Origin of the sequence: Curtobacterium sp. PhB172, assembly GCF_003752545.1 — a bacterium.
GTDB lineage: Bacteria > Actinomycetota > Actinomycetes > Actinomycetales > Microbacteriaceae > Curtobacterium.
Map to the genome: position 1 here is coordinate 168,781 of NZ_RKIF01000007.1, position 391,264 is coordinate 560,044.

The 391,264-nt window shown below is 70.6% G+C and carries 345 protein-coding genes, 1 tRNA gene and 2 pseudogenes (1 of these 348 cut by a window edge); 136 read left to right on the forward strand and 212 right to left on the reverse strand.

What is annotated here, in order from left to right; translation table 11 throughout:
• A protein-coding gene (gene recQ, locus EDF42_RS07975; RefSeq protein ID WP_123340163.1) for a DNA helicase RecQ crosses the window boundary here: on the reverse strand, positions 1-1,464 show its 5' portion. Its footprint begins 390 nt before the window's first position; only the first 1,464 of its 1,854 coding nucleotides appear in the window; its start codon is at positions 1,462-1,464; its stop codon lies beyond the left edge, outside the window.
• Positions 1,465-1,473: 9 nt separating this feature from the next.
• Positions 1,474-2,607 (reverse strand): CPBP family intramembrane glutamic endopeptidase, encoded by a 1,134-nt coding sequence (locus EDF42_RS07980; protein ID WP_123340162.1) that lies wholly within the window; start codon positions 2,605-2,607, stop codon positions 1,474-1,476.
• Positions 2,608-2,643: 36 nt separating this feature from the next.
• Between EDF42_RS07980 and EDF42_RS07985 the strand changes: the two genes are divergently transcribed.
• The gene (locus EDF42_RS07985; RefSeq protein ID WP_123671949.1) at positions 2,644-3,573 is read left to right on the forward strand and encodes an EamA family transporter; all 930 of its coding nucleotides are present in this window, start codon (positions 2,644-2,646) and stop codon (positions 3,571-3,573) included.
• A gap of 9 nt (positions 3,574-3,582) precedes the next feature.
• Here the strand turns inward: EDF42_RS07985 and EDF42_RS07990 are convergent, their stop codons facing one another.
• The gene (locus tag EDF42_RS07990) at positions 3,583-4,011 is read right to left on the reverse strand and encodes a GNAT family acetyltransferase (RefSeq protein WP_123671950.1); all 429 of its coding nucleotides are present in this window, start codon (positions 4,009-4,011) and stop codon (positions 3,583-3,585) included.
• Between the two features lie 92 nt (positions 4,012-4,103).
• Here EDF42_RS07990 and EDF42_RS07995 point away from each other — a divergent pair, with 92 nt between their 5' ends.
• Entirely contained in the window at positions 4,104-4,916 is an 813-nt protein-coding gene (locus EDF42_RS07995; RefSeq protein WP_235035947.1) for a class E sortase, read from the forward strand.
• Positions 4,913-5,089, forward strand: coding sequence for a hypothetical protein (locus EDF42_RS18900; RefSeq protein WP_159573240.1), 177 nt, complete (start codon positions 4,913-4,915; stop codon positions 5,087-5,089). Before EDF42_RS07995 ends, EDF42_RS18900 begins: the two co-directional genes overlap by 4 nt.
• 62 nt (positions 5,090-5,151) lie before the next feature.
• On the opposite strand, the gene EDF42_RS08000 is transcribed toward EDF42_RS18900, so the two are convergent.
• The 4 genes from EDF42_RS08000 to EDF42_RS08015 form a co-directional block, all read right to left on the reverse strand.
• Entirely contained in the window at positions 5,152-8,127 is a 2,976-nt protein-coding gene (locus EDF42_RS08000; protein WP_123671951.1) for an AAA family ATPase, read from the reverse strand.
• Positions 8,127-9,290, reverse strand: a complete 1,164-nt coding sequence (locus tag EDF42_RS08005; protein WP_123671952.1) for an exonuclease SbcCD subunit D — start codon at positions 9,288-9,290, stop codon at positions 8,127-8,129. The genes EDF42_RS08000 and EDF42_RS08005 overlap by 1 nt, the downstream gene beginning before the upstream one ends.
• Before the next feature lie 61 nt (positions 9,291-9,351).
• A complete protein-coding gene (locus tag EDF42_RS08010) occupies positions 9,352-10,536 on the reverse strand; it encodes a S24/S26 family peptidase (RefSeq protein ID WP_123671953.1) in 1,185 nt (394 codons plus the stop codon).
• Positions 10,537-10,627: 91 nt separating this feature from the next.
• Positions 10,628-11,227, reverse strand: coding sequence for a hypothetical protein (locus tag EDF42_RS08015; protein ID WP_111085548.1), 600 nt, complete (start codon positions 11,225-11,227; stop codon positions 10,628-10,630).
• A 204-nt stretch (positions 11,228-11,431) separates the two neighbouring features.
• Between EDF42_RS08015 and EDF42_RS08020 the strand changes: the two genes are divergently transcribed.
• Both EDF42_RS08020 and EDF42_RS08025 read left to right on the forward strand, forming a co-directional pair.
• Positions 11,432-11,974, forward strand: a complete 543-nt coding sequence (locus EDF42_RS08020) for a MarR family winged helix-turn-helix transcriptional regulator (protein ID WP_123340156.1) — start codon at positions 11,432-11,434, stop codon at positions 11,972-11,974.
• A gap of 48 nt (positions 11,975-12,022) precedes the next feature.
• Complete coding sequence (locus EDF42_RS08025; RefSeq protein ID WP_123293670.1) at positions 12,023-12,532, forward strand: mycothiol transferase; 510 nt, start codon at positions 12,023-12,025, stop codon at positions 12,530-12,532.
• Between the two features lie 144 nt (positions 12,533-12,676).
• On the opposite strand, the gene EDF42_RS08030 is transcribed toward EDF42_RS08025, so the two are convergent.
• Positions 12,677-14,857, reverse strand: coding sequence for a DEAD/DEAH box helicase (locus EDF42_RS08030; RefSeq protein ID WP_123671954.1), 2,181 nt, complete (start codon positions 14,855-14,857; stop codon positions 12,677-12,679).
• Between the two features lie 268 nt (positions 14,858-15,125).
• A complete protein-coding gene (locus EDF42_RS08035; RefSeq protein WP_260235254.1) occupies positions 15,126-15,980 on the reverse strand; it encodes a polyphosphate kinase 2 family protein in 855 nt (284 codons plus the stop codon).
• A gap of 150 nt (positions 15,981-16,130) precedes the next feature.
• On the opposite strand from EDF42_RS08035, the gene EDF42_RS08040 reads away from it, so the two are divergent.
• A complete protein-coding gene (locus EDF42_RS08040; RefSeq protein ID WP_123671955.1) occupies positions 16,131-17,141 on the forward strand; it encodes an alpha/beta hydrolase in 1,011 nt (336 codons plus the stop codon).
• Positions 17,142-17,235: 94 nt separating this feature from the next.
• Complete coding sequence (locus EDF42_RS08045) at positions 17,236-17,532, forward strand: hypothetical protein (RefSeq protein ID WP_123671956.1); 297 nt, start codon at positions 17,236-17,238, stop codon at positions 17,530-17,532.
• Here the strand turns inward: EDF42_RS08045 and EDF42_RS08050 are convergent.
• From EDF42_RS08050 to EDF42_RS08060, 3 genes are all read right to left on the reverse strand, one after another.
• Entirely contained in the window at positions 17,529-20,795 is a 3,267-nt protein-coding gene (locus EDF42_RS08050) for an efflux RND transporter permease subunit (RefSeq protein WP_123671957.1), read from the reverse strand. The two genes, EDF42_RS08045 and EDF42_RS08050, sit on opposite strands and share 4 nt — an antisense overlap.
• Before the next feature lie 40 nt (positions 20,796-20,835).
• Positions 20,836-21,522 carry a DUF6518 family protein gene (locus EDF42_RS08055; protein WP_123671958.1) on the reverse strand — a complete coding sequence of 229 codons (687 nt, stop codon included), beginning with the start codon at positions 21,520-21,522 and terminating at the stop codon, positions 20,836-20,838.
• 119 nt (positions 21,523-21,641) lie between these two features.
• Positions 21,642-23,093 (reverse strand): PLP-dependent aminotransferase family protein, encoded by a 1,452-nt coding sequence (locus EDF42_RS08060; RefSeq protein ID WP_123671959.1) that lies wholly within the window; start codon positions 23,091-23,093, stop codon positions 21,642-21,644.
• Between the two features lie 61 nt (positions 23,094-23,154).
• On the opposite strand from EDF42_RS08060, the gene EDF42_RS08065 reads away from it, so the two are divergent.
• The 3 genes from EDF42_RS08065 to EDF42_RS08075 all read left to right on the forward strand — a co-directional run bounded on the left by EDF42_RS08065 (position 23,155) and on the right by EDF42_RS08075 (position 25,414).
• Positions 23,155-23,808 carry a YitT family protein gene (locus tag EDF42_RS08065; protein WP_123671960.1) on the forward strand — a complete coding sequence of 218 codons (654 nt, stop codon included), beginning with the start codon at positions 23,155-23,157 and terminating at the stop codon, positions 23,806-23,808.
• Positions 23,809-23,942: 134 nt separating this feature from the next.
• Entirely contained in the window at positions 23,943-24,836 is an 894-nt protein-coding gene (locus EDF42_RS08070) for a DUF4097 family beta strand repeat-containing protein (protein ID WP_123671961.1), read from the forward strand.
• Positions 24,833-25,414, forward strand: coding sequence for a PadR family transcriptional regulator (locus EDF42_RS08075; RefSeq protein ID WP_123671962.1), 582 nt, complete (start codon positions 24,833-24,835; stop codon positions 25,412-25,414). The genes EDF42_RS08070 and EDF42_RS08075 overlap by 4 nt, the downstream gene beginning before the upstream one ends.
• A 172-nt stretch (positions 25,415-25,586) precedes the next feature.
• On the opposite strand, the gene EDF42_RS08080 is transcribed toward EDF42_RS08075, so the two are convergent.
• Positions 25,587-26,375 (reverse strand): MerR family transcriptional regulator, encoded by a 789-nt coding sequence (locus EDF42_RS08080; RefSeq protein WP_123671963.1) that lies wholly within the window; start codon positions 26,373-26,375, stop codon positions 25,587-25,589.
• Positions 26,376-26,505: 130 nt separating this feature from the next.
• Between EDF42_RS08080 and EDF42_RS08085 the strand changes: the two genes are divergently transcribed.
• The 4 genes from EDF42_RS08085 to EDF42_RS08100 all read left to right on the forward strand — a co-directional run bounded on the left by EDF42_RS08085 (position 26,506) and on the right by EDF42_RS08100 (position 30,341).
• Positions 26,506-28,725: an APC family permease gene (locus EDF42_RS08085; protein WP_123671964.1), complete on the forward strand. Its 2,220-nt coding sequence runs from the start codon at positions 26,506-26,508 to the stop codon at positions 28,723-28,725.
• Between the two features lie 11 nt (positions 28,726-28,736).
• Entirely contained in the window at positions 28,737-29,492 is a 756-nt protein-coding gene (locus EDF42_RS08090; RefSeq protein WP_123671965.1) for a hypothetical protein, read from the forward strand.
• Positions 29,493-29,545: 53 nt separating this feature from the next.
• Complete coding sequence (locus EDF42_RS08095; RefSeq protein WP_123293659.1) at positions 29,546-29,791, forward strand: DUF3072 domain-containing protein; 246 nt, start codon at positions 29,546-29,548, stop codon at positions 29,789-29,791.
• A 109-nt stretch (positions 29,792-29,900) separates the two neighbouring features.
• On the forward strand, positions 29,901-30,341 hold the full coding sequence (locus EDF42_RS08100) for a DoxX family protein (protein WP_123671966.1): 441 nt from the start codon (positions 29,901-29,903) through the stop codon (positions 30,339-30,341).
• A 400-nt stretch (positions 30,342-30,741) separates the two neighbouring features.
• On the opposite strand, the gene EDF42_RS08105 is transcribed toward EDF42_RS08100, so the two are convergent.
• A complete protein-coding gene (locus EDF42_RS08105) occupies positions 30,742-31,857 on the reverse strand; it encodes an NAD(P)-binding domain-containing protein (protein ID WP_123671967.1) in 1,116 nt (371 codons plus the stop codon).
• 158 nt (positions 31,858-32,015) lie between these two features.
• Between EDF42_RS08105 and EDF42_RS08110 the strand changes: the two genes are divergently transcribed.
• The gene (locus EDF42_RS08110) at positions 32,016-32,234 is read left to right on the forward strand and encodes a DUF3073 domain-containing protein (RefSeq protein ID WP_111085566.1); all 219 of its coding nucleotides are present in this window, start codon (positions 32,016-32,018) and stop codon (positions 32,232-32,234) included.
• Positions 32,235-32,415: 181 nt separating this feature from the next.
• Here EDF42_RS08110 and purM read toward each other — a convergent pair whose 3' ends face one another.
• Positions 32,416-33,531 carry a phosphoribosylformylglycinamidine cyclo-ligase gene (gene purM, locus EDF42_RS08115; protein WP_123340140.1) on the reverse strand — a complete coding sequence of 372 codons (1,116 nt, stop codon included), beginning with the start codon at positions 33,529-33,531 and terminating at the stop codon, positions 32,416-32,418.
• A 73-nt stretch (positions 33,532-33,604) separates the two neighbouring features.
• Here purM and purF point away from each other — a divergent pair, with 73 nt between their 5' ends.
• On the forward strand, positions 33,605-35,062 hold the full coding sequence (gene purF, locus EDF42_RS08120) for an amidophosphoribosyltransferase (protein WP_111085568.1): 1,458 nt from the start codon (positions 33,605-33,607) through the stop codon (positions 35,060-35,062).
• Positions 35,063-35,145: 83 nt separating this feature from the next.
• On the opposite strand, the gene EDF42_RS08125 is transcribed toward purF, so the two are convergent.
• The gene (locus tag EDF42_RS08125) at positions 35,146-35,541 is read right to left on the reverse strand and encodes a hypothetical protein (protein WP_111085569.1); all 396 of its coding nucleotides are present in this window, start codon (positions 35,539-35,541) and stop codon (positions 35,146-35,148) included.
• A gap of 162 nt (positions 35,542-35,703) precedes the next feature.
• Here EDF42_RS08125 and EDF42_RS08130 point away from each other — a divergent pair, with 162 nt between their 5' ends.
• Entirely contained in the window at positions 35,704-38,235 is a 2,532-nt protein-coding gene (locus tag EDF42_RS08130) for a LuxR C-terminal-related transcriptional regulator (protein ID WP_123671968.1), read from the forward strand.
• A gap of 222 nt (positions 38,236-38,457) precedes the next feature.
• Here the strand turns inward: EDF42_RS08130 and EDF42_RS08135 are convergent, their stop codons facing one another.
• On the reverse strand, positions 38,458-38,820 hold the full coding sequence (locus tag EDF42_RS08135) for a sterol carrier family protein (RefSeq protein WP_123672190.1): 363 nt from the start codon (positions 38,818-38,820) through the stop codon (positions 38,458-38,460).
• 57 nt (positions 38,821-38,877) lie between these two features.
• Here EDF42_RS08135 and purD point away from each other — a divergent pair, with 57 nt between their 5' ends.
• Together purD and EDF42_RS08145 are read left to right on the forward strand one after the other, a co-directional pair.
• The gene (purD, locus tag EDF42_RS08140) at positions 38,878-40,146 is read left to right on the forward strand and encodes a phosphoribosylamine--glycine ligase (protein WP_123671969.1); all 1,269 of its coding nucleotides are present in this window, start codon (positions 38,878-38,880) and stop codon (positions 40,144-40,146) included.
• Positions 40,143-41,012, forward strand: a complete 870-nt coding sequence (locus EDF42_RS08145; protein WP_123671970.1) for a phosphoribosylaminoimidazolesuccinocarboxamide synthase — start codon at positions 40,143-40,145, stop codon at positions 41,010-41,012. Before purD ends, EDF42_RS08145 begins: the two co-directional genes overlap by 4 nt.
• 233 nt (positions 41,013-41,245) lie before the next feature.
• On the opposite strand, the gene EDF42_RS08150 is transcribed toward EDF42_RS08145, so the two are convergent.
• Positions 41,246-42,451 carry a PP2C family protein-serine/threonine phosphatase gene (locus EDF42_RS08150; RefSeq protein ID WP_123671971.1) on the reverse strand — a complete coding sequence of 402 codons (1,206 nt, stop codon included), beginning with the start codon at positions 42,449-42,451 and terminating at the stop codon, positions 41,246-41,248.
• 151 nt (positions 42,452-42,602) lie between these two features.
• Between EDF42_RS08150 and EDF42_RS08155 the strand changes: the two genes are divergently transcribed.
• A complete protein-coding gene (locus tag EDF42_RS08155) occupies positions 42,603-42,923 on the forward strand; it encodes a hypothetical protein (RefSeq protein ID WP_123671972.1) in 321 nt (106 codons plus the stop codon).
• A 12-nt stretch (positions 42,924-42,935) separates the two neighbouring features.
• Here the strand turns inward: EDF42_RS08155 and EDF42_RS08160 are convergent, their stop codons facing one another.
• The 3 genes from EDF42_RS08160 to EDF42_RS08170 all read right to left on the reverse strand — a co-directional run bounded on the left by EDF42_RS08160 (position 42,936) and on the right by EDF42_RS08170 (position 45,130).
• A complete protein-coding gene (locus EDF42_RS08160; RefSeq protein ID WP_185040828.1) occupies positions 42,936-43,799 on the reverse strand; it encodes a helix-turn-helix transcriptional regulator in 864 nt (287 codons plus the stop codon).
• A gap of 147 nt (positions 43,800-43,946) precedes the next feature.
• Positions 43,947-44,567 (reverse strand): signal peptidase I, encoded by a 621-nt coding sequence (gene lepB / locus EDF42_RS08165; RefSeq protein WP_123671974.1) that lies wholly within the window; start codon positions 44,565-44,567, stop codon positions 43,947-43,949.
• Positions 44,564-45,130 carry a hypothetical protein gene (locus tag EDF42_RS08170; protein ID WP_123671975.1) on the reverse strand — a complete coding sequence of 189 codons (567 nt, stop codon included), beginning with the start codon at positions 45,128-45,130 and terminating at the stop codon, positions 44,564-44,566. The genes lepB and EDF42_RS08170 overlap by 4 nt, the downstream gene beginning before the upstream one ends.
• A gap of 127 nt (positions 45,131-45,257) precedes the next feature.
• Here EDF42_RS08170 and EDF42_RS08175 point away from each other — a divergent pair, with 127 nt between their 5' ends.
• Positions 45,258-46,043, forward strand: coding sequence for an SDR family oxidoreductase (locus EDF42_RS08175; RefSeq protein WP_123340131.1), 786 nt, complete (start codon positions 45,258-45,260; stop codon positions 46,041-46,043).
• A 112-nt stretch (positions 46,044-46,155) separates the two neighbouring features.
• On the opposite strand, the gene EDF42_RS08180 is transcribed toward EDF42_RS08175, so the two are convergent.
• The 6 genes from EDF42_RS08180 to EDF42_RS08205 form a co-directional block, all read right to left on the reverse strand.
• On the reverse strand, positions 46,156-47,040 hold the full coding sequence (locus tag EDF42_RS08180; protein WP_123671976.1) for a VOC family protein: 885 nt from the start codon (positions 47,038-47,040) through the stop codon (positions 46,156-46,158).
• A 238-nt stretch (positions 47,041-47,278) separates the two neighbouring features.
• Positions 47,279-48,370 carry a hypothetical protein gene (locus tag EDF42_RS08185; protein WP_148067658.1) on the reverse strand — a complete coding sequence of 364 codons (1,092 nt, stop codon included), beginning with the start codon at positions 48,368-48,370 and terminating at the stop codon, positions 47,279-47,281.
• Complete coding sequence (locus EDF42_RS08190; protein WP_221180472.1) at positions 48,367-48,948, reverse strand: ATP-binding cassette domain-containing protein; 582 nt, start codon at positions 48,946-48,948, stop codon at positions 48,367-48,369. The genes EDF42_RS08185 and EDF42_RS08190 overlap by 4 nt, the downstream gene beginning before the upstream one ends.
• 11 nt (positions 48,949-48,959) lie before the next feature.
• Positions 48,960-50,003, reverse strand: a complete 1,044-nt coding sequence (locus EDF42_RS08195; protein ID WP_123671978.1) for a peptidoglycan-binding protein — start codon at positions 50,001-50,003, stop codon at positions 48,960-48,962.
• The gene (locus tag EDF42_RS08200) at positions 50,003-50,530 is read right to left on the reverse strand and encodes a hypothetical protein (protein WP_148067660.1); all 528 of its coding nucleotides are present in this window, start codon (positions 50,528-50,530) and stop codon (positions 50,003-50,005) included. Before EDF42_RS08200 ends, EDF42_RS08195 begins: the two co-directional genes overlap by 1 nt.
• Before the next feature lie 80 nt (positions 50,531-50,610).
• Positions 50,611-50,892 carry a hypothetical protein gene (locus tag EDF42_RS08205; RefSeq protein WP_123340125.1) on the reverse strand — a complete coding sequence of 94 codons (282 nt, stop codon included), beginning with the start codon at positions 50,890-50,892 and terminating at the stop codon, positions 50,611-50,613.
• A gap of 103 nt (positions 50,893-50,995) precedes the next feature.
• Between EDF42_RS08205 and EDF42_RS08210 the strand changes: the two genes are divergently transcribed.
• Positions 50,996-51,562 (forward strand): GNAT family N-acetyltransferase, encoded by a 567-nt coding sequence (locus EDF42_RS08210; protein ID WP_185002670.1) that lies wholly within the window; start codon positions 50,996-50,998, stop codon positions 51,560-51,562.
• A 99-nt stretch (positions 51,563-51,661) separates the two neighbouring features.
• Here EDF42_RS08210 and EDF42_RS08215 read toward each other — a convergent pair whose 3' ends face one another.
• Positions 51,662-53,191: a catalase gene (locus EDF42_RS08215; RefSeq protein WP_123671980.1), complete on the reverse strand. Its 1,530-nt coding sequence runs from the start codon at positions 53,189-53,191 to the stop codon at positions 51,662-51,664.
• A gap of 50 nt (positions 53,192-53,241) precedes the next feature.
• On the reverse strand, positions 53,242-53,772 hold the full coding sequence (locus tag EDF42_RS08220) for a Fur family transcriptional regulator (protein WP_260213225.1): 531 nt from the start codon (positions 53,770-53,772) through the stop codon (positions 53,242-53,244).
• Positions 53,773-53,953: 181 nt separating this feature from the next.
• Here EDF42_RS08220 and EDF42_RS08225 point away from each other — a divergent pair, with 181 nt between their 5' ends.
• Positions 53,954-55,267 (forward strand): acyltransferase, encoded by a 1,314-nt coding sequence (locus EDF42_RS08225; RefSeq protein ID WP_123671981.1) that lies wholly within the window; start codon positions 53,954-53,956, stop codon positions 55,265-55,267.
• A gap of 148 nt (positions 55,268-55,415) precedes the next feature.
• A complete protein-coding gene (locus EDF42_RS08230) occupies positions 55,416-56,234 on the forward strand; it encodes a cytochrome c oxidase assembly protein (RefSeq protein ID WP_123671982.1) in 819 nt (272 codons plus the stop codon).
• Between the two features lie 232 nt (positions 56,235-56,466).
• Here the strand turns inward: EDF42_RS08230 and EDF42_RS08235 are convergent, their stop codons facing one another.
• Complete coding sequence (locus EDF42_RS08235) at positions 56,467-58,116, reverse strand: DHA2 family efflux MFS transporter permease subunit (protein ID WP_123671983.1); 1,650 nt, start codon at positions 58,114-58,116, stop codon at positions 56,467-56,469.
• On the reverse strand, positions 58,113-58,727 hold the full coding sequence (locus tag EDF42_RS08240) for a PadR family transcriptional regulator (protein ID WP_123671984.1): 615 nt from the start codon (positions 58,725-58,727) through the stop codon (positions 58,113-58,115). Before EDF42_RS08240 ends, EDF42_RS08235 begins: the two co-directional genes overlap by 4 nt.
• Before the next feature lie 188 nt (positions 58,728-58,915).
• Here EDF42_RS08240 and purS point away from each other — a divergent pair, with 188 nt between their 5' ends.
• Genes purS through EDF42_RS08260 form a run of 4 tightly spaced genes read left to right on the forward strand, consistent with a single transcriptional unit; the run spans position 58,916 to position 63,222 of the window.
• Positions 58,916-59,167, forward strand: coding sequence for a phosphoribosylformylglycinamidine synthase subunit PurS (gene purS, locus EDF42_RS08245; protein WP_017886272.1), 252 nt, complete (start codon positions 58,916-58,918; stop codon positions 59,165-59,167).
• A 5-nt stretch (positions 59,168-59,172) separates the two neighbouring features.
• Positions 59,173-59,868, forward strand: a complete 696-nt coding sequence (gene purQ / locus EDF42_RS08250; RefSeq protein WP_111085606.1) for a phosphoribosylformylglycinamidine synthase subunit PurQ — start codon at positions 59,173-59,175, stop codon at positions 59,866-59,868.
• A gap of 35 nt (positions 59,869-59,903) precedes the next feature.
• Positions 59,904-62,285: a phosphoribosylformylglycinamidine synthase subunit PurL gene (purL, locus tag EDF42_RS08255; protein ID WP_260235261.1), complete on the forward strand. Its 2,382-nt coding sequence runs from the start codon at positions 59,904-59,906 to the stop codon at positions 62,283-62,285.
• A 16-nt stretch (positions 62,286-62,301) separates the two neighbouring features.
• The gene (locus EDF42_RS08260; protein ID WP_185040830.1) at positions 62,302-63,222 is read left to right on the forward strand and encodes a 2-hydroxyacid dehydrogenase; all 921 of its coding nucleotides are present in this window, start codon (positions 62,302-62,304) and stop codon (positions 63,220-63,222) included.
• 137 nt (positions 63,223-63,359) lie between these two features.
• On the opposite strand, the gene EDF42_RS08265 is transcribed toward EDF42_RS08260, so the two are convergent.
• Both EDF42_RS08265 and EDF42_RS08270 read right to left on the reverse strand, forming a co-directional pair.
• On the reverse strand, positions 63,360-64,511 hold the full coding sequence (locus EDF42_RS08265; RefSeq protein WP_123671987.1) for a beta-propeller fold lactonase family protein: 1,152 nt from the start codon (positions 64,509-64,511) through the stop codon (positions 63,360-63,362).
• Positions 64,508-64,831 (reverse strand): chorismate mutase, encoded by a 324-nt coding sequence (locus EDF42_RS08270; protein ID WP_123671988.1) that lies wholly within the window; start codon positions 64,829-64,831, stop codon positions 64,508-64,510. The genes EDF42_RS08265 and EDF42_RS08270 overlap by 4 nt, the downstream gene beginning before the upstream one ends.
• A 60-nt stretch (positions 64,832-64,891) precedes the next feature.
• On the opposite strand from EDF42_RS08270, the gene EDF42_RS08275 reads away from it, so the two are divergent.
• Positions 64,892-65,296 (forward strand): DUF1304 domain-containing protein, encoded by a 405-nt coding sequence (locus EDF42_RS08275; RefSeq protein WP_123340116.1) that lies wholly within the window; start codon positions 64,892-64,894, stop codon positions 65,294-65,296.
• 104 nt (positions 65,297-65,400) lie between these two features.
• On the opposite strand, the gene EDF42_RS08280 is transcribed toward EDF42_RS08275, so the two are convergent.
• A complete protein-coding gene (locus tag EDF42_RS08280; protein ID WP_123671989.1) occupies positions 65,401-66,405 on the reverse strand; it encodes an iron-siderophore ABC transporter substrate-binding protein in 1,005 nt (334 codons plus the stop codon).
• Positions 66,406-66,463: 58 nt separating this feature from the next.
• On the opposite strand from EDF42_RS08280, the gene EDF42_RS08285 reads away from it, so the two are divergent.
• Entirely contained in the window at positions 66,464-67,330 is an 867-nt protein-coding gene (locus tag EDF42_RS08285) for a shikimate dehydrogenase (protein WP_123672191.1), read from the forward strand.
• A 29-nt stretch (positions 67,331-67,359) separates the two neighbouring features.
• On the opposite strand, the gene EDF42_RS08290 is transcribed toward EDF42_RS08285, so the two are convergent.
• Genes EDF42_RS08290 through EDF42_RS08300 form a run of 3 tightly spaced genes read right to left on the reverse strand, consistent with a single transcriptional unit; the run spans position 67,360 to position 69,169 of the window.
• Positions 67,360-68,313 carry an SDR family NAD(P)-dependent oxidoreductase gene (locus tag EDF42_RS08290; protein ID WP_123671990.1) on the reverse strand — a complete coding sequence of 318 codons (954 nt, stop codon included), beginning with the start codon at positions 68,311-68,313 and terminating at the stop codon, positions 67,360-67,362.
• Between the two features lie 34 nt (positions 68,314-68,347).
• Positions 68,348-68,734 (reverse strand): YchJ family protein, encoded by a 387-nt coding sequence (locus EDF42_RS08295; RefSeq protein ID WP_123671991.1) that lies wholly within the window; start codon positions 68,732-68,734, stop codon positions 68,348-68,350.
• Between the two features lie 9 nt (positions 68,735-68,743).
• Positions 68,744-69,169 carry an organic hydroperoxide resistance protein gene (locus EDF42_RS08300; protein ID WP_123340112.1) on the reverse strand — a complete coding sequence of 142 codons (426 nt, stop codon included), beginning with the start codon at positions 69,167-69,169 and terminating at the stop codon, positions 68,744-68,746.
• Between the two features lie 244 nt (positions 69,170-69,413).
• Here EDF42_RS08300 and EDF42_RS08305 point away from each other — a divergent pair, with 244 nt between their 5' ends.
• Both EDF42_RS08305 and EDF42_RS08310 read left to right on the forward strand, forming a co-directional pair.
• Positions 69,414-70,100 carry a hypothetical protein gene (locus EDF42_RS08305; RefSeq protein WP_123671992.1) on the forward strand — a complete coding sequence of 229 codons (687 nt, stop codon included), beginning with the start codon at positions 69,414-69,416 and terminating at the stop codon, positions 70,098-70,100.
• A 213-nt stretch (positions 70,101-70,313) separates the two neighbouring features.
• Positions 70,314-71,063: an SOS response-associated peptidase gene (locus tag EDF42_RS08310; protein ID WP_123671993.1), complete on the forward strand. Its 750-nt coding sequence runs from the start codon at positions 70,314-70,316 to the stop codon at positions 71,061-71,063.
• A 114-nt stretch (positions 71,064-71,177) separates the two neighbouring features.
• Here the strand turns inward: EDF42_RS08310 and EDF42_RS08315 are convergent, their stop codons facing one another.
• The 3 genes from EDF42_RS08315 to EDF42_RS08325 all read right to left on the reverse strand — a co-directional run bounded on the left by EDF42_RS08315 (position 71,178) and on the right by EDF42_RS08325 (position 77,737).
• Positions 71,178-76,658, reverse strand: coding sequence for an S-layer family protein (locus EDF42_RS08315; RefSeq protein ID WP_185040833.1), 5,481 nt, complete (start codon positions 76,656-76,658; stop codon positions 71,178-71,180).
• Between the two features lie 306 nt (positions 76,659-76,964).
• Positions 76,965-77,294, reverse strand: a complete 330-nt coding sequence (locus EDF42_RS08320; protein WP_181437589.1) for a hypothetical protein — start codon at positions 77,292-77,294, stop codon at positions 76,965-76,967.
• 113 nt (positions 77,295-77,407) lie between these two features.
• Positions 77,408-77,737, reverse strand: a complete 330-nt coding sequence (locus EDF42_RS08325; RefSeq protein ID WP_123340108.1) for a hypothetical protein — start codon at positions 77,735-77,737, stop codon at positions 77,408-77,410.
• A gap of 260 nt (positions 77,738-77,997) precedes the next feature.
• Here EDF42_RS08325 and EDF42_RS08330 point away from each other — a divergent pair, with 260 nt between their 5' ends.
• Complete coding sequence (locus EDF42_RS08330; RefSeq protein WP_148067664.1) at positions 77,998-78,468, forward strand: VanZ family protein; 471 nt, start codon at positions 77,998-78,000, stop codon at positions 78,466-78,468.
• Positions 78,469-78,532: 64 nt separating this feature from the next.
• Here EDF42_RS08330 and EDF42_RS08335 read toward each other — a convergent pair whose 3' ends face one another.
• From EDF42_RS08335 to EDF42_RS08355, 5 genes are all read right to left on the reverse strand, one after another.
• A complete protein-coding gene (locus tag EDF42_RS08335) occupies positions 78,533-79,093 on the reverse strand; it encodes a sortase (RefSeq protein ID WP_123293616.1) in 561 nt (186 codons plus the stop codon).
• Between the two features lie 86 nt (positions 79,094-79,179).
• Entirely contained in the window at positions 79,180-81,000 is a 1,821-nt protein-coding gene (locus tag EDF42_RS08340) for a DUF4012 domain-containing protein (RefSeq protein ID WP_123671996.1), read from the reverse strand.
• A 45-nt stretch (positions 81,001-81,045) separates the two neighbouring features.
• A complete protein-coding gene (locus EDF42_RS08345) occupies positions 81,046-82,017 on the reverse strand; it encodes a GDP-L-fucose synthase (RefSeq protein ID WP_123671997.1) in 972 nt (323 codons plus the stop codon).
• Positions 82,017-83,045 (reverse strand): GDP-mannose 4,6-dehydratase, encoded by a 1,029-nt coding sequence (gene gmd / locus EDF42_RS08350; protein ID WP_123671998.1) that lies wholly within the window; start codon positions 83,043-83,045, stop codon positions 82,017-82,019. The genes EDF42_RS08345 and gmd overlap by 1 nt, the downstream gene beginning before the upstream one ends.
• Positions 83,042-84,319, reverse strand: a complete 1,278-nt coding sequence (locus EDF42_RS08355) for a glycosyltransferase family 4 protein (RefSeq protein WP_123671999.1) — start codon at positions 84,317-84,319, stop codon at positions 83,042-83,044. Before EDF42_RS08355 ends, gmd begins: the two co-directional genes overlap by 4 nt.
• A 201-nt stretch (positions 84,320-84,520) precedes the next feature.
• On the opposite strand from EDF42_RS08355, the gene EDF42_RS08360 reads away from it, so the two are divergent.
• The 3 genes from EDF42_RS08360 to EDF42_RS08370 are packed head-to-tail and all read left to right on the forward strand — an operon-like array spanning position 84,521 to position 88,679.
• The gene (locus EDF42_RS08360) at positions 84,521-85,111 is read left to right on the forward strand and encodes an acetyltransferase (protein WP_123672000.1); all 591 of its coding nucleotides are present in this window, start codon (positions 84,521-84,523) and stop codon (positions 85,109-85,111) included.
• A 5-nt stretch (positions 85,112-85,116) separates the two neighbouring features.
• Complete coding sequence (locus EDF42_RS08365) at positions 85,117-87,357, forward strand: glycosyltransferase (protein WP_185040835.1); 2,241 nt, start codon at positions 85,117-85,119, stop codon at positions 87,355-87,357.
• Positions 87,354-88,679 (forward strand): hypothetical protein, encoded by a 1,326-nt coding sequence (locus tag EDF42_RS08370; RefSeq protein WP_123672002.1) that lies wholly within the window; start codon positions 87,354-87,356, stop codon positions 88,677-88,679. The genes EDF42_RS08365 and EDF42_RS08370 overlap by 4 nt, the downstream gene beginning before the upstream one ends.
• A 17-nt stretch (positions 88,680-88,696) precedes the next feature.
• Here the strand turns inward: EDF42_RS08370 and EDF42_RS08375 are convergent, their stop codons facing one another.
• From EDF42_RS08375 to EDF42_RS08405, 7 genes are all read right to left on the reverse strand, one after another.
• Positions 88,697-89,206 carry a DapH/DapD/GlmU-related protein gene (locus EDF42_RS08375; protein WP_123672003.1) on the reverse strand — a complete coding sequence of 170 codons (510 nt, stop codon included), beginning with the start codon at positions 89,204-89,206 and terminating at the stop codon, positions 88,697-88,699.
• Between the two features lie 53 nt (positions 89,207-89,259).
• On the reverse strand, positions 89,260-90,474 hold the full coding sequence (locus EDF42_RS08380) for a hypothetical protein (protein WP_123672004.1): 1,215 nt from the start codon (positions 90,472-90,474) through the stop codon (positions 89,260-89,262).
• Positions 90,475-90,494: 20 nt separating this feature from the next.
• On the reverse strand, positions 90,495-91,667 hold the full coding sequence (locus EDF42_RS08385; protein ID WP_148067666.1) for a glycosyltransferase family 4 protein: 1,173 nt from the start codon (positions 91,665-91,667) through the stop codon (positions 90,495-90,497).
• Positions 91,664-92,599, reverse strand: a complete 936-nt coding sequence (locus EDF42_RS08390) for a glycosyltransferase family 4 protein (protein WP_148067668.1) — start codon at positions 92,597-92,599, stop codon at positions 91,664-91,666. The genes EDF42_RS08385 and EDF42_RS08390 overlap by 4 nt, the downstream gene beginning before the upstream one ends.
• 290 nt (positions 92,600-92,889) lie before the next feature.
• Positions 92,890-94,281, reverse strand: a complete 1,392-nt coding sequence (locus EDF42_RS08395) for a sugar transferase (protein WP_260235270.1) — start codon at positions 94,279-94,281, stop codon at positions 92,890-92,892.
• Positions 94,282-94,361: 80 nt separating this feature from the next.
• On the reverse strand, positions 94,362-95,315 hold the full coding sequence (locus EDF42_RS08400) for a hypothetical protein (RefSeq protein ID WP_123672008.1): 954 nt from the start codon (positions 95,313-95,315) through the stop codon (positions 94,362-94,364).
• Between the two features lie 13 nt (positions 95,316-95,328).
• Positions 95,329-96,765, reverse strand: a complete 1,437-nt coding sequence (locus tag EDF42_RS08405; RefSeq protein ID WP_123672009.1) for a polysaccharide biosynthesis tyrosine autokinase — start codon at positions 96,763-96,765, stop codon at positions 95,329-95,331.
• A gap of 157 nt (positions 96,766-96,922) precedes the next feature.
• On the opposite strand from EDF42_RS08405, the gene EDF42_RS08410 reads away from it, so the two are divergent.
• Complete coding sequence (locus tag EDF42_RS08410; RefSeq protein WP_123672010.1) at positions 96,923-97,645, forward strand: CPBP family intramembrane glutamic endopeptidase; 723 nt, start codon at positions 96,923-96,925, stop codon at positions 97,643-97,645.
• Between the two features lie 57 nt (positions 97,646-97,702).
• On the opposite strand, the gene EDF42_RS08415 is transcribed toward EDF42_RS08410, so the two are convergent.
• The gene (locus tag EDF42_RS08415; protein ID WP_221181010.1) at positions 97,703-98,521 is read right to left on the reverse strand and encodes a DUF5067 domain-containing protein; all 819 of its coding nucleotides are present in this window, start codon (positions 98,519-98,521) and stop codon (positions 97,703-97,705) included.
• A 216-nt stretch (positions 98,522-98,737) separates the two neighbouring features.
• On the opposite strand from EDF42_RS08415, the gene EDF42_RS08420 reads away from it, so the two are divergent.
• On the forward strand, positions 98,738-100,036 hold the full coding sequence (locus EDF42_RS08420) for a PP2C family protein-serine/threonine phosphatase (protein ID WP_123672011.1): 1,299 nt from the start codon (positions 98,738-98,740) through the stop codon (positions 100,034-100,036).
• Between the two features lie 5 nt (positions 100,037-100,041).
• On the opposite strand, the gene EDF42_RS08425 is transcribed toward EDF42_RS08420, so the two are convergent.
• Together EDF42_RS08425 and glgX are read right to left on the reverse strand one after the other, a co-directional pair.
• On the reverse strand, positions 100,042-100,485 hold the full coding sequence (locus EDF42_RS08425) for a hypothetical protein (RefSeq protein ID WP_123672012.1): 444 nt from the start codon (positions 100,483-100,485) through the stop codon (positions 100,042-100,044).
• Between the two features lie 73 nt (positions 100,486-100,558).
• Positions 100,559-102,577: a glycogen debranching protein GlgX gene (gene glgX / locus EDF42_RS08430; RefSeq protein ID WP_123672013.1), complete on the reverse strand. Its 2,019-nt coding sequence runs from the start codon at positions 102,575-102,577 to the stop codon at positions 100,559-100,561.
• 650 nt (positions 102,578-103,227) lie between these two features.
• Between glgX and EDF42_RS08435 the strand changes: the two genes are divergently transcribed.
• Complete coding sequence (locus EDF42_RS08435) at positions 103,228-104,397, forward strand: hypothetical protein (protein ID WP_123672014.1); 1,170 nt, start codon at positions 103,228-103,230, stop codon at positions 104,395-104,397.
• Entirely contained in the window at positions 104,394-106,118 is a 1,725-nt protein-coding gene (locus tag EDF42_RS08440) for a glycosyltransferase (protein ID WP_123672015.1), read from the forward strand. Before EDF42_RS08435 ends, EDF42_RS08440 begins: the two co-directional genes overlap by 4 nt.
• A gap of 12 nt (positions 106,119-106,130) precedes the next feature.
• Here EDF42_RS08440 and EDF42_RS08445 read toward each other — a convergent pair whose 3' ends face one another.
• Positions 106,131-106,838, reverse strand: a complete 708-nt coding sequence (locus tag EDF42_RS08445; protein ID WP_123672016.1) for a hypothetical protein — start codon at positions 106,836-106,838, stop codon at positions 106,131-106,133.
• A 242-nt stretch (positions 106,839-107,080) separates the two neighbouring features.
• Here EDF42_RS08445 and EDF42_RS08450 point away from each other — a divergent pair, with 242 nt between their 5' ends.
• Positions 107,081-108,178, forward strand: a complete 1,098-nt coding sequence (locus EDF42_RS08450; RefSeq protein ID WP_123672017.1) for a BLUF domain-containing protein — start codon at positions 107,081-107,083, stop codon at positions 108,176-108,178.
• On the opposite strand, the gene EDF42_RS08455 is transcribed toward EDF42_RS08450, so the two are convergent.
• The 3 genes from EDF42_RS08455 to EDF42_RS08465 all read right to left on the reverse strand — a co-directional run bounded on the left by EDF42_RS08455 (position 108,133) and on the right by EDF42_RS08465 (position 110,362).
• Complete coding sequence (locus tag EDF42_RS08455) at positions 108,133-108,594, reverse strand: GNAT family N-acetyltransferase (protein WP_123672018.1); 462 nt, start codon at positions 108,592-108,594, stop codon at positions 108,133-108,135. The two genes, EDF42_RS08450 and EDF42_RS08455, sit on opposite strands and share 46 nt — an antisense overlap.
• Positions 108,595-108,869: 275 nt before the next feature.
• Positions 108,870-109,493, reverse strand: a complete 624-nt coding sequence (locus tag EDF42_RS08460) for a TetR/AcrR family transcriptional regulator (RefSeq protein ID WP_123340091.1) — start codon at positions 109,491-109,493, stop codon at positions 108,870-108,872.
• 80 nt (positions 109,494-109,573) lie between these two features.
• Entirely contained in the window at positions 109,574-110,362 is a 789-nt protein-coding gene (locus EDF42_RS08465; RefSeq protein ID WP_123672019.1) for a helix-turn-helix domain-containing protein, read from the reverse strand.
• A gap of 54 nt (positions 110,363-110,416) precedes the next feature.
• On the opposite strand from EDF42_RS08465, the gene EDF42_RS08470 reads away from it, so the two are divergent.
• Positions 110,417-111,643, forward strand: a complete 1,227-nt coding sequence (locus EDF42_RS08470) for an MFS transporter (protein WP_123672020.1) — start codon at positions 110,417-110,419, stop codon at positions 111,641-111,643.
• 9 nt (positions 111,644-111,652) lie between these two features.
• On the opposite strand, the gene EDF42_RS08475 is transcribed toward EDF42_RS08470, so the two are convergent.
• The 7 genes from EDF42_RS08475 to EDF42_RS08500 all read right to left on the reverse strand — a co-directional run bounded on the left by EDF42_RS08475 (position 111,653) and on the right by EDF42_RS08500 (position 120,944).
• On the reverse strand, positions 111,653-112,321 hold the full coding sequence (locus EDF42_RS08475) for a response regulator transcription factor (RefSeq protein ID WP_123672021.1): 669 nt from the start codon (positions 112,319-112,321) through the stop codon (positions 111,653-111,655).
• Positions 112,318-113,703: a sensor histidine kinase gene (locus EDF42_RS08480; protein WP_123672022.1), complete on the reverse strand. Its 1,386-nt coding sequence runs from the start codon at positions 113,701-113,703 to the stop codon at positions 112,318-112,320. Before EDF42_RS08480 ends, EDF42_RS08475 begins: the two co-directional genes overlap by 4 nt.
• A complete protein-coding gene (locus EDF42_RS08485; RefSeq protein WP_123340086.1) occupies positions 113,690-114,664 on the reverse strand; it encodes a type II CAAX endopeptidase family protein in 975 nt (324 codons plus the stop codon). Before EDF42_RS08485 ends, EDF42_RS08480 begins: the two co-directional genes overlap by 14 nt.
• Positions 114,665-114,994: 330 nt before the next feature.
• On the reverse strand, positions 114,995-115,555 hold the full coding sequence (locus tag EDF42_RS08490) for a low molecular weight phosphatase family protein (RefSeq protein ID WP_123672023.1): 561 nt from the start codon (positions 115,553-115,555) through the stop codon (positions 114,995-114,997).
• Between the two features lie 2 nt (positions 115,556-115,557).
• Positions 115,558-116,853 (reverse strand): adenylosuccinate synthase, encoded by a 1,296-nt coding sequence (locus EDF42_RS08495; protein WP_123672193.1) that lies wholly within the window; start codon positions 116,851-116,853, stop codon positions 115,558-115,560.
• Positions 116,854-116,966: 113 nt separating this feature from the next.
• The gene (locus EDF42_RS18905) at positions 116,967-117,131 is read right to left on the reverse strand and encodes a hypothetical protein (RefSeq protein ID WP_185002646.1); all 165 of its coding nucleotides are present in this window, start codon (positions 117,129-117,131) and stop codon (positions 116,967-116,969) included.
• A gap of 171 nt (positions 117,132-117,302) precedes the next feature.
• The gene (locus EDF42_RS08500) at positions 117,303-120,944 is read right to left on the reverse strand and encodes a S8 family serine peptidase (protein WP_123672024.1); all 3,642 of its coding nucleotides are present in this window, start codon (positions 120,942-120,944) and stop codon (positions 117,303-117,305) included.
• Between the two features lie 161 nt (positions 120,945-121,105).
• On the opposite strand from EDF42_RS08500, the gene EDF42_RS08505 reads away from it, so the two are divergent.
• The 3 genes from EDF42_RS08505 to EDF42_RS08515 are packed head-to-tail and all read left to right on the forward strand — an operon-like array spanning position 121,106 to position 124,598.
• On the forward strand, positions 121,106-121,771 hold the full coding sequence (locus EDF42_RS08505) for a TetR/AcrR family transcriptional regulator (RefSeq protein ID WP_123672194.1): 666 nt from the start codon (positions 121,106-121,108) through the stop codon (positions 121,769-121,771).
• Positions 121,768-122,520, forward strand: a complete 753-nt coding sequence (locus EDF42_RS08510) for a hypothetical protein (protein ID WP_123340083.1) — start codon at positions 121,768-121,770, stop codon at positions 122,518-122,520. Before EDF42_RS08505 ends, EDF42_RS08510 begins: the two co-directional genes overlap by 4 nt.
• Positions 122,517-124,598 carry a YhgE/Pip domain-containing protein gene (locus EDF42_RS08515; RefSeq protein ID WP_123672025.1) on the forward strand — a complete coding sequence of 694 codons (2,082 nt, stop codon included), beginning with the start codon at positions 122,517-122,519 and terminating at the stop codon, positions 124,596-124,598. The genes EDF42_RS08510 and EDF42_RS08515 overlap by 4 nt, the downstream gene beginning before the upstream one ends.
• Positions 124,599-124,665: 67 nt before the next feature.
• On the opposite strand, the gene EDF42_RS08520 is transcribed toward EDF42_RS08515, so the two are convergent.
• Positions 124,666-125,469, reverse strand: a complete 804-nt coding sequence (locus EDF42_RS08520; RefSeq protein ID WP_221181011.1) for an NAD(P)-dependent oxidoreductase — start codon at positions 125,467-125,469, stop codon at positions 124,666-124,668.
• 10 nt (positions 125,470-125,479) lie between these two features.
• Positions 125,480-126,376, reverse strand: coding sequence for a DUF559 domain-containing protein (locus EDF42_RS08525; protein ID WP_185040841.1), 897 nt, complete (start codon positions 126,374-126,376; stop codon positions 125,480-125,482).
• Positions 126,377-126,627: 251 nt separating this feature from the next.
• Here EDF42_RS08525 and EDF42_RS08530 point away from each other — a divergent pair, with 251 nt between their 5' ends.
• Positions 126,628-127,635: a LacI family DNA-binding transcriptional regulator gene (locus EDF42_RS08530; RefSeq protein ID WP_123672027.1), complete on the forward strand. Its 1,008-nt coding sequence runs from the start codon at positions 126,628-126,630 to the stop codon at positions 127,633-127,635.
• 91 nt (positions 127,636-127,726) lie between these two features.
• On the opposite strand, the gene EDF42_RS08535 is transcribed toward EDF42_RS08530, so the two are convergent.
• The 4 genes from EDF42_RS08535 to EDF42_RS08550 form a co-directional block, all read right to left on the reverse strand.
• Positions 127,727-128,374, reverse strand: a complete 648-nt coding sequence (locus EDF42_RS08535) for a TrmH family RNA methyltransferase (RefSeq protein WP_123672028.1) — start codon at positions 128,372-128,374, stop codon at positions 127,727-127,729.
• 87 nt (positions 128,375-128,461) lie between these two features.
• The gene (locus EDF42_RS08540; protein ID WP_123672029.1) at positions 128,462-129,328 is read right to left on the reverse strand and encodes a hypothetical protein; all 867 of its coding nucleotides are present in this window, start codon (positions 129,326-129,328) and stop codon (positions 128,462-128,464) included.
• 19 nt (positions 129,329-129,347) lie between these two features.
• The gene (locus tag EDF42_RS08545; RefSeq protein WP_123672030.1) at positions 129,348-129,644 is read right to left on the reverse strand and encodes a DUF4190 domain-containing protein; all 297 of its coding nucleotides are present in this window, start codon (positions 129,642-129,644) and stop codon (positions 129,348-129,350) included.
• Positions 129,645-129,694: 50 nt separating this feature from the next.
• The gene (locus EDF42_RS08550) at positions 129,695-130,390 is read right to left on the reverse strand and encodes a TetR/AcrR family transcriptional regulator C-terminal domain-containing protein (RefSeq protein ID WP_123293581.1); all 696 of its coding nucleotides are present in this window, start codon (positions 130,388-130,390) and stop codon (positions 129,695-129,697) included.
• Positions 130,391-130,572: 182 nt separating this feature from the next.
• Here EDF42_RS08550 and EDF42_RS08555 point away from each other — a divergent pair, with 182 nt between their 5' ends.
• Together EDF42_RS08555 and EDF42_RS08560 are read left to right on the forward strand one after the other, a co-directional pair.
• Positions 130,573-131,370 carry an HAD-IIA family hydrolase gene (locus EDF42_RS08555; RefSeq protein ID WP_123672031.1) on the forward strand — a complete coding sequence of 266 codons (798 nt, stop codon included), beginning with the start codon at positions 130,573-130,575 and terminating at the stop codon, positions 131,368-131,370.
• Positions 131,371-131,372: 2 nt separating this feature from the next.
• A complete protein-coding gene (locus EDF42_RS08560; protein ID WP_123672032.1) occupies positions 131,373-132,185 on the forward strand; it encodes a methyltransferase domain-containing protein in 813 nt (270 codons plus the stop codon).
• Positions 132,186-132,200: 15 nt separating this feature from the next.
• On the opposite strand, the gene EDF42_RS08565 is transcribed toward EDF42_RS08560, so the two are convergent.
• The 3 genes from EDF42_RS08565 to EDF42_RS08575 form a co-directional block, all read right to left on the reverse strand.
• On the reverse strand, positions 132,201-133,061 hold the full coding sequence (locus EDF42_RS08565; protein WP_185040843.1) for a L,D-transpeptidase: 861 nt from the start codon (positions 133,059-133,061) through the stop codon (positions 132,201-132,203).
• Positions 133,062-133,204: 143 nt separating this feature from the next.
• Entirely contained in the window at positions 133,205-135,040 is a 1,836-nt protein-coding gene (locus tag EDF42_RS08570) for a phosphatase PAP2 family protein (RefSeq protein ID WP_123672034.1), read from the reverse strand.
• 102 nt (positions 135,041-135,142) lie between these two features.
• Positions 135,143-136,033 (reverse strand): CPBP family intramembrane glutamic endopeptidase, encoded by an 891-nt coding sequence (locus tag EDF42_RS08575; RefSeq protein WP_185002644.1) that lies wholly within the window; start codon positions 136,031-136,033, stop codon positions 135,143-135,145.
• 37 nt (positions 136,034-136,070) lie between these two features.
• Here EDF42_RS08575 and EDF42_RS08580 point away from each other — a divergent pair, with 37 nt between their 5' ends.
• Positions 136,071-136,760, forward strand: a complete 690-nt coding sequence (locus tag EDF42_RS08580) for a metal-dependent transcriptional regulator (RefSeq protein WP_123672196.1) — start codon at positions 136,071-136,073, stop codon at positions 136,758-136,760.
• A 250-nt stretch (positions 136,761-137,010) separates the two neighbouring features.
• Here the strand turns inward: EDF42_RS08580 and EDF42_RS08585 are convergent, their stop codons facing one another.
• Entirely contained in the window at positions 137,011-137,655 is a 645-nt protein-coding gene (locus EDF42_RS08585) for a HEAT repeat domain-containing protein (RefSeq protein WP_123672035.1), read from the reverse strand.
• A 110-nt stretch (positions 137,656-137,765) separates the two neighbouring features.
• Here EDF42_RS08585 and EDF42_RS08590 point away from each other — a divergent pair, with 110 nt between their 5' ends.
• Positions 137,766-138,719: an aldo/keto reductase gene (locus EDF42_RS08590; RefSeq protein ID WP_123672036.1), complete on the forward strand. Its 954-nt coding sequence runs from the start codon at positions 137,766-137,768 to the stop codon at positions 138,717-138,719.
• Positions 138,720-138,931: 212 nt separating this feature from the next.
• Here EDF42_RS08590 and EDF42_RS08595 read toward each other — a convergent pair whose 3' ends face one another.
• Positions 138,932-141,160: a septum formation family protein gene (locus EDF42_RS08595; RefSeq protein ID WP_123672037.1), complete on the reverse strand. Its 2,229-nt coding sequence runs from the start codon at positions 141,158-141,160 to the stop codon at positions 138,932-138,934.
• Positions 141,157-141,708, reverse strand: coding sequence for an orotate phosphoribosyltransferase (pyrE, locus tag EDF42_RS08600; RefSeq protein ID WP_071404348.1), 552 nt, complete (start codon positions 141,706-141,708; stop codon positions 141,157-141,159). The genes EDF42_RS08595 and pyrE overlap by 4 nt, the downstream gene beginning before the upstream one ends.
• An 86-nt stretch (positions 141,709-141,794) precedes the next feature.
• Between pyrE and EDF42_RS08605 the strand changes: the two genes are divergently transcribed.
• The 5 genes from EDF42_RS08605 (at position 141,795) to EDF42_RS08625 (ending at position 148,171) form a co-directional block, all read left to right on the forward strand.
• A complete protein-coding gene (locus EDF42_RS08605; RefSeq protein WP_148067671.1) occupies positions 141,795-143,462 on the forward strand; it encodes a hypothetical protein in 1,668 nt (555 codons plus the stop codon).
• Between the two features lie 64 nt (positions 143,463-143,526).
• Positions 143,527-144,870: a M23 family metallopeptidase gene (locus tag EDF42_RS08610; RefSeq protein WP_148067673.1), complete on the forward strand. Its 1,344-nt coding sequence runs from the start codon at positions 143,527-143,529 to the stop codon at positions 144,868-144,870.
• A gap of 143 nt (positions 144,871-145,013) precedes the next feature.
• Complete coding sequence (locus tag EDF42_RS08615; protein ID WP_123672040.1) at positions 145,014-146,831, forward strand: alpha/beta hydrolase; 1,818 nt, start codon at positions 145,014-145,016, stop codon at positions 146,829-146,831.
• On the forward strand, positions 146,828-147,508 hold the full coding sequence (locus tag EDF42_RS08620) for a hypothetical protein (protein ID WP_148067675.1): 681 nt from the start codon (positions 146,828-146,830) through the stop codon (positions 147,506-147,508). The genes EDF42_RS08615 and EDF42_RS08620 overlap by 4 nt, the downstream gene beginning before the upstream one ends.
• A gap of 3 nt (positions 147,509-147,511) precedes the next feature.
• On the forward strand, positions 147,512-148,171 hold the full coding sequence (locus EDF42_RS08625) for a hypothetical protein (RefSeq protein ID WP_123672042.1): 660 nt from the start codon (positions 147,512-147,514) through the stop codon (positions 148,169-148,171).
• A gap of 28 nt (positions 148,172-148,199) precedes the next feature.
• Here the strand turns inward: EDF42_RS08625 and EDF42_RS08630 are convergent, their stop codons facing one another.
• Genes EDF42_RS08630 through EDF42_RS08655 form a run of 6 tightly spaced genes read right to left on the reverse strand, consistent with a single transcriptional unit; the run spans position 148,200 to position 151,238 of the window.
• The gene (locus EDF42_RS08630) at positions 148,200-148,967 is read right to left on the reverse strand and encodes an aminoglycoside 3'-phosphotransferase (RefSeq protein ID WP_123672043.1); all 768 of its coding nucleotides are present in this window, start codon (positions 148,965-148,967) and stop codon (positions 148,200-148,202) included.
• 7 nt (positions 148,968-148,974) lie between these two features.
• Positions 148,975-149,577: a hypothetical protein gene (locus EDF42_RS08635; protein WP_123672044.1), complete on the reverse strand. Its 603-nt coding sequence runs from the start codon at positions 149,575-149,577 to the stop codon at positions 148,975-148,977.
• A complete protein-coding gene (locus EDF42_RS08640) occupies positions 149,574-150,212 on the reverse strand; it encodes a hypothetical protein (RefSeq protein ID WP_123340062.1) in 639 nt (212 codons plus the stop codon). Before EDF42_RS08640 ends, EDF42_RS08635 begins: the two co-directional genes overlap by 4 nt.
• The gene (locus EDF42_RS08645) at positions 150,209-150,580 is read right to left on the reverse strand and encodes a hypothetical protein (RefSeq protein WP_123672045.1); all 372 of its coding nucleotides are present in this window, start codon (positions 150,578-150,580) and stop codon (positions 150,209-150,211) included. The genes EDF42_RS08640 and EDF42_RS08645 overlap by 4 nt, the downstream gene beginning before the upstream one ends.
• Positions 150,577-150,768, reverse strand: coding sequence for a DUF2273 domain-containing protein (locus EDF42_RS08650; protein WP_111086173.1), 192 nt, complete (start codon positions 150,766-150,768; stop codon positions 150,577-150,579). The genes EDF42_RS08645 and EDF42_RS08650 overlap by 4 nt, the downstream gene beginning before the upstream one ends.
• Entirely contained in the window at positions 150,765-151,238 is a 474-nt protein-coding gene (locus EDF42_RS08655) for an Asp23/Gls24 family envelope stress response protein (protein ID WP_123293563.1), read from the reverse strand. The genes EDF42_RS08650 and EDF42_RS08655 overlap by 4 nt, the downstream gene beginning before the upstream one ends.
• A gap of 120 nt (positions 151,239-151,358) precedes the next feature.
• Here EDF42_RS08655 and EDF42_RS08660 point away from each other — a divergent pair, with 120 nt between their 5' ends.
• Both EDF42_RS08660 and EDF42_RS08665 read left to right on the forward strand, forming a co-directional pair.
• Positions 151,359-152,195, forward strand: coding sequence for an exodeoxyribonuclease III (locus tag EDF42_RS08660; protein ID WP_123672046.1), 837 nt, complete (start codon positions 151,359-151,361; stop codon positions 152,193-152,195).
• 92 nt (positions 152,196-152,287) lie between these two features.
• Positions 152,288-152,536: a nuclease gene (locus EDF42_RS08665; protein WP_123672047.1), complete on the forward strand. Its 249-nt coding sequence runs from the start codon at positions 152,288-152,290 to the stop codon at positions 152,534-152,536.
• A gap of 9 nt (positions 152,537-152,545) precedes the next feature.
• On the opposite strand, the gene EDF42_RS08670 is transcribed toward EDF42_RS08665, so the two are convergent.
• Together EDF42_RS08670 and EDF42_RS08675 are read right to left on the reverse strand one after the other, a co-directional pair.
• Positions 152,546-152,953 carry an aldehyde dehydrogenase gene (locus tag EDF42_RS08670; RefSeq protein WP_123293560.1) on the reverse strand — a complete coding sequence of 136 codons (408 nt, stop codon included), beginning with the start codon at positions 152,951-152,953 and terminating at the stop codon, positions 152,546-152,548.
• Positions 152,954-153,342: 389 nt separating this feature from the next.
• Positions 153,343-154,266, reverse strand: a complete 924-nt coding sequence (locus EDF42_RS08675) for an AEC family transporter (RefSeq protein ID WP_123672048.1) — start codon at positions 154,264-154,266, stop codon at positions 153,343-153,345.
• Between the two features lie 73 nt (positions 154,267-154,339).
• On the opposite strand from EDF42_RS08675, the gene EDF42_RS08680 reads away from it, so the two are divergent.
• From EDF42_RS08680 to EDF42_RS08690, 3 genes are all read left to right on the forward strand, one after another.
• A complete protein-coding gene (locus EDF42_RS08680) occupies positions 154,340-154,936 on the forward strand; it encodes a nitroreductase family protein (protein WP_111086179.1) in 597 nt (198 codons plus the stop codon).
• An 87-nt stretch (positions 154,937-155,023) separates the two neighbouring features.
• Entirely contained in the window at positions 155,024-155,437 is a 414-nt protein-coding gene (locus EDF42_RS08685) for an acyl-CoA thioesterase (protein ID WP_111086180.1), read from the forward strand.
• Between the two features lie 90 nt (positions 155,438-155,527).
• A complete protein-coding gene (locus EDF42_RS08690) occupies positions 155,528-156,286 on the forward strand; it encodes an HAD-IIB family hydrolase (RefSeq protein ID WP_123672049.1) in 759 nt (252 codons plus the stop codon).
• A gap of 187 nt (positions 156,287-156,473) precedes the next feature.
• Here the strand turns inward: EDF42_RS08690 and EDF42_RS08695 are convergent, their stop codons facing one another.
• Both EDF42_RS08695 and EDF42_RS08700 read right to left on the reverse strand, forming a co-directional pair.
• The gene (locus EDF42_RS08695; protein WP_123340056.1) at positions 156,474-157,097 is read right to left on the reverse strand and encodes a phosphoribosylanthranilate isomerase; all 624 of its coding nucleotides are present in this window, start codon (positions 157,095-157,097) and stop codon (positions 156,474-156,476) included.
• A gap of 49 nt (positions 157,098-157,146) precedes the next feature.
• Positions 157,147-158,199, reverse strand: a complete 1,053-nt coding sequence (locus EDF42_RS08700) for a serine/threonine-protein kinase (protein WP_123293556.1) — start codon at positions 158,197-158,199, stop codon at positions 157,147-157,149.
• Between the two features lie 201 nt (positions 158,200-158,400).
• Between EDF42_RS08700 and EDF42_RS08705 the strand changes: the two genes are divergently transcribed.
• A complete protein-coding gene (locus tag EDF42_RS08705) occupies positions 158,401-158,604 on the forward strand; it encodes a DUF2945 domain-containing protein (protein ID WP_123293555.1) in 204 nt (67 codons plus the stop codon).
• 11 nt (positions 158,605-158,615) lie between these two features.
• Here EDF42_RS08705 and EDF42_RS08710 read toward each other — a convergent pair whose 3' ends face one another.
• Both EDF42_RS08710 and EDF42_RS08715 read right to left on the reverse strand, forming a co-directional pair.
• Entirely contained in the window at positions 158,616-159,374 is a 759-nt protein-coding gene (locus EDF42_RS08710; protein WP_185040845.1) for a DedA family protein, read from the reverse strand.
• Between the two features lie 51 nt (positions 159,375-159,425).
• Positions 159,426-160,601, reverse strand: coding sequence for an ROK family transcriptional regulator (locus tag EDF42_RS08715; protein ID WP_185040848.1), 1,176 nt, complete (start codon positions 160,599-160,601; stop codon positions 159,426-159,428).
• 36 nt (positions 160,602-160,637) lie between these two features.
• On the opposite strand from EDF42_RS08715, the gene EDF42_RS08720 reads away from it, so the two are divergent.
• On the forward strand, positions 160,638-162,371 hold the full coding sequence (locus EDF42_RS08720) for a beta-N-acetylhexosaminidase (RefSeq protein WP_123672051.1): 1,734 nt from the start codon (positions 160,638-160,640) through the stop codon (positions 162,369-162,371).
• Positions 162,372-162,594: 223 nt separating this feature from the next.
• Here EDF42_RS08720 and EDF42_RS08725 read toward each other — a convergent pair whose 3' ends face one another.
• The 19 genes from EDF42_RS08725 to EDF42_RS08810 form a co-directional block, all read right to left on the reverse strand.
• Positions 162,595-164,661, reverse strand: a complete 2,067-nt coding sequence (locus EDF42_RS08725) for a fructose-specific PTS transporter subunit EIIC (RefSeq protein ID WP_123672052.1) — start codon at positions 164,659-164,661, stop codon at positions 162,595-162,597.
• A gap of 99 nt (positions 164,662-164,760) precedes the next feature.
• On the reverse strand, positions 164,761-165,756 hold the full coding sequence (locus EDF42_RS08730) for a 1-phosphofructokinase family hexose kinase (RefSeq protein WP_123672053.1): 996 nt from the start codon (positions 165,754-165,756) through the stop codon (positions 164,761-164,763).
• Complete coding sequence (locus tag EDF42_RS08735) at positions 165,753-166,541, reverse strand: DeoR/GlpR family DNA-binding transcription regulator (protein ID WP_123340051.1); 789 nt, start codon at positions 166,539-166,541, stop codon at positions 165,753-165,755. The genes EDF42_RS08730 and EDF42_RS08735 overlap by 4 nt, the downstream gene beginning before the upstream one ends.
• A gap of 355 nt (positions 166,542-166,896) precedes the next feature.
• Positions 166,897-167,703 carry a carbohydrate ABC transporter permease gene (locus EDF42_RS08740; RefSeq protein ID WP_240347571.1) on the reverse strand — a complete coding sequence of 269 codons (807 nt, stop codon included), beginning with the start codon at positions 167,701-167,703 and terminating at the stop codon, positions 166,897-166,899.
• Between the two features lie 65 nt (positions 167,704-167,768).
• Positions 167,769-168,812 carry a carbohydrate ABC transporter permease gene (locus EDF42_RS08745; protein ID WP_123340050.1) on the reverse strand — a complete coding sequence of 348 codons (1,044 nt, stop codon included), beginning with the start codon at positions 168,810-168,812 and terminating at the stop codon, positions 167,769-167,771.
• A gap of 3 nt (positions 168,813-168,815) precedes the next feature.
• A complete protein-coding gene (locus EDF42_RS08750; protein WP_123672054.1) occupies positions 168,816-170,141 on the reverse strand; it encodes a sugar ABC transporter substrate-binding protein in 1,326 nt (441 codons plus the stop codon).
• Positions 170,142-170,424: 283 nt separating this feature from the next.
• On the reverse strand, positions 170,425-171,624 hold the full coding sequence (locus EDF42_RS08755) for an ABC transporter permease (protein ID WP_123672055.1): 1,200 nt from the start codon (positions 171,622-171,624) through the stop codon (positions 170,425-170,427).
• Positions 171,621-172,361: an ABC transporter ATP-binding protein gene (locus EDF42_RS08760; protein ID WP_123672056.1), complete on the reverse strand. Its 741-nt coding sequence runs from the start codon at positions 172,359-172,361 to the stop codon at positions 171,621-171,623. Before EDF42_RS08760 ends, EDF42_RS08755 begins: the two co-directional genes overlap by 4 nt.
• Positions 172,358-173,392, reverse strand: coding sequence for a peptidoglycan-binding protein (locus EDF42_RS08765; protein ID WP_123672057.1), 1,035 nt, complete (start codon positions 173,390-173,392; stop codon positions 172,358-172,360). The genes EDF42_RS08760 and EDF42_RS08765 overlap by 4 nt, the downstream gene beginning before the upstream one ends.
• Positions 173,393-173,415: 23 nt before the next feature.
• Positions 173,416-173,922: a hypothetical protein gene (locus EDF42_RS08770; RefSeq protein WP_148067681.1), complete on the reverse strand. Its 507-nt coding sequence runs from the start codon at positions 173,920-173,922 to the stop codon at positions 173,416-173,418.
• Positions 173,923-174,025: 103 nt separating this feature from the next.
• Positions 174,026-175,183 (reverse strand): HAMP domain-containing sensor histidine kinase, encoded by a 1,158-nt coding sequence (locus tag EDF42_RS08775; protein WP_123340044.1) that lies wholly within the window; start codon positions 175,181-175,183, stop codon positions 174,026-174,028.
• Positions 175,180-175,833 carry a response regulator transcription factor gene (locus EDF42_RS08780; RefSeq protein ID WP_123672059.1) on the reverse strand — a complete coding sequence of 218 codons (654 nt, stop codon included), beginning with the start codon at positions 175,831-175,833 and terminating at the stop codon, positions 175,180-175,182. The genes EDF42_RS08775 and EDF42_RS08780 overlap by 4 nt, the downstream gene beginning before the upstream one ends.
• Positions 175,834-175,840: 7 nt before the next feature.
• Positions 175,841-175,978, reverse strand: a complete 138-nt coding sequence (locus EDF42_RS18910; protein WP_185002640.1) for a hypothetical protein — start codon at positions 175,976-175,978, stop codon at positions 175,841-175,843.
• A gap of 59 nt (positions 175,979-176,037) precedes the next feature.
• The gene (locus EDF42_RS08785; protein WP_123340042.1) at positions 176,038-176,598 is read right to left on the reverse strand and encodes a DUF2231 domain-containing protein; all 561 of its coding nucleotides are present in this window, start codon (positions 176,596-176,598) and stop codon (positions 176,038-176,040) included.
• Positions 176,599-176,681: 83 nt separating this feature from the next.
• Positions 176,682-178,850: an ATP-dependent Clp protease ATP-binding subunit gene (locus EDF42_RS08790; RefSeq protein ID WP_123672060.1), complete on the reverse strand. Its 2,169-nt coding sequence runs from the start codon at positions 178,848-178,850 to the stop codon at positions 176,682-176,684.
• Between the two features lie 53 nt (positions 178,851-178,903).
• A complete protein-coding gene (locus EDF42_RS08795; protein ID WP_123672061.1) occupies positions 178,904-180,304 on the reverse strand; it encodes an MFS transporter in 1,401 nt (466 codons plus the stop codon).
• A 115-nt stretch (positions 180,305-180,419) separates the two neighbouring features.
• On the reverse strand, positions 180,420-180,707 hold the full coding sequence (tatA, locus tag EDF42_RS08800) for a twin-arginine translocase TatA/TatE family subunit (protein WP_123672198.1): 288 nt from the start codon (positions 180,705-180,707) through the stop codon (positions 180,420-180,422).
• A 173-nt stretch (positions 180,708-180,880) separates the two neighbouring features.
• A complete protein-coding gene (locus EDF42_RS08805) occupies positions 180,881-182,365 on the reverse strand; it encodes a sugar transferase (RefSeq protein ID WP_260235288.1) in 1,485 nt (494 codons plus the stop codon).
• Positions 182,366-182,489: 124 nt separating this feature from the next.
• Positions 182,490-185,246 carry a glycoside hydrolase family 2 protein gene (locus EDF42_RS08810; protein ID WP_123672063.1) on the reverse strand — a complete coding sequence of 919 codons (2,757 nt, stop codon included), beginning with the start codon at positions 185,244-185,246 and terminating at the stop codon, positions 182,490-182,492.
• A 256-nt stretch (positions 185,247-185,502) separates the two neighbouring features.
• Here EDF42_RS08810 and EDF42_RS08815 point away from each other — a divergent pair, with 256 nt between their 5' ends.
• Together EDF42_RS08815 and EDF42_RS08820 are read left to right on the forward strand one after the other, a co-directional pair.
• Positions 185,503-185,922: a pilus assembly protein CpaE gene (locus EDF42_RS08815; protein ID WP_123672199.1), complete on the forward strand. Its 420-nt coding sequence runs from the start codon at positions 185,503-185,505 to the stop codon at positions 185,920-185,922.
• A gap of 73 nt (positions 185,923-185,995) precedes the next feature.
• Entirely contained in the window at positions 185,996-186,826 is an 831-nt protein-coding gene (locus EDF42_RS08820; RefSeq protein ID WP_123672064.1) for an aldo/keto reductase, read from the forward strand.
• A 49-nt stretch (positions 186,827-186,875) separates the two neighbouring features.
• On the opposite strand, the gene EDF42_RS08825 is transcribed toward EDF42_RS08820, so the two are convergent.
• The 5 genes from EDF42_RS08825 to dnaK form a co-directional block, all read right to left on the reverse strand.
• Positions 186,876-188,015 carry a class I SAM-dependent methyltransferase gene (locus EDF42_RS08825; RefSeq protein WP_123672065.1) on the reverse strand — a complete coding sequence of 380 codons (1,140 nt, stop codon included), beginning with the start codon at positions 188,013-188,015 and terminating at the stop codon, positions 186,876-186,878.
• 34 nt (positions 188,016-188,049) lie between these two features.
• The gene (locus tag EDF42_RS08830; RefSeq protein ID WP_123293837.1) at positions 188,050-188,460 is read right to left on the reverse strand and encodes a heat shock protein transcriptional repressor HspR; all 411 of its coding nucleotides are present in this window, start codon (positions 188,458-188,460) and stop codon (positions 188,050-188,052) included.
• 125 nt (positions 188,461-188,585) lie between these two features.
• Positions 188,586-189,593 (reverse strand): DnaJ C-terminal domain-containing protein, encoded by a 1,008-nt coding sequence (locus tag EDF42_RS08835; RefSeq protein WP_123672066.1) that lies wholly within the window; start codon positions 189,591-189,593, stop codon positions 188,586-188,588.
• 23 nt (positions 189,594-189,616) lie between these two features.
• Positions 189,617-190,276 (reverse strand): nucleotide exchange factor GrpE, encoded by a 660-nt coding sequence (locus EDF42_RS08840; RefSeq protein WP_123672067.1) that lies wholly within the window; start codon positions 190,274-190,276, stop codon positions 189,617-189,619.
• 2 nt (positions 190,277-190,278) lie between these two features.
• Positions 190,279-192,144 (reverse strand): molecular chaperone DnaK, encoded by a 1,866-nt coding sequence (dnaK, locus tag EDF42_RS08845; protein WP_123293529.1) that lies wholly within the window; start codon positions 192,142-192,144, stop codon positions 190,279-190,281.
• Between the two features lie 898 nt (positions 192,145-193,042).
• Here dnaK and EDF42_RS08850 point away from each other — a divergent pair.
• Positions 193,043-199,216 carry an Ig-like domain-containing protein gene (locus EDF42_RS08850; protein ID WP_185040849.1) on the forward strand — a complete coding sequence of 2,058 codons (6,174 nt, stop codon included), beginning with the start codon at positions 193,043-193,045 and terminating at the stop codon, positions 199,214-199,216.
• 492 nt (positions 199,217-199,708) lie between these two features.
• Here the strand turns inward: EDF42_RS08850 and EDF42_RS08855 are convergent, their stop codons facing one another.
• Positions 199,709-202,081 carry an oligosaccharide flippase family protein gene (locus EDF42_RS08855; RefSeq protein ID WP_123340032.1) on the reverse strand — a complete coding sequence of 791 codons (2,373 nt, stop codon included), beginning with the start codon at positions 202,079-202,081 and terminating at the stop codon, positions 199,709-199,711.
• A 35-nt stretch (positions 202,082-202,116) separates the two neighbouring features.
• Positions 202,117-202,575, reverse strand: coding sequence for a DUF3060 domain-containing protein (locus EDF42_RS08860; RefSeq protein WP_123672069.1), 459 nt, complete (start codon positions 202,573-202,575; stop codon positions 202,117-202,119).
• 81 nt (positions 202,576-202,656) lie between these two features.
• Here EDF42_RS08860 and EDF42_RS08865 point away from each other — a divergent pair, with 81 nt between their 5' ends.
• Positions 202,657-203,820, forward strand: coding sequence for a glycosyltransferase family 4 protein (locus EDF42_RS08865; protein ID WP_123672070.1), 1,164 nt, complete (start codon positions 202,657-202,659; stop codon positions 203,818-203,820).
• A 129-nt stretch (positions 203,821-203,949) separates the two neighbouring features.
• Here the strand turns inward: EDF42_RS08865 and EDF42_RS08870 are convergent, their stop codons facing one another.
• From EDF42_RS08870 to EDF42_RS08880, 3 genes are read right to left on the reverse strand one after another with little or no spacing between them, the layout of a single operon-like run.
• A complete protein-coding gene (locus tag EDF42_RS08870; RefSeq protein ID WP_123672071.1) occupies positions 203,950-205,077 on the reverse strand; it encodes a glycosyltransferase in 1,128 nt (375 codons plus the stop codon).
• Complete coding sequence (locus EDF42_RS08875; protein ID WP_185040850.1) at positions 205,055-205,681, reverse strand: low molecular weight phosphatase family protein; 627 nt, start codon at positions 205,679-205,681, stop codon at positions 205,055-205,057. Before EDF42_RS08875 ends, EDF42_RS08870 begins: the two co-directional genes overlap by 23 nt.
• Positions 205,678-207,006, reverse strand: a complete 1,329-nt coding sequence (locus EDF42_RS08880; protein WP_123672073.1) for a hypothetical protein — start codon at positions 207,004-207,006, stop codon at positions 205,678-205,680. The genes EDF42_RS08875 and EDF42_RS08880 overlap by 4 nt, the downstream gene beginning before the upstream one ends.
• Positions 207,007-207,089: 83 nt before the next feature.
• Between EDF42_RS08880 and EDF42_RS08885 the strand changes: the two genes are divergently transcribed.
• From EDF42_RS08885 to EDF42_RS08895, 3 genes are read left to right on the forward strand one after another with little or no spacing between them, the layout of a single operon-like run.
• Positions 207,090-208,499, forward strand: coding sequence for a polysaccharide biosynthesis tyrosine autokinase (locus EDF42_RS08885; RefSeq protein WP_123672074.1), 1,410 nt, complete (start codon positions 207,090-207,092; stop codon positions 208,497-208,499).
• Positions 208,496-209,572, forward strand: a complete 1,077-nt coding sequence (locus EDF42_RS08890; protein WP_123672075.1) for a polysaccharide pyruvyl transferase family protein — start codon at positions 208,496-208,498, stop codon at positions 209,570-209,572. The genes EDF42_RS08885 and EDF42_RS08890 overlap by 4 nt, the downstream gene beginning before the upstream one ends.
• Positions 209,569-210,480: a glycosyltransferase family 2 protein gene (locus tag EDF42_RS08895; protein WP_185040851.1), complete on the forward strand. Its 912-nt coding sequence runs from the start codon at positions 209,569-209,571 to the stop codon at positions 210,478-210,480. Before EDF42_RS08890 ends, EDF42_RS08895 begins: the two co-directional genes overlap by 4 nt.
• 9 nt (positions 210,481-210,489) lie before the next feature.
• Here the strand turns inward: EDF42_RS08895 and EDF42_RS08900 are convergent, their stop codons facing one another.
• Positions 210,490-211,599 (reverse strand): acyltransferase, encoded by a 1,110-nt coding sequence (locus EDF42_RS08900; RefSeq protein WP_185002631.1) that lies wholly within the window; start codon positions 211,597-211,599, stop codon positions 210,490-210,492.
• Complete coding sequence (locus EDF42_RS08905; protein WP_185021194.1) at positions 211,587-213,245, reverse strand: GH39 family glycosyl hydrolase; 1,659 nt, start codon at positions 213,243-213,245, stop codon at positions 211,587-211,589. The genes EDF42_RS08900 and EDF42_RS08905 overlap by 13 nt, the downstream gene beginning before the upstream one ends.
• A 90-nt stretch (positions 213,246-213,335) precedes the next feature.
• Here EDF42_RS08905 and EDF42_RS08915 point away from each other — a divergent pair, with 90 nt between their 5' ends.
• Positions 213,336-214,523: an ankyrin repeat domain-containing protein gene (locus EDF42_RS08915; RefSeq protein WP_185040852.1), complete on the forward strand. Its 1,188-nt coding sequence runs from the start codon at positions 213,336-213,338 to the stop codon at positions 214,521-214,523.
• A 28-nt stretch (positions 214,524-214,551) separates the two neighbouring features.
• Here the strand turns inward: EDF42_RS08915 and EDF42_RS08920 are convergent, their stop codons facing one another.
• From EDF42_RS08920 to EDF42_RS08950, 7 genes are all read right to left on the reverse strand, one after another.
• Positions 214,552-215,742: a glycoside hydrolase family 1 protein gene (locus EDF42_RS08920; protein ID WP_123672077.1), complete on the reverse strand. Its 1,191-nt coding sequence runs from the start codon at positions 215,740-215,742 to the stop codon at positions 214,552-214,554.
• A gap of 12 nt (positions 215,743-215,754) precedes the next feature.
• Positions 215,755-216,624, reverse strand: a complete 870-nt coding sequence (locus EDF42_RS08925; protein WP_123672078.1) for an alpha/beta fold hydrolase — start codon at positions 216,622-216,624, stop codon at positions 215,755-215,757.
• Positions 216,621-218,417 (reverse strand): ABC transporter ATP-binding protein, encoded by a 1,797-nt coding sequence (locus tag EDF42_RS08930; RefSeq protein ID WP_123672079.1) that lies wholly within the window; start codon positions 218,415-218,417, stop codon positions 216,621-216,623. The genes EDF42_RS08925 and EDF42_RS08930 overlap by 4 nt, the downstream gene beginning before the upstream one ends.
• Entirely contained in the window at positions 218,414-219,364 is a 951-nt protein-coding gene (locus tag EDF42_RS08935; RefSeq protein ID WP_111085433.1) for an ABC transporter permease, read from the reverse strand. The genes EDF42_RS08930 and EDF42_RS08935 overlap by 4 nt, the downstream gene beginning before the upstream one ends.
• On the reverse strand, positions 219,361-220,341 hold the full coding sequence (locus EDF42_RS08940; RefSeq protein ID WP_111085432.1) for an ABC transporter permease: 981 nt from the start codon (positions 220,339-220,341) through the stop codon (positions 219,361-219,363). Before EDF42_RS08940 ends, EDF42_RS08935 begins: the two co-directional genes overlap by 4 nt.
• Complete coding sequence (locus EDF42_RS08945) at positions 220,338-222,095, reverse strand: ABC transporter substrate-binding protein (protein WP_260235292.1); 1,758 nt, start codon at positions 222,093-222,095, stop codon at positions 220,338-220,340. The genes EDF42_RS08940 and EDF42_RS08945 overlap by 4 nt, the downstream gene beginning before the upstream one ends.
• 400 nt (positions 222,096-222,495) lie before the next feature.
• On the reverse strand, positions 222,496-223,557 hold the full coding sequence (locus tag EDF42_RS08950; RefSeq protein WP_258373274.1) for a LacI family DNA-binding transcriptional regulator: 1,062 nt from the start codon (positions 223,555-223,557) through the stop codon (positions 222,496-222,498).
• Positions 223,558-223,823: 266 nt separating this feature from the next.
• On the opposite strand from EDF42_RS08950, the gene EDF42_RS18915 reads away from it, so the two are divergent.
• Positions 223,824-223,976 (forward strand): hypothetical protein, encoded by a 153-nt coding sequence (locus EDF42_RS18915; protein ID WP_185040853.1) that lies wholly within the window; start codon positions 223,824-223,826, stop codon positions 223,974-223,976.
• Positions 223,977-224,180: 204 nt separating this feature from the next.
• Here EDF42_RS18915 and EDF42_RS08960 read toward each other — a convergent pair whose 3' ends face one another.
• The gene (locus EDF42_RS08960) at positions 224,181-224,882 is read right to left on the reverse strand and encodes a GntR family transcriptional regulator (protein WP_235035805.1); all 702 of its coding nucleotides are present in this window, start codon (positions 224,880-224,882) and stop codon (positions 224,181-224,183) included.
• 75 nt (positions 224,883-224,957) lie between these two features.
• Between EDF42_RS08960 and EDF42_RS08965 the strand changes: the two genes are divergently transcribed.
• On the forward strand, positions 224,958-226,175 hold the full coding sequence (locus EDF42_RS08965) for an MFS transporter (RefSeq protein ID WP_260235293.1): 1,218 nt from the start codon (positions 224,958-224,960) through the stop codon (positions 226,173-226,175).
• Positions 226,176-226,321: 146 nt separating this feature from the next.
• Here the strand turns inward: EDF42_RS08965 and EDF42_RS08970 are convergent, their stop codons facing one another.
• Positions 226,322-227,485: a Vms1/Ankzf1 family peptidyl-tRNA hydrolase gene (locus tag EDF42_RS08970; protein WP_123672082.1), complete on the reverse strand. Its 1,164-nt coding sequence runs from the start codon at positions 227,483-227,485 to the stop codon at positions 226,322-226,324.
• A 187-nt stretch (positions 227,486-227,672) separates the two neighbouring features.
• Between EDF42_RS08970 and EDF42_RS08975 the strand changes: the two genes are divergently transcribed.
• From EDF42_RS08975 to EDF42_RS08990, 4 genes and pseudogenes are all read left to right on the forward strand, one after another.
• Positions 227,673-229,031 carry a sugar ABC transporter substrate-binding protein gene (locus EDF42_RS08975; protein WP_123340015.1) on the forward strand — a complete coding sequence of 453 codons (1,359 nt, stop codon included), beginning with the start codon at positions 227,673-227,675 and terminating at the stop codon, positions 229,029-229,031.
• Positions 229,028-229,948 (forward strand): annotated as a pseudogene (locus EDF42_RS08980) (carbohydrate ABC transporter permease); the annotation flags it as partial. The gene EDF42_RS08975 and the pseudogene EDF42_RS08980, both read left to right, overlap by 4 nt.
• Positions 229,949-230,115: 167 nt before the next feature.
• Positions 230,116-231,051, forward strand: coding sequence for a carbohydrate ABC transporter permease (locus EDF42_RS08985; protein WP_123340014.1), 936 nt, complete (start codon positions 230,116-230,118; stop codon positions 231,049-231,051).
• Complete coding sequence (locus EDF42_RS08990) at positions 231,048-234,092, forward strand: glycoside hydrolase family 2 TIM barrel-domain containing protein (RefSeq protein ID WP_123672083.1); 3,045 nt, start codon at positions 231,048-231,050, stop codon at positions 234,090-234,092. Before EDF42_RS08985 ends, EDF42_RS08990 begins: the two co-directional genes overlap by 4 nt.
• Before the next feature lie 135 nt (positions 234,093-234,227).
• Here the strand turns inward: EDF42_RS08990 and EDF42_RS08995 are convergent, their stop codons facing one another.
• Positions 234,228-234,653 carry a DUF3151 domain-containing protein gene (locus tag EDF42_RS08995; RefSeq protein WP_123672084.1) on the reverse strand — a complete coding sequence of 142 codons (426 nt, stop codon included), beginning with the start codon at positions 234,651-234,653 and terminating at the stop codon, positions 234,228-234,230.
• Positions 234,654-234,925: 272 nt separating this feature from the next.
• Here EDF42_RS08995 and EDF42_RS09000 point away from each other — a divergent pair, with 272 nt between their 5' ends.
• Positions 234,926-236,497 carry an ABC-F family ATP-binding cassette domain-containing protein gene (locus tag EDF42_RS09000; protein WP_123672085.1) on the forward strand — a complete coding sequence of 524 codons (1,572 nt, stop codon included), beginning with the start codon at positions 234,926-234,928 and terminating at the stop codon, positions 236,495-236,497.
• Positions 236,498-236,504: 7 nt separating this feature from the next.
• Here the strand turns inward: EDF42_RS09000 and EDF42_RS09005 are convergent, their stop codons facing one another.
• The 11 genes from EDF42_RS09005 to EDF42_RS09050 all read right to left on the reverse strand — a co-directional run bounded on the left by EDF42_RS09005 (position 236,505) and on the right by EDF42_RS09050 (position 246,148).
• Complete coding sequence (locus tag EDF42_RS09005; RefSeq protein WP_123672086.1) at positions 236,505-237,200, reverse strand: SDR family oxidoreductase; 696 nt, start codon at positions 237,198-237,200, stop codon at positions 236,505-236,507.
• Positions 237,201-237,210: 10 nt separating this feature from the next.
• Positions 237,211-237,702: a DedA family protein gene (locus EDF42_RS09010; protein ID WP_123340009.1), complete on the reverse strand. Its 492-nt coding sequence runs from the start codon at positions 237,700-237,702 to the stop codon at positions 237,211-237,213.
• 43 nt (positions 237,703-237,745) lie between these two features.
• Entirely contained in the window at positions 237,746-238,777 is a 1,032-nt protein-coding gene (locus tag EDF42_RS09015; protein WP_123340008.1) for a YihY/virulence factor BrkB family protein, read from the reverse strand.
• A 4-nt stretch (positions 238,778-238,781) separates the two neighbouring features.
• Positions 238,782-239,297, reverse strand: a complete 516-nt coding sequence (locus EDF42_RS09020; RefSeq protein WP_123672087.1) for a hypothetical protein — start codon at positions 239,295-239,297, stop codon at positions 238,782-238,784.
• A 144-nt stretch (positions 239,298-239,441) separates the two neighbouring features.
• Positions 239,442-240,485, reverse strand: a complete 1,044-nt coding sequence (locus EDF42_RS09025; RefSeq protein WP_111085419.1) for a Gfo/Idh/MocA family protein — start codon at positions 240,483-240,485, stop codon at positions 239,442-239,444.
• Between the two features lie 364 nt (positions 240,486-240,849).
• Positions 240,850-241,776: a prenyltransferase gene (locus EDF42_RS09030; RefSeq protein WP_123672088.1), complete on the reverse strand. Its 927-nt coding sequence runs from the start codon at positions 241,774-241,776 to the stop codon at positions 240,850-240,852.
• The gene (locus EDF42_RS09035; RefSeq protein ID WP_185040854.1) at positions 241,773-242,189 is read right to left on the reverse strand and encodes a lycopene cyclase domain-containing protein; all 417 of its coding nucleotides are present in this window, start codon (positions 242,187-242,189) and stop codon (positions 241,773-241,775) included. The genes EDF42_RS09030 and EDF42_RS09035 overlap by 4 nt, the downstream gene beginning before the upstream one ends.
• The gene (locus EDF42_RS09040; RefSeq protein WP_123672090.1) at positions 242,186-242,518 is read right to left on the reverse strand and encodes a lycopene cyclase domain-containing protein; all 333 of its coding nucleotides are present in this window, start codon (positions 242,516-242,518) and stop codon (positions 242,186-242,188) included. Before EDF42_RS09040 ends, EDF42_RS09035 begins: the two co-directional genes overlap by 4 nt.
• On the reverse strand, positions 242,518-244,158 hold the full coding sequence (gene crtI, locus EDF42_RS18920; RefSeq protein WP_260235297.1) for a phytoene desaturase family protein: 1,641 nt from the start codon (positions 244,156-244,158) through the stop codon (positions 242,518-242,520). The genes EDF42_RS09040 and crtI overlap by 1 nt, the downstream gene beginning before the upstream one ends.
• Entirely contained in the window at positions 244,155-245,093 is a 939-nt protein-coding gene (locus EDF42_RS18925; protein WP_260235298.1) for a squalene/phytoene synthase family protein, read from the reverse strand. Before EDF42_RS18925 ends, crtI begins: the two co-directional genes overlap by 4 nt.
• Positions 245,090-246,148, reverse strand: a complete 1,059-nt coding sequence (locus EDF42_RS09050) for a polyprenyl synthetase family protein (protein WP_123672091.1) — start codon at positions 246,146-246,148, stop codon at positions 245,090-245,092. The genes EDF42_RS18925 and EDF42_RS09050 overlap by 4 nt, the downstream gene beginning before the upstream one ends.
• Positions 246,149-246,169: 21 nt before the next feature.
• Here EDF42_RS09050 and idi point away from each other — a divergent pair, with 21 nt between their 5' ends.
• The 6 genes from idi to EDF42_RS09080 all read left to right on the forward strand — a co-directional run bounded on the left by idi (position 246,170) and on the right by EDF42_RS09080 (position 253,778).
• Complete coding sequence (idi, locus tag EDF42_RS09055) at positions 246,170-246,712, forward strand: isopentenyl-diphosphate Delta-isomerase (RefSeq protein WP_111085474.1); 543 nt, start codon at positions 246,170-246,172, stop codon at positions 246,710-246,712.
• A gap of 348 nt (positions 246,713-247,060) precedes the next feature.
• On the forward strand, positions 247,061-248,125 hold the full coding sequence (locus EDF42_RS09060; protein ID WP_123672092.1) for a magnesium and cobalt transport protein CorA: 1,065 nt from the start codon (positions 247,061-247,063) through the stop codon (positions 248,123-248,125).
• A 127-nt stretch (positions 248,126-248,252) separates the two neighbouring features.
• On the forward strand, positions 248,253-249,272 hold the full coding sequence (locus EDF42_RS09065; RefSeq protein WP_123340001.1) for a LacI family DNA-binding transcriptional regulator: 1,020 nt from the start codon (positions 248,253-248,255) through the stop codon (positions 249,270-249,272).
• Between the two features lie 523 nt (positions 249,273-249,795).
• The gene (gene mmsA / locus EDF42_RS09070; protein WP_185002736.1) at positions 249,796-251,319 is read left to right on the forward strand and encodes a multiple monosaccharide ABC transporter ATP-binding protein; all 1,524 of its coding nucleotides are present in this window, start codon (positions 249,796-249,798) and stop codon (positions 251,317-251,319) included.
• Positions 251,316-252,608, forward strand: coding sequence for an ABC transporter permease subunit (locus EDF42_RS09075; RefSeq protein WP_123340000.1), 1,293 nt, complete (start codon positions 251,316-251,318; stop codon positions 252,606-252,608). The genes mmsA and EDF42_RS09075 overlap by 4 nt, the downstream gene beginning before the upstream one ends.
• A 63-nt stretch (positions 252,609-252,671) precedes the next feature.
• Positions 252,672-253,778, forward strand: a complete 1,107-nt coding sequence (locus EDF42_RS09080) for a sugar-binding protein (protein WP_123339999.1) — start codon at positions 252,672-252,674, stop codon at positions 253,776-253,778.
• A 305-nt stretch (positions 253,779-254,083) separates the two neighbouring features.
• Here the strand turns inward: EDF42_RS09080 and EDF42_RS09085 are convergent, their stop codons facing one another.
• From EDF42_RS09085 to dcd, 3 genes are all read right to left on the reverse strand, one after another.
• Positions 254,084-254,431, reverse strand: a complete 348-nt coding sequence (locus EDF42_RS09085; protein ID WP_123339998.1) for a DUF86 domain-containing protein — start codon at positions 254,429-254,431, stop codon at positions 254,084-254,086.
• Positions 254,428-254,943 (reverse strand): helix-turn-helix domain-containing protein, encoded by a 516-nt coding sequence (locus tag EDF42_RS09090; RefSeq protein WP_185002620.1) that lies wholly within the window; start codon positions 254,941-254,943, stop codon positions 254,428-254,430. The genes EDF42_RS09085 and EDF42_RS09090 overlap by 4 nt, the downstream gene beginning before the upstream one ends.
• A gap of 122 nt (positions 254,944-255,065) precedes the next feature.
• Positions 255,066-255,653, reverse strand: coding sequence for a dCTP deaminase (gene dcd / locus EDF42_RS09095; RefSeq protein WP_123339996.1), 588 nt, complete (start codon positions 255,651-255,653; stop codon positions 255,066-255,068).
• An 89-nt stretch (positions 255,654-255,742) separates the two neighbouring features.
• On the opposite strand from dcd, the gene EDF42_RS09100 reads away from it, so the two are divergent.
• From EDF42_RS09100 to EDF42_RS09110, 3 genes are all read left to right on the forward strand, one after another.
• Positions 255,743-256,837, forward strand: a complete 1,095-nt coding sequence (locus EDF42_RS09100) for a GNAT family N-acetyltransferase (RefSeq protein WP_185040856.1) — start codon at positions 255,743-255,745, stop codon at positions 256,835-256,837.
• A gap of 9 nt (positions 256,838-256,846) precedes the next feature.
• Entirely contained in the window at positions 256,847-257,545 is a 699-nt protein-coding gene (locus EDF42_RS09105) for a DUF6882 domain-containing protein (RefSeq protein ID WP_148067685.1), read from the forward strand.
• Positions 257,546-257,652: 107 nt separating this feature from the next.
• Positions 257,653-259,713 (forward strand): cytochrome c oxidase assembly protein, encoded by a 2,061-nt coding sequence (locus tag EDF42_RS09110; RefSeq protein ID WP_123672094.1) that lies wholly within the window; start codon positions 257,653-257,655, stop codon positions 259,711-259,713.
• Positions 259,714-259,786: 73 nt separating this feature from the next.
• On the opposite strand, the gene EDF42_RS09115 is transcribed toward EDF42_RS09110, so the two are convergent.
• From EDF42_RS09115 to EDF42_RS09125, 3 genes are all read right to left on the reverse strand, one after another.
• Entirely contained in the window at positions 259,787-262,702 is a 2,916-nt protein-coding gene (locus tag EDF42_RS09115; RefSeq protein ID WP_123672095.1) for an Ig-like domain repeat protein, read from the reverse strand.
• Positions 262,703-262,931: 229 nt separating this feature from the next.
• Positions 262,932-263,279: a hypothetical protein gene (locus EDF42_RS09120; protein WP_123672096.1), complete on the reverse strand. Its 348-nt coding sequence runs from the start codon at positions 263,277-263,279 to the stop codon at positions 262,932-262,934.
• On the reverse strand, positions 263,269-264,384 hold the full coding sequence (locus tag EDF42_RS09125; protein ID WP_123672097.1) for a DUF6177 family protein: 1,116 nt from the start codon (positions 264,382-264,384) through the stop codon (positions 263,269-263,271). Before EDF42_RS09125 ends, EDF42_RS09120 begins: the two co-directional genes overlap by 11 nt.
• 199 nt (positions 264,385-264,583) lie before the next feature.
• On the opposite strand from EDF42_RS09125, the gene EDF42_RS09130 reads away from it, so the two are divergent.
• The 3 genes from EDF42_RS09130 to EDF42_RS09145 all read left to right on the forward strand — a co-directional run bounded on the left by EDF42_RS09130 (position 264,584) and on the right by EDF42_RS09145 (position 267,410).
• Positions 264,584-264,657, forward strand: a tRNA-Gly gene (locus EDF42_RS09130).
• 267 nt (positions 264,658-264,924) lie between these two features.
• On the forward strand, positions 264,925-266,952 hold the full coding sequence (locus EDF42_RS09140) for a GNAT family N-acetyltransferase (protein WP_148067687.1): 2,028 nt from the start codon (positions 264,925-264,927) through the stop codon (positions 266,950-266,952).
• Entirely contained in the window at positions 266,949-267,410 is a 462-nt protein-coding gene (locus EDF42_RS09145) for a hypothetical protein (protein ID WP_148067689.1), read from the forward strand. The genes EDF42_RS09140 and EDF42_RS09145 overlap by 4 nt, the downstream gene beginning before the upstream one ends.
• A gap of 88 nt (positions 267,411-267,498) precedes the next feature.
• On the opposite strand, the gene EDF42_RS09150 is transcribed toward EDF42_RS09145, so the two are convergent.
• From EDF42_RS09150 to EDF42_RS09175, 6 genes are all read right to left on the reverse strand, one after another.
• Positions 267,499-269,706, reverse strand: a complete 2,208-nt coding sequence (locus EDF42_RS09150; RefSeq protein WP_123672101.1) for a UvrD-helicase domain-containing protein — start codon at positions 269,704-269,706, stop codon at positions 267,499-267,501.
• A gap of 1 nt (position 269,707) precedes the next feature.
• Positions 269,708-276,010, reverse strand: coding sequence for a DEAD/DEAH box helicase (locus EDF42_RS09155; protein WP_123672102.1), 6,303 nt, complete (start codon positions 276,008-276,010; stop codon positions 269,708-269,710).
• A complete protein-coding gene (locus tag EDF42_RS09160) occupies positions 276,007-280,716 on the reverse strand; it encodes a DNA methyltransferase (RefSeq protein ID WP_123672103.1) in 4,710 nt (1,569 codons plus the stop codon). Before EDF42_RS09160 ends, EDF42_RS09155 begins: the two co-directional genes overlap by 4 nt.
• Positions 280,716-283,301 carry a DEAD/DEAH box helicase gene (locus EDF42_RS09165; protein WP_260235304.1) on the reverse strand — a complete coding sequence of 862 codons (2,586 nt, stop codon included), beginning with the start codon at positions 283,299-283,301 and terminating at the stop codon, positions 280,716-280,718. Before EDF42_RS09165 ends, EDF42_RS09160 begins: the two co-directional genes overlap by 1 nt.
• Positions 283,302-283,857: 556 nt before the next feature.
• Positions 283,858-284,184, reverse strand: coding sequence for a hypothetical protein (locus EDF42_RS09170; protein ID WP_221181015.1), 327 nt, complete (start codon positions 284,182-284,184; stop codon positions 283,858-283,860).
• 5 nt (positions 284,185-284,189) lie between these two features.
• The gene (locus EDF42_RS09175) at positions 284,190-285,335 is read right to left on the reverse strand and encodes a TRAFAC clade GTPase domain-containing protein (RefSeq protein WP_123672106.1); all 1,146 of its coding nucleotides are present in this window, start codon (positions 285,333-285,335) and stop codon (positions 284,190-284,192) included.
• A gap of 184 nt (positions 285,336-285,519) precedes the next feature.
• Between EDF42_RS09175 and EDF42_RS09180 the strand changes: the two genes are divergently transcribed.
• From EDF42_RS09180 to EDF42_RS09190, 3 genes are all read left to right on the forward strand, one after another.
• A complete protein-coding gene (locus EDF42_RS09180; protein WP_123672107.1) occupies positions 285,520-287,364 on the forward strand; it encodes a DUF262 domain-containing protein in 1,845 nt (614 codons plus the stop codon).
• Between the two features lie 251 nt (positions 287,365-287,615).
• Entirely contained in the window at positions 287,616-288,101 is a 486-nt protein-coding gene (locus EDF42_RS09185; protein WP_123672108.1) for a hypothetical protein, read from the forward strand.
• Positions 288,102-288,276: 175 nt separating this feature from the next.
• Positions 288,277-288,690, forward strand: coding sequence for a hypothetical protein (locus EDF42_RS09190; RefSeq protein ID WP_123672109.1), 414 nt, complete (start codon positions 288,277-288,279; stop codon positions 288,688-288,690).
• Between the two features lie 125 nt (positions 288,691-288,815).
• On the opposite strand, the gene EDF42_RS18930 is transcribed toward EDF42_RS09190, so the two are convergent.
• The gene (locus tag EDF42_RS18930) at positions 288,816-288,992 is read right to left on the reverse strand and encodes a hypothetical protein (protein ID WP_185040858.1); all 177 of its coding nucleotides are present in this window, start codon (positions 288,990-288,992) and stop codon (positions 288,816-288,818) included.
• A 347-nt stretch (positions 288,993-289,339) separates the two neighbouring features.
• On the opposite strand from EDF42_RS18930, the gene EDF42_RS09195 reads away from it, so the two are divergent.
• Both EDF42_RS09195 and EDF42_RS19390 read left to right on the forward strand, forming a co-directional pair.
• Positions 289,340-289,993 carry an NYN domain-containing protein gene (locus EDF42_RS09195; protein ID WP_260235336.1) on the forward strand — a complete coding sequence of 218 codons (654 nt, stop codon included), beginning with the start codon at positions 289,340-289,342 and terminating at the stop codon, positions 289,991-289,993.
• Positions 289,994-290,237: 244 nt separating this feature from the next.
• Positions 290,238-290,507, forward strand: a pseudogene (locus tag EDF42_RS19390) (AAA family ATPase); the annotation flags it as partial.
• Positions 290,508-290,596: 89 nt separating this feature from the next.
• Here the strand turns inward: EDF42_RS19390 and EDF42_RS19235 are convergent.
• Together EDF42_RS19235 and EDF42_RS09210 are read right to left on the reverse strand one after the other, a co-directional pair.
• Positions 290,597-291,061: a hypothetical protein gene (locus EDF42_RS19235; RefSeq protein ID WP_260235306.1), complete on the reverse strand. Its 465-nt coding sequence runs from the start codon at positions 291,059-291,061 to the stop codon at positions 290,597-290,599.
• Positions 291,061-292,425, reverse strand: a complete 1,365-nt coding sequence (locus EDF42_RS09210; RefSeq protein WP_123672112.1) for an AAA family ATPase — start codon at positions 292,423-292,425, stop codon at positions 291,061-291,063. Before EDF42_RS09210 ends, EDF42_RS19235 begins: the two co-directional genes overlap by 1 nt.
• A gap of 806 nt (positions 292,426-293,231) precedes the next feature.
• Between EDF42_RS09210 and EDF42_RS09215 the strand changes: the two genes are divergently transcribed.
• From EDF42_RS09215 to EDF42_RS09225, 3 genes are all read left to right on the forward strand, one after another.
• A complete protein-coding gene (locus tag EDF42_RS09215; RefSeq protein ID WP_123672113.1) occupies positions 293,232-293,528 on the forward strand; it encodes a hypothetical protein in 297 nt (98 codons plus the stop codon).
• A 5-nt stretch (positions 293,529-293,533) separates the two neighbouring features.
• Entirely contained in the window at positions 293,534-294,949 is a 1,416-nt protein-coding gene (locus EDF42_RS09220) for a hypothetical protein (RefSeq protein WP_148067691.1), read from the forward strand.
• Between the two features lie 75 nt (positions 294,950-295,024).
• Positions 295,025-295,489: a hypothetical protein gene (locus tag EDF42_RS09225; RefSeq protein WP_123672115.1), complete on the forward strand. Its 465-nt coding sequence runs from the start codon at positions 295,025-295,027 to the stop codon at positions 295,487-295,489.
• A gap of 83 nt (positions 295,490-295,572) precedes the next feature.
• On the opposite strand, the gene EDF42_RS09230 is transcribed toward EDF42_RS09225, so the two are convergent.
• The 8 genes from EDF42_RS09230 to EDF42_RS09265 all read right to left on the reverse strand — a co-directional run bounded on the left by EDF42_RS09230 (position 295,573) and on the right by EDF42_RS09265 (position 300,756).
• Positions 295,573-296,607 (reverse strand): hypothetical protein, encoded by a 1,035-nt coding sequence (locus tag EDF42_RS09230; RefSeq protein WP_123672116.1) that lies wholly within the window; start codon positions 296,605-296,607, stop codon positions 295,573-295,575.
• Complete coding sequence (locus EDF42_RS09235) at positions 296,607-296,858, reverse strand: hypothetical protein (RefSeq protein ID WP_148067693.1); 252 nt, start codon at positions 296,856-296,858, stop codon at positions 296,607-296,609. The genes EDF42_RS09230 and EDF42_RS09235 overlap by 1 nt, the downstream gene beginning before the upstream one ends.
• Complete coding sequence (locus EDF42_RS09240; RefSeq protein ID WP_148067695.1) at positions 296,855-297,733, reverse strand: hypothetical protein; 879 nt, start codon at positions 297,731-297,733, stop codon at positions 296,855-296,857. The genes EDF42_RS09235 and EDF42_RS09240 overlap by 4 nt, the downstream gene beginning before the upstream one ends.
• Positions 297,734-297,767: 34 nt before the next feature.
• Positions 297,768-298,076 (reverse strand): hypothetical protein, encoded by a 309-nt coding sequence (locus tag EDF42_RS09245; RefSeq protein WP_123672119.1) that lies wholly within the window; start codon positions 298,074-298,076, stop codon positions 297,768-297,770.
• Positions 298,073-299,083 carry a hypothetical protein gene (locus EDF42_RS09250; RefSeq protein WP_148067697.1) on the reverse strand — a complete coding sequence of 337 codons (1,011 nt, stop codon included), beginning with the start codon at positions 299,081-299,083 and terminating at the stop codon, positions 298,073-298,075. The genes EDF42_RS09245 and EDF42_RS09250 overlap by 4 nt, the downstream gene beginning before the upstream one ends.
• Complete coding sequence (locus EDF42_RS09255) at positions 299,076-299,396, reverse strand: hypothetical protein (protein ID WP_123672121.1); 321 nt, start codon at positions 299,394-299,396, stop codon at positions 299,076-299,078. Before EDF42_RS09255 ends, EDF42_RS09250 begins: the two co-directional genes overlap by 8 nt.
• Positions 299,389-300,039 (reverse strand): hypothetical protein, encoded by a 651-nt coding sequence (locus EDF42_RS09260; protein ID WP_148067699.1) that lies wholly within the window; start codon positions 300,037-300,039, stop codon positions 299,389-299,391. The genes EDF42_RS09255 and EDF42_RS09260 overlap by 8 nt, the downstream gene beginning before the upstream one ends.
• Before the next feature lie 138 nt (positions 300,040-300,177).
• Positions 300,178-300,756 carry a helicase associated domain-containing protein gene (locus EDF42_RS09265; protein WP_123672123.1) on the reverse strand — a complete coding sequence of 193 codons (579 nt, stop codon included), beginning with the start codon at positions 300,754-300,756 and terminating at the stop codon, positions 300,178-300,180.
• Positions 300,757-301,624: 868 nt separating this feature from the next.
• On the opposite strand from EDF42_RS09265, the gene EDF42_RS09275 reads away from it, so the two are divergent.
• The 13 genes from EDF42_RS09275 (at position 301,625) to EDF42_RS09335 (ending at position 318,170) form a co-directional block, all read left to right on the forward strand.
• The gene (locus EDF42_RS09275) at positions 301,625-302,467 is read left to right on the forward strand and encodes a TnsA-like heteromeric transposase endonuclease subunit (RefSeq protein ID WP_123672125.1); all 843 of its coding nucleotides are present in this window, start codon (positions 301,625-301,627) and stop codon (positions 302,465-302,467) included.
• Complete coding sequence (locus EDF42_RS09280) at positions 302,464-304,377, forward strand: DDE-type integrase/transposase/recombinase (RefSeq protein ID WP_123672126.1); 1,914 nt, start codon at positions 302,464-302,466, stop codon at positions 304,375-304,377. The genes EDF42_RS09275 and EDF42_RS09280 overlap by 4 nt, the downstream gene beginning before the upstream one ends.
• Positions 304,378-304,389: 12 nt before the next feature.
• On the forward strand, positions 304,390-305,463 hold the full coding sequence (locus EDF42_RS09285; RefSeq protein WP_123672127.1) for a TniB family NTP-binding protein: 1,074 nt from the start codon (positions 304,390-304,392) through the stop codon (positions 305,461-305,463).
• Positions 305,460-307,289 (forward strand): zinc-ribbon domain-containing protein, encoded by a 1,830-nt coding sequence (locus EDF42_RS09290; protein ID WP_123672128.1) that lies wholly within the window; start codon positions 305,460-305,462, stop codon positions 307,287-307,289. The genes EDF42_RS09285 and EDF42_RS09290 overlap by 4 nt, the downstream gene beginning before the upstream one ends.
• 183 nt (positions 307,290-307,472) lie before the next feature.
• Positions 307,473-308,090, forward strand: a complete 618-nt coding sequence (locus tag EDF42_RS09295; RefSeq protein WP_123339989.1) for a GntR family transcriptional regulator — start codon at positions 307,473-307,475, stop codon at positions 308,088-308,090.
• Between the two features lie 181 nt (positions 308,091-308,271).
• Positions 308,272-309,720 carry an MFS transporter gene (locus EDF42_RS09300; protein WP_260235313.1) on the forward strand — a complete coding sequence of 483 codons (1,449 nt, stop codon included), beginning with the start codon at positions 308,272-308,274 and terminating at the stop codon, positions 309,718-309,720.
• A gap of 80 nt (positions 309,721-309,800) precedes the next feature.
• Complete coding sequence (locus EDF42_RS09305) at positions 309,801-310,703, forward strand: ABC transporter substrate-binding protein (RefSeq protein WP_123672130.1); 903 nt, start codon at positions 309,801-309,803, stop codon at positions 310,701-310,703.
• Positions 310,700-311,710 carry an ornithine cyclodeaminase family protein gene (locus EDF42_RS09310; protein WP_123672131.1) on the forward strand — a complete coding sequence of 337 codons (1,011 nt, stop codon included), beginning with the start codon at positions 310,700-310,702 and terminating at the stop codon, positions 311,708-311,710. Before EDF42_RS09305 ends, EDF42_RS09310 begins: the two co-directional genes overlap by 4 nt.
• Positions 311,711-311,736: 26 nt before the next feature.
• Positions 311,737-312,708: a class A beta-lactamase gene (gene bla / locus EDF42_RS09315; protein ID WP_123672132.1), complete on the forward strand. Its 972-nt coding sequence runs from the start codon at positions 311,737-311,739 to the stop codon at positions 312,706-312,708.
• Between the two features lie 101 nt (positions 312,709-312,809).
• A complete protein-coding gene (locus tag EDF42_RS09320) occupies positions 312,810-314,078 on the forward strand; it encodes an FAD-binding oxidoreductase (RefSeq protein ID WP_123672133.1) in 1,269 nt (422 codons plus the stop codon).
• On the forward strand, positions 314,075-315,223 hold the full coding sequence (locus EDF42_RS09325) for an FAD-dependent oxidoreductase (protein WP_260235315.1): 1,149 nt from the start codon (positions 314,075-314,077) through the stop codon (positions 315,221-315,223). The genes EDF42_RS09320 and EDF42_RS09325 overlap by 4 nt, the downstream gene beginning before the upstream one ends.
• A complete protein-coding gene (locus tag EDF42_RS09330; protein WP_185040860.1) occupies positions 315,220-316,779 on the forward strand; it encodes an ABC transporter substrate-binding protein in 1,560 nt (519 codons plus the stop codon). The genes EDF42_RS09325 and EDF42_RS09330 overlap by 4 nt, the downstream gene beginning before the upstream one ends.
• Complete coding sequence (locus EDF42_RS09335; protein WP_260235317.1) at positions 316,776-318,170, forward strand: M20/M25/M40 family metallo-hydrolase; 1,395 nt, start codon at positions 316,776-316,778, stop codon at positions 318,168-318,170. The genes EDF42_RS09330 and EDF42_RS09335 overlap by 4 nt, the downstream gene beginning before the upstream one ends.
• Positions 318,171-318,293: 123 nt before the next feature.
• On the opposite strand, the gene EDF42_RS09340 is transcribed toward EDF42_RS09335, so the two are convergent.
• From EDF42_RS09340 to EDF42_RS09365, 6 genes are all read right to left on the reverse strand, one after another.
• Complete coding sequence (locus EDF42_RS09340) at positions 318,294-321,875, reverse strand: HtaA domain-containing protein (protein WP_123672135.1); 3,582 nt, start codon at positions 321,873-321,875, stop codon at positions 318,294-318,296.
• A gap of 70 nt (positions 321,876-321,945) precedes the next feature.
• Positions 321,946-322,521, reverse strand: a complete 576-nt coding sequence (locus tag EDF42_RS09345; protein ID WP_148067701.1) for a hypothetical protein — start codon at positions 322,519-322,521, stop codon at positions 321,946-321,948.
• A gap of 55 nt (positions 322,522-322,576) precedes the next feature.
• Complete coding sequence (locus tag EDF42_RS09350) at positions 322,577-323,569, reverse strand: hypothetical protein (RefSeq protein WP_123672137.1); 993 nt, start codon at positions 323,567-323,569, stop codon at positions 322,577-322,579.
• The gene (locus EDF42_RS09355; RefSeq protein ID WP_123672138.1) at positions 323,566-324,384 is read right to left on the reverse strand and encodes a heme ABC transporter ATP-binding protein; all 819 of its coding nucleotides are present in this window, start codon (positions 324,382-324,384) and stop codon (positions 323,566-323,568) included. The genes EDF42_RS09350 and EDF42_RS09355 overlap by 4 nt, the downstream gene beginning before the upstream one ends.
• On the reverse strand, positions 324,381-325,484 hold the full coding sequence (locus EDF42_RS09360; RefSeq protein ID WP_395865384.1) for an iron ABC transporter permease: 1,104 nt from the start codon (positions 325,482-325,484) through the stop codon (positions 324,381-324,383). Before EDF42_RS09360 ends, EDF42_RS09355 begins: the two co-directional genes overlap by 4 nt.
• On the reverse strand, positions 325,481-326,608 hold the full coding sequence (locus tag EDF42_RS09365) for a hemin ABC transporter substrate-binding protein (protein WP_123672139.1): 1,128 nt from the start codon (positions 326,606-326,608) through the stop codon (positions 325,481-325,483). The genes EDF42_RS09360 and EDF42_RS09365 overlap by 4 nt, the downstream gene beginning before the upstream one ends.
• 118 nt (positions 326,609-326,726) lie before the next feature.
• On the opposite strand from EDF42_RS09365, the gene EDF42_RS09370 reads away from it, so the two are divergent.
• Together EDF42_RS09370 and EDF42_RS09375 are read left to right on the forward strand one after the other, a co-directional pair.
• Complete coding sequence (locus EDF42_RS09370; RefSeq protein WP_123672140.1) at positions 326,727-327,764, forward strand: glycerate kinase; 1,038 nt, start codon at positions 326,727-326,729, stop codon at positions 327,762-327,764.
• A 114-nt stretch (positions 327,765-327,878) separates the two neighbouring features.
• Positions 327,879-328,925, forward strand: coding sequence for an NAD(P)-dependent alcohol dehydrogenase (locus EDF42_RS09375; RefSeq protein WP_123672141.1), 1,047 nt, complete (start codon positions 327,879-327,881; stop codon positions 328,923-328,925).
• Between the two features lie 74 nt (positions 328,926-328,999).
• Here the strand turns inward: EDF42_RS09375 and EDF42_RS09380 are convergent, their stop codons facing one another.
• The 4 genes from EDF42_RS09380 to EDF42_RS09395 form a co-directional block, all read right to left on the reverse strand.
• Positions 329,000-330,436: a hypothetical protein gene (locus EDF42_RS09380; RefSeq protein ID WP_123672142.1), complete on the reverse strand. Its 1,437-nt coding sequence runs from the start codon at positions 330,434-330,436 to the stop codon at positions 329,000-329,002.
• Complete coding sequence (locus EDF42_RS09385) at positions 330,426-331,256, reverse strand: TIGR03943 family putative permease subunit (RefSeq protein WP_123672143.1); 831 nt, start codon at positions 331,254-331,256, stop codon at positions 330,426-330,428. The genes EDF42_RS09380 and EDF42_RS09385 overlap by 11 nt, the downstream gene beginning before the upstream one ends.
• Entirely contained in the window at positions 331,243-332,262 is a 1,020-nt protein-coding gene (locus tag EDF42_RS09390) for a permease (protein ID WP_123672144.1), read from the reverse strand. Before EDF42_RS09390 ends, EDF42_RS09385 begins: the two co-directional genes overlap by 14 nt.
• A gap of 234 nt (positions 332,263-332,496) precedes the next feature.
• The gene (locus EDF42_RS09395) at positions 332,497-333,075 is read right to left on the reverse strand and encodes a TetR/AcrR family transcriptional regulator (RefSeq protein WP_260213011.1); all 579 of its coding nucleotides are present in this window, start codon (positions 333,073-333,075) and stop codon (positions 332,497-332,499) included.
• A gap of 96 nt (positions 333,076-333,171) precedes the next feature.
• On the opposite strand from EDF42_RS09395, the gene EDF42_RS09400 reads away from it, so the two are divergent.
• On the forward strand, positions 333,172-333,486 hold the full coding sequence (locus EDF42_RS09400) for a multidrug efflux SMR transporter (protein WP_123672206.1): 315 nt from the start codon (positions 333,172-333,174) through the stop codon (positions 333,484-333,486).
• Position 333,487: 1 nt separating this feature from the next.
• Positions 333,488-333,859, forward strand: coding sequence for a multidrug efflux SMR transporter (locus EDF42_RS09405; RefSeq protein ID WP_123339973.1), 372 nt, complete (start codon positions 333,488-333,490; stop codon positions 333,857-333,859).
• Positions 333,860-334,091: 232 nt separating this feature from the next.
• Here the strand turns inward: EDF42_RS09405 and EDF42_RS09410 are convergent, their stop codons facing one another.
• Complete coding sequence (locus EDF42_RS09410; RefSeq protein WP_123672145.1) at positions 334,092-335,231, reverse strand: CE1758 family FMN-dependent luciferase-like monooxygenase; 1,140 nt, start codon at positions 335,229-335,231, stop codon at positions 334,092-334,094.
• 85 nt (positions 335,232-335,316) lie between these two features.
• The gene (locus tag EDF42_RS09415) at positions 335,317-336,216 is read right to left on the reverse strand and encodes a phosphatase PAP2 family protein (protein WP_148053838.1); all 900 of its coding nucleotides are present in this window, start codon (positions 336,214-336,216) and stop codon (positions 335,317-335,319) included.
• Between the two features lie 238 nt (positions 336,217-336,454).
• Here EDF42_RS09415 and EDF42_RS18935 point away from each other — a divergent pair, with 238 nt between their 5' ends.
• Entirely contained in the window at positions 336,455-336,904 is a 450-nt protein-coding gene (locus EDF42_RS18935; protein ID WP_165901145.1) for a DUF4383 domain-containing protein, read from the forward strand.
• Positions 336,905-337,019: 115 nt separating this feature from the next.
• Here EDF42_RS18935 and EDF42_RS09425 read toward each other — a convergent pair whose 3' ends face one another.
• The 12 genes from EDF42_RS09425 to EDF42_RS09480 form a co-directional block, all read right to left on the reverse strand.
• Complete coding sequence (locus tag EDF42_RS09425; protein WP_123339970.1) at positions 337,020-338,357, reverse strand: ATP-dependent RecD-like DNA helicase; 1,338 nt, start codon at positions 338,355-338,357, stop codon at positions 337,020-337,022.
• Positions 338,354-340,291, reverse strand: coding sequence for a cytochrome c oxidase assembly protein (locus tag EDF42_RS09430; RefSeq protein ID WP_123672147.1), 1,938 nt, complete (start codon positions 340,289-340,291; stop codon positions 338,354-338,356). Before EDF42_RS09430 ends, EDF42_RS09425 begins: the two co-directional genes overlap by 4 nt.
• Before the next feature lie 182 nt (positions 340,292-340,473).
• Positions 340,474-340,761, reverse strand: a complete 288-nt coding sequence (locus EDF42_RS09435) for an HU family DNA-binding protein (protein ID WP_111085379.1) — start codon at positions 340,759-340,761, stop codon at positions 340,474-340,476.
• A 279-nt stretch (positions 340,762-341,040) separates the two neighbouring features.
• Positions 341,041-341,346, reverse strand: coding sequence for a 30S ribosomal protein S14 (rpsN, locus tag EDF42_RS09440; RefSeq protein WP_111085378.1), 306 nt, complete (start codon positions 341,344-341,346; stop codon positions 341,041-341,043).
• A gap of 2 nt (positions 341,347-341,348) precedes the next feature.
• A complete protein-coding gene (rpmG, locus tag EDF42_RS09445) occupies positions 341,349-341,519 on the reverse strand; it encodes a 50S ribosomal protein L33 (protein WP_017886456.1) in 171 nt (56 codons plus the stop codon).
• Complete coding sequence (gene rpmB, locus EDF42_RS09450) at positions 341,519-341,755, reverse strand: 50S ribosomal protein L28 (protein ID WP_111085377.1); 237 nt, start codon at positions 341,753-341,755, stop codon at positions 341,519-341,521. The genes rpmG and rpmB overlap by 1 nt, the downstream gene beginning before the upstream one ends.
• 230 nt (positions 341,756-341,985) lie before the next feature.
• Complete coding sequence (locus EDF42_RS09455; RefSeq protein WP_123672148.1) at positions 341,986-342,678, reverse strand: alpha/beta fold hydrolase; 693 nt, start codon at positions 342,676-342,678, stop codon at positions 341,986-341,988.
• 10 nt (positions 342,679-342,688) lie between these two features.
• A complete protein-coding gene (locus tag EDF42_RS09460) occupies positions 342,689-343,132 on the reverse strand; it encodes a Fur family transcriptional regulator (protein WP_123293457.1) in 444 nt (147 codons plus the stop codon).
• Positions 343,129-344,100 (reverse strand): metal ABC transporter permease, encoded by a 972-nt coding sequence (locus tag EDF42_RS09465; RefSeq protein WP_123339966.1) that lies wholly within the window; start codon positions 344,098-344,100, stop codon positions 343,129-343,131. The genes EDF42_RS09460 and EDF42_RS09465 overlap by 4 nt, the downstream gene beginning before the upstream one ends.
• Positions 344,100-344,945, reverse strand: coding sequence for a metal ABC transporter ATP-binding protein (locus EDF42_RS09470; protein ID WP_123672207.1), 846 nt, complete (start codon positions 344,943-344,945; stop codon positions 344,100-344,102). Before EDF42_RS09470 ends, EDF42_RS09465 begins: the two co-directional genes overlap by 1 nt.
• A gap of 47 nt (positions 344,946-344,992) precedes the next feature.
• Entirely contained in the window at positions 344,993-345,904 is a 912-nt protein-coding gene (locus EDF42_RS09475) for a metal ABC transporter solute-binding protein, Zn/Mn family (protein ID WP_123672149.1), read from the reverse strand.
• 127 nt (positions 345,905-346,031) lie between these two features.
• Positions 346,032-347,297 (reverse strand): PTS transporter subunit EIIC, encoded by a 1,266-nt coding sequence (locus EDF42_RS09480; protein ID WP_123672150.1) that lies wholly within the window; start codon positions 347,295-347,297, stop codon positions 346,032-346,034.
• Between the two features lie 178 nt (positions 347,298-347,475).
• On the opposite strand from EDF42_RS09480, the gene EDF42_RS09485 reads away from it, so the two are divergent.
• Positions 347,476-347,712: a PTS transporter subunit EIIB gene (locus EDF42_RS09485; RefSeq protein WP_071293232.1), complete on the forward strand. Its 237-nt coding sequence runs from the start codon at positions 347,476-347,478 to the stop codon at positions 347,710-347,712.
• On the forward strand, positions 347,709-348,161 hold the full coding sequence (locus tag EDF42_RS09490) for a glucose PTS transporter subunit IIA (protein ID WP_123293454.1): 453 nt from the start codon (positions 347,709-347,711) through the stop codon (positions 348,159-348,161). Before EDF42_RS09485 ends, EDF42_RS09490 begins: the two co-directional genes overlap by 4 nt.
• Positions 348,162-348,258: 97 nt before the next feature.
• On the opposite strand, the gene EDF42_RS09495 is transcribed toward EDF42_RS09490, so the two are convergent.
• Positions 348,259-348,993, reverse strand: a complete 735-nt coding sequence (locus EDF42_RS09495; protein ID WP_123672151.1) for a GntR family transcriptional regulator — start codon at positions 348,991-348,993, stop codon at positions 348,259-348,261.
• Positions 348,994-349,100: 107 nt separating this feature from the next.
• On the opposite strand from EDF42_RS09495, the gene EDF42_RS09500 reads away from it, so the two are divergent.
• From EDF42_RS09500 to EDF42_RS09515, 4 genes are all read left to right on the forward strand, one after another.
• Entirely contained in the window at positions 349,101-349,736 is a 636-nt protein-coding gene (locus tag EDF42_RS09500) for a response regulator transcription factor (RefSeq protein ID WP_185040875.1), read from the forward strand.
• Positions 349,729-350,931, forward strand: a complete 1,203-nt coding sequence (locus tag EDF42_RS09505) for a sensor histidine kinase (protein ID WP_123672152.1) — start codon at positions 349,729-349,731, stop codon at positions 350,929-350,931. Before EDF42_RS09500 ends, EDF42_RS09505 begins: the two co-directional genes overlap by 8 nt.
• Positions 350,932-351,027: 96 nt before the next feature.
• On the forward strand, positions 351,028-353,049 hold the full coding sequence (locus EDF42_RS09510; protein WP_148067703.1) for a bifunctional lysylphosphatidylglycerol flippase/synthetase MprF: 2,022 nt from the start codon (positions 351,028-351,030) through the stop codon (positions 353,047-353,049).
• A complete protein-coding gene (locus EDF42_RS09515) occupies positions 353,046-354,326 on the forward strand; it encodes an esterase family protein (RefSeq protein ID WP_148067705.1) in 1,281 nt (426 codons plus the stop codon). The genes EDF42_RS09510 and EDF42_RS09515 overlap by 4 nt, the downstream gene beginning before the upstream one ends.
• A 26-nt stretch (positions 354,327-354,352) precedes the next feature.
• On the opposite strand, the gene EDF42_RS09520 is transcribed toward EDF42_RS09515, so the two are convergent.
• The 5 genes from EDF42_RS09520 to EDF42_RS09540 all read right to left on the reverse strand — a co-directional run bounded on the left by EDF42_RS09520 (position 354,353) and on the right by EDF42_RS09540 (position 360,026).
• On the reverse strand, positions 354,353-354,934 hold the full coding sequence (locus tag EDF42_RS09520; RefSeq protein ID WP_185002614.1) for a GNAT family N-acetyltransferase: 582 nt from the start codon (positions 354,932-354,934) through the stop codon (positions 354,353-354,355).
• A gap of 158 nt (positions 354,935-355,092) precedes the next feature.
• Positions 355,093-356,694 (reverse strand): dihydrolipoamide acetyltransferase family protein, encoded by a 1,602-nt coding sequence (locus tag EDF42_RS09525; RefSeq protein WP_123672155.1) that lies wholly within the window; start codon positions 356,692-356,694, stop codon positions 355,093-355,095.
• Positions 356,695-356,740: 46 nt separating this feature from the next.
• Positions 356,741-357,700 carry an alpha-ketoacid dehydrogenase subunit beta gene (locus EDF42_RS09530; RefSeq protein WP_123672209.1) on the reverse strand — a complete coding sequence of 320 codons (960 nt, stop codon included), beginning with the start codon at positions 357,698-357,700 and terminating at the stop codon, positions 356,741-356,743.
• A gap of 86 nt (positions 357,701-357,786) precedes the next feature.
• A complete protein-coding gene (locus EDF42_RS09535; protein WP_123672156.1) occupies positions 357,787-358,923 on the reverse strand; it encodes a thiamine pyrophosphate-dependent dehydrogenase E1 component subunit alpha in 1,137 nt (378 codons plus the stop codon).
• Positions 358,924-358,946: 23 nt separating this feature from the next.
• Positions 358,947-360,026 carry a histidinol-phosphate transaminase gene (locus EDF42_RS09540; RefSeq protein ID WP_123672157.1) on the reverse strand — a complete coding sequence of 360 codons (1,080 nt, stop codon included), beginning with the start codon at positions 360,024-360,026 and terminating at the stop codon, positions 358,947-358,949.
• A 71-nt stretch (positions 360,027-360,097) separates the two neighbouring features.
• Between EDF42_RS09540 and EDF42_RS09545 the strand changes: the two genes are divergently transcribed.
• The 5 genes from EDF42_RS09545 (at position 360,098) to EDF42_RS09565 (ending at position 364,644) form a co-directional block, all read left to right on the forward strand.
• Complete coding sequence (locus tag EDF42_RS09545; RefSeq protein ID WP_123339955.1) at positions 360,098-360,496, forward strand: phage holin family protein; 399 nt, start codon at positions 360,098-360,100, stop codon at positions 360,494-360,496.
• Between the two features lie 47 nt (positions 360,497-360,543).
• The gene (locus tag EDF42_RS09550) at positions 360,544-361,056 is read left to right on the forward strand and encodes a low molecular weight protein-tyrosine-phosphatase (protein WP_111087056.1); all 513 of its coding nucleotides are present in this window, start codon (positions 360,544-360,546) and stop codon (positions 361,054-361,056) included.
• Positions 361,053-362,438, forward strand: a complete 1,386-nt coding sequence (gene purB / locus EDF42_RS09555; RefSeq protein ID WP_123672158.1) for an adenylosuccinate lyase — start codon at positions 361,053-361,055, stop codon at positions 362,436-362,438. Before EDF42_RS09550 ends, purB begins: the two co-directional genes overlap by 4 nt.
• Before the next feature lie 134 nt (positions 362,439-362,572).
• Positions 362,573-363,832, forward strand: coding sequence for a hypothetical protein (locus tag EDF42_RS09560; RefSeq protein ID WP_123672159.1), 1,260 nt, complete (start codon positions 362,573-362,575; stop codon positions 363,830-363,832).
• Positions 363,833-363,834: 2 nt separating this feature from the next.
• Entirely contained in the window at positions 363,835-364,644 is an 810-nt protein-coding gene (locus EDF42_RS09565; protein WP_260235324.1) for a L,D-transpeptidase family protein, read from the forward strand.
• Between the two features lie 86 nt (positions 364,645-364,730).
• Here the strand turns inward: EDF42_RS09565 and EDF42_RS09570 are convergent, their stop codons facing one another.
• Positions 364,731-365,645, reverse strand: a complete 915-nt coding sequence (locus EDF42_RS09570; RefSeq protein WP_123672160.1) for a LysR family transcriptional regulator — start codon at positions 365,643-365,645, stop codon at positions 364,731-364,733.
• 71 nt (positions 365,646-365,716) lie between these two features.
• Between EDF42_RS09570 and EDF42_RS09575 the strand changes: the two genes are divergently transcribed.
• Positions 365,717-366,706: an EamA family transporter gene (locus tag EDF42_RS09575; RefSeq protein ID WP_123672161.1), complete on the forward strand. Its 990-nt coding sequence runs from the start codon at positions 365,717-365,719 to the stop codon at positions 366,704-366,706.
• Here the strand turns inward: EDF42_RS09575 and EDF42_RS09580 are convergent.
• Both EDF42_RS09580 and EDF42_RS09585 read right to left on the reverse strand, forming a co-directional pair.
• Positions 366,675-367,652: an epimerase gene (locus EDF42_RS09580; protein ID WP_123339950.1), complete on the reverse strand. Its 978-nt coding sequence runs from the start codon at positions 367,650-367,652 to the stop codon at positions 366,675-366,677. The two genes, EDF42_RS09575 and EDF42_RS09580, sit on opposite strands and share 32 nt — an antisense overlap.
• 1 nt (position 367,653) lies before the next feature.
• Entirely contained in the window at positions 367,654-368,319 is a 666-nt protein-coding gene (locus tag EDF42_RS09585) for a DUF4166 domain-containing protein (RefSeq protein WP_123672162.1), read from the reverse strand.
• A 47-nt stretch (positions 368,320-368,366) separates the two neighbouring features.
• On the opposite strand from EDF42_RS09585, the gene EDF42_RS09590 reads away from it, so the two are divergent.
• On the forward strand, positions 368,367-369,287 hold the full coding sequence (locus EDF42_RS09590; protein WP_123339948.1) for a cation diffusion facilitator family transporter: 921 nt from the start codon (positions 368,367-368,369) through the stop codon (positions 369,285-369,287).
• 210 nt (positions 369,288-369,497) lie between these two features.
• On the opposite strand, the gene EDF42_RS09595 is transcribed toward EDF42_RS09590, so the two are convergent.
• Both EDF42_RS09595 and EDF42_RS09600 read right to left on the reverse strand, forming a co-directional pair.
• Positions 369,498-370,103 carry a hypothetical protein gene (locus EDF42_RS09595; RefSeq protein ID WP_123672163.1) on the reverse strand — a complete coding sequence of 202 codons (606 nt, stop codon included), beginning with the start codon at positions 370,101-370,103 and terminating at the stop codon, positions 369,498-369,500.
• Positions 370,104-370,234: 131 nt separating this feature from the next.
• A complete protein-coding gene (locus tag EDF42_RS09600; protein ID WP_123672164.1) occupies positions 370,235-371,518 on the reverse strand; it encodes an MFS transporter in 1,284 nt (427 codons plus the stop codon).
• A gap of 81 nt (positions 371,519-371,599) precedes the next feature.
• Here EDF42_RS09600 and EDF42_RS09605 point away from each other — a divergent pair, with 81 nt between their 5' ends.
• Positions 371,600-372,478 (forward strand): LysR family transcriptional regulator, encoded by an 879-nt coding sequence (locus EDF42_RS09605; protein WP_185040862.1) that lies wholly within the window; start codon positions 371,600-371,602, stop codon positions 372,476-372,478.
• Positions 372,479-372,550: 72 nt separating this feature from the next.
• Here EDF42_RS09605 and EDF42_RS09610 read toward each other — a convergent pair whose 3' ends face one another.
• The 6 genes from EDF42_RS09610 to EDF42_RS09635 all read right to left on the reverse strand — a co-directional run bounded on the left by EDF42_RS09610 (position 372,551) and on the right by EDF42_RS09635 (position 378,731).
• Positions 372,551-373,297 (reverse strand): hypothetical protein, encoded by a 747-nt coding sequence (locus tag EDF42_RS09610; protein WP_148067707.1) that lies wholly within the window; start codon positions 373,295-373,297, stop codon positions 372,551-372,553.
• Positions 373,287-373,820 (reverse strand): RNA polymerase sigma factor, encoded by a 534-nt coding sequence (locus tag EDF42_RS09615; protein WP_260235328.1) that lies wholly within the window; start codon positions 373,818-373,820, stop codon positions 373,287-373,289. The genes EDF42_RS09610 and EDF42_RS09615 overlap by 11 nt, the downstream gene beginning before the upstream one ends.
• A 122-nt stretch (positions 373,821-373,942) precedes the next feature.
• Positions 373,943-374,206: a hypothetical protein gene (locus tag EDF42_RS09620; RefSeq protein WP_111086912.1), complete on the reverse strand. Its 264-nt coding sequence runs from the start codon at positions 374,204-374,206 to the stop codon at positions 373,943-373,945.
• A complete protein-coding gene (locus tag EDF42_RS09625) occupies positions 374,203-374,862 on the reverse strand; it encodes a DUF308 domain-containing protein (protein ID WP_123339942.1) in 660 nt (219 codons plus the stop codon). The genes EDF42_RS09620 and EDF42_RS09625 overlap by 4 nt, the downstream gene beginning before the upstream one ends.
• Positions 374,863-375,007: 145 nt before the next feature.
• The gene (locus tag EDF42_RS09630) at positions 375,008-376,963 is read right to left on the reverse strand and encodes a lectin-like domain-containing protein (RefSeq protein ID WP_148067709.1); all 1,956 of its coding nucleotides are present in this window, start codon (positions 376,961-376,963) and stop codon (positions 375,008-375,010) included.
• Between the two features lie 124 nt (positions 376,964-377,087).
• Positions 377,088-378,731 (reverse strand): glycoside hydrolase family 13 protein, encoded by a 1,644-nt coding sequence (locus tag EDF42_RS09635; RefSeq protein WP_260235330.1) that lies wholly within the window; start codon positions 378,729-378,731, stop codon positions 377,088-377,090.
• Between the two features lie 106 nt (positions 378,732-378,837).
• Between EDF42_RS09635 and EDF42_RS09640 the strand changes: the two genes are divergently transcribed.
• The 5 genes from EDF42_RS09640 (at position 378,838) to EDF42_RS09660 (ending at position 382,703) form a co-directional block, all read left to right on the forward strand.
• Positions 378,838-379,395, forward strand: a complete 558-nt coding sequence (locus tag EDF42_RS09640) for an NADPH-dependent FMN reductase (RefSeq protein WP_111086916.1) — start codon at positions 378,838-378,840, stop codon at positions 379,393-379,395.
• 152 nt (positions 379,396-379,547) lie between these two features.
• Positions 379,548-380,060, forward strand: a complete 513-nt coding sequence (locus EDF42_RS09645) for a MarR family winged helix-turn-helix transcriptional regulator (protein WP_123339939.1) — start codon at positions 379,548-379,550, stop codon at positions 380,058-380,060.
• Between the two features lie 119 nt (positions 380,061-380,179).
• Positions 380,180-380,686, forward strand: coding sequence for a Dps family protein (locus EDF42_RS09650; RefSeq protein WP_123672170.1), 507 nt, complete (start codon positions 380,180-380,182; stop codon positions 380,684-380,686).
• A gap of 8 nt (positions 380,687-380,694) precedes the next feature.
• A complete protein-coding gene (locus EDF42_RS09655; protein ID WP_123672171.1) occupies positions 380,695-381,495 on the forward strand; it encodes an SDR family NAD(P)-dependent oxidoreductase in 801 nt (266 codons plus the stop codon).
• 14 nt (positions 381,496-381,509) lie between these two features.
• Positions 381,510-382,703 carry an NAD(P)/FAD-dependent oxidoreductase gene (locus EDF42_RS09660; protein WP_123672172.1) on the forward strand — a complete coding sequence of 398 codons (1,194 nt, stop codon included), beginning with the start codon at positions 381,510-381,512 and terminating at the stop codon, positions 382,701-382,703.
• A gap of 99 nt (positions 382,704-382,802) precedes the next feature.
• On the opposite strand, the gene EDF42_RS09665 is transcribed toward EDF42_RS09660, so the two are convergent.
• The 6 genes from EDF42_RS09665 to EDF42_RS09690 form a co-directional block, all read right to left on the reverse strand.
• Positions 382,803-383,882 (reverse strand): alpha/beta fold hydrolase, encoded by a 1,080-nt coding sequence (locus tag EDF42_RS09665; RefSeq protein ID WP_123937341.1) that lies wholly within the window; start codon positions 383,880-383,882, stop codon positions 382,803-382,805.
• A 71-nt stretch (positions 383,883-383,953) separates the two neighbouring features.
• Entirely contained in the window at positions 383,954-384,829 is an 876-nt protein-coding gene (locus EDF42_RS09670; protein ID WP_123672174.1) for an SMP-30/gluconolactonase/LRE family protein, read from the reverse strand.
• On the reverse strand, positions 384,829-385,239 hold the full coding sequence (locus tag EDF42_RS09675; protein ID WP_123672175.1) for a hypothetical protein: 411 nt from the start codon (positions 385,237-385,239) through the stop codon (positions 384,829-384,831). The genes EDF42_RS09670 and EDF42_RS09675 overlap by 1 nt, the downstream gene beginning before the upstream one ends.
• Positions 385,240-385,331: 92 nt before the next feature.
• Positions 385,332-386,165, reverse strand: a complete 834-nt coding sequence (locus tag EDF42_RS09680; protein ID WP_123672176.1) for a DUF1206 domain-containing protein — start codon at positions 386,163-386,165, stop codon at positions 385,332-385,334.
• A gap of 120 nt (positions 386,166-386,285) precedes the next feature.
• Positions 386,286-386,903 (reverse strand): DUF6226 family protein, encoded by a 618-nt coding sequence (locus EDF42_RS09685; RefSeq protein WP_123672177.1) that lies wholly within the window; start codon positions 386,901-386,903, stop codon positions 386,286-386,288.
• A gap of 1 nt (position 386,904) precedes the next feature.
• Complete coding sequence (locus tag EDF42_RS09690) at positions 386,905-388,071, reverse strand: RtcB family protein (protein WP_123672178.1); 1,167 nt, start codon at positions 388,069-388,071, stop codon at positions 386,905-386,907.
• Positions 388,072-388,681: 610 nt separating this feature from the next.
• Here EDF42_RS09690 and EDF42_RS09700 point away from each other — a divergent pair.
• Both EDF42_RS09700 and EDF42_RS09705 read left to right on the forward strand, forming a co-directional pair.
• Entirely contained in the window at positions 388,682-390,511 is a 1,830-nt protein-coding gene (locus EDF42_RS09700) for a glycoside hydrolase family 15 protein (RefSeq protein ID WP_123672180.1), read from the forward strand.
• 13 nt (positions 390,512-390,524) lie between these two features.
• Positions 390,525-391,127: a DUF1992 domain-containing protein gene (locus EDF42_RS09705; RefSeq protein ID WP_123672181.1), complete on the forward strand. Its 603-nt coding sequence runs from the start codon at positions 390,525-390,527 to the stop codon at positions 391,125-391,127.
• The last annotated feature ends 137 nt before the right edge of the window (positions 391,128-391,264 follow it).

The following is a 391,264-nucleotide window of genomic DNA, read 5'->3' on the forward strand; positions in this document are numbered from 1 at the left end:
CTGCGCGAGCAACTGCCTGGCCACCGCGCGCCACTCGCCGTCGGACAGGTCGGAACCGATGCCGAAGGTCGCCAGGGACTCGTGCTGCAGCTCCTGCACGCGCGGCGACTGCTTGCCGACCAGGATGTCGACGAGGTGGGCGACGCCGTACCGCTGGCCGCGCTCACGCTCGAGCCGGACGACCGTGGAGAGCAGCTTCTGCGCGGGCACGGTGCCGTCCCACGACTCGGGCGGGGCGATGCACGTATCGCAGTTGCCGCAGGCCGTGGACGGCTGCCCGAAGTACGCCAGGAGCCGCACCCGGCGGCACTCGATCGTCTCGCACAGGCTGAGCATGGCGTCGAGGTGGGCGCTGAGCTGCCGACGGTGTGCGGCGTCGCCCTCGGACTGGTCGATCATCCGTCGCTGCTGCACGACGTCGTTCAGGCCGTACGCCAGCCACGCGGTCGAGGGCAGTCCGTCGCGCCCGGCACGACCGGTCTCCTGGTAGTACCCCTCGACCGACTTCGGCAGGTCGAGGTGCGCCACGAACCGGACGTCGGGCTTGTCGATGCCCATGCCGAAGGCGATCGTCGCGACCATGACGATTCCGTCCTCGCGCAGGAAGGTCGACTGGTTGCGCGCACGCACCCGGGCGTCGAGCCCTGCGTGGTACGGCAGCGCCTGGATGCCCTGTTCGGCCAGTGCCGTCGCGGTCCGCTCGACCGACTTGCGCGACAGGCAGTAGACGATGCCCGAGTCGCCGCTGTGCTCGGTGCGGATGAAGGTGAGGAGCTGCTGCAGCGCGCCGGTCTTCGGTTCGATGCGGTACTGGATGTTCGGGCGGTCGAAGTCGGCGACGAAGTGTGCGGCGTCGTCGAGCCCGAGCCGCGCCGAGATCTCCTGGTGGGTCTGCGGGGTCGCCGTGGCGGTGAGGGCGATCCGGGGCACGGTCGGCCAGCGCTCGTGCAGGATGCTCAGCTCGAGGTAGTCCGGCCGGAAGTCGTGGCCCCACTGGGCGACGCAGTGCGCTTCGTCGATGGCGAACAGCGACACGCGCGCCCGGTCGAGGAGCGCGCGCGTGGACTCGAGCCGGAGCCGCTCGGGCGCGAGGTAGAGCATGTCGACCTCGCCCTGGACGACCGCGCGCTCGACCCGGGCACGCTCGTCGGGCCCCTGCGTCGAGTTGAGGAAGGCGGCACGGACCCCGTTCGCTGCGAGGGCGTCGACCTGGTCCTGCATCAGCGCGATGAGCGGCGACACCACGACCCCGACGCCGTCGCGCACGAGCGCCGGCACCTGGTAGCAGAGCGACTTGCCACCGCCGGTGGGCATGAGCACCAGGGCGTCACCGCCGGCGACCACCTGGTCGATGATCGCCGCCTGCTCGCCACGGAAGTCGTCGTAGCCCCACACGCGGTGCAGGACGTCGAGCGCTGCGGCTCGCGAAGCAGACACGGCGGCGGGCGCGGGCGTGGTGCTCATGTCACGAGCCTACGGGCGACCGGCGACACCCACGGCACTGTCCACAGCGGCACGGTCCACAGCGGCTGCGTCGACATCGTCGGCACGAGCCGGCGCGGCGGCCCAGCCCGTGCCCGCCGGGCCGAGCCAGCGCTTGCCCCCCGCCCAGACCGGCGGCGTCCCGCGGAACCGCGGCGCCTGGTGTCCGGCGAACGTCCGGTCGAGCTTCCGCCACCACGCCAGGAGCTCGACCATGCCCCAGAACAGCAGCGACGTGCCGAGGGTGACGAGCCAGCCGCCGAGCGTGCCGTTGGCGTCCGAGGAGGCCAGGTCGATCCCCGACCAGCCCGGCGCCTGCAGCACGAAGATCATGATGTTGTTGAAGGCGTGCTGCAGCACGGTGGCCTCGAGACCACCGGTGCGGAGCACGATGATCGCCGCGATCAGCCCGAACGAACCGACGTCGAGGATGCCCCAGACGTTGTAGCCGTTCGGGATGTGCAGCACCGCGAAGACGACGGTCGACACCGCGACGGCGATGAGCGTGCCGGTGCGTCGCGGGATCCACGAGGCGATCGTCTGCATGAGGAAGCCACGGAAGATGAACTCCTCGGCCGCGCCCTGGAACGGCACGAGCAGGACGACGAGGACGATCGTCAGCGTGAGGGTGCCGAGCGACACCGTGGACTGGCCGATCGCGGCGTGGTTCCACGCGAAGCCGCCGTCGGTCGTGATCATCCCGCCGTCCCAGAACAGTCCGGTCTGCACCACGAACATGATCGCCGCGATGACCAGCGTCGGCAGCACGCACCACGCCGTCCACGCCCACCGCACCCGGAAGCGCGTCGACGTCAGGATCGCGCCGGGTCCGAGCCGTGCGACCTTGACCGCCAGCAGGATGCCGGGCAGCAGGATGACCAGCGAAACCAGGGTCAGCGACAGGATCAGCGGATCGGTCGGGTCCAGGGCTCCGCGCTGCAGGTCGTCGAGCAGGTCGTACAGACCGGACTCGCCCCCGACCGCCGCGACCGGGACGAAGTACGCGACGGTGATGAGCACCTGCGAGGCGAGGTACCAGCCCGCCAGGAACGCGAGGGCGACCAGCGGGCGCCACCACCTCCATCGTGCGTCGACACGGGGCAGGCGGTGGTAGGGAACACTCACGCCCCGCAGGCTACCGGGCCGGGCAGGATGGGACCCGTGCTCACCGTGCTGTTCGGCCTGACCGGAGCCGTCGTCTACGGTTTCGCCGACTTCCTCGGCGGGCTCGCGTCGCGGCGCATCCGTCCGGTGGCGGTCACCGCCGTCGCCGCGGCGATCGGGATCGTGCCGCTGCTGGTCGGACTGGCCGTGCTCGGGGGGACGCCGTCGTGGACGGGCACCCTCTGGGGCGCCGTCGCCGGACTGTCCGGCGCGGTCGGGGTCCTGCTGCTCTACGCCGCGTTGGCGATCGGCCCGATGAGCGTGCTGTCACCCCTGACCGCCGTGTTCGCCGCCGTCGTCCCGGTCCTGGTGGCCGTGGCCCGCGGGACCGTCCTGACACCGTTGGCCGTCGCCGCGGTGGTCGTGGCCGTCGTCGCGGTGGTGCTGGTGGCGGCGGTGCGGGACACCTCGGGTGCACGCCTCACCGTGCGTGGGGTGGTCGCGGCCGCGGTCGCCGGGTGCGGGTTCGGCGGGATCGTGCTCGCCTACGACGTGACACCGCCCGGCGCGGGCGTCCACCCGCTCGTGGTCGCGCGGGTGCTGCAGACGGTGCTGCTGGGCGCGGCGGCGCTCGTGGTGACGGTGCGTGCCGGGCGCGGGGCGCGGTCTGGAGGCGCGGCAGACCCCGCAGCGTCGGTCGGCGTCGCGGGGTCTGCCGTGCCTCCAGGGCGCTGGTGGCCGCCGCGTCTGCTGCTGACGGTCGCGGCGTGCGGCGTCCTCGACGCCCTGGCGAACGTGTGCATCCAGGCCGCGCTGCACGCGAGCGACGACCCGGGCACCCTGCCCGTCGTGAGCGTGCTCAACGCGCTCTACCCGATCGGCACGGTCGTGCTGGCCGGGGTGGTGCTGCGGGAGCGGTTGACCGCGCCGCAGTGGGTCGGCATCGCGCTGGCGTTCGTCGCGTCGGTGGGCCTGGCCCTGGCGTGACCGGACGACTCAGACGTCGGGGATGAGTCGCTTGCCGAGCGACACGGTGCGGTCGTCGGAGTACCCGAGGGACTCGTAGAAGCCGAGCACCCGCTCGTTGCCGGCACGGATCTGCAGGTTCACCTTCGGGCAGCCGAGGTCGGTGAGCAGCCGCTCGAACTCGGCCATCAGCGTCCGGCCGAGACCGGAGCCCTGCAGGTCCGGCTGCACGGCGAGGTAGTTGACCCAGCCGCGGTGCCCGTCGAAACCGGCCATCCCCGCGGCGACGACCCCGGCGGCCTCCGTCTCCGCCACCAGGAAGAGCTCGGGCTGGACCGTGGCCTTGCGCGCGATGTCGCGGCGCGGGTCGTTCCACGGGCGGACGAGACCGCACGATTCCCAGAGGGCGACGACCGCGTCGGTGTCGTCGGCGCGGAACGGGCGGATCCGGTACTCCATCCCCCCACGTTACGGGGTGTGGAGAACGTCGTCACCGGGCCGTCGTCGTGATCTGATAGACCTGTCCGACCGACCACTCGATCAGGAGCCCCGTGACCGCACACGACACCATCCCGTCGCGCCGCAGCGCGCGGGACGACGACGGCGGCAGACGGTCCGGGCGCCGCTCCCCCCGGCGACGGCAGACGGTCGGTGGCGCGATCGTCTCGCTCATCGCCGAACTGCTCATCATCGCGGGTGCCGGCACCGGACTGTACGTGGTGTGGACCGCGTGGTGGACGGACGTCGTGGCGGTCAACGAGCAGTCGAAGCTCGTCGAGGGGCTCGACCAGTTGAAGACCCCGGACGGGGCCGGCACCGAGCACCGCGGCACCGCACCCGTGCTCGCCGAGCCGCCGGACGTCACCGACGTGTTCGGCACGATGCAGATCCCGCGCTTCGGCAAGGACTACAACCGGCCGATCGGCGAGGGCACGGACCGTGAGAAGGTGCTCAACACCATCGGGCTCGGGCACTACCAGGACACCGCGATGCCCGGGGCTCCCGGCAACTTCGCCGTCGCCGGACACCGCGTGACCTACGGCAAGCCGCTCAACCAGATCGCGGAGCTCAAGACGGGCGACTCGGTCGTCGTGCGGGTCACCGACGCGAAGACGAAGTTTGACGTCTGGTACGTCTACAAGGTCACCGACAGCCAGATCGTGACGCCGGACCACATCGAGACGATCGCGCCGGTGCCGAACAAGCCGGGTGTCGACCCCTCGGCGTCAGACCGGTGGCTGACCCTGACCGCGTGCCACCCGATGTGGTCGGCGGCGGAACGGTTCGTCACGCACGCGAAGCTCGACTACTGGATGCCCGCGTCCGAGGGCACCCCGAAGGAACTCTCGGAGACGGCCAAGTGATCTTCCCCCTGGTCTGGCGGCTGCTGCCCGGCCCCACGTTCCTGAAGGTGCTCGAGCTGCTCGTGCTGCTCGCCGCGATCGTGTTCGTGCTGTTCCAGTGGGTGTTCCCGTGGATCGCGGCGGACATCCTGCCGCCGCCGGACGGCACCGTGGAGTCCACTCCGACCCCGTAGCGGTCAGCCACGGCCGGCGGCCGGCGGCGGGCGGCGGGCGGCGGGCGGGGCGACCGACGGCGTCAGACGGTCGTCGTGACGTGCGAGCCGCCGGCCGCCGTCCGGCGCACGGCGATCCGCTCCGGGATCCGCTGCTTGAGTTCCTCGACGTGGCTGACGATGCCGACCTGCCGCCCACCGGCGGTCAGTCGCGACAGCTGCCCGATGACGTCGTCGAGGGTCTCCGGGTCGAGCGTGCCGAACCCCTCGTCGACGAAGAGCGTGCCGAGCGAGACGCCACCGGCCTCGGCCTGCACGACGTCGGCCAGTCCGAGCGCCAGGCACAGCGACACCGTGAACGTCTCGCCGCCGGACAGGCTGCGGGGATCCCGCACGGTGTCGGTGGTGTGGTCGTGCACGGCGAGTGCCAGGCCGGTCCGGCGTGCCCGTGACCCCGACTCGCGCTCGTCCGAGGTCTCGAGCGTGAACCGCCCCGTGAGCATCCCCCGGAGTCGGTCGTTGGCCGCGGCGACGACGTCCTCGAACCGGCGCATGAGCACGTAGGTGCCCAGGGTGATCCCGGTCGGGTTGGCCGCGGTGACCCCGTTCGCGATGTCGGCGAGCCGGACCACGGCGCGGCTGCGTGCCGACGTCTCGTCACGGGCTCGGGTCGCCCGGGTGACCTCGGTCGCGCACCGGTCGACCGCGTCGGCACGGTCGGCGGCGGAGACGGCAGCCCCGGTGGCGTGGTCGAGCTCGGCGGCGGTGCGCGCACGGGCCACGCGGGCCGCGTCGAGGTCGAGGCGTTCCGCGGAGTCGTCCGCCGCGGCGACCACGGCGGGCTCGGCCAGGCCGGCCGTGACGACGGCCCGCTCGGCCTCGGCCGCGCTGATCAGCACCCGCAGCCGGTCGGTGCTGCCGGGGTCGAGCCGTCCGGCCCGCGCTGCGGCGACGTCGGCGAAGTCCTGGTCGTCGAGGACCCGGTCGACCTCGGCACGGCGGTCGTCGCGGGCACGGGTCGCGGCGGCCACCCGTTCGTCGGCCTGCACGACCGCGCGGTACGCCTCGAGTTGCTCGTCGAGGAGCTCGACGGCTGTCCGGAGCGTCGCGGGACGCTCGTCGAGCAGCGCTCCGAGCCGCTCGAGCGCCGCGGCTACGGTGCCGAGGTCGGTGTCGAGCCGCTCGGCGTCGGCCAGCGCGGTCGAGGTCAGGACGGTCCGCCGTGCGTCGAGGTCGTTCCGCTCGCGCTGGAGCCGACCGGTCGTCGTGTCGTGCTCCGCCCGCTGCCGCTCGTGCTGCAGGACGAGCGCGGCAGCGTCGTGCGCAGCCCGGACCCGTTCGTCGGCGGCCGCGGTCAGGGCGTCGAGCGTGGGCGCGTCGACCGTGCCGACGACGTCGACGAGCCGCTGGTGTTCGGCACGTTCGACCGCCAGGTCCGACGCGGCGTCGGCGAGGTGCTGGTCCGCGCGACGGGTGGCGTCGCCGGCGGCGTCGACAGCCGCGGTCGTGGGGTGGTCGTCCTGCGGCGTCGCCACCGACGGGTGCGCCGTCGACCCGCAGACCGGGCACGGGTCGCCGGCCGTGAGCGCCGCCCCGAGTTCTCCGGCGAGCCCGGCGATCCGGCGTTCACGGAGTGCCCGCTCGGCCGTGAGGGCGTCGGTCGCCGACCGGCGCGCGGCAGCGACGGACTGCTCGGCCGTGGCGACCCGCTGCGCCGCCTGGTCGCGCGCCACGAGGTCGGCTCGGAGGGACCGGATCCGGGTGACCTCGTGCGCGGCGGCGTCCGAGTCGGCTGCCGTGCGGGCCGCGGTGCGTGCGGCCTCGACGATGCGGGCCCGTTCGGTGGGACGGGCGTCGAGTTCGACATCGCGTTCGAGCAGCTGCTCGGCGATCTGCTCGGCGTCGGCGGTGGCCTCGGCGATGGCGGACCGACGGGCAGCGGCGCCGTCCTCGACCGCGACGAGGTGCCGGACGGCCGACAGGTCGTCGGCCAGGGCGTCGCGTCGCAGCACGACGACGTCGGCGTCGGCGGTGACCCCGTGGCGGTCACGCAGCGACCGGGCGGCCGCGGTGCTCTCGTCGGCGCGCAGGACCGCGGCGTCGAGTCCGTCGGCCACGGCAGCAACCCGTGCGGCGCGTTCGCCGAGGGCGAGGGCCGACCGGGCGGCGTCGACGGCGGGGGCGTCGTCGTCGAGCGTGGCCCGTCGCACGAGCAGCCCCGCGCGTCGATCGAGGGCGGTCGCACGCGCCGTGACCGCCTGCTCGTGCTCGGCCGCGGTCGTCGCCGCCGCGGCTGCTGCAGCACGGACGGCGGCAGCGGCATCGGCGGCAGCACGGACCGACGTCACCGTCGACGGCACGGCGGTCTCGTCGGCGTCGTCGAGACCGGCGGCCTGGGCGAAGCGGTTCAGGGCGTCGCGCACGCGGTCGTCGGCGCCGTCGACCTCGGCCTGCACGGCACGGCGCCGCGCGGCGAGTTCGTCGGCCGTGCGGTCGTAGACCTGCGTGCCGAACAGGGACTGCAGGAGCTTGCGGCGCTCTTCGCCCGGGGACCGCAGGAACCGTGCGAACTCGCCCTGCGGCAGCACGACGGTCTGCAGGAACTGCGCACGGTCGAGCCCGACGATGCGACCGATCTCGACGCCGACCTCGGGGATGCGTGACGACATCGGTTCACCGGCGACCTCGGACGGGTTCGCCAGACGGAACAGTTGCACGGACGCCTGCTGCTTGACGGTGCCGGTCCCCCGCTGCTTCGGGCGGTCGTACTGCGGGGTGCGGCGGACCCGGTAGGTCCCTGCACTGGTCTCGAAGACGAGTTCGACGAACGGCTCCACCGCGGGGTCGGCGTGCTGGCTGTGCAGGCGGTCGGAGCTGGCGTCGGAGCCGGCGAGCCCGCCGTACAGGGCGAACACGACGGCGTCGATGATGGTCGACTTGCCGGAGCCCGTCGGCCCCTCGAGCAGGAACACCCCGGAGGCCGCGAGCGCTGCGAAGTCGATGGACACCAGGTCGGGGTACGGCCCGATGGCGCGGAGTTCGAGTCGGTGCAGGTACATCAGCGGTCCCCCTCGCGCTGCAGCGCCAGCACCGCGGCCTCGTACGCCTCGGTCAGGACGGCGTGTTCGTCGTCGTCGGGGGCGGCACCGGTGGCGAAGGCCACGAAGTCGGCTGCGACCTCGACCGGGTCGGACGTCGCCGTGACCGCACGGGCCACCGAGGCCGAGCCGCGGTGGGCGGGTTCGTGTGTGATCGCCAGGGCGTGCGGGAAGTGGTCCTTCACCCGGGCGTACATGCGCTCGGGGTGCACCGTGTCGGTCACGGCCACCCGCACCCACGCGTCGGCATCGGCCCCGAAGGCACCGGACTCGATGTCGTCGATGCGCCCGCGGACGTCGACCAGGCGGCGCGGTACGGGAGCTGGCACGAGTTCGACCGTGACGGCACCGGCCGCGTCGAGTTCGACCAGGGTCACCGACTTCTGCTGGTGCCGCTCGCCGAACGAGAACGCCAGCGGTGAGCCGGCGTACCGGATCCGTCCGCCGTCGCCGACCCGCTGCGGGCCGTGCAGGTGCCCGAGGGCGACGTAGTCGAAGCCGTCGAAGACCGATTCGGCCACCCGGTCGACACCGCCGACACGGATGTCCTGCTCGCTGTCGCTCGGGTCCGCGCCGCCGACGAAGGCATGCGCGACGACGACGCTGCGGGTCCCGCCGCGGAGCGCGAGGTCGGCCCGGATCCGCTCGGTGGCGGCGTGCACGACGGCGTGGTGCGACCGTGCGAGGGGTTCGTCCGGCACGTCGGCCAGTGCGTAGCGGGTGAGGTCGGGGTGCAGGTACGGGATGCCGTAGACCGCCACCGGCCCGTCGGCGTCGTCGACGAGCACCGGGTCGGCGATCCGGGCGGGTTCGGCGAGGATGCGCACGCGGCGGTCCATCACGCCGGCGCCGAAGCCCAGGCGTGCGGCGGAGTCGTGGTTGCCGGGCGTGAGCACCACGGTCGCCGTGTCGGCCAGGCGTTCGAGCACCCGGGACAGCATGCGGACCGCGTCGATCGGTGGGATCGCCCGGTCGTACACGTCACCGGCGATCACGACGAGGTCGACGGAGCGGTCCCGCACGAGGTCGACGAGCCAGTCGGTGAACGCCGCCTGGTGCTCGAGGAGGTCGGCACCGAGCAGCGTGCGGCCGAGGTGCCAGTCGCCGGTGTGCAGGATGCGCATGCGGACACGGTAACGCCGGCCGGGGACATCGCCGGACGGCCGCGCGCCGCCTGTGGAGAACTCAGGGCACGCAGCTCGCCGACGCCAGACCGAGGACCGAGACGACCCGCACCTTCACGGTCGTTGTGCTCGTCGCGGTCCAGTTGTTGCCGAGGTTCGTGCGGAGGTTCAGCGTGTAGGTCGTCCCGAGGTCGAGCAGGCCCGCCCCGCCGTAGACGAGCGAACGCTGTCCGGCCGTCGTGGCGGTCGCGAGCTGGGTCGTCCCGTTCATCAGGTCGAACGAGTTCGGCACGGTCGGGTCCGTGTAGGTCCAGGCGATCGTCACGGTGCTCGACGACGCGGCCGTGCAGGTCAGCGTGGGGACACCGGTGGCCGTGCCCGCCGTGAAGTTCGACACCGGGTTCACGGTCGTCCGCGACCACGGCACGGCCACCGCCTGCGCCGGCACGAGCACCCCGACGCTCCCCGCGATGACGAGGACCGCCGCCGCGCCGCCGAAGCGGCGCCGCCGCTGCACGCGACGCTCGTGCACCCGGAGCGAGCGACGGGTGACGACGGTCGACGTGGCGGACGGGAGGCGCGTGGCGGCGTCGTCGCGCGCCTCCCGGCCGGCATCGGTACCGTCCGACGGCCCGTCACCCGACCCGTGGGCGGTGTCGCCCCCGTCCGAGCCGTCGGCGTCGTCGTCGAGCGCCGTGAGGCGGCGGAGCGACCCGTCGACCGTGCAGAGCGCGAGCAGCGCCGTCAGGCCGAGTGCGAGCACGACGACCTTGACCCACTCCCCCTGCCGGAGCCACAGGACCGGCGCCCCGACGAACGGGATGCGCAGGAAGGCGACCCCGTGCACCGCCGAGCGATCGAGCGGCGTGGAGTCCTGCTGCGGGTTCGCGTCACCCTTGGTGACCAGGGTGCCGCCGGGGCCGTCCTCGACGTACCGGTGCATGCGGAGGTGACCGGGCTGGTCCGGGTCGTCGGCGAGCAGGATCTTGCCCGTCCGGACCTCGCCGGACGCGACCGGGCGCGAGACGACGACGTCGCCCGGCGTGAGCCGCGGCTCCATCGACCCGGTCATCACCGTGGTGGGTTGCCAGCCGATCAGCGCGGGGGCGGCCGCCCACAGCGCGAGGCCGAGGAGGGTCGCGACCACACCGCGTGCGACGGTGCCGACCACGACGCGCCCCCAGTCGACGGCGTCACGGAGCACGGCGTGCGGTGTGGGACCACCGTGCACTGCGATGCTGCTCATGACTGCCTTCGACCGGGGGCGCGTTCTCGGGGGTGGTGACCGGGGCTGGCTCGGGCTCAGCCCCGGTCACCGGGTGGGGAGGGCTCCCGGCTCAGCTGTTCTGGGCCTCCCAGGTGAGGCCGAGGGACGCGGTGCCGCCCTGCACCGTGTTCGGCGCGGTGCTCGAGACCGTGTAGGTGAAGCGGTAGACGCGCGACTCGGACGCAGAGCCGGTCGGGGCCCAGGTGCCGAGTCCGGTGGCGAAGTTCGTCGAGCCGGTGCCGAAGGCGGCGAGGGTGCCGTTGTAGAGCGTTCCGCTGGTCGCGGCCGGGGTGAAGCCGGTGCAGGAGCCGAAGCCACCGCCGGTGCCCTGCTCGACCTGCAGGTTGATGTTGCCCGACAGGTTGTTCGTGGTGGCCGGGTTCGTGCCGTACAGCTTCACGGTCGAGGCCAGCGAGCCGGTCGACGTGACCGTGATGCAGTTGGCGCCGGTCGAGCCGGGCTTGAGGCCCGTCGCGGTGAAGAGCGCGGTGTTGTTGTCGTCGTCGGTGAGGGCGACGCTGCCGGCGGTCCAGTTGCTGGTCGGGTTGACGGTGGTGGCCGAGAACGCCGAGTAGGACGCGGTCGAGACGACGACACCCGAGGCGACGAGGGCGGCGGGGATGGCGATCCAGGCCGCGAGACGGGCGGCGCGAGGGGTGACACGAGACATTGCGAGAGCTCCTGATCCGGAAACGGTGGCGCCGTGGTCGCGGTGGTTGGTCGCGTCGGTGCCGGTGGTGTTTGCTACGACGATCAAGTTACTTTTCCGCCGAGCAACTCACAAGAGAAGGCACCACCCCCGTGCTGGGGGTATCTTGACGAGTGAGATACTTGTTGACTGAGTATTCCCACCCCCTGCCGAGAAGAGCTGCCGATGACGGACACCACCCAGCCCGTCCTGCCCGACACCCTGCCGCCCGCGCCCGTGTCGCCGACCGTCTCCGTGCCGGAGAGCATGGACTCGGACACTGACCTCGCGAAGCTCCTCACCGCCTTCCGCCTGCTCCAGACGCAGCACGCCCGCGTCCTGCACCACGAGAGCGTCGTGCGTGGACTGAACGCCACCGACACCCGCTTCGTGTTCTTCCTGTCCGCGGCCGACGGCGAAGGGATCACGCCGAAGCAGGCCGGCGAGTACCTCGAGCTCACCACGGGCGCCATGACGTCGCTCGTCGACCGGCTCGAGCAGCGCGGACACCTCGAGCGCCGCCCGAACCCGCAGGACCGTCGCAGCGTGCTGCTGCACCTCACCGCCTCGGGCGCCGAGGTCGCCCGGCAGATCGGCGCCGTCTACTCGGACGCCTTCCGCGAGGTCGTCGCCCCCGCCGACCGGGTCCGGCTCGCCGCCGCGTTCGCCGGGCTCGGCGATGCCCTGGACCGCCACTCGCGCGCGGAGACCGCAGCCCGCTCAGCGTGACGATCCGCGTGCCCTCGTGTGTCGGGGCGCGCGCGTAGCGTGGTGTGCATGACACCGTCCGAAGTCCTGATCGAAGCGTTCTCCCGCGTCCCCGAGACCGTCGAGCGTGCCGTCGACGGCCTGTCCGAGGACCAACTCGCAGCGCGTCCGGCCGCCGGGGCGAACACCCTGGCATGGCTCGCGTGGCACACCGCCCGCGGACAGGACGTCCAGATCGCCGACCTCGCCGGCACCGCGCAGGTGTGGACCGCCGACGGCTGGTACGAGCGGTTCGGACTGCCGTTCCCCGCCGAGGCCCTCGGCTACGGCATGTCCCGCGACGACGTCGGTCGCGTGCGGGCGTCGGCCGAGCTGCTCACCGGGTACCTGCGTGCCGTCCACGACCGCACCGTCGCGTACCTCGGCACGCTCGGCCCCGACGACCTCGACCCCGTGGTCGACGACGCGTGGGACCCGCCCGTCACCGCCGGCGCCCGGCTCGTGAGCATCCTCGACGACTGCACGCAGCACGCCGGCCAGGCCGGTTTCGTGCGCGGGTTGCTGTTCTTCAACCGCTGACGCGGTCGCGCGGGGGCGCGGGCGCTTCGTGAGCAGAAATGGTCGGGTCCGACTTCGGGACCCGACCATTGCTGCTCACCATGTGACGGACGGGAGGCCCGTGGCGAGCTCGCCACGGGCCTCCCGTCGTGCGTGTGGTCGCGGCTACCGCGCGGCGAGCTCCGACACGATGCCGTCACCGGGGGCGGCCTGCACGAGGTCCGCCGCGATCTCGGCGCGCTCGAGGATGCCCTCGATCTTGCGGATGCGACCACGCGGGACGAGGGTCACGACGGTGCCCTCCTTGCCGGCACGACCCGTGCGACCCGAGCGGTGCATGTACGCCTTGTAGTCGTCCGGGGCGTCCGCCTGCACGACGAGCGACACGTCGTCGACGTGGATGCCGCGGGCGGCGACGTCGGTGGCGACGAGCACGTTCACCCGGCCACTCGTCAGGAGCTGCAGGTTCCGGGTCCGGCGCGACTGGTTCAGGTCGCCGTGGAGCGACGTGGCACGGATGCCGGCGTCCTCGAACTGGTCGGCGAGGCGCTCGGCGTAGGCACGGGTCCGGGCGAAGACGATCGTCTTGCCGTCACCGGCGACGAGCTCCTCGAGGACACGGTCCTTCTCGCGCTGCTCGACCACGAGGACACGGTGGTCGATGGTCGAGGACGCCTGGTCCTCGCCCGCGACCTCGTGCACGCTCGGCTCGTGCAGGAACTGCTCGACGAGCGCCGCGACCTGGGTGTCGAGCGTCGCGCTGAACAGCAGCTTCTGCGCGCGGTTGCCCTGCGGCGTGACCTCGGCGGTGGCGGAGAGGATCTCCTGCACCGGCTCGAGGAACCCGAGGTCGCACATGTGGTCGGCCTCGTCGAGCACGGAGATGACGACCTCGCTGAGGTCGAGCTTCCCCTTGTTCATGAGGTCCTGCACACGACCGGGGGTGCCGACGATGATGTCGACGCCACGCTCGAGCGCGCCCTCCTGACGGCCGTACGGCACGCCGCCGTAGATCTGCGTCGTGAAGAGGCCCACCGAGCGGGCGATCGGCTGCACCGTGCGGTCGATCTGCAGGGCCAGCTCGCGGGTCGGCGCGAGGATGAGTGCACGCGGGGCGCGGCCCATCTTGCGCTTCGTGCCGCCGCCGTGCTCCATCAGCTTCTCGACGAGCGGGGCGCCGAACGCGATGGTCTTGCCGGAGCCCGTGCGGCCACGGCCGAGGACGTCCTTGCCGGCGATCACGTCGGGGATCGTCGCGGCCTGGATCGGGAACGGGCTGCTCGCGCCGAGCTCCTGCAGGGCGCGGGAGATGTTGCCGCCGATGCCGAGGTCGCCGAAGGTCACGCCCTCGACGTCGGACGCCACGGTGGACTCGGCCTGGAGCTTCGCGAGCTTGACGTCGTCGGCGGGGACGAACTTGCCGCGCTCGGGCTCGTCGAAGGAGCGGCGGGGAGCGTTGCGGTCGTCGCGGTCGAAGCTGCGACGGGGACGGTCGTCATTGTCACGACGGGGCGCACGGTCATCGCGGTCGAAGCTGCGACGAGGACGGTCGTCGTTGTCACGACGCGGGGCACGGTCGTCGCGGTCGAAGCTGCGCGGGGCGCGGTCATCGCGGTCGAACGAACGACGAGGACGATCGTCGTTGTCACGACCGGGCGCACGGTCGTCGCGGTCGAAGCTACGACGAGGACGGTCGTCGTTGTCACGACGCGGGGCACGGTCGTCGCGGTTGAAGCTGCGCGGGGCGCGGTCATCGCGGTCGAAGCTGCGCGGGGCGCGGTCATCGCGGTCGAAGCTGCGCGGGGCGCGGTCATCGCGGTCGAAGCTGCGACGCGGGCGGTCGTCGTTGTCACGACGGGGCGCACGGTCGTCGCGGTTGAAGCTGCGCGGGGCGCGGTCATCGCGGTCGAAGCTGCGACGCGGGCGGTCGTCGTTGTCACGACGGGGCGCACGGTCGTCGCGGTTGAAGCTACGGGGGGCGCGGTCGTCGCGGTCGAACGAACGACGGGGACGATCGTCGTTGTCACGACGGGGCGCACGGTCGTCGCGGTCGAAGCGACGGGGAGCGCGGTCGTCACGGTTGAAGCCGCGTCCACCACGGTCGTCGCGCTCCGGGCGGCGCTGGCCGCCGCTGTCGCGGGGCTCCCAGTTCGGGCGCGCGGGGCGCTCGCCCTGCGCCGAGCGGCCGCGACGCTCCTCGGCGTCCCAGCGCTGCTTCTGGCGCGGCGCGGTCGGTTCGGCGGCGCGGAACCCGCGGTGCTTGCTGCTGCGTGCGGCGGGGGTGCCGTTCGGGTGGCGGGGACGATCGGAGGCGCGGTTGTCCGCGCCCTTGTTGTACGGAGCCATGACTGCTTTCTCGGGTGCGCAACGAACCGCAGCGCCCGACAGCGACATCGGCGGGGGCTGCTTGCGGAGAGGGGGTTCATCCCGTCGCGATTCGACGTGATTCCAGCCCTCGAGCAACACACACCCAACAAAAAGCCCGTGATCACGATGTCACGGCGTCGAAGGCCGACCGAGCGAGTCTACGCGACCCCGCGCTCTGATGCCAGCCCCGTCGTCGACGGCCGGCCGCGAGCCGGACCCGGCCCGTGCCTCCCGGCCGGCCCGTCGGTCAGGACCCGGCGAGCCGCTGTCGTTGCTCGGCCACGTCGAAGTCCGCCTTCGGCCACGAGAGCTGCATGTCCTCGAGGGCCCGGAGCAGGAGCTGCTGCACCGCCAGGCGGGCGTACCACTTGCGGTTCGCCGGCACGACGTACCAGGGCGCCTGCGGGGTCGAGGTCCGGTCGAACACGATCTGGTAGGCGTCCTGGTACCGGTCCCACAGCAGGCGCTCGTCGATGTCGGCCGGGTTGAACTTCCAGTGCTTGTCGGGGCGGTCGAGTCGCTCGCCGAGGCGTTCGCGCTGCTCGTCCTTCGAGATGTGCAGCATCACCTTGACGATGGTGGTGCCCTCGGCGGTGAGGCGGTCCTCGAACTCGGTGATCGCGCCGTAGCGTCGTTCGATCTCGTCCGGCGCCGCGAACGCCCGGATGCGCTGGATGAGGACGTCCTCGTAGTGCGAGCGGTCGAAGACGCCGAGCTGCCCGGCACTCGGGAGCTGACGCTCGATGCGCCAGAGGAAGTCGTGCTCGCGCTCCTCGGCCGTCGGGGCCTTGAAGCCCGCGTAGCGCACGCCGTTCGGGTCGACCGCACCGACGACGTGCGAGACGATGCCGCCCTTGCCGGCGGTGTCCATCGCCTGCAGGACGAGCAGCACACGGCGCTGGTCGCCGGCGGTCGACGCCGCGTACAGGCGCTCCTGCAGGGCGGCGAGGCGGGACGCCCCCGCGGCGAGCGCTTCGAGCCCGTCGATCTTGCGGCCGGGGAAGCCCGGCGTCGCATCCGGGTCGACCTGGTCGAGGCGGAAGCCCGGGTCGACGCGGAGCAGCGGTTCGGGATCGGCGTTCCAGGCCTTGCGACGGCTCACGGGTCCTCCTGCGGTCCGGGCGGCGGGTGCGCCCTGCTCTCATCCTGGCACTGTGGCGGTTCCGCCGTCGGGTTGCGCGGTCGGGTCCGCGGTCGGGGTTCCTCCGCTGGGGTGACGTGGCCGGCCTCGGGTGCGGCTACCGTGGAACCGATGAAGTCCGGCCGCCGCACAGTGCTCGCGCTCGTCGCCGCGGTCGTGGCGCTCGGCGCGGTCGCGTCCTGCAGTACGGACCCCGTCGGCGACGAGAACGCGACGGTCACCGCGGACAGCGTCATCTACCCGCTGTCCCTGCAGTACCACGGCATCGACGTGGTCGCGGATGTGCCGTACGGCACGGCTCCGCTGCAGCGGCTCGACGTCTGTCTGCCGGCCGACAGCGCCCCGGAGACGACCGCGACCCCCACGGCGACGCCGTCCGCCACCCCGACGGCCGACCCCGCCGAGGCCGCAGCCAGCACCGGCCGGCCCGCGGTGCTGATGATCCACGGCGGCAGCTGGTCGCACGGCGACAAGGCCACGGCCGCCTACCGCTCGGTGTGCAAGTACCTGGCGTCCGAGGGCTTCGTCACGTTCAACGTCGACTACCGGCTCGCCCCCACCGACCCGTTCCCGGCCGGCCTCGACGACGTCCGACGGGCGCTCGACTACGTGTTCCGCCCCACGACGCTGTCCACGTACGACGTCGACTCCCAGCGGGTCGGGGTGTTCGGCGGGAGCGCGGGCGGCAACCTGGCGGCGATGCTCGCGGTGACCGACCACGAGTCCGACGCCTACGCCGAGGGCGACCGGATCCGTGCGGTCGTCGACCTGAGCGGCCCCACGAACCTGACGGCGCGCTCGACCCGGGCCGACGGGGTGTCCGCGTCCTTCCAGCGGAAGCAGCTGCTGTACCTCGGCTGCCGGACCTACGCGACGTGTCCGGCGGCCACCCGGGCGTCGCCGGAGTACCACGTCACCTCGGACACGGCGCCGTTCTTCATCGGGCACTCGACGGACGAGTTCATCCCGCTGTGGGAGTCGCAGGAGTTCGCGGCGACGCTCCGGTCACACGACGTGCCGGTCACGTTCGTGCAGGTCGAGGGGACGGCGCACTCGATCGCGCAGCTCGACGAGGCGATGAGTCGCCGCGTCGCGACGTTCCTGCGGACCCAGCTGGGCTGACGCGCTGCGGGGGTGGCCCCTGCCGCGTGCCCCGGGTGGGTGGCACCCGGAGTCGGGACTACTACCGACCGGCGCCAGGTCGCAGACTTCCGGGGTGACCGACACCTCGACCCGCCCTGCACGCGCCGCCGCGACCCGCTGGGACCGTTCCGCGCTGCAGACCTCCGCGGAGTTGCTGCTCGGGTTGTCGTTCGCCGCCACCATGGCCTTCGGCGGGTACGCCGCTGCGACCGGGCGACTGGCGGTCTTCGCGCACGGCGCCGGGGTCGTCTTCCTCGTCACGCTGACCTGCGTGCTCGTGTCGTGGTTCCGGGCCGTCGAGCGCGAGGAGCGTGCCGACCGGCCCGCCGTCTCACCCCTCGCCGCGATCGACGCCGAGTACCGCCGCTAGGCAGCCTCGCCCGTCGCCGGTTCGATCGCCGTCCGTCGGTCGGCCCGCCGTTCGCGCGCCCCCTCGACCACGAAGTAGAGCGCCGGCAGCACCACGAGGGTCAGCAGCGTCGACGACACCAGCCCGCCGATCACGACCAGCGCGAGCGGCTGCGAGATGAACCCGGACTTGCCGGTCAGTCCGATCGCCATCGGCAGCAGCGCGAAGATCGTCGCCATCGCCGTCATGAGGATCGGCCGGAGGCGTCGTGTCGCGCCCTCGATCAACGCCTCACGCACCCGCAAGCCGCGCCGCCGGTACTGGTTGACGAGGTCGATGAGGACGATCGCGTTCGTCACGACGATGCCCACGAGCATGAGCAGACCGATCAGCGATGCGACGCCGATCGGGACGCCGGAGACGATCTGCAGCAGGATCGCGCCGGTCGCGGCGAACGGCACTGACGCCAGCAGCAGCAGTGGCTGCAGCAGGCTCCGGAACGTCGCGACCATGATCACGTAGACGATCAGCACGGCCACGACGAGCGCGAGGCCCAGCTGCGAGAACGCCGACGACTGACTGGCGGCGACGCCACCGATCGACGCGGTCGCACCGCGCGGCAGGTCGAGCTCGTCGACGGCGGTCGTGACCGACTGCACGGCCGCACCGAGGTCCGTGGCGTCCGGCGACACGGTGATCGTGGCGGTGCGTGCCGCGTTCGTCGTGGTGACGGTGGTCGGACCGTCGGACTCCTCGACCGTCGCGACGTCGGACAGCGGGACGGCGCCGGTGCTCGTCGGGACGTCGAGGGCGCGGAGCGCGGCGATCGTCGTCGGCGGCTCCGGGTCGGCGATGTAGACGTCGAGCGTCGCGTCGTCGATCTCGATGCTGCCGGTGTCGCGCGGGGAGACCGCGGCGGCGACGAGGCCACCCACCTGGGTCTCGGTGAGCCCGAGGGACGCGGCCTTCGCGCGGTCGACCCGGACGGCGAGGTAGGGCTCCGCTGCGGAGAGGTTGCTCGTGGCGCCAGTGGTGTGGTCGACCGACTGCATCGTCTTCAGCACCTGGCGCGAGGCCGTCTCGAGCTGCGACTGGGTCGGCGCGGACACGTCGACCTCGATGTCGCTGCTGCCCCCGAACCCGCCTCCGGAGGACGCGATGGTGACCTCACCCACACCGTCGATCGCGCCGAGCGAAATCCGGGCGTCCGACTGGATCGTCGTCTGGTCGGCCTCGGCGTCGGTCGTGACCGCGTACTGCACCGACGCCGTGCCACCGCCGCCGAACGCCGCCTGGATCGACTGTCCGCTGGTGCCGATGGTGGTCTGCACGGTCTCGACGCCCTCGACGTCCTGCAGTGCCCGCTCCACCTTGCGTGCGGAGTCGGACTGGACGGCGAGGCTCGATCCCGCCTTCAGGTCCTGGGTCACCGTGAACGTGTTCTGCCCGGAGTCCCCGAGGTAGTTCGTGGTGACGAACGGCAGTGCGGCGCCCGTGCCGCCGAGGACGACGACCGCGAGCAGGATGACGACGACCGGCTTCCGCACGACCCACCGGAGCACCGGCAGGTAGACCCGACGCAGACGGTCAGAAGCGCCGGCGTCGTGCAGGTCCGCGGCCGAAGCGAGCTCGCCCGCCGTCGGCTCGGGCGCCGGATCGGCGTCGGACGGTGCCGCAGCGGCGCCCGGTTTCGCCTTCGGCGGGCGGAGCCACCAGTACGCGAGCACCGGCACGATGGTGAGCGACACGAACAGCGATGCCACGAGCGCCAAGGTGACGGTCACGGCGAACGGCCGGAACAGCTCCCCCACCAGCTCCGCGACGAAGGCGACCGGCAGGAACACCGCGACGGTCGTCAGGGTCGAGGCGGTGACGGCACCGGCGACCTCGCGGACGGCATCCAGCACGGCGCGGTGGCGGTCGACACCTGGGACCATGTGCCGCTTGATGTTCTCGATGACGACGATGGAGTCGTCGACAACACGACCGATCGCGATCGTCAGGGCGGCCAACGTGATGATGTTGAGCGTGTAGCCGGCGGCGCGCATGCCGATCGCGGCCAGGAGCACCGACGTCGGGATCGAGATGGCCGTGACCAGCGTCGAGCGCCACGAGAGCAGGAAGACGAGGATCACGATCACCGCGAAGGCGAGGCCGAGCAGCCCCTCTTCGGCCAGGGAGTCGATCGACTGCTGGATGTAGGGCGCCTGGTCGAAGACGACGGTGAAGCGGGGGTCGCCCTCGATCTTGTCCTCGATGCCCGGCAGGGCGTCGCGCACGGTCTTCGAGACGTCGACCGTGTTGGCCTCCTGCGTCTTGGTGATCGAGATCGTCAGGGCCTGCTCACCGTCCACGCGGCTGATCGAGGTGCGCGGCGACTCCGTGATCGCGACCTTCGCGACGTCGCCGAGCGTGGTGTCCGTCGGGGTGGTCGCAGCGCCGGTGGCCGCGCCGCCGGTGGCCGCGTCGGCACCAGTACCGGTGGCAGTACCGGTGGCGGTACTGGTGGGCGCGCCGGTGCTGGCGCCGTCGGCGGTGCCCGAGTTCGACGAACTCGTCAGCGGCAGCGCACGGATGTCGTCGAGCGAAGCGATCCGCTCGCCCGTCTGCACCGACAGCGTCGAGCCGTCCTGGGTCAGGGTGCCGCCGGGGATCAGGGTGCCGTTGTCGTCGAGTGCGTCCGAGATCGCCGTCTGGCTGAGGCCGCGAGCGGCGAGCTCGTCCTGGTCGGGCGTGATGACGACCCGGCGGCCGGGGTTGCCGAAGACGTCCGCCTGCCGCACGCCGTCGAGCTTCTCCAGGTCGGGGATCGCCGAGGCCTGCAGCCGGTCGACGAGCTGCTCCTGGTTGCCGGACGCCGAGACCGCGACCTGCAGCACCGGCAGGTCGTCGAAGGACCCGGTGACGATCTGCGTCTGCACCGAGTCGGGCAGCGACAGCGCGTTCACCGCGGTCTGGATCTTGTCCTCGGCGCTCGCCAGATTCGATCCGTACTGGAACGACGCCGACACCACGCTCTGTCCGGTGGACGAGGTCGCGCTGGTGGACTCGAGGTCCGGGACGACCTGGATCGCCTGCTCGATCTTCGTCGAGACGTCGTTCGACACGACCTCCGGCGTCGCCCCGGGGTAGGCACTGACGATCGCGACCTGCGGGAACTCGACGCTGGGGATCAGCTCCTGCTTGAGGCTCGTCAGCGCCACGCCCCCGAAGACCGCGACGACGATGGTGACGAGCGCGATGAGGGCCCGGTTGCGGAGGCTGAAGACCGAGAGGAGGTGCACGTCATCGATCCTCGCAGGACGCGTCTGCGAGCGGCCGGGTTCAGGCCCCGATCAGCAGGTAGAGCCCGAGGACACCGACGGCTCCGACGACCCCGGTGCCGAGGGCGATCACGCGGCCGACCGACGACCGGGCGGTGGCCACCCCGACGACGAGCACGAGGACACCGACCGCGATCTCGACCACCCATGTCACCGGGCCGGTCGTGGCCACCACCTGCAGCAGCGCCCGCACCCCCTCGCCGATCAGGATCGCGGCGGTGACCCCGAACGCACCGGCACGCCAGCGGGCGTCACGGGAGCGGACGAACACGGCGACCGCACCGGCGAGCAGCCCGGCGGGGATACCGAGCAGCACCCACAGGTTGGTGACGGACAGGAAGTCCGGGTAGCCGCGCAGGTTCGTCGTGGCCCAGTAGCCGACGTGCATGAGTTCGAGCAGCACGACGCCGAGCAGCATCGCGAGCGGCAGGGCGAACCGGCCGGCACGGGCCCCAGCGCCGATGCACAGCGCGACGGCGACCAGGAACCAGGGGCCGGCCGAGTTGGCGACCGACGACAGCGCGGGCACGGTCTGCCCGAACGAGGTCAGCACACCGGCGAGCAGCGCACCGCTCAGGGCCATCGTGACGCGCACCAGAGCCGGCACCGCGGGGCACGGCTCGGCCGGCGACGCGGACGACGGGGACGCAGCGGCGGCCGGAGCACCGGCGGACAGGGTCGCGTTCATGGCATCAGCATCGCGTCGTCCGCCGCCGCGCACATCACCCCACGGAGCGAGAACGACCCCGGCCCATCACCCCAGAGGATGACCCCGGCGCACCGCGCCCCTCCCCCGCACACGACGGCTCACACCACCGCGGCGAGCGACCCCCGCACCCCGGCGGACTCCCCACCGACCCGAGCCCACGCCCGTTCGAGCACGTCCACCAGACGGCCGCGGTCCGCCGGCGCCATCGTGAACGGCACCCGCAGGAACCGTTCGAACCCGCCGTCCGGTCCGAACACGCCGCCGGACGCCAGCACCACCCCCTCGGACCGCGCGGCCAGCACGAGCGCACTCGACACCGGACGGCCGAGGCCCACCCACGTCGTCAGCCCACCTGCGGGCGACGGCACGTCCCATTCCGGGAGTCGTGCCCTGAGCGCGCCCACGACGTCGTCGCGACCCTGTCGCAGGTACTCGCGCCGCGCCTCCAGGACGGCCGCCGTCCGTGGGACCAACTCCCGCGCGACCAGCTGGTCGAGCACGGGCGTGCCGAGGTCGCCCGTCGGGCGGGCGGCGAGCAGCCGCTGCAGGAGGGCCGGCGCGGCACGGATCCAGCCGATCCGCAGGCCGCCCCAGAACACCTTGTCGGCCGACCCGATCATCACGACCGACGCCCCCGACGGGTCCGCTGCTGCCAGCGGCAGCGACGGCGACCCGTCGATCCGCAGCTCCCCCATCGTCTCGTCGGCGACCACCGTCGTGCCGACCGACGCCGCGACCGACAGCAGGAGCTGGCGGGTCGAGGCCGTCATCGTCGCGCCGGTCGGGTTGTGCAGCTCGGGCATCACGTAGGCGACGGCCGGGGCGGTCCGGCGCAGCGTCGTCTCGAGCGCGGCGGCGTCCCACCCGGTCCGCGCGTCGACGGGCACGCCGACGAGCCGTCCGCCGGCCTCGCGGAACGCCTCGTGCGCGTGCGGGTAGGTGGGGGACTCGACGAGCACGGCGTCCCCGCGGCGGACGAGCACCCGTGCGAGCAGCGCGATGGCGTGCTGCGCGCCGATCGTCACGATCACCTGGGACGGGTCGGTCGGCAGTCCGCGCTCGGTGTACCGGTCGGCGATGGCGGCACGGAGCCCGGGGTCGCCGACGGTGTCGTACCCGATGCCGGCGAGCGCCGCGGGCACGTGTCGCACCGCCCGCTCGACGGCCTCGGCCATCCCCGGTGCCGAGTGCAGCGCGGCCTTGCGCAGGTCGAGGAGCTCGCCGTCGACCACCCCGCCGAGCCGTTCCGGGTCGGGACGACCGATCAGGGACACGGGCAGGTGGACCACGCTGCCGGAGCCACGGACCGACACGACGAACCCGTCGGAGCGCAGCCGGGCGTACGCGTTCGCCACGGTCGTGCGGGAGATGCCGAGCGCGGTCGCGAGTCCGCGCTCCGCCGGCAGTCGCACACCCTGCGCGACCCGGCCGTCGATGACGAGCACACGGATGGCGTCGGACAGAGCCTCGTACGCCGGGGCGTCGGTGCCGTCGCGCCAGTCGGTGAGCAGCAGGGCAGCAGATCGGGCACTCAACAGCACGGGTGTCATGGGTCCACGGTAGCGCGATTGGCTCTCGACCAGCAGTCCAATCCGCATCGACGATGAACCCATGTCCCGCAGCACCGCCCTCACGTTCCGCTTCGTCCAGCTCTTCGTCGGCCTGTTCCTCTACGGCGCCTCCACCGCGCTGCAGGTCCGAGCGGTCGTCGGCGTCTCGTCGTGGACCGTCCTGACGCAGGGCCTCGAGAACGTGGTGCCGTGGTCGTTCGGCGTCATCACCGTCGTGTCGAGCGGCGTGATCCTGCTGTTCTGGATCCCCCTGCGCCAGAAGCCGGGCATCGGCACCCTGCTGAACGCGCTGGCGATCGGGCCGAGCGCCGACCTGGTGCTCTGGCTCGTGCCGGAGCCGTCCGGCCTGCTCGCCCGGATCGCCCTGTTCGCCGCGGGACTGGCGCTGCTCGCCGTCGCGACGGCGTTCTACATCGGCGCGGGGTTCGGCACCGGGGCCCGTGACGGCCTGATGGTCGGGCTGCACGAGCGCCTCGGCTGGCCGCTCTGGCTCGCGCGCACCCTGGTCGAGGTGTCCGTCGTCGTCGTCGGCTGGATCCTCGGCGGGAACGTCGGGGCCGGCACCGTCATCGCCGCCTTCGCGATCGGTCCGATGGTGCAGCCGCTCATGCCATTCTTCCGCCGGTTCCCGTGGAGCCCCGAGCGCCGGGTCGTCCGGGAGGCGCGTCCCACCTCCGTCGCGCACGCTTCGTGAGCAGGAATGGTCGGGTCACAGGGCCCCACCCGACCATTCCTGCTCACCATCCGCCCGGCACCCTTGCGGAGCGTCGACTCGCGATATAACGTGACCTCCACAGACGCGATACATCGCGAGTTGGAGGAAGCAACATGACGCAGGAGAAGTGGCTCGTCGACGAGCCCAAGGTCATCGACACCGGCATCGTCCGCACACTCCGTGTCGGACTCGTCGGTGGTCAGGTGGACGTCGTGGCACACGACGAACCCACCGCACGGGTCGAGGTCCACAGCGTGTCCGGCAAGCAGCTGAAGATCGAGGTCGACGGCGACACGCTCACCGTCGACCACCCGCAGATCCGGTGGGACGACCCCATCGGGTTCCTGAAGTCGTTCCGCGGCAAGGCCCACGCGGACGTCAGCATCCTGGTCCCCCGCGACGCCTCGGTGCACCTCGGTGTCGTGTCGGCCGGTGCGCTGCTGTCCGGCACGAACCGCGGCGCGATGCTCAACACGGTGTCCGGTGACCTCGTCGTCGACGGTGTCGCCGGCGACGTCACGGTCAACGCCGTGTCGGGCGCGACGACCATCCGCGAGCTCGACGGCGCGCTGACGGTGCACACGGTCTCGGGTGACGTCGTGGCCACGGGCGAGATCCCGCGGTTCCAGGCGGACGGTGTCTCGGCCGACGTCGTGCTCGACCTGCACGGCGTGCCGGAATCGGCGCGCGTCAACACGGTCTCCGGTGGCGTGAGCGTCCGGCTCGAGGACGGCGTCGCCTACCAGTGCACCGTCAGCACGGCGTCCGGCAAGCTGCAGTTCGACGACTCCGAGATCCGCGGCGTGCGTGGCTCGTACGTCAAGCAGGGTGGCGAGCTGGCCGGCCAGTGGCTGGACCTGCGCGTGAACTCGGTCTCCGGCGACATCGCGGTGCTGCACGCCCCGCCGGTCGCCGCCGAGCCGACCGCACCCCCGACCACGCCGGCACCCCCGACCACGCCGGTCCCCCCGACGGTCCCGAGCAACGACGGCGAGGTGCCCGCATGAGTACCGTCTTCGCCCACGGCCACCTCCGCCTGTACCTGCTCGTGCTGCTGGCGGACCACCCGATGCACGGCTACGAGCTCATCCAGGCCCTCGGCGACCGGTTCGGCGGCACCTACGTGCCGAGCGCCGGCACCGTGTACCCGCGGCTCGCGAAGCTCGAGGAAGAAGGCCTCGTCTCGAAGACCGCCGACGGCCGCAAGACCGTCTACGCGATCACCGAGGCCGGCCGCACCGAACTGGCGGCCCGTGCCGACGAGATCGCCGCGGTCGAGTCCGGGGTCGCCGACTCGGTGAAGTCCCTGGCCGACGGCGTCCGCGCCTCGGTCGGCGAGGCGATGCGCTCCCTCCGTGCCGACCTCGCCGCCTCGGCGGAGAGCCCCGGCACCGGTTCCCACGAGGACCCCGTCTCGGTGCCGTCGGAGAGCGCCCGCGCCCTGCGCGAGCTCGAGATGGCGCTGTCGTCGTTCCGGCAGCAGGTCCGCGCGGACCTGCGCCGACGCGCGACCCGCGGCACGCTCCGTGCGGACACCGTGACGCGTCTGCGTGACGGTCTGGAGGCCCTGCGCAAGTCGCTCTGACGGCCCGCGGCCGACAGGCGGTCGCGCCCCGTGCCTCCCGGCCGCCCGTCGCACCGCCCCACCCCGCACCGCCCCACCCACGGAACCAGGTTCCGGACACAGCGCCACGCCGATCCGTGGTGTCGTGACCGGAACCTGGTCCGTTCGCGCGCCCCAGCCTGCGGTCGGCGCGCTACAGCCCGGCGTCGGCGAACGCGACCATCGCGTCGCGCAGCGCCCGTGCCGCACCCGCTCCGGCCCAGTCGTAGGCGTGCGCGAACCGCTCGTCGTGCACGTACATCTCGGCGAGTGTCCGGAACCGCTCCGCGGTGAGGTCCGCCGGTGGCGTCGACTCGGCGAGCCACGCGAACTGCCGCCGCGCCAGTGCCTGCGCGGCCGGTGAGTCCGGGCCGTCGCCGGACGCAGCGAGCGCTGCGGCGTCCTGGGCGATCGCGCGCAGCTCGTCCTGGAACGCCTGCTTGCCAGCGGTGTCCTTCGCGTCCCACCAGGCGGTGCCGCGCTGCCAGGCGTCCGCTCCCCAGCGCTCCTCGACCTCGTGCTTGAAGCGGGTCTGGTCGAACCCGTCGAAGGTGTCCGTGGCGTTCATGGGGTCCCCGTTCTCGATCCTGGTGATGGTGGTGCGCACGGCGGCGAGCTGCCGGGCGAGGCGGTCCCGCTCGTGTTCGAGCCAGGCGACGTGCGCGGTGAGGGCGGTGACGTCGTCCTGCTCGCCGTCGAGGACCCGGCGGATGTCGGGCAGCCCGAGGCCGAGGCCGCGCAGCAGCAGGATGCGCTGCAGCCGGACGAGCGCCCGGTCGTCGTAGCGGCGGAGTCCGCCGTCGCCGACGGCGGTGGCCGGCAGCAGCCCGATGGCGTCGTAGTGGCGGAGCGTGCGGCTCGACACCCCGGCGGATCGCGCCACGTCGGCGATGCCGTGGGGTGCTTTCGCAGCTGCGGTGGCGATGTCTGACGGATCCCTCATGCAGCCCAGCGTAGAGGTTGACGCCACGTCAACCGCAAGGGGTGATCGGGGTGCGGCATCGACGACACGCGACCGAGCGGGAATGACCGCCCGGGCACCCGTGTTGACTCCCGCCCGGAACTGAGTAGGTTTGCCGCTCGTGACGAACGAGGTCCGGTCGCTGAAAGCGCGACTGATCGGGGATCCCCTCCCCTCCGAGAAGCTCGAAGGACAGCTCCTCCCGAAGCACCTGGCACTGCCGATCTTCGCGAGTGACCCGCTGTCCTCTGTCGCGTACGCACCACAGGAACTCCTGATGATCCTGCTGCTCGGCGGGATGTCGTTCCTGACCTTCGCACCGTGGGTGGCCGCGCTCGTGGTGCTGCTGCTCGTGGTGGTCGTCGCGTCCTACCGGCAGCTCATCAAGGCGTACCCGTCCGGCGGCGGCGACTACGAGGTCGCGCACCGGAACCTCGGCGAGAAGGCCGGGCTGGTCGTCGCGAGCGCGCTGCTCGTCGACTACGTCATGACGGTCGCCGTGTCGGTGGCCTCCGGCGTGGACAACATCATCTCGGCGCTGCCGATGCTGAACGACGTCCGCGTCGAACTCGCGCTCGTGTTCGTCGTGCTCCTCGCCGCCACGAACCTGCGCGGCGTGCGGGAGTCGAGCAAGGCCTTCGCCATCCCCACCTACCTGTTCGTGGCGTCGGTCTTCGTGATGGTCGTCACCGGCCTGGTCCGGGTCGCCGCGGGACACGCCCCGGTCGCCGAGTCCGCCGGGTACACCGTCGACAACGTCGAGCACACGACGCAGGCGGCGTTCATCCTGCTGCTCCTCCGGGCCTTCGCCTCCGGCTGCTCGGCGCTGACCGGCGTCGAGGCCATCGCGAACGGCGTGCAGGCCTTCCGACGCCCGAAGATCAAGAACGCGCAGGCGACCCTGGTGGCGATGGGCGGCATCGCGATCGTCCTGTTCATCGGGCTCATCACGCTCGCGCTCGTGTCCCGCGTGCACTACGCCGAACGCGCCTGCGACCTGGTCGGCTTCGCGAACTGCGCGACGACGCCGCAGCGCTCCCTCATCGCCCAGATCGCGGCGGCGACGTTCGGTGACAACTCGGTACTGTTCTTCCTCATCCAGGCGACGACGGCGGCGGTCCTGCTCCTCGCCGCGAACACGGCGTTCAACGGGTTCCCGCTGCTCGGCTCGATCCTGGCCCGCGACTCGTACGCCCCGAAGGCCCTGTCGACCCGCGGCGACCGGCTCATCTACTCGAACGGCGTCATCGTCCTGGCGCTCGTCGCCGCAGCGCTGCTCGTGGTGTACCGGGCGAACGTCACGAGCCTCATCCAGCTCTACATCATCGGCGTCTTCGTGTCGTTCACGCTCGGCCAGACGGGCATGGTCGTGCACTGGACGCGCCTGCTGCGCGCGGACCGGGCCGGTACCGCCGACCCGTCCGTCAACCGCGCGCAGGTGGTGCGCTCCCGCACCATCAACGCGATCGGGGCCACCTTCACCCTGGTCGTCCTGGTCATCGTCACGATCACCAAGTTCACGCACGGCGCCTGGCTCGTGTTCCTGATCATGCCGATCCTGTACGTGCTCATGCTCGGCGTGAACCGCTACTACCGCGACGTCTCGCACGAGATCGAGGCCGACGTCGAGACCGAGTTCGGCGCCACCGGCGACCACGCCGTCGTGCTGGTGAACAAGCTGCAGAAGCCCGTGCTCAAGGCCCTCGACTACGCGATCGCCGCCGAGCACGCCAGCTGCGAGGCGGTCCACGTGGCGATCGACGACGCCGACGCCCAGCACCTGCGCGACCAGTGGGCCGAGTACGGCATCCGGATGCCGTTGACCATCGTGCCGAGTCCGTACCGCGACATCTCGATGCCGCTCATCAAGTACATCAAGGCGCACCGGCTCGAGCACGGCTCCGAGGTCGTCACCGTCTACACGCCGATCTTCATCGTCGGTCACTGGTGGGAGGGCCTGCTCCACAACCACCGTGGCCGTCGCATCCGCAAGAAGCTCCTGCTCGTGCACGGCGTCACCGTGGCGCTGGTGCCGTGGCTGCTCGACTCGTCCGAACTGCTGTACGGCCGCCGGTCGCGTCCGCTCCCCGGCCAGGAACGTCGCGGCGAGCCCGTGCGGCCGCCGCTCCGCCGGTCCCTCGCCGGCTCGGCCGGAGCGCCGGTCGACGGTGTCGTCGACGATCGCCTGGCCCGGTCCGCGCAGCGGAACAGCCTGCAGCCGCGTCGCGCGACCCGACCGGCCGGTCCCGCCGAGGGCGTCGATCCCGCGCAGTGCACCGGTGAGCTGCACGCGCTCGTGCCGACCTCGCCGCGCCGGGGCGACGAGTCGTAGCATCTGACGTCATGACGATCACCGACCTGCGGACGTTCGCCACGTTCGACGGACACGGCGGCAAGGTGTCGAAGCGCGTCGAGGTGCTGGACCACGAGCCCGTCGCGGGCAGCCGCCACGAAGGACTCGTCGCGGTGCGCGGCGAGCACCCTCTGGGCGCGCTCGACGAGCGCGCCGCCGACGAGTCGGCAGCGCTGTCGCGCGGCGTCCCCAGCGTCGGCTGGGTCGACCCGTCGACGCTGCGCGACTGGTACCGCCCGGACCGCGTGGTCATCACCCGGCTCGAGGCGCGGCAGTCCGGCATCGAGCCCGGTCTCTACGCCGATTCGCGCGGTCGCGGACGGGTCCGGATCGACGGCCTGGAGGCACGGCTCGCCCCGGACGGTCGGCCCGCCTTCCGCGCACTGGCCGGTTCCGAAGCGCCCTGGGTGGTCGACGTCCCCCTGCCGACGGACCAGGCGGTGCGCCTCGTGGCGGTCGCCGAGGTCGACGAGGGCTTCGAGGTCGTGACCGCTCCGGTGTCCCCGTTCCTGCAGCCCGGCGAGTACGCGGCATTCGACGACGACGTCCCCGGTCTGCCCCCGCGACCGTCCACTGGCCGGGTCGTGGTGTCCGCGACCGTGCTGCTCGACGGATCGCTGCACGAAGTCGAGCGGATCGACGAGCAGGCCGCGACGATCTGGGTCCGGCGCGAGGGACGGACCGTTCCGATCGCCACGAGTGCGGTCGGTCCGGACCTGGTGCGGTACTCGGCCACGCCGGTCTGACGGGGGACACGCGCCTGCGGGGCGCGTCGGGGGTGCGGCGTAGCGTCCTCGGCATGAGTGATGCAGAAGAGACCCTCGGCGGCGCCCGTCCGGACCCGTCGACCGACGCGAGCAAGGACCCCGAGCAGTGGGTCACCGGTGACGAGCCGATGACCGGACCCCAGCGGAGCTACCTCGACACCCTGGCCCGCGAAGCCGGCGAGGAGCTCTCCGCTGACCTGACCAAGGCCGAGGCCTCGGAGCACATCGACCGCCTGCAGCAGCAGACCGGCCGCGGCACCGACACCACGGGTTCCTGAGAGCGGGTCCGCCCTTCGGCGGACCCCAGCCTGGGCATGTTCTGGTGAAGTCCGGGCAGACCCCCGGACGGGGGGAATCGATGACGCGTCACCGGTTACCGTCGTGGCCATGCGAACGACATCGACCTCCATCGGCCTGACCGCGCTCCGCATCGTCCTCGGGGTGGTGTTCATCGCTCACGGCGCGCAGAAGTTCGCCCAGGGCATCCCGAACGTCGCCCAGGGCTTCTCCGGCATGGGCGTCCCGCTCGCCGACGTCGCCGCGCCCCTGGTCGCCGGCCTCGAACTCGTCGGCGGTGTGCTGCTCGTGCTCGGCGTCGCCACCCGCGTTGTGGGCGTCCTGCTCGCCGTGGACATGGTCGTCGCGGGGTTGCTCGCGCACGCGTCGTCCGGCTTCTACTCGCAGGACGGCGGCTTCGAGTACGTGCTCGTCCTGGCCGTCGGTTCGCTCGTCGTGGCGCTGACCGGCCCGGGGCGGTTCTCGCTCGACGCCGTGTTCCTGGCGTCGTCCCGTCGCCGTCGTGGCGTGCAGGAGCCCCTGCCCGCCTGACCCGCGGTGTGTGCGTGCGTGCGTGTGTGCGGGCGTGCGTGCGGGCGGGCGTCGGGCGTGCGGGCGTGCGTGCTGCGCCGCCGCCTGCCGCCGCCGCGTGCGGCCTGGCGTGCTGCTGCCGCCTGGCGTGCCGCCCCGTCGTGCTGCGCACGGTGCGCGCTTCGTGGGCCCGTGCGAGGTTGACCGCTCGGTGCGCCGACAGAGCCTCGCACCGAGCTGCTAACCCCGCACGGGAGGACGAACCTCGCACGGTGCGCAGTCCACCCAGGCCGCACGGGAGGACGAACCTCGTACGGTGCGCAGCCCGCCGACCCCGCACCGCCCGACGAACCTCGCACGGTGCGCAGTCCACCCAGGCCGCACGGGACGACGAACCTCGCACGGTGCGAGGTTGACCGGCTCAGGCGGCGGCGAGCACGTCCATCACCTGGCGGGCGATGAGCCGTCCGGCCCGGTTCGCCCCGATCGTCGACGCCTGCGGCCCGTAGCCCGCCAGGAACAACCGCGGCTCGTCGACCGAACGCCCGTCCGCCACGACGACCCCGCCGGCCGCGGTCCGCAGGTGCAGCGGCGCGAGGTGCCGCAGGTCGGCCCTGAACCCGGTCGCCCAGAGGACCGCGTCGGCATGCACGTGCGTGCCGTCGGCCGTCACCACGCCGGTCTCGTCCATCCGGGTGAACATCGGCTGGTCGCGCAGGACCCCGCGGTCGATGCCCGCTCGGATCCGCCGCGAGACCGGCACGCCCGTGCCGCTCACGATGCTCGGGAGCACCTCGCCGGCGCGGGCGGCCCGGTCCTGCTCGTCGACCGCTGCGACCGCCGACTCGAGGTCGAGCGACGACGAGTCCGCCCACACCATCGGCCGTCGGGTGAACCAGTGGGTGGACCGCGCGACACCGTCGAGCTCGAGCAGGAAACCGATAGCACTCGTCCCGCCGCCGACCACGACGACGTCCTGCCGGGCGAACTCCGCGGCGCTGCGGTACTCGGTCGTGTCGAGCTGTCGTCCGCGGAACGCGCCTCGGCCCGGGTACCACGGCACGAACGGCGTGCCCCACGTGCCCGATGCGTTCACCACGACGTCGGCGCGGATCCGGGTCTCGGCGCCGTCGGCGGAGCGGGTCGTGACGCACAGTCGGCCGTCCGCGGTGCGCGAGACCGACGGCACCGAGACCGGACGCCGGACCCGCAGGTCGTAGTGCTGCTCGAACCGCCGGTAGTACTCCCCCACGACGTCCCGGGCGGGTCGTGACCGATCGGCGTCGTCGAACTGCAGCCCCATCGCCCGCATCCCCGGCAGGTCGTGCACGCGGTGCGCCGCGCCGAGCCGCAGGGCCTCCCACCGGAACTGCCAGGCACCGCCCGTGCTCGGGGCACGATCGAGCAGCACCAGGTCGGTGCCGGGCACGAGCCCCAGGCGGCGCAGGTGGTATCCCACCGACAGTCCGGCCTGCCCCGCACCGATGACGACGACACGGGCGGACTGGTCGGCTGGGTTCTCGAGGGGTTCGGTCATCACTTCGATTCTCCTGTGCGCGGAGCCGTCGCGGCGACGTCCAGATCGAGGTACATGGTAGAGTGATCGGCAGATTTCAAACCACGAACCGTCTGGTTCCCCGAGTGATCTTCCGTCATTCGCCAGGACCGGACCAGAGCCGAACGAGGGGGTCACGCATGGGGCGCGGCCGTCAAAAGGCGAAGCACACCAAGGTCGCCCGTGAGCTGAAGTACTTCAGCCCGCAGACGAACTACGGTGCACTCGAGCAGGAGCTCTCCGCCGGACAACACTCCGATGACGATCTCGTCGACCGCTGGGCGGACCAGTACGGTCCCGAAGCGGCAGACGAATCCGACGAGTTCGAGACCGAAGCGGACCAGAACAAGTCCGCCTGACCGGCACAGCCGTCACGCCGCGCGCCCCCGGGCAGCGCGGCGTTTCTGCGTGCCTGGGCGGCCAGGCACCGGGGCCGCACGGCCAGATGCCGAGGCCGGACAGCCAGGCGCCGAGGCCGCACGGCCAGATGCAGAGGCCGCACGACCTGTTCTCAGCCCGTGCGACCTCGACCAGCCCGGGTCAGGCGGCGTAGCTCCCGACGAGCCGCACGGCACCGCCGTCGACACCCTTGGCGCCCTGTTCGAAGCCGGTCAGGTCGCGGGCCGACGTGGCGATCGTGCCGACGGGCCACGCGGGCATCCCGGCGACGCCGAGCGACTCGATGACGTCCACCGCGGCACTGGCGGACACCACGGCGAACATGCCGATGCCCAGGTTCCAGGTGCCCTCGGTGTCCTCGATCGGGGTGCCGGCCATGTCGGCGAGCACGCGGAAGACGGGGAGCGGCTGCCAGGTCGAACGGTCGACCTCGATCCACGAGCCGACGGGCAGCACGCGCGCCAGGTTCGCCGCGATGCCACCACCGGTCACGTGCGACAGGGAGTGCACGGCGCCCGGGTGCTGCTCGAGCAGCTCCAGCAACGGCGTCGTGTACAGGCGGGTGGGCTCCAGCAGGGCCTCGCCGACGGAAACCGCGCCGCCGAACCCGACACCGCTCAGCTCGGCCAGCTGGTCGGTGTACCCGACCCCGCGCGACGCCAGGATGTGCCGGACGAGCGAGTACCCGTTCGAGTGCAGCCCGGACGACTCGATCGCGAGCACGACGTCGCCGTCCTGCACCAGGTGGGCGCCGAGCTGCGAACCGGCCTCGACGACACCCGTCGCGGCGCCGGCGACGTCGTAGTCGTCCGGACCGAGCAGCCCGGGGTGCTCGGCGGTCTCGCCACCGACCAGCGCGGTGCCTGTGGCCGAGCAGCCGCGGGCGATGCCGGCGACGATGTCGGCGATGCGGTTCGGCACGACGCGCCCGCAGGCGATGTAGTCGGTCATGAACAGCGGCTTCGCACCGACCACCACGATGTCGTCGACGACCATGCCGACCAGGTCCTGCCCGATGGTGTCGTGCTTGTCGATCGCCTGGGCGATGGCGACCTTGGTGCCGACGCCGTCGGTCGAGGTCGCGAGCAACGGGTGTGAGAAGTCCTTCAGGAAGGACACGTCGTAGAGTCCGGCGAAGCCGCCCACGCCGCCCAGCACGTGGCTGTTGTGCGTCGCCGCGACTGCGGACTTCATGAGTTCGACGGCCAGGTCACCGGCAGCGGTGTCCACTCCGGCTTCGGCGTACGGGTTGGGCATGCGGAGTCCTTCGCGGTGACATGGCAGACTTGTTCGGTACCCCCCGATTCTACGGTCTGGAGCACACCCGCGAATGTGCGGCATCGTCGGCCTCGTTGCACAGGGCCCCGCCAACCAATCCATCTACGACGCACTGCTCCTCCTGCAGCACCGCGGGCAGGACTCGACAGGCATCGCCACGGTCGAGGGTCACGTGCACCACATGCACAAGACCCGCGGCCACGTGCGGGAGTCGTTCCGAACCCGTGACATGCGCGCCCTCCTCGGCACCATGGGCCTCGGCCACGTGCGCTACGCCACCAAGGGCGCGGCGAGCAACGAGGAAGAGGCGCAGCCGTTCTACGTGAACGCGCCGTACGGCATCGTCCTCGTCCACAACGGCAACCTCACCAACACGCGGGAACTGACGCGTGAACTGTTCGACATCGACCGTCGGCACCTCAACACCACGTCGGACACCGAGCTCCTGGTGAACGTGCTGGCGCACGAGCTGCAGGGACAGGTCCGCGGCACGGATCTCGACCCCGGGCAGGTCTTCGACGCCGTCGAGCGCGTGCACGAGCGGGTCGAGGGCTCCTACGCCACGATCGCCACGATCGCCGGCCACGGGCTGCTCGCGTTCCGCGACCCGTTCGGCATCCGGCCGCTCATCCTCGGCCACAAGTTCGACGAGGCCGGCCAGCCCGAGTGGGTCGTCGCGAGCGAGTCGCTGGTGCTCGAGTCCGGCGGCTACGAGATCGTGCGCGACGTCGCCCCGGGCGAGGCGATCTTCATCGAGATGAACGGGCAGATGCACGCCCGGCAGTGCGCGAAGAACCCGCGGCTCGTGCCGTGCTCGTTCGAGTACGTGTACCTGGCCCGTCCCGACTCGGTCATGAACGGCATCTCGGTCTACGACGCCCGCCTGCGCCTCGGCAACCGGCTGGCGGACACCATCGAGCAGTACGCGCCGACCGGTGACATCGACGTCGTCATGCCGATCCCGGACTCGTCCCGACCGGCCGCGATGCAGGTCGCGCGGAAGCTCGGCATCGAGTACCGCGAGGGCTTCTACAAGAACCGCTACGTCGGCCGGACCTTCATCATGCCGGGCCAGGCGGAGCGCAAGCGGTCCGTCCGGCAGAAGCTCAACGCGATGTCGTCGGAGTTCAAGGGCAAGAACATCCTGATCGTCGACGACTCGATCGTGCGCGGCACGACGAGCAAGGAGATCGTGGAGATGGCCCGCGCCGCCGGTGCGAACGAGGTCACCTTCACGAGCGCCGCTCCCCCGGTCCGGTTCCCGCACGTGTACGGCATCAACATGCCGACGCGCGACGAGCTCATCGCGCACGACCGGAAGATCCCGGAGATCAACCGCGTGCTCGGCAGCGATCACCTGATCTACCAGGAGATCGGCGACATGCGGGACGCAATCATCGAGGGCTCCGACGTGACCGACCTCGAGATGAGCTGCTTCACGGGCGAGTACGTCACGGGCACCGTGAGCCCGGAGTACCTGTCCTGGGTCGAGGCGAACCAGCTCAGCTAGGTCGCGTCCGAGACGCACCCACCTGACAGACGGGAGGCCCGTGGCGGTGTCGCCACGGGCCTCCCGTCTGGAAGCGGTCGCGGCTACGGCCGCTGGTCGCCGTGCTCGTCGATCTCGCCGTCGACCGTCTCGGGCGGCAGCTCGACCTCGACACGCTCCGCCGTCAGGCGGGCCGCGCGCCGGGCGAAGACCCGGTCGAACACGACGGCGACGACCGCGCCGACGAAGGCACCGATCGTGACGCCCCACAGGCTGAAGTAGCCCACCAGGCTGCCGAAGCTCGACTCCTCCTGCTGGCCACCGAGGTTCATGGTGAGCGAGACGACGATCAGGGTCGCGATGAACCCGAGCACCGCACCGCCGACGATGAACACCCCGAACTTCGGGGCACGACGGATCGTGACCTCGTCAGAGGTGGAGACGGCGTTCGGCGCAGGGGCCGGGACCGGCTGGTCGTCGGGTCGATCGGTGTTGCTCACCCACCCATTGTCCCCCACTGTGGGACGTCTCCCGGCCTGTCCGCGCAGTCCGATCCAGGAGAGGATGATCCGTACGCGTTGGTATCCCAAGGGCTGGAGGTGACACGGATGCGAGAACGGACCGTACGGGGACGAGGTCGCACCCCGAGCACCCCGGCGCGCGTGACCTGGCCCGTGATGCAACGCCACGAAGAGGACCGTGCCGTGTCCGTCGTCGCGGAGCACCAGTGGAGCGTCGCGCTCGTCGGCGCCCCGGGTCTCGGCAAGAGCACCGTCGCCGCCCGCGTCACCGACCGCGTCGCCGGACGGGACGCCACCGGGCGCACGGTCGTGGTGCCCATCACCGCCGTCGCCTCCGGGCGATCGATGCCCTTCGGCGCGATCTCGGACCGCTTCGGCGAGCTGCCGGCGACCCTGTCGGAACTGTCCGACGACGCCGGGGCCGAGCAGCGCCTCCGGGCGATCGCCGACCTGGCCGACCGCGACGTCCTGCTGCGCGTCGACGACGCCGACCACCTCGACGCGATCTCCGCCCGGTACGTGGCGTGGCTCGTCCGGCACCAGGGTGCGCGGCTCGTCCTGACCTGCCGTGACTTCACCGCGCTGCCGGAACCGCTCCGCGCCCTGTGGCAGGACGACCTGCTCGAGCGCATCGACCTCGAGCCGCTCACCCTGCGCGAGACGTCGGCACTGGTGGCCGAGGCGCTGGGCTCGCAGCTCGAGAACGCCTCGGCCGAACGGGTGCACCGGGCGACCGCCGGCAACCCGCTCTACCTGCGTGAGGTCGTCCGCGCCGCTCGCACTTCAGGTGCGCTCGAGCACACGGCGTCCGGGTGGTACTGGCGCGGCCGGGTGACGGCGTCGAACAGCCTCGCAGACATGTACCGGACGGAACTCGGCTCGCTGCCGGAGGACCTACGCGACGTCGTCGACATCGTGGCACTGGCCGACCCGATCCCGCTCGCACGGCTGCTCGGCCTGGTCAGCGGCGGCGACGTCGACCGCGTGGTCGCGCTCGGGCTGGTCCGGATCGACTCGCTCGACGACGGCGCCGCGGTGGCCCGTCCGCAGCACCCGCTCGTCGGCGACGTGATCCGCGGCCTGGTGCCGGTCGCCCGCCGCACGGCGCTCTTCGCCCGCGCGAACGCCTTCCGCGCCGACAGCGCCGAGGGCGCGCCGCCCGCCGCGCGCTTGCGGTCGGCGCTCTGGGCGCTCGACTGCGGTGTCGTGCCGCCGGTCGAGCAGCTGCTCGACGCGGCGCAGGTCGCGGTGCGGCTGCAGGAGCACGAGAGCGCGATCGCCCTGGCCTCCGCAGCGCTCCGGCGGACGCTGCACCCGAACGAGCAGGTCGCCGCGCGCTGCCTGCGGTCGCTGGCGTACTCGTACACCGACGGGCGCGAGGCCGGTCGCGCCGACGCCGAGGCTGCCTGGGCCGTCGCCCGTGCAGACCCCGGCACGGTGGACGACGCCCTCGTGGTCGAGGCCTGCGAGATCCTCGCCAACATCCGGCAGTTCCACGACGACGACGTGCTGGCAGCGGTCGCGCTCACCGACGTCGCCAGCCGGCTGGTGTCCGGCGACGCGGTCGAACGGCTCCGCCTGCTGCGACTCGCACACCTCGGGTGGGGCGGACGGTTCGACGAGGTGCGGGCCGAACTCGAGCACAGCGGCATCGTGCACGCCCCGACCATCCCGTTCGCGTTCCTGTGCGTCGCCCCCTGCGCGATCATGGCGCTCGCCACGGCCGGCCGGCTCGACGACGCCTCGGCCCTCGGTCGCCGGGCACTGGCCACCGCGATCGAGCACCTCGAGGACGCACCGTGGAGCGTCGGCGAGATCTTTTCAGTGCTGCACCAGGTGCAGGTTTGGCGCGGCGACCTCGCCGACCTGCTCACCGAGGTGCCCGTCCGACGGTCCAACCCGTACCTGAAGTACGACTTCACCCTCGAGCTCATCGGCGACGGCAACCTCGCCATCGGCCAACGGCGCTGGGACGACGCGATCGCGGCGTTCTCGGCAGCCTGCGAACGGTACGACGTCGCGGACCACGGCGGCTTCGCTGCCTACCCGTGGGCACGGCTCGCGATGGCGTACGCCTACGCCGGTCGCACCGAGGACGCCACGCGTGCGCTCGACCGGGCGAGGGCCACCCCGCAGCGAGCGATGCGGATCACCGGGGAGCAGGTCGCGGTGACGATCGCCTGGACCGAGGCGGTGCTCGGCAACCCGGCCGGGCTCCGGCACGCCGACGACATCATCGACCGCGGGACGGCGAGCGGTGGGTGGACGCACGTCATGTACGCGCAGACGCTGCACTACGCGATGGACATGCTGAACGGACGCGAGACTGGTACCTCGCTCGGTCGCATGCGCGAGGCAGCGGCTCGGGTCGACGGTCCGCTCGCCGCGGCGATCGTCGAGTACGCCGACGCCCTGACCGCACGCGACCGGACGCGGGTGATCGCGGCGCAGGGGGCGCTCGCGTCGCACGGCATGGCGGTCACGGCCGGCCGGCCGAAACCACCGCTCACGAACCGCGAGTACCAGGTCGCCGAGCTCGCGGCGCAGGGGTTGAGCAACCGCCTGATCGGCGAGGAGCTCGGGCTCTCGACGCGGACCATCGACGCGCACCTGTCGCGGGTGTTCGGCAAGTGGGACCTGCATGCTCGTTCGGAGCTCGCCGGACTCTTCTGAGTCTACTCGTGACGCAAGAACGTTGCGCATTGCAGCACGACGCGCCGCGGCGGTTGACACGTTGTGTGGAACATCGCGTACCTTGGTCCCTGTCGCCGGGTTCGGACCCGTTCGGGTCGGGTCCGAATCCCGGCGACTTCAAGCGTAGGTTCGCAGTGCATGCGCCCGCATCGGTAGGGACTACCTAATTCGGTTCGTCCGCCTAGGTAGTGCTGGACGCGACTAGAGCGCGACCCGCACCGGCAGGAACGCCGTCAGGTCCGCACGCGAGCCGGAAGCGCTGACACGTGACTGCGCGACGGCCTCGCCCCAGCTCAGCTCCGCGGTCGCGAGCGCGAGCCACGTCGTGGCGTCCGTCTCGACCACGTTCGGCGGCGTGCCACGGGTGTGGCGCGGGCCGGGGACGGCCTGGACCGCGGCGAACGGCGGCACCCGGACCTCGACGCTGTTGCCCGGCACGTCGTCGGCGAGGCGCTGCAGGGTCCACCGGACGGCCGTCGCGACGGCCGTCCGTGCCGTGTCGCCCTGCTGCACCGCGGTCAGTGCGGCGCGGCCGGCGGCGTCCTCGATCCTCCTGGGTGGCATCTCCACAGGCTAGCCGTCGCCTCGCGGGGGGCGAGTCCTGATCGGTAGGGTGATCGGGTGCGAATCCTCGTCCTCGGTTCCGGTGCCCGCGAGCACGCGATCATCACGGCCCTCCTCGCTGAACAGGCGGGCCACGTCATCACGGCTGCTCCCGGCAACGCCGGCATCGCCGCCGATGTCGAGACCGTCTCCCTCGACCCCACCAACGGCGCGCTCGTCGCCGAGTACGCGATCGAGAACGACGTCGAACTGGTCGTCGTCGGGCCCGAGGCGCCGCTCATCGCCGGTGTGGCCGACCCCGTCCGCACCCGGGGCATCCCGGTCTTCGGGCCGGGCAAGGCCGCCGCGCAGCTCGAGGGCTCGAAGGCCTTCGCCAAGCGCATCATGTCCGAGGCGAACGTGCCGACCGGCCGACCGGTGTACGCCGGCACGGCGGAAGAGGCCGTCGCCGCGATCGACGAGCTCGGCGCACCGTACGTCGTGAAGGCCGACGGGCTGGCCGCGGGCAAGGGCGTCCTCGTGACCGAGGACCGTCAGGCCGCGATCGACCACGCCACCTACTGGCTGCAGCACGGGCACGTCGTGGTCGAGGAGTTCCTCGACGGCGAAGAGGTCTCGTTGTTCTTCCTGAGCGACGGCCACGACGTCCGCCCGCTCAGCCCCGCGCAGGACTACAAGCGCCTGGCCGACGGCGATCTCGGACCGAACACCGGCGGCATGGGTGCGTACTCGCCGCTGCCGTGGCTGGCCGATCGTTGGGCGTCCGAGCAGGCCTTCGTCGACGAGGTCACCGAGCTGGTCGCGCTGCCCACCGTCCGTCGTCTCGAACACGAGGGAACCCCGTTCGTCGGGCTGCTCTACTGCGGGCTCATCGTCACCGAGCAGGGTGTCCGGGTCATCGAGTTCAACGCCCGCTTCGGCGACCCGGAGACCCAGGTCGTCCTCCCCCGCCTGGCGACGCCGCTGAGTGGACTGCTGCTCGCCGCCGCGACGGGCCAGCTCGGGGGCACCCCGGCACCCTCGTTCCGTCCGGATGCGGCGGTCACGGTCGTGCTCGCGAGCGAGGGCTACCCGGAGAACCCGCAGACCGGCCGTCCGATCACCGGCATCGACGCCGCGAACGCCCGCGACGGCGTATCCGTCGCCCACGCCGCCACCGGGGTGCTCGACGACACGCTCGTCGCCACCGGCGGCCGCGTGCTCAGCGTCGTCGCGACCGGGGCCGACTTCGTCCAGGCGCGGGAGCGCGCCTACGCGGGCCTCGGCGACATCACCCTGCAGGGCGCGCAGTACCGCACCGACATCGCCGCGAAGGTCACCCGATGAGCGCCGCGCCCGTGATCGAGGGCTGGGAGCACGTCTCGTCGGGCAAGGTCCGCGAGCTCTACGTGCCGACCGGCACCGCCGACATCCAGAGTGCGTCCGAGCTGCTGCTCGTGGCGTCCGACCGGGTCAGTGCCTACGACTTCGCGCTCGAGCCACCGATCCCCGGCAAGGGCGAACTGCTCACCCGCCTGTCGCGCTTCTGGTTCACGCAGCTGAGCGACGTGCCGAACCACATCATCGGCCCGTCGTCCGGTGGCACCCCCGTGCCGGCCGAGGTCGAGTCGCGGTCGATGCACGTCATGCCGCTCGAGATGTTCCCCGTCGAGTGCGTCGTGCGCGGGTACCTGGTCGGCAGCGGCTGGGCCGAGTACCAGCAGACCGGCAGCATCTGCGGCGTCGCCCTGCCCCAGGGGCTGTCGAACGGCGACCGGCTCCCCGAACCGATCTACACCCCCGCCTACAAGGCGCCGCAGGGCGAGCACGACGAGAACATCTCGTACGAGCAGACCGTCGACCTGGTCGGCGCCGAGGTCGCGGCGACCCTGCGCGACCTGTCGCTGCACGTGTACACCGAGGCAGCCGCGATCGCCCTGGAGCGCGACGTCGTGATCGCGGACACCAAGTTCGAGTTCGGGCAGGACGCCGACGGCCGGATCCGGATCGCGGACGAGGTCCTGACCAGCGACTCGAGCCGATACTGGGACGCCCGGGCCGACGGTCGGACGGACTCGTTCGACAAGCAGATCGTCCGCGACTGGCTCAGCGCCAACTGGGACCGCCAGGGCACGCCCCCGGTGCTGCCCGAGGCGATCGTGTCCCGCACCGCCGCGCGCTACGCCGAGCTCATCGAGCGCCTCGGCGCCTAGTCGGTTCCTGCTGCGGGCCTGCTGCGCGGACCCCGAGCGGGCCTCGACCGGTCATGACACCCCGCTCACATCCGGCGACCGGTCACGAGCCGTCGTTCAGACCCCCGGCGCCTGACCGTTCGTGACCGTCCGGCGGCGCGCCGACGGCACGTCGTGACCAGTCGACGAGCGACCAGTCCTGACCTGCCGACGACCGGCGTACGGCCTGCCGACGACCTGCCGACGGCTCGTCGTCAGAGGTCGCGCGCGACCACGACGACGGTCAGGTCGTCGCCCGGGTCGTGGTCGACCGCACGCGACCGCACCCGCTGCAGGAACGTCGCGATGTCCGGCGACCCGCGGTAGAGCACCCCGAGCTGCGACAGTGACGCGAGCGTGGAGTCCCACAGCTCGAGCGCGCCGTCGCTGACCACGATGACCACGTCACCCGGACGCATGACGAGCGACCCGGAGGCACGTTCGATGCCCGCGGGGTGCAGCCCGATCGGCAGGTCCGACGACCGCAGGATCCGCTCGGCGCCGTCGTCGCGGAGCTGCAGGACGAGTCCGTGTCCGGCGTCGGTGAAGTCGATCCGGCCGGTCGAGGGCGTGAGCCGGCCGTGGAACATCGTCGCGAACGACTCGGCGCGGCTGAGGTCGGGTGCGACCTGCGCCTCGAGCTCGGCGACGGCGACGTCGGGTGCCAGGTCGCCGCGGGCGAGCAGTGCACCGCGGATGTTCGCGGCGAGCAGCCCAGCCGACATGCCCTTGCCCATGACGTCCGCCACGGTCAGGTGCACGGCGTCGTCACCCGAACGGTGCCAGTCGTGGAAGTCGCCGGAGACGACGCCGTGCGGCACCGACAGCCCGGCGATCCGGTAGCCGGGCACGTCGACCGTGCCGGGTTCGAGCCCCGCGAGCACGGACCGCAGGCGGTCCTCGTCGGCGCCGGCTGCCAGTTCCCGCTCGGCCCAGACACCGAGTTCCTGGAGCAGGGCGACCTCGTCGGCGTCGAGGGTCCGCGGTTCCGGGTCGATGAGGCAGAGCGTGCCGACCTTGACGTCGTCGTCGCCGAGCCGCAGCGGGACCCCGGCGTAGAAGCGCACGTTCGGGTCGCCGACGACCATCGGCATGTCGGAGTAGCGGGCGTCGATGCGCGCATCCGGCACGAGCACGGGGCCGCGCTCCCCCAGCGTCCGCCCGCAGAAGGTGTCCTGCAGCGGGATGACCGGTCCGAAGTGGCTGTCGCTCTGCTGGGACTTGATGGTCAGCGAGGTCTCGCCCGCCAGGTTCAGGAAGGAGCCGGAGACCCCGAGGGCCTCACGCGCGATGCGCGTGATCCGGTCGAAGCGCTCTTCGGCGCCACCCTCGACCACGTCGAGTGCGGCGAGCAGCGCTGCGCGGCGCACGGCGTCGGTCGCGCCGGTGACTGGGACGGTCGTCGCTGTCTCCGAGTGCATGCACCCACGCTAACGCGCCAACCGGACAGGGCCTGTCCCCACTACGGAGGACGCACCACCCCAGTCCGCGGGGCAGGCTCGCCGAGCGCTCGGCCGTCGACCCTGGATCGGCGCGACCCGGCGCGGCCCGGCGTCGGACTACCCTGGACGCGTGTCCCGCCGTGTCCTGCCCGCTGTCGCCCTCGCTGCGGCGGCTCTGGTGACGCTCGCGGGGTGCGGCGCCCACGACTCGACCGGCCAGGTCTCGGTCACCGTGTCGGACAACGCCGCCGACCACCCGTACGAGGTCAAGGTCTTCGCGTCGACGGGCAAGCTCTCCGAGCACCAGCGGGTGTTCCCCGGAGGCACCGCGGACTTCGCGGGCGTCCCGCTCGGCAAGGTGACGGTCCTCGCGGGCTCGCTGTGCCCGCAGACGACGACGGTGACGAACGACGCCGTCGCGACGGTCACCCTGACGACGACGGGCTGCTGAGCGCGGGTCGGTTCAGACTGCGCCGGGACCCCGCGCGATCGTCTCGTGCGGCTGCTCGCCGAAGCGTGCGCGGTAGTGGGCGGCGAAGCGACCGAGGTGCGTGAACTGCCAGCGCCGGGCGACGTCGCTCACCAGCAGCCCGCCCGAACGCGATCGGCCGAGTTCGAGGTGGACCCGGTCGAGCCGGACCTCGCGCAGGTACTGCATCGGCGTCACCGCGAGCCGCCGGCGGAAGAGGTCCTGCACGCCGCGCTCGCTCAGACCGCACGAGTCCGCGATGTCGGCCACCGAGAGCGGCCGGTCGGCCTGGTCGTGCACGAAGCGGATCGCACGACGCATCCGGTGCTCGACGTCGGACCGTGACGGCGAGAACGTCGACAGCACGACCGTCGCGATGCGTCGGTTCAGGGCGGCTCGCTCGTCGGCCGGCAGGGTGGGGTCGAGGACGCGACCGGTGACGTCGCGGAGCAGTGCTCGGAGGGGTTCGATCCGAGGGTCGGCGGCGTCCGGTTGCCGGAACTCGGCCGATGGGCCGCCGCCGCGGTCGCCGCCGCGGTCGCCGCCGCCGCCGTCGCGGTCGCCGTCGCCGTCGCGTCCGCCGAGCAACGCCGGCGACAGGTGCAGCAGGGTCATCGCCGTGGCGTCGGTGTCGAAGCCGTACGCGACCGAGGCGGAGAGCATCATCGGGCGTTCGGCGCCGACGTCCCAGCTCGAGCCGTCGTCCGCGGTCAGGCGGGCACGGCCGTCGGCGAGCCAGAAGACCACGTGGTCCGGTCGGGGGCCGATCGTGCCGGAGCGGTGTCCGTGCGTCCCGATGCGCCGGATCGACAGCTCTGCGTCACCCCCGGTCACGTAGTCCATGGGCACAGCGTCCATGGGCACAGCGTCCATCGGAACAGTGCCTCCGCTCACCCCGCTGCGGACGGTCCGACACGGGAATCGGAACGCTACCGCACCGGACGACCGGGGCGGGCAACGACCGCCCCGGACCGCTCAAGGCCGCTCAGGGCAGCTCAGGGCCGCTCAGGACGGGTCCGGCACCTGGTCCCACTCGTCGGCGTACCGCGAGAGCACCGTCCACCGTGACACCGGCCACGTGGTGATGAACGCACGACCGACCACGTCGTCGACCGGCACCGTGCCGTGCACGCGGGAGTCCGCCGAGTTGTACCGGTTGTCGCCCATCACCCAGATGCGCCCCTTCGGCACGGTGATGTCGAAGTCGGTGCCGGAGACCCGGTCCGACCCGATCTCGGGCACCACGTACGGTTCGTCGACCGGGTGGCCGTTCACCGACAGGTGTCCGCCGGTGCCGCAGCACGAGACGGTGTCGCCGGGCAGGCCGATCACTCGCTTGATCAGGTCGTCGCCCTGCCCGGTGCCGAGCCAGCCGCCCGGGTCCTGGAACACGACGACGTCACCGCGCTGCAGCGGCACGGCGCTGGGGACGAGTTCGTTGACGAGCACGCGGTCGCCGATGAGCAGCGTGTTCTCCATCGACGCGGACGGGATGTAGAAGGACCGGACCAGGTAGGTCTTCACCAGGAACGACGCCAGCAGCGCCACGACGACGATGACGACGAGGTCGCGGAGGAACTTCCAGCCGGCGCGCTTCGGCTTCGGCTCGGACTCGGTGGCGCTCAATGCGTCAACACCACCTTCACGAGACCGATCACGAACGCCACGGCGGCCAGCACGATGCCGCCCCAGAGCCCGAGGAACGTGGGCCGCTTGCCGCTGAAGCGCTGCATGAACACGCCGACCATCCCGATGCGCACGACCAGGATGACCAGGGCGGCCGTCTGCGCCCACCCCGTCGGGATCCACCCGATCCAGGCCACCGCGTACAGCACCGCGGGGATGAGCCCGGACGTCGCGATCGGGTTCGCGTTCCGCATGATCGTCACGACCGATTCGCGCCGGGCGTCGTCGGTCTGGGAGTCGTCGCCGCCGAGGCCGTGCGCCACCAGGTGCGCGAGCACGTGCGCCAGGTAGGTCAGGACCGCGGTCGCCAGGACGGCCCAGACCGCCGAACCGTGGTGGATCGCGGCCGGGTCGACGGCGATCGCGGCGGCGAGCACCGTGATGTTGCCGTAGATGTAGGACGACATCCGGTCGCGGACGTGCTCGATCGGCAGGTCGCGCGGGTCCGGACGACCGCCGCGGGGTCCGCGTCCGCGTCCGAGCGGTGGTCGTGTGCGTGGCATCCGTCCATCTTGGCCCTCGCGTGCCGGTCCTCGCCGACAGGACACCGAGTGCGATGGCCACGCGCGTGACCGGTTCCGGCAGACTGGGTGGCGATCGGTGCGACGGCGCACCGGACAGGAGGCCCGTATGACGTCCGCACGACCACTCGCCCTGGTGACCGGCGTGGGCCGCAGAGCCGGCATCGGCGCGGCGCTCGCCACCCGTCTGGCGACCGACGGCTGGGACCTGGCCATCTCGTGGTGGGGCCCGTACGACGACCGCGTGAGCGGTGGGGCGGATCCCGACGGGGTCGAATCCGTCGTGCAGGAGTGCGAGTCGGTGGGTGCACGCGTGACGCGCCTCCCGGTCGACCTGGAGGACCCGGACCAGGCGGCCGCCCTGGTCGGCCGCGCCGAGACCGAGGCGGGCGCCCCCGTCACCGCGCTGGTGATGTCGCACTGCGAATCGGTCGACTCGGACGTCCGCACCACGACGGTCGAGTCGTGGGACCGGCACTTCGCGGTCAACGCCCGCGCGCCGTTCCTGCTCGTGCAGGCGTACGCGGCCGCACTCGAACGCGCTGGCGACGCCGCACCGCGGGACCGCCGGCGGATCGTCGCACTGACGAGCGACCACATCGCGTACAACCTGCCGTACGGGGCGTCGAAGGGGGCACTCGACCGCCTCGTGTTCGGTGCCGCGAAGGAGCTCGGCGGCCTCGGCGTCAGCGCGAACGTCGTGAACCCCGGCCCGAACGACACCGGGTGGATGTCCGACGACGTCAAGCGCTGGGCGGTCGAGGGCACGCCGCTCGGTCGGCTCGGACGACCGTCGGACACCGCTGCACTCGTCGGGTTCCTCTGCTCGGAGCAGGGGCGCTGGGTGAACGGGCAGCTGCTGACGTCGGACGGCGGGATCTCGAACCGCGCGTGACCCGCGCGGTCGGCAGTCGGCGCCGAGTCTCGGGGTCAGCGACACTTCTCGTGGCTGCGGGAGCGAGAACAGTCGCTCTGCCCGAGTCTCGGCCACCCCGCGGCGGACCGCGTCAGCCGCGACCGGGCGCGGTCACCTCGATGCGGTTCGCCCACGGGTCCTCGAACGCGACCGTCCGGCCGTCGTCGGCGGTCTGCACCCCTGTGTCGTGCATGCGTGCGACGAGGGCACCGAGGTCGTCCGACCCGGGCACCTCGATCCGCACGAGCCCCAGCCCGAGCGCGAGCTGGCGGCGCCCAGCGCCGCGGGAGTTCCAGGTGTTCATCGCCATGTGGTGGTGGTACCCGCCGGCGCTGACGAACAGGGCCTCGCCCCACCCGGCCGTCGTCGCGAAGCCGAGCTTGTCGACGTAGAAGTCCTTCGCGCTGGCGACGTCGCCGACCGACAGGTGCACGTGGCCGACCCGACCCGGCGCGTTCGGCGCGGACTCCATCGCGTCGGCCGTCAGGTGCTCCTGCAGGAACGCGTTCGGGTCGACGTACTTCGTGTCCATGTCGACCATGCCGTGCGTCCACGACCACTCCGTGCGGTCGCGGTCCCAGTACAGCTCGACGCCGTTGCCCTCGGGATCGGTGAAGTAGAACGCGTTGCTCACCAGGTGGTCGGCGCTGCCGGTGAAGGTCTGCGGGAACTTCGTCGCCACCGAGTACAGCGCGGCGGCCAGGTCGGCCCTCGTGTCGAACAGGATCGCGGTGTGGAACAGGCCGGCGTCGTGCGGGCCGGCGTGCTGCATCGACGGCGCGTGCTCGAGGATCACGATCGGGACCGCCAGGCCACCGGCGCCCGGTCGCCCCAGCACGGCGACACCTCCCTCGTTCGAGAGCAGCGCGAGCTGGACGCCGTCGCGGTAGTAGCCGATCATCCGGTCGAGGTTCGCGACGCGGAGGGTGACGGCACCCATCCCGGTGTCGGCGGCGAGGAGGTCCTGCGTGTGCATGGCACCAGTGTGCGCCCATTTGGTTGACGCGTCAACCAAATGGGCGTCGGTCGCCTACGACAGAGCGACAGATCCACGCGGCCCCGGTGCGAGGCACCCGCCAAAGCGACAGATCTCCGCGAACAGTTCGCGGCGATCTGTCGCTTTTGCGAACGGGGCGCGCAACGGACGGGGCGCGCAGCGAACGGGGCGCGCAGCGGACGGGAGGCCCGGTGCGCGTCCGCCCCGCCGGCCGCGGTCAGCGGGAGCGGAAGTAGCGGTGCAGCGCGCGCTCGCGGATCGCAGCCGCGGCGAGCGCCCCACCGAGCAGCGCGCCCACGAGCCCGAGGGACGCGATCGCGATCGCCTCGCGCACGATCGGCAGTGCGTCGTCGATGTCGAGGCCACGCACTGACACCACCGCAACGCTGGTCGCGACCAGGGCCCCGACCGATCCCCAGACCACGTGCTGCAGGACGATGCCGAGGACCTGCGCGCTCCGCGGTACCCCGACGTGCCGGTCGGAGGCCAGGGCGAGCCGGCGCCGTGCGACCGCTGCCGCGCCGATCGTCAGCCCCACGAGGGCCGCTGCACCGAACGGGACGAGCACTGGCTGCCGCACCGCGGGGGTGAAGACCGCGCCCAGGGTCGGGTTGAGCTGCCCGGCGGTCGGTCGGTCTTCGCCCTCGGCCCCGCTCGCTGGCAGGACGGTGCGCCGGAGCATCGAGGCCGTGTCGTCGCGCTGCGGCCACACCGTCGCCCAGCAGGCGTCGAACGGCGACCCGTCGTCCACCGTCGGCGCGAGGACCGCGTACTCCAGGTCGGGGTCACGGCCGTCGTCGGGGTGGTCGTACACACCGGCGATTCCGGTGCCCGCGCCGCCCACCGTCACGAGGCGATCGCCGGCAGCAAGACCCAGGGTCTCGTGCACCGTGGGCGAGACGATCACTCCCGCGGCCCCGCCGGCAGCGGAGCCGCCGAGCAAGCCACGCACCCCGGCGGTCACCTCGTAGGTCGGGATCGCCGAGCCCGGCAGCGCGGCGGGGACGACTCCGGCGTCGAGGCGCCGGAGCGCACCGGACGCGATGACCCCTTCGGCATCCGCGAGGGCATCGCACACGCGGCCGTCGATCCGGCCCTCGGCCCGCTGGACGGTCGTCGCCGCACCGCTCGCGACGAACACCGCAGCCGCTCGGACGTCACCGGCGACGGCAGCTGCGCGCATGCCCACGACACCGCTGAGCAGCACCGCGAGGACGGCAGCGGTCACGGCCGCCCACGAGGCTCCGGAGGCGATGTCGCGCCACGCCTCCCGCCAGACCTCGGTCACCTGCATCCGCCGAGGGCTCATCGGTACCGCCCGAGGTCGAGCACTCCGTCGCAGGCGTCACGGGTTGCGTCGTCGTGCGTGGCGACGACGACGACCGTCCCCGCCGCGGCGAGCGCACCGATCCCACGGTTCACCTCGATCGCGGTCGCCCGGTCGAGTTGCGCCGTCGGCTCGTCGACCAGCATCAGACCCGGCGCACTCGCGATCGCGCGCGCGAGCATCAGGCGTTGCGCCTCGCCACCGGACAGTTCGGCGAACCGCGCGTGCGCTCGCGAGCCGAGCCCGAAGCGCTCGAGGACCTCGAGTGCCCGGACGTCTGCGGTCCGACGATCCGCGCCCTGGGCGACGAACGGCAGCGCGACGTGGTCGAGCACGCGGCGGCGGGCAACCCCGTGCGGGTTCTGGAACACCCAGAGCGGCCGACAGCCCGGCGGACGGACGGCGGCGCCGCGCGTCGGACGGAGCATCCCGGCGAGGATCGCGAGCAGCGTTGACTTGCCGGAGCCGCTCGGCCCGACGACCGCGGTCACGCTCCCCTCGGCGAAGGTGCGGTCGACGCGGTCGAACAGCACGGTGCCGTTCGGCCAGACGTGCCCCACGCCCTCGAGCGTCACCGACACGAGCTGGACCGGTCCGGCGCGGCACGGATCCGGTCGAGCGTTCGTCCGCCGGGCACCCGGACGAACGACTGCCCGAGTTCCGACCCGAGGACCTCGACCCGGAGCGACCGCCCCGTCGTCGGTTGCAGGCACGCCCGGTCACCCTCGAGGTCCCAGAGGGCCGTCGGTGGCACCACCTGGACCGTTCGTGGCCGGCTGAGCGCCCACGTCGCGGCCACCGTCGGTGTGCCGTCGGCCGAAGCGACCGTCGCCGCGTATTCCGGCAGGGCGGTGATCGTGGAGAGGGCCGTCGGCGACGAGACCACCCCGGCGGCGTCGATCGGGACGTCGGCGTTCCCGATCCGCAGCACGCGCTCCCCCGGCGCCGGATCGACCGGGAGCGCCTCGATGCGCGCACCGCGGAGTTCGGCCGGGAGTTCGACGAGGACACCGTCGGCGCCGACCGCTGCCCCGACGACGGCCACGCACGCCAGGACGGTGTTCTCGGCGGCTGGCACCCATGCGAACGGGTCCCGCGGCACGACGCCGTCGGGCAGGTCGTCGCGGTCGACGCCTCGGTCGACCAGGAACTGCTGCGCAGCGTGGAGCGTGCCCGGGCCGAGGACGCCGTCGATGCTCAGTCCGGCACCGAGGCGCGTGAGTTCCCGCTGCAGCCCCGTGACGTCGGCCCCGCGGTCGCCGAGCTCGAGGTCGCGCCACAGCGGCTCGTCACTGGCGAGCGCGATCACCGGCCGCCCGTCGACCCGCGCGAGGACGTCCCCACTCCGCACGGGTGCTCCGGTCGAGCACGTCGACGTCGTCACCGTGCCGGTCCGCGACGTCACGACCGCCCGTGGGGCACCGGTGTCGAGTGCGAGCTGCACCTGTCGCTCATCGGCATCGGAGCGCTCGGTCACCCGGACGGTGCTCGCGGGGGCCGCCGTCCGGAGTGCAGCCGGCACCTCGGCCGGCACAGCGACCACGATGGCAGCGGCCGTCGCCGCCGCGACCACCATCGCCCCGAGTGACAGGAGCGCGGCAGACGGGAAGCGCATCACTGCCGCCAGAGCCCGAGCGGGTCGACACGGCACTGGATCGCAGCGTCGCTCGTCTCGTCGAACGGGAACGTGTCGGCGTCGTAGTCCTTCCGCCACTGCCGCTCGGTGTAGTCCTTTCCCACCAAGCCGGAATCCCGCAGGCAGGGAACCGTGATCTTCGCGTCATCGAGACGTTGAGGATTCCGGCGCGTCTCCTCGAAGAGCTGTGTGACGTACTCGTCGGCGGTCTCCTCGCATTTTCGGAGGATCGGGTCCGAGCGCTCGAAGAAGTCGTCGGGGTAGCGCCCATCGAGTGATTCGAGGCCGAATCCGCCGTCCGGGTCGTAGTCGATCCGCAGTCCGGAGTCCGCGAGGCACCGACCCACGCGGTCGTGCGCGGCCTCGAGCTCCGCAGCGGTCACATCACCGTCAGCGAGGATCCTGAACTCGAAGTCCGACACACCGTCATCGAGCGCGGCTCGGAACTCCTCAGCCCACGGCCCCGCCGATTCAAGGGCTACCTCCGACGACATCGTGGTCTCCACAGCGCTGCTACAGCCAGACAGGACGAGGACCGCGGTGGCCGCGACGCACACAGCGGCACGGCCACCGAACAGATGGCGCACTACCGCGCCGTCATGCCGTACGAGACGACGTTCGCCCAACACAGCTTCTGCGCCGAGATGTGCCCCTTCCCCACCCACGCCCCGTACTTCGAGGACGCGTTCCTGATCGCGTTCCAGTGCCGCGCGCCGTTGCCGCAGGAGTTGTTCTTCCCCTTGGTCAGCGTCACCGACCCGTAGCACGCAGCACTCGCCTCCGGCGCCGTCGCGGTGTCGACCGCGATCCCACCGCCCACGACACTCCCCAACACGACCGCACCCAGCACGACGTTCTTGATCGACATCGATCTCCCCTTCGTTGCGACATCACCCCGATGTCACCGTTAACGTATTACCGGTCAGTACGCGAGCGCAACGACCATCACCACATCCGTGCAGGATGGACGCGTGACTGATGACATCCAGTGGGAGGTGGTCGAGGAGAGCTCCCTCTCGCTCCCGGACCACGAAGCGATCGCAGCACTGCTCGCGCAGGCGTTCCCGGACTGGTCCCACTGGTACGTGGGCGGCCGCAGCTGGTCCGGCATGCAGCCCGAACGCCGGGTCCTGGCCCGTGACCAAGGCGGCGTCGTCCTGGCGCACGTCGGGATCCGCCGCATGTTCATCACGGTCGGCGGGCGCGACGTCCTGGTCGGTGACACCGGCCTCGTCGCCGTGTCGCCCAGGCTCCAAGGATCGGGCAAGGGCCGGGAACTCATGGAGCGCACGCACGCCGTGCTCGACGGGCTCGCGGTGCCGTACGGCTTCCTCGGCGCGGGCGAGAACCGCATCCCCTTCTACGCGAAGCTCGGCTGGCACGAGTTCCCCGAGGTCGTCGGCACCTTCTCGGCGTTCACCGCCGAGGGCGCCGGCATCACGAACACCGAGCAGGGCGGCTGGATGGTGCGGCCGGTGGCCGCAGCCCTGGAGGACTGGCCGGCCGGCCCGATCTGGCTGAACGGCCAGGAGGTCTAGGAACAGACCACGAACGGACGGGAGGCACGGTGCCAGCTGGCACCGTGCCTCCCGTCCGTCAGGTGGTGGACCGGGGCTCACGCCCCCGCATCCACCGGACTACGCCTCGACCGCCACGGTCTCCGGGTTTTCGTTCGAACCCGGCGCGCTCGGCACGACCGCAGCGCGCACGCGCGCACCCAGGTCGGCGTCGACGTTCGTCCAGTACGCGAACACGCGCTCGCGCAGGTCGTCGCGCGTCACCTTCGAGACGTGACCGGCGATGTTGCCGACCAGGCGCTCACGGGCGGCGTCGTCGAGGACCTCGCGGACCATCGTGCCGGCCTGGCCGAAGTCGTCGTCCTCCGGGTGCAGGGTCGCGGCGGAACGCTGCAGCGCACCGTCCGACTCCCAGCCCGGGGCATCGTCGGTCGCAGTCGGGTCGGCGTGCGCACCACCGAGCGAGTTCGGTGCGTACACGGGCACCTCGGACTTCTGGAAGTCGAAGCGCATCGCGCCGTCCTTCGAGTACGAGTGCACCTCGTTCTTCGGGGCGTTGACCGGCAGCTGCGCGTGGTTGGTGCCGACGCGGTAGCGGTGGGCGTCCGCGTAGCTGAAGATGCGCGCGAGGAGCATCTTGTCCGGGCTCGCTGCGATGCCGGGCACGAAGTTCGAGGGGGCGAACGTCGCCTGCTCGATCTCGGCGAAGTAGTTCTCCGGGTTGCGGTTGAGCTCCATCGTGCCGACCTCGATGAGCGGGTAGTCCGCGTGCGGCCACACCTTCGTCAGGTCGAACGGGTTGAAGCGGTAGCTCGCGGCCTCCTCGTAGGGCATGACCTGCACCTTGAGCATCCAACGCGGGTGGTCGCCGCGCTCGATCGCAGCGTGCAGATCGCGGATGTGGAAGTCCGCGTCCTCGCCGGCGATGCGGTCGGCATCCTCCTGCGTCAGGGTCTTGTGGCCCTGCTCGGTGATGAAGTGGTACTTCACCCAGAAGCGCTCGCCCTCGGCGTTGATCCACTGGTAGGTGTGCGAGCCGAAGCCGTCCATCTCACGCCACGACGCGGGCAGGCCGCGGTCGCCCATCAGCCACGTGACCTGGTGCGCCGACTCGGGCGACAGGGTCCAGAAGTCCCACTGCATGTCGTGGTCGCGCAGGTGCGAGCCGGGCAGGCGCTTCTGCGAGCGGATGAAGTCGGGGAACTTGATGCCGTCGCGGATGAAGAAGACGGGGGTGTTGTTGCCGACGAGGTCGTAGTTGCCCTCGGACGTGTAGAACTTCAGCGCGAAACCGCGGGGGTCGCGCCACGTGTCGGGCGAACCCTGCTCACCGGCGACGGACGAGAAGCGCGTGAGCATCTCGGTCTGCTGGCCCGGCTGCAGGAACGCGGCGCGGGTGTACTTGCTGACGTCTTGCGTGACGGTGAAGGTACCGAAGGCACCGCCGCCCTTCGCGTGGACGACACGCTCCGGCACGCGCTCGCGGTTGAACTGGGCGAGCTTCTCGACCAGGTAGTGGTCGTGCAGCGCGAGGGGGCCGTCGGCCCCGACGCCCATCGAGTGCTCGTCGCTCGAGACGGGAGCGCCGGAGTTGGTGGTCGTGGTGGGGGTGCCGGCCGGCTGGCCGGGCGTCGTGTTCTGGTCGGACACGGTTCCTCCTTGGGTGGAACGGTTGGTTCGGTCAGGGGTGCTCGGGTGGTTCAGGGGACGCGCGGGGCGCCGGACTCGTCTGCGCTTGGGCTTGCGCTTGGTGCGCCGGCGTCGCTGGCTGCGTCATCGCCGGCGTCGCTGGCCGCGTCATCGCCCGCGTCGTCGCGCTCGGCCGCGGCGCACCGCTCGCAGATGCCCCAGTAGGTGACCTCGGCGGTGGTGACGGCGAAGCCGTGCGCGTCCGACGGGGTCAGGCAGGGCGAGTGCCCGACGGCGCAGTCGACGTCCTCGATCGCGCCGCACAGGGTGCAGACGATGTGGTGGTGGTTGTCGCCGGTGCGTCGCTCGTACCGAGCGGGGCTGCCGGCCGGCTCGATGCGTCGGACGAGGCCGACGCCGGTCAGCGCGGCGAGCACGCCGTACACGGCCTGGTGGCTGGTCGTCGGGAGCTCCGCCGTGAGCGCCGTGACGATGTCGTCGGCGGTGGCGTGCGGCATCGATTCGGTGGCCCGCAGCACCGCGAGTCGCGGCGTCGTGACCCGGAGGCCCGAGGTGCGGAGCAGATCGGCGTCGGCGTCCATGCTGAGCCTTTCTTTTGCAGGAATCAAGACAACGAGGCCACTGTACACGAGCCGCCAGCGGGGCTTCCAGCGGGGGCCAGGACGCCGACACATGCCCGGACCGGAATACGAAGTGTCACGATCCGGTCGCGATCAGCTGGACCAACGCTGGACCGACCGTTCCGCACGCTAGCGTCCGGACATGTCCACGAGCCACGGCCTGTCTGAACAGGCGAACAGCGCACCGGACGTCCGGGGGATCATCGCGAAGCGGGACCTGGTCGTCGACCTCATCCGGACGGCCTGCGTCGTCCTCGTCGTCATCGTGCACGTCACGATGGTCGGCGTCGCGTCCGACGACCACGGGGTGCGGGTGACGAGCCCCCTGCAGGAACTCCCGTGGTACGTCGCCGCCACGTGGATCGGGCAGGTGATGCCCCTCTTCTTCGTGGTCGGCGGCTTCGCGAGCGCAGTCGGCTGGCGCAGCACCGTCGCCCGCGGTGGGCCGAGCCCTGCTCGCGACTACCTGGCCACCCGCCTCGTGCGCCTGTTCCGGCCCGCTGTCCCGCTGTTCGTGTTCCTCACGCTCGGGCTCGGTGTGGCCACGGCCGCCGGCACCCCACCGGACCTCCTCGCCGAGGTCGCGTTCGGCATCGGCTCGCCGCTCTGGTTCCTCGCCGCGTACGGCATCACGCAGTGCTGCGTGCCCCTGATGATGCGGTTCCACGAGCGCGCACCCTGGGCGACGCTCGGCGTGTTGCTCGTGCTCGCCGCGGTGATCGACGCGGTCCGCCTGGCCACCGGGGTCGCCGAGGTCGGACTGCTCAACCTCGGGCCGGTGTGGCTCTTCGCGCAACAGCTCGGGTTCCTCTGGGCCGACGGCTGGTTCGCACGGCGGTCGAAGACGCTCCTGCTCGCGGTGGCCGTCGCCGCCTACGCCGTGCTCATCCCGATGACCTCGATCGGCTTGTGGGCACCGGACATGCTGCAGGACCTCAACCCGCCGATGCTCCCGCTGGCGTTCCTCGCGATCGCGCAGGCCTGCCTGGTCCAGCTCGTGCACGCTCCGCTCACCCGCCTGATGCGCACCAGGGCCGCGCTCGGCGCCGTGTTCGTCCTCGGCCGCGACGGCATGACCATCTACCTGTGGCACCTGCCGCTGTTCATCGCACTGAACGGGATCGCCCTGCTGGTCGGGGTGCCGTTCCCGTCGCCGGGCTCCGGCGGGTGGTGGGCGTCCCGGCTGATCGCACTGGTCGCGGTGCTCGCCGTCGCACTCGGGGTTGCTCGCGCGCTCCGGTGGTTCGACCGCCCGCTCCCCCGGCTGCTGCCCTCGGCCGACCGCCCGTCCTGGCCGGTCGTCGCTGTCGCTGCGCTCTGCACGATCGGTCCGGCGTTCCTGGTGATGCAGCTGCACCTGTCGTTCGGGGTCGCGGTCGTCGGCGCCGTGGCCGTGCCGATCGGGGTGTGGTTGCTCTCGCGGACCACGCCAGCCCGGGGCGTCACCCGGATCTGAACCGGTTCTCACCGTTCGGGGCTGCTCGGGCCTGCACCGGCACACACGCCGGGCAGAGGATGGCGGCAGGCCGATCCCCTGGAGGCACCCGACGCCGTCGACACCCGAGTTCTGGAGCACCTGGCGGTTCGATCCCCTGTCCGCGGTGATGATCGCCGTCGCCGCGGGCGCCTACGGCTGGTGGGTCGTCGGCGCCGCACGTCGCGGCGCACGCTGGCCCTGGTGGCGCACTCTCGCATTCGTCGCCGCACTGGTGCTGTTCGGGATCCTGCAGTTCGGCATCGTCGGCGTGTACGACCAGCAGCTCCGGTGGGCGTTCGTGCTGCGGTCCGCCCTGCTCTTCTTCGCGGTCCCCACCTTCGCCGCGCTCGGTGCGCCCGTCTCGTTGCTCCGGACAGGAGGCCCGGATCGCCTCGCGCACGCCGTCGACGCCGCCATGCGGTCGCGTCCAGTGCGCCTGCTCGGCAACGCGATCGTCGCGCCGCTCGTCGCCCTCGTCCTGTTCGGCCTGTTGCTGACACCGTTCGCGGCGGCCCTGCGCGAATCGTCCGTCTGGGCCGTCGTGATCACGGTGACGGTGCCGATGCTCGGGTTCGGGTTGCTCGCTCCACTGTCGGAACCCGGGGTGCTGCGGTCGTCGACGTTCGTCACCGCGGAGTTCCTGCTCGCCTTCGTGGAGCTGATGATCGACGCGGTGCCGGGCATCGTGCTGCGGATCACGAACCACGTGCTCGACGGGTCGGTGGTGCAGGCCGTGGGGCAGCCGTGGTTCCCGTCGCCGCTGCGCGATCAGCACCTGGCGGGCGACCTGCTGTGGTTCATCGCCGAGGTGGCGGACATCCCGGTGCTCATCTCGCTGTTCATCCGGTGGCAGCGGACCGATCGCCGCGAGGCCCACGCCGTCGACGCCCTGACCGACGAGCAGATCGACGAGCTGACGCGGGAGCACCTGCAGCGCCGGGGTTGAGCGCGCGGGCGGGGCGCCGACCCTGAACGACGACCTCGATGTCGTACGACGTCGACGGTGTCGCAAGCACGCGGCCGCAACTGTTGCAGACGCGGGACTGCGACGAACCCGTTGTCGTACGACGTCGAGGGTGTCGTACCCCCGCGGCCGCAACGACTGCGCCCGGACCCCGGACGCACGCGGACCCCGGGCCGCTCGTGGAGCAGCCCGGGGCCCGGGTGGTCGGCGCGGGTCAGGCGTCGGCGTGCTTGCCGTGGTGGTCGATGGCGGCGAGCTCGGCCTCGGCAGTCGCCGGAGCAGCGGCCGCAGCGTGCACGCCGTGCTCGGTCGGCTTCGCGTCGCCCTCGGCCGGCGCAGTGCCCTCCGCGTCGGGCTGCGCGGTCACGCCACCGGTCTGCTGCCAGGCGACGGTCTGCTTCGGCTTCGCCAGGAACAGCGCCGCCACGATCGCCGCGATGAGCACGATCGCCGGCAGGAACAGCGACTCACCCATGGCGCGCGAGAACGGCTCGAGCAGGAACCCGGGCAGTCCGCCGACCTGCTGCTCGGCACCACCGGCAGAGGTCCCGCCGGTCGAGGCGGGGAAGTTCGCGGTGATCCGCGCCTCCATCAGCGCGGCGATGCCGGCCGAACCGAGCACGGCACCGATCTGACGCGTGGTGTTGTAGACGCCCGAGCCGGCACCGGCCAGCTTCGGCGGCAGGTTGCGCGTCGCCGAGACGGACAGCGGTCCCCACATGCAGGCGTTGGCGATGCCGAGGAGCGCGCTCGGCAGGAGCACCCATCCCCAGTCAGCACTCGACGACAGCAGAGCGCCGAACCAGAACAGCCCGGCCGAGAAGCACGCGAGACCGAACGCGGCGACCCAGCGCGGGTTCCACCGGTTGAGGTTCTTGCCGACGAGCGGGGCGAGGCCAGCGGACAGCACGGCCTGCGGCACGAGGAGCAGTGCCGCCTGGGTCGGCGAGAACCGCAGGACGTCCTGCGCCCAGAGCATGATCGGCAGCGCGAACGAAGCGATCGCGACACCGACGGCCGTGATGGCGACGTTGGCCAGGGTGAAGTTGCGGTCCTTGAACAGGCCGAGGGGCAGCAGCGGCTCACCCTTCTGCACGCCCTGCCAGACGACGAACCCGGCGAGCACCACGAGCCCGACGATGATGAGCGACCACACCGAGATCGGCCCGGCGATGACGCCCCAGTCGTAGGTCTCGCCTTCCTGGATGCCGAAGACGAGCAGGAACAGGCCAGCCGCCGACAGGAAGATGCCGAGGTAGTCGAAGCGGTGCCCGTGGCGGTCGAACGACGGTACGAAGCGCTGCGCGAGCACGAACGCCACGACACCGACCGGGACGTTCACGAAGAAGATCCACTCCCAGCCGAAGCCGTCGACGAGCAGGCCGCCGACGATCGGGCCGACGAGCGAGGCGACACCGGCGACGGCGCCCCAGAGACCCATCGCGGCACCGCGGTTCTGCGGCGGGAAGATGCGCGTGATGACGGACATCGTCTGCGGGCTCATCATCGCGGCGCCGAGGCCCTGCACGACGCGGGCCACGATGAGCATCTCGATCGACCCGGCCAGACCGCACCAGAGGCTGGCGAGCGTGAACACCACGAGGCCGATCTGGTACATGACCTTCGGGCCGAAGCGGTCACCGAGACGGCCGGTGATGAGCAGCGGCACGGCGTAGGCGAGCAGGTACGCGCTCGTCACCCAGATCACGGAGTTGATGTCCGCGTCGAGCTTCTGGGCGATGGTGGGGGTGGCGACCGACACGATGGTCGAGTCGACGAGGATCATGAAGAAGCCCACGACGAGCGCCCAGAGGGCGGGCCACGGCTTCTTCTCGGTCGTCCGCGGAGGCGTGACGGTGGTCATCGAGTGGTGTCCTTGCTGTTCGTGGGGAAGTCAGTGTCTGCGGGGACGGCCGGGCCGTCCCAGGGGAGGTCGCCGCTGGCGATGCGGTCGACGGTGGTGCTGAGCCACTCGATCTGCGCGGCGAGCATCGCACGGACGTACGACACGTCGAGCCAGTACCGCTCGGTCAGCTGCTTGGCCTGCACGCGCTGGAGTGCCTGGTCGTAGTCGTCGCGCTCCTGCTCGAGTGCGACGATCCGGGCCCGGACGGCACCGACCGCCTCGGCGTGCGGCAGGTTCTCGAGCACGGAGAGGGCCAGGTGGAACTCCGGGTACTCGTCCGCAGGCTCCGCCACCATGCGGCGGAGCCCGTCCGCGAGTGCTGCGCGACCGGCTTCGGTGATCGTGTAGGTGGTGCGTTCCGGCCGGTTGCCGTCGCGGTCGGTGCCCACGACCTCGGCGAACCCGAGCTCGGCGAGGCGGCCGACCTGGTGGTAGAGCGTGCCCGGGCGGACCTTGACGTTCCGCTCCTCCTGCCGGTGGACCATCGTCTGGAACATCTCGTACGGGTGCATCGGTGCCTCGTTCAGCAGGTCGAGCGCGGCGAACGCGAGGGGCGTGAGCGACGTCATGCGGGCCTCCTGACGGATCGGTGCGGCAGTCTTCCGACTGGACTATTCGACTTCGAATATACGGAGTTGAACACAGGTGAGCAAACGCACAGCACGTTCTCCACAGGAGGCCCGGATCCGTCCCGGCGTGTCGCGCGCGCCCCGTAGACTGGTCGCGTCCCCCACCCCTGAAGCGCTGGAGAGAACACGTGCCAACGATCGTCGTCGAGGTCATGCCCAAGGCTGAGATCCTCGACCCCCAGGGCAAGGCGGTGGGCAACGCCCTCGCCCGTCTGGGCAAGGCCGACCTGACCAACGTCCGCATCGGCAAGCGCTTCGAGGTGACCGTCGACGGCCCCGTCGACGACGCCAAGCTGGCCGAGGTCCGCGACATCGCCGCCGACGTCTTCTCGAACGCGGTCATCGAGGACGTCGTCTCCGTGACCGTCGAAGGTCAGTGACCCGGATGCGCATCGGCGTCATCACCTTCCCCGGCTCCCTCGACGACCGTGACGCCCAGCGCGCGGTCCGGCTCGCCGGCGCCGACCCCGTCGCCCTCTGGCACGGCGACCACGACCTGCAGGGCGTCGACGCCATCGTGCTGCCCGGTGGGTTCTCGTACGGCGACTACCTGCGCGCCGGTGCGATCGCCGCGAAGGCGCCGATCATGGCCGAGGTCATCGACGCCGCCGGCAAGGGCATGCCCGTGCTCGGCATCTGCAACGGTTTCCAGATGCTGGCCGAGGCCCGCCTGGTCCCCGGCGCGCACACCCGCAACGCGCACCAGCAGTTCATCCGCCGCGACCAGAAGCTCCGCGTCGAGACCACCTCGACCGCCTGGACCTCCGGGTTCACCGCGCAGCAGGAGATCACGATCCCGCTCAAGAACGCCGACGGCCGGTTCGTCGCCGACGCCGACGAGATCAAGCGCATCGAGGACAACGGCCAGGTCGTGTTCCGTTACGTCGGCGTGAACCCGAACGGGTCCATCGACGACATCGCCGGCGTCTCGAACGAGCGTGGCAACGTCGTGGGCCTGATGCCGCACCCCGAGCACGCGACCGAGCCCGGCTTCGGCCCGGACACCGCCGCTGCCATGGCCTCCGGCACGGACGGCCTCACCTTCTTCACCTCCGTGATCGAGTCGACGCTCGTCAAGTGACGGCCGCGACTCCAGTGACAGGGAACGACAATACCGTGACGACTTACGTGCGCCCGAAGCCCGACACCGTGCAGGATGCCGCGGCGACTCCCGACAAGGACCAGCCGTACGACGCGCTGGGCCTGAAGCCGGACGAGTACGCCCGCATCAAGGAGATCCTCGGCCGCCGCCCCACCTCGGGCGAGCTGGCGATGTACTCCGTCATGTGGTCCGAGCACTGCTCCTACAAGTCCTCGAAGAACTACCTCCGTCAGTTCGGCAAGAAGGTCACGCCGGAGATGACGAAGAACCTGATGGTCGGCATGGGCGAGAACGCCGGTGTCGTCGACGTCGGCAACGGTTGGGCGGTGACCTTCAAGGTCGAGTCGCACAACCACCCGTCCTACGTCGAGCCGTACCAGGGCGCCGCGACCGGCGTCGGCGGCATCGTCCGCGACATCATCTCGATGGGCGCCCGCCCGGTCGCCGTGATGGACCAGCTCCGCTTCGGCGCGATCGACCACGAGGACACCGCGCGCGTCGTGCACGGCGTCGTCGGTGGCATCTCGTTCTACGGCAACTGCCTCGGCCTGCCGAACATCGGCGGCGAGACCTACTTCGACCCGGTGTACCAGGGCAACCCGCTGGTCAACGCCCTGGCGGTCGGCGTCCTGCGGCACGAGGACCTGCACCTGGCGAACGCGTCCGGTGCCGGCAACAAGGTCGTGCTGTTCGGTGCCCGCACCGGTGGCGACGGCATCGGCGGCGCGTCGATCCTGGCGTCCGACACCTTCACCGAGGGCGGCCCGACCAAGCGTCCCGCCGTCCAGGTCGGTGACCCCTTCGCCGAGAAGGTCCTGATCGAGTGCTGCCTCGAGCTGTTCCAGAAGGAACTGGTCGAGGGCATCCAGGACCTCGGCGCTGCGGGCATCTCCTGCGCCACGTCCGAGCTCGCGAGCAACGGCGACGGCGGCATGCACATCTCGCTCGACGACGTCCTGCTGCGCGACCCCACGCTCACGGCCGAAGAGATCCTGATGTCGGAGAGCCAGGAGCGCATGATGGCGGTCGTCCGCCCCGAAAAGCTCGACGAGTTCCTCGCCGTGGTCGGCAAGTGGGAGGTCGAGACCAGCGTCCTGGGCGAGGTCACCGGCACCGGCCGTCTCGTCATCGACTGGCAGGGCCAGGAGATCGTGAACGTCGACCCGCGCACCGTCGCCGTCGACGGCCCCGTGTACGACCGCCCGGTCGCCTACCCGACCTGGATCGACGCGCTGCAGGCCGACACCGCGGCATCGCTCGACCGCCCGGCCGACGGCCCCGCGCTCAAGGCGCAGTTCCTCAGCCTGCTCGGTTCGCCGAACCTGGCGTCGAAGAACTGGGTCACGAACCAGTACGACACCTACGTGCTCGGCAACACCGCGCTGTCGTTCCCCGATGACGGCGGCATGATCCGCGTCGACGAGGAGACCGGGCTCGGTGTCGCCATCGCCACTGACGCCAACGGCCGCTACTGCCAGCTCGACCCGAAGCAGGGCGCTCGTCTGGCCCTGGCCGAGGCGTACCGGAACGTCGCCGTCACCGGTGCCGTCCCCGCCGCGGTCACCGACTGCCTGAACTTCGGCTCCCCTGAGAACCCCGAGGTCATGTGGCAGTTCTCCGAGGCGGTCGAGGGGCTGGCCGACGGCTGCATGGAGCTCGGCATCCCGGTCACCGGCGGCAACGTGTCGTTCTACAACCAGACCGGCTCGACCCCGATCCACCCGACCCCGGTCGTCGGTGTGCTCGGTGTCATCGACGACGTCGCCAAGCGCGTCCCGTCGGGCTGGCAGGACGACGGCCACAACATCTACCTGCTCGGCACGACGAGCCTCGAGCTCGACGGGTCGGCCTGGGCAGGCACGGTGCACGGACACCTCGGCGGTCGTCCGCCGGCGGTGGACCTCGGTCGCGAGAAGGAGCTCGCCGAGCTGCTCTTCGCAGCGAGCGGCGAGCAGCTGCTGACGAGTGCGCACGACCTGGCGGACGGTGGCCTCGGCCAGTCGCTCGCCGAGTCCGTGCTCCGCTTCGGCCTCGGCGCCCGCGTGGTCCTCGACGAGCTCGAGTCCCGCGACGGCGTCGACACGGCGACCGCGCTGTTCTCCGAGTCGACCGGTCGCGTCATCGTGACCGTCCGGCGCGAGGACGACGTCCGCTTCCAGGGCCTGTGCGCCGGTCGGGGCTTCCCGGTCCTGCGCATCGGCGTGACCGACGCCACGTCGAACGCGCTCGAGGTCCAGGGTGCGTTCACGGCGACGCTCGACGAGCTCCGCGGCACGCACAACGCGACGCTGCCGGCCCGCTTCGGCGACGTGATCGTCGAGGACGTCACCGAGGGGTACGTCGGCCGTGGGCCGCTCGACTCCGACGGTGCGTTCTCGCCGCGCACGGACTCCTAGGCCCGGCGGACACCGCGTGCCCATCGTCACCCTGCCCTTCGCGGAGCTCGTCGACCGGTTCGGCCCCGTGCCGGACGGCATCGAGCTGGACGTGTGGGACGTCGAGGCGCCGTACGGTCGCCCGGGCGACGTCGCCATCACGTTCCTGCCGTTCTACTTCGGTGGACGGCACCGCTGGCAGTTCGTGCACGACCTGCCGGCGCTCGAGCTCCTGCAGCTGCCGAGCGCCGGCTACGAGCACGCGGTGCCGCACGTGCCCGGTCACGCCCAGCTGGCGAACGGTCGGGGGATCCACGACGACGAGACGGCCGAGCTCGCCGTCGGGCTGGCGCTGACTTCGCTGCGTGAACTCGGGGCGTTCCAGGCCGATCGCGCCAACGGTGTCTGGGACGCCCGGAAGACCCGTTCCCTGGCCGACCGCCGGGTCACGGTCGTCGGCTACGGCGCGATCGGGTCGGCGATCGCCACCCGGTTCGAGGCGTTCCGCACCGAGGTCACCGTGGTGGCCCGCACCGCTCGCGACCAGGACGGTCGCCACGTGCACGCGTTCGGCGAGCTGCCCGAGCTGGCACCGACGACGGACGTCCTCGTGCTCATCGCGCCGCTGACGGACGAGACCGAGCGGCTGGTCGACGCCGAGCTGCTGGCCGCGCTGCCCGACGGCGCCCTGGTGGTGAACGTCGCCCGCGGCAAGGTCGTCGACACCGGTGCACTGGTGGCGGAGCTGCAGTCCGAGCGGCTGTTCGCGGCGCTCGACGTCACGGACCCCGAGCCCCTGCCCGACGGCCACCCGCTGTGGACGACGCCGAACACGGTCCTCACGCCGCACGTCGGGGGCAACACCGACCTGAGCGTCCCGCGGTCGATCGAGCTGATGCGTCGGCAGGTCGCCGCGCTGGCCGAGGGTCGCCCGTTCGAGAACCTGATCGAGCGCTAGCGACCAGTCGGAACACGCCGTCGTCTGCGCGCGACGCCTCCGTGTCGACGAAACGCCCCCGGGTTCAGCGGCGTCTCGTGAACATGGAGGCGTCGCAGCAGCACGACGGCGTCAGGCGCGCACCAGCAAACACGCCGTCAGAGCGGGACGATGCACGTCGGGGTCCCGACGGCGATCTGCTCGACGGCCTCGCCCGGCACACCGTCGGCACCGATCGGCAGGACGGCGATCGCGTCCGACCGCTCGTTGGCGACGAGCACGTACCCGGGCACCCGGGCGAAGTGCCGCGGCCAGGCGCCCCCGCACGACGCGGACCCGACGAGCGCGAGCCCGTCGTCGGCAGCGTCGAGCACCACGATCAGGTCGCGGCCACGGACGGCGACGGTGACGAGTCCGGCTTCGTCGACCTCGATGTGGCTGAGGAGCGACTCCCCCACCGCACCCTCGAACGTCGGGGTCGAGGCGATCGTCACGAGCGAGCCGGACTCGTCGCGGCGGAGTCGGTGGACCGCGCCGTCGAGCTCACCGGCGACGAACAGGTCGCCGTCGTACCAGGCCAGGTGCCGCGGGCCAACGCCGGGCGCCACGTGGTGCACGCGCAGCGCCTCGAGCGTGGGGACGCCGTCGGCCGACACGGTCACGCGGAACTCGTGCAGCGCGTCGCCGCCGAGGTCGGCGACGAGCACCGTGCCGTCGGGCGTCGCGACGGACTGGTGCGCGTGCGGCGCATCCTGCCGGTCCTGCACCGGGCCGGTGGCGGCGGGCAGGGTCGCGACGGCGATGGCCGAGGCAGGGACGGCGAGCCGGTCGGTGCGGCCGTGCACGCCGTCGGCGGGCAGGACGACGCCGTCGCTCGCGAGCACCGAGGCGGAGAACGACTCGGCCGCCGCCAGGGAGACGGCGGTGACGGTGCCGGAGACGTAGTTGGTGACGATCAGCGCCCCGGACGGGTCGACCCGCAGGTGGCACGGGGCGTCCCCGCCGGCGGAGGCGTCCCACAGGTGTTCGAGCGCGCCGTTCTGCATCCGGAAGGCCGAGACACCGCCGTCGTTCGTCTCGGACACGGCGTAGACACGGTCGCCCGACACGGCGAGGAACGAGGGATCGTCGAGCACCGCGACGGTACGAGCGACCGCGACGGTACGAGCGCCCGCGTCCGCACAAGCGCCCGCGTCCGCACGAGCGCCCGTGCGGGCAGCGCCGCCGTCGACCAGGGAGATGCCGGTCGCGTTCCCGCCGCCGGTGGCGGTGTAGGAACCGACGAGCAGGGTCGGCAGGTCGACGCTCATTCGTCGCGTCCGGCGATGCGCTCGTGGTGGTGGATGACCTCGGCGACGATGAAGTTGAGGAACTTCTCCGCGAAGGCGGGGTCGAGGTGCGCCTCGGCGGCGAGGCTCCGGAGCCGTGCGACCTGGATCTGTTCGCGGTCCGGGTCGGCGGCGGGCATGCCCGATTCGGCCTTCAGGTGCCCCACTCGCTGGGTGTACTTGAAGCGCTCGGCGAGCATGTGGATGACGGCGGCGTCGATGTTGTCGATGCTCTGCCGGATGCTCCGGAGTTCGGCGACAGCCGTCGCTTCGGGCTCGGGCGGGGTGACGTCGTCGCTCATGCCCCGAGCCTACTGGCGGACGCGCAGCCGAACCCCGCCGACGCCTGCGAGAATGAGCACATGTCGGTCTTGCTCGTGATCTCGGGCGTGTGTGCGGTCCTCGCTGGCCTCGTCCACGTGTACATCTGGTTCCTCGAATCCATCATCTGGACGAGTCCACGCGCCCGCAAGGTGTTCGGCATCGCGACCGAGACCGAGGCCGACGCGACCCGCTCCCTCGCGTTCAACCAGGGGTTCTACAACCTGTTCCTGGCGATCGGCGCGATCCTCGGTGTCGTGCTCGTGCTCGCGGGCAACACCGCGACCGGCTGGACCCTCGTCGTGTTCTCGACCGCGAGCATGCTCGGCGCCGCGGTGATCCTGATCGGCTCCGGCCGCAAGTACGTCAACTCCGCGTTCAAGCAGGGCACGCTCCCGCTGATCACGCTGCTGTTCGCGCTGCTCGGCTCGAGCTTCCCGGTCTGAGCCGTCCCGACCACACCGTCAGCCCCGAACACCCCGCGAAAGCGACAGGGTGCCGCCGAACATCGGCGGCACCCTGTCGCTTTCGCGGGTGAGAACAGGACAGGTCAGCCGAGCTTGTCCTCGAACTGGGCCGGCAGCTTGTCGAGCGCCCACTCGATCGCAGCGGTGGTGCCCATCGAGAACGCCGACGACACGTCCTTGTCGTCGAAGACGATGTAATGGCCGGCCTCGACCGACGGCACCTTCTGGAACAGCGGGTCAGCCTCGGCCTTCGACGCGTCGACGTAGATCGGCAGGATCAGCGTCAGGTCGGCGTCGAGCAGGTCGAGGTTCTCGTCGGACAGCGTGACGGAGAACGCTTTGCCGGCTTCCTTGTCGATGGCCGACGGGATCGTGAACCCGAGGTTCTTCATGAACGACGAGCGGCTGTCGGTGGAGGCGTACGCGCCGAAACCCTCGGAGCTGTACGCACCGACGACGGCGGTCTTGCCCTCGAAGTCCGGGTGCGCCTTGCGTGCCGCGGCGTACGCGTCGTCGAGGCCGGAGAGCAGCTTCTTGCCCTCGGACTCCTTGCCGAGCGCCTTCGCGATCATCGTGGTCTGCTGCTCGGTCGAAGCGAGGTAGTTCTCGCCGCCCTTCGGGATCGCGACGGTCGGCGCGATCGCGGACAGCTTGTCGTAGCGGTCCTTGTCGCCCGACGACTTCACGTCGAGGATCAGGTCCGGGTTGAGCTTGAGGATGTCCTCGTAGCTCGGCTCGAGCGTCTGGATGATCTTCGGCGACTTCGTGTACGCGTCCTTGAGCCACGGGCCGACACCGTCGCCACCGAAGGCGAGCCAGTCGCTCGCGCCGACCGGCTGCACGCCGAGCTCGAGCGCGGTCTCGGCGTCGCCCCAGCCGAGTGCGACGACGCGCTTGGGCTGCGAGTCGATCGTCGTGGTGCCGAGGCCGGTCGTGATGGACACCGGGAAGGCGCCGTCGGACGACGATCCCGAGGACGACTCGGACGAGCTGGAGCCGGAGGCACAGCCGGCGAGGACGAGGGAGGCTGCGGCGACGGCACCCGCAGCGGCGAGGACACGTCGGAGACGAAGGGATGAGCGGATCACGAAGGGTAGCCTAACCTAACGGGGCGCTCAGGAAATCGGCTGGATAAGCTGGGTGATCGTGGCCGTCCCAGATCCAGACCGCACGCGCCTCGCGGTGCTCGGCTCCCCCATCGCGCATTCGCTCTCCCCCGCGCTCCACGAAGCGGCCTACGACGCGCTCGGGTTGGGGTGGTCGTACGGGAGGCACGAGGTCGCGTCCGGCGGGCTCGACGCGTTCGTCGCGGGGCTGGGTCCCGGATGGCGCGGGCTGAGTCTCACGATGCCGCTCAAGCGCGAGGTGCTGCCGCTCCTCGACCGCACGACCCCGTTGGTCGATGAGCTCGGGGTCGCCAACACGGTGGCGTTCCGCCACGAGGGCTCCAGCATCGTCCGCGCGGGCGCCAACACCGATGTCCAAGGTCTCGTCCGTCCGGTCGAGGCGCTCGGGCACGTGCCCGGCGAGGCCACGATCCTGGGCGGTGGCGCGACCGCGGCGAGCGCCCTGACCGCGGCCGTGCGGCTCGGGGCGTCGCTCGTGCGGGTGTTCCTGCGCGACACCGCGAAGGCCGGGTCGCTCGTGGAGCTGGCCGTGCGGCTCGGCGTCGCGCTGGAGGTCCTGCCGCTCAGCGACCTGCCTGGCACCCACCACGGGTTCGTCCTGTCGACGCTTCCCGGCGGCGCGGCCGACCCGCTCGAGCTGGTGCCGTCGGGGTCGGACGCCGTGCTGTTCGACGTCGCCTACGAACCGTGGCCGACCGCTGCAGCGAGCCGATGGGAGGGCGCCGGCGGCCGGGTGCTGAACGGTCTCGACATGCTCACCGAACAGGCGATCGGGCAGATCCGCTTCTTCCTGACCGGTGACGAGGACGAGCTGCTTCCCGACGAGGCCGCCGTCCGTCGTGCGATGCGCACGGCTGTCGGCCTGCCCACCGTCATCGGCAGCTAGCCGACGACGACGACCCCGGCGGCCCGCGGTCAGCCGCGGGACCGCGCCTCGGCGTCGAGCAGGGCGACGGACACGTCCCACAGCCGGTCGGCCTGCTCCGGGTCGAGCGCCCAGGGCAGCACGCCGTGCAGGCCGTCCTCGATCCGTTCGACCACCGCTGCTTCGTGGCAGTCCTCGAAGTAGCGGCCGGTGACCCCGTCGAGTTCCGGTGCGGTGGCGAGCAGGACCGAGGTCGCGGCTCCCTGCTCCGGGGTCTTCACGGCATCGGCCGCGGCGATCTTCGTGGCGGCGAGGACCTCCGGGTCCCAGTGCTTCTGCAGCCCGGTCCAGATCCCGCCCGGCATCAGGGCGTTCGCGGTGATGCCGTCGGCGGCCCACCGCCGGCCGGCAGCGACGGCGAACAGCACGTTGGCGGTCTTCGACTGGCCGTAGGCGAGTCCGGGTTCGTAGGGACGCCGGCGGAAGAACAGGTCGTCGAACACGACGGGCGAACCGCCGTGGCCGCTCGACGACACCGCGACGATGCGGGCCGAACTCGAGGCCGCCAGGGCGTCGTGCAGCCCGAGCGCGAGGGCGAAGTGCCCGAGGTGGTTCGTGGCGAACTGCGACTCCCACCCGGCGGGCGTGTACGACTCGGGCGCGTCCATGATGCCGGCGTTGGCGACGAGCACGTCGAGCGGCCCCGACCACGCTGCGGTGAACGCCTCGACGGAGGCCGGGCGGTCCAGGTGCAGTTCGACGACGGCCGGTGCGTCCGTCCCCGTCGACCGGGCGATGTCGTCCGCGACCCGGCGGCCGGCGTCGACATCCCGCACGGCGAGCGTCACGCGCGCTCCGGCTCCGGCGAGTGCTCGGGCGGTCTCCACCCCGATGCCGGAGGCGGCACCGGTGACGATCGCCTTGCGTCCCGTCAGGTCGAGGCCGTCGACGACCTCGGCGGCCGTGGTCCGGTCGCCGAAGCGGGTGAGGTCGCGTGCGGGCATGTCGACTCCTGTCAGCTGGCGTGGTGCGGAGCCGTCAGGCGACGACACCGTCCACGTAGAACCATCGTCCCTGCTCGCGGACGAACTCGCTCGTCTCCTCGAGCGTCCCGCGGTCGTCGTCGGAACGCCACCACGCGCGGAACGCGACCGTGCCCTGGGAGTCGAACGGGCCTCCCGAGGTCGTCGTCAGGATGTCCAACCGGGTCCAGCGCTGGGACGCGTCCAACTCGAGGGCTGCCGGACGGGTGCGCGGGTGCCAGGTGAGCAACAGGTACTCCGGCAGTCCCAGCGCGAACGCGCTGAAGCGTGAGCGCATCAGGCGCGCCGCGGTCGGCGCGGCCGCGCCGCGGTGCAGGGGGCCGCAGCACTCGCCGTAGGGGTTGCCGCTCAGGCAGGGGCAACGCGTCTCGTCGGTGACCACGCCGGAACGCTAGTCGACGATCGACAGCGCGACGGTGATGTTGCCGCGGGTGGCATTCGAGTACGGGCAGATCTCGTGCGCGCGCTCGGCCAGGCGCTGGCGCTGCTCCTGCGGGGTGGCCGGTGCGTAGACGTCGAGCTCGACCGCCAGGCCGAACGTGCCGTTGCCGGCGCCGCCGATGCCGACCTCGGCGGAGACCTCGGCGCCGGTGGTGTCGAGGTCGAGTTCCTTGCCCGCGGCGTGCAGTGCACCGAGGAAGCACGCGGCGTACCCGGCGGCGAACAGCTGCTCGGGGTTGGTGCCCTCGCCGCTGCCGCCCATCTCCTTCGGCGGGCGGGTGTCCAGGTCGAGCCGGTCGTCCTCGCTGCGGACGTGCCCGTCGCGGCCGCCTCCGGTGGCGTGGGCGGCTGCGGTGTAGACGATGTCGAGACTCATGGAGCCGAGGTCATCGCGCCCACCTGGACGTGTGCTGCGCGGGCCCGGGGTGCTGGGCCCGGGAGCCCGCGCCTGCCCGGGCCGCCGGGCGTGTCCGCGGCGTGTCCGCGGCGTGCCGGCGCCGCACCCGCGCCGCACTTCGTGAGCAGAAATGGTCGGGCCCCACGAGCGCACTCGACCATTTCTGCTCACGAAGTACCGAGCGCCCGAGCCACGACGCCGCACGCCCGGGTAGACATGACACGTGTTCAAGATCGGGTGGCAGGTGTACCGGGAGCGACTGCCCGCCCTCGTCAGCGTGCAGCGCCGCCGCCGCATCGTGGTCGTCGGCGTGATCGTGGCTGTCGTCGCGCTCGCGGGACTCGTCGTCCTCGGACTGTACTTCGACGACGGCTCCGTCCCCGTCGCCGCTGCGATCGTCGTGGCGGTGCTGTTCGCCTCCGGCATCGGACTCATCGGCACGTGCTTCGTACCGGTCGGACCGAAGGGCTGGAACGTCCCGCCGATCCCCGGCATCGGCTGGCGCACCCAAGAGGCGGTCGCCCGCTACTACCGCCGCAACCCTCCCGCGGTCGACCCGAAGCACCGTGACGCCGTCCTGCACGGCATGCCCGAGACCCGGGACCTGCTGGTCCGGGCAGCGTTCCGCGGGTACCTGCTGCTGGGAGGGTGGGCGCTCGCGTTGCTCGCGACGGTGCTGCTCAACGTCTTCACGGTCTCGTCGAACGACGACATCGTCGGTCTCTCCGCGGTCTGGATCCTCATCCCGGCGAGCGGTGCCGTCACCGCCATCGGGGGCATCCGCACCCTCGGCCGTCAGGAGCAGCTGCGCGTCGAGGCCGAGGCCCTCCCGCCCGTCCCGCCGGCACCGCCCGCCCGCGGCCGGCCCGGCACCCCGAAGGGCAGCAAGCTCTCGCTGCCGGGCGACTGACCCGTCGAGTACGGTCGCCGCCGGGGCCGCCGAGCCGCTCGAGGTCCCCGCCGGCCCGACTTCGTGAGCAGAAATGGTCGGGTGGCGTGACGGGACCCGATCATTTCTGCTCACGAAGCGGAACGGGACAGCGGAACAGGACAGCGGAACAGACCGACACGACGCAACAGCACCGGCCGCGCGACTGTCGGGGGCACGGAGCACACTGGGCGCATGTGTGGAAGGTTCGTCGTCTCCGACACCACGGCCGATCTGTTGCCCGAGCTCCTCGGTGAGCTCGCCGGCCGGACCGAGCACGTCGACCAGGACACCGGCGTCGTGGGGACGGGCCTGGTGCCGAGCTGGAACGTCGCCCCGACCGACCCCGTGTCCGCGGTGCGCCAGCGGCACGGCGAACGCGAGCTGCCGCAGATCAGCTGGGGCTTCGTGCCGAGTTGGGCGAAGGACTTCCAGAAGCAGCGCCCGAAGCCGATCAACGCCCGCATCGAGACGGTCGCGACGAGCGGCATGTTCAGGCGGGCCTTCGCGACGAACCGGTGCATCGTGCCGGCGCAGGGCTACTACGAGTGGGTGGTGCGCGAGGACGGCAAGGAACCCCACTTCGTCCACGAGCCCGGTGGCGCCCTGGCGATGGCCGGGGTCGTGAGTGCCTGGCCGGACCCGACCAAGCCCGAAGGCGACCCGGACAAGTGGCGGCTGTCGCTGGCGATCATCACGCGCGACGCCCACGTGGCACCGGGCGAGGTGCACGACCGCATGCCTGCGTTCCTGACGCCCGACGGCTACGACGACTGGCTCGGCGGCGGCACCGGTGGCGCCGGGGGCCTCGGCACCGACGACCTGCTCGCGCTGCTCGACCACGAGTCGCTGACGGTCGCGGCCGGCCTGGAGCAGTACGAGGTCGCCCGCACCGTGAACAGCGTGAAGAACGACGGCCCGCAGCTCATCGAACCCGTGGCGTAGCGGCGGGTCGACGCGCGGCCGCGCGCGCACGCGACCAGGGCAGGAAGACGGGAGGCCCGGATCACGTGCGCCTGTCGGCTGACGTGATCCGGGCCTCCCGGTCGACCGCGGTGGTTACGGACGCGCGCTGCGTCGGATCCCCGGGGCGGCTGCGATGCCCGCCGCGATGCGGCGACGCGTCACGAGCAGCACGCCGGCCAGGAGCAGCGCGATCGCCGCGAGGCCGAGGCCGACGAGGCCGGTCGCACCGGTGAAGGCGAGCTCCGCGGTGTGGACCGCTGCCGCGATGCCGGTCGGGTAGGTGACCGTGATGGTCGCCGTCACCGTCTGGCCGTTGCTGTCCGTCACCACGTACCCGATGAAGGTGGTGCCGGTGTGGCCCTTCGCCGGGGTGAAGACGACCTTGCCGTCGCGGACGGTCCAGGTGCCCTCGTGGCTGACGACGACGCGGTCGGACTGCTTGCCCGTCTCCGGGTCGATCAGGTGCAGGGTGCCCGCCTCGAAGGTGGCACCGCCCGAGGCGGAGTCGTTGCCGAGCGGGTCGATCGTGACCTGGTGCCCGACGGTCCCGGTGGCGGAGTCGTCCTTCGCGACCGCGGCGGCGACGACCGTCATCGTGGCGGTGGCGGTGGTGGTCTGCCCCGAGGCGTCGGTCACCGTGTAGGTGAAGGTGTCCGTGCCGGTGAAGCCGGCGGCCGGGGTGTAGACGTACGCGCCGGTGGGCTGGACCGTCACCGTGCCGTGGGCCGGCCGCCGGTCCAGGGCTGCGGTGAGGCGGGTGCCCTGGTCGTTGGCGAGCAGACCGTGGGCGGTGTCACGGGCGATCGGGGTGCCGGCGACGGTGCGGCCGGCGTCCTTCGTCGCGTCGATGCCAACGGTGACGGTGACGGTGGCGTCGACCTGCTGACCCGAGCCGTCCTGTGCCCGGTAGGTCACGGTGTCGGTGCCGGAGAAGCCCTTCGCCGGGGTGTAGACGAACGTGCCGTCCGCGGCGATCGAGACCGTGCCGTGCTCCGCCTTGCCGGAGGTCACGACCGTCAGGTCGCTGCCGTGGTCGTTGCCGAGCACACCGGGGCCGGCGACGGTGACCGGCTTGCCGGCCTTCGTGGCTGCCTTGTCGTTCGTCGCCGTCGGGGTGACGGTGATCGTGACGAGGCCGGTCGCGGTGTTGCCGTCGCGGTCGACCGCCGTGTAGGTGAAGGTGTCGATGCCGGACCAGTTGTGCTCCGGCGTGTAGACGTACGAGCCGTCCTTCGCCAGCACCACGGTGCCGTGTGCCGGCTTGCGGTCGGTCTTCGCCCACAGGTCGGTGCCCTCGTCGTCGGACAGGACGCCCGTGCCGACGGTGGCGGTCACGGTGCCGTTGGTGGCGGTGCGGCCGGTGTCGGGCGTCGCCATGGTGCCGACCAGGACGGTGACGGTCGCCGTGGTGGTCTGGCCGGAGCCGTCCGTGACGGTGTACGTGAACGTGTCCGTGCCGGAGAAGCCCTTCTTCGGCAGGTAGACGAGCGAGCCGGGCTCGGTGCCCTTGGTCACGTCGCCGTGTGCGGCGTCACCGTGGCCGGTGACCGTGAGCGTCGTGCCGTGGTCGTTGGCCGTCAGCGTCGTGCCGGCGATCGCCAGCGCCGTGCCCGCGGTGGTGTGCACGGTGTCCGCGACGGCGACGGGCATGACCGTCACCGTGACCTTCGCCGTCGCGGTGCCGCCGGTCGGGTCGGTCACCGTGTAGGTGAACGTGTCCGTGCCGGAGAAGCCGTCGGCCGGCGTGTACGTGACGGTGCCGGTGCCGGTGACGGTGCCGGTGTTGCCGGTTCCGGCTCCGCCTCCGGTGATCGCGGCCTCGCCGTGACCGGGCTTGGTGACCGCGGTGACGGTGAGCTTCGTGCCGGAGTCGTTGCCCGTCACCAGGACGTCGACCGGGGTCGAGGCGGTGGTGGTCGTGGCGTCAGCGACGGCCTTCGGTGCGACGACGATCGCCACGGTGCCAGTCGTGGTGCCACCGGCGCCGTCGGTGACGGTGTAGTCGAACGAGTCCGGGCCGGAGTAGCCGGGCTTCGGCGTGTAGGTGTAGCCGCCGTCCTCGTCGACGACGACGTCACCGTGCGACGGGTCGGTGTTGTCCGTGACGTGCAGGTCGGTGCCGGTGGCGCCGTCGAGCACGCCCTTGTCGGCCGGGACGGTGATGGAACCGTCGGCGTCGGTGGTCGTGGAGCCACCCGCCGTGACGGGGGTGACCCGGACGGAGACCGTGCCGGTGTTCGTGAGGCCGTTGCGGTCGGTGACCGTGTACGTGAACTCGTCGGTGCCGGAGAAGCCGGGCTTCGGCGTGTAGGTGACGGTGCCGTCGTCGTTCCGGACCGCGGTGCCGTTCGTGCCGCCCTTGCCGACGGGGATGTCGAGCACGGACAGGCCGGTGCCGTGGTCGTTGCCGGTCAGGTCGGCGGAGTTGACCGTCTTGCTGCCGCCTGCCTTGACCGTGATCTCGTCCGACTCGGTGCCGGGCTCGACCGTGATGGTCACGACACCCGTGGCCGTCCCGCCGGAGGGGTCCTTCGCCGTGTAGGTGAAGGTGTCCGTGCCCGAGAAGCCGTCCTTCGGGGTGTACGTGTACGACCCGTCCTCCGCCAGCTCGAGGTCGCCGTTCGCCGGTTCGAGGTCGACCGTGGCGGTGAGCTTCGTGCCCTCGTCGTTCGCGAGCACGCCCGTGCGGTCGTCGCCGTCCCCACCCACGGTCAGCGTGGTGCCGGCGGTGGCGGTCGCGGTGTCCGGGGTGGCCATCGGGCCGACGACGACGGTGATCGTGCCGGTCGTGGTCTGGCCGGAGTCGTCCCGCACCGTGTAGGTGACGGTGTCGGTGCCCGAGAAGCCGGGCTTCGGCGCGTACGTGATCGTGCCGGTGGTCGGGTCGATCGTGACGTCGCCGTGCGTCGTGCCGTCGGCGTCCGGCACGGCGGCCGCGTCGGTGACGGTCAGCTTCGTTCCCTTGTCGTTGCCGGTGAGCGTCTCCGGCGCGATGGTCAGCGTCTCGCCGGACTTCGTCGCCACCGTGTCGCCGTTCGCGACCGGCTTGACGGTGACGGTGACCGTCGCCGGGCTGGTGGTGACCTTCGAGCCGTCGGTCACGGTGTAGGTGAACGAGTCGGTGCCGGAGAAGTCACCCGTCGGCGTGTAGTCGACGGTGCCGTCCTCGGCGACCACGGCGGTGCCGTTCACCGGACCGGTGACGATCGTGGTGACCAGGTCCGTGCCGCGGTCGTTGTGCTGCACGTCGACGTTCACCGGGGTGCCGGCGCTCGTCGTCGTGGAGTCGTTCGCGATCGTCGGGTTGACCGTGATGGTCACCGTGGCGGTCGTCGGCGCACCGGCGGTGTCCGTCGCGGTGTACCGGAACGAGTCCGTGCCCGAGAAACCGTCTGCCGGCGTGTAGGTGATCGCACCGGTCGCCTTGTCGAGGGTGAGCTCGCCGTGCGCGGGCTTCGTGTTCGACGAGACGGTCAGGCCGGTACCGAGGTCGTTGCCGAGGACGCCGGTGGCGCGGGTGTCGGCGGTGTACGTGGTGCCGGCGGCGACGCGGACGGTGTCGTCCTTCGCCAGCGGGGCGACGTTCACGGTCACGGTGACGGTGTCGCTCTTCCCGTTGCCGTCGGTGACGGTGTACGTGAAGGAGTCGGGGCCGGAGTAGCCGGTGGCCGGGGTGTACGTGGAGCTGCCGTCCTTCGCGACGACGACGTCACCGTGCGACGGCTTGGTGCTGCCCGTGACCGTCAGGTCCGAGCCGAGGTCGTTGGCGAGCAGGCCGGGCGCGGTGCCGGGGGTGGTGGTGCCCGCCGTCGCGGTGATCGTGTCGGCGACCGCGGTCGGCAGCACCGTGATGGTGACCGTGCCGCTGATCGGTGCGCCGTCGCCGTCCTTCGCCGTGTAGGTGAAGGAGTCCGGGCCGGAGTACCCGGCGGTCGGGGTGTACGAGTACGAACCGTCCTTGCCGACGGTCAGGTCACCGTGGGCGGGCTTGGTGTTGCCCGTGACCGTCAATCCGGTGCCGTGGTCGTTCGCGAGCAGACCCGTCTTCGCGTCCGCGGTGGCGGTCTGGCCGGCGTGCACGCTGAACGCGTCGTCGGTGCCCGCCGGGGCGACGGTGATCGTCACCGTGCTGGTCGAGGTCTGGCCCGACGAGTCCTTCGCCGTGTACTGGAAGGTGTCCGTGCCCGAGAAGCCGTCGGCCGGGGTGTACGTGTACGAGCCGTCGGGCTGCACGGTCGCGGTGCCGTGTGCGGGCGTGGTGTTCGACACGACGGACAGGCCGGTGCCGCTGTCGTTCGCCAGGACGCCCTTCGCCGGCACGGTGAGCTTCGTGCCGTTCGGCGTGTTGCCGGTGTCCGAGGTCGTGGTGACGTGGACGGCCTTGAGCGTGTTGGTGAAGGTCACCATGACGTCGGTGCCGTCGGCGGTCGTGGCGGCGGGGAACGTGAAGGTGCCGGTGTTCCCCTTGCCGTCGGCGACCAGCGCGCCGGTCGTCTGGTTCCGTGCCACCCACGACGTGCTGTAGTTCGCCAGGTCGGTGGTGCCCGAGGCGGTCTGCGTGACCGTGTAGTCCTTGTTCGGTGTGCTCAGGACGGCGCCGGCGCGCTGCGACTGGGTGCCGGTGCCCGTGCCGGTCGTCGTCGCCGAGGTGCCGGGCTTCGTGGGGTCGATGCCGCCGCCGGTGATGGCGAGGCCGAACTGGTCGCCCGCGTTCCAGCGCTTGTCGACGCTCGCCTCACCGGTGACGGTGTCGGCGTAGTTGCAGCTGGCGAGGTCGGTGGCGGCGTAGTTGCCGACGATCGGGAAACTGCGGACCTGCGCGCCCGAGGTGGGGTCGAGCTGGTAGATCGTGGTCGTGGAGACGTTGTTCGCCGTCACGGTGTTCGACACGTACAGGTAGCCGTCGGACGAGAACGCGATGCCCGGGCTGCTGGTGCCCGCCGGCAGGGTCGCGATGGCGGAGGTCGACATGGCGGTGGCGCCCGGGGTGCTCGAGACCTCGTCGGTGTTGACGCGGTAGACCGTGTCGGCCGCGACGACGAAGAACAGGCCGCGCGAGCTGAACGCGAAGTCACCGTTGCCGGCCTTCAAGCCGTTGATCTGCCCGACCTGGCCCAGGTACGTGCTGGTGGCCGGGTCGTAGGCGCCGAGCCACCCGGCGTTGTCGCCGTAGTAGTAGATGCCGTCCTTCGGGTTCACCGCACCGCGGATCACGACACGCTTCTGGTCCGTCGTGATCGGGTCGGACACGCTCCCGTCCTTCGGGTTGTAACGCCGGAGCGTGGCGCTGACGTTGTTCGACGCGGCGAACATCGACACGCCCTCACGCGAGATACCGAGGCCGTTGTTGGCCCCGGTGCCGAGGTTCGTGACGTCCGCGGTCGTGCCCTTGGAGTCGCCGGTGGTGATGTCCACGGCGACGACCTTGCCCGTGCTGTCGATGGCGTAGAGCGTGTTCTGGTCGCACACCAGTGCACCGTTCGAGATCGCGGTGACGGCCGAGGCCGGCTCGGCCGCGATGACCGCCGTGGTCGTCGAGAGACCGGCGCCGACGAGCAGCGCAGCGCCGAACATGGCGACGGTTCGGACGCCGAAGCGGCGTCGAGGCACAGCGGTGCCCTGGTTTCCAGGCAGCATGATCACTTTCGGGTCGAGACGATGCGGGCGCTGAGCAACGGCCGTCGGTTCAGGGAGAACGGTCGTTGGCGCCGGGTCGATACTGGCAGGTCTCGATACCGAAGTGGGGTCAGTGCGGGTCCCCAATAGGGGGGACCACTCGTTGTGGGGGTAGGCGCGCCGCAGAGCCGCGTCACCCGCTCGGGGCACAGCAAAACCCCACCGGGATCCGGTGGGGTTTCGGGGGTTCGAGCGTGGTCAGGATCAGGCGGTGGCGCGGATCACGTCCGGCAGCAGCACGTGCAGCCGTTCGGCCAGACGCCCCTTCGCCTCGTCGAGGGAGCGGAAGTCCCCCACGTACTCGCCGAACGTGTCGGCGACGAAGAAGTGGGTGCCCTGTCGATCGACGGTGCCGCCGTAGTACCCGCCGTAGTTGGCGACCCAGAGCCCGGTGTCGGGCTGCGCCCAGCTGATGCGGACACGAGCAGGTGCGGTGTCCGCGACGACCTGCGCCTCGATCTCGGCGATGACCTCGATCGTCCGGGTGTCCAGCGTCACTTCGGTCTGCTGGTGGTGATCGGCGGTCATGCTCATGGCGGTGCTCCTTCGGGCTGTGCTGCGTGCTGGTGCTGCGGGCGTCGCGGACGCCGATGGTGCGTGGTGGGACGGGCGCCGACGGTGCCCGTAGCGCGGTGGTGCGGTGGTGCCTACTCGACCGGTCGGATGACCGACGGGAGCATGACGTGGAGCTGGTCCTCGAGCTTGGTCTGCGCTTCTTCCAGCGATGCGAACTCACCGACGACCAGGCCGAAGGTGTCCGAGGCGACGAAGCGGCCGTCGCGCTTGTCGACGCTGCCGCCGAAGTACCCGCCGTAGCCAGCGATCCACTCGCCCTGGTCTTCCTGCACCCAGGTGACCTTGGCGCGGGTGGGACGGGTCGAGGGCGCCGCGTCGGCTTCGAGGATCGCGATGGTGTCGACCGTGTCGGTGTCGAGGGTGACCTCGGCCTGCGTCGCGTTGTTGACGGTGATGCTCATGTCGCTCTCCTTCACGATCCGGGGTACATCTGCTGACACCAGAACGCTACGAGAACCACGGCCCGAACCGCCAGCGATGCCCGTTGATTCACGGGTTCTGTCAATGCGGCCCATCGGCGTCCCCCGGGTTTCCGGGGCGGTGTGACGTCTCTCCGGGGTACACGCGCCAGATCGGGGTACTCGTTTTCCGGACCTCCGAGATGCGTCACGGAATGACGGAGACGCCCATCCGGGAGGCCCGACTCACTACCGTCGGTCGGGTGACCTCCGACAGTCCCCGCGATCCAGGGCACGCCCCGGCCACCGGACGCAGCCGTCGGGTCGCGACGTGGCTGGCCGCCGCCTACGGCGTCGCGGTGGCGCTCGTCGGGTTCTGGGGTTCACCCGTCGACGCGGCAGCCGGTCCGACGCTCGACCGGGTGATCGCGGCCGCCCATCGCCACGGGGCCCCCGACTGGTTCGGCTACGGCACGATCGAGTCGCTGTCGAACGTGCTCTTCTTCGTCCCGCTGGGTCTGCTCGTGGTCCTGCTCGCGGGCGCTCGGTGGTGGTGGGCCGGTGCGGCTGCGGGCGTTGTCGTCAGCGTCGGCATCGAGACCGGACAGGCGGTCTTCCTGCCCGCGCGCACCGCGTCACTGGCCGATGTCCTAGCGAACGGCCTGGGGGCGGTTCTGGGCTCGCTGCTCGGGGTACTGGTGCTGTCGTGGGCGGCGCACCGACGGCGTCACTGACACACGGACACGACGAAGCCCCCGGAGCGATGCGCTCCGGGGGCTTCGTTCAGTCGCTCGAGACTCAGACGGACTCGCGCTGACGACGGACCGAGGTGCGGACCAGCAGCAGGCCACCACCGAGGACGACGGCGCCGCCGGCGACCCAGATCGCGAGCATCGAGATCGTGGAACCGGTGAAGGCGAGCTCGCCGTTGCCGTTGGTGCCGGCAGCAGCAGCCGGGACGACAGCGGTGCCGTCGGCCGGGACGACCGTCAGGGCCGAGGTGGCCACGTTGCCCGAGGTGGCGCCGGTCGCGGTGAGCGAGTAGGTGCCCGACGCGCCCTGCGGCAGCGTGACGGAGACCGCAGCGGCACCGGTCGACGACGCCGTGTAGGTCTTGGAGACGGTGGTGATGGGCAGCGCGCCCAGCGTGACGGCGCCAGCACCGGTCACGGAGACGGAGACCGTCTCGTTGGCGACGAACGAACCGGCGGCGAAGCCGACGGTCGCGGTGCCACCGGAAACGGCCGAGCCCGAGACGCTGACGTTCGACGCGGGCACGTAGCCGGCGGCGTTGGCAGCGGACGGAACGGCAACGAACGCAGCAGCGGCCAGGACGACCGCAGCGATGATCTTCTTCATGGATGTGTCCCCTAGACCCTGATGGCTTCGCGCGGATGGAAGTGCGACCAGCCCCGAGTACTTGCAGGCGCGATGGCGAAGTTCGCTCAATCTACCGGGGATTCACAGCTGGTGGCCAGGGGCTTTGTAACCGACTGGTGAACACCGGGGGTCGACACCGCGTCGACCGCGGTCCGCCCCTGGTCGACGCCGCCCAGGTACTGCACCCGGATCGTCGTGCTTTTCCCTGGTGAGAGGGTGGTCTGGAACTGCGCGACGGGATGGACACCGTCCGTCGCCGTCTGCGGGGACGCCGTCTTGCCATCCTGAGTGGATGTGACGTACACCCCTGAAGAGGGGGCGTAGACGGCGACGTTTGTCCGGACTGCGCCGGGCGCCACGCCGAATGCTCCGGCCCCTGTGACGTACTCCGGCAGGCTCGTCGCCGCGCCTGCCGGGGCGGTGCTCTTCAGCGTCACCTCGACCGTCCACGTCGGTCGGCCGTCCTTCCGGCACACCTCGCTGCCGACCGACACGGTCTTCTCGAGGTAGTAGTCCATCTTCGCGCCGGTGGCGTCGTTGAGGTACACACCGAACTGCTGTGAGCTCGTGTCGCTGATCGGCAGTCCCCCTGCGATGGCGGTCCCGGTGAGCTCCGACTGCTCGCTCTTGTCGGCGCTCCAGAGCTTGACCCGTCCTTCGTCCACACCGGTCGTCAGCGCCGCGATGAACTCCTTCGGGTCGAAGCCACCCTCGGAGACCTTCGTGAACACCGCGCTGGCTGCCGACGCGAAGAAGGCGTCCTGCACGGTCGGGTCCGGGTACTTCGCGTACGCCTCGCTCAGCAGCAGCTGCACCGCGTTGTCCGACGTCAACTCGTCACCGGTGGCGAGCTTCACCGGTCCGGTCGCCTTCAGGATGTAGCCGAGCGTCACCGGGTCGATCGACAGCACGCCGTCGACCCGTTGTCCGAACTGCCGCTTCCACATCTCCCGTGCCAGCTTCGCCGAGGTGTCGAAGCGTGGCGTCAGAGTCACGTCCTGCATGTACTCGCCAGTGATCGCCCCGTAAAGGCCTTGCGTGTCGGTGTCGAGCGGCAGCACCGGCTCGTCGTACGGCCCGAACGATGCACCCGAGGCCTGGCTCGCGAGATGGATCGCGCCATCCTCGACGTCCAGCAGTGCCACCGCACCGGGAATCCCCCCGCCGGCCCGGAGTTCCGCGTTGTTCTGGAACAGCACGACGTAGCGTTTCGCACCGCCGTCGCCGAGCATCGCCGGCGCCAGCTGCACCACCTTGTCGGCGACGGCCGCCTGTTCCGAGACAGACGCCAAGGAGGCCCGGAGCTGGTTCACCGCGTCCGTCACCGCCGACACGGTGTCACCGGTGTCGATCCGGTCGGCTGCCCTGGTCGCCTTGCTGAGCGCGGTGGTCGCCTTCGCGACCGCCGGCTGCGCCGCCACGAGCGGCTGCAGGTCGATCTTGCCGCCCTCGGGCTTGAACGCGTCGACGTCGACGTCACCGAGGGCCCCGGCGACCGGACGGACGGCGTCGCTCGCCACGTCGTCCACGATCGCGGACACCTGTCGGACGGCGCGGAGGTTGCCGCCGATGAACGGCGTGTGCTCGAAGACGGCCCACACCGGGTCGCTCGTGTTCGCCCGGGCGTCAGCGGCACTCGACTCGAGCTGCACCGCCGTGCGCTGTGCAGCTGCGGTGTCGCCCTTCGCCAACTGCGACCGCAGGGTGTCGACGTGCGCGACGGACGATTCGAGGTCCTGCTTCGCCAGCACTCCGCGGATCGTCACCCAGGCGACCGCGGCGATCACGAGCAGGACGATGAAGAGGACGCTCCACAGGATCCATCGGCGTCGCGGAGGCCGACGCCGAGCTGAGGCCGCAGATTCGGACTCGGGAAGGTCCGCCATTGCTTCATCCTAGAGTTCGGTCGTCGATGGTCGGGCGGAGCCGTGTCACTCGCGAATGTGTGCGGAGTTCTCGTGGTACCAGTCGATGGTGCTGCGGAGACCGTCCTCGAGTCCGATCCCTGCACGCCACCCGGCCTCAGCGAGCTTCGAAACGTCGAGGAGCTTCTGCGGCGTGCCATCCGGCTTGGAGCTGTCCCACACGGTTTCGCCATCGAAACCGACGATCTTGGCGATCGTCGCAGCGATCTCCTTGATCGTGACGTCCGAACCGGTGCCGACGTTGACCTGCTCCGGACCGTCGTAGTGCTCCATGAGGTGGAGGACGGCCCCTGCCATGTCATCGACGTGGAGGAACTCGCGGCGAGGCGAACCGGTCCCCCAGTTCTCGACGCGAGCCGCTCCGTCCCGAACGGCCTGGTCGTATCGGCGGATCAGCGCGGGCAGGACGTGGGAGCCGGTCGGCGAGAAGTTGTCCCCCGGCCCGTACAGGTTGGTCGGCATCGCAGAGATCCACGGCAGACCGTGCTGACGGCGAACGGCCTGTACTTGCATGATCCCAGCGATCTTCGCGACGGCGTACGCATCGTTCGTCGGTTCGAGATGCCCCGTCAGCAGCGAGTCCTCGCGGATCGGCTGCTCCGCGAACTTCGGGTAGATGCACGACGATCCCAGGAAGACGAGGCGCTCGGTACCGTGGACCACCGCGGCGTCCATGACGTTGACCTGGATCTGCAGGTTGTCGCTCAGGAAGTCGTGCGGGAACGTGTTGTTCGCCATGATCCCGCCGACCTTCGCGGCGGCGAGCACCACGTACTTCGGCTGCTGCTCGGCGAAGAACTCGAAGACCGCGTCACGATCCTTCAGGTCGAGCTCCGCTGAGGTCCGGCCGACGAGATCGGTGAAGCCTTCGCTCTCGAGCTTCCGCCAGACGGCCGAGCCCACGAGCCCGCGATGACCAGCTACGTACACGCGTGCGGACCGTTCTAGTGGACCGACCACGAATTCGGTGTCTGACATCAGGACTCCCAGCTCGCGAGACGGACGTTGTCGATCCAGGGACGACCTTCGCACTTGAGGGCCTCGATGTCGGCATTGACCATGATGCGGGCGAGTTCAGCCGTGTCGACGGTCGCCTCCCAGCCGAGCTTCTCCTTGGCCTTGGACGCGTCACCCACGAGGGCGTCGACTTCAGCAGGGCGCAGATATCGCTCGTCGAACTTGACGTGGTCTTCCCAGTTCAGGCCGGCGTGGTCGAAGGCGGTCTCCAGGAAGTCCTTGACGGTGAAGTTCCCACCGGTCGCGAGGACGAAGTCCTCGGGCTCGTCCGCCTGGAGCATTCGCCACATGCCCTCCACGTACTCAGCCGCGTATCCCCAGTCACGGACGGAGTCGAGGTTGCCCAGGTACACGAACTGCTCACGTCCCGCCTTGATCCTTGCGACAGCGCGAGTGATCTTCCGGGTGACGAAGGTCTCACCGCGGCGAGGCGATTCGTGGTTGAAGAGGATCCCGTTGACGGCGTACATGCCGTACGCCTCGCGGTAGTTGCGGGTGACCCAGTAGCTGTAGACCTTGGCGGCTCCGTACGGCGAACGGGGCCAGAACGGCGTTTCCTCGTGCTGCGGCGGCGGGGTCGCCCCGAACATCTCCGATGACGACGCTTGGTAGAAGCGCGTGTGGATACCCGACATGCGAACGGCTTCGAGCATTCGCATCGAGCCGATGCCGGTGACGTCGCCGGTGTGCTCGGGTTCGTCGAACGAGACACGGACGTGCGACTGCGCGGCGAGGTTGTAGACCTCGTCGGGCTTCAGCTCGCCGAGGAGGCTGACGAGTCTCGCGCCGTCCCCGAGGTCGCCGTAGTGGAGGAACAATTTCGCTTTCGGCTCGTGCGGATCCTGGTACAGGTGGTCGATCCGCGCAGTGTTGAACGTCGACGCACGGCGGATGAGCCCGTGCACCTCGTAGCCCTTGCGCAGCAACAGCTCGGCCAGGTACGAACCGTCCTGACCGGTGATGCCGGTGATGAAAGCGCGTTTCGTCAATCGATCCTCGTCTGATGGTGTGCTGCTGAGCTGAGCGTCTCGAACCGTCCAGGGCGGAGAGACTGGAGCAGATCGCTGAACTTGTGGAACGCCGCGTCCGCGGTCAGGTGCTCCCGGAGGAACTCCCGCGCTGATCGCCCGAACTCTTCAGCAGCAGTTCGATCTGCCCCCATGTCAAGAGCGGCTTCGAGAAGCGCCTGCGGATCCCCTGCCCTGACGGAAGCCCCAGCGCCCGCGGAGAGCACCTCGAACTCGGTGACGCTTCCCGGTTCTGTCGACGCGAGCACGGGAAGACCCGTGCTGAAGTACGAAGTGAGTTTGCTCGGCACAGCCATTCCGGAGATGCCGGGCGCTTCGTTGACCAGCAGGACATCCGCGCTGTTCATAGCCGCGTTGAACTCTTCGTCCGGAAGTGAATCGAGGAAGTCGAGACGGTCGACCCCGGCGCCGATGCTCTGGAGCCGATCTTGCTGATTCCCGCCGCCGAGCAGCACGAAACGGATCGGCGCTCCCTGTTCATCTGCGAGTTGTGCCGCTCGGACGACGTTCTCCAGGCCCTGCTTCACGCCCATGTTCCCGGCGTGCAGCACCACGACCTCGTCGTGCTTCCAGCCGAGACCGTCGCGGACCGCACGTCGGTCGATCCGGTCCGGTGCGCTGACGTGTGACCAGTTCCGGATGACGGCGACCCTGTCTTCGGGCACGCCGAGTTCACGCACGACGTGCTGCTTGAACCTGTCGTGGATGACGACGACGGCGTCTGATCGGCGGAGCAACCACTTCTCGACACGGCGGACGACCTTGCTGGCGAGTCCGCCACCCCGGCCGGTTTCTTCGAGGCCGAGCGAGTACAGATCTTGGACCCACGTCACCGACGAGACGCGTCGGCGTGCAAGTCGGACGCGCAGCATGGCGACTGCCGATGAGAAGAGGGCCGGCGAGACCAAGACGACGACGTCCGGCCCTCGCCACGGCGCAAGGACAGCGCGGACACCGAACGACAGTTCTGACAGAAGCCGCAGGAGGCCGACTGGCTTCTTCGGAAGCACGTGCCGAAGCCTGGTCACGCGCACGCCGTTCAACACCTCGGTCGATGTCCGCGGTGGTGTTTTCGGACCGAACGTCCATGCGGGGTAGTGCGGGAACGCCGTCACGACCGAAGCATCGATGCCCTCCCCAGCGACGCGCGCCGCCAGACCGCCCGTGTAGGGCGCGATACCGGTCGGCTCCGGCGGATAGTTCAACCCGACGAAGACGAGGGACCCCTGCTGCACTCGCCGACCATAACAGTCGCTCAGTTACGCACGAAGGCTCGTGTCCACTTGGCCCCACAACTGGCGGCGTCCGAGTCCAGGCGGAGGCAGTAGCTGCCGAGACCCGCCGACGATCGCTCGGCGACGACTGTGCCGCTGCATACAATTGCGCCGAGCGGCTCGAGGGGTATCGGGCTTCCACGGGGACAGGAGCGCGAACGCATGCAGGCCCATGACGAGCCGCCACGCGTGATCTCGCTCGCCGCTGCACCCGGTGAACGACAGTCCTGGGACCGATCACGCCTCACCGTCTACCTCTGGGGCGCCGTCGAGCTCCTCCTCGTGACGAATCCGTGGCAGATCTCTTCCGGCCTTCGTGTTCGAGCCCTCCGCGCGTTCGGAGCTGAGATCGGAGCGGGCGTCGTCTTCCGTCCGCGGACCCGCGTCAGGTTCCCCTGGAAGCTCCACATCGGCAACGACAGCTGGATCGGCGAGGGTGTCTGGTTCCACAACCAGGACCACATCTACGTCGGGCACGACGTCGTCATCTCGCAAGAGACGTTCCTCACGACCGGCAGCCACGCGCACCGTAAGGACATGGCGCTGCTCACTCGGCCAATCCACATCGAAGACGGCGTCTGGATCACGTCGCGATGCATGGTCCTCGGTGGTGCTCGTATGGGAACGTCGTCCTTGGCCACCCCGATGTCAGTCATCAACTCGCTCGTCCCACCGAACACCGTTGTCCAGGGGGCTCCGGCCGTTGCCGTCGGGCACCGTTTCGAATCCCAGGGCGCGAGCTGTCCAGAATGAAAATCGTGCAGTTCGTCAGCTACGTCTCCGTCGACGGCGCGTTCGGCGGCCCGGTGGCTGTGGCCACGGCCCAGGCGGAAGAGCTGGCTCGACAGGGTCACGAAGTGACGCTGTTGGCGGGCTGGGACGGGAAGGCCAGTCTCAGCATCCCCGGAGTCAAGGTCATTCTCGCGCCGGTTCAGCGCATCCCGGGTGCAGGCTTCTCGGGGTTGCGGTCTCGACGTGTGCGCTCCTGGATCCGAACGAATGCTCGGCAGATCGACGTCATGCACATCCATGCCGGACGCCACCTCGTCGACCTAGAACTAGCTCGCGCAGCCCGCAGACTCGGCGTCCCGTACTTCTTGCAAACGCACGGCATGATCTCGTCGCGCCGGCGATCGGCGGTACGTGTCCTCGACAAGCTGGTCACTTCTCCTGCAATCCGCGGCGCCCGCAGCGTCTTCACCTTGACCGACGCTGAAGAGTCCGAGCTAGCAGCATTCTTCCCGGGCGCGGGATTGACCCCGGTTCGCAATGGAGTGGCTCCCGCATCATTGGACACTCTCGACGTCGGCGAGTTCCGTGAGAACGAGGTGTTGTTCATCGCGAGGTTGCATCCCCGAAAGCGCGTGATGGCGTTCGCGGAGATGGCATCACTTGTCAGCGTCGATCATCCCGAATTGTCCTTCGTCGTCATCGGACCGGACGAAGGCGACCTCGGCCGACTCAGCGAGTACATCCGAAGCCACCCCGAAACGCGCCTCACGTACGAAGGCTCCCTTCCCCCAGGACGCGCGGCACAGCGCCTTGTCGGCGCGGCAGCGTTCGTCCTCCCGAGCCGAGGCGAGGTCTTCCCGATGACCGTGCTCGAAGCGATGTCCGTCGGAACGCCGGTCGTGCTCACCCAAGACTGCGGCATTTCAGCAGACCTTCGCCTGCGCGGCGCTGCCCTGGTGAGCGACGGATCGCCGACATCCCTTCGCGATCAGCTCGAATCGGTCCTCACCTCTCAGGGTCTTCGCGCCCGCTTGACCGATGCCATGGGCCTGGCGCTGCAGGACCGTTACTCGATCGCGAATGTCGTGAGCGAGCTACTCCAGCACTACTCGCGAGACCGACGAGCCGGGCGTCGTCCGGCCGTGGTCTGGTTGACCAATGCCGCTCCTCCGTATCGTCTGCCCGTCTGGGATGCGCTCGCGGAACGCATCGATCTCGAAGTGTGGCTCCTCGAGAGCGACCGCAGGCTCCAGCGCGATGACAACAATCGAGGCGACGACTGGCTTGTCGGCGGAGCCACGAGTTCCTACCGCGTCCGTTTCTTGAAGAGCGTCGTGCTCCGACGCGGGGAAGCGCGCCACTACACAACGCCCTCGCTGCCGGTTCGCGCTCTGCGCGGAAAGGACGCGATCCTGATCGGTGGTTGGGACTCGCCCGCTTACTGGTCAGCATCACTCGCCGCCAGGCTCGCAGGAGTACGTAGGGTCGGTTTCTACGAGTCGCACCGGCTCTCCCAGCAACACACCGGCGGTACCATCGCCGCAGCCCGACGGGCTTTCTTCCGCTCACTCGACGGGGTGGTCGTGCCTGGAGTGGCTGCGCGGGACGCACTCGTCGGGGAAGGCATCGACGCCGCAAAGATCGAAGTGGGCTTCAACGCAGTCGACGTCCAGGGGATCAATGATGCGACAGTTCTTGCACGACAGAGAGCCAGGGAACCCAGCTCGAACGCCGGCTACCGCCTCCTCGCCGTCGGTCAGCTGATCCCCCGGAAGAACGTTTCGGCGACCATCGATGCGATCGCGCTTCCGGGTCTTGAGCGGGCGACGATCACCATCATCGGAGTCGGCGATGACGAAGCGAGCCTGCGTGCCCGAGCGGTAGCCCGCGGAGTCGATGATCGCGTGACGTTCCGGGGGTACGTTGCGGCGTCTCAACTTCCGGAGGTTTTCGCCGTCCACGACGTCCTGGTGCACGCCGCCGCTGAAGAGGTGTGGGGACTCGTGGTGAACGAAGCATTGGCAGCAGGGCTCGGCGTGGCGGTCTCCCGGAACGCCGGAGTCGCGCAATCCGTCGCGGGGATGCGCGGTGTCCACCTGACTGGTACGACCAGTGCCGAGATCGGCGCGACCCTGGTCGCGATGCTCCCGTTCGATCACGAGCCGAGCCCCCCGATCCTGGAACACACTCCCACCGCCTTCTCCTGGACGTTCCAACGCGCGCTCCTTCCGGCCGGAGAAGCCTCGGGGCGGGAGGACCGAGCGTGATCATCGCGAGCGCTGCCGTACTGCTAGCGGGTTTCGTCCTGCTCAGGCGTCACACCGCCGCTCTCCCGGGCCTGATCCTCGCCACGTTCTTCCTCGTGTTCGGCCTCACTGGCGCCTCGATGTGGAACTGGTCACGGGACGTGAACGGCGCCGGGCTGCCGGCGGAGATCGTTGCAGGCGAAGGGATCAGCTCGGCCGGCGCGACCATCTTCGCCACAGCAGCACTCGGAGCAGCACTCGGGTCGTTCGTCGTGGCGGGGCTCCGTGAACGCGTATCGTTCGCCCGTCTTCGCGACAGTTTGGCCGGTGGCTCGATCGCAGCCCTGGCACAGGTTGTGTCCGGCATCTCGTTGATGCTCTGGATGGTCGGGCAAGGTCCGAGTTTCCTACGGCGAGATGTCTACCTTCAAACCGATGGGTCGGCGTTCCTCCTGACCGCTGCCAGCCTCCTCGGTCCATTGATCGGGATCGCTGCCTTCGTGATCTCTGCTTTCGGGAAGTCTCGACCGACCCGGCTCGCTGGACTGATCCTGGCGATCACGTGGTGGGCGCTCACGGTTTCGGTGGGGACTCGACTCGCAGTGGGGTTCACCTTGGCGGCACTGGTCGTTGCCGGCATTCGCGTCGCGCTGCGTCCGACGCTTGCCCGCGTGTCGTTCTCGCTGGTCGGCGTTGCCGTCCTCGCGTACGTCAACCTCGCCACATTCGCAGTCACGCTGATCGCGCGCGGGAGCCCCCACGGACTCCTCCGCATCGGTTCCCTCTTCCGGAACGCGGCCGTCCCCGCACCGTTCGGACTCGAGTCGTGGGTCATGCCGTTGAAGTGGTTCGTCTCATCCGTGTCATCGGCGTTCCCCCTCACAGAGCAGTCGGCGTTGAACGCGCCCCCGCGTTGGGTGCTGATCGCCAACGTCAATCCGCTACCGTCAAGCCTGCTGAACATCGATGCGTTCAGTCACGAACGGCTCTGGCCCTACTTCTGGGTGCCGCTTGGCTTCATCGGCGAGGTCTTCGGCGCTTTTGGGCCAGTCGGTCTTGCGGCCTTGTTCGCTCTGGTCACCGCGTCCGCGGGTCTTGGTGCGGCTCTCCTGCAACGACGGAACCTCGATGTCGGCGTACTTCTCGTCCTGACGATCACCGTCGCTGCCGGCTTCTTGTCGATTCAGTACCCCAGCCGCTCAGCCGGTCGTGTCATCAGTTTCGTGATGTTCGGCCCGATCCTTGCGCTCATCCTTCTCTGGATCTCGCGATTCTTCCGCTTGCCGAACTCTGAACGGTCACGGCACGGCGGAATACGACGAACACAGCGATCTCTGCACTGAGGCTAGTCGTCCTCGATCTATTCCAGGTGTCGTATGACCCGGGCAGGCACCCCCGCCACGACGACGTTCGCGGGAACATTCGCGGTGACCAGTGCTCCTGCACCGACAATCGCGCCATCTCCGACGTGGACTCCTGGCAGGACCGTCGCGCGTGCACCGAGCCACGCTCCGCTGCCGATCCGAATCGGTTTGAGGACAGTAGCTCCAGCTCGTTTCCCGGAAGGTCCGATGGCGTGACTCACGGTCAGCAGCTGAACGGCCATCCCGATACTGACGCCGTCCTCGATCGTCACCGCCGCTTCCGCCTCGATGAAGCAGTCTGCGTTGATGAAGACGTCGTCGCCAATGTTGAGACCCGGCCCGAGGACTCGGAGGCCGTCGCGAATGAGCGCGCGACCGGCAACGACCCCGCTTCTGCGGAGGACTCGGACACGTAATCGAGGACTCACCCAGATCGATCTGACGCTGTTGCGGAGCACGGAGTGCAAACGTCGCACCACTCGCTTCTTCACCTGTTCGAGATCCATGTCAGCCTCTCAGACCGAAGCAGGCTCGACGGGTCGCTTGCGTCTGCCCGTGTTCAGTCGGCATGGTCAGTGGCCTTTGGAGCTTGTTTGAGATGGAGGAAACCCTGTACTGCAGCAGGCAGGGCTTGCGACGCAGATATCCCCATCCCCGCTGCTGCAGCGGTTCCGAACGCTGCCCCAGCCGCGATGAGCGGCAGACTCACGATCAACTCGACAAGTCGCAAACGGCTGAGAACCCGGACCTGCTGACGGTGCTTCATGACAAGTGTTGCAACGGAAGCGAACAGGCTCGCAAGGACACCGATGGCCAGTCCGAGCGAGGCCTGGCGGGCGATCTCGACGTGCTCACCGACGAGTAGTGCGAGCACCGGCTCGGGGGCGACTTGCAAGCCGATGAGGTACACGAGTGCGCCCGCTTCGAGCAAGAGCAGCGAGTTCCGAAGGATCTTCGGCCAACGAACTGCTCCCGGCGGCTGGTCACGAAGGGCTGCCGCGCTGAGGAACGGCAGAGCGCTGCTGACCAGCCCGATCGGAGCAACAAGTGTCTCAGCGAGGCGCACTCCGGCAAGGACATCAGCTCCTCCGATGATTCCGAGCAGCGCGACCCCGGCCATGCTCGTGACGAAGAAGACCACCCACTCGAGCATCCCGAGCCTGATCAGCTGCCAGGTCTGCCGAAGCCAATCCAGGGCAGGCTCGAACCGCTCGTCCAAGCCGCTTGATCGACGAAGGAAGATCCCGATCGCCGCAGTGGCGAGGACCGACGCAAGGGAGATGCTGACGAGCGTCGCATTCAGGCTCGGGCCAGCCGCAGCGATGCCGACTCCCACTCCGAACATCGCGAGGATGAACACGGCGCCGTCTGCGAGCGGGAGCGCGTAGGGCTCCTTCCGCGATCGCGCGAACACGCTTCTCGCGAGCTCGTACGCTCCGAGAGTCCACACGGTGGCCGCGAGCAGACAGGCGGTGAGCCACGAGAGGCCGGAAGCGGACACCGCTATCACCGCGACCACCAGGGGTGTACCTGCTGCCGTCCCCACCCCGATGAGGCCGGTGAGCGAAGGAGCGGTGCGGTGCAAGAGCAAGGCGGGAACGACGACCATGCGGATCGCCCCAACCCAGAGCGACTCGATCGTCCACCCCACGAAGAAGAGCGCGAGCGCCTTCGTTCCAAGCGTGTGGGCGGCCGTGATGGACACCAAGTAGCTGCTCAAGGCAAGGAAACCCTGAGCCGCCACCCTGGGCAGGACCGCACCGAGGAACTTCATAGAGCGAACACCGAGTTTCCTCAACGGCCCGAGCGTTGGAGTCGAAGGCGCTTCACGATCGCCGCGATCGGGTTGTGCCGCACGGCGACCCGCACCAGGTTGGCTCGGCCGATGGGTGAGGGCGTCGCGAACGCCGCCAGACAAGTCCGGTAGACGGCGTCAGCGCCGGCGGGACCGCTTCCCACGATTCTGGTGAGTCGAGCAACCAGCGTGGGAGCTGCGAACGGGGCGAGCCCGTCCGGCGCGGATCGGTCCCCCGCGTGGACCGTCTCGACCACCTTCAACCACGATCTTGTGCTCGTCGTGTAGTGGAACGAGGGAAGGCCTCGGAACTCGAACGGCGTGTTGTCACGGGTCCGAACTGCACGGTACGCCACGGGGAGACCAGTACCCATCGCCTCCAAGATGACGTTTCCGAAGGACTCTCCTCGGTCGGCCCAGTGCGCAAAGACATCCGCCGCCCAGTACTCGAGCAGCAGTGAATCGTCGTCGACAGGCTCGTGCGTGACGAAAGTCCGCTCGTTCGCCAGTGCCTGATGACTCGTTGGAGCGCCGATCAGCCGTACCTGGGCCGTACCGCCGGCGTCCATCGTCGCCGAGAGCCTGCGGTAACCCGCGAGCGACCACTTCTCTTCGCTGGGCGATCCGACACGGAGGATCACCCGCTCGCTCGGCAACAGCCCCAGTGCTTCACGGGCTGTCCTGCGCTCATCGCTGGAGGGAGGCCGGAAACGGCTGAAGTCCTGAGGATTGGGAACGATCCGGAGGTTACCGAGGTCTGCTCCTGATTGGAGTCGGTACTGAGCCGCCACCCAGTCACCGAGTAAACCGACGACCGCCCTGCGGCCGAAATCGACCGGCAGTGGCTGTCCGAAGATGTTGTGGGTGAGCACCACCACGTCCTTTGGCAACTTTGCGTTGACCGCACGGAGCCAATCCAGGGTCGCAGCGCTCGGAGCGGCGTGGTGGAGGTGCACGAGATGGGGCTCGAACTCCTGGAGCACGGAGAGCGACTGTGTCGTGACGACGCCTGCCCGCCGGGCTGCCCCGGCACGGTCGGGATGAAGCTCATCGGGCGAGTACACCAGGACTTCAGCGCCCGCTGCTCGCCAGAGGTCGGCGAAGAGCAACGCGCTCCGGGATGTGCCACCCCTGCTGCTGTCCGAGAAACCCAACACCACTCTCATGGTCAACGTTCCTCATTCTTGGGTGTGCCGTCGGTGAGCAGCCGCAGGACTGCGTCGCCGTACGAATCCCACGTCTGCAAGGCCTGCAGGCCCGCCGCGTTCGCCTTCCGCGCGTCCCATGACAGCGGGCGCACTCGGTTCAGTGCCGCGCGGAGGCCGATCGCATCCGCCGCCTGAACAGCCTCGCCCGGCGCGCCGACGTCGAAGAGATCCGCCGCGCCGACCTGCTCCGTGACGACGACGGGCAGCCCAGCGGCGATCCCCTCGATTACCACCAAGCCGTAGGAATCCTCGATGCTCGGCAGGACCAGAGCGTCGCTCCGTGCGAGCACACCCGACAGTGCACCGTGCGGAAGGGTGGCCCGGTGCCGCACGTTCGCCGGCAGGTCCTGAAGGAGTTCGGGGGCAACCACGGGTCCGATGAGCTCTACTTCGAAAGACTGCCCACGTGCCGCGTCCAGCAGGAAGGGAATTCCCTTTCGATAACTGATCTGCCCGATGTAGACCAACTTGACGGATCCGCCATGTGGCACCTCTTTCGCCGGCCGGAACCGTGAGGCGTCCACCCCGTACGGGACCGTGACGATCGACTCCTGTTCGACGCCACGCTCGACCATCTGACGGGCCGCGATCCGCGACGGAGTGAGGACGAGATCGGCCAACTCGAGTTCCGCCCCGATCCGAGCAACCTGACCCTCTGGGACTCGTTCTGCATCGGCGCTGCGCCCGTACACGTCCCCGAGCAACGTGTTCAGGGCCTCAGGATGCCCGTCCACCGCGTGCAGGACCTTGCGAGCGTCCTGGGCGGCCGAGAACGACGCGAGTGCCGCACCAGGCATCCCGATGAGGGTTCCAACGGGCGGTTTCAGTCGCTTGGCAACTGCACGGTCGAAAGATGCCTTCACTGTGTCCATTGGGCGCGGGAAGACACGGTCCATGCCCGGGAGCCGAGCACTCAGCCGAATGACCTCGAGACTCGGCGCGACTCCAGTCCTCGTGCTCCGCGCCCCTCCGGCGAGCCGCAGCCGCTCCTGGAGCGGCTTTCGGAGTCGACCCGGCAGCAAGGCAGCCGCTGCTGCGGAGAAGGCGCGCGACGGCTCGTAGACGTCGAGGGAAACACCTCGTGTCTCCAGGTGCTCCGCAAGGCGGGTGATTGCGCCCTCCGGGTACGGCGCAGCGATCACCACGTCCGCGCCTTTCCGGCTACCTCCGGCAAGGGGTGTGGCGGTCAATAGGCACCATCCGATCGGACGACCGCACGGATGGTGCGCCAGAGGATCACCAAGTCGACGGTGATCGACCAGTTCTCGACGTAGTACAGATCGAGGCGCACAGAGTCGTCCCACGACAGATCCGAACGACCGCTGACCTGCCACAGGCCGGTGATGCCGGGCTTGACGAGGAACCGCCTATGAACCCGGACGTCGTAGCCACTCACTTCACGTTGCAACGGCGGCCTCGGACCGACGAGCGACATCTCGCCGGACAGGACGTTGAAGAGCTGCGGGAGTTCATCAAAGCTGAAACGCCGCATCACCGACCCGACTCTCGTCACTCTCGGATCGTCCTTCATCTTGAACAACACCGGATTCCCCTGCGCTCGATCGAGCGCGCTGAGTTCCTGGAGCCGGGCTTCAGCATCGACCACCATCGAACGGAACTTCACCATCCGGAACGCCTCACCCTTCAGACCCACGCGCTCTTGGCGGAACAGCGCGGGTCCGGGAGAACTGAGCTTCACTGCCAGAGTGAGGACGAGGAAGAGCGGCGAGAGCAGGATGATGAGGAATCCCGCTGCGACGACGTCGAATGCGCGCTTCGCATAGAGCTTCCGGCCCTCGTACGTCGGCGTCTCGACGTGGATCAGGGGCAGCCCCTGCACCGGCCGCGTGTGGATGCGCGGGCCACCGATGTCAGTCAGGCTCGGCGCAACGACGAGGTGCTGCTTGCCGGGTTCCAGGGACCAGCTGAGTTCGCGAACGCGTTCCGGGGGCAGGTCGTCGGCGCTCGTGATGACGACGGTGTCAGCGCCGCTCTGCTCGAGGGCCACAAGGATGTCATCGAAGGCTCCGTAGATGCGGATGTCCGTGCCGGGAAGGGTTCCGGCCTCGCCCTTCGCTACCGATGCGCCGAGAACCCGGTAGCCGGCCTCGGGAGTGCGTGCGAGTTCTCCGGCGATGTGCCGGACGCTCGCGAGTGAGCCCACTAGCAGGACCTTCGCGGAGTACCTGCCGGACCGACGTTGCGCGACCAACCACTGTCGCCACATCCATCGCGAGAGCAGCAGGAACAGGATCCCGACGGGGAACGCAATGAGGACGTACCCGCGGGCGAGCTCGATGTGGAACAGGAACGCCGCGATGGCGAGGATCCCGAACACGCGGACGCTCGAGTCGGCCACGAGCCGGTACTCGGTGCTGCCGACCCCGAGCACACGAGCACCACGCGTGTCGAACACGGCCAGGGCACCGAGCCACAGCAGGATCACGATGATCGAGATGCCCGTGTAGTTCAGTCGGAGGTCGTTCGTGTTCGTCGCCAGGTTCGAGTCGAATCCGAGCCAGGCGATCTGCACCCCGAACACCACCCAGATCAGGACGAGCAGGTCGGTGAAGAGCACACGGCGCCCGTAAGCCCGGCTCCAGTCAGAAGTCGACGACTGCGCGGCGCGGGACGGCGCAGAGGTGCCCTGCGCGCCACTCACCACGTGACACCGTCGTCCGTCGACACCAGCGCATCGCTCCCGGACCACAGCCACACGGCGTTCCCAGCCCGCGCGACGGCGAGCGCCCCGTCCGGGTCAGCCTCCGACGCGCACCCGACGACTGTGGACTTGGTCGCCGTCATCACCCCGACGGCGGGCAAGGATCGGATCTCGACGCCGGCGCAGGCGTCCGCGTCGACGCTCGCGACGAGGTACGAGTCACCGTCGTCCGCCAGGGACCGGACACCCGCGAGCGGCACACCGACCCACTCGCCGTCGCCTGAACGCCACTGCACCGCGTCGGCGCAGACGACGGCAGTGGTGAACTCGCCCTCGTACGCCTCGATGGGGTCGGTACACGGGGAGTCGACGGCGCCCGTCGACAGGATCAGCCCGTCGGGTCCGACACCGGCCCCGGCTGCGCCAGCGGCTCCGTCATTCCAGGACTGCCCGTCGTCGACGGACGTCCGGACCGTCGGTTCGCAGTCGTCGCCCGTGCCGATGACCACCGAGATGCTGTCCGTGCCGGCGCGGAGCGCCAGCACGGCGCCTGCTCCGGCCCCGAGACCGACCGGAGTCCACGTCGTTCCGCCGTCCACGGTGTGTTCCAGCACCCCGTCGGTTCCGTCACAGACCCCACTGGAGGCGCGCCATGCCTCCTGACCGTCCACTGCGGACAGCAGACGACGGCCGGGCGCGACCATCCCTGCGGGATCCGCCGTGGCGGTGCCGGACGGCTCGGCCGTGCGGGTGCCCGGCGACCGGGGTGAACTCGAGAAGGTCGGCACCGGACCCGGGGACCCGTTCGACGAAGGCGCCGTGCGCGCCAGCGCGAGTGCCACGAGCACCACGTCGACGACCACCAGGACGACGACGATGACGGCGACCCAGACGAGCGTGCGGCGCGAGAAGACGCTGCCGAGGGTGCGGAACCCTCGGCGCGGACTCACGTGCGGACCGCCGTCATCGAGCGGCTCCGCGAGTAGCTGCGACGCGGCCGCGCTTCGGGGGCTTCGGCATGGGGGTGTCCTCGTCCTGCAGGCCGTAGCCGTACGCGTAGCCGTAGCGGCCGTAGCCGTAGGCACCCGGTCCCTTGGTCGGCATCATCGTCATGACGAAGCCGGCGATCGGGGCACCGACGTTCTCGAGCGCACTGACCGCGCCGGCGAGCTGCCCCTTGTGGGTGCGGCCAGAGGCGACGGCGACGATCGCGCCGGAGGCCTTCTTCGACAGGATCGCGGCGTCCGTGACGGGCAGCAGGGGCGGGGCGTCGAACAGGACGTAGTCGAACTGCTGCTCCAGGCCGGCGATCAGGTCCTGCATCGCGCGGGAACCGAGCAGCTCGGACGGGTTCGGCGGGATCGGCCCGGCGGGGAGCACGACGAGGTTGCCGCGGCCCCACGGCACGGCGACGTCCTCGATCGTGGCGCGTCCGATGAGCACGTCGGTGAGCCCGGCGCCGCCCTCGAGGTCCATGTAGGTCGCGATCTTCGGGCGGCGCAGGTCGGCGTCGATCAGGATCACGCGGAACCCGGCGCTGTCGAGTGCGATGGCGAGGTTCGCGACGGTGGTGCTCTTGCCCTCGGACTCGACCGACGACGTCATCACGAAGGTGCGCGAACCGGTGCCGAGGTCGAGGAACTGCAGGTTCGTGCGGAGCGTGCGGAAGGACTCGGCCCGCGGGCTGCGCGGGTCGACCTGCACGATGAGCGGGCGCTCCGACGCCTTGCTGTCGAAGGCGATCCCGCCGACGACCGGCTTCTCGCTGATCTTCTCGACGTCCGACTCGGTGCGGACGCGGTTGTCGAGCGTCGAGCGCAGGACCGCGACGCCCACGCCGAGGGCCAGGCCGACGAGCAGACCGAGCACGACGTTGACCGGCACGTTGGGGCTGACCGGCGCGTTCGGCACCTGGGCTTCCTTGACGCGGGTCAGCTTGACCGTGCTCGTACCGTCGGCGTCGGTGGCCTCGATGTTCTGCACGACGTTGGTCAGGCTCTCGGAGGTCGCGTTCGCGATGTCGGCGGCCTGCTTGGCGCTCGTGTCGTTCACCGTGATCGAGATGAGCGTCGTGTTGAGCGGCGCGTCCGAGGTGACGAGCTCGGCGAGCTGGTCGGAGGTCATGTCGAGCTTCAGGCTCGAGATCACCGGCAGGAGCACGATCGGCGTCTCGACGAGGTTCGAGTAGGTCAGAACGCGCTGCTGCGTGAAGGTGTTGCCCTGCGCCAGGTCACTCGCACTACCGCTGGTCTGCGTCGAGACGAAGACCTGCGCCGAGGCGGAGTAGACCGGCTGCTTGAGCAGCGAGAAGCCCGCCGCCGCGGCGACGCCGACCAATGCCAGCACCAGGATGAAGACCCACCCCTTGCGCAAGACCGCGATGTAGTCGCGTAGCTCCACGCGGCACCCTTCCCCGGAAGTCGCCGCGTCCTGCAAGTCCCGTCACAGGTCGGCCAGGATTGTCCCAGCGTTCGGCAGGGAAATACTGCCACATCGATGAGACGCGCTCGGGGTCGTACGACGTCGAGTCTCGTTCTGCGTCCCGTACGGTGGCGACATGCAGCCCGAACCGGACGCGCCGACCGCCGACCGCCCCTCCTCGGCGGTGCGGGACCTGCAGGTCATCGTGATCGCACTCCTGGTCGCCGTGCTGCTGTCCCGCATCGTCGGCGGCGTCGCCCGGACTGGGGGTCTGCCCGCGCCGATCACGCAGGTGCTCGCCGCCGACCTGGCGGTGTGGGTGCCGCTCGTGCTCGGTGTCGGATGGGTGCTCCGGAAGTCAGCTCCGGCCGTCCTCGTGCGTCGGCTCGGGCTCGGGTGGGCCGACGTCGTCGCGGCCATCGGCATCGTCGTCGTGTGCCGCGGGCTCGACGCCGTGCTGTCCGTCGCGTTCTTCGGCGCGACCGGGCTGACGCCGCAGCCAACCCTCGGCACGCCGGACGTCCTGCTGCTCGTGGTCTCGGCGATCGGGGTGTGCCTGGTCAGTCCGGTGCTCGAGGAGATCGTGTTCCGGGGTGTCATGCAGCGTCGGCTGTCGGCCGAGCTGACGCCGCGCACACGGTTCCTCGCGGTGCTGGTGACCGCGTTCGCGTTCGCGCTGATGCACCTGGCGATCAGCACGACCACGTCGTCGGTCGCGGGCTTCGAGGTCTTCGTGACGACGTTCGTGCTCGGTCTGCTGACGGGGACGCTCGTCGCCATGACCGGACGCATCGGCGGGGCGATCCTGGCGCACGTCCTGTTCAACACCGTGGCGGTCGTGCTCACCTGGCCCCGCTGATGAGTGCAGACGAAACGGGCCGGTCTCCGAAGAGGCCAGCCCGTTGTGGTGAAGGGATTACTGCAGTTCGTAGGTGACGGACCCGAGGTCGTCGGTGAAGAGGCTCTCGCTGGCGGTGAGCTTCACGGGCGTCGTCTCGTCGTCGAGCTCGTAGGCGACCGCGTTCTCGACGGTGCCGCCGTTCTTGATGTCCTCCGTCTGCGAGTCGAGGTACTGGTCGCCCGGGGTGGAACCGATGTCGAGCTTGTTGACCGCGTTCGGGTCGTTGTCCTGGAATGCCTCGAACGAGCCGATCCAGGCAAGGGTGGGGTTGATCGCCTTGTCGGTCAGGTTCGTCGTCGTGTAGACGATCGCGATGACCGGCTTGGTGCCGTACTCGTTGCCGGGCTGGCCGACCGGGATGACGCGGTGGCTCGTGATCTTGATCTTCATCTCGGACGTGGTCAGGACGCCGTCCTTGAACGAGGCCGTCGCGCTCGACGTGTCCTCAGCGGCGCTGTCAGCCGGAGCCGCTGACGCGGACGTCCCAGCGGGCGGAACCGTCGCCTTGCTGACCGCTTCTGCGGCGCCAGCGAAGATCGCGGTGTAGACGACCGCGAGGATGATCGACAGGACCAGTCCCAGGCCGGAGAGGATCAGCCCGGCGACCGCAGCCTTGCGCGGGCGGAACTTGATGACGAGCCCGATGATCCCGAGGACGGCTCCGACGACGCCCGTGGCGATCGTGACGTAGTTGAAGAACGGGATGGCGAAGCCCGCCATCGTCAGGATGCCGAGGATCAGCGAGGCGATCCCGAATCCGTTGCCAGCGGCGCGCTGCGGGGGTTGCGGTGCGACCGGCTGGTGGGGTGCCGCCGAGTAGGTGGTGTCGGACACGGAGTCTCCTGGCTTGATACGTGATGAGTGTTGCTCGGGTAGCAACGCGATCAGGAGAGTATCGACTGAGCGGGCTCTCACGGTTCTCAGAGCGAGAACATTGCGGAGGTCCGCATTGCCGCACACCACCGCACGTCGAAGAACCACCCGGACACTGCGACCGTTCGCCGCAGGCAACGCACGACGAGCCGCCCCGACCGGTAACGTCCTCCTCGAATGTCTCGCCCAACCAGCATCCTCGAGAGCCCCCTCGCGCGGCAGGCTCCGCTGAGTGCGCTGTTGGCGCTCGGAGCCGTCCTGAGCATCACGGTGCCGTCGCTCCAGGTGACGGACGTCGACCTGTTCGTCACGAGCCTCGCGGTCACCGGTCTCGCGACGGTCGTGGCTGCGGCGGCACTGGCGCTCCCGCACGCCGTCGGGCTCGTGCCGGCATTGCTGGTGCTCGACTTCGTGGCGATCGCGCTGTTCCGGACGAGCACGGGCGCGAGCGCGTCGGTCTTCACCTCGCTCGCCGTCCTGCCGGTCGTCTGGTGCGGGTCCCTCCGTGGGCGACTGACCGTCGTGTACGCGGCGCTGGGCGTGACGCTCGTGATCATGGCGCCCTACTTCCTGACGCCGACGAACGTGCCCGGCGCGAGCGAGCTGGTCCGGCTCGGCGTGACCGTGATCGTGTTCGGGACGGTCGCGGCGGTCGTGCAGGAGCTCTCGCGGCGAGCGCGGCGCAACGTGCGCGCTGCCCGGCTGGGCGAGGAACGCGTCCGCGCAGAGATCGATCGGGCCGCCGCCGTCCAGCGTTCGTTGCTGCCGACGTCGACCGACCACCTGGGCGCTGACGTGGCGGTGGCGGGCGCCTGTCTTCCGGCGAAGTCGGTCGGTGGTGACTTCTTCGACTGGTACGAGACGAACACCGGGATCGCCGTCAGCCTCGGCGACGTGATGGGCAAGGGCGTGGGGGCGGGGCTCATCGCAGCGGCCGTGCGGGCCACGGTCCGCAGTGCCCGCACCGTCGACGACCCGTCCGAGGCGCTGCTGCGCGCGGCCGACGGGCTCGCCGCCGAGGGCAGCGCGACCGACGTGACCTTCACCACGCTGTTCCACGCGCGCATCTCGACCGACGGGACCTTCCGGTGGGCGGATGCGGGCCACGGCCTGAGTCTGGTGCTCCGATCAGACGGCGCCGTCGATCGGCTCCGGTCGAGCGACCTCCCGCTCGGGATGGGGCTCCGCGACGAGTGGGCGACGACCGAGGGGTTCCTCGACACCGGCGACCTGCTCATCTCGTTCAGTGACGGCGTGCTCGACCTGTTCGGCGGGCGCGAGGACACCGTCGACGCCGTGGCCGATCTCGCACGGGCCTGCGGCTCCGAACCCACGGCGCTGGTGGCGGCACTGTCCGCGCGGGCGGACGAGGTCGCGCACGACGACGACGTGACGGTGATCGCGATCCGACGAGCACCGGTTCCGGCGGACACCTCCGCGCTGCCCGCCCACCCGGCGCGCCAGGATCGAGCGTGACGAGGTCAGTCGCCGGTTGGTGACTCCTGCTCGCGCCGGAACCGCTCGACCTCGGCATCGACCTGCCGCCGCGAGAACCGCTTCGCCACGACGATCCCCCACGTCACACCGACCGCGGTGAGCACGACCCCGAGAACGATCCCCTCGATGCGAAGGTCACCGTCGCCCCGGTTCGGCACGATGGCACCGACCAGCAAGCTCACCCCGATGACCGTGATCGTCGACAGCACGAAGGTAGCGACGGGGCTGCCCAGGCGCGGACGACCAGTCGGCAGTGACCAGGCCGAGGTCGCGAGCACGAACCAGCCGACGAGGACCCCGGCGCTCACCGGGAACCACCGCCCCAGCACGAGCAGCAGCCCGAGCGACAGGACCAACCCGCCGACGCACCAGAGCCACCACCGGTTCCGCTCCCGCCGCTGCTGTCCGGCCACGTCGTCAGTCCCCATGAGTCGAACGTAGACCAGCTCCGGTCGCCGACCGTCGACCCCACCGGGTCGGTGTCCGGCGACCGGAACCGTGTCAGTACAGCGCGGAGAAGGACGCGTCGCGGACGAGCACGGTCGCCGCGGCACCCGCGACCCGCTGCTCCGGGTCACTGGACAGCCCGAGCTGCCACGTGCCACCACCCGGCTTCTCGGGCAGCGTGAACTCGACGGTCGTGTCCGAGGCGTTCAGCAGGACGGCGACGGTGTCGTCGCCCTGTTCGAGGACGAGCATCACCGCCCGGTTGCCGTCGTCTGCCCAGTCCGCGTCCTCGAAGCCGGCGTTGTCGGCACGGAGCACCGAGACGGTCGAGTCGGAGTCGCCGGGTGCCGTGCGGTACCACTCCGGACGCAGGGAACGGTGCTGCGCCCGGAACGCGATGGCCGCGGTCGTGAACGCGAGCAAGTCCCGGTCGGCCGCTTCCCAGTCGAACCACGAGATCTCGTCGTCCTGGCAGTAGGCGTTGTTGTTGCCGCCCTGGGACCGGGCGATCTCGTCGCCGCCGAGGATCATCGGCACGCCGGCCGACAGCAGCAGGGTGCCGAGGAAGTTCCGGCGCTGGCGGTCGCGGTACTCGTTGACCCCGGCGTCGTCCGTGGGCCCCTCGACGCCGCCGTTGAACGAGGCGTTGTCGCTCTCGCCGTCGTTGTTGTCCTCGCCGTTCGCCTCGTTGTGCTTCTCGGCGTACGAGGTGAGGTCCGCCAGGGTGAAGCCGTCGTGCGCCGTGACGAAGTCGACCGAGCACAGCGGCGAGCGGCGGGACCCCTCGTAGACGTCCGGGCTGCCGAGGACACGCTGGACGGCGTCACCGAGCGCCCCCTCGTCGCCGCGCCAGAAGGCACGGAGGTCGTCGCGGTACTTGCCGTTCCACTCGGACCAGTCGGCCGGGAACCCGCCGACCTGGTACCCCGCGGTGTCCCACGGCTCGGCGATCATCTTGACCCGACGGAGCACCGGGTCCTGGTGGACGATGTCGAGGAACGCTGAGTGCTTCTCGGCCTCGCCGTCCTGTCGCGTCAGCGTCGTCGCCAGGTCGAAGCGGAAGCCGTCGACGTGCATCTCCTCGACCCAGTAGCGCAGCGAGTCCATGATGAGCCCGAGCGCCGCCGGATGGCCGACGTTGAGCGAGTTGCCGGTGCCGGTGGTGTCGAAGTAGTTGGCCTCGTCACCCTCGACGAGGCGGTAGTACGACTCGTTGTCGATGCCCTTGAACGACAACGTCGGGCCCATGTGGTTGCCCTCGGCGGTGTGGTTGTAGACGACGTCCATGATGACCTCGAGCCCCGCGGCGTGCAGGGCCTTGACCATCTCCTTGAACTCGGCGACCTGCTCGCCGGCGGTGCCGCTGGACGAGTACTCGTCGTGCGGTGCGAAGAACCCGATGGAGTTGTAACCCCAGTAGTTGCGGAGCCCCTTGTCGGCAAGGGTCGAGTCCTGGACGAACTGGTGCGTGGGGAGCAGCTCGACGGCCGTGACGCCGAGATCGACCAGGTGCTGGATCGCCGCCGGGTGCGCCATGCCGGCGTAGGTGCCGCGGATCGCCTCGGGGACGTCCGGGTGCTGCTTCGTGAAGCCCTTGACGTGGACCTCGTAGAAGACGGTGTCGGCCAAGCTGGTCGAGGGACGGACGTCGTCGCCCCAGTCGAACGAGCGGTCGGCGACGACCGACTTCGGCATCGCGGCGGCGGAGTCGGTGTCGTCGCGGGTCTCGGGGTCGTTCATGTCGTGGCCGAACAGGCCCTGGCCCCACTCGTACGAGCCGTCGACCGCCGTGGCGTACGGGTCGAGCAGGAGCTTGGCACCGTTGTGGCGCAGGCCCTTGGCCGGGTCCCACGCGCCGTGCACGCGGAAGCCGTAGCGGGTGCCGACGGCGACGCCGGGGACGATGTCGTGGAAGGTGTAGCCGGTGCGGTGCTGCAGCTCGGTGCGGTGTTCGTTCCCGTCGTCGTCGAACGTGCAGAACTCGACGCGCTCCGCGGTGCTGGAGAAGAGTGCGACGTTGGCGCCGCCGTCGACGAGCGTGACGCCGAGCGGGGTGCGAGCAGAAGTGGTCATCGTGTCGTTGTATCGGGCGGCCGCTGTGGTCCCGGCTCGCGCACGTACCCCGGCAGGCATGGATGCGCAGACCGGACAGCTGCGACCGCCTCGACGGACACCGGACGGCGGCCGAGGGCGTCTGCTCCTCGTTCGGGTCGAGGAGCAGGCGCCCTCGCGCTACGACGACGTCGGGTTCGGCGCGGCGGTCCGCGACGATGCCAGCCCGGAACAGGGATCGGGCCCCCGCAGCTGGGTGGCGCGGGGTAGCTCACGAGACGGTACGGACGTGCCGCTCTCCGGGCGCACAGGTACGCGGAAATCGACGAGAGCTGCCGCGCTGCCATCCGGAGAACGCGCGTTCCCCGTTTGGGGGATACCAACGAGGGGCGTCGCCTGATTGGGTCATCGAGTCAGCAACTCCGTTGCGGACGAGATCCGCGCGGAGCTTTGGCACCAAGCGAAGGTGACCCCTCTCGGGGGGGGGTGCACGGTGGGTGCCGGCGTGTCGATTCGGGTTCGACGCGGCGGCACCCCCATTCATGAGACGCGCAGAGGTCATCAGTTTGGGGGACTCGCCTGTACCCCGTTCTGGGTGTACCGATTCGTCTGTCCTCCGACTGTGATGGGTGTCTGGGCTCCACTGTCCGCATCCACCCGAAGGAGCGCGCATGACCGTCACCGTCCCGCGTCTGAGCGCCGTCCTGTCGTCGGCCGAGCCGCCGCACCGATCGGCGCTCCGGCCGCTCCCCCGCGCGTGGACGCGGTGGCTCCTCCGGCTCGCGTTCGCCGTGCCCTACGTCGTGGTCGCCGTGCTCTCCATACAGATCCCGACCACACCGCTCCTGGAGCTCACCGGCAACCAGGCGACCCTCGACCGGGCGACGGCGGCACTCGACGGCGGCGTCGTGCAGGCCGTCGGTCAGCTCTACCCGCTGGTCTCCGGCGTCCTGCTCCGGGTCCTGCCGTTCGGCGTGCACGGCGCAGCGGTCCTCGGCGGCCTCGCAGCTGGCGCGCTGCTGCAACTCCTGGCGCAGGCCATGCTCCGGCGCGGCCTCCGGATGCGGAAGGTGGTCGTCTTCACGATCGCGCTCGGCGCGAACCCGCTCTACGCCTTCGTCGCCCTCAACGACCTGCAGGCCTTCCTCGGCATCGCGCTGTTCGCGCTCGCAATCGCCGACATGGTGCGGTTCTTCTCGTACGGCGACACCCAGGCGGGGTTCCGTGCCGGCCTGTCGTTGATGGTGTCGACGCTCGTCGACCCTATGGGCCTCGTCTACGTCGTCATCGCAGCCCTGACCGCCCCGCTGCTGGAGCTCGCCCGGCACGGACAGCCGGGCATCCGCCGAGCGAACACGCTCGTCCTCGTGTTCCCGAGCATCGCCGTCATCGGATCGATGTCCGTGCTCGACCTGCTCGTCCTCCGCGACCCGTTCGCGGCACTGCGGAACACCGTGCACACCGACAGCACCCGGCTGAGCGGCCTCGAGCACCTGGTGGGTTCGTTCGACGGGCTGTTGCTCCTCGCGATGGTCGTCGCGGGGTGCCTCCTGGCCCTGCTCGTGCACCGACCCGGTGCGATCGTCATCGTGGTCGCGCTGTTCGCCGGGATCCTCGCCGGCTACGCGATCGGGCTCATCCCGGTCGCCACCGCCGGCAACACGTTCGTCACCATGCTCGCCGTCGCGATCGCGATCCTCCCGCGGGTCAGCAGCCGGGTCACGAGCGCTCTCGTCATGGTGCTCGCCGCCCTCCAGATCCCGCTCGCGTGGACCGCGGCGTTCGAACGCGAGGTCGTCGCCGAGTGGATGCACGCCCTGGTCTCGGCGGTGGGCGCATGACCACCGTTGTGTCCGGTGCGTCCGCCGTCACCAGCGAGACCGACACCCCGTCGATCGACGAGGCGACCGCCCGGCACCGCGGCGGCGAGTCGGACTGGCGCCCGCCGCACCGGTGCTCGGTCCGCCGGCACGTCGACGAGGGCTGGGTCGCCTCCGCACGGATCCGCGAGGGTGTCCTCGTCCTGACCAGCGGCCGGTCGGACCCGGACGTGCTCCGGGCCGCCTTGACCGAGGAGTTCGGCGAGCCGGTCGTGCTCCGGGCGGTCGATGAGGCCGAGGTCCGCCAGCGCATCATGTGGGAGCTCGACGACGAGGTCGCCGACCTCGCCGCACACGACCTCGCCCGCACGATCCCGGCCATGTCCGCCCGCACGGTTCTGTCCCGCGGTCAACAGGTCGGCGGCGGCATCGCCCTGCTCGCGTTCGCCGGCTGCCTGGTGATCGCTCCCGGCACGACGGCCGCCATCGTCACCGCGGTGCTCTCGCTCGGGTTCCTGGCCGGCATCGTCTTCAAGTTCTGGGTCTCCATGGTCGGCGCCCGCTTCGACCTCGTCGAGCAGGTCTCAGCGGCCGACGTCACCGCGCTCGACGACACCACGCTGCCGACGTACACGGTCCTGGTCCCGGTGTTCCGCGAGGCGAACATCGTCGGCGACCTCGTCCGCAACCTCGAGGTCCTCGACTGGCCGAAGGACCGCCTCGAGGTCTTGGTCCTCGTCGAGGCCGAGGACCACGAGACACGCCAGGCCGTCCTCGACGCTGAACCACCGGCCTGGATGCGGATCGTCATCGTCCCTCCCGGTGCGCCGCAGACCAAGCCGCGCGCCTGCAACGTCGGCCTCGCGATCGCCCGCGGCGAGTACGTGGTCATCTACGACGCCGAGGACCGCCCCGACCCCGACCAGCTCAAGAAGGTGTTCACCACGTTCGAGCGGGCCGGCACCGACACGGTGTGCGTCCAGGCCGCCCTGAGCTACTTCAACGCCGATGAGAACGCCCTGACGCGCATGTTCACGCTGGAGTACTCGTACTGGTTCGACTACATGCTCGCCGGCCTCGACGCCCGGAACCTGCCGATCCCGCTGGGCGGGACCTCGAACCACTTCCGCACCGAGCTCCTGCGTGAGCTCGGTGGTTGGGACCCCTACAACGTCACCGAAGACGCCGACCTGGGGATCCGTGCGTCCGCGGTCGGGTACCGCGTCTCCGTCGTCAACTCGACCACGATGGAGGAGGCGAACACCTCGATCCCGAACTTCGTCCGGCAGCGGTCGCGGTGGATCAAGGGGTACATGCAGACCGCCCTCGTCCACGCTCGGCGCCCCCGTGCGCTCGTGCGGGAGATCGGGGTGCGCCGGGCTGCCGCGTTCGCGCTGCTCATCGCCGGGACGCCGTTGACGTTCCTCGGCATGCTGCCCGGCATCGCGGTGACGATCGCCACGCTCGTGCTGCCCACGGCGTGGACGGCCCCGGTGTTCCCCGCCCCGGTGCTCTGGCTGTGTGTGCTCGACTTCCTGCTCGGCAACGCCACGATGATCTACCTGACCATGATGGGACCGTACAAACGCGCTCGGTTCGACCTGATGCTCTGGGCGTTGCTGAACCCCGTCTACTGGGTGCTGCACTCGATCGCCGCCTACAAGGGCCTGTGGCAGCTGATCACCCGCCCCCACTACTGGGAGAAGACGGAGCACGGACTCACGAAGACGTCGTCGGGATGAGCGCTGCGACCCTCAGGAGTCGGCGTCGAGGCGCCCGCCCCACACCTTGTACGTGTCGCGGTACCGGTGCTCGTCCGACTCGGGCCGCCACACCGACCGCGTCAGCTCGTCCGGGAACCCGACTGCGCGCACCCGCGGACAGGCTTCGGCGACGAGTCGAGTCCGCGCGTTGAGGCGACGTCCGTGCACCCCGGCTGCGAGCCGAGCCGACCGCGACAGACTCCCGGCGTTGTCGAGGGGTGGGATCTCACCGATGACGACCTCGGCACCCACGGGCGCCACCTCGCGCAGGGCAACGATGGTGTCACGCAGGCGGTGTTCCCACACCCTCACCGGCAGGACCCGGAGCGCATCCGTGATGCCGACCAACACGACGACGACGTCGCACCGCCCCAGGTCCTCGCGGTGGGCGGCGATGACGGATGGGAGTTCCCGGACACTCGCCGACGGTGCGGGGAGCATCTTCCAGGAGACGCCGCGCGCGGTCCGTGCTGCCCGGTGCCGAGCGAAGAACGCGGGGAGCGAGAGCTCGTGGGTGCGGACGCCGAGCGACAGTTCGCCCCGCTCACCCACGAACACCACGCGATCCGGGTCCGGGCCGGGCACCGTGCCCTCCATCGCGTCGTCCGGGTAGAAGTCCCCGGTCGCGTCGAGGCGACGGAACACGAACTCGACGACGCGCGCACTGCGCGACGGGAACCTGAACGCAGCGCGGCGCAACGACTTCGTCCGTGACTCTGCCCCACCTCTTCCGAGCACCTTCACCGACCGGGACCCGGTCGGTGTCCGGTTCCTCCAGCGTAGGCAGCGGCCCACCGCCAGGACACCGCGCCATCCACCTTCCGCGCCAGCCACGGGCCGCAGACGACAGGCGGAGCGCGACGCGATCGGCACGCCTTGCCATCGGGGCAGGTGTGCGCCACTGTGTGGAACACAAGCTCGCTTCGAGGAACAGGGGCCACATGCTGTCGTTGGTGTACGTGAGCACGATGAGCCGACCGGTCACGGACGAGGAACTCGCCGAGATCCTGGTGGTCGGTCGCGAGAAGAACCTGCAGCTGGGCATCACGGGGATCCTCGCCCACCAGGGGAGCAACTGCATCGGCATCATCGAGGGCGACGACGAGGTCGTGCGGGAACGGTTCGAGGGCATCCGTCAGGACCCCCGTCACACCAACGTGCGCCAGGTCGCCGCGGACACCGTCGCGACGCGGTCCTTCCCGGAGTGGTCGATGGCGTTCCAACCGGCGGACCCGTTGATCAAAGAGATCCCGGGGTTCCTCGACCTCTTCGCCGACGGGCACGCACCCGACCCCGCCACCGGGACCTCGCGCGCGACGGCCCTGCTGGAGTGGTTCCGGAAGCACCCCCTGGCGCCGCTGACGAACCAGCACGGCGACGACGGCATCGAGCTGCGCACCCGGATCGTCAACGCGACGATCACAGCGCTGCACGACACCGGGGTCGAGCAGGTCGACGTCGACACCGTCGCCGCCCAGGCCGAGATGACCGTCGACGAGCTGCGCACCCACTTCCCCACCCGCGAGAGCCTGCTGACGGCGACGGTCGACCGGTGGTCGAGCTCCGTGTCACGGCCCCTGCGGCCGATCGCGGACACGCACGGCGCGGTCGCCTACCTGCACGCGCTGGTCGTGGCGTACTCGGAGGAACCGGCGCTGATGCGACTGCTCGCCTCGACGCTCGCCTCGAGCACCGACCCCGGGCACGAGGGCGCGGAGTACTACCGCACCCTGTACCTCCGGTTCCGTCGGACCGTCCGGGAAGCACTCGAGCGGGACATCCGGGTCGGTCGCGAACCGGCCACCATGGATCCCGCGCGTGCCACCGAGCAGCTCCTCGCACTCTACGACGGTCTCCGGATCCAGTCGCTCCTCATCGAGGGGTTCGACATCATCGCGTCCTTCGACCGTGCGGCGTCACGGCTGCGGCGGGGGTGGGCCGAGGACTACCGGCACACGGACCTCTTCGAGATCCCGGTCGAGGGCACGGGCGATCACAACGCCCGCGAGAAGCAGACCGACTCAGGGTCGTCGCGGTAGGGCCCGAACGGCTGGATCCGCACGAACCCGTTCCGGCTGAACAGCGCGGCGGCGTGCGGCTGCAGCACACCGAACTCGGCGACGACCGCCGGTGCCTGCAGCTCCTCGGCCTGCGCGAGCAGTTCGAGCACGAGCAGGTCGCCGACACCCTGACCGCGGGAGTCCGGTCGGACGAACAGCCGGCGGATCTCGAAGACCCCGTCCCCCGCGGCACTGAGCGACCCGGTTCCGAGTGCCAGGCCCGAGGGGTCGCGGGCGATGACGTGCACGGCGGCGGTCGCCCCGGTGAGCGGCCGTCCGGTGTCGGCCGACCGCCCGTAGATCCGGTCGACCTCGATCCGGGCCGCGGCGCGCAGCCGGACGGCGTCCTCGAGGTCGAAGGGCTCGGCCGCGACCGAGATCGTCAGGTGCTGCATGTGCTGTCCGTTCCTCGCCGGCACGGCGTCGTCGCGGTGCCACGTGGGTGATCGGTGTGCGTGCCGCCGCTCGAACCCGAATCGAGCGGCGGCACGGCGGGTGCGCTTCCGCTCGAACCCGAATCGAGCGGTCTCGCATGCAGACGGCTGGCGTCTGCCCGCGGACGCCCTAGCGTCCGTGGTCTGTGGTGGGTCTGGGTCATCCCACGAGGTCTGGGTCAGCCCACGAGGTCTGGATCAGCCCACGAGGTCTGGATCAGCCCACGAGGTCTGGGTCAGCTCACCAGGTCGAGGTCCCAGACGGGCGCGACGTAGGTCCGCGACCATCCTTCGCGCAGGCGGGTCACGGCACGGTCGAAGGACTCCAGCAGGTCCATCTCCGGCCGCACCATCGACTGCAGCTGCAGCCCCTCGTAGGTCGCGAGCAGCTGCTCGGAACCGCGTGCGGGCTCCATGGTCCGCGGCTCCCGGCCGAGCAGGATGTCCCGCTCGAGGGAGTGCTGCACGAACGCGTGGAAGCGCCGCCAGCGGGAGTGCAGCATCGGCGCCAGCGGGTGCTCCGGCGAGGCGGCGATGTTCAGGCTGGCGGTCAGGAACCGCATGAGCGACGGGTCGGCGATGTTGGCGGTCACGATCGCACGCAGGAACGGCACGGTGCCGTGCTGTTCTGCGAGTGGCATGAGCGGCGTGGTGCGCTGGTCGTTCCAGCGGTCGATCGTCGCCAGGAGCAGGCCGTCCCAGCTCGGGAACGTCTGGTCGACGACGTCGACCGACTCTCCGGCCTCGGCTGCGACGACGGCCGGGGTCACCTCGTGCAGCGGGCGGGCCCGGAGCGCGCGGATCATCCCCTCGACGACCGTCGAGCGGAGCGACGCCGGGTCCGGCGTTTCGATGTGCATGCATTCACCACACCAGGCACACGCGTCCCGCCAAAGCCCCCGAACGGGTCCTGTTCGCATATCGGACCACCGCGATCCGGTCACGGACCGCTGCTCACCACCGGCTGACGCCGCCGGTACACCCCGGGCGTCATGCCCACGAGTGGTGTGAACTGGTCGATGAACTGACTCGTCGTCGCCCATCCGCACGCCGCCGCGACGTCGGTCACCGAGGCCCCGCCGGCCAGCAGGACGAGCGCCCGGTGCACCCGCAGCTGTAACCGCCACTGCCGGTACCCCATCCCGGTCTCCACCCGGAACAGGCGGCTGAGCGTCCGCTCGCCCACGCCGACCTCGCGCGCCAGCTCGCCGAGTCCGCGCGGCCGTGTCAGGTCCCGTTCGACCGCGCGCACCACCTGCCGCAGCCGCGGATCCCGCGGCTGCGGCAGGTGCAGCGGCTGCTCCGGCGCGGACGCGAGCTCGTCCACGACGACCGCCCGCAGGTGCTCGATCGCCGTCTCGGAACGGCGAGCGTCCGTCGTCAACGCGAGCAGTGCCTCCCGGGCCAGCGCCGACACGGCGAGCACCGCCGGACCGGACGGGAGGCCCGTGGCTGCGTCCGCCGACAGGAACACGACCCGCATGTCGGTCGCCCCGTGGGCCCGGTGCCGGTGTTCGGCACCGGCCGGCACCCACGCGACGCGGTTGGGCGGCGCGATCCACGCGCCGTCGTCGGTGATGAGCGACAGCACGCCGGAGGCGGCGTGCACCAGGTGACCGAGCGGGTGCGTGTGCGTCGGGACGGTCTCGGCGTGTGCGAAGGCGAAGGCGGCCTCGGTGCGCAGGTCGACGGTCCGCGCGTCGACCGGCACCTGGCTGGATTCCGACATCGGGCGGCAGTCTACGTGTTCCGGGCCGGTGCCGAGCAGTGGTGGGATCGACCCATGACCACCGCCTCGATCCCCGTCACGACCACGAGACCTCGGCTCCTCGCCGGCTGGTACGTCGGCGCGGGCCTGCTGCTCATCGCGATCAACCTGCGGATGGGCGTGGCCTCGGTCGGGCCCGTGCTCGGGGCGATCGAGCGGTCGTTGGGGCTGTCCCCGTCGGCGGCGAGCCTGCTCACGACGATCCCGGTGTTCGCGTTCGGTGCGTTCGCGTTCCTGACCCCGGTGCTCAGTCGGCGCATCGGCCTGCACCGGCTGCTCGGCCTGACGATGGCGGTGCTGGCGATCGGCATCGCGCTCCGGCTCGAGCCGCACGGCTGGGCCCTCTCCGGCGGCACGGTCCTGGCCGGAGCGGCGATCGCGGTGGCGAACGTCTGCATGCCGGCCGCGATCAAGAGCGACTTCGCGCACCGGGTCGGGCTGATGATGGGCCTGTACTCGACGGCGCTGTTCCTCAGTGCGGCGATCGCGTCGGCGGCCGTCGTCCCGCTGATGGCCGCGTTCGCCGGGTCGTGGCGCCCGGCGCTGGCGTTCTGGGCGATCCCCGCGGCGATCGCGTTCGTGGTGTGGCTGCCGCGAGCGCTGCAGCGCCCGGACGCCCGGGTCCGTGCCACCGGCGCGGGTGCCGCCGACGAACCGACCTTCGCGCGGCTGCTCCGCGACCCCGTGGCGATCGCGGTGACCGGCTTCATGGGGCTGCAGAGCCTGTCGTACTACGCGTTCCTGACGTGGGTGCCGACCGTGCTGCAGGACGCCGGCGTCTCGGCGCACGCTGCCGGCCTGATGCTGGCCTACTCGAGCCTGCCGGGGATCGTGACCGGCATCACCGGGCCGGCGATCGCCCGACGCCTCCGCCCGACCTGGCTGCCGGTGCTCGTCGTCGTGGTGCTCTGCGCCGCCGGGTTCGCCGGACTGCTCGTCGCGCCGGCCGCGGGCGCCTGGGTGTGGATGACGCTGCTCGGCCTCGGGCAGGGCGGCGCGATCAGCCTGTCGCTGAGCTACATCGTGTGGCGCTCGCCCGATGCCCGGCACACCGCCCACGTCTCGACGATGGCGCAGGGCATCGGGTACCTGCTGGCGGGGCTCGGGCCGCTCGGCCTCGGCCTGCTCCACACCGCGACCGGGGGCTGGACCGTGCCGATCGTGGTGCTGCTCGTCCTGCTCGTGCTGCAGTTCGTGGCCGGAGCCGCCGCGAGCCGCGACCGTCACGTGCTCCGCCGGTAGCGCAGCGGTCTACGGCTCGGGGACCGCCACGATCCGGTTCTGGTACGCCCACACCACGGCCTGCAACCGCGACCGGACCCCGAGCTTCGGGAGCATCCGCGCCAGGTGCGACTTCACGGTCGAGACCTCGAGCACGAGTGCGACCGCGATCTCCTCGTTCGACATGCCCTGGGCGAGCAGCAGCAGGACCTCGCGTTCGCGGGCGGTGAGCACCCCGTCGGCCCGGTCCCCCGACACCGGCTGCAGGCTCCGTCGCGACACGAACTCACGCAGCACCCGCCGGGTCAGGGCCTGGTCGAGCGTCCCGTTCCCCGCGGCGACGTGCCGCACGGCGTCGACGATGGTGTCCGGCTCGGCGTCCTTGAGCAGGAACCCGGAGGCACCGGCCTCGAGCGCCCCGAACACGTAGTCGTCCAGGTCGAACGTCGTGAGCATCAGCACCGGGATCGCCGGGTCGGCGTCGGACGCGCAGAACAGCCGCGCGAGCTCGATGCCGTTCAGCACCGGCATCCGGATGTCCAGGCAGGCGACGTCGGGCCGCAACGAGCGCGCCAGCGCGAGCGCCTCGCCGCCGTCGGCGGCCACGCCGACCACCTCGATGTCGGCCTCCGCGCCGAGGAGCGCGGACACCCCGGCCCGGACCAGCGGCTGGTCGTCCGCCACCAGCACGCGGATCACGCGACCACCTCGTCACCGTCGGCGGCCTGCGCGACTGCGGCAGGTGCCTCCCGTCCGAGCGCCAGCTCCACCAGCCATCCGCCGGTGGCGGTGGGACCGGTCTGGAGGCTCGCCCCCACCAGGTCCGCTCGCTCGCGCATCCCCCGCAGGCCGTTGCCGCCCGACGGTGAGGTCGGCGCTGCCGGAGCGGCTGCCCGTGCGTTCTCCACCCGGATCACCACCCGGGCCTCGTCGCGGTCGTCGACGGTGACCGTGCACGGGGCGGACGGGGCGTGCAGGGCGGCGTTGGCCAGCGCCTCCTGCACCGTCCGGTAGACGGCGAGCTGCGCGAGCGGACCAACGCCGTCGGCCAGCGACTGTGCTCCTCGCGCGTGGTCGCCAGCGAGCACGTCGAGGCGCACGTCACTGCGGAACCGGGCACGCTCGACCAGGTCGACGATGCCGGCGACCGTCTCGACCGCGCGTTCGGCGGGGACGTCCTCGCGCAGGAGCCCGACCAGTCGGCGCAGGTCGTCGAGGACGGCGGTGCTCTGCTCCCGCACCTGACGGGCACCCTCGTGCGCGCGCTCCGGGTCGCTGTCGATCTGGCGGTCGATGACGGCGGCCATCAGGGCGATGCCGGACAGGTGGTGGGCGGCGATGTCGTGGAGCTCGCGGGCCATGGCGGCCCGTTCGCGGGACACCGCGGCGTCGACCAGGGCGTCCTGCTCACGGAAGACCGCGCTCGCCTCGGCGGTGCGGGCGGCGCGGACCTCGCGGCGGGAGCGCACCAGCAGGGTGACCAGGAGCGGGAGCCCGACGGCGCCGACGGCCTGCAGGACGCCCTGGCCGGCGGACCCGGTGATGCCCTGGACGACGTCACCGCGACCGGCACCGGAGGCCTGGTAGAACCCGATCGACTGCCCCACCACGACCAGTGCGGCGGCCCCGAGCAGCGCCGGCCAGAGTCGCGCCAGCGGCACCCGCAGTGCCGCGAGGACCACGGCCACGACCACCGGCAGGGCGGTCAGGCCGAACAGCGCGAAGGCCTGCGGAGCGAGGCCCGCGACCAGCACCGGCATCGCTGCGACCAGGAGCAGCACCGTGCGGGGTGCGCGACGGGCGGCGAGCAGGACCGCCGCCTGCGCCAGCAACCCGGCGGCCAGGACCGTCCACGCGGTGCTGAGCGGTGCCGGGGCGGTCGCACCGAGGGTCGAGCCGTCGGGGTCGATCGCGTCGAGCGGGGGCAGGCCGACGAGCAGGCCGAGGGCCACGATGGCCGTGCCGACCGCGACGAGCACGTCGACGCGGCGGTCGCGGGTGCGCTGCGCGCCGTCGCGCTGCGTGCGGGTGCGCGGGTCGCCGTCGCGCGGCGTACGGGTGCGCGGGTCAGCGGAGGCCATCGTGTGATCCTACGAGGCGTGTGCGGGCGGGGACCGGGGCGTCGATCGGCAGCGCGCGGCGAGCCGGGTCGTAGCCCAGGCGGCCGCGGGTCACGACGAGGAGCACCGCGGCAGCGACGGTCGAGGTGATGGTCAGGCCGATCATCAGCGTGCCGGCGGTCATGCTCGGGTACATCTCCGGGAACAGCGTCGAGATCGTGTTGTTCACGCCGACGTGCAACAGCAGGGCGAGGGGCAGGCTCTCGCCGGTCTTGTTGAACACCTGGATCATCACGACGTTGAACGTGATCGTGAACAGGGCGAAGACGACGGGCTCGCTCCAGTGCGCGTTCGGCCACCCGCCCCAGTCGCTGAGGTAGAGCGGCATGTGCCAGAGCGCCCAGATCGGACCGAGGATCGCAGCGGCTCCGAGCCCGCCGAAACGGTGCTGCAGGCGGGGCAGGGCGAAGTCGCGCCAGCCGGGCTCCTCGCTCAGGCCGGTGGAGAACAGCTGGATGAGCAGGCCGGGCACCAGTGCGGCGAACGCCAGCGCCGAGGGAGCGCGCACGTCACCGCCGGCGAAGGGCAGTGCGGACGCGACGATCATGGCCGGCACGACGACGAGCGCCAGGGCGTACCAGTACCAGGCGACCCGCCAACGGAACAGCCGACCGACCCAGCGACGCAGCCCCGGACGACCGTCGGCGACCGCGGTGACGATGAACGCGCCGCCCAACGGACCGAGCAGCGCCCCGGGCAGCACGCCGGTGAACTGCGCAGAGCCGAGGACCTCGGGGAAGTGCAGGTCCCACACACCCAGGCCGTGCGGCGACAGGATGTACGGGATCCACGCCAGCCAGCTCAGGCCGAGCGCGAGGGTGAAGAAGGACGCGAGTGGGTGCCGGGCGACGACGCCGCTGACTCCCCCACGCTCCTGCGGAGTGGTGCCGGCGGAGGGCCGGACTTCGGTGGTGTTCGTCATGCACACGACGCTAGGAACTGCGGCGTCGCGGGACGACCGGCTTCGGGATGCACCTGCCGGACTTGCATCGAAAGGTGCAGGCGGTGGCGGTCGCGCGGTGGCGCGGTGCACGGTGCGGTGTCCGCCGGCCCGGCGCGGCGCACGGTGCGGTGTCCGCCGGCCCGGCGCGGCGCACGGTGCGGTGTCCGCCGGCCCGGCGCGGCGCACGGTGCGGTGTCCGTCGGCCCGTGCGAGGTTGACCGCTCCGTGCGCCGCTACAACCCCGCACCGAGCCATCAACCTCGCACCGGACGAACAAGCGCGCACCGTGCGGGTCAGCGCAGCGCGGCGTCAGCGCAGCGCTGCCCGGAGTGCGTCGGCGATCAGCGCGAGCGCGGCGTCGATCTCGTCGGCGGCCCGAGCGTGGGTCGCCTCGGACCGACGGTAGGGGTCGTCGACGTCGTCGTCCGCGGGGTCGGCGGGCGGCGGGACGGTGCCGCGCAGGCGTGCGACCCGTTCGACCAGGGCCTCGGGCGAGTGCACGTCGGCCAGGTCATCGGGCTCGAGCCCCGCGAGCACCCGCGCGAACTGCTTGATGGTGAACGCCCGCTTCGTCGCCCGTGGAGCGAGCGACACCACGGCCGCGCGGTGCGACCGTTCGGCCGTCAGCACCAGGTCGGCCTCCTCGACGATCGCGGCCGTCAGGTACCGCGAGCCGTGCCCGGACGGATCACCGCCGAGCCGGACGGACTGCGCTGCAGCGGCGCCGTCCATCGCGGCACCGTCGTCGGCGATGGTGCCGGCCGACTCGACCACGAACGCCGCAGCGTCCGGGCCGAGTCGCGCCGTCAGGACCTGCGCGCCGAGCGGCGAACGACAGATGTTGCCACTGCAGACGAACAGGACCCGCATCGTCAGGCGCCGGCGCCGAGCAGGTCGTGCCGGACGACGATGGCGTCGCGGCCCGGACCGACACCGATCGCGGAGATCCGCGCGCCGGACATCGCCTCGACCGCCAGCACGTAGTCCTGGGCGTTCTTCGGCAGGTCGTCGAACGAGCGGGCGCCGGTGATGTCCTCGGTCCAGCCGGGGAACTCTTCGTACACGGGCTTCGCGTGGTGGAAGTCCGACTGGTTCACGGGGACCTCGTCCACGCGCACGCCGTCGACCTCGTACGCGACGCAGACGGGGATCGTCGACAGCCCGGTCAGCACGTCGAGCTTGGTGAGCACGAAGTCGGTCACGCCGTTGATGCGCGCGGTGTACCGGGCGATCGGCGCGTCGTACCAACCACAGCGGCGCGGGCGGCCCGTGGTGGTGCCGAACTCGAAGCCGTTGGCGCGCAGGAACTCGCCGGACTCGTCGAACAGCTCGGTCGGGAACGGACCGGCACCGACGCGGGTCGTGTACGCCTTGACGATGCCGATGATGCGCTCGAGCTTGCCCGGGCCGATGCCGGAACCGGTCGCGGCACCGCCGGCGGTCGCCGACGACGACGTCACGAACGGGTAGGTGCCGTGGTCGACGTCGAGCATGGTCGCCTGACCGGCCTCGAACAGGACGGTGTCGCCACGCTCCAGGGCCCGGTGGATCTCGAGGGCGGTGTCCGCGACCATCGGGCGCAGGCGCTCGGCGAAGGACAGCAGCGACTCGACCACTTCTTCGGCGTCGATCGCGCGGCGGTTGAAGACCTTGACGAGCAGGTGGTTCTTCTGGTCGAGGGCCGCTTCGACCTTCTGGCGCAGGATGTTCTCGTCGAAGATGTCCTGGATGCGGATGCCGACGCGGTTGATCTTGTCGGCGTAGGTCGGGCCGATGCCGCGGCCGGTGGTGCCGATCTGGCGCTTGCCGAGGAACCGCTCGGTCACCTTGTCGATCGTGCGGTGGTAGTGCGTGATGACGTGGGCGTTCGCCGACACGAGCAGCTTCGAGGTGTCGACGCCGCGGGCCTTCAGCGCGTCGAGCTCCTGGAACAGGACTTCGAGGTCGACGACGACGCCGTTGCCGATGATCGGCGTCACGCCGGGCGTGAGGATGCCGGAGGGCAGCAGGTGGAGCGCGTACTTCTCGCCGCCGACGACGACGGTGTGGCCGGCGTTGTTGCCGCCGTTGAACTTCACGACGTAGTCGATGCGGGAGCCGAGGAGGTCGGTGGCCTTCCCCTTGCCCTCGTCGCCCCACTGGGCTCCGATGATGACTGCTGCGGGCATCTGGTTCTCCTCACGTTGGCGGAGGACCTCACGCGACCAGGCGGGCCGGTGGTCCACCCGAGTCTATCGGACGGTCACCTCCGCGCCACCTGGCGCATGCAAGCGGTCAGCGCTCAGGCGCGGAAGAAGTCCTGGTACGACGGGTCGCCGACGGGCTGCGAGTAGCCGGGCTCGGCGAGACGCTGCTCGATCATCGCCTGGACCACGTCCGGCGGCGTGAGCCCACGACGGCGCCACTCGGTCGGGTTGGCCCGGAGCTGGTTCAGCGTGTTCTGCATGCTGCAACCCTGGCACCGTGTAACTAGTTTGTCTAACTACCTGTCCTGATACCGCGTCCACGGAGGTCCCCGTCGCGTTCCGTGAGCAGAAGACGTCGGGTCCGAAACTCGAACCCGACGTCTTCTGCTCAGTCGGCAGTGCGCACGAAGCGCGCGATCACCACCGTGCGATCACCGCCGCGCGACCACCGCGGTCTGCCCCGAGGTCGCGGTGCCGTCCTGGTACCCCTTCGCCGAGGCGACGACGCGCACCGAGAAGCGGTGACCGGCGTCCGCGGCGACGAGCGTGTACGACGAGCTCTTGGCGGTCGTCACGGCCTTGCCGTCACGGAGCCACTGGTACGAGTACGTGACACCCGTGCCGTCCCAGTTGCCGTGGCCCGCCTTGAGCTTCGACCCGACCTTCGCCGTGCCGGCCACCGAGACGCCGCTGCCCTTCTGCAGCTGCAGCGTCGGGGCGACCCACGTCGCCGTGGCGCTCTGGGCCTGGTTGCCCACCGCGTTGCCGAGGTGGAGCAGCAGGATCCGAGCGCTGGCGACACCGGGCGACCGCGTGACCTGGAGCGAACCCTGGTCGGCGAAGAGCACGCCCGTCGTCCCGCCCTGCGCGAAGGTCAGGGTCGGCTTCTCGGGGTTGAACGCCGCCTCGGACGTCTCGTCCACGACCGAGGAACCGCTCGTCGCCGCACCAGGGGCGTACGCCGACTCGGTCAGGACCGAGTAGGAGAACGTCTTCGTGGCGCCGATCGTGGCGGCGTCGACCGTCAGGACCTTCACGGTGCTGTCGAAGGTGTTGACGTCCTGGCCGGGCGCACCGCCGTTGAGCGGCTGGGCGTCGACGACCTTGCCGGTCGCCAGGTCCACCGTCGTGGCGAGCGTCGCGTCGATGGTGGCCGACTTGGCGTCGTACACCAGGTAGTCCGGCTCACCGTCGCGGTTCGTGTCGATGAGCACTTCGACGTTGGTCACGGCGCCGGGGTTGGCGTCGGGGCCGGCGGTCTGGATGCCGAACGCCAGGGTGCCGGAGGGCTTGTCGAAGCTCGCCCCGAAGGCCCGGATGTCCGCGGCCTTGAGCGACTGCGACGCCGAACCCTCCGGGAACGTCTCCTGCCCGTCGGTCCCACCGAGCACGAACGGTGCGACCGCGGCGTGGTAGCCGGTCGTCGCCGTGCCCTGGTCGACCGTCTGTCCGCGCAGCGGCAGGTCGGCGGTCTTCTGCGAGCCCGTGTACGAGACGCCCCCACCGCGGACCGCGCTCACCGGCTTCGGCGCGATGTACGTCCCGATCCGCAGCGGATCGGTCGTCGTGTCGGTCGGCGTGAAGGTGACGAGCCCGCTCGCAGCGGCGACGAACTCGCGTTCGTAGCCGTTCTGCACCGACTCCTGGGTGGGGTCGATGACGCGGCGGAGCTTGGTCGGGTCGGCGATCGTGACGGCGAGGGTCACGACGGCACCACGGCCCGGCTGGACCGTGACGCGCTTCGTGCTCAGCGAGAAGGCGACGCCGGGCTGGTCGACCTGGGCCTGGTAGGCCACGTCGTACGTGTGCGCCGTGGAGTCGGTGTTCTCGACGAGCAGGGACCGGGTCTCGCTGGTCTTCGCGGAGACCTCGACCACGCCGTACGACGCGGTGACGAGCTGGCCGTTCTCCACGCTGCGGACGGTGGTGTCGGCCGTGACCGCCTGCAGCGCGTCGACGCGTCCCGTTCCCTGGCGGAGCAGGGTCGCGGTGCCGTCGCCGTCCTCGACGTCGTGCGTCGCCGTGTTCATGAGTGCGGCCTTGACCTGCGGCGCACTCCACGTCGGGTGGGACTGGAACGTCAGCGCCGCGATGCCCGCGACGTCCGGCGTGGCCATCGACGTACCGCTCATCGACATGCGTCCGTCTCCGGTGCCGTTGGCCGCCGAGATCACGTTGACCCCGGGGCCGGCGATGTCCGGCTTGACGATGTCGCCGAACGATCCGTGCACGCCGCGGCTGGTGAACCCGGCGAGCGTGTTCACGGCCTCCGGGTCGGTGGCGAGTTCGAAGCCCTTGAGCTCGTCCGCGAAGCGCACGTGCAGGGTCCCCGCCTTGGCAGCGGCCTGGAGGCCCGTGGCGGCATCCAGCGTCAGCTCGGCACCGGGGATGGTCGCGTTCCCGGCGATGCCCGAGGCGAACGTGTTGATCGTGCCCGCCAGCAGGACACCGGTGCCGCCGGCGGCCTCGACGTTGTTGAAGCGCACGCCGGAGCCGCACTCGAGCGCACCGTCCGTCCACTTCAGCCAGACGACCTTGCCGGCGATCTTCGCGGCCTCCTCGGGGCTGAACGCGGCGCAGCCGTCGATGTTCGTGGTCGGGACGACCACGTCACCCTCGACCGGCAGCGTGCCCGTGAAGTTGGACGAGTACTGCGAGCGGTAGGTCTTCGCGACGTTCGCGGGGGCCGTGGCCTGCACGCCGTCGTACAACGACTGACCGGTGGCGCTCGCGGCGACGGTGAGCGCACCCTCGGCGTTGCCCGGCGAGCCACCGATGTCGGTGAAGTCGTCGGCGTTGCCCGAGGCGATCACGGGGAGCACCCCGCGGGCGGTCAGCGCGTCGATCTTGGCGTTGTCGGGGTCGTCCGGTGCGCCGTAGTCGGAGCCGAGCGACAGGTTCAGGACGTTGATGTCCTTGCCCTCGGTGAGCGCCTGGCCGACCCAGTCGAGCGCGGCGCCCGTGACGTCGGTCGAACCGCCGCCGTCACCGAACACCTTGAGGGCGTAGAGGCCGGCCTCGGGCGCGGTGCCCGGACCGATCCACATGTCCTGCACCTGCTGCGTGGTGAGCTTGGTGTAGTCGCCGTCGAACTGCTGCTTGTCGGCGGTCAAGCCGTAGCCCGCGATCGAGCCGGACACGTGCGTGCCGTGGTCGCCGCCCTTGCCGTCGATCGGGTTGTCGTCCGGAGCCGGCACCGGGTCGTAGGCCGGGTCGGTCGGGTCGGCGTTGTAGGTCGCACCGGCGAAGTCGTACCCGCCCAGGAACTTGGACGCGTCGTACAGGCTGGGGTCCGGGGCGCCGGAGCTGGCGTTCGCCAGGGCCTGCTGGTAGGCCGCGGTGGTGCCGGGTCCGCCGAAGTCGGCCTGCGTGTAGTCCAGGCCGGTGTCGAGGACGGCGACGTTGACGTCCTTGCCGGTGTGGCCGGTCTGCTGCCAGGCGTTGAGCGAGCGCGTGTAGACGTCGCTCGCGGCGTTCTTCGGCGAGACGCCGTCGGCGCCCGGCTTCACGAGGCTCGGGTCCACACCGGACGGCGCGGCGCTCGCGTCGGCGTTGACCGTCGGCTCGACGATCTCCTTCGGCGTGAGCGGGATGATGCTCTCGACGTCGGAGCGCTTCGCGATGTCCTGCAGCGCGGAGACGTCGGCGACGACCGCGACACCGGGGACGGTGTACTCGGTCGAGTAGAGCTCGGTGGAGTCGGCGTCGGCGCGCTTGACGGCGGCGCGGACGGCCGCGGTGGTCGACTCGATCGCCTTGACGCGGCTCTTCGCTGCCGAGGACTGGGTCCGCGACTTGGCGAGGTCACCGCCCTTCGCGGCGGCGTCCACCTCGAGAGCACCCTGGCCGGTCGTGCGCACGAAGGCGGCGACGGTCTTGGTGGGCTTGGCGTCACGCAGCGGTGCGGAGAGCTTCAGGTCGGCCACCGACACCCCGGTCGGAGCTGCGGAGGCCGCGCCCCCGACTGCGAGGCCGCCGCACGTCAGGGCCACGGCGGCGATGCCGGCGGTCAGGACGCGTGCGATGCGGTGGGAGTTCGGGTTCGGGTCGTGGTTCGGTGTTGCACGGTTCAAAGAGGGCACTCCAGGCTCAGTCCGTGGTTCGCATGAGATTGCTGTGAAGTTATGCGCTTACATTCAGAAAGGGCAGTCCGCACTTTGGGGGACACCCCCGTTCGAGGGCCGGTGTTCCTGTTAAGTTGCACACCCGTGTGCACGTTATTACGATGGGGTTCGTGACCACTGCTTCCCACCCCGCACGCGCACCCCGCCGCGACGCGACCGAGAACCGGGCAGCCCTCCTCGACGCGGCACGGACGTGCCTGCAACGCGATCCGGACGCCTCCATCGAGACGATCGCCGCGGCCGCCGGACTCTCGCGCCGCGCGGTGTACGGACATTTCCCGTCACGTGACGACCTCGTGCGCGAGGTCGTGACCTCCGGTGCGGCTCGCATCGCCGCGGCCATGCCGACCACCTCGGACCTGCAGGAGCTGCCGCCGGCCGCCCGGCTCGCCGCGATCGCCGTGACCCTCTGGACCGAGGTCTCACACGTCCGCTCGATGGCCCGGGTCGCCGTGCGCAGCCCCTTCGCCGAGCCCGTCGCCGAGGTGTTCGCACCCCTGCGCGCTCAGGTCCGTCAGGCGTGCACGCTCGGGATCGCCGAGGGCGCCATGCGCGATGACGTCGACCCGGCCACCCTCGGGCGCCTGGTCGAGGGTGCGTGCATCGCCGTCCTCGACGAGGCGACCCGGTCGGGCACCCCGGACGAGGCCGGACGGCGCATGGTGGTGCTGTCGGCGCTCGGCATGGCCGGCATCGACTGGCGCACCGCACTGCTGTCCGAACCCGCGGCCCCGGCCACCGGCTCCGCTGACTCCCCCGTGAAGGACCCCGCATGACGCTCGAACTGGACCACGTCGGCATCGGCGAGGAGCCCGGCGCGGCACTGCCCGTCGTCTCCGCCGTCGCCGCACCCGGACGTCCCGGGGTCGTCGCCGTCGAGACCGAGCAGGCCCCCGTGCTCGCCTCGCTCGTCGCCGGCGGCCGGATGCAGCCCGACACCGGGCGGCTGCTGCTCGACGGGCACGAGGACGCCGCCGCCGTGCGCCGCGCCTTCGCCCTCGTCGACACCCCGGGCGTCGCCGAGCCCTTCCCCGTGATGACCGTCAAGCAGATCGTGCGCGAGGAGCTCGCGTTCGCCGCCCAGCGCCCCTCGCGCGACCACGTCGACACCGTGCTCGAGGAACTCGGCCTGGGGCACTACGCGGACACCCCGGTCCAGCGGGTGCCGACCGCCGTGCGCGTGCGACTGCTCGTCGAGCTCGCGCTGCTCCGCGACGGCGTGACCGGCGTCGTCGTCACGGCACCCGAACGGCACGGCGGCGTCGTCGAGGAGTGGTTCGCGGTGCTCCGTGACGTCTCCCGTCGCGGTGTGACCGTCGTGCTCGTGACCTCGAAGGCCGCAGCCGCGACCGTCGAGGCCCTGCTCGACACCATCCAGACGCACGACGACGCCGCGACGCACGCCGCGCTCCAGACCGAGGGTCCCGACGACGCGGCCCTGTCCGACGGAACCGAGCCGGGCCTCCCGTCCGGCCCTTCCGTCACCGCAGAATCCGCAACCGTCCCGACGGAGGCAACCCCGTGACCACCACCTCGCTCGTCCGCGCCGAACTGGCGCGACTCACCGCGACCCCGCTCGCACGACTGGCGTTCATCGCCCTGATGATCGTGCCGCTGCTGTACGGCGGCGCGTACCTGTGGGCGAACCGCGACCCGTACGCCAAGCTCGACCAGATCCCCGCGGCGATCGTCAACCTCGACGCCGGCGCCACCCTCGACGGCGACCAGGTCGACTACGGCACCGACGTCACGAAGGAGGCGATCGACGGCGCCGACTTCAAGTGGACGAAGACCAGCGCCGCCGACGCGCGCTCCGGCGTGCGGAACGGCACCTACGACTTCGTCGTGACGATCCCACACGACTTCTCCGAGCACCTGGTGTCCGCGCAGTCCGACGACCCGACGCAGGCGAAGCTCGTCATGACGACGGCCGACACGAACTCGTACCTGGCCTCGACGATCGCCGAGCAGGCGGGCAAGACCATGCGCACCGCGGTCGCCGAGCGCGTCGGCAAGCAGGCGGCGAAGACCCTGCTCGTCGGGCTCGCGGACGTCCGCGACAGCCTCGGCGACGCCGTCGACGGGGCCGACCAGCTCGCCTCCGGCACCGCGAAGGCGGACTCGGGGGCCCGCAAGCTGGCGGACGGTACCGGCAAGCTGTCGTCCGGCGCAGCGGAGCTCGCGTCCGGCACGGCCGACCTGCCGTCGCAGACCCAGCAGCTGGACAGTGGGGCGCAGCAGGTGGCGTCCGGGGCGTCGACCCTGGCGTCCGGGCTGGCCAGCGCACAGCAGCAGACCGCGGCGCTGCCGTCGCAGACGCAGCAGTTGAACGACGGGGCGCAGAAGGTCGCCGCCGGCAACAAGAGGCTCGCCGACCAGATCGACGGGTACAGCTCCGACGTCGACGCACTGCAGCCGCTCGACGCCGACACCGTGCTCGCCGGGATCACCGACAACCTGCCCGAGGGCGTCGAACTCACCGAGGAGCAGCAGGCCGCGCTGACCGCCACCGTCACGGATGCCGTCACGCAGGTGAACACCACGGGCGCACAGGCGAAGAAGACCTACGCCACCGCGAAGTCGTCGGTGGACCAGCTCCGCGACGGATCGGCCCAGGTCGCGGCCGGTACCTCGTCGTTGGCGGCCGCGACTCCCGAGCTGTCCTCCGGCATCGCGTCGGCGGCGACCGGGGCGTCCACGCTCTCGTCGGGCGCCTCGCAGGTGGCAGCCGGCACGTCTGCGCTCGCGACCGCCGCACCCACGCTGTCGTCAGGTGCTTCGTCACTCGCCACGGGCGCAGCGTCCGCCGACGAAGGTGCTTCGTCGCTCGCATCGGGGCTGGACGAGCTGAAGACCGGGTCCGCGAAGCTCGCCGCGTCGCTCGACGAGGGCCGCACGAAGATCCCCGCGTCGAACGCCTCGGAGCGGGAGTCGCAGGCCTCGGTCATCTCCGACCCGGTGAAGGTCGGGGACGACAACGTCGCCGCGGCGTCGAACTACGGCGCCGGCCTCGCGCCGTTCTTCATCTCGCTCGCGGCCTGGATCGGCATGTACGCGCTGTTCCTCATCCTCAAGCCGATCTCGAAGCGGGCGATCACCGCGGTGCGGAAGCCCCTCGCGGTGGTGTTCGGCGGCTGGCTGACCCCGGCGCTGCTCGGCCTGGTGCAGATGGTGGCGCTGTTCTTCATCGTGCGGTTCGCCCTCGACCTGAACGTGGTGCACGTCAGCGGCACGATCGGGATCATGGTGCTCGCCTCGGCGACCTTCGCGGCGGTCATCATGGCGCTCAACGTGCTGCTCGGGTCGGTGGGACAGTTCCTCGGCCTGGTGCTCATGCTCGTGCAGCTCGTCACCGCCGGCGGGACGTTCCCGTGGCAGACGCTGCCGGGGCCGTTGGCCGCGCTGCACTTCGCGCTGCCGATGACGTACTCGGTCGACGCGATCCGGCAGACGATGTACGGCGGGAACCTCGGCGCCGCGTGGTCCGACGCGGGTGTGCTGCTCTGCTGGCTGCTCGGGGCGCTGCTCGTGTCCTTCGTGGTCACGGCGCGGCAGACCCGCTCCCGCACACTGCGCGACCTGCGCCCGAGCCTGATCGGGTAGCGGGGGGCCGCGTTCGCTTGGTGAGCAGAAATGGTCGGGTGGCGTCAGGCCACCCGACCATTTCTGCTCACGAAGTGCTGCGCCCGAGGGGCAACGACACCATCTCGCCGCCGAGGAACCGCAGGTCCTCCGGCGGCAGGTCCGCCCGAGCGTCGGGGTCGAGCGCGCGGGACGCGTCGTCGCGCGGGACGAAGCCGATCGCCTCACCCGCGGTCAGGTCGGCCGGCGACCCGGTGTTCTGCGACAGCGCCCACACGACGTGGTGCCCCGGTTCGCGCAGGTCGACGGTCGCGAGCACCAGGCGCGCCAGGTCGTCGGGCGAGCTCCACATCAGGAGCGCTCGCGACGACGACGGCTGCTCCCCGAAGGCCCCGATGCGCGCCGAGACGATCGACATGTCGTACCGGTCGGCGAACAGGCTGCCGAGCAGTTCCATCGCCGCCTTCGTCACGCCGTAGTAGGTGTCCGGCCGCGGCAGTCGGTCGCCCGGCACGCTGCCCGGTTCGTCGAGCGGCTCGGGGACCCGGCCGACCGCGTGGATCGAGCTCGCGAGCAGCACCCGGAACACACCGTTCGCCGCCGCACGCTCGAGCACGTTCTTCGTGCCGGTCAGGTTCGCCTCGAGCAGGTCGCCCCACGCGGCCTCGGTCGGGATGCCGGCCAGGTGCACCACGGTGTCCACCCCGGCGAGCGCGACGTCCAGCGCAGCGGGGTCGTTCACCGAGCCGGAGACGAACCGCTCCCCGGCGACGACCGGGTCGTCGGGCGTCCGTTCGTCGAGCAGGACGAGGTCGTGTCCGGCCGTCAGGAGCCTGGGCCGGAGAGCCGCCCCGATGCGTCCTGCGGCCCCGGTGATGAGCAGCGTCGCCATGCCGCGGACGCTACCCGCGGCGCACGAGCAGTTCCCTCAGGTGGTCGACGGCGCCGGACACGTGCACGCCCAGGTCCGACTTCGTCCACCGCACGACCGCCCAGCCGAGCTGTTCGAGATCGCGGTAGCGCCGCAGATCACGACCCCACTGCTCGGCGTCGGTCCGGTGCTGGTCCCCCTCGTACTCGATCACGATGCGCTGCTGCGGGTACGCCATGTCGACACGCCCCACGAAGCGCCCGGCCTCGTCGAGCACGTCGACCTGCAGCTCCGGCTCGGGCAATCCGGCACGCACGATCGTCAGTCGCGCCAGGGTCTCCCGCGGCGAGCCCGCCCCGACCCGCACGAGCTCGAGCGCCACCCGCAGCTTCCGGACTCCTGCGCGCGCCCCGGCCCGGTCGAGCGCTCCGCGCAGGTCGTCGATCGTCGTTGCACACCGCCGGATCGTGACGATCGCATCGCCCAGTGCAACGAGCTGATCGATGCTCAGGAGCGCACCGCAGTCGACCCACAGCGCCGCCGGAGTGCTCACGGGCATCCCCCAGCGCTCGGCGACGGCAGCCCGGTCAGCGGTGATGCGGTGTCCGACGACTCCGGTCCGACGTGGTTGGGCCGCGGGGATCAGACTCGTGATGTGCACCGGCCCTGCGGCACCGACGGGTACCGGCAGCTCCCACAGCACAGCTGCCGAGAGGTGGCTGACGAACTGTCCGGGCAGCAGGACCGGCCGGAACGCCCGGATCCGTTCGACGCCGTCGGGTGGGCGTCCCCGCGCCCAGCGGATCGATCGGGTCGGCCGGAACAGGTCTCGCCGTCGGAGTCGTTGGCGGCTGACACCCGCACGGTCGGCGGCCCTGACGTCGAACGACCGGTACCGGAGCCGGGGTGGAAGTGGGCGTGCTCGCATGCCGTCCACACTCGCGCCCCCGCGCAAGGTCCACACGCGCGAACGCACCTTCCGTGCACAACGTGCCCCGGGCCTCCCGTGTGGAGGAGTGACCACGCGCACATCGTGAGCAGAAATGGTCGAGTCCGCACCACGGACCCGACCATTTCTGCTCACGAAGCGCACCGACCCCCGCGACCCACCCCCCACCCCGCGCATGTCACGTCAACCGCTACGATCGACGGACGAACCAACGGAGGTCGAAGCGCATCATGGGAGACGGCAAACCCGCGACCATCTACGACGTCGCCGCGCGCGCCGGGGTCTCGAAGTCCCTCGTCTCCCTGGTGCTGCAGCGCTCCCCCCGGGTGAGTGACCAGCGCCGAGCCGCCGTGCTCACGGCGATCCAGGAGCTCGACTACCGGCCCTCCACTGCCGCGGTGTCCCTCGCCGGCACCCGCAGCCGCACCGTCGGCGTGGTCCTCGACGACTTCCGGAATCAGTGGTTCGTCGACCTGCTCACCGGGCTGCGCGAGGCCCTGCAGGACCAGGGTCACCGTCTCGTCGTCGCGGACCGGTTCCTGAACACGGGGCTCGACGCCTCGCCGGTCGAGGGCTTCCTGTCCATGCGCGTCGAGGGCATCGTCATCGCCGGCGAACCCGACACCGACCTGGCGATCCCGGCCTCGATGCCGGTCGTCATCGCCGGCGGGCGCGTGTCGATCCCCCGCGCGGACACCGTGGCGAACGACGACCGGGCCGGCGGCGGCATGGCCGCGGAGCACCTGCTCGCGCTGGGCCACACGCGGCTCGGCTTCGTGGGAGCGAGCTCGGCAGCGTCGAAGGAACGCCGCGCAGGGTTCGAGGGCGCAGCAGCCGGGGCGCCAGGAGCGGGCGACCGCGCGACGGTCGCCGTCGTGGTCCTTCCCGGCGAACCCACCGAAGAGGCCGGATCCCGCGCCCTCGGCGCCCTGCTCGACGAGCACCCCGACGTCACCGCGGTGTTCGCCGCCAACGACGTGATGGCCCTCGGAGCACTGTCCGAACTCGCCGAACGCGGACTCCGGGTCCCCGAGGACGTCTCCGTCATCGGCTACGACGACACCCCCGTCGCCGCCACGCGCTACGTCGGCCTGACCAGCATCGACGACCGCAGCGTCGAGATCGGCCGCGGCGCCGGCGAGCGCCTGCTCGCCCGCATCGCCGACCCGGGGCTGGCCGCCACCGAGTCCCTGGTCGAGCCCCGCCTGGTCGCTCGCCGCACGACCGCCCCGCGCTGACGCGGCTGCCGGGAGGCCCGTCCCGCGTCCGCCCCGCCCGCTTCGTGAGCAGAAATGGTCGGGTCCAGGGCCCGTACCCGACCATTTCTGCTCACGAAGTCGCGTCGGCAGGCGCCGCGTGCTGCACGATCCAGCTGTGCATGACGATCGCAGCCGCCGCCGAGGCGTTGATGCTCCGCGTCGACCCGAACTGCGTGATCTCCAGGTGCCCGGACGCCCCGGCCACCGCTTCGTCGGTGAGCCCGGGGCCCTCCTGGCCGAACAGGAACACGCACCGCTCCGGGATCGCCGCGGTCTCGATGCGATCGGCGCCAGGGGTGTTGTCGATCGCGATCACCGGGCGCTGCTCCTCGGCCATCGCGGCCAGGAACGCCTGCACGTCGGGGTGGTACCGGACGTGCTGGTACCGGTCGGTCACCATCGCGCCGCGCTTGTTCCAGCGCCGCCGCCCGATGATGTGCACCGTGCCGGCCAGGAACGCGTTGGCGCTCCGCACGATCGACCCGATGTTCAGGTCGTGCTGCCAGTTCTCGATCGCCACGTCGAACGCGTGCCGGCGGGTGTCGAGCTCGGCGACGATGGCGTCCATCGACCAGTACCGGAAGTGGTCGAGCACGTTCCGCGAGTCCCCCGCCGCCAGCAGCTCCGGGTCGAGCCGCGGGTCGTCCGGCCAGGGCTCCGGGTGCGGGCCGACGCCGTTCGTCGTCAGTTCGTGCGTCGGGGCGGGCTCGTCGGTCACGCCTCCAGGGTAGAGCCGCGGCGAACCGGGCCGGTCGGCGCGAGTCCGACGAACGTGGTCCAGCCGAACGCCCGCCGCGTCACGGTGTCACTGCGTACCCGGGCGGAGGAAGTCCTCCGGCACGGCACCGGCGTTCGTCGCCGCGAAGATGCGCTTCCGATCACTCGGACGGGTCGGGTCGAACACGACGACGACGGTCGCTCCGAGCACCGGGCCGGTTCCGTCGCCGAACCCCTCGGTCCGGTCGACCCAGCGCTGTTGTCCCTGGAGGTCCGTGAACGTGAAGGTCCAGCGCAGCAGCGTGAAGGAGGCGTCGTGGGCGGTCGAGCCGCTGACCGCGGTGACGATCCCGTCGACCCGGCGCCCCGCACGCAGCAGCTGTTCGAGCCGACCGCGTCGGCCGCCCTGCCCGCGGCGTGCGACCGTCCCGCCGATCAGGGCGACCAGCGCCAGCGCGGTGACCAGTGCGGGGATCCACCACGCAGCGGCGTACCAGATCCAGCCGCCGATGCCCCAGACTTCGTCGCGGCCGAACGCCGGGTCGACGGTGGTCCCGACGCGGTCGACGGGCGCCCACTGCGTCGCGGTCGTCCACCAGAGCCCGGCTGCGGCGCCGACGAGCCAGATGCTCACCGGTCCCACCCCGACGAACTCCGACGCCCGGCCTGCGAAGCGGTGGTTCCACTTCGAGTACATGCCCAACGTGACGATCGACCCCGTGACCGCGACGGGCATCGCCCACCACGGGTACTCCGGGTCCGGCGTGTCCGAGAACACGCTGTTGACGGTCATGTCCCGGATGGTGCCGAGGACGGACCCGAGCGCGTACCCGACGACGACGCCGACGGCGAGCAGGAGCGCCGCCCACACGATCGTCATGACCAGTGCACGGGCGCTGCCCTGCTGCGCGGCGGCCTTCGCACGGAGGGCGGCGGCCGGATCGGTGGTGCTCATGATCGACGTGCGTGGTCGGTCAGTACGAGTACGTCGGATCGGGGGCGTTCGCCGCGAGGACCGCGATCGTCACGAACAGCCCGATGTACAGCAGCGTGACCACCCCACCGACGATGACCGCGGCGAGCGCGAGGCCGCGGCCCCCCTCGGATCGTCTGCGCGCCTGCGGCATCGCGACGAGACCGAGGATGAACCCGATCAGCGGTGCGACGAACGCCGCGACGAGCGAGATGATCGCGAGGGTGTTCGTGCGGTGCGGGACGGAACCGTAGGGCTGCGGAACGGAAGACTGTGGGGATTGGTACTGAGTGGACATCGTGAAAGACGGTATCTCACATCTTTTTTTGTTGGGAAGCGTACCGAAATTCAGCGGACGCGCGATTCGATCCCGGCGACGAGGACGTCGAGCCCGAGCGCGAAGCGGGCGTCGTACGAGTGCTCCCCCAGGAGCTCCCCGACGAGCGCGTGCCGCTCGGGACGCCCGGCCTCGGCATCGCCCCGCCCGATCTCCACCGAGGTGTGCCCGACCACGAAGTCGTACACGACGAAGAACGCGTACATCGCCTCGGCATCGGCCAGCCCGGCGGAGCGGAGCGCCCCGACGACCTTCGCCACGACGGCGTCGGACTCGGTGGACACCAGGGCCCCGCGCCGGCTGTGCGACTCGAGCACCAGGGGGTGGGTGCGCATCAGGTCGCGGAACGTCGTGGCGAAGGTGCGCACCACGGCGTGCCACTCGTCCGGCCAGACGAAGGTGGCGGTGAACTCGTCGACGGTGCGACGGACGAGTTCACCGTGCAGGTCGTCGAGGCCGCCGATGGTCCGGTGCACGGTCATCGGCGCGACGCCGAGCCGCACCCCGAGCGCACGGAACGACAGGCGGTCGAGGCCGTCCTCGTTCGCGATCGCCGTCGCGGCGTCGATCACCTGCTCGCGGCTCAGCACGTTGGGCCGGCCCCGACGTCGTCGCGGTGTCGCCTCGACCAGATCGGGAGCCGCTTCCAGGTCCGGCACCGCAGCGGGGCGGGGCGTGGCGGTCGGGGATCCGGGTTCGACGAGCACGGCGGGTTCTCCTTGATTCGGTACGTGTCCCGAAAAGCCTAGGGCAAAGCCGAGTGGCGTTCGGTGACTCGACCATCTCGGGTCCGGAGCCGACGCGCAAGAGCCGATCCGCGCCTCCCGGCCCCTTCGAAGGAACCCGTCTGACGGGCCGGCCCGTCGGCCGTGCGCAGTAGGGTGAGGCCATGGCGACCCGCGACGACGTCGAGTGCTGGCTGACCGACATGGACGGCGTGCTCGTCCACGAGAACCAGGCCCTCCCCGGTGCCCCCGAGCTCATCCAGCAGTGGCTCGACGAGGGCACCGAGTTCCTCGTCCTGACGAACAACTCGATCTTCACGCCGCGTGACCTCAGCGCCCGGCTCCGGAGCTCGGGCCTGCACGTCCCCGAGGAGCGCATCTGGACGAGCGCCCTCGCCACCGCCGACTTCTGCAAGTCCCAGATGCCCGGCGGTTCGGCGTTCGTCATCGGCGAGGCCGGCATGACCACCGCCCTGCACGAAGCCGGGTTCATCATGACCGAGACCGCCCCCGACTACGTCGTCGTCGGCGAGACCCGCAACTACTCGTTCGAAGCGATCACCAAGGCCGTCCGCCTGATCCGCGACGGCGCCCGCTTCATCGTCACGAACCCCGACGCCACCGGCCCGTCGGCCGAAGGCGTCCTGCCCGCCACGGGTGCGATCGCCGCCATGATCGAGAAGGCGACCGGCAAGCAGCCGTACGTGGTCGGCAAGCCGAACCCGATGATGTTCCGCTCGGCGATGAACCGCATCGGCGCGCACTCCGAGAACACCGGCATGATCGGCGACCGGATGGACACCGACGTGCAGGCCGGCATCGAGGCGGGGCTGCACACCGTCCTCGTGCTGACGGGCATCAGCGACCAGGCCGAGATCGACCGCTACCCGTTCCGTCCGAGCGAGGTCATCTCCGGCGTGCACGAGCTCGTGCGCACCGCCCCCTTCGAGGTCGAGCTGTAGCGGTGCGCTGGGACCCGTCGCGGTACGCCGCGTTCGCGGACGACCGCGGGCGCCCCTTCCACGACCTGGTCGCGCAGGTCGCGTGGCCAGCGGACGATGGACGGGAGGCCCCGCGGCGCGTCGTCGACCTGGGCTGCGGTCCCGGGTCCCTCACCGCCACGCTGGCAGCGCGGTGGCCTTCGTCGCCGGTGGTCGGGATCGACAGCTCGGCGGAGATGCTCGCGTCGGCTGCGGCCGACCCCGCTCTGGCGGGCCTGCCGAACCTGTCGTTCGAGCTCGGTGCGATCGAGGACTGGACGCCCGGGCCGACCGACGACGTCGTGGTGACGAACGCGGCGCTGCAATGGGTGCCGTCGCACGTGGCGCTGCTGCCGCGGTGGCTCGACGCGATGCCGTCCGGATCGTGGTTCGCGATGCAGGTGCCGGGCAACTTCGGGTCGCCGTCGCACGCGCTGATGCGGTCGATCGGGGCCTCCGGGCCGTGGGCCTCCGCGCTCGACGGCGTGCTGCGCGAGGACCCGGTGCTCGACCCCGCCGGCTACCTCGGCATCATGCTCGACGCCGGGTTCGCGGCCCGCGCGTGGGAGACGACCTACGCGCAGCTGCTGCCGGGCGAGGACCCGGTGCTCGACTGGGTGCGCGGCACCGGGCTGCGACCGGCACTGGCTGCCCTCGACGCCGCCGACCCGAGCGGTGCGCTGACGGCGGACTACGTCGAGCGGTACCGGGTGGCGCTGCGCGAGGCGTACCCGGCGAGCGCCCACGGCACGGTGTACCCGTTCCGTCGGGTCTTCGCCGTCGGCCGCAAGCCCTGAGGCGTCAGCGGCGGGTCACTCGACGGTGACGAGGGTGCCGAGCGGCAGTGCGTTGACCGCGGCGACGGCATCGGCGTCGAGCCGGACGCAGCCGTGCGACACCGTGCCCGAGGTCGTGGCGTTCCAGTGCAGGCCGATCAGCCCGCCGTCGTGGCCAACGTACGGCTCGTCGGCGGCGCCCGAGTGCAGCGACGTGAGCTGGATCGGGTGGTCCCCCGTGCCCTGGGCCGGGTCGACGTAGCGCTGCTCGAGGTACCCGGTCACGTCCGTCGGCGTCGGGGTGTCCGCCGTGCCGACTCCGGCGTCGAAGCGCTGCAGGGTCGTGCCGGCTGCGTTCACGACGGACACGGTCTGGTCGGTCGTCGAGATCACGATCCGGGAGCGCGGTGTCGCCGTCTCCCGGAGCGCGCGGACCGGCACCCACGCGGCGGTCTGCGCGGCGGCGCCGGTGGTCCCCGCGGCTGACGGCAGCTGCTGGCGAGCAGGGGTGAGGACGAGCTCCCAGTCGCCGTCGCGTTCGACCCCGACGACGGTGGTCGGTTGCCGCAGGAAGTCCTGCGCGGCGAGACGGGCGACCGGGCGGTCGCGGTGGGCACCGAACAGGGGTGCGTCCGCGGGCAGGTGGAACACGGTGTCCGACCGCACGGTGCGGTCGAAGGGCATCAGGCCGGCGATGACGGCGGAGTACTGCGCTTCCGGCAGCTTCGCGACCGCCGCGGCGTCGACGTGCGGGACCGCGGGCGCGGCAGTGGCCGGGGTCGTCACCGGTGCGGCGGCGGTGCGGTCGCTGCCGAGGAGCGCGGTCGTGACGAGCCCGGCCGCGGCGAGCACGGCGAGGGTGGCACCGGCGGTGGTCCAGATGGTGCGCGTGCGCATGACGTGGCTCCGAGGAAGGTGGCGAGCGGGGAGGAGTGGAGAGCGGAGAAGGGGGAGGGCGAGGGGGTGGAGAGCGGTGGGGGCCGGTGCCCGCGGGGTGCGGGCACCGGCCGGTCGCATCGGTGGTGCGGTGGTGCGAGGGGTCAGCCGCTGACGACCGGCAGGTGGATGCCGGTGCCGCCCGTGGTCGCGCCGGGGTCGGTCGCCACGCCGGTGCCCGTCCCACCCGTGCCCGTCCCGCCGGTGCCGGATCCCGTTCCCGTCCCGCCGGTCGCCGCCGCCGGGGTGACGGTGATGGCGAGTGGTGCGGCCAGCACCGAGTCGCCCGTGCTGGCGACCAGGTCGACCGTGTGCGCACCGGTGGCGGTGCCGGCAGGGATCGTCACGGTGCCGGCGACCGTGCCGTCGGCGGCGACGGTCAGGGTGCCCACCGTGACGGGGTCGGAGTGCAGGACGACGGACAGCGTCGTGCCGGCGGTGAAGCCCGTGCCGGCCAGCGCCAGCTTCGACCCGGCTGCGACCGACGATCCGTGCGGCGCGGTGAGGACACCGGTCAGCACCCGCGCGGTGCCGCCGGTCGACAAGACCTCCACGGCACCGTCGGAGGCGACCGACACGGTCGCGCTCGTCGCGGCGGCGAGGTCGAGTCGCTCCCACGAGCCGTTCGCCGTGCCGGTCTGGTCGAGCGGGTAGCCCGAGTCGATCTCCGTCTGGGCGAGCACCGACGTGCGCTGGGCGTCCGTCAGCGTCGGGAACGTGGTGCGGAGCAGGTTCTCCGCGCCGGCGGGGACGGAGGGCGCCTGGCCGGCGGTCCCGGTCTTCGCGAAGCCGTAGGTCATGCGCTCCTGGTAGACCCGCACGGCCGAGGCACGGTCGGTGACGATCTGGGCGGTGCCGCCGGGGATCGCCTTCCCGCCGTAGGGGTTGTCCGTGTAGGGCTTCTCCTCGGCGATGCACTTCGCCAGGGTGTCGCCGCACTGCTGCTCGAGGTACCGCACGAGCTCGGCGCGAGCGGGCTCGAGCACGTCGGTGCGGTACTGGGTGTCGGACCAGCGGGCTGCGAGGGCGGCTTCGCCGTCGATGCGCCCACCCATGATGTCGAGCGGGTAGTGCACGCCGAGGACGATGCGGTCGTTGCCGTTCTCCGACGTGCGGGCGAGGATCTCCGGCGCGAGCTCGGGGACGAGCGTCGCCAGGGTGATGCCGGCCTGGTACGCCGTGGTGGTGTGTCCGCTGGGGTACGAGCCGCCCGTGCAGATGCCCGCGGTGCCGTAGCCGGCGTCGAGGACGACGTCGTTCGGCGAGAACTCGTGCGTGGTGTCCGTGGCGACCGGGACGCGGGTGATGTCGAGCGTGCCGTCGGCCGAGGCCCACGCCTTGCCGGCGCGGTTGGCGGAGACCGACGAGGCGTTCACCGTCGCGGGGGCGCAGCCGGTCTGGTCGTCGGTCGCGGGGAGCGTCGCGGTGGTGGTCGCGGGCAGGTAGGGGCGCGGGTAGCTGTAGTGGGCCTTCGCGGTCCCGGTGCTCACGTACGCGCCGGTGCTGCCGTTCGAGCTGTTGATGACCGCGCTCGTCAACGGCAGGGCGCCGTCGAGCCGGCCCCGCACGTACGCCTTCTCGAGCACGTCGCCGAGCCCCTGGGCGACCGTGGAGGACTGGTCGTAGGCGGTGTTCGTGGCGTTCTGGTACTCGGAGTCCTGCAGCGCGGTGAACTGCTGCGCCGCGGTGGCGTTCTGGTTGATCCACGAGGTCAGCTGGTCGTTCTTCGCCAGCGTGGCCGGGTCGACGACGGTGCCGTGCAGGTCGTTGGCGCCGCTCGACGTCCAGAACTGGTCGTACCCGCTCAGCAGCGAGACGAGGTCGGGCTTGGCGGAGTCGCTCGGGTACGTCGTGGCCGCCTCGGCGACGAGGGGTGTCCCGAGCACGAGTGCGGTCGCGGCGACGGCGACGGTCACCCCGCGGACAGCGGTTCTGCGCATGTGTGGTGGCCGCTCGGGGACCGAGCGGCGCTCCTCTCTTGGTACCGACTTGGAATCACCACGACGGTAAGGAGAGGCGGTTGCCAGCGCGCGAACGGGGGTCTACCGCGAGGTGAACCGGACCGCAGGCTGTGCGGGTTCGAAGCCACGGGCCTCCAGGGCGAACGCCGCCATCGGCGGCACCGAACGCCAGCGCTTCGCCAGGCGACGCGGACGGTCGTCGCGCCACGCGACCATGCCGCCCGCGACGATCCCGAACGCCAGCACCAGGAACGAGAACAGGCCGATCAGCCCGAGGCCCACGAGCCGACCGGTGTCCGACGGATCGGCGGTCGCGGAGTACCCGATCGACCCGAAGTCCCAGAACGCGTGCAGCAGCACCGGCACGAGCAGTGACCCGGTCACCCGGCGAGCGACGTAGAGCGTGGAGCCGAACGACGCCGCGAACACGACCTGGACCAGCGTCGGTCCGATGCCGGCCCCGGCGAGCGCGTTGAGCAGGTGCAGCAGCCCGAACAGCACGCACGACAGCGCCCACACGCCGAACTCGGGCACCCGGCGCCGGAGCCCGACCAGCAGCGTTCCCCGCGCCATCAGCTCCTCGAACACCCCGACGAACAGCACCCCGACGGTGAGCAGCAGGAAGTAGCGCACGGGCAACGCTGCCCAGTCGATGAACGGCAGGCGCACCACGCACACCACCAGGACCAGAGCCGGAGCCAGTGCCGACCAGCGCAGCGGTGTCCGGGTGCGGTCGACGGTCGCGATCCGCCACCACCCGAGTCCCGTGACGACCACGGCGAGTGCGACGGCGGCGATGCCCTCGGGGACGACCAGGGACCGGACGACGCTGTCCACCGTCTGGCCGAGGGTCGGGTAGTCGTCGCTCGGGCGCGACCGCCACGCACTGATCGCTGCGAACACCACGAGCGGCGCGAGGCCGACGAGCAGCGAGGGCGGGACCGGCCAGCGGCGGCGACGGGGTTGGTGCACGTCCCGGTTGTACCAGTGCAGCCGTACGATTGGCGGTATGCGCCTGCCCTCGTTGTCGACCATGGCCGAGGACTACGTCAAGCTCATCTGGAAGGCCGGGGAGCGCGGTGGCGCCGGACTGGCCACGCGGGACATCGCGGCGACGCTGAAGGTGTCGGCCTCGACGGTGTCCGGCAACCTCAAGAAGCTCGACCGCGACGGCCTCATCGAGCACACCCCGTACTACGGCGTCGTGCTCACGCCGCTCGGGCACCAGGTCGCCGTGGCGATGGTCCGACGGCACCGGCTGATCGAGTCGTTCCTGGTGTCCCGCCTCGGCTACACCTGGGACGAGGTCCACACCGAGGCCGAGGCACTCGAGCACGCGGTGTCGGAGCGGTTCCTCGACCGGGTCGACGCCGACCTCGGGCACCCGACGCACGACCCGCACGGCGACCCGATCCCCGCCGCGGACGGCACCGTCCCCGCGACGCTCGGCACGCTGCTCGGTGCGATCGAGCCCGGTGCGTGCGGCACGGTCGACCGGGTGTCCGACGACGACCCCTCGCTGCTGCGGTACTTCGACGAGCTCGGGGTCGGCCTCGGCACCCACCTGCGGGTCGAGCGGGTGCGGGACTACGCCGGCGTCATCGCGGTCTCCCGACGTGGGGCCGACGGCGCCGAGGCGCTCGTCGACCTGCCCGCCGCCGCCGCGTCCGCGATCTGGCTGGCCCCCGACGCCGACTGAGCGGGCCCGCCCGTGCGCCCGCGCCCGCCCCGCCCGCCCCGCCCGCCCGCGCCCGTTGAGGTTCCGAAATCTCGGAACCTCAGCGCGCTCAGGGGCCCTCCGTGGAACCTCGGCGACGAACCGACGGCATGTCGTGGAACCTCACGCGAGCCCGGCAGCCGGCTCCGGCCCGCCCCGTGACGGACGGGAGGCCCTTGGCGGCGTCGCCACGGGCCTCCCGTCCGTCAGCTGGTGACGTCCACGGCCGCACTCACCCCTTGGCGGACCGGGTCCGGCCGAGCGCCACCTCGCGCCGAGCCCGCTCGAGAGCGAGCGCGGACGCAGCGTCCGGGTCGTGCAACAGCCGCTCCGTGTCGGCGACGTGGTCCCGCACGGCACCGGAGCCGCGCTCGGCAGCTGCCGCGAGCACCGGCGCCACCGTCTCCTCACCGAACCCGACCAGTGCCCGCGACAGGCTGAGCCGCCGTTCGCGCGGACCGACCCCGAGCTGTACCGCCAACGTCCGGGCCAGGTCGGCCCGCTCGTCGTCGGGCACGAGCGCGACGGCGGTCCGCCAGGCCGCGCGGAGCACTTCGTCGTCGTGGTCCGCGAGCAGCGGGCGCACCGCCGGCCAGGCCGACAGGTCGCCGACCTTCGACAGCGTGTGCAGCGCCTGGCTGCGGGCCTGCGGCTCGGAACGGGTGAGCGACGGGACCACCCGCGCGACGACGTCGGCCGACGGGTGCCGAGTCAGCGCCCAGGTGAGCATGTCGCGGACGGAGAAGTCCGGCTCGACGGCGCACTGCTCGACGAGCACGTCGAGGTCGGCCGCGTCCGGGGTGGTCCCGGCGGCCATCACGGCCTGCAGCCGCACCGAGGAACGAGGGTCGGCGAGGGCATCGGTGAGTGCGGTCATGGGTCCATGCAACCCGCTGCCACCGGGGCCGTGTCAAGCCTCGGGGCATAGCGTCGGCCGAGGAGCGGTTCGCACCGAGGACCGCTCGCCCGACCACGAAAGGACCCCGTATGCCCCGCATCGGTACCAGCGACCTCCACGTGTTCCCCCTCGCCCTCGGCGGCAACGTCTTCGGGTGGACGGCGGACGAGTCGACCTCCCACCAGGTCCTCGACGCCTACACCGCGGCGGGCGGCGACTTCATCGACACCGCCGACGTGTACTCCGCGTGGGCCCCCGGCAACGAGGGCGGCGAGTCCGAGCGGGTGATCGGTTCGTGGCTCGCGGCCTCGGGCAAGCGTGACGACGTCGTCATCGCCACGAAGGGCTCGCAGCACCCGCAGTTCCAGGGCCTCGGCGCGGACACCGTCGCCGCTGCCGCCCGTGCCAGCCTGCAGCGCCTCGGCACCGACCGGATCGACCTCTACTACGCGCACTTCGACGACCAGTCGACCCCGCTCGAGGAGACCGTCCGCGCCTTCGACCAGCTCGTGAAGGACGGCATCGTCCGCTACACCGCGATCTCGAACTACTCGAAGGACCGCGCCGAGGAGTGGATCCGCATCGCGACCGAGAACGGCCTCGCGCAGCCCGTCGCGATCCAGCCGCACTACAACCTCGTCACCCGCGAGCCGTACGAGTCCGAGATCGCCCCGCTCGCCCACGCGCACGGCCTCGGCGTCGTGCCGTACTTCGCGCTCGCCGCCGGGTTCCTGACGGGCAAGTACCGCTCGAAGGAGGACTTCGCCGGCAAGGACCGCGAGGGCCAGGTCTCCGGCTACTTCAACGACGAGGGACTCGCCGTGGTCGACGCCCTGTCCGCCATCGCCGAGGCCCGCGACACCGAGCTCGCGACCGTCGCCCTGGCGTGGCTGCAGGCGCAGCCGGACGTCGTCGCGCCGATCGCCAGCGCCCGCAACACCGAGCAGCTGCCGGCGCTGCTGGCCTCGGCGGAGCTCGAGCTCAGCGCCGACGAGCTACAGACCCTGTCCGACGTGTCGGCGAAGGTCCCCGCGGCCGCCTGACCCGCGCATACCTCGACCCCGAACGACATCCCCGACGTCGCACGACGTCGGGGATGTCGTTCGTTGCGCACGCGGGCATCACCGGCGCGCAACGAGCGACGAGATCGATGTCGTACGACGTCGACGGTGTCGTTCCACGTCGACCGCCCCACCGGCCCGCCGCAGCCGCCAGCCACGCGCAGCCGCCCGCCGCCAGCCGCCCGCCGCCAGCCCTACGCCCCCGGCGCCAACGACGCCGTGAGCTCCTGCCCGGACGACCGCGTCACGAAGCACGAGATGAACCGGTCGCCCTGGTCCCACGTCGCCTGGTCCGGCGCGTACGACCCCTGCACCTGCACGTCCCCGACGGCCGCAGCGGCCGAGGCGTTCAGCGCCGCGTCCGACTGACACTGGTCGGCCGCTTGCGTCGCGAGGGCCTCGGCCCCCGGGTAGGCATCCCCGTCCACGGCGATCCGTGCGGTGAGCTGCCCGATGTGCGGCGTCGCGCAGTCGACGACCGTGAAGCTCTGCGCCCAGGCGTTGGTGAACGGCGACAGGCACTCCCCGCCGGCCAGGTCGGTCCAGGCGTGCTCGCCCGGCAGCGCGGGCGTGGTGGCGAACTGGAGCGTGGCAGCCGGAGCAGCGGCCTCGTCCGAGGGAGCGGCAGACGCCGCAGCCGAGGGAGTCGCCGGAGCCGACGACGCTGCCGCCGGTGACTTCGTCGGCGCGATCTCCTGGTCGGAGATGTTGTTGCCGAGGATCCACTTCGACAGCAGGAACACCAGGACGATGAGCACGACGATCAGGGCGATCGAGCCGTAGACGAGCAGCTGCTTGCCGCGCTTGCCCTCGCTCCGCAGGCGCGCCGCCCCCTGGTTGATGAAGTTGTCGCGCTCGACCGGCTGGCCGGACGGAGCGGGAGCAGGCGACGACGCACCGGCACCGGCACCGGCAGCGGCAGCGGCAGCGGCAGCGGCAGCCGACGGCATCGCAGCCGCCGGCATCATCCGCGTCCCGGTGTCCTCCGGGTCGTAGCCCGTGCCGCCGAGCTGCCCGACGGCCTCGGTGCCGAACAGGTCCTTGATCGCACTCGTGTCGCTGGTCTCGCGGCCGTCCCACTCGGACTGGTCCAGGTCGTCCGGCGCAGCGGCCGGCAACGCCGTGGGCTGCGCCCCCGTGTCGTCCCCGCGCAGGCCGAGCACGGCGTCCAGGTCGTGCCCCACCGCAGGCGGCAGGTGCGCTGGGGACGCGGGCGACGCAGCGGGTTCGACGAGCGGCGGAGCAGCGGCGGTCGGCAGCGCGGTGGTCGCCGCGTCCTCCGGGAGGCCCGTCCCCGACTCCGCCCCGTCACCGGCGGCGGGCTCCGGACGCACGTCCAGTGCCTCGGTCGGCGCCGCAGGAGCAGGAACAGCGGGAGGGACAGCGGCAGCGGGTGGGACGACGGCCGGCGGGACGGCAGCCGGTACCGCCGGGGGCACCGGGAACGTCCGCGGCGCCTGCGGCACCCCGTCGACCGGGGTGTCGACCTCGCCGGAGACGACCTCGGCGTCGGCGTCGGCATCGGCGTCGGCATCGGTCTCGTCCGCCAGCGACCACGAGCCGCCGCCGAACGCCGTCGTGTCGAACGAGTCGCCGGTCAGGGCCGTCGGGACCTCGCCGGTCTCGTCGTGGCGGATGGCCCAGTCGAACGGCCGGTCCGGTCCGGCGCCCTGCGTGGGCACGGGCCCCGTGCCGGTGATCCGGAGCAGGTCGGTGAAGCTCGGCGGCTCCTCGGACGGGGGCAGCACGTTCTCGACGCCGAGCGGCTGGTGTGCCACGGGCCCGGTGGGCGGGACGGCTGCGCCGGAGCCGGTGGCACGGCCGAGCCAGTCGACGTCGGCACGGCCCTCGCCGAACGGGTCGACGCGGCGACGTTCGTCCTCGATGGCCTGCGACGCCGCGGCGCGTTCGTCGCGGTGGGTCTGCGCGGTGGGCAGCACGATCGACGAGGGGTGCGGCGCGGTGGGGTTCGGCGGCACGACGGCGGCCGGCGGGATGCGGTCGTGCAGGGTGGAGCGCTCGTGCTCGGCGGCGGCGTCCGGGTTCTCCGACGGTGCCGACAGCTGCTCGGGCATCGAGATCGCCTGCGTCGCGCCGTCGTCCAGCACCGGAGCGGCAGGCGCGGAGGGCGCCTCGGGCGCCGGCGCCTCGGGGGTCGCAGCCTCGAACGGCTCCGGCAGCGGTGCGCCCGTCTCGCGTGCGGTGCGCTCGGCCTCGCGGCGCTCCCGTCGCGAGGGCCAGTCCTCCTCGCCCCGCGGGGCGCCGAAGATGTCCGCGGCGCTGCGGAGACCGTGGAACGGAGCGTCCGGGTCGGACGCGCGCCGGGCCTCCTGGCCGTCCACCCCGTCGGCACCGTCGGCCGCCGCTGCGGGACCGGCTGTGTCCTCGGGGTCGCGCGCGTCGTCCGGACGCTCCCCGCTCACGCGGTCAGCCCCAGATCAGCCAACCCGATGGCCGCGAAGTAGGGGTACCCGGCTGCCTCGATGGTCTCCTTGGCGCCGGTGTCGCGGTCGACGACGACCGCGACGGCGGCGATGATCGCACCCTCACGCTCGAGCGCTTCGGCCGCCTTGAGCGGCGAGCCGCCCGTGGTGGAGGTGTCCTCGAGCACGACGACGCGCTTGCCCTTGAGGTCCGGGCCCTCGACCTGCTTGCCGCGGCCGTGGTCCTTGGGCTCCTTGCGCACGACGAAGGCGTCGTAGGTCAGGCCCTGTGCGGCGGCCTGGTGCAGCACGGCGCTGGCGATGGGGTCGGCGCCCATGGTCAGGCCACCGACGGCGGAGACGTCCGGCACCTGCTGCACGAGCTCGGTCATGACCTGCCCGATCAGCGGCGCGACCCGGTGGTCCAGGCTGACCTTCCGCAGGTCGATGTAGTACGTCGCCTTCTTCCCGCTGGTCAGGGTGAAGTCGCCGTGGAACACCGCTTCGGAGGAGATGTACTGGATCAACTGTTCGCGCGCGTCGGTCACAGCGCACAAGGGTAGCCGGTCGGACTCACAGCGCGCTCCCCCGTCCTGTGGGGTCGTCCCGAGCAGCCCTCGGTACGCTCCGGGACATGCCCCGAGCACCGCGTCGCTCCGCCGTGGCGCCCGCTCCGTCCGGCGGCCGTCGGTCCGGCGGCGTGGCCGGGGCGATCGGACGGGAGGCCCTGGGCGCCCTGGTCGCGCTGGCCCTGGCCGTCATCGCCCTCCGCCACGTCGTCGCCACCGAGCGGGTCGCCTTGCTCTGGTACGACGGCGACTCGGTGCTGCTGCCCCTGGTGCACCGGTCGATGCAGCTCGGGCAGCCGTTCGAGTGGGCGATGTCCCCGGCGCTGTTCTTCTTCCCCGAGTTGCCGGTCTACCTGCTCTGCGCCCTCGTCACGGGTACCCCGCAGCAGGCCCTGGCGCTGAACGGGGTGCTCGTCCTGCTGGCCGTGTACGCGCTGGTGCGGGCTGCCGCGAACGAGCTCATGCCGTCGGCCGGACGAGCGGCCCGCATCACGGTGTCGGCGGTGAGCGTGGCGTTCGTGACCCTGCTGGTGCTGACGGAGTCGTCGGGCACCGCGACGTCGCTCGAGCTGGCGTCCCTGCTGCTGACCACGACGTACTACTACGGCGTGGTGCTGGCGATGCTCGGCACCGCGGTGCTCGTGCTCCGCGCCGTGCGGGTCGGGCGAGCGTCCGTCGTCGTGCTCGTGGTGCTCGGGCTGGTGGCGCTCTGCACGACCGCGTCGAACCCGCTGTACGTGCCGTGGTCGGCCGCACCCGTCGTCGTCACGCTCGTGCTGCTGGCGGCGGTGCGCCGGGTGCCGTGGCGTCCCGCGCTGCTGCTGTCCGGCACCGTGACGGTCGGGTCGCTGCTCGGGTACCTGGTGCGGATCCCGCTGCAGCCCTTCGTGTCGCTCGACCCGTCCACCTACGTCCAGCCGTCGCGCGCCGTGGAGACCCTGCAGTTCTTCGCGGCGCTGACCGACGTGCGGGCCGGCACGGCCGCGGGCGACGCCGGGCTGTTCCTGATGTTCGTCGGGGTGCTCGTCACCGTCGGCGGCACGGTGTGGGCCTGGCGGGTCCGGACCGCGCGCACCGTGCTCGTCGCGACCGCGTTGCCCCTGGTGACCGTGGTCGCGGCGTCGATCGGGGTGGTCCTCGTCGGGTCGGAGACGCCGCGGTACCTCGAGCCCGTCGTCACCGCACCGCTGCTGGCCCTCGTCGCGGTGGCCGAACTCACGCGCACCGCGGTCCGCCGCACCCGCGTGCACCGGCCGTTCCGCGGGGTCCGGGCCACCGTCGCGATCGCCGCCGTCGCGGTCCTCGCCGCCGGGGTCGCCACCGCACCGAGCACCGCGCACGCCGTCGCCACGGCCCGGTACAGCCCGTCGTCCTGCCTGGACCGCTGGGCGGACGGACGGTCGGTCACCGGGGTCGGGCAGTTCTGGACGGTGCGGCCGCTCGCCACCTACTCCGCGACGAACGTGCAGCTGCTGCAGGTCCGCGACACCTTCGACACGTACCCGTGGCTCGTCGACCTCGGGGCCTACCGTGACGCCGACCCGACGTTCGTGGTGGTCGGGTCCCACGACCTGTGGACCACCGCGGTCGAGGACTCCCTCGGTGCCCCGGCGACGATCACGCACTGCACGGGGTTCGACGTCTACGACTACGCGGGGACCTCCGGCGCGGACGTCCTCCGGCGCGACGTGGTCGGCAGTGCGGACGAGATCCGTCAGGAGCGCGAGTTCTAGGAGTTGTCCACAGCGGCGCGTCGGCGTCCGATCTTCTCTGTACGGATGTATAGGCTCGTGGTCGATGTCTCGCCCCACCAACCACCGCACCCCTCGTGCCTCCGTGCGCCTCCGCCTCGCCGTCACCGGACTGGCACTCGCGGGCCTCGTCGGCACGGTCGTCGTCGATGCACCCACTGCCCAGGCGGTGACCTACCCCACGTGGGACGAGGTCAAGAACGCCCGCGGCAAGGAATCGGCGAAGCAGGGGCAGATCACCGAGATCAAGGGCATCATCAGCGACCTCGACGCCAAGGTCGAGGCAGCACAGGCGAAGGCGCAGGAGCTCGGCGACGTCTTCTTCAAGGCCCAGGCCGTTTCGCAGGAGAAGGCGGAGGAAGAGCAGCAGCTCCGCGCGAAGGCGGACGAGCACGCGAAGGTCGCCGAGCAGAGCGCCGCGCAGGCCGGCCAGTTCGCCGCGCAGATGGCCCGCTCCGGCGGCGCCGACGTCACGACCTCGGTGCTCACCAAGGGCGAGGACGCCCGCGACCTGCTCTACGACCTCGGTGCGCTGAGCAAGCTGTCCGAACAGGCCGACCGTGTGCAGGCCGCCGCGGCCGTCGACGCCGGCGTCACTCGTTCGCTCGAGGCCCAGGCCGACCGCGCTGCTGGGGAGCTCGAGCGGCTCGCCGCGAAGGCCGAGGCCCGCATGCAGGAAGCCCAGGCTGCGTCCGATGCCGTGCAGACCGCCTACGACGAGCAGCAGTCGAACAAGGCCCGTCTCGACGCCCAGCTCGCGACCCTGGTCTCCGGCCGCGTCCGGACCGAGGCCGAGTTCGCCAAGGGCGAGCAGATCCGCAAGGCGGCGGAAGCCAAGGCTGCGCGCGAGGCCGAAGCCCGTGCGGCACGAGCCCTCGCAGCCGCAGCGGCAGCCAACGCCAGCAGCGGATCGTCCGGCGGTGGTGGCGGCTCCGGCAGCAGCGGCTCGGGCAGTGGCGGTTCCGCCGGCTCGGGCGGCGGCCAGGGCTGGGTCCGCCCGGCCAGCGGCTACGTGATCAGCCCGTACGGCTACCGCGTGCACCCGATCACCGGGATCGTCACCAAGCACGACGGCACCGACCTCGCCAGCGGCTGCTCGACGCCCATCGTCGCGGCGTCCGCCGGCACCATCGACTACGTCGGCTGGTACGGCGGCTACGGCAACTACGTCCGCATCAACCACGGCAACGGCGTGAAGACGGCCTACGGTCACATCGTCAACGGTGGGTTCCGGGCCAGCCCGGGACAGCAGGTCTCGGCGGGGCAGCTCATCGCCCTCGTCGGTTCGACCGGCGCCTCCACCGGGTGCCACAGCCACGTCGAGGTGCACATCAACGGCGCCACGACCGACCCGGTGCCGTTCATGTCCACGCGGGGCGTCGCCTTCTAGTCCCTCCGATCGCACACCAAACCGCCGTCCGCTCCCCGCGGGCGGCGGTTTGCTGTTCTCCACAATCGCGTCCGTGCAATTTCACACTGCACCGCTGAAATTCTACATTTCCCCCATCGGTCAGTTCGGATGGTGGGGGGACGATGGGGATCGAGTTCGACGACGCAGCGGCATCGCGGTTGGTCGACTGCGCGGCGGAGGTGGCGATGACCCTGCGTGCCAGCGCCGCACCGCGCCGGAGCAATGCCGAGGCTGCGCTGCTCGATTTCGACGGTGCGTACGCACGCCTGTTCGAGGCCGCACGGCTGACGGAGTCGACCGACCGCATCCGGCTCGCGAAGGGGCTCGAGGCGACGGTCGACCAGCCTCGGATCGCCCAGCGGCAAGCGGACGAGGAACGGCAGCGCCTGGCCGACCTGGCTTCGTGGCGGCAGCGCGAGACCGAACGTGAGCTCGTGCGCACCGCTGGCGGCGTGCCGATGCAGCCCGTGCTCGACTGGACCAGTGCGGTCTTCGACCCGAAGCCGTCGAGCACACCGAAGCGCCCGTCCCCGGTGTCCGCGACCTTCAGCCCCCAAGCCCGCCAGCGCACCGGCGGTGGTCGCTCCGGCGGACGCAGCAGTGCCGACCCGACCAGGCTGCGGCAGTTCAGCGCGACCGCCCGGGCACAGGACGCCTCGACGGAACAGGACCTGGTCCGGGTGCGCAACGCCTGGATCGCGTTCACGAGCCGCTGCAACTGGGTCTCCATCGACGGTGCCACGCTGCCGGGCGGGTTGGGCGACTACCTCGCCGAGAACGCCGAGGACGCGTCCTGGGTCGACCGGATCGCGGACGCCTTCAGCGCTGCCGGCGGGGGCTCCCTGGCGAACACCGCGCTCGACGCTGCCGCGGCGTCGACACTCCCGTCAGGGCTGCAGCGGCTGCTCGATCCCTCCCTGACACCGGCCGAGGTCGCAGCGGCCTGGGCCGCGCTCGGCTTCACCGACGCCGACGTCCGCGCGCTGCCGCTGGCGACGCAGCTGCAGTTCGCGGGGCTCGACGGGGTCCCGGCGGCGCAACGCGACATCGCATCTCGCGCAGTCCTCTCCGCAGCCGCGCGGGATCCGGAGCGGCTGTACCGGCTGATGGGGTTGGCGTACACCTACGGGGCGGTCAGCCTCGACGAGTTCCGGGAGCAGGTCATCGCGCTCCGTGACGGACTCAACCGTGCCGATCGCCTTGCGTCAGACATCCGCGCTCCCTCGAGCGCCGTCGCGCAGCTCGTCGGGTTCGGCGTCTCGAACGGGGCGCTCGTCGCCGCCGTCGCGCTCGGCGACCTGGACACGGCGTCGAACGTGACCGTCAACGTGCCGGGTGCGATGACCACGCTGGGCAGCATGGATGAGAAGGTCCGCGCTGCGAGCGGCCTTCTGGGAACCGCGTGGAAGCATCGACGATCAGAGTCGTTCGCAGTCGTGTCGTGGGTCGGGTACCGCGCCCCGGGTGTCATCGAGGTCCCGCGCCAGGACCGCGCGTACGCGGGCGGGGCGAACCTCGCTTCGTTCCTCGACGGCGTCCACGACAGCCGCGGCGCGGCACCGCTGTCCGTGACCGTCCTCGGGCACTCCTACGGCTCCACCACGGCGGCCGAGGCGCTTGCACAGACCCGGCACCGAGTCGACTCGTTCGTCACGTACGGATCGGTCGGTATCACCGACACCACGAGACCCGAGCACCTCAACGTGGGCCGGGTCTACGCGACCGAAGGTGCGGAGGACCACATCGCGAGATTCGGGAGGATCGGGCGCACCGATCCCCGCGACCTGCGCGACGTCGGGACGTTCAGCGCGGAAGCCGCCCCGGGCAGCAAGTCCGTCACCGGTCACGACATGTACCCGGACAGCGGCGTCGGCTACCTGTCCCGCGACGCCACGTCGCAGCAGACCATCGCCAAGATCATCGCGATGGGGAAGCCATGATGAACACCATGCAATCGATGCTCCGCACCTTCACGACGGCAGTCCTCACCCTGGGACTGCTGACCGGGTGCGCGGCAGGAGGAAACCAGATGCCCACCGACGCAGCCGGCCTGACCCAGGACGACGTCGCGGAGATGTCGCTCCACCAAGAGTTCGACGCTTACCGGGACCACTACGAACACATGCAACGGCTCCTGAAAGCCGCACAGCTGCAAGTGCACGACGGCGAGTGGGAGTGGGGCGGCGGCGACCGCGTGCCGCTGATCGGTGGTGACGGCGTCGCGCCGTTATCGGGCTCAGACACGAAGAACAGCTACGACATGAGCAGTACCAGACTCTGGTCCCCACCCGGCGCGATCAACCAGGAACGCGACCTGCAACCGATGATCGACTACTTCACCGAACAAGGCTGGCAGGTCGAACTCCGGACCATCACCGGCGACGAAGAAGTCTGGGCCACCACCGGCGACGGCTGGCAGATCCAGTACACCGCCCAGGAGAACGGCGACAACCCCCTCACAGTCTACAGCGAGCCGTTCTGGACCAACGACGCCGACGCCCTCTCCGAAGCAGTCGGAGGACGGAACAATGCGGACTACCCCGGTCATTCGCTCCCGGGCGTCTTCCCGCCGTTCCCCGCATGGGACGACCCCATCGTCAGCCCACCGAAGATCTGACGGATGCTCCGCACCTTCACGACGGCAGTCCTCACCCTGGGACTGCTGACCGGGTGCGCCGCGGGAGGAAACCAGATGCCCACCGACGCAGCCGACCTGACACAGGACGACGTCGCGGAGATGTCGCTCCACCAAGAGTTCGACGCCTTCGGGGACCACTACGAACACATGCAACGGCTCCTCAAGGATGCGCAGCTCCAGGTCTACGACCGCGAGTGGGAGTGGGGCGGCGGCGACGACCTGCCGCTGATCGGAGGGGACGGCGTTGCCCCGCTGCCGGGCGCGGACACGAAGAACAGCTACTACATGCGCAGCGGACGACTCTGGTCACCCCCTGGCGCCGCAGGCGAGCAGCGCGACCTGCAACCGATGCTCGACTACTTCACCGATCAGGGGTGGACCATCGAGCAACGCGACATCACCGGCGACCACGAGCTCTGGGGGTACACCGGCGGCGGCTGGCAACTCATCTACACCGCTCAGGAAAACGGCCGCTACACCCTCGAGGTCTACAGCGAACTGTTCTGGACCAACGACGGCCACAAGCTCCGACGAGCCGTCGCCGGCCGTTCCCTGGCCGACTTCCCCGATCAGTCGCTCCCCGGCGTCCACCCCGCCTTTCCTTCGTGGGAGGACCCGATCATCAACCCACCCAAGATCTGACACTGCAGATACGGCACACCCTGGTCGCTCAGACGTCGTCCACGTCGGCGTTCCAGAGCGCGCGGTACCAGGCAGTCCGTTCCGGGTCGTCCGGAAGCCCGTAGGCCTCGTGGAACAACGGCCCCCACCCGGGCCCGTAGTTCCACCCGAGCGCCATCGTCGCCACCGCCAGGTCCGCCCAGCGGTCCGCGACGCCCGTGGCGTCCAGGTCGACGTGCCCGCTCCACCGACCGTCGGCACCGATGAGCGTGTTCGGCGTGCACGGGTCTCCGTGACACACCACCGTCAGGTCGCGGGGAGGCTCCGGCCCGAGACGGTCCGTGTCGGCACCCACCGCGCGGGCCCGGTCGAGCCGCGCCGCCGTCGACCACTCGAAGGGGCAGTCGTCCACCGGCAGGGTGTCGTGGAACGCGCGCAGGCCCTCGCCCACCGCGACCACCGCGGTCCGGGGTTCGTCGTGCCAGCGCGGGTCGACGGCACTCCACCCGGGGACGGCACGGGTCCGCAGCCACACGCCGTCGTCATCCGCACCGTGGTCGAGCACCTCGGGCACCCGCACGTACCGTGACGCCCACTCCAGTCGCGCGGCCTCGTCGCCGATCCACCGGCCGTAGGCGTGCGGCAGGACCTTGACGAACTCGTCGGCGTGCTCGTCCGGTCCGATCCGGAAGGTCGTGCCACCGATCTCGTTGTGCCAGACCAGGGCGACCTCGCGGCCCCGCGCAGCCTCGGTGACCACCCGTGGCACCGGCACCACGGTGTCCGGACCCGGCAGCCCGCCGATCGACCGCACCACGACGGCCCTAGTGCACGCGGTCCGGGCGCGAGGACCCGGCCCCACCGCGCGCGATCTCGAGCAGGACCGGCAGGCGTTCGCCGAGCAGGGCGTCCAGGTCGGCCACGACGGCCTCGACCCGTTCGGTGACCTCGCGCGGTGAGGCACCCCGGCGCGGACGGACCCGCACCCGGATCGCCCGGCCGCCGCGGACGCGGTAGACGTCGACCGCGAGCGAGGCCACCTGCGGCAGCTCCCCGATCGCGGACGACAGCGCGTGCTGCACGGCCGTGGACTCGACGCGTACCGAACCGGCGACGCCGTCGGCTGATCCGTCGCTCTCGACGACGGTGCCCTCGCGGCCCCCGCCGAGCGTCGTCAGCACCACGATCGCCAGGACGCCGACGACGACCCCGCCGCCGAGCACCCACGTCCACGACAGCAGGGAGTCATCGCGCGACGTGTCCGTGCCGAGGCCCGCGAGTGCATCGCCGGCCGTGCGCCACCAGGACGCCACGAGCGGCAGGCCCTGGGCCGTCTGCACCAGGATCGCACCGACCCCGGCGACGAGCAGGACGAGCCCGACGACGACGAGCGCCGTCCGGCCGAGCCCACGGTTGGTCGCGTTCATCCGTCGACCCGTCCGGTCGGCTGGACGCGCACCCGTGCAGCGAGGGCGGGGAGCGCGTCGATCGCGGCGAACTCGTGCTCGACGGCCTCGGTCGCGGCCACGGCGGGCACGTCGACGCCGGCAGCGGGACGCAGCACGACCTCGACGGTCCGGCGGCCCACGGTGCCGACGGCGGCGTCCGGCCCGAGCCGTGTGACGGAACGGGCGGCACGTGCCGCGGCGGATGCGAGCACCTCGTCGTCGACCACGACGGCGAGCCGGTCGGATGCCATCGCGTGGCGCGGGCGCCGCTGCGGCAGGAGCCCCTGCAGCAGGAACACCAGACCGACGAGGGCGACGATCGCCGCGATCCCGACGACGAGCGTGGTGTCGAGGCCGTCCGGCGCGGCGAGGGCGGCGTCCACCACCGCGCGCGGGTCGACGCCGAGGACGTTCTGGTCGAGCAGCACGAGGGCACCGGCGAAGACGGCAGCGGCGGCGAGCACGAGGGTGATGAGCATCGCGATGACGACGGCACCCGACCGGGACACGTGGGTCTCGCGGCGGAGCAGACGGCGGTAGGTGGCGGCGTGGTCGGTCGACGGTGCGGGGCCGGCTTCGGGAACCGATGCGGTCCGGTCGTCCACGGCGGTCACCGGACCCTCCGAGGGACGTCGACGACCGACGACGCGAACGTCACGGTCACCCGGGACACCTGTCGGCCGGTGATGGTCCGGAGGCGCTCGGCGATCGTGCCACGGGCCCGGTGCGCGCTCGTGACGACGGGTTCGTCGGGGACCGCGTGGCTCCCCAGCACGGGCAGGGTGAGCGGGGCGGTGATCTCGACCGCCAGCGCGCCGCGACCGTCGTCGGCGACCCGGGCACGGACCTCCCGGAAGGCCACGCGCAGCGCTTCGGCGGCGACCGCCTGGGCGGTGTGCACCAGCGCCGACGTGCCGATGCGGTCGGAGCCGCGGAGTCGGACGCCGCTGTCGCCGACCGTGGCGACGGCGTCGTCGGTCACGACGAGCTCCGGCGTCCGCGCAGCACGTCGACCAGGCGACGCACGTCGACGTCACCGGCGACGATGCGGGCGACCAGCCCGCCGACGGCCATGCAGACGGCGACGACCACGAACGCCCAGAACCCGAGGGTCACCGCGACGATCGCGAGGAGGGCGCCGACGCCCATCCCGACGACGGTGGCGTTCACCGGACCCGGCCCTCGCGGACGTCGCCGTCGAGGTCGTCGGCGGTGCCGTTCAGTGCCGGGATGTTGACGTCGTTGATCGCGATGTTGACCTCGGTGACCTCGAGCCCGACGAGCTCGGTGACGGCGCTCGTGACGGCGGCGCGCACGGCGGACGCGACGTCCATCATCGGGATCGGGTAGTCCACGACGATCGTCAGGTCGACGGCGACCTGGGTCTCGCCGACCTCGACGCGGACGCCCTGGCCGAGCGCGCTCGAGCCGATCGCGTCGCGGATGGCGCCGAAGGCCCGCGAGGCATTCCCGCCGAGGGCGTAGACGCCGGGGACGTCACGCGCGGCGATGCCCGCGACCTTGGCGACGACGGTGTCGTCGATGATCGTCTTGCCCTTGGCCGTGACCTGCGTGGTGGTGGTGCCGGTCGTGGTGCCGGTCGTCGCGGTCCCGTCGACGCGGTTCGTCGTCGATGCCATCAGTGCCTCCTGCGCTCGCTTGCTGGACTTCCAGCGAACACCATCGTGCCGCGCTGCGCCCGAGAGCGGCAGGCGGCGCGCTGCACGGCGGGGTCGGTCGTCCCCGGTAGGTTCGATGCCATGCGCGTGGCGACCTGGAACGTGAACTCCGTCCGCACCCGAGTGGGGCGGGTCGTCGACTGGCTGGTGCGCGAGGACGTCGACGTCCTCGGCATGCAGGAGATCAAGTGCAAGCCGGAGCAGTTCCCGGTGCAGGCGTTCGAGGACGCCGGCTACCACGTCGAGGCGCACGGCCTGAACCAGTGGAACGGTGTCGCGTTCGCCAGCCGGCTGCCGATGGAGGACGTGACCCGCGACTTCCCCGGCCAGCCCGGCTTCCTCAAGGGGCACGAGGGGCCGGACCTGCCCGTCGAGGCCCGGGCCATCGGCGTCACCGTCGACGGCGTGCGCCTGTGGAGCCTGTACGTGCCGAACGGGCGCGAGGTCGGCGACCCGCACTACACGTACAAGCTCGACTGGCTCGCGCAGCTGGCCGACCGCACCGCCGAGTGGATCGCCGCGTCGCCGGAGACCCCGCTCGCGCTGATGGGCGACTGGAACGTCGCACCGCTCGACACCGACGTGTGGGACGTGCGCGTGTTCGAGGGGCACACCCACGTCAGCGAACCCGAGCGCGCCGCGTTCCGTTCCTTCGAGCAGAAGGGGCTGCAGGACGTCGTCCGGCCGATCGTGCCCGACGGCTACACCTACTGGGACTACAAGCAGCTGCGGTTCCCGCGCAACGAGGGCATGCGCATCGACTTCGTGATGGGCTCCCAGGCCTTCGCCGACGTCGTCACCGACGCCTCGATCCACCGCAACGAGCGGAAGGGCGACGCCCCGAGCGACCACGTCCCCGTGGTGGTCGACCTCGACCTGGACACGTCGCTCGACGACGACCGCCCGATGATCTTCTGACTTCTGTTACGCCCGGCGTCCGCCCTCGTTGAGCAGGTGACAGCGCCGACGTAGATTTCCTGCACCGAACCCCTTCGAGAGCAGGTGAAGCCATGTCCCGCACGACGATCCTTCCCATCCAGCGCGTCATGGCGAACGCGGCCCCCGGCGCCTGGCGCGACGGCATCGTCGTCGAGACCCGTCCCGCCGACGCCGTCGTGGTGTTCCTGGACGGCTGCGTGACCCAGCTCCGGGTGGCGGACGCCGACACCTTCCTGTCGGTCGGCGACCCGATCGCCCACCACCCGGTGGCGGAGATCCTGAGTGCGGGCGGTCATCAGACCACGGCACGCAGCGCGTAGCCCGTCGGCTCAGGCTGACATCGAGGCGAGCATCGCCTCACACTTCGCGACCATCTCGTCGCAGGCCATGGCGCAGTAGCGGCACGACTCGTCCATGTCCATGTGCTTCCGGCACTCGGCAGCACACATCGTGCCCATCGTCATCACGGCCATGAGCATCGCCTGCATGCTCGGCAGGTCCATGCCGGCCGGACGCATCATCATCCGCATGCCGGTGTCGGCCATCATCGCCGTGTTGGAGCACATCGCGGCGCACGTGGCCATCTCGCCGCCCATGCGCATGTCGCTCGCGGAGCACATCGTCGCGGCCATCGACGCGGCGTTCATCGCCATCATCGTGTCCTGCATCACGTCCATGTCCATCTCCATGGGCATGTCCGTCATCGACATGTTCTTCATCATCGCCATCGTGTCCATCGGAGGTCTCCGTCCGTCGTGGTCCCGAGGCGGGTCCGCCCCGTGGACGCCAGCGTACGCGCGCCCCCGATGCGCTTCGTGAGCAGCGATGGTCGAGTCGGTGACCGCGACCCGACCATTCCTGCTCACCATCCGCGGTGCACGCGACCCCACGGCGGACGGGAGGCACGGTGCGCCCCCGCCACGGGCCTCCCGTCCGCCTCGCGGTGCGCCCAGGGCGCGTGGCACGCCGGCGTCTCCGCTCGACGCCCGCCTGCGCGCGAGACGCCGCCGAATTCGGCGGCGTCTCGGCGACGCCGAGGCGTCTGGGCAGCACGACGGCGTCACGCAGGAGCAGCTGCACGCCGGCGTGCTCGCAACACGACGGCGTCTCGAACACCGAGGGCGCGCTAGGGGTGCAGCAGCGCGGCGATCGCGACCAGGACGGGGACCGAGCCGATCGTCGAGATGAGCACCACGTCGCGGGCCACCGGGACCGCCGCGTCGTAGCGCTGCGCGTAGTTGAACACGTTCTGCGCCGCCGGCAACGCCGCCAGGGTCGTGAGCACGAAGACGTCCTGGTCGCCGAGCCCGAACACGAACCGTGCGAACACGTACGCGACCGCCGGCATCACCACGAGCTTGATCGACGACGCCACGATCACGTCCGTGCGGATCGCCGGGTCCCGCAGCGGGGTCGCACCGTGCAGGCTCATCCCGAACGACAGCAGGACGACGGGCACGGCAGCCGCGCCGACCAGCGAGAACGGCTCGAGTACGGGGTCGGGCAGCGTGATGCCGGTCGCCGAGAACACCAGGCCGACCAGTGAGGCGATGATGATCGGGTTCCGGAACGGCCCGGAGATCCGGCGTCCCCAGCCGCCGGCGCCCGAGGTCGCGGCGTCGAGGATCGTCAACGCGACCGGCGCGATGACGATGAGCTGCAGCAGGATCACCGGCACGACCGCGGTCGCCTGCCCGAGCACGTAGACGGCGACCGGCAGGCCGATGTTGTTCGCGTTGACGTAGCTCGCGGCCAGGGCCCCGACCGTCGTGGTGGTGACCGGTCGCCGCAGCACGAACCGGAAGACGGCCGCCGCTCCGAGTGCGACGACGGCCGCGCTCAGCAGCGAGACCCAGAGCATCGGGGACAGCAGCGACTCGATGTCGGCCGAGGCGATGGTGTGGAAGAGCAGGCAGGGCATGAGCACGAAGAACGCGAGGCGACTCATCACGAACTGCGCGTGCGGGCCGAGCAGTCCGATGCGCCCGACGACGTACCCACCGGCGATGATCGCGCCGATGATCGCGAAGCCGGTCAACACGCCACCCATCGCGTCCATCCTTGCACCATGTGACGTCGCTCAGGTCGGAAATGCGTTCGCATCGAATACCGTTGCAGGCACCATGACCTCGACGAACGCCGACACCCTCACCCGGTCCACCGACTCCAGCCAGCCCCTCGTGCCCCTGCTCGAAGAGCGCTGGAGCCCCCGTTCCTACGACGAGACCGCGACGATCTCGGACGAGCAGTTCGACGCCGTCCTCGAGGCCGCCCGCTGGGCTGCGTCGGCCATGAACTTCCAGCCCCGCCGCTTCATCGCGGGCCGTCGTGGCACCGAGACGTTCCGCAAGATCAACGAGAACCTGCTCGGCTTCAACGCCGCCTGGGCCTTCCGCGCCAGCGCCCTCGTCGTCGGCGTGCTCGAGACCGTGACCGAGGACGGCGACGAGCGTCCCTTCGCGCAGTACGACCTCGGCCAGTCGCTCGCCGCCCTCACCGTCCAGGCGCACGCCGAGGGCCTGCACGTGCACCAGATGGCGGGCATCGACGCCGCCGGCCTCCGCGCCGCGTTCGACCTGCCGGAGCGCTTCCTGCCCTTCACCGTGACGGCCATCGGCACCGTCGCGCACCCGTCGCAGCTCGACGAGAAGGCGGCTGAGCGCGAGGTCGCACCGCGCACCCGCCTGCCCCTCGACGAGGTCGTGCTCGTCAAGGAGTAGTCCTCGGCACCATCGTCCGGCCGCGTCCCTGTGGGGCGCGGCCGCTGTCGTCTCCGCCGCCGCCGCCGCCGCGTAGTATGTAGTGACATGCAGCCCGAGATGAACTTCTACACCCGCAAGTGGGTCCGCCCCGAGGACCTCAACGCCAACGGCACCCTGTTCGGCGGCAGCCTGCTCCGCTGGATCGACGAGGAGGCCGCGGTCTACGCGATCATCCAGCTCGGCAACGGCAAGGTCGTCACGAAGTACATGTCGGAGATCGAGTTCGTGTCCTCGGCGAAGGAGGGCGACATCGTCGAGATCGGCCTCGTCGCCACCCGCTTCGGCCGCAGCTCGCTCACGATGCGGGCCGAGGCGCGGAACCTCTTCACGCACCGCAGCATCCTCACCATCGACGAGGTCGTGTTCGTGAACCTCGACGACGACGGCAACCCGGCACCGCACGGCTACACGGACATCACGTACGACCGCGACCGGGTCCCCGCGACGCACCGCGCCTGACCCGCGTGACCCCGCAGACTTCGCGCAGCAGTCGCGTGCGGTGAACCCAGCACCCGGCATGTGATCGGTGGCCTCTGGCAGGATCGGGGCATGACCACGCCCCGCCTCGTCGCCTTCGACCTGGACGACACCCTCGCCCCGTCGAAGTCCTCCCTCGACCCCCGCATGCTCGAGACCTTCGCGTCCCTGCTCGAGGTCGTGCCGGTCGCGGTCATCTCCGGCGGCAACTTCACGCAGTTCGAGCAGCAGCTCGTCACCCCGCTCCGTCACCGCGACGGCCTGACCCTCGACGACTTGCACCTGCTGCCGACCTGCGGCACGCGGTACTACCGCTGGTCCGACGACGACTGGGCCCTGCAGTACGCCGAGGACCTCGCCGACGACCAGAAGGCACGCGCCCTCGCAGCGGTCGAGTCCGTCGCGAAGGACGCCGGCTACTGGGAGTCCGAGACCTGGGGTGACATCCTCGAGGACCGCGGGTCGCAGATCACCTTCTCCGCGCTCGGCCAGGCCGCTCCGGTCGACGTCAAGAAGCAGTGGGACCCGACCGGCGCGAAGAAGGACGACCTGCGTCGCCGGGTGCAGGCGGAGCTCCCCGACCTCGAGGTCCGATCCGGCGGCTCGACCAGCGTCGACATCACCCGCAAGGGCATCGACAAGGCGTACGGCATGCAGCGTCTCGCCGAGATCACCGGCATCGCGCTCGACGACATGCTCTTCGTCGGCGACCGGCTCGACCCCGAGGGCAACGACTACCCGGTGAAGGCCCTCGGTGTGCCGTGCCACGCGGTCGAGGGGTGGGAGGACACCGACGCCTTCCTGACCGAGCTCATCCCGACCCTGCGCTGACCCCACACTGACCCCGCGCGAGACGCCGGCGTCTCGCCAAGACGCCGCCGAGCCTCCGAGACGCCTCCGATCTCGGCGGCGTCTCGCGCACGTGGCGGCGTTATCCGGACACGCCGGCGTCTTCCGGTGGGCCCGCCCCGCGCCTCCGAGCCGTCGTCGCCCCGCGTCGAGAGCCGCGGGCGCGCGCTCAGCCCAGGCTGCGGACGGCCTCGACGAAGGCGCGGATCTTCGCCGGGTCCTTGACGCCACGCTCCGACTCGACGCCGCTCGACACGTCGACGCCGTCGGGGTCGAGCGCCTCGACCGCGGCGACGACGTTGGCGGGGGTGAGCCCACCCGCCAGGATCCAGGCCTCGTCGATCCCGCCCTCGATCACGGCGGGGTCGATCAGCCGACCGCTGCCCGGCACGGCGGCGTCGAGCAACAGCAGGTCGTGGTCGTACGAGGCGCGCTGCTCGGAGGTCTCGCGCAGGTAGTCCTCGGCCGCGAGGGCCCGGATGGTGAAGAAGCCGGCGTCGCGGGCCCGGGCGAAGTCGGTCGCGGCCTCGCCACCGTGCAGCTGCAGGGTGGTGAGCCCGACCTCGGACGCGATGCCGACGATCTCGTCGATCTTCTGGTCGCGGAAGACCCCCACGGCGTCGATGCCGTCCGGCAGCCGTTCGACGAGTTCCTTCGCCAGGTCGGCCGTCACGGTGCGGGGGCTGTTCGCGGCGAAGACGAACCCGACCGCGTCGGCGCCCGCGTCGACGGCGGCGTCCACGGTGTCGGGCGTCGACAGGCCGCAGATCTTGATCCAGCGCTGGTCGGTCATGCTGTCCATCCTGCCAGGGACCACGGACGAACGGGACGCGCGGGCTGCCTCAGTGCAGCATGCCCGCGACGTAGGCGGAGCCGCACGCGACCAGCACGCCGAACGCCGCGAACGAGCCGACGAGCACGTTCCGCCGACGCCAGCGGCGGACGGCCGAGAAGGTGCCGCGCTTCGCGTGCCGGTGGGCTGCCCGGTGCATCCGGTGGTCGCGCTGGTGCTTGACCCGCTCGGGTCCGAGCGGTACCGGGCCGGTGACCTGCGTGGAGCCGCCCCGCAGGGCGTTCGCGATCGCGACCGCGGTCGGACGACGCTCCGGGTCGCGGGCCGTCATCCGGCTGAGCAGTTCGCGCCACTCCGAAGCGACGTCGTCGGGGATCTCGGGGTCGTGCCGCAGGCGGGCCAGTGCCGCCTCGATCAGGGTGCCCGAGTACTCCTGCTTGCCGGTCAGGGACTCGAGCAGCACCAGTCCGAGCGAGTACACGTCGGTGGCGAAGCTGATCGGTTCACCGGCGACCTGCTCGGGGCTCAGGTACGCCGCCGTGCCGATGATCGTGCCGTCGTTCGTCAGGCGCGAGCCGTCGACGAAGTGCGCGACGCCGAAGTCGGTGAGCTTCACGGTCCGGGCGAACCCGGACGAGCCCTCGTCGCTGATCAGGATGTTGGCGGGCTTGACGTCGCGGTGCACGATGCCGCGGGAGTGCACGTAGGCCAGGGCATCGGCGAGCTGGGCGCCGAGGTCGGCCACCTCGTAGTTGTGCAGGGCCCCCTCGGACAACCGGCGCAGCAGCGTCGTGTCGGCGATGAGCTCCATCACGATGAACCGGTGCGGGCCGTCGGGGAAGTCGTGCGTGCCGGCGTCGTAGAGCGGGATGAGCCCGGGGTGCGACAGCATGCTGAGGAGCCGGATCTCACGCTCCTGCCGGACGCGGTCGGCAGTCGTCATCTTGTCCGGCGTCGCGAAGAGCTTCACGGCGACGGCGCGGTAGGTGTGCTCGTCGCGGGCTTCGTAGACGGTCCCCATGCCACCCGTGCCGATGAGCTTCACCAGTCGGTACCGGCCCGACAGGACCGTCTCCGTCCGCAAGCCGTCGAGCAGGGTCATGGTGTCCGTCGTTCCGTCGGGAGCCGCAGGTTCCGCGGCTGCTGCCGGCGTGTTGGCTCACGAGAAACGGTACGCGTCCGACTCCCGTTTTGGGCGGGTGTTATGACATCGTGATCGGCGTACTTCCCTGTGTTCATGCGGATGCATCAGGGTACCGTTCGACCTCCGACCAGGGTGAGCGATCACGCAAGGAGGACAGCGATGGCACTGACGAAGGGTGACGAGGTGCACTGGAACACCTCGCAAGGGAAGACGACCGGGAAACTCGTGCGGAAGCGCACGAGCGACTTCGAGTTCGACGGTCAGACGTTCAAGCCGACCGACGACGATCCGTACTGGATCGTCGAGTCGGAGAAGAGCGGCAAGCAGGCCGCGCACAAGGAGTCGGCGCTGACCAAGGCCTGACGACCAGCGGCTCAGTCGCGGGCGGGCTCGGCGCGACGACGGCCTCGTGCGCCCCCGCTCGCGGCACCGTCGCCGTTGCCGCCTCCGTCCGAACGACGGTCTGCCCGCCACCGTCGGACCCGCCGGACCACGAACGTCACCACGACGACGGCGATCGCGACGTAGAGGACCCGGTCGATCCACTCGGTGTACTGCTCGACACGGTCGTACTGGGAGCCGAACGCGGCACCGAGCAGCACCAGGGCGCTGTTCCAGATGCTGCTCGCGATGATCGTGAACACCGAGAACGTGCCGAGGTGCATGCGGTCGGCGCCCGCGGGCAGGGAGATGAGGCTGCGCACGATCGGGACGAACCGGCCGAAGAACACCGCGCTCTTGCCGTGCCGGTGGAACCACGCGGCGGCCTTGCGGAAGTCGTCCTCGTCGACCAGGGGGAGCTTGCCGAACCACCGTGTGGTGCGCTCGAACCCGATCTTCGCGCCGAGCCAGTAGAGCACCAGCGCCCCGAGGTAGGACCCGAGCGTCGCCAGCCCGAGGACGAGCACGAGGTTCATCTGCCCGGCACCCGCCAGGAACCCGGCCAGCGGCAGGATGACCTCGGACGGGATCGGCGGGAACACCGTCTCGATGAAGAGCATGAGCGCGACGCCCCACTCCCCCAGGGCGTCGATGATCTGGAGCACGAGGCCGGAGAGTCCGCCGAGGTCCGAGGGAGCGGTGGAGTCGCCGGTGGCGACGGTCATGGCACGGGCGGTCACGGCAGTCGTCATGCCCCCAGCATCCCTGAGCGCCCTGTCAGGACCCGGCGCGGTACCTGAACGTCAGCCGAGTCCCATGTGCGAGGCCCGCACGTGCGTCAGCGACCGTGCGAGGGCGCCGCGGGCAACGGCGTCGCGACCCACCGTCGACGGCACGATCTCGACGGGGTGCCGGAGCCGGGGCGTGACCACCGCGGCGAGCGCCTCGGCGAACACCGGTGCCGCCGGCAGGACCTCGCCCCCGACGACCACGACCTCGGGGTCGATCGTCGTGACGAGCTGTACGACGCCCGGCGCCACGTCCTCCGCGAAGGCGCGGACGACGTCGACCGCCGCCGGGTCCGGAACGCCATCGCCGACGCGACCCGGCGCTGCGCCCCCGCGCCCGGCCGCGGCGAAGACCGACTCGAGGTCCGTGTCGGACGTGATCCGGGCCTCCAGGCGGGCCGGCGCACCGGGCCAACCGGTCGAGGCCAGGCCGCCCATCTCGCCAGCCGCCCCGCGCGCCCCGCGCGCCAACGCCCCGTCGATGACGTAGGCCGCACCGATCTGCCGACCCATCACCAGGTACAGGCCGTCCTGGACGCCCCGGAAGCGCCCCCACATCGCCTCGGCGGTGGCGGCGAGCTTGGCGTCGTTGTCGAAGAACGTCGCGATGCCGGGGAAGAGGTCCTGGATCCGGCCGGGCACGCGGCGCTCGACCCACTCGGGCACCGCGACCGTGTAGTCGATCTCGCCGGCGCGGTCGACGACGGCGGGGACGCCGAACGTGGCGGCGAGGACCGGGGACGCCTCCGAGCCGGCCGTCAGGCGGCGGACGACGTCCTGCACGCTCGTCCAGGCCTGCTCCGCGTCGGCGAGGTCGGCGTAGCGCTCCTCGACCCGGGTGAGGGTGTTCCCGCGAAGGTCGGCGCGGATGCCGACGATGCCGTGCAGTCCGAGGTCGACGCCGAGCACGGAACCGGCGGTGGCGTCCGCGGCGAAGCGCTTGGCGCGGCGGCCGGCCTTGTTCGGGGTGGCGATCGCCTCGGCCTCGGTCACCCAGCCCTCGTCGACCAAGTCCGCCAGCGCTGCCTCGACCGTGGGGCGGGAGAGCCCGACGGTGTGGCTGAGCTCGGTGACGGTGCGCGACGCGTCGTCGCGCAGGAGTTCGTCGAGGATGGCCCGGGAGTTCATGAGTCGGAGCACGCCCGGCGTCGTCCCCACGACACTCGGGATCGTTGACACGGTCTCGTCCACGGCCATAGCCTCCACATTACGAAAGATCATTGAGGAATGGTGGACTCCGACATGCTCATCCCACGACCGCGCCGCGCCGTCCCCGGTACCGGCGCCTTCGAGATCACCCCGTCGACCCGCATCGCAGCCGACGCAGCGAGCGGATCGGTCCGACTGTACCTGCAGCAGACGCTCCGGGCGTCGACCGGCCAGCCGGTCCGCGACACAGCGGAAGACGGGGCGGCCTCCGGCGATGTGCCGGTCCGGACGGGTGTCATCTCGCTGCGCGTCACCGACGATCCCTCCCTGCCCGCCGGCCCGCCGTCGCCTGAGGGCGAGCGCGCCGAGTCCTTCCGCCTGACCGTCACCCCCGACGGCGTGGACGTCGCGGGCGGCTCGGCCGCCGGCGTCTTCTACGGCGTCCAGGCGCTCCTCCAACTGCTGCCCGCCGATGTGTACCGCAGCGGCCGCGTCGGCACCGGGCCGTGGTCCGTCCCGTCCACCATCGTCGAGGACGCCCCCGCCTTCGCCTGGCGCGGCGTCATGCTCGACGTCGCCCGGCACTTCCGCACCAAGCACGAGGTCATGCGCGTCGTCGACCAGCTCGCGGCGCACCGGATCAACCGGCTGCACTTCCACCTCACCGAGGACCAGGGCTGGCGCATCGAGATCCGGAAGTACCCGCGCCTGACCGAGGTCGGGTCGTGGCGTCGCGAGTCCCAGGTGGGCGCACACGTCCCCGACGCCGACGGCGTGCTGCGCCCGGCATCGTTCGACGGCCGCCCGCACGGCGGCTACTACACGCAGGACGACATCCGCGAGATCGTCGCCTACGCGGCAGACCGGTTCGTCACCGTCGTCCCCGAGATCGAGACGCCCGGACACGTCCGTGCCGCGTTGGCCGCCTACCCGTCGCTCGGCGTGCACCCCGAGACGCCGGTGGAGGTCTGGACCGAGTGGGGCATCGCCGACGACGTCCTGAACGCCGACGACAGCACCGTCGACTTCTTCAAGGACGTCCTCGACGAGGTCATCGCGCTCTTCCCCTCGCGCTACATCGGCATCGGCGGTGACGAGTGCCCGAAGGTGCAGTGGGTCGAGGACCCCCGCACGCAGGAGCGCATGCGTTCGCTCGGGCTCGAGGACGAAGAGCAGCTGCAGGCCTGGATCATCGGGCAGCTCGCGGCACACGTCGCCTCGCACGGGCGGCAGGCGTTCGGCTGGGACGAGATCCTCGAGGGCGGCACGCTCGACCCCTCGGCGACCATCGTGTCGTGGCGCGGTCTGACCGGCGCCCGGACGGCGGCGAAGCGCGGACACGACGTCATCTCGTCGCCCGACGACCAGGCCTACCTCGACTACCGCCAGAGCGACCTGGCGACCGAGCCGATCCCGGTGTCCATCGTGCTGACGGTCGACGACGTCTTCGGGTTCGACCCGGTGCCGTCCGGCCTGACCGAGTCCGAGCGCGCCCACGTCATCGGCGGCCAGGGCAACATGTGGACGGAGCACGTGGACACCGCCCGGAAGCTCGACTACCAGCTGTTCCCGCGGGTGGCGGCGTTGGCCGAGGCGCTCTGGTCGGCCGACGTCACCGGACCGCGCGACGTCGCCGAGTTCCGCGGGCGGCTGGCCGAGCACACCGCGCGGCTCGAGGCGATGGGCATCGAGTACCGGCACGAGGCCGGGCCCTTCCCGTGGGAGCAGCGCCCGGGCGTCCCGGGGCGGCCGCACTCGCGCGAGGACCGTGCCGCCTACATCGACGCGGTCACGGCCAACATCGCGGAGTAGGGGGGGCGGGCACGCGCGGGCGCGGGGCCTCGCGCGCACGCTCGCGCACCGCGCCGAGGTTCCACGACCCGCCGCTCACTTCCGCCGAGGTTCCACACACGCCCCCGTACGTCCGTGAGGTTCCGAGATCTCGGAACCTCACGGGGTGGGCGCGACCACGGACGGACGGGAGGCCCGGTGCCAGCTGGCACCGGGCCTCCCGTCCGACAGGTGGTGACGTCGACTACACGGCGACGGCCACGCGGTCGTCGGCCGTCTCGGACACGGCGGCGTCCGCCGCCGGGGCCCGGCGCACCCACTTCTTCAGGCCGACGAGCACCAGTGCGGACACGATCGTGCCGGCCAGGATCGCGACGATGAACATCGCGACGTCCCCGATGGCGAAGAAGACGAAGATCCCACCGTGCGGCGCCCGCGAGGTCACACCGGCAGCCATCGAGATCGCACCCGTGACCGCGGCACCGACCATCGAGGCCGGGATGACGCGCAGCGGGTCGGCTGCGGCGAACGGGATCGCTCCCTCGGAGATGAAGGACGCGCCGAGCAGCCACGCGGCCTTGCCGTTCTCCCGCTCGGGCTTCGTGAAGCCCTTGCGGTACAGGACGGTCGAGGCGAGTGCCAGGGCGAGCGGCGGCACCATGCCGGCGGCCATCACGGCCGCCATGATCTCGAACGGCACGACGTTCGTGGCGGTCCCGGCTCCGAGCCCGGCGACGGCGAACGCGTAGGCGACCTTGTTGACCGGGCCTCCGAGGTCGAAGGCCATCATCAGGCCGAGGATGATGCCGAGCAGGATCGCCGAGGCGCCGGAGAGCGAGTTGAGGAACTCGGTCAGCTGGGTCATGAGCCAGGCGATCGGTCCACCGAGCACGAGCAGCATGAGTCCGGAGGCGATGATCGACGCGAACAGCGGGATGATCACGACGGGCATCAGGCCACGCAGCCAGCGCCAGGTCGGGATGCGACCGATCCAGTACGCGGCGGCACCGGCGATGAGGCCACCGATCAGGCCACCGAGGAACCCGGCGTTCATGAAGACGGCGATGGAACCGGCGACGAAGCCGGGCGCGATGCCGGGTCGGTCGGCCATGGCGTAGGCGATGTAGCCGGCGAGCGCTGCGACGAGGAAGCCGAGCGACACGGAGCCGATCTGGAACGCGGCGGCACCGAGGTAGTAGCGCAGCCCCTCCGGCGGAAGGTCGACCAGGTTGTAGTGCTGGAGCGCGAAGACCGCGTTGTTCACGCCGTCGTCACCGTGGGTGAGCGCGATGCCGTAGCCGGCGAGCAGGAAGCCGAGCGCGATGAGCAGCCCGCCGCCCGCGACGAACGGGATCATGTAGCTGACGCCGGTGAGCAGCCAGCGCTTGAGCGCCTGGCCGAAGTGCTCGTTCTTGGCGGTGGACCCACCGTCGACGGCTGCGCCGCCCTGCACGCGTGCGGCGTTCGGGTCGTCCGAGGCGCGGATGGCCTCGGCGATCATCTTGTCGGGCTCGTCGACGCCGCGCTTGACGGGCCCGGACACGAGCGGCTTCCCGGCGAAGCGACCGCGGTCGCGGACGTCGACGTCGACCGCGAACACGACGGCGTCGGCGCGGGCGATGAGGGCGGGGTCGAGGGGCTCGACCTGCGAGGACCCCTGGGTCTCGACGTGCATCTCGGCGCCGGCGCGCTGCGCCGCGGCGACGAGGGCGTCGGCCGCCATGTAGGTGTGCGCGATGCCGGTCGGGCAGGCGGTGACGCCGACGAAGACCTTGCGGCCCGGCGCGGGTGCGGCGGTCGGACTGGAGGCGCTGCTCGCCTTCCCGACGCCGGCTTCGGACACCTCGCCGCTCACCTCGCGGTCGACGAGCTGGACGATCTCGTCCGGGGTGGCTGCGGCGCGCAGGGCGGCGGTGAAGTCGTCGCGGATGAGCGCGCGGGCCAGGGTCGAGAGGACCGTCAGGTGGTCCTTGTCGGCCCCCTCGGGCACGGCGATCATGAACACGATGTCGGCGTCGCCGTCCGGGGCGCCGAACGACACCTTCCGGGCGAGACGCGCGAACGCGAGGGTCGGCTCGGACACCGATGCCGAACGGGCGTGCGGGATCGCGATGCCACCGGGCACGCCGGTGCCGACGCTGGCCTCGCGCTTGATGGCGTCCTCGGCCAGGACCCGGCCGTCGGCGGCGCGGCCGGTCGCGGCGACGCGGTCGGCGAGGACGCGGATGACGTCGGCCGAGGTGGCACCGAGGTCCTCGTCGAGGCCGACGAGCTGGGCGCTGATGAGGCGCGGACTCGAGTCTGCGGACATGTGCTTGCTCCTTCGCAATGGCGCTGGTCGCGCGGGTCGTGCAGGTGTTCGGGGAGTGGGGGGGGGTGTTCGAGCGGGCGGTGTTCGGGCTGGGGGGGGTCAGGCGGGCTCGGGTGCCGGGTGCGTCGTGAGCACCCGGACCGAGATCGCCGTCGGGTCGGTGTGGTCGAGGGCGGGCACGTCGCTGCCGGGCAGAGCAGCGGCGGCGGCTCCGGTCGCGACGGCCTGGGCGAGGCGCTGCTCGGGCGACGCTCCGGCCACCTCGGCGAGCAGGTAGCCCGCGAGCGAGGAGTCCCCCGCGCCGACGGTGGAGCGGGCGACGATCCGCGGTGCGGCGGCGGCGAAGGCGCCCTCGTCCGACACCAGCACGGCGCCGGCGCTGCCGAGGGTCAGCAGGACCGAGCCGACGTTCCGGTCGCGCAACCGCTCTGCGGCGGCGACGGCGGCTTCGAGGTCCTGCTCGTAGGTGTCCGGGTCGCCGCCGACGACCTCGGCGAGCTCCTCGGCGTTCGGCTTGACCAGGTCGATCCGCTCGCCGGACTGCAGCAGGGCGGTGAACGGGACGCCGGACGAGTCGACCGCGATCCGGACGTCCTCACCGTGGCGTGCACGGACGGCGCGGACGAGCACGGCGAGCGCGTCGTCGGGGAGTCCGGGCGGGAGTGATCCGGCGAAGACCACCCAGCGGGCGGCGGGTCCGGTGGCGGTCGCCGCGGCAGTGTCGGCGACCAGGTCGGCCAGGTCGTCCAGCCGACCGGCGAGCGACGGGCCGGGCTCGTTGAGCTTCGTGGTGGTGCCGGTCGGCTCGGTCACGGTGACGTTCGAGCGGAGCGGCGCACCGATCGGCAGGGCGGCGGTCGGGATGCCGCGCGTGGCGAGCCCGAGCAGCACGGGGTCGAGCTCGTCGCCGGGCAGCACGGCGATGGTGTCCCCGCCGCTCGCGACCACGACCCGGGACACGTTGACGCCCTTGCCGCCGGGCTCCGCGGTGGAGCGGGTGGCGCGCTGGACGGCGCCGCGCTGCAGTTCGCCGGAGAGCTCGATGGTGCGGTCGAGGCTCGGGTTCGGCGTGACGGTGACGATGCGGCGGCTCATGCGACGACGACCTCGACGTCGGCGTCGGTCAGGGCGCCGGCGAGGTCGGCCGGCGGCTCCTGGTCGGTGACCACGGTGTCGATCTCGTCGAGCCGGGCGAAGCGCATCAGGGCCTCGACCCCGTGCTTCGCGGCGTCGGCGAGCACGACGGCTCGGCGGGCGGCGAGGACGTAGGCGCCCTTGACCGCGGCCTCGTACTCGTCCGGGGTGCTCAGCCCGAAGCCGGCGGACAGACCGTTCGTGCCGACGAACGCGATGTCGGGCCGCAGGGCGCTGATCTGCTCGACGGTGGCGGTCCCGACGGCGGCGCTCGTGACCCCGCGCACCCGGCCACCGAGCAGGTGCAGCTCGACGTGCTCGCTGTGCTGCAGGGTCGCGGCGATCGGGACGGAGTTCGTGATGACGGTGAGGGTCGCGCCGGCGGTGGCGGGTTCCCAGCGTGCGAGTTCAGCGGCGACGGCGGCGCAGGTGGTGCCGGCGTCGATCGCGATCGAGCCGGTGAAGGTCGAGGGCACCAGGCGCATCGCGGCGCGGGCGATCTCGGACTTCGCGGAACCGTGCTGCCCCTCGCGCTCGGCGACGGAGAGTTCGACGACGCTCGAGCGGCCGATCGGCACCGCTCCCCCGTGCACGCGGCGCAGCACCCCGGCGGACTCGAGGGTGTCGAGGTCACGGCGCACGGTCTCGGTGGTGACGTCGAAGTGCTCGGCCAGATCGGCGACGGAGACCCGGCCGGCGTCCTGCAGCGCTGCTGCGATCGCGTCGTGCCGCTCGGTTGCGTACATGCCCGAACTCCTTCGTTCCCGTGGGTTTCAGGAACCATAAGCCACAAACCCACACAAACACAACCACCCCGCCCGCATCCCCTCCCCCTCCGTCCCCGAGGTTCCGAAATCTCGGCATCTCGTGGCGCCCACAGCCCGTCCGTGGAACCTCGGCGGACCACACGCGGCATGTCGTGGAACCTCGGCGACCAGCGCCGGGCGTGTCAGCGCGAGCGATCACCTGCGGCCGCGCGCCTGCTCCCGAGCACCCCGAACGCACGAGCACCCCACACGCCCGAGCACCCCGAATGCACCAACAACCCACACGCACGAACACCCCGCCGCGTGTGTGCGACGGGGTGTCCGGTCGAGCGTGTCAGCCCTTGACGGCTCCCGCGGTCATACCGCTGACGAGCCGGCGCTGCACGATGAGGAAGAAGACGACCACGGGGATCGAGAACAGCACGCTCGCCGCCATCAACCCACCGAAGTCCGTCCCCTTGTTCGTCGAGAAGCCCGCGAGCCAGACCGGCAGCGTGTACATCCCCTGGTCCTTGAGCATCACGTACGCGATCAGGTAGTCGTTCCACGCCGCGATGAACGCGAACACGCTCGTGGCGATGACCCCGGGCATCACGAGCGGGAACAGCACACTCCACAGGATCCGGAAGGTGCCGGCCCCGTCGACCTTCGCGGCCTCCTCGATCTCGACGGGCACCGCGACGAAGAACCCGCGCATCACCCAGATCGAGAACGGCAGCACGCTCGCGACGTACGCCAGGATCAGCCCGACGTAGCTGTTGAGCAGACCGAGGGTCTGGAACGACAGGAACAGCGGGATGAGCAGCGCGCCCGACGGGATCATCTGCACGAACAGGATGCCGACCAGGATCGCCCGCCGCCCGCGGAACCGGAACCGCGACAGCGCCGCTGAGGCCAGGAACCCGACCACGATCGACAGCAGCACGGCGGCCACCACGACGATGGTCGAGTTCCGCAGGTAGACCAGGAAGCCCTCTTGTGTGAGCGCGCGGGTGAAGTTGTCGAGCGTGGGGTGCAGCGGCGCCCAGATCGGGGTCATGGTGGTGACCTCGTCCGCCGGCTTGAAGGCGGTGTTCACCATCCAGTAGATCGGGAACACCCACACCAGGCAGAACACCACCGCGATGGTGTTCGCGACCACGCGCGGCTTCCGCTTCCGCGAACGCACGGGAACCGGCGCAGAGACCGGCGCAGCACTCGAGACGGTCACAGGTCCTCCTCCCCGCTGCGGACGAGCCGGCGGATGTAGTAGCTGGTGAGCGCGCCGAGGATCACGGTCGAGATGACGGCGATCGCGGCGCCCTGGCCGTACGCGTTGGAGACGAACGACTTCACGAACGTCCAGATGCCGAGCGTCAGGGTGGCCTCTTCCGGGCCGCCCCTCGTGAGCAACCAGATCTGGTTGAAGACGTTGAAGTCCCAGATCACCGACAGGATCGACACGAGCAGCAGGGTCGGAGCGAGTGCCGGCAGCGTGATCGCCCGGTACATCGTCCACGTCGAGGCACCGTCGAGCGCTCCGGCCTCGTAGTACTCCGGAGCGATCTGCGACTGAGCGGCGTAGAGCGTCAGGGCGACGAACGGCACGGCCTGCCAGATCACGAGCGTGAGCACGATCGTGTACGCCTGGCCGGGGTGCGACGCCCAGTTGTCCTGCGTGTGGTCGCCGAACACCCGCAGCTGCGTGATGAGCCAGTTGAGCACCCCGTAGAAGGGCTGGAACAGCCACTGCCACACCAGGCTCGAAGCGACGTTCGGCATCGCCCAGGCCAGCACGAGCACGACACTGACCACGGTGCGCATCGCGACGCCCAACCGGGTCAGCAGCTGCGCGACGCCCATCCCGATGACGATCGTGCCGAGCACCATCGCCCCGGTGACCAGGACGGTGCGCAGGATGACCGGCCAGAACGACGCGTCGGTCAGGACGTTCGTGTAGTTCGAGACGCCCGCGAACCCGGCTTCCCCGGTGAAGATCGCCCGGAGCCCGTAGTCCTGGAACGAGATGACGACGAGCCGGACGAGCGGGTAGACGACGAGCGCGAGCAGCAGGATCGCCGCGGGCGCCAGCAGGACGAGCGGTGCGCGCGACGCCACCGCCGACCGACGACGCGCCCCGCGGCCGGGACGAAGCGGCCGCCCCGACCCGGCACCACCGATGCCCCCGGTGCCCGCGCCCCCGGTCCCCCCGCCGCCGGCGACCGGCCCGGACTGCTCCGAACCGGTCGCCTGCTCTGCAGTGGAGGTCATCGACTACTGCTGCGCGTTCAGCGCGGTCGTGAGGTGCTTCGAGAAGCCCTCGGCGGCCTGCTCCGGCGACTTCCGCCCGGTGGCGATGTCCGCGAACATCGACTGGAACGACGCGTCGCCCTCGATGGTCGCCCAGCCCGGCGTCGCCGGGGTCGGACGGCTCGTGCCCGCTGCCGCGAAGTACGGCTTGTGCAGGGTGTCGACGTCGTCGGCCACGGCGTCGAGCAGCTCGGTCGAGTTCGGCTCCCAGCCGTCCACACCGAACACCTGGTCCTGCTGGAACTCCTTCGAGGTCAGGATCTTCAGGTAGTACAGCGCGAGGTCCTGGTTGGCGGCCTTCGTCGGGATCCCGAGGTCGGAGCCACCGAGGAACACCGGCTGCGTCTTGCCGTCGGTCTGCGAGGGCATCGGGAACGTACCGATCTGGTCGGCGAGCGCCGGCTTCGCCGTGGTGATCGAACCGATCTCCCACGCCGAGCCGAGGAACGCCGAGGTGTTGCCCTGCGCGAAGACGTCGCTCTGCGAGGGCTTGTCGGTGTTGATGTCCTGCGTCGACTTCGCGGAGTAGTCGTTCTGGAACGTCTTCCACGCCGTCAGGCCCTTAACCGCATCGGCCGAGTCGAGCTTCCCGGTCCACTTGCCGTCCTTGTCGGAGGCGATCTCGCCGCCGGCGTCCCACACCCACTGCAGCCCGCCGTACCAGTACTGGCCGGGCATGTAGAAGGCGGAGAAGTCGCTCGCCGTGTTGGCGGCCTTGACCTTGTCCAGGTCGGCGGTGAGCTCGTCGTAGGTGGTCGGCACGTCGGTGACGCCGGCGTCCTCCCAGACCTTCTTGTTGTAGACGACGGCCCGGTTGCCGGCGAACAGCGGAGCACCGTAGAGCTTGTCGTCCACCGTGGCCGGCCCCTCGAGCCCGGTGAGCCAGGTCTGGCCGTCCTTGAGCTCGTCGCGGTACGGCGTCAGGTCCATGAGACCGCCGGCCGCTGCGTAGACCGGTACCTGGGTGTTGCCGAGGTCGACCACGTCCGGGGCGTCGTCCTGGGCGAGCGCCGTGGTGAGCTTCGTGGTGATCCCGTCCCACTGCTGGGTCTGGATCTTCACCTTCGCCCCGGTGTCCTTCGTGAACTGCTTCTGAGCTGCGTCGAGGACCTTGTCGCTCAGGTCGCCGTTCATCATCCAGACGGTGATGGTCTTGCCCTTGCCATCGGGTGTGCCGATGGCCTTCGTGCCGCCGTCGGAAGCTCCGTTGCTTCCGGCGGAGCACCCGGTGAGGGCGAGCGCGGCCGCCAGGCCGAGCGCACCGAGTGCGGCGAAACGCGTGCGTGTCACGTTGACTCCCTTGGTCCGGCCTTTATGAAAGGTCGTTGCGTATTCGCAATAGAAGACCTTCCGAGAGCCCTTGTCAACCGTTGGATCGGTCCCTGTGAGCGGGTTCGATCCGCGTGTTTCCGGGGGATCACGGATGGCGAACAGATCGTCGCCAACGCTTGACGCGACTGGTCATGACCAGGCATGATCTGCGCCACGCGTCGACGGGGTGGACGGAACGACCGGGAGGCCCGGTGCCGGTCCCGCAGACCGGCACCGGGCCTCCCGGATCACCACCACGGCCTCAGACGGCCGCCAGGGCGGACGTCGGTGGGATGCGCGCTGCGCGCGCTGCCGGGTACCACCCGGACACACCGCCGATCACGACGGTCGCGCCGAGCCCACCGCCGACGGCCCACAGCGGGATCGCCACCGGCCACCCCTGCGCCAGGGCGAAGGCGACCGTCACCCCGACCCCGATCACCACACCGGCCACCCCGCCCAGGAACGACAGCAGCAGCGACTCGACCAGGAACTGGTCGCGGATGTTCCGCCGCCGCGCTCCGAGGGCTCGCCGCACCCCGACCTCGGCACGACGTTCCAGCACGGTGATCACCATCGTGTTCGCGACGCCGATGCCGCCGACGAGCAGGGCCACACCGCCGATGCCGACCAGCAGCCCGGTGAACGAGTCGTCGGTCGCGTCCTTCGCGGCGAGCGCGTCGGACGGCCGGGTCACGCCGACGTCCTGCGGGGACCCCGGACTGATCGCGTTCGCCAGGACGTCGCGAGCCGGTGCGACTCGCGACGGGTCCACCCGGGTGTAGACGGCGGTCGGCGCTCCGTCGAAGCCGAGCTGCCGGGCGAGGCCGCGGGGGACGAACACCTGGCTGTCCAGGTCGTCCGCGAGTGCGATCGGCTCCAGGATCCCGACAACCTGCACCCACTGCCCGCCGATCCAGACGCGGCTGTCGGCACGGACCCGGTCGATGCCGAGTGCCGCTGCGGCGGCCGCACCGAGCACCACCTGCGGCGGAGCCACGACCGAGTCATCGATCCAGCGCCCGGACCCGATCTCGCCGCCGAGCACGCGCGGCACGTCGCCCCAGGCCGCCATCACGCCGATGCCCTTCGTCTCGGGCGGCGGGATGAACTCGTTGCGGTAGACGGCCGCGTCGAGCACGGTGCCGACCGCGGCAGCCGACTGCACGTCGTCCTGGCGGAGTGCCGACTCGAGTGCGGTGGACGGCAACGGCGGCACGTCGCCGAACCCCTGGGCCTGCGTGACCGTCAGGACGTTGGTGCCGAGGGCGTCGAGCACCCGGTCGAGCTCCGCCTTGCTCGACGACGAGATCCCGACGACGGCGATCATCGCGGCGATGCCGATCGCGATGCCGAGCGCCGACAGGACGACACGGCCGGGTCTGGTGCGCAGCCCGAACACCCCGAGCCGGAGCAGGTCACCCGCGGTGACCGCGGACCGGAGGCGACGCCGGGCGTTCACGCAGCACCCCGGATCGCGGAGGCGAGCGCGGCGGAGGCGGTGCCGCCGTCCGTCCCGGAGTCGTGCTGCACCTGGCCGTCCCGCATCCGCACCCGGCGCGGCAGCGACGCGGCCAGTTCCAGGTCGTGGGTGATGACGACCACCGTCGTCCCGCAGTCGTTGAGTTCACGCAGCAGCGCGAGGATCGCCGCCCCGGACGCCGTGTCGAGGGCACCGGTCGGCTCGTCCGCGAGCAGGATCGTCGGCTCCCCGACCAGTGCCCGGGCGATCGCCACCCGTTGCTTCTCGCCGCCCGACAGCTGGTTCGGCCGGTGGTCCAGACGATGCCCCAGCCCGACACGACGGAGGGCGTCGACCGCGCGTCGGTGTCGCTCCCGTCGGCTCGTCCCCGCGTAGAGCAGGCCGTCCGCGACGTTCTCGGTGGCGGTCGCCCCGTCCTGCAGGTGGAAGTGCTGGAACACGAACCCGATGTGGTCGGCCCGGAGCAGGGACAGTTCGTCGTCGGTCATGGTGTCCACGTCGTTGCCGGCGATCGTCACGGTGCCGGAGGTGGGGCGGTCCAGGGTGCCGATGACGTTGAGCATCGTCGACTTGCCGGAACCCGACGGCCCGACGACCGCGACGAGTTCGCCCGCGTCGATGTCGAGCGAGACCCCGCGGAGGGCACCGACGTCGCCGTAGGCCTTCACGACGTCCCGGAGCGCGAGCACCCGGCCGTCGGTGGGCTGCGCGCTCATCCCGGCACCACCACACGGTCGCCCTCGGCCACGTTGCCCGTGACGGCGACCCGGCCGGCCGCGGTGAAGCCGGGCGTGACGGGCACGCGTTTCGTCGTGCCGTCCTTCCGGACCACCTCGACGGCGTACTGCCCGCCGGCGCCGGCGACCAGCGCGGCCACCGGCACCGACAGCACACCCCGCTCGGTCGTGCCCTTCGCGTCGACCTGTGCCGAGGCGGCGGCTGGGAGCTTCCGGTCGCCCGACTCGAAGGCGACGGAGACGTCGACCTTCGTGCTGCCCTCATCGCTCGTGTCCGGTGCGACGTCGGTGACCTCACCCGCCATCGGGGCGCCGGCGCCGTTCACCCGCACCGCGACCTCGGTCCCGACCGCGAGCCGTTCGGCGTCGGCCTGCGACACCGTGGCGACCACGATCCGCTTCGTGCTCGTCACGTGCAGGACGTCGCCGCCCTCCCCGGCCGCGGGTTGCCCGAGCTGCCCGTCGACGGCCGCCACCCGGACGTCCCCGTCGACGAACACGACGTCGTCGGCCGTCAGCACCCCGGTCACCCGGTGTCCGCGGTCCCGCTGCCACTGCTCGACTCCGCGCTGGGTCCTCGGTCCGAAGGTGTCGTCCTGGGCGACGTCGTACCCGAGGGCCGCCAGGTTGTCGTTGAGCTGCTGCACGTCGGTGCCCTCCAGTCCGCGCTCGAGCGACCGCCAGAGCGGCACCGTGCCGTGCATCGCCCGGACCCCGCGCTCGTCGACCGCGTACACGAAGTCGTCTCGGCGCAGGACCTGTCCGGGCTTCGGCAGCCAGGTCAGCGTCCCCTTCGCGGCCCCGGGCACGCCGGTCGCCGCCCCGTAGCCGAGGGTGCCCGCGAACACCTTCGAGTCGGTCAGGTCGCCGCGCTCGACGGTGACGGTGGTCCGGGCCTTCGTCGGTGCGTCGGCGGCGGATGCACTGGTCGCACCGGACGTCACGTCCACGATCGCCCAGGTGCCGATGCCCGCGGCGATGACGGCCACGAGGACGACGCCGACGATCACCGTCCGCCGTGGTCGGGACCGGGTCACTTGCCGGCCTCGGCGCCCAGCCCGTCGAACGCCGTGCGCTCGCACTCCTGCGCCACCTCGGCGAACGCGTCGGGATCCGACGGCTCGTACGCCGCCTGGTCGTCGGGGTAGTCCGCGAACCCGTGCTCGCGGATGCACTTCGCCGCCTTCCGCGCGGCTTCGGCGCCGCCCGGGATCGACTCGGCCGGCTCGGCGGCGTCGCCCGCCGTGCCGGAGTCCGTCGCGCAGGCAGCCAGGTCGGTCTGCCACTGGTCGGGGTCCACGCCCTCGGGGACGCCGACCGAGCTCGTCGTGTCGGCTCCGGCGGGATCGGGCATGTCGTAGCCCTTCTCGCGCATGCACGCGGCCAGCGAGACCGCCTTGTCCTTGCCACCGGCCGCCGTCGTGGCGTCCTCCTTCGGCGTCCCCGAGCACGCGGTGAGCAGTGCGGGCAGCAGCAGGGCCGCTGCGGCGACGGCGACGAACGCGCGCGAGCGGCGGATCGAGGTGGTGGTGATCGTCATGGTGGTCTCCTTCGTGCCGTGGACGGAGCGGGACCGGTGGTCCGCTCCGTGTTCGTGCCACCAGGACACCAAGCGCGGTGTTTCGCGCCGGGTACGCCGACGGTTACGTCGACGAAACGTCGACCCGCACCCGCAGCCCACCGCCGTCGCGCGCCGCGATCGAGAGCCGCCACCCGTGCGCCTGCGCGACGGCTGCGACGATCGACAGCCCGAGGCCGCTGTGCCGGTGCGCGGCGGCGCTGTCCGGGCACCGTCGGAACGGTTCGACCAGATCCGGCGCGACGCTGCCGGGGACCACCGGCCCGGAGTTCTCGACGGTGAACCCGCCCACGTCGGTGGTCACGCGCACGAAGCCACCGGGCACGTTGTACTCGACGGCGTTCCCGACCAGGTTGACGAGGAGCTGGCGGACGAGCGTCGGCTCGCCGCGCACCCCGACGGGAGGCCCGTGGCGGCGCGCACGGGACAGGGTCACGCCCGCCTCGTGGACGGCGTCCCCCACCCCGCTCACCACGTCGTCGACCGTGCCGTCCAGGTCGACGGGCTCGGTCGCGCCCGCCAGGCCGCGGTCGGCCTCGGCGAGCAGGAGCAACGACTCCACCAGTCGCTCCGTCCGGCGGTTCTGCTCGAGCAGCTCGTCGCGGGTGCGGCGGACGTCGTCGGGGTCGGCGTCGTCGGGCAGCCCGATCTGCATCGCCGCACGTTGGACGGCCAGCGGGGTCCGGAGCTCGTGCGAGGCGTGGGCCACGAAGCGTCGCTGGCTCTCGAACGCGGTCTCCAGGCGGCCGAGCAGGTCGTCGACGGTCCGGGACAGGCGTCGGAGTTCGTCGTCGGGGCCGCCCAACCCGATGCGTTCGTGCAGGTTCGACGCCGAGATCCGCTGCGTCGTCGCGGTGATCCGGTCGATCGGCCGGAGCATGCGCCGGCTGACGAACCACCCGACACCGCCGGCGAGCACACCGGCGCCCGCGATGCCGACCGCCGACCACTGCCACTGCTGCGTCGCCACGACGGCGACGAGCATCGTGCTCTGCGCCTGCGCGGTGGACGACGGATCCGGCTCGCTCCGACTCTCCGGGGACACCGGCGCCGGCAGCGCCGGTCCGGTCGCGGTGTCCGACCCCGGCATCCGTGTCGAGATCGAGCTGATCGACGTCACGTTGACGAACACGAGCACCGCAGCGGTCAGTGCCATCGACGCGAGCGCGAACACCAGGGCGGTGCGCGCCCGGATGCTCCAGGTCCGCCGGAGCCGTCTCACAGCGCGTAGCCCTCGCCCGGGACCGTCCGGATCGGATCGGGGCGGCCGAGCTTCTTGCGGAGCTTCGACATCGTCACCCGTACGGCAGCGGTGAACGGGTCGATGTTCATGTCCCAGACCTTCTCGAGCAGTTCCTCGGCGGAGACGATGCGACCGTCGGCTCGCAGGAGCGCCTCGAGCACCCCGAGTTCCTTCGAGGTCAGGTCGAGCGGTCGGCCGTCACGGGTGGCCATCCGGCGGTTCGTGTCGAGGACGATCCCGGCGCGTTCGAGCACGGGCGCGACCGGGGCGACGCTGCGGCGGCCGAGCGCCCGGACGCGGGCGACGAGCTCGGGGTACTCGAACGGCTTGGCCAGGTAGTCGTCGGCACCGAGCTCGAGGCCGTGCACGCGGTCCGTCAGGGTCGTCGCCGCGGTGAGCATGAGGATGCGGGTCAGGCTGCCGCGCGACGCCAGCCGACGGGCGACCTCGTCGCCGTGCACCCCCGGGACGTCACGGTCGAGCACCACGACGTCGTAGTCGTTCACCGTCAGCAGTTCGTCGGCGCGGTCGCCGCGGTAGGCGACGTCGACGGCCATGTCCTGCCGCGACAGGCCCTTCGCGACGAGGTCGGCGAGGGCTGCTTCGTCATCCACCACGAGTACACGCATCCGGACATTACATGCGATATACCTCGGTGTCCGCTGGGTCGAGGTGGACGACCCCGGTCTGCTCGTCGATGCGGATCCGGAACCCGCCCGTCGGGGCGCCGGGAACAGCGGTGAGCGGCAGGCTGTCGGTGGTGAGGTGCTCCATGCCCCCAGCCTGTGAGGTCGACTGTTTCGTCGCCGTAACGCGCGTGCCAGCCGCGACCCTCAGCGCGACGTGTCGAACGGCACCTCTCCGTGGTCGCTGACGCCGGCACGCTGGCGGTACGCCAGGTGTCCGCCGAGGTACCCGCCCACCCCCACGACGCCGAGCGCGGCGAAACCGAGCAACTTGCCGGCGCCGTGGTTGCCGTTCTTGCGCTGCCACCACGACAGGCCGTACAGCGAGATGCCGACCCAGTTCACGGCCTGGTGCACCCATCCCGTGCGCAGCTGCTCCCGGTCGAGTTCGGACCAGTCCACGTACCCGGCGACGCTCGCGCTGCCGGACGACACGAGGCCGACGCCGACGAGGGTCTTCGCGGCCTTCGCGTTGCCCTTCCCGCCGAACACGTCGAGCACGGCGGCGGAGATCCACGCCCCGAGCGGCACCTGCACCATGAGCGGGTGCAGCGGGTGCCCGAACGGCACGCCGTGCAGCACCTGTCGCAGGGCCTTCGGCCGGGCGAGGGCGTTCACGACGGAACGGTCGATGTCGACGGCCTTGTCGAGCACGCTCGCGTGCTCGACGGAGTCGGTGAGGCGACGGAACGCGCGGATTTCAGGCATGCCCTGGAACGTAGGCCTGGAGGCGCGGGGCCGGTCTCAGGGACCGGCACCGCGCCTCCAGGCTGGTGCGTTCCGGTCGGCACCTACTCCTCGACGACCTCCGCCAGCTGGAACGGCTCGACGGTCAGACCGTCGCCGTCCTCGGCGACGTCGACCCGGACGGTGTCGCCGTCGCGGACGTCACCGGACAGGATCGCTCGCGCCAGCTTGTCGTCGATCTGCCGCTGCATGAGGCGGCGGAGCGGCCGCGCACCGTAGAGCGGGTCGTACCCACGCTCGGCGAGCCACCCGCGCGCCTCGGGCGTGACCGCGAGCTCGAGTCGGCGGTCGGTCAGGCGACGGGCGAGCCGGTCGACGTAGAGCGACACGATCTGGCCGAGGTCGTCGGCCGTCAGGGCCTGGAACACCACGATGTCGTCGAGTCGGTTGATGAACTCCGGCCGGAACGCCTGCTGCACGAGCTCGCGCACGGCGTCCTCGCGCTGGTCGTCCGTCAGCGTCAGGTCGGTCATGAACTGCGAGCCGAGGTTCGACGTGAGCACGAGGATCGTGTTCCGGAAGTCGACCGTGCGTCCCTGCCCGTCCGTCAGTCGGCCGTCGTCGAGCACCTGGAGCAGGACGTCGAAGACCTCGGGGTGCGCCTTCTCGATCTCGTCGAGCAGGATCACGGAGTACGGGCGACGCCGGACGGCCTCGGTGAGCTGCCCGCCGGACTCGTAGCCGACGTACCCGGGCGGGGCGCCGATCAGCCGCGAGACCGAGTGCTTCTCGCCGTACTCGCTCATGTCGATGCGGACGAGGGCCTTCTCGTCGTCGAACAGGAACTCCGCGAGCGCCTTGGCCAGCTCGGTCTTGCCGACGCCGGTCGGTCCGAGGAACAGGAACGATCCGGTCGGACGGTCCGGGTCGGAGATGCCGGCACGGGTGCGACGGACGGCCTCGGACACGGTGTTCACGGCGGTGCGCTGTCCGATGATCCGGCGGCCGAGCTCGTTCTCCAGGTGCAGGAGCTTCTCGGTCTCGCCCTGCAGCAGCCGCCCGAGCGGGATGCCCGTCCACTGCGCGATGACGGCGGCGATGTCCTCGTCGGTGACGCTGTCGTTCACCATGCGGTCGGCGGACTCGGCCTGTTCGGCAGCCGCGAGCTCCGCTTCGATCCGGGGCTTCTCGGCGTACTCCAGGCGTGAGACCGTCGCGTAGTCGGCTTCGCGCTGGGCGCGCTGGCTGCGCATGTTGAGGTCGTCGAGCTGCTGCTTCAGCTCGCCGATGCGGTTCAGGCTCGCCCGCTCGGCCTGCCAGCGCTGCTCGAGCTGGCCCAGACGTTCCTCGCGCGTGCGCAGTTCGTTCCGCAGGGTCTCGAGTCGTGCCTTCGAGGCGTCGTCCTTCTCCTGCTTGAGCGCGAACTCCTCGACGCGCAGCCGATCGACGTTGCGCTTCAGTTCGTCGATCTCGACGGGGCTGGAGTCGATCTCCATGCGGAGCCGGCTGGCGGCCTCGTCGATCAGGTCGATCGCCTTGTCGGGCAACTGCCGGCCGGAGATGTACCGGTTCGACAGGCTGGCCGCCGCGACGAGCGCGGAGTCGTTGATCGTCACCTTGTGGTGCGCCTCGTAGCGCTCCTTGAGCCCACGGAGGATGGCCACGGCGTCCTCGACGCTGGGCTCTCCCACGTAGACCTGCTGGAAGCGGCGTTCGAGGGCGGCGTCCTTCTCGATGTACTCGCGGTACTCGTCGAGCGTCGTCGCCCCGATGAGCCGCAGTTCGCCGCGCGCGAGCATCGGCTTGAGCATGTTCGACGCTGCGACGGACCCTTCGCCGCCACCCGCGCCCATCAGCGTGTGCAGCTCGTCGATGAACGTGATGACCTGGCCGTCGGAGTCGTTGATCTCCTTGAGCACGGCCTTGAGGCGCTCCTCGAACTCGCCGCGGTACTTCGCACCGGCGATGAGCGAGGAGATGTCGAGCGAGACGAGCCGCTTGTCCTTCAGTGAGTCGGCGACGTCACCGGCGACGATGCGCTGCGCGAGCCCCTCGACGACGGCGGTCTTGCCGACGCCGGGCTCGCCGATGAGCACGGGGTTGTTCTTGGTGCGGCGGGTGAGCACCTGGCTGACGCGTCGGATCTCGGAGTCGCGTCCGATGACCGGGTCGAGCTTCCCGCTGCGAGCGATCGCCGTCAGGTCGACGCCGTACTGCTCGAGGGCGGTCTTCTGTCGCTCTTGCGAGTCAGGAGCACCCTGGAGGTTCGCCATGCGTTCCGTCCTTTCGTTGCGGTGGTGTTGTACTTGAGTCTACTGCACTCAACTTACGTCGGCGCGGGAAGATTCCGGATCCCGACGGCGCTGACGACCGCGCCGGCCAGCAGGAGGACGGCCATCACGACGACCGCCCGGTGCAGGCCGGCGACGCTCATCTCACCGCCGAGGACCACGCCTGCGAGCGCCACCATCACCAGGCCGGCGATCCGCGCGATCGCGTTGTTCACGGCCGAGCCGACGCCGGCCTCGGACTGCGGCACCGACCCGAGCACGGCGCTGGTCAGCGGTGTCACCATGAGCGCGATCCCGAACCCGATGAGCACGAGCCCGGGGAACACGGCGACCCAGTAGCCGTCCGGCTGCGCACCGACCAGCAGCATCAGGAGCGCACCGACCGCTGCCACCGCCGGGCCCGCGGCCATGAACCAGCGCGGCCCGTACCGTCCCGCCAACCCGCCCACGGCCGAGGACACCAGCAGCAGGACCACCGTCGGGGGCAGCGTCGCCAGGCCGGCGAGCCAGGCCGGGAACCCCCAGATCTCCTGCAGGAACAGGGTCACCACGAAGAAGACCATGCTCAGGGCGCCGTAGATCGACAGGGTGGCGAGGTTGCCCACCGCGAAGTTGCGTGCCCGGAACAACGCGAGCGGCACCAGCGGCGAACCGGTCGTCCGGGTCACGTGCAGCTCCCACGGCACGAACGCCCCGAGCGCCAGGGCACCGAGCACGAGCGCCGTGACCACCACCGGGGCGTCCCACCCGAGCCGCTCCTGCTCGATGAGCCCGAGCACCGCCCCACCGACCCCGACGACCGCCAACACGGCGCCGACCACGTCGATGCGAGGTCGGACGGCGGGGTGCACGTCACCGGTGATCCGCAGCACGAGCGGGATCGTCACCGCGATCGGGACGGCGGTCAGCACGAAGATCCACCGCCAGCCGACGCTGTCGACCACCAGCCCGCCCACCACGGGCCCGAGGATCGTCGACGCACTCGACCAGGCGGTCCACGTGCCGATCGCCTTCGACTGCGCCGCCCCGCGGAACGCCGCGACGATGAGGGCGAGCGCGCTCGGAGTGACGAGGGCCCCGCCGACGCCCTGGAACGCCCGCGAGACGATCAGGAACTCCCCCGTCGGCGCGATCGCACACGCGACCGAGGCGATCCCGAACACGACGAGCCCCCACGTGATGATGCGCACCCGGCCGAACACGTCCGACAGTGACCCGGCGACGAGGATGAGCGATCCGAGCGTCACCAGGTACGCGTCGACGGTCCACTGCTGCACGACGAGTCCGCCGCCGAGCTCCTGCCGGATCGCAGGGAGCGCCACGTTGACCACGCTCGAGTCCAACCCGACGACGAACGACGACAGGATCGCCACCACGAGAACGGTGCGCCGGTCGTCCCGGAGCGGCGCGGTCGCGCGGGGTACGGCAGTGGTCATGTGCTCATCCTGCGCCCCCTCGGACCGCTGCGCGCCCCGCACGACGAAGCCCCCGCGACCGATGTGGTCGCGGGGGCTGCCGACAGGACGGGGCTGGGTGTCCTGAGCTGGGGTTCTAGCGCCGGGAGTCGGTGTTCGGCTGCGCACTCGGGCCGGGGTTCAGGACCGGTCCGGCAGCGGGCTCGGCGGGAGCGTTCGGCACGGTGTTGGTCGGGGCCGCGGTGTTCTGCACCGTGGTGTCGCCAGCCTGAGCCTTCTTCTCGTCGTCGGTCATCTCCTTCTTGAAGATGTTGATCGACTGCCCGAGGCCCTTGGCGAGCGCCGGGAGCTTCGTCGCGCCGAACAGCAGGATGACGATCCCGAGGATGATCAGCAGGTGTACGCCGCCGAGGTTTCCGAGCATCATGACTCCTTGATCTGGAACTGGTCGCCGTCCGCAGGTCTTCTTCGACCCACGCGGCGGAAGTCCGTGTTCTCCCCATCGTAACTCTCCCGCTCCCCGATGCCCAGGCCGGGGACCGGAACGGACACCGTTCGCACAGGGAAGGCGCGAGGGTGCCTCCGCGGTGGAGTGCCTCAGTACGCGCCGCGCGACCGCAGCACCGATGGCACCGTCCGGGCGAGGATCACCAGGTCGTGCAGGAACGACCAGTTCTCGACGTAGTGCAGGTCGAGCCGGACACCGTCGGCCCAGTCCAGGTCGGACCGTCCGCTGACCTGCCAGAGGCCCGTGATCCCCGGGGTGACCAGCAGCCGTCGATCGGCGAAGTCCTCGTACAGGGCGACCTCGCGCGGCAGGGCGGGACGAGGACCGACCAGGCTCATCGAACCGGTGAGCACGTTCCACAGCTGCGGCAGTTCGTCGAGCGACGTCTTCCGCAGGAACGCCCCGACGCGCGTGACGCGGGGGTCGTCCTTCATCTTGAAGAGCGGGCCCGCACCCTCGTTCGCTGCCTGCAGTGCTGCCATCCGCGCTTCGGCATCGACGCACATCGTGCGGAACTTCAGGATCGAGAACTCCTCTCCCCCACGGCCCACGCGGGTCTGCCGGAAGAACACCGGACCGCGGTCGTCGAGCCGGATGATGACGGCGATCACCGCGAGGACAGGTGCGAGCAGCAGCAGACCCGTGCCGGCACCGAGCACGTCGAGCACCCGCTTGCCGGTACGACGCCGGTAGTCGGGCGTCTCGACGTGCATCAGCGGCAGGCCGTCGACGGGCCGTTCGTGCACGCGGCCCGCGGCGATGTCGGACAGGGGTGAGGACACCACGAGCTCGACGCCGTGCTCCTCAAGCTGCCACCCCAGGCGGCGCAGGCGCTCGTGCCCACCGCGCACGGCACCGGCGACCACGACCGCCGAGACGCCTTCGGACCGAGCCAGCGCGAGGACGTCGTCGATCCCGCCGACCACGGGAGCGCACGCAGAACCGAGGTCGATCGTCGTCCCGCCGGGCACACAGTCGGTCACGACCGCGCGGACCCGGTACCCGGCGCTCGGCGTCGCTGCGATCCGTCGCCCGACGTAGCGGACGTCTTCGGTTTCGCCGACGATCAGGACGTCCTGCAGACGTTCTCCCCGGGCCCGGCTGCGTGCGAGGACGGTCCGGACGACCCACCGGCCGGCCAGCAGGAAGAGGAGCCCGAGCGGGAAGGCGATGGCGACGTACCCGCGGGCCAGGTCGAGCTGCGCCGCGTAGGCCACGATGGCGACGGCCGCGACGGTGACGAGCGTCGCGGTGACGAGGCGGCGGTACTCGTCGTTCCCGATGCCCGCGATCCGCGGGTCTCGGGTGCGGAAGGCCGACAGCATGACCATCCACAGCACCACGATCGCGGGGGCCGTGACGAACTCGATCCAGCCCGCCTGCGGGCGGACCGTGGCGAGCTCCCACGGGAACCGCACGACGTGCGCGATCGCGAACGCGACGAGGAGCACCCCGACGTCGAGGAGCGCGACCATCGGTGCGAAGCCGCGTCGGGCACCGGCAGGAGCAAGGACTGCGGCAGGGGGTGCAGGTGCGGGTGCGGGTGCGGGCACTGCCGCGGTGGTCGGGCGCATCGCGAGCGACATCGTGGGGGCCTCCTGTCGACCGGATCGACAGGAGGCCGACCGGACGCCGGAGTCATCGGGTCATGACAACGAGCGGCGTACTCCCGAATATATCACTGTGTCGTTCTGCATATCAATGGCCGAGGGCGCGGTCCACGGTCCACAGGACGGGTTCGGCACGGAGCGCCGGGATGTCGGCCTCGGTCACACCGGTGAGCCGGAAGGTCACCCGTTCCCCGGGCAGCAGGGTCATGAACCCACGGTCGACTGCACCGGTCGCGGCCACCCGGTCGGGCTGCACGAGCAGGTCACGGACGAGCGTCTCGGCCTCGACGGTCAGGTCGAGCCCGCCGTCGACGGGCGTGAACGACGTACGGTACCGCGCGGGTTCCCACCGCACGTCGACGTCGGGCCCCGGTGTCCAGACCGCCCGACGCCAGTCCATGTCCGCCACGATGAGCTCGCCGGCGGGGTCGTCGACCACGCCGACGGACTCGGGCAGGGCGACGACGGCGACCCCCGCAGACGACAACCGGACGGGCAACGACGCCTCGGCCAGGATCGTGCCGGCCGTGGTGACCCGTCGCACGCGCACCACGCTGTCGTGGCCGCCCCTCGTGGACCGGACTGCGACCTCGACGGGCGAGGACCCGAACGAGCCGGGCGAGACGCCGAGCGAGAGCGTGTCCGCCAGGTCGCCCAGATCAGCCGTCTCGCCGGCGGAGGCCGAGTGGCCGGGGTGATCCGGGCCTCCCGTCCCATCCGCACCGGACGCGACCGGCGAGTCGGGCGCGACCGGCGAGCCAGGTGCCACCGCCCCCGAGACCGGGGACGCCGGAGAAGCCGGCGAAGCCGCCGGCCCGGAGACGGCAGACGGCGCGACCGCCACCCGCGACACCGGACGGATCGTCAGCAGGACGTCGTCGTACAACCGGCGCAGCTCGTGCGCGAGGGGCTTCAGCCGCCCCGCCGAGTCGATGGCCGACCACGACGACACCGGCCACAGGTCGTTGAGCTGCCACATGACCACACCCGTGTTGCGCGGCCAGTGCGTGCGCCAGTGCTCGACGCCCGTCGCGATGGCGCGGGCCTGCTGCAGCTGCGTCAGGTAGTGCCACGCATCGAACGAGAAGGGCCCCGTGCCGAACCGCGGCTCCACGCCGCGGGCCAGCTTGCCCATCCCATCGGCCGCCTTCTGGTGGTGGACCACCCCGGGTGCGTCCTGCGACAGCACCTCGTCCCCGACGCCGTCCCGCAGCGTCCGCCACGCGGGCGGTGCCTGCCAGCCGAACTCGGAGACGAACCGCGGCACCGAGCCGCGGTAGGCGGTGTCGGGCAGGCGGTTCCAGGCGTCCCACGAGTGGTGCGTCTCGTGGTCGACGTCGTTCGCGGGCAGCGACTCGGCGCCCGACCACGGCGACGCCACGGTGTAGAAGCGCGACGGGTCGACCGCGTCGACGATCGTCGGCAGCAGGTCGAGGTAGTAGTCGAGGCCCCAGCCGCGGTCACCGAGCGAGTCCGCCCAGCCGTCCACGTCGTGCAGCCAGATGTTCTCGTTGTTGCCGTTCCACAACACCAGCGAGGGGTGCCGGGCGAGGCGGGCGACGTTGTCGCGGGCCTCGGCGATGACCTCGCTGCGGATCGGTTCGACCTCGGGGTACGCCGAGCACGCGAACGGGAAGTCCTGCCAGACGAGCAGGCCGAGCTCGTCGCAGACCTCGTAGAAGTCGCGCGACTCGTACACGCCGCCGCCCCACACGCGCACGAGGTTCGTGCCGAGCGAGGCCGCAGCGGTCAGACGGGACTGCAGTCGCGCGCGGTCGACGCGCGAGATGATCACGTCGTCCGGGATCCAGTTCACCCCACGCACGTCGATCAGGGTCCCGTTGACGTGGATGCCGAAGGGACGCCCCATGTCGTCCACCTGCGTGTCGATCCGCGTCGACCGGAAACCGGTGCGGAACGTGTCGCGGTCCAGGACCTCACCGTCGACCGTCTGCAGCTCGACGACCACGTCGTACTGCGCCTGCGCGCCGTAGCCGCGGGGCCACCAGCGCAGCGCCTCGGGCACGCGCACCGTGACGACGGTCTCGTCGTCCTTCGGTGTCAGCTGCGCCCGCGACCGCTGCCGCGTCGGCGTGCCGTCCTCCTTGAGACCACTCACGGTCACGACGAGCACCAGGTCGTCGTCCTCGCCGTCCTGGTCCAGGTCGTTCAAGCCGGAGCGCTCGACCGTGATGTGGGCGTCGAGCACGCCCTCGCCGGCCTCGACGTCGACGAGCGGTCGGACCTCGCGCAGCCGCGCGGTCGACCACCGCTCGATCGCGACCGGTCGCCAGGGACCGCTCGTGACGGCGGTGAGTCCCCAGTCCCAGCCGAAGTTCGACGCCATCTTGCGGATGTACGGGAACGGCTCGTCGTACGGGCCCGGCATGCTGCCGGCCTTCGCGGCGACCCGGCCGGCCTCGCGGTACGGCGACTCGAACAGGATCTCGAGGTCCTTCGTCGTCGCGCCGGACCCGGTCTGCACGCGCGCGTCGAAGCGGTAGCGCCGGTGCATGTTCCGGGTCGTGCCCACGACGACGCCGTCCAGGCTCAGTTCGGACACGGTGTCCAGGCCGTCGCAGACCAGGTCGACGCGCTCGTGGCCCCGCGGGTCGACGTCGACCGCGGTGCGGTAGGCCCAGTCGGCCCGGCCGACCCACTTCGCGGCCTGCTCGTTCAGGTGGAAGGTCGGGTCCGGCAGCAGGCCCTCCCGCTCCAGGTCGGTGTGCACCTGCCCCGGCACCGTCGCCGGGATGCTGCGTCCCGCGACGCCGTCCGGCGCGCCGGTTCCTCCGGCCATGGTCACGGTCCAGCCGTCGCGGAGTTCCTCGCGTTCGAGGGTCATGCGGGTCCTTCTCTTCGGCGGACGGGGTGTCCGTCGCCTCGGTCGGGACGCCGGCCGGTGGCCCGCCCCGTGGCCGGTTGGTCGGCCTGGAGGCGCGGCACCGGTTGCCCGGGCGTCGTCACGTCACGCGCGCGGTCGGGTAGGGCTCGCGCATGGGGGTGCTCGGCGATGCTAGTACGGGATGCTTTCGGCAACCTACGTGGTGACAGCTCGACTTCGTGGTGACAGCGCGGTCTCGCGCGTGCAGGGTGGGGAGGTGATCACCGTTGCACTCGCCAGGACCCTCCGCGACGCCGGCCTGCGCTGGCACCCCGAGACGGGCGACCGGTTCGTCATCGACAAGCCCGACGTGGACGAGGACGTCTACACCGTGTCCGAGATGACCGTCGAACGACACGACTCCCCCACCGGCACGATCCTCGGCTTCAACGGGACGACCGAGTGGGCGCTCGACTCCGTCACCGCCTCGGAGTCGCTCTGGCTGCCACGTGAGGACCAGCTGCGCGAGCTCCTCGGGCCGTCGTTCATCGGGTTGACCCGGGTGTCGGTGAGCGGCCGGATCGTCTACACGGTCACCGCGACGATCGACGGCACGGACCGCAGCTTCGCATCCGAGGTCCCCGCGATCGCCTACGGCCAGGCCCTGCAGGCGTACATCGCCGCCGCGCTGTCCTGAGGGGCACGCCCGGGGTGCCCGATCCTGGACGTTGCCGGAATGGCTGCTGGGGGTCGTTTGGTTGCATGACACCATGACCGTTCCGAACATCACCCTGAACGACGGCAAGACCATCCCGCAGCTCGGCTTCGGCGTCTTCCAGATCGACCCCTCGTCGACCAAGGAAGCGACGCTCACGGCGCTCGAGGTCGGCTACCGCCACATCGACACCGCCGAGATGTACGGCAACGAGAAGGAGGTCGGCGAGGCCATCGCGTCGTCCGGCATCCCTCGTGACGAGATCTTCGTCACCTCGAAGCTCAACAACGGCTTCCACGACCCTTCGGCAGCTGCCGAGAACGGCAAGAAGTCGGCCGACCTGCTCGGCGGCTACACCGACCTGTTCCTCATCCACTGGCCGCTGCCCACCGTCTCGGACTTCGTCCCGACGTGGAAGGCCCTCGAGGAGCTCTACGCCGCCGGCACCTCCCGCTCGATCGGCGTCAGCAACTTCCAGGCGCACCACCTGCGCCGTCTGCGTGCCGAGACGGACGTCCCGCCGGCCGTGAACCAGATCGAGGTGCACCCGTACCTGGCCCAGGACGAGCTCCGCGCCGTGAACAGCGAGCTCGGCATCGCGACCGAGGCGTGGTCCCCGATCGCCCAGGGTCTCGTGCTCGACGACGAGACCATCACCCGCATCGCCGGTGCCACGGGCAAGACCCCGGCGCAGGTCGTGCTCCGCTGGCACATCCAGCGCGGCGACATCGTGTTCCCGAAGTCGGTCACGCGCGCCCGCGTCGAGGAGAACTTCGCGATCTTCGACTTCGAGCTCTCCGATGAGGACATGACGGACATCACGACGCTCGACAAGGGCCACCGAACGGGTCCGGACCCCGACACGTTCGACTACGTCCCGGAGTAGTCAGCAGTTCCCACGAAGGGCGGTCGCGCGGTGCGCGGCCGCCCTTTCGTCATGCCCGTCGGGACGCGGTGACGGTGAACTTGTCGGTCCGGACGACCTGCCGGGTCGGTCCGACGACCTTCTCGAGCACCGGTCGGTACCGCAGGTGCGAGTTCCAGACACACCACAGTTCACCGCCGGACTGGAGGATCGTGGCCGCGTTCCGGAACATCGCCTCGGCCGCGTCGGTGGTCACCGTGGTGTCCGCGTGGAACGGCGGGTTGCAGAGCACCAGCTGGGCAGACCCGGCTGCGAGCTCGTCGCCGGCGTCGGTGCGCAGTGCCGTCACCCGGTCCGCGACGCCGTTCGCCTCCGCCGTGGCCCGCGTCGACGCCACCGCGATCCGGGACACGTCCGTCGCGACGACCTTGACGTTCGGTCGGCGCAGCGCGATCGCCGCCGCGATGACGCCGTTGCCCGATCCCAGGTCCACGACGGTCCGGGCCGTCGGCACTGCGTCGTCCATCGCCTCGAGCAGCACCCGGGTGCCCTGGTCGAGCGAGGTCCCCGCGAAGACCCCACCGTGTGCGACGAGGGTCATGCCGAGGTCGTCGACGTGCACCGACCGCGGCCACGGGTTGGTCGCAGCAGCACGGTTCGCCTGGGCACGCAACGGGTCCTGCGCGATGAGGAGCCGCGACTTCCCCCACCCCCGTGACGCCGTGACCTCGCCGAACGAACGACGCAGCACGTCGTTCTGCGACACGTGCATGTACTTCACGTTGCCGCCGCACAGCAGCACGACGTCGGGAGCCGCGAACCGAGCAACTGCTCGGGCGATCTCGTCGAGCCGGTCGTGCGACTTCGACAGCCGCAGCACCACGAGTCGGACGTCGCGGAAGGCGTCCTCGAGCGAGTCCGGGTGGTGGAAGCCGCGCAGCCCGAACGTTCCGGCGTTCGCCTCGAGGGCCCGCTCCCCCACGAGTGAGTCCTGCACGACACGGATGTCCGAGGCACCGTACTGCGTGATGAGTCCGAGCGTCAGGACCCCGAGCCGATCGTCGACGACGGCGACCTCACCGGGCTGCCGCAGTGCGTCGCCGTGCACGTGCGGTGCCTCGTCGATGAGGAACCGGTCGGTGCCGTCGATCGCGATGAGATCCGGGGCGGAGTCGTCGCGGCGGCGGAAGAGGTCGGCGAAGTCTGGCACCGCGTCAGCGTACCGATCGCTGCCGGAGTTCCGGTCAGCGCGGCCCGCGGTACAGCACGATCTGCGTGTTCCGCTGCGGCCGCGCACCGGCCCGCAGCGACACCGCGGCCCCCGTCGTCGTCGCCGCGAACACGCGCGCGCCCGGCCGGTTGATGAGCTGGTCGGCCAACGCGGTCTCGAGCTCGCGCACCCGGTCGCGCAGGTCCTTGTTCTCGTTCTCCAGGTCGAGCACGCGCCGGATCCCCTCCAGCGACACCCCCTCGGAGCCGAGGCGCGCGATCTCGCGCAGCTGCGCGACGTCGCGCATCGAGTAGCGGCGGGAACCGCCGCGGGTCCGGCCGGGCACGACCAGGCCGAGCCGGTCGTACTGCCGCAGCGTCTGCGGGTGCATCTCGGACAGCTCCGCGGCGACCGCGATCGCGAAGACGGGCGAGTTCTCGTCCATGTCGGTCATGGCGTGTTCCTTCCGTCGTTCGCGTGGTGGTGAAAACCAGCCTGGAGGCCCGGCGAGCGTCCGTCAGGAAGCCGCACCCCGCCTCCAGGCCGGTTTACTGCTGTGGTTGCGTGACGCTAGTCACGCGCCTTGGCGAGGAGGTCCTCGCGCGGGTTCTCGTCGGGAAGCGCCTCGGCGAGTGCCTCGACGGCCTCACGCTGCTTGTCCGACAGGTGCGACGGCACCGCGACCTGGACGGTCGCGAGCAGGTCGCCCGTGCCGTTCTTCGTCGCGACGCCACGGCCCTTGACGCGCAGGACGCGACCCGACGGCGTGCCGGGAGCGACCTTCAGCTTGACGGGCGAACCGCCGAGCGTCGGGACCTCGATCGTCGCGCCGAGGGCTGCCTCGACGAACGTCACGGGGACGTCCACGCGCAGGTTCAGACCATCGCGCTCGAAGACCGGGTGCTTGCGGACCGAGACGGCGACCACCAGGTCACCGGCCTCGCCGCCGTCGGGCGAGGGTTCGCCGCGGCCGCGGAGCCGGATCTTCTGGCCGTCCGCGACCCCCGCGGGGATGCGGACGTTCACCGGGCGACCGTTGCCCTGCGACAGCTTGACGGTGTCGCCGGCGATCGCCGTGGTGAAGTCGAGCGTGGTCGACGCCGTGACGTCGCGACCCTTCGTCGGTCCACCGAAGCCGCGGTAGCCGCCGGAGGTCTGGCCGAAGCCACCACCGCCGCCGAACATCCCGCCGAGGATGTCCTCGAAGCCGCCCGCACCGCCCGGGCCGCCCTGGCCGAATCGGACGCGCTGTCCGCCCCCGCCCTGCTGCCCGAACATCCCGCCGAAGACGTCCTCGAAGCCGCCGCCCTGGCCCCCGCCGCCCGCCGTGAAGCGGGCGCCGGAGCCCATGGCGCGGACCTGGTCGTACTCCTGGCGCTGCTCCTTGTCGGAGAGCACCGAGTAGGCCTCGCTGATCTCCTTGAAGCGGTTCTCCGCCGCGGCGTCACCCGGGTTGGAGTCCGGGTGGAACTGCCGCGCGAGCTTCCGGTAGGTCTTCTTCAGCTCGGCCTCCGACGCGTCCTTCGACACTCCGAGGACCTTGTAGAAGTCCTTGTCGAACCAGTCCTGACTGGCCACTGGTACCTACCTTCCGTTCCGGCTCAGGCCGGGACCGCCACCGCGACCTTGGCCGCACGCAGGACGCGCTCGCCGAGCTTGTAGCCCGGCTCGACGACGTCCGCCACGGTCTGGCCGGTGGCACCCGGGGTCGGGAGCTGGACGATCGCCTCGTGGATGTTCGGGTCGAAGGCTTCACCCTTCTCGCCGATCTGCACGAGCTTGAACTTGTCGAAGCCCCCGCGGATCTTCTGGCCGATGACCTGCATCGGACCCTCGGCGAGGTCACCGTGGGCCTCGGCCCGGGTGAGGTCGTCGAGCGCCGGCAGCAGGGCCCGCACCACCTCGGCGATGGCGACCTCGCGGTTCGCCTCACGGTCACGCTCGACACGCTTCCGGAAGTTCACCAGCTCGGCCTGTGCACGGAGCATGTCCGCACGCATCTCGGCGACGAGGTCACGGTCCGTGTCGGACAGCTTGTCCTCCTGGATACCGCGGGCTGCGTCGTCGAGCAGGGCCTGGTCCTCCGGGGAGAGGTCGTTCGCCGCGTCCGTTGCCGGGCCGCCGGCGGCGGGGCCGTCGGTCGGCACTTCGACGTCGGGCCCCTCCGCCTCGATGAGGTCCTCGGGCTCGGCCGCGTTCGTGGCGTCGCCCTCGACCTGAGGGTCTTCCTCGTTCGGCACGTTGTCCTTGGGATCCGTCATCGCTACTTCTTGTCCTTGTCGTCCTCGTCGTCCACGACCTCGGCGTCGACGATGTCCTCGTCGTCCGCCGGCTGCTCACCCGCGGGCTGCTCGCCACCGGCTGCGCCGGCCGCTGCGTCCTGCTGGCTGTAGATGGCCTGGCCGAGCTTGCCCTGCGACTCGTTGAGCTTGTCGAAGGCCGTCTTCACGGCGTCCTCGTCCTCGCCCGCGAGCGCCGACTTGAGCGCGTCGACGTCGGCCTGCACCTCGGACTTGACGTCCTCGGGGAGCTTGTCGTCGTTCTCCTTGATGAGCTTCTCGATCGAGTAGACGAGCTGCTCGGCCTGGTTGCGACGCTCGTTGGCCTCGCGGCGGGCCTTGTCCTCGGCCGCGTGCTCCTCGGCTTCGCGGACCATGCGCTCGATGTCCTCCTTCGGCAGCGACGAGCCGCCGGAGATGACCATCGACTGCTCCTTGCCGGTGCCCTTGTCCTTGGCGGACACGTGCACGATGCCGTTGGCGTCGATGTCGAAGGTGACCTCGACCTGCGGGACGCCACGGGGAGCCGGCGCGATGCCGGTGAGCTCGAACGTGCCGAGCGGCTTGTTGTCGCGGGTGAACTCGCGCTCGCCCTGGAAGACCTGGATCGCGACCGACGGCTGGTTGTCGTCAGCGGTCGTGAAGGTCTCGCTCCGCTTGGTCGGGATCGCGGTGTTGCGGTCGATGAGCTTCGTCATCAGGCCGCCCTTGGTCTCGATGCCGAGCGACAGCGGCGTGACGTCGATGAGCAGGACGTCCTTGCGCTCGCCCTTCAGCACACCGGCCTGCAGTGCGGCGCCGACGGCGACGACCTCGTCCGGGTTGACGCCCTGGTTCGGGGACTTGCCACCGGTGAGCTGCTTGACGACCTCGGCCACGGCGGGCATGCGGGTCGAACCACCGACGAGCACCACGTGCGCGATGTCGTTGACCGAGACACCGGCTTCCTTGATGACGTCGTTGAACGGCTTCTTGGTGCGGTCGAGCAGGTCGGAGGTCATCTGCTCGAACTGCGCGCGCGAGATGGTCTCGTCGAGGTTGAGCGGGCCCTCGGCCGTGAGCGTCAGGTACGGCAGCTGGATGTTCGCCGACATCTGCGACGACAGTTCCTTCTTGGCCTGCTCAGCAGCTTCCTTCAGGCGCTGCTTGGCGATCTTGTCCGTGGACAGGTCTACGCCGTGCTCGTCCTTGAACTTCTTGATCAGGTAATCGACGATGCGCTGGTCCCAGTCGTCACCACCGAGGCGGTTGTCACCGGAGGTCGCGCGGACCTGGATCGTCGAGAAGTCGTCGTCCTTGCCCACCTCGAGCAGGGAGACGTCGAACGTGCCGCCACCGAGGTCGAAGACCAGGATGAGCTCGTCTTCCTTGCCCTTGTCGAGGCCGTAGGCCAGGGCAGCCGCGGTCGGCTCGTTGATGATGCGGAGGACGTTGAGGCCGGCGATCTCACCGGCGTCCTTCGTGGCCTGGCGCTCGGCGTCGTTGAAGTACGCCGGCACGGTGATGACCGCGTCGGTGACGTCTTCACCGAGGTACTGCTCGGCGTCGCGCTTGAGCTTGCCGAGGGTACGGGCCGAGATCTCCTGCGGCGTGTACTTCTTGCCGTCGATCTCGGTGGTCCAGTCAGTGCCGACGTGACGCTTGACCGACGCGATGGTGCGGTCGACGTTCGTCACGGCCTGGCGCTTGGCGGTCTCGCCGACCAGGACCTCGCCGTCCTTGGTGAAGGCGACGATCGACGGCGTGGTGCGGAGGCCCTCGGCGTTCGCGATGACGGTGGGCTCGCCACCCTCGAGAACGCTGACGACCGAGTTGGTGGTTCCGAGGTCGATGCCTACTGCACGTCCCATGTGTGGTGCTCCTTCTTGCTCGAGGTAAGTCGTTGGACTTGCGTCCGATGGACTCAACTCTACTCAGGACTCGGTTGGCGTCAACTCCGTGAGGCCGAAGTTGCGTCGATCCCACTCAACTCCCAGGTCGCGCTTACCAGCACACCGAGCTGGGCTGTGAATATTTCACATGCTAGTATTGGCACATCATGTGCGGCACGAGCCGCTGCATGGACATCCTCCCGAGCGCCGCGTGAGCGGCCCGTCCTGAAAGATGCACATGTCAAGCAAGAAGAGGGCGGCCACCGCCCTGAAGTCCTTCGGCGCAGCGGGTCTCGCTGCCGCCACCATCGTGAGCGGCCTGTCCTTCGGTCCCGCCGCTTCCGCCACTTCGACCGGCGCAGGAACCCTAGAGAATCTTGGATCTACCGCGCTCGTGTGGAAATCGGGTTCACAGTTCCAAACTATCAATGGCGACAGCCGGCTTGTCACGAGATCATCCTTCGGAGCGGCAGCGGGAGAAGCGACACCTACTTTTCAAGTCGAGGTACTCCGCGAAACCGGAGAGGGCTTCCGCCTGCGGACGAAGCGCAACGGAAGCTGCCTTGTGCCCCAGTACTTTGATCAGGTGGGCGTCGATCGCCTTGATTTCGGCGGCTCCTGCTCCGCCGCTGATACTCTCTTCACTATCGACTCGAATAGCAAAGTCCGCTATCGTTCGATCGGGCGGAACCTCGGCCCCGTCTTCGTTCGACAAAGTGACGGCAGATATGGCCTCGGATTCGGCTCCGGTTACGAATTTCCAGGGCTCAAGGAACTGATCGACTCCGCCGGGCGCGATCTCACAGCGAGTATCTCGAAGGTTGATAACATCGCGAAAAGCGCGGTGGTTTCGGGGACGGCGACTCCAGGTGCGAAGGTGTCGATCGGCGACCAGGAAACCACCGCGGACAGCTCCGATGGCTCCTGGTCCATCACGGTCACCGGCTTGAAGAACGGCGCGAACGAGCTCACCGCCATCCAGAAGGTCAACGGCACCGAGGTCGACCGCAAGACCGTCACCGCGACCATCGTCGAAGGCGGCACCCTCGTCCCCGGCACCACCGACCCCGTGAACCTCGAGCGCGGTGCAACCACGGACGTCCCCTTCACGGTCAAGAACAACGAGACCCGCTCCGACATGGTCGGCACCGTCGAGCTCACCGCCCCCACCGGCACCACGTTCGACACCACCCAGACCACCGTCGCCGCGAAGTACCGCACCGGCGACAGCGGCTCGTGGAACTCCTACGCCAAGCTCGACCTGAAGAACGCCGCCTTCAGCGACAACAACACCAAGGTCCGCTTCACCGTCGACACCGACGGCGGCAACATGGTCTCCGGCGAGCAGTACCGCTACACCCTCAAGGTCATCACCCCCGCCAACGCACAGCGCGGCGACTCGACCCTGAACTACACCTACGCCGGCACCAGCGACAAGGGCGCCTACCGCGCCCAGGGCTCCACGTCCACCAAGGTCAACACCGCAGCCCTCACCGCGAAGGTCGACTCCGTCGACAACATCGCCAAGAGCGCCGCCGTGTCCGGCACGGCAACCCCCGGCGCGAAGGTCACCATCGGGAACCAGGAAGCCGACGTCAACTCCGCCGGCAACTGGAACCTGACCGTCACCGGCCTCAAGAATGGCGCGAACACCCTCGCCGTCATCCAGAAGCTCGGCAGCACCGAGATCGACCGCCAGTCGCTGACGGTCAATGTGCAGGAGCTCTCGACCACGCTCGGGTTCCACGGCATCACCGCGACGCCCGACGCCGGCACGTTCTTCACCAACGGCACTGAAGGCGTCGTCAAGTGGAAGCCGCAGCCCTCGTCCGGGAACACGGGAATCGACGTCAAGAACAACGAATCGTTCTCCTGGTCGCTCACCCTGCCGAAGGGGTACCGCGCCAACGGCCTCCCCGCCAAGGACGAAAGTGCGACGTGGAAGAACGAGTGGACCGCTGCTGACAACAGCGCCGGTGAACAGGTCGTCACGCTCACGATCACCAACGTGTCCGGCCGAACCCTCACTGGCCAGGCGACCACGCAACCGGACCGCTCGTTCAAGATCAAGGCAAATGCAGCTCCCGCCGCCGACACCACCATCACCGGTCGGTTCACGCCGCCGCCGTCCTACAGCTCGTCGAGCCCACAGGGCACCGCAACGCTGAAGGCCGCAACCGCGTTGACGGCCAAGGTCGACTCCTTCGACAACATCGCGAAGACCGCTGTCGTCTCGGGCACGGCCACCAAGGGCGCCGAGATCGCCATCGGCAACCAGAAGACCACCGCCAGCCAGGCGGACGGCTCCTGGTCCATCACCGTCACCAACCTCGCTGACGGCGAGAACTCACTCACCGCCGTCCAGACGGCAGGGGGCGCCCGGATCGACTCGCGCAACCTCACGGTGACCATCGTGGACGGGGGTGGCATCATCGCCGACTCCACCGAGAAGGTCGCCCTCAAGCGCGGGACCACCACGACGGTTCCCGTCACCGTGAAGACCACCGTCGACCGCACCAACCCTGACGGATCGATCACCTTCACCGCCCCCGCCGGCACCACGTTCGCCGGCGCGGACGACGCCGCAGTGGAGTACAAGAAGCCGGGCGAGGAGTGGAAGTCCTCCGCGTACCTCAACCAGACCGAGGGCTCGCTCTCGGCCGACCGGAAGACCCTCACCTACAAGGTGTCCTCGACCGGGAACTTCACGGTCCCCGAGGGGTCGCTGATCCGGCTCTCCGCCAAGGTCGCCACGCCGTCGGACGTCAACGGCTCTACCGGTTCGGTCGGGTACACGTTCACCGGCACCAGTGGCCAGGGCAACTTCTCGGCCGCCGGGAACACCGCGACCGAGATCCGCACGATCGCCGACCTCGTGATCGGGGCACCGGTGAACGGCTCCACCGTCACCGTCCCCCGTCCCACGTTCTCGGGCACCGGTGACGAAGGCGCCACGATCCGCGTGGAGTCCGCTGCCGGCCTCACGATCGCGGAGACCACGGTCGTGGACGGCAAGTGGTCCGTCCCCGCACGAACCGACCTCACCGACGGCTCGTACACGCTGAGCGTCACCCAGACCCCGACCGAGGGGAACCCCGTCACGAAGCAGGTCTCGTTCACGGTCGACATCGCGGTGAACGGCGGGCTCAGCATCGGCGATGCGGGGACCACCGAGCTGAACCGCGGTGGCAACGCCGGTGTGCCGTTCGTCCTGCACAACGACCGGACCGTCACCCGCTACGACGGCGGTCAGATCGTCTTCACCGCACCGGAGGGCACGACCTTCCCGGCGCAGACGACCGCGCCGGCGCACTACCGTCAGAGCTCGGCCGACTCGTGGAAGGTGGACCGACGGTTCGATCTCAAGGGCGGCACCGTCAGCAACGACGGCAAGACGATCACCTTCGACTGGACCCCGACCTCGTCGACAGGCGACGCGAGCAACCTCGACCGCAAGTGGACGATCCAGGTCGCTACCCCGGCGGGCGCACCCATCGGCAACACCTCGATGGGCGGCCACATCACCGGCAGCACCGACCTCGGCACGATCGACCTCACCGGGAGCTCGGCGACGAAGGTCACGACCGCGGCGCTGACCGCTGCAGTCGGCTCCGTCGACAACGACGCCAAGACTGCCGTCGTCTCCGGCAAGGCGACGCCCGGTGCGGACGTCACGATCGGCGACACCACCGTCACGGCCAACGCCACGACGGGTGACTGGTCGATCACCGTCACCGGCCTCACGAACGGCGACAACCGCCTCACCGCGGTCCAGAAGGTCGGCAGCACCGAGATCGACCGTGTCACCGTCACGGCTTCGGTGTCTGCGTCCGACCTGGTCATCGAGACCCCGGCGAACAACTCCACGATCGACACCCCGCGTCCGACGTTCTCCGGAACCGGTGACGAGGGTGCGACGGTCACCGTGAAGTCCGCCGCCGGCCTCACCATCGCCGAGACCACGGTGAAGGACGGCAAGTGGTCGGTCCCCGCGAATGCCGACCTCACCAACGGCACCTACACGGTCAACGTCACCCAGACGCCGACCGCGGGCAACCCGGTCACCAAGCAGGTCACGTTCACCGTCGACGTCCCGGCCCCCGTCACCCCGCTCGTGATCGAATCGCCGGAGAACAACGGCACAGTCGACACCAAGCGCCCCACGTTCTCCGGAACCGGTGACAACGGCGCGACGATCCTCGTCAAGAACGCCGCGGGCAACACCATCGCGACCACGACCGTTCAGAACGGCAAGTGGTCCGTCCAGCCCACCGCCGAACTGCCCGACGGCCGCAACGTCGTCGACGTCACCCAGACGCCCACCGGCGGCCGCGCACCCTCCACCGAACGCGTCACCTTCACGGTGGATGCGACCGTCCCGGTCACCCCGCTGACCGCGGTCGGTGCGTTCGACGAGGACGTGACGAAGCCCGCGACGATCTCCGGCGCCGCCGAGACCGGCGCGACCGTGATCGTCAAGGACAGCCTCGGCAACGAGGTCGGCCGTGCCACTGCGGTCGATGGGAAGTACTCCATCGACGTGCCCCCGGCCGGTGTCAGCGACGGCGTCAACGACTTCACCGTCACGCAGACGGTGAACGGCGAGGTCTCCTCCCCCGTCGACGCATCGCTCGACTACGGCACCGTCGCACCGATCCGGATCACCTCCCCCGAGGACGGGTCGACCGTGCAGCCCACCGGCCTGACGTTCACCGGCACCGGCGACAACGGTGCGAAGGTCACCGTCCGCGGCTCCTCGTCCGCCATCGCCTCCGGCGACGTCGTGGACGGCCAGTGGTCTGCTCCGGTCACCCGTCAGCTGACGAACAACGTCTACCGTCTGTGGGCGGTGCAGACCACCAAGGGTGGCCGCACCACGAACCAGCCGATCACGATCACGATCGCCGACCGCGAGGTCGTGGCGCCGCTCACTGCGACCGCAGCGTTCAATCCCAACGACGAGAACCTGCCCGCGGCGATCTCCGGTACTGCCGAGCTCGGTGCGACCGTCACGGTCAAGGGTGCCGACGGAACCGTCATCGGCACGGCGACCGCGAGCAGCGGCCGGTACACGATCACGATCCCGGCGAACAAGGCGCACTTCGGAGTCAACGACTTCACGATCACCCAGACCGTGAAGGGCAAGGAGTCCGCTCCGCTCAACCGTTCGCTCGACTACGGCACCCCCGCGGCCCCGGTCATCTCGACCCCGGACAACGGTGCCACCGTCGTCAACGGCTCGATCCGCTTCACCGGCACCGGAGCCACCGGCGCCAAGCTCGACATGCGCGGCAACGTCTCCTCGATCGGTGAGACCCGGATCGAGAACGGCGCCTGGGTCGTCGACGCCAACCGCGTCCTGACGCCGAACCGGTACGACCTGCGTGCAGTCCAGACCACCAAGGGCGGTCTGACCCAGCAGGTCCGGATCTCGGTCGAGATCCGCGACTCGGCCGAACTCACCGCCACCGCGGCGTTCGACCGCACCGACGAGAACCTGCCCGCCACCATCGGCGGGTCGGCCCAGAACGGTGCCACCGTGACCGTCAAGGCGGCCGACGGCTCGACCATCGGCACGGCGACTGCCGCGAACGGCCGGTACTCGATCACCGTCCCGGCGAACAAGGCCCACTTCGGAGTCAACGAGTTCACCGTGACGCAGACCGTCAACGGCAAGGTCTCGACACCCGTCGACACCTCGCTCGACTACGGCAACCCCGTCGCCCCGGTCATCTCGACCCCGGAGAACGGTGCCACCGTCGTCAACGGTGAGATCCGCTTCACCGGCACCGGTGCCACCGGCGCCAAGCTCGAGATGCGCGGCAACGTCAGCGCGATCGGCACGAGCACGGTCCGAGACGGTGCCTGGACGGTCGACGTCACCCGCCAGCTCACGCCGAACGTCTACGCGCTCCACGCGCTCCAGACGAGCAAGGGCGGCCTGACGCAGAAGGTCGACATCCGCGTCGTCGTGACGAACGAGTCGATCGCACCGATCACCGCCCAGGCCGCGTTCGACACGACGGACGAGAACCTGCCGGCGAAGGTGTCCGGTTCGGCCCAGACCGGTGCGACCGTGACGGTCAAGGCTGCCGACGGCTCCACCGTCGGCACCGCCACCGCAGCGAACGGCCGCTACTCGATCACGATCCCCGTGGCGAAGGCGCACTTCGGTGTGAACGACTTCACGGCGACCCAGACCGTGAAGGGCAAGACCTCTGCACCGGTGAGCACGTCGCTCGACTACGGCAACCCGGCCGCTCCGGTCATCCTGACCCCGGACAACGGTGCCACCGTCACCAACGGTTCGATCCGCTTCACGGGTACCGGCGCCACCGGCGCCAAGCTCGACATGCGCGGCAACGTCTCGTCCCTCGGTGACACGAAGGTCACCGATGGTGCCTGGGCAGTCGACGTCAAGCGGGACCTCAAGCCCACGGTCTACGCGCTGCACGCGCTGCAGACCAGCAAGGGCGGGCTGACCAAGAAGGTCGACATCCGCGTGACCGTCGAGGACAAGAAGGTCGCGGAGCTCACCGCCGCGGGCAAGTTCGACGACAACGTGGAGCGGAACGCCACGATCGGCGGCAAGGCGCAGGACGGCGCAACGGTCGTCGTCCGCGAAGGCGCCCGTGTCATCGGCACCACGACCGCGGCTGACGGGGAGTACTCCGTCGAGGTCGCCCCGGCCGGCCCGGGTGTCCGCACCTTCACCGTCACCCAGACGGTCGGCGGCGTGGTCTCCCCCGCGAAGACCGCGACGCTCGACTACGGCACGGCCGCTCCGGTCGTCGTGCAGACTCCGGCCGACGGTGACCGCGTGTCGGGCACCGGCGTGACCTTCACGGGCACCGGCGCAGCAGGCAGCAAGGTCGTCCTCGGCGGCACCTCGAGCCGCCTCGGTGAAGCCACCGTGAACGACGAGGGCAACTGGTCGATCACGATCGAGCGCACGCTCAGCCCGCAGCTGTACACGATGTACACGAAGCAGATCACCAAGGGCAACCTGATCGGCGACGCGGTGACCACCACCATCACCGTCACCCGCTAGGAACCCCAACACTGAACGGCCCGACCCTCTCGAGGGGTCGGGCCGTTTCGGCGTTCCCGGACGCACGGACGGTCCGGGAACTGGTCGATGCGGGTGTCTGCTCCGCGGTCATGTCGAGCGCGGGGTCCGGTGCCGTCCGCCGCGCGCGCACCTCGGCGGTGGGAAGCCGACGTGGTGTGGACGCGCCCAGTCTCGCCCGCACCCCGTCGACGCTGCGTGGAGAACACCAGCCACCGACACCGCGCAGTGCGCTCCCCGAGGTGAGACCGTCGAGTAGCAGCAGCACCAGCGGTGCGGTGCTCTCACTGACCGCTCGGTGTCGTTGCGGAGCATGCGCGCGTGGCAGGGAACGCAGACGCGCTCACACGCACACAGGCACCAAGGAACAAGGACCAAGGACCAAGGACCAAGGAGCAAGGAGCAAGGAGCAAGGAGCAGCGCACAACGACGAAGGGCGGTCCGGGAATCCCGGACCGCCCTTCGTGGTGATCGTCAGAACGCCGCGATCCGGTGCCGCACCGAGCCCTGGAGCCGGCCACAGGCGGCGCCGAGGCGTGTGGCGGCGGTGATGCGGGCCTCCTGGCCGGTGGGAGCCAACAGGACGGCTTTGCCGGTCGACGCCCATTCGCGCGCAGAGTCGCGGACACGCCACCGGGCACCGGCGGCGCGGTGTGCACGCAGGAGCCGGGCGTCGTCCACGCCGTAGTGGAACGCCTGTCGGAACGCACCACGCGCGCCGCTGCGGAGGCGGTACTGCAGCACGGCATCGGGGACGAACACGATCGGCGCGCCCGCCGCGGCGACGCGCCAGCAGAAGTCGATGTCCTCGCCGCAGCGCATGGTCTCGTCGAAGCCCTCGACGGCTTCGAGCAGGTGGCGGGCGACACCGAGCGCGCAGCTCGGCGAGTAGGACAGGTGGCCGAACTTGACCGGCAGGGACGTCGTCGACGCCGTCACGCGAGCGGCGAGGGCCGGCAGGTTCAGCGCGTCGTAGGCGAGACGACCGCCACCGATGCCGTGCTCTCGCACCGCGACGGCCATCGCGGGGATCCACCCGGGCTGGACGACGTCGTCTCCGTCGCAGAACAGCACCACGTCGTACTGCGCCGCACGCCAGCCGACGTTGCGCGCGTGGCTGGGTCCGCGGACGTCCGAGGCGTCGACGGCACGCACGAGCCAAGCGTCCGGCCAGGTCGTCTGGTCCGCGAACCGCTGCAGGGTGTCGGCGTCGACGGCGTTGGCGGCGAGGACGACCTCGACGGGGCCGGCCTGCTGTTGGCCGGCAAGGGCATCGAGCTGTGCGCGGAGGGCGAGGTCGACGGACCCGACGGGGACGACGACCGAGACGCCGGCGCCGCTGCCGGGCTCGACGTCCGCTGCGGCGTCGGAGTCGGCCGGAGCCGGGCGCAGCCGTGCGGCGAGCACGACCACGTCGCGCCGCACGCCGGGCACCACGAGGACGGCCAGGGCGATCGCCACGGCCGCCGCCGCGCACCCGACGGCGATCGTCAGCCACGGTCCGAGCGCGAGCTGACGCGTCGCCAGTGCGGCCCAGCCGGCGACGAGTGCCACGAGGCCGGGTCGGACGACCGGCACCACGAGGTCGCGCAGCGTGAGCCCGGGGAGGCGTCCGGCGATGACGAACCCGGGCACCACGAGCAGCAGTGCCCCGATGGACGACGCCCAGGCCATCCCGGTGACACCCCACGGAGCGCCGATGACGAACGACGCGACGACGAGCGGGCGGCTGATGAGCGCCCAGGTGGTCTGCCGCTTCCCTTGCCCGGTGGCGACGAACACCCACACGGTGACGTAGCCGAGCGTCTGGGCCAGGCCGGCGAGCACCAGGATGCGGAAGATGGGCACCGAGCCCGCCCACTCCGGGCCGAACAGCACGGCGACGACGGCGTCGGCGAGCACACCCAGCACGGCGAAGGTCGGCCAGAGCACGTACCCGGTGAGTGCGGTGAGGCTGCGGTAGTAGCGGGCGAAGCGGGCGCGCTCCCCCGCGACCTTGGCCAGTACGGGCACGGCGACGCGTTGCAACGGCCCGTTGACCTGCTCGAGCGGGATCGTGAGCAGCTGCCCGGCCTGGGCGTACAGGCCGGCGGCGACCGGGCCGAAGGCCGCGCCGACGAGCACCTTGTCGGTGTTCCGCGCGGCGAAGTTCAGGAGCTGGACGAGCGACACGTTCGCGGCGAAGCCGAGCTCGGCGCGGACCGTTCGCAGTCCGGCCGGCCGGGTGGGCCACCACGGGCACACGACGAGCGTGCCCGTGGTGAGGACGGTCGCGAAGACGAGGGCCTGGGCGACGAGCGCGAACGATCCGGCACCGGCGAGCGCGAGGACCAGAGCGGTCGTGGCGCCCGCGACCATGGCGAGCACCTCGACGACGGCGAGCGCCCGGAAGCGCAGGTTCCGCGCCAGCAGCGCGCCGGGGACCGCGCTGGCGCCTGCCGTCGCGAACACCACGGCCAGGAGCCCGATCGAGCCACCGGATGCGGGGAAGCCGAGTACGGGCCCGAGGGCGGGAGCTGCCAGCGCGAACGCACCGGCGATCAGGACTCCCAGCCCGGCGCTGAGCAGGTGGAGCGTGGACGTCGCTGCCGCGGTCAGCGTGGGTGCCCGGGTGACGAGCGCCCCGACTCCACCCACGCGGAGCAGTTCGGCCAGGCCGGTGAGCAGCAGGACGACGACGGCGAACCCGTACTCGGACGGGCCGAGCAACCGGGCGATGAGCACGACGGTGACCAGCTGCACCACGAAGCGGGTCGCGGTGCCCGCAGCCGTGATCAGACCACCGCGTGCCGCTGCGGTGGCGAGGGGCGCGGAGGGTCGCCAGTCCGGCGATGCGGTGTGCGTCATGACGACCCTCCGGCGGGCGCGGTCGGTGGAGACCGTCAGCGGGTGACGAACAGGTTGTCGGTGCCCTTGTCGGAGATCTTGGGCTTGCCGTCGGTCGTGATCCGGTTGGCGTTGCCCGTGACCTGCACGGAGCCGACCTTCTTGGCGGCGACGTCGTTGATGGTGCCGGTCATCACGAGCTTCTCGACGTTGCCGAGGTGGATGACGGCGTTGCTCGCGGTGATCTCGACCGAGGCGCAGTCGCCGACGGTGACCTCCTTGTTGCTCTGGTCGATGACGACCTTGCCGTCGACGCACTCCGCCTGGGCCTTCTCGATGTCGGCGGGCGGCGTGGAGAAGCCCTTCTCGAGGTCGACCTTCGCGCTCGCGCTCGAGGTCGGGGTCGGCTTCGGCTTGTCGTCGCCCGTGCCGGAGCAGGCCGTGACGGCGGAGAGGATGCCGACGGCGGCGAGGGCGGAGGCGATGACGCGGGGCATTCGCGAGGAGGTGCGCATGACGGGTTCCGTTCTGAGGTCGGGAGGAGCAGGCGTGAAATAACAATTTCACCATCTATACAATACTGGTATTCTGCATACATGACAACTCGGATGCCTCCCCTGGTCGCGATGCTCACGCACAGCGCCGCATGCTCCGGAGCAGAGCTGTTCATCGCTCGGGTCGCTGCTGCGCGGGTGCGCGTCGACGTCGTCGTCGTGCTCGGTGAGCACGGTCCGCTCGAAGCCGTCCTGGATCAGCTGGGCGTCGACCACGAGGTCGTCGCCCTCGACGATGACGTCCGGACCCACACGGCCGGCTCCGGCGGCGGACTCGTCCGGAAGGCCCGATCGACCCTCACGACGACCCGAGCCCTCGCTGGCCGGCTCCGAGCCCTCGGCGTCGACGTCGTGCACACCCACTCGGCCAAGGCCCACCTGTACGGCGGGCTCGCCGGACGCCTCGCTCGGATCCCGGTCGTCGCGCACGTGCACGATGTCGTCGGCGGACCGGGGACGTCCCGCCGGAACGCCCAGGTGCTCCGGACCGCCCTGGCCGTGCTCCCCACCGGTGCGATCGCGAACTCCCACACGACGGCGAGGTCGCTCGGTCGGTCCCGGCGCCGTCCAGCGGTGATCGGGTGCCCCGTGGACGTACTTTCGGCGCCGCCCGCTGCGCCGGATCGTTCGCCGGGCTCGTTCACGCTCGGCATGATCGGTCGCCTGACCCCGTGGAAGGGACAGGACGTCGTCATCCGGGCGTTCGCGGCAGCCCGCTCACGCGGGCTCGGGCCGGACTCCGAGCTGGCCGTCGTCGGTGCAGCGCACTTCGGCGCCGATGCCGACTTCTCGAACGAGTTGCGCGCGCTCGTCACGGACCTCGACATCGAGGACGCCGTCGTGTTCCGAGGACACCGTTCCGACGTGGCCGCCGAGATCGCCGCGTGCGACGCCGTCGTGCACGCCAGCACCCGACCCGAGCCGTTCGGCCAGGTGGTCACCGAGGCGATGGCACTCGGCCGGCCCGTCATCGCCTCGGCTGCAGGCGGCCCTGCCGAGATCATCACCGACGGTCACGACGGCGTGCTCGTCGCTCCGGGCGACGTCGATGCCCTCGCGGACGCGATGCTCCGGCTCGCTGCCGATCCGGGGCTCCGTGCTCGGCTTGCGGTGGGCGGGCGCCGCACGGTCGAGCAGTTCGCCACCCCCGTGGTCGTCGAGCAGATCGAGTCGGTACTGCTGCGCGCCGCGCGGCGCACACGCTGACCCCGGGGCACGCCCGTCGGTCGTCAGCCGACGGTCTCGACGCACCGCATACGGACGGGAGGCCCGTGGCGGCCTGACCACGGGCCTCCCGTCCGCCGGTCGCCCGGCCACGGGCACGGCGCGAGCCCGTCAGGCGGCGCGACCGCCGATCGGGATGCCGGTCCACTCCGCGACTTCGCGCTGGAAGCGGGCAGTCGAGAACACGGCTGCGCGTCGCCGACAGGCAGCCGGGTCGAGCCGCGCTGCACGCTCGACGGCCTCGGCCAGGGTCGCGTCCTCGAGGTCGTGCAGGACGGTGCCGCTCGTGCCGTCCTGCACCGAGTCGCAGGCACCACCTTCGGCGTTGACGACCACGGGCGTGCCGAGTGCCATCGCCTCGACCGGCATGATGCCGAAGTCCTCGACCGGTGGGAACACGTAGACGGCCGCACGCTGCAGGAGCGCCGCGAGGTACGCGTCCGAGGGCGCCCGGACGAACGTGACGTGCACGCCGGAGTCGGCGGCGATCGTCCGCAACCGCAGGTCGTCCGGACCGTCGCCGGCGAGCACCACCGGACGGCCCGACGCCCGGCCGGCCGCGATGACCACGTCGAGACGCTTGTACGGCACGAATCGTGATGCCCCGAGCACGAAGCCTTGCGGCAGCGACTCGAGCTCGGCACGCTCGTGGCCGTCGAGCACGGTCGACCAGTCGTCGACCGCGGTGAGCCGCTCGACGCCGACCGGCGGGTTGATCACCCGCGCGTCGACACCCCAGCTGTCGCGGATGCGTCGCTGCACGAAGCGGCTGTTCGCGGCGACGTGCCGGAGCCCCCGCGCACGACGACGGTCGACGGCCCGGAGCGCGGGCGCCGCTGCGCGAGCCAGGACGGTGGCCCCACGTGCGTCGAGCTCGGGGTTCCACAGGTAACGCGCCGGCGTGTGCACGTAGGTGTACTGCCGAGCGGGGTCGACGCCGGACACCCGGGCCTGGTGGGCGAAGAGGTGCGAGCTGACGAGTGCCCAGTCGTACTGCCCGACCTGCCGCAGCCCGTGGCTCCACAGTGCGGGCAGGAACGGCACGGCCAGCGCCTTGCGCCCACGCAGGGGCGAGCGGGCGATGGCGCTCTCGACGACGCGTCGCCCGGCGTAGCGTTCGGGGGCGTCGTTCCAGAGGCCGAACAGGTCGGCAGCCGGGTAGGCCTCGGCGAAGGCGTCGACGACGCGCTCGGCGCCGCCCACCGCCTCGATCCACTCATGGACGAGCAGTCCGCGCACGGTCGTCTCCCTTCTGGTCGGCCGGGGCGTTCCCCGGGTCGGTGGGCAGTGCACGGGTGGCGCACGCCGTGATGGTGTCGATCGCGGCCGCGGCACGCGTCCGCATGGCCTCGAAGTCGAGGTCGTCCCCGCGGACCGGATCGGTGATGTCGTCGTCGGTCGGTGTGGTCGGCGCAGTGTCGATCCGGTTCCGCGCGAGCAAGGCCGGGAAGTCCGCCCAGAACCCCACGCCCACCAGGTCGCCGTCGAGCAACGGTCGGGCGAGGCGGTCGAACTCGGCCAGCGTGAACGTCCGGCGGAGCAGCCCCGGAGCGAGGTCGAGTACCCGTGCTCGCTGCTCGCGCTCCAGGGTGAGGACGAGGTCGTGCCCCACGAGGATCTGCTCCGTGAGTCGTCGCGACGCGAAGTCGGCAGGGTCGCCGCCGTCACGGGTGACCGCCTGCGCGGATCGGGGGAACATCGGCGTGCCGGGGCTGGCGTGCGTTCCGGCGCTGTCGACGTGGAAGCCACCGGGGTCGGCCGCGGCGAGGCGGGCACGCAGGACGCGTTCGACGTAGGGGGAACGGCACACGTTCCCCTCGCAGACGATGAGGACCGAGGTCATGCGGGGGCTCCTGTCGGGGTCGGGGTACGTGTGCGGTTCGGGATCGAGGTGGTCGCGTCGGGCGCGCTCGACGGCCATGCGCTCGCCGCGCACGCAGCGAGGAAGAGCCAGAGGACCGGGGTGGAGAGGTCGGGCGTGCCCACCAACTTCGCGGCGAGGAGCGCCGTGAGGCCCGCGGCGGCCGCGGCGGCTTGCGGGGCCCGGAAGCCGCGTACGAGCACGCCGACCACGAACACGGCGAAGGCAAGGGTTCCGGGCACGCCGACGCAACTGAGCAGGGTCATCCCGAAGGACGACGGCCGGTTCGCTCCGAGTCCGGCGCCGAGCCCCAACGTGTCGCGGACGACGCCCCAGCTGAAGACATCGGCACCGGTGCGTGCGTCGTACGACTGGCTGCCGACCTTGTCCTCGACCAGTTCCTGCACGGGCGCCGCCAGCTGGTCGCCGATGGTCAGGGCCACGATCGCGAGCACCAGGCCGCCGAGCACCATCCAGACGGTCCCGACGCCGCCGCGCACGACCCACCGGACAGCGAGCACCACGGCCGCGAGTGCGATCACCGCGGCCGATGCGACGACGGCGGTGCCGGATGCCGCCTGCAACAGGTTGGCGCACGAGAGCACTGCAGCGACCCACCAGAGCGACCGGGCGCGGCTGGGCGAGCGCAGGGCGGTGATCACGAAGTAGGCGGCCGCCGGCAGGGCGAACGCGGCGAGCTCGCTCGGCTCGCTGAACACGCCGCGCAGGCGCTCACCGGGCACTGCGAGCGAGTACTGGATCGGCATCGTGTCGGTCAGCGGGCCGAAGAAGTCGATCCCCGCCTGGACCAGGACACCGCGGACGGCCGTCAGGACGGTCCCGACGAAGAGCGCCGTCCGGAGCGCGGTCGCGGTCCCGCCGGTGCGGACGAGGAAGAGCAGGACGCACGCGGCCAGCAGCAGGTACGAGAGCTGCGCGACGTTGCTGACGGAGTGGGCGAGTGTGCCCGGGTCGAGCAACTGGTCGTCGATGCCGTCGCGGGGCACGAGCACCCGGGCACCCGCGAACAACCACGGCGCGGCCCCGGTGACCACCGTCGCCCACGCGAGGAAGACGGCGAGCGCGTTCGCCGACCAGTGCGCGGTGTGCAGCGGTCGCGTGCGGAGCAGTGCGGCGCCGGCAGCGACGGCTGCGATGGAGAACATCGGGATGCCGTTGCCGGCGACCACCACGGAAGCCGTGGCCGGCAGCCCGCCGCCGATTCCGATCAGGACTGGCAACCAGGAGCGACGCGCGACGAGGGCCACCGCGACGACGACGGCGAAGACGATACCCAGGACGGTCACGGCGGTTCACCTTTCGGTTGCACTGATATTTCATATCAACTACTATGAGTATCACACAACCGCAATGATCCCGAAAGGCCCCCGTGACCCTCGCGCAGTTCCTCGACGTGCTCCGACGGCGCTGGCCCTCGGTGCTCGTCGTCACCGTCCTCGCCACGGCGACCGCCATCGGGCTCTCGTTCGTCCAGACACCGCAGTACCGTGCCTCGAGCGAGGTCTTCGTCTCGGTCGCCGCGGGGTCCTCCGTGACCGACCTGAGCCAGGGGAACAACTTCTCGGCAGCTCGCGTGAAGTCCTACACGGCACTGGCGGTCACCCCCCGCGTGCTCGGAGCAGCGGCGCAGCAGCTCGGACTCCCCCGGGGCACCGACCTCTCCTCGGTCGTCTCCGCGACGTCGACGAACGACACCGTGATCATCGTCGTCAGCGCGACGTCGGCGTCCCCGACCCGAGCCGCAGCCATCGCCAACGCGGTCACCGAGCAACTCGTCGGCGTGGTGGACGAGGTCGAGCGCTCAGCCCAGAAGAACGCGCTGGTGCACCTCAGCGTCTTCCAGCCGGCACACGCGCCGTCCGTTCCGTACGCACCGCGAGCCTCCGTCACCATCGCGGTCGGGTTGCTGGCCGGCCTCGCGCTCGGGCTGGCCCAGGCGGTGCTGCGCGAGGTGCTCGACACGCGACTGCGGTCGTTCGAGGCGCTGCGCCGCCTCTCGGGTGCGAGCGTCCTCGGTGAGTTCGCGGTCGACGAATCCGTCGCGAAGCACCCGCTCGTGTCCTCCGAGCACAGCTACAGCACCCGGGCCGAGAGCTTCCGCCAGCTCCGGACCCACCTCACCTACACGAACCTGGACGGCGCCTCGCAGAGCATCGTGGTCACGAGCGCGACGCCCGGTGAGGGCAAGTCGTCGACTGCCGTGAACCTCGCGCTCATGCTCGCGCAGAACGGGTCCCGCGTCCTGCTCGTCGACGCCGACCTGCGCCGACCCACGATGGGGACGTACCTCGGCATCGAGAGCCGCGTCGGGCTGTCCACCGTGCTCACGCGCCAGGTGCAGCTCGATGACGCCGTGCAGGTGGTCGGCGCGGACAACCCGTTGCACGTGCTGGCTGCCGGACGCGTGCCGCCGAACCCGAGTGAGCTGCTCAGCTCGAGCCGCATGGTCGACCTCGTGCGCCAACTCGAGGCGAGCTACGACTACGTCATCGTCGACGCTCCTCCGATCCTGCCCGTCACCGACCCAGCGGTACTCGGCGCGATCTGCTCCGGTGTGCTCCTGGTCGCGAGCGTGAACGGTCAGACCAAGCGCGCAGACTTCGTCGCTGCGGAACTCACCATCCGACAGGTCGGGGCACGCGTGCTCGGCCTGGTCGTCAACCGACTACCGGCACAGCGTCGCGCCAAGACCTACTACAACTACGAGCCGTCCGCGCCGGTGAGCGAGAGCCCCCGCCGGTCGTCTCGAGCCCGACGCTCCCCGGAGGAGACCCGATGACGCGCACCACCCCCCGTTCCTTCGTCTACCTCGGTTGGCAGGGGTACGACAACTTCGGCGACGACCTGCTGCACGAGACGTGGCAGGCGGCGCTCGCACACCCGCTCGACGTCGAGGCGCCGCTCACCGCCCGGCACTACCTGCGCCGAGCGCCGAGGTTCGCGACGGATCGTGCGCGGCTGTTCGGCCGCGAACGGGTCGTCCTGCTCGGCGGCGGGACGACCGTGGGCTTCGCGACCTGGGCCGGGCACGCCGGACGCGCCCAGCGGAACTACCGAGCGGCAGCGACGATCGGGCTCGGCCTGGGCGCCGCTGCATCGCACGACTCGTACGCACTCGGCAGTCAGCCCCACGACTGGGATGCCTGGCGGGCGCTGCAGGACTTCGTGCTGCTCGGGGTGCGGGGCCCGCTCACCGAGCACGAGGTGCGCGAGCACCTGTGCCCGACGGAGGTCGTCGGCGACCCGGCACTCCTCTACCCGCAGCTCGTCCCCGTCGTCGGCTCCGCCCACCCGGGCGGGCGCATCGGTGTGGGCCTCGGCTCCGATCCGCACACGCGCTTCGACGTCGAGACGGTGTCCGCAGCGGTGGACCGCTACGCCGGGGCACACGACGTCGCCGAGGTCGTCGTGTTCGCGTTCTGCCCCGCCGACGTCGCGACCGCGCGAGCCGTGTCCGCGCGGCTGCGCACACCGGCGACCGTGCACACGTACACCGACGTCCTGACGACGATGCAGACCATCGCCGGCTGCGACCTCCTGGTTTCGGAGCGTTTGCACGGCGTGGTCGCTGCGGTGTCGCTCGACGTCCCGACGGTGCCGTTGTCGTACGCCTCGAAGTGCGACGACTTCTGGTCGAGTGTCACCGGGCTGCCGTCACCGATCACCGTCGGACACGACGTCGACGAACTCGTCGCGGCGATGGAGGCCGCGGACGCACTCCGCACGACGATCCGACCGCGGACGGCAGAACTCCAGCGCCGACTCACCGCTGTCCAGCGCTCCCTCGTGTCCTGGCGGGCTGGTACGACCTCCACCGCCGAGCTCCGCACCGCCTCGGAGGCCCGCTCGTGACCATCGACCACCGGTTCCACCTCGTCATCTCGACGAACCGTTCGCCGGAACACCTGTCGAGGTGTCTCGCGTCGATCGACTCCACGACCGTGTCGGTGTTCGTCACCGTCGTGGAACAACGTCCGGAGCCGGATGCGCTCGCCGTGCTGCAACCGTTCATCGACGCAGGCCACGCCGAGTACGTCCACCACCCGGTCGTGCGTGGCGCGAGTCGTGGACGGAACGCCGGCATGGCTCGGCTGCGCGGTGAGATCGTCGCGTTCCCGGACGACGACTGCTGGTACGAGGTCGGCACGCTCGAACGACTGTCCCAGCGGTTCGAGGACCCGGCGCTCGACGGTGCCTCGATCCCGTGCCGCTCGACGGACGACAGCGGCACGATGCTCCGCTGGCGCCGTCGTGCTTGCCGGGTCACGGCGCGGAACATCCCGCGGACCGTGGTGTGCGCCGGCATCCTGCTGCGCCGCTCGGTGCTCGTCCGCACGGGTGGCTTCGACGAAGAGCTCGGCACGGGCGGCGGCACGCCGTGGGGTGCTGGCGAGGAGAACGATCTCGTCCTCCGCGCACTCGGCGCCGGTGCGCGGATCCGGTTCATGCCCGATCTGTGTGTCCGGCATCCCGACTTCCGGGCCGGGGGCATGACGGACGAGACCCTCGCGAAGGTCCGTCGCTACAACCGCGGCTTCGGGAGGGTGCTGCGCAAGCACCGGCTATGGGGCCAGGCAGCTCACTGGATCGCTCGGTCCCTGGTGGGCACGGTGGTGTGCACCCTGCGCGGCGACCGTCCTGCCGCACGCTTCCAACGGACGCAGATGGTCGCCCGGCTGCAGGGGTGGCTCGGCCGCGACGACGAAGGGCGCGTGCACCCGATGGTGTCGACGGTGCCGTCGGTCCCGACGCGCCCCTGACCCGGCCGGTCAGCTCCGGCTCGGCCCGGCCCGCAGGATCGGCCGCTCGAGCGCGTACCACGACACGGCAGCGACGCCGATGGCGAGGACGGCGATCACGGCGCGGACGGGTCCCTGCGTCTCGTGACCGTCGAGCCGGACGGACAGCAGGACGAAGTGCCAGAGGTAGAGGCCGTAGGAGATCGTCCCGAACCAGCGGAGCGCCCGAGCACGAAGCGGCAGGACGGCGCCCCGCACGATCGGCAAGATCGCCGCTGCTGCCAGCACTGCGGCCCCGGTCTCGATCCAGCGCGGGAGCCCCGGGACGCCTGCACCCCACGGCAGGAGGGTCACCACCGACCCGAGCACCAGGAGGAGGACGGCGCACCACCCGACGGCGCCCGCGGTTCGAGGGCCGAACGACTCGCCCGCTCGGGCGCGCTCCGCAACGGCGACGGCACACCCGAGCAGGAGCGCGTACACCGAGGTGTCCAGGGAGTACGCGACCCAGTCGTACGGCATCGTGACGTTCGCGACGCCCCGCCACAGGAGGGCGACGACCAACAGACCGACGAAGGCCCCCACCGCCACGGCCCGTCGTCGGCGGGCGATGGCAACGAGCAGCATGACCAGCGGTGGCCAGACCAGGTAGAACTGCTCCTCGACCGAGAGCGACCAGGTGTGGGCGAGGACACCCATGTCGACGCCGACTGCTCGGGCGAAGTCAGCGGTGTGCGTGCCGGCGAACACCAGCGGACGCCAGTGTTGCGCCAGGGACGGGTCCCGCGCGAGCAGCAGGAGCAGCGGTGTGACCACGAGGACGACCGCGTAGGCGGGCACCAGACGCCGGACACGTCGGAGCACGAAGGCGCGCCAGCGAATGCGGCCCGACGAGGCCACCTCGGTGAGCAGGATCCTCGTGATGAGGAACCCGGACAGCACGAAGAAGGTGGTCACGCCGACGACACCGCCCAGCGGCAGGACGGACTCTGCCGTGTGCGACCCGACGACGAGCAGGACGGCGAGCCCCCGGAGGCCGTCGAGCCCCGGCGCACGGTGGAGTTTGAGATCCGTCGACCGCCGACCGCTCGACCGCACCACCGCGCGCGTGGCGAGCGGCGCTTCGTTCAGTCGTGCCACGACACGAAACGCGGCATCCACGTCGCGCTCATCGACAGGCGGCCGTTGGCACCCGTCACGGAACGGCTGGCACCGTACGCCTCTGTCAAGGTGCCGCCGCCCGGGAGCGCCACCTGCACGGACCGGGTGGCGAACCGGTCTGCGGTCTGCCAGACGACCCGCACGTGCCGACGGCCGTCGGCCGAGTCGAACCGGACCTGGCGGACGTCCCCGGTCCGGAGGTCCGCGGCGTAGTGCATCCCCGCGAGGGTCCGCTGCATGGTGGCGTACGCGGCCGCTGCCGGCTTCGGCTCGTACCCGAGGGACGGACGTTCGGTGAGACCGAAGGCCCGGTACGTGCCGTCTCCCTGTACCCGGTCCGGTGCCGACATCTCGAAGGTGAAGACGCGTTCCACCCCGTACTGCGCTGCGAGCACCTGTGTACGCACCACGAAGGCAGCCTGGTCACCCGTCGGTACGCCGGCGGCACCGGCAGTCGGCCAGCCGACCTCGCTGATCCAGATCGGCAAGGTCGTGCCGTCGGCGCGTGGGTGGGCGTCGACCTCGGCCCGCAACCACCGCAGCGCGTCCTCGATGCAGGGGTTCGTCGCGACGCAGTGCTCCGGCGCCCAGGGCTCGTTGTACGGGTGGATGCTGACGGCGTCGACGTGGTCGGCACCACCGAGATCGAGCCACTCCGCCAGCCACGCACGTTCGGAGTCGGACACCGCGTTCTCGGTCGGGCCGACGATCCGTGCGTCGGGGTCCGCGACCCGGATCGTCCGGGCGGTGAGCTCACCGAGGGCGATGTACGACGCCGGGTCCGACGGCAACGCGCCGTGGTTGTTCTTCCACTCGTTCCAGACCTCGAACGAGCGGTCGGCCTCCGGGTACCGCGCCCGCATGTGCCGGACGGCAGCGTCGACGTACCGGGTCCACGCCGCTGCCTGCACCGGGTCGGACACGTCCGGCGGCGACATCGCCGACGCCGTGTACGCGGGGTGCCCGTAGTCGAGCACGAAGAGCGGGTGCATCGACCGCTCGGCGACCAGCGCGTCGACGCGGGCGTCCGTGGGACCGAAGTCGAAGGTCCCCGGTTGTTTCTCGACGGCGGTCCACTGCAGGTCCTGCCGGTAGCTCCCCGCACCGAGCGCGTCGAGGGTGGGGAGCGCTTCGGCCACGGGGCCGGGGTTCCCGCCCACCGCGAGCCCGAACGACGGATCACGCTCGGCGCGTTCCGTCGTGACGACGAAGCGGGTGGTCGCCGCCGGAGAGCTGTCGACCGTCAGTCGGTACAGCCCGGGGCCGAGCTCGAGCCGGGCCCACACGTCCACCGATGCGGTCGGCGTGCCGGCAAGGACCGCACCACGGACGACGACGGCGCCGTTGGTGTCCGTGACGCGCCACGCGGTGCCCGGCGCGATGCCCGCCGCCGCGAAGCGGACGTCACGGTTGTGCGTGAACAGCCCGTTGCTCGTGGTCGCGCGGACCGTGGGGACGGCGGCCGTGTCAGCGTGGGCCGTGCGGTGCATCACGGATTCGGCACCGGCGGTCGCTCCGATCGCCGTGAGGAGCGCCAGCATCCGCCCGACGCGTCGACGACTGCTGCCCGTGGTGCACCGGGGAGCCCGAGGGCTCCGGAGGCGCTTCGTTCGCGGTGGTGTCATGCGGCGAGTGTGCACGCATCCCGGGGCGATCTGGAAACATTTCATATTCACGACAGGAGCCATGCTAACCGAGCGGGGTAGTGTCGACCCGTGCGATGGAGTCGAGTGAACTGGCCGTCCGTGGGCTACGTCTCCCTCGAGGACTTCGACGGGCAGCGGGAACACGTCGCCCGCGTGCTCGAGGACGCTCCCCCGGCCGTCGCCGCACTCCTGACCGTCAAGTGGACGGACTCCCGCATCGCGCGCTGGGACGTCGAGCACCCGGACCTCGCACACCCCGACGACGACGACGATGACGACGACACCGGGACGACGGTCGACCTGCCCGGGCACGGTGTCCCCGACCCGGTCGTCGTGTACACCGAGGTCATCGTCCGCAACGACGAGGTGCTCGACACCCCGGACGGCCTGTGGCGCCGGTGGAACCACGCCAGGGTCACCCTCCGACTCCGCGACGCGGTGGTCGATCCACCCCACACCGATCCCGCGGCACTGCTGGCCGGGGACGCCCACGTCGTGCGCGGCGAGCTGGAGTACCTGCACGAGCTCGACCAGTGGGAGCTCCGCCTGCTCGTCTCACCGCTCGGCGAGGTCGCGATCCGCTTCCGGGGCGTCCGGGTCGCGATCCGCAGCGTGCCCGAGTCCGTCTACACGGAGCTCGACGCACGGCCGGCGCGCGGCTGGAACGGCCCGGTGCCGGACGGCTGGGTCGAGTACGCCACCGAGGTGGTGCGTGCCGCCGCCTACGGCGACCTGGGCGGACTGCACCTCGCCGACGACGCGAGTGACATCGACGACGTCGACCCGCGCTGGGGCTTCGCCCCGCTGCACGCCGCCGCGTGGTTCGACCGGCCCGAGATGCTCGAGGAGCTCCTGCGCCGCGGTGCGTCACTGCAGCTCACCGACACCGAGGGGCGGACGCCGCTGACGCTGGCGATCGACCGCGACGCGCGCCGGGCGATCGACGTGCTCGTGGCTGCGGGCGCCGACCTGGAGGCCCGGGACACCGACGGCAACACCCCGATCGTCCGCGCCGCCTGGGGTGGCCACGGTGCGATCGTGCGGTCGCTCGCCGCCGCGGGTGCGGACACCAGGGCGCTCGGCTCACGGGGCGCGTCCCTGCTGATCGCCGCGGTCGACTCCGGCGACCCGGACACGGTGCGGTCCGTGCTCGCGCTCGACGTCGACGTGAACGCCGAGGACGACGAGGGCTCGACCGCCACCGCTCGCGCAGAACTGCTCCGCGACCGAGCGGTCGCGGAGCAGTTGGCGCACTAGTACTCGGGGAGCTGATCGAGCCAGCGGGCTACTCCGCCGCCTCGATGGCGTTCGCCTGGGCCACCCCGCCGTACCAGCGGGCCGAGTCCTTCGGCGTGCGCTCGAAGGTCTCCGGGTCCCACGACACCAGGCCGAAGGTCGGACGGAAGCCGGACGCCCACTCGTAGTTGTCCAGGAGCGACCAGTGCTGGTACCCGAGGACCTCGATGCCGTCCTCGATGCAGCGGTGGATGCCCTCGAGGGCGCCCTGCGTGTACGCCTGCCGGCGGGTGTCGTCGGCGGTGGCGATGCCGTTCTCGGTGATCATCAGCGGGACACCGCCGGACAGCTCCCACGCGCTGCGCAGCCCGTCGGCCGAGGCCTCCGGGTAGAACTCCCAGCCGGTGAGGGTCGTCTCGACGTCGTCCGCAACGGGCAACGGACCGGAAGCGCCGATGAACGTCCGGGTGTACGCCTGCACGCCGAGGAAGTCGTCGCCGGCGGAGTTCTCGAGGTACCAGTCGTCGCGCGGGTACCCGTACTCGCGGAGCATCGCGTCCGCGCCGGGCTCACCGTTCGACTTGAACGCCTGCGTCGCGACGGTCCAGCCGCTCTGGATGCCACTCACCTGGGAGAGCACCTCCCGCGAACGCTTGTGGGACTCGAGCAGGGCGTCGGCCACGCCCAGGTCCGGGTTCGGCAGGCCGTACGCCACCAGGTTCGACGCGTCCTCGCCGCCGGCGAGCATCGCCGCGATGTTCGGCTCGTTGATCGTGCAGACGTACCGGACACCTTCGGACACCACGGGCAGCGCGGCCTCGGTGTAGCGGGCGAACAGGTCGGCCGCGTCGGGTGCGCGCCAGAAGCCGTCGCGTTCGAACCAGCGGGGCACCGTGAAGTGCATGAGCGTGACGATCGGCTCGATGCCGAACTCGTGGCAGGCGTCGGCCATGCGCCGGTAGTGGTCGATCTCGGCACGGCTGACGAACCCGCGCTCCGGCTCGATGCGCGCCCACTCGATGCTGAACCGGTACGAGTTCAGGCCGAGCTCGGCGGCGATCCGGATGTCCTCGCGGTAGCGGTGGTAGCTGTCCGCGGCGTCGCCGGAGGGTTCGACGATGGTGGTGTCGGGCTCGTGCTCGTGCACCCACCAGTTCGAGTTGACGTTGTTGCCCTCGATCTGGTGCGCGGCGGTGGCGGCGCCCCAGAGGAAGCCCTTCGGGAAGTCGAGCGTGCTGATGACGGGGTCCTTTCAGTGGGCGTTCATGAACGCATCGAAGACGGCGACCGTGCCGAGCGGGTTCTCGATCTGGGGGCCGTGGTAGCTCTCGGCGATCACCTCGTACGACGCACCGAGACGCGACGCCATGTCCGCCTGCCACGGGATCGGCCAGGCGCCGTCCCAGACGCCGTGCGCGACGAGCACCGGCAGTCCGGTCGCGCGGAGTTCCTCGGTGGTGTCGGCGCGGTCCTCGAGGATCGCCGCGCCGCCGAGCACGCTGAGCACGCTCGTGTGGTCGAAGCGCTCGCGGACCATCCGGGCGTCGTCGGGGAGCTCTGCGTCGGGGCGGCCGGCCCAGAGCGGGTTCTGCGCGTCGAACAGCGCGCGGTTGGAGCACGTGTCGGCGACGATCGTCTTCTCGGCGGCCTTGCGGTACGACCAGCCGTGCGGGCCGGAGCAGAACATCGTCACGTCGCGGAACGAATTCGGCGAGGCGATCGCAGCGGCGCGGACGATCACGCCGCCGAGCGAGTGGCCGACGAGGTGGACCGGAGCGCCGTCGTCGAGCAGTCCGGCGACGCGGACGACGTCGGCGGCCTCCTGCTCGAGCGTGTACGCCGTGCGGTCGTCGGGAGAGACCGAGTCGGCCTGTCCACGGCGGCTGATCGCCACCGCCGACCACCCGGCGTCGCGGAGGAGCGGCAGGAACGTGCGCCAGTCCTCCTTCGAGCCGGTGTAGCCCGGGACGATGAGCACGACGCCCTTCGACACCCCGGACGGCACGATCCGGTAGGCAGTGAGGCGGCCGATCGGCAGGTCGATGCCGACGACGTCGACCCCGTCCGGTGTCGGCAGGTGGCCGAACGCCGGCACCGCCGGGAAGTCGTGCAGCGTCGTCACAGCCGGCCCTCCGCGAGGGCGCGACGGGGGTTCGGCACGGCGTCGAGCAGGGCGATCGTGTACGGGTCCTGCGGGTTCTGCAGCACCTCGGCCGTGCGTCCCCGCTCGACCACGGCACCCTCGTGGAGCACCATGATGTCGTCGGTGATGAGCCGCGCGCTGAGCAGGTCGTGCGTGATGTAGAGGAGCGAGACACCCCACTGCTCGCGCAGGTCCTCGAGCAGGGCGAGCACGCCGGCGCGCAACGTCACGTCGAGCATCGAGACCGGCTCGTCGGCGATGATCACCTGCGGGTCGGACGCGAGTGCCCGGGCGATGACGACGCGCTGCCGCTGCCCACCGGAGAGCTGGTGCGGGAGCTTCTGCGCGAACTGCTCGACCGGGGTCAGGCCCACGGTCTCGAGGAGCTCGAGCACGCGGCGCCGGGCGTCCTGCCCCGTCAGGCCCGTGTAGTTCGCGATCGGGCGGGACAGCGTGTACTCCACGGTGTGCAGCGGGTTGAGCGCCGCGTACGGGTCCTGGAACACCATCTGCACCTCGGAGCGGAGGTCCCGCAGGCCGCGCTTGCCCAGGCGTGCGACGTCGAGGTCGCCGAACCGGACGGTGCCGGTCGTCGGCTTCTCGACCCCGGTCAGGAGCTTCGCGATGGTCGACTTGCCCGAACCGGACTGGCCGACCAGGGCGAGCGACTGCCCCGGCTCGAGGGTGAACGACACGTCGCGCACCGCCTGCACGGGCTGCTCGCCACGGCGCGGAGCCGGGTAGGTCTTCACGATGTTCGAGACGACGATCGGGTTCTTCGCCGCCGAGCGCTCACGCGACCCGACGGTGCTGAACGACGACGTGGCCTCCTGCCGCTTCTCGCCGGACGTCGCACGCTGCGAGCGGTCCGGGAAGCCGGGCAGGGACACGATCTCGGCCCGCGGGTCGGCGTAGTGCGACAGCAGCATCTGCGTGTACTCGTCCTGCGGGTTGCGCAGGAGCTCCTTCGAGCCGCCGTCCTCGACGATGCGGCCCTCGTGCATGACGAGCACGCGCTCGGTGGCCTCGAGCACGATGCCGAGGTCGTGGCTGATCAGGATCGCCGTGAAGCCCTCGGCCTGCTGCAGCTCGATGATCGTGTCCATGACGGCGTGCTGCACGAGCACGTCGAGTGCCGTGGTCGGCTCGTCGAACACCATGAGCTGCGGTTCGAGCGACAGGGCCAGGGCGATCGAGACACGCTGCCGCATGCCGCCGGAGAGCTCCCCGGGGAACCGGGCGAGCATCGACGTCGGCAGCTTCACCTTCTCGATGAGCTCCTTCATCCGGGCGTCCCACCGGTCGCGCGACACGTGGCCGTGCGCCTTGAAGATGTCGATGAAGTGGTTCCGCACGGTGCGCACCGGGTTGAGCGCGTTCATGCCGGACTGCAGCACCATCGCGAAGCCGCCCTGGCGCTGCTGCCGGAGCGCTTCCTCGTCGAGGTCACGGATGTCGTGACCGTTGAAGACGATGCCGCCGCCGTTCGTGCGCGCCGGCGGCTTCTGCAGACGCGTCAGCGCGTAGCCGAGCGTCGACTTGCCCGAACCGGACTCGCCGACGAGGCCGACGAACTCGCCCTTCCGCAAGCTGAACGACACGTGGTCGACCGCCTGCACGGCCGTCTGGCCGGCCGATTCGTACACGACCGACAGGTCGCGGACGTCCAGCAGGACGCCCTGGGCGTCACCACCGTCGGACGGGAGGCCCGTGGCGGCGCCGTCCCGCGCCTCCAGGCCGTCTGCTGGTTGCGTCGTACGCGAGCCGCTCATGCGGTCGCCTCCTTGCGCTTCGGGCGCGCGCCTTCGCGCAGCCGCGGGTTGGACACGGCGTCGACGCCGAAGTTGATCAGGGTGAGGCTCATCGCGAGCAGCGCGATGCAGAGGCCGGGGGCGAAGAGCAGGATCCACTGGCCGGTGAGCAGCGCGTTGGAGTTCTGCGCCCAGTAGAGGATCGTGCCCCAGCTGACGATCGACGAGTCGCCGAGCCCGAGGAACTCGAGGCCCGCCTCGGCCAGGATCGCGCTCGTGGCCGCTCCGAAGAACGAGCCGACGATGAGCGAGGTCATGTTCGGCAGGATCTCGCGGAACACGATGCGGGTCGCACCGTCACCGGAGAACTGCGCGGCCGTCACGAAGTCGCGACCGCGCAGGGACTGCGTCTGGCTGCGCAGCACGCGAGCGCCCCAGGCCCAGCCGGTGACGACGATCACCGCGATGATGACCGCGATGCCGCCGTTCTGCAGGTACGCCGCGATGACGATCATCAGGGGCAGGCCCGGGATGACCAGGAACAGGTTCACGATGAAGCCGATGACCTCGCCGATCCATCCGCGGACGTAGCCCCAGCTGAGGCCGATCGCGACGGCGACGAGCGTGGACAGGATGCCGGCGACGGCACCCACCATCACGGAGATCCGTGCGCCGTAGATGATCTGGGACAGGACGTCCTCGCCGGCGGCGGTGGTGCCCATCCAGTGGTCGGCGGTCGCGTCGGCGGACCGGGCGAAGCCGTTCTGGCTGGCACCGTACGGGGCCAGGAGCGGCGCGAAGATCGCGACCAGCACGAACACCGCGAGGATGATGATGCCGATCCGGGCCTTCGAGTTCGACCAGACGACGCCGAACTGGCGGGCGATGCTGCGCCAGCGGCTCGGGGCCTGCTGCTCGTCCTGGGTCCGGACGGCGACGGTTGCGTTGGGGGTGCTCGTGTTGGTCATCGACGCGTCCTCGGGTCCAGGACGCCGTACATGACGTCCACGATGAAGTTGGCGATGAGCACCGACACGGTGATCATCAGGAAGAGGGCCTGCATCAGCGGGTAGTCCTGCCCGATGACGGCGTTGAACAGCAGGTAGCCGATGCCCGGGTAACCGAAGACCTGCTCGACCAGCACCGAACCGCCGACCACGCCACCGAGTGCCAGACCGAAGCCGGTCAGGTTCGGCAGGATCGCGTTCCGAGCCGCGTACCGGACGGCCACGGTGCGGCCTCGCAGACCGTTCGCCTCGGCGAAGGTCACGTAGTCGTCACCGAGCGTGTTGATCATCGCGTTGCGCATGCCGATGATCCAGCCGCCGAGGCTCGTCACCAGGATCGTCACCGCTGGCAGCACCGCGTGCTGCAGGGCATCGGCTGCGAACGCTCCGTTGAGCCCCGGGGTGGTGGTCGCCGAGTAGGCGCCCGTGGTCGGGAACCAGTGCAGCACGTAGCCGAGGAAGAACAGCAGGAGCAGGGCGGTCCAGAAGTACGGGAACGTCGACATGAACGACCCCGACAGCGTCGGGAGCGAGTCCAGCCAGGTGCCGCGCTTCCACGCCGCCGCGACGCCGATCAGGGTGCCGAGGACGAACGCGAGGATCGTCACGACGCCGACCAGGATGAGCGTGTACGGCAGGGCCTTCGACACGAGGTCGCCGACCGGCTGCGGGTAGAACGTGTAGCTCACCCCGAAGTCGAGCGTGACGACCTGGTGCAGGTAGTTGACGTACTGGTCCCACAGGTTGCCCGTGGGGACGCCGAGCTGGGCCTCGATGGCCTTCTTGGTGGCTTCGGTGACGGGGCCGTTCTGGCTGAGCTTCGCCAGCGCGGCGTCCGACGGGCTGCCCGGCATGAGGCGCGGGAGCACGAAGTTCAGCGTGACCGCGGCCCAGAGGGTCAGGACGAAGAGGACGAGTTTCTGGAGGATGTACTTCACTTCTGGTCCTCTTGCTGCTTCAGGATCTCCTGGCCGGCTGCGCTGTCCCGGAGCCGTAGCTTCGAGAAGATGAGCAGCGGTGCGGAGTCGTAGTTCTGCGGGGCCATGTACGGGTCCTCGGCGCTGGGCCAACCGACGAACTTGCCGGTGTTGAACAGCCCCCAGAGCCCGCCGTAGTACATGCCGATCACGGGCAGCTCGTCGTACACGATCTCCTGCAGCTGGTTCAGGATCTCCTGCTGCTTCGCGGTGTCCGTCGTCGCCTTGTACTCGTCGAGGAGCTTCTGGGTGTCGGCGTTCTTGTAGCGCTCGTAGTTGTTGACCGTCGACTTGCCGACCGGTTGGTAGAAGTCGCTGCTGAGCAGGGAGTTGAACGCCTGGTAGACGTCACCGTTGCCCATGCCGCCCATCGCCATGTCGAACGTGCCGTTGTTGATGTTCTGCTGGTACCCGGCGGGCTGCGGTGCCTGGATGGTCACCTTCACGCCGATGGCCGTCAGGTCGCGACGGACCTCCTGCGCGGCGCGGAGCCAGTCCGAGTAGCCGTTCGCGGTCATGATGGTGATGGACAGCTGCTTGCCGTCCTTCATGATCTTGCCGCCCTGCTCGGTCCAGCCGGACTTCGCGAACGCGGCCTTCGCAGCGTCGACGTCCTGCGCGACCATGCCCTTGTCGGGGATGTCCGGGTTGAGGTACTTCTCCTGGTTCGGCAGGATCAGGCCGGTCTGGCCCGCTGCCGCCAGGTTGCCCTCGGACGCGGTCTCGGCGATGTCGTCACGGTTCAGCGCGAGCGAGATGCCCTTGCGGACGTTGACGTCGTTGTACGGGGCCTTCGTCAGGTTCGGGATGAGGCCGATCACGCCACCGGCCGGGAACCACCACTGGTTCGTCTTCGACGCGGCGCCCCAGGTGCCCTTGACGTCGGAGATGAACGAGTACGCCCAGTCGTAGCCGCGGGTGACGGTGTCGAGCTGCGTGTTCGTCGCCGGGAGGATGAGGTGCTTGATGGCGATCTTGTCGGCCTGCCAGTACGTCGGGTTCTTGTCCATCGAGTACTGCTGGTCGGTGTAGTTGCCGAGCACGAACGGACCGGTGCCGACCGGGTTCGGGTCGCGGAAGGTCGTGGGGTCCTTCACGCCGCCCCAGTGCTGCTCACCCAGGATGTACGTCGCGCCGATGATGTTGAGGCTGGGCACGTCGTCGCTCTTGAGGTGGAAGACGACGTGGTCGCCGTCCACCTCGATGCTCTTGATGTGCTGCCAGGCGCCCTTGACGTCCATCGCCGGGAACTTCTTCAGCAGGTCGAACGTGAAGACGACGTCCTTCGCCGAGAACGGGGAGCCGTCGGACCACTCGACGCCCTGGCGGATCGTCATGTCGATCGTGCTGGCGTCCGGCTGGCTCCACTTGCTGGCCAGCCACGGGGTGCCCTTGCCGTCGAGGGGGTTGATCTCGATGAGCGGCTCGTACATCCACTTGGAGGCCGTGCGGGCGTTCGCGATGTACGGGTTGAAGTTGCGGTCGAACAGCGGGTTGCCGTGGTCCGCGTTGATGAGCATCGTGTCCTTGCCGATCGTGGGATCGGGTTCGGACCGGACCTGGATGCTGCAGCCGGTGGCCATGAGGGCCACGGCCGCGAGCCCGGCGATCGCCGCGACGAGGCGTCCGCGTCGTCGGGTGCTGCCGGGGCGCGTTCCGGGAGCGCGGGTCCCGGGGTCGCGCTTGCCGCGCGTGCGCTGTGGGGGAAGCGTCATTGCTCGGTCGACCTCCGTGTCGAATCGGTACTGGGTCAATGTATGCGCTTACATCGCGTCGCGCAACACCGGGGTTCCGTGCGGGGGTGGTACGTCGTGGCGGGCGGTAGCAGCGAGGGTCGGAGCGGGGGGCGGAGCGAGGGGCGGAGCGAGGGTCGGAGCGAGGGGCGGAGCGAGGGTCGGAGCGAGGGTCGGAGCGAGGGTCGGAGCGCACGGTGCGCGTTCCGTCGCCGGGCGCGAGGCTGCCCGCTCCGTGCGCGGTTACAGGCCCGCACCGGGCGGTCAACATCGCACGGGATGAGCAAAGCCGCACGGTGCGGACGCACCGCCGCGCCATGCGCCGCGCCATGCGCCGCGCCGCTCGCCGCGCCATGCGCCGCGCCGCTCGCGGCACCGCTCGTCACAGCGCCGGCGGGCAGCTCTCGCGCAGCAGCACCTCGACCGGCAGGCGGACGGCGCGCGGCGGTCCCTCGCGGTGGTCCAGCCGGTCGACGATCGCCCGCACCGCTGCACGCCCGAGCTCCCCCATCGGCTGGTGCACGGTGGTGAGCCGGGGCGACGAGAACCGCCCGGCGTCGATGCCGTCGAACCCGGTGACGACGACGTCCTCGGGCACGCGCAGGCCCCGGGCGGTGGCGGCGTCGAGCACCCCGAGCGCCGACTGGTCGTTCGAGCACACGATGGCCCGGGGCACCTCGTCCGCCAGCAGCGTCGCCGCCAGCTCGCGCGCCCGCGCCCGGCCGAAGTCACCGTGCACCACCCGGACCGACGACGCCGGCACCCCGTGGTCCGCCAACGCCGACCGGAAGCCCGTCGAGCGCTCCATGTCGTCCGGCGAGTCGATCGGGCCTGCGACGTACGCGAGCGACCGGATGCCGAGCCGCCCGATCACGTGCGACGCGAGCGTCCGCATGCCGGCGCTGTTGTCCACGCTCACGGAGTCGAACCCGTGCGACCGCCGGTCGTCGGCGAGCACCACGACCGGGATCCGACGCGCGACGTGCTCGAGCAGGTCGTCCGGCACGGTCTGCGCGAGCACGGCGAGGCCGTCCACCCGGCCGGCGACGTCGTTGACGATCACGTCGCGCGACGACCCCCGACCGGCGGCGACCATGAGCGCGAGTCCGCGCTGCCATGCCTCGGTCTCGGCGCCGCGCAGGACCTCGTCGAAGTACAGGTTCGAGGAGAACGGCTGCGTCACGTGGCGGCGGTCGTCGACCACGCGGACGCCACCGTCGGTGACCAGGTCCGGCCGTTCGTCGGGCACCACGTCGAACCCGGGCAGCAGCAGTCCGACGACGCCGGTGCGCTTGCCGGCGAGGGCTCGGGCGTTGCCGGAGGGGACGTAGCCGAGGCTGCGGATCGCCGCTTGGACGCGGTCCCGGGTGCCCTCGCGGACGGCGTCCGGCGTGCGGAGCACGCGCGAGACGGTCGCGATCGAGACGTTCGCGGCACTGGCCACGTCGTAGACCGTGGGAGGTGCGGTACGTGGTGCAGCCAAGCCGTGCCTCCCGTCCGACGTCCGCTGGTGCGCACCGGGGCGGCGCGGCCGCACCATCCTAGGCACGGTCCGTGACGGCACTTCTCCACATGTGACGAAAGCCCTTGCGGCGGCCTGAGCGACCGCGCGACACTGTCACGACCTCAGTACGTCCCGTGAGGAAGCGCACCGGCGGGCAGGATGCCCGCGAACACCACGATGCCCACACGCAGGGGAAGGACACCGACATGTCACAGGCGACACGATCCGGAAGCAAGCTGGCGAACCGCGCGAGCCACCACGAGGCCGAGGTGCGCGACGCGCTGCTCGAGCGCACCGACGGCGGCGGTTCGACGTTCGACCAGCTCGACGCGACGGAGGAGCGCGCGGACCGCCCGTAGCGGGTCACGTCCGTCGTCGACCGGGCGACGGCCAGGAGGCGCGGACCGGCAGCAGCTGTCGGGTCGCGTCTCCGGGGCGGTCGCGTCCAGGGCGCTGCTCGCGCCACGGCGGACCGGGTCACGCGCGGTGCGTCCCGCCAGGCCCCGCGGTTCGTGCTCCGTCAGGTCACGTGGTTCGCGCTCCGTCAGGTCACGCGGTTCGCGTCAGCGCTCGGTCGCCCCGACGATCGTCATGCCCGCGCCGCGCAGTCGGCGGCGCTCCTGTGCGATCCAACCGAGCAACCGGTCGTTCGTGCCGGCGACGTGCGCTGCGACGAGCCCGGCCGCACGGTCGGCGTCACCGTCGCGCACGGCGTCGATGATGGCGCTGTGCTCGTCCCACGCGGCGTCGCGGGCCTCGGGCGTGCGCACCTCGATCCACCGGGTGCGCTCGAGACGGGTCAGGGCATCGGCGATCGCGTCGGTGATGAACCGGTTGCCGCCGAGCGCCGCCAGGTCGAGGTGGAACGTCGAGCCCATCCGGATGCCGGCCTGCTGGTCGGGTGTCGGGCGCAGGGCGTCGAGGTGCCCGCGGACCTCGGCGAGCTGTTCGGCGCTCGCCCGCTCGACCGCGAGTCGGGTGGCGGCGGGTTCGAGCACGCCGCGGAGTTCGGCGAGCGAGGCGATCTCGTCGAGGTCGATCGGGGTGACCGTCCACGAGCGACCCTCGTGCAGGATGAGGCCCTCGCGCTCCAGCCGCGAAAGTGCGGCGCGGACGGGGGTGCGTGAGGCGTGGAACCGCGCTTCGAGTCCGCGCTCCGAGATGCGCTCACCCGGCGCGATGTCGAGCGTCAGGATCGCGGCACGCAGGTTGTCGTAGAGCTGGGCCGTCTGCGACACCGGGGTTGCATCGGTCGTGTCGGTCACGGCCAACAACTCTAGCGGGGACACCGTCGGAATGGTATACCGTTGTGGTATACCAATTGCTTCCGACTTGAAACGATGCGAGCCACCACGATGACCGCGACCGCCGCACCCCCGACGCCCACCACGATCGGCCGCCGAGCGTGGACGATGCTCGCGCTCGGGGTCGCCGCGCAGGCCGCCGGAACCCTCGTGGTGACGGCTCCCGCTCTGCTCATCCCGTACCTGCACGCGAACGGTACGTCGCTGACCATGGCGGGCGTCCTCGCCGCCGCGCCGACGTTCGGCATGGTCCTGACGCTCATCGCCTGGGGCGCGATCACCGACCGGATCGGCGAACGGATCGTGATCGCCGGCGGACTGGTGTTGACGACGCTCACGGTGGTCGGGGCCTGGCTCGCCGCGGGAGACCCGGTGCTGCTCGGGCTGGCGTTCCTGCTGGGCGGCATGACGAGCGCGTCGACGAACGCCGCGAGCGGCCGGGTCGTCGTCGGGTGGTTCCCGAAGGAACGGCGCGGGCTCGCCATGGGCATCCGGCAGATGTCGCAGCCGCTCGGGGTCACGCTCGCGGCGGTCACGGTCCCGCAGCTCGCCGAGGGGTCCGGGATCCGCGCGGCCCTCGTCCTGCCGATCGTCCTCTGCGCCGTGCTCGCGGTGCTCTGCGCCGTCGGCATCCAGAACCCACCGCGGCCGGCCCGGCACACGGCACCAGCCGACGCGACGGCGAACCCGTACCGGGCGAGCGGGTTCCTCTGGCGGATCCACGCGGTGTCGATCCTGCTCGTGGTGCCGCAGTTCACCCTGTCGACCTACGGGCTGGTGTGGCTCGTCGGACTGGGCTGGTCGACGGCCGCGGCAGGGCTGCTCGTCGGGGCGTCGCAGTTCGTCGGGGCGATCGGGCGGATCCTGGTCGGGGTGTGGAGCGACCGGGCCGGCTCACGCGTCGGGCCGCTGCGGATCGTCGTCGTGAGTGCCGCCGTCGTGATGGGGCTGCTCGCGCTCGTCGACGTCACGCACCTGGCTGCCGGAGCCGTGTTCCTGGTCATCGCGACGAGCGTCACCGTGGCGGACAACGGGCTGGCCTACACGTCGGTCGCCGAGGCGGCCGGGCCGTTCTGGTCCGGTCGCGCCCTCGGGACGCAGAACACCGGGCAGTTCATCGCGGCGAGCGCCGTCGGCCCGGGCATCGGCGCCCTGGTGACGGCGCTCGGGTTCGCGGCGTCGTTCGGCATCGTGGCCGTGCTGCCGCTGCTGGCGCTGCCGCTGGTCCCGCGCGCGGACCGGTCGCACGACTGATCCGTGCGGTGCGGGGCCGCCGAGGTTCCACGACTCGCCGCACGCGGTTCGCCGAGGTTCCAGAGAACCGCGGCGCGAGCCCCGAGATGCCGAGATTTCGGAACCTCGGGGCTCACGCAGGACGCTCGCGCAGGACGGCGCGCTCGCTAGGCGGGGACGACCGGACCCACGGGCCAGCGGAGCAGTGCGGCGGCGGGAGCTCCACCGGGCAGCGACGCGGCGTTGACGAGCACGAGCTCGGCGTCGGTCAGCACCGCGGCCCGCACCATCGCGCACACCGCCGGCACCGCCCCGATGACCGGCGTCCCCGCGGCCTGCTCCGGTGCGGTGGCGACCCACGGCGCCCCGGCGAGTGCGAGCAGCGTCCGGTCCCCGATGGCCACGGCGTCGAGCGCGACGGTCGCGCCCTGGGCCTGCTGCAGCGCCTCGACGACGGGTCCGAGGCCGGTGACGACCTGGTTGTCGCCACGGCCGACGTGCGTGCGGAGCGAGTCCTCGAGGTCGTGACGGCGGGTGGCGACGACGCGGGCGAGTGCGGTCTCGACGTGCTCGACGAAGGCCTGCTTGGAACCGGCGTCGGCACGTGGGTCGCCCGGGAACACCGACACGAGCGCGCGGGTCTCCGACGACAGCGCCTTCACCAGCAGCTCGCGCGCGGTGACGTCACCGGCGACGACGACGAGTCCGGGGCGGATCGTCCGCACGGTCTCGTCGACGGCGGCAGCGGTCTCCGACGAGTTCTGCTTCCAGATCTCCTCGGTGTGCTGCTGCCAGTGCGGCTGCTTCCACCCGGTGCCGGCCTTGGCGTAGTGCAGGGTGTCGTTCCGTCCAGCCACCTGCTGCTCGGACGCGTCGGCCGCGACCGGGGCGTGCCCGAGGCGGTAGGCGCGGAAGGCCCCGCCCTCCTTGCCGGCGTGGACCACCAGGAACGGCAGGTCGACGGGACGGTGGGCGACGAGCGGCACCAGGTCCGGTACGGCTCCGACGCCGACGGACTCCGATCCGTGCAGCGGCCCGGGCAGGACCTCGCTCAGCACGACCTCGCCGTCGTGCACGAGCACGTACCGGGTGACGGGCGAGGGGACGCCGGGCTCCTGCTCGAACTCGGTGGCGACGGCGTCGACGACCTCGTCGGACGCACCCTGTGCCCGGAGCCCCTCCTCGACACCGCGGAGCTTCAGCGCCGCCTGTCGTCGGGGATCCTCGACGTTGCCGGAGACATCGGCGTAGGCCCAGGCCCAGGTGCCGCCGCCCTCCAGTCGCTCTCCCAGGATCCGGTGCAGTTCGCTCGTCGCGTTGGTCGACGTCATGGCAGCTCCTCTCGGACGGTTGCCGGAGCCGATGAGCTCCGGCGCTCTCACGTGCGACCACACTCCACCTCGCCGCCACCGGGCGTCCACAGTCGGGAGCGAACACCCAGGCGCGAATCTGCAACGACGCTCGGTTTTGTGGTTGGCTGACCTGGACCCCGAATCGACGACGAACCGGAGTGCGGCAATGACGCCTCGACCACGACCCATCTCCAGACGACAACTCCTGGGCTTCGGCATCGGCACGGCGGCGGCAGGGCTGCTCGCCGGCTGCGCGGTCCCCGGGTCCACCAACGTGAACAAGGCCGCCCTCGTGCCGGCCGCCGCGTCGGGCGAGACCGTCCAGCTCACCTACTGGGCCTGGTTGAAGGACCTGCAGAAGGTCTGCGACGTCTGGAACAAGACGCACCCGAACATCCAGGTGTCGGCGAACTGGATCCCCGGTGGCAACAGCGGCGGGTACCAGAAGATGTACTCCGCGCTGGCGGCCGGCGGTGGTCCGGACATCGGCCAGGTCGAGCTCCGGCAGATCCCCGAGTTCATGCTCGCCAACGGTCTCGTCGACCTCGCCCGCTACGGCGCGAAGGACTTCGAGTCCAAGTACGACGAGGCGGCGTGGGCGCAGGTGTCCTTCGTCGACGGCATCTACGGCATCCCGCAGGACACCGGCCCCATGGGGTTCTACTACCAGACCGCCCTGCTCGAGCAGGCCGGTGGCGAACCCCCGACGACGTGGGACGAGTGGCGCGACCTGGCCGAGAAGGTCCGGAAGACCGGCAAGCAGAACTACCTCGAGGTGTTCCCGGTCTCGGACGCGTCACCGTTCGCCGCGTACGCGCAGCAGGCCGGTGCCCGCTGGTTCAAGGTCGACGGTGACGAGTGGGTCGTCGACATGACCGACGACAAGACCCTGATGGTCGCGGACTTCTTCGACGGGGTCATCGACGACAAGCTCGTCGACACCAGCGCCGGTGCGTACTCCCCCGGCTGGTACGCGTCGGCCGCGAGCGGCAAGATCGCCGCCGTCACGAGTGCGAGCTGGGGCGACGCCCTGATCGAGTCCGTGCAGGGCGGCGAGGGCAAGTGGAAGGTCGCCCCGATGCAGAAGTGGGGTGCCGACGGCTTCGGCTCGAGCGCCATCGGCGGGTCGACGGCGGCGGTCCTGGCGAACGCGAAGCACCCGAGGGAGGCGCTCGAGTTCATCACGTGGATGACCACCTCGAAGGAGGGCATCGACGCGATGATCAAGTACTGCGGCATCGGCTGGTCGCCCGCGGTCGACTACATCGGCAAGCAGCGTGAGCAGCCGTCGAAGTGGTTCTCCGGCCAGAACTACAACGAGGACGTCTTCGTGCCGGCCTCGAAGGAGCAGAACATCGACTGGTCATGGTCCCCGGTGACCCAGTCGGCGTTCACGAGCCTGCAGAACCAGTTCCGCCGGAAGCTCACATCCGGCCTCAAGCTCTCCGACGCGGTGGAACTCGCGCAGCGGGAGATCGTCCAGTCCTTCAAGGACAAGGGCCTCAGCGTCAGGACGGCACGATGAGCCAGCAGACCAGCACGCGACCCGCTTTCCGCACGAGCACGAAGGCCACGAGTGCGCAGAAGCGCGCCCCGTGGATCCTGCTCGCGCCGTTCCTGGCCCTGTTCCTGCTGACGTTCATCATCCCGATCATCAGTGCCCTGTTCCAGTCGTTCACGACGGTCGACCGCGAGGGCCTGTTCGGCGAGGACGGCGTCGTCGGCAAGTTCGCCGGCTTCGACAACTACGCGATCGCCCTGCAGGACTCCGGCTTCGTCGCCTCGATCGGCCGCATGCTGCTCTTCGGCATCGTGCAGGTCCCGGTGATGATCATCGCCTGCACGATCCTCGCGCTGCTGCTCGAGTCGGCGAGCGCCCGCTGGCCGGGCTTCTTCCGCGCGATCTACTTCATGCCGTACGGCGTCCCCGGCGTCATCGCGACGATCCTGTGGTCGTTCCTGTACGTGCCCGGCCTGTCGCCGATCGTGTCGCTGCTGCAGTCGATGGGGCTGCAGCCGGACTTCCTCGGTGCGAACAGCGTGCTGTGGTCGATCGCGAACATCGTCACGTGGACCTACACGGGCTACAACATGCTCATCATCGTGGCGCAGCTCAAGTCGATCCCCGGCGAGGTCTACGAGGCCGCGAAGATGGACGGCGCCGGGCCCTTCCAGGTCGCGTGGCGGATCCAGATCCCGCTGATCGCGCCGGCCCTGGTGCTCACCACGGTGTTCTCGATCATCGGCACGCTGCAGCTCTTCGCGGAGCCGCAGATCCTGTCCACGGTCGCTCCGGCGATCGACACCGAGTACACGCCGAACTACGCCGCGTACACCAACGCGTTCGCGTTCAACGAGTACGGCGTCGCGAGTGCGCAGGCGGTGATCATCGCGCTGGCCGCGTTCATCCTGTCGTTCGCGTTCCTCGCGTTGACGAACCGCGCGCCGAAGGACGAACGCGACCGGCGCAAGCGGGCCAAGCGTGACGGCCTGGAGGCCCGCACCGCGCTCCAGACGCGCGCTGCGGCGGGCAGCACCGGTACTTCCCAAGCCGCCCCGGGCCTCCAGGCCAGGTCCGGTCTGCAGAACGGAACGAAGGGGGCGGACGCATGACCAGCGAAGCCATCGAAGCGCCGGCCACGGCGAAGACCGCCGTCCCCGTGGACACCACGTCGATCTCGGCGCACCAGCGCCGCAAGCTCGACCGGTCCCCGCGCTCGCAGATCGTCGTGACGGGCATCCTCGTCGTCGTCGCGCTGTACTTCCTCGTCCCGCTGTACTGGGTCGTCATCGCCGCGACGAAGACGACCGGCGCGCTGTTCTCGACGAACGGGTTCTGGTTCGGCGGCGAGTTCGCACTGTGGAGCAACCTGCAGCAGGTGTTCACGTACGACGGCGGCATCTTCGTCCGGTGGATCGCGAACAGCATCCTGTACTCCGGCGTCGGTGCGGTCCTGGCGACCTACTTCGCCGCGGCCGGCGGGTACGCCCTGGCGAAGTACGACTTCAAGGGTCGGCAGTTCGTGTTCGGCACGATCCTCGGCGGCGTGCTCGTGCCCGGGACCGCGACGGCGCTGCCGCTGTTCCTGCTGTTCTCGACGCTCGGCCTGACCGACACGTACTGGAGCGTGCTCATCCCGAGCCTCGTCTCCCCGTTCGGCCTGTTCCTGTGCCGGGTGTACGCAGCGGCGTCGGTGGACACCACGCTGCTCGAACAGGCACGCATCGACGGTGCCAGCGAGCTCCGGATCTTCCACACCGTGGTGCTCCGCCAGATGACCCCGGCCCTGGTGACCGTGTTCCTGTTCCAGGTCGTCGGCATCTGGAACAACTTCTTCCTGCCGCTCATCATGCTGGCAGACCAGAAGCTGTACCCGATCACACTGGGGTTGAACAACTGGCGCTCGCAGGTCGACCGCCTGCCGGAGTTCTACCAGCTCACCACCGGCGGGGTGCTCGTCTCGGTCATCCCGCTCGTCATCGCCATCATCGTCCTGCAGCGCTTCTGGCGCGGGGGCCTCACGGAAGGATCGGTCAAGGGTTGACCAACTCCGCACTCGACGACCTCCACTCGACCTCGCCGGGTTCGGCATCACGGCTCCCCCCGCGGGCCGCGCTCCACACCGACGCACCGTCGCTCTCGCTGAACGGCGACTGGCGCTTCCGGTGGTCGCCGGTCGCATCGGTGTCCGACGCGTTCGCCACCGACGCCGCCGTGGAGGACGACCCCGCGTGGGGCGAACTGCCGGTGCCGTCGCACTGGGTCCTGCACGGGCACGGGTCGCCGAGCTACACGAACCTGCAGTACCCGTTCCCGATCGACCCGCCGCACCCGCCGGACGAGAACCCCACCGGTGACCACCGGCGCACGTTCGAGCTGCCGTCGTCGTTCGCGGCGGCCGGTCGGGTGCTGCTGCGGTTCGACGGCGTCGAGTCGCACTTCCGGGTGTGGTTGAACGGCACGCTCGTGGGCTGGTCGACCGGGTCCCGCCTGGCGACCGAGTTCGACGTCACGCAGCTGCTCCGTCCGGGGTCGAACGACCTGGCCGTGCGGGTGCACCAGTGGTCGGCAGCGTCGTACCTGGAGGACCAGGACCAGTGGTGGCTGCCCGGGATCTTCCGCGACGTGACGCTGCTCGCCCGTCCCACGGCGCCGATCGACGACGTGTTCGTCAGGGCCTCGTGGGCGCCCACGTTGGGCAGTGCCGCGACGGCCGGGACGGCTGCGTCCGGACGCCCGGCGACCGGCAGCGGGACCATCACGTTCCCGACGCTGGACGCTGGCTTCCCGGTGCGGTTCGCGGTGCCCGACCTCGGCGTCGACGTGACGTGGGCGACGGCCGACGAGGTCACTCCGGTCGAGGTCGAGGGCGTCGAGCCGTGGAGCGCGGAGCTGCCGAAGCTCTACGACGCGACGGTGTCGACCGGCACCGACGCCGGCGGTGCCGCCGGTGGCGAGACCGTGTCGCTCCGGCTCGGCTTCCGCACCGTGTCGATCGAGGGCGACCGGTTCCTGGTGAACGGCGAGCGCGTGGTGTTCCACGGCGTGAACCGGCACGAGACCCACCCCGTGCGCGGCCGCGTCTTCGACGAGGAGCACGCCCGCGCGGACATGGCGCTCATGAAGCGGAACAACGTCAACGCGATCCGCACCTCGCACTACCCGCCGCACCCCCGCGTGCTGGACCTCGCCGACGAGCTCGGCTTCTGGGTGATCCTCGAGACCGACCTCGAGACCCACGGGTTCATCTTCACCGGCTGGGTCGGCAACCCGTCGGACGACCCGGCCTGGGCGGACGCCTACCTCGACCGCGTCGCACGGACCGTCGAGCGGGACAAGAACCACCCGTCCATCGTGATGTGGTCGCTCGGCAACGAGTCCGGCACCGGCCGGAACCTGGCGGCGATGTCGCAGTGGGTGCACGACCGCGACGCCGAGCGGCCCGTGCACTACGAGGGCGACTACACGGGCGAGTACACCGACGTGTACTCGCGGATGTACCCGTCGCTGCAGGAGACCGAGTCCATCGGTGGCGGCACCCCGACACCCCTGCTCGGTTGTGGCCCGGCAGAGGCCGCACGGCAACGCTCGAAGCCGTTCATCCACTGCGAGTACGTGCACGCCATGGGCAACGGCCCCGGCCAGATCGCCGAGTACGAGGCCCTGGTCGACCGGTACCCGCGCCTGCACGGCGGGTTCGTGTGGGAGTGGCGCGACCACGGGCTCCTGGCGCAGACGGCGTCCGGACAGGACTACTACGCCTACGGCGGCGACTTCCACGAGGTCGTGCACGACGGCAACTTCGTGATGGACGGCCTGGTCCTGCCCGACGACTCCCCGACGCCCGGGCTCGCCGAGTTCGCGGCCGTCGTCGCCCCGATCCGCCTGGCGGTGTCGGACACCACGATCCTGGTCGAGAACCGGTACCACTCGGCCTCGACCGCCGGACTCCGGTTCTGCTGGACCCTGTCGCGGAACGGCGTCGTCGAGGCTTCCGGCCGGTTCGCCGCCGGCGTGGTGGCGGCCCGCGAGTCGGCGACCGTCCCGGTGCCGTCCGAGGTGCTCGACGCGGCCACCGCCGAACTCGCACCCGGCGACGAACTCTGGCTCGACCTGACCGCCGAACTGGCGGGCCCGACCGCGTGGGCGGACACCGGCCACGTCGTCGCACGCACCCAGCGGCTCGTCGCGAGCCGTGTGGCGGACGCACCACGGGCCTCCCGGCAGGGGTGGGACGGCGACCGTCTCGGCGACGGGACGTTCTCGGACCGCGGCGACCTGGTGTCCTGGAAGGGACACGAGGTCGCAGGACCACGCCTGGAACTCTGGCGCGCCCCGACCGACAACGACCGCCTGGCGTCGCAGGGCGGCTACGAGACGGCGGACCCGGTACTGACGCACGGCGTCGGTGACCCGGACGCTCCCCCGTCGGCCTCGCGCTGGCGGGACCGTGGACTGGACCGGCTGACCCACCGCCTGGTGTCGGTGGAACGGACCGAATCCGGGCTGGAACAGCGGGTGCGGGTGGCGGCGGCGAACAGCGGGTGGGGCCTCGAGGTCACGCACCGCTGGACCCTGACGTCCGACGGGCTCGTGCTGCAGACCGACGCGGTGCCGTTCGGGGCGTGGGACGTCACCTGGCCGCGGATCGGGGTGCGGTTCGACCTGCCGGCCGGGTTGGCCGACGAGACGGCCACGTGGTTCGGCACCGGGCCGCTCGAGTCGTACGCCGACTCGTCGCACGCTGCCCGGGTCGGTCGGTTCACCGCTCCGGTGCGGTCGCTCGGGGTCGAGTACTCGCGGCCGCAGGAGACCGGGCACCGGCCTGCTCTGCGCTCGTTGTCCGTCGGGCCGTTCACGGTGTCGACCGTGGGGTCGCACCGTGCGGGCTTCACCCTCTCGCCGTGGACCGCGCAGCAGATCGACCGCGCCGAGCACCCGTACGAACTGCCGACGTCGGACCACCTGTACCTGTACCTCGACGCGGCACAGCACGGGCTCGGCAGCCGGGCGTGCGGCCTCGACGTGCTACCCGAGCACCAGCTCTGGCCGCAGGCGTTCTCGTGGAGCGTGGCGCTGGCGTAGGGGTCGGGTCGGGTCCGGTCGGGTCCGGTCGGGTCCGGCTCGTCCGCGCCCCGCTGTCGTCGTCGCGCCCCGGCTCTTCGGGGCGCGACGACGGTCACGGGGCGCGATCTGTCGACTGCGCCGCAACCGCGCTGCCTACGCGTCGGCGGACAGCGCGCGCAGGGCCTCGGGGTCGCTCGCGTTCAGGAAGTCGGTCAGGCGCTCGGCCTCGCCGGGCTCCTCGATCGCCTCGGCCGCACGGCGCAGCGCGAACAGGGCACGGAGCACGCCCCGGTTCGGCTCGTGCGCCCACGGCACCGGACCGGCACCGCGCCAGCCGGCCTTGCGCAGGGCGTCGAGCCCGCGGTGGTACCCGACGCGGGCGTAGGCGTAGGACTCCAGGCTCGCGCCGCGCTCCCAGGCCTCGTCGGCGAGCAGGGCCCACGCCAGGCTCGACGACGGGTGCGACACCACCACGCTGGCGATCGGGGTGTCGGCAGCGAGCGCCGCGGTCACCTCGGGTTCGGCGGGGAGCAGGGTCTCGGGGTTCGTCGACGGGTTCGGCAACAGGTTCTCCGGCATGCCCCCAGCCTGTCATCCCTTGCGCGTCCCCGTGGCCGGGATTACCGTGGGAGGCACCTCGTCGTCATCACGAGGCCCCCGGGGCGGGAGACCGACCGGCGGCACGGATGGCGGACACGGGGGTCCCCGACGGAAGAAGACGGATTGCTGTCGATCACCGGTTCTGCTCAGCCCACGCGCTGACACCGTGATCGCGCGCCCCGTCGGGCGCTCCACCGCACAGCGGTGGGTTCGGTGTCGTGCGCCCAGCATCGACACCGGGAGGCATCCCCATGCCCAGCAGTCCATCCGTCGTCCTGCACGACGTCACCTTCGCCTGGCCCGACGGCTCCGTCGCGCTCGACCACCTCACCGCCGCCTTCGGGCGTGGCCGGACCGGCCTGGTCGGGAGGAACGGGGCCGGCAAGTCCACGCTGGTCCGGCTCGCGACCGGCCGGCTCCACCCCACGTCGGGCACCATCTCGACGTCCGGCCCCGTCGACCACCTGCCGCAACGCCTGGCAACGGGGACCGACGACGCCGTCGCCGACCTGCTCGGCATCCGGTCGACGCTCACCGCGCTCCGGGCCGTCCTGTCCGGTGACGCGTCGCCCGAGCACTTCGAGGCGGTCGGCGACGACTGGGACCTCGAGGAACGCGCTGCCGCGGCGATCGCGAGCGTCGGACTCGACGGCGCCGACCTGGAACGCCCGGTGTCGACGCTGTCCGGCGGGCAGTCCGTGCTCGTCGCCGTCGCCGGGGTGCGGTTGCGCGGCCGTCCGATCGCGTTCCTCGACGAGCCGACGAACAACCTCGACCGTCGGGCACGAGGGCTCCTGCTCGACCTGGTCGACGACTGGCGCGGCACCCTCGTGGTGGTCAGCCACGACCGGGAGCTCCTCGAGCACGTCGACGAGACGTGCGAGCTCCGCGCCGGCGCGATGACCGTGTTCGGCGGGACCTTCAGCGCGTTCGAGGAGCACGTGGCCGTGCAGCAGGCGGCCGTCGAACGCGAGGTCCGGGTTGCCGAACAGCGACACCGCACCGAGAAGCGGCAGCGCATCGAGGCCGAGACGAAGATCGCCCGGCGCGCTCGCGCTGGGGTGAAGGCCGTCGAGAACATGCCGAAGGGCTACGCGAACGAGCTGCGGAAGAAGGGCGAGCAGACCGCCGGCCGGCTTCGCGTCGGGTACGCGGACGACGAGGCCGCCGCACTCGCCACCAAGCGCGAAGCCGAACTCCGGCTGCGCGACGACGAGTCCATCCACGTGACCCTGCCCGACCCGGACGTCCCGGCGTCACGGCAGATCGCGACCGTCACGGTGCGCGGGCGGGACGTCATCGTGCAGGGGCCGGAGCGCATCGCGGTCACCGGGGACAACGGCGTCGGGAAGTCCACCCTGCTCGAACAGCTCGTCGGTTGGCCGGAGGCCCGGGCGCACCCCCTGCCCGACACCGGTGCCGTCGCCCACGTCGAGCGGATCGCCTACCTGCCGCAGCGGAAGGACACCCTCGACGACTCCGCCACGGTGCTCGACAACGTGCGCCGGGACGCCCCGCACGTCGCCGTCGCCGAGGTCCGGAACCGCCTCGCGAAGTTCCTGGTGCGCGGCGACACCGTCGACCGGCTCGCGGGGGCGCTGTCCGGCGGGGAGCGCTTCCGGGTGGCGTTGGCGAGCCTGGTGCTGGCCGACCCGCCGCCGCAGTTGCTGGTGCTCGACGAGCCGACGAACGACCTCGACCTGACGAGTGTCGACCAGCTCGTCGACGCATTGCGGGCCCACCGCGGCGCGCTCGTCGTGGTCAGTCACGACGAGACGTTCCTCGACCGGCTCGAGCTCGACGCGCGCATCGAGCTGTCGTAGCCCGCTGTCAGCGCCGTCGGGTCGGTCGGATCGCGAGCGACTCGACGGTGCCGCGCTCCGGCAGGTCGACGACCGTCCGGACCGCCGCGGCCACGTCCTCCGGCGCCAGGTAGTACGCGGTGTCGTAGTCCTCGCCGAGCTTCTCGGTCAGCGCCCGCTGCATGTCCGAGTCCGTCCGGCCCGGGTGCACGCTCGAGACCCGGACACCGTTCGCCCGTTCTTCTTCGCGCAGGGCATCGGCGAAGGCCCGCAGCGCGAACTTCGACGCCGCGTACACGCCACCGCCGGGGCCGGAGTGGAACCCCGAGCCGCTGTTGATCGGCACGACGATGCCCCGCGCCGCCCGGAGTGCCGGCAGCGCCACCCGGGTGAGCTCGGCGACCGCGAACAGGTTCGTGGCGAAGACCTGCTCCCACACGGCACGCGGGGTGTCGGCGATGGTCGTGCCCTGCTCGACGCCGGCGGAGTGCACGAGCACGTCGAGCCGGTCGGGCAGCGCCGGCAGGTCCCCCGCGCCGAGGTCACCGACGAACGGCGCGGCGCTCGGCAGTTCGGCGACGAGGGCGTGCACCGCCTCGGCGTTCCGTCCGCCGACGAACACGTGGTGGGTGCGACCGAGGTCGGTCGCGATCGCGCGGCCGATGCCGCGGGTGGCACCGGTCACCAGGGCGACCGGACGGTTCTGGAGCTGTTCTGTCGTCACGTGGGCCAGCCTACGGAAGCCGGGCCGGGCCTCCCGTCCGGTTCCGGGATCTGTGGAGAACCGTCACCGCGACGACCACCGCGACCACCAGGACGGCCACCGCTGCGATGCCCCACGGCGAGCCGGCCAGCGCGGCGACGACCGCCCAGAACACCGCGAGCCCGACGGTGGCGTAGAGGAAGGCCCACGCGACGCAGCCCGGCACCATCGCGATCGTGTACCGCCACCACGCCACGCGGGCGAGCCCGGCGGCCGCGTTCATCACCGTCTGCAGCCCGACCACCACGAAGCTCACCGTCACCACCGGCAGGCCCCAGCGTTCGAGGAGCACCGAGCCGCGGCGGACCGCCGGCGAGTGCAGCCAGCGACCCCAGCGGGAGCGCGAGGCACCCGTCACCGCGAGACGCGCGACCCAGTACGTGGCCTGCGCGCGGCAGAACACGATCACGAAGAGCGCGAGGACGAGCTGCCAGAACGGCAGCCCGTCGAGGAAGGCGGGCACGGTCGCACCGTAGCGCCTCCGTCCGGAGGAACGCCTCCGGGGGTCAGTCGCCGTCGGCGCCCTGCCGGATCCTGATCCCCTCGAGGACGTCCTGCGCCCGCTTCTCGTCCTGCTTCTCGATCTGGCGGGTGTCGCGCTCGGGGAGCTGGATGTCCTCCTCCGCCCGGATGCCCGCCTGCAGCTGCCGGCCGCGCTCGAGCTCGGCGTCGAACTCGGCACCGAACAGCAGCGCGTTGTTCGTGATCCAGAGCCACAGCAGGAACACGATGACCCCACCGAGGGAACCGTACGTGGCGTTGTAGTTCGAGAAGTTGGCGACGTAGAACCCGAAGCCGACGCTCGCGATGATCAGGATGAGGATCGCCAGGATCGACCCACCGCTCACCCACCGGAACTTGGGCTGCTTGACGTTCGGAGCCCAGTAGTAGAGCACCGCGACGACGATGATCGCGACGACGAGCAGGATCGGCCACTGCACGATCAGCAGGACCGTCGCGGCGGCGTCGCCGAGTCCGATCACGTCGCCGAAGCTCCGCGCGAGCGGGCCCGAGACGAGCACGAGCAGGCCGACGACGAGCATGACGACGGTGAACACCGTCACGCCGAGCATGGTCGGGCGGAGCTTCCAGATCGGTCGGCCCTCGCGGACGTTGTAGATCCGGTTCATCGCCCGGCCGAAGGCGCCGACGTACCCGGAAGCCGACCAGATCGCGCCGACGATGCCGACCACGAACGTGATGCCGGCAGCGGGCGACCGGACGAGACCCTCGATCGGGTCCTTCAGCAGGTCGACGACGCTCTGCGACCCGACGTTGCCGATGATCGTCAGCAGGGAGTCGATGGTCTTCTGCGGGTCGGACACGAGGCCCAGGATCGAGACGATCGCCAGCAGTCCGGGGAAGAGCGCGAGCACCGTGTAGTAGGTCAGGCTCGCCGCGAGGTCGGTGCACTGGTCGCCGGTGAACTCGCGGAGCGTCTTCTTGAGCGTGTAGACGAGCGTGGGCTTGGTGAGGTCGGTGGGGCTGTCCGGCTTCCGGGAGTCGTCCGGGTCCGGCTTCTGCTGCTCCTGCGCCATCGGACTACCCCCGCGCCTTCAGGGCCTGCTTCGACCGCTTCACGGCGGCCTTGCGGTTCTTGTTCGCTCGTCGCTGCACCGCGGCGATGCCGGTCTGCTGCTTCACGCGGGCCTTGTGGGCCGGGTCACGGTCCAGCGCCTGCTCGGCGGCCTTGGCCCGGGCCTTGCGACCCTTGCGGCCGGACTGCGCCTGCTCCTTGGCCGAGGGGCCGTCGCCGCGCGCGCCGAACGGCAGCAGCGCGGTGAACGCGGAACTGGCCGGCGGTGTCGCCAGGTGTCCGGCGGGGCGGTTGCGGATCGCGATGCCGGTGATGATCGCCGCGATCCCGGTGAGACCGGTGATGCCCATGGCCACGAGGGGCGTGGGGTCACGGTGCCAGCGCTGGCGGGTCTTCGCGGCGGCGAGGCGTGCCCGCGCCGGGAGGTTCGCACGGCGCTTGAGCTCGGTGACGGTGTCGGTCATGCGCTCACGCGTGCGGACGTTCGCGAGTTCGAGCTCGGGGAGACTGTCCTTGGCCATTCCCCAGTTTCTACACGGCTGGGCCGGGGGCGCGCCCAGATGGCCGCGGCGCGGCACCTGCGCGAGGCGGTGGACGTGACCACCGGGCGGACGGGAGGCCCGTGGCGGGCCCGCCACGGGCCTCCCGTCCGTCGGGCACGGCGTTCAGGACGGGACGACGACGTCCTCGGGCTGGCCGCTGGCAGCCGAACGACCAGCTGCCTCCATGAGTGCGAGGCTGCGCAGGTTGTCGCGGCCGCTCGTCGCCGGTGCCGGGCCGCCCTCGACCGAGCGGGCGAAGGCCTGCAGCCCGCCCTGACGGTCGGTGTGCTCGAGCACGGGCAGCTCGACGGGCTCGGCCTCGTCGTCCTGGGTGCGGCGGAGGGTGACCACGTCGCCGTCGACCGCGTTCGGTGCTCCGTCGCGGCTGGTGAACCAGAGTTCGCCGTCCTCGCCCTGGATGCTCCACTCGCCGGCCCACGCCGTGCGGGGGCCGCGGCTCAGCCAGCTGCCGCGGTAGCTGACGACCAGCCCGCCATCGAGCTCGATGAGCATCGAGGCGATGGCTTCGTCCTGGTACTTGCTGTACGACGGGAAGGTCGCCTTGGCGAAGACCCGGACGGCCTCTTGTCCGGTGACCATCCGGAGCAGGTCGAAGTGGTGGATCGCCATGTCGTTGATCATGGCGTGCGGGAACTTGTAGTGCGGGTGCTCCTCGAACGCCAGGTCGTTGTCCCACTGCCGGAAGTCGACGTTGATCGCGGAGAGCTCGCCCACGGTGTTCGCAGCGAGCAGGTCCTGCACGGCGCGCGGTGCCGGGTACCAGCGGTAGTTCTGGCTGACCTGCAGCACGAGGCCGAGCTCCTCGGCACGGCGCACGGCGGTGACGGCCTCGTCCGTGGTGTTGGCGAACGGCTTCTCGACCAGGACGTGCTTGCCGGCGTCGAGGGCCTCGAGCGCGAGCGGCACGTGGGTGACGGCGGGGGCGGTGATGACGACGGCGTCGGCCTCGACCCCGGCGAGCGCCTCGGTGAGGGACGCGAACGCGGCGGACGCGGGCAGCCCGAGGTCCTGCTGCACGGCGGTCAGCGTTGCCGGCACCGGGTCGACGATCCCGACCACCTCCACTTCGGAGACCTCTGGGATGGCGGTGCGGGCCCAGTTGCCGCCCCACCCTCCGAGACCGACGTGGATGATCCGGACCGTCATGCGTGCACTCCTTCGTGGCTGCCGCGTCACGACTCCCGTGACGCGTCCGTCCAGTCTGTCAGTGCTGCGCGCTGCGGGCGCTCTCGGTGCCGCGCGCGGCGGGCGCCGTCGGTGCTGCGCGCGGCGGGCGCCGTCGGTCCTGCGCGCGGCGGGCGCCGTCGGTCCTGCGCGCGGCGGGCGTCGTCGGTCCTGCGCGCGGCGGGCGCCGTCGGTCCTGCGCGCGGCGGGCGCCGAGGTTCCACGACATGCCGTGTGCGCGGCGCCGAGGTTCCACGGAGCGCGTCGGGCGACGTCGAGATGCCGAGATTTCGGAACCTCGACGGGACGCCGACGGGACCGGCGGGACGGGACGGGACCCGGGCGCTCAGTGCGTGAAGGCGTAGGCGATGAGCGCCATCGTCACGATGAACCCCGCCAGGTAGTTGATCCAGAGGAACCGCTTCCACCCGGCGTTCGCGGCCTCGGCGCCCTGGTCCGTGATGTTCCACCACGGCAGCACGTTGAGCGCGTACGGGATCACGACGACGGCCGCGATCGGCCCGGGGAACGCCGAGAACAACAGCGCGACGCCGGCGACCAGGTACGCGACGAACGCGAGTCGCACGGTCGCCCGCGCACCGATGACGGTCGCGACGGACCCGATGCCGCCGGCCCGGTCGGCCAGGACGTCCTGCACCGCGCCGAACGCGTGCGAGGCGACGCCCCACAGGAAGAAGGCGATGCAGACCGCGACGAGCTGTCCGGTCCAGTGTGGTCCGGCGAGCGCCAGGCCGTAGATCGCGGGCGAGACGAAGTGGGTCGACGAGGTCAGGGAGTCGAGGAACGGCTTCTCCTTGAACCGCAGCCCCGGCGCCGAGTACGCGATGACGGCGAAGACGCTGATCGCGAGGACGAGCCACGACCACGGCCCGTTCCCGCTCACCGCCCCGAGGACGACGAGCGCGACCAGGAAGGGCACGTTGGTGACGACGACGGCCCAGAGCGTGGTGCGGTGCACGCTCTTGTCGAGCAGCGCCCCCTCGACGCCGCCCTTGCGCGGGTTGCGCAGGTCGGATTCGTAGTCGAAGACGTCGTTGATGCCGTACATCGCCAGGTTGTAGGGCACCAGGAAGTACACGACGCCGACCAGGAACGCGACGAGTGAGAACCCACCGCCGCCCTCGACGCCGACCCCGCTGCCGAGCAGGTACGCAGCACCGAACGGGTAGGCGGTGTTCACCCAGCTGATCGGGCGTGACGACACGAACAGGGCGCGGAGGGTCGACGGCCTGGAGGCAGTGCTGGCGTTCACGGGGCGTCCTCCGGTGGTGCGGTGGTCGGGTCGGGCGCGGGGCGCGCGGCGGCCGGGTCGCGTGGGCCCGTCCGGTCGAACAGGACCCACAGGCTGGGCAGCAGCACGATCGCCGCCATCGCGTACGCGAGGTCCTCGACCGGGATCGCCCCGATCTTCGCCCCGCTGATGAGCGAGGGGTCGTAGGCGACGATGCGCAGGGTCACGATGACGTTGTCGAACACGATCGTCATCACGAGCAGCGCGATCCCGGCGACGAGCGACGTGACGAGCGCGATCCGACGCCCGGACCCCGGTGCGCGTCCCGCCGCTCGTGCACGGCGCGCGGCCACGACGCCGGCGACGACCGCCACCACCGCCACGACGGCGAAGAACGGCAGGGCCAGGAGCGCGTAGGCGCCGGAGCCGGTCACGGGCGCCGCCGTCCGAGCGACCGCTGCACGACGGGCCGGACGAAGCCGACCAGGTCCATCGTCGAGTAGCAGAGCAGCAGCAGGAAGAAGAGCTCCTCGAGCGGGACCTCGGGGGCGAGGAGCACCCCGGTCAGCAGGTGCTGCGGGCCGATGAAGAAGATGCCGTACGCGACCCCGGCGACGTCCCACACCATGAAGAACGCGACGCCGACGACCATCACCGCAGCCGCACGCCACGGCGCTCGCCAGAAGAACAGCCGGAAGCGGGCGTCGAGCACGATCATGCCGATCAGCGACACGACCAGGCCGGCGAGGTACATCCCCGGCATCAGACGGTGCCGGCCTGGTTCCGCGGGGTGCCGAGCGGCGTCGGCAGCGGCTCGGTGCTCGTGTCGCCGTGGATCCGCTTGAGCAGGACCTCGGCGCTGATCAGGCACATCGGCAGACCGATGCCCGGGATCGTGGACGCCCCGGCGTAGTACAGGCCCTCGACCTTGGCCGATGCGTTCTTCTCGCGGAAGAACGCACTCTGCTTGAGCGTGTGGGCGGGGCCGAGCATCGACCCGTTCCACGCGTTGAGGTCGTCGGCGAAGTCGCGCGGGCCGATCGTCCGACGGACCCGGATGCGGTCCCGCAGGTCGGGGACGCCCGAACGCTCGGCGACGACGTCGATGGCGCGGTCGGCGATCTGCTCGACCTCGTAGTCGCCGGCACCGTCGATCCCGCCCTTGCCGATGGACAGGTCGGCGGGCAGGGGCACCAGGATGAAGAGGTTGCTCGAGCCGCGGGGCGCGACCGACGGGTCGGTCTCCGACGGCGCGCAGACGTAGATCGACGCGGGGTCGGGGACGTGCCGGTCCTTGCCGAAGATCGCGCCGAAGTTCGCCTTCCAGTCCTCGGTGAACACCAGGGTGTGGTGCAGCAGGCCGGGCGTCGGTCCGTCGATGCCGAGGTAGACGAGCACGGCGCTCGGTCCGGGGTCGCGGGTCTTCCAGTGCTCAGCACCGTGGGTGCGGTGCTCGCGGTCGAGCAGCTGCATCTCGGTGTGCTGCAGGTCGGCGGCGCTCACGACCAGGTCGGCCGGGGCGGTGTGCTGCACGCCGTCGCGGTCGCGGTGCACGACCCCCGTGGCGACGCCGTCCTCGACGACGATCCGTTCGACCTTCGCGCCGGCGATGATCTTCGCGCCCTCGGCACGGGCAACCCGCTCGACCGCGGCGATCACCTCGGTGATGCCGCCCTTCGGGTAGAGCACCCCGTCGGCGAGGTCGAGGTGGCTCATCAGGTGGTACATGCTCGGTGCGGCGTACGGGCTCGTGCCCAGGAAGACCGCGGGGTAGCCCAGGATCTGCCAGAGCCGTCGGTCCTTGACCGCCGAGGCAGCGCGGGACGACAGCGGCTGCAGCAGGAGCCGGGCGAGCTTCGGCAGGCGACGGAGCACGTCGGGGGCGGCGAGCTTCGTGAGGTCCTGGAACGTCGTGTACAGAAACCGACGGATCGCCATCGCGTAGGTGTCCTCGGCCGAGGCGAGGTACTTCCGGATGCGCTTGCCGGCTCCGGGCTCGACGGACTCGAACAGCGCGATGTTCGCCTCGGCGTCGGCGCGCAGGTCGATCGGCTCGTCGTTGCCCTCGCTGTAGACGCGGTACCCGGGATCGAGCTTCACGAGGTCGAGTTCGGCGTCGGCCGAGGTGCCGAGCAGCTGGAAGAAGTGGTCGAACACCTCGGGCATGAGGTACCACGACGGCCCGGTGTCGAACCGGAAGCCGTCGCGCTCCCACGAACCGGCACGGCCGCCGAGCTGCGACCGCTGCTCGAGCACGGTCACGGCGAAGCCGTCCCGCGCGAGCAGCGCCGCGGACGCCAGTCCGCTGATGCCGCCGCCGATCACGACGGCGCGTCGAGCGGGCACCTTGCGCCGGGTGGTGGCGGCGACGACCGTCGGACGGGAGGCGCGGGGCGGGGTCATGACGTGCCTCCTGGCCGACGGGTGGCCACCTTCGACCGCACGGGGGCGCGTCCGGCGAGCACCTGTGCGGCCAGGCGCGCCTTCACCGGGTTCGGGACGCGCACGCGCGTCGTCACCAGGCGCGTCGCCGGCGTGCGGGCGATGCGGTCGTTGAGTTCCTGGAACAGGGCGTGCGCGAGTCCGACGGCGTTCCGGGCGTCGGCCGGCAGCAGCCGGATCGTCCGGGCCGCGTGGTCGAGGTCGCCCTGCACGTCGGCGACCAGGCGCTGCTTCGTGGCTTCGTCGAACGAGCGGATGTCGACCCCCGGGAAGTACGAGCGGCCGAGCACCTCGAAGTCGGCGTGCAGGTCGCGCAGGAAGTTCACCTTCTGGAACGCGGCGCCGAGCGCACGGGCTCCCGCGACGAGCTCAGCCTGGTCGAAGGTCGGGCGGCCGGCGCGGTACACGAACGCACGCAGGCACATCAGCCCCACGACCTCGGCCGAGCCGTACACGTACGCAGCGAACGAGGCGTCGTCGTGCTCGGTGCGCTCCAGGTCCATCCGCATCGACGCGAAGAACGGCTTGGTGAGCTCCGCGCCGAAGCCCGTGACCCGTGCACTCCGGGCGAACGCGTGCACGACGGGGTTCACCGAGAAACCGAGGGCGATCGCGCGCTCGGTGTCGGCCTCGAGCTCGTCGAGGACCGTCCGTGCCAGGTCGGGGTCGAGCCCCGCCTCGGTCGCGGGACCGTCGACGACCTCGTCGGCGACGCGCACCAGCGCGTAGACGTTGCGGATGTGTTCGCGGGTGTCCTTGGCGAGCAGCCGGCTCGCCAAGCCGAACGACGTCGAGTAGCGGTCGATGACGACGCTCGACGCCGCCTCGGCCGTGGCGTCGTACAGGGGGAGCCGACCGGACGGCGCGCTGCCGGTCCGGGTGGTGTCGGTCGTCACCGGGCGCGCTCCACGAGTTCGGTCACGAGGCCCTCCAGGCGGTCGGCGAGGTCGTACGGCAGTCCGGAGAGCTCGGCACGGGCGAGTGCGACGTGGTCGGCGATCCGGGACTCGGCTGCGGCACGGGCGCCGCAGGTGACCAGGGTCGCACGGAGTTCGGCCGCGCGGTCCTCGGTCAGGTCCGGGTCACCCAGGTAGGGCGCGATGTCCTGCCAGCAGTCGGTCGTGGCCGCGTACGCGATGAGCATGGTCCGCTTGCCCTCGCGCAGGTCCCCCAGCACGCTCTTGCCGGTGGTCGTCTCGTCGCCGAACACCCCGAGCAGGTCGTCGACGATCTGGTAGGCGATGCCGATCTCGCGGCCGAAGGCGCCGAGCGCGGTGACGACGGTCTCGGGCGCGCCGGCGAGCACGGCACCGGACTGCAGCGGCGCCTCGAACGAGTACACGCTCGTCTTCGCCCGTTCCATCGCCAGGACCTCGTCCACCGTCGGCATCACGCCGAGGGCCAGGTCGACGTCGGTCATCTCACCGGCGGCGCTGGCGAACACGGCTTCGTCGAGCAGTTCGAGCAGACGCCCGCGACGCTCGCCCGTCACACCAGAGGACTCGATGAACCGCGGTGCGCCGGAGAGCGCGAGGTCGCCCGCGATCACGGCGGCGCTCATCCCGCGGTGCTCGGCGGTCGGCAGCGGCAGCCCACCGGTGGTGCCGGCGTCGCGGTAGGAGCCCGCGACGTTCGGCTGGCCGCGGCGCGCCCAGTCACGGTCGATGACGTCGTCGTGCACCACCAGCGCGGTGTGCAGGAGTTCGTAGGCCGCGGCGACGTGCGCGGCGGCGTGCACGTCGTCCCCGCCGAGGCCGAGGTACGCGGTCAGCACCATGCGCGGCCGGAAGCGCTTGCCGCCCAGGCTCGCCTTGCGGAGCACCCGCCAGAGTTCCTCGGACGGACGGCCGTAGCGCGCGGCACGAGCCGAGGACACGACGAAGAAGCGCTCGAGACAGTCGTCAACGAGCGCGAGGTCGATGTGCGCCACGGTGGCCGCTTCCTCGCTCATTGGCCTAACCTATCGGTGCAGATGAGCGCTTTCCCGGAAACCGTGGTCCTGCTGGCCGACGACCGTACCCCGATCGGCACAGCGGACAAGTTCACGGTGCACACAGACCACACGCCCCTCCACCTGGCCTTCTCGTGCCACGTCCGCAACACCGACGGGGACGTCCTGGTGACCCGTCGCGCCCTGTCGAAGAAGACGTGGCCCGGTGTCTGGACGAACACGTTCTGCGGGCACCCCGGCCCGGACGAGTCGTTCGAGGACGCCATCGCCCGCCGGGCATCACGCGAGCTCGGCATCACCGTGCGCGACGTCGAGCTCGTGCTGCCGGACTTCCGGTACCGCGCGGTCGACGCCTCGGGGATCGTCGAGAACGAGGTCTGCCCGGTGTTCCGCGCCGTCACCGATGACCTGCCCGCTCCCGCGGACGACGAGGTCGCCGAGTACGCCTGGGTCTCCGAGGACTCGCTGCGGGCCGCCGTCGCCGGTGCGCCGTTCGGCTGGAGCCCCTGGCTGGGCTGGCAGCTGACCGAGCTCGAGGCCGCGGGCCTGCACATCACCCGCTGATCCGGCGCGCCCGCCTGGGCCGAGACTCGGGCTCAGCGACACTCCTCGTGCCGGCGAGCACGAGAACCGTCGTCCAGGCCGAGCCTCGGTCGAGCGCGGCCGAGCGCTTGGCTCCCTCGTGCATCCGGAGTAGGGTCGGACGTCGGCCACGGTTGTGGCCACGAGGCTGCGCACCGCGGCCGCACGACCAGGAGAAGGGCAGGTGAGGCGCGATGTCGGGTGACCATCCTCGCGCGGGCCGGCAGCCCCTCCCCCTCGCCGCCGCGCCCGTGTCCTAGATCTCCTCCGCCCGCTGCGGTCCGTCCGCGGCATCGCGCCTGCCTGCTCCCGACCACGAGGAGCACGCGCATGGCAATGATCGACAACGCGATCTACGTCGAAGGACGTCGCATCGATTCTCCGTCGACCCTGTCGCTCGGCGCACGCCACGAGGTCGCACGGTGCGACCTGGCGTGGATCGGACTCCTCCGCCCCGACCCGAAGGAACTCGACGCCGTCGCGACCGAGTTCGACCTGCACGAGAACGCGGTGGAGGACGCCCGCAAGGGGCACCAGCGCGCGAAGCTCGAGCGGTACGGCGACACGCTCTTCCTGGTGCTCCGTCCGGCCTGGTTCGACCGCGCCGAGGGCACGGTCGAGTTCGGCGAGGTGCACCTGTTCGTCGGCGACCGGTTCGTGGTGAGCGTCCGGCACGCCGAGCGCCCCGACCTCGCGGCACTCCGCGCCCAGGTCGAGGCCGACCCCGAGTTCCTGGCGCTGGGCTCCGAGGCCGTGACCGCCGCGGTGCTCGACGAGGTCGTGGACGGCTACGGCCCGGTGGTCGAGGTGCTGCAGGACGGCATCGACGCCATCGAGGACCAGCTCTTCGCCGGGCAGGTCGACCCGGGTGTCTCGAAGCGCATCTACCAGCTGCTCAGCGAGGTGCTGTCCTTCCAACGCGCCACGAAGCCGGTGCCCGCGATGGTGAAGGGCCTGCTCCGCGGGGCCGACAAGTACGGCGTCGACGACGAGGTGCAGCACCGGCTGCGCAACGTGCTCGACCACGCCCTGCGCGTGACGGAGCGGGTCGACTCGTTCCGGTCCCTGCTCGAGAACGCCCTGACCCTGCACGCGACCCTGGTGTCGCAGGAGCAGAACGAGGCAATGCGGCGGATGACCAGTGCGAGCCTGGCGCAGGGCGAGGAGAGCCGGCAGCTCGCCCGCGCCGCGCACCGTCAGGGCGAGGAGGTCAAGAAGATCTCGTCGTGGGCGGCGATCCTGTTCGCCCCCGGCCTGATCGCCGGCGTCTACGGCATGAACTTCGACCACATGCCGGAACTGCACTGGCGGTACGGCTACCCGGTCGCGATCCTCGGCATGCTCGCCCTGATGGGTGTGCTCTGGGCGATCTTCCGCAAGCGCAACTGGCTCTGACACGCAGCGAGGCCGCAGCGTCGAGGACGTTCAGGTGGCGTCGATCCGCCGGACGTGCATAATGATCTGGCCCGGAATGTGAACGTGCACATCGACGTGCCACGGCCCCGGGCGGAAACGAGCAGCAATGGCGTCATCGCGGGCACAGCAACCGCGTTCGCCCAGCATCCGTGACGTCGCACGGATCGCGGGCGTCTCCCACCAGACCGTCTCGCGGGTGCTGAACAACTCCGACGCCATCCGCGACGCCACGCGCGACAAGGTGCTGGCGGCGATGGAGCAGCTGCAGTACCGGCCGAACCGTGCGGCGCGGGCCCTCGTCACGAGCCGCACCCACACGATCGGCGTCCTGACGGCCCGCCGCGCCCACTACGGCCCGGCGGTCGCACTGCAGGCGATCGAGGACGCGGCGATGCTGCGCGGGTACTCGGTGACGACGGCGAACATCGCCGAGGCGACCGACACCGCCGTGCGTGAGGGGCTTGGGCACCTGCTCGACCTGGACGTCGAGGGCATCGTCGTCATCGCACCCCAGCAACGGGTGTTCGACCTGATCGAGGAACTCGGCATCCGCACGCCGTACGTGACGATGCGGGCCAGCGTCGGCGAGGACCCGACGGCCCTGTGGGTCGATCAGATGGAGGGCGCGCGGCTCGCCACCGAGCACCTGCTCGACCTGGGTCACGAGTACATCCGGCACATCGCCGGCCCGCAGGACTGGATCGAGGCCGACGCCCGCATGCAGGGCTTCCTCCGTGCCATGTCGGACCGCGACATGTCCGTCGTCCCGCCGATCCTGGGCGACTGGACCGCGGACTTCGGCTACCAAGCCGGCCGAGAACTCCTGCGGTGGCGGGACTGCACGGCGGTGTTCTGCTCGAACGACCAGATGGCCCTGGGCGTCATGCACGCGGCCCGCTCGTACGGGCTCGACGTGCCGGGCGACCTGTCGGTGGTCGGCTACGACGACATCCCCGAGGCGAAGCACTTCTGGCCGCCGCTCACCACCGTGCAGGTCGACTTCGCCGAGCTCGGCCGCCGCTGCGTCGACCTGCTCCTGCCCGGCGAGGACGAGCTCCTGCGGCCGATCGACATCGTCCCGCAGCTCGTCGTGCGCGCGTCCACGGGGGCCCCGCGCGGTCGTTGACGCGCCGCTGCACACCTTGCCGGAGCGGGCATACCTGGTCGAAAGAACGCACCAGGTACGCCCGATTCCGCCAGGTACGCCCGGCTCCAGACGCGACCGACAGGCGGACTGGAGGCCCGTGTGGACGCCGCCACGGGCCTCCCGTCCGCCCAGTGGGAACGCACGCACCGCGTGCGGAACTCCGCACGATCACCCCAACGCGGGGGACGTGATCAGCCTGCTTCCGCCAGATCACGCAGGCCGTTACGAAAACGCGACCAATCCGAATTGACAGCCGCACCGGGGCTGTGCGTAAATTACCTCCGTCCAGCCGATGTGACCGTTCACATGAGCGTCACACCAGCGGGGCACCGGACGCGACAACGAAGTCCACGCAGGCCACCTGCGCCCATTCGCTGCCGCAGCAGAACCACCCGAACAACTGCCGCATCGCAGCGGCAGAAGGAGATGCACTGTGGCGTCAACCCCGATCGACACCGGCCTCGAGACCCGGTCGATCACCGCACCCGAGACCATCCTCGAGATGCGCTCGATCACCAAGGAGTTCCCTGGTGTCAAGGCGCTCTCCGAGGTCTCCCTCAACGTCCGCGCCGGTGAGATCCACGCGATCTGCGGTGAGAACGGCGCCGGCAAGTCGACCCTGATGAAGGTCCTGTCGGGCGTCTACCCCTACGGCACCTACGACGGCGAGATCGTCTTCGAGGGCGAAGAGGTCCGCTTCGCGAACATCAAGCAGTCGGAGCAGGCCGGCATCGTGATCATCCACCAGGAGCTCGCGCTGATCCCGGAGCTCTCGATCACCGAGAACCTGTTCCTCGGAAACGAGCCGGGACGCTTCGGGCGCATCGACTGGACCGCCGCGCAGCTCCGCGCCCAGGACCTGCTCGCCCGCGTCGGGCTCGCCGACGACCCGGACACGCAGATCAAGAACATCGGTGTCGGCAAGCAGCAGCTGGTCGAGATCGCGAAGGCCCTGCACAAGGACGTCAAGCTCCTCATCCTCGACGAGCCGACCGCGGCCCTGAACGAGAACGACTCGCAGCACCTGCTCGACCTGATCGTCGGGCTGAAGGCCAAGGGGATCTCGAGCATCATCATCAGCCACAAGCTCAACGAGATCGAGCAGATCGCCGACGAGATCACGATCATCCGTGACGGCAAGACCATCGAGACGCTGAACGTCAAGGGCGACGGCGTCAACGAGGACCGCATCATCCGCGGCATGGTCGGCCGGTCGCTCGAGAGCCGGTTCCCGGACCGCACCCCGAAGATCGGCGAGACCTTCTTCGAGGTCCGCGACTGGACCGTGCAGCACCCGCTCGACGCCAGCCGCCTGGTCTGCAAGGGCTCGAACTTCCACGTGAAGCGCGGCGAGATCGTCGGGTTCGCGGGCCTGATGGGTGCCGGTCGTACCGAACTCGCGATGAGCCTGTTCGGTCGTTCCTACGGCACCTGGCTCGGCGGCGAGATCATCAAGGACGGCCACGAGATCAAGGTCACCAACGTCCAGCAGGCGATCCAGCACGGCATCGGCTACGTCTCCGAGGACCGCAAGGCCCTCGGCCTCAACCTGCTCGACACGGTGAAGCGGTCCACGGTCTCCGCCGACCTGCAGAAGATCTCGAAGGCCGGTGTCGTCGACTCGCTCGAGGAGTACTCGGTCGCCGAGAAGTACCGCAAGATGCTCCGCACCAAGGTGCCCAGCGTCGAGGAGAACGTCGGCAAGCTGTCCGGCGGCAACCAGCAGAAGGTCGTCCTGTCCAAGTGGATGTTCACCGACCCGGACATCCTGATCCTCGACGAGCCCACCCGCGGCATCGACGTGGGCGCCAAGTTCGAGATCTACGGGATCATCCAGCAGCTCGCGGCCGAGGGGAAGGGCATCATCCTCATCTCGTCCGAGCTGCCGGAACTCCTCGGTCTCTCCGACCGGATCTACACCATCTTCGAGGGCCAGATCACCGCTGACCTCCCGGCCGACCAGGCCGATCCCGAATCGCTCATGCGCAGCATGACCTCCGCGCGGAAGGGCGCCACCGCCTCATGAACAACCTGAAACTGCTCTTCGGCAAGGGCAACAGCATCGGCCAGTACGGCATGATCATCGCGCTCATCGTGCTGCTCGCGTACTTCGCGATCACCACCCAGGGGCTGATCCTCGAGCCCACGAACGTGATCAACCTGTTCCTGCAGTACTCCTACATCCTCATCCTGGCGCTCGGGATGGTCATGGTGATCATCGCCGGCCACATCGACCTGTCGGTCGGCTCGGTCGCGGCAGTCGTCGGCATCATCGTGGCCCAGTCGATCGCGGTGTGGAACTTCCCGGTCTGGGCCGCGATCCTGCTCGGCCTGGTCGTCGGCGCCGTGATCGGTGCCTGGCAGGGGTTCTGGGTTGCCTTCGTCCGCGTCCCGGCGTTCATCGTGACGCTGGCCGGGCAGCTCATCTTCCGTGGCGTCAACCAGATCATCGGCAACTCGACGTCGGTCCCCGTGCCGGACAGCTTCACCCCGATCGGCGCCGGCTTCCTCGGTGACTTCGGGCCCGACTTCGGCTACAGCAACGGCACGCTCCTGCTCGGCCTCGCCACCATCGCCGCACTCATCATCATCGAGGCGCGCGGACGCGCACGGCGCCGCAAGATGCAGGCCGAGGTCCCGCCGCTGTGGGTCTCCGTCGTGCGCACCGGCATCCTGGTCGCCGTCACGCTCGTCGCCACGTACCTGTTCGGCGCCGGCCCGGTCGGTACCTCGGTCCCGATCGTCGCGATCATCCTCGGTGTCCTGACGATCGTCTACGGCTTCGTCACGAAGAACACGATCTTCGGTCGCCAGGTCTACGCCGTCGGTGGCAACTCCAGCGCCGCCGTCCTGTCCGGTGTCTCCGCGAAGAAGGTCAACTTCTTCGTCATGATGAACATGTCCGTCCTCGCCGCCGTCGCCGGCATGGTGTTCGTCGCCTACTCCGGTGCGTCCGGACCCGCGGACGGCACCGGCTGGGAGCTGGACGCGATCGCCGCCGTGTTCGTCGGTGGCGCCGCCGTGGCCGGCGGTGTCGGCACGATCTCCGGTTCCATCATCGGTGGTCTCGTGATGGCGCTGCTGTCGAACGGCCTGCAGCTGATGGGCCTCGAGTCCAACAAGGTGCAGATCATCCGCGGTCTGGTCCTGCTCGTCGCCGTCGCCTTCGACGTCTACTCGAAGTCGCAGGGACGTCCGTCACTCATCGGCGGCATGATGCGGCAGTTCCAGCGGAAGGACACCGAGCAGAACACGGTGGCCGCCCAGCAGCCGCGGTCCATCGAGGACCAGCCGGACAAGATCACCCTCCCCTAGCTCACACCTCCCCACAGCGGGGCCTCAGGCCCCACCCCTCCTCAACGAAGAGAAAGCAATCACATGCGCAAGAAGATCGTCGCCGGCCTCAGCCTGGCGCTCATCGCGGGCCTCGCCCTCAGCGGCTGCTCGTCGCGCGGCTCGTCCGACGACGCCGGCAGCGGCAGCTCCACCACCATCAAGAAGGGCGACCTGATCGGTGTCGCCCTGCCCGCCAAGACCTCGCAGAACTGGGTCCTCGCTGGTGCAGCGTTCAAGAAGTCGATCGAGGACGCCGGCTTCAAGGCCGACATCCAGTACGCCAACGCCGGCAACCCCGTCCCGGACCAGCAGTCGCAGATCTCGGGCATGATCACCAAGGGTGCGAAGGCCGTCATCATCGGTGCGGCCGACGGCTCGCAGCTGACCGCGCAGGTCAAGTCGGCGAAGTCCTCGGGCGCCGTCGTCATCGCCTGGGACCGCAACATCCTGAACACGACGAACGTCGACTACTACGTCGCGTTCAACAACTTCAAGGTCGGTCAGCTGCAGGCCGAGGCGCTGCTCAAGGGCCTGAAGGAGAAGAAGGGCGACGGACCGTACAACGTCGAGCTCTTCGCCGGTTCGGCTGACGACGCGAACGCGACCGTCTTCTTCAACGGTGCGATGGACGTCCTGCAGCCGAAGATCGACGACGGCACGATCAAGATCGTCTCGGGCCAGACCACCTTCCAGAAGGTGCAGACGAAGGGCTGGCTCGCGCAGAACGCCCAGTCCCGCATGACCGACCTCCTCTCGCAGTACTACTCAGGCAGCACGAAGCTCGACGGCGTCCTGTCGCCCAACGACACCCTCGCCCGTGCCATCCTCACCGCGACCAAGGCCGCCGGCAAGGAGAACCCGGTCGTGACCGGGCAGGACTCGGAGACCGCTTCCATCCCGCTCATCATGCAGGGCACGCAGTACTCGACGATCTACAAGAACACCACGGAGGAGGCCCAGGCGGCCATCGACCTGGTGTCCGACCTCGCCGACGGCAAGACCCCGAAGACGACGAAGGACAAGAACAACGACAACGGCAAGAAGATCGTGCCGGCCGTCGAGCTGACGCCGATCCTCGTCACGAAGGACAACGCGGTCGAGGCCTACAAGGGCAACGACGCACTCGAGGAGCTCGCCAAGAAGGGCTGATCTCGCCAGTACACACGGACGGCCCCGTCTCGCTTCGGCGAGACGGGGCCGTCCTGCGTGGTCGTGGGGCTGCGGTGCGGGCTGCGGTGCGGGCTGCGGGCTGCGGGCTGCGGTGCGTGACGCCGTCGTCTTCGCACGGCGCCGACATGTGCTCGAGACGCCGCAGTATTCGGCGGCGTCTGGGCGGGATCCGGGCGGGGAGCGACGACGCCGGCGTGTTGCGGAACCCGGTCCGCCCGAAGACGCCGGCGTGTTGCGGAGGGTCAGGGCCGGGTCGCGCGAAGACGCCGCCGTGTTGCGGAGGGTCAGGGTCGCGACGCTCGGAGCCGCCGCGCCGCCTCCGCCAGAGACGGCACGTCGGTGCGGGCCGTGCCGAACACCACCGCGCGGGTGGTGTCGAAGTAGCGTCGGGTCAGCCGGTCGCCGAGGTCGGACACCCGCGACCACGGGATGTCCGGCTCGCTCGCGGTGACGGTGCTCGGCAGGACACGGACCGCTTCGCCGATCTCGACCAACCGCATCCGGACGGCGTCGTGCACCAGGTCCTCGGGCAGCCGCTCGTCGCCGACGTACCGACCGATGGCCTCGCACGCGCCGATGACGTCGTCGAGTCGATCACCGACCAGCCGGGGCGTCACCGGCTCCTGGCTCACAGGGGCACCGCGCGTCGGACGACCTCGGGGCTCATGCCGGCGGCGTCCACGACGTCGACACGCACGCCGAGCAGTCGCTCGGCGTCGTCCTGGATGCGCATGAGCGCGAAGATGCCGAGCCCGGCGTCGACGTCGATCATCAGGTCGACGTCGCTGCCCGGGCCATCGTCTCCGCGGGCGACGCTGCCGAACAACCGCGGGTTCCGACCGCCGAAGCGCTCGACGACGGCGATCAGGTCCTGTCGTGCGGCGGCGACGCGTTCCCGCAGGGGCGGTGGGTCCTCGACCGGCAGCAGGTCGATCGACGTGGTGAAGCCCGCCGCCCGGAGCATGCGCTGGAGCGCGGCGAGCGAGGGTTCACGGCGGCCGTTCTCGTACGTGCTGATGACGCTCTGCGTGACACCGGCCCGACGAGCGAGCTGCACCTGCGTCAGTTCGGCGCGGTCACGGGCGTCACGGATGAGCGCGGCCGCCGACACCGTCGGCATCGGACGTGGAGGGACTGCGGACATGCTGCAACGATACACAGAATGCGACATTTCGTCCGCTGGGAGACATGGCGGTGTCGACTCGGAACGACGTCATCGATGTCGCACGACATCGTTGACGTCGTTCCGGGTCGGGTGAACCGCGGTCAGGGTCGCGCCGACACGTCCGCGCGGTGGAAGTTCTGCGCCGAACGCGACGGGGTCGGCCCCCGCTGGCCCTGGTACCGCGACTGGTACTCGGCCGAGCCGTACGGCTTCTCGGCAGGGCTGGACAGCTGGAAGAAGCACAGCTGCCCGATCTTCATGCCGGGCCAGAGCTTGATCGGCAGCGTCGCGACGTTCGACAGCTCGAGCGTCACGTGGCCGGAGAACCCGGGGTCGATGAAGCCCGCGGTCGAGTGGGTCAGGAGCCCGAGGCGTCCGAGCGAGCTCTTGCCCTCGAGCCGCGCGGCGATGTCGTCGGGCAACGTGACGACCTCGTACGTCGAGCCGAGCACGAACTCACCGGGGTGCAGCACGAAGGCTTCGTCCGGGTCGGTCTCGACCAGCCGGGTCAGGTCGGGCTGGTCGACCGCGGGGTCGATGTGCGGGTACTTGTGGTTGTCGAACAGCCGGAAGAACTTGTCGAGCCGGACGTCGATGCTCGACGGCTGGACGAGCGAGGCGTCGTGGGGGTCGAGACCGATCCGGCCCTCGGCGAGCTGGGCGGTGATGTCGCGATCGGAGAGCAGCACGCCGTGCAGCCTAGCGGCAGCGGACCCCCGCCGATATGCTGCGAGGCTGTCCGGAGCCGGGCGGCGTCGCACCGCCGGGAGGAACCGACATGACCGCGTACACCGTCCACGAACTCGTGGTCCCCGCCACGATGGACGACGACCCGGGGACCGTGCAGGCGTTCCGCGAGTGGCTCGCCGTGTCCGACGCCGCCGAGGTCGCGGTGCACGGGCTCCGTGAACTCGTGTGGGTACCGGACGAGTACCTGCCGATGTGCCACGAGCCAGGAGCTCCGAGCCGCCTGTTCGCGGTGCGCGACGAGACCGGCGCGACGGTCGCCGCCGGGTCGTACGACACCAAGCAGGAACCGGGCACGAGCAACTGCTGGCTGGCCGTCGGTGTCGCGCCCGAGCACCTGCGTCGCGGGGTCGGGACACTGCTCGCCGACCACCTCGAGGGCATCGCCCGAGCCGAGGGACGCACGCAGTGCAAGACGTACGCCGTGTCCCGCCAGGTGGGTTCGGCGTCCGGGCCCGGGTACGTGCAGGCGCCGACGGGATTCGGTGCCGTGCCCGAGGACGAAGCGGGGGTCCGGTTCCTGACCGGCCGCGGCTGGCGGTTCGGGCAGGTGAACCGGATCAGCCGGCTGCCACTGCCCGCCGACCACTCCGTCGTGCGCGAGCTGCACGACCGGGCGTCGGCCGCTGCCGGACCGGACTACGCGGTGCACGCCTGGACGGGCCGGACCCCCGACGAGTGGCTCGAGGGCATCGCGCTGCTCGAGACCCGGATGAGCACCGATGCGCCGTCCGGCGACATGGACGAACCCGAGGACGTCTGGACCCCCGAACGACTGCGCGCCCACGAGGACGAGCTCGCCCGGGCACCTCGCACCATGCTCACCGTCGCGGTCGAGCACGTCCCGAGCGGGATCCTGGCCGGCTTCACGCAGGTGGCGGTGCCGGACGACTCCGCGCGCGCCGCGATGCAGTGGGACACCCTGGTGCTGCGGGAGCACCGCGGCCACCGGCTCGGGTGGCTGCTCAAGGTGGTCGGGATCGAGGAGCTGGAGCGGCGCTTCCCGGGCCGACCGTCGATCATCACCTTCAACGCCGAGGAGAACCGCCCGATGCTCGACGTGAACGAGGCCGTCGGGTTCGTGGGCGTCGGCAGCGAGGGGATCTGGGAACACCGCCCGGCGTAGGGTTCCCCCATGGCGCGCTCACGGGGGATGGACGATCTGGTCAGCGACGGGGTCTTCCTGGCCTGGGAGGCGCAGCTGCAGCTCGCCGACCGGTACGACGACCACGAACGCTGGAACGTCGACCTCGCCGCCGGCACCCTGCAGTTCGTCGGGCCGCACCCGGGCGAGTTCCGGATCCAGCTCCTGGGGTCGGCCGCACCGGGGCCGCGTACCTGGCTCTGGGGCTGGGCGAATCCGTCGCAGTACCCCGCGTCGGTGCTCGCCGCCGCGAACGCCACCCGCGCGCTGGGCGAACGGCTCGGCATCCCGGAACTCGTGCAGGGCGAGGTCCCGTTCGGCGAGCACCGGCAGGCCGACGCCGCAGACGCCGGGTACGAGTTCGCGTGGGACATGTCGATCGCGGCACGGCTGGCGACCGGCTCGTGGTTCGGCTTCGGCGGGCACGTCGGCGGAGGCTCCCGCCTCTGGGTGCTGTTCGAGGGCCTGCTGTTCGCGCCACCGACGGTGCCCCGGATGGTCCGCGTCTTCGGTGAGGGCCTGCAGACGACCGAGGTGCACGACCACCGCCGCGCTGTGGGGAGCTGGGCGTCGCTCCGCGGTGTCCCCTGGGACGGGCGCACGCTGACGTTGGCGGACGGGACCATCACGGTCGACTTCGACGAGCTGGGCCGGATCCGCGACCTGCAGGGGTCGTCGGCGCGAGCCTGAGGCGGGCCGCAGCGCGCGCTGCGGACTGACACCGCGCCTCCAGACCGACCCGCCTACCATGGAGGGTCCGCGGTCTCGCGGACGCACGCGTCCCTGGAACAAGGTTGATGACCGTCACGTCCCCCGCAACCCAGCCCGGAGGCCCGGCGCCGGAATCCGCGCCCGTCACCGCGCGCACGTCCACCGTCGCGACCGTGCTGGTCGTCGCCATCCCGCTCGCGGTCGCGTGCTCGATCCTCGGCCTGACGATCACCGGGGCGTTCACCGCGAACCAGCAGCTGGTGTCCGCCGGTGACGTGGTCGAGTACGGCCTGCCGATCGCCCGCGTGGTGCACGACACCATGGCGGCGCTGACCGTCGGCCTGCTCATCGTCGCCGCGTTCGCGCTGCCGGCACAGAAGAAGGACCACCGGGCACTGTCGAGCGTGCAGCACCGTGCCACGCGCTGGGCTGCGGCGACCGGATCGATCTGGTTCCTCGCCGCGGCAGTCACCGTCGTGCTGACCGGCGCCAACACTCTCGGCGTCCCGCTCACCAGTCCGGTGTTCGCCCGCAACTTCATGCTGTTCGCGTTCCAGGTCGAGATCGGTCAGGCACTCGTGGTCTCCGCGGCGGCGATCCTCATCGCGACCGTGCTCGCCGCGTTCGCCACCCGGGTCACGACGCTCGCCGTCGCCACCGTGTTCGGCCTCTTCGCCCTGCTCCCCCTGGCGCTGTCCGGCCACGCCGCCGGGTCGCTCGAGCACGCCAACGCCGTGAACTCCCTCGCGATCCACCTGATCGGGGTGTGCGTCTGGGCCGGCGGGCTCGTCGCCGTCGTGCTGCTGCGCACCCGCACGAAGGGCGCGACCGGTCGGGTGGTCTCCCGGTACTCCACGCTGGCCGGGTGGTCGTTCGGCGCCGTCGCGTTCTCCGGCATCGTCAACGCCTCGCTGCGGCTGACCGGTCCGCTCGACCTCGTCACGACCCCGTACGGCGCACTCATCACGGTCAAGGCCGTCATCCTCGTCCTGCTCGGGGTCGCCGGCGTGGTGCAGCGCCGCAAGCTGGTGCCCGGGCTGCTCCGCGCGCCGCTCGACCGCCGTCGGTTCACCCGGTTCGCGCTCGCCGAGATCGTGTTCATGGCCGTGGCGATCGGCGTCTCGGTGGCCGTGTCCCGCTCGCAGCCGCCGATCCCGCAGACGCCCGAGACCGGTGAGGACACCCGCTCCGGCCTGATCGGGTTCCCGTTCCCGCCGGCCCAGACGATGCACACGTACCTGACGCAGTGGCACATCGACTGGGTGTGGCTCGGGCTCGCCGTCGTCGGTGCCGTCTGGTACCTGCTCGCGGTGCGGAAGCTCCGGAAGCGCGGCGACAAGTGGCCCGTCGGGCGCACCATCGCCTGGGTCATCGGCTGCGCCCTGTTCATCTGGACCACGTCGGCCGGACCGGCCGTGTACGGCATGATCCACTTCTCGTCGCACATGGTCCAGCACATGCTGCTCATGATGTTCGTCCCGCTGCCGCTCGTGCTCGGCGGCCCGGTGCTGCTCGCCATGCGCACCCTGCCGGTCCGCAACGACGGTTCCCGCGGGGCCCGCGAGTGGCTCATGCTCTTCGTGCACTCCCGGTACATGCAGTTCATGGGGAAGCCCGCCGTCGCTGGTGTGATCTTCGCCGGGTCGCTCGTGGTGTTCTACTTCACGCCGGCGTACCAGGCGGCGATGCAGTCGCACGAGTGGCACGTCGCGATGGTCGTCCACTTCGTGCTGAGCGGCTACCTGTTCTTCTGGGTGTTCGTCGGCGTCGACCCGGGGCCGAAACGGCCGCCGTACCCGATCCTGATCATCGCGCTGCTCGCGACGCTGGCCTTCCACGCGTTCTTCGGCGTCGCCGTGATGACCTCGCAGTCGGTGTTCGCGATCGACTGGTTCCACGCACTCGGCCAGACGAACGACGCCGCACTGCTCGACGACCAGCACACCGGCGGCGGCATCGCCTGGGGCGCCTCCGAGCTGCCGATGGTCTTCGTCGCGCTGCTCGTGGTGCGGAACTGGATCCGTACGGACAAGCGCGACGCGAAGCGGCTCGACCGCAAGGCCGAACGCGACGGCGACGCCGACCTGAAGGCGTACAACGAACGTCTGGCGGCGATCAACGCGACCGACACCGCGCGCCGCGACTGACGGACACCAGGCGCACGAACAGGACGGCGCCCCGGGCAACTGCCCGGGGCGCCGTCCTCGTCCGTGCGGTCGGTTACTCCGCGGTGGTGTCGGCGACCGTGCCGCGAGCGGCCCGGGTGCGACGGACCATCAGGAGCACCAGGCCCGCGATGAGCAGCGCTGCGGCAAGTGCCATGGCGGTGCCCACGGCCACGGGCGAACCCGTGAACGCGAGCGCACCGGTGGTGGTCGGCGCAGGCGTGACGGACGCGGTTGCCGACGGTGCCGATGCGGGCGCCGAGGTCTCCGGCGTGGACGGCTCGTCGGTCGGCCCCGGCGTCGGCTCGACGGCGGGGAGTGCCGCGACGACGATCTCGAGCGCGCTGCTCGACGCGGCGAACGACGCGTCACCGCTGTAGGCAGCCGAGACCGTGTTCGTGCCGACCGGCAGGGCGTCGGTCTCGCAGGTCGTCTCGGGCAACGTGACGGTGCACAGGACGGAGCCGTCCGCGGCCGTGAAGGTCACGGTGCCGGTCGCGCCGGCGGGCAGGCCGGATGCAGTCAGGCGGACCTTCGAGCCGACGACCGGAGCCGTCGCGTCGGTGCTCGCCACGAGCTCCGTCGACTGCGCGGTCACGACCAGCTCGAACGGCGCACCGTCGGCGGCCTCGTAGTTGTCGTCGCCGCTGTAGTGGGCGTGCACGGTGTACTTGCCACCCGGCAGGTCGGACGGGATCGCGCACGTGGTGTCGGGCAGCGTCGCGGTGCACAGGACGGTGCCGTCGTCGGTGACGTACTCGATGGTGCCGGTGGCGTCCTCCGGCACGTTCGGGGTGTCGAGCGTGGTGGTCTCGCCGTGCGTGACCGTCACCGTGGTGTCGGGTACGGTCGGCTCGCCGCCGCCGCTCGGGTCGCCGCCACCGGTGCCGGGCTGGGTGCCGATGGCCGCCGAGGCCTTGCGGACGGTCAGGTCCACTGCGACCGAGGTCGAGCCGGCGTGCAGCGCGTCGCCGGAGTAGACGGCGGTCACCGTGTGCGTGCCGGCGCCGAGGCCCTCGGCCACGCAGCTCGTGTCGGGGAGCGTCGCGGTGCACAGGACGGTGGTGCCCTCGCGGTACTCGATCGTGCCGGTCGGCGCGGCGACCGTCTCCGAGCCGGAGCCCAGGCCGGTGGCGTCGAGCGTGATCTGCTCGCCGTACGCAGCGGACGTCGGGGTCGACTCGACCACGACGGCCGTCGGCACCTTGGTCGCGGTGAGCGTGCCCGTGCTGGTCGCTGCGGTGTGGTCCGCGTCACCCTCGTAGGTCGCGGTGACCCCGCTGGTGCCGACCGTCGACGTCGATGTGTCGCACGAGGCCGCACCGTCGACGATCGTCGCCGTGCAGAGCACCCCGCCGGTCTCGGTGTCGGTGAACGTGACGGTGCCGGTCGGCGCGGTTGCACCGGTCTTCGCGGACGACGCGACCTGGGCGGTCAGCGTGACCGTGTCGCCCACGGTCGCGGTGGCGTCGGCGACGGTGAGCGTCGTGCCCTGCTGCTCGACGGTCAGGCCACGGGTGACGGTGACCGCCTCGGCGTCCGTGGACGCCAGGACGGTGGAGATCGTCGCGGAGCGCGCTGCGCCGGTCACCGTGTACGGGATCGAGAGCGTCGGCAGCACCGTGCCGGGTACGAGGGGCGATCCGGCGTCGACGGCCTGGTCGCACGTGACGACCTGCCCGACGGGCGGCTGGCAGGTCCAGCCCGCACCGGTCACGCCGGACACGTCGGGCGTGACGCCCGCCGGGAACGTGGTGGTCGTGCGCACGAGCTGCGACTCGGAGCCACCGTCAGCGGAGACGGTGGGGGTGACCGTGTACGCGCCGGAACCGGCGTGCGCGACGGTGGCCGTGCCTCCCGTGCTGGCGGTCAGCACCGGCACCGGACCGGCGGCCGTTGTGGTGCGGAGGTAGTTGACCTCGTGGATGTCGTTCTGTCCGCCGGTGCCCGCGACCCACCCGTAGGTGAGCTTGTAGGGGTAGCCGGTGGCGGGGTCGACCCACGACGGGTCGACGTTCGCGGCGTTGCCGGTGGTGAGCTTCGGCAGGGCGCCACGGACGACCTGCTGCGTGCCGCCGATGGACGTGAAGACGACCGCGTACTGGCCGGCGGGAACGGACACCGCGGTGTTCTCCTGCGCGGCGAGCGCCGACGACGTCGGGTTGATCACGATCTCGACGGGGACCTTGGCCTGCGCACGGTCCGTGACGCCGGTCTTGTTGAGCGACCCGTTGACCACGGTGCGGGACTGCACGCAGTAGCCGGTGCCGCCGTCGCCGGGGCCTCGGACGGTCACGGCGTTCGCCGTGAGGGTCCGGTTCGTCCCCTGGTCGGTCGTGCAGCCGGTGCCGCCGAACTCGCGGTTGCCGAAGTTGCCGAAGCGGTCGAGGCCGATGCCGAGGTACGCGTGGGAGAGGCCCTGCGCGTTGTTCGCCGTGCTCGCGCTGTAGCCGAGCGAACCGCCCAGGTAGCCGATCTTCGCCGGCACGGTCGGGTTGTACGGGTCGGTCGCGGCGAGGTAGAAGACGATGCCGTCGGCCGAGGTGCCGTTGTACTGGTAGCTGTCGAAGACCGCGTCGACGCCCTTGGTGATCGGGACGGACTGCTTCGCACCGAGGCCACCGGCCTGGTTGTTCTCCGCACCGGTCAGGCGGAGCGCGCCGCTGCCGTCCGCGTCCGTGGCACCGGCACACGTCGGGACCGAGCCGGTGTTCGACGAGCCGGCTGCCGGCTTCGCCGTGAGGCACGCGACGTTCGCGGCACCGGACTGGGTCGACGGCAGGATGTAGGCGGTGCCGGCGCTCGCGCCGGTGAACCCCTCGTTCACGAAGGTGGTCTGCGCGGGTGCCGCGGCGGACGCGGTGGTCGTGCCGAGCCCGACGAGCGCGACGCCCGCGAGTCCGGCGACGACCACGCCGGTGAGGATCTTGCGAGCGCGCGCGACGGCGCGCCCCTGGTGGTGTGTACGCACTGGAGCCCTGTTCAGTGAGAAGGGTGCCGACGAGGAGCGTGCTCGCCCGGCTCGTCGGCTCGGGTCCTCACACCGTAGAGCGGTACTGGGTACTCACGGGTCTCGAAACCCGCGATCGCACCACAACTGGGGGCACGGCGTGGCCGATCCGCGCGACGAGTCGCTCCGGCAGGCGTGGCGTCCGGCTGCGTCGGCTCCGTCAGTCGCCGTCAGTCGCCGTCAGTCGCCGTCAGTCGCCGTGGACGATGCAGACCGCGTCGAGGTCGAGTGCGGCCTCGAGTGCGGCCGAGATCCCGGACTCGCCGTCGGACCCCGCAGGGGTGACGGTGTCGACCCACCACAGCGGCGTCGCGATCGTGGGGGCGTCCGGCAGGATCCGTTCGACCTCGTTGAACGAGTCCACCCGCCGCACCCCGAGCACGGTGATCACCGGGTGCGTGGCGTCGCGGCAGACCTGCAGCATCGGGCCGTCGTCGAGGGCGCGCACGCCCCAGGACTCGTCGTGCAGGAGCAGCGCCTCGGCGACCTCCCGCGGCTCGACCGGCTGGCGGCAGAGGATGGTGACGTCACGCGGCACCCTGACCGCCTGCCACGCGATTGTCCCGCACGTGCCCGTCGAGCGTGCCCTCGTCGTGGGCCGGGTCGAGGGGCGCTCCGCCGACGAGCTGGAGGAAGCGGTCCTCGTCGATGCGGTCGAGGAAGGACTCGAGGGCTTCCCAGCCGTCCTCGAAGCGGACGATCATGCCGCCGTCGGCGACGTGCGTGTCGCCTGCTCCGGACAGGTCGCCTGCCCCGGATCGGGTTCCGAACGTCGCCGTCGTGGTGCGCGGTGGCGGCCAGACCCCGTCGCGGTCCAGGAACTCAGAGGCTTCCGGTCCGACGACGACGGCGAGCGGCGACGGCTCGCCGTGCGACACCGCGCGGATCAGGTGGTCGGCGTCTCCCCGACGCTGCATCACCACACCGAAGACGGGCACGACCTGGTCCGCGACCTGCTGCACGGCGTCGAACAGCCGGTTCGCGAGCTCCGGGTCGGTGTTCTCCTCGGGCACGGTCAACACGGCGGACATCGTCTCGACGACGACGCCACCGACCAGGTGGGCGGTCATCGTCGCGGAGAAGCCCTCGCCGACGGCGTACGAGGTCGACACCCCGGGTGCCTCGTGCTTGGCGTACTGCGTGACGACCCATCGGTCCCACGGCACGGTGAGCGGTTCGGCGGTGCCCCAGCGGGTGGGGCAGGTGCCGACGGTGTGGCACAGGGCCTCGATCGCGGACCCCATGTCCACGGCACGCTCGGCGTGGTGACGGAGCGTCAGGTCGATGCTGATCTGGCGGACGGAGTCGGCTGCGACGGGGTGCTCGGGCGACGGTGTGCCGACGAGTTCGGGGCCGCGGTGCACGAAGTCCTCGATGCCCGAGGCTGCTGCACCCGTCCGGCCGTCGCGCAGTGTCCCGTCGAAGTCGGCGACGGCCCACGCGGCACCGTAGGCACCGAGCGCGTGCCGCAGGGCGGGGGTGATCGCGGATTCGCGTCCGGTCCGCAGCACGACCATGCGGCCGGCGTCCGCCGAACGGCGGAGCAGTGAGGCGAGCGCGTCCGTCAACCACACGACCGGCGAGGCGGACTCGACCACGATGGCGGGACCGACCACGTCGTCGATGAGGGGATGCCTGACCATCCGGGTCCTCCTCGGGTTCTTCGGCGCTGGAACTCCCTGGACGGTACACACGAGGACGACACCTGTCCGTCAGGCTGGCGTGCTCACAGCGGAGACTCGGGAGGCACGACACATGCCCGACAGGAGGCGTACGGTGCGCGGTCGGCTGGCTTCCAGGCGAGAATCCGCTAGGCTTGCCGAGTCCCGTTCTGCGGGGTGCGCGAGTGTAGTTCAATGGTAGAACTCCAGCTTCCCAAGCTGGTAGCGCGGGTTCGATTCCCGTCACTCGCTCCAACTAGCATCGTGCTGTGGATGTCGTTTCTCAAGACAGTTGAGACTTCTCTCAACTCAGTTGAGACTCGGCTGGCCTAGGGAGTGCGAAGCGACGAACCCGGACTGGTCCGGATCTAAAACGATGGGACATGCCGCACCGGCGGCCGAATCGCGCCTGCTCGACCGGACCAGACGGCTAGTGCAGACTTCCTACCGTCCCTGACAACCACACACCGAACGGCGCGTCGAGCGCTACTCACGTCCTGTGATCGGCACCATGAGATCACCATGGATGGGCAATACAATGTCGTACTCGAGCATGTCAATGCGAAACCGGACGACTGGAACCAGCTGCTGCTGCTGGCGAAGGCGAACCGTGCCACGCTCGGGTTTCTGACAGACTCCGCGTTCGAAGATCGTCTCGAACGCGGTACCGTCGTCGTCGCCCGCGTCGGCGGAGATATCGTCGGGTATTGCATCTACGACGTCCCACGCGCCGGCTACATCAAGCTTGTACACGTTTGCGTCGGTCTGCGCGGGAACGGCATCGGGATGCTGCTCGTTGATGCTGCGGTACTGGCTCATCCTGAAGCCATCGGCGTTGTCGCGTACTGTCGTCGCGACTACGGGCTGGACCGGTTCTGGGCCGCCGTCGGCCTGTCGCCCCGCGGCGAGCGAGCCGGTCGGGCAGCCGCCGGATCCACCCTGACACGCTGGTGGATGCCACTCGGGGAGCTTGATCTGCTCGAAGACGCGGCGCTCGGGGCAGGGTTGCCGCTGGTTGTGTACGACACCAATATCATCGCCGACCTATACGGCTCCTCTGAGCTTGATCGCGCCGACCGGGACGCGTCTCTCGGCCTCACCGCGGACTGGATAGCGGCCGAGATCACCGTGGTCGTCTCACCGCAGGTCGACGTCGAAATCGACCGCATCGATGACGAGGACGAACGATCCCGACAACGGTCCGGAGCGGACCATCTCGTTCGGTTGCGTTCCATCCGCCGTGAAGACGCCTCGGTGCTCGACGCCCTGCTGCAGCGAACCGGCCCGGACGAGTTAGCGGCGGACCCGTCGCTACGCGACGACCTCAACCACATCGCGGACGCGCTTGCAGCGCACGCCGCGTACTTCGTCACCAACGACACCCGCTTGCTGCGACTTGCTGACTCCTACCTCCCCGTCGACACCCAACTTCGCGTGCTCCGTCCGCATGAGCTGATACAGCAGGTCGATCAACGGCTGGGGCAGCCCGTGTTCCAGTCCAGACTCATCGAGGACATCGACCTGCGCTGGGTTCCGGCCACTCGTTTCACGATCGACCAGCTGATTGACGCGTTCCTCACCCACGAGCGCAACGAACGAGGCAGCGATCTACGACGGCTGATTCGTGCGTCAATCGCAGCCCACCCGAGGAGCACCCGAGTTCTCATCGACGAACGAGGACGGCCCTGGGCGATGCTCGCGGAACATCCTGGCGAGGGGATGCTGGTGATCCCGCTCCTGCGAGTCGCGCGGCGGCGTGAAACTACGACGGTCGCGCTCCAGCTCGCTCGTCACACGCGTCACGTCGCCCGCCAGAACCAGTTGCCCGTCGTCCAGATCACCGACCCGGTAGTCGCCGATGTCGTCCGCGACGGTCTCCGTACTGAGGGCTTCGACGCGGAGCTGCGTGCCGAAGTGATCGATCTGGCAGAACCTGCGTCACGATTCCTCGCCGACCACCCTTCGGAGGTGCTTAGGACCGCTGCGCAGCTGCGAGACGTCGAGCACCGGTATTGGCCTCTGGTGCTCCTGGGGGCAGGAGCGCCGACGTACATCGCACCGATCCAGCCGCGCTTCATCTACCCGCTGTTCGGCATTCCGCGGCAAGCACTCTGGGGAGACGACCGGCCGCTGGCGCTGGGCCTCTCGCGAGAGCACGTGTACTACAGCGGGAGCAGTCGAGCGCTTCCCCCACCTGGCGCTCGCATCCTCTGGTACGCGTCTGCCGACGACACGGAAACGATCCGCAGCATCGTTGCGTACTCCAGGAGCCTCGGCTGCGAGCGCACGTCACCCGACGAGGCATTTCGCCGATACAAGCAGCTTGGGGTGTTCAAGCGTCGTGACGTGCGCTCGGCTGGGGACAAGCGTGGTCGAGTGACTGTCGTACGGTTCGAGGACACTGAGTTGTTCGACCGCCGGATCGGGGGTCACGAACTTGCCGAACTGTTGGAGCAGCACGACGTGAAACACCCGATACCCTCATTCCGGCAGGTACCGTCCACGCTGTTCGACGACCTCGTCCAAAGCCAAGGCAGGAGCGTACGTTGACATCGATCCTGCTCTCCGTCCGACCAGCCTTCGCGCACGCGCTGCTGGCGGGCACAAAGACAGCCGAGGTTCGACGCCGATTTCCGGACGTCGCAACGCCCGCCACCATTTATGTGTACTCAAGCACCCCGGACCGCGCTGTCCTCGGCACCATCGAGCTCGAAGGCATCGACCGCCCGGCGGCGGCGTCTGTATGGGACTTGTACCGTCATGAAATCCAGATTCATCGGCAGCCGCTCGAGGAGTACCTCGAGAACGTCAACGACGCCGCTATTCTGCGCGTGCGCTCGCCAATTCGGTGGCCGAAGCCCGTCCCGCTGGCGCTGCTCCGGAGCGAGATCGGGCTCGAACCGCCGCAGAGCTTCCGGTATGTCGATTCAGCGCGAGAAGAACTTCTCCGCCTCTGCGCCAACGGCGTTACTTCGACGACATTGTCGGCGCTGACCGCTGTGGGCTAACCAAATGCCGTCGCCCGGCTCGAGATCGTCGTGGCCCTTCACTTCAGCAGCCGACGATCGCGTCTGTTCGCCCCGGGCTCTCGTCCGCTCAGGACAGCGACGGCACCAACGGCGATTGAGGGCCGCTCCAGGTGCACGCAAGCTGGTCACGAGCACGCGTCGCGGCTACGTAGAGCAAAGACCGTTCGCGCAATAGCGCGTCGTCGCGCTCAGCGTCCGAGAGCCCACTCAGGACGGCTCGGCTCGGCAGCGCGGACGCGCTTACACCGAAGAGCAGGACGTTTAAGAACTCGGTGCCCTTCGCGCGGTGCATGGTCATCACGACGGGCAGGCCGGTCCCTAGCTCTCCGCTGTCCACCTCGCGCATCCGGACACCCCGGTCCCGCAAGCCGCGGGACACGACGTCCCGGACTCGGGCGTCCCGGACGAGGACGGCCACGGTCTCCGGGGCGGCACCGGTGCTCAGCCACGCGGAGACGAGCTGGGCGGCCATATCGAGCTCTTCGCGCAGACCCGGCGCACCGAGCAGGATCGGGGCCGGTCCACGCCGGGCCGACCGGTAGCCGGCGCTGACCGCGTCGGCGTCCTCCATGTCGACGAACTCCGCGCCCGAGAGGATTCCGACCGCGAAAGCCAGGTTCTCGGCGGTGGTCCGGTAGTTCAGGGTCAACCTCCTGGAGCGTCCTACGATTCGGATCCCGTATCGACCGAGCACGACCTGGCGCCCGTAGATCCTCTGCTGGGAGTCCTCCGCGATGAACAGGTCGTCCGGTCCTGGCGCGACCAAGGCGCGCAGGAACTGCCACCGGGTGGGCGTCAAGTCCTGACCCTCGTCGACGAGCACATGGTCGACGAGGCGCTCGCTCCGCGCGTCGAGTCCGGCGGCAGCGACCGCGGCCGACTCGTCCCAGTCGAGAGATCCCGCGAGACGCGCTCGCCGTCGGTACGTCTCGACGACCGTCCAGACGTCACTGCGGCGGGCTCGATCCAGCTTGGTGCCACGACCTGGGCGCCGCACCTTCCAGTACTCCTCGCGGGTTCGGATGCGCGCTGGCAGGATGACGAGGGCGTACTCGCCCTCGAAAAACGACCTGGTGCGCGTTTCCTCCTGCAGGTTGGCACCGGCGGAATCGATTGCCTCCTTCCACGCGGTGGCCTCGGTGCGGGAGCCCACCTCGGTGGTCACCTCACCGAGGACCGCCTCGACGTCCTCCGCCACGTCGTCGCCGCGGGAGCGAAGGACCGAGAGGACCATCGCGTCGACGCTGGTGACGTGGACGCCTGGCGCGCCCGGGCTCGACGCGAGCGTAATCCCCGGGTCGAGACGAAGGAGGTCGGCCTTGAGCGCGTGCGCCAGGTTCCGCGTGTACGTCGTCAGCACGATGCGTGCCGTGGGATCAGCCCTGGCCAGCATCCGGGCGCGGTGTACGAGCACGACGGTCTTGCCCGTGCCGGCGCCGCCCGAAAGGCGGAAGGCCCCGTTCCGGTGCTCCCGCGCGTAGCGACGCTGCTCGGGGTGCAAGAACACGCGCCAGGTGTCGAAGTCCTGGTCCTCGATCGCACGTCGCAGCTCGTCGTCGTCAAGCACCGAGAACCCGATCCTCGACGCCGGCCGGTCGAGGGCCTGAATCATCGAGTCATCGCTGTCAGGATCGGTGACGACTCCTTCGCGTTCGATGTCGAGCGACGCCCTGACGTCGTCTACTGAGCCGCCGGCGGCAATCTCGAGCAGGGCGATGCCCTGCCAGATGACCCGGTCGGTCGCGAGGTCGGCCGCGGCGGTCAAATCGTCGTCACTGACGGCCGCGACGGCGCGCTCCGCGAGCGGCCGATCGATGCCGAGGTCCAGGAGGTCCAGGAGGGTGATGCCTCGAGCGGCGAGGAGGGAGCGATTCGCTCCGTCCTCGGCAAGAGGAGCGTCCGCGGCGGGCGGGGTCGGGACCGAGGGCGCCGCGACGGCCTCCACATCCTCCCGTACGAGTTCCAGCACGCCGTTGACCGGGTTGAGCGAGAGCCGTGACTTCTCGGCGATGACGATCGCCTCGTCGTGGTTCCACACGCCGTGCAGCACGTAATACGCTTCGGTCCCGCTCCCCTGCACCTTGAATAGGACGGCGCGGTACTGCTGGTCGACGCGTCCAGTGCGTACGCGCGGGTCGACCGAGTTCTTGATGGGTTCGATGTGCAGCCCCGGCGTGTCATCGCCGGTCGAGAGCTTCTCGATGAAGGCCCACGCCTTCTTCTTGAGCGCCCCGTCGATCTTCGTCATGTTCGGAGTCATCACGATCGTGGGCATGTCAACGTCCCCCTCTGGTCACAGCGTCATGGACGGCGTCGGCGTCGGCGTCGAGGACCGTCCAGCCCTCGACTGTCAGGTCCTCACGGTCCTGGTCGTCCCACTCGAGGGCGACGGCGACCCGTTCCTCCACCCAGGCGAAGTCGACGGGGATACCGTCGTCAGACTCATGGCCGACCACCGGGGCCAGCACGTCAAGGTCGACGAGCTTCCGGGCGAAGGCTCTCTCGGCCTCGGTCGCCTCTTCTACGACCGCTCGCCAGTCGCCGGAGAACTCGCTGCTCGCCACTCCGAACGAAGTAGCCGGCGACGTGGACTCACGACTCGTGGTGGTGATCACGGGTGAAAGCGTGCGGAGCGCGAGCAGGTTCGACATCTGCAGCCAGAGCTGCCAGGCCTCGCGGAAGTCGGGGTGCGCGAGCCCCGCGGCGGAGTCGTCGAGGACGACGGCGGTGCGCGTCTTCCCAGGATCCCCACCCGCGGCGACGGAGCTGATCACCAACGGCCCCACGCGGTGGCTCCACGTGGGGGAGTCACCGCCCGCCGCTACGTCGCTGCCCGCCAGGGCAGCCCGGGCGAGCGACTCCGGGTCCGTAGCGCTATCGACGCTGTGCGAGTTCGTCGGTCTGCGCAGCAACAGGGGCACAGCATCCGCAAGCGAGGCCCACGACGACGGGTCCGCGGTGCTCATCCACCACAGGAGGAAGTCCAGCGGCGATCCGGTCAGCACCGAGAGCAGCTCGCGGTTGTAGCCGAAGCGTCCCATCAGCGTCAGGGCGAGCTGCTCGACGTACCAACTGGGCGCCGTGGGTTCCGAGACCAGGTCGTCCCAGGTGACCCCGAGGACGACCGCTCCGTCGAGGCGCGCCATTTCACGCTTGTCCGCGTCGTCGGCGAGCCGGTTGTGCATCGGGCTCGCGTGGTACGCGAAGCCGTCCGTGAAGATGACGACGTCGGGCACGGACGGGTCCTGGGACCGGAGGGTGAAGTCGGGCTTGCTGTTGCCATTGGCCAGCTGCGGGACGAGGCTCCAGCGAGCGCCACCGCTCGTGCCGGTCACGTCGACACGGTTGCCGGTCGGCCCGGACACCTGCTTCACGACCGCGCCGGTAGCACCTACACGCTCGATGAACGTCTTGCGGAACAGCTGCTCGAGCGTGGATTCGGGGTCGACTGTCGGCGGTGTCGTCGAGGTCACCGACCATCCGGGCTCGTCGCCGGGCTCGTCGTCCGATGACCCCACGAGCAGGACTTTTAGCAGACGCTGGGACGACTGGCGAGAGACGGTCTCGGCAGATCCCGACGCGAACGGCAGCAGGCACTCATGGCAAGAGAGACGTCCGTCGACGGCGCAGGCGCAGTCGCGCACGACGCGGTAGGCGCGCAGCAGAAGGTCCCACATCTTGCCGGGGTCGGCGAGCTCGGCCAGGTAGCCGGTGCCACCGGGGACGATGTCGTGGACCAAGAGCGCCTCGACGGTCCCGCCCTGTGGATCGGGCAGCGCGCTCGAGACGATCTGGATGTGGTCGGGGGCACCGCCCAACTGCTCGCGCAAGCCGAGCAGCACCGATGCTGCGAGTGTCGGCACGGCGAAGGAGTCGCCGATCGTCAGGGACGGCGGCAGGCGTAGCGCGACGGCCTGCGTCCGCAGCGTGCGCGAGAGGGCGACGGTGCGCTGGTCCTCGTCGACGGAGGTGCGCAACGGACACCAAGGCCGGTGCTCCTCGCGCTTGTTACTGCCGACCGACCTGTCGAGCTTGCCGCAGCTCGCACAGACACGGAAGAGCGGGGCCGCGGACTCGACCCCGGCGATGGTGCGAGTCGTCGCGGAGACCCCACGCCGGCCGAGGTTGACCCAACGGATGTCGACGGAGCGCAGCAGGGTCGCGCCAAAGCCGCTCCCCTCGACGAACCACTCGTCTTGGACGGAGTCGCGGTCGACGTCCGCGGCCACGACGACGGTGAACGACTCGCGGCGCCGGTCCTCGCTCGAGTCGGTGATGAGCGCCTCGTCACGGCGGACCTCGGCGCTGACTCGCTCGAGCTCGACGGTGAGCAGGTGCTGCCTTGTGTCGGCGATGGAGACGTCGCCGCACCGGGGGCAATGCCCGATCGAGGCCGTGGACCCTGCAGCGTCGAGGTCGGTCGAGTAGCCGCACGCCCCGCAGTACGCGCGGAGCCGGACGGCTTCGGCCCGATGTCCGAGGTCGAGCGCGTCGATGCGCACCGCCGCGCCGTGGGCGTAGAAGGTCGCCCCGGGGGCGAGCTCGCGGAGGGCCACGGAGGCGCCTCGCGAGTACGAGACACCGTCGCTGTGGTACTCGTCCGTCTCGGGATCGATCCAGTTGAGCGTGACGTCGAGCGTCACCGTGTCGTCGAGGAGGGTGTAGTTCGGCAAGATGCCGTGCTGCTCCAGGACGGCGATCCAGTGCTCACCGCGGAGTTCCTTCAGCTGCCGTCGGGTGAGGGCGAGTGCCCCCAGCGCCGTGCGGTACGCCCGCTTGTCCTCCGTCTCCGCGTCCTCGAGGTCTGCACGCTGTTTGAGGTCGGTCAGGCTGTCCTCGATCTCCGTGCGGCGGAACTCGAGCGCGGTGACGCTCGCGCTCCAGCGCTGCGACGCGGCGTGGAGGTGCGCGGCGAGGGCGCTCGTTCCCTCGCCGTCTGGTGCGACCGCCCAGGCGCGTAGCCCGCGGATCGACGCTGGCGAGAGCAAGTCGAAGGTGCCCAGGAACGCGTCGAGCAACGCGGTCGACTCGCTCTCCGCGTACGCGATGAGGTCGCCCAGGAACGAGCGGGGGACCGTCGAGCTGATCGCCGCTGCCGCCTTCTGCGGATGAGGGCGGGCGGTGTCCGCCGCGAACACGTCTGCGATGGACGCCAGGTACTGCCGGCGCAGGATCTCGTCGGCGTCGAGGTACGTCGCCGGCGGCCTGACAGCGCCATTGATCATCAGCAACGGGTTCCCCAGCAAGGGCAGGTTATCCCCGCGCCCGCTTACGTAGGCGAGGTCGAGAGCATTGCCGGTCAAGCGGCCCGCGCGGCCCACGCGCTGCAAGAAGGACGCGACCCGTCGCGGGAGGGAGGACAACATCACCATCGACAGGTCGCCGATGTCGATGCCCATCTCGAGCGTGGGCGTCGCCACGAGGACGTTGGGTGCACCCGGGTCGTCGCTGACGTTCTTGAAGCCGTTCTCGTAGCGGAGCCGGGTGTCCGCGTCGAGGAGGCTCGTGTGCTCTCGGGCGACAACGCGACGCATGTCCCGCGATCGATAGAGCGTGCGGTAGTAGCCGTCGAGCTGAGCCACCCGGGAGAGTCGCCCGGGGCAGCGGAGCACGGTGCAGGGCGCGCCGTCCAGCTCGGAGACGGTGTCCGGCGAGCCGAAGACCCGGTCGCGGCAGGTATCACAGCGCAGCATGGCGTCCGCCAGCCGCTCGTCCGACACCCGCGTGACGACGATCGAGCGGGGAGTGAGGGCGAACACCTCGCCCTGGCTGTCCGTGCGCACGGTCTCGATCAGGTTCGCCGAAGCGAGTCGACGCAGCAGCAGCGTGGCGAGCCGGCCGCCGTCGCTGGCCGTGACGCGGAGCACCTTCTGCGTCCACACGGCGTACCAACTCTGCGCCGGCGTCACCGCATCGAGGTTCTCGCGCCCCTTCGGAACGGCAGCACCGCCGACGCGGGGAAAGGCGGGTGCCGGGCGCCCGGGCGGGAACGCGGGCATGCCCTCGCTACGGAGCCGCCCTCCGTTGATCTGCCAGCGGTTGCCGTCCTGCTGCAGGTACTTCGAGAACCAGGGGTGCTGGATCGCACCACGGGTACGCATGCGCTCCAGCACGCCCCGGACCCACGCGACGAGGGTGTCGTCGGAGACCGCCCCGGTGTCGTCGAGCGTGGCCTGTACCTCGAAGTCGGTGAGCAGCGGACTGGCCAGGGCGACGAGCTTCTGCGGCGTGCCCACCTCGACGCGAGCACTGGCCGAGGCGGTGCGCTCCAGCGTGCGGCCGACGTGCGACTGCAGGCCGAACTCTAGGGCCGCGTCGAGGGCGAGGCGCGCCTTCACCCACGTGCGCACCGTGCGCGGCACGGCCCGCTGGGTGCGCGCCTGCCAGAAGTCACGGAACTTCTCTCGATCAGCGAGCACCGGGTCAAGCAGGCGGTAGCGGTCGAAGCGGTCGTCACCGGCCTGGTGCAGGGCTGCCTCCACGAGCTCGTCCAGATCACTGCCACCGGGCGCGATCGCCCTGCCCAAGGCGGCGCGCAGGGTCAACGTGTGCGAGCGGCTCTGCACGAAGCCGGCACGGTGCGCGGCGTCCTGCACGCTGTCAGTGAAGACGAGAGCCTTCTTCTCACGTGCATCGAGGTCGCCCGTGCCGAGGATCGTCGAGATCGACACCGAGAGCAGCGTCGAGATCGCGCTGCCGAGGAACCGGATGCCGTCAGGCTGCCGACAGGCCGGGCAGAGGTCGTCGTGGGAGTCGGAGTCAGCATCAGGCCCGACGAGCGTCAGTACCGGCAGGACGGCCCCGTTCGCGAGGTCGGTGTCGTCGTCACCCGGCATCGCATCGAGCAGACGCCGGTCCCGCACGGCGAAGAAGCGCAGCCCGCCGCGAACAGCCTCAGCGACGTCGATGTCGCCGTCGGCGAGGGCGTGGTCGGCTTCAACGTCCGCGGTGAGCAGCGCTCGGAAGCGCCCGTCCTTGGTCGCGTGCTTCGGACGGATCCGGGCGTCGTCGGCATGCAGATCCTCCCCGACCGATGCGAGCGTGACGCCCCACCCCGATCTGCCACAGTGCCGACAGTAGACGGCGGGAAATGCTGGAGCGGCGTCCCCCTCGAGGTCGGCAATCTCGGCCTGCACGGTCAACAGTCCATCATCACCCCAACGGAAGCGCACGCTGCCCGCGGCCACGCGGTCAATGCGGGTCAACTCGCGGACCCAGAGGTGCAGGTCGACGCCGAGCGCATCGCGCCCGTTCCGCGCGCGGACGTGGCTGAGGAAGGCGACCACCGCCTCGAGCGCACGGTCGCGATCAGCGACAACCTCTGGGTCCTCGTCCCCGAACAGGTCGGAGGCGAGCTCCTCCAGGGACGCCGCGTCGGCGCAGTGGTCCACGAGGCGGATGATCAGAGGGTGCACCTTGGCGAGGTCGAGCAGCGTGTCGTCGTCGACGTCGTTCCCAATGGCAGTCTCGGTCTCGAAGAGCACCCTGGCGACGTCGAGAGCGCGCTGACGCGAATCGAGAACAGGGCTACTGGCGAAGGACAGCTCGCGCACGCGGGAACGATTCAGCTCTGCCGGCCTGTGCCCTGCCGATGCCACCCGTTGTTCGGCACCGTCGCCCCACTCGTCGACGCTGAGGCGCGACTCCGTGACGACGGCGTCGGCGTCGAACCGCTCGCCGAAGACGGTGTGCGCGAAGTCGAGCATCGCCGCCGGGTCGCCCTTGTCACCGAGGGTCGCCGAGGTCGCGACGGGGGTGACGCGCCCGAGCGGTCGCCCTGAGCTGTCGCCGGTGACGGCGGCGAGGCGGAGCCCGAGTCGCCGTAGGAGCATGGCCACGTCGGTCCCCTGCGCCCCATCGTAGGTGTGGAACTCGTCGAGGACCAGGTACTGCAGGCTGTGCGCGCTCTGCTTCCAGATGCCGGCGTCATCGTGACGAAGCAGCAGCTGGTCGAGCATTTTGTAGTTCGTGAGCAGAATGTCGGGCGGGCTCTGGCGGATCATCCCGCGGTGGGTGATGAGGCCTTCGCTGGTGACGGTGGTGCGGTCGGAGGTGTCCTCGCCCGTATAGAGCGCCGCGGTGACCCCCGCGAGCTCGGGCGTCTCGGCGATCGTGCGAGCGAGGCGCTGCGCCTGGTCGTTCGCGAGGGCGTTCATCGGGTAGAGCAGCAGCGCCTTCGTACCGGCCTGCCCGGCACGCCGCGCACGGAGGACGTGGTCGAGGATCGGATAGAGGAACGCCTCCGTCTTGCCTGAACCGGTGCCGGTGGTGACGAGCGTCGGTTTCGGCCGATCGCCGCTCATGCTGCTCAGCCGGACGAAGGCCTCGGCCTGGTGCCCATAGGGAGTGAAGCCTTGCGCCCACTCACCGAGGTGCTGCCGCCAGGAGTCGTCCGCCGCTCGGAAGGGCAACCGCAGCCGTAGGAACGGCCCGCGGAAGAGGCCCGAGCCCGGTGCGCGGAGGAAAGCCTCGAGGGCCTCCGCAGCACGAGGCTCGCTCAGCGAGAACGTCGTCGACAGGTAGTCGATCAGTCCTGCACGGACGCTCGCGGCCTGGACGGTGGGCAGTAGCTCGCTCATGCACGCTCCTGCAGGAGCCGCTCAAAGTGCGCGTATGCGGCGCGCATGTCTGCCTCGCGGTCGAGGTTCACGAAGGGCAGCTCATACTTGTAGCGGTTACCCAAGGCGTTCGTGTGCGTACGCTCTTCCTCCGAGATCGCGTCGCCCTTCTTCCGCCACACCTGCTGCACCGGCATCGGCACGAGCCGCCCGTTTGCGTCGTACAAGTACTCACGCCGGTCGTAGCCGTACAACACGGGGAACTGCGTGCGGTAGATGGTGCAGAGCTCGTCTGCCGTGATGCCGAGCGAAAGCGCGACGATGGCATCTATCTCGACCTGCGCCTGTCGGCGGTCGGAGGCCCGACGGAGCGGGGTGCCAGGCGTCCAGGCGGGCGACACGTCGTCCAAGGCGCGGCGACTCGGATAGTCCAGGCCTCCGGTCCAACCTTCAAGCGCAGTCTGCGAGAACGGTGCCGTCGCCCACAGTGTCGAGTAAGCAGCCGTTAGCGCGTTCAGGCGTAGCGAGCGGAGGACCATGGCGTTGGCGAGAGGGGCGGCGATTAGAGAGGGCAGGCGTTCGATGGTACTGAAAAGGATCTCTGACTTCGGTACTGAGCGAACCATGGCGTCAACAAGTAATGCCGATAGCCCCGCTTGCACCAGCGCAAGACTCTGTCCCGACGATGATACCGACAGCGAGTAAACCGGATGTACGTGCGCCGCACCAGGCGGAATGATGGCTGAGCTGAGTGTCCTTACGCCGGTGTTCGGCGCCATGCGCCGCCAGGCGATGCGGTAGTGGTCACGGGCGGAGGAGCCGTCGGACCAGCGGGTGTACGAGGCGTCGTAGCGTGCAGGGTCACCGGCGGGCTTGTAGCTCGTGACGGGGATCGCGTCGGGGGCCAGCGTCTCGAAGTCTGTCTCGGACCAGTCCTTGTTGCTGGTCATCGACTCGTTTGGCGTCTTGTAGAGCGGGGTCGACACGAACAGGTGCGGCCCTTGCAGGATCACATCGCGCCACGAGTCCGGCTCTCCCCACTCTTTCTCGAAGAAGCCGTTCTTGCGATCGATGCTCTCGTCCCACCCACGCGAGAACTCGAGCCCCAAGGAACTGAGTCGGGGCGCCTGAGCGAGTTTCGCCAGCACGGCCGCAGTGGAGCGGTTGACGGCGTAGACCATCCGCGTTCGACGAACAGGCACTGACTCCCCTTCGAGCACGGCGTGCCACGCGGCGAGCACGTCGTCGTCGACCGCGATGATGCGAGCACGGTGAGGAGAAACGTCCCACTTGCCCGATTCGTCTTTTAGCCCCGGCTCGACGCCGTCGCCCCGGTGAGCAAACGACCGTTCGACCGTATCAGGATGATAAAGCGACGTCGCCATCAAGAAGGAAGGTGTATCGCGTGCCCGTCCGTACACGTGCACGCCATACGACACGAGATTGTGGATCTCCGGGTAGAGCCGCAGTTCGTTGATGAACTGCCAGTGACGGCGCAGGCGTCCGTAAGTCTCACCACGCAGCACCGCCGCCTTCTCGTCGGTGAAATGCGACTCGGGGTGGATCAGACTCGACACCCCCGACTCCGAACCGTGCCGCCACACCTGCTCCATAAAGCAGCGGTACAGGTCCGGCTGCAGCCCCTCCAGGCGCGGGAACTGCGACGGTGACCCGACGAAGGCGGCTGTGCCCGCGACATCCGCAGTCCCGTCGATCACAAGGTCGCGAATGCCCGGCATCGCAAGCGTCTCCTCGCGTTTGACCGCGATCTGCGCCTGCGTGGGCTTGTTCGCGAGCTGCCACCACGGGTCCCCCTCGGCGAGGAGCGCGTCGACGTCGGACCGGGGCCGAACCCAAGGCGGGTTCCCTACCTGCAGGTCGAAGCCGCCTCCGGCGAACACGGTTGCAAAATCGAGTTCCCAGTGGAAGAAGCCCTGGCGCGCGGCGACGCCCGCACACACAACGAGCCACGGGTGCTGCTCCAGCACTTCCACAACCGGTAGGGCGTTTGCCAGCGAGAGGTCGATCTCTTCCGCCAGCTGCAGGTCCGTCCAGGTCACCCCGGAGAACAGCGACGACTGGCCGCCGCGCGCTCGCGCCTCGGCGTCGCGCTTTTCTTTAGCAGTACGGGCCTCGACGTGCGTGCCGAGCAGCCCGCGCAGCCCGTCGATCCACTCGTCGACGGTCGGGGGCATGGCACCGCCCGTGTCGGTGAGCGGCCAGAACCACAGGGCGCACCAGGCGTCCATGACCCGGCGCAGACGTTGGTACGCGCCGTCTTGGTCCTGGAGCGCTTCCTCGATCTCCTCGCGACTCACTGCACCGCCCTCGGGCAGCTCGGCGCCCCACACCGGGATGGCACGGCGGATCTGCTGCTCGGCGATCTCTCTCCGCCGCAAGGCCAGTTGCCACAGGCGCTCGACCCGGTACGAGAGCTCGACCAGAGCGTCGACCTGCTTCTTCGTCGGCTTCGCCTTAACGTGCGTGCGCCACGCCTTGAGCTCGGCCAGCGCTCTCGGTGCCAGCAGCTTCGCCTCCTTGGCGTCGACCGCGGAGCCCCAGCCCCCGTGCGGAAGCAGGAAGTGGTGGATCGACCCGCTGGTCGCCCCCGACAGCTTCTCGTCAGCGAGGTTCGCGGCGAGCTCGGCGACGGGCACGTCGCGCGGCGCCTCGCCGAGGTGCGCCTTGCGCTCGGCGTCGGCCCGCGAGAAGACGGCTCGGCGGGCACCGATGAGGGAGTCCCCACGGCGCAGGTGCAGGCCGAACCACGGCGCGTCGAGGCCTTCGACCATTGTGTCGAGCCACAACGAGATTTCGGCGAGCTCGACGGCGGTCGCGTTGAGGTCGACGCCGTACACCTGGTGCAGGGCGATCGAGGCCTTCACCCGCTGCAGCTCGCGCTGGTACTCCTCAGGGTCGATGCGCCGGTCGAGCTCGACCTGCCGGCGGGTCAGGTACTGCTCCGCCAGTTGTCGCACGGCCTCGATGGCGAACGCCCCCGACCCGAGCGCGGGCTCACACACGGTGAGGCGCAGGACCTGCTCGGCGGGCGTGGTCTTGCCGTCCTGGTCGAGCAGCTCCTCCAGGGCCTGCGAAACGACGAACCGGGTCAGCACCTCGGGCGTGTAGTAGGAAGCAGACTGCTGGCGCTCTCGCCCAGCGAGGCGGTAGACGAACGAGCCGCGGCGGTGCAGCACGCGCTTCCGCTGACCGCTCTCGGGGTCGACCTCCGTCACGAAATCCGCCGCTGCAATGCCGTCGGCCTTCTCCACCTCGACCACCCACGAGCCCTTCGAAGACTCTCCGCCCTTGGCCACCTCGTAGAGGTCCCGCTCGGCGAAGAAGCCCGTGTACGACATCAGGCCCTCGTACACGGCCCCGAGCTGGTTGATGCCGAGCTCCGCGTACGAGATGAACCCGCGATCGCGGTTCTTCTCCTCCTTGCTCAGCAGGAGAAGAGCGAGCACGCGCTGCAACGCCGCGTTGCCGAGACGCGACTCCTCGATCAGCGCGATGGCCTCCGCCTTGAAGAGGTCGGCACGCAGCGCGTGGAACTCCAGCCCCTCGCTCCGGACACTCCCAAAGTCGGAGTCGTCGGTCTCGGCGCGCGGCGGCGGCGTGTGCCCAAGATCAACGAGGCGGAACAAGGCACTGAGCGACTCGTAGAGGTGCGTGCCCTCGCGCGACGATCCGGTGATCTCGACCAGGGCGAGGTCGCGGAGACGGTCCAGGCTGTAGCCCTCGTCGTAGGAGGCCTCGCCGACGGGCACAGCACCAAGCTCGGGCGACGCCTCGGCGTAGAGGAGGAACAGGATCCGGTAGAGGAATCGCAGCGACTGCACCGCGAGCGGCTGAGCCTGGTCGCCTGCGAGCGCCGGGAGACCCTGCGCACGACGCCGGTCGACCACTTCGTTGGCGAGAATCTCGATGGACTCGCGCACGCCGTCGCGCAGGTCCTGCGAGACGCCGACCGTGTGCTTCACGGACTCCTCGAGGACGCCGTCCCACCAGATGTCGCCCGAGTCGAGGGCCGGCATGAGCGAGGCCGCGTCGAGGACGGTCAGGGCGCGGTCGACCTCACCGCCCCGCGTCACCTGGTTGCGTTCGGCGACGAGCTGCAGGTTGACGGCGAGGTACCGGCCCTCGGGCCAGCGCTCCCTCTCGGCGAGCAGCACCCAACGGCCCGCGAGCACGAGGGCGTACGACGGGGCATCTTCACCGACCATGAGAGTGGTGAGCAGCCGCGACACCGCCGTCATCGTCTCGCCGTCCTCGCCGGTCACCTCGTGCAGCAGGGTCCGAACAGGAGCGCCCGTCTTCGTACCACGCTCGATCAGCGCGTCGAGTTCGGCGACAGGCATGGCCTCGACGACAACAAGGGCCGGCGGCTCGTCGACGGTGTTCGAGACGAGCCGCCGAACGGGCCCGTCCGTGACCCACCGGTTGCCGCTGCCGAGGTAGCCGAGCACGCGCAGCAAATCGTCGTTGAAAGCGGACACGTCCGCCGGGTCTATGCCCGCTGAGAAGCCTGCTAGCGTCTGCTCAATCCGAGCCCGCGCCTCGGTGAAGCGGGAGCGCGTCGTTGGCATCGACTCGGCCTTGCTCGCGTCCCAGGCCTTGCGCCGATCAAGCACCCGCGCGGAGAACGACTGCCGCGTCGCGTCTGTCGTCAGGTAGTGCTCGCTGATCCAGTCGTCACCGACGACGATCGCGTCGCTCGCCGCCATCAGAGTGCTCCCTCGCTCGTACGAGCCACCGGCCAGTCAGCCGGCACCACCATCAACAACGGACGCACGAGCTCCCTGCTCGGCGTCATCGCCTCGGCCAGGAGCCGCTCGGCCTCGACCGTCATCCGTCGTTCGTGCAGGTCCCTGCGCTGCACGAGGGCGTCCGCGTCGTCCGCCCAAGTGCCGACACGGGTCGCCCACCGCTGCACCCGCTCGTTCGTGTCACGGCTCGCCGCGTCAAAGAGCCCCGAAAGTGCACTTCGCGCCGTCTCGACCGCGGGTCGAACGAGCGGCGACAGGGCAAGGACGTCGACCGGCCCAGGATTGTTCACGGCCGCCGTCACGCCGAGGGAGTCGTAGAGCTCCTGCGCCGAGCCGAACGGGGTGACAGCGCAGGCCGTCGAGTGCGGGAACCCGCCGAAGGTCGCCGTCATGTGCGACGCAGCGACGACCTGCCCCCGCCCATTCGTCAGCGTGCCCAGTAGCGCGACCACGGGGTCCTCGACCGCCCCGCGGACCGCGAAGATCGTGCCGCGTCCGAGCGTCGCAAGGCTGCGGTCGCTGGCCCAGTCCAGCACCGGGTGCAGCGGCCCGAGGAAGTGCGCGTCCGGCCATTGGTTCGTCTCTGCACCCGATCGGGCCGCACGCAGGCGGTCGTTGCCCCGCGCGGGCGTCACCGCGAGCTTGAGAGAGGTCGTCACCCGCCGCTCGTCGAGGTAGCTCTGCGGCAATACCGCGAGTCGCTGCACGAGATCGGCCGGTGGCGTCAGCTCCACGATGCCCTCGGCGCCGTGGTCACGCCAGCCGACGCCGCCGCGGTCGAGTGACGCACCCGGCTCCGTGTAGGCCTGCTGCAGCGCCTCCGAGAGGAACGCGACGTCGCTGGGGAAGAGCGCGGCACTCGCGCCGTACCCCGCGTCGTTCCGACCGATTGCCCCCTCCGGACCGGTTGCGTTCGCCTGCGCGGCGACGACCGTGTCCCACGAGGCCCAGAGCGCGTCGAAGTCCGCCCCGGCCTGCACCTCTTCGACCGTGCGCACGACGTCGTCGATGTCCTGCTGCGCAGCGATGGCGCGCATGATCTCGTCCTCCTCGGCCTGCACCGAGTGCTTCCCCATCAGTGAGGCCGTGTCACCGAGCGCCCCGTGAGCCTCCTCCTCGCGCTCAAGCAGGCGCGTCAGCACTCGGAAGTCGCCCGTGAACCGCTCGTCGTCGGGCGAGAGCAATAGCGTCGTGATGCGTGGCGCCTCCTTCTGCCCGTACCGGTCGATGCGGCCGTTGCGCTGCTCGATCCGGATCAGGCTCCACGGGATGTCGAAGTGCACCAGCTCGTGGCACTGAGCGTGCAGGTTGACGCCCTCCGAGGCGATGTCGCCGGTGACGAGCACCCGGATCGGCGACGAGGCCAGCTTGAAGCTCTCGACGACCTTCTGCTGCTCCTGGTCGGTGAGGCCACCGTGCAGGATCGCAACGGCGTCCTTCGGTAGTCCAAGCGCCGTGGGCAGGGACGCACCAAGGGCCCTGAGGGTCGCGACACGCTCGGCGAACACGACGACACGCGTCGACGAATCGGCGCCGACGCCCGCCGCCTTCGCGTGGTCGACGAGCGCCCGGTGCTTCGCCGAGGCATTCGACCCCACCGCGGAGGCGAGCTCCTCGAGGCGCTCCAGTGCGGCTCTCTCGCGAGCGGCCTCGTTCGAGTCCGGGAGGCGCTGGACGCGCTGGCGGACCGTCTCTAGCAGCGCCTCCGGTGAGGAGAGGAACGCCTTCGCGAGGGTCCATGGGAATAGCGAACCGTTCTTGCCCGAGTAGGGCGACGACCCTTCGCTCGGGTGCAGCCAGGTGTCGGCCAGCTCGGCCGCGATCGCGTTCTCCTGCGGAGAGGCAGGGACGAGCCGGTGGTTCGGCTCCTGTCGAGGCGCCCAGTCGCTGCCCACGGCCTCCGCGACCTCGGTGCTGTTGCGGTGGCGGCGGATGATCAGGCGGCCCACCTCGGCCTCGTCGAAGTCCCCGTCAGGGCGCACAGCGCTCGGCTCGAGCATGCGCACCAGTTCGGCGAACGACTCCTTCTTCCCGTTATGCGGCGTCGCGGAGGCGAGAATCAGTGCATCCGTCGTGGGCGCGAGGACGTGAGCGAGACGGTTGTTCTGCGTGCCCGCGTTCGTGAGGTTATGCGACTCATCGATGACGACGGCGTCCCATCGCTGGTTGCGCAGGTGCTGCATATAGCGATCGTTCTTGAGCGTGTCGATGGAGATGATCGCCCGCTTGAAGACCGCAAAGGGGTTGCGTGCCGCGGGCAGCTTCTGCCGCAGCCGCTGAATGCCCTGCGAGTCGAGCCGTACGAAGGGAAGCGCGAAGCGCGTCCACATCTCGTGCTGGAACTGCTCCAGCACGTGGCGTGGGGTGACGATGAGGATGCGCTCCCCCCGACCGCGGACCGCGAGCTCGGAGAGGATCATTCCGATTTCGAGCGTCTTGCCCAGCCCGACCGCGTCCGCGAGCAGGATGCGCGGGCGCAGATTGTTGGGGTCCAGCGCCTGACGCACGGCCGTCTGCTGATAGGGCAGGGCGTCCGCGAGCATCCGACCGCTCGTCGAGATGTCGGGGGACGTGAGCGGGATCGAGGTCTTGCGCAACGTCGCCTCGACCCACAGGCGAGCACTGCGGTAGCCGGACGAGGAGTCGGCGGTGACAGTCGCCTCCGCCGGGTCGAGCACCCGGACGCTGTCGAGAGCGGTGTAGAAAGCAGCGGTCGTATCACGGACAAGGCCGGAGAGGCCCTGCACACGAAGAAGCTGACCGTCAGTGGTCTGCTCGACCCCCGAGACGAGCCACTCCTCGTCACGGACGACGACCACGGAACCGGGCGCGGCGTTGATCGATTCCCGCGTACTGATGATCCCCAAGATTCCCCTGCCTGACAACGAGCGACCGCGTCATTCTATGTGAGCGCGCGGCTCACGAAAGAGTCCCTCGTCGTGGGCTTGAGAGGGTAATCGGCTGCAACAGCGGCGGGGCAGTGGCCGCGCCGGCTGAGGATCCGCTTTGGGGTGACTAGCCGCTGTTGCTCCTGCTATCCGGTGATCTCGAGAAACGACCCGATCGAGTGGACGCCGGCATGTCGACCGGGACAGTGGCTTATGACGGCGCGCTGGGCTGGTCCCAGATGGCCGCGTACTGCTCCGCGACGGCGTCCCACAGCGTGGCGCGGGCCTCCTCGGCCGTGTCGAACCGAGCCGCGTCGGGGGCGAAGATCACGAACTCGTGCGGAATCACTCGTCCCGCACGGTCACGTCGACCCTCGGGGTCGGCGAACCGCACGGCGACCGTCATGCCACGTTTGCGGAAAGCGTCGATGGTGTCCTCGGTGCCGGCGAAAGCAGCCTCGTACACATCGAGCGGGTCCGGCAAGCCGCCGGTATACAGGAACCGGAATCCCCAGTTCCTGCCGCGCGTGGCCCACATGAAGTTCACTTCACGCTCTTCTGCAGTACCCGGTCCTCGACCGCTTGACGAAGTTCGAGCTCGAACCCGGTCAGCACTGCGGTGAGGAAGTCATGCTTGGCAACCGCCGCGTCGTGCACGTCTTGAATCTTCTCGCGGCTGTGTTCGAAGACCGTGTCGAAGATGAATGGCAGCGCCACAGTCACAAGCTTCAACGGGCCCGGCAGCTTCAACTTCGCGACGATCAGCGCGAGCAACGGACCGGCCGAACGCATGAGATCGTTGGCGACCTTGCTGCCGTTACGCAGCGCTTTGGCCCAGCGAACGTGCCGCGAGAACGGCAGCACGGCCGCCATTGGCAGGATCAGCCGGACCCCAACCTGCTTGCCGACATCGATCTTTCCGGGCTCGAACCGTGCCGAAGACAGCAGCACGAAGTCTTCTCCCAGCGAAAACGCCTCCGGCTCCTCAATGAACCCGGCGAGTTCTTCCTGCAAATGCGCGATCTCCTGACCAACTTTCTCAACGAGCAGGTCCCTGAACGCTGTCGCATCCATCGCGGGCAACAGGTCTGCCTTCGAGAGGCCGAACAGCCAGATCCTGGGGAAGCGCACCAAGCGTTTCCCGTCCGGCATCAGCTCCTCCTGCAGGCGCGACAGATGAGCTCGGTAGTTCGTCACCAACGCCTTGAGATACCGCTCCTCCTCGCCGGTATGATCCAAGAGACGCTGACCATCAACGAGGAGCACCGCAACATCAGACCCAAGCAGCGACCGGAACGTCTCCACGCGCAGCCGCTGCTCCTTCTCCGTTGCAGGGTCTTCCTCAAACCACTCACCCGGATAGTCATGCCAGATCAGGCGGAGTTCCTCCGCCGCCGGCTTCTTCGACTTTCCGACGGGTCCCCCGCGGCGCTTGATTGAGAACACGTACCGGTTGCCACTAAGCCGCGTCTGAAGGGGCGTGGTGCCAGTGTTCTTCATGCCGAGGTAGTTCTGATGCAGCCGCAGGCCCTGTGCAGCATCGTTCGCGACGATGTCGTACAGGCCCTCATCCGCGACCACGGGTTCCTGCGCGGTCCCGTAGAACGAAGACAGCAGCACGGTCTTACCACTCCCAGACTCCCCGAACACGGCGATCTGTTGTTCACGAGCAACCTTCAACGGCTTCATGCATCGAACTTAGAGGACGCAAAGCCAACTGCCTCACGAAGGAACGCCTAGGAGCCGCCGTAGCCAGCAGTCTGGGACGGCAGCCGAACGGGCCAGTGCCTCCGGTGAAGTGCCTCGCTATCTCGATGACCCCGTTCCCGTTGCCAGTCCCTGCCAGCACGAGCTTTGCTCATAGGATCGACCCATGGGGCACAAGGAACCAATGACGATCGCCAACGCTCTGCGACAGATCCAGGAGCGGAGGTTGATACTCCCGGCGATTCAACGGGAGTACGTCTGGAAGCCATCGCAGGTAATCCGCGTGTTCGACTCGGTGATGCGGGGCTACCCAGTCGGGAGCTTCCTGTCGTGGAGGGTCATGCCGGACACCATCAGTGAGTTCAAGTTCTACGGGTTCATGAAGGACTACAGCGCCTTCGATAACCGCCACAACCCCGTCATCGACATCCCGACCGACCGCGAAGTGGTCGCAATCCTCGACGGCCAACAGCGACTGACCTCGCTCAACATCGGGCTTCGAGGAACCTACGCCTACAAGAATCACGGAGGATGGGCGAACAAGTCCTGGTCCTACCCGGAACGTCGGCTCTTCCTCAACCTCGCCGGCGAAGCACCAGAGAACGAACTCGGGTTGAAGTACCACTTCCAGTTCCTGACCGATGCTGACGTCGAGGCGGCGCACGACGATGAGACGAAGAACTGGCTTCCCGTGGCGGATGTCTTCGACGCGTCAGACACGTCCTCGTTGATCCAGCTCCTCGCCAAGCACAGCGTGGGTAATGATCCTGTCGCCTCCGGGCTGGTCAGCACCCTGTGGGACGCGATCCACAAGACGGCGTCGCTGCACTTCTACGAGGAGACCGAGCAGGACATCGAGCGCGTCCTCGACATCTTCGTGCGGGTCAACTCGGGAGGGACGGTCCTGTCCTACAGCGACCTCCTCCTGTCAATCGCGACCGCGCAATGGGAGGGTGATGCTCGCGCGGCAGTCCACGGCCTGGTGGACGAGCTCAACAACACGGGCAATGGCTTCAGCTTCTCGCGCGATACCGTACTTAAGGCCGGTCTGGTGCTGAACGACGTCCGCGACATCAGCTTCAAGGTCAAGAACTTCACGGCCGCAAACATGGCTCAGCTAGAGGATAGTTGGGACACGCTCGGCGCCTCGCTCCAGGTCGCCGTCGGGCTGTTGAGCGACTTCGGTTTGTCCGGCGGATCACTCACCGCAGACAGCGTCTTGATCCCCGTCGCTTACTACGCGCACCACCGGAAGCTCGATCACTCCTATCGGCAATCCCCAAAAACGCGGGACGACCGCATGGCGCTGCGTTCGTGGGTACTGCGATCGTTGATCATCCGAGGCATCTGGGGCTCGGGCCTGGACACGCTCCTCCGCGACGTCCGGGAAGTCCTCAGACGTGAGGGCGCCGAAACCTTCCCAGTCGCTGCCATCGAGCGAGCGATGGCAGCACGAGGCAAGTCCCTCGCCGTCACCGACGCCCTCGTAGACGACGTGCTGAGCCTTGAGTACGGTCGCCCGCGAACGTTCGCCGTTCTCGCGGCGCTGTTCCCCCACGTCGACACGCGCAACCAGTTCCACGTCGATCACATCTTCCCGGCGTCGCTCCTCGAACAGAAGAGGCTCCGCCGACTCGCGAAAAGAGACGGATCACCGCAGTTCTTGCCCGAGGAGATCGACGACCTCACGGAGCGGAAGAACCAACTGCCGAACCTGGAGCTGCTTCCGGGCCTGGAGAACATCGGAAAGCTCGCCGAAGTGCCAGCAGTCTGGGTGGCGACCAACTACGCGACCTCCGAAGAGCGGAACTCGTTCTTGGAGCGGAACGCGTTACCGGAACAGCTCCCTCACGGCGCGGCCGAGTTCGACTCGTTCTTCCGCGCGCGCCGGGAGCTCCTCGAGACGCGCATCCGGACGACGCTCAGACCGGCTGGCCGAGAGTACGCATCGCAGTCGCCGTCCGTGCTCGCGCTTGATGAAGAACTCGCACGAGGCGATGACGGTGACTGAGCCGGTACTTCACCGAGATGACCGGTGGGTGCCGACCGACATAGCGCTCTTACGTCGGCGTCGGATGATCGATGGGCCGACGAACGAGGCCAGTTACGCTCGAGCACCTACAGTCGAATTCGTTTTCGTCCCATATTCGGAAGGCCAGGTGACGGTGACGGTGACGGTGACGCATGGTTCAGCTCTTCATGGCACAGCAAGATCAGTTCGGTGATGCCCACTGAAATTCTGGTGAGAATTGAGGTGAGCGCGTGAGCTTCGAGTTCCCGCCCTCATGGGACCGTGACGGCCTCGAAACGGTGGGGTTCGAGGGATTCGTGACGTTCGCTGAACTCCTTCTACCGCGAGTGCTGCAGTTGCCGAAGGACCGGGGTGTGTACGTCGTGCTCTACGAGGGCTCCGAACTGCCAGACCTCTCCACTGACTCCCCGGCGAAGGGGGCGCCGTACCCGCCCGAGGCACTAGCTAACGCTTGGCTCGAAGAGACGCCAATTCTCTACATCGGAGCAGCCGACGCGCAGGGCCGAGGGATTCACCATCGCTTGAAGCAGTACGCCCGACGCGGCAACTCGCACACGGGAGGTCGAGCAATCTGGCAGATCCCCGACGCTGACGAGGAGCTACTCGTAGCCTGGGCAGAATCGGGCGACGAGCCGGGCGTCGTCCTGGAAAAGCGGCTGCGAGCCGAGTTCAACCGGATCTACGGTCAGTTTCCATTTGCGAACTGGATCACCTGACGCAGCAGACCATGCGGGAACGCATCGTGTACCTAGCAGCCACAAAGCCGGCGGTGCTAACTAGACGAGCGTCGAGCCTGCAGCTGCTTCTTTCTCCGGTCCTATCAAGCATGTTGAACGTAGTTGACGGGGTCCTTGCGGGATGATGAGTACACGTCATCGATAGGACAACAACGTGGACATCAGCCTCACCGGAATCGAGCAACACCTCGTCATCGTCCAGACCGACAAGCGAGTGTCACAAGCACTCGACGACCAGATAGCAGACGATGTAGCGCAGCAGCTCATCGACGCGCAGCAGCAAGGCGTAGCCGACAATCCGCCAAGCTCCGACATGTATCCGATGCTCGACGATGGTGAGGACGGAACTCCCTCGTGGCTGATCGAAGCTGGGTCAGATCCACGGCACGTCTACATCACGACCGCTACCCGATGGGACGCGCTTTCGAACGAGAACCGCGACGTCTTTCAACGGCTCGCGCAGGGAGAAGGTGGTGGCGGGGTGGCCATGATCGTCATCCTCAACGACGTGACCGGAGTGCCCGAGTTCACGGGTACCGCCCGGCCCGTGCATCGAGTACGCCTCTGACCGGTGCCGGCACCTCGCGAACTCAGCACGACTCAGAGTGACCAGTCGCAAGAGCCCCGGCCCGCTAGTGGAGACAGCGATAGCCGAGGTTCCGTGCGTCCGAACCCTCACCGTCGTCCGCGCCTTCACCACAGATAGGACTGGCTGACGTCATAGCCCAGGCCTTCGAGGTAAGTATTCAATTGCTGCTGAGCGTCGGCACGGTTCAGGAAGCCGGCGAAACCGAACCCGCTCATGTCCGCATCTTCGGGAACTCTAAAATTCATGACGGTGCCGAAGGCAAAGACGCTGATGTGAGCCATACCGGGTTCCTACCTGTTCGGGTCGAGACGCTCGACGTCAGCTAGATTAGCGCCGGTCACGATGTAGTTTCTGCACCATCCGGCGAGAGTTGAAGTCACGCGCGAGTCGAAAGAGCATCCCCTCCGCGGTAGTCGATTGTTAGTTCGTCCTCGTCTCGCCGTACGTACCCGCCAGGCGACTCGTGATGGCCGGAGACCGCGTCCCGTAAGCCGGTCGGCTCCTAGATGCCGGATGGCGTGCCCCTCTTCGCCCCTGCCCATCCGTCGAGCCGCCAGACTGTGAGGATGACCGCGCCCGGCGACCTGCTCGCAGTTCTCGTCGATGCTGACAACGTTCCCCGTCGCGTATCGGAGCTGTCCTCGCGGAGGTCGCGCACTTCGGCAAGGCTTCCGTGAAGCGGGTCTACGGCGATTGGACGACATCTCAGCTCAGCAGCTGGAAAGCCACGGCGAGCGAGCACGTCATCCAGCCGATGCAGCAGTTCGCGCACACCAAGGGCAAGAACCCCAAGGACGATGCGCTCATCATCGACGCGATGGACCTGCTCTACACAGGGCGGTTCCAAGGGTTCTGCATCGTCTCGTCCGACAGCGACTTCACCCGGCTCGCTTCCCGCATCCGTGAGCAGGGGATCACGGTCTACGGCTTCGGAGAACGCAAGACGCCACCGTCGTTCCGGAACGCGTGCGACCAGTTCACCTACCTGGATGTCCTCGGAAGCACGGACGGTGATTCCACCTCAATGGAGGCGACTTTGGCGCGCGGACCATCGCCTCGCCAAGACTCGCGTCTCATCGACGGGCTTCGGAAAAGCGTGAACACGGCATCGTCCGAGGACGGCAGGCCGAACCTCGCGACGGTCGGGCAGCTGCTCCGGAAGTGGCAGCAGGACTTCGACTCCCGCAACTGGGGATACCCGAAGCTGTCAGGCCTGGTCCGCGCAACCGGCCGGTTTACGGTCGAGGGACAACGGGTTCGAGTGGAAGCCGACTCTCGTTAGCGGATCACCTACCGGGCGCCTGCAGCCGGCACTCGCGGAGGTATCCACTTAGCTTTGTGGCGCCCGGCGGCATGGACAGTTGTCGGGTACGAGGCATGGCACTGGTGCTGACGTGTGGGTTGTCGTTCTCCGGTAAGAGCACGTTGGCTGCTGAGCTTCCGTGCCTTGGGGGCGAGCGTTTGAGCCTCGACCAGATCAACGAGGAGCGTGGACTTCACGGCGGACAGGGCATCCTGTTGGAGGAATGGACGGCCACGAACCAGATCGCGCACGCACGCACGCTCGTGCGGGCGTGCGCCTTGCCGCTGGCCGCCACGTCGTGGTCGATGACACAGGATCGCCGCGTTCCATCGGCGACGAGTGGCGCGCGACCGCATCAGTTGCCGGGGTGCTGTTCGTACTCGTGTGGGTGCAGATCAGGCCGGAGTTGCAGCGTGAACGGGTCCTGGCCAACAGGGCGAGGCAGGTCAGGCCCGACGCTACGGACGCGGTGCTCGAAGAACACGGCACGAGCTTCGAGCCACCGGTAGAGGAGGCCCCGTTGGTCATCGACGCGACCTTCTGGACCATGTTCGTGGACACTCGAGCGTCGGCCGCGAGTGACTACGCATGCGCAGAAAGCCCCCCGTCAAGAGTCCAGATGCCAGCCGGGATTCGTGAACGCGCACGGAACATCTCACGCTCGGTCAGAATGCAGAGATCGCCTGCACCGACTTTCACCGTCGCGTGCTCAATGTAGCTCGTTCCCGTACCAGCACCGTCGAGCAGCTGTCGCAAGAAATCACGATCCCATGCAACATCGTGCAGGACCCACGGTGCCTGACCGTCGCAGATGAACCGCAGCAGTGTGTCAAGTTTTGACGCGGCTTCACGACGCACCCCGCCCGATGAGAGCTGCGCGATATGATTTCCCGTTTCTATCACTGAGGTGATTGGAAGAATGAACTCTTCGCCGCCGTCGAGTCGTTCAGCCATCTCTTGAAGGACCTTTTCCCGCTGCTGGTCGAAGCCAGGTACCGGAACGAGGTTGCACAGGACCGAGGTATCAATGAAAGAGATTGCGCTCATCAGGCAATACCGAGAAGTCGCCGGAACTCGCTGTAGTCAGCCTCATCCTCAGGGCCGCCGCCGCTGAGCTTACCTGCCGCGAGAGCCGCCCCAAGGCTTCCTTCAGCGAGGGCGCGCGCGTAACCGGGAAGTTTCACGATCGGCGTCAATTTACTATAACCGGTAGTCGCGTCTCGGTGACAGACGATGATGTGCTCATTCAACTTACCTTCCGCCGCATCAAGTAGCGATGGACTGTGAGTTGTGGCGAGCACGCTAGTCTCGGCACCCTTACTGCTTTCCCGCACCAGAGCTAGGATACGATCAGCCTGGGAAGGGTGCAGCCCGTTCTCGAGCTCTTCGAGAACCACAAGTACGCCATTCTTGTTTTCGACAATGCCTGCACCTTGAACTGACGGCACAACAACATCGATATCGAGACCGTTCTGCGTTGAGAGCAGCGCAGTCGCGATACCTATTAGTCGCAGAAGCCCATCGCTCATCTCTCGGGCCGGGGTTACCTCAACCGGCCCGGCGCCTCGGCTTTCCTGCAGGGCTAGCATAAGATCGTCCAAATCAGTGCCCACGAAACCAAGACCGGTGATCGATTCGTCAGCAACCGAACGAACCAGTTCCGCAATCACTTCGAAAGCGTCCTTGTCTGTCCGCTCGAGGTTCCGCAGCGCTGCAGATAGGTTTTGACCAGTGCGCCGAAGTTCGACGTCGCGTTCTTGAACATAGCTACGCATCAAATGGGGAACGGGGTCAAAATGAAAGACACCTCGAAGCGCACCCACTACGGCGTCCACAGCGGCCAACACCGACTTCTCCGCCCTATTAGCCCCGCCCACGGCCAACGGCACCTGCGTGAGAATCAAGCGATTGTCTCGAAATTTGGAGATACTATTCGGCCCACGTTGGCCGTTGTGGACCTCAACATCGATACCCATACCGGGTTCACCAGCCGGCCTGGACTCGTATATCACCCCGGGAGTGATCGCCCCACTTTTTACAGCGACCCCGGGTCCCCAGAGGCGCTCCTGCACGATGCGAAGCTCCGGCACGACCTCGATCTTGACCTCATATTGAAAGAGAGCTCCGTCTGACTCGACCTCACACCCGAGCCGGAAGTAGTTCAGGCCGTGTGGAGCGCACCCATGCGAGCCTCCTCGAACAGCCCCACCCTCCCGTCGCCGACCGTCAAGAGCGTCGACGAGGTCATCGCCTTCGGCCAGTCGAGCGAGGACCTCAAGGCCATCGAGGGCGTTGGATTTTCCCGAACTGTTACGTCCGATGAGCAGAGTTGTGCCACCAAGGGGCAGGGATGCGTTCCGATACGACTTGAACTCGCCGATCAGAAGTTCGGTGATTCGTGCTGGCGCCATGAGCTGATCGTACGGCTCAACGTGGACACCTGACGGATTCGGGATCACTAGTTTTCGAACAGCACCCAACTGGCGGTGCAGTGCTGACGTCATCCTCAGTTACTCCAGACCGCGTCTCGATGGCGGTCGTCGGCCGGACGCTTCGCAGCCTCACGCCGCTGGGAAGTACTGGCCTGCGTGGCACGGAACAGCTCCGTCGCACATAGGTGGTCCGGAACGAATCTCAGTGCGGGTGCGGCATACGCCCGCTCCATCTACGTCGGCGCCGCTCCGTACGATCCGTTTCGTGAGTCGTCGTCGTCGTTCGAATCGTTGGGTGCCACCGCAGCCGTTCTCGCTGGAGGAAGCGGCAAGAGGCGAGGACATACGCGAGCTTGAACAGCCACTGCCGGTGTACGTCTGGTTCCAGCTGCCGGACAGGCTCATCCGCCGTGATGACGCGGTTGCACGGAGCATGACTCGTGACGCCGTCTGGGTGGAGGCGGGCCGAGGCGAGACGAAGCTGGCGGCGTGGGTTTGGAGGAGCTCGGTGCGGCACCGCAGTGAGTGAATGTGACCTCCGACTAAGGGTTCGAGGCTCCGGCGACCTCGTGCAGCGGCGGGTCGAGGGCGAACGAGCGCTGGGGTGGCGCGGCTTGAGGTACTCATAGGCGGCGTCATTCGATCCGGGTCGGAGGGCCGCTTCGAGGCAGTATCCGCACCGTTGATCTCGCACTCGGGAGATCCCGGCCTGCGCGTCTCGCCTCGGTGGACGAATCGTTCTATGGTTGGCTCTGCAACATGCTGTCCTGTGGAGTGGGGGTGTCATGGCTGGGGAGCTGAAACTGGACGAGGGCGGGCTGTCGGGGCTCATACGTGAGCTGCAAGTACATGCCGCGACGAGCGACGACCACGCATCGGAGGTCGACACGGCGCTCACCGCCGCCGCCGGCGCTGCGGTCTCGTCGCCGCTCACCGGCGCGCTGCAACGATTCGCCGACCGATTCCATGGGAGTACCGACGATGTCGGTGAGCGGATGACGAGCTTGAGTGTGTCGTTGACGACCGCCGCTCAAGCCATCACGGCCACTGACAGCCGTCTGGCTGACTCGGCCCGCGGATGAGAGCGATGAGTGTCCTCGCTGGCGCGCTGACTGCGGAGGACGTTACCGACGTCCCGGACGACGCCGATGGGCTCCGATCCGCCGCGCGACGATTCGCGGAAGCAGCTGACGGCATCTTTGACGCGGCAACGAATGGCTCCCGCGCTTGGTCGGGTCTTCCGAGCGTGTTCACTTCTGACGCTCTGCAGCCCGCGCTGACGCCGCTGATGGATCCCGCGGTTGAGAAGGCGCGGCAGGTTCGCGCTGCGGCGGACGAGTTCGCGCAAGTTACTTCCCGGGCGGCGAACAGCATCGCGGACCTCAAACACGACCACGACGTCCTCGTGCAGCAGATCGAGCAGTTCCACGCTTCCGCGCCTGGGCAGGTCGCCGCCGAAGCAGCAAAAGAGGCTGCGAAGGGGGACATCCTCGGCGCCATCGGCGCAGTCGTCACGAACTGGCAGCAGGTCCCAGAACTCGTCGGGCAGGAGTTCACGCTCCGCCGGCAGGTGCAGTCCCACAACGACAACGTCACGACGACGCTGGCGAGCATCGCCTCCGAGCTCGACGGCATCACCCCGTCAACCGTGAACGCGCATCCTGTTCATCTCGCATCGACGACTTCGTCGAAGGACGCATCCGACGACGACGGCAACTGGTTCGAGGACGCGTGGAACACCACGAAAGCAGCGGTCGGCATCGGCGGTGCCGTTCTCGGCGCGGAAGCGGAAGCTGCCTGGCCGTACGTGCAGGACGCGGCCGGAGTGGCGGGGAACATCTTCGCGTCGATGGGGAACGCGATGGTGAATCATCCAGACGAAGTCCTCGAGCTCCTCGGCGGCCTGGCATTGCTGGCCGGTGGGGCGACGCTCGAGGGTGGCGGCGTCGCCCTCGACCTCACCGGTGTCGGCGCCGTAGCTGGGGTCCCGTTGAACGCTGCCGGTGCTGCGGTGATGGCTGCAGGGGCTGGGCTGGCAGCCTCGGGCGGGATCCCGCTCGGCGTGCACGCGATGACCGATGATCGGCTGACGCCGAACCGCACCGACCATGTGGACGCGTGGAAGAAGGAGCAGAACGAGAAACACCCGGAGCGGAGCAAGGACGGTACGTACCGGTCCGAGGGGAACAAGCAAGCTCACGCGGACGTCAAGGCCAAAGAGCGACAGGGTGTCGAGGAAGTCGCTGAGGACGCAGGCCTGCCCTACCGCACCGATCAGGTCAAAGCGCGAGTTGATGGTGCTCCGAACGGCCGGTTCTTCGACGGGCTGATGGAGAAGCCGGACGGGACGTGGGCAGGGATCGAGGTGAAGAGTGGCGGTGCGACGCGCAATGCCGAGCAGCGATCCTTCGATGGTCTGGTCAGCTACGACAACCCGGCATACGCCACGATTGACGGGAAGCTCGTGAAGATCACATCCGTCGTCCTCAAGAAAGTCCCCTGACCCGGGTTGCGGGCAGCGCGGCTGGATCTGCGCGACTTCCGCGCATACAGAACGTGACGACAGCGGAGGCCACACTTGTTCATCAACACCACCAACAGCGCACGAGAATCGCAGCTCACGGCGGACTTCCGACCGATCAAGGACCAAATCGGGCGGATGCTCGGTTTGCTGGACGGGCAGAGCGATGGCCGGTTCGCCTACGCAATTTGGTGGCTGCCGGACGACGCTGGATGGCCGGATGCTCCTGAGTACGAGGCAGGCGAGTACGACCTGAACTACCTTCAGGCCGGCGGCACCGCTGAACGAATGAGTGTCGACTTGCAGATCTCCGGCGGGCAGATGCGTCACTTCATCGTGGGCCGCGACCACGACGTCGACGAGCCGCTGACGGAGTCGGTGACCGTTGCGGGCACCGAACACGCACGCCACCCAGCCGAGGTGTTCGACGCCGACGAGGCCACCGAACTGTTCTTCCATTACTACGAGCACCGCGGCACCGTTCCCGACGGGTACGTCCTCCGCCCCCTCGACCTCTCCTAGGTTTCGAAGCGGGTGCGGCACGGTGCGCTTGAAGCCGTCGTCCGGGCGGCACCGCTTCTGGCGCACCGGTGTCAGCACGGATCTCAGCTTGGCAGGTTCCATCGGAGGTCGTAGCCGGTGTCGGCGAGGAACCACAGCCGGTTACGAACCTCCTCAAGCGCTTTCGTGTCGTCGTCGGTGCGGGTGTCGGCGCGGAGGAGTGTGTTGGCGGTGATGATGTCGTCGGTGCGGTCTCGGTAGCCGGCGGCTGTTGCGGTGGCGAAGATGGTTGGGTCGGCCGGGAGGATGAGTTCGGTCCCGGCGAGGTCTTCGTTTTCGGGCTCGAATCCGAGGCTCGTCATGTCGATTTCGTTCGGTGTGAAGGCGACGAGCCGGTACGGCGTCGTCTTGCCGACAGTGATTGCCGGGTAACCAGGGCGACTCGAGATCCCACGGCCTGAGAGCAGACAGCCAGCGCCGATGAGCCGGTCCGCCTGCTCCGGCAGCGGTAGGTCCGACCGCCACCGCGTTCGAATGCCGCCCGGTCCCGGGTAGCAGGCGATGCTCCAGTCGACGAGGCCGCCGATTTCGCGGGATTCCCATCCGATGCTGGTGCGGTGCACGCGTTTCCCGAGCCGGGCGAGGGCGTCGTCCACTTGCCCGGGTGTGAGTTTTCCGCGGTCGACGAGGTGGTCGAATTTGGCGCCGTTGACGGCGAGCATCCGTGCGACGGCGAAGGTGATGTAGATCGGTGCGGCGTCTTTCCACCGGTCGTGGACGCCGAGGACCTGTTTCCCGTTGATCCAGACGCGTCGTCGGTCGACGTCGACGAGCAGTACCGTCGCGGTCTGTTCCGCGAGTGCGATCTGCATCTGCATCACCGTGCGAGGGGCGAGCAGGAGCAGCTCTGCGGGTGTGTCTGGTTCGCTGCGCGGGTTCCGTGTCGATGTCGGGAGGCGGGCGCGGCGTCCGTCGGCGAGGCGGAGCGTGTCGTGGGACTCGACGACTGCGTGTAGGCCGGCGAGTTTGAGGACGGCGAGGGCGTCGGTGAGGTCCGCGGTGTCGCCGAGCCCGTACGGGAGGGTGATCTGCGGCCGTCCGGCGTAGGCGTCGGCGACCCATTGCAGTGCGGGTCCCATCAGCGGCGCTCGTCGGGGGTGTCTGGGCGGATGAGGGCGATGAGCCAGCGGGCTTCGGTGAGGAACGGCTCCCACCCGTCGCGGTTGTCACCGTGTGCGGGTTCGCAGCGGTAGCCGCCGTCCCTGTCGGTACTACTGACGAGGACCTGCCGGAGCTCGGAGTCCGGTGGGTCACGGAAATACATGTGTCCGTGGGTGCCGGCCATGTCGAACGCGACGGTGAGCAGGAACAGCTCCGGTCGGGTGGTCACCACCGCCACCGCCGTCCGCGGAACAGTGCGATGACGGTGGCGAGTGGCCGGCCTTGCTGCATCCAGGCCAGCGGTGTCAGGGGCACGTCGTCGACGGAGAGGAACTGCCGGGGTGTGGTCATGAACTCGGTCATCGCTGCCGCGTCGAGGAGCGGCTGCGGGGCGGCTGCGAAGAGGACGTCCAGGCCGGGCAGGAGACTGGATGGGTCGCCGAACTCGGGCAGGGCGGGTTGGACGAGTTGCCAGTTGGGGATGCGTTCTTCACCGTCGAGGTCGAAGCTCGTCAGCCGGTTCGACCCGAACAATTCCCCAACCTCATCGACGCTGATCTGCAGCGCTGCCGCGGCCTCCGCTTCGGTGAGGGTCGTCTCCAGCAGGTGCCGGCGGATGCGTGCCCGGGTGGCCTGCCACCACTCCTCGGGCACGTCAGCGGCATCAGCAGGAGCGGCACCGGGTGCGGGTGGGATTTGTCGGCCTTTGTCGGTGTAGGCCTGGAGCTGGTCGATGCTGATCTCACCCCGGGCGTACATCCACAACTGGCCCTGCCAGGGCATGTCGTCCGGGAACCCTTCCAAGTAGCCGGAGTGGATAACTTCCCGAACCACTTTCTCCCGCTTCGCGATCTCGGACGCTGGGATGAGCAGGGTCTGGACGATGCGGTTCGCCTCCCTGGTAGCGGGGACGGTCAGGTCGGTGAGACGCCGCCGGTTCTGGTCGACGAGTTCGTAACCGGGTTCCTTCGCGCTGGGTTCGATCATGATCCGCGCCATCGACGCTTCCGGGTTCTCGGTGTCCTCGAGGAGGACATGCCCCCAAAGGATCCGGTCGTTCGAGAGGTGCAGGGAAACCAGCCGAATCATCAGCGGTACCTCCAAGAAATCGTCAACAGGGAAGCGGGACCCGGGCGGGTCAGCTCGCCGGTGGGGCGGGTCGGGTCTGGCCGATGCGTTCCGGATGCTCGGTGAGGATGAACCGCATCAGCCGGTCCGTTTCCGCCATCGCCGAATCCGACACGTCGCTCCCGGCAGGGTCGGTGGCGGTGAGGCGGAACCATGGCTCCTCGTCCGCGTGGTCGATCAGAACGGTCGCCCACGGCCCGTCGGGGTCGTTCTCGTCGGTGAAGATGGCGGCGCCGAAGAACCGGACGTCGTCAAACGCCAACGTCAGGGACACCAACTGCAACCCGACGGGACGGCTCGCGTTCGCTTCGTCGGTCATTGGACGTGCATCCAGCGGAGGTCGTAGGCGGTGTCCGCTTGGAAGTGCAGCAGCGACCGCTTCGCGTTGACCGCATCGGTGTGGGCGTTCGTGTAGCTGTCGTCGTAGATGACGGCGGCGGTGATGAACTCGTCCGTGCAGCAGTCCTGCTCGGCCGCGGACAAGATGGTGGTGTCTTGGGGGACGATGATCTTCACCGTGGTCTCGTCGACGCCGGCGGGCTCGTAGCCGAGCGCTGTCATGTCGGGATGCTCGGCGAAGAACGCGGTCAGCCTGTGAGGACGAACCTGCGACGAGAACTGGTGCGCCGCCCACGAGTCGGACATCACCCCACCGAGGGCGATGAGTTGATCAGCTTGCTCATTGATGCTGGCTGCACGTTTCCACCTCGTGCGAACGCCGCCGGGTCCGGGGTACGCGGCGATGGCCCAGTCGATGAGCGCACTCCGGTCCGTCGCTTCCCAGCCGAGGGGCGTGTGCACTATGTGCTCCCCGAGTGCCGGCATGGCGGCGTGGATCTGCTCGACGGGGATGCCGGTGCGTTCCGCGATGGCGGTTGTGCTGCCGCCATGGATGGTGACGGTGCGGGCGATCGCGAACACGGTCCGCCACCCTGGCGTCGCATCCCGCTGCATGGACGACCCGTGGATCTGTCCACCGTCGGCCCACACGCGTTGCCGTTTCCCGTTCACCACCACCAGGTCCGGGTACCGCCGCACCAACGACAGAACCCCGCCCTCGGATCCGCCTGGCAGAAGGACCATGTCCGCGCTCCGGTCGTCGGCTGCGTCGTCGTCGATGGTGCTCGTGGGGTTCGGGGTCGCCAGGAACGCAGTCCGACCGTCCCCGAACCGAAGCCGGTCAAATGCCTCCACGCGAGCAGGCATCCCCGCTGCGGCCAATGCAGTGAGGGTGTCGGTGATGTCGATGGTCCACCCCAACCCGAACGGCAACGAGAGGATCGTCTGCTGATGGCGGATGTCCTGCACCCACTGCCGGTCAGACAACGGCTCGCCCTGATTCGTTGTCGGTTCGGCCGACTGCTCGAAGCTCGGTCAGGACGCGCATCACTTCGGACGCTGCCCTCGCCAACGGGTTCTCGACGTCGCAAAGCACTGTGCCCCCGAGCGAGGAGACCACCCACACGTCAGAGTCGCCCTCGACGTGAACTTCGACGTGGCGCTGCAGGACAGCCGGCCCGATCGAGTTCGTGAAGCTCATCCCCACCAAGGTCGGCGACACGACCGCGTCGAACTGCGCCGACAACGACAGCAGCCGCAAAGGTACCGGCTCCAGCCGTGGCGCTTGACGGTCAGGCATCGCAGGTCAGCCGCGGGTCGTCGTCCGCCAGTCGTTCCAGGCCAAGCCCGGACGCATCGAGGATCGCATCCTCGGACTCCTCGGCGGCGACGAAGGAGCCGATCTGCGCATTGGCGGCGACAAGAACCCCGATGCGGCTCCGCGCGTCCAGCACCACCGCGGCAACTTCCTCGTCGCTGCAGTCCGAGGTCAGTTCCGGCCTCGAGGGGTGCAGGGCTGGGAACTCGAGCTGCTGTACCGGCGGGTGCCACTTCACACCGACGCGCATCACACGGCCGTCGGCGTCGTTCCGGTAGAACATGGACCCGAACGGGTGACCCATGTCGAGGGTGAGGTCCGCTCCGTGGAGCGTCCAGCCCGTCGCGGCGTACGAGGGATCCCAGCGCTGCACGGTGAGGGCACCGACACCCATCTGAAGGCCCGGGATGAGGGCTTGACCTTCCTGGACAGCGGCGTAGAGCGCTTCGAGGTTTGGAGGACAATCGTTGCGCAGGTCTGCCAGGGGAATCCTCGTCATGCCCTCGATAGCGGCACGCTGTCGGGCGTGACGCTCGCCCTCAGTTTTGCCTGTGTTCATCGCACCTCCGCGTCTTGGTCTTTCTCTCAGCACGTCCAGATCGGTCGAGTCCGACTCATCGTTCATTCGAAGACCGTCGCTGAACGCTACGAACTACTCGGCTCCGGCGGAACCCATGGGGCAGACCTCGGTCCAAGAGCAGGAAACTTCCTTGTCTGCCGCTGACTCAAACGCGAGGTCCGCGGCCCATGGCCCGTGGCTGGGTCAGAGGATGCGGTACTTCGCCTCACGAAGTCGACGCGCTCGCGGCGGGGTGAGTGAGCCGTTGCGGTGAGCGACGCGCTGCTGCGTTGCCCATCGGGCCAGCGCTCGTTCCGCCGGGTCGGGGGCGTTACGGCGAGGTGCGCGACCCGTCTGACCCCAAAACGACTGGTGCAGCATCAGTTGCTCTGCCCATCGTTCTTCCTGTGGCTCCCATCGGAAGCCAGGAAGCAATTCCAGACGGTGCGTCTGGTAGCTGCAGTGTGCGGCGCGGACTTCCGGTCGGCGCTGGTAGGCGAGCCGATCGACCAGTGCTTGCTCCTGCGTCGTCGTGCGAGGCCGGCCGGAGTCTGCTCGGGGTAGCCGGCCGACGCCGCTGATGAAGTCGTCCAAGTCGTGGACGAAGTTGACCCACTTCGCGGTGGCGATGGACGGGCGTTCGGGCTGGCCGATGTCTGCGAGGTAGAACTCGACGCCTCGGCGTTGGTCGACGGTTAGGAGCTTGCTCGGCTGATTGGTGATGTCTGCGTACTGCGCGTGCAGTTCGGCGACGTAGTCCGGCGTCCGATTCGGCGCGTCCATTGGTCCCTTTCCGGGACCGGCGGTCGGTCCCGGAAGGGCTATGCGCGGACGGGCGCAGGATCGCGTCGACGCGATTCGTCGGTGCTGTGGACTTCAGTCCAGAAACAGGAACCAGAACGCATCGTCGACGCTTACGTTCGCTACATGGCCGAGGTCAGGACGCGCTTCCTGTTCGCGGGCAGGAGACGTTCCCTCGCCCGGACACGGGGCGCGAGAACGGCGCATGGACGTATGGAAGGGAGGAACCGCTGTCGAACTGCGGCTACGTCAGCGAGGGCGCGTCATCGGACGAGTGCCGCCAGTTTCTCTCGCAGGCGGCTGCCTCGTCGTCCTCACCCGGTCGATGACCGCCTGAGCCGTGCGCTCAGGAAGTGCCTCCAGCAGCGCCCGGATGTCCGCATCGGCTGGCGCGCTCGGTGCTGGGGCAGCTGGGTGTTCGATGACGTCTCCGAGGACTAAGTCCGCCAGGGCGATGTCCTCCAACCGGAGGATCGCCTCCCCCCGGAGGACCCGGAGGAGCCGCGCGTAATTCGCCCCTGCCTCGGCTGCGTACTGCTTCGGGCTGAGCCCGCGGGCTTCCATCCGTTTGCGGATTCGCAGCGCCTGCTGGTGCTGCAGCTGCGCTGCACGGAGGAAAACCTCTTCCCGCCGGTCAGCGGCTGACCTCCAACGCACCGCGGGCACGCGCCCGAAGCCCGCGGCGTCCTCCGCGAAGTCTCGGGGAGTGAAGCGCGGCCCGGCCATCTGCACCCTTTCCCATCGCTCGATCCTGCTGAAAAAGCATCAAAAGGAGACTATTCATGCCAGAAGCAGTACTCAAATCCTCGTTTCGCACAGCTCGGATCGGCCCCGGCGCACAGAGGCAGACATGACGATCACAGCCCCGCCAAACCCAGCCCTGGCCGCCGGCACGCGCTCACTACGGCGACCGCGAGTCCGCGGACCGCGGAACATCGCTCCCCAGCGCACGCTGACCACGGCAGAAGCCGCCGCGCTCGCGCTCCCGGCAGCAGTCACCTGGATGCCGAACGTGGAGGGCGCCCACCCGGCGACCGCGGCCGCTTCCGCGAAGTTGCTCGACCGGGAGCTCTACGACGTTGCGCTCTTCCGACAGCCGCACCGGTACCCGCGCCAGAAGAACATCCAGGGCCTCTACTTCTTCACCGGCACCAGGACACACATCTGGCACGAGTCGCAGCTCGAAGCGCAGGTGCTGCGGTGGCTGGACATGCGCGAGGACATCGTCGCACTGAGCACACAACCCATGCGCATCGACTTCGCCGACGGCATCTCCCACACGCCCGACATCCTCACGCTGCACAGCGACCACCGCCAAGTGCTCCGTGACGTGAAGCCGAAGAAGTACATCCCGAAGTTTCAGGAGCAGTTCGCAAAGACTCGTGCGTTCTGCGAGCACGTCGGCTTCGAGTACGAAGTGCACCACGAACTACCCCGACAAGTGGAAATCAACCTCTCCTGGATAGCCGGCTTCAAACACCACGGGTATCGCCCCCAACCAGCTGACATCACCCGGATGCTGACCGCCCTCGACAACCCGATTCCGCTTCGTGCCGTAGCCCGCCTGCTCGCACCCGCCGACCTGGCTCAGGGCCGGGCTGGCCTGTTCCACCTCATCTGGTCAGGCCAGCTCAGCATCGACCTCGCCCACCCCATCTCGGACCGCAGCCCCATCGAACGGACCATCTCATGACCAGCATCAACGCCGACGACCCCATCGACCTCCGTGACGGCAGCACCCATCAGTTCATTGCCCGCTCGGGCAGCGTCGTCCGCCTGCGGAACACCGCGACCGGCGAGACCCACGACATGCACATCGCCGAGCTCAGCCAGCAGGCGGCCGGCCTGCCACGCACGTTCACCGAGCAGATTCGCCGCTTCGAGACGCTGCCGCAGAAGCACAAGACCGCTGCCACCACGATGGCTGACCACCTCGAGGAAATCGAGACCGGCGTGAACCCCGCTCGAGCCGACCGCCGCGCGGAGTACGCCGTCGACAGGACAACACAGAACGAGCGCATCGCGGCCAAGGTGCAAGAGCTGCAGAAGAACGGGCAGAAGGCCTCCCGCGCCACCCTGATGCGCAAGCTCGCCGCATACCGGGAGCACGGCCCTTCCGCGCTCGCAGACGGTCGAGCACACCGTTCGGACCCTCCGATGAAGAACATTCATCCAGACGTCTACGACGCTCTGTGCACCGTCATCGCGGACCAGAAGAACCGCTCGACCGGCACGAAAAGCCGCCTCATCGCCGAGACCGGTAAGCAACTCGTGAAGTGGCATGGGGCAGACGCGCCGCCCATGCCGTCCGCCGCAACGATGTACCGCTACATCGACCGCCTGACCATCGGCAAGCACACAACCGGGTCCGCCTCGACGCGCCGGTCGCTGGCGAACCGGCCGGAGCGGGTCTTCAACACTCGTACGGAGTTGCTGCCTGGCAACGAAGTCCAGGTCGACTCCACCACGCTCGACATACTCGTGAAGTCCCCCGGCGGCGCGCCCGTCCGACCCATCCTCACGGTGCTGTTCGACCGCGCCACCAGGCTGGTACTCGCGTTCACGCTACGGCTCACCGCAGCGAAAGCAGTCGACCACGTCGCGCTCCTCGCACAGGCGCTGACACCGCCGCAGAACCGCCCCGACAACACCGAGTTCCGAGCCACCGTGCAGCGGATGAACCCCGGCGTGCCACTGATGACCGCGGAGGAGCGGCGAGACTGGGAACGGTCGAGGCCGTTCGTCCACCCCCGCTGCATCGTCATGGACAACGGCAAGGATTTCATCTCGGAAGCCTTCCGCGCCGCCGCCGAGATGCACAGCATCGACATCCGCTACAGCGCTCCGCACACCCCGACGAGCAAGCCCCTCGTGGAACGCAACTTCGGCAGCATCGACAGCCTGCTCATCCAGTACCTCAACGGCTACGTCGGACGGTCCCCGGAGTTCCGCGGATACCAGGTCGAGAAGGAAGAGCTGATGGACATTTACGCCCTGCACGAGCTCCTCGACGACTGGTTCCTGAAGTTCTGGAACCACCGCCCGCACACCGGCCTTCGCGACCTGCTCGACCCGAGCATCGTGCTCACACCGTTCCAGATGTTCACCGCCGCATCGAAGGTGACCAGCAACCTCGAGACGACCCTCACCCGCGACGACTACATCGCGATGCTGCCGACCAAGCACCGCCGGGTCACCGACACCGGCGTCGTTGTCAACCACCGCCAGTTCGACTCAGACGAGCTCGGCCCGCTGCGCAACACCCTGTCGGACAACAGCCGCCGAAAGGGGAAGTACGAGGTGAAGCTCGACCCGTACAACCCGTTCAAGGCCTGGCTCCCGAAGCCGGGCGGCGGCTGGATTGAGTGCGCACTCCGCAGCGGTGCCGCAAACCTTTACCCCCACCTCGAAGACCGCGACTTCGACCTCAACGACACTGATGAAGACGCAGACGAGGACCGTCGGAACGTCGCTGCAGTGACCGCTGCGCTCAGCGGAGCACCCCTGCACACCGCCATCGACACGGACCCCGACGACTCCTCCCCCCGCAACTCCCCCGACGATGGCGACGACGATGACGTCGCCGTGTACGCCCTCGACTGAAACGAAGACCCGATGATTCACTTCCACGGCGACGACCGCCCAGCAGCCCTCCACCGCCTCGAAAGCCTCGACAGCTTCCTCGCAGCCACCACCACTCCGCCACCTGCCCTCAACGACCGGTCCTACGCAGCCCTCACCGAGCAGGAACGTGCCGCACACGACCGAGCACGCATCATGCACCTTTCCGGGGGCATCGTTCTCGCCACACCGCACTACACAAAGGCTCGGACCCAGCTCGAGAAGGTATTCACCGCGAACGCGGGACGGAACTCCGGCCACGCCGGACTCGTCATCTCCGGCGACTCCACCCTCGGCAAGACCACGCTGTGCAAGAGCCTCATGCGGCACATCTACCGCTCCTACGGAACCCAGTTCCCCGACTTCCGCGCACACAACCGCATCCCAGTCGTCTACATCGAGGTCCCCGCCGGCTCCACCGGCAAGTCACTCATGCGCGCCTTCGCCGACTTCTTCGGCCTCACCGTCAGCACCGGCGAAACGATGCTGAGCATCCGCAACCGGGTCGTCGACCTCCTCAACACTGCCGGCACACAGCTCGTCGTCATCGACGAACTCCACAACCTCTCCCGCCACACCCAGGGCAACGGCGAATCCCACGACCTCCTGAAGAACCTCCACAACGACCTCGCCGCGACGTTCCTCTACGCCGGCATCAACGTGAAGAAGATGCTCGCCACCGAACGCGGAGCACAAATCGGTGGACGGTTCTCCCTGCTGGAGCTGCACCCCTACAACCTCAGCAACCAGAAGGACGCCAAGACCTGGAAGGCGCTCATCAACACCTTCGAGAAGCAGCTCCCCCTCCGCCACCACGAACACGGCACCCTCACCGAACACTCCGAGTACCTCCACGACCGCACCAACGGCTCCATCGGCAGCCTCGGCCGCCTCCTCACAGGCGCCGCCACCGACGCCATCACCGACCCGAGCATCCCCCTCGAGCGCATCGACCGAGCCCTGCTCGACGCGCAGCAACTCGACGCCGCGGCCGAGACCGCCTACGCCAAGCGCATAGCCCGCAACGCCCGCAGCAAGAAGACCCTCCTGGCAGGCATCGCAGCATGAATGACCTCCTCACCCGCCGCTACCCGATGACGGTGAAGCCCCTGCACCGCGAGACCGAAGCCAGCTACACGCGCCGGCTGCTGACGGCGAACCGCGAACTCGAATCGCACCAGAAGCAGCTGCTCCGCGCCGCGAAAGCTGAGACGGCGACCCTGGCCTGGCAGGACGTGCTCGAGCTGAAGACCGGCCGCCACTTCCGCTTCGGTGCCCCGCTCTCCGCTGCCGAACTCGATGGTGGCGAACACCGCTGCGAGCTCTGCCCGGACGCCGGCAACGTGCGGCTGATGTGTACCCTCTGCACCAAGGGCGAGACCGTCGTGCAAGCGCCCGGCTTCGTAAACCCGGTGTGCGTCCGGCACCGTCGCTGGGTTGGACTCGACCTCTCCACCCGGCAAAGCACGGTCGACGCCACCACAGTCCGCGCCGCGCTCCGCTTCGACCGGCTGCAGAAAAATGGCCGACTGACCCCGCACCTCTACAATGTTCTTCGGAACGCGACCGCTCGAATCGGCAACGGCGACGTCGCAGACCTCGCCATCATCGTCGACGTCGCCGCCGCAGTGACCACCGGCCGGTTCCTCGAGCAACTCCTGCGCCCTGGCACGAAGTATGCCCACGCCCACGCCGTCCTCGCCGACGCTGTGACCGGTCCTGCTGGCCGCAACGCCACTGCGGTCACCGCCGCGTTGTGGGGTTACTTCCGCCCGACGTTCTGGGCCCTCCGCCACGCAGTCGTCACAGCATCACCGTACGAACTCGCTTGGGCGCACGACCATGCTGTCCCGCGGGACCTCGCCGACGGATACGTCGCTGCACACCAGGTCATCCCCTTCGCGTCGTACAACGCCGAAGACAAGCGCTCCAGCAGCCTCCGCATCGGCCGCGGAGGACTGGTCATCTGTGACCACGGACACCAGCACTCCAGCAAGGGTCGATGCCCGGTCTGCACCAACAGCGCCGTCGCCCCCGGCTACAACGACCTCGCCACCACCCATCCCCACATCGCCAAGGAACTCGACCCCGTCCTCAACGGCACCACCACCGCCCAGAACATCCAAGCCGCAGCCCGCAGCAGCCTCGCCTGGCGCTGCCCGCGCAACCGCCACGTCTACTGGGCCACCGCATCGAACCGAACCCAGGGCGGCACGAACTGCGGCATCTGCAGCAACCGCACCATCGTCCCCGGCATCAACGACCTCACCACCACCCACCCCCGCCTCGCATCAGAACTCGACCCCGTCTACGAAGCAGGTCACCCCGCGACCAAGATGTGCGCCGGCAGCGGAGATAAGCCCGAGTGGATCTGCCCCGACTGCGGACACCGCTACAAGATGTCCCTCTACAACCGCAGCCAAGGCGCCGGCTGCGACCCCTGCCGCCGCGCCCGCCTCCGAAGCACGCGCACGAGCCTCGCCGACACGCACCCCGACATCGCCGCCCAGTGGCACCCCACCCGGAACAACGGCAAGCAGCCCGAGGACTACTCACACGGTTCAAACGACGAGGTCTACTGGCTGTGCCTCACCAGCGCGGCCCACTGGTACCCGCAACGCATCGACCGGAAGGTCCAGGGCTACGGATGCTCGCTCTGCTCCAGCCGACGACTCGTCCTCCGCGTCAACGACCTCGCAACCACCGACCCGCTCCTCGTCACCGAGTGGCACGACTACCTCAACGGCTCCAAGCGGCCCGAGCTCATGTTCGCCGGAACCGACCGGTACTGGTGGAAATGCTCGTTCGGACACGTCAAGCAACAGAGCGTTCCCAACCGGCGGAAGTCACACGGCTGCACCGACTGTGAACCCGAAGACAGGGTCCTCACCTAGAACTGAACAACACGACGACGACGGCGAAGCTCAACAGCTTCGCCGTCGTTTCGTCGTTGTCAGCACTAGCCTCAGAAGGTCTCACGTCGAGTGAGAAGAATCCGTGACGCTTGAAACAGGCCTCCTCAAGCGTTGCACGGTCTCACCGCTGCGAAGGAGTCTCATCTGAATGGAGAAGCGACAGTGGAGTCCAAGCCGGCATCTGTCCTCAAGGCGATCAGGGCCGAGATCATCGCCGGCACGCTCGCCCGTGGCTCCCGGCTGAAGGAAGACGCCCTCGCCGAACGCTTCGGCGTCTCGCGGGTCCCCGTGCGCGAAGCACTCCGGCAGCTCGAGACCGAGGGGTTCGTCGAGTCCGAGAAGTTCAAGGGCGTCCGGGTCGCCGACTCCTCGACCGAGGTCGTCATCGAGCTCATGCAGATCCGCCGGGGGCTCGAGGTGCTCGCCGCCGAGCTCGCCGCCCGTCGCCAGGGTGGCGAGTGCGCCGACCTGCTCCGTGCCGTCGGTCGCGAACACCGGTCCGACCAAGAGGTCGAGGCCGCACAGTCACCGCGGTTCGCGTTCCACGGGTTGGTGGCACGAGCCTCGGGGAACAGCCGGCTCGAGACGATGATCGACCACCTGATCCACCAGACGGCGTGGGCGTTCGAGCGCGTGACGCAGGACGAGGTGGCGTCGAGCAGCGATGACCACACCGCGGTCGCCGGCGCGATCCTGCGCGGCGCTTCGGTGCAGGCAGGGCTGCTGATGGACGAGCACCTGCGCCGCGACGAAGCGATCTACCGGGCCTTGAACCCGTAAGAACGTATACAAAACCCCCCGCGAGCTTGGCGGGAGTGCGTCTGGATGCTTGAATATCCAGGTGATTCAGGCGGCCGTAACGAACCGTCTCGTGTTCGAAACCAGCCCGAAACAGCCTTTCGTATACAAAAGAGTGACCGCACGGTGCACCCACCTCACTCTTCCCCCGCTGGAGTTACGAATGACTGCTGTAACCCGCTCCACCGCACCAACCCGAACCGCTTCCGCCACCCCGTCCTCCGGCGGCGTCGGATCCGCCCTCGACTCGATCGGCTTCACCCGGGCCCAGTTCTGGGTCCTCATGCTCATCCTCGCCGGGGAGTTCTTCGACACGCTCGAACAGAACTCCATCGGCGCGATGGCCACCAACATCAAGGCCTCGCTCGCCATCGGCGACGTCCAGCTCTCCACGATCAACACCGCCACCGTCCTCGGTGGCCTGGTCGGCCGGTTCCTGGCCGGCTGGCTCGCCGACAAGTACGGTCGGCGGTTCTCGCTCGGGCTCAACCTGCTCGTCTACACGCTCGGCGGCCTCCTCAGCGCCGTTTCCTTCAACTTCGACATGCTGCTCGTCAGCCGGTTCATCGTCGGGATCGGCGTCGGCGGCGAGTTCATGATCGGCATCGCGATGCTGTCCGAGATGGTGGCCACCAAGTACCGCGGCGGCCTCATCGCGACCATCAACGTCGGTGCCGGCGGCATCGGCAACTTCATCTCCTACGGACTCTTCCTGCTGCTGCTCGGCCCGCTGGCCGTCCCGCTCGGTGGCGACGACCAGGTCTGGCGCTGGACGTTCGTGATCCTCGCGATCCCGGCCCTGTTCGTCGTCCTGTACCGCCGCAAGCTGCCCGAGACGCCTCGCTGGCTGCTGTCGAAGGGACGGGTCGACGAAGCGAACCGTTCGCTCGCGATCCTCGCCTCGAACACGCTCACCCCGCCCGCCGACGCCGCTCCCCCGGTGCGCCTGACGCCGGCCGACCTGCCCCCGGTCGCCCTGCACTCGTCGCCCGCAGCGGTGTTCCACAAGCTGGTGCTCCGCCGGACGATCGCCATCGGCGTCGCCTCGTGGATGGCCTTCGGTGTGCAGGTCACGCTGAACTTCCTGATGCCGACCCTGCTCGTCGAGCGTGGGTACACCGTGTCGCAGAGCCTGCTCTACACGATGATCATGAACATCGGATCGCTCCTCGGGTGCACGGCAGCGGCGCTCCTCGCCAACCGCGTCGGACGACGGCCCCTCATCGCCGTCGCGGGCATCCTCGGCTGCCTCACCGCCCTCGCGTTCGCGGCCTTCGGCAACGACACCGCCGCGATCCTGGTGCTCGGCGCCCTGTTCCAGTTCTTCACGATGCTGACGAACACGACCCTCGCGGCGTGGACCGCCGAGGTCTACCCGACCGCGATCCGTGCCTCCGGCGCCTCGATCGTCAACGGCATCGGCAACATCGCCGGAGCGGTCATGCCGTTCGCCGCGATCGCGCTGTACGGCTCCTGGGCCTTCGCCGGCGTCTTCGGACTCGCCGCCGTCATGTACGCGGTCCTCGTGGTCGCGTCGCGCTTCGCCCCGGAGACCCGCGGCCGGTCGCTCGAGGACGTCAACGAGAACGCCCTCTCGACCACCACCGCCTGACCCACCTGACCACCCGCACGAACCGCACCACCCCGGTGGGCCGGACACCCCGGCCCACCACCCCACGATCGGAGAACACCATGGACACCCTCAAGATCTCGGCGACCGCGAACGGCCTCAACTACCTGCCCGAGTACGTCGCCGACGTGGGCGGACTGTTCGCCGAGCGCGGCCTGTCCGTCACCGCGAAGGCCTGCGACCCGTGGACCGGCGTCCTCGACGACATCGACTCGCACGAGGCCGACCTCGCCCTCGGCGGTCTCTGGGTCCCCGCGATGTACGCCGGGACCCCGCGCAAGCTGTCGGTCGTGGGCCAGCTCAACCACGGGTTCCCGATGACCATCGTCGCCCGCGACGAGACGACCCCGATCACCCTGGACTGGCTCGCCGGCAAGGTCGTCCTGGCGCCCGGCGCCGGCGGCAGCGCCCCGTACGAGTTCACGGCCGGACTCGTCCGCGAGGCCGGGTTCGACGTCGCGGCGACCCGCTTCGTCCGCGACCTGTCGACCGCGATGCTCATCGAGCTGTACCAGGGCGGGCTCGGTGACGCGATCATCCTCGACCTCGTCTCCGCCCAGGAACTCGTCGCAGCCGGTGGGGGCACGATCGTCTTCCGGCACCTCGACGCCGGTGGCGTGATGCCGAACAGCGTCTACTACACGCGCACGGACCGCATCGACGAGCTCGGCGACCGGGTCGACCGGTTCATGGACGGCATCGCCGCCGCGATGGCCAAGATCACCGCGGGCGACGCCGACGCCGAGATCGCGGCCGTGCTCGCCGCCCGGTGGCCGGAGAAGGACGCCGCCCTGCTGCGACGGGCTGCCGACGAGATGGCTGCGGGGGGCGTCTGGGACTCCGCGGTCGTCGACCGCGAGGCCTCGGACCGCTGGATGCGCATCCTGTTCGACGGTGGCCTCACGACCCACACCCCGTCGCTCGAGGAGCTGCTCGGCGCCTCGACCGCCGTCACCGCGTCGTGACCGTCGTCCTCGGCGCCGCCGACGTCGCCGGTCTCATCGACGCCGTCGACGTCGTCGGGGCCGTGGAGGCCGTCCACGCCGACCTCGGGACCGGCGCGATGCAGCAGCCGGCTCCGGTCGCCCTGACCGGCGCCGACGACGCGCTCTTCCTGCCGATGGCCGTGCGCTCCGACCGACTCGGGCTCGTCGCCGTCAAGCTGATGGCCGACATCCCCGACAACTCTGCGCGGGGACTGCCGTCGCAGCGGTCCACGATCTTGGTGTCCTCGTCGGTCACGGCTGAGTGCGTCGCCGTGCTCGACGGCATGACGATCACCCGGGCACGGACCGCGGCGACCACCGTCGTCGCGACGAAGCACCTCGCCCGCTCGGGCAGCCGGACCCTCGGGATCCTCGGCGCGGGCAACCTCGCCGTCGAGCACGTCCGTGCCTTCGAGGCGACGCGACCGTTCGAGCGGATCGTCCTGTGGTCACGGTCGTCCGGAACGGTCACCCGGTTCCTCGAGGCCGTCGGACCGGACGTGGCCCGACGGTGCATGGTCGTGCCGGAGGTCCGGCGCGTGGTCGAGGAAGCCGACGTGCTCTGCACCCTGACGCCCTCGGTCGACCCGATCGTCCGCGGTGCCTGGTTGCACGCCGGCCAGCACGTGAACACGGTCGGGGCACGTCCCCGCCCGACGCACCGGGAGCTCGACGGCGCGGCGATGGCACGTGGCACGCTCTTCGTCGACAGCCGAGCCACCGCCTGGACGAAGTCGGGTGACCTGCTCGAGGCCGTGGTCGAGGGGGCGGTCCCGCAGGACCTCCACCCGGCGGAACTCGGCGAGGTCGTCGCCGGACGCGCACCCGGGCGGACCGGAGACGACGAGATCACCGTGTTCGACTCGGTCGGGCTCGGCGCGCAGGACCTCGCCGTCGCGGCCCGGCTGATCGACCTCGCCCGCGAGCGGGGTGTCGGGACGCAGGTCTCCGTCGCCCGGGTCGGGGTGCCGGTTCCCGGCGTGTGACCAGGGTCGAGCGGCAGGGTGCTCCCATGCGCCGTGCTCTCCCCCTGGTCGTCGGCGGCACCGTCGCCGTGCTCGGCCTCGCCGGGTGCTCCGGTGGCGGCCCCGGTGCACCGACCGCGTCGGCCACGTCGTCCGCACGGTCCACTAGCACACCGACGAGCACCCCTGCGACGACGACGCCGCCGCCGCGGACGGACGCCGCGACCACCGCCGCGGTCCGCCGAGCACTCGCGGGCCTCGAACGCGAGTACGACGCCACGGTCGGCGTCGTCGCGACCGACACCGTCACGGGTGCGACGGTCGCGTACAACGGCGACCGACGCTTCGGCTACGCCTCGACCATCAAGGCGTTCGCCGCGGCACAGTTCCTGCGCTCGGTGCCCGCGGACGCCCGGAACGAGGTCGTGCACTGGACGGCCGCGGACGTCGCCGCTGCCGGGTACTCCCCCGTGACGGAACAGCACGTGGCCGAGGGGCTGTCGTACGGGCAGTTGGCCGAGGCAGCCGTCCGGATGAGCGACAACACGGCCCTGAACCTCGTGCTCACCCGCATCGGCGGTCCGAGCGGCCTGGACACCGCGTTGACCGAGCTCGGCGACACCACCACCGAGGTGGTCCACGGTGAGCCGGACCTCAACACCATCGAGCCGGGCAGCACCGAGGACACCACGACCCCGGCGGCGTTCACCGCGGCCCTGGCGACCGTGCTCGACGGCAGCACCTTGGACCGCGCGGACACCGCGCTGCTGGTCGACTGGATGGGCGGCAACGCGACCGGCGACGCACTCATCCGGGCCGGCGCACCCGACGGCTGGGTCGTGGTCGACAAGTCCGGGGGCGCCGGGCCGATCCGGAACGACGTGGCGCGGGTGACCCCGCCCGGCGGCGACCCGATCGTGCTCTCGGTCCTGACCACGCGGAACGACCCCGACGCCGCCTACGACGACGCCCTGGTGGCCCGGTCGGCATCGGCGGTGCTCGACGCGTTCGACCGCTGATCGACCGCTGATCGACCGGGGCGGCGATCGCCGTTCTGCACCGCGTCACACGGCGTCATGAACGACACCTGTCGGGGACCTCGGGACACTACGCTCGCTCCATGTCCTCCTCCGGATCCCCCGTGGTCGTCGTCGGCGCCGGCATCATCGGGCTGAGCGCCGCGTGGCACCTCGCCGCGCTCGGGCAGCGGGTCCTGCTCCTCGACAGCGGCACGGTCGCCGGGGGCACCACCACCGCGGGTGCCGGGTTCGTCGGCCAGTGGGCAGCCGGGTACGCCTGGTACTGGAACGAGTCCGAGCGCGACGTCGAGCAGTACGGCATCGACTTCTACCGCGACCTCGCCGGCGCCGGCCACGGCCCGACCGGGTACCGGCAGAACGGCAACGTCTGGCTGACCGTCACCGAGCAGGGTCGGGCCGACCACCTGCCGCCGTTCGAGCAGCACCCGCTCCGGCCGGCCGGGGCGCGCACGCTCACCCCGGCCGAGGCGGCCGACCTCGTGCCCGGACTCGACCCGGCCGCCGTCACCGCGGGCTTCCTCCATCCGGACGGCATCCAGATCAGTGCGCCGGACACGGCCGCAGCGCTGGTGCACGCGGTCCGTGCGCGGGGCGTCGAGATCCGCGAGCACACGCCGGTCGCCGGTCTGGAGGCCCGTGGGGACTCCGTCACGGGCGTCCGGACCGCGAACGGCGAGGTCATCGACGCCGCGAAGGTCGTGCTCGCCGCCGGCAGCTGGACGAACGCCCTGCTCGCCCCCTTCGGGCGCGAGCTGCCGACGGTCCGGGTCGTCGCCAGCCGGCTCGTGACGACGCCGTTCGGTCTGCCGGGCACCCTGCCGACCCTGATGCTGCCGGAGCTGCACGGCCTGTGGATCCGTGAGCACCGCGGCGGCCTGACGTACGGTGCCGGCCCCGGGTACGAGCCGCTGCACGTCGGCGGTGCGGACCGGAGCGACGAACCCGACCGCCGCCCGGTGCGCTCGGACCTGCTCGACGCCATGCGGACGTACCTGCACCCGATCGTCGCCCGGCTGCTCCCCGCCGCCGCGAGCGTGCTCGGGGTCGACGAGACCCCCACACAGGGCGTCGTCTCGATGACCGCCGACCGGAACTTCATCGTCGGCGCGGTCCCCGAGCTGGACGGACTCGTGGTGGCCGGTGGCGACAACGAGTCCGGCGTCACGCACGGACCGGGGCTCGGGCGGATCGCGGCGGAACTGAGCGTCACGGGCACGACCACCCTCGGCGACGCGAGCCGCTACGCCCCGGCACGGTTCCCGGCGGCGGCCCCGACCGAGGCCGAGGTGGTGGCGATGATGCCGGCGCGGCGCGAGGCCGACGCCCGACGAGCCGGAGCCGTGGCATGAGCGACGTGCTGAGCGACGTGCTGAGCGACCGGGCCCCGACGCACCTCGTGATCGGCGGCGGGGTCGTCGGCGCCGCCACCGCGTACGCCCTCACACTCCGCGGCGAGCGCGTCCTGCTCGTCGAGCAGCACGAGCGCGGGCACCACAACGGCTCGTCCCACGGCGCGACCCGGATCTTCCGGCAGGGCTACGCCGACCCCGAGTACGTGGCCCTGACCTCCCGCGCCCTGGTGCTGTGGGAAGCGCTCGAGGGCGCTTCGGACGAAGAGCTCATCGTCCGCACCGGTGCCGTCGACCACGGCCGCGCCGAGGTCGTCGACGCCATCGCCGCCGCACTGACGGACGCCGGCATCCCGCACGAGACCCTCAGCCCGGACGCCGCGGCCGCACGCTGGCCGGGGATCGCGTTCGAGGGGCACGTGCTCGCGCACGCCACGGCCGGTCGCATCCGGTCCGACCGCGCCATCGAGGTGTTCCTCACCCTGGCGGAACGGACGGGGCTCGCCGACCTGCGCTTCGACACGCGGGTCAGCGGGCTCCACGACCACGGCGACGACGTGACCGTGACGCTGTCCGACGGGTCCACCCACCGCAGCTCGTCCGTGGTGGCGGCCGTGGGGTCGTGGGCCCCCGCGCTGGTCGGCGACCTGCTCGCCGGACGCGGGGCGGGCCTCCCGGCCATCCGCGTCACCCAGGAGCAGCCCGCGCACTTCCCCAGCCGTCTGCCGGACCAGGCGTGGCCGAGCTTCGTGCACTGGGCGGCCGACGACGACGTGTACGGCCTGCTCACCCCGGGCGAGGGCGTCAAGGTCGGGTTCCACGGCACCGGCCCCGTCGTCGATCCGGACCACCGCGACTTCACGCCCGTGCCGGCCGAGGCCGAGCGGCTGCAGGCCTACGTCGCGCGGTACGTGCCCGGTGTCGACGCGACGAAGCCGACCTTCATCAGCTGCCTGTACGACAACTCCCCCGACGAGGACTTCGTGATCGACCGACGTGGTCCCGTCACCGTCGCGACCGGGTTCTCCGGCCACGGCTTCAAGTTCGCACCGCTGCTCGGCGACATGATCGCCGACCTCGCGACCGGCGGGGCCGCACATCCCCGTTTCTCCCTCTCGAAACCATCCCCCTCAGGAACCCCGTGACGACCCGACTCCTCTCCGCGCTCGCGCTCTCCGCTGCCGTCGCCGCCGTGCTCACCGGCTGCGTCTCGACCGGGGCGTCCACCGACGTCTCCGACGGCCTGGTGATCGGGACCACCGATCCCGTCACCTCGCTCGACCCGGCCGGCGCCTGGGACCGCGGCAGCTACACGGTGCAGACGCAGCTGTACCAACACCTGCTCACCTACCCGGCCGGCAAGACCACGACGAGTCCCGAGGTCGCCGAGTCGTGCGACTTCACCGACGGCACCCACTACGTGTGCCGGATCCGCGACGGGCTCACGTTCTCGAACGGTGACGCCCTGACGGCGAAGGACGTCGTGTTCTCGTTCGAGCGCCAGGTCGGCATCGGCTCCGAGAACGGTCCGGGGTCGCTGCTCGCCAACATGGCGTCCGTGGCGGCCGACGGCGACGAGGTCACGTTCACCCTGAAGCAGGCGAACGACCAGACGTTCCCGTACGTCCTGGCGAGCATGGCCGGGGCGATCGTCGACAGCAGTGTGTTCTCGGGGACGAAGGTCCACGCGGACGACGGGGTCGTCGGGTCCGGTCCGTACGCGCTGCAGCAGTCGGCCGACGGCGGGGCGACCATCGCGTTGACGGCGAACAAGGAGTACGACGGCACCGCGCCGGAGTCGTCGAGCGTGACGATCAAGCAGTACACGAAGTCCGCCGACCTCAAGCTCGCGGTGCAGGAGGGTGACGCCGACGTGGCGTACCGCCAGCTCACGCCGACCGAGGTCACCTCGTTGTCCGAGGACGACGGCCTGCAGCGGGTCCAGGGCTCGTCCGGCGAGGTCCGGTTCCTCGGCTTCAACCTCGACACGATGCCCGGTGACGACACCGCGCAGAAGACCGCGATCCGCCAGGCCGTCGCCGCGACGGTCGACCGCGCGGCGATCGCGAAGGACGTCTACCAGGGCACCTACGCGCCGGCGTACTCGATCGTGCCGTCCGACTTCACCGGCGCGACCGATGCGTTCCAGACGGAGTACGACGGCGCCGACCCCGCGGCCATCCTCCAGAAGGCCGGCGTGCGCACGCCCGTCGCGCTGCCGATCGAGTACACGACCGACCACTACGGCTCCGGGTCGGACGACGAGTACGCACTCATCAAGCAGCAGCTCGAGGACACCGGCCTGTTCACGGTCGACCTGCAGTCGGCGAGCTGGGACACCTACGTCGGGAACGTCGGCAAGGGCGAGTACCCGGTCTTCCAGCTCGGGTTCTTCCAGGACTACCCCGACGCCTCGTCGTACCTGACGCCGGCCTACGGTTCCGAGGACGTCAACCTGCTCGCGAACCACTTCGACGACCGGGCCGTGCAGCAACTGGTCGCCGCGCAGGCGGTCGAGGCCGACGCGACCGAGCGGACCAAGCAGATCGAGGAGATCCAGCAGGACACCGCCGAGTCCGTGCCGCTCATCCCGTTGCTCGCCGGGCAGGAGAACGTCATCGGGCAGAAGTCGCTCACCGGGCTGACGAAGTCGGTCGACGCCTCTGGTGAGTTCCGCATCTGGGAGATCGGGCGCTCGTGAGCACCGGCGACGCAGCGCTGCAGGCGTCCGTGTCCGCTGACCCGCTCCGCGACGCGGTCCGCGCCGGGATGCCCGCGGGGCTCGACGAGCTCGCGGCGCTCGTCGCCGTCCCATCCGTCCACGACCCGGCCGTGCAGTCGCTCGACGACTGCCGCCGCGTCGCCGAGCGCGTGCGGGGTGCGTTCGACGGCCTCGGCCTGACCTCGAGCCTCGTCTCGACGTCGGACGGCTCGCAGGCGGTCCTCGCGACCCACCCCGCGCCGCCCGGCGCCCCGACGGTCCTGCTCTACGCCCACCACGACGTCCAGCCCGCGGGGGACCTCGCGGCGTGGACGAGCGACCCGTGGACCCTGACCGAGCGCCAGGGCCGGCTGTACGGTCGCGGTGCTGCTGACTGCAAGGGCGGGGTCGTCACCCACCTCGTGGCGCTGCGGGCCCTGCTCGACGTGCACGGATCGTTCCCGGTCGGACTCGTCGTGGTCGTCGAGGGGTCCGAGGAGCAGGGCACCGACGGCCTCGAGCAGTACGTGTCCACCCACGCAGCGGACTTCGCCGACGTCGACGCAGCAGTCGTGATGGACGCCGGCAACGCCGCCGTCGGGGTCCCCGCGCTCGTGACCACCCTGCGCGGCACGGCGTTCGTCGAGCTGCGCGTCCGAGCGCTGCACGGCAACGTGCACTCGGGGATGTTCGGCGGTGCCGCACCCGATGCCGTCGCGACCCTGGTGGCCCTGCTCGCCACGCTGCGCGACGACGCCGGGGACACCACCGTCGACGGACTCGAGGCCTCGCAGACCTGGGACGGCCTGCCCTACGACGCCGACCGGTTCGCCGCCGATGCCGGGCTGCTCGACGGCGCGGTGCCGATCGGCTCCGGGGACCCGGCATCCCAGGTCTGGGCACGGCCGGCGCTGACCATCGTCGGCATCGATGCGCCGGCGGTCGCCGGGTCGTCGCCGTCCGTGCAGGCGACCGCCGGTGCCGCGCTGAACCTCCGGGTCCCGCCGGGTGTCGACCCCGCTGCCGCCGGCGAACTGCTCGTGGCGCACCTGCTGCGGCGAGCGCCCTCCGGGGTCGAGGTCACCGCGCGGGTCACGGGCACGGGCGACGGCTTCCGGGCGACGGCGGGGCGGTACTCGTCGGCGTTCCGGAGCGCACTGGCGTCGTCGTACCGGGTGTCGTCGGTGGGCTCCCTCGGCGGCGGCGGATCGATCCCGCTCTGCGCGACACTCGAACGGGCGATCCCGGGGGTCGAGGTCATCCTGGCAGGGGTGTCCGAGCCGACTGCGAACGTGCACGCGCCGGACGAGAGCGTCGATCCGTCCGAGATCGAGCACATGGCCCTGGCCGAGGCGCTGTTCCTCGACGGGCTCGGGTGCGCCCGCGCCTGACGTCACACGACGCCGCCGGCCACACGACGCCGTCGTCATCGCACGACGCCCTGAAGTCGTCGAGACGCCCCCGGATTCGAAGGCGTCTCGCGCACTACGGGGCGTCTGGCGCTGACGCCGTCGTCAGACGACCGCCGAAGCCGATGCGACCACCGGCTTCCGACGCGTCCGAACCTGGAGCACCCCGGTCAGCAGCAGCACGACCAGGCCGATCGCGAGCACCACGAGCCCGCCGAGGAACCCGATCACGACGAGCAGCAGCGTCTCGGTGGACGTCCCGCCGCCTGCGCCGCCGTCTGCCGCCGCCACGACGGTCCCGGCTCCGGAGTCGGCCGACTGGGCAACCGCTCCGACGCCGTCGACCACGGTGAACGGCACCGCGACGACCGTTCCCTGGTCACCGACGAGCACGACGTGGTGGTCGCCGACCTCCAGGCCCGTGGTGTCGACCGTGGCGGTGGCCGTGGCGTCCTCGACGGTGAAGTCGTCGCCCTGCACCGGTTCGGAGTAGGTCCACACGCTCCCGCCCTCGTCGTCGCCCGTCCACGGCAGGCGAAGCTCGAGCTGGTCACCGGCGGTGACCTCGTCGGAGATCCCGGCGTCGGCGGCCGCGACGGTGGTGATGTCGCCGGCGTCGATCTTGCGTGCCAGCTCGTCGGAGTCCGCGGCGGGGGCCGTGGGTGGCTCGGCGGCCGAGGGTGCCTTCGCGCTGTTCCGGGGCTGGGCGGCGCTGTTCCGCGGCGCAGCGGTCGGCGCGGCGATCGGCGCGGCCGTCGGCGCCGTGTCCGAGGCGTTCGTGATGGTCGGTGCGGTGGCGGCCGGCGGCAGCTGCACGACGGGCGGCTGGATGACCGTGCCGCCGTTGCCTGCGCCGGTGCCACCCGTGGTCGGACCGGTCGGCAGGGTGCCGGGGACCGTCTGTCCGGCGAAGTACACCGGCGTGAAGGTCTCGAGCGCGGCGTCGGCGGCGCCGTGCGCACCGATGGTCAGGACACCGCACTGCACGGCCCCGGACAGGCAGTCGACGCGCTTGGTCGACTGGCCGGTGAACGTGGAGCGCGCGATGACGCCGCCCTGCGTGAAGCCGGCGTTCTTCGTGCCGCTGAGCTTCGCGGTCGCCGCGGCGCCGGTGCCGGTGTTGTCCGGCCAGGCGACGAAGCCCTGGCCGTCCTGCCCGGTGCCGCCGGACCCGGGGACGTAGTCGTAGCCCGCGCCGGCCGCTCCGCCGGCGCTCGGGTGCTTCGTGACGTACCCGAACAGCACGTACAGCCCGGAGCCGTTCGTGTTCTTCGTGAAGCCCGAGCCCGTCACGGTGAGCTTCGAGCCCGCCGCGGCGGTCGAGAGTCCGGTGGCCGGCCGCACGTTCGTCGAGGCGCCCCGAGCGTTCTCCGCCCCGGTGATCGACCCGTCCGCACCGACGACGGTCGACCCGCCGCCGTTCCCGCCACCCGGGTTCGTCGGCGCCTGCACGGTGACGCGCAGGGTCGCGGTGTCCGAAGCGACCCGACCGACGACGGTCGCACCGAGGACGTTCGTGGCGACCGCGCGGTACCGGTCGCCGTTCAGCCCCTCGGTGGCGGTGATGCGGAGTGTGCTGGTCGTCGCTCCGGCAACCGAGGGACCGTCCTGCAGGTCGGCCCAGCCGGACGGGGTGCGCTGCTGCCACTGCACGGTGGGCGTCGGGGTCCCGGTCGTGGTGACCGCGAAGGACACCTGCTGCGGCGTGGCGGGGGTCGTGCTGCCGTCGGTTCCGGTGGTCGCGCCGGTCAGCGTCACGGCGACGTCGGCTGGCTGCGCCGTGACGGTCGGGGTGGTCACGACCGTGAACGTGCGGAGCCCCTGGTCGGCGGCGTCGGTCGCGGCGTTCACGACGCCGACCACCGCGCGGCCGTCGGCGGCGACCACGATCGGGTCGCCGGTGTAGCTGGTGCCGGGCGTGTACTCGGCACCGAGCGTGGGCGCGGTGCTGCCGTCGATCGCGTACGCGCGGACGACGTTGCCGGTGTCGGTGCTGCCGGCGGCCGACACCCAGAGGCGCTTCGCGGACTCGTCGACGGCCAGGTACGCGGCACCGCCGACCCGGTCGATCGAGGTCGTCACGGCCGGGGTCCCGCGCAGCGACACAGCTCGGAGGGTGGCGTCGCCGTCGTTGCTCCACCAAGCCCGGCCCCGGGAGTCGACGACGGTCCCGCCGGCGGCCCCGGACGTCGCGGTGGCGCCGATCGACACGTCGGCGACCGAGGCTCCGGTGTCGAGGGCGACGACGCGGGCGAGCGCGGCGGCCTGGTCGAAGACGACGGCGCGCTTGCCGGTCCAGTCGACACCGACCGAGGAGATCGTCCCGGTGACCGAGCCGATCAGGGTGGCCGTGCGGGTGACGGCGCGGACGGTCCCGCCAGCGGGACTGGTGCCGACCTCGGACACCGCATCCGAACCAGAACCAGCGCCAGAGTCAGCACCGGAACCAGAACCGGATCCGGCACCCGCCCCGACGGCGGCCACCCGCAGCAGCCCCGCGGACCCGCCGTTCGCGGCCGGGGCGACCTGCGCGACGATCGAGCCGTCGGCGGGGTCGATCGCGAACGCCTTCGCGGCGGGCACCGCGACGGAGGGCTTCACGTGCACGACGTCCCGGTACGCGGCGTCCGTGCCGCGCACGACGACGACGTAGCCCTGGACGTTCGCGCCGGTGCCGCCGAACTCCGCGGCGGGCAACGACGCGGTCGCGACGATGTTCCCGGTCGACGGGTCGACGCTCGGCTTCGAGGTGGCGACACCGGGGTCGATCGGCCCGACGAGACGCTTGCCGTCGTCGTCCACGACGAAGTAACTCGCCTTGGCGGCTCCGGCAGCCGGTACCTGCACGACGTTCAGGGCGCGCGCGGCGTCCCGCACCACCGTGGTGACCCGGCCGATCGTGCTGTCACCGACCGTGGTCTGCACGCCGGTGCTCACGAGTCCCTGGACGCCGGGGTCGCTGAACCCCTGGTCACCGTCGGCACCGCCGTCACCGTCCGTCCCCTCGGCAGCCCAGTCGCCCGTCACGGCGACCGAGAGCGGGTCCAGCGCGGTGCCCGCGGCGTAGAACTGCGTCGGGTTGCCGCCGCCGGTGACGTCGGCTGCGAAGGCCGCTGCACCCGCCGCGGTGATCGTGGTGGGCAGACCGGTCCACGAGTACTTCCCGTCGGTGACCGATCGGGTGCCCTTGGTGACGTCGATCGTCGCGAACGCGATGCGCTTCGTCCCCGGGTCGGACGTCGTGGCACCGGTCGTCGGGTCCACCAGCCGCACGTCGACCCCGGCGGTCAGGGTGCCGGTGGTCGGCGTGAACTCGATCGCCGGGTCGCGCAGCGAGATGACGAACGTGTGTGCCCGGTAGTCGAACACCGCGGCACCGGAACCCGTGACGGTGAGCTTCCGCGTGGCGGGGTCGTAGCTGCCGCCCGATGCGGTGAACCGGAACGTGCCGTCGGCGTTCTTCGACGCACCGCCGGACACCGACTGCCCTGCGGCCGGCACGTAGTTCCGGAACGACTGCTTGAACCCCCAGTCGAGCGTGCCGCCCGTGACGGACGTGCTCGGACCCGAGGCGGCGGTCGCCGCGGTGGGCACGGTGCCGGCGACGGCCGCGGTCAGGCCGATGATCGCGGCGACGGTGGCGCTGAGCGCGCGGAGGCGACGGGCCGGTCTGGTCTGGGTGTGCATCGGTTCCTCGGGTCGGGGTGGTGCGCGTGTGGGAGACGGTGCCCCGGGCAGACCCGGGGCACCGCGTGGGTCACCAGGTGACGGGGACCTGGACCTCGTCGAGGTCCACCGGGTCGTTCGCGACGCCGTGCGCCGAGAACGTCTGGACGAAGCACTCGTACTGCCCGAGCGCCGCGTTGGCGGTCGCGGTCTTCGTGGCGTCGTAGTCGCAGCTGACGGTGGCGGCCGCGTCGCCGGTGTGGTGCGGGTCCGCGGTGTAGGACTTCGCGACGTCGATCGTCGTGGTGAAGCCGCCGCCGGCCGTGAAGGCGCTCTTCGACACCCACTGGGCGGAGCCGAACCAGCCGGAGTTGGTGGCGTAGTCCGCCTGCTTGGGCCCGTAGACGACGTAGACGCCGAAGCCGCGCCCCTGCGCGTCCCCGTCGAAGCCGCTGCCGGTGACCGTGACGGTGCCGTCCGAGACGCCGTGGAGCGCCCCCGAGCCGTCGGTCACGACCGAGGCCGGACCGCTGACGGACAGGCTGGCGCCGTAGTCGTTCGTGACCGCGGTGGCCGCGGACGCGCTGACCGCGGGCAGGACGGCGATGCCGACCGCGGCGACCCCTGCCGCCAGCGTCATCCCGAACGAGCGTGCGATTCGTGTCATGTTCGTGTTTCCCTCTCGATGTGGGCGCCCCTGTGAGCACCCGGGTCCGGTGGTCCTACGGCGCGACGTCGGTCGCGGTGCGTCGTGCGGTGCGACGGGAGTGCACGATCGCGAAGACGACGAGCGCCGCGACGGCCACGACGAGCGCGGACAGGCCGCCGAGGACGATCCGCAGCACGCCCGGGTCGATCCCGCCCGAGGAGCCGTCGGCAGCCGCCGCCACCGCCGAGGGGGTCGCCCCGGCCGGCGCGGTGGGCGTCGCCGACGCGGTCGGCTCCGCGGTGGCACTCGGCTTCGCCGACCGCGCGGACGGCTTCGTGGTCGCGCGGGTGTCGGCGCTCGCCTCGGACGACGGCTCGGCGGACGGACGGGAGGCACTGCCCGCGTCCGTCGTGTCGGCCGGCGTCTGCCCGGTGGTCGCCCTGGTACCGCCGCCGGCCAGCGTGCCGCCGCTGCCGTACAGGTTCTGCACGGAGACGGGTGTGAACGACTCGTTGTTCGCGTTCGCGACGCCGTGCGCGCCGATCGTGATGATCCCGCACTGCACGACCGTGCAGTCGACGGTCTTCGCGGCGCCGTTCCGGTCGAGCGCCTGGAACGTCGAACCGGGGACCTTGAGGGTCGCGGACCAGGTGCCCGTGGCGGAGTCGATCGTGCCGCCGTTCGCCTCCGAGGCGGTGGTGCTGCCCTCGAACGCCACGAAGTCGAGGTACCCGGTGGGGTTCGACTCGTCGTCGGGCACGTAGCTGTAGTCCGCGCCCGTCGCCCCGCCCTTGCTCGGCTGCCAGGTGCCGTTCACGGTGCCGAACGCCACGTAGATGCCGCCGTACCCGTTCTTGATGCCCTGGAACCCGGAACCACGCAGTCGCAGCGTCGTCAGGTAGGTCGAGTCGACCTGGTTCGTGACCGCGGGGTGCCCCTCGATCGCGACGCTGACACGGCCGGCTGCCGATGCTGGGGCGACGCCCACCACGGCGGCGCCCCCGGCACTGAGCGCGACGAGCAGTCCGGCGAGCGCGAGCCGCAGCGGGCGGGTGCGGGTGGTCACGAGGAGGCCTCCTGGAGGGTTCGGGACGGCACGACGACGGGCGTACCGGTGTTCGGGTCGGGCACGACGGTGACCGGGTGCCGGTAGACGGTGCCGATGCGGTCGGCGGTCAGGACGTCAGTGGGGGAGCCGTCGGCGACGATCCGGCCGCCGGCGAGCATGGCGACGCGGTCGGCGTACGCCCCGGCGAGGCTCAGGTCGTGGAGCACCACGACGACGGCACCACCGGCCCGGGCGTGCGCACGGGCGACGGCCAGCACGGCCTCCTGGTGTCGCAGGTCGAGGGCGGCGGTCGGTTCGTCGAGCAGCAGCACCGGGGTCGACTGCGCCAGGACCCGGGCGAACGAGGCCCGGGCGCGCTCCCCACCCGACAACGAGGGGAACGCCTGGTCGATCCGGTCGGCGAGTTCGACCTGGTCGAGCACCCGCGCGACCACGGTGTCGTCGTCGACCGCTCGCGGGGTCCCCCGCCACGGGGCCCGGCCCATCCGGACGACCTCGCCGACGCGGAACCCGAAGGCCACGGCGGTGTCCTGCTCGAGCACGGCGCGACGACGAGCGGTGGCGAGCGGTGCTTCGCCGCCGGTGCGCACGCCGCCGGTGCGCACCCCGTCGATCGCGACCGTGCCGCTGTGGGCGAGGTCGCCGGCGATCGCCCGGAGCAGGGTCGACTTGCCGGCACCGTTCGGACCGACGAGCGCCAGGACCTCGCCCGCGCGCACGGTCAGGTCGACGTCGGCGAGCAGCGGTCGTCCGTCGATGACGACGCCGATCCCGGACACGACCACAGCGCCGACAGTGCTCGTCTCCGTCATGCCCAGCCTCCCGACCGTCGGCGTGCACGGCGCAGGAGCCAGAAGAAGAAGGGTCCGCCGACGAGCGAGGTCAGCATGCCGATCGGCAGGTCCGCGTACGGCACCAGGGTGCGCGCGAGCAGATCGGCGATCGTCAGGAGCAGGGCGCCGCCGAGCGTCGAGACCAGCAGCAGCGGGCCGTGCGCCGGGCCGATGACCATCCGCATCAGGTGCGGGACGACGAGCCCGACGAAGGCGATGATGCCGGCGAACGCGACCGCTGCGCCGACGAGCAGGGCGACCACGACGATCGCGACGACCCGGACGGCCTCGACCCGCACCCCGACGTGCCGCGCGGCCCGGTCACCGAGGGCGAGCAGGTCGAGCGAGCGCGTCAGCACGACGGCACCGACGAGGCCCGCACCGATGACGGGGGCGATCGCTGCGGCCTGGTCCCACATCGAGCCGTTCAGGGACCCGAGCTGCCAGAACACGATCTGCTCGCGCGCCTGCTGGTCGCCGAGGAACGTCAGGAAGGCGAGCCCCGCCCCGGTGAACGCGTTCACGGCGATGCCGGTGAGCAGGAGCGTGACGACCTCGGTGCGGCCACCGGCACGGGACAGCCCGTAGACGAGCAGCGTCGCGACCAGGCCAGCGGCGAAGGCCATCAGCGGCGTCGTCCAGTACCCGGCGAACTGCAGCCCGAACACGATCGAGGCGCAGGCCCCGAACGCCGCGCCTCCGGACACCCCGACGACGCCGGGGTCAGCCAGGGGGTTCGCGAACACGGCCTGCATGAGCACACCGGCTGCGGCGAGCGCGGCACCGATCAGCAGCGCCATCACCACGCGCGGGAACCGGATCGTCCACAGCGCCTGGGTGACGAGGTCGTCGGCGGGGCCGTCCACGGGCAGGCCGAGCGACCGGCCCACGGTCCGGAGCACCTCGGCGGGCGAGATCCCGAGCTGCCCGACGCTCGCCGACACCAGCGTCGCCACGACGAGCGCCACCACGAGCCCGGTGGTGAGGAGCGCGATGCGGCCGACCCGCGACCTGGACGTGACCGCCGGCGCGGCGGGGACGTGCGTGGCGGGCGCGATCCGTTCCTCCCGGACGGTCACGAGGCGTCCGCCGGACCGTAGATCGCCGCTGCCAACGCGGCCACGATCTCGGGGGTGCGCGGCCCGAAGCTCATCACCGTCGTGTCGGCCATGTCCACGATGCGGCGGTGCTCGCCCGCGGGCGTCTTCGCGATCGCGGGGACCCGCTGGAGCAGTCCGTCGACGCCGTCGACGGACTCGAGGCCCTTGGTCATCATGATGACGAGGTCCGGCTGCATCGCGACGAGCGCCTCGGCGTTGACGGGGCGCATGCCCGTCCAGTCCTGTTCCGTCGCGACGTCCCGCCCGCCGACGGCGTCGATGAGCGAGTCGGCGCCGGACTCGCTGCCGAACAGGTAGTAGATCCCGGCGTTCCCCCGCACGTACAGGAACACCATCTTCAGCTTGTCGGCCCGAGCCGACGGCGCGATCCGGGCCACCTGCGCGGCGACGGCCTGCTCCTGCGCGTGCACCTCGGCGGCCAGGCGGTCGCCGGTCGCCGGGACACCGAGCGCGGTCGCGACCTGCTCGATGATCGCGTCGGTGTTCGTGGTGTCGCGGTGCGGGTCCAGGACGACGACGGGGACGCCGGCCTTCCGGATCTGCAGGACGACGTCCCACGGTCCGAGCGAGGTGTCGGTCAGCAGCACCGTCGGGCGGAGCGCGAGGATCGCCTCGGCGGAGAGCTCGTGGCCGTTCTGGGTGACGAGCGGCAGGTCCTCGGTGCCGGAGAAGCCGGTCGAGACGTCCCGTCCGACCAGGTGGTCCCCCAGGCCGAGGCCGTACACGGTGGACGACAGCGTGCCGGAGATGTCGAGCGCGAGGATCCGGTCCGCGCCCGTGACGGTCACCTCGGTGTCCTGGTTGTCGGTGACGGTGACGGGTAGCTCGGGCTCGTCGACCGTGCTCGCCGTCGGCGGCAGGTCCGTCGCCAGGGTCGCGGTGCGCTCGCCGGTCACGTCCTTCGCGTCGGTCACCGGGGCGATGGCCTGGAGGCCCGCGGCCGGATCCGTCGCGCTCGTCCCGCGACCCGCCGCCTGCGTCGCACCCGCGGTGCCGGTGCCGCCGCCGGTGCAGCCGGTCGCCACGGCGAGGACGACGAGGGCGGACGCTGCGGCCGTGAGGGCGCGACGGAGTGACGACATGGAGATGATCCCGAGTGCTGGTTCGTGAAGTTAGGTGAGCCTCACCTAACCGTTAACTTAGGTGAGCCTTGCCTACCTTGTCCAGCACGTGTCGCCGTCTCCCCACTACGGTGGTCCCGTGCGCATCGTGGTGGCTCCGGACTCGTTCAAGGGCACCGCGACCGCGGCGTCCGTCGCCCAGGCGGTCCGCGACGGCTGGCTGACCGAACGCCCCGACGACGACGTGGTGCTCGTGCCGATGGCCGACGGCGGCGAGGGCACCCTCGAGGCGTTCGCGACCGCGGTCCCCGGTGCGGTCCGGGTCCCCGTCACCGTGACCGGTCCCGCCGGCACCCCCGTCGAGACGTGGTGGCTCATGCTGCCCGACGGCCGTGCGGTGGTGGAGCTCGCGGCGACGAGCGGTCTCCCGATGCTCGACCAACTCCTGCCGGACACCGCGACGAGCCGGGGGTTCGGCGAAGCGATCGCCGCCGCGCTCGACGCCGGTGCCACGGGGCTCGTGCTCGGCATCGGCGGCAGCGCCTCGACCGACGGCGGCCGGCCCGTGCTCGAGGCGCTCGGCTACGACGGCGACCGCGGCGCGCTGCGTGCCCTGCCGCCGCTCGGCGTCACCGTCCTGACCGACGTGACCTCTCCCCTGCTCGGCCCGACCGGCGCGGCTGCCGTGTTCGGGCCGCAGAAGGGGATCGAGCCCTCGCGGGTCGCATTCTTCGACGAGCAGCTGGCCGCCTGGGCCGCACGGTTCCCTTCGGTGGACCCCGCGACCCCGGGCGCCGGTGCAGCGGGTGGCGTCGGCTTCGGCCTGCTCGCCTGGGGTGCGACCCTGGCCCGCGGCGCGGACGGTGTCGCCGAGGTCCTCGGGCTGGCCGACCGACTCGACGGCGCCGACGTCGTGATCAGCGGCGAGGGCCGGTACGACGGGCAGTCCGCCGCCGGCAAGGTCCCGTCGGTGGTGCGGTCACTCACGGCGACGCACGCCCCCGGGGCCCGGTCGATGCTCGTCGCCGGCGCGATCGAGGCCTCGCTCGACGACTACGCCGCCGCCGCCTCGCTCACCGTGCTCGCCACGCAGACCACCGGGGAACCGGACGACGCCCTGGCCGACCCGCTGCGCTTCGCCACGATCGCGGGCCGGCGCCTCGCACGGCTGGCCTGACCACTCCGATTCCCGCACTGGGGAGCCCCATTGGAACCTCCCACGCTGTGGCGCGCCCCATCAGACTGGTTCCGGGCCGGAACCGGCCCGCAACGCACCCCCACGAGGAGATCATTGCGCACCGTCAACGCGTACGCGGCACCGTCAGCGACCGAGCCGCTCGTCAAGACCACCATCACCCGTCGTGACGTCGGAGCGAACGACGTCGAGATCGACATCGCCTACGCCGGCATCTGCCACTCGGACATCCACACCGTCCGCGGTGAGTGGGGCCAGATCCAGTACCCGCAGGTCGTCGGCCACGAGATCGTCGGCCACGTCTCCGCCGTCGGCGAGAACGTCACCAAGCACCAGGTCGGCGACCGCGTCGGCGTCGGCTGCATGGTGAACTCGTGCGGCGAGTGCGAGAACTGCGTCGCCGGCGAGGAGCAGTACTGCCTCAAGGGCAACATCGGCACGTACACGAGCGTCGACCCGGCCGACGGCTCGATCACCCAGGGCGGCTACTCGCAGGCGATCGTCGTGAACGAGGACTTCGTCCTCCGCGTCCCCGAGTCGCTCGACATCGAGAAGGTCGCGCCGCTGCTCTGCGCCGGCATCACCACCTACTCGCCGCTGCACCACTGGAAGGCCGGCCCCGGCACGAAGGTCGCCGTCATCGGCATGGGCGGCCTCGGCCACATGGCCGTCAAGATCGCCGTCGCCCTCGGCGCCGAGGTCACCGTCCTGTCGCAGACCACCTCGAAGGAAGCCGACTCGCTCCGCTACGGCGCGAAGGCCCACTACGCGACGAAGGACCCGGAGACGTTCGAGAAGCTCGCGAACTCCTTCGAGCTCATCATCAACACCGTGTCGGCGAAGATCCCGATGGGCGCCTACCTCGGCCTCCTCAAGGTCGACGGCACGCTCGTCAACGTCGGCGCCCCGTCCGAGCCGCTCGAGGTCCCGGCGTTCGCCCTGATCCCGCGCCGGCTCAGCTGGGCCGGGTCCGCCATCGGCGGCATCCGCGAGACCCAGGAGATGCTGGACTTCTGCGCCGAGCACGACATCCTGCCGGAGACCGAGCTCATCAGCGCCGACCAGATCAACGAGGCCTACGAGCGCGTGCTGTCCTCGGACGTCCGCTACCGCTTCGTGATCGACGCGGCCACGCTGGCGTAGTCGTCACCACCTGCACCACAGGAGGCCCGGTACCAGCTGGTACCGGGCCTCCTGTCCGTCTGTCCGTCGGGCCGTCAGCCGACCTCGTCGCCGGACGGCAGCGCGCCGCACCAGTCGACGGAACCCGCGTCGATGCTCGCCTCGAGCGCACCGGAGGTCGCGTCGACGATGCTCACCAGCTCGTCGGTCGCCGACTTCGTCGCGACCGCCACGAACTGGCCGTTCGGAGACGGGCAGACCGCCGTGACGCTCGCGTCGTCGGGGATGGTCACCGGCAGCCGGGAGGCCCGCCCGCCGTCCACACGCACGATCCGTGCCGAGACGGTCCCGTCCGACCGCACGTCCCCCAGCACGCGCAGGTACGTGTCGTCCGTCAACGGGGCGATGCGGCCGAGCACCGCCGCGTCGGTGCTCGCGGCCGGCGCCCGCAGCGCCGTCTTCGCGCCGTCGGTCAGGTCGAGGCGCTCGATGCCCGTGCCGGTCTCGACCACGGCCGTGGTGCCCGAGCCGACGAACCCGTGCAGGTACGTGGCGCTGCCGAGCCGGACGGGGTCGGCGCGGCCGCTCATGTCGACGAGCACCAGGTCGTCGCTGCCCGTCCGCACCAGGGCGCTCTCCGTCCGAGGCACGTAGGCCCACTGCCCGACCGTCATCGGCACGGCGCCCGTCTGCGGCTTCCCGTCCTCGGCGATCGCGGTGGGCAGGTGCGTGCCCGTCATGTCGACCACGTACAGACCGGTGTTCCGCGACTGCCCGGTGGACGTGTCGGCGTACTCGAACCCGAACGACGCCGCGTCGTCGGCGACGTGCAGGGCGGTGACCCGACCCTGCGAGGACGGCAGGGTGAGGTGCTCGACGGGGGCGTCCGGGTCCTGCACCCCGCCGGACAGCGCGACCACGTCGACCGAGGAGCTCGCGTCGCTGCCACTGACGACCACCAGGGACCGTCCGAGCCGGGCGTACTCCGAGATCTCGGCGCCCTGGTACACGGTCGTCGCACCGCCGGCGTCGAGAGAGCGGCGCACGATGCGGTCCTTCGCGCCGTCGGCTCCCGGCACGAGGGCGAGGACGTCGGTACTGCCGGTCCGGATGGCGGCGGTGAGGTCCGCGGTGGCACGTTGCCCCGGAGCCCGGACGTTCGCGACCGTCACCGTGTAGTCGCGGTCGTAGGCCAGGGGTCCGGCGAACTCGACCGCGATCGTGTTGCCGCTCGAGGTCACGGTGTGCGCGGCCGCGGGGCTGACGCGGACGTCGGCGGCGGACACCTGCTGCAGTGCCTGGTTCGCCGTCAGGATCACCCGCTGCGCCGGTCGGGACACCAGGCCGGTGGCGTCGTACGACACGTCGCGCAGGCGTGGGCCCTGCTGCGACCCGACGACGGCGGCGAGCGTGGCGACGACCGCCAGGACGAGCACGACGGCGAGGTACCGGCGGTGGAACCGGCGCGTGACCGGGCGGCGGTCGGTGCGGCGTCCCGCGCGCTCAGTACTCGTGCCCGTCTCAGTACTCATACGGGTCCTTCGGCTGCGCGATCTCCTGCACCTTCGCGGCCTTGATGACGATGCGGGCGTCGGCGGACTGGTCCGGGTTCGCCGCGAGTGCGCCGGTCACCGTGACCCACTGCCCTTCGTCGGGCTCCGCCTCGGTACGGTCGCCGCCCTCGGTCACCACGCCGAGGCCGACTGGCTGGGCGTCCACGGCGCAGCAGCTGATCACGAACCGGGTCAGGGTGAACGAGCCGCCCTCGCCCGGCACCACGAAGCCGGACAGCCGCACCTGCTTGCCGACCAGGGCCGTGGTGTCGGTGGTCTGCCGGATCAGCGCCGCCCAGTCCTTGACGCCGTACTCCGAGGTGTCGACGCCCTCGCTGCCGAGCAGGGAGACCGCCGCCTCGGAGCCCGTCGCGTTCGACAGGGTCGCCGAGTCCACGCTCCGCTGCTGCGCGGTGCGGGCGGACAGCGTCGTCGGGGGCAGGACCAGCATCGACACGGTGACCCCGACCGTGACGATCGCGGCAGCCCCGCCGAGGGCGAGGCGGAGGGCGCGACCACGGCCGGGTCCGCGCCGCCCGTGGTCGTGGTCCGGCTCGTGCTCGTCCGCGTCGTCACCGTGCTCGTGGCCGTGGCCGCGTGCGATGACCACCAGGCCCGCGATCGAGGCGGGTACCGCGACGGCGGCGAGCACGATCGTGAACACCGAGTACCGCGGGTTGATGTACAGGTCGAGGTGCCCGACCAGTGCGAGCCAGAGCGTGCACAGGGCGACCGCCAGCACGGACCCGAGCCCGAGGTAGGCCGGAGCGTTGCTGCTGCGTGCGTCAGACGAGGACATTCATCACCAATCCCACGGCGCCGGCGAACAGGACGCACACGACGGCGAGCAGCACCAGGAACCGGACCCGGAACGTCGTGCGGAGCAGGGCGATCATCTTCACGTCGATGATCGGCCCGATGATCAGGAAGGCCGTGATCGACCCGGGCAGGAACGTCGAGGCGAACGACAGCGCGAAGAACGCGTCGACGTTCGAGCAGAGCGACACCGTCATCGCGAGCAGCATCATCGCCGCGACGGACAGCACCGGGTTCGAGCCGATCGCGACGAGCGTGGAACGGGGCACGGCGACCTGGATCGCCGCAGCCAGGCCGGCGCCGACGAACAGGGCCGGCATCATCGTCGCGGTCTCGCCGCCGAACTGCGCGGCGCTCTCCCGCCACCGGTTCCGGCTCCGTGGTGCGCCGATCGCAGCGCGGCACCGGGCCTCGAACGCGGGCAGCAGCAGGTCGGCCGGGCGGCGGTGCGCGGCGACGATCCAGCCGACCAGGTTCGCGATCACGAAGCCGCCGACGATCCGGACCGGCAGGATCCAGCCGGACCAGCCGAACGCCTGCGCGGTGCTGATGATCACGAGCGGGTTGAGGATGGGGGCGGCGACCAGGAACGTGACGGCCTCGGCAGGGGTGAACCCGCGCATCATCAGGCCGCGGGCGAGCGGCACGTTCCCGCACTCGCACACCGGGAACAGCATGCCGATCAGCGAGATCACGGCGCGGCGGCCGAATGCGTTCTGCGGCAGGACCTTCTCGAGCGCACCGACCGGCACCCACACCTCGACGACGATCGACAGCACGATGCCGAGCACCACGAACGGCAGCGACTCGACCACCACGCTGATCGCCAGCGTCAGGAAGTCCTGCACGACGTCCGGCAGGCCGGCGGTCCCGATGCTCGGGGACAGCAGCCGGATCCCCAGGAGCACGACGACGGCGAGCAGCACGAGGCCCGGGCCCGTCAGGGAACGGGAGCGGGATCGCTGCTGCGGCGGCGTGGTCGTCGTCACCCGGAAAGGATAGGCGACGCGTGCTGCGTGGCGGTCCGCGCGCGGCCGCCTGCGCACCGTGCGAGTTCGTTCACGCCGTGCAGGGTTGCCCGCTCGGTGCAGGCCTGGAGCGCCGCACGGAGCCACCAACGACGCACGGGTTCGCGAACCCGGCACCGTGCACTCGCTCCCCCGCCAGCAACAACGCCGCACCGGCCCGCGAACCCGGCACCGTGCGAGCGCACCGTGGCGCAGTCAGACCCGGGCGATGCCCGCCGCGTGCCGGTCGAGCGTGTCGATCGCCCACGAGGCGTCACCCCCGGGATCGACCCGCACGATGTGCATCGCGAGCCCGTCCACCAGGGCGTGCAGCCGCCGGGTCTCGTAGGGCACGTCGGCGTCCGGCACCCCGAGCGCCCGCAGGATCCGCCCGCACCACTCCCGCATCTCGTCGACGACCCGGTCGTGGAACGGCCGCAGCTCGGTGTCGGTCAGCGCTGCCGTGCCGAGGCCCAGGTAGACGTCGAGCTCGATGCGTCGCTCCTCGTCGAGGGGCAGGAGCTCGAGCAGGACCGCGTGCGCGTACGCCGTGCCCCGCAGGTCCGCCGGCACGGCGTCGATCCGGGCCGCGGTCGCGTCGAACACGAGCTCGAGCGCGTGCGACCGGACGCTCGCCTGCGTCGGGAAGGTGTAGCGGACGGTGCTCGGCGGCAGTCCGGCCTCTGCCGCGACGTTCCGGACGCTCAGCGCCCCGAGTCCGTCGCGGGCGAGCACCCGGCACGCGGCTTCGGACACGGTACGGCGCCGCTGCTCGACGTCCATGCTCCTGGCCACACCGCCATACTCGCACAGTCGTACGAACTCGTGCTACCGTCGAGGTCGTTGTCGCACAGTCGTGCGACTATGCGACCGAACGAAGGGAACATCGTCATGGCATGGGTCATCCTCGTGCTGAGCGGCGTGCTCGAGGCCGTCTGGGCCACCGCACTGAGCGCCTCGAACGGCTTCAAGAAGGTCGTGCCGACGATCGTGTTCATCGCCGGCATGGCGCTGAGCATGATCGGGCTCGCGTTCGCGATGAAGTCGATCCCGGTGGGCACCGCCTACGCCGTCTGGGTGGGCATCGGCGCCTCGCTGACGGTCGTCGTGTCGATCCTGCGCCGGCAAGAAGCCGCGTCGCTCGCACGACTCGGCCTCGTGTTCGGCCTGGTCGCCTGCGTCGTCGGCCTCAAGGTGGTGAGCTGAGGTGGCCTGGATCGTCCTGTTCCTCAGCGCCACGCTCGAGACCGTGTGGGCGACCGCCCTCGGCGAGAGCGACGGCTTCACCCGACCCGGACCGACGCTCGTGTTCGCGATCACGATCGTGGTCAGCCTGGGCGCGTTCGGCTACGTCCTCAAGCACATCCCGATCAGCACCGCGTACGCCGTGTGGACCGGCACCGGTGCAGCCCTGACGGTGCTGTGGGGCATGGCCACCGGCGCCGAGCCCGTCACCCTGCTGCGCGTGCTGTTCATCGCGGGGATCGTCGGCTGCGTCGTCGGCCTGAAGCTCGTGCCGGCCCGTCCGGTCACCGAGCCGGACGCCCCGCTCGCGAAAGCGACAGATCTCCGCCGATGATCGGCGGGCAACTGTCGCTTTCGCGAAGGTGACGGCAGCGCCATCCGCAGGACTGTCGCTTTCGCGATGGGCGCACTGGACACGCGCCGGGGCGGACGGGAGGCCCGGTGCCAGCTGGCACCGTCCCTCCCGGCACGGCCGTGGTCGCGCCCACTGCGCATGGTGAGCAGAAAGGGTCGGGTCGCCTCGCGGGACCCGACCATTCCTGCTCACGAACCGAGCGCCGGGAGCGTCAGACGGAGGCGCCGGTCCACTCGTCCTCGGCGGCGACGTGGTCGCTGCCGACCGTGCCGGCGGCGAGCGCCGCGGCGGCGCGTTCCGTGTGGCTCGGCGGGTTCGACGGCACGTCGGACGGACGGCCCTCGTCGTTCAGCTTGCGCAGCTCGGGCACGATGTCCGTCGCCAGGATGTCGATCTGCTCGAGCACGGTCTTGAGCGGCAGCCCGGCGTGGTCGACCAGGAACAGCTGGCGCTGGTAGTGGCCGACGTGGTCCTTCATCGCCGCGTACCGGTCGATGACCTGCTGCGGCGAACCGACCGTGAGCGGGGTCTGGGCGGCGAAGTCCTCCATCGAGGGGCCGTGCCCGTAGACCGGGGCGTTGTCGAAGTAGGGCCGGAACTCGTCGACCGCATCCTGCGAGTTCTTGCGGGCGAAGAACTGCCCACCCAGACCGACGATCGCCTGGTCCGCACGGCCGTGGCCGTAGTGCTCGAAGCGCTGGCGGTACAGCCCGACCATCTGCTCGGTGTGCTGGATCGGCCAGAAGATGTTGTTGTGGAAGAAGCCGTCGCCGTAGTAGGCGGCCTGCTCCGCGATCTCGGGCGTGCGGATCGAGCCGTGCCAGACGAACGGGGGCACGCCGTCGAGGGGGCGCGGCGTCGAGGTGAAGCCCTGCAGCGGCGTGCGGAACTTGCCCTGCCAGTTGACGACGTCGTTCTCCCAGAGCTGGCGGACGAGCGCGTAGTTCTCGATCGCCAGGTTGACGCCCTGGCGGATGTCCTGCCCGAACCACGGGTAGACCGGGCCGGTGTTGCCGCGCCCCATCATGAGGTCCATGCGGCCGTCGGAGATCACCTGGAGCATCGCGTACTCCTCGGCGATGCGCACCGGGTCGTTCGTGGTGATGAGCGTGGTGCTCGTCGAGAGCGTGATGTCCTTCGTCTTCGCCGCGAGGTAGGCCAGCAACGTGGTCGGCGACGAGGCGACGAACGGCGGGTTGTGGTGCTCGCCGGTGGCGAAGACGTCGAGTCCGGCCTGGTCGGCGTGCTGCGCGATCGTGAGGATGTCGCGGACGCGCTGGGTGTCGTCCGGCGTGGTGCCGGTCGTGGGGTCGGTCGTGACGTCACTGACCGTGAAGATGCCGAACTGCATGATGCGCCGCCTTTCGCGATATCAATGCGTTTGCATCGACTTGCTGGGTACAACGTAGCGTACGCCGGTGCATTCCCACCAGGCGTCAGCGCGCTGCGGGCAGTGCTGCGGGGTCCGTCCGGGCCGCGTGGTGCATGCCGTCGAGGAACCACACCGCGGTCACCACCGCCAGGACGCTCGCGCTCGAGGCCAGTCGTCCGGCCATCAGGATCGCGGCGTGGTCGTGAGCGCCGTCCCCCGTCAGGCCGACGACGAGCGCGGCGACGCCGACGGCCAGCGTGACCCCGGTGGCGACGAGCAGGACGACGCTGACCACCCGGCGCGGACCCCGACGGCCGTCCCGGTCACCTCGGAGGCCCCGGTCGACCCTCGGACCGAACGCCCGGACGACGCCGAGCCAGAACATCGCGATCGCGCACGCCCCGATGATGTCGCTCACCCGGTGCCAGCCGTAGACGACCGTCTGGTTGGCGACGAAGACCGCGTAGGCGGCACCGAGCAGGGTGACGATCGGCCGGAAGCGACGGGGCGTGACCATCAGGACGGCGAACAGCGCGGCCAGCGCGATGGTCGCGTGCCCCGAGGGGAACGAGTTCGGCGTCGTCGACTGGGCGATCTCCGGGCGCTCGGCGATACGCTTGACGAGCGTCGAAGTGGCCGCCGACGCGAGCACCACTGCACCCGCGCCGAGCCCCACCGAGAGCCGTCGCCTGGCGAACGCCACCGCGACGATCACGACAACGAGCAACAGGATCACCGGCACCGAGATGACGTTGAGCGCAGTGTCCGAGCTGAACAGGTCGGACTCACGGACCCCGCCGAGCGCGGCGTCCTCCATGCGCTGCCCCACCGGCGTCAGCACCGCGGCCGCGTAGACGGAAGGCACGATCACGAACCCCAGAGCCGCCAGCACACCCCACCGCAACCGCCGCGAGACGCTCGGTCCACGCGACTCCGGTGCACTGCGCTCGGGTGTCAAGGTCACCGGACTGGTCCTCCTCGGAGTGGTCGTCGTCGGTCTCGTCGCCCGCCTGGTGACGGCGCTGCGATTCGGACGGTCGGGGTCGGACACGATACCGTTGGCTCACCGGCCGGAGGCTGGGAACCGTGCGGCCGTCACCCGCGGATCCCGCGCTGTGCCGCTCAGTGCCGCGCCGCTCAGTCCGGCGGGCACCGACGGACTGACGCACGTCGCGTCGGCAGTGTACGAGGAGGAGACCGAAGTGGCCATCAAGGAACCGGGCATCACCGCCTCACCGAACCGCGGGCTCGCACTCACGGTCGGTGGCGTCCTCGCACTCTGGGGCATCCTGGGCTTCTTCTTCGCCGCCGACGGCGACCCCGGCTTCTTCAGCCGCCAGGGCGGGATGCTCTGGAACGCCTTCGGGGTCAACCCGCCGCTCGCCCTCATCTGGGTGCTGCTCGCCGCGGTCCTGCTCATCACCGGGCTCGGCACCACCATCGGTTCGCGGAACGGCAACCTGGTGGTCGGCGCCGTGCTCGTGGTGCTGGCCGTCTACGGCTTCGTCTTCGTCAACACCTCGGCGAACATCTTCGCGCTGAACACCACCGACAACGTGTTCCACGCCATCGTCGGTGTCATCCTGCTGCTGACGGCGCTCGGTGCCGACAAGGAGAACCTCCGCGCGCTGCGTGCGGCGGCTCGCGCCTGACACACCGACACGCTCCCCGACGCCCGTCTGCCGCTCCGGCAGGCGGGCGTCGTCGTGTGTGCGGAGCGAGTGCGGGGAGCGTGAGTGCGGGGCGTGTGTGCGGAGCGCGGGTGCGTCAGGCGTCGTCGTCGGGGTCGGCGTCGGCGTCGGCGGCGGGCTCCGGCTTCCGGGCTTCGAGTGCCGTCGCGACGATGCGTGGCGCTTCGGACATGAAGCGCCGGACGTCCGTGTCGACGATGATGTCCTGCGGCCGCAGCGGCCGGGTCAGGTACAGCCCCTCGAGCGAGGTCAGGCGTGACAGCGCGACGTAGGTCTGTCCGGCGCTGAACACCCGGTTGCCCAGGTCGACCACCGCGCGGTCGTAGGTGCTGCCCTGCGACTTGTGGATCGTCACCGCCCACGCGAGCCGCAACGGGAACTGCTGGAACTCACCGACGGTGTCCTTCTTGAGTTCCTTCTTGTCGGCGTCGTAGGAGTACTTGAACTTCTCCCACACCGACGGCTGGACCTCGAACGATTCTCCGTCGACGTCGACCCAGACCGTGTCGCGGATCGCCGTGACGATGCCGAGCGTCCCGTTCACCCACCGCTGGTCGGCGTCGTTGCGCAGGAACATCACGTGCGCACCGGGCTTGAGCTCGAGGGCTTCGTCGGCCGGGAAGTTCCGCCCGCCGAAGTCACCGTTGACGTCGGCCTTCGCGGTCTTCACCTTGCCGGGCAACCGTTCGAGCGCCGCCTTGTTGATGCGCGCGACGGTGTCGTTCCGGGTGGCGAGGGTGATGGCGTCGTCGGGCGAGGGCCGTGCGCCCGCGGTGTTGAGCTGGTCGGCGATCTCGGCGGTCACCCGGCCGTGCCGCACCGCCGTGAGCATGGCGGCGAAGGCGTCGTCGCGCTGGCGGTGCACGGTGGCGAGCTCGATGATGTTCAGCTTCGCCTCGAGCCAGACCTTGGCGTCGAAGAACCACATCGACCGGTAGTGGTCGGTGAAGTAGGCGCGTTCGTCGGCACCACCCGGGACCGGCGGCAACTGGTACGGGTCGCCGAACATGACCACCTGGACCCCGCCGAACGCCTCGAACTGCCGCCCGCGGGCCTTGCGCAGCGAACGGTCCATCCCGTCGAGCAGGTCGGCGTTCACCATCGAGACCTCGTCGATCACCAGGGTGTCGATGGTGTTCAGGAGCTTGCGGGTGTCCGGTCCCTGGCGCAGCTCGGCATCGGCGATGAGGCCGATCGGCAGGCGGAACAACGAGTGGATCGTCTGGCCACCGACGTTCAGGGCCGCGACCCCGGTCGGTGCGCAGATCACGACCTGCTTCTCGGTGTTCCACGACAGGTGGTTGAGCAGGGTCGACTTGCCCGTGCCGGCACGACCGGTGATGAAGACGTGGTCGCGGGTGTGCTCGATGTACTCGAAGACGGCCCGCTGCTCGTCGCTGAGCTCGACGCTCATCGTGCGTCCTGCTCGAGGGTGCGCGCGTCCGCTCCGAGCGTGCGCGCCGGCGATCCAGCGCGCCGCAGCTGCACGAGCACCACCACGACGACCGCCACCAGGAGCAGCACCCCGGCGACCACGAGCACGAGCCCGCCACGGGCCTGGTCGACGAGCGGATCGGGGCCCCACGTCCGCCCCATCGCCCCGAACCACGACGCCTGCAGCAGTCCGAGCGGCCCGCGCATCGCAACGCCGAGCGACACCGCTCCGGCGGCGACGACCGCGGCCCCGACGATCCGCACGACCGCCGCTGCGCGGGTCGGGTGCTGCTGGCCGGCCGCGATCGGGGTGAAGAGCGTCGGCATCGCCAGGAGCCCGACGAGCAGGAAGCCCACGTCGATGACCGTGCGCCCCGTGGAGTCGCTCACCGACCACCGGACGGCGTCGGTGGCGAAGTACGCCCACCACACCGCTGCGGCGAGCAGGAACGCCGGGAAGGGCTGCACCAGGTAGCGGACCGCGGCGTTGTCGACCAGCACACCGGTCCACTCGCGCACGCCGGTGCTGTCGTCGTCGCGCGGGTGCACCGCGGCCCGGATGAGCACGACGGGAGCCGCCGCCCACACCAGCGCCGGCACCACCAGGCCGAGCAGCACGTGCGCGCCGACGTTCGCCGACACCAGGAACCGGTCGTACTGGTGCAGCGAACCGGACGTCGCGACGACGAGCGAGATGATCGCGAGGGCCGCCGCCACCGAACGGCGCACCGGCCAGTGGACCCCGGTGCGGCGCAGGCGCACGACCCCGGCCGTGTACGTCGCAGCGAGCAGCACGGCGGCCATCAGCCAGAACAGGTCGATGTTCCACTGCGTCAGCCAGCCCCAGGCCCCGGGCGCGTGCGGCAGCAGGTCGTCGGTGAGCAGCTCAGCGGGGCTCGGGTCGGTCGTCTTGCTCAGCGCGATCTGGTCGACCGGGGTGGCCGTGCGTCCGAGCGCCGCGGCGAAGCCCGATGCGACACCCATCACGGCGAGCTCGACCACGATCAAGGTCCAGAACGGGCGGTGCCGTGCCGGCGCCTCGGTCAGGGAGCGAATCGCACGCCGACGCTGCACGGCACCGAGGACCCCGATGGCGACGATCGCGCCGATCTTGACCAGCACGAGGGTGCCGTACGGCGTGAACAGGTTCGACAGAGCGCCCACGCGGATCTGTGCCGAGGCGACACCCGACACCGCCACGAGCACGAAGCACCCGAGCGCGATGCTCGAGTACCGCGCGACGACCACGGCCAGGCGGTCACCGGGCAGCACGCCGCGCAGAAGCACGAGCATGGTCAGGCCACCGACCCAGAGCGCGGCGCCGACCAGGTGCAGCCCGAGCGCGGTCACGGCGGCGTCGTGGCTCGCGGTGCCGGCGGCGTGGCCCTGCTGTGCGAGCGGGATGAGCCCGATCATCGAGACGCCGGCGGTCAGGGCGACCATGCCCCGCGAACGGACGGCGAAGCAGAGCACCGTGACGGCAGCGGCGACGAGCACCGTCACGAGCCAAGCGAGCCCGAGGTCCGTGCCGGTGAGGAACACGCCCATCGACTGGCCGAACTGCTCGTCGATGCTGATCTTCGAACCGGCGACGCTCAGGAACGTGAAGAAGGTGGTGACCGCGGACGACACCGTCCAGAGCCCGCTGGCGGCGGCCGCGACGTCGATGGCGCGGTTCCACTCCGGGCCGGAGCGCGAGAGTCCGACGGTGGCCAGCGCGAGGCCGCCGATCGTCGCAGCGGCGGACAGGTCCACGACCAACCGCGAGATCGGCAGACCGAAACGGACCAGGGCACCGGGGTCGGCGATCAGCGCTGCGTTCGCACCACCGCCGATGACGAGTGCCGTGAGCAGCGCCACGAACCCGACGAGCAGGAGCACGGCGGGACCGGCGATGCGCGCGATCCGATTCACCCGTCAAGCCTAGGCGGTGCCCACCCGGCCACCGAACCGGCCGGGCCGACCTGTGGGAACCGGCACGGGCCTCCAGGCAGGACATGCGCACCGGGCGCACGCACGCGCGCCCGTCCACGCACGCACCCCGGGAACGACGAAAGGGACGGCCGAAGCCGTCCCTCCCGATGCGCGGAACAGTCTTACTTGACCGCAGCCTTGAGCTTCGAGCCGGCGCTGACCTTGACCGAGTCGCTCGCGGCGATCTCGATGGCCTCACCCGTCTGCGGGTTGCGGCCGGTGCGGGCGGCGCGGTGCGTCTTCTCGAAGGCGATCCAACCGGGGATCGTGACCTTCGTGCCGTCCGCGACGGACGACGAGACGACGCTGAAGAGCGCGTCGACGACGCCGTTGACGGTGGCCTGGCTCTGGCCGGACTCGGCGGCGACGGCAGCGACGAGCTCGGTGCGGTTCAGTGACTTGTCAGCCATTGGATGTCCTCCTCGGACTTCTTGCAGTATCGGTCGGACGGACGTGCCGTCCGGCGCCCGGAGCGGTTGCCCCGTGCCACGGTGCCAGTGGGCCGAGGGCCCGGCGGAACCGGAGTTGAACCTACCAGCCACATCGGACGAATTCAGCCGACTCGCCCGGATTTCCGGGCTTGTCGCGGGTCCAGCGGGGCAGAAGTGACCCCTGAGGCGCCCTTGTACCCCGGACACAGCGAACGCCCCGCCACCAGGAGGTGACGGGGCGTCGGGTGCTGCGAGTGCTTACCAGGAGCTCTTCGTGATGCCGGGGAGCTCTCCACGGTGGGCCATGTCGCGGAAGCGGACACGGCTGATGCCGAACTCACCCAGGTGGCCACGGGGGCGGCCGTCGATCGCGTCGCGGTTGCGGTAGCGGATCGGGGATGCGTCGCGGGGCAGCTTCTGCAGGCCCACGCGAGCGGCCTCACGCGACTCGTCGGAGCCGTTCGGGTCCACGAGGGCCTTCTTCAGCTCGAGACGACGCTCGGCGTAGCGCGCGATGATGACGGCACGCTGGTTGTTCTTCGCGATCTTGCTCTTCTTCGCCATGCTTAGCGCTCCTCACGGAAGTCGACGTGCTTGCGGATCACCGGGTCGTACTTCTTCAGCACGAGACGGTCGGGGTTGTTCCGACGGTTCTTCTTGGTCACGTACGTGAACCCGGTGCCCGCCGTCGAGCGGAGCTTGATGATCGGACGGATGTCCTGACCCTTTTTCGCCATCAGATCTTCTCCCCACGGGCGAGGACGTCCTTGACGACGGACTCGATGCCCCGTGCGTCGATGACCTTGATGCCCTTAGCGCTGACGTTGAGCGTCACGTTGCGACGCAGCGACGGCACGTAGTACGTCTTCTTCTGCACGTTCGGGTCGAAGCGGCGCTTCGTCCGGCGGTGCGAGTGCGAGATGTTGTGACCGAAGCCGGGAACGGCGCCGGTCACCTGGCACACTGCTGCCATGGTTTCCTCCTGAGGTACCGTGCGACCGGACGGCCGCACCCAAGTTCACTTGCCTGGTGCGCACGCGCAGGACCACCGGAGTGGTGCATGCGAGGGGGTTGTGCACACCGCCCAGGCCCGCAGCCCCTGTCGAAGGGGGAACGGACACCACGCGACCGCGGCGTTCGCGACGATCGGAGGGCTTGGAACAACGGGTCCACCACGCGGACGTGGAGGACCAAGGGATGAGCTTACGCGAGCTCCGGGCGTGTCGCAAGCGCGCGCACCATGAGCTCGCCGAGTTCGCGCGGCGCCGTGAACATCGGCCAGTGGCCGGTCTCGAGTCCGACGATGCTGAGCTCCTCGGTCGCGACGAGTTCCGCGGCCCAGGTCTGGTGGTCTGCCACCATCGTCGCGAGCTCGGTCGCCGGGATCTCGCAGGTGATCACCGTCGCCGGGATCGTGTGCCGGGCGGCGTCGGCGTAGTGGAACCGGTCGGACGGCACGGCGGCCGGCTCCGGGATCGCGCGGTGCTCGAAGGACTCCCGCAACGCCGGCGTCATCCCGCGCACGGTGGCCGGCTCCCAGACGTCCCACGACGGCAGCGGCACCACACCGTCGACCACGGGCAGTTCGTCGTTCACGCAGCCGCCGGCGGGACCGGGGAACGTGTCGACGTAGAGCAGGTGTGCGACGAGTGAGGGCCGCTGGTCGGCGGCCATGTAGGCGATCGGTCCGGCGCCCGAGTGTCCGGCGAGCACGACGGGCTCGTCCGGGCTGGCGACGTCGTCCAGGCGCTCCACGAGCGCCGCGACCTGCTCGTCGAGCGTGTCGCCGTCGCGGGTGATCGCCTCGACCGTGTGGCCTGCCTGCAGCAGCACCGGGGCGACGTCGTCCCACGCGCTCGCATCGAGCCAGAACCCGGGGACCAGGATGACGTGCATGGCGCGGACGCTACTCGCCGTCGGCGTCGCCGGTCCGCGGTCCGGCTGCGGCGGCAGATGCCGTGCACACCGCGCACTCGCCGAAGATGTCGACGACGTGGCTGGCGTTCGTGAACCCGTTGGCGGCAGCGACGTCCTGCGCCCACTGCTCGACGGGGTCCGCCTCGATCTCGACGGTCCGGCCGCAGTTCCGGCAGATCAGGTGGTGGTGGTGCGCGTCCGTCGTGCAGGCCCGGTACAGCGATTCGCCGTCCTGCTGCAACGAGTCGGCGTCGCCCTCGGTCGCCAGGTCGGCGAGCGCCCGGTAGACGGTGGCGAGGCCGATCGTCGAGCCCTCGTCACGCAGGTGCTGGTGCAGCGCCTGCGCGCTGACGAACCCCTCGGTGGAGTCGAGGGCGCCGCGCACCGCTTCGCGCTGCCACGTGTTCCGCTTGACCTTCTGCACGGCGTTCATGCTGGTGCACCCACCTTCGTTTCGGCTGACGTTCCGGAACCGGCTCCGGCTCCGGTTCCGGTTCCGTTCGTTCCGGACGGGAGGCCCGGTGCGCCCCCGCCACGCTGGTCGCGGCGGACGACCCGGTCGCGTCCACGGCGGTCGCGCCTGGCCCCGACGATCCGGCAGACCACCCAGATCGCGAACGAGATGGTCGTCACGTAGGGGCTGATCGGCAGTCCGCCGCCGAGTGCCAGCAGGATGCCACCGACGACCGACACCACGGCGAACACCGTGGACAGCACCGGCACCACGACCGGGTGCGAGCTGAGCCGCAGTGCCGCAGCGGCCGGGGTGACGAGCAGCGACAGCACGAGCAGGGCGCCGACGATCTGCACCGACACCGCGGTGGCCAGGCCGAGGACGAGCATGAACACGATCGCGAGCGTCCGCACCGGGATGCCGGCGGCCGCGGCCACATCGGGGTCGACCGACGCGAACATCAGCGGCCGCCAGATGACGAGCAGGGTCGCGACCACGATGGCGGCGATGACGATGAGGAACGTCAGCTGGGGGTTGTCCACCGACACGATCTGGCCGGTGAGCAGCCCGAACTTGTTGGCCGCACGCCCCTTGTAGAGCGCCAGGCACAGGATGCCGAGCCCGAGGCCGAACGGCATGAGCACGGCGATGATCGAGTTGCGGTCGCGCGCTCTCGAGCCGAGCACCCCGATGAGCAGCGCCGCGATCACCGACCCGACGAGCGAGCCCGTGACGACGTTGACACCGAGCAGCAGGGACGCGCTCGCGCCGGCGAAGGACAGCTCCGAGATGCCGTGCACCGCGAAGGGCATGTTCCGGGCCACCACGAACGGGCCGATGAGCCCGCCGACGATGCCGAGCACCGCGCCGGCCCAGATCGAGTTCTGCACCAGGGCGACGAGCTCGCCGTAGTCCTGGAACGAGAAGACCGTCGACAGGACGTCCATCAGATCCGCCCTTCGTCCGACGCCGGGGCGTGCGGGTCGACCTCGCCGTGGTGGTGGTCGTGCGCGTCGTTCGCGCCGACGATGACGATGCGGCCCATCGTGCGGACGACGTCGACCGGGGTGCCGTACAGGTCGCTCAGGACGTCGGCACGAAGGACCTCGTCGGGGGAACCGATCCGGAACCGGCCGCCGGCGATGTAGAGGACCCGGTCGACGACGTCGAGGATCGGGTTCACGTCGTGCGTCACGAAGAGCACCGCGGCACCCTGCTGCCGACGCTGCCGGTCGATGAGCTCGGTGACGCCGCGCTGGTGCCGCAGGTCGAGTGAGATCAGGGGTTCGTCGCACAGCAGCAGTGCCGGGTCGGCGGCGATGGCCTGACCGACGCGGGTGCGCTGCTGCTCGCCGCCGGACAGCTCGGCCACCGGGGCGTCGGCGAACGCGGTGGCGCCGACCTCGTCGAGGATGCGGTCGATGCGGGCGCGGTCGGCCTTCGCCGTCGGCATGACGCCCCACCGGTGCCCCGTCACGCCCTGCGCGATCATGTCCCGCGCGCGCAGGGGGGTGCCGGCTTCCATGAGCCGCTGCTGCGGGATGTAGCCGATCTTCCGGTGCCCACGCCGGACGGGCTGGCCGAGGAACGACATCGTGCCGCTCGTCAGGCGCTGCTGCCCGAGCACCGTGCGCAGGAGCGAGGTCTTGCCGGCGCCGTTCGGGCCGAGGACCGCGACGAACTCCCCCGGCGCGATGTCCAGGTCCAGGTGTCCCCAGAGCTTCCGTTCGCCGAAGGACAGCCCGGCGTCGCGCAGGGCCAGGACCGGACGGGCCGCAGCCCGGTCGTCCACCGAGGTGGTCGCCGGGCTGTCGGTCGTCGCTGCTGCGGTCGAGGTCGTCACTTCTGGAGCGCCGCCTGCACCGCGTCGATGTTCGCCTGCTGCCACGAGACGTAATCCTGCCCCTTGGGGAGCGTCTCCGTGACACCGACCACCGGGACGTCGTTCTGGTCGGCGGCCTTCTTGACCTGTTCGGTCTCGGCGCTCGAGGTCTGGTCGTTGTAGGCGAGCAGCGCCACGCTCTTGCCGCTGAACAGCGCGAGGGTGTCCTTGAGCGCTGCCGGCGGGACGTCGTCGCCCTCCTCGATCGCCTCGGAGAACGCTTCGGGGGTGACGTTGTCGAGACCGATCGCGTCGAAGAGGTAGCCCGGCACCGGCTCGGTGTACGCCACCTTCTCGCCGTCGTACGTCTTCTTCAGGTCGGCGGTCTGGGACTCGAGGTCCTCGAGCTTCGTCGTGAGCGCGTCGGCGTTCTTCTCGAACGTGGCCTCGTCGCCCGCATCGAGCGCGGACAGGCGCTTCGTGACGTCGTCGACGAGCTTCACCATCGTCGGGTAGCTGTAGAACACGTGCTCGTTGAACTCGGCGTCGCCGCCCTTGTCCAAGCCGGAGAGCTTCACAACGTTGATGGTGTCCGCATTCGTGTCCGAGGCGTCGGCGAGCGTGGTCATGAAGTCGTCGTACCCGCCGCCGTTCTCGATGAGCAGGTCGGCCTTCGACACCGCGAGCTGGGTGCGGGCGCTCGACTCGAACGAGTGCGGGTCCTGCGAGGGGTCGTTCAGAATGCTCGTGACCGACACCTGGTCGCCACCGATCGACTGGGCGATCGAGCCGTAGACGTTGGTCGAGGCGACGACAGCGATCTTCCCGTCGCTGCTGGCGTTGCCCGAGGCCGAGGAGGTCGCGCAGCCCGTCAGGGCGAGCGCGGCGGCGCCGACGACGAGCGGGAGGGCGAGGAGGCGGTTGTGCATGCTCCGACGGTAGCGCTTGCTGATAACGATTGTCAAAACCGGTACCAGCGCTCTGGTGGTGACGACAGACGGACGGGAGGCCCGGTGCCAGCTGGCACCGGGCCTCCCGTCTTGCAGGAACGCGCGCTTACGGCTTGGTGGCCGCGTCGATCGTGTTCTCGGCGATCGTGTCCTCTTCACGCCCGGGCGTGCGGAGGTTCCACTTCTTGATCACGAAACTGAACAGGAAGTAGTAGACGACCGCGTAGCCGAGGCCGATCGGGATGAGCCAGATCGCTCCGTCCGCCTTGCCGAAGTTCAGCACGTAGTCGATCGCACCGGCCGAGAACGAGAACCCGTCGTGGATCCCGAGGGCGTTGACCAGCGCCAGCGAGGTCCCGGTGAGCACCGCGTGGATGATGTACAGCGGGAACGCCACGAACATGAACGAGTACTCGAGCGGCTCGGTGATGCCGGTCACGAACGAGGTGAGCGCGGCCGAGAGCATGATGCCGCCGACGAGCTTGCGGTTCTGCGGCTTGGCGTTGCGCCAGATGGCGAGCGCACCGGCCGGCAGCGCGAACATCATGATGGGGAAGAAGCCGGCCTGGAAGATGCCAGCGGTCGGGTCACCGGCGAGGAAGCGCGCGATGTCGCCGTGGTAGGTGACCCCGCCCGAAGTGAAGCTGCCGAGCTGGAACCACGGGAAGAAGTTGAGCAGCTGGTGCAGCCCGATCGGGATGAGCATGCGGTTGACGAACCCGAAGATGCCGCCACCGATGACGGCGTTGTCGGCCACGGCCTGGCCGGCGGCGGTCAGCGCGATGTCGAAGTAGCGGTACACGAAGGACATCAGGACGGCGATGACCAGACCAGCGACCGCGGTCAGGATCGGGACGAGGCGACGGCCGGAGAAGAACCCGAGGAAGTCGGGCATCTTCGTGCGGTGGAACTTCTCCCACATGACCGCCGAGACGAGGCCCATCACGATGCCGCCGAGGACGCCGAAGTTGATGGTGGCCTGGTCGCCGTTGGCGTCCTTCACCCCCGCGAGGACGATCGGCGACATCGCCGCGAACACCTGGTACATGACCATGTAGCCGACGACGGCGGCGAGCGCGGTCGTGCCGTCAGACTTCTTCGCCCACCCGATCGCGATGCCGACCGCGAAGAGCAGCGGCAGCCAGGTGAACACACCGTTGCCCGCGGCGGCGATGATCGTCGCGCCCTGCTCGAAGCCGGGGATCGCGCCGAGCATGTCGGACTGACCGAGGCGCAGCAGGATGCCCGCGGCGGGCATCACCGCGATCGGCAGGAGCAGGCTCCGTCCGAGGCGCTGGGCTTGCGCGAACAGCCGGGACTGCTTCTTCGGCTTCTTCTTCTCCGGCACGTCCGTGGCAGTGGTGGCGCTCATCGGAGGTCCTCTCGTCATTGGGTGGAGCTGTCGGGGTGAGTTGAGTCGTGCAGCCAGCGCAGGTAACCTCGGCGGTGTCGCCAGGTCCGGTCCTGTCCGGTCATGACCAGTTCCGTAGTCTGAACCGAGACCGGTCCCGTGTCAACCTGGTACGAAAACCCTTAACGAGGAGGAAACGATGGCCGACATCAAGGCAGCCGACATCATCGCCGCGCTCGGCGGTGCCGACAACATCGAAGAGGTCGAGGGCTGCATCACGCGCCTCCGCGTCGAGGTCGAGGACGGCGACCTCGTCGACAAGGCCGCGCTGCAGGCTGCGGGGGCCCAGGCCGTCGTCGGCGGCGGCACCGGCTGGCAGGTCATCGTCGGCACCATCGCCGACAACCTCGCGCAGGACATCCAGGACGAACTGTGACGGCGGTCCGCACGCCCTTCGCCGGCCCGGTCGTCGCCCTCGCTGACGTACCGGACCCGGTGTTCGCCGGCCAGCTCGTCGGCGCCGGTGTGGCCGTCGACCCGACGGGCGTCGAGGGCGCGGTCACCGCGGTGGCCCCGGTCGACGGCACCATCGTGAAGCTGCACCCGCATGCGTTCGCGCTGCAGGGCTCGGCGGGCACGGACGTCCTCGTGCACGTCGGCATCGACACCGTGAAGCTGTCGGGCGAGGGCTTCGAGCTCCTCGCCACCGAGGGGTCGACGGTCACGGCCGGCGACCCCGTCGTCCGGTTCACCCCGTCGGTGATCTCGGCCGCCGGCTACTCGCCGATCTGCCCCGTCGTGGTGCTCGGCTCCGCGCCGGACACCGTCGACCAGGGCACGGTGGGCACCTCGGTGCTCGACGGCGACACCCTGTTCGAGGTCTGACCCGGGCCACCCCGGCTCTTCGCCGGTTCTTCCCGCCGAAGCGACTGTGTACCGCGAACTGTTCGCGGCACACAGTCGCTTTCGCGTTCGTGCCGGACTACGCGACCGCCGGGGTCGCGGTGACCTCCATCTGCACGCGGTAGCGGTCCGAGCGGTACCAGCTGCGGGTGTGCTCCACGGGGCGCTCCCCCGCGTACGACACCCGGTCGAACTCGAGCACCGGAGCACCGGTCTTCGTGCCGAGCAGCGTCGCGACGTCGTCGGCAGCCGGGTTCGCGGCCACCGTCTGCTGCGCCCGGTCGATCGGGATGCCGTACTCGTTCGCGATGATCGAGTACACCGACCCGGACAGGTCGTGGTCGAGCAGCCCCGGGAACGCATCGGCCACGAGCCAGGCGTCGTCGATCGACACCGGAGCGCCGTCCGCCATCCGGAGTCGCTTCACGTGGAAGGCCGACACCTCGGCGTCGAGCCGCAGGGCCGCCACGGTGTCACTCGGCGGCACACGTTCCTCGCGCACCAGGACCACCGTCGTCGGGACGTGGCCCATCGCGCGCATCTCCTCGGTGAACGACGCCAGGTGCAGCGTCGACTGCACGGGGCGGTGCGCCACGAAGGTGCCCTTGCCGCGGACGCGCTCCAGGTAGCCCTCGTTGACGAGCTGCCCGAGGGCTTCGCGCACGGTGATCCGTGAGACGCCGTACTCGGCGATGAGCTGGCGTTCGGACGGGATCGCGGCGCCGGGGGCCAGGCGTGCGGTGGCGAGGTCGAGCAGGATCCGCCGCAACTGCTGGTGCTTCGGTTCGGCACCCTCGGTGATGCGGCTCGTCATGCGTCCCTCGTGCTCCGTTGCTGGTCCTGGGTGGTGGTCATGCGCGGACATGACCAGTTCCCATCACAGTAGCGAGTCGACCTCGGAACGCCAACGTGCGTGGCAAGATGACGGCCGTGACCACGGTGGTGATCGTCGACGACGAGACGCTCGTCCGGTACGGCTTCGAACTCATCCTCGGCGCCGCGCCGGACATCGACGTGGTCGCCACGACCGGGGACGTCGACGCGGTGCGGGTCATCCGCGACCACGCCCCGGACGTCGTCCTGCTCGACGTGCGCATGCCGCGTGTGGACGGGATCGAGGTCCTCCGCGCACTGCAGGCCCTCGCCGAACCGCCGGCGGTCGCGATGCTCACCACCTTCGACACGGACGAGTACGTGGGGCGGGCGATGGAGCTCGGCGCCGCTGGGTTCCTGCTCAAGGACACCGATCCCGAGGGACTCGCCGAGTACGTCCGTGTGCTCGCTCGGGGTGGGGTGGTCATCGCCCCGGGCGTCGACCGATCGCGCCTGTTCGCCGCGCAGCCGTCCGGTCCGCCACCGCCGTCGCTCTCCGAACGGGAGCACGCCGTGGTGCGCCTGGTCGCCAGCGGCGCGAGCAACCCGGACATCGGCGCTCGCCTGGGCGTCAGCACCGGCACCGTGAAGGAGGACGTCCGCGCCCTCCTGTCCGCGTTCGGCGTCTCGACACGGGTCCAGCTCGCCCTGCGCGCAGCCGAGGCCGGTCTGCTGGATGGCTGACCGACCGACGGCCGGTCGCGTCCGACGTGTCCTCGCCGCGACCGACAGGAGGCTCGACCTCCTCGTGGACGCCGGCCTGCGCTGGGTGCGCACCCGCCGCGCAGCCTGGTGGTTTCTCGACGTCCTCTTCGTCGCTGCCGCCCTCGCCGACGCCGTGCTCGACATCTCCGGGGCGACCACCCTCGAGACGGTGCTGTCCCTGGTCGCCGCAGCGGCGCTTCTGCTCCGCCGCCGCTTCCCGGTGCTCGCCTTCGCCCTGACCGTGCCCGGGTTGTTCGTCGGGTCCGCGGTCGTCGCCGCGAGCGTCGCACTGTTCACGCTCGGAGAGCGCACCGACCGCCGGTGGCTGATGCTCCTGGCCGCGCTCGTGCAGTTCGTCGGCTTCGGTGGGTTCGTCGGGCCGCCGCAGTCCCCCGGCGAGATCGTCGTGTCGGTCGTCTACGCGCTGATCTTCGCGCTCGGTCCGCTCGCCGTCGGACTGCTCGTGCAGACGCGGGCGCGCCTCACCGGCCAGCTCGTCGAGGTGCACCGGGCCCGCGAGGACGAACGTCGCCAGGCCGCCGCAGTCGCGCTGTCCCGGGAACGCGCGCTCCTCGCCCGCGAGATGCACGACGTCGTCTCCCACCAGGTCACCCTCATCGCGGTGCAGGCCGGTGCGATGCAGATGGCGGGCCGCGACGAAGCGGAACGCGGCTTCGCGCGGACGATCCGGCAGCTGTGCGTCGTCACCCTGCAGGAGCTGCGCGAGATGGTCCAGGTGCTCCGGGCCTCGGGCGGCACCGATCGGCAGATCGCCCCGCAGCCGGTGCTCGCCGACCTGCCACGGCTCATCGCGGAGAGCGGTCTCGAGACCCGCGCGACCGTGGACCTGCCCGACACCCTGGCCCAACCGCTGCAGCGCGCCGTGTACCGGTTCGTCCAGGAAGGGCTGACGAACGTCCGCAAGCACGCGCCCGACGCGACGGTCCGGGTCAGCGGCCGGGTCTCCGCCGGGCACGTGCTGGTGGACGTCGTGAACGGGCCGGCGCGGGCGGAGCGACTCGAGCTCCCGGGGTCCGGCCTCGGGCTGATCGGCCTCGGTGAACGCACCTCGCTGCTGGGCGGGAGCATGGACTCCGGGCCGCAGCCGGACGACGGCTTCGCCCTGCACCTGCGGCTCCCCGTCGGACACCTGCAGCCGACTGCTCCGGCCTGACCGTCATCCTCCGGGTCGGCCCGGATGGCCGATCGGCCATCGTGGATCACGCCGCGGGGCGATGACGCGGGGTCCGGGGCCGTGTGGGATGAGACCGTGGCCCCTCAAGCACTGTTCGGACGGCTCGTCCGCTTCCCCGTGTCCGTCGTCGCGGCGGTCGTGGCGGTCGCCGTCGTGCTGTCCGCCCGGATGACGCACGCTGAGCCCGACTTCCCGCACCACCCGCCCGTCGCCTGTCTGGCCCTGGCCGCGGTGGTGCTGACGACCGTCCTCGCCGAGCGGTCCCTCGGCTCGGTCCGGACACTCGTCATCGGCGTCGGGGCGCCGGTACTCGCCCTGCTCGCCACGCTCCTCACGGTGACGATCGGCTCCGCCCTGGGTGAGGCGCACGCCGAGTTCGCCGTCGGCCAACCGCTCTTCGCGCCCTCGATCGTGGCCGCCGCGCTGCTCGGGGCCGCCTCCGCCGCGATGCCGACCCAACGCCGTTGGCGGACGCGCGTCGCGCTGTGGACCGTGGTGCTGACCCTCGTCCTGTTCGCCGGCCACGGTTCGGACCTGGCCCGCGCCCTGGCGACGCTGCTCGGGACCGCGGCCGGTGTGCTCGTCGTGCGCCGCGCCTCCCGTCCCGACGCCCGCACCACGCGCGACACCGTCAGCGCACGGACCGTCGTGGTGAGCGCGCTCATCGCACTCGGTGCCGGGACGCTCGTGACGCCGGTCGTGCCGAACCCCGACGGCGTCCTGTCGCTGTTCGCCGACGCGATGAGCGACCGCTCGGCGGTCGTGACCGGACTCCTCCTGCTCTGCGCCGCGTGGCTGGTGCACCGCGGACGGTGCGCGGGCATCGCCCTGGCGACCGGGGTCCTGGTGACGCTCACCGCGGTCCTGGCCGACGTCTTCGTGATCGAACCGATGCAGGACGGCGCCGTCCAGTGGCAGGGGCTCGGGCTGGACGCGCTGGAGTGGCAGGTCACCCTGCTCGGGGCGTGGCTGGTGCCCGCTGCCGTCCTGCTCACGGTGCTCGCGCTGCACGGTCGGCTGGTCCGTCGTCGGTTCCACGCTGCCGGGGCCTGTCGCGACGACCTCGTGGAGATGCTCCGCGACGGTGACGCCGGCACGCTCGGCCACATGGGCACGTGGCACGGCAACGCGACCTGGACGCACCCGGGCGGCCTCGGCGCCGTCGCCTACCGGGTCAGCGGCGACGTCGCCCTCACGGTGTCCGACCCCGCGTGCTCCGCCGCCGACCGCGCCGAGGTCGTGACGGCCTTCGCCGCGTTCTGCGACCGCAACGGCTGGGTACCCGCGTTCACGAGCGTGCACGAACCGATCCGCGAGATCCTCGCTGCCGAGGGCTGGACCGCGCTGCCCGTCGGCGTCGAATCGGTGCTCGACGTCACCGCGTTCGACCTGCGCGGGAAGAAGCGGCAGGACCTGCGGACCGCGTCGAACCGTGCCGAGCGCGAAGGCGTCCACGACGAGTGGACGACGTTCGCGGCGCTCGACGACGACCGTCGCGCCGAGGTCGCGGCGATCTGCACCCGGTGGGCAGCGGACCGACGGCTGCCGGAGATGGGGTTCACGCTCGGTGGGTTCCGCGAGCTCGACGACCCGGACGTCCGCCTGTTGCTCGCCGTCGCCGCAGACGGACACGTGACCGCCGTGACGAGCTGGTTGCCCGTGTACGAGCACGGCGCGCTGACCGGGTACACGCTCGACGTCATGCGCCGCGGCGAGGACGGGATGCCCGGGGTGATGGAGTTCCTCATCGCACGGACCGCGCTCCGTGCCCGCGACGCCGGACTCACGATCGTCAGCTTGTCCGGCACGCCGCTGGCCGCGCACGCCGGGGCACGATCCCTGGTCGCCCACGGCTCGGTGCTCCTGGCCCGCGTGCTCGAGCCGGTCTACGGGTTCCGGTCGTTGCAGCGCTTCAAGGAGAAGTTCGGCGCCCGCCACGAACCGCTCTGGATCGTCGTGCCCACGCCGTTGCACGTCCCGCGGGTCGCGCGGGCGCTGGCCGCTGCGTACGTGCCGGGGCTGCGACCGAAGCACCTGTGGGCGCTGCGGCAGGCACACCGGCCGGCGTCCGACGACCGGGCGACGGCACGCTCGTGAGTCCCACCGAGTGGCTGCTCGCCACACAGCTGCAGGCACCGTCGAAGCTGGTGCCGATCGACCTCGTGTTCGCGGCGCTCGCCGTCGCGGTGCTGCTGCCGGCGCTGCGGTCGTTCCGCACTCGCCAGGCCTGGCGGACGGTCGGGGTCCGTGCGACCGCCGCCGTCGGAGCCGCCGTGGTCGTGCTCGTCGCGTGCTGGCTCGTCAGCGACGTGCTGAACCTGTTCGGCGTCGCCCTGAGTCCGGTCACGCGGATGTGGGTCGCCCTGGCCGCGGCGGCGCTGGCCCTGGCGGTCACCGGGATCGTGCAGGGCGGGCGCTGGCGCCGTGTGCTGGCGGTGGTGCTCGTCCCGGCAGCCCTGCTCGTGCCCGCGCTCGGCGTCAACGTGGAGTTCGCGAAGTACCCGACCCTCGGGACGGTCGTGCAGAGCGATCCCTACCCGGCGCTCGACCTCGCGGCAGCGCCCGCTGCCAGGATGCCGGCCGTCGGCCAGGTCCGCACCGTCGACATCCCCGGTTCGCGCTCCGACTTCCCCGCGCGTCCGGCCGTCGTCTACCTGCCACCCGCCGCCCTCCTGAACGACCCCGCGCCGCTGCCGGTGCTCCTGGCGTTCGCCGGCCAGCCCGGAGCCCCGAGTGACATGTTCACCGCCGGTCAGATGGGCACCGTGCTCGACGCCTACGCCGCTGCACACCACGGACGAGCCCCGATCGTCGTGTCCGTCGACCAGTTGTCCGCGCCCGGGCGCAACCCGATGTGCGTCGACTCGAAGCTGGGGAACTCGGCGAGCTACGTCACCGAGGACGTGCCCAGCTGGCTCACCGCCCACCTGCCCGTCACCACCGACCGCAGCGCCTGGGGCCTCGTCGGGTTCTCCCAGGGGGCGACGTGCGCCATGCAGTTCGTCACCGGGTCACCCGACGCGTTCGGTGCCGCGCTCGCGATCTCGAGCGAGCTGCAGCCCGTGGACCAGAACCCGCGGCACAGTGCCGACCAGGCGTTCGGCGGGTCGATCGCGGCATGGGAGCGCGCGGCCCCGATCGCGCAGATGCGGGCGAACGGGCTCGGCGGGCACGCGGTCTGGCTGACGGCCGGGTCGTCGGACCACGCGTTCAGTCACAACGCCCGGACACTCGGCAGGGCAGCGCGCGCAGCCGGCGCGACCACCACCGTCGCGTTCGCGCCGGGGAGCGGGCATGACTGGAACACCGTGCAGTGGTCCCTGCGGCAGGAGCTGCCGCAGGAGGCGGACTTCCTGTTCCGGACGCTGCGCTGAGCCAGTTCCGCGACGCCATCCGTCGCTCAGGCGTTGGCGACGAGCCAGGCGAACTGTTCGTCGGAGAGCAGCCGGTCGGTCCAGACCTGCCCCTCGACCCCGGCAGCGGACGACGTCTGTACCCCGGGAGCCCCCTGCCACACGAGCGACAGGCCCGAACGGCGGAGCACCGCGGCGGACGCGGGGTTGTTCGTGAGCACGCGACCCGTCACGGGGACGTCCGGCGCGGTCTCGGCAGCAGCGCGCACGGCAGCGAGGGCGATCTCGGACGCGAAGCCCTGCCCCCAGGCCGCTGGAGCCAACCGGTAGCCGAGGTTCCACACCCCACCGGCGGTCATGTCGACACCGCCGACCCCGACGAACGCGTGGTCAGTAGCCGTACGGACGGCCCACGAACCGAGTCCGTGTCGGGCCCGCCCACCGATCTTCCGCTGCACCAGGTCCACGCTCGAGCTCCGAGCGACGTGGCGGCCGCTCGGCAGGTGCTGCCAGGTGCGGGCGTCGGCGAACACCGCGTGCACGTCGTCGATGTCGGCCGGCGTGAGCGGGGTGAGCAGGAGGCGATCCGTTCGGATCTCCTGCGAGGGGGTCAGGAGCTGGTGGACCATGCCCCGATCATGCCCCGCACCACCGACATCCGTGTGAACACCACGCGACGTTTGCGGAAGGCCGCAGATGGTGAGCAGAAATGGTCGAGTGGCTCGAAGCCACCCGACCATTTCTGCTCACGAAGCGGAACGACCGACGCGCCGTCCGCTGAACGCACTCAGTCGAGCAGGAGCGCCGGCTCCTCGAGCACCGAGGCCACGTCGTGCACGAAGCGCGACGCCACGTCGCCGTCCACCACGCGGTGGTCGAACGAGGCGCCGATGGTCGTCACCATGCGCGAGCGGACCTCGCCGTCGACGACCCACGGCTTCGGCTTGATCGTGCCCATGGCGACGATGGCGACCTCGCCCGGGTTGAGGATCGGGGTCCCGGTGTCCATGCCGAACACGCCGATGTTCGTGATCGAGACCGTGCCGTTCGCCATCTGCTTCGGCGTCGTCTTGCCGTCACGGGCGGTGAGGGTGAGTTCCTCGAGCGCCTGCGCCAGTTCGAGCAGCGACATGTCCTGCGCGTCCTTGATGTTCGGCACGATGAGCCCGCGCGGGGTCGCCGCGGCGATGCCGAGGTTCACGAAGTGGTGGACGATGATCTCGCGGTCGGTCCAGGTCGAGTTCACCGAACGGTTGCGGCGCACGGCCCAGATGACGGCCTTGGCCACGATGAGCAGCGGCGACACCTTGACGCCGGCGAACGTCGGCGAGGCCTTGAGCCGCTTGACGAACTCCATCGTGTGGGTCGCGTCGACGTCGACGAACAGCGACACGTGCGGTGCGGTGAACGCCGAGGTGGTCATCGCGGTCGCGATGGCCTTGCGGACGCCCTTGACCGGGATCGTCTCGCTGCGCACCTCGCCCCACTCGGGCGTCTCGATGTTGCGGAAGACGCTGGCCTGCTTCGCGTGCCGGATGACGTCGTCGCGGGTGACCTCGCCGGCGAACCCGGTCGCGACGATCTCGGTCAGTTCGACACCGAGGTCCTTCGCGAGCTTCCGGATCGGCGGCTTCGCGAGCACGTTGGTCGCGAGGGTCTGCTTGCGCGCGGGCGCGGAGGCCAGACCGGCGATCGCCTCGGCGGTGGTGTCCTCACCGGGATCGCTGGCCGCTTCGGCCGCTGCTGCGGCATCCACACTGGAGGCACGGCTCGCCTCGGCCGCCAGGGCTGCGGCCCGGCGGGCACCCGGCTTGCGACGCGACGGCGATGAGGTCGCCGAGCCGTAGCCGACGAGGACGGCGCCGGAGGACTCGTCCGTCCCGACGACGGAAGCGCCGTCGGCGACGGGCTGTGCGGTTGCCGCAGGGGCAGCCGTGGGCGCGGCTGCGACGACGGGAGCAGAGGCAGCAGCGGGTGCCGGGGCCGCCACGGGGGCGGGCTGGGTCTGCGCGACCGGAGCTACCGGGGCGGGCGCTGCCGGCGGGGTGGGGGCGACCACGGGCGAGGTCGGCACGCTGTCGGCGACCGGTGCCGGGCCTCCCGACTGAGCAGCGGGAGCGGCGACCGGCGCACCGGACGCGACCGACGCGTCGGACTCGACACGGATGATCGGCTTGCCGACCTCGACCGTGTCACCCTCGGACACGAGCAGCCCGGTGACGGTTCCGGCGAACGGCGACGGCAGCTCGACGAGCGACTTCGCGGTCTCGATCTCGACCAGGACCTGGTCGACGGTGATCTCGTCCCCGATCGCGACGCGCCACTGCACGATCTCGGCCTCGGTGAGGCCTTCGCCCACGTCGGGCAGGGGGAATTCGGCGACGGCCACTTACGGCTCCTTCGGCGTTCGGACGAGTTGGGTCAGTCGAGCTGGATCAGTACGCGAGGGCGCGGTCGACGGCCTCGAGGACGCGGTCGGCGTCCGGCAGGTGCAGGTGCTCCAGCTTCGAGACCGGGAACGGGATGTCGAACCCGGACACCCGCAGCGGCGGCGCCTGCATCGTGTAGAACGCCTTCTCGGCAACCGTGGCGGCGATCTCGCTGCCGACACTGACGAAGCCGGAGGCCTCTTGCGCGATGACGAGGCGGCCGGTCTTGCGGACCGAGGTGAGGATCGGTTCCCAGTCGATGGGGGAGATCGAGCGGAGGTCGATGACCTCGCAGCTCGTGCCCTCGGCCTCGGCGATGTCCGCCGCCTGCATCAGGGTGGCGACCATCGCGCCGTGCCCGACGAGCGTGACCTCGGTGCCGGTGCGGGCGACGCGGGTCGTGTGCATCGGGACGTGGCCGTCGACCAGGTCCACCTGGCCCTTGGGCCAGTAGCGGGACTTCGGCTCGAGGAAGATCACCGGGTCCTTCGACGCAATGGCTTCCTGGATCATCCAGTAGGCGTCGTTCGGGGTGCTCGGGCTGACCACGCGCAGACCGGGGGTGTGCGCGAAGTACGCCTCGGGCGACTCCTGGTGGTGCTCCACGGCACCGATGTGGCCGCCGTAGGGGATGCGGATGACGACGGGCAGCGACATGTGTGCCGGCAGGCGGTTCGCCATCTTCGCGAGCTGCGAGGTGATCTGGTCGAAGCCGGGCCACACGAAGCCGTCGAACTGGATCTCGACGACCGGGCGGTAGCCGCGCAGGGCGAGGCCGATCGCGGTGCCGATGATGCCGGCCTCGGCGAGCGGGGTGTCCCGCACGCGCTCGGGGCCGAAGCGGTCCTGCAGGCCCTCGGTGATGCGGAAGACGCCGCCCAGCTGGCCGATGTCCTCGCCCATCAGCAGGACCTTGTCGTCTGCCTGCATCGCCGCGGCGAGCCCGGCGTTGAGGGCCTTCGCCATCGGCAGGGTCGGGGTGGGGTCGCTCGGGACCTCGCCGGCGCCCGGGTGGGACCGCAGCGTGTAGTCGAAGAGCTGTTCGGTGGTGCTCATGCGTGGGCGCCCCCTTCGAAGCCGGCCTCGTACTGTTCGAGCCAGGCCTTCTGCTCGGCGACCAGCGGGTGCGGCTCGCGGTAGACGTTGTCGAACATGACGTCGACGGACGGCGGGGTCAGCGCCACGGTGCGGCGGCGGACGTCGGCGGCGATGTCCTCGCCCTCTTCGTCGAACGCGGCGAACTGCGCGTCGGTCGCGCCCTTCGAGCGCAGGTACGCCTCGGAGCGGACGATCGGGTCGCGGCGGACCCAGTCCTCGAGCTCGCCGTCGGCGCGGTACCGGCTCGGGTCGTCCGAGCTGGTGTGCGCGCCGATGCGGTACGTGTCGGCTTCGATGAACGCGGGACCCTGACCGCTGCGGGCGTGGTCGGTGGCGACGACGGAGGCCGTGTACGAGGCGAGGATGTCGTTGCCGTCGATCAGGACGCTCGGGATCCCGAAGCCGCGGGGACGGTCGACGAGCGGCGTCGGGGACTGCACCGACACCGGCACCGAGATCGCCCAGTGGTTGTTCTGCAGGAAGAAGACGACGGGGGCCTTGGTCGACGCCGAGAACACGTACGCCTCGTTCACGTCGCCCTGGCTCGTCGCGCCGTCGCCGAAGTAGACGATGGAGCACGCGTCACGGTCGGGGTCGCCCGTGCCGACGTCGCCGTCGAGCTTCTGGCCGAGCGCGTAGCCCGTGGCGTGCAGGGTCTGCGAACCGATCACCAGGGTGGAGATGTGCGTGTTGCCGCGCTGGTCCGGGTCCCATCCACCGTGGGTCTGCCCGCGGTACATCGCGATGATCTCCATCGGCTCGACACCGCGCTGCATCGTGACGGCGTGCTCGCGGTACGAGGGGAAGACGTGGTCCTGGGCGCGCAGGGCGAAGGCGGAACCGGTCTGCGCCGCTTCCTGCCCGTGACTCGGGACCCAGAGGCCGAGCTGGCCGGTCCGCTGCAGGTTGTGGCCGGCGTGGTCGAACCGTCGGGTGAGGACCATGCGGCGGTGCATCGCCAGCAGGGTCTCGTCGGGGATCGCCCGCGCGGCGGCGGCGAACTCGGCGTTCTCGTCGGACTCCACGAACCGACCCTCGGGGTCGAGGAGCCGGACGGTGGTCGTCGCGGGAGCCGCGGCGCGGAATGACATGCGGGCCAGCGTAGCGGCAGGCATCAGTCGGCCACCTGGAGGTCCCCCACAAGCGAGCGGGCCGTTTCGAGGAGCGTTTCCACAGCCTCGTGTTCGCCGATCGAGATGCGGATGCCCTCCGGCGGGAAGGCCCGCACGATGATGCCGGCCTCCTCGAAGGCGGCGGCCGCAGCGACCGTGCGGTCCCCCGTCGGCAGCCAGACGAAGTTGCCCTGGGCGTCCGGCACGGCCCAGCCCTGCTCGCGGAGCTCGGTGACGATGCGGTCGCGCAGCGCGGCGATCTCGGAGACCCGCTCGAGCAGTTCGCCCTCGCGTTCCAGGCTGGCCAGTGCGGCCGCCTGCCCCTGGGCCGTGACGGAGAGGGGGATCGCGCACGCACGGACCGCCTCGAGCACGTACACCGGGCCGAGGGCGTAGCCGACCCGGAGACCGGCGAGACCATACGCCTTCGAGAACGTCCGGAGGACGACCAGGTTCGGGTAGCGGGCCAGCAACGGGTGCCCGTGCACGGCGGCCTCGTCGGTGGCGAACTCGGCGTATGCCTCGTCGAGCACGACCAGCACGGACTGCGGCACCGCGGTCATGAAGGACGCGAACTCGGACTCGGTCACGATCGGGCCGGTCGGGTTGTTGGGCGTGCACACGATCACCATGCGGGTGCGGTCGGTGACGGCGGCGGCCATCGCGTCGAGGTCGTGGCCGCCGTCCGGTCGGTTCGGCACCTGCACGCTCGTGGCACCCGCGACGGTGACGACACCGGGGTAGGCCTCGAACGACCGCCAGGCGTAGACGATCTCGTCGCCCGGACCGGAGGTCGCACGGGCGAGCTCGTGCAGGATCGCGACGCTGCCGGGGGCGACGTGCACCTCGTCGGCGGTCAGCCCGAAGCGGTTCGCGAGCGCGGCGCGGACGGCCAGGGCGGTGGCGTCCGGGTAGCGGTTGAACGCGGTCTGCGCCTGCACGGCCTGGACCACCCCGGGGAGCGGGGGGAACGGGTTCTCGTTGCTCGACAGCTTGAAGGCGTCGTCGGCGGCCTGGCGTCCCTGCTTGTAGGCGGGGAGGACGGCGATCTCCGGCCGGATGTGCACACGCTCGTCAGTCACGAGATCAGGCTACCCGCGGCCGTGCGGGCGGTGTTGGTGACTGCGCGGGTGTCGGAGGGCATCATGGGTGCATGCGATTCCTCGTCCGCCTCGTCGTCAACGCCGTGGCCCTCTGGCTCACCACGCTCATCGTCAGCGGCGTCTCCGTCACCGCGTTCGGCGACGGCCGGACCACGGCCACCGTGCTCACCTACCTGCTCGTGGCCTTCGTGTTCGGGCTCGTCAACGCCGTGATCGGCACGCTGATCCGGATCGTGGCGTTCCCGATCTACATCCTGACCCTCGGGCTGATCTCCTTCATCGTGAACGCGGTCCTGCTGCTCATCGTCGCGGGCATCTCGGACGCGTTCGGCTTCGGGCTCGAGGTCGAGTCGTTCGGCTGGGGCATCGTCGGGGCCTTCGTGCTCGCCGTCTTCGCCTGGCTGATCGGGCTGTTCGTCCGCCCGGTGCTGAACCGCCAGCGGGCGTGACGCGGACGGACCTCGCGGAGGACACCTCCCTGCGTCATGATGTGACCATGGCCCCGGACGTCGACGCCCCGTTCCGCGTCTCGTTCGTCTGCAGTGGCAACATCTGCCGGTCCCCGATGGCCGGCGTCGTCTTCGCGCAGATCGCGGCGGACGCCGGGCTCGCCGACCGCTTCCACGTCGAGTCGGCCGGCACCGGTGACTGGCACGTCGGCGAACCGGCCGACGAGCGCACGATCGCAGCCCTCGCGGCACGCGGATACGATGGCAGCAGGCATCGCGCCCGTCAGTTCGACCCGGACCGGTTCCCGGACCTCGATCTGGTGGTCGCACTCGACCGCTCCCACGAACGCGTCCTGCGATCGTGGGCACCGACCATGGACGACTCCGCCAAGGTGACGCTCCTGCTGCGGTACGACGACGCCTGGCCCCAGCAGACCGACGTGCCGGACCCGTACTACGCGGACCGGCACGAGTTCGACCGAGTGCTCTCGACCGTCGAACGGGCCTGCCGGGCGCTCTTCCACCAGCTCGAGCCGGCAGTCCGTCAGGGAGCCCCATGACCCCCCTTCCCCCGCAGCCGATCAGCCCGCTCGACGGGCGTTACTACCCGATCGTGCACACGGTGGGCGAGCACCTCTCCGAGGCCGGGCTCAACCGTGCGCGCATCGTGGTCGAGGTCGAGTGGCTGGTGTTCCTGACCGACCACGCGATGTTCACCACCTCGCCGCTCAGCGTCGACGACAAGGCCGCACTCCGGCGCATCGTGGAGACCTTCGGCCACGACCAGATCGCCGAACTCGCCGAGATCGAGGCGACGACCCGCCACGACGTCAAGGCCGTCGAGTACTTCGTCCGCCGCCGGCTCTCGGAGCTCGGGCTGGACGCGATCGCCGAGCTGACCCACTTCGCCGCCACGAGCGAGGACGTCAACAACCTGTCGTACGCCCTGACCGTGCGCGACACCGTCGACCAGGTCTGGCTGCCGGCGTACCGTGCCGTGCTCGAGAAGCTGCGGACGCTCGCCGTCGAGCTGCGCGCCGTCCCGATGCTCTCCCACACGCACGGGCAGCCTGCCACCCCCTCGACGCTCGGCAAGGAGCTCGCGGTCGTCGTCTACCGGCTTGAGCGAGTCCTGGCCCAGATCGAGGGCGGCGAGTACCTCGGCAAGTTCTCCGGCGCCACCGGCACCTTCTCGGCCCACCTCGCCGCCGACCCCGAGGCCGACTGGCCGACGCTGTCGCGCGAGTTCGTCGAGGGCCTGGGGCTCACCTGGAACCCGCTCACCACGCAGATCGAGTCGCACGACTGGCAGGCCGAGCTGTACGACCGGATCCGGCACGCCAACCGCATCCTGCACAACCTGGCGACCGACGTGTGGACCTACATCTCGATGGGGTACTTCACGCAGATCCCGGTCGCCGGTGCCACCGGGTCGTCGACGATGCCGCACAAGATCAACCCGATCAAGTTCGAGAACGCCGAGGCGAACCTCGAGATCTCGTCGGCGCTGTTCTCCACCCTGTCCGAGACCCTGGTGACGAGCCGTCTGCAGCGCGACCTGACCGACTCCACCACGCAGCGGAACATCGGCGTCGCGTTCGGGCACTCGCTGCTCGCGCTCGACAACCTGCGCCGCGGCCTGGGCGAGATCTCGGTGAACGAGGCCAAGCTCGCCGACGACCTCGACCACAACTGGGAGGTCCTCGCCGAGGCGATCCAGACGGTCATCCGCGCCGAGGTCACCGCCGGGCAGTCGAACATCGAGGACCCCTACGCGATGCTCAAGGACCTCACCCGCGGCAAGCGCGTGACCCAGCAGGACCTCATCGTGTTCGTGAACGGCCTGGACATCTCGGACGGCGCGAAGGCCCGGCTGACGAACCTGACGCCGGCGACCTACACGGGCCTGGCGGACGAGCTGGTCGACCACCTCGACGTCTGACGCTGTTCACCTGCACGATGTGAACATCGTGCCCCAAAGGGGTGCGGAATCCTCATGAAGTCGGTAGGTTCGTTCCGCTGAGCATCGTCTCAGCACGGGGGCGTCACAGAGGACGACCCCTGTCCTCTGACCGGATGGATCTCCACACCGTGCTTCGTTCCCGCATCACCGCGGCCGCCGTCGGCGCCACCGTGCTCGGCGTCACCGCTGCGCTCGTCCCCACCGTCTCCACCGCCGACGTGTCCGACCGGGCCGCTTCGGCCGTCGTCACCTGGACCGACTCGGCCGCCGACTTCACGGCGGCGCCCGAGGGCGAGTTCCCGCTGACCGACCAGTGGTACTGGGCGGCACTGTCCGACCCGACCGCCGGCGGGAAGATCACCGACTTCGCCACGCTCGACGAGGACGGCGTCTCGGTCTCCGAGGGCGAGGGCGTCGGCCTGGTCCGCGGTCTCAACAACCCGGTCGCCCCGAGCAACCTCGGCGCGCTCGTCGCCGGTGCCGGCGCCGAGACCACCGGCGCGACCACCTTCGGTCTCGCCATCCAGGAGGGCGGTGACACCAGCGCGCAGACCGTCGTCTTCGCCGCGGGCGACGGCGACGCCGGTCTCAGCGGTACCTCGACCAAGTGGATCGACCCCAGCACCGGGACCACCGAGTCGACCGCAGACCTCGCTGCAGACCTGAAGGCGGCTGACGCCGAGGTCGTCGGCTACGTCGTCTACGTCGGCATCGACATCACCGCCGAGGTCCCCGCACCGCCCGCGACCGACGAGCCGACCGAGACGCCTGTCCCCACCGAGACGCCGGCCCCGACCGAGACGCCCGCCCCGACCGACGAGCCCACGGTCGCACCGACCACGGCTCCGACCGACGAGCCCACGGCACCGACCATCCCGGTCGAGGAGGCACCCGGCGCTGAGCTGAAGAGCCTCGCCTCGCCGCTCGAGTCCGACGCCCAAGCCCTCGCCGCCGACGCCAGCGGTTCGATCTCGGCCCTGCGCATCGACGACACCACGACGTACTTCACGCCGCAGCCCACTGCGGCAGCACGTCTGCTCACCACCTCCGCCACGCTGACCGAGGCCACCACCACCGGTGTCCGCGTGCAGGGCTCGGGCTTCGCCCCGAACGAGGTCGTCACCGCTGCCGTCGGCGACGCAGCCGACGCCGTCGCGATCCCCGGCGTCCAGTTCCGCGCAGACGCTGACGGCAACGTCTCCGGGACCATCGTCCTGCCCGCCGACCTCGTCGACTCGGCCGGCACCTACGTGCTCGGTCTCGTCGGCCTGTCGTCGGGGCAGACGGCCGCGACGACGCTCACCGTGACGGCTGACGCCGCCACGGCGCCGGTCGCCGTGCCGGTGCCCGGAACGGCGACCTTCACGGGCTGATCTTGCCGATCCTCCCGACCGAGCCACGGCGGCGCGCGACACTGATCGCCGCCGCCGTGGCCGTCGTCTGCGCCGGGGCGGTGGCGTTCGTCGCCCTCGGCCCCCTGTCGGCGACCCCCGCGCCGACCCCGACACGGTCCGTCGCCGCGAGCGCGACGCCGACCCCCACGGCGACACCGGGCCCGACGCGCTCCGCGGGCCCCACCGATGCGGTCGACGCGCCCGCGAGCACCACCGTCGCCGCCGTCCGCGGTGACAGCGTGCCGGTCAGCAGTACGCCCGGTGGTAGGGCCACGACCACCCTGTCGAACCCGCAGCAGTCCGGCGCACCACTCGTGTTCCGCGTGGTCGACCAGCGGGACGGCTGGGCGGAGGTGCAGCTCGCACAGCGCCCGAACGGCAGTACCGGCTGGGTCCCGACGAGCGCGGTCACCCTCACCGAGGACCCGTACGCGATCGTGGTCACCCGCGAGGAGAACACGCTCGACCTGTACAAGGCCGGCAAGGTCGTCGACAGCTACCCCGTCGCGACCGGCACCGGCGGCACCCCGTCGCCGACCGGCCGCTTCGCCCTGACCGAGCTGCTCGCCCCGACGAACAGCGGCTACGGCCCGTACGCGTACGGCACGACGGCGTTCTCGGACGTGCTGAACTCGTTCGGCGGCGGCCCGGGCCAGATCGGCCTGCACGGCACCGACGACAGCTCGAGCATCGGGACCGCTGCCTCGCACGGCTGCATCCGCATGCACAACGCCGACATCAGCGCCCTGGCCGAGCTCCTGCCGCTCGGTACCCCGTTCCAGGTGCGCTGAGCGCGTTTCCGCGCACGAAGCAGGTCTGCCGTGGTGCACACCCAGCCGGGAGGCACGGCGTGCGCCCGGCAGTGGGCGCGACCGTCTCAGGTGGTGACGTCCAGGGCCTCGGCGACCAGCGCCTCCAGGACGGTCCGCACCACGGGCCGGACCGCACGGTCGGGGCGGACCAGCGCCTCGATCCGGCGCCCCGCGCGCACGTCGGCCAGCTCGGCCAGGTGGAACCGGCCGGACGCCCGCGTGCCCGAGGTGTAGCGCGGCACGAGCGCGACGCCGTGGCCCGTGGCGACCAGGTTCTCGATGACGGGCAGGTGGATGGTCCGGAAGGCGACGCTCGGCGGAGCGTCCGACGCCGCCGCCATCGCCTGCAGGACCCGGTCGATCGGGTAGCCCTCGGGCACGCCGATCCAGGTCTCGCCGACGACCTCGTCGATCCCGACGCGCTCGCGCCCGGCGAGCCGGTGCCCCGGCGGCAGGGCCACGTCGAGCGGTTCACGCAGGAGCGGGACCGTCTCCACCGATCCCTGGTCCGCCGGCCGCACCCCGTCCGACCGGTGTCCGACGACGATGTCGTGGTCGGCGGCGAGGGGTGCGAACTCCCCCTCGCTGACGTCCACGTCGACGAGGGCGAGCTCGATACCGGGGTGCGCGCGCATCCGGGTGAGGACCCCGGGCAGCAGCAGTTCCGCCGCCGACGGGAAGATCGCGAGGTCGACGCGGCCCGTCGCGCCGCCCAGGTGCTCCTGCCACGCGGCGTCGACCCGGGCGATCGCCGTGGCGACGCCGGCGGACAGGCCGGCCAGCACCTCGCCGTGGGCGGTGAGCCGGACGCCGCGTCCGATGCGCTCGACGAGTGGGACGCCCACCTGCCGCTGCAGCGTCTGCAGTTGCTGCGACACCGCGCTGGGCGTGCGGTGCGTGGCCTCGGCGGCGGCGGTGACGCTGCCGCGCTCGGCGAGTTCGCGGAGGACGGCGAGCAGGTGCACGTCGAAGTCGACCATGCAGGGAGGCTACAACGTCGGTTGTGAACTATTCGCTGGTCCTACACGTTCCGAGCCACCACGATCGGAGCATGACCACCCGTGACCGCCTCCTCGCCCTGGTCGTCGCCGTCGTCTGGGGCCTGAACTTCCCCGCGACCGCGCTCGCCCTCGAGCACTTCCCGCCGTTCCTGCTCGCGGCCCTGCGGTTCACGATCCTGGCGGTCCCGACGCTGCTGTTCGTGCCGCGGCCGAAGATCCCGTTCGGGCGGCTGCTGCTCGTCGGGTTCGGGCTCGGGGTGCTGCAGTTCTCGTTCCTGTACCTGAGCATGGCGTCGGGGATGCCGTCCGGGCTCGCCTCGCTCGTGCTGCAGGCCTCGGCGCCGTTCACCGTGGTGCTCGCCGGCGTGTTCCTGCGCGAACGGCTCACCGGACGACAGGTCATCGGCGTGACGATCGCGGTAGCCGCCCTCGGCCTGATCGCCCTGCACCGGTCGCAGACGGCGGCCCTGCTGCCGGTGGTGCTGGCGCTGTGCGGTGCCCTCGGGTGGGCGATCGGCAACGTCGCGACCCGACGCGCAGGCGCCGCGAACCCGCTGCACCTGACGCTCTGGTGGTCGGTCGTGCCACCGATCCCGATGGCCGTGCTGTCGTTCGTGGTCGAGGGGCCGGACCGCATCGGTGCCGCACTCGGCACGGCGTTCACCGCCGAGGCCCTGCCGGCCGACCTCGGCCTGCTCTACATCGTGCTCGTCGCGACCCTGGTCGGCTACGGGATCTGGTCGCGACTGATGGCGACCTACCCGTCGAGCACGGTCGCCCCGTTCTCGATGCTCGTGCCGGTCGTCGGTGTGCTCGCGTCGTGGGCGGCCTTCGGCGAGGTTCCCGACCTGGTCGAGGTGCTCGCCGGCACCGTCGTGGTCGGGGCGGTGCTGTGGTCGTCGCGACCGGCACGCGCGTCGCGACCGGCGCGCGCGTCGGGTCCGTCGCACTCGTCGCCTTCCGGGGCCCCGGTGCCGACCCCGGTCGACGGGATCCCGGTGCCGGTGCTCAGCCCCGGTGCTGACGACGCTCCGCGATGATCCCGGCGAGCGCACCGCGCAGGTGCGGGTACCGGAACTCGTAACCCGCCTGGGTCAACCGCGTCGGCACCACCCACCGGCTCTTGAGCACCAGTTCGGTCTCGGTGCGGATCGCGAAGGACCCGACCTCGAGCATCCACCGCGGCGTCGGCAGTCCGAACCGGCGGCCCACGGCGTCACGGATCGTCGCCATCACGGTCCGGTTGTCGGACGGGTTCGGGCTCGACACGTTCACCGGCCCCTCGATCTCCGGGTGGTCGCGGACGAACCGGATCGTGCCGAGCACGTCGGCGATGTGCACCCAGCTGAACCGCTGGCGACCCCGGGTCGGCCGGTGGTGGTGGTACGTCCCCGCCCGCAGCCGGGAACGCGTCGGCACCCAGGCCCCGTCGTACTGCGGCCCGCCGAGGCCCGTCTGCGCCAGCCGGATGAGCGGCACGAGTGCGCTGCCGTCGCCGAACACGATCGCCATCCGGAGCGCCACCCGACGGGTCGAGGGCAGGTCCGCGCCGAAGAAGGCGTCCTCCCACGCGCGCGCCACCGAGACCGAGAAGCCCTCGCCGAGCTCGCCGGTCAGTTCGTCCTGGGGGCGGTCGTCGGCGTGCCGGTAGATAGTCGCGGTCGAGGCGTTGAGCCACAGCGGTGGGGGCTGCTCGGCGGTGCGGATCGCCTCGGCGAGCTCGAGCGTGGTGTCCACCCGGGAGCGCATGATCTCGGCGCGGTTGCGCCGGCCGTACCGGCAGTTGACGCTCTTGCCCGCCATGTTCACGACGAGGGCTGCACCGTCGACGAGCTCGCGGATGCGCAGGGTGTTGCCCCACACCGCGTCGCCCGTCCGGCCGACCGTGACGACCTGGTAGCCCTCCTCGGTGAAGGCATCGCGCAGGTACTGCCCCACGAACCCGCTCGCTCCCGCGATCACGACGCGGCCCTTCTGGTCGCTCATCTCATCCCCGTCCTGTGTCCGGCGCGATCTCGTACCGGAACGCCCCCTCGTACCGGTACAGCGTGCCGAGCACCGGCGCCGTGAGCAGCAGGGACACGCGCTGCAGGTCCGCTTCGTCATCGAATCGTTCCATCAGCGTCACACGTGGAGCGATGAGAGCGGGGAGGCGCACCTCGCATCCCAACGCACGGAACGTCACGCGCGTGGAGACCAGGCGCAGGGCGCCCGCATCCGGCCCGTGCGCGTCGACCTCCGCCCGGAGCCGGGCGCTGACGCGCCCGTGGCGACCGAGGTGGTCGACCAGGCCGTCCGGTTCGGCGGTGATGGCGTCCACCATCGTGCGGCTGCCGGAGCGGAACCGGAAGGTGCGGTGCGCGCGGACCCCGGGGCGGGCCTCCTGTCCGGCACGCCCACGGCGGACGCGAGCCGGCCGGTTCTCGACCGTGAACGGGACGTCCCGCTCCCAGACCGGGAACATGACGGAATCCCGGGCGAACCAGGCGAGCAGCGGCCAGAGCCACCGGCGCGGTGTGCCGACGACGTCGAACACCCCTTCACCGCGGCCGACGTGGCCGGGTGGGATCGCGCCGAAGTACGCCGACAGTCGCGGATGCAACCGGGCCAGCACGTCGGGCGGTGTGGACAGCTCGTAGGGCGACCGGGTCACGTCCTGATCCTGGCATGTCGTCGGTGCCGATCCCTACGATGTGGCACATGGGTCACGACCACGGAGCAGGGCACTCGCACGGGCACGCGTCCGAGCGCGCGCTGCTCATCGCGTTCTGCATCTCGGCGACGATCCTGCTGGCCGAGGTCGTCGGCGCCGTGGTCACGGGCTCCCTCGCGCTGCTGGTCGACGCCGGGCACATGGTCGTCGACACCGGTGGGCTCGGCATCGGACTCGTCGCGACCCGGCTCGCCCGCCGTAGCCCGACGACGCAGCGCACGTGGGGCTTCCAACGTGCCGAGGTGCTCGGTGCCACCGCGCAGGCGGCGATCCTGCTCGCGGTCGGCGTCTTCGTGATCATCTCCGCGATCCAACGGCTGTTCGTGCCCGCCGAGATCCACTCCGGGCCACTGCTCGTGTTCGGCATCATCGGACTCGTCGGCAACCTGGTGGCCTACGGCGTGCTGCTGCGGGCCTCGGGCGAGGGGTTCACCTCGCGCGCCGCCCGGCTCGAGGTCCTCAACGACACCCTCGGCTCGGTCGCCGTCATCGCCGCCGCGATCGTGCTCATGCTGACCGGGTGGGAGCGTGCCGACTCGGTCGCCGCGATCCTGATCGGTCTGCTCATCCTGCCGCGGGCGATCCGGCTGCTGCGTGAGACCGCGAACGTCCTGCTCGAGTCGACGCCTCCGGGGCTCGACCTCGACGACGTGCGGGGACACATCCTCGAGCTCGAGCACGTCATCGCGGTGCACGACCTGCACGCGACCCTGGTGGCGACGGGGGTCCCGAACCTGACCGCGCACGTGGTGGTGGACGACGAGTGCTTCTCGACGGCGCACGCTCCGCGGATCCTCGACGAGCTGCAGCAGTGCGTGGCGGAGCACTTCGACGTTCCCGTGGAGCACTCGACCTTCCAGCTGGAGCCCGCGTCGCACCGGCGGCACGAGCACGAGGTGCACGCGTAGGGGTGCCGTGTGGGTGGCTGGGTCGTCGCACCCGCCGCACCTGTCGACGCGGAACGACTTCGTCGACGTCGTACGACATCGGCTTCGTCGTTCGTTGCACGCGCGCACTGTTGCCGGTGCCCCGAGACGACATCCTCGACGTCGTACGACATCGAGAGTGTCGTTCGGGGTCGGCGCACGCACGAACGCACTCACCCACCCCCGCCCGCGTCAGCAGTCGTCGGTGCGCGTCGGGTACGCCGTGATGACGCGGTCGGTGGTGGCGGAGACGATGACCTTCACGAACGGGTCCGCATCCGGGCGCGACCCGTCGTCGAACCGCACCGGTGCCGCATAGCAGACCTTGCCGTCGCCGGCGTCGACCGGGAACCCTGCTCGCGGTGACACCAGCGCCGTCTGCACGGCCGTGAGCATCGCATCGTCCCAGTCGCGGGAGCCGCGGCCCGCGACGACCTCCTGCCAGTCGGCGGTGTGCCGCTGCCGGATGTGCTCGTAGCCCTGCGCCGACGTGCCGCACTGCAGGGTGACCCGCCCGAGCGCCGCGGTGTCGTACTGGGCGACGGCCGCCTGGGTCGTGGAGTCGCACTGCGCCAGGGTGGCGTCGCCGGGCAGGTCCGGCCCGGTGCGGGTGATCGTGACGGTGCCGTCGCCGGAGGCGGTTGCCGTGTCGCTCGGCGTCCCGGAGCTCGATCCGGCGCCGATGGTCGGGTCGTCCGCGCCCTGCCGGGCCGTCAGGAACAACCCGCCGGCGAGGAGACCGGCGGCCACCACGGCCGCGATCCCCGTGATCACGGGACGGTTGCGGTTCTGGGGCACGCGCCCAGTATGCCGGGAGTGCGACCCTCACGACGGAACCAGGTTCCGGACACGACACCGCGCGATCGCGTGGTGCGGTGTCCGGAACCTGGTTCCGGGATGCGACGGGCGGACGGGAGGCCCGCCCCGCGTCAGGCGCGCGCGGCCAGTCGGGTGCCGGCGATGACGGCCAGGACGGCGACGAGCACCACGTACCCGATCAGGACGGGCAGGGTCGGGATCACCAGGAGCGCCGCCCCGACGGCCACGACCGGCACCGTCAGCCCGGCGTACGCGATGAGGAACGTGGCCGCGAGCACCCCGCCCCGACGCTCGGGACCGACCAGGGCTCCGGCGCTCGCGATGCTGGCCCGGAAGAGCAGCCCGACCCCGGCGCCCGCCACGACGCCACCGCCGATGAAGCCGGCGACCTGCAGCAGGACCGCGGCGACGGCCAGCACCGCCAGGCCGCCGACCAGGAGCACCATGCCGAGTCGGATCTGCGTGCGCTGCGTGAGTCGGGCGAACACGATCTGCGAGACGGCACTCGCGGCGAACACCCCGAAGGTCGTCGCGCCGGCCGCCAGTCGGTCGGTGACGTGGAAGGTGGTGCCGAGGAACGTCGGGGCGACCGAGGTGAAGAGCCCCTGGACCGCGAGGGCCGCGAACGCTGCGGCACCGGCTGCCCAGAACGCGGCGGCCTTGCCCTCCGGCGCCTGCATGCGCTGCGGGCGGTAGGGCACGCGGGTCTCAGGGCGGGCGACGGTCTCCGGCACGACGAGGACGAGCACGAAGGCCACGGTCAGCGCGGCGACGAACACGACGTACGGCACCATGAGCGGCGCTCCGACGAACTCGGCGAGCGCACCCCCGACGAGGGCACCGAGCGACAGCCCGCCGAGGTTCACGGCACCGGCGGCGACGCTCGCGCCCTTCGCCGAGTCGGACGAACCGGTCGCACGGACCCGCAGCTCACCGAGGTGGGCGGTCGCCGTGGCGGTGAGCGTGCCGACGCCGAGGCCGGTCACGAGTCGCGCGACGATGAGGCCGGTGACGTCGTTCCAGACCAGGAACAGCACGGCGGCGACGAGCTCGAGCGCGATCGACACGAGGATGAGCGGCTTCCGCCCGTGCACGTCGCTGAGGTGCCCGGCCAGGTACAGGGACCCGACGACCCCGACGCCGTACGCGGCGAAGATGATCGTGGTGGTGAAGGTGGGGAAGCCGTCCCGTGCCTGGTAGATGACGTACAGCGGTGCGGGGACCGTCGCGAAGGCCATCACCGACAGGAACGCGAAGGCGACGGCCCAGAAGCCGAAGCCGTGACGCCGACGGGTGTGCGCACGACGGCCACGGGGGGCCGGGACACGCTCGCTCGCGGGAGCGGATGCTGTGGCGGGGAGAGCGCCCGTCGGGGTGTCGGTCACGGTTGACATGCTCTGATGATCGCGCGCCCCGAGCATCGAGTCCAACGGATGCTCTTGATGCCGTCCATCGATCGGATCGATGATGGGGCGATGGAGACTCGCCTGCTCGAACAGTTCGTGACCGTCGCCGCCGAGGGCAGCGTGACCCGCGCGGCCGAACGGCTATGGGCGGCGCAGTCGACAGTGTCGGCCGGGATCGCCTCGCTCGAGCGGACCTTCGGCGTGCGGCTGTTCGACCGCACCGGACGGCACCTCGTGCTCACGACCGCCGGGGAGGACCTGCTCCCGCACGCCCGCGCCGTGCTGGAGTCGCTCGACCGGATGCGCGACCTGGCGACCGTGGACGACGCCGACCTGCGCGGACGGGTGCGGCTCGGCATCTTCACGAGCATGGACATCGTCGACCTGACCGGCGTGCTGCAGCGGTTCCGGCGGCGGCACCCGTTCGTCACCGTGGAGCTCATGACCTCGCCGTCCGGCACGACCGGGCTCGTGCAGGACCTCGTCGCCGGGCGGCTCGACCTCGCGTACACGGGGCTGCCGACGGTGCCGGCCGGAGTCGTGGTCGAACCGCTGCGCGAGATGCCGTTCCGCGTCTTCACGGCGTCGGACCACCCGTTGGCCGGGCGCCGCTCGGTGTCGCTCGCCGACCTCGCGGACGAACCCTTCGTCGACACCGCGCACGGGTTCGGCAACCGGATCATCCTGGACGGCGCACTCGAGCGGCTCGGGATCCGGCGGCGGATCGTCGCCGAGATGAACGACATGCCCGCGGTGATCCGGTTCGCTTCGGCGGGGCTGGGGGTCGGGGTCGTGCCGGATTCCGGAGTGCGGCACGACGGCGCGGTCCTCGAGCTCGAGGACGCGGTCGAACCGCTCCGCATCGGCCTGGCGATCCGCACGAGTCCGGAGCCGAACCGTGCGGTCCGGACGCTGGCGCGCGACATCGTGGCCGCGCGCGTCGTCTGACGCGGCGCCGGTGGGTGGACCCCACCGACGGACAGGAGGCACGGGGCGGGTCCGCCACGAGCCTCCTGGCCGTCAGTCCCCCCACACCTCCCCGACGACCGCACCCAGCAGGTTGTCGGTCGGGAAGCCGATCTGGTCGACGACGACGGAGCTGTCGCCGCGGACGTACAGGGTGTACGCCTTGGCGACGCCGCCGTCGAGGGTCGCTCGGAGCTGGCACAGTGTGCCGTCCGGACGCTCGGTGCAGGTGCCGCCGGCCTCGTCACCGAACGTGTCGACCTGGTTCCGGGCCTGCTCTGCGGTCGTGGTGGAGACCGTGACGTACAGCACCCCACCGTCCGCACCCGGCGCCCGCCATTCACAGCTGAGTCCGGTGGCGGCGGTGCCGTCGCCACCGTCACTCGAGCCGTCGACGTCCTGCTCGGTCGCGGTGATGTCCCCGAAGAACCGGGAGTACTCCGACGCCGGCACGACCGCGCGGCAGTCCGTCGGGATCGTGGCGGTGGTGTTCAGGGGCGTCGACGTCGCGGTGGGGCGGGGCGTGCCGGTGATCGGTGCGGAACTCGGGGTGGTGGCCGTCGGCGAGGGCTCGGGCGCCTGCGTCTGGGTGGGCGCGGCGACCGGGGTGTCCTGCTGCGAGAGCGTCAGCGCGACGGCTCCGGTAGCGGTACCGACGGCGAGCAGCGCGACGACGCCGACCACGACGCCCGAGCGACCACGACGGCGCTTCGGGCGCGGGGTGGCACGTTCGAGGACGTGCTGCTTCATCGAGACGAGCATGCGCTGCAGGTCGTCTCCCTCGGGAGGCTCAGTGTTCATCGTGCATCACCACCTTCTTGAGTCGGCGTCGATTGCGCGAGACGCGCTGGGTGACCGCCCCGACGCTGAGGCCCAGCAGCTCGGCGGCCTCGGCGTAGGAGTGCCCCTCGAGCAGGCAGAGCTCGCAGATGCGGCGGTCGACGTCGGGGAGCGCGGCGATCTCGGCCCGGACCCAGCGCAGGGTCTCACGGGCCTCGTCGTGCTCGGCCGGCGACGAGAGGTGCTCGGGGAGCTCGTCCGCACGGCGGCGGGCCTGCTTCCGGCCGGTGTTGAAGGCGTGGTTCCGGCAGACGACGAGCAGCCACGGCAGCACGGTGTCCGCCGGGAGCTCCAGCGCCACCGCTCGCTGCCACAGGGTCAGGAACGTGTCCTGCACGATCTCCTCGACGTCCGACCGGTCGTCGACGAGTGCCCAGGCGTACCGGGTGAGCGTGGCGGCGTAGCGGTCGAACACCCGTGCGAGCGCATCGGTGTCCCCCTGCGCGATCGCACGGACGAGCGCCTCGTCCGTGTCGGTCGTCACGTCCACATCCCACCTCCTTCACCCAGAGGTGTCGGCAGGACCCGCGATCCTGACAGGACCGTGGCGGAAACGTGATCTCGGGCGTGTCCGACCGCGGTGCGATCGGCGGCGACCGCCGTGGATCAGTGGAAGTCGTCGCCCTCGCCGTCGCCGGGCGTCTTGTGCCCGCCGAGCATGTCGTTGTCGTCCTGGTCGCTCGTCGACGCGAGCTGGAGCATCGCCAGCACCACGACGACGACGATGAACGCGACGCCGAGGAAGATCACGGCCAGCTGCAGTTCCCGCGTCGAGAACAGCACGACGAGTCCGGTGAACACCGCGATGATCGCGGAGATCCCGAGGAGCTCGACCGGGCGCAGACGGTCACGACGGCTGGGGGTGGTCATGCGTGTGGTGCTCCGTCCGGGGCGACGGACGGCGTGGCCGTGCCCCACTTGTGCGAGAGGCCGGCGATCACGTGGAAGACCGCCGTGATGGCGAGGTAGGCGCCGAGCAGGCCGACCAGGACGATCGAGGCGTCGAGCGTGCCGGTGACCTGCTCCACACCACCGAGCTGCTGCGAGTAGTCCGGCGGGGTGATGAGGAACGCGATCGCGAGCAGGAGGGTGAGCGCGCCGATCGTGGTCCAGTCCCGCGCGAAGGGGGAACGACGACGAGCCCGCAGACCCTGGGCCAGCTCGAGGGCCCCGGTGAGGACCGCGAAGGCGACGATGACCGAGATGAACGCCGGCAGGCCGAGGCCGTTGCCGGCGAACCCGGCGACGGCGGCGAGCAGGGTGATGACCGCCTGCAGCAGCGTGGTGCGGCGGGACCGACCGTCGAGCGGGAGCCGCGCGACGCCGGCCCACAGGAGCACGAGCCCCTCGACCAGCGCGAAGCCCGCGAACAGCAGCAGGCCGTAGCCGGCGGCGTGGTTCGTCGAGAAGGTGATGACGAGCGCGACGACCGCGGCGGGCACGGCCCGGAGGATCGGGATCGGCCAGTACCGCGCGCGTTGGGTCGCCTCGTTCACGGTGGTGGCGTCGTCCACGGTGTCGGACACGGGACCTCTTTCAGGCATGCGGATCGTGAGATCGATCCTACCGCCGCGGTGGCAGCCGACCGACCGCCGGGGGTTCCGCAGCACTGAGGATGCTCGAATGCCGGCCGGGGTGGCGTCGCCCGGACGACGCCACCCCACCGCTGGATCAGGACCGTGGCTGGTCGTCCGTCACCACCGACCGCCGTCCACGCCGACGAGCGAGCCACCAGCAGGTCGAACCGGCCGCGACGACCACCGCGGCGAGCGCGGCGACCAGCCCGAGGTCCTCGACGCCGGTGTAGGCGAGGGCGCCACCCGCGGGCTGCGGCTGCACGTCGGCACCGGGGGCGCGGGGGGCCTGGTCGCCGTCGTCACCGCGGGGAGCGTCCGGCACCGCCGCTTCGTCGTCGTCGGGTCCGGGCACCGAGGAGGGGGACGGGCTCGGCGCGGGCCCCTCGTCGCCCTGCTCCACGACGATCGCGACCTCGGTCGACGGGTCACCGCCGTCCGGGTCCGTCGGGGAGGTCGCCGTGGCCACGTTCACCACGTCGGACCCGTCCCCCTGGTAGTCCGGGTCGAGCACGGCCCGGAGCCGGAAGTCGTGGGTCTCCCCCACGGCGAGCGCGACGTCGGAGCGGCAGGTCACCCGCTGCCCCTCGGCCGTGCAGCCGTCGTCGGACCCGACGAACCGCATCGCCTCGGGCAGGTCGTCTACCGCACCGATCTGCTGGGCGACCGAGGGCCCGCGGTTCCGGGCGGTCACGGTGTACACGACCTCGTCGCCGGGCTCGGCGGTCGTGGGCGAGACGGACTTGTCCGTCTCGACGTGCGCCGCGGACACGGCGGTCACGACCGTGGTGCTCGCCCGCGAGGTGTTGTCGGCCTCGTTCGTGTCGGACATCGACGACGGCGGGGCGATGGTCGCGACGCTCTCGAGTGGCCCCTCAGCCCCGTCGGCGATCCGTCCCTCGACGGTGACGACGGCGGACCCGCCACGGGGCAGGGCGAGGTCCGTCTCGACGTCGCCCGCTCCTGCCGCGACGGCGCAGCCCGAACCCGCTGCCGGCGCGCAGCTCCAGGTGACGTCCTCGATGCCGTCGGGGACGTCCACCCGCAACGGGCTCGGATCGGCGTCGTTCGGCCCGGGGTTCCGTGCGGTCACGGTGTACCGGACGGGGCTGCCGGCGACGGAGGTCGCGGGCAGGTCGTGCGCCACCGACAGGTCCGCCGGCTTCCGGACCCGGAGGGCATCGACCTCGTGGGTGTTCACGTGGCTACCGGTGGCTCCCGCGAACCCGAGCCGCAGCGTGCTCGGCATCGGTGCCTGTCCGTCGCCGTGCAGCGGGACCCCGTCGAGCACGGTGCGCATCGCCTGACCGACCTGCAAGCGCACCGTCAGCGTGAGCTCGCCGTCCTCGCCCGGCAGCAGCGTGACGCGGACCGTGCGCGGCGTCGAGCCGGTCGTCACGGTGCCGCCGGGTGCCGGAGCCCCCGCGACGTAGCGGTAGCCGTCGTTCCCGTTGCCGGACCCGCGGACCACGACGTGGTCGGCCTGCGCTCCCGGGCCCGAGCCGTTGATCTGCGACGAGAAGTTGCCGTAGTGGTCGATCGCGATCGCGGCGAACCCACCAGGGACCCCGGGCAGGTCGCACGCCCGTCCGCCACCCTCGGTCCGCGTGCTCCGGCAGGCGTACCCGAGGCCGGCGCCGAACGCCCCGACGCCCTGCGCGGCGGCGCCGTCCGCGAGGAAGAGCAGCAGGCCGTCCGCGCCGGGGTCGTCCTCGTCGGTGTGCATCGCGTAGTCGAACGAGATCTCGAGCCCGGTGCCCGACGGGAACGTGTCGTTCGTCGACCACGCCCCGGCCTGGTTCCGGACGTCGTCGGTCAGGCGGAGACGGTCGTTGACGATCGCAGCGTCGCCGCTCAGGGTCCCACCGGCTGCGCTGGCGAACTGGTTGTCGTAGGGGAAGTCGAGTGCCGCCGCACTCGAGCCGGTGGGCAGCATCGCCGGAGCCGCGAGGACGGCGAGGGCGGTCAGCGCGGTGCACACCGTCGCGAAACGACGGGCAGCCCGCGACCGGAGCGGGTCCGGGACGGATGTCGGAGCAGTGGGTTCTGTCATGTCCCGATCGTCGCGATCGAGTGGTCACCGCAGGTCGAGCCGAAGCCGATCTGTGGATCGCAGCCACGGGCCTCCTGGCTGTGGAGGAAGAGCTGTGGAGGAAGAACGGCCGGAGCTGGTCCGCTCAGGTCAACCAGACCGTCGTCTCGCCCGGCAGCACGCCGGCCGCGTCACCGAGCGGCCCGGACGCTACCACGACGTCACCCGACGGCAGCGGCACGGGCGTCGTGCCGAGGTTCGTGACCGACCGCCACCCGTCGTGCCGGGCGAAGGCGACCACGTCGTCGGGGGCGTCCAGCCAGGTGAGCTCCTCCCCCTGCTGCAACCGGCGACGAGCGTCGAGCGCTGACCGGTACAGGGACAGCGTCGATGCCGGATCCCCGTCCTCCGCCTGCACCGACGACGCCCCGAAGTCAGCGGGCTGCGGCAGCAGCGCCGCGACGTCCCCGAAGCCGAACGACGGCCCGGAGGTCGTCCACGGGATCGGCACACGGCACCCGTCCCGGCCCTTGACGGTGTGCCCTGAGCGGAGCCACTTCGGGTCCTGCAGCTGGTCACGTGGGATCGCGGCGGCTTCGTGCAGGCCGAGTTCCTCGCCCTGGTAGACGTACGACGACCCGGGCAGCGCGAGCATCAGCAGGGTCGCGGCGCGGGCGCGGCGGAGGCCCCGCTCGCGGTCGAGCTCGGGGGTGGTGCCGTCGGTCAGCAACCACGCGTCGGTGTCGGTGTCGCCCGGCAGCCCGTACCGGCTGGCGTGCCGCACGACGTCGTGGTTCGACAGCACCCAGGTGCTCGACGCACCGGACTGCTCGGACGCCGCCAGGTTCCGCTCGATGATGCTCCGGAACGCAGCGGCCTCGAACGGCGCCTCGAGCAGGTCGAAGTTGAACGCCTGCCCGAGTTCGGTGGGCCGGGCGTACAGGACGCGTCGCGGCGCGGGTGCCCAGGCCTCGGCGACGGCGGCCCGGGGCGGGTCGTACTCGTCGAGCACGGTGCGCCAGGACGCGAAGACCTCGTGCACCTCGTCGCGGTCGTACAGCGGGTCGGAGCCGTCGAGCGGCAGTGCGTGCTCGTTCGATGCGCGGTACGGCGTCGACAGGTCCTTCGCCAGGCCGTGTGCGACGTCGACCCGGAAGCCGTCGACCCCGCGGTCCGACCAGAAGCGCAGCGTGTCCTCGAAATCCGCGCGGACGGACGGGTTCGACCAGTCCAGGTCGGGTTGCTCGGGTGCGAAGAGGTGCAGGTACCACTGGCCGTCCGCGACCCTCGTCCAGGCGCTCCCGCCGAAGTTCGACACCCAGTCGCTCGGCGGCAGTTCCCCGGACACACCCGTCCCGTCGCGGAACACGTACCGCGCCCGTTCCGGCGAGCCCGGCGCGGATGCGAGCGCCGCGCGGAACCACTCGTGCTCGTCCGAGGTGTGGTTCGGCACGATGTCCACGATCACCCGCAGATCGTGCTCGTGCGCGGCCCGGAGCAGGGCATCCAGGTCCTCGAGCGAGCCGAGTCGCGGATCGACCGCCCGGTAGTCGGCCACGTCGTACCCGCCGTCAGCGAGGGGCGACGGGAAGAACGGCGAGAGCCACAGCGCGTCGACGCCGAGCGCCGCCAGGTACGGCACGCGGCTGGTGATGCCCGCGACGTCGCCCAGGCCGTCGGCGTTCGAGTCCGCGAAGCTGCGTGGGTAGACCTGGTAGACGACGGCATCGCGCCACCAGTCCGGGTTCGTCGTGCGGGGTGTGCTGGCCGGCGTCCGAAGCGTGCTCACGTCGCCACCGTACCCAGCGGTCTGGGAATAGCGCGCCGTACGCTCGGATTGGTTGTCGCAGACACCTTTCCGTCCCAGAACAACGTCTCGAACCAGAAGGATCACCATGACGAACGTCCTCGCACTCGTCGGCAGCCTCCGCGCCGACTCCATCAACCGCAAGCTCGCCGAGGCCGCGGCGCACCACGCGCCGGAGGGCATCGAGGTCACCACGTTCGACGGCATCGTCGACCTGCCGTTCTACAACGAGGACATCGACGGCGACACCCCGCCGGCCGCCGCCGTCGCCTTCCGTGACGCGATCGCCGCCGCGGACGCCGTCCTGCTCGTCACCCCCGAGTACAACGGCACGATCCCGGCGGTGCTGAAGAACGCCCTCGACTGGGCATCGCGTCCGTTCGGCGCCTCGCCGCTGTCCGGCAAGCCGCTCGCCGCCATCGGTTCCGCGTTCGGGCAGTACGGCGGCGTGTGGGCTCACGACGACGCCCGCAAGGTCGCCGGCATCGCCGGTGCGAAGGTCCTGGAGGACGTCAAGGTCGCGATCCCGCAGTCGGTCGTCCGCTTCGCGGAGACCCACCCGCGCGAGGACGCCGAGGTCACCTCGCTCGTCCAGGGCGCACTGAACGCACTCGCCGACGCCTCGACCGAGCAGGCCGCCGCGTAGAGCGACCGGGTGCGGTCGACCGCACCACAGGACGGACGGGAGGCCCGTGGCGACCCCGCCACGGGCCTCCCGTCATGCACGCGGGAACGAAGCAGGCACACCCACAGGAACTCGCTAGACGGCCTCCATACGAGACGGACTAGCCTGTGCCAATGGCAACGCAGGAGATCACCGAGGCGTCCGGGTACTGGTTCCCCGACGACGACGCGACCCAGCGCGGGGTCGCCGTGCTCAACGCCCTGCGTCGCTACCGGGCCGCCGAGACCGCGATGCGCCGCCGCACCCGCGACTCGATGGGCATGGGCGAGACCGACCTGCTCGCCGTGCGCTTCCTGCTGCAGTCGCAGCGCTCGGGCCGCAGCATCAGCCCGAAGGACCTCGCCGCTTACCTGAAGATCTCGTCGGCCTCGACCACGATCCTGATCGACCGCCTGGTGAAGTCGAATCACGTGCGCCGCGACCCGCACCCCACCGACCGCCGAGCACTCGTGATCACCCCGACGACCGAGACCGACGACGAGGTCCGCGCGACCCTCGGCATCATGCACCGCCGGATGATGTCGATCGCCGAGGGACTGCCAGCGGACGAGGCGCGCATCGTGGCGTCGTTCCTCGAGCAGATGCGCGGCGCCGTCGACCAGGTCGACCCGGCACCGGCCCACTGACCGGCGCGAACACACTCGATCGAACGCCCGGGGGACAGTGCGGTTCCGTGCGCACTGAGAGTGGTCTCGGCCGCACCGCGTAGACCGGAAGGGTCACCGACGCGAAAGGAGCCACCACCATGCACGCTTCGGACAAGATGGCCAAGAACCTCCAGGCGGTCCTCGTGGACCTCATCGACCTGCACCTCCAGGGCAAGCAGGCCCACTGGAACATCCTCGGAACGAACTTCCGCGACCTGCACCTGCAGCTCGACGAGATCGTCGACGCCGCACGCGAGTTCGCCGACGACACGGCAGAGCGCATGCGCGCCCTGTACGCCGTGCCGGACGGACGCTCGAGCACGGTCGCGGCATCGAGCCACCTCGACCAGTTCCTTGAGGGCGAGATCACGACGCACGACGCCATCGACCAGGTGACGCTCCGCCTCTACCAGGCGACCGGCACCATGCGCGACGTGCACGACGAGGTCGACGAAGAGGACCCGACGACCGCGGACCTGCTCCACGGCTTCATCGAGCGCCTCGAGCAGCTCGCGTGGATGGTCTCCGCCGAGAACCGCGCGCCGAGCACGCCGCTGGCCTCCGCCACGACGCCTGCCGTCGCCGACGCCTCGGCGCACGCCTAGGGGACCGAGTGGACCTCGGCATCCAGGGCAAGACCGCGCTCGTCTTCGGTGCCGACTCCGGCATCGGCTGGAACACGGCTCGCATCCTCCTGGCAGAGGGTGCGACCGTGGTCGTGAGCGACCTCGACCAGGCGCAGCTCGACAACAGCGCCGACCAGCTCGAAGCGCCGCTCGGCAAGCTGCACGCGTTCGCGGCCGACGTCACGAGCGCGGCGAGCCTGGCGGACCTGCACGGCAAGGTGCGGGACGCCGTCGGCGCGATCGACATCCTCGTGCAGTCCTCGGGCGTCACCGGCGCCCAGGGACTGTTCCACGAGATCGACGAGCAGGGTTGGGCCGACACCATCGACGTGGATCTGATGGGTCCTGTCCGCATCACGCGCGAGTTCATCGGCGACCTGCGGCAGGGCGGATGGGGCCGGATCGTGTACCTCGTGTCCGAGGACGCCTCGCAGCCCTATGACGACGAACTGCCCTACTGCGCCGCGAAGGCCGGGGTCCTGTCGTTCGCGAAGGGCCTGTCGCGCACCTACGCGCAGGAGGGCGTGCTCGTGAACACCGTCAGCCCCGCGTTCATCCACACGCCCATGACGGACGCGATGATGAACAAGCGGGCGAAGGAGACGAACCAGAGCTTCGAGGACGCGATCACCAGCTTCCTCGACGAGGAACGTCCCTACATGGAGCTGAAGCGCCGCGGTGAGCCGGAAGAGGTCGCGAACGTCATCGCGTTCCTCTGCTCCGATCTCGCGAGCTTCGTCAACGGCTCCAACTACCGGGTCGACTCCGGCTCGGTCGCCACGATCTGACGCCGGGAGGCACCGTGACCGACTACCGATACCTCATCATCGGCGGCGGGATGGTCGCCGACGCCGCAGCCCGCGGTGTCCGCGAGCTCGACGCCGACGGCACGATCGGCATCCTCAGCGAGGACGTCGACCGGCCCTACGCCCGCCCCGCCCTGTCGAAGAAGCTGTGGACCGACCCGGACTTCAGCTGGGACGAGAAGGTCGACCTGCACACCGAGGAGACCGGGGCGTCGTTCGTCCTCGGCACCGCGGTGACGGGGATCGACCGTGCCGCGAAGACCGTGACCACGGCCGACGGCCAGACCCACGGCTACGAGCGACTGCTCATCGCCACCGGCGGCAAGCCCCGCGGGTTGCCGGGCCTGGAGCCCTCGGACCGCGTGCTCGACTACCGCAGCGCCGACGACTACCGGAAGCTCCGCGAGCTCGCCGACGCCGGGGCGCACGTGGTCGTCGTCGGCGGCGGCTACATCGGCCAGGAGATCACCGCGGGGGTCGTGCAGAACGGCGCCCGCGTCACCCTGGTCGACCCCGACGAGGTCGTGGGCGGGCGGATGTTCCCGGACGATCTCGCGCGCGCGTTCCAGCAGCGCTTCGTCGACGCCGGCGTGGACCTCCGACTCGGACGCCGGGTCGAGTCCGGCACGCAGACGGCCGACGGGGTCACGCTCACGCTCGACGACGGCTCCGTGCTCGAGGCAGACGCCGTGGTCGCCGGACTCGGCATCGAGCCCGCCACCCAGCTCGCCGCCGACGCCGGTCTGACCGTGCGCGACGGCATCGTGGTCTCGTCGACGCTGCTCACCGACGACGACTCGGTCTTCGCGGCCGGCGACGTCGCCGAGTACCCGGACCGGATCCTCGGGACCCGCCGGGTCGAGCACGTCGACAACGCGCAGCAGCAGGGTCGGCAGGCCGGCCGGAACCTCGCCGACGCCGACGAGACCTACGACCACACGCCGATGTTCTACTCCGACGTCTTCGACATGGGGTACGAAGCGGTGGGGCAGGTCTCCACGAAGCTCCGCACCGTCGAGGACTGGCAGGACCCGACCGTCACCGGCGTCGTCTACTACCTGGACGACGACGACACGGTGCGCGGCGTGCTGCTCTGGAACGTGTGGGACAAGACCGACGAGGCCCGCAAGGTCCTCGCCGAGGCGAACTCCCTGACGTCGGACATGCTGCCGGGCCGCATCACGGCCTGACCGGCGCGCCGGTCGCCCTGGACGCGACCGACGGGAGGCTCGGTGCCGGTTCCGAGAACCAGCACCGGGCCTCCCGTGCGTCGCGTGCAGTGCCCGGTGTCAGCGGTTCGGGTCGGCCTCGGGTGCGACCGCGTCGACGACCGCCTTGCGGTCGGCAGGGTCGACCGGCAGGTCGTCCCCGTCGGCCATCGCGACCGCGTGGGCGGACTTCGCCGCCTCGAGCGTCTCGTCGTCGTTCTTCGCCATGCCGACCAGTTCGACGAAGCGCGACTTCACGAGCATCCACGCCTCGCTCGGGCTCAGACGCGACAGGTCGGACGCCGTCGAGTCGTCGCGCACCCGCTGCAGCGAACCGACCCCGCGGTCCGGCAGCCGGTGGTCGACGTGCGCGACCGCAAGCCGCGCGACCGCGTCCGCCTGGGCGTGCATCACGGAGTGGGCACCGTCGACGACCTCGCGCAGCACCGCGTAGGGGAACACCCGCGCGAGCCGGCGGATCCAGTCCCGCGGGACCATCGCGTCGTGCTCGCCGCGGACGATGAGGGTGCGCGCCTGCACGTGGGCCGCGCGCTCCTCGATCGGGAACGCGATCATCCGCGGCAGCACCTTCGAGAACCAGTGCCATCCGCACAGCGCGTACGCCGTGATGCCGTGCCACCGGACCGCCGAGGGCTCGTGCAGGGTCGACCGCAGGAACCGGAACGCGGACTGGCGGACCGTGCGCGCGTGCGAGTCGACGACCGGGCTGATGAGCACGAGGTCCGAGATCTCCGGGTGCCGCGCCGCGACCTCGGTCACGACCTGGGTGCCCATCGAGTGGCCGACCAGGACCGGGTCGACCAGGCCGAGGTCGTCGATGACCTTCTCGACGGCATCGGCGTAGCGCTCGATCGAGACCTTCCCACGGAACCGGGGAACGCCCGCGAAGCCGGGCAGGTCGAGGGCGTGCACCGGGCCGTTCTCGTTGAGGTGCGGGGCGAGCCGCTCGTAGTAGGTGGCCGCGATGCCGAGGCCGGCGACGAGCAGGAAGGCACGCTCCCCCGGCTCGCCGATCGAACTCACGCGGACGTACGTGCCGTCGACCGCGACCCGGTCCACCTCGACGGTGACGTCGGCGTTCTCGGCCTCCGCGAGTTCGCCGGCCGGGTCCGGGGTGGCTGCCGTGCGCTCGTCGTTCACGTGGGTCTCCTCGGGTCGGGCGAGCGCCCACGATACCCGCGGACACCGCCGCAGCGTGCGCTCCCGCCCGGTCAGCCGCTGAAGGTGTTCGCGGGGAACCCGCGCACCCGCGTCGGCACCGCCAGGATGGCCCCCGAGGACGGGTGCTGCTCCAGCTGCTCCTCGGTGAGGTTCTCCCGTGCCGAGGCGACGAACAGCGTCGACATGTCGGGGCCGCCGAAGGCCACCGACGTCACGTTCGGGGTGGGCAGCTCCACGGTCTCGAGGTGCGACCCGTCGGGGCCGTACCGCTCCACCCGGCCGCCGCCGTAGATCGCACTCCACGAGCAGCCCTCGTCGTCGCGGACCAGACCGTCGTGGGCGTGGCCGACGACGAACGGTTCGAGCTCGCCGAGTTCGCCGTCCGGACCGTACGACCCACGGTAGATCGTCGATGCGCTCGTGTCGGTGACGTACATCACCGTGCCGTCGTCCGACCACTCGAAGCCGTTCGTCACGCCGAAGCCGCCGCGGAGCAGTCGCGTCGTGCCGTCGGCCTCGACCGAGTACAGCGCGCCGTCCGGCTCGCCCGTCGTCAGGTTCATGCTGCCGACCAGGAACCGGCCGAACGGGTCGCACTTCCCCTCGTTGAACCGGAGCCCGGCCGTGGCGTGCTCGACACGGGTGAGTTCGCGCTCGACCACCCCGTGCTCGTCCGTCACGACGACGGTGTCGCCGAGCGCCGCCACGAACCCGCCGGCGGCCCGCGGCTGGAAGCTCGCCAGCGGCGGCGGGAGCGGGACGGTCGACACGACGGTGCCGTCGGACTGCGCGGTGACGAGGGTGCCGAGGGTGATGTCGGTCCAGCGGAGCAGCTGCGCCGACGGGTCCCAGACGATGCTCTCGGCAAGGACCGCCCGGGCGTCGGAGAAGACGGTCACAGGTCCGGTCGTCGCGCTGGTGCTCATCAGACCGGTCTACCGGCGCCGGCTCCGTGCCCCCTCAGCGAAACACGGAATGTTCGACTGTGGACTCTCCTCGCTGGCAGCGTGGCTCGATGATCTGTCCACTCCACGCCTGGGGCGGCGAGAGCATCCGTTCCCACGGGCTCGATGCGCCCGCCTACCTGCTCGGCGCCTCCGTCGTCGACTCCGAGGACGTCGAAGCCACCCGCGAGGTACTCGAGTCGCTGCGGCCGACGAACGGGAAGCTCCACTGGCATGATCTCCGTCGGCGTGAGCGACGACGGGTCGGCGAGGTCGTCGAGGCACTCGAAGCCCTGCACTTCGTCGTGATCGCCACACCCATGGATCTCCGTCGGGAGGAACGAGCACGAGCGGTCTGCCTGGAACGTCTCGGATGGGAGCTCGCTCGCCACGACGACGGCGCAAGAGCCGGGACCTGGTATACCCCAGGTGCACCGGCTCCGACTTCTCATCCCCCCAGCAGGAGGCGAGCAAGGTCAATATATCAGAGGCGGGCGTACCGCGCTCGGAAGAAGCTGTAGACGCCGAAGGCGAGGAACCCGATGCCGATCGCGACCAGGACGAACACGCCACCGGGCATCGAGCGCACCGCGTCGAACGCCGCGTCGAGGCCCGTCGCCTGGTCCGGGTCGCTCCGCAGTCCGGCCACACCGATGAGCACACCGACGATGACCACGGCGATGCCCTTGCCGACGTACCCGACGACCCCGAGCACCGTGACCACCCGGTCGAGCGTCCCCGACGGCCGGGTGATCTGCTTCCGGAACGTCCGCCGACACCCGATCACGACGAGCCCGATGCCGACGGCGACCGCGATCGCGCCGGCGAGGAGCAGCACGAACACCCCGCCGGGCGTCGCGAGGGTCTTCGCCGCGGCACTCTGCGACGAGCTGCTGGAACTCGACCCGGCACCGAGGGCGTACGACGCCGACGAGTACGCGATGATGCCGTAGACAACGGCCTTCGCGACGTCCTTCGCCCGCGCGAGCCACCCGCGCGTGCTGTCCGACCGGCCGCCGACGACGGCCTCGACGATCAGCCGCACGGTGAGTGCTGCCGTGCCGATCGCGATCAGCCAGAGCAGGAAGACCCCGCCCGGAACGGCGGCGATCTGCTGCAGTGCTCCGGACTGGTCGGTCTCACCGCCGGAGGACGCGTTGCCGATGCCGAGCAGGATCGCGAGGTACCCGATCAGCAGGTGGACGATGCCGCTGCCGACGAAGCCGGCGCGAGCGGTCAGCTCGAACCAGCGGCTGTCCGCCGCTCGTCGGACCTGTCGTCCGGTCTCCCGTGCTGCGTGCTCTGCTGTGTCGCTCATCCGGTCAAGCGTGCCCGACGCGGGCCGGTCTGTCCGGGCCGCGCCGGGCTGTGGACGCTGCCCGGCACCAGACGGGAGGCGCGGGGCGGGTCCGATCCGCGCCTCCCGTCTGCACCGTCGTCAGCGCACCCACCAGGCCGCGCCGACCAGGGTGCGCCGCCCCCGACGGCGCTCGCCGCGCCGCGCTGCGGCGACCGCCGCAGCGACGTCCCCGGTGTTGCCCGTGGCACTCCAGCCGTCCGCCGTCGCGACGATCCACGAGTGCTTCGAGTCGATGAGGACGAAGCCGCCACCGAGGATCCCGACGAACATCTCGTCGACCGCCTCGAGCAGGGTCTCGGAGCCGTCGTCGCACGCATCGCACCCGCAGTTCGGCTGTGATCCGACCACGGCAGCCGGGTCGCCGACGGAGAGGTCGACGGCGGTGCCCGGGAGACCGTCCATCGACCTGACGTCGACGTCGAGGGGCAGCGCGCCGTCGACGGCAGGGACGAGCCGGAGGACGCCGTCGGGCCGCGTGGTCCGCTCGGCCAGGCCGAGGTCGACGAGCACCTCGACCCAGACGGCCACGCGCGCACCGATCACGAGGTACCGCTCGGGGTCGGTGACGCGGGAGTACTCCTCGTCCAGCGGATCGCGGTCCGGATGCGGGGCCGGCCACGAGACGTCACGCTCGGGCCGCGCCACCCACGCGGACTCGACGGCGCGCAGGACGTCGGGCAGGGTCGCGACCGTCACGTCAGTCCCCCTTCACGTTGACGACCTGCCGGAGCGTGTGCCGGATCGACACGAGGTCCGACGCATCCGCCATGACCTGGTCGATCGGCTTGTACGCGCCCGGGATCTCGTCGAGGAACGCGTCGGTGTCGCGGTACTCGATGCCGACCATCGCCTCGCGCAGCTGGTCGTGCGTGAAGGTCCGCCGTGCCGCGCTCCGCGAGAACAGCCGGCCGGCTCCGTGCGGCGACGACTCGAGCGACGGCTTGTTGCCGAGACCCTCGACGACGTACGACGCCGTGCCCATGGACCCGGGGATCAGGCCGGCCTGACCTGCCGTCGCCTGGATCGCACCCTTGCGGGACACCCACACGGACTTCCCCCAGTGCGTCTCGCGCTGCGTGAAGTTGTGGTGGCAGTTGATCCGCTCCTGCTCGTCGACAGGGGTGCCGACGACCTCGGACAGCTGTCGCACGACGCGGTCCATCATCTCCTCGCGGTTGAGCAGGGCGAAGTGCTGTGCCCACCGCAGCTCGGCGATGTACCGGTCGAACTCCGGCGTGCCCTCGATCAGGTAGGCGAGGTCGGGGTCCGCCAGCTGGATCCACCAGCGCTCCATCAGCCGCTTGGCGACCGTGATGTGCCGCTGCGCGATCTTGTTGCCGACGCCCCGCGATCCGGAGTGCAGGAAGAGCCAGACCCGGTCCTGCTCGTCGAGGGAGACCTCGATGAAGTGGTTCCCGGAGCCGAGCGTGCCGAGCTGGTTGCGCCAGCCGCCGTGCGCCTGTGCGGGGTCGAACCCGGCGGCGTCGGCCATCGCCTCGAGCTCGGCGATCCGCGGCTCGGCGGTCGCGACGATCTTGCGGTTCGACGCGCCGGCCGACAGCGGGATCGCGCGCTCGATCTGCTCGCGCAGCTCCTGCAGGTCGTCGGGCAGGTCGGCCTCGGTGAACTGGGTCCGGACCGCGATCATGCCGCAGCCGATGTCGACGCCGACGGCAGCCGGCATGACCGCGCCGAGCGTCGGGATGACGGAACCGACGGTGGCGCCGAGGCCGAGGTGGGCGTCCGGCATCAGGGCCAGGTGCGGGAACACGAACGGCATGCGCGCCGTCGTACGGGCCTGCTGCTCGGTGTTGTCCTCGAGCATCGACGCCCAACTCAGCAGCCGGTCGTTGATCTTCTTCATTGCTTCGTCTCGCTTTCAGGACGGTCGTCTGGACGGTCGTCTGGACGGTCGTCTGGACGGTCTTCGATGACGGTCCGGGACGGTGTCCGGCCTGCGCTCCGGGCGACGTCGAGCACGACGTGGCGAGGATGAGCAGGACGACGAACGCCCCGGGCCGGGTGGGCACGGGGCGTCGTGGGACGTGCCGTGCCTACGCGGGATAGCGGAGGGACCACTGCTGCTGCGGTTCGGGCAGCACGGCGGTCGCGTCGAGCTGGAGCTCGACGCGTTCCTCGTTGTGCTGCACGGCGCGCATGCGCGGTCCTTCCGGTGTGCCCGGGGCGGGCGTTCCTGCCGGCGGCGTTGGTGCCGCTGGCGTTCCTGCCGACGGCGTTGATGCCGCTGGCGTTCCTGCCGACGGCGTTGATGCCGCTGGCGTTCCTGCCGACGGCGTTGATGCCGCTGGCGTCCTGCCGATGGGCAGGAGAGCGACAGTAGTGCGACACGCCCGGGGTGCGCAACTCACCCGGGCGTGTCGCGGGTCGTGCACAGCCATGGGCCCGTTCCGCGCCCTGCACAGCGGGGTACGTCCGCCTGATGGTCGTGCCCCGGGCCCGGGCAGTCTGGGTGCATGACGGAGCGCACCGAAGACACCCTCGACGCGGTCGACACCCACGCACGCACCGACGGGTACGCCCCGCTCCGCACCTACGGAGCGATCGGCGACGGTCGGACCGTGGCGCTCATCGCCCGCGACGGGCAGATCGACTGGCTGCCGATCCCCTCGATGGACTCACCGCCCGTGTTCGCGGAGATCCTCGACGCCGAACACGGCGGCCACGTGGCGCTCCGCCCCGTCGACCGGGCGGCCGAGGTGACCCGCGAGTACCTGCCCGGCACCAACGTGCTCGTCACGACGTGGACGACACCGTCCGGGCGGGCGACCGTGACGGACGCGATGGTCACCGGTGTCGCCGGCCGCCTGCCGTGGGCCGAGGTCGCGCGCTGCGTCCAGGGGGTCAGCGGCTCCGTGGAGTTCGAGTGGGCCGTCGTGCCCGGAACCCTGCTGGGCACTGCTGAACCGAAGCGCCTCGACACCGCGAACGGTGCCGTCATCGGCATCGACGGCGTCACGATCGCGATCGTCGAGCAGGGGTTCGACCCGGTGGACGACGACGGCCCGCGCTTCTCCGGCCGGTTCAGCACCGGCGACGGATCGAAGCACATCCTGACCATCGTCGGGACGCACGACGAGCCGATCTTCATGCCACGGCCGGAGAGCGCACTCGCCGCGATGGACCGGACGATCGACAACTGGGCCACCTGGTCGGAGGAGTTCTCCTACGACGGCCCCTGGGCCGAAGCGGTGCAGCGCAGCGCCCTCGCTCTGAAGCTGCTCATCTTCTCGCCGACCGGAGCGATCGCGGCGGCGCCGACCACGAGCCTGCCCGAGGACCGGACCGGCGGCAAGAACTGGGACTACCGGTTCGCCTGGGTGCGCGACCTGTCGTACACCGTGCACGCCCTGACCCGGTTCGGCCTGCGCGAGGAGACGCACGCGGCGGTGTCGTGGGTGATGCGCACCATCGCCGAGCACGACGAGGACATGCCGATCTTCTACGAACTCGACGGCACGAAGAGCGACGACGTCGAGGAGCGCGACGTCCCCGGGTGGAACGGCATCGGCCCGGTGACGGTGGGCAACCGCGCCGGCGACCAGCTGCAGCTCGGGGTCTGGGGTGACGTCTTCGAGATCCTGCGTCAGTACGTGAACGCCGGCAACGTCCTGGACCGGAAGACCGCAGCCGTCCTGCAGCAACTCGCCGACGACGCCTGCCACCGGTGGGAGGAGGCGGACTCGGGCATGTGGGAGCTCGAGGACACCCAGCACTACGTCACGAGCAAGATCGGCTGCTGGCAGGCCCTCGACGCCGCGGTGGACCTCCACGACGCCGGGATGATCGACGGGCCGCGCGAGAAGTGGGTCGAGAACCGCGAGCTCATCGAGCAGTGGGTCGCGGAACACGGCTGGGACGAGGAACGCGGTCACTACGTGATGTACCCGGGTTCGGACGCGCTCGACACGTCGATCCTGCTGCACGCGATGAGCTCCTTCGACCGCGGCCCGCGCATGGCGTCGACCATCCGGGCGATCGAGGAGCAGCTGCAGCGCGGACCGCTGGTCTACCGCTACTCGGGCATCGAGGACGAGGAGTCGCCCTTCGTCGCGTGCTCGTTCTGGCTCGCTGCCGCGATGGCCTGCACGGGCCGGATCGACGACGCACGGTCCCTGATGGACGAGATGGTCGGCCAGGCGAACGACGTCGGGCTGTTCAGCGAGATGATCAGCGAGGACGGCTCCTTCATGGGCAACCTCCCCCAGGGGCTGTCGCACCTGGCGCTCATCCAGGCAGCGCTGACCATCGAGGAACTGACTGGCGAGGACGACCGCTCGGAGTGATCATGGAGGGGTCATGAACGACGTCGATGCACGGATGGACCGGCTCCGCAGGGCCGCTCGCTACCGCTACCAGCAGCTGGTCGACAGTGAGATCGAGCGGGGGTCGCTCGATCCGGACGAGGTGCGTGAGGAACGCCGGCTGCTCAAGGCGGCCGACGTCGCCGCGCACGCGCGGGCGCAGATCGAGGCGGCCGAGCGCCGCGGCGTCTTCGAGGGCAATCCGTACCACGGCAAGCCCCTTCCCGGGAACGACGGGCAGCACGACCCGGACTGGTGGATCCGCTCGAAGATCGAACGCGAGGACATCCGCGGCATCGCTCCGCCTGCCCTCGCACTCCGCACCGAGGACGCGGAACTCGACGATGCCCTCGACGCACTGTCGACGGAGGCCGACGTGCGCGATGTCCTCGTGGACTTCAACGCCCGGGTGAAGGAAGCCCGACGTCAGCTGCTCGGTGGGCCGCCGGTCGTGACGCCGCTGCGGGACGTTGACGACGAGGTCACCGCGTGGCGTGACCGCCGGGAGGCCCGTCTCGCTGAGGCCGCAGCGGCTGCGGCTGCGCTGGCGGCCGGGTCTGACGACCGACCTCGTCGGTGGTGGCGCCGGCGTCACTGAACGACGTGAAGGGCCGTCCCGGTTGCCCGGGGCGGCCCTTCTCGTGTGGTGCAGTGGTGCGTGTGGTGCGTGTGGTGCGGGGTGTTACTTGATCTGTGCGGTGATGGTGGCGGTGCCGACGAGGAGGCCGCGCTTGA

Coding starts and splice junctions, on each gene's coding strand:
- EDF42_RS07990 (WP_123671950.1), bottom strand. CDS start 4,011: ATGGAGTACCGGATCCGCCCGTTCCGCGCCGACGACACCGACGCGGTC.
- EDF42_RS08000 (WP_123671951.1), bottom strand. CDS start 8,127: ATGTACCTGCACCGACTCGAACTCCGCGCCATCGGGCCGTACCCCGAC.
- EDF42_RS08005 (WP_123671952.1), bottom strand. CDS start 9,290: ATGCGCATCCTGCACACCGGCGACTGGCACCTCGGCCGCACGCTGCTC.
- EDF42_RS08010 (WP_123671953.1), bottom strand. CDS start 10,536: ATGAGCAGCATCGCAGTGCACGGTGGTCCCACACCGCACGCCGTGCTC.
- EDF42_RS08015 (WP_111085548.1), bottom strand. CDS start 11,227: ATGTCTCGTGTCACCCCTCGCGCCGCCCGTCTCGCGGCCTGGATCGCC.
- EDF42_RS08020 (WP_123340156.1), top strand. CDS start 11,432: ATGACGGACACCACCCAGCCCGTCCTGCCCGACACCCTGCCGCCCGCG.
- EDF42_RS08025 (WP_123293670.1), top strand. CDS start 12,023: ATGACACCGTCCGAAGTCCTGATCGAAGCGTTCTCCCGCGTCCCCGAG.
- EDF42_RS08030 (WP_123671954.1), bottom strand. CDS start 14,857: ATGGCTCCGTACAACAAGGGCGCGGACAACCGCGCCTCCGATCGTCCC.
- EDF42_RS08040 (WP_123671955.1), top strand. CDS start 16,131: ATGAAGTCCGGCCGCCGCACAGTGCTCGCGCTCGTCGCCGCGGTCGTG.
- EDF42_RS08055 (WP_123671958.1), bottom strand. CDS start 21,522: ATGAACGCGACCCTGTCCGCCGGTGCTCCGGCCGCCGCTGCGTCCCCG.
- EDF42_RS08060 (WP_123671959.1), bottom strand. CDS start 23,093: ATGACACCCGTGCTGTTGAGTGCCCGATCTGCTGCCCTGCTGCTCACC.
- EDF42_RS08065 (WP_123671960.1), top strand. CDS start 23,155: ATGTCCCGCAGCACCGCCCTCACGTTCCGCTTCGTCCAGCTCTTCGTC.
- EDF42_RS08070 (WP_123671961.1), top strand. CDS start 23,943: ATGACGCAGGAGAAGTGGCTCGTCGACGAGCCCAAGGTCATCGACACC.
- EDF42_RS08075 (WP_123671962.1), top strand. CDS start 24,833: ATGAGTACCGTCTTCGCCCACGGCCACCTCCGCCTGTACCTGCTCGTG.
- EDF42_RS08080 (WP_123671963.1), bottom strand. CDS start 26,375: ATGAGGGATCCGTCAGACATCGCCACCGCAGCTGCGAAAGCACCCCAC.
- EDF42_RS08090 (WP_123671965.1), top strand. CDS start 28,737: ATGACGATCACCGACCTGCGGACGTTCGCCACGTTCGACGGACACGGC.
- EDF42_RS08095 (WP_123293659.1), top strand. CDS start 29,546: ATGAGTGATGCAGAAGAGACCCTCGGCGGCGCCCGTCCGGACCCGTCG.
- EDF42_RS08100 (WP_123671966.1), top strand. CDS start 29,901: ATGCGAACGACATCGACCTCCATCGGCCTGACCGCGCTCCGCATCGTC.
- EDF42_RS08105 (WP_123671967.1), bottom strand. CDS start 31,857: ATGACCGAACCCCTCGAGAACCCAGCCGACCAGTCCGCCCGTGTCGTC.
- EDF42_RS08110 (WP_111085566.1), top strand. CDS start 32,016: ATGGGGCGCGGCCGTCAAAAGGCGAAGCACACCAAGGTCGCCCGTGAG.
- purM (WP_123340140.1), bottom strand. CDS start 33,531: ATGCCCAACCCGTACGCCGAAGCCGGAGTGGACACCGCTGCCGGTGAC.
- purF (WP_111085568.1), top strand. CDS start 33,605: ATGTGCGGCATCGTCGGCCTCGTTGCACAGGGCCCCGCCAACCAATCC.
- EDF42_RS08135 (WP_123672190.1), bottom strand. CDS start 38,820: ATGCCACCCAGGAGGATCGAGGACGCCGCCGGCCGCGCCGCACTGACC.
- EDF42_RS08145 (WP_123671970.1), top strand. CDS start 40,143: ATGAGCGCCGCGCCCGTGATCGAGGGCTGGGAGCACGTCTCGTCGGGC.
- EDF42_RS08150 (WP_123671971.1), bottom strand. CDS start 42,451: ATGCACTCGGAGACAGCGACGACCGTCCCAGTCACCGGCGCGACCGAC.
- EDF42_RS08160 (WP_185040828.1), bottom strand. CDS start 43,799: ATGGACGCTGTGCCCATGGACTACGTGACCGGGGGTGACGCAGAGCTG.
- EDF42_RS08170 (WP_123671975.1), bottom strand. CDS start 45,130: ATGCCACGCACACGACCACCGCTCGGACGCGGACGCGGACCCCGCGGC.
- EDF42_RS08175 (WP_123340131.1), top strand. CDS start 45,258: ATGACGTCCGCACGACCACTCGCCCTGGTGACCGGCGTGGGCCGCAGA.
- EDF42_RS08180 (WP_123671976.1), bottom strand. CDS start 47,040: ATGCACACGCAGGACCTCCTCGCCGCCGACACCGGGATGGGTGCCGTC.
- EDF42_RS08185 (WP_148067658.1), bottom strand. CDS start 48,370: ATGAGCCCTCGGCGGATGCAGGTGACCGAGGTCTGGCGGGAGGCGTGG.
- EDF42_RS08195 (WP_123671978.1), bottom strand. CDS start 50,003: ATGCGCTTCCCGTCTGCCGCGCTCCTGTCACTCGGGGCGATGGTGGTC.
- EDF42_RS08205 (WP_123340125.1), bottom strand. CDS start 50,892: ATGTCGATCAAGAACGTCGTGCTGGGTGCGGTCGTGTTGGGGAGTGTC.
- EDF42_RS08220 (WP_260213225.1), bottom strand. CDS start 53,772: ATGGACGCCGACGCCGATCTGCTCCGCACCTCGGGCCTCCGGGTCACG.
- EDF42_RS08225 (WP_123671981.1), top strand. CDS start 53,954: ATGTCCACGAGCCACGGCCTGTCTGAACAGGCGAACAGCGCACCGGAC.
- EDF42_RS08230 (WP_123671982.1), top strand. CDS start 55,416: ATGATCGCCGTCGCCGCGGGCGCCTACGGCTGGTGGGTCGTCGGCGCC.
- EDF42_RS08235 (WP_123671983.1), bottom strand. CDS start 58,116: ATGACCACCGTCACGCCTCCGCGGACGACCGAGAAGAAGCCGTGGCCC.
- EDF42_RS08240 (WP_123671984.1), bottom strand. CDS start 58,727: ATGACGTCGCTCACGCCCCTCGCGTTCGCCGCGCTCGACCTGCTGAAC.
- purQ (WP_111085606.1), top strand. CDS start 59,173: ATGCGCATCGGCGTCATCACCTTCCCCGGCTCCCTCGACGACCGTGAC.
- EDF42_RS08265 (WP_123671987.1), bottom strand. CDS start 64,511: ATGAGCGTCGACCTGCCGACCCTGCTCGTCGGTTCCTACACCGCCACC.
- EDF42_RS08270 (WP_123671988.1), bottom strand. CDS start 64,831: ATGAGCGACGACGTCACCCCGCCCGAGCCCGAAGCGACGGCTGTCGCC.
- EDF42_RS08275 (WP_123340116.1), top strand. CDS start 64,892: ATGTCGGTCTTGCTCGTGATCTCGGGCGTGTGTGCGGTCCTCGCTGGC.
- EDF42_RS08290 (WP_123671990.1), bottom strand. CDS start 68,313: ATGCCCGCACGCGACCTCACCCGCTTCGGCGACCGGACCACGGCCGCC.
- EDF42_RS08300 (WP_123340112.1), bottom strand. CDS start 69,169: ATGAGTCTCGACATCGTCTACACCGCAGCCGCCCACGCCACCGGAGGC.
- EDF42_RS08310 (WP_123671993.1), top strand. CDS start 70,314: ATGTGTGGAAGGTTCGTCGTCTCCGACACCACGGCCGATCTGTTGCCC.
- EDF42_RS08315 (WP_185040833.1), bottom strand. CDS start 76,658: ATGTTCGGCGCTGCGCTGCTCGTCGGCGCCGGTCTCTCGACGACCACG.
- EDF42_RS08320 (WP_181437589.1), bottom strand. CDS start 77,294: ATGAGCATGACCGCCGATCACCACCAGCAGACCGAAGTGACGCTGGAC.
- EDF42_RS08325 (WP_123340108.1), bottom strand. CDS start 77,737: ATGAGCATCACCGTCAACAACGCGACGCAGGCCGAGGTCACCCTCGAC.
- EDF42_RS08335 (WP_123293616.1), bottom strand. CDS start 79,093: ATGAAGAAGATCATCGCTGCGGTCGTCCTGGCCGCTGCTGCGTTCGTT.
- EDF42_RS08340 (WP_123671996.1), bottom strand. CDS start 81,000: ATGGCGGACCTTCCCGAGTCCGAATCTGCGGCCTCAGCTCGGCGTCGG.
- EDF42_RS08345 (WP_123671997.1), bottom strand. CDS start 82,017: ATGTCAGACACCGAATTCGTGGTCGGTCCACTAGAACGGTCCGCACGC.
- EDF42_RS08360 (WP_123672000.1), top strand. CDS start 84,521: ATGCAGGCCCATGACGAGCCGCCACGCGTGATCTCGCTCGCCGCTGCA.
- EDF42_RS08375 (WP_123672003.1), bottom strand. CDS start 89,206: ATGGATCTCGAACAGGTGAAGAAGCGAGTGGTGCGACGTTTGCACTCC.
- EDF42_RS08380 (WP_123672004.1), bottom strand. CDS start 90,474: ATGAAGTTCCTCGGTGCGGTCCTGCCCAGGGTGGCGGCTCAGGGTTTC.
- EDF42_RS08390 (WP_148067668.1), bottom strand. CDS start 92,599: ATGGACCGTGTCTTCCCGCGCCCAATGGACACAGTGAAGGCATCTTTC.
- EDF42_RS08410 (WP_123672010.1), top strand. CDS start 96,923: ATGCAGCCCGAACCGGACGCGCCGACCGCCGACCGCCCCTCCTCGGCG.
- EDF42_RS08420 (WP_123672011.1), top strand. CDS start 98,738: ATGTCTCGCCCAACCAGCATCCTCGAGAGCCCCCTCGCGCGGCAGGCT.
- EDF42_RS08425 (WP_123672012.1), bottom strand. CDS start 100,485: ATGGGGACTGACGACGTGGCCGGACAGCAGCGGCGGGAGCGGAACCGG.
- glgX (WP_123672013.1), bottom strand. CDS start 102,577: ATGACCACTTCTGCTCGCACCCCGCTCGGCGTCACGCTCGTCGACGGC.
- EDF42_RS08435 (WP_123672014.1), top strand. CDS start 103,228: ATGACCGTCACCGTCCCGCGTCTGAGCGCCGTCCTGTCGTCGGCCGAG.
- EDF42_RS08440 (WP_123672015.1), top strand. CDS start 104,394: ATGACCACCGTTGTGTCCGGTGCGTCCGCCGTCACCAGCGAGACCGAC.
- EDF42_RS08450 (WP_123672017.1), top strand. CDS start 107,081: ATGCTGTCGTTGGTGTACGTGAGCACGATGAGCCGACCGGTCACGGAC.
- EDF42_RS08455 (WP_123672018.1), bottom strand. CDS start 108,594: ATGCAGCACCTGACGATCTCGGTCGCGGCCGAGCCCTTCGACCTCGAG.
- EDF42_RS08460 (WP_123340091.1), bottom strand. CDS start 109,493: ATGCACATCGAAACGCCGGACCCGGCGTCGCTCCGCTCGACGGTCGTC.
- EDF42_RS08465 (WP_123672019.1), bottom strand. CDS start 110,362: ATGTCGGAATCCAGCCAGGTGCCGGTCGACGCGCGGACCGTCGACCTG.
- EDF42_RS08470 (WP_123672020.1), top strand. CDS start 110,417: ATGACCACCGCCTCGATCCCCGTCACGACCACGAGACCTCGGCTCCTC.
- EDF42_RS08480 (WP_123672022.1), bottom strand. CDS start 113,703: ATGGCCTCCGCTGACCCGCGCACCCGTACGCCGCGCGACGGCGACCCG.
- EDF42_RS08485 (WP_123340086.1), bottom strand. CDS start 114,664: ATGACGAACACCACCGAAGTCCGGCCCTCCGCCGGCACCACTCCGCAG.
- EDF42_RS08490 (WP_123672023.1), bottom strand. CDS start 115,555: ATGCGGGTCCTGTTCGTCTGCAGTGGCAACATCTGTCGTTCGCCGCTC.
- EDF42_RS08495 (WP_123672193.1), bottom strand. CDS start 116,853: ATGCCCGCAGCAGTCATCATCGGAGCCCAGTGGGGCGACGAGGGCAAG.
- EDF42_RS18905 (WP_185002646.1), bottom strand. CDS start 117,131: ATGCAGAACACGCTGAACCAGCTCCGGGCCAACCCGACCGAGTGGCGC.
- EDF42_RS08510 (WP_123340083.1), top strand. CDS start 121,768: ATGACGCTCGAACTGGACCACGTCGGCATCGGCGAGGAGCCCGGCGCG.
- EDF42_RS08520 (WP_221181011.1), bottom strand. CDS start 125,469: ATGGCGACGCTGCTCATCACCGGGGCCGCAGGACGCATCGGGGCGGCT.
- EDF42_RS08525 (WP_185040841.1), bottom strand. CDS start 126,376: ATGCGAGCACGCCCACTTCCACCCCGGCTCCGGTACCGGTCGTTCGAC.
- EDF42_RS08530 (WP_123672027.1), top strand. CDS start 126,628: ATGGGAGACGGCAAACCCGCGACCATCTACGACGTCGCCGCGCGCGCC.
- EDF42_RS08540 (WP_123672029.1), bottom strand. CDS start 129,328: ATGAGCACCACCGATCCGGCCGCCGCCCTCCGTGCGAAGGCCGCCGCG.
- EDF42_RS08545 (WP_123672030.1), bottom strand. CDS start 129,644: ATGTCCACTCAGTACCAATCCCCACAGTCTTCCGTTCCGCAGCCCTAC.
- EDF42_RS08555 (WP_123672031.1), top strand. CDS start 130,573: ATGGCGACCCGCGACGACGTCGAGTGCTGGCTGACCGACATGGACGGC.
- EDF42_RS08565 (WP_185040843.1), bottom strand. CDS start 133,061: ATGCGCACGCGCACCATCTGGACCACCGCCGGTGCCACCCTCGCCGTG.
- EDF42_RS08570 (WP_123672034.1), bottom strand. CDS start 135,040: ATGCGCAGAACCGCTGTCCGCGGGGTGACCGTCGCCGTCGCCGCGACC.
- EDF42_RS08580 (WP_123672196.1), top strand. CDS start 136,071: ATGCGCCTGCCCTCGTTGTCGACCATGGCCGAGGACTACGTCAAGCTC.
- EDF42_RS08585 (WP_123672035.1), bottom strand. CDS start 137,655: ATGACCGCACTCACCGATGCCCTCGCCGACCCTCGTTCCTCGGTGCGG.
- EDF42_RS08590 (WP_123672036.1), top strand. CDS start 137,766: ATGCCCCGCATCGGTACCAGCGACCTCCACGTGTTCCCCCTCGCCCTC.
- EDF42_RS08605 (WP_148067671.1), top strand. CDS start 141,795: ATGCCCCGAGCACCGCGTCGCTCCGCCGTGGCGCCCGCTCCGTCCGGC.
- EDF42_RS08610 (WP_148067673.1), top strand. CDS start 143,527: ATGTCTCGCCCCACCAACCACCGCACCCCTCGTGCCTCCGTGCGCCTC.
- EDF42_RS08615 (WP_123672040.1), top strand. CDS start 145,014: ATGGGGATCGAGTTCGACGACGCAGCGGCATCGCGGTTGGTCGACTGC.
- EDF42_RS08620 (WP_148067675.1), top strand. CDS start 146,828: ATGATGAACACCATGCAATCGATGCTCCGCACCTTCACGACGGCAGTC.
- EDF42_RS08625 (WP_123672042.1), top strand. CDS start 147,512: ATGCTCCGCACCTTCACGACGGCAGTCCTCACCCTGGGACTGCTGACC.
- EDF42_RS08635 (WP_123672044.1), bottom strand. CDS start 149,577: ATGAACGCGACCAACCGTGGGCTCGGCCGGACGGCGCTCGTCGTCGTC.
- EDF42_RS08655 (WP_123293563.1), bottom strand. CDS start 151,238: ATGGCATCGACGACGAACCGCGTCGACGGGACCGCGACGACCGGCACC.
- EDF42_RS08660 (WP_123672046.1), top strand. CDS start 151,359: ATGCGCGTGGCGACCTGGAACGTGAACTCCGTCCGCACCCGAGTGGGG.
- EDF42_RS08665 (WP_123672047.1), top strand. CDS start 152,288: ATGTCCCGCACGACGATCCTTCCCATCCAGCGCGTCATGGCGAACGCG.
- EDF42_RS08670 (WP_123293560.1), bottom strand. CDS start 152,953: ATGGACACGATGGCGATGATGAAGAACATGTCGATGACGGACATGCCC.
- EDF42_RS08675 (WP_123672048.1), bottom strand. CDS start 154,266: ATGGGTGGCGTGTTGACCGGCTTCGCGATCATCGGCGCGATCATCGCC.
- EDF42_RS08680 (WP_111086179.1), top strand. CDS start 154,340: ATGACCTCGACGAACGCCGACACCCTCACCCGGTCCACCGACTCCAGC.
- EDF42_RS08685 (WP_111086180.1), top strand. CDS start 155,024: ATGCAGCCCGAGATGAACTTCTACACCCGCAAGTGGGTCCGCCCCGAG.
- EDF42_RS08690 (WP_123672049.1), top strand. CDS start 155,528: ATGACCACGCCCCGCCTCGTCGCCTTCGACCTGGACGACACCCTCGCC.
- EDF42_RS08695 (WP_123340056.1), bottom strand. CDS start 157,097: ATGACCGACCAGCGCTGGATCAAGATCTGCGGCCTGTCGACGCCCGAC.
- EDF42_RS08700 (WP_123293556.1), bottom strand. CDS start 158,199: ATGACCCTGCTCGACGGCTTGCGGACGGAGACGGTCCTGTCGGGCCGG.
- EDF42_RS08705 (WP_123293555.1), top strand. CDS start 158,401: ATGGCACTGACGAAGGGTGACGAGGTGCACTGGAACACCTCGCAAGGG.
- EDF42_RS08710 (WP_185040845.1), bottom strand. CDS start 159,374: ATGACGACTGCCGTGACCGCCCGTGCCATGACCGTCGCCACCGGCGAC.
- EDF42_RS08720 (WP_123672051.1), top strand. CDS start 160,638: ATGGTGGACTCCGACATGCTCATCCCACGACCGCGCCGCGCCGTCCCC.
- EDF42_RS08725 (WP_123672052.1), bottom strand. CDS start 164,661: ATGTCCGCAGACTCGAGTCCGCGCCTCATCAGCGCCCAGCTCGTCGGC.
- EDF42_RS08730 (WP_123672053.1), bottom strand. CDS start 165,756: ATGAGCCGCCGCATCGTCACCGTCACGCCGAACCCGAGCCTCGACCGC.
- EDF42_RS08735 (WP_123340051.1), bottom strand. CDS start 166,541: ATGTACGCAACCGAGCGGCACGACGCGATCGCAGCAGCGCTGCAGGAC.
- EDF42_RS08745 (WP_123340050.1), bottom strand. CDS start 168,812: ATGACCTCCACTGCAGAGCAGGCGACCGGTTCGGAGCAGTCCGGGCCG.
- EDF42_RS08760 (WP_123672056.1), bottom strand. CDS start 172,361: ATGAGCGCGCAGCCCACCGACGGCCGGGTGCTCGCGCTCCGGGACGTC.
- EDF42_RS08770 (WP_148067681.1), bottom strand. CDS start 173,922: ATGACGATCACCACCACCTCGATCCGCCGCTCGCGCGCGTTCGTCGCC.
- EDF42_RS08780 (WP_123672059.1), bottom strand. CDS start 175,833: ATGCGTGTACTCGTGGTGGATGACGAAGCAGCCCTCGCCGACCTCGTC.
- EDF42_RS18910 (WP_185002640.1), bottom strand. CDS start 175,978: ATGGAGCACCTCACCACCGACAGCCTGCCGCTCACCGCTGTTCCCGGC.
- EDF42_RS08785 (WP_123340042.1), bottom strand. CDS start 176,598: ATGCCTGAAATCCGCGCGTTCCGTCGCCTCACCGACTCCGTCGAGCAC.
- EDF42_RS08790 (WP_123672060.1), bottom strand. CDS start 178,850: ATGGCGAACCTCCAGGGTGCTCCTGACTCGCAAGAGCGACAGAAGACC.
- EDF42_RS08795 (WP_123672061.1), bottom strand. CDS start 180,304: ATGACCACTGCCGTACCCCGCGCGACCGCGCCGCTCCGGGACGACCGG.
- tatA (WP_123672198.1), bottom strand. CDS start 180,707: ATGCTCGGAAACCTCGGCGGCGTACACCTGCTGATCATCCTCGGGATC.
- EDF42_RS08805 (WP_260235288.1), bottom strand. CDS start 182,365: ATGCGCCCGACCACCGCGGCAGTGCCCGCACCCGCACCCGCACCTGCA.
- EDF42_RS08810 (WP_123672063.1), bottom strand. CDS start 185,246: ATGACCCTCGAACGCGAGGAACTCCGCGACGGCTGGACCGTGACCATG.
- EDF42_RS08820 (WP_123672064.1), top strand. CDS start 185,996: ATGACCGTTCCGAACATCACCCTGAACGACGGCAAGACCATCCCGCAG.
- EDF42_RS08830 (WP_123293837.1), bottom strand. CDS start 188,460: ATGGACGAGAACTCGCCCGTCTTCGCGATCGCGGTCGCCGCGGAGCTG.
- EDF42_RS08840 (WP_123672067.1), bottom strand. CDS start 190,276: ATGACGGATCCCAAGGACAACGTGCCGAACGAGGAAGACCCTCAGGTC.
- dnaK (WP_123293529.1), bottom strand. CDS start 192,144: ATGGGACGTGCAGTAGGCATCGACCTCGGAACCACCAACTCGGTCGTC.
- EDF42_RS08855 (WP_123340032.1), bottom strand. CDS start 202,081: ATGACGCACACCGCATCGCCGGACTGGCGACCCTCCGCGCCCCTCGCC.
- EDF42_RS08860 (WP_123672069.1), bottom strand. CDS start 202,575: ATGCGCACCTCCTCGCGAATGCCCCGCGTCATCGCCTCCGCCCTCGCC.
- EDF42_RS08865 (WP_123672070.1), top strand. CDS start 202,657: ATGACAACTCGGATGCCTCCCCTGGTCGCGATGCTCACGCACAGCGCC.
- EDF42_RS08875 (WP_185040850.1), bottom strand. CDS start 205,681: ATGACCTCGGTCCTCATCGTCTGCGAGGGGAACGTGTGCCGTTCCCCC.
- EDF42_RS08890 (WP_123672075.1), top strand. CDS start 208,496: ATGACGCGCACCACCCCCCGTTCCTTCGTCTACCTCGGTTGGCAGGGG.
- EDF42_RS08905 (WP_185021194.1), bottom strand. CDS start 213,245: ATGACACCACCGCGAACGAAGCGCCTCCGGAGCCCTCGGGCTCCCCGG.
- EDF42_RS08930 (WP_123672079.1), bottom strand. CDS start 218,417: ATGAGCGGCTCGCGTACGACGCAACCAGCAGACGGCCTGGAGGCGCGG.
- EDF42_RS08935 (WP_111085433.1), bottom strand. CDS start 219,364: ATGACCAACACGAGCACCCCCAACGCAACCGTCGCCGTCCGGACCCAG.
- EDF42_RS08945 (WP_260235292.1), bottom strand. CDS start 222,095: ATGACGCTTCCCCCACAGCGCACGCGCGGCAAGCGCGACCCCGGGACC.
- EDF42_RS18915 (WP_185040853.1), top strand. CDS start 223,824: ATGTCACAGGCGACACGATCCGGAAGCAAGCTGGCGAACCGCGCGAGC.
- EDF42_RS08965 (WP_260235293.1), top strand. CDS start 224,958: ATGCGAGCCACCACGATGACCGCGACCGCCGCACCCCCGACGCCCACC.
- EDF42_RS08970 (WP_123672082.1), bottom strand. CDS start 227,485: ATGACGTCGACCAACGCGACGAGCGAACTGCACCGGATCCTGGGAGAG.
- EDF42_RS08975 (WP_123340015.1), top strand. CDS start 227,673: ATGACGCCTCGACCACGACCCATCTCCAGACGACAACTCCTGGGCTTC.
- EDF42_RS08985 (WP_123340014.1), top strand. CDS start 230,116: ATGACCAGCGAAGCCATCGAAGCGCCGGCCACGGCGAAGACCGCCGTC.
- EDF42_RS08995 (WP_123672084.1), bottom strand. CDS start 234,653: ATGCCGGAGAACCTGTTGCCGAACCCGTCGACGAACCCCGAGACCCTG.
- EDF42_RS09000 (WP_123672085.1), top strand. CDS start 234,926: ATGCCCAGCAGTCCATCCGTCGTCCTGCACGACGTCACCTTCGCCTGG.
- EDF42_RS09015 (WP_123340008.1), bottom strand. CDS start 238,777: ATGGCGCAGGAGCAGCAGAAGCCGGACCCGGACGACTCCCGGAAGCCG.
- EDF42_RS09020 (WP_123672087.1), bottom strand. CDS start 239,297: ATGGCCAAGGACAGTCTCCCCGAGCTCGAACTCGCGAACGTCCGCACG.
- EDF42_RS09025 (WP_111085419.1), bottom strand. CDS start 240,485: ATGACGGTCCGGATCATCCACGTCGGTCTCGGAGGGTGGGGCGGCAAC.
- EDF42_RS09040 (WP_123672090.1), bottom strand. CDS start 242,518: ATGCCGGGGATGTACCTCGCCGGCCTGGTCGTGTCGCTGATCGGCATG.
- crtI (WP_260235297.1), bottom strand. CDS start 244,158: ATGACCCCGCCCCGCGCCTCCCGTCCGACGGTCGTCGCCGCCACCACC.
- EDF42_RS09050 (WP_123672091.1), bottom strand. CDS start 246,148: ATGAGCGAGGAAGCGGCCACCGTGGCGCACATCGACCTCGCGCTCGTT.
- idi (WP_111085474.1), top strand. CDS start 246,170: ATGAGCGCTTTCCCGGAAACCGTGGTCCTGCTGGCCGACGACCGTACC.
- EDF42_RS09060 (WP_123672092.1), top strand. CDS start 247,061: ATGGCAATGATCGACAACGCGATCTACGTCGAAGGACGTCGCATCGAT.
- EDF42_RS09065 (WP_123340001.1), top strand. CDS start 248,253: ATGGCGTCATCGCGGGCACAGCAACCGCGTTCGCCCAGCATCCGTGAC.
- mmsA (WP_185002736.1), top strand. CDS start 249,796: ATGCGCTCGATCACCAAGGAGTTCCCTGGTGTCAAGGCGCTCTCCGAG.
- EDF42_RS09075 (WP_123340000.1), top strand. CDS start 251,316: ATGAACAACCTGAAACTGCTCTTCGGCAAGGGCAACAGCATCGGCCAG.
- EDF42_RS09080 (WP_123339999.1), top strand. CDS start 252,672: ATGCGCAAGAAGATCGTCGCCGGCCTCAGCCTGGCGCTCATCGCGGGC.
- EDF42_RS09090 (WP_185002620.1), bottom strand. CDS start 254,943: ATGTCCGCAGTCCCTCCACGTCCGATGCCGACGGTGTCGGCGGCCGCG.
- EDF42_RS09100 (WP_185040856.1), top strand. CDS start 255,743: ATGACCGCGTACACCGTCCACGAACTCGTGGTCCCCGCCACGATGGAC.
- EDF42_RS09105 (WP_148067685.1), top strand. CDS start 256,847: ATGGCGCGCTCACGGGGGATGGACGATCTGGTCAGCGACGGGGTCTTC.
- EDF42_RS09110 (WP_123672094.1), top strand. CDS start 257,653: ATGACCGTCACGTCCCCCGCAACCCAGCCCGGAGGCCCGGCGCCGGAA.
- EDF42_RS09125 (WP_123672097.1), bottom strand. CDS start 264,384: ATGGTCAGGCATCCCCTCATCGACGACGTGGTCGGTCCCGCCATCGTG.
- EDF42_RS09140 (WP_148067687.1), top strand. CDS start 264,925: ATGGATGGGCAATACAATGTCGTACTCGAGCATGTCAATGCGAAACCG.
- EDF42_RS09150 (WP_123672101.1), bottom strand. CDS start 269,706: ATGCCCACGATCGTGATGACTCCGAACATGACGAAGATCGACGGGGCG.
- EDF42_RS09155 (WP_123672102.1), bottom strand. CDS start 276,010: ATGAGCGAGCTACTGCCCACCGTCCAGGCCGCGAGCGTCCGTGCAGGA.
- EDF42_RS09160 (WP_123672103.1), bottom strand. CDS start 280,716: ATGGCGGCGAGCGACGCGATCGTCGTCGGTGACGACTGGATCAGCGAG.
- EDF42_RS09165 (WP_260235304.1), bottom strand. CDS start 283,301: ATGCTCGCGGACGCCCTGCCCTATCAGCAGACGGCCGTGCGTCAGGCG.
- EDF42_RS09170 (WP_221181015.1), bottom strand. CDS start 284,184: ATGTGGGCCACGCGCGGCAGGAACTGGGGATTCCGGTTCCTGTATACC.
- EDF42_RS09175 (WP_123672106.1), bottom strand. CDS start 285,335: ATGAAGCCGTTGAAGGTTGCTCGTGAACAACAGATCGCCGTGTTCGGG.
- EDF42_RS09180 (WP_123672107.1), top strand. CDS start 285,520: ATGGGGCACAAGGAACCAATGACGATCGCCAACGCTCTGCGACAGATC.
- EDF42_RS18930 (WP_185040858.1), bottom strand. CDS start 288,992: ATGGCTCACATCAGCGTCTTTGCCTTCGGCACCGTCATGAATTTTAGA.
- EDF42_RS19235 (WP_260235306.1), bottom strand. CDS start 291,061: ATGAGCGCAATCTCTTTCATTGATACCTCGGTCCTGTGCAACCTCGTT.
- EDF42_RS09210 (WP_123672112.1), bottom strand. CDS start 292,425: ATGGCGCCAGCACGAATCACCGAACTTCTGATCGGCGAGTTCAAGTCG.
- EDF42_RS09215 (WP_123672113.1), top strand. CDS start 293,232: ATGGCTGGGGAGCTGAAACTGGACGAGGGCGGGCTGTCGGGGCTCATA.
- EDF42_RS09220 (WP_148067691.1), top strand. CDS start 293,534: ATGAGTGTCCTCGCTGGCGCGCTGACTGCGGAGGACGTTACCGACGTC.
- EDF42_RS09230 (WP_123672116.1), bottom strand. CDS start 296,607: ATGGGACCCGCACTGCAATGGGTCGCCGACGCCTACGCCGGACGGCCG.
- EDF42_RS09245 (WP_123672119.1), bottom strand. CDS start 298,076: ATGACCGACGAAGCGAACGCGAGCCGTCCCGTCGGGTTGCAGTTGGTG.
- EDF42_RS09255 (WP_123672121.1), bottom strand. CDS start 299,396: ATGCCTGACCGTCAAGCGCCACGGCTGGAGCCGGTACCTTTGCGGCTG.
- EDF42_RS09260 (WP_148067699.1), bottom strand. CDS start 300,039: ATGAACGATGAGTCGGACTCGACCGATCTGGACGTGCTGAGAGAAAGA.
- EDF42_RS09265 (WP_123672123.1), bottom strand. CDS start 300,756: ATGGACGCGCCGAATCGGACGCCGGACTACGTCGCCGAACTGCACGCG.
- EDF42_RS09275 (WP_123672125.1), top strand. CDS start 301,625: ATGACGATCACAGCCCCGCCAAACCCAGCCCTGGCCGCCGGCACGCGC.
- EDF42_RS09280 (WP_123672126.1), top strand. CDS start 302,464: ATGACCAGCATCAACGCCGACGACCCCATCGACCTCCGTGACGGCAGC.
- EDF42_RS09285 (WP_123672127.1), top strand. CDS start 304,390: ATGATTCACTTCCACGGCGACGACCGCCCAGCAGCCCTCCACCGCCTC.
- EDF42_RS09290 (WP_123672128.1), top strand. CDS start 305,460: ATGAATGACCTCCTCACCCGCCGCTACCCGATGACGGTGAAGCCCCTG.
- EDF42_RS09300 (WP_260235313.1), top strand. CDS start 308,272: ATGACTGCTGTAACCCGCTCCACCGCACCAACCCGAACCGCTTCCGCC.
- EDF42_RS09305 (WP_123672130.1), top strand. CDS start 309,801: ATGGACACCCTCAAGATCTCGGCGACCGCGAACGGCCTCAACTACCTG.
- bla (WP_123672132.1), top strand. CDS start 311,737: ATGCGCCGTGCTCTCCCCCTGGTCGTCGGCGGCACCGTCGCCGTGCTC.
- EDF42_RS09320 (WP_123672133.1), top strand. CDS start 312,810: ATGTCCTCCTCCGGATCCCCCGTGGTCGTCGTCGGCGCCGGCATCATC.
- EDF42_RS09325 (WP_260235315.1), top strand. CDS start 314,075: ATGAGCGACGTGCTGAGCGACGTGCTGAGCGACCGGGCCCCGACGCAC.
- EDF42_RS09340 (WP_123672135.1), bottom strand. CDS start 321,875: ATGCACACCCAGACCAGACCGGCCCGTCGCCTCCGCGCGCTCAGCGCC.
- EDF42_RS09345 (WP_148067701.1), bottom strand. CDS start 322,521: ATGACACGAATCGCACGCTCGTTCGGGATGACGCTGGCGGCAGGGGTC.
- EDF42_RS09355 (WP_123672138.1), bottom strand. CDS start 324,384: ATGACGGAGACGAGCACTGTCGGCGCTGTGGTCGTGTCCGGGATCGGC.
- EDF42_RS09365 (WP_123672139.1), bottom strand. CDS start 326,608: ATGTCGTCACTCCGTCGCGCCCTCACGGCCGCAGCGTCCGCCCTCGTC.
- EDF42_RS09380 (WP_123672142.1), bottom strand. CDS start 330,436: ATGAGTACTGAGACGGGCACGAGTACTGAGCGCGCGGGACGCCGCACC.
- EDF42_RS09385 (WP_123672143.1), bottom strand. CDS start 331,256: ATGTCCTCGTCTGACGCACGCAGCAGCAACGCTCCGGCCTACCTCGGG.
- EDF42_RS09400 (WP_123672206.1), top strand. CDS start 333,172: ATGGCATGGGTCATCCTCGTGCTGAGCGGCGTGCTCGAGGCCGTCTGG.
- EDF42_RS09410 (WP_123672145.1), bottom strand. CDS start 335,231: ATGCAGTTCGGCATCTTCACGGTCAGTGACGTCACGACCGACCCCACG.
- EDF42_RS09425 (WP_123339970.1), bottom strand. CDS start 338,357: ATGAGCGTCGAGCTCAGCGACGAGCAGCGGGCCGTCTTCGAGTACATC.
- EDF42_RS09435 (WP_111085379.1), bottom strand. CDS start 340,761: ATGGCTGACAAGTCACTGAACCGCACCGAGCTCGTCGCTGCCGTCGCC.
- rpsN (WP_111085378.1), bottom strand. CDS start 341,346: ATGGCGAAGAAGAGCAAGATCGCGAAGAACAACCAGCGTGCCGTCATC.
- rpmG (WP_017886456.1), bottom strand. CDS start 341,519: ATGGCGAAAAAGGGTCAGGACATCCGTCCGATCATCAAGCTCCGCTCG.
- rpmB (WP_111085377.1), bottom strand. CDS start 341,755: ATGGCAGCAGTGTGCCAGGTGACCGGCGCCGTTCCCGGCTTCGGTCAC.
- EDF42_RS09455 (WP_123672148.1), bottom strand. CDS start 342,678: ATGCACGTCATCCTGGTCCCCGGGTTCTGGCTCGATGCGAGCGCGTGG.
- EDF42_RS09460 (WP_123293457.1), bottom strand. CDS start 343,132: ATGAACGCCGTGCAGAAGGTCAAGCGGAACACGTGGCAGCGCGAAGCG.
- EDF42_RS09465 (WP_123339966.1), bottom strand. CDS start 344,100: ATGGACGTCCTGTCGACGGTCTTCTCGTTCCAGGACTACGGCGAGCTC.
- EDF42_RS09475 (WP_123672149.1), bottom strand. CDS start 345,904: ATGCACAACCGCCTCCTCGCCCTCCCGCTCGTCGTCGGCGCCGCCGCG.
- EDF42_RS09480 (WP_123672150.1), bottom strand. CDS start 347,297: ATGAGCGCCACCACTGCCACGGACGTGCCGGAGAAGAAGAAGCCGAAG.
- EDF42_RS09485 (WP_071293232.1), top strand. CDS start 347,476: ATGGCCGACATCAAGGCAGCCGACATCATCGCCGCGCTCGGCGGTGCC.
- EDF42_RS09495 (WP_123672151.1), bottom strand. CDS start 348,993: ATGACGAGCCGCATCACCGAGGGTGCCGAACCGAAGCACCAGCAGTTG.
- EDF42_RS09500 (WP_185040875.1), top strand. CDS start 349,101: ATGACGGCCGTGACCACGGTGGTGATCGTCGACGACGAGACGCTCGTC.
- EDF42_RS09505 (WP_123672152.1), top strand. CDS start 349,729: ATGGCTGACCGACCGACGGCCGGTCGCGTCCGACGTGTCCTCGCCGCG.
- EDF42_RS09520 (WP_185002614.1), bottom strand. CDS start 354,934: ATGGTCCACCAGCTCCTGACCCCCTCGCAGGAGATCCGAACGGATCGC.
- EDF42_RS09530 (WP_123672209.1), bottom strand. CDS start 357,700: ATGGCGAAGGCCCTCAACGCCGGGCTCGCCGCGGCGATGCAGGCAGAC.
- EDF42_RS09535 (WP_123672156.1), bottom strand. CDS start 358,923: ATGTCATTCCGCGCCGCGGCTCCCGCGACGACCACCGTCCGGCTCCTC.
- EDF42_RS09545 (WP_123339955.1), top strand. CDS start 360,098: ATGCGATTCCTCGTCCGCCTCGTCGTCAACGCCGTGGCCCTCTGGCTC.
- EDF42_RS09550 (WP_111087056.1), top strand. CDS start 360,544: ATGGCCCCGGACGTCGACGCCCCGTTCCGCGTCTCGTTCGTCTGCAGT.
- purB (WP_123672158.1), top strand. CDS start 361,053: ATGACCCCCCTTCCCCCGCAGCCGATCAGCCCGCTCGACGGGCGTTAC.
- EDF42_RS09560 (WP_123672159.1), top strand. CDS start 362,573: ATGGATCTCCACACCGTGCTTCGTTCCCGCATCACCGCGGCCGCCGTC.
- EDF42_RS09570 (WP_123672160.1), bottom strand. CDS start 365,645: ATGGTCGACTTCGACGTGCACCTGCTCGCCGTCCTCCGCGAACTCGCC.
- EDF42_RS09575 (WP_123672161.1), top strand. CDS start 365,717: ATGACCACCCGTGACCGCCTCCTCGCCCTGGTCGTCGCCGTCGTCTGG.
- EDF42_RS09580 (WP_123339950.1), bottom strand. CDS start 367,652: ATGAGCGACCAGAAGGGCCGCGTCGTGATCGCGGGAGCGAGCGGGTTC.
- EDF42_RS09590 (WP_123339948.1), top strand. CDS start 368,367: ATGGGTCACGACCACGGAGCAGGGCACTCGCACGGGCACGCGTCCGAG.
- EDF42_RS09600 (WP_123672164.1), bottom strand. CDS start 371,518: ATGTCAACCGTGACCGACACCCCGACGGGCGCTCTCCCCGCCACAGCA.
- EDF42_RS09605 (WP_185040862.1), top strand. CDS start 371,600: ATGGAGACTCGCCTGCTCGAACAGTTCGTGACCGTCGCCGCCGAGGGC.
- EDF42_RS09610 (WP_148067707.1), bottom strand. CDS start 373,297: ATGAACACTGAGCCTCCCGAGGGAGACGACCTGCAGCGCATGCTCGTC.
- EDF42_RS09620 (WP_111086912.1), bottom strand. CDS start 374,206: ATGACCACCCCCAGCCGTCGTGACCGTCTGCGCCCGGTCGAGCTCCTC.
- EDF42_RS09630 (WP_148067709.1), bottom strand. CDS start 376,963: ATGACAGAACCCACTGCTCCGACATCCGTCCCGGACCCGCTCCGGTCG.
- EDF42_RS09640 (WP_111086916.1), top strand. CDS start 378,838: ATGACGAACGTCCTCGCACTCGTCGGCAGCCTCCGCGCCGACTCCATC.
- EDF42_RS09645 (WP_123339939.1), top strand. CDS start 379,548: ATGGCAACGCAGGAGATCACCGAGGCGTCCGGGTACTGGTTCCCCGAC.
- EDF42_RS09650 (WP_123672170.1), top strand. CDS start 380,180: ATGCACGCTTCGGACAAGATGGCCAAGAACCTCCAGGCGGTCCTCGTG.
- EDF42_RS09670 (WP_123672174.1), bottom strand. CDS start 384,829: ATGAGCACCAGCGCGACGACCGGACCTGTGACCGTCTTCTCCGACGCC.
- EDF42_RS09680 (WP_123672176.1), bottom strand. CDS start 386,165: ATGAGCGACACAGCAGAGCACGCAGCACGGGAGACCGGACGACAGGTC.
- EDF42_RS09690 (WP_123672178.1), bottom strand. CDS start 388,071: ATGAAGAAGATCAACGACCGGCTGCTGAGTTGGGCGTCGATGCTCGAG.
- EDF42_RS09700 (WP_123672180.1), top strand. CDS start 388,682: ATGACGGAGCGCACCGAAGACACCCTCGACGCGGTCGACACCCACGCA.
- EDF42_RS09705 (WP_123672181.1), top strand. CDS start 390,525: ATGAACGACGTCGATGCACGGATGGACCGGCTCCGCAGGGCCGCTCGC.